This window comes from Pantoea sp. Cy-640 (assembly GCF_011752635.1).
GTDB lineage: Bacteria > Pseudomonadota > Gammaproteobacteria > Enterobacterales > Enterobacteriaceae > Pantoea > Pantoea dispersa.
Map to the genome: position 1 here is coordinate 56,308 of NZ_VWXB01000001.1, position 458,926 is coordinate 515,233.

Consider the following 458,926-nt stretch of genomic DNA (forward strand, 5'->3'; position numbering starts at 1 on the left):
CATCGACATGCCGGTTACCGGCTTTGCCTCGTCGCCGGATGATACGCAGGATGTGATCGCCATGGTCGGCGGCGCGCCGCTGGTGGTGAAACTGGTGGAGGGGACGCAGGGGATCGGCGTGGTGCTGGCGGAAACCCGCCAGGCGGCAGAGAGCGTGATCGATGCGTTTCGCGGTCTCAATGCGCATATTCTGGTGCAGGAATTTATCAAAGAGGCGCGCGGGCGCGACATCCGCTGCCTGGTGATTGGTGACGAAGTGGTGGCGGCGATTGAGCGGGAAGCGAAAGAGGGCGATTTCCGCTCTAATCTGCACCGTGGCGGCAGCGCCCGCGCCGTCACCATTACCGATCAGGAGCGCGAGATCGCGGTCAAAGCGGCCACGACGCTGGGATTAGCCGTGGCGGGCGTGGATATTCTGCGCGCCAACCGGGGTCCGCTGGTGATGGAGGTCAATGCTTCTCCGGGGCTGGAGGGCATCGAAGGCAGCACCGGTTTAGACATTGCCGCCATGATGATCTGCTGGATTGAGCAGCACGCCTGTCCCGGTTATCGTCCGAAAACCGGGGGCTGAACCGCGCTTTTGCGCGGTTTTCGTGGCATCTGCGACTGTTTTTCCGTAAGCTAAGGCGCTTATTTATTCACCCCACAGGATACAACGATGGATTCACTGGTCGTTCCTGACATCGACATGCTGCGTCGCTGGCTGGATCAACAAAATATCACCTGGTTCGAATGCGACGCCTGCCAGGCTTTGCATCTGCCGCATATGCAGAATTTTGACGGGGTGTTTGACGCGAAAATCGACCTGGTGGATAACGTTATCCTCTTCTCGGCGCTGGCAGAAGTAAAGCCCACCGCGCTGATCCCGCTGGTAGGCGAACTGTCGCAAATCAATGCCAGTTCGCTCACGGTGAAAGCCTTTATCGATATACAGGATGACAACCTGCCGAAGCTGATCGTCTGCCAGTCAATCAGCGTAAGCGCCGGCATCACCTTTGGTCAGTTCACCCACTTCATGAAGCAGAGCGAAGAGGGGATTTCGATGGTGATCATGGAAGCGTTCGCTAATCATCTGCTGATGATGGGCGAAGATGAGGAGCGTCCGCCGAGCGTCAGCAGCCACAGCATGCTGCACTGATTTTCCCCTCCTGCTAACTGCCGCTTTTTGCGGCAGTTTTCATTTCAGGCCCACCACTTTTTATTCTGCATTTTGCCCTTTATTGCCAGATATTAGTCGTGCTTTATGCCGCTAGTGCCAGAGTGCATAGCAGAAACATGCATAACTTATCGCAAAAAGGCGTTTTTTAAGCTGGGATCTGGCACGCAGGAATCAGGGGGGCTATTCTTGCGGGGCTGTCTGATACGTGCAACTACGGCGCAGCTATAGGTTTTTGCTATTAAACTCCCGCTGAATATTGATTCATTGTGTGGCTGTAATTTAACAGACAACGCAACGACCGGATCGCGTGTATGCAGCGTTGTGATGACCCGCTCAGGAGGAAGAAAAACATGATCAACCAGTCAAAAAAATGGTTGCCAGGTGTGGTTGCAGGTGTGCTGATGGCTGCGGCCGTGGGCGCTCAGGCAGAGGATAAAACGCTGCACGTATATAACTGGTCCGATTATATTTCGGCCGACACCGTGCCCAATTTTGAAAAGCAGACCGGCATCAAAGTGGTCTACGACGTGTTTGACTCCAACGAAGTGCTGGAAGGCAAACTGATGGCCGGCAGCACCGGCTATGACGTGGTGGTACCGTCGTCGAGCTTCCTCGCGCGTCAGCTGCAGTCGGGTGTGTTCCAGGAGCTGGATAAGAGCAAGCTGCCTAACTATAAAAACCTCGATCCCGATCTGATGGCGAAAGTGGCCCAGCACGATCCGGGTAACAAATACGCCATTCCTTACCTGTGGGGCACCACCGGTATTGGCTATAACATCGATAAAGTCAAAGCGGCACTGGGCGCCGATGCGCCGGTGAACAGCTGGGATCTGGTGCTGAAGCCGGAAAACCTGGAAAAACTGAAGAGCTGCGGCGTTTCGTTCCTCGATGCGCCAGAAGAGATTTTTGCCACCGTGCTGAACTACCTCGGCAAAGATCCAAACAGCTCTGACGCGAAAGATTACACCGGCGCGGCGACCGATCTGCTGCTGAAGCTGCGGCCGAATATCCGCTACTTCCACTCTTCGCAGTACATCAATGACCTCGCCAACGGCAATATCTGCGTCGCCATCGGCTGGTCTGGCGATATTCTGCAGGCGAAAGATCGCGCGGTGAAAGCCAACAACGGTGTCCATCTCGGTTACAGCGTACCGAAAGAGGGCGCGCTGGCGTTCTTCGACATGATGGCCATTCCAAAAGACGCGAAAAACCTGGATGCGGCTTATCAGTGGCTGAACTACATCATGGATCCGAAAGTGATTGCCGACGTCTCCAACAAGATGAACTACGCCAACGGCAACAAAGCGTCGCTGCCGCTGATCAATGCGGATGTGCGCAACAATCCGGGTATCTTCCCGACGCCGGAAGCGATGGCCAAACTGTTTGTGCTCAAGGTCCAGGATCCGAAACTGGATCGTGCGCGTACCCGTGCATGGACTAAAGTAAAAAGTGGTAAGTAATTCGTTCTGAACGGATTCCCTTATCGGTAAACGACAACAGAGGCGCGGTGCTGGCCTCTGTTGTGTCATTTAGCGGCTGGCTGTGCCGCGCTATCCCGCTTAGCGCCGGAGACATGTGAGTGAACGACGCGATTCCCCGCCCCCAAAATAAAACGGCTAAGGCGTTAACGCCGCTGCTGGAAATCCGCAACCTGACGAAATCGTTTGACGGCCAGCACGCCGTGGATGATGTCAGCCTGACCATTTACAAAGGCGAAATTTTCGCGCTGCTGGGCGCTTCCGGCTGTGGCAAGTCCACGCTGCTGCGGATGCTGGCCGGCTTTGAAATTCCCAGCAGTGGCCAGATTGTGCTGGATGGTCAGGATCTGTCCCACGTGCCGCCGTATCAGCGGCCCATCAACATGATGTTCCAGTCGTACGCGCTGTTTCCACACATGACGGTGGAACAGAACATCGCTTTTGGCCTGAAGCAGGACAAACTGCCGAAAGGCGAAATCAGCAGCCGCGTGGCAGAGATGCTGGCGCTGGTGCATATGGAAGAATACGCCAAACGTAAGCCGCACCAGCTTTCTGGCGGCCAGCGTCAGCGCGTGGCGTTGGCGCGTAGCCTGGCGAAACGTCCCAAGCTGCTGCTGCTCGACGAACCGATGGGCGCGCTGGATAAAAAACTGCGCGACCGCATGCAGCACGAAGTGGTGGATATTCTGGAGCGCGTAGGCGCTACCTGCGTGATGGTGACCCACGATCAGGAAGAAGCCATGACCATGGCGGGCCGCATCGCCATCATGAACCGCGGTAAATTTGTGCAGATCGGCGAGCCGGAAGAGATTTACGAGCACCCGACCAGCCGCTACAGCGCCGAGTTTATCGGCTCAGTGAACGTGTTTGATGGCCTGCTGCGCGAACGCCGCGACGAGGGCGTGGTGATCGACAGTCCGGGACTGATGCATCCGCTCAAGGTGCAGACCGATGTGTCGATTGTGGACAACGTGCCGGTGCACGTGGCGCTGCGGCCGGAAAAAGTGATGCTGTGCGACGAGGTGCCGGCCGACGGCTGCAACTTTGCTGTGGGCGAAGTGGTGCACATCGCCTATCTCGGCGATCTGTCGATCTACCACGTACGGCTGCGCAGCGGCCAGATGATCAGCGCCCAGCTGCAGAATGCGCATCGCTACCGGAAAGGCGCGCCCACCTGGGGCGATGAAGTGCGCCTGTGCTGGGATGCCGACAGCTGTGTGGTCCTGACGGTTTAAGGAGGCGCTATGAGCCAGATTTCTCAACGCAGCGAGCCGGAGGTAGCGGGCACACCGCTGCAGCGCTGGGGCACGCGCATGAAAATGCAGCACGGTCGCAAGCTGGTGATCGCGCTGCCTTATCTGTGGCTAATCCTGCTGTTTATGCTGCCGTTCCTCATCGTGCTGAAGATCAGTTTCGCCGATATTGCGCGCGCCATTCCGCCGTACACCGATTTGGTGACCTGGGCGGACGACCAGCTCAACCTGGTGCTCAATCTGGGCAACTACCTGACGCTGACCGACGATCCGCTGTACGCCGAAGCTTATCTCACCTCGCTGAAGGTGGCGGCGATCTCAACGGTGATCTGTCTGCTGATCGGTTATCCGCTGGCGTGGGCGGTGGCGCACAGCAAGCCCTCCATGCGCACCATCCTGCTGCTGCTGGTAATCCTGCCGTCGTGGACCTCGTTCCTGGTGCGCGTCTATGCGTGGATGGGACTGCTGAACAACAACGGAATCCTCAACCGCTTCCTGATGTGGCTTGGCGTGATCGATCATCCGCTGATCATCCTGTACACCAACACGGCGGTGTATATCGGTATCGTTTACTGCTACCTGCCGTTTATGGTGCTGCCGATCTACACCGCGCTGACGCGTATTGATTATTCGCTGGTGGAAGCGTCGCTCGACCTCGGCGCGCGCCCGCTGAAAACCTTCTTCAGCGTCATCGTGCCGCTGACCAAAGGCGGCATTATTGCTGGCTCAATGCTGGTATTTATCCCGGCGGTGGGCGAGTACGTGATCCCGGAACTGCTCGGCGGACCGGACAGCATCATGATTGGGCGCATTTTGTGGCAGGAGTTCTTCAACAACCGCGACTGGCCGGTGGCCTCGGCGCTGGCGGTGATCATCCTGCTGATCCTGATTCTGCCTATCGTCTGGTTCCACAAACATCAAAACCGTGAAATGGGGGAGAAGGGATGAATCAGCTACCGGTAATCCGCTCTCCGTGGCGCACCGCGATTCTGGCGCTGTGCTTCCTGTTCCTGTACGCGCCAATGCTGCTGCTGGTGGTTTACTCCTTCAACAGCTCGCAGCTGGTGACGGTATGGGAGAGCTTCTCGTTTCACTGGTATCGCGTGCTGTTCCAGGATGATGCGATGCTGGATGCGGTTGGCCTGAGCCTGACCATCGCGGCGCTGTCGGCCACCATGGCAGTGGTGCTCGGCACCATGGCGGCGGTGATTATCGTGCGCTTCGGGCGTTTTCGCGGCCACAGCGGCTTTGCTTTCATTCTCACCGCGCCGCTGGTGATGCCCGACGTGATCACTGGTCTGTCGCTGCTGCTGCTGTTCGTGGCGATGGGCAACACCTTTGGCTGGCCGGGCGATCGCGGCATGCTGACCATCTGGCTGGCGCACGTCACGTTCTGTACCGCCTACGTGGCGGTGGTGATCAACTCGCGGCTGCGCGAGCTGGATCGCTCAATTGAAGAAGCGGCGATGGACCTCGGCGCTACGCCGCTGAAGGTGTTCTTCGTGATTACCGTGCCGATGATTGCCCCGGCGATCATTACCGGCTGGCTGCTGGCGTTTACTCTGTCGCTGGACGACCTGGTGATCTCCAGCTTCGTCACCGGGCCGGGCGCTACCACGCTGCCGATGGCGATCTTTGCCACGGTGCGGCGCGGCGTCAATCCGGAGATCAACGCGCTGGCCTCGCTGATTCTGTTTGTGGTCGGGCTGGTCGGCTTTATTGCCTGGCGCTTTATGGCGCACGAAGAAAAACAGCGATTGCGCGATATTCAGAAAGCAAAACGTGGCTGAGTGACGCAACATTTGCCAATATAAGCAAGGCTGACTCTGTCAGCCTTTTCTTATGGAGCGCGCGCAATGTCGGAAACGTTGAAAAACCTGGTGTTAACCTCCACGCCCGTGCCGGTAACCATTGCCGGCAGCGCCATTATCGCCACGCGCTGTATCAGCGTGCTGATGCTGGCCAATGAGCTGGGCTATGACGAAATCGCCAATTTCGTGCACCGCAGCGCGCAGGCGTGGGACTCCACGCTGATTTTTATCGCCAGCCAGCTGATTTTCCTGTTTGAACTGCGCTGTGCCTTTACCCTGATGCGCGGCAGTAATGCCGGGCGCTGGGGCTACGTGGCCACGCAGATCGTGGTGCTGCTGTACATGCTGATGGCGTCGGTGGGCTGGATCTATCCGGAGATTTTTAGCATTCCCGGCGAGAATAACGCGCAGATTATTCACCACACGCTGCTGCAGAAACTGCCGGATGTGCTGGTGCTGCTGCTGCTGTTTGTGCCGGCCAGCAGTCGCGCATTTTTTCGCAGCCGGTGATACAATCGGCCCCCGTTTTTGCTCCCGATTCTCAATACAGGCCTTTCCATGCATTGCGCGCTTTATCAGGCCGGCCGCTGTCGCTCATGTCAGTGGCTGGAAAAACCCTATCCGCAACAGCTGAACGACAAGCAGACGCAGCTGACGCAGCTGCTGGACGGCATGCCGGTCGCCGACTGGCGGCCGCCGGTTACCTCGGCGCAGCAGGGGTTTCGCAATAAAGCCAAGATGGTGGTGAGCGGCAGCGTGGAAAAACCGCTGTTCGGCATGGTGGCGCGTGACGGCGAGCCGGTGGATCTCTGCGCCTGTCCGCTCTATCCCGCCAGCTTCGCGGCGGTATTCGACGTGCTGAAACCGTTTATCGCCCGTGCCGGTCTGACGCCGTACAACGTGGCGCGCAAACGCGGCGAGCTGAAGTTTTTGCTGCTGACGGAGAGTACCCAGGGCGGCATGATGCTGCGTTTTGTCCTGCGCTCGCACAGCAAACTGGCGCAGCTGCGCGCCGCGCTGCCGTGGCTGCAACAGCAGCTGCCGCAGCTGCAGGTGATCTCCGCCAATATTCAGCCGGTGCACATGGCGATACTGGAGGGCGAGGAGGAGATGGCGCTGACGCCTGAGCAGGCGCTGCCGGAACGCTTCAACGACGTGCCGCTGTATATCCGTCCGCAAAGTTTCTTCCAGACTAACCCGCAGGTGGCGGCTGCGCTGTACGCAACGGCACGCGACTGGGTGGCGGAGCTGCCGGTGCACAGCATGTGGGATCTGTTCTGTGGCGTTGGCGGCTTTGGCCTGCACTGTGCCACGCCGCAGATGCAGCTGACCGGCATTGAAATCAGTGCGGAAGCCATCGCCTGCGCGCAGCAGTCGGCGCAGCAGCTGGGGTTAGAGCAGGTGAGTTTTGCCGCGCTGGATTCCACGCAGTTTGCCACCGGGCATACGAGCGTGCCGCAGCTGGTGCTGGTCAATCCGCCACGTCGCGGTATTGGTGCAGAACTGTGCGCCTGGCTGAGCCGCATGGCGCCGGACTACATCCTGTATTCCAGCTGCAATCCCGCCAGCATGGCGCAGGACATTGCGCGCCTGGCCGACTATGACATCAGCCGCGTGCAGCTGTTCGATATGTTCCCGCACACCGCACATTTCGAGGTGCTGACGTTACTGCGTTGTAAGGGTGGAATCGCGTAGCGCCCGGCTGCGCTGAGGACGTGCAGAACCTGGCAGGCCCGGCGCCACGCAACTCCATAATGCTTATTCCGGGAACCACTTCTGATTGATCTGCTGCCAGCGACCGTTGGCTTTCAGCGCCGCCAGCGCGCTGTTCAGCTGTTGCAGCAGCGCGCTGTTGCCCTTGCGCACCGCAATGCCGAGCCCGGTGCCGAAGTAGTCGCTGTCGGTAATATGCTCGCCGACCGCGCTCAAATCCGCATTGGCCTTCAGCCACTGATTGACGACTGCGCTGTCACCAAATACGCCGTTGAGCCGGCCATTTTTCAGGTCGAGGATCGCGTTCTGGTAGCTGTCGTAGGCCACCGCGATCACTTCCGGATGCTTCTCCAGCAGGTATTTCTGATGGGTGGTGCCGTTTTCCACGCCGATGCGTTTGCCTTTCAGCTGGCCAAAGTCGCTATATTCACCTTTGTGGGCGATGACGATTGCCGAATTGGCGTAGTAGGGCTGGGTGAAATCGACCTGCTTACTGCGCTCGGCGGTGATATCCATACCGGAAATGACCGCGTCATAGCGACGGAATTTCAGCGAAGGAATCAGGCTATCAAAGGCATTGTTGGTGAAAGTGCACTCGGCCTGCATCTGCTGACATAGCGCTTTAGCGAGGTCGATATCAAAACCGACAATCTGGTTATTCTGGTCGAGTGATTCGAACGGGGGATAGGTGGCTGAGGCAGCAAAGCGAATTTTCTCTGCCGCATAAGCATTCATTGCCAGCGTTGCCATCACTGCCGCAACAATCCATTTTTTCATTATAAGGCTCCTGTAAACCATGCCAGAGGCGAAACGATTTACACGATGCCAGTTAATGCATTTGTATGCAATAAATATGATTAAAAATTTATTTCGCTGCGATCAGATATAGCGGGGAAGGGCGCGGCGCTTCCTTCGCGCCGCGTCAGACGATCAGTTGCGGCGCTCAAACGCCAGCGCGCGCTTCTCGACCAGGCGCATCAGCAGCGTCAGCAGGCCGTTAACCACCAGATAAATCAGACCGGCGGCAGCATACACGGTGACATCGTAGGTGCGGCCATACAGCAGCTGGCCATGGCCCATCACTTCCATCAGCGTAATGGTATAGGCCAGCGAAGTACTCTTGAACACCAGCACCACTTCGTTGGAGTAAGAGGAGAGGGCGCGCTTAAACGCGTACGGCAGCAGAATACGCAGCGTATCGCGGCGGCGCATGCCCAGCGCGGCACAGGACTGCCACTGCCCGGACGGTATGGCGCGCACCGCGCCGTAGAACAGCTGTGTGGTGTAGGCTGCGCTATTAAGCGACAGCGCCAGCATGGCACACAGCCACGGCTGCGACAATAAATGCCAGAGCCACGGCACATTCTGAATGCTGGGGAACTGGCCAGGACCGTAATAGATCAGGAAAATCTGCACCAGCAGCGGCGTGCCGGTAAACAGGGTGATATAGCCTTTGACCAGCCAGTTGAGCAGCGGCAGCTTCAGCGCCAGCACAATGGTGCACAGCAGCGCCAGCAGCAGCGCGGCGACCAGTGAGGCGGCCGTCAGGGTCAGGCTGGTATGCAGGCCTTTCAGTAGCTCAGGTAAATACGCCAGCATGCGTCAGGCCCCCCGCTCGAAACGCGTGGTACGTGATTCAATACGGCGCAGCACCGCCTGACTGAATAGCGTAATCACTAAATAGATCGCGGCAGCCACCAGATACCAGGTAAACGGCTCCTGGGTGCGCGTCGCAATGCTTTTGGTCTGCAGCATGAGATCGTTGACGCTAATCAGCGACACCAGCGCCGTATCCTTGAGCAGCACCAGCCACTGATTGCCGAGTCCGGGCAGCGCATGGCGCCACATCTGCGGCATAATCAGGCGGAAGAAAATCGCTGACTTTTTCATGCCCAGCGCCTGGCCTGATTCCCACTGGCCGGACGGCACCGCTTTCAGCGCACCGCGCAGCGTCTGAGAGGCGTAAGCCGAATAGAGCATCGCCAGCGCAATCACGCCACACAGGAACGGGCTGACATCAAAGTTCTCAATCTGCATCTGCACCGGCAGGGTAAACAGGCCCAGATTGAGCTGGAAGCCGTCCGACAGCGTCAGCAGCAGCTGCGAGGCACCGAAATAGATAAACAGCACCACCAGAATTTCCGGCAGGCCGCGAATCAGCGTCACCAGCCCGGTACCGATCCACGCCAGCGGTTTCCAGCGCAGCGATTCCCAGCCAGCAAAAATCATCGCCAGCGCGAGGCCGGCGATCAGGGCACAAACGGCAAGGCCGACGGTCATGCCGGCGGCGCTTGCGAGTGGAATCATTTCATTCATCAGAAATTACTGCTGAAACCATTTGTTGTAGATGGTTTTGTAGGTGCCGTCGGCTTTGATCTTATCCAGCGCGCCGTTGAACTTCTGCTGCAGTTCGCTGTTGCCCTGACGCACGGCGATGCCGAGACCGGTGCCGAAGTAGGCTTTGTCGGTCACTTTCTCACCCAGCGCGGCGAGGTTGGCGTTCTGCTTCAGCCACTCGTTAACCACGGCGGTATCCCCGAACACCGCATCAATACGGCCATTCTTCAGGTCGAGCACCGCATTCTGGTAGCTGTCGTAAGGCACGATGGTGATGTCGCTGTGCTTGTCAGAGAGGTATTTCTGGTGCGTAGTGCCGTTCTGCACGCCCACACGCTTGCCTTTCAGCGCCGCAACGTCCGCCAGCTTGCCTTTCTGCGCGATGAAGGTCGCAGAGTTGTCGTAATAAGGTTTGGTGAACAGCACCTGCTTTTCACGCTCTGGCGTGATATCCATGCCGGCCATCACCGCGTCAAAACGGCGGAATTTCAGGCTGGGGATCAGGCTGTCGAAGGCCTGGTTGGTAAAGGTGCAGGTCGCATCGATCTCTTTGCACAGCGCATTGGCCAGATCGACGTCAAAGCCCTGGATTTTGTTGTCGGAGTCGACAAATTCAAACGGCGGATAAGACGCCTCGGTCGCGAAACGCAGGGTCTGCGCGGCAGAAGCGCTCAGGCTCAGGCTGGCAAGCAGTGCAGCAAGTACAACTTTTTTCATTAGAAGCATCCTGACTTAGTGCGAAAGATAATGAGCAAACGCGTCGGTTTGCGGCTGTGTAAAGTGGCTGGCATCGCCCTGTTCAATGATGCGGCCGTTCTCCATGTACACCACGCGGCTGGCGGTTTTGCGCGCCACCTCGACTTCGTGGGTGACAATCACCTGCGTGATCTGCGTCTGCGCCAGCTCACGAATGATGCTGACGATCTGCGCCGTGATCTCCGGGTCAAGCGCGGCGGTCGGTTCATCAAACAGCAACACCTGCGGCTCCATCATCAGCGCGCGCGCAATTGCCACGCGCTGCTGCTGGCCACCGGAAAGGTGCAGGGGAAAACGATCGGCGTACGGCGTCAGGCGCAGACGTTCCAGCAGTTTATCGGCGCGCGCGCGTGCCGCATCTTTGCTGAGCCCGAGCACACGACAGGGTGCTTCGATCAGGTTCTGCATCACGCTGAGGTGCGGCCACAGATTGTACTGCTGGAACACCATGCCGACATTCTGGCGCAGTTCGCGAATCGCGTTGTCGGACGGCGTCTGGCTGAAATCGAAGTGGTTGCCGGCAATCTGCAGGCTACCGGAACGCGGTAGCTCCAGCAGGTTGAGCACGCGCAGGAGTGAACTTTTACCCGCGCCACTCGGGCCGAGCAACACCAGCGTTTCGCCCTGCGGGCAGGCCAGGTTGATATCGAACAGCGCCTGATGGGCACCGTAAAAACAGTTGATGGCGTTTAGTTGAATACTCATGCGCAAAAAATGAATAGCAATTAGTGTCGCAAATCTTAACGTCACCAGAATAGTTATGCAATTGAGGTGGGTTAAAATTTATTAAAGAGCAATTAAACAGCAAAAGCGTAGCACAAAATCGGGCAGGGCAGCGGGGAAAGGGGCTGACGGGTAAGCGTCGGCTGTTGCGCGGAAGCTTAGCGGCGCCGCAATGGTGCGGCGCGCTAATGGTTGCGGCTGAGTGCGGAAAAAATGCGCGACTATTTTTTCTCTTCCAGCAGCTGGCTGAGCGAGCCGCCACCGGCGTGTGGCCAGTCGCCGACGTAGCGCACATCATCCACCACCCAGCAGGTGCCTTCGTGGATCATCAGCACTTCATCGCGCCAGCTTTTATCGCCGCGGCTCAGCGTCACGCGTAGCGGAATATTACGCGCGTCGCGGTTAGGAATGCTGGAGGCGCTGGCCACGTCAGCGGCAGTGGGCCCCTGTGCCAGGCTGGAGAACAGATCGCCCTGGCGCCACGCTGCCGGTGGGTTGCTCTGGCTGCTGGCATGCAGCAGTTTCTGATACAGGTTGTCGCTCAGGTATGGGCGATATTTTGCCAGCGTGGTGCTGTCCGGCAATCCCTGAGTTGGCTGGCTGACACGTAAATCGTAGAACTGCTGCGCCACGCTGTCCGGACCGCCGTCAACGCAGGGTGCGGTACGCGGCCCGTTGTCCTTGATCACCGGCTCAACGGTGGTACAGGCACTCAGCAGCAATGCAGCGGGAACAAGCAGCGCAAAGGCTTTGTTTCTCATCTCGATTTCCTTATTGTTCACTGGCAAAGCGCCATTTTTAGCATAGAGTATAGCCGTGCTTTTACGCCGTACGAGCTATCGCCTCATGAATCACCACAGGAGAGAACGATGAAATTTTCGACTACGCCAACCCTGGAAGGGCACAGCATCACTGAATATTGCGGCGTTGTGACCGGTGAAGCGATTCTCGGTGCCAACATTTTCCGCGACTTCTTTGCCGGCATCCGCGATATCGTCGGCGGCCGCTCCGGTGCCTATGAGAAAGAGCTGCGCAAAGCGCGGCAGATCGCCTTTGAAGAGCTGGAAGAACAGGCGAAAGCGCTGGGCGCCAATGCAGTGGTTGGCATTGATATTGACTACGAAACCGTGGGCAAAGACAGCAGCATGCTGATGGTGAGCGTTACCGGTACTGCGGTGATCGTGCGCTAATGCGTGCGGTATTACTGCTGGCGATGGCGCTGCTGCTCAGCGCCTGCCAGTCGACGCTGGAAGCGCGCAACGGCTATTGGGTCGATAGCGCGCACCCGGCGCAGGGGGCCAGACCGCGCATCAAAGTGGTGGTAATCCACTACACGGCGGAGGACTTTCCCTCGTCGCTGGCGACCCTGACGGACCGCAACGTCAGCGCGCACTATCTGATTCCGCAGCAGCCGCCGCAGAAAAACGGCGCTGGGGTGATCTGGCAGCTGGTGCCTGAAAACCAGCTGGCGTGGCATGCCGGACCGAGCTTCTGGCGCGGCGCAACGCGCATTAATGACACCTCAATTGGCATCGAAATCGTCAATGCCGGCTATCGCCGCACGCTGACCGGCCGGCAGTGGCAGCCGTTCACCGCCGCGCAAATCACGGCCCTGACCGCGCTGGTGCGCGATATCAGCCAGCGTTACGGCATCAGTCCGGAAAATATTGTCGGGCACAGTGATATCGCGCCGCAGCGCAAGCAGGATCCCGGTCCGCTGTTTCCGTGGCAACAGCTGGCCCGGCAGGGGCTGGGAGCGTGGCCGGATGCCGCCACAGTGCAGCGCTATCTGGCTAACCAGCCGCCGGATGCCCCGGTCGAGGCTGCAACGCTACTGACTGCGCTGCAGCGCTATGGTTATGACGTTGCCGCTGCGCCAACGCCGCAGATGCAGCGCAAACTGATTGCGGCGTTTCAGATGCATTTCCGCCCGCGTGATTACCGTGGCGAAGCCGATGCCGAGACGCTGGCCATCGCCCGTGCGCTGCTGGCGAAATACGGCGCGGCACCGTAGCCGCGCGTTGCGGCGTTACGGCTGGAGAAAGGCCTGCCAGCGCGCCACCAGCTGCTGTAATTGCTGGCGGCTGACATCCAGATGGGTGACGATGCGGGTCTGCGGTCCTACGCTGAGCAGCACGTCGCCCGCCTGCATCCAGCGCTGTAGCGGTGCGACCTGCTCCGCCGGCACTTTCACGAACAGCATGTTAGTGTGCTGGCTCACCACTTCCACACCAAGAGCGCTGAGCTGCGCGCCGAGCCACGCGGCGTTGTCATGATCCTCCTGCAGACGCGCCACGTTGTGCTGCAGCGCGTAGAGACCGGCAGCCGCCAGAATGCCGGCCTGGCGCATGCCGCCGCCGGTCATTTTGCGCCAGCGCCGCGCCTGCTCGATATAAGCTTCATCACCACACAGCAGGGAGCCGACCGGCGTGCCCAGTCCTTTCGACAGGCAGATGGTCAGGCTATCGCAGTAGCGGGCGATATCGATCAGCTGCACCCCCTGCGCCACCACGGCATTAAAGATGCGCGCGCCGTCAATGTGCAGCGCCAGCTGGCGCTCGCGGGTAAATTGCCACGCCTGTTCAAGGTAGCTCAGCGGCAGCACTTTGCCGTGATGGGTATTTTCCAGGCTCAGCAGGCGGGTGCGGGCAAAATGCATGTCGTCCGGCTTAATGGCGGCCGCCACGTCGTGCAGCGGCAGCGTGCCGTCGGCAGCCGCGAGGATCGGCTGCGGCTGGATGCTGCCGAGCACCGCGGCACCGCCAGCCTCATATTTGTAGTTGTGCGCCTGCTGGCCGACGATGTACTCATCACCGCGCTGGCAGTGGCACAGCAGCGCCACCAGGTTGGCCTGGGTGCCGGTAGGGAAGAACAGCGCAGCCGCTTTACCGCTCAGGCGCGCCGCTTCAGCCTCCAGCGCATTGACGGTGGGATCATCGCGATAGACATCATCGCCGGTTTCGGCCGCCATCATCGCATCCAGCATCGCGGCACTCGGGCGGGTCACGGTATCACTGCGTAAATCGATCACGTTGTTCTCCTGACATAAAAAAGCGGGCTAAGCGCCCGCATGGTGATTAATCCGGCAAGTCTCTTCGTTTTACCGCAGCCAGTTGGTTTTCGCCAGCTCGACGATTTCATCACCGCGGCCATTCAGGATCGCGCGCAGCATGTACAGGCTGAAACCTTTAGCCTGCTCGGCTTTGATTTGCGGTGGCATCGACAACTCTTCCTTGGCGGTGATCACGTCCACCAGCACCGGACCGTCGTGGGCGAACGCCTGTTGCAGCGCGCCATCCAGCTCCGAGGCTTTCTCCACACGGATCCCTTTGATGCCGCAGGCGGTGGCGATGGCGGCGAAGTCCGGGTTCTCCAGATCGGTGCCGTCAGTGAGATAGCCGCCGGCTTTCATCTCCATCGCCACAAAGCCGAGCACGCTGTTATTGAAGATCACCAGCTTCACCGGCAGCTTAAGCTGCGCCAGCGAGATGAAATCGCCCATCAGCATGCTGAAGCCGCCATCGCCGCACAGCGCGACCACCTGACGCTGTTTATCGATGGCCTGTGCGCCCAGCGCCTGCGGCATGGCGTTGGCCATCGAACCGTGGTTAAACGAGCCGAGCAGACGGCGCTTGCCGTTCATTTTCAGATAGCGCGCCGCCCACACCGTTGGCGTGCCGACATCACAGGTAAAGATGGCGTCATCAGCCGCGTAGTGGCTGATCTGCTGGGCCAGATACTGCGGGTGAATCGCCTGCTTATCGTTGGCGGTCGCCAGATCGTCCAGCCCTTTGCGCGCATCCGCGTAATGCTCCAGTGCGCGATCGAGGTGATGACGGTCGCTGTGGCTGGTGAGCTGCGGCTGCAGCGCCTGTAGCGTGGCTTTGATGTCACCCACCAGCGCCATGTAGACGTGACTGTGCGCGCCGAGGCTGGCCGGATTGATATCAATCTGAATAATGCGCGCGTCCGCCGGGTAGAACGGGCGATAAGGGAACTGGGTGCCGAGCAGCACCAGCGTGTCGGCGTTCATCATGGCGTGATAGCCGGATGAGAAGCCGATCAGCCCGGTCATGCCGACGTCGTACGGGTTGTCGTACTCGAGGTGCTCTTTGCCGCGCATGGCGTGCACCACCGGTGCTTTCAGCGTTTCGGCCAGCTTTACCACTTCCGCATGAGCACCGGCGCAACCGCTGCCGCACATCAGGGTGATATTTTTCGCCTCATTGAGCGTTTCTGCGAGACGCGTCAGTTCACTGACCGACGGCACCACCTGCGGCAGCTGCGGCGGATACCATTCGCTGCGCGCATTCTCCGGCGCCGCCTGCAGCGCCACGTCACCCGGCAGCACAATCACCGATACGCCGCGATTGAGGATGGCTTTACGCATCGCAATGCCGAGCACCTGCGGCAGCTGTTCCGGATTGGAGACCAGCTCACAGTAATGGCTGCACTCGCGGAATAACTCCTGCGGATGGGTTTCCTGAAAATAGCCGCTGCCGATTTCGCTGGAAGGAATGTGCGCGGCAATCGCCAGCACCGGAACATGGTTGCGATGGCAGTCAAACAGGCCGTTGATCAGGTGCAGGTTGCCAGGGCCGCAGGAGCCGGCGCACACCGCCAGCTCACCGCTGATTTGTGCTTCCGCCCCGGCGGCAAAAGCGGCCACTTCTTCATGGCGCGTTGGCATCCATTCAATGGTGTCCATGCGGTTGAGGCTGTCGTTCAGTCCGTTGAGGGAGTCACCGGTTACGCCCCAAATGCGTTTTACGCCGGCGCTCTCCAGCGTTTTGGCCAGCAGGGCCGCCACTGTTTGCTTCATCGTTCGCTCCTATCTGGTGTTGGCCATCCAGTCGGATGGCAAAAAACATGTCAGAGAGAAAGCGTAGACGAAGCCGCAGCGCAGCGGGCGTGAAAAAATGCGCTGCGCGTCAGGCGGAAAACAGGGCGATGAGGATCGGTGCCAGCAGGTTCATGATAAAACCGTGCACGATGGCCGCAGGCACAATCTCCATTCCGCCGGCACGCTGCAGAATCGGCAGGGTAAAATCCATCGACGTGGCACCGCTCAGCCCGAGTGCCATACTGCGGTAGCGGTTGACCAGCACCGGAATCAGCAGCACCGCAGCCAGCTCGCGCAGCAGATCGTTAAAGAAGGCGGCGCTGCCGATCACCGGGCCGTACGCTTCGGTCATCAGAATGCCGGACAGCGAATACCAGCCGAAGCCGCTGGCCAGCGCCAGTCCGGTTGACAGCGAAACGCCGAGCAGCCACGCTGCCAGTACCCCGCCGCCCAGCGAGCCGCACAGGGATACCAGCGCTACCGTCATGCCGCGCCGGTTCAGAGTGATCTGGCGCAGCGTCATGCCGCTGCCGCGCAGCTGCACGCCAACCAGGAACAGCAGCACCACCAGCGCAATTTCGCTCAGGGTGGAGGCATGGCGCAGCGGCGCCCATTGGGTTAATCCCAGCAGGAAACCGGCCAGCACCGCCACACACAGCTTGAGTGACTCCAGCACCATGTGCCAGCGCGACGGCAGATTCTGCTGGCGATGCTGCTGCCGCCACGGCCAGCGGCGATCCAGCAGCCACAGCGCCAGCAGCGAGCAGCTCAGAATGGCACCCGCGGCAATCAGCGCGGTTTTAAACACGATCAGCAAATTGGTGCCGAGATTGTCGAGAAAGGCGAGGCTGGTACCCATAAAAAACAGAATGGCGTAAATCAGCAAACTCAGCAGGCGGTTAACGCGCTGCAACAGCGCAGGCTGATGCCACGGCAGCAAATAGCCCACCATCAGCGGCACCAGAATGATAAGCAGTCCGGTATACATGAAAATGACGTCCTTTTTTGCGAGACGCCACGCTAATGGAAAATGCCTGAAGTGTAAACCTTTTCTCCCGCTGCCGACTTGACCAACGCAGCGCGGCGGACCATGCTCTGGCAAAGCACGGAGGGACTGCGCGATGATTCTGGAACATATCGATATACACGGCTTTCGCGGCATTAACCGGTTATCGCTGCCGCTGACCGACACCAACCTGCTGATTGGGGAAAACGCGTGGGGTAAATCCAGTTTGCTGGATGCGCTAACGCTGCTGCTGGCACCGGCCGCTGAGCCCTATAGGTTCACCGAACAGGACTTCCATTTTCCGCCCGGTGAGGTGGAAGCCCGGCGGCATAAGTTGCAGCTGGTGTTTCGCTTTCGCGCGCAGGGCGATGAGCATGAAGCGCTGTTTGCGCCGTTCTGGCAGCAGGATGACGCGGGGCGCTACCTGCGCTTCAGTACGCTGGCGACGCGCCAGGGCAGCGAAGTCAAAACCCGCTGGCGCTTTATTGACGCGCGTGGCGAGGTGCTGCCGCTGGCGGGCACCGACGCCGCGCTGGCGCAGTTGCGCGCGTACTATCCGGTGCTGCGCCTGCGTGATGCGCGCTTTGGCCGGCGGTCGCGTCATAACGACAACGACACGCAGCGGCGCGCTGATACGCTAAGCGCGCTGGCGCAGGAGATGCATAGCCTGACGCGCGATCTGGTGGCGCGGCCGCAAACCCTGAGCGACGAGCTGTTGCGCCAGGGATTGCATACCATGCAGCAGCTGATGGCGCACTATTTTCTGGTCCAGCAACCGGACACGGGCGCCGCGCGGGTTGCGCCGGAGCTGCGTGATGGCAGTCAGGGCTGGCGTTCGCTCGATCAGCTCAATCAGCTGATCGCCGGTACCGAATCGCGCAGTCGTCAGGTGATTCTGCTGCGCATGTTCTCGCTCCTGCTGCAGGCGCACGGCAGCGATGCGCTGCCCGCAGGCGCGCGCCCCTTGCTGCTGGTGGAGGATCCGGAAACGCGGCTGCATCCCATCATGCTGTCGGTGGCGTGGAATCTGCTGGCGCTGATGCCGCTGCAAAAAATCGCCACCACGAACTCCGGTGAGCTACTTTCACAGGTGGCGCTGGAGCAAATCTGCCGACTGGTGCGCGAACCCGATCGCGTGGCGGCGTGGCGTATCGGGCCGGAAGGATTAAGTGCCGAAGAAGCGCGCCGTATCGGCTTTCACATCCGCGTTAATCGGCCGTCGGCGCTGTTTGCCCGCTGCTGGTTGCTGGTAGAGGGTGAAACCGAAGTGTGGATCATCAATGAGCTGGCGCGGCAGCGCGGCTACCATTTTGCCGCGGAAGGCGTGAAGGTGATTGAGTTTGCGCAGTCCGGGCTTAAGCCGCTGCTGAAATATGCGCGCCGCATGGGCATTGCCTGGCACGTGCTGACTGACGGCGACGAGGCCGGAAAAAAATATGCCGCCACCGCGCGCAGCCAGCTGCAGGCGCATGAGCAGGAGAGCGACCATCTCACGCAGTTCCCGGCGCCCGACATCGAACACTTCCTTTATAAGCAGGGCTTTAGTGATGTCTATCACCAGATGGCGCACCTGCCGTTAAACGTGCCGATGAACGCGCGGCGTATTATTACCAAAGCCATTCATCACAGCTCGAAGCCGGAACTGGCGATTGCGGTGGCGATGGCAGCGGCCGAACGCGGGCCGCAGGCGATTCCGCCGTTGCTCGATCAGCTGTTTGGCCGCGTGATGTGGCTGGCGCGCGGTCGGGCAGAGTAACACTGACGCGGGACGCCAAAGAAAAATGCCAGCGTCTGCGGCTGGCATTTTTTTTCGGGAGTGGTCAGAATGAGAGCAGACGCGCGCCCGTCAGGAGAGTGACGATGCTTCACAGGGCACAATCAGACTGGCATGGTTGCCTTTCGGCCCTTCATGGACATCGAACTGAACGTGCTGGCCCGCTTTCAGCGTTCTGTATCCCTCCATCTGAATCGTGGAGTAGTGTGCGAAGATATCGTCGCCGCCGCCAATCGGACAGATAAAGCCGAAGCCTTTGGCGTTGTTGAACCATTTAACAGTACCCGTCTCCATGCTTTTACTTCCCTCGCAAGACATTTTGATAAGTAGGTGAGGTCATTGAAGCTGTGAGTCGAGTTTGTTTAAAACTCAATCAGCTTGTGTAAGTAGAATGTAGAGAAACGGACCTTATCGTCAAGCAAACGGCCCTGGCGCACGGGGAGAAATTCATCAAAATTTGAGGCAGTTAACGCTATTGCAAATTTTGTGATACAGGTCGCGCATGCGCTTTCAGGACCGATTTTTGCCACAGGAAAAGCGGCTTGACAGGCGTGTTAAACTTGAGGTGAGAGCACAGAAATGTGCGCTACCGTAACGCAGAATTTCAACGGAACATTATGGCAAACACAAACGACTGGCTTAACTTTGAACATCTGGCCGAAGACAAAGTACGCGAAGGGTTAAAGCCGCCTTCAATGTATAAAGTCATTCTGAATAATGACGATTATACACCTATGGAATTTGTTATTGACGTTCTGCAAAAGTTCTTTTCTTATGATGTTGAACGTGCAACGCAACTGATGCTGAAAGTTCACTACCATGGAAAGGCAATCTGTGGTGTATTCACTGCAGAAGTGGCGGAGACCAAAGTCGCCCAGGTGAACAATTACGCGCGGGAAAATCAACATCCGTTGCTGTGTACGCTGGAAAAAGCCTGAAGCTGTCTCCATATAGGATTCAGTCCGTCAGAGCGATAATTGGGGGAGGTGCCAAATGCTCAATCAAGAACTGGAACTCAGTTTAAACATGGCTTTCGCCAGAGCGCGCGAGCACCGTCACGAGTTTATGACCGTCGAACATCTGTTGCTGGCGCTGCTCAGCAACCCGTCGGCCAGAGAGGCACTGGAAGCCTGTACGGTGGATATTGCGGCTCTGCGTCAGGAACTCGAAGCCTTCATCGAACAAACCACGCCGGTGCTGCCTGCCAGCGAAGAGGAGCGCGACACTCAGCCGACGCTCAGCTTCCAGCGTGTGCTGCAGCGTGCGGTCTTCCATGTCCAGTCATCCGGTCGCAGTGAAGTTTCCGGTGCGAACGTGCTGGTCGCCATTTTCAGCGAGCAGGAGTCGCAAGCGGCTTACCTGCTGCGCAAACACGAAGTGAGCCGCCTTGATGTGGTGAACTTCATCTCCCATGGTACGCGTAAAGACGAACCGGGCCAGCCGCAGAACAGCGCGGAAAATCCGGTTAACGAAGAGCAAGCAGGCGGGGAGGAACGTATGGAAAACTTCACCACCAATCTTAATCAGCTTGCTCGCGTCGGCGGAATTGACCCGCTGATCGGCCGCGATAAAGAGCTGGAACGGGCCATTCAGGTGCTGTGCCGTCGTCGTAAGAATAACCCGCTGCTGGTGGGCGAATCGGGCGTCGGTAAAACTGCGATTGCGGAAGGGCTCGCCTGGCGCATTGTGCAGGGCGACGTGCCGGAAGTGATGAAAGAGTGCACCATCTACTCGCTGGATATCGGTTCGCTGCTGGCCGGTACCAAATACCGCGGTGATTTTGAAAAACGTTTTAAAGCGCTGCTGAAACAGCTGGAACAGGATAACAACAGCATTCTGTTCATCGACGAGATCCACACCATTATCGGTGCCGGTGCGGCATCGGGCGGCCAGGTGGATGCGGCGAACCTGATCAAGCCGCTGCTTTCCAGCGGTAAAATCCGCGTGATGGGTTCCACGACCTATCAGGAGTTCAGCAATATCTTTGAGAAGGATCGTGCGCTGGCGCGCCGTTTCCAGAAAATTGATATCACTGAGCCATCGGTTGAAGAGACGGTACAAATTCTTAACGGGCTGAAGCCGAAGTACGAAGCGCATCACGATGTGCGCTACACCGCCAAAGCGGTACGTGCGGCGGTTGAGCTGGCGGTGAAATACATCAATGACCGTCATCTGCCGGACAAGGCGATTGACGTGATCGATGAAGCCGGCGCGCGTGCGCGTCTGGTGCCGGTGAGCAAGCGCAAGAAAACCGTCAACGTGTCGGACATCGAATCCGTGGTGGCGCGCATCGCGCGTATTCCGGAGCAGAGCGTTTCGGCCACCGATCGCGATACGCTGAAAAATCTCGGCGACCGTCTGAAAATGCTGGTGTTTGGTCAGGACAACGCGATTGAAGCGCTGACTGAAGCCATCAAAATGAGCCGCGCGGGTCTGGGGCAGGAGCGTAAGCCAGTCGGATCGTTCCTGTTTGCGGGTCCGACCGGGGTCGGTAAAACCGAGGTCACCGTGCAGCTGGCGAAGGCGCTGGGCATTGAACTGCTGCGCTTTGATATGTCCGAGTATATGGAGCGTCACACCGTCAGTCGTTTGATTGGTGCGCCTCCGGGCTACGTCGGCTTTGATCAGGGCGGTCTGCTGACTGATGCCGTCATCAAGCATCCGCACGCGGTGGTACTGCTGGATGAGATCGAGAAAGCCCATCCGGATGTTTTCAACCTGCTGCTGCAGGTGATGGACAACGGGATGCTGACCGATAACAACGGCCGCAAAGCGGACTTCCGCAACGTGGTGCTGGTGATGACCACCAACGCCGGGGTGCGCGAGACCGAGCGTAAATCCATCGGCCTGATACAGCAGGACAACAGCACCGACGCGATGGAAGAGATCAAAAAGATCTTTACGCCGGAGTTCCGTAACCGTCTCGACAACATTATCTGGTTCCGTCACCTCGATACTCAGGTGATCCATCAGGTGGTGGATAAATTTATTGTTGAGCTGCAGGCACAGCTGGATGCGAAAGGTGTGTCGCTGGAAGTCAGCGATGATGCGCGCGACTGGCTGGCCGAAAAAGGTTACGACAAAGCGATGGGCGCGCGTCCGATGGCGCGTACCGTGCAGGAAAACCTGAAGAAACCGCTGGCTAACGAGCTGCTGTTTGGCTCGCTGGTAGATGGCGGATCGGTGTCGGTTGGACTGGATAAAGAGAAAAACCAGCTCACCTACCACTTCATGAGCGCGGAAAAACGCAAAACCGAGGGCACCGTGCATTAAGCGGGTGCGCAGATAAGAAAAAGGCCGGATTAAAATCCGGCCTTTTTTTTCGCGCTTAGTTTACATCAGCAAACGCGAGGCGAGTGCAACAACTTAGCGACTACGGAAGACAATGCGGCCTTTGCTCAGGTCGTACGGGGTCAACTCGACAGTCACTTTGTCGCCCGTCAGGATGCGGATGTAGTTTTTACGCATTTTACCGGAGATATGAGCGGTAACCACGTGCCCGTTTTCAAGCTCTACGCGGAACATGGTGTTAGGTAACGTATCCAGTACGGTACCTTGCATTTCAATATTGTCTTCTTTGGCCATCGAATCCTCTGGGTGAACTACCAAACTGTTGAACCGGCAAGATAATGCCGAATTCCATGATTTATGTAAAGAAACGTTGGCTGTTTTTGCCAACGCTTCGCCGTGCGTCGCGCCGCTGCGCGTGCATTACGGATAAATTCGGGTGTTTTTGACGTCTGCGGGGGATTAGCGGGCTAAGAATCTGCAGCAATCGGCATCGGGTGCACAACTGAAACAGCTTCGGGAACAGGGTGAGATTCCCAGCCTGGCAATTCCGGCTCGCCACAGCGAAGCGCGGACGACATACCAAACTCGCTTATTGTATCACTTTTGTCGGGAATTGTGTGCAAAACATCTGCGGGGTCGGTCAAAAAAGGGTTTGTGTTTGCCAGCAGCCGGTCTGCACCGGTTGCCACGCCAGCGTTTGCACGTATTGCAGATAGTCGACACGCGGAATTTCAACTGCGCCCAGCGAGGCGGTATGCGGATTCAGCACCTGACAATCGATCAGCCGTCCCTGATGCGCAATAAAGTGCTGTGAGAAAACCCACAGCGCGGTTTTGGAGGCGTTTTCCGCCCGGCTGAACATCGACTCGCCGCAAAAAATCTGTCCGAGCGCCAGGCCATACATGCCGCCAACCAGGCGTTGATCCTGCCAGACTTCGATTGAGTGCGCATGGCCCAGCTCATACAGGCGCAGCCAGGCGCGTTTCACTTCAAAGGTGATCCAGGTGCCTTCCTGACGCCCGCTGGCGCAACCTTCCACCACTTGTGCAAAAGCGTGATTCATGGTGACGCGATAGGGCGAACGGCGATGGAAGCGCGCCATGCTGCGGCTGAGATGAAACGACTCCGGCAGCAGGACCGCGCGTGGATCTGGCGACCACCATAAAATTGGATCGCCGGGCGAAAACCACGGAAAAATACCGCGCTGATAGGCATTCATCAGGCGGGCAGGGGAGAGATCGCCGCCCATGGCCAGCAGGCCGTTTGGCTCTCGCAGCGCCATCTCCGGCGGCGGGAAATTGAGCGAATCCCGGGAAAGTTGTACCAGTCTCATGGCGTCGGTCACCCTCAGGCTAAACGCATAGACTATAGCGCAAAGCGCTGCTGGAAACGCCAGTAGCGTCCCGCTTTTGAGATTAATTCGTCATGGTTGCCGGATTCGATAATCTGCCCACCGTCAAGCACACAGATGCGATCCATTGTTTCCAGTCCGCTCAGGCGATGCGTCACCATGATCAGCGTTTTTCCCTGGCTAACCTGCTGTAGCAACGTGAGAATCTGCTGCTCGGTCGCAGCATCCAGACCTTCGGTCGGCTCATCCAGCAGCCACAGATCGCCATCGTGCAGCAGCGCACGGGCAATCGCCAGCCGGCGCAGTTCACCGCCGGACAGCGGCCGGCCGCCTTCTCCCATCCACGCATTCAGTCCTTCGCTGTGCTGCGTCAGATGCGCCAGCCCAACCCGCTGCAATACGTCAATCAGCTGTGCATCGCTGGCCTGTGGTGCTGCCAGTAGCAGATTAGCGCGCAGCGTCTGGCTGAAAAGATGGACGCGCTGCGTGACAACGCTGATGCGCTGACGCAGGCTGGTTTCGTCCCACGCCGTCAGATCAATCCCGTTCAGGCGAATCGTGCCGCGCTGCGCTTCCCAGCCGCGCGTGATCAGCGCCAGCAGGCTGGATTTCCCGCAGCCGGTCGGGCCCAGCAGCGCCAGATGTTCACCGGCTGCTAACGTCAGAGAGAAGTTGTGCAGCACCGCTTCTGGCCGCTGCGGATAGCTGAAATCGATCTGTTCCAGCGTCAGGCTGAGGCCGCGCTGCGTCGCGACCGGTTGTGTCGGGAAGTGAATCGCTGGCGGTTGATCGATGATCTCCTGCACGCGCTGCGCCGCGTGCGTCACCTGCGCCAGTGGCAGAAATGCGCCGGCCACCGGTGCCAGCGCTTCAAACGCGGCCAGCGCGCAAAATACAAACAGGGCAATCAGTGCACCCGGTGTGCTATTGTTACCGACGCCGCTGGCGGCCAGCCACAGCAGCAGCGTAACGGTACTGCCGGCGATCAACGTAAGCAGGCTCTGCGCCAGCGCCTGCAGCCGGTGTTGGCGCTGCTGCGCCTGTTGCCACGCACGTTCTTCCTGATCCAGCCGCTGTCGCCACAGCGCCGCCGCGCCGTAAATCTGCAGCTCGGCCAGTCCGCTGAGCCAGTGCGTCAGTTGCAGGCGCCAGCGAGCCTGGTAACGGGCAATGTGCGCGCCGGTGCGCGCGCCGAGTCGCCAGAACAGCGGCGGCATCAGCAGCAGCGTCAGCAACATGATCGCCCCGAGCAGCAGCGCCAGTCGCATATCGAGTAGCGCCAGGCCACAGGTCACCACCACAATCACCACCGCCGCACCCAGTAGCGGAGAAATAACGCGTAAATAGAGATGGTCGAGGGTATCGACATCGCTGACAAAGCGGTTCAGCAGTTCGCCGTGACGAAAGCGCGCCAGCTGCGCCGGTGCCAGCGCCATCAGCCGGCTGAAGGTAAAGACGCGCAGATGCTGCAGCACGCGGAAAGTGGCGTCATGGCTGACCAGCCGTTCAAAATAGCGCGCGGCGGTGCGGGTGATTGCTGCGCCACGCACGCCGGCTGCGGGCAGCATGTAATTGAAGCTGTACAGGCCGGCGACGCCAGCCAGCGAGGAGGCAGCAAGAAACCAGCCGGACAGCGTCAGCAAGCCGATGCTGGCGAGCAGCGTGACAATCGCCAGCACCACGCCAAGACCTAAACGCCACGGATGGCGGCGATACAGGCGCAGGAAAGGCAGTAACGTGCGCATCAGGCAATCTCCTTCTGACGATGCTGCGCCAGCTCGCGCAGCGGGCCCGCTTCAGCGATCAGCTGTTGCCAGTGGCCCTGCTGCACCAGTTGTCCGGCCTGCATCACCCACACCTCATCCCACTGGTCGAGGGCGTGCAGCTGATGGGTAATCATTAACGTAGTTTGCTGCTGTGCGGCCTGCTGTAGCGCGCCCATCACGTGCTGCTCACTCTGGCTGTCGAGCCCGGATCCCGGTTCGTCCAGCAGCAGCAGGCGGGCCGGTTTCAGCAGCGCCCGCGCAACGGCGATGCGCTGTGCCTGCCCAACGGACAGGCCGATGCCGCCATCGCCAACTGGCGTATCCAGCCCTTGTGGCAGACGCGACAAAAATTCACTGACGCCAGCGCGCTGCAGCACGGCGGTCAGCGTGGCCTCGTCCAGCGGCGTGTCAGTAAGCTGGAGATTGTCACGCAGCGTCGTCGCCGGCAGCTGCGGATTTTGTCCTACCCAGGCCAGCTGCTGCTGCCAGCTACTGCGGCTGATGTCGCGCAGTTCCTGGCCGTTAATGCACAGTGAACCCTGGTAGGGCAGAAAACCGAGCAGGACATTCATCAGCGCACTTTTTCCGGCCCCGCTTTGTCCGACCAGCGCCACGCGCTGACCGGGAGTAAGGCTGAAATTCAGCGGCTGTGACAGCGCCTCGCCGGTGGCGGTCATGATCACCAGATCCTCTGCCCGGAGAGAAAGTGGCGCGTCAGCATCCAGCGTTTGCGTGGCCGCCTGCGGCGCGCGCTGGGGCGTTTCGCGCAGGAAGGTATCCAGCGCGTCTGCACCGCCCACCGCCTGCGCTTTGGCATGGTAAAAGGTGCCAAGATCGCGCAGCGGCTGGAAAAATTCGGGGGCAAGAATCAGCGCGAGGAAACCGGCAAACAGCGTCACGCCGGTGCCGTAGTGGCCAAAATTGAGTTCACCCAGGTACGAGAAGCCGAAATAGACCGCGACCACGGCAATCGCCAGCGAGGCGAAAAACTCCAGCACCGCAGAGGAGAGAAAGGCGAGGCGCAGCACTTCCATGGTGCGCTGACGAAAATCCTGGGTAGTGGCGGCAATCGCCTGCTGCTCAGCGTCCGCGCGGTGAAACAGGCGCAGCGTTTCGCGTCCGCGCAGCCGGTCATAGAAATCGCCGCTCAGGCGCGCCAGCGCAAGAAAATTACGCCGATTGGCATCGGCCGCACCCATGCCGACCAGCGCCATAAACAGCGGAATCAGCGGTGCGGTCGCCAGCAGAATCAGTCCGGCGGCCCAGTTAATCGGAAAAATGGCGATCAGGATGGCGCAGGGCACAAACACCGCCAGCGACATCTGCGGCAGATAGCGCGCGTAATATTCCTGCATCTCTTCAATCTGTTCCAGCAGCAGCGTTGCCCAGCTCCCGGCCGGTTTGCCCTGAATCCAGGCCGGACCGAGCGCGTTCAGCCGGTCCAGCACCTGTTGCCGCAGTGCACGGCGAATCGCCACGCCGGCCCTGAAACCGGCCATCTCACGACCGTAGTGCAGCGCGGCGCGCAGTGCGAAGCACAGCAGTAGTAACAGGAAATCACTCACCAGTTCAGCGCGGGGTTGCTGTTCCACCAGCAGTTTTTGCAGCAGGGAGGCCAGTAGCCAGGCCTGGGCGATGAGGATTAACGCCGCAGCAAAACCTGCCAGCGAAGCCAGTCGCAGGCTGCGTGCGCCATGATGACGTTGCTGGCGTAACCAGCGCAGCAGTTCGTGTTGCCGTGATTTGTTCATGCGAAGCCGTTTGATCACCGTGACGAGAGGCAAAATCCGACGCTAAATGCCGGACAGACGGGTGGCAGAACTGTAGCACGCAGGCGATAAAAAAGGCGACCAAAAGTGGCCGCCTCAGTGCAATTATGATCAGATAATTAACAACTTACTTATCGTTTTTAACCAGACCATCCAGATAACGTTCCGCATCCAGCGCGGCCATACAGCCGGTACCGGCAGAGGTAATGGCCTGACGATAGATGTGGTCCATTACGTCACCGGCAGCGAACACGCCCGGCACGCTGGTCTGCGTCGCGTTGCCCTGCAGGCCGGACTGCACTTTGATATAGCCGTTTTCCAGATCCAGCTGGCCATCGAAAATCGCCGTGTTCGGACTATGACCGATGGCGACAAACAGGCCCGCCACTTCCAGCGAGACCGGGGCTTCACCTTTGGTTGACGAGAGTTTCAACCCGGTGACACCCATCTGATCGCCTACCACCTCATCCAGCGCGCGGTCAGTGTGCAGCACGATGTTGCCGTTACGCACTTTCTCCATCAGGCGGTCAATCAGGATTTTCTCAGCGCGGAAGCTGTCACGACGGTGAATCAGGTGCACTTCGGAAGCGATGTTCGCCAGATAGAGCGCCTCTTCAACGGCCGTATTACCGCCGCCGATAACCGCGACTTTTTGGTTGCGATAGAAGAAACCATCACAGGTGGCGCAGGCCGAAACCCCTTTGCCTTTGAATACCTCTTCTGACGGCAGGCCAAGGTAGCGCGCTGAAGCACCGGTCGCGATGATCAGCGCATCCGCCGTGTATTCGCCGCTGTCGCCGGTCAGGCGGAACGGACGGTTCTGCAAATCAACCGTGTGAATATGATCAAAGATGATTTCGGTGTTGAACTTCTCAGCATGCTCCTGCATGCGTTCCATCAGCGCAGGGCCGGTCAGATCGTGCGGGTCGCCCGGCCAGTTTTCGACTTCAGTCGTGGTGGTGAGCTGGCCGCCTTTTTCCAGTCCGGTAATCAAAACCGGGTTCAGGTTAGCGCGGGCGGCATAAACCGCTGCGGTGTAACCGGCAGGGCCGGAGCCCAGAATGAGCAGCTTACTGTGTTTGGCCGTACTCATGCGTTCCTCAGTGTGTGTCTGACAACATAGTTTTCGATTGTAGGGAAATTACTGTCGCAAAAAAAGGTTTCAGCAATTTTGTTAACAATCACTGCAAGCGGCGTAGACGATGAATGGCAATTCTGCACGTTCGCTGCGCCAAAAGGGGGCATTGCTCGGCAATTTGTGGTGCAGCTGTATAAAAATTCTCATTTAAAAACAGCAACCCAGTACGCTGTCTGGCATCTTGTACTGAATTTGGATGTTTTACTTTGACAATCGCCTGCGCTTTTGCGAAAACATTGTCAGAAGCAGAGAAAATTTAGCGGTTCGAAACAGAATTTCAGCTCTGTTTTGCGCAATTTCGCCAAATAAACTCAGCCTGACATTGGTAATGACGCATGATGTGGACAGACAGCATGCGTCATACGGATGGTCGCGTTACTGCACAGGCTTAAAGACTTCACTTCAGTAAGGCCCTGAACATTGAACGTTTTCAGGGTTTGGCAGGTAAAGGGAAGGAATTAAGAGAGACAATAATAATGGTAGACAACAAGAAACGCCCCGGAAAAGATCTGGATCGGATCGACAGAAATATTCTGAATGAACTGCAGAAAGACGGTCGTATTTCCAACGTTGAGCTTTCAAAACGTGTCGGCCTCTCGCCAACACCTTGTCTTGAACGCGTACGTCGCCTGGAACGTCAGGGTTTCATTCTGGGCTACACCGCGCAGCTGAACCCGCACTATCTCGATGCTTCACTGCTGGTATTCGTTGAGATTACTCTGAATCGCGGCGCGCCGGATGTGTTTGAACAATTTAACGCCGCCGTACAAAAACTTGAGGAAACTCAAGAATGTCACCTCGTTTCCGGTGACTTTGACTACCTGTTGAAAACCCGCGTGCCGGATATGTCCGCCTACCGTAAACTGCTGGGTGAGACCTTGCTGCGCCTGCCGGGCGTCAACGACACCCGTACCTACGTGGTGATGGAAGAGGTCAAACAGAGCAATCGTCTGGTGATTAAGACCCGGTAACGCAGGGCAGGTGCAAAGCTTGCAGGATTTCGGTACACTCCTGTGAATTCATACAGGACCAGCGTCAGGCAAGCCTGGCGCTGTTGCCTTCTTAATTTACAGGCACCTGGAGAGTTCTCTTGAGCCAGGAATATACAGAAGATAAAGACGTTTCATTACAACCACTGAGCAGCGGACGTCGGCTGCTGGAAGCGTTGCTCATCCTGGTGGCCTTGTTTGCCATCTATCTGATGGTGTCGCTGGTTAGCTTTAATCCCTCCGATCCCAGCTGGTCACAAACCGCCTGGCACGAGCCGATCCACAATCTGGGCGGCAGCGTGGGCGCATGGCTGGCCGATACCCTGCTGTTTATTTTTGGTGTGATGGCCTACGCCATTCCGCCAGTAATTATTGGTCTGTGCTGGATCACCTTCCGTCAGCGCGATCGCCAGGATTACATCGACTATTTTGCGGTGGGCCTTCGGCTGATTGGCGTGCTGGCGCTGGTGGTGACTACCTGCGGACTGGCTGCGCTGAACGTGGACGATATCTGGTATTTTGCCTCCGGCGGCGTAATTGGCAGCCTGGTGAGCAATGCGATGGCGCCGTGGTTCAGCGGTGCCGGTGGCACGCTGACGCTGTTGTGCGTCTGGGCGGCGGGTATCACGCTTTATACCGGCTGGTCCTGGCTGGCGATTGCCGAGAAGATCGGCAGCGTGGTGATGGGCGTGCTGACCTTTGCCAGCAACCGCTCGCGCCATGATGAACCCTGGCAGGAAGAAGACGACTACGACGAGGCGCACCCCGACGAAGCGGTTCCGCCACTGCGCGCTGCGCCGGCTCAGGACGACGAAGATGACGTACTGCTGGCTAAGCCCCTACAGGTAGCGGAACCTGTGGCTGAAGTCGCCAGCGACGATCCCCTGCTGGCGAAAGCCAGTGCGGCTACCGCGGCTGCGCTGGCCGCCACCAGTGACGCCGCACGTCAGGCGCCGGCCGTCGCTGCGCCTGAGCCATCCGCACCGCCGGTAAACGTAGCTCCGCAACCTGCGCCGTCACAGCTGACTGCGGCTGCTCCGGCATCGGTATCCGTTGCCCCTGCGCCTGCGGCGCCAGCTATTCCGCCAGCAGAACCTGCGCCAGCGGCTCCTCCGTTATACCGCTTCGAAGTGCCTGCGTCACCGGCCGCCGACGCCTTCTCGCTCGCTGAAGAAGACGATGGCCCGCGCATGGGTAACTGGCAAAGTGCCGATCAGGGCGCCACACCGCTGAATACGGCAGCCGCTGCCGCACTCGGTTCAGCGACGGCCGCCGCTGCTGCCCGCTCTGCGGCTTACACGCCAGCCTTTGATGTGGTGCCGGAGCGCGATTACAACCCGCAGGTGAAACAGGGCATCGGCCCGGAATTGCCGCGTCCTAACAAGGTTAAGCTGCCAACCCGGCGTGAGCTGGCCTCATACGGTATCAAACTGCCATCGCAACGCATGGCAGAAGAGAAGGCCCGTGAAGAGGCCGATCAGCAGCAGCCGGAAATCAGCGCCAGCTGGCAAGTGCCGCAGCCGCACGATGATGACAATGCTGCGCTGCAGGAAGCCCAGCTGCGCGAAGCGTTCCATTCGCAGCAGCAGCAGCGGTACGGCGACAGCTGGCAGCAGCAGCCGGCAGAGGAAGAAGATGAAGAGGCGCTGCAGCAGGCTCAGCTGGCGCAGCAGTTTGCTCAGCAGCAGCAACAGCGTTACAGCCAGCCTGAGCAGGAGAGCGCGCCGGTATTTAATCTGGATACCTCAGCCGCGTTTGATTTCTCTCCGATGAAAGATCTGGTTGATGACACGCCGAGCGAACCGCTGTTTACCATTGCCGCCACGCCAGAGCCGGACGCTCCGGCCCAGTGGCAGCAGCCAGCGGCACCTGAGCCGGCGGTACCCGCATCGCTGAGTGAGGAAACCAGCCCGTGGTCAACGCCAGACGACGAGGTTTACGCCGCGCCGGCTGAAACGCCGAAGCCTGTCGCCCCTGCGCAGGACAGCCTGTTCCACCCCTTCCTGGTACGTCACGAACAGCCGCTAGAGAAACCTTCCACGCCGCTGCCGACGCTGGATCTGCTGACGTCGCCGCCGGCGGAAGAGGAGCCGGTGGATATGTTCGCACTGGAACAGACCGCGCGTCTGGTTGAAGCGCGTCTGGCGGATTACCGCGTGAAAGCCGAAGTGGTGGGCATCTCTCCAGGGCCGGTAATCACCCGCTTTGAACTGGATCTGGCGCCGGGCGTCAAGGCCGCACGTATTTCTAATCTGTCGCGCGACCTGGCACGTTCGCTCTCTGCCGTTGCGGTGCGTGTGGTTGAGGTGATTCCGGGCAAGCCTTATGTCGGCCTGGAGCTCCCCAATAAACATCGTCAGACCGTTTACCTGCGTGAGGTGCTGGACTGCGATAAATTCCGCGACAACCCTTCGCCGCTATCGGTGGTGCTGGGTAAAGATATCTCTGGTCAGCCCGTGGTGGCCGATCTGGCGAAGATGCCGCACCTGCTGGTGGCCGGTACCACCGGTTCCGGTAAGTCGGTTGGCGTTAACACCATGATCATCAGCATGCTGTATAAAGCCACGCCGGAAGAAGTGCGCTTTATCATGATCGACCCGAAAATGCTCGAGCTGTCAGTGTATGAGGGCATTCCCCATCTGCTGACGGAAGTGGTTACCGACATGAAAGACGCGGCCAACGCGCTGCGCTGGAGTGTGGTCGAGATGGAGCGCCGCTATAAGCTGATGTCTGCGCTGGGCGTACGTAATCTGGCCGGCTATAACGAGAAGATTGAGCAGGCGGCCGCGATGGGCCGGCCAATTCCGGACCCGTTCTGGAAACCGGGCGACAGCATGGACACCACGCCGCCGGTACTGGAAAAACTGCCGTACATTGTGGTGCTGGTTGATGAGTTCGCTGACCTGATGATGGCGGTGGGCAAGAAGGTCGAAGAGCTGATCGCGCGTCTGGCACAGAAAGCCCGTGCGGCAGGTATTCACCTGGTGCTGGCTACCCAGCGTCCGTCGGTGGATGTGATTACTGGCCTGATTAAGGCCAACATTCCGACGCGCATCGCCTTTACTGTGTCCAGTAAAATTGACTCGCGCACCATTCTCGATCAGGGCGGTGCGGAATCCCTGCTGGGTATGGGTGACATGCTCTATATGCCACCTAACTCCTCCATGCCGGTACGTGTTCACGGCGCCTTTGTGCGTGACCAGGAAGTGCATGCGGTGGTGCAGGACTGGAAAGCGCGTGGGCGGCCGCAGTACATCGACAGCATTACCGCCGGTGAAGAGAGTGAAAGCGGTGGTGGCGGCCTGGACGGCGATGAAGAGCTGGATCCGCTGTTTGACCAGGCGGTGGCGTTCGTGGTGGAGAAACGCCGCGCGTCGATCTCCGGCGTGCAGCGCCAGTTCCGTATCGGCTACAACCGCGCGGCGCGGATTATCGAACAGATGGAGGCGCAGGGCATTGTCTCGGAGCCGGGCCACAACGGTAACCGTGAAGTGCTGTCACCGCCACCTCACGAAATGTAAGACTTTTCTCCGCAGTGTTATACCGGGCCAGTGTAAACTGGCCCGTTGTTTATCTGTGGTCCGATCCCCATATCATTGGGAGCTTTCGGCTTTTTCTCCTGTCGAACTGACGGAGCGGCGACTACGGTTAATGCAGTAAGTGTCAGGAAACCATGAATAAGGAATCGTATCAGATGAAATTTCGCGTTATTGCCTGTGGCCTGCTGGCCGGTTTTGTTGCTTCTTCTGCCCTGGCGGATGCTTCCAGCGATCTGCAGCAGCGCCTTAATAAAGTGAACAGCTTCCATGCCAGCTTCAGCCAGAAGGTGACTGACGGCAGCGGCGCAAACGTGCAGGACGGCGAAGGCGAACTGTGGGTGAAACGTCCGAGCCTGTTTAACTGGCATATGACCGCACCGGACGAAAGCGTGATTATCTCCGACGGTAAAAATCTGTGGTTCTATAATCCTTTTGTGGAACAGGCGAGCGTAAGCCTGCTGCAGAATGCCACCAGCAACACGCCGTTTATGCTGATTGCGCGTAACCAGCCCTCTGACTGGCAGCAGTACAACATTAAGCAGCAGGGGGATAATTTTGAGCTGACGCCTAAAAGCAGCGATGGCAACCTGAAACAGTTCACCATCAATGTCACTTCCGCAGGCACCATCAATCAGTTCAGCGCGATTGAGCAGGATGGACAGCGCAGCAGCTATCAGCTGAAGAGCCAGAAAAACGGCGCTATCAGCCCGGATAAATTCACCTTTACGCCGCCAAAAGGGGTAACGGTGGACGATCAACGTCAGTGAGGTGAGGGTGAGTAACCTGTCGCTGGATTTTGCACCGTCAAATGAGTTCAGACCGCTGGCTGCGCGTATGCGGCCAGCGACGCTGCAGCAATATATTGGTCAGCAGCATCTGCTCGCGGCCGGTAAGCCGTTGCCGCGCGCTATTGAGGCGGGTCAACTGCACTCCATGATCTTATGGGGACCGCCGGGTACCGGTAAAACCACGCTGGCGGAGATTATCGCGCATTACGGCAAAGCCGACGTCGAACGCATTTCAGCGGTGACTTCCGGCGTTAAAGAGATTCGCGAGGCCATTGAGCGCGCGCGGCAGAATCGCCAGGTGGGGCGTCGCACTATTCTGTTTGTTGATGAGGTGCATCGCTTCAACAAGAGCCAGCAGGATGCGTTTCTGCCACACATTGAAGACGGCACCATCACCTTCATTGGCGCAACCACGGAAAATCCCTCCTTTGAGCTGAACTCGGCACTGCTGTCGCGCGCCCGCGTTTATCTGCTTAAATCGCTGACCAGCGCGGATATTGAACAGGTGCTGGATCAGGCGATGCAGGATAAAACGCGCGGCTACGGCGACAGCGATATTCTGTTACCGGACAATACCCGGCGCATGATCGCTGAACTGGTCAATGGTGATGCACGACGCGCACTGAATACGCTGGAAATGATGGCCGATATGGCTGAGCTCAATGCGCAGGGACAGCGGGAGCTGACGCCACAGCTGCTGAATGAAGTGTCGGGTGAACGCGCGGCGCGTTTCGATAACAAAGGCGACCGCTTTTACGATCTCATCTCGGCACTGCACAAATCGGTTCGCGGTTCAGCCCCGGATGCGGCGCTTTACTGGTATGCGCGCATCATCACTGCCGGTGGCGATCCGCTGTACGTGGCGCGGCGGCTGCTGGCGATTGCTTCGGAAGATGTTGGTAATGCCGATCCGCGCGCGATGCAGGTAGCAATTGCCGCGTGGGATTGTTTTACCCGCGTCGGGCCTGCGGAAGGGGAACGTGCAATTGCCCAGGCAATTGTTTATCTGGCCTGCGCGCCAAAAAGCAATGCTGTTTATACCGCCTTCAAAGCGGCGATGCGTGATGCCCGTGAGTTCCCGGATTACGATGTGCCGGAACATCTGCGCAATGCACCGACGAAGCTGATGAAAGAGATGGGCCTCGGCAAAGAGTACCGTTATGCGCATGACGAACCCAATGCCTATGCGGCCGGCGAGGTGTTTTTCCCGCCGGAAATGGCGCAGACGCGCTACTATCAACCCACCAATCGTGGCCTTGAAAGCAAGATCGGTGAAAAACTCGCCTGGCTTGCTGAACAGGATCAAAATAGCCCGATAAAACGCTACCGCTGATAAACGCGTTACGGTAAGGTGAGCAAGGATTTCAATGCATTCCGGTGGAATGCATCCCTCCATTCGTTCAATCAACCTTTTATTACACAGGATAAGCATGCTCGATCCCAATCTGCTGCGTAATGAGCCAGACGCAGTCGCAGAAAAACTGGCACGCCGGGGATTTAAACTGGATGTGGATACGCTGCGCTCCCTCGAAGAGCGTCGTAAGGTTTTGCAGGTAGAAACTGAAAACCTGCAGGCTGAGCGTAACTCCCGCTCCAAATCCATCGGTCAGGCCAAAGCACGTGGGGAAGATATCGAGCCGCTGCGTCAGGAAGTGAACGCGCTGGGCGAACGCCTGGATGCGGCGAAAGCAGAGCTGGATACCCTGCAGAACGAAATTCGTGACTTTGCGCTTGCGCTGCCGAACCTGCCGGCCGATGAAGTGCCGCTGGGTAAAGATGACAGCGAAAACCAGGAAGTGAGCCGCTGGGGCCAGCCGCGCCAGTTCGATTTCCCGGTGAAAGACCATGTTGAGCTGGGTGAAGCGGTCAAAGGGCTGGATTTCGCCTCGGCGGTGAAACTGACCGGTTCGCGCTTTATCGTGATGCAGGGCCAGATTGCCCGTCTGCATCGCGCGCTGAGCCAGTTCATGATCGATCTGCACAGCCAGCAGCACGGTTATCTGGAAACCTACGTGCCGTATCTGGTGAACCATGAGACGCTGTACGGTACCGGTCAGTTACCAAAATTTGGTGAGGATCTGTTCCATACCAAACCGCTGGGCGAAGAAGCAGGCAGCAGTAACTATGCGCTGATCCCGACCGCCGAAGTGCCGCTGACTAACCTGGTGCGCGATGAGATCGTTGAAGAGGAATCTCTGCCGATCAAACTCACTGCCCACACGCCTTGCTTCCGTTCCGAAGCCGGTTCTTACGGCCGCGACACGCGCGGTTTGATCCGTATGCACCAGTTTGACAAAGTGGAGATGGTGCAGATCGTCGCACCGGAAACCTCCATGGACGCGCTGGAAGAGCTGGTCGGCCATGCGGAGAAAGTGCTGCAGCTGCTGAACCTGCCGTACCGTAAAGTGCTGCTGTGCACTGGTGACATGGGCTTCGGCTCAGCCAAAACCTATGACCTGGAAGTCTGGCTGCCGGCACAGGACACCTACCGTGAAATCTCCTCCTGCTCGAATATGTGGGATTTCCAGGCGCGCCGCATGCAGGCTCGCTGCCGCAGTAAAACGGACAAAAAACCGCGTCTGGTGCACACGCTGAATGGTTCAGGCCTGGCGGTGGGGCGTACGCTGGTGGCCGTGCTGGAAAACTATCAGCAGGCAGATGGTCGCATTGCGGTGCCGGACGTGCTGCGCCCGTATATGGGCGGGCTGGAATATATCGGCTAACAGGCATTCATGCACTAACCCGGCTCAGGCCGGGTTTTTATTTCTTAAGCGCGTCAGTCATTATTTTTTAACCGGAATTAATCAGAAATAAACGTTATCGTCATCGCTGCGCGTCAAACCATCAAAAATGTATAAATTCATGTAGATAGATTCAGACATAAGACCTTTCTCAAGTCCTGTAACCCGCTGAAGATAAAAATAATAAATTGTTCAGCAGCAAAATGTGCGGCGCTGTTTTTTTGCACATTGACTTTGCCATCGCCAATGGCAAACTGCGCGCAAATCTGTTCATTTCTTTTGGTTTTATTCCCTATGTCAACCTGGTCGCGCCCCGTCCTGCTGCTGCTTTGCGGCTTAATGCTGATGACGGTGTCTATTGCTGTGCTTAATACGCTGGTGCCGCTGTGGCTCACCCACGATCAACTGCCGACCTGGCAGGTGGGCATGGCGAGCTCTGCTTATTACACCGGTAACTTACTGGGCACCTTGCTGGCGGGCTGGTTGATTAATCGCTATGGCTTTAACCGCTGTTTTTACCTTGCCAGCGTACTGTTTGCGCTGGCAACCATGGGCATGGTGCTGCTGGACGGCTTTTACAGCTGGACGCTGCTGCGCTTCACCGCGGGCGTAGGCTGTGCACTGATTTGGGTGGTGGTTGAGAGCGCACTATTGTGCAGCGGTACCGTGCGCAATCGCGGTCAGCTGCTGGCAGCTTACATGATCATCTACTACCTCGGCACCGTTGCCGGTCAGCTGCTGGTGAGCCGTGTCTCGACAGAACTGCTGCACGTCATTCCCTGGGTGAGCGCGCTGATCGTCTGTGCCGTACTGCCCGTGGTGTTTGTGCAGGTCAACGCCGGTGCGGCTACTGAAGAAGCTTCAACCGGGCGGATCTGGAGCATGCTGCGCCGCCGCAGCTCGCGGTTAGGTATCAACGGCTGCATTATCTCCGGTATCGTTCTCGGTTCGCTTTACGGCCTGATGCCGCTTTATCTTTCGCATCAGGGCATGAGCGATGCCACCGTAGGCTACTGGATGGCGCTGCTGGTCAGTGCCGGGATTGTCGGTCAGTGGCCGGTAGGACGTCTTGCCGACCGCTTTGGTCGCCTGATGGTGCTGCGCGTGCAGGTATTCGTGGTGATTCTGGGTGCGATTGCTATGCTGAGCGGAACGGCAATGGCACCGGCACTGTTTGTGCTGGGGCTGGCTGGCTTTACGCTTTATCCGGTAGCGATGTCCTGGGCGTGTGAAACAGTGGCGCATCATGAACTGGTGGCGATGAATCAGGCGCTGCTGTTCAGTTATACCGTTGGCAGTCTGGTCGGGCCGGGGATGACCGCGATGCTGATGCAGAACTATTCCGATCGCCTGCTGTTTGTGATGATTGCGGTGGTGGCGCTGGTCTATCTGGTGATGCTGCTGCGTAAAGCCGATCAGCACGCAACACCGGTGGCGCATGCCTGACGGCGGTGCTTAAGCGGGACATTCGCAACCTGTCGCAAATGTCCCGGCGGTAACCCCTCTGTTTCTTGCCGGTAAAGCTTCAGCTACAGGCCAACCGTCTTAATACATGACGTTATGGCCGTAACCGGCAAGAATATTTTTCACCCGCTCCATGGTCTCTTTCGTTGGCGGCTTCACGCCTTCCAGCTTGTACTCTTCACCCATCGCAATCCATTTATGCTTGCCGAGTTCGTGATAAGGCAGCAGATCGATCTTCTCAATGTTACTCATGTCTTTAGTAAATTCACCAAGGCGATGCACCGAATCGTCATCGTCCGAATAACCCGGCACCACCACATAGCGAATCCATGTCCTTTTACCGCGCTTTTGCAGATAGCGGGCGAAATCCAGCGTGCGGTGGTTTGACACGCCGACCAGAATCTCATGAATATCATCGTTGATCTGCTTGAGATCGAGCATCACCAGGTCAGTTGCATCAAGCAGTTCATCGATCACCGGATCGTAACGGCGCACAAAGCCGTTGGTGTCGAGGCAGGTATGGATGCCCTCGGCCTGGCAGGCGCGAAACCAGTCGCGCACAAATTCAGCCTGCAGAATGGCTTCACCGCCGGATGCTGTCACGCCGCCACCAGACGCATTCATAAAGTGGCGATACGACAGCACATCCTTCATCAACTCATCGACGGTGATCTCCTTACCGCCGTGAGTGTCCCAGGTATCGCGGTTGTGGCAGTACAGGCAGCGCATCAGGCAGCCCTGGAAGAAAGTGATAAAACGGATGCCGGGACCGTCAACGGTGCCGCAGGATTCAAACGAGTGGATACGACCGATGGTTGACATTGCGATGTATTCTCCGGTTCAGCCTGGCGAGCAGGCGGCACAATCTGTGTTGTGCTCTGGGGATGTAAGTCGGTTTTGCCAGACTGCCTGCAAAAGCAGACTGGCAAAACAGGCTTGTGGAGAAAAGGCTCCCGCAGGAGCCTTTCGATTACAGTGAGAAGGATTACAGCGACTGAGTAAAGGTACGGGTAATCACATCCTGCTGCTGCTCTTTCGTCAGCGAGTTGAAACGTACGGCATAACCGGAAACGCGAATGGTCAGCTGTGGATATTTCTCAGGGTGCTCCATGGCATCCAGCAGCATTTCACGGTTCATGACGTTAACGTTCAGGTGCTGGCCGCCCTCGATACTGGCTTCGTGATGGAAGTAACCATCCATCAGTCCAGCGAGGTTGGTTTTACGCACGTTATCATCTTTGCCCAGCGCATTCGGTACGATAGAGAAGGTATAAGAGATACCGTCTTTGGCGTAGGCAAATGGCAGTTTGGCCACGGAAGTCAGTGAAGCGACAGCACCTTTCTGGTCACGGCCATGCATTGGGTTGGCACCTGGTCCAAATGGCGCACCGGAGCGACGACCATCCGGGGTGTTACCGGTTTTCTTACCGTATACCACGTTGGAGGTGATGGTCAGTACCGACTGCGTTGGCACCGCATTACGGTAGGTCTGCAGTTTCTGAATTTTCTTCATGAAACGTTCAACCAGGTCACAGGCCAGATCATCCACGCGCGGGTCGTTGTTACCGAACTGCGGATATTCACCTTCAATTTCGAAGTCCACTGCCAGACCATCGGCGTCACGGACCGGTTTCACTTTGGCATATTTAATCGCTGAAAGTGAGTCCGCGGCGACAGACAGGCCTGCGATACCACACGCCATGGTACGATAAACGTCACGGTCGTGCAGTGCCATCAGCGCGGCTTCATAACTGTACTTATCATGCATGTAGTGGATGATGTTGAGTGACGTGACGTACTGTTTTGCCAGCCAGTCCATGAAGTGGTCCAGGCGCGCCATTACGGTGTCATAATCCAGCACATCATCAGTGATTGGCGCTTCTTTCGGGCCGACCTGCATTTTCAGCTTCTCATCCACACCGCCGTTGATTGCGTACAGCAGTGTTTTAGCCAGGTTGGCACGTGCGCCGAAGAACTGCATTTGTTTACCGACAATCATCGGGCTCACGCAGCAGGCGATGGCGTAGTCATCATTGTCAAAGTCCGGACGCATCAGGTCATCGTTCTCATACTGCAGCGATGAGGTGTCGATGGAGACTTTTGCCGCATACTTTTTGAAGTTAACCGGCAGCTTCTCAGACCACAGGATGGTCATGTTTGGTTCCGGTGATGGACCCATGGTGTACAGCGTGTTCAGGAAGCGGAAGGTGCTTTTCGTCACCAGCGTACGACCGTCAACGCCCATACCAGCCAGTGATTCAGTGGCCCAGATTGGGTCGCCAGAGAACAGCTCATCGTATTCCGGCGTACGCAGGAAGCGCACCATACGCAGTTTCATCACCAGATGGTCAATCAGTTCCTGCGCCTGCTCTTCGCTCAGTTTACCGGCTTTGATATCGCGCTCGATGTAAACGTCGAGGAAGGTGGACACGCGACCAAATGACATCGCGGCACCGTTCTGTGATTTCACTGCTGCGAGGTAACCGAAGTAGGTCCACTGTACTGCTTCCTGCGCGGTGGTGGCTGGCAGAGAGATATCAAAGCCATATTTGGCGGCCATCTCTTTGATCTGGCCCAGTGCGCGGTGCTGTTCAGAAATCTCTTCACGCAGGCGAATGGTGGCTTCGAGATCAACGCCATTTTCCATGTCACTCTGCAGTGAGTTGAACTGAGCCACTTTGTCTTTCATCAGGAAGTCGATGCCGTACAGCGCGACGCGACGGTAGTCACCGATAATACGACCGCGGCCATACGCATCTGGCAGACCGGTCAGCACGCCGGATTTACGGCAGCGCAGGATATCCGGGGTGTAAACGTCAAACACGCCCTGGTTGTGGGTTTTGCGGTAATCGGTGAAAACTTTCTTCAGCGCCGGGTCCAGCTCGCGGCCGTAAACTTTACAGGAGCCTTCCACCATTTTGATGCCGCCAAACGGGATAATGGCGCGTTTCAGCGGGGCTTCAGTCTGCAGACCAACGATGGTTTCCAGCGATTTGTTAATATAGCCCGCATCGTGTGAGGTGATGGTAGACGCTAAATCAGTGTCGAAATCAACCGGTGCATGGGTACGGTTTTCAATTTTGATGCCTTCCAGCACGCTGTCCCACAGTTTGGTGGTGGCTGGCGTCGCGCCGGCGAGGAATGTTTCGTCACCTTCATACGGCGTGTAGTTTTTTTGGATGAAGTCACGGACGTTGACGCTGTTCTGCCATTCACCGGCGCTAAATCCTTCCCAGGCTGACGCCATTTTTTCATTCAGTTCGGACATGATATACCTGCCTTATTTAGGGAGACTGTAACGTATGGCGCGCTGCTCAGCACGCCCGTACTTAATGACTCAGTGCGCGGACTCACCGTCGCGCAGATAGATAACCCAATAGGTCAACCCGACTAACAGACCGCCGCCAATGATGTTGCCGATGGTTACGGGAATCAGGTTATTAACAATAAAATCGCCAATGCCCAGTGCAGGAAATTGCGCCGCGCTGGCACCGGTCATCTGCCAGAATTCCGGGCTGGCAAAATCGCGAATCATGATGGCCATCGGGATCAGGAACATATTGGCGATGCTGTGCTCAAAGCCGCTGGCTACGAACATCGCAACCGGTAAAATCATCGCTACCATTTTGTCGAGCAGGCTGCGGCCGGAGTAGCTCATCCACACCGCCAGACACACCATCAGGTTAGCCAGTGTACCGAGGCTTACCGCTTCGATAAACGTATGATGCATTTTGTGGTCGGCGGTTTGTAAGACATTCAATCCCCATGCGCCATTAGCAACCATATGCTCACCGGCCAGCCAAATCAGCGCCACAAAAAACAGCGCGCCGCACAGGTTGCCAACGTAGACATTGAGCCAGTGACGACCCAGTTGCAGCCAGGTAATGCGTCCGCTGGCTTTAGCCACCACAATCAGCACCGTTGAAGTAAACAAATCAGCGCCGCAGACCACAACCAGCATTAAACCCAGTGAGAAGCAGATGCCACCGATCAATTTGGCCATGCCGTACGGCATAGTGCCGCTGCCGGTGGTGGCGGTGATATAAAACACAAAGGCAATGGAAATAAAGACGCCAGCAGTGATAGCCAGAAAGAAGGTGGTTAAGGGATGTTTCGTCGCTTTATAGACACCGGCATCTTCTGCGACTTTTGCCATCGCCGCCGGTAATAATGAATTAAAAGGGTTGTCAGCTTTCACACTAACGCTCTCCAGAAATTGTCTGTAAAGATACTAACAAAGGAGTATAGGTCAGGAGTTGATGTGGATCATATTTGCCGAAACGGCAGGGTTAAGCAAAGCCGCAAAACGAGCAAAAAATCAATTAAGGCATTGAAAATTATTAAATAAATAATTTTTAATTTATGCAAAATAAGTTGAAGGTGCGGCTGGCTTAAGGGCTATTTTGTTAAATGCTGTTTATCAATGATAGTGAATTGTTATTTATTATTTTCTGCGCCCGATGAATTTTCAGCGGCATAAAAAAAGGGCACTGGATACTGCCAGTGCCCGTTAATTTTCAGGCTAATTGGTCACAGAAAAAATGCGCCGATTTATTTCGCAGACCAGTAACGACGTTTTGCCGCCTGTAATTTCTCATACGCGGCCAGCAGTGCCTGATGCGCCGGGAACGCGTGCAGATCGCGGTCAACCACCTGCAGACCGTAGAACGGTGCCTCACCGCTGATGGCAGCCGAAGCGGCGTCGACGGCGGCTTCGCCATACATGCGCACAAAGGCGCGATGATACTGCAGTGGATCGCGATCTTCTTCCATCGCCAGCAGCAGCAGAGTCTGCAGGCAGCGATAGTAGTTGGCACGCTCAGGGCTGAAGATCGACTGGTTGAATTCCATGGTCCATTCCGTCCAGATCAGCGCCTGATCCAGATCTCCACCGGCCAGCGCCAGCATCGCTTTCAGCTCACCAATACGCAGCGTGAACCAGCCGTTGTCTTTGCCGGTCGCCAGCCCCAGCAGTTCACGCACGCGAGTGAAGTCATCATGACCTTCTTCATCCAGCTGTTCGATCAGAGCCAGATACTCTTCAGGTTGCCACTGGGTTGCCGGCAGGGACAACAGCGTTTCACGCAGCGATGCACCCATGTTGTTATTCGCCAGCAGCAGATCTTCTGCAGGGTAAATATCAGACATGCCCGGTACGATAATGCGGCAGGCGTAAACGCCCAGATGTTCGTAGTCGGCGATATACACTTCTTTATCTTCCGCACGGAAGATCGCCATCAGCGTATCGAACTCTTCATGGGTGGTGCCGGCAAAGCTCCAGTCGACAAAGGGATAGTCGGCATCGTCTTTGAACATATCCCAGGAGATCAGACCGCTGGAATCAATGAAGTGGGTTTCAAGGTTAGCGTGTTCAGCCACTTCTTCATCATCGAAGGTGGGCGGGGTAAACACGTCGAGATCTTTCAGGCCGCGGCCCTGCAGCAGTTCGGTGACGGTACGTTCCAGCGCGACACCAAAGTCCGGATGGGCACCAAAAGAGGCAAAGCAGGTGCCGTTAGCCGGGTTGAACAGCACCACACAGATCACCGGATAGTTGCCGCCCAGCGAAGCGTCATAGGAGAAAATCGGGAAACCTTCCGCTTCAAGACGATTGATGGCCTCTACCACGTCAGGATAGCGCTGCATCACCGCTTCAGGAATTTCCGGCAGGCTGATGGATTCCGCGATAATGCGGTTTTTAATATGGCGCTCAAACACTTCGGATAAGCCCTGTACGCGCGCTTCATTGGGGGTGTTGCCAGCGGACATGCCGTTAGACACATACAGGTTGCCGATGATGTTCATCGGAATGTAAACAGTTTGCTGATCGGACTGGCGGGTAAATGGCAGGCCGCAGATACCGCGATCGGCATTACCAGACTGCAGATCCACCAGACCGGACGCGCTCAGGCTCTGTTCCGGATCGTAAAACTTACGCAGGCGCGCATCCAGAATGCCTTCCGGCAGGCTGTCATCGTCGGTCAGCGGGAACCATTTCTCGTTCGGGTAGTGCACGAAGTCGCCGTTAGCGATGGTTTCGCCCAGCCAGAAATCGGCAAAGAAGTAGTTGGTTGAGAGGCGCTCAAAATATTCGCCCAGCGCTGAGGCCAGCGCCGCTTTTTTACTGGCGCCTTTACCGTTAGTAAAACAGAGCGGGCAGTCGCGGTCGCGAATGTGCACTGACCAGACGTGCGGCACCGGGTTCAGCCAGGAAGCTTCTTCAATGTTGAAACCCAGATCCTGCAGTTTCTGCTGGAAGCGTGCGATGGAGTCTTCCAGTGCGGCGTCTTTACCTGGAATAAACGTTTGCGTCATGGTGGCGCTCTCTCAAGTCGATGGTTGGGCGTAAAGCGCGCAATAATACGGGTTTTGCGCCTGCTTCGCTATTGCTCCGCCAAATTTCTCAACGCATTGTTACGGCTTTTTCGCACTCTGGCAGCTGTCTGATTTTACTTCACCGGGCTGCCTCACAAAATTCCGTGGCTTATTACATTTGTGACATAAGCTGCGGTGGAGCGGCCTCTGGAAATGTGATCGCTGCCGGATAAATGATTGCAGCCATCCGGAGGCAATGATAAAACCGATGGGGTATTCATAACCGTTCGATATGACAATGGTGAGGGGAAATGGCGCAGGTTTATAATTTTAGCTCCGGACCGGCAATGCTACCGGTGGAAGTGCTTCGTCGTGCAGAACAAGAACTGACAAACTGGCATGGCTTAGGCACCTCGGTGATGGAAATCAGTCACCGCAGCAAAGAGTTTATTGAAGTCGCGGAAGCGGCGGAGCAGGATTTTCGCGATCTGCTGAAAATCCCGGCCAACTACAAAGTATTATTCTGCCATGGCGGCGCGCGTGCGCAGTTCGCGGCAATCCCGGGCAATCTGCTGGGCGATGCCAGCCGCGCGGATTACATCGACGGCGGCTACTGGGCGCACAGTGCTATTAAAGAATCAGAAAAATTCTGCTCGCCGAACGCCATTGACATCAAAACCACCCGTGAGGGTAAACGCGCACTGTTACCGATGCGTGAATGGCAGCTCAGCGATGATGCGGCTTATGTGCATTTCTGTCCGAATGAAACCATCGACGGGATTGCCATCGATGAAGAGCCAGACTTCGGCGATAAAGTGGTGGTGGCCGATCTCTCTTCGACCATCCTGTCCCGCCCGCTCGACATCAGCCGCTACGGCGTGATTTATGCCGGCGCGCAGAAGAACATCGGTCCCGCTGGCCTGACGCTGGTGGTAGTGCGTGATGACCTGCTGGGCAAAGCGCAGCGCTGGGTGCCCTCCATTCTCGACTACAAAGTGCTGGCCGAAAACGATTCGATGTTTAACACGCCGCCGACGTTTGCCTGGTATCTCTCCGGCCTGGTGTTCAAATGGCTGAAAGAGAAGGGCGGTGTAGCGGAGATGGACAAGGTTAATCAGGCGAAAGCCGATCTGCTGTACGGCGTGATTGATAGCAGCAGCTTCTACCGTAACGACGTCGCCAGTGAAAACCGTTCCCGGATGAACGTGCCTTTCCAGCTGGCCGATGCTGCGCTGGATAAGGTGTTCCTTGAAGAATCACTGAAGGCGGGCCTGCATGCGCTGAAGGGGCACCGTGTGGTTGGCGGTATGCGTGCCTCGATCTACAATGCGATGCCGCTGGAAGGCGTTAAAGCGCTGACCGAATTCATGGTCGACTTCGAACGTCGTCACGGTTAATTATCTACTTTAGTGCCAGCCTGCCCGGCTGGCATCAGACCCTGTCACTGGACAGGGTCTCGTATTTCTGGAGATTTGGTTTCACATGCAGGACTCCCTGACTTTACAGCCGATTGCCCGCGTTGACGGCACGGTAAACTTACCGGGCTCAAAAAGCGTATCAAACCGCGCCCTGTTACTGGCCGCGCTGGCGAACGGCACCACGCGCCTGACCAACCTGCTCGACAGCGATGATGTTAAACACATGCTTAATGCGCTGCAGGCGCTGGGCGTCAGCTATACCCTGTCAGCCGATCGCACCGTGTGTGAAGTGGTCGGCAATGGTGGACCGCTGCGTGCCGAACAGCCGCTGGAATTGTTCCTGGGCAATGCCGGAACCGCGATGCGTCCGCTGGCGGCCGCACTGTGCCTCGGCGAGCAGTCGGTGGTGCTGACCGGCGAACCGCGCATGAAAGAGCGTCCGATCGGCCATCTGGTCGATGCATTACGGCAGGGCGGCGCGCGCATTGATTACCTCGAACAGACCGATTATCCGCCGCTGCGTTTGAACGGCGGATTTACCGGCGGCGAAGTCAGTGTCGATGGCAGCGTTTCCAGCCAGTTCCTGACGGCGCTGCTGATGACCGCGCCGCTGGCACAGAACGACACCACGATCACCATCAAAGGCGAGCTGGTTTCCAAACCCTACATTGATATCACTCTGCACCTGATGCGTTGCTTTGGCGTGGACGTTGATAATCAGCACTATCAGCGCTTTGTGGTGAAAGGTCAGCAGCAGTATCAGTCGCCGGGTTATTATCTGGTGGAAGGCGATGCGTCGTCAGCGTCCTATTTCCTTGCCGCTGCGGCAATCAGAGGCGGCACGGTGCGCGTTACCGGCATTGGCCGCAACAGTGTGCAGGGCGACATCCGTTTTGCCGATGTGCTGGAGAAGATGGGAGCGGTGATTGAGTGGGGCGACGATTATATTGCCTGCACGCGCGGTGCGCTGAACGCCATTGATATGGACATGAACCATATCCCGGATGCGGCGATGACGATCGCTACCACCGCGCTGTTTGCTGAGGGCACCACGCTGATGCGCAACATCTATAACTGGCGCGTAAAGGAGACCGATCGCCTGGCGGCCATGGCGACCGAGTTGCGTAAAGTTGGTGCGGAAGTGGAAGAGGGGCACGATTTTATTCGCGTCACACCGCCTGCGCAGTTACAGCACGCCGATATCGGCACGTACAACGATCACCGCATGGCGATGTGTTTCTCGCTGGTTGCGCTGTCCGACACGCCGGTAACCATTCTCGATCCCGGCTGTACGGCAAAAACCTTCCCGGATTACTTCCAGCAGCTGGCAAAAATCAGCCACGCATCCTAATCCGCCCGCCCGGTACCGCTGTGCCGGGCTTCTGAACCCTCTGCTGGCCTCACTGGCGGGAAATTGTTCTGAAACTGTCGAAATTTCTGGCGCTGTCTACGCTAAAGGGTAACCAAGCGGACGCGGGCAGCGTATAATGCCGCGCAATCCAGACAGCCAAGAAGGCTGATCATCAGCACGCAGCAACAGGAGAGAACAATGACGGCAATCGCCCCGGTAATTACCATTGATGGCCCAAGCGGCGCGGGTAAAGGGACTTTATGTAAAGCGATGGCGGAGTCGTTGCAGTGGCACCTGCTGGATTCAGGGGCTATTTATCGCGTACTGGCTCTGGCCGCGCTGCATCATCAGGTGGATATCGAGTCGGAAGAAGCGCTGGTGCCCATGGCGGCGCACCTTGACGTGCGTTTTCTGTCGGTAGACGGTGAAATGCAGGTAGTGCTTGAAGGTGAGGATGTCACCGGCGAAATCCGCACCCAGGAAGTGAGCAATACGGCGTCGCGCGTGGCGGCATTTCCGCGCGTGCGTGAAGCCTTGCTGCGCCGACAGCGTGCTTTCCGCGAGGAGCCGGGTTTAATCGCCGATGGACGTGATATGGGCACCGTGGTTTTCCCGGACGCGCCCGTTAAAATTTTCCTCGATGCCAGCTCCGAAGAGCGTGCGCATCGCCGTATGCTACAGTTGCAGGAAAAGGGCTTTAGTGTTAACTTTGATCGCCTTTTATCCGAGATAAAGGAACGCGACGACCGCGATCGTAACCGCGCCATCGCGCCTTTAGTGCCAGCCGCTGATGCTCTGGTGCTGGATTCAACCAGCATGACCATTGAGCAAGTGATTGAAAAGGCACTAGATTATGCCCGCCAGAAGCTGGGCATTTAATCTTTTCGGCGACCGAATTGTAGTAACCCTGTGCCAGGGAAGCGGTGCAGGGCATGTGAAACAACCCCATCCGACAATGACGTCAGGTGGACGTTAAATTGAAGAATCCTAAGATTATCAATATGACTGAATCTTTTGCTCAACTCTTTGAAGAGTCCCTGAAAGAAATCGAAACCCGTCCGGGTTCCATCGTTCGTGGCGTCGTTGTTGCTATCGACAAAGACGTCGTGCTGGTTGATGCGGGTCTGAAATCTGAATCTGCTATCCCTGCAGAACAGTTCAAGAACGCAGCCGGCGAACTGGAAATCCAGGTGGGCGACGAAGTTGACGTTGCTCTGGATGCAGTAGAAGACGGCTTCGGTGAAACCCTGCTGTCCCGTGAGAAAGCTAAACGTCACGAAGCTTGGATCACGCTGGAAAAAGCTTACGAAGACGCTGAAACTGTTACCGGTGTTATCAACGGCAAAGTTAAAGGTGGCTTCACAGTTGAGCTCAACGGTATTCGTGCGTTCCTGCCAGGTTCACTGGTTGACGTTCGTCCGGTCCGCGACACCCTGCACCTGGAAGGCAAAGAGCTTGAATTCAAAGTAATCAAGCTTGATCAGAAGCGTAACAACGTCGTGGTTTCTCGCCGCGCGGTTATCGAATCTGAAAACAGCGCTGAGCGCGATCAGCTGCTGGAAAACCTGCAGGAAGGCATGGAAGTCAAAGGTATCGTTAAGAACCTCACTGACTACGGCGCATTCGTTGACCTGGGTGGCGTTGATGGCCTGCTGCACATCACCGATATGGCGTGGAAGCGCGTTAAGCATCCAAGCGAAATCGTCAACGTGGGCGACGAAATCACTGTTAAAGTGCTGAAGTTCGACCGCGAGCGTACTCGTGTATCTCTGGGCCTGAAACAGCTGGGCGAAGATCCATGGGTCGCTATCGCTAAGCGTTATCCGGAAGGTACCAAACTGACCGGTCGCGTGACCAACCTGACTGACTACGGCTGCTTCGTTGAAATCGAAGAAGGCGTTGAAGGCCTGGTACACGTGTCTGAAATGGACTGGACCAACAAAAACATCCACCCATCTAAAGTTGTCAACGTAGGTGATGTGGTTGAAGTTATGGTTCTGGACATCGACGAAGAGCGTCGTCGTATCTCCCTGGGTTTGAAGCAGTGCAAATCTAACCCATGGCAGCAGTTCGCAGAGACCCACAACAAAGGCGATCGCGTTGAAGGTAAAATCAAGTCAATCACTGACTTCGGTATCTTCATCGGCCTGGACGGTGGCATCGACGGTCTGGTTCACCTGTCTGACATCTCCTGGAACGCGACTGGCGAAGAAGCCGTTCGTGAGTACAAGAAAGGCGACGAAATCGCTGCCGTTGTACTGCAGGTTGACGCAGAGCGTGAGCGTATTTCTCTGGGCGTGAAGCAGCTGGCTGAAGATCCATTCAACAACTACATCACCCTGAACAAGAAAGGCGCAATCGTGACGGGTAAAGTCACTGCAGTTGACGCTAAAGGTGCTACAGTAGAATTAGCTGACGGCGTAGAAGGTTACCTGCGCGCTTCTGAAGCTTCTCTGGACCGCATCGAAGACGCCACTCAGGTTCTGAGCGTAGGCGACGACGTTGAAGCGAAATTCACCGGCGTTGACCGTAAGAACCGCGTTGTGAGCCTGTCTGTTCGTGCTAAAGACCAGGCTGACGAGAAAGAAGCTATCAACACTGTTAACACCAAACAGGAAGATGGCAACTTCTCTAACGCAATGGCTGAAGCGTTCAAAGCGGCTAAAGGCGAGTAATCGACCCGAAGCACCGGACGGTGAAAATCGTCCGGTTTCGGTAAAAGCTGTCATACCTTTCCAAACAGGGATTAACCGGAGGTTACATGACCAAGTCAGAACTGATTGAAAGACTTGCTGGCCAGCATACTCATATCCCGGCGAAAGTCGTTGAGGATGCGGTCAAAGAGATGCTCGAGCACATGGCCACTACGCTGGCCCAGGGCGAGCGCATTGAAATCCGGGGATTCGGCAGCTTTTCTTTGCACTACCGCGCACCGCGCACTGGTCGTAACCCGAAAACGGGTGACAAAGTGGAACTGGAAGGTAAATACGTTCCCCACTTCAAGCCAGGCAAAGAATTGCGTGACCGTGCAAATATCTACGGCTAAGCCGTTACCGAACGATAAAAGCGACACCTGCAGGTGTCGTTTTTTTTTTGCCTCGCGTTCAGGCTTGCGATCCTGCTTCCATATTGCTGTTTATTTCCTGCAACCACCATAAACTGCGCGTAATGCCTCTCTGAAATCGACATTTAGCCGCATGCTTTTGCCTCTGCCAGCGCGCACAATGCGCGGCAATGACAGAAGAGGGCGTGCGCGTGACAATAACAGTGGTAGCCAGAATGATGCTCCTCGCGGCGCTGCCGCTGGGTATGCTGCCGCACATCCCCGCTTACAGCACTATTGTGCTGCTATTAATAAGCGCACTGTTGCTGGCGTGTACGTCAGTAATGCTTTTGCGCTACGCCGGACTGGGCTTGCTGCTGTTGAGCTGGGCACTGATCGAGGCGCGTCAGACGGTCGATACCCTCGAGCAACTGACCGTGGCACCGGTGGCGGCCACGCTTCAGATAACTGCAGTGAATCCCGCGAAGAACCAGCTCACGGCGCAGATAGTCCGGGCAAGTGACCGCTACGTCTTTCCACCGTTGTTTGTCACGCTGCGTAATGTCAGCGATGAGGTCGCCTGGTGTGCGGGACAGCGCTGGCAGATGCAGCTGCGGCTACGCGCGGTGCACGCCCGGCTCAACGAGGGCGAATTTGATCTGCAGCGTTTTGCCATTGCTAACCACAGCGCGCTGCAGGGGCGTATTGTCAGCCAGCAGGCTGAGTCTCTGCGCTGCAGCTGGCGGACGCGTTTTATCGATCATCATCTGGCGCGTTTCACCGGGTTAACGCAGCCCGCAATAATACAGGCACTGGCCTTTGGCGTGCGTGACGCGATGACCCCGGCCCAGCGAGCCTTGCTGCGCGAAACCGGTACCGCACACCTGATGGCCATCTCCGGCATGCATATCGCGCTGGCGGCCAGCGTAGGCTGGCTACTGGCGCGCGTCATCCAGTTAGTGTTACCTGCCAGGCAAATCGGCTATCTGATGCCGCTGCTGATCAGCGGGTTAACAGCGGCAGCCTATTGCTGGATCTCCGGCAGTCATCCGCCGGCACAGCGCGCGATGCTGGCGTTAACGCTGTGGCTGGCGACGCGTATAGCTGGCTGGCAGCTGAGCAACTGGCAGGTGTGGACGCTCTGCGTAGGGAGTTTGTTATGGCTTGATCCGTTGACGGTGCTGTCAGAAAGCTTCTGGCTGTCGGCGCTGGCCGTGGCGATGCTGATACTGTGGTTTCAGTGGTTTTCTCTGCCGCCACGTTTCCGTCAGCCGCGTCGCTGGCTCATGCTGCGACTGCTACACCTGCAATTGGGCATGATGATACTGATGGCGCCGCTTCAGATCTTTCTGTTCCACGGGCTCAGCCTGAGCGCGCTAGTGGCCAACCTGTTGGCGGTGCCGGTGGTGTCGCTGATTACCGTACCGCTGATTCTGCTGGCGATGCTGTTGCCGCTGCCTGCAATCGCCGTTCCGCTATGGCAGCTGGCCGATCTGTCGGTCAGCCTGGTGATGCAGGGGCTGGCGTGGCTGCCCGCCGGCTGGTGGCGCTGGAGCGATACGCTGCCGGCGGTGCTGCTGTTCTGGGCCGGGCTGGCGCTGTGGCGCAGCGGCTTGCTCGCGAAGGCGCTGATGCCTTGCTGCGCGCTGTTGCTCTCGCTGTGGTTCTGGCGCAGCAATGCCCAGCAGGACGACTGGCAGATTGACATGATCGATGTCGGACATGGTCTGGCGGTGGCGATCAGCCAGGGAAATGAGGTGATGCTGTATGACAGCGGACCCGGCTGGGCAGAGGACAATGCAGGCGGGCGGGTTTTGTTACCCTGGCTGCACTACACCGGGCGCCAACTGCAAGGGGTGATCCTGAGCCACAAGCATCTCGATCACCGTGGTGGATTAGCCGCGCTGCAACAGGCGCAGCCTGGTCTGCGGGTACGCAGCGCGCTCGGCGAGCCCGGGCATCTGCCATGCTATCGCGGCCAGCAGTGGCAGTGGGGGCGTTTGCACTTTCACGCGCTATGGCCACCGCGCGCGCAGACTTCCGGGCAAAATAATGACTCCTGCGTGGTGCGTGTGGATGATGGTCAGTTCAGCCTGTTACTGACCGGGGACATCGAGCTGGAGGCGGAGCGCAAGCTGGTCGCCCTGGAAAAGGGCGGCTTACAATCTACGGTTATCCAGGTGCCCCATCATGGCAGCCGGAGCTCCTCCGGCCCTTTACTGTTACGGAGTGTTGCCGGGCAGGCGGCGCTGGCTTCGCTGGCGCGCTATAACGCCTGGCGTATGCCCGCCGTCGCCGTGGTCCAGCGTTACCGTGAGCAGGGCTATCGCTGGTATGACACTGCGCAATCAGGCCAGATTCACATCGCGATACGGCAGGGTCGCTGGCAGATTAAGGGGTTAAGAGAGCAAATAATCCCCCGCTGGTATCATCAGTGGTTTGGCGTCAAACGCGATTCCAGGTAGAATGAGCGGCTATTTCAAACAGCGTGAATAAATAATGCATCAAGACAAAGACCTCTCAACGTGGCAGACATTTCGCCGACTCTGGCCGATGATTGCACCGCACAAGGCTGGCCTGATTGTGTCCGCCGTGGCGCTGATACTCAATGCGGCAGGCGACACCCTAATGCTCTCCCTGTTGAAACCTTTACTGGATGATGGTTTCGGCAAAGCCGACAAATCCGTTCTGCTGTGGATGCCGCTGGCGGTCATCGGCCTGATGCTGATCCGCGGCGTAACCAGTTATATCTCCAGTTACTGCATCTCATGGGTCTCCGGCAATGTGGTGATGAACATGCGCCGTCGCCTGTTCGGCCACATGATGGGCATGCCGGTTGCATTCTTTGACCAGCAGTCTACCGGTACGCTGCTGTCGCGAATTACCTACGATTCTGAACAGGTGGCCTCTTCCTCCTCCAGCGCGCTGGTGACGGTGGTACGCGAAGGCGCATCGATCATTGGCCTGTTCATCATGATGTTCTACTACAGCTGGCAGCTGTCACTGATTCTGATCCTGCTGGCACCGCTGGTCTCTTTTGCCATCCGCACCGTATCCAAGCGTTTCCGCAGCATCAGTAAAAATATGCAGAACACCATGGGGCAGGTGACCACCAGTGCTGAGCAGATGCTGAAAGGGCATAAAGAAGTGCTGATTTTTGGCGGACAGGAAGTGGAAGCTGAGCGTTTTTCGCAGGTGAGCAATAAAATGCGCCAGCAGGGCATGAAACTGGTCTCGGCCTCTTCGATTTCCGATCCGGTGATCCAGCTGATCGCATCGCTGGCGCTGGCTTTTGTGCTGTATGCCGCCAGCTTCCCGAGCGTGATGGATACCCTGACTGCCGGTACCATTACCGTGGTGTTCTCGTCGATGATCGCCCTGATGCGCCCGCTGAAATCGCTGACCAACGTCAACGCCCAGTTCCAGCGCGGCATGGCGGCCTGTCAGACGCTGTTCACTATTCTGGATAGCGAGCAGGAGATCGACAACGGCAAGCGCGAAATCACGCGTGCGAAAGGGGATGTTGAATTCCGCAACGTAACCTTTACCTATCCGGGCCGCGACATTCCGGCGCTGCGTGATATTAATCTCACGCTGCCCGCGGGTAAAACCGTGGCGCTGGTGGGCCGTTCCGGCTCGGGTAAATCCACCATGGCCAGCCTGCTGACGCGTTTTTACGATATCAATGAGGGCGAGATTCTGCTGGATGGTCACGACCTGCGGGAATACACCCTGCGATCGCTGCGTAATCAGGTGGCGCTGGTCTCGCAGAATGTTCATCTGTTCAACGACACCATCGCCAATAACATCGCTTATGCGCGCAACGGTGAATATACCCGCGAGCAAATCGAGCAGGCGGCGACCATGGCGCACGCCATGGACTTCATCAACAAGATGGATAACGGTCTCGATACGGTCATTGGTGAAAACGGCGTGCTGCTGTCTGGCGGCCAGCGTCAGCGTATCGCCATTGCCCGTGCGCTGCTGCGTGACTGCCCGATTTTGATTCTCGATGAAGCCACTTCGGCGCTGGATACCGAATCCGAACGCGCCATCCAGTCGGCGCTGGACGAGCTGCAGAAGAACCGCACGTCGCTGGTGATTGCGCACCGTCTCTCCACCATTGAAAAGGCCGACGAAATCGTGGTGGTCGAGGATGGGCGTATCGTTGAGCGCGGCACCCATGAGGTGCTGCTGGCGCAGAAAGGCGCTTACGCGCAGCTGCACAAACTGCAGTTCGGTCAATGATTGAACGTATCTGGAGCGGACGCTCGCCGCTGTGGCTGCTGTTGTGGCCGCTGAGTCTGCTGTATGGCGCTATCACCTGGCTGATTCGCCTGAGCTATCAGCGCGGCTGGCGTACCCGCTGGCGCGCGCCCTGTCCGGTCATTGTCGTTGGCAACCTGACCGCGGGCGGCAACGGTAAAACACCGCTGGTGATTTGGCTGGTGCAGGCGCTGCAACAGCAGGGGCTGCGTCCGGGTGTGGTGTCGCGCGGTTACGGTGGTAAAGCGGAGCGCTATCCGCTGCTGGTCAATCAGGATAGCGCGACGGAACAGGCTGGTGATGAACCGGTGCTGATCGCCCAGCGCACCCAGGTGCCGGTCGCAGTGGCACCGCAACGCCGGCTGGCAATCGAGGCCCTGCTGGCGGCGCATCCGCTGGATGTGATTGTGACGGATGATGGCCTGCAGCACTATGCGTTAGAGCGCGATCGCGAAATCGTGGTGGTGGATGGCGTGCGTCGCTTTGGCAACGGCTGGTGGTTACCGGCCGGACCGATGCGTGAACGCGAATCGCGGCTGGAGCAGGTTGATGCCGTGGTAGTCAACGGGGGCAGCGCACAGACTGGCGAGATCGCCATGACGCTGCAGCCGGGTCTGGCGGTCAATCTGCTGACCGGCGAACAGGCTGCGCTGACGCAGCTGCCGCCAATTGTCGCGATGGCCGGCATCGGTCATCCGCCGCGTTTCTTCACTACGCTGCAGCAGCAGGGCGTGCAGCCGGTGGCAGAGATAGCCTTTGCCGATCACCACGCTTATAGCGAAGAAGAGTTACGCAGCCTGACTCAGGATGCACAGTGCCTGCTGATGACGGAAAAAGACGCGGTCAAATGCCGCCATTTTGCCCGCGCTAACTGGTGGTATCTGCCGGTGGATGCGCATCTGGCGGGCGCGCCACTGGCCGCATTACTGGCCGATCTGACGCAACTCTGTACGGCTGCGCGCGACGCCCGGTCGCGCTAACCATCCAAAGGGACGACGTAATGACCAGCACGCATTCCCTCTCTCTGCAAACCGCCCGCAACCTGCACCTCTCTGCCCAGGGCCTGCTACGTCCGCCGCGCCGTCAGGCGCGTTTTGCCGATATTCACGCCTGTGTGCGGCAGATGTCGCTGCTGCAAATCGATACCATTAATGTGGTCGCGCGCAGTCCGTATCTGGTGCTGTTCAGCCGGCTGGGCGCTTTTCCTGCTGAGTGGCTGGAGCAAACGCTGGCGGCGGGCGCGCTGTTTGAATACTGGGCGCATGAAGCCTGTTTTATCCCTTTTGAAGATTATCCGCTGCTGCGTCACCGCATGCTGGCTCCGCAGCGCCTGGGCTGGAAATACAATCAGCAATGGGTGGATCAGCATCAGCAGGAGATCGCCGATCTGCTGCAACATATCGCTGCCACCGGTCCGGTACGCGCCGCTGATTTTGCCAGCGACAAGCACACCAAACCCGGCTGGTGGGCGTGGAAGCCGCACAAGCGACATCTGGAGAACCTGTTTAGCGCTGGTGAGCTGATGGTTGTCGAGCGCCGTAACTTCCAGCGTGTCTACGATCTGCGTAGTCGGGTGATGCCGCACTGGCGCGACGAGCAGCATGCGCTGAGCGAGAACGAGGCGGTGATGCAGATGCTGGATCACAGCGCGCGCAGCCTCGGCATTTTCCGCGCCAGCTGGCTGGCCGATTACTACCGACTGAAACGCGCGCCCATCGCACTCTGGCTGGCGCAGGCCGCTGAGCAGGGAGTGATTCAGCGCGTTGAGGTTGAGCAACTGGGCGAGATGTGGCTGCACCATACGCTGCTGCCGCAGCTGGCACAGCCGCAGGCCGCCACGCACAGCGCGCTGCTGTCACCGTTTGATCCGGTGGTATGGGATCGCCGCCGCGCGCTTGAGTTGTTCAATTTTGACTACCGCATCGAGTGCTATACGCCGGAGCACAAACGTAAATACGGCTATTTTGTCCTGCCGCTGCTGCACCGCGGCGTACTGAAAGGGCGCGTCGATGCCAAAATGGAGCGCCAGGCGCAGCGCCTGATTCTGCGGGCCTTCTGGCTGGAGCCCGGCGTGCGCGTGAGCCAGCAGTTTCTCGCTGATGTGCATAAAGCCATTAACCGCTTCGCCGCCTGGCAGGGCGCCAGCGAAGTGGTGCTGGAAAACGCGCCTGATGCGCTGCGGGCCGCCTGGTCCACGCGCTGGCACGTCAGCATATAAGCCGATGGCGGCGCGCCGTCCCTGATTGCGCTATGGTATGCTAATCCTCTGACGTATCGGTCCTGAAAGGAGAAAAGTATGGATCACCGTTTACTTGAGATTGTGGCCTGTCCGGTCTGCAACGGAAAACTGTATTACAACAAAGAGCAGCAGGAGTTGATCTGCAAACCCGACGGACTGGCGTTCCCGGTGCGTGAAGGTATTCCGGTATTGCTGGAAGTAGAAGCGCGCACTCTGTCCGTTGAAGAGATTCATCCATGAGTTTCGTGGCGATTATTCCGGCACGCTACGCCTCCACGCGCCTGCCGGGCAAACCGCTGCTGGATATTCACGGTAAACCGATGGTGGTGCACGTGATGGAGCGTGCACGCGAGTCCGGTGCCGGGCGGGTGATTGTGGCCACCGATCATCCTGACGTGGCGGCGGCAGTGACCGCTGCCGGCGGGGAAGTCTGCATGACGCGTGCCGACCATCAATCTGGTACCGAGCGCCTGGCCGAGGTGATTGAAAAGTATCAGTTTGCTGACGATACCATCATCGTGAACGTGCAGGGCGACGAGCCGATGATTCCGGCGGAGATAGTGCGTCAGGTCGCGGACAATCTGGCCCAGGCGGATGCTGGCATGGCCACGCTGGCGGTACCGATTCACGAGGCAGAAGAGGCGTTCAATCCCAACGCGGTAAAAGTAGTCACCGATGCCAGCGGCTATGCGCTCTATTTTTCACGTGCGACCATTCCGTGGGATCGCGAACGTTACGCGCAGTCGCGTGAGCAGATTGGCGACACGCTGTTGCGCCACATCGGTATTTATGCCTATCGCGCCGGTTTCATCCGTCGCTATGTGGCATGGCAACCCTGTGCGCTGGAGCAGATCGAGTTGCTGGAGCAGCTGCGCGTGCTGTGGTACGGCGAAAAGATCCACGTGGCGGTAGCGGCCACCGTGCCGAGCGTCGGTGTGGATACGCCGGACGATCTGCTGCGCGTGCGAGAAGCGATGCAGGCATAATCGTCATTGGCCAGCGACCCGGCTGGCCGCAAAGTTTGATCTGGCGCTAAGTTTCGCGCCGTCATGACCTCCAGGATGGTGCAATGAGTTAACTCCGGAGGACTCTTCCATGGAACAACTCCGTGCAGAACTGGCGCTGGTGCTGGGCGAAGGCGTTAGCCGGCTGGAAACCATCAGCGAACAGGCACAATCGCGGCTTTACGCCCTCTATGATGACCACGGCAAGCCGATGCCGCTGGTGGCCAAATATTTTCGTCATCAGGGACGCGCCGCGCTCGAAGCGAAAAAACTCACCATGCTGGCGCATGAAGGACTGATTACGCTGCCCACGGTGTACGGCCTGGTTTTGAGTCAGCAACCACCGGCGCATGAAATGCTGCTGCTGGCGCGCTTAAATGGCGTATCGGCCGAAGCGCCGGCGCGCACGGCAGCGCGCTGGGAGCAGCTGTGTGAACAGATTGTCGAAGGGCTGCTGGCGTGGCACCGCATTGACAGCCATGGCCTGGTCGGCAGTGTTGACAGCGTGCAGGAAAATCGCTGGCCGGCATGGTATCGCCAGCGGGTTGAAGTGCTGTGGTCCACGCTGGGCTATCTGTCGCCCCCCGGATTTACCCACGCCGATCGTCAGATTCTGTTCCGCAGTCGCGAACAGCTGGCGCAGCTGTTTGCTGGCTTTGACGACCCGTGCGTGCTAATGCATGGCAATCTGCGTCTCGCCAGTATGCTGAAAGACCCGCACAGCGATCAGCTGGTGGCGATGACCCAGCCGGGCACCATTTTGTGGGCCCCGCGTGAGTATGAGCTGATGCGCCTGGCGGAAAACGGTGCTGAAGCATCGCTGCTGCAGCACTATTTACAGCGTGCGCCGGTGGATGACGGTTTCGTCTGGCGCCGCTGGCTCTATCAGCTGTGGGATTGCGTTGACACGCTGGTCAGCAGCGGCCAGTTTGACCGGCCGCGCTTTGACCATGCCCGCGCGCAGCTACTCCCCTGGCTCGGCTGAAGGTTCGCCACTGCCGCGCAGCCGCTGCCAGATCAGCCCCAGCGTTTCGTACACCGCGCGCTGGCTATGGCTGAGCCACAGCGGCGAGGGCAGCGTGCGATCCCAGACGCTGATCGGTGAGGTGATCGCCAGCTGGTTAGCCGGTGCCGGTAGCGGATTCAGGCCGGCGCTCTGGAAAAAGTGCATGGCGCGTGGCAGATGGTTGGCAGACGTTACCAGCAGAAACGGATGCTGCCCGATGGTCTGCTTCACCGCCAGCGCTTCTTCGCCGGTGTCATGCGGCTGATCCAGCACAATAATGGCATCGTCGGGCACGCCAAGGCTGCGCGCCACGTCAGCGGCAATGCTGGCGTTGCTGCGCGGATTGTAGCCCGCAGCGGCACCGGTGAAGATCATTTTGGCCTGAGGATAGCGTCGCCACTGGCGAACGCCTTCGGTCACGCGCGGCAGGCTGTTGTTCAGCAGGTTGGAGCTTGGTGCCCACTGCCGGTTATAGGTGTAACCCCCGCCCAGCACCACGATATAGTCCACCGGCTCGCTGCCATTCCACGTGGCATACTGGTTTTCCAGCGGGGCCAGCAGCCGATCGGCCACCGGTTGCAGACTCAGCAGTAACAGCATCAGCCAGCTCAATGAGATAAGGATTTTGCCGCTTTTTTGCCAGCGGCTGAACCAGAGCAGTAAAAGTCCTGCCGCCATAAGCGTTAACAGCAATGGCAAAGGCAGTAGCATCGCGCCAATCCATTTTTTTAAGGCAAAAAACATCGAAAACGTCTCCTTTTGTCCGAAAAAACAGCAGCCAGACAGTTACTGCGGCATGAAAGGTTCATTCTTGTCGAGCCTGTGACAAAATAGCACAAGTTGAATGCAGCAAAGCGGAGCCATCACCATGCAGGATCGTAACTTTGACGATCTGGCGGATAAATTCTCGCAAAATATTTATGGCACCCGTAAAGGCCAGGTGCGTCAGGCGATCATCTGGGATGAGCTGAACGCCATTCTGCCGACGCTGCCCGCCGGCCCGCTGACGGTGCTGGATGCCGGTGGTGGCGTCGGTCAGATCTCCAGCGGCCTCGCCGCGCAGGGGCACCAGGTACTGCTGTGCGACCTGTCGGGCGAGATGCTTAAGCTGGCCGCCGCCCATGCGCACAGCGCAGGTGTGAGCCACAACATGCAATTCAAACAAATTAGCGCGCAGCAGGTTGGCGAACATTTGGATAAGCCGGTGGATCTGGTATTGTTTCACGCTGTGCTTGAGTGGGTGGCGGATCCGCTGGCGGTGCTGCAGGCGCTGTGGCATACGCTGAAACCCGGTGGTGTGCTGTCGCTGATGTTTTATAACGCGCACGGCCTGACGTTCCGCACCCTGACGCTCGGCAATTTCGGCTATCTGCGCGCCAACATGAACAAGCGCAAAAAACGCACGCTGTCGCCGGATTTCCCCCGCGATCCTGACGATGTACAGCGCTGGCTGACGCAGTGCGGATTTATCACCGAGCAGCGTGCCGGTATCCGCGTGTTCAGTGACTACATGAAGCCGCAGCCCGGCGCCGGGAAGAGCGTTGAGGAAATTATTGAGATGGAACGGCGCTACTGTCGTCAGGAGCCCTTTTTGAGTTTAGGGCGCTATATCCACGTGACTGCGCGCAAACCCAGGTAGAAGGATCAACTATGAGCGAATTTTCCCAGACGGTCCCCGAACTGGTGGCATGGGCGCGCAAGAATGACTTTTCCCTTGCGCTGCCGGTAGAACGTCTGGCGTTTTTGCTGGCCATCGCCACCCTCAACGGGGAGCGCATGGACGGCGAGATGAGTGAAGGTGAGCTGATTGACGCCTTTCGTCACGTCAGCAAAGCGTTTGAACAAACCCACGAAACCGTTCAGGTCCGTGCCAACAACGCCATCAACGACATGGTGCGTCAGCGCCTGCTTAACCGTTTTACCAGCGAGTTGACCGAAGGTCACGCCATCTATCGTCTGACGCCACTGGCGATCGGCATCACCGACTATTACATCCGCCAGCGCGAATTTTCCACGCTGCGCCTGTCGATGCAGCTGTCGATTGTCGCGCAGGAGCTGAAGCGCGCCGCCGACGCCGCCGAGGAAGATGGCGACGAATTTCACTGGCATCGCAACGTCTTTGCGCCGCTGAAATATTCGGTCGCGGAAATCTTTGACAGCATCGACATGACGCAGCGCCTGATGGACGAACAGCAGCAGGCGGTAAAAAGCGATATCGCCGATCTGCTGAATAAAGACTGGCGCGCGGCCATCTCCAGCTGTGAGCTGCTGCTGTCGGAGACCTCCGGCACGCTGCGCGAACTGCAGGATACGCTGGAAGCGGCAGGCGACAAGCTGCAGGCTAATCTGCTGCGGATTCAGGACGCCACGCTGAGCAGCCCGGATCTGGGCTTTGTCGACAAGCTGGTGTTTGACCTGCAAAACAAGCTCGATCGCATTATCAGCTGGGGCCAGCAGGCCATCGATCTGTGGATCGGTTACGACCGCCACGTGCACAAATTTATTCGTACCGCCATCGACATGGATAAAAACCGCGTGTTCGCGCAGCGTTTACGCCAGTCGGTGCAGAACTATTTCGATCAGCCGTGGGCGCTGACCTACGCCAATGCCGACCGTCTGTATGACATGCGCGATGAAGAGATGACGCTGCGTAACGACGAGGTGATGGGCGAGCTGCCGCCGGAGATGGAGTACGAAGAGTTTAACGAAATCCGCGAGCAGCTGGCGGCGATGATTGAAGAAGCGCTGCAGATTTACAAGCAGCAGCAGAAGCCGCTGCATCTCGCCACGGTGATGCGTGACTATCTGGCGCAGTATCCTCGCGCGCGCCACTTCGACCTCGCACGCATCGTCATCGATCAGGCGGTGCGACTCGGCGTGGCCGAAGCCGATTTAGCCGGTCTGCCTGCGGAATGGCAGACCATCAATGATTACGGAGCCAAGGTGCAGGCACATGTCATCGACAAATATTGAACAAGTGATGCCGGTCAAACTGGCGCTGGCACTGGCAAACCCGATTTTTCCCGCGCTTGATAGCCAGTTACGCGCCGGCCGCCACATTGGTATTGAAGAGCTGGATAATCACGCTTTTCTGATGGATTACCAGCCGTTTTTAGAAGAGTTTTATGCGCGCTACAACGTCGAGCTGATTCGCGCACCGGAAGGGTTTTTCTATCTGCGTCCGCGCTCAACCACGCTGATCCCGCGCTCGGTGCTGTCCGAGCTCGACATGATGGTGGGTAAAATTCTCTGCTATCTCTACCTGAGCCCGGAGCGGCTGGCCAACGAGGGCATTTTCACCCAGCAGGAGCTGTACGACGAGCTGCTGTCGCTGGCGGATGAAAGCAGGTTGCTCAAGCTGGTTAACCAGCGCTCCACCGGGTCGGACCTGGATCGCGCCAAACTGCAGGAGAAGATGCGTGCGTCGCTCAGCCGTCTGCGCCGTCTCGGCATGGTGTGGTTTATGGGCAACGACAGCAGCAAGTTCCGCATCATGGAGTCCGTCTTCCGCTTTGGTGCGGATGTGCGCAGCGGTGACGACGCACGTGAAGCGCAGCTGCGCCTGATTCGTGATGGTGAAGCGATGACGCTGGAGAACGCACCGGTCGCCAGTGAGAGCGACGAGGCAGAAAATGACAGCGAACACGACGCGAGCGAGCGCGCGGAGGATGAACAGGCATGATTGAACGCGGTAAATTTCGATCGCTCACGCTGATCAACTGGAACGGTTTCTTTGCCCGCACCTTTGATCTGGATGAGCTGGTCACCACGCTGTCCGGCGGTAACGGTGCCGGTAAATCGACCACCATGGCGGCGTTTGTTACGGCACTGATCCCGGACTTAACCCTGCTGCATTTCCGTAACACCACCGAAGCCGGTGCCACGTCCGGCTCGCGCGACAAGGGCCTGCACGGCAAACTGCGCGCGGGCGTCTGCTATGCGGTGCTGGATGTGGTCAACTCGCGGCATCAGCGCGTGGTGGCTGGCGTGCGCCTGCAGCAGGTGGCCGGACGCGATAAGAAAGTCGACATCAAGCCGTTCAGTATTCACGGCCTGCCGACCGATACGCTGCCAACCGATATGCTGACCGAAATTCTCGGCAGCCGTCAGGCGCGCGTGCTGCCGCTGGCAGAAGTGAAGGAGCGGGTGGAAGCGCAGGAGGGCGTGCAGTTCCGCCAGTTCAGCTCGGTCACGGACTACCATGCCATGATGTTTGAGCTCGGCGTGGTGCCGCGTCGTCTGCGCACCGCCGGCGATCGCAGCAAATTCTACCGTCTGATCGAAGCCTCGCTGTATGGCGGTATCTCCAGCGCCATTACCCGCTCGCTGCGCGATTACCTGCTGCCGGAAAACGGCGGCGTGCGTAAAGCGTTCCAGGATATGGAAGCGGCGCTGCGCGAAAACCGCATGACGCTGGAAGCAATTCGCGTCACGCAGTCGGACCGCGATCTGTTTAAGCATCTGATCTCTGAAGCCACCAGCTACGTTTCTGCTGACTACATGCGCCACGCCAACGAGCGTCGCATCCATCTCGACGGTGCGCTGCAGCTGCGTAACGAGCTGTTCACCAGCCGCAATCAGCTGGCGTCAGAACAGTATCGTCACATTGAAATGGCGCGCGAACTCTCTGAGCACAACGGCGCAGAGAGCGATCTGGAAACCGATTATCAGGCGGCGAGCGATCACCTTAATCTGGTCCAGACAGCGATGCGTCAGCAGGAGAAGATCGCGCGTTACGACGCCGATCTGGAAGAGCTGACTTATCGTCTCGAAGAGCAGAATGAAGTGGTGGCCGAAGCGCGTGAGGTGCAGGAAGAGAACGAAGCGCGCGCTGAAGCGGCGGAAATTGAAGTCGACGAGCTGAAAACCCAGCTGGCCGATTTTCAGCAGGCGCTTGATGTGCAGCAAACCCGCGCCATTCAGTATCAGCAGGCGCTGCAGGCGCTGGAAAAAGCGCGGGCGCAGTGCCAGCTGCCGGACCTCACCATCGACAACGCCGCAGAGTGGCAGGAAACCTTCCAGGCGCGCGAAGAAGAGGCCACCGAACGGCTGCTGCGCCTGGAGCAGAAGCTGAGCGTGGCGGAAGCGGCGCACAGCCAGTTTGAACAGGCGCTGGCGCTGGTCACCAGTATTGCTGGCGAGGTAAGCCGGCAGGATGCGTGGCAGGTCGGGCGCGAATTGCTGCGCGATGCCGCTAACCAGCGCCATCATGCCGAACAGCTCTCTTCGCTGCGTCTGCGTCTCAACGAACTGGAAACCCGCCTGCGCGAGCAGCATGACGCCGAACGTCTGCTGGCCGACTTCTGTAAACGTCAGGGCCAGCAGTATGACGCTGACGCGCTGGAAGGCCTGCAGCGTGAACTGGAAGCGCAGATAGAGCAGCTGAACGAAAGCGTGGCCGACGCCGGTGAACGCCGCATGCTGATGCGCCAGGAGCTGGAGCAGCTGCGCGAGCGCATCACTGCGCTGACCGCGCGGGCGCCGCACTGGCTGGCGGCGCAGGAGATTCTCACCCAGCTGAGCGAGCAGACCGGCCAGACGCTGAGCAGCAGCCAGCAGATCACCGAATATATGCAGCAGCTGCTGGAGCGCGAGCGTGAAACCACCGTCGAGCGTGATGAAGTGGCGGCGCGCAAGCGTGAAGTCGAGCAGCAGATTGCGCGACTCAGCCAGCCGGGCGGCGCGGAAGATGCGCGCCTGACCCAGCTGGCGGAGCGGTTTGGCGGCGTGCTGCTGTCAGAAATTTACGATGATGTGACGCTGGATGATGCGCCGTACTTCTCCGCGCTGTATGGCCCATCGCGTCACGCCATTGTGGTACCGGACCTGTCGCTGGTGCGCGAGATGCTCGACGGCCTGGAAGAGTGTCCGGAAGATCTCTATCTGATCGAAGGCGATCCGCAGTCGTTTGATGACAGCGTCTTCAGCGTCGACGAGCTGGAAAATGCGGTCGTCGTCAAAGTGGCGGAGCGCCAGTGGCGTTATTCGCGCTTCCCGAAAGTGCCGCTGTTTGGTCGCGCGGCGCGGGAAAATCAGCTGGAGCTGTTGAACAATGAGCGCGACCAGTTGGCCGAGCGTTTTGCCACGCTGTCATTTGACGTGCAGAAAACCCAGCGTCTGCATCAGTCGTTTAGCCGCTTTATCGGCAGCCACCTGGCGGTGGCTTTCGACGAAGATCCGGAAGCGCAGATGCGTCAGCTCAATAGCCGTCGTGGCGAGCTGGAGCGTGCGCTGGCGCAGCACGAGAATGACAACCAGCAGCAGCGTGCCCAGTTCGAGCAGGCAAAAGAGGGCGTGGCGCAGCTCAACCGCCTGCTGCCGCGCGTTAACCTGTTGCTTGACGACTCGCTGGCCGACCGCTGCGAAGAGATTCGTGAGCGGGTGGAAGAAGCTCAGGAAGCCGCGCGCTTCCTGCATCAGCACGGGGCGAAACTCAGCAAGCTGGAGCCGCTGGTGGCGGTGCTGCAGAGCGATCCGCAGCAGCACGAACAGCTGACGCGTGATTATCAGCAGGCGCAGCAGCAGCAGCGCGAAGCGCGTCAGCAGGCATTTGCCCTGACCGAAGTGGTGCAGCGCCGCGCGCACTTCAGCTATGAAGATTCGGCTGGCATGCTGACCGGTAACAGCGATCTCAACGAAAAACTGCGCCAGCGTCTGGAGCAGGCGGAAGGCGAACGCAGCCGCGCGCGTGAACGCCTGCGCGAACATCAGGCGCAGCTGACGCAGTATTCCCAGGTGCTGGCATCGCTGAAGAGTTCGTACGACGCCAAGCGCGACATGTTGAAAGAGTTGCAGCAGGAGATGCAGGATATTGGCGTGCACGCTGATGCCAGCGCCGAGGAGCGTGCGCGCAGCCGGCGTGACGAACTCTACACGGCGCTCAGCCACAACCGTGCGCGTCGCAATCAGCTGGAGAAACAGCTCACCTTCTGCGAAGCCGAGATGGATAGCCTGCAGAAGAAACTGCGCAAGCTGGAGCGCGATTATCACCTGATGCGTGAGCAGGTGGTCAGCGCCAAAGCGGGCTGGTGCACCGTGCTGCGCCTGGTGAAAGAGAACGGCGTCGAGCGCCGTCTGCATCGCCGCGAACTGGCTTACCTGAGTGGCGACGAGCTACGCTCAATGTCGGATAAGGCCCTCGGTGCGCTGCGCCTGGCGGTCGCGGATAATGAACACCTGCGCGATGTGCTGCGCATGTCGGAAGATCCAAAACGGCCGGAGCGCAAGATTCAGTTCTTTATCGCCGTCTATCAGCATCTTCGTGAACGTATCCGTCAGGACATTATTCGTACCGACGATCCGGTTGAAGCCATCGAGCAGATGGAGATTGAGCTGAACCGTCTGACCGAAGAGCTGACGGCGCGTGAGCAGACGCTGGCGATCAGCTCGCGCAGTGCGGCCAATATCATCCGCAAAACCATTCAGCGCGAGCAGAACCGCATCCGTCAGCTGAACCAGGGCCTGCAGGCGGTGAGCTTTGGCCAGGTGCGCAGCGTGCGGCTGAACGTCAACGTACGCGAAACGCACGCCATGCTGCTGGATACGCTGTCGGAAGAGCATGAACAGCATCAGGATCTGTTTACCACCAATCGACTCACGTTCTCGGAAGCGCTGGCGAAGCTGTATCAGCGTCTCAATCCGCAGATTGATATGGGCCAGCGCACGGCGCAGACCATCGGTGAAGAGCTGCTCGACTACCGCAACTACCTTGAGATGGAAGTGGAAGTGAACCGCGGCTCAGACGGCTGGCTGCGCGCCGAAAGCGGGGCGCTGTCGACCGGTGAAGCGATCGGTACCGGTATGTCGATTCTGGTGATGGTGGTGCAGAGCTGGGAAGAGGAGTCACGGCGTCTGCGCGGTAAAGATATTTCACCGTGCCGCCTGCTGTTCCTCGATGAAGCCGCGCGTCTTGATGCGCGCTCCATCGCCACGCTGTTCGAACTGTGCGAGCGTCTGGAAATGCAGCTGGTGATCGCCGCGCCAGAGAATATCAGTCCGGAAAAAGGCACCACTTATAAGCTGGTACGTAAAGTCTTTAACAATACGGAGCATGTGCACGTGGTCGGACTGCGCGGTTTCTCCGCCGATCCGACGCCGGTGAAACAGGAAAATCCCGGCGCAGGCGTGGCCACTGAAAATAGCTAGCAGCAAATCTGGTTAAAAATTCAGGCTGCGGTTAATCTGTAAACGGCATCGGCCCTGCGAGGCGGATGCCGTTTTTTATTTTATACTCAATCATAAGAGTACAGGCGGTACACGGCGTTTTCAGGATGCTGTGTCTTTGGTAAGAAGGGGGCAGGGATGTTGCTGAACAAGAAGAGCAGAGTTAATCGTGCTGCAATAGCACTCAGTTTGTCACTGATGGCGGCACCGCTGGCTATCAGCCAGGCGGCAGACGTCGGCGCGCTGCCGCACAGCACGCTATCAGTGGCCGCCAGCCAGCAGCAAATTCAGCAGGCATTTAGCCCCAGCGAACGACCCTTTTATCTGCCCGGCCTCGCCGGCATCTATGCGGCACGCAACATGGCGCCGCTGTGGCAGGATCGCGACGCCGTGCAGGCTTTCCAGCAGCAGCTGGCAGAAGTGGCGCTCTCCGGCGTACAGCCGCAGTTTACCCGCTGGGTAGAGTTGCTCACCAATCCGGATATTAAAGGCTTTGCGCGGGACGTGGTGCTGAGCGACGCTATGCTTGGCTATCTGCAGTTTGTCGCTAACGTACCGACCCAGGGCGAAACCTGGCTGTACAGCAATGTGCCCTACAAGCTGACCATGCCGTCACTCTCCGCCATCAATCAGTGGCAGAATGCGGTGAACGGCGGCGGCAGTCGCGCCTTTGTGGTGTCGCTGCAACCGCAGCATCCGCAGTACGCACCGATGCACAGCGCGTTAAAAGCGTTGCTGACCGATAACCGGCCGTGGCCGCAGCTGCGCGATAAGGGCACGCTGCGCCCGGGTCAGATCAGCGATGATGTGCCGGCGCTGCGTGAGATTCTGCAGCGCACCGGGATGCTGACCGGCACGCACAGCGCGACGCCCACGCCAGCCGACGATGCCGTCCCGACGGCGCCGCAGCCGGTGAGTCAGAGCGATCAGCCCGTGGCCGTCAGCCCGTCGGCCACCAGCGTCAGCGATCTGCCGGCGCAGGTACCGCAGGCCAGCGGCAACATCAGCACGGTCACTCCAGCTGCCAGCAATAATGTCTACGACAACACGTTGGTGGAGGGGGTTAAACGCTTCCAGCACTGGCAGGGACTGGCAGACGATGGTGCCATCGGCCCGCGTACCCGCGAGTGGCTGAATGTTTCCCCGCAGATGCGTGCGGCGCTGCTGGCGCTGAATATTCAGCGTCTGCGTCTGCTGCCGGATGACATGCACAACGGCATCATGGTGAATATTCCCAACTATTCCCTGACCTACTACAACAACGGCAATACCATCCTGTCCTCGCGGGTGATTGTCGGTCGTCCGGACCGCAAAACGCCGCTGATGCGCAGCGCGCTCAATAATGTGGTGCTCAATCCACCGTGGAACGTGCCCACCACGCTGGTGCGCCAGGATATCGTGCCGAAGGTGAAGCAGGATCCGAGCTATCTGTATAAGCACGGCTACACGCTGCTGTCGGGCTGGAGCGCTGATGCGGAAGTGATCGATCCGTCGATGATTGACTGGCACATGGTGTCCGCCGCCAGTTTCCCGTATCGCATTCGTCAGGCGCCGGGTGCCAGCAACTCGCTGGGCCGCTATAAATTCAACATGCCGAGTTCAGATGCGATTTATCTGCATGACACGCCGAACCATGGCCTGTTCCAGCGTGATATCCGCGCGCTCAGCTCCGGCTGTGTGCGCGTTAACAAAGCTTCTGAACTGGCCGATCTGCTGTTGCAGGACGCGGGCTGGAACGACAGCCGTATCTCCGACACGCTGAAGCAGGGCGATACGCGCTACGTGCCGATTCGCCATCGCATTCCGGTTAATCTCTACTACCTTACGGCCTGGGTGGCGGACGACGGCCAGCCGCAGTATCGTACAGATATTTACAATTATGATAACCCGGCGCGCTCCGGCAGCCAGGTGCTGACCAAAGCGGGGCAGCTGCTGCTCTAAGCGTTGATTTCCCTGTTATCCTTCCCTTAAAGAAAATGGCAAGACCGGTCTGGAAAATTGATTTCAGACCGGTTTTGCGCATTCTGTGACAGATTGCGGGTTGACTGCTCTCCAGGCTGCGGTTACTGTTCGGCCTTGTGTACTTTTTGCACATATTTTTATCGTTTTAGATTAGGTAACCCCGCTTCATGGCTAATTTTGATTCTCAACGTCGTCGTTTATTGCTGCTGGGTGGCGCAGCGGCTGGATTGTCACTGCTGCCGGGTGCAGCGCTGGCGTCAGTTTCCACCTCCCGCCCCCGGGTATTAACACTCAGTAACATGCATACCGGTGAAACCCTCAAAACTGAGTTTTTTAACGGTAAGAGTTATGACAAGGATGAGTTAGCTCGCTTAAACCACTTCTTCCGTGATTACCGCGCCAATCAGGTTAAACACATCGATCCGCATCTGTTTGACCAGCTGTATCGTTTGCAGACGCTGCTCAACACGCGCAAACCGGTGCAGCTGATCTCCGGCTACCGTACGCTGGCGACCAATAATATGCTGCGTGAATCGGGCCCTGGCGTGGCTAAACACAGCTATCACACCAAAGGACAGGCGATGGATTTCCACATTGAGGGCATTTCTCTCAGCAATGTTCGCAAAGCGGCGTTATCTATGCGCGCCGGTGGTGTAGGATATTACCCGCGCAGCAACTTCGTACACATTGATACCGGGCCTGCAAGGCACTGGTCCTGATACCGGCAGCGCTGCGTGTGTCGGTCATGGAGCGCTATGAATTACCTGATTATTCCGGTCACCGCCTTTTCACAGAACTGTTCCGTTATCTGGGATGACGAGACGCAACAGGCTGCGCTGGTTGATCCCGGCGGCGATGCCGAAACCATTATTGCCGTGCTGGCGGAGCGAGGCTTAACGCCGTCGCAAATCCTGCTGACCCACGGCCATCTCGATCACGTCGGTGCCGCTGCGGAACTGGCGCAGCACTATCAGGTGCCGATCGTCGGGCCGCAGCCAGCCGATGCCTTCTGGCTGGATAACCTGCCCACTCAAAGCCGGATGTTTGGTTTGCCGGAGTGCGCGCCGCTGACGCCAGATCGCTGGCTGGAAGAGGGCGAAACGGTACAGCTGGGCAACGTGACGCTGGAAGTGTTGCATTGTCCAGGGCATACGCCGGGCCATATCGTGTTCTTTGATCGTGCTGGCCGTCTGCTGATCTCCGGTGATGTGATTTTTAACGGTGGCGTCGGGCGCACCGATTTCCCGCAGGGAAGCCACAGCGATCTAATCGCGGCCATACGGGATAAACTTCTGCCGCTGGGTGATGATGTGACGTTTGTCCCCGGCCATGGCCCGATTTCCACCCTCGGCCACGAGCGCGTCAGTAATCCTTTCCTGCAATAAAAAAAATGGGCCATCAGGCCCATTTTTCGTTGGTCACAGCACGGCGACTATCGCTTCGCACAGTGCCGACATATTATCCGGCGTCATGCCTGCCACGTTAACGCGACCGGAATTCACCGCATACACGCCAAACTCTTCACGCAGACGCACCACCTGATCTTTGGTCAGACCGCTGAACGAGAACATGCCGTTCTGTTTGATGATGAAGCTGAAATCGCGCTGTGCGCCTTTCTCCGCCAGGGTATTCACAAACAGCTGACGCATGCGCTGAATGCGCTGACGCATGTCGGTCAGCTCCTGCACCCAGATGGTACGCAGCGCGTCGTTACCGAGAATGGTGGCGACCACGGCAGCACCGTGCGACGGCGGGTTAGAGTAGTTGGCGCGGATGCTGTATTTCACCTGGCTGAATGCTGTCTTCGCCACGTCGGCCGTTGCCGCTACCAGCGTCAGCGCACCGACACGCTCGTTGTACAGACCAAAGTTTTTCGAGTAGGAGCTGGCAACGATCAGTTCCTGATGGGATGCAGCGAAAATGCGCAGGCCTTCAGCATCTTCATCCAGACCGCGTGCGAAGCCCTGGTAGGCGAAGTCGAACAGCGGCAGCCAGCCTTTCTCCAGCGACAGCTGCGCCAGCTGTTGCCACTGGTCAGCGGTAGGATCGATACCGGTCGGGTTATGGCAGCAGCCGTGGAACAGCACCACGTCGCCCGCCTGCGCTTCCTGCAGTGAGACCAGCATGCCGTCGAAGTCGAGGCTGTGGGTCGCCGCATCGTAATACTGGTAATCACACACTTCCAGACCGGCGGCGTTGAACACATTTTTGTGGTTCGGCCAGCTGGGATTGCTCACCCAGACGCGTTTGACGTTGGTTTGCGTAGCGAGGAAATCCGCGGCGACGCGCAGCGCTCCGGTGCCGCCCGGCGTCTGCGCGGTGCAGGCGCGGCCAGCGCTAATCAGCGAGTTCTCTTTGCCAAACAGCAGTTCCTGCGTGCAGCGCGCGAAATCAGCCAGACCATCAATGCTGAGGTAGTTTTTAGTGGTTTCGTTCTCCAGCAGATACTGCTCAGCTTTTTTCACACTGGTCAGCACCGGCGTTTTGCCGGTTTCATCTTTATAAACACCAATGCCAAGATTGATTTTATTCGGGCGGTCGTCGGCGCGAAACAGGTCAGCCAGTCCCAGAATAGGATCGGCTGGTGCGGCAGAGATTGATTCAAACATGAGTCAGTTCCGTTTGGGTGAACTTTAGCAAAATGAGCTATCAGGTTAACGTCAGACGCAACGCTTGCCAACCGCTGACATAAAAAAGAAATAACTGTGGCGTATAAAGTAATGGCGCTAATCGGGAGCCCGATCACTGAAATGCAAAACGGAGCCCGAAGGCTCCGTTTCTGAGGTGTTACGCAGTTCGAATCGGCAGTTTAGAACTGGTAAACCAGGCCAACGCCAACCACGTCGTCGGTGCTGATGCCCTTCGCACGGGTAAAGTCGTTGTCGTCCAGCAGGTTGATTTTGTAGTCAACATAGGTGGACATGTTTTTGTTGAAGTAGTAGTAGGTACCCACTTCGATGTATTTAACCAGGTCAGCATCGCCGCCAGCGAAGGTTGAACCGTTGCCAGTCGCGCCGCTCAGGTCCTTACCTTTAGACTGCAGGTAAGCGATGGATGGACGCAGACCGAAGTCGAACTGGTACTGAGCAACCACTTCGAAAGCCTGAACTTTGTTAGCAGTCTGGGTGTTGGTGCCACCGTAAGGCGTGGTGTTACGTGATTCACCGTAGAATGCAGCCAGGTATACGTTGTTCGCGTCATATTTCAGACCGAAACCGTAAGCGTCAGCTTTATCGCCGTTGCCATCAAGAACCTGTGCATCGGTACGGTCAGAAGAGAAGTATGCACCTACAGCGCTGATGCCCATACCGGTGTCATACGCTACAGAAGAACCCCAGCCGTCGCCATTCTGGTTCAGGACGTCACGGCCTTCGTTTTTGCCCTGATACTGCACGGCAAAGCTCAGACCATCAACCAGACCGAAGAAGTTGCTGTTACGGTAGGTAGCCAGACCGTTTGAACGACCAACCATGAAGTTGTCGTTGTCCTGATACAGGGTATCGTCACCGAATACTGGCAGCTGGTCAGTGTAAGACATTGCGTCGTACAGAACACCGTAGTTACGGCCGTAGTCGAAGGAGCCCGCATCACCAAATTTCAGACCGGCAAAGCCCAGACGAGTTTTAGAGCCTTCGGTGCCCTGGTTCTCAGTCACGTTAGCCTGAATGTTGTATTCCCACTGGCCGTAACCGGTCAGCTGGTCGGTAATCTGAGTTTCACCCTTGAAGCCGAAACGAACGTAAGATTTGTCGCCGTCTGAGCTTGAGTCATCAGAGAACTGGTGACGCGCATCAACTTTACCGTAGAGGTCCAGTTTGTTGCCATCTTTGTTATAGATTTCTGCTGCGTTTGCTGCGCCGGCAGCTAACAGAGCAGGGATAACCACTGCAAGAATGTTGCGCTTCATCATTATTTATTACCCTCATTGGAGTTATTTGGACATCTGCCACTGCCGTCAAGAAACCTTTACGGGAACCTTGAAAGAAGTTTGATGTCTCCTGTGTCTGCACGCATCTTTCCATCACGGGGTTGCTAATTCTAGCCCGAAAATGATTCAATTCTCGTAATTACGTATCAAAAAGCAAAATTGTATTACAATTTGTAAAATACCGGGAACTTTGTGAGAGAACTCAAAATTTACAAAAATAAAAAAAGGCCGGCAGGGCCGACCTCAATATATATATGAATTTCTTATATTTAATCTTAAATCTTAGAAATTCGCGTTACGTGGCGTGCGTGGGAACGGGATAACGTCTCTTACATTTTGTACACCGGTGACATAGGCGATCAAACGTTCGAAACCTAAACCGAAGCCGGCATGTGGCACGGTGCCATAGCGACGCAGGTCACGATACCACCAGTAATCTTCTTTATTCAGGCCCATTTCAGCGAGGCGCGCATCCAGCACATCAAGACGCTCTTCACGCTGGGAACCGCCGATGATTTCACCGATGCCCGGCGCCAGCACGTCCATCGCCGCCACGGTTTTGCCGTCGTCGTTCATACGCATGTAGAACGCTTTGATATCTTTCGGGTAGTTCTTCACCACTACCGGCGCTTTGAAGTGTTTCTCCGCCAGATAACGCTCGTGTTCGGAAGAGAGATCGACGCCCCATGACACCGGGTTCTCGAAGCTCTGGCCGCTTTTCAGCAGAATGTCAACGGCGTCGGTATAGTCTACCTGGGCGAAATCCGTGGTGATGAAGCGCTCCAGACGGGCGATGGCCTCTTTATCCACGCGCTCGGCGAAGAACGCCATATCATCAGCGCGCTCTTCCAGCACCGCTTTAAACACATACTTCAGCATCGCTTCCGCCAGGGCAGCCGCATCGTCCAGCGTGGCGAACGCCACTTCCGGTTCCAGCATCCAGAATTCCGCTAAGTGACGGCTGGTATTCGAGTTCTCGGCACGGAACGTTGGACCAAAGGTATACACTTTGGACAGCGCACAGGCGTAGGTCTCGGCGTTCAGCTGGCCGGAAACGGTCAGGAAAGCCTCTTTACCAAAGAAGTCTTTATCGAAATCGACTTTGCCCTGCGGGTCGCGCGGCAGGTTTTCCAGATCCAGCGTTGACACGCGGAACATCTCGCCGGCACCTTCAGTGTCAGAGGCGGTGATCAGCGGCGTGGAAACCCAGAAATAGCCGTTTTCATGGAAGAAGCGATGCAGCGCCTGCGCCAGCGTATGACGTATGCGCGCCACGGCACCGACAATATTGGTGCGCGGACGCAGGTGCGCCACTTCGCGCAGGTATTCGATGCTGTGACGTTTAGCCGCCATCGGATAGGTATCCGGATCGTCCACCCAGCCGGTGACTTCAACCTGGGTCGCCTGCAGTTCGAATGCCTGGCCTTCACCCGGCGACTCCACCACTTTACCGGTGACGCTCACCGAACAGCCGGTGGTCAGACGCAGCACTTCATCCTGATAATTATTCAGAGAATTATTGACGACGGCCTGAACGGGATTAAAGCAGGAACCGTCATAAACGGCGATGAAGGAAAGACCGGCTTTGGAATCTCTTCGGGTACGTACCCAACCACGTACGGTGACTTCACTGTCAACCGCGACACGGCCGTGCAGTACATCCGCTACAGGCACTACGCTCATAAAAATCTCTCTATATAAATGAAGATGGAGTGAAATAAGCCCCATTCCGGGGTTTAGCTATGTTACTTGCGAGCCACCAGGAAACAAGCAAAATTGCCGGAGAATAAAGAGATTTTCTGGCGCAGAGCAGGGCGCAGGCACCCTGCTTAGGCCAATTAGCTGGCGCGTTTGACCAGCGGCAGGTCGAAGGCTTTGCGCAGGGCGCGCACGAAGGCTTTATCCTGGCAGATGGTTTTACCGGGACTGTCGGAGAGTTTGGCCACCGGTTTACCGTTGCAGCTCACCAGTTTGATCACGATATTCAAAGGCGTGACGCCGGGAATATCGCAGGTGAGGCGGGTGCCGATGCCAAATACCACGTTCGCACGCTGACCGAAATGACGATACAGCGCCAGCGCTTTATCGAGGTTGAGATTGTCGGAGAACACCAGCGTTTTGCTGAGCGGATCAATATTCAGCCGCTGATAATGCGCAATGGCTTTTTCTCCCCACTCCACCGGATCGCCCGAATCATGGCGCAGGCCCTGATAGCGATGGGCAAAACCGGGGCCGAAATCACGCAGGAAGGCGTCCATCGTGATGCAGTCGGTCAGGGCAATGCCGAGCTGGTTATCGTACTCATCCAGCCACGACTGCAGTGCCGCGCGCTGGCTGTTGGCCAGTACCGGGCTGATCTGCTGATGCGCCTGGAACCATTCATGTGCCTGGGTTCCGACCGGGTTAAGCTGCAACCGGCGCGCCAGATCGTAGTTACTGGTGCCCAGCAGCCACGGGAATTCGTTTTTCAGCGTGCTGACAATCGCTTCCTGCACCGCGCGCGAATAGCGACGGCGCGTGCCAAAGTCCATCAGCTGGAAGCGCGACATATCGAGATCGCCCACCTGCTCACGGAAGTGCACCAGCTTCTGCTGCAGATGCGCCACCGCCTGTTCCGCGCCGCTTTCCGGCGTCCGGTGACGGTGTACCACTTCGCTGATCAGCGCCAGCAGCGGCACTTCCCACAGAATCACTTCACGCCACGGGCCGCGAATCTGAATGCGCAGATGTCCGTGTTCGTCGCGCACCTCAACCTGCGAGGCATCGAAGCGGAACTGACGCAGCCAGTCGAGATAATCCTGCTGGAAAAACGGTAAGCTGCTGAGGTAACGATATTCGTCATCGCTCAGCGCCAGAGATTGCATGGCAGTAATGTGCGTGCGGATGGCGTCGGCATACTGGCCGAGCTGCTCATCGCTGCGGCAGCGAAATTCTGCCGTTACCGGGACATCGTAGTAACGATGATAAACGGCCTGCTGCATGTGAAGCTTATAGGCATCGGTATCAAGCAGCGTGGTCAAAATCGGGGAAGCGTGTCCAGTCATGGTGCGTTTCAGCATCCTCTTCCGCGGAGCAGAGCCCGGTATTCAACAAAGTCATAAAGACGCAGGAGTATAAAACAGTAATCACCGCGATCACACCATAATTGCAGGTGACAGGTCGAGGGTCATTTGTGCCATTGTTAATGAATTGTAGACTTTTGGCGCAACGCACGCATTGTGCGTGGCAACCCGGGCGCAACCCGCTTAGACTCTGAGGGTTGACTATATTAACGATGCGAGAAGGATTTATGACGCAACAGCCGCAAATTAAATATCGCCACGACTACCGGGCGCCGGACTACACCATCACCGATATCGACCTGACGTTTGATCTTGATGCGGCGACCACGCGCGTCACCGCCGTCAGTCAGGTAAAACGCCTTGGCGCGCAGCAGGCTGAACTGCGTCTGGACGGTGAGGCGCTGACCCTGCTGTCGCTGGCGGTGGATGGCAATCCGTGGCCGCACTACCGCGAAGAGCAGGGCGCACTGATTATCAGCCAGCTGCCGGACAACTTTACCCTGACCATCATTAATGAAATCCATCCGGATAAAAACACCGCGCTGGAAGGGCTGTATAAATCCGGCGAGGCGCTCTGCACCCAGTGTGAAGCCGAAGGCTTCCGGCATATCACCTGGTATCTCGATCGCCCGGACGTGCTGGCGCGCTTCACCACCACCCTGATCGCCGACGCGGCTAGCTATCCGTACCTGCTGTCCAACGGTAACAAGCTGGAGAGCGGCCAGCACGAGGATGGGCGTCACTGGGTGAAATGGCAGGATCCGTTCCCGAAACCCTGCTACCTGTTTGCGCTGGTCGCCGGCGATTTCGATGTGCTGCGTGACAGCTTTACCACCCGTTCCGGCCGTAACGTGGCGCTGGAAATTTTTGTCGATCGCGGCAACCTCGACCGCGCGGACTGGGCGATGACCTCGCTCAAAGCCAGCATGAAGTGGGACGAAGAGCGGTTCGGCCTCGAATATGACCTCGATATCTTTATGATCGTCGCGGTGGATTTCTTCAACATGGGCGCGATGGAGAATAAAGGCCTCAACGTCTTTAACTCCAAATATGTGCTGGCTAAGGCGGAAACCGCTACCGACAAAGATTATCTCGGCATTGAAGCCGTGATTGGTCACGAGTATTTCCACAACTGGACCGGCAACCGCGTGACCTGCCGCGACTGGTTCCAGCTCAGCCTGAAAGAGGGTCTGACGGTCTTCCGCGATCAGGAGTTTAGCTCCGATCTCGGCTCGCGCGCGGTCAACCGTATTGATAATGTGCGCGTGATGCGCGGCGCGCAGTTTGCCGAGGATGCCAGCCCGATGGCCCATCCGATCCGTCCGGATCAGGTGATTGAAATGAACAACTTCTACACCCTGACGGTGTATGAGAAGGGTTCTGAAGTGATTCGCATGCTGCACACGCTGCTGGGTGAAGAGCAGTTCCAGCAGGGGATGCACCTCTATTTCGAGCGTCACGATGGCAGCGCCGCCACCTGTGATGATTTCGTGCAGGCGATGGAAGATGCCTCCAACGTCGATTTGTCACAGTTCCGCCGCTGGTACAGTCAGTCGGGCACGCCGGTGCTGACGGTGCGTGATGACTACAACCCGGAGCTGGAGCAGTACACGCTGCACGTCACGCAGCACACGCCACCGACCGCCGATCAAAAAGAGAAGCTGCCGCTGCACATTCCGCTGGATATCGAACTGTATGACGGCGAAGGCAAGGTCATTCCGCTGCAGCACAACGGTCATCCGGTTCATCACGTGCTGAACGTCACCGACGAGTTCCAGACCTTTATTTTCGACAACGTCTATTTCCAGCCGGTGCCGTCGCTGCTGCGGGAATTCTCCGCACCGGTGAAGCTCGACTATAAATGGAGCGATGCGCAGCTGACTTTCCTGATGCGCCACGCGCGCAACGACTTCTCGCGCTGGGATGCCGCGCAAAGTCTGCTGGCGACGTATATCCGCCTCAACGTGGCGCGCCATCAGCAGGGCCAGCCGCTGTCGCTGCCGCTGCACGTCGCCGATGCTTTCCGCGCGGTGCTGCTGGATGAGCAGGGCGATCCGGCGCTGATGGCGCTGATCCTGTCGCTGCCGTCAGAGAATGAGATCGCCGAGCTGTTCGAGGTGATCGACCCGCTGGCGATTGCCGCAGTCCGCGCGGCGCTGGTGCGCACGCTGGCGAATGAGCTGAGCGATGAATTCTATGCGGTGTATCTCGCCAACCAGAGCAGCGACTACAAAGTCGAGCATGCCGAGATCGGCAAGCGCGCGCTGAAGAATGTCTGCCTGAGCTATCTGGCGTTTGCGGACGCGGAGCAGGCCAGCAAACTGGTGCAGGCGCAGTACGACAAAGCCAGCAACATGACCGATGCGCTGGCCGCGCTGTCAGCGGCGGTGGCGGCGCAGTTGCCATGCCGTGATGCGCTGCTGGCGGCGTACGACGAGCGCTGGCATCAGGATGGTCTGGTGATGGATAAGTGGTTTATGTTGCAGGCCACCAGCCCGGCGGCAGACGTGCTGAGCAAGGTACGTAGCTTGCTGACACATCGCTCGTTCACCATGGGTAACCCGAACCGCATCCGTTCATTGATTGGCGCGTTTGCCTCGGCCAACCCGGCAGCCTTCCACGCCAAAGATGGCAGCGGCTACCAGTTCCTGGTGGAGATGCTGACCGATCTCAACAGCCGCAACCCGCAGGTGGCAGCGCGCATGATTGAGCCGCTGATTCGTCTGAAGCGTTATGATGCCGACCGTCAGGCGCTGATGCGTCAGGCGCTGGAGACGCTGAAAGGGCTGGAGAATCTGTCCGGCGATCTGTATGAGAAGATCACCAAAGCGCTGAACGCGTAAGAAAACAATGCGCAATAAATTGCGCCGCTACAAAGAGTTGCAATCCTCTGTAGCGGCGCGATTTATCGCGCGTCCTGAATTAACGCTGCTGCGCGAACTGCAGGAGCTGCTCTGAGGTTCCCCGCTTCATCACCCGATCCAGCACCTCGGCCTCCAGCTCGGCGAGGCGCGCCGATCCTTTGCGGCGCGGACGCGGTAAATCCACCGCCAAATCCAGCCCGATCTGACCCTCTTCAATCAGCAATACGCGATCGGCCATCGCCACCGCTTCGCTGACATCGTGCGTCACCAGCAACACGGTAAAATTATGCTGCTGCCATAGCGACTCAATCAGGCCCTGCATTTCAATGCGCGTCAGCGCATCAAGTGCGCCGAGCGGTTCATCGAGCAGCAGCAGGCCGGGACGATGAATCAGCGCCCGCGCCAGGGCCACCCGCTGTTTCTGTCCGCCGGAAAGCGCCGCCGGCCACTCATGTGCACGATCGGCCAGACCGACCGCCGCCAGCGCTTCCAGCGCTGCGCTGCGCCACTCGCGGCCTTTCAGACCGAGGCCAACGTTATCAATCACTTTCTTCCACGGCAGCAGACGCGCATCCTGAAACATCAGGCGGGTATCTTCGCGCGCCTCGGCCAGCGGCGCGTTGCCCGCCAGCAGTTCACCGTGCGTGGTGGATTCCAGCCCGGCCAGCAGGCGCAGCAGGGTACTTTTACCGCAGCCGCTGCGGCCGACCACCGCGACAAACTGGCCGGCCGGAATATGTAAATCGATATGATTCAGGATGGTGCGATTGCCATACTGCTTGGTGACGCCATTGACGCCCACCGGGGTACCGCGGTTCAGGCGCGCCGGGCTTAGCGTTGCGTTGCTCATGCGTTCTCCTCCTTCAATTGGTAAGCCGGATGCCAGCGCAGCCAGACACGCTCCAGCAGCTGTGCCGTCACGTCGGCCAGTTTGCCCAGCAGGGCATAGAGAATGATGGCGACCACCACCACATCGGTTTGCAGAAACTCACGGGCGTTCATTGCCAGATAGCCAATACCGGAGTTGGCCGAGATGGTTTCGGCCACGATCAGCGTCAGCCACATCAGACCGAGGGCAAAGCGCACGCCAACCATGATTGACGGCAGCGCGCCCGGCAAAATCACCTGAATAAACAGGCTCCAGCCGGAGAGACCATAGCTGCGCGCCATCTCCACCAGGCCGCGGTCAATATTCCGTATGCCGTGATAGGTATTGAGGTAGATAGGGAACAGCGTGCCGAGCGCCACAAGAAAAATTTTGGCTGACTCGTCGATGCCGAACCACAGAATCACCAGCGGGATCAGCGCCAGGTGCGGCACGTTACGCAGCATCTGCACCGAGGTATCCAGCAACCGTTCGCCGGTGCGCGACGTGCCGGTAATCAGCCCGAGAATCAGACCAATCGAACCGCCAATGGCAAAGCCGATTGCCGCTCGCCAGCCGCTGATGGCGAGGTGTTGCCACAACTCACCGCTGGCCGCGAGATGCCAGAAGGTGATGACAATATTCTCCGGCGAGGGCAGGATGCGTGTCGACAGCCAGCCGGCCTGTGAGGCAACCTGCCACACCACCACCAGCAGCACCGGCAGCGCCCACGGCAGCAGGGCATTGCTCAGCTGTTTCTTGACCTTTGCCATATGCGACTCCTTAACTCTGCGCGACTTTTTGCGGGGTGAAATCATTGGCGACCGCTTCACCGTGCGCCTGCACCACGCGGGGTTGCGGGATTTCCGGCACGGCCAGGTCGAGATGCGGGAACAGCAGCTCGCCTACGCGATAGGCCTCTTCCAGATGCGGATAGCCAGACAGAATGAAGGTTTCGATGCCGAGATCCTGATACTCCTGCATACGCGCCGCGACCGTCGGACCGTCGCCCACCAGTGCAGTCCCGGCACCGCCGCGTACCAGACCGACGCCGGCCCACAGGTTCGGGCTGATCTCCAGCCGATCGCGCCGTCCGCCGTGCAGCGCGGCCATGCGCTGCTGACCGACTGAATCGGTGCGGGCAAAGGCCGCCTGCGCTTTAGCAATGGTGGCATCGTCAAGATGGGCGATGAGCCGGTCTGCCGCCTGCCATGCTTCTTCATTGGTTTCACGCACAATCACGTGCAGACGAATGCCGAAGCGCACCGTGCGCCCCTGGGCCGCCGCTTTGGCGCGCACCTGTTCAATCTTCTCTTTGACCAGCGCGGGCGGTTCGCCCCAGGTCAGATAGACATCCACCTGCTCCGCGGCCAGATCCTGCGCGGCATCCGATGAGCCACCAAACCACAGCGGTGGACGTGGCTGCTGCACCGCTTTAAACATCAATCGTGCACCGCGCACTTTGACGTACTTGCCTTCGTAATCAACCGTTTCACCCTCGCTGACCCGGCGCCAGACGCGGGTGAACTCCGCGGATTCGGCATAACGCTCGCGGTGATCGAGGAAAACGCCGTCGCCCGCCAGCTCTTCCGGATCGCCGCCGGTGACGAGGTTAAACAGCGCGCGCCCGTTGGAGAGACGATCGAGCGTGGCGGCCTGCCGTGCGGCCTGCGTCGGGGAAATCACCCCCGGGCGCAGCGCCACCAGAAACCGCAGGCGCTGCGTCACCGGAATCAGGGATGCGGCCACCAGCCACGCATCTTCACACGACCGGCCGGTGGGGATCAGCACGCCACCAAAACCGAGGCGATCGGCGGCCTGCGCCACCTGTTGCAGATAACCGTGGTCCACCGGGCGCGCGCCTTCGGCGGTACCGAGATAGTGGCCGTCGCCGTGGGTAGGAAGAAACCAGAATACGGATACGCTCATGATAAATTTCCTTATGGCCGCGCCGGCTGTGGCTGCCAGATGCGATCGGCAATGGTGACTTTGACCGGCATTAAATGGTTGGCATAAAACAGATCGGCAGTTTGCTGTTGGGCCTGCGCCGTGTGGGCGCTGACCGGCGTAATGGTGGTCGGAGGACGATGGTCAAGGTAGCTGGCGATCACCGGCTTCGGCAGGCCCATCGCCTGTGCCAGCAGATCGATACTTTGCTGGCGCTGGCTACGCGTCAGCGCATCGGCTTCGCTAAAGGTGTGCAGCACCTGCTGCACGAAGTCACCGTGATCGGTAGTAAAGCTGCGCGTAGCGAGGTAGAACGAACCGGTCTGGTTCAGCTTACTGCCGTCCACCAGCACACGGACGTTGCCCTGCAGCAGCGCAGCGGAATAGTAGGGATCCCAGATCGCCCAGGCGTCAACATCGCCCTGCTGAAACGCGGCGCGCGCATCGGCTGGCGTCAGATAAGTCGGCTGAATATCGTTAAAGCTCAGCCCGGCCTGTTCCAGCGCGCGCAGCAGCAGATTGTGCGAACTGGAGCCTTTCTGGAACGCCACTTTATGGCCTTTCAGTTGCGCCACGCTGTGGATGGGACTGTCCTTCGGCACCAGAATCACTTCAGCCTGCGGCTTCGGTGGCTCCGAGCCGACATACAGCAAATCCGCCCCGGCGGCCTGAGCAAACAGCGGCGGGATGTCGCCGGTGCTGCCCAGGTCAATGCTGCCCACGTTCAGCGCCTCAAGCATTTGCGGACCGGCCGGAAACTCGATCCACTGAATGTTGGTGGCCGGGAAGCGCTGCTCCAGCAGCCGATGCGATTTGGCCAGCACCATGCTGACCGATCCTTTCTGATAGCCGATACGGAATTGTACCGGCGCTTCGGCAGCCTGAGCCGCGAGGGTCAGGGCAAACAGCGCGGTAACGGTTGGCAGCAGCCAGCGGGTTAACATCCTTTTCATCGCGGTTCCTTTATACAGCCTGAGCATAGGGTTGATGACGACGGTGCAGCGCCTGCCAGAAGGTTTCCAGCGCTTCATCAATGCGCTCGCTCAGCAGCGCATCCAGCTCAGGCTGGCGGTCGTAATGGGTGATTTGCGTATCGTTGGCGAACACGCCGTGCAGAACTTCCTGCGCTTTCAGCGCGTTCAGCACCGGTTTCAGCGCGTAGTCAACGGCCAGCATGTGCGCCACGCTGCCGCCGCTGGCCAGCGGCAGCACCACTTTATGTTCCAGCGCGCGTTCTGGCAGCAGGTCGAGCAAGGTTTTAAGCGCACCTGAGAAAGAGGCTTTATAAATCGGTGTGGCGACGATCAGCCCCTCCGCGAGCGCTAAATCTGCTTTCAGCGCGGTCAGTGCCGGTGAGTCAAAGCGCGCATACAGCAAATCTTCCGGCTGAAAGTTGTGAATGTTCCACGGAATCACCTCAACGCCACGCGCTTCCAGCGCCCGCTGGCACACACTCAGCAGCGCCGTGGAACGTGAAGGAAAACGCGGACTCCCCGCCAGCGTAATAACCCGCATGGTCACTCCTTATAACTGAAAGTTATTGATTAGCAATTATTGAGAACTGATGCGTTCAATCCTGACAGAGCAGGCGGCGAGGCGTAAATGATTTATCCGGCAATGGATAGCCGTCAGGCGGGAATAGCCCGCGCTTATAAAGGAAGGGAAAAGCGCCTCTAAGGTTAATCTGAATTGCACCCACAGGTTGCCGGGTTTTCATTAGCGGCTTCCGTCACGGGCAAGGTGAGAATGATTAAAAGCGCTGTTGCCTGGTTAAATCAGAGGTGTAACCGTCGACACATATCGCCGGGCGCGCCATTGTCGTCAGGCTTAAGAAGAAATAGATGAGGTAATTTAAGGAGTAGCAAACAAACGCTGACGTAAGTTTAAAGCGTGCACCAGGATTTTTCGTAGTGGCTGTTTAGAATGTTCCATTTTAAGCTGGTCTCAAATTAGCGAATAAGTGTGTCAAAGCGTGGCGTTTTATTAAAATCGCACCGTTTAACGCGTTTCCTGTTACCGATATTACGTATCACTTCTGCACTATGACCGGGATTGCTTCAGTTGCGCTTAACAATAAACGGTAAATTATCAGCCAGTCTGGCAAGGGCCAATAGTCATGCCGTCGGCGGGCTGTTTATAATTGATTGAGTTTTCTTACGCTAAAAAAAAGTCACTGCCTTATTTGCGCCTTAATTGGGCGGATTTTTGTCTGGCCATTATTCAGTATTATTTTTAGGGAGAGGAATATGGGAAGGTCTGCTCTGTTAGTGCATCCGGCTGAGCCGGTTGCCGATCAGCCTGCGCGCGTCGCGGCTGATAACGTTAATCCACTATTGTGTTATCTGCTGCAGCCGGATGCCGCGCACAGTCAGTTTACCGCTGTGCCACAGCCAGCGGCGGAGAGCGTCAGCGACGACGCGTTTTTACTGTTTGCCGCTGATGGTTTTGTGCCCTCTGCGGCACTGTTGCAGGAAGTGGCAACGCTCAGCCATCAGCGCCCGGAGCTCAACTGCATGCTGCTTTCACTGGCACCGCGTGCACTGAGCAGCGGCCTGCAGTCGTCGCTGCAGCTGTTCCAGCAGCTGCAGGCGCAGCGCCTGTGGCAGCAGAATAATTACGCCGTTATCCTGCGCGCCGCGCTGGTGAAAAATGCCGCTCCGCTGGTACGCATTCAGGATGTGATGCTGGCCGGCCTGTTAAATACGCAAACGGTATGGCTGCTGGATGCCCGCGCGGAGCATGAGGTCACCACGGTTAATCCGCCGCCCAGCTATCAGCAATTTATGACGGAGTATGAAAAGGTCACCCGTTTGTCACACTTTATTCCGGAGCGAAACCGCTATCGCCAGAGTTATTTACGCAGCGGGTTATTACAGCTGGTACAGCAGGAATTAAACGCTGAAACGCAGTTCTCTAATAATGTGCGGCACGCGGTGCGCTACTTTGCCGATCAGTTTTCACCGCAGAGCACAATGGAAAAACTGTTACTGAAACAGCCCGACCTCTATTTCTCACTGATGAAAATGAGAAAAAGCCGCTGAGATAGCGCCAGCGTTAATTTTAAGAATTACTCCCGTGGGCGCTGAGGTATTTTTGTGTCACGCTGTTAACACTGAGAAAAATACCCAGACGCCAGAGTTTTTATGTCTATCAAACGTAACGCGATTGCCAACTATGTTGGCCAGATCTATCTGACGCTGTCAGGTATTTTAGTGGTTCCCCTGTATATTCAGCATTTAGGTATGGAAGCTTACGGTCTCGTGGGCTTCTTTTCTATATTGCTGACCTGGCTGCAGTTGCTTGACGCGGGCGTTTCAACCACGCTGATGCGCGAGGCGGCACGCTACCGGGCAAATCAGGCAGAATTTGTCTGGTTTCCGGCGCTGTTTGCCACGCTGACCCGCTTCTTCCTGTTCTCCACCCTGGTGCTGGTGGTGCTCGGCTGGCTGGCGACGCCATGGATTGCCACGCACTGGCTGGATGCGCAGCACTTGCCCGCCAGCGATGTGGTGGTTGCCGTGGCGATCATGGTGATCACCGCCGCGATTCGCTGGCGTACCAGCCCGTATCGCAGCGTGATTGTCGGTTTTGAGCATCAGGTCTGGCTCAACGGCGTGAACCTGATCATTACCACGCTGCGTACTTTTGGCGCGGTACTGGTGATCCAGCTGTTCCCGAATCCGCTGCTGACCTTCTTTATCTGGCAATTGCTGGTGTCGATTGCCGAAGCCGCCTGCTGTATCTGGAAATCCTGTCAGCTGGTGCCCCGCGCAGCGCGCAAAGAGAAGCGCGACGATCTGAAAGGCGTGCTTAAACCCTTTATCCGCTTTGCGCTGAGCGCCGCCTTCTCCAGCGCCGTGTGGACCTTTATTTCGCAGATTGACCGGCTGGTGCTGTCAAAAACCCTGCCGCTGAGCGAGTACGGCTCGTTCACCGTGGTTGCCACGGCTGCGACCGGGATCCTGCTGCTGAGCAGTCCGATTATGCAGGCGATTGTGCCGCGCATGACCGGCATGAAAACCCGTCAGCAGGGCGATGCCGAATCGCTGAAGCTCTACCGCTATACCACCCAGGCGGTAGCAATTTTTATGGCCCCGCTCAGCATCACCATTGCCTGCTATGCCGGACCGCTACTGTGGGCGTGGACGCAGAAACCGCAAATTGTCGAAGAGATGGCGTTTGTGCTTAGCCTCTATGCGCTCGGCAGCGGCATCCAGGCGATCTGCGGCCTGCTGTATCACCTGCAATACGTTAACGGCAATCTGAAACTGCACATGCAGGGATTCACCTGTTTTGCCGTCGTGCTGGTGCCGCTCAACATCTGGTGTGCCGTCCATTACGGGGCGCTGGGCACCGGCTGGCTGTGGCTGGGGCAGAACATCTTCTATTTAGTTGGCTGGGCGTGGCTGGTGCATCGCCGCTTTGCGCCGGGCATCCATTTCAGCTGGCTGACGCGCGACGTAGCGCTGATTTGGGCGGTGTCGGCTCTGATTGCCTGGCTCAGCACGCTGTTGCCCATCGAGTGGAACCAGAATCGCTGGATCAACCTGCTGTGGCTGGGGCTGATCGGGGCATTTAACCTTGGCGTGTGCTGTCTGTTACACAGCCTGGTGCTAAAACGCCTGCGCGCGCCGCTTGTTAACGCAGAGGAAAGAGGATGAGCATGACATCACGCCGCACGCCGACGGTTTCGGTAATTATCCCTAACTGGAACTGCGCGCCCTGGCTGCCGGAAACCCTGGGGTCGCTGCTTCGCCAGTCATCGCCGCCGGAAGAGATCATCATTATTGATGATGGCTCGAGCGATGACAGCGTGGCCTGGCTGACGGCGTTTGCTGCGCAGCATCCGCAGGTGACGCTGTTGAGTGGCGGACGCGGCGGCGTCAGTGCCGCGCGCATGAAGGGGCTGGCCGCAGCCAGCGGCGATTTCGTCTATTTTATGGATGCCGACGACTTCGTCTCGACAGAACTGTTCGCCGATTTCCGCCGCGTGCAGGCGCGTCATCCGGAGATTGATCTGTTCTGCTTTGGCGCGAAGATGTTTTTCGACCTGCCAGCGCCGCAGCGCCATTATCAGACCATCCATCAGCGCCACGTCAGCGGCCTGCTGCCGGGCGGCAGCGCCACGCTGCGCACGCTGATTCAGCATCAGTCGGCGCATCGGGTGATCTGGAGCAGCATCATCTCGCGTCGCCTGATTGACCAGCTCGATCTGCAGTTTCTGCCGATCCAAAACCATGAAGACGCGCCCTTTATGTTCGCCCTCTATCTGCAGGCGCGCGCGCTGTACTGCACCAGCCAGAGCTACTACTACAAACGCTTTATGCTGAGTTCACTGTCGCAGAGCACACGCGACTTCTCGTGGGTGAAAAATTACTTTATCGCCCGCGCCGGCAGTGAGCAGTTCCTGCAGCAGCAGCAACTGCCGCACGATGAGGCGCTGCTGGATGACTATTACCAGACGGTGATGCACGGCTGCCTGACGCAAATCCGCAAAAATCACATGACGGTACCCGCCGAGTGGCAGCCGCAGGTGAATCAGCTGGTGCGTAAAGTGTTACAGCACAACGCGCGTCTGAAACTGCTGTGGTATTGCCCGGCGATTTACAGCGGTTTACAGGCCTGCCGCGATCGTCTGGGACGCTATTCCGCCCGACGCTGATACCGATCAAATTGTTGCATCCCAGAGTAATTTACTTTTGCGCCAGAGCACCTTACCATTCTGGCGCACAAATTCCCGTGCACCCGACTTTCACGAAGCTTCCGCCATTCAGGAGAGTGCATGCTATATCCTATCGTCCGGCCGGCGCTGTTTAAGCTCGATCCAGAGCGCGCGCACGAACTCACCTTTCAACAGTTACGCTTCATCAGCGGCACGCCGCTGGAAGGGCTGATTCGTCAGTCGCTACCGTCACGCCCGGTGACCTGTATGGGGCTGACCTTTCCGAACGCGCTGGGTCTGGCTGCGGGGCTGGATAAGAACGCGGAGTGCATTGATGCCTTTGGCGCCATGGGCTTTGGCTTTGTCGAGGTGGGCACGGTGACGCCACGCGCACAGCCGGGCAATGACAAACCCCGCATGTTCCGGCTGGTGGCGGCGGAAGGTATCATCAACCGCATGGGGTTTAATAATCTCGGCGTCGATCACCTGGTAGAGAATGTGAAAAAGGCGCGCTTTAAAGGCGTGCTCGGCATCAATATAGGTAAAAATAAAGATACGCCGGTGGAGCAGGGCAAAGACGATTATCTCACCTGCATGGAAAAGGTGTATGCGCACGCCGGTTATATTGCCATCAATATTTCCTCACCGAATACCCCCGGATTACGTTCGCTGCAATATGGCGAAGCGCTGGACGATCTGCTGTCGGCGATTAAATTAAAACAGCGGGCGCTGCAGGAAAGCCATCTGAAATATGTGCCGGTGGCGGTGAAGATCGCGCCGGATCTTTCTGAAGAAGAATTGATCCAGGTTGCCGACAGTTTAGTGCGCCACGAAATAGACGGCGTGATCGCCACCAATACCACGCTCGATCGTTCGCTGGTGAGCGGGCTGAAATATGCCGACGAAGCGGGGGGATTAAGTGGCCGTCCGGTTCAGTCGCGCAGCACCGAGGTGATTCGCCGTCTGGCGCAGGAGCTGCAGGGACGTCTGCCTATTATTGGCGTCGGTGGCATTGATTCGCTGGTCGCGGCACGGGAAAAAATGGCGGCTGGCGCAACGCTGGTACAGATATACTCTGGCTTTATTTATAAAGGTCCGGGTTTAATTAAAGATATCGTGACCCATCTCTAAGACATTTCTCACTTTCCCTGGCCGGGGGGTTTATTTCTCCCTCCGGCTCGTTTATATTTTGTCCTGTTCGTACAATTTTCAGCTTTTTCCTTAAAGCAATATTTTAAATTTGAGCGCCGTTTAGCGCAGCGTAAATCCACAGGGCACCCCATGAAAATCAAACCCGATGACAACTGGCGTTGGTATTTTGACGCAGAGCATGACCGGATGATGCTGGATCTGGCCGATGGAATGTTATTTCGCTCGCGCTTCTCGCGCAAAATGCTGACGCCCGATGCCTTTAATGACAGCGGTTTTTGCGTTGATGACGCTGCGCTTTATTTTACTTTTGAAGAGCGCTGTCGCCAGAGCGGCTTAAAAAGCGATCAGCGCGCCGAGCTGGTGCTGAACGCGCTGGTGGCCAGCCGTTTCCTTAAGCCGCTGATGCCGAAAAGCTGGCACTTTACCAGCCATGCGCACAGCTGGCAGCCCGTCGCGGGCGATATGGTGGCGGTAACGCTGGCTGACAGCGGCGAACAGGCGCAGCTGCTGGTGGTCGAAAGCGGCGAGAATGCCGCGCTCTGTCTGCTGGCGCAGAGTGCGCTGACGGTGGCGGGCAAAGGGATGCAGCTCGGCGATGCTATCAAGATCATGAACGATCGCCTGCAGCCGCAGTTGCAGGAAAGTAACGCGCCGTTTGCCCGCGCGGTGTAGCGCTTACGCCAGTTCGATATCTCCGTTCGGAATACAGCTGCAGCTGAGAATGGTGCCATCGCCGCGCACCGCGCTCTGCTTCAGCGCCTTCACGTCACCCGACACCAGCGTCATTTTGCAGTTGCCGCAGATTCCGGCACGGCACGAATAGGGAATGCGAAAGCCCTGCATCTCCAGCTGTTCCAGTAATACCTGCTGATTATCGCCAGCAAACTGCTGACCCTGATAGCCGATGGTCACGGCAGCCGGCGCGCTGCTGGCGGCCTGCAGCGTTTCCACCACCTCACCGGCACCGTAAGCGCGCGGCGTCTGCCGTTCCAGCACTTCAACCGTATCGCCGACGCGCACGATGCCGCTGTTAAGCGCAATCAGATTCAGGCCGAAATCGATATCTCCGCTGCCGTCCTGCGCGCTGCGGAAACGCTGCAGCGTGGCGAGCGGTTCGCCCTGCGGGTGCTTGCGACCGCTTTCGGTGCCGATGGTGGTAAACACGCAGCGGCTGCACGGCTTCGGCATCTCGAAGGTGATCTCGCCGATCTTAATACGTTTCCAGCTGTCCTCGTCCCAGGCGCTGGCGCCGCTGACGATCAGATTGGGGCGGAACTGCTCCAGCCGCACGCTGGCCGGACAGCGCTGCTGCAGATCCTGCAGCGACGCCATGTTGACCAGCAGGTAAGGGAAACCGTCAGCGAACCCCAGCGGGACCTGGTCGAAGCGTTTTACCCGGCGTGACGGCTCAGCGCCAACCCAGCGCAGCTGCACCGGGCGCGGGAAAAAGCCGCTCAGCCACTGGTTGATGGTGTCAGGCGCAATGCACGCAGTGAACTGGTTGCCCCACACTTCGGTCGGTGCCGGCTGGGCGCTGAAATCGCTGAAGCGGATCAGCGCCTGGCTGCCGTCCGGCGCGGTGATGAATAGCCCGTCGGGCAGCGGGGCGGGCGTGAAACGCACCATCTCCGGAAACTGGCGGGCGGTAATAAAGGTCCCGTCCGCTTCGGTCACCATAAAGATGCGATCGAAGGCCAGACCGCTTTCCAGCACCTGCGCGTGTGACAGCTGCAAACCACGCATCGATTTAACCGGGTGAATATACAGGCGAGACAGGGTAATCATCACAACTCCGTACAGACAAAAAGAAGCTAACTTTATGACATAGGACGCTGATTCGCTATAATGCGCAACAATTTTAGCAAGAGTAAAAGTGACGATATGAATTCTCTGTTTGCCAGTACGGCGCGTGGGCTCGAAGAGCTGTTGAAAACTGAGCTGGACGCGCTGGGTGCGCAGGATTTGCAGGTGGTGCAGGGCGGCGTCCACTTCCGAGCCGACGACCGCGTAATGTACCAAAGCCTGCTGTGGAGCCGTCTGGCTTCACGTATTTTGCTGCCGCTGGGAGAATTCGGCGTCTGGAGCGATCTCGATCTCTACGTCGGCGCGCAAAGCATCCCGTGGAGTGAGCTGTTTGACAGCAACACCACGTTCGCCATCCACTTCAGCGGCACCAATGAGGTGATTCGCAACAGCCAGTTTGGTGCGCTGCGCATCAAAGATGCGATTGTCGATAGCTTTACCCGGCAGAATCTGGAGCGTCCGAGTGTCGATCGCGAGCAGCCGGGCATCCGCATTAACGCGTGGCTGAACAAAGATCGCGTTAGCATCGCGCTGGATCTGAGCGGCACCGCACTGCATCAGCGCGGCTATCGCCAGCAAACCGGCCAGGCACCGCTGAAAGAGAACCTGGCGGCGGCGATTGTGATGCGCTCCGGCTGGCAGAGCGGCACGCCGCTGGTCGATCCGATGTGCGGCTCCGGTACGCTGCTGATTGAAGCGGCGCTGATCGCCTGCGATCGCGCGCCGGGCCTGCTGCGTTCGCACTGGGGCTTCAGCCGCTGGAAACGCCACAACAGCGCGCTGTGGCAGGAGGTGCGCAGCGACGCGCTGCAGCGTGCGCGCGCCGGCACGGCCGCCACCACGTCACGCTTCTTTGGCTATGATAATGATGGTCGCGTGCTGGAGTGGGCACGTGCCAACGCGCGCCGCGCCGGCGTGTTCGATCTGTTCACCTTTGCGCAGCAGGATGTGCTGCAGCTGAAAAATCCGCTGGCGGGCGAAGCGATGCGCGGTACGGTGCTGAGTAACCCGCCGTACGGTGAGCGTCTGGAGAGCGAGCCGGCGCTGATTGCGCTGCACAGCCAGCTGGGCCGCATCATGAAACAGCAGTTTGGCGGCTGGAATTTGTCGCTGTTCAGCGCCTCACCAGAGCTGCTCAGCTGCCTGCAGCTGCGCGCCGATCGCCAGTTTAAAGCGAAAAACGGTCCGCTGGAGTGCGTACAGAAGAACTACCAGCTGGCGGAGAACAGCGCCGAAGGCGGCGCACAGATTGCCGAAGACTTTGCTAACCGCCTGCGTAAGAACAGCAAAAAACTGGACAAGTGGGCGCGCCAGTCGAATATTGACTGCTACCGCCTGTATGACGCCGATCTGCCGGAGTATAACGTGGCGGTCGATCGCTACGCCGACTGGGTAGTGATTCAGGAGTACGCGCCGCCGAAAACCGTGGATGCGACCAAAGCGCGTCAGCGCCTGTTTGACGTGATCGGTGCCACGCTGAGCGTGCTGGAGATACCGGCCAATCGCCTGGTGCTGAAAACCCGCGAACGGCAGAAGGGCAAAAATCAGTACCAGAAGCTGAGCGAGAAGGGCGAATTCTTTGAAGTGCAGGAGTTTAACGCGCGGCTGCTGGTGAACCTGACGGATTATCTCGATACTGGCCTGTTCCTCGACCACCGTATCGCGCGCCAGATGCTGGGCCAGATGAGCCAGGGGAAAGATTTCCTTAACCTGTTCTCCTATACCGGTAGCGCCAGCGTGCACGCCGGGCTGGGCGGCGCCAAATCCACCACCACGGTTGATATGTCGCACACCTATCTGGAGTGGGCCGAACGTAACCTGCGCCTGAACGGATTAACCGGGCGCCAGCATCGCCTGATGCAGGCGGACTGCCTGAGCTGGCTGCGCGAAAGCGATGAGCAGTTCGATCTGATCTTTATCGATCCGCCGACCTTCTCCAACTCCAAACGCATGGAAGATGACTTCGATGTGCAGCGCGACCACCTGATGCTGCTGCAGAACCTGAAGCGCATGCTGCGTCGCGGCGGCACCATTATGTTCTCCAATAACAAGCGCGGCTTCAAAATGGATCTGGACGGCTTGCAGCGTCTGGGTCTGCAGGCGCAGGAAATTACGCAAAAAACGCTGTCGCAGGACTTTGCGCGCAACCGTCAAATTCACAACTGCTGGCTGGTAAGCCACGCCGGTAAGGAATAAGTTTTATGTCACTGATCAGTATCCATGGCGCTTACCTGTCGTTCAGCGATGCGCCGCTGTTGGATAACACCGAACTGCATATCGAAGAGGGCGAGCGCGTCTGTCTGGTTGGGCGCAACGGCGCCGGTAAATCGACGCTGATGAAAATCATCAACGGCGAACAGCCGCTGGATGACGGCCGCATTATTTATGAGCAGGATTTGGTGGTCGCGCGGCTGCAACAGGATCCGCCACGCAATATCACCGGTTCGGTGTACGACTTCGTCGCCGAGGGCGTGGCCGAACAGGCTGAGCACCTTAAGGCGTATCACGCCATATCGCACCTGGTGATGGAAGATCCGAGCGAGAAAAACCTCAACGAAATGGGGCGACTGCAGACAATTCTCGACCATCACAACCTGTGGCAGCTCGACAGCCGCATCAACGATGTGCTGCAGCAAATCGGGCTGCAGCCGGACACCGAGCTGTCGTCACTCTCCGGTGGCTGGCTGCGTAAAGCCGCGCTGGGCCGTGCGCTGGTCAGCAACCCGCGCGTGCTGATGCTCGACGAACCGACTAACCATCTCGATATCGAAACCATCGACTGGCTGGAAAGCTTCCTGAAAACCTTCAACGGCAGCATCGTGTTTATTTCGCACGACCGCTCGTTTATCCGCAATATGGCGACGCGCATCGTCGACCTCGATCGCGGCAAGCTGGTGTCATGGCCGGGCGATTACGATCAGTTCCTGCTCGGCAAAGAGGAAGCGCTGCGCGTTGAAGAGATGCAAAACGCCGAATTCGACCGCAAGCTGGCGCAGGAAGAAGTGTGGATTCGCCAGGGCATCAAAGCGCGTCGCACCCGTAACGAAGGCCGCGTGCGCGCGCTGAAAGCGCTGCGTCGTGAACGTTCCGAACGGCGTGACGTGATGGGCAAAGCCAATATGCAGGTCGGTGAAGCGGCGCGTTCCGGCAAAATCGTCTTTGAGCTGGAAAACGTGGATTACGGCGTTGACGGCAAAACGCTGGTGAAGGATTTCTCCACCCAGGTGCAGCGCGGCGACAAAATCGCCCTGATTGGCCCGAACGGCTGCGGTAAAACCACGCTGCTGCGCCTGATGCTCGGCCAGCTGAAGGCGGATGCCGGTCGCGTGCACTGCGGCACCAAACTGGAAATCGCCTACTTCGATCAGCACCGCGCGGAGCTCGATCCGGATAAAACCGTGATGGATAACCTGGCAGAAGGCAAACAGGAAGTGATGGTCAACGGCAAGCCACGCCACGTGCTGGGCTATCTGCAGGACTTCCTGTTCCACCCGAAACGCGCCATGACGCCGGTGCGTGCGCTGTCCGGCGGCGAGCGTAACCGCCTGCTGCTGGCGCGTCTGTTCCTCAAGCCCAGCAACCTGCTGATCCTTGACGAACCGACCAACGACCTTGATGTCGAAACGCTCGAGCTGCTGGAAGAGCTGGTGGATGGCTATCAGGGAACCGTACTGCTGGTGAGCCACGATCGTCAGTTTGTGGACAACACCGTGACCGAATGCTGGATCTTTGAAGGCAACGGCGAGATCGGTACCTTCGTCGGTGGCTACCATGATGCGCAGCAGCAGCGCGCCGCTTACAAGCAGACCAAAGCCGCACCGGTCAAAAGCGCAGCGGCTAAACCGGCAGAAAAAGCCGACGCCCCCAAACGCAGCGCAGGCAAGCTAAGCTATAACCTGACGCGTGAACTGGAACAGCTGCCGCAAAAGCTGGAGCAGCTGGAGACGCGTATCGGTGAGCTGCAGGCGCAGATGAGTCATCCGGACTTCTTCAGCCAGCCGCACGACAAAACGCAGCCGGTGCTGGATGCGCTGGCGCAGGCGGAGCAGGAGCTGGAAACCACCTTTGAACGGTGGGAAGAGCTGGAAGCGCTGAAAAACGGCGCATAACGCAGAGGGAGTCAGCATGTGTGCCACGCATCAGACGCAGCACTGGATGCTCTGTCCGCAGTGTGATTTAACCGTAAAACTGCCCGCCGTACCGGTGGGCAGCCGTGCGCGCTGTCCGCGCTGTCACACCACGCTGGTGGCTAACTGGCACGAACCGCGTAAACGTCCCACCGGCTATGCGCTGGCGGCGCTGTTTATGCTGCTGCTGGCCAATCTGTTTCCGTTTATCAGCATGCATGTGGCCGGTCTCAGCAGCCAGATTTCGCTGATGGCTATCCCGCAGGTGATGGATCGCGAGGATTATCGCAGCCTCGCCACGCTGTTCCTGCTGTTTGTGCAGGGCATTCCGGCTTTCTGCATGATCGCCATTCTGCTGCTGGTGAATCCGGTGCGCCTGCCGCACAGCCTGCGACTCGGGCTGGCACGCATTCTGTTTCAATTGCGCAGCTGGGGTATGGCCGAAATTTTCATGGCCGGCGTGCTGGTCAGCTTCGTCAAACTGATGGCCTACGGTGAAATTGGCCTTGGCAGCAGCTTCTGGCCGTGGTGCCTGTTTTGTCTGCTGCAGCTGCGTGCGTTTCAGTGCGTCGATCGCCGCTGGGTCTGGCAGCGGATCGATCCGCTGCCGCCGCTGGCGCAAACGCCTCAGGCGGGCATCAGCGGACTGAAGCAGGGGTTGCGCAGCTGTCCGTGCTGCACCGCGATTCTGCCGGCTGCTGAGAAAACCTGTCCGCGCTGCGGCGTGAGCGCTGCGCCGCGCAGGCAGCACAGCCTGCAGTGGACGCTGGCGCTGCTGATCACCTCGGTGATGCTGTATATCCCGTCGAATATTATGCCGATCATGGTGACCGAAACGCTCGGCTCGCAGTATCCGTCCAACATTATGGCCGGCGTCATTTTGCTGTGGAGCGATGGCTCCTGGCCGGTCGCGCTGGTGATTTTTATCGCCAGTATTATGGTGCCTTCGCTGAAGATGGTGGCGATTGGCTGGCTGTGCTGGCACGCCAGCGGCCGCGGCCGGCGCGACAGCGAGAAGATGCACCTGATTTATGAGGTGGTGGAGTTTGTTGGCCGCTGGTCAATGATTGATGTGTTTGTGATCGCTGTGCTTTCTGCGCTGGTGCGCATGGGCCAGCTGATGAGTGTTTACCCTGCGCCAGGCGCGCTATTGTTTGCGCTGGTGGTGATTCTGACTATGTTCGCCGCCATGACGTTTGATCCGCGCCTGATTTGGGATCGCCTACAGGAAACTGAACGTAAGGAGCCGCGTCTTGACGGACAACCAACACGGCATTGCTAACGTCGACCAGATTAAACGCTGGTCGCCGGTGTGGATCGTACCTATCGTCACGCTGTTAATCGGCGGATGGATTCTGTTTTATCACTTCAGCCATCAGGGACCGCAGGTCACGCTGATCACCGAAAACGCCGAAGGCATCGTTGCCGGTAAAACCACCATTAAAAGCCGCAGCGTCGACGTGGGCACCGTCGAAAGTGCGGTACTGACGGACGATCTGCACCATGTGGAGATCACCGCACGCCTGAATGCCGGCATGGAAAAACTGCTGCATAAAGACAGCGTGTTTTGGGTGGTGAAGCCGCAGATTGGCCGGGAAGGGGTGACGGGCCTCGGTACGCTGCTCTCCGGCGCCTACATTGAACTGCAGCCCGGCGCCAAAGGGGATAAGCCAGAGCACTATCAGCTGCTCGACGCGCCGCCGCTGGCACCGCCGGATGCCAAAGGTATTCGCGTCATCCTTGACAGCAAAAAAGCCGGCCAGCTTAATCCGGGCGATCCGGTGCTGTTCCGCGGCTATCGCGTCGGTACGGTGGAAACCAGCACCTTTGATACCGACAAGCGCATGATGACCTATCAGCTGTTCATCGCCGCGCCTTACGATCGGCTAATTACCACCAATGTGCGCTTCTGGAAAGACAGCGGCATTGCGGTGGATATGTCCGCTTCCGGCATGCGCGTCGAAATGGGCTCGCTGACGACCCTGTTTAGCGGTGGTGTGAGCTTTGACGTGCCGGACGGCTGGGAACTCGGCGAGCTGGCCAAAAATCAGGACGACTACCATCTGTATGATGACCAGCGCAGCATTCAGGATTCGCTGTACACCAAGCACACTGATTTCCTGATGTTCTTCAGCGACTCGATTCGTGGTCTGCAGGTCGGCGCTCCGGTAGAGTTCCGCGGCATTCGTCTTGGTACCGTGGCTCAGGTGCCTTACATGATCCCGGGCGTGAATCAGGCGCTGAACACTGATTACCGTGTGCCGGTGCTGATCCGCATCGAGCCGGACCGCTTTATCAGCCGTCTGGGTGGCGACTTCAATCTTGAACAGCATCTGCAGGATGGTAAGAAACGCGGCCTGCGCGCCACGCTGAAAACCGGCAACCTGCTGTCCGGTGCGCTGTTTGTCGATCTCGACTTCTATGACAATGCACCGGCTTACAAAGGACCGAACGAAGTGGCGGGGCTGGAAGTGATTCCGACCGTGAGCGGCGGTCTGAGCCAGATTCAGCAGAAACTGATGGCGGCGCTGGATAAAATCAACGCACTGCCGCTCAACCCGATGATCAACCAGGCCACCGGCACGCTGAAAGAGAGCCAGCGCACCCTGCAGCAGCTGCAGAAAACGCTGGATAACCTTAATCAGATCACCGCCAACCCGGCGATGAAAACGCTGCCGGCCGATATGCAGCAAACCCTGCGCGAGCTTAATCGCAGCATGAAGGGGCTGCAGCCGGGATCGCCAGCCTATAACAAACTGGTGGGCGATATGCAGCGCCTTGACCAGGTGCTGCGCGAATTGCAGCCGGTGCTGAAAACGCTCAACAGTAAGAGCAACGCGCTGGTATTTGAAGCCAAACCCGGTCAGGATCCGCAGCCAAAGAGGGCGAAACAGTGAAAAAAGGGCTGATTATCGGTGCTGTGCTGCTGCTGGCGGGCTGCAGCAGCACTATCGACACCACATATTACCAGCTGCCTGCGGGCAGCAATATGGCGCGCGTCAGCAGTGACGCCTCCGCCAGCCAGCCGATGATTTGGGTTGAACAGGTGAGCGTGCCGGATTATCTCGCCGGCAACGGGCTGGTTTATCAAACCAGCGACGTGAAGTACGTGATTGCCGCCAACAATCTGTGGGCCAGTCCGCTCGACCAGCAGCTGCAGCAGACACTGGTGAGTAACCTCGGCCAGGCGTTGCCCGGCCGGCTGGTGGCCAGTCAGCCGCTGGGTGACACGCACGATACGCTCAGCGTGCACGTCACCGGCTTCCACGGCCGCTATGACGGCAAGGTGGTAGTAAGCGGTGAATGGCTGTTACAACATCAAGGCCGGCTTATCAAACATGGCTTTAATCTGACGCTGCCGCAGACCGAAGATGGCTACGATGCGCTGGTGCGCACGCTGGCGCTCGGCTGGCAGCAAACGGCACAGCAAATCGCTAACAGCGTGGTGACGCTAAATTAGGATTTGTTCGATGCTTATGCTAAGTCCCTGATTTGCCGTTATGTGACGGCGCGCAAATCAGGGACTTTTTTATTGCGGAATCAGCCAGATATGGCGGCGGCACTGAGAGATTTGTGTCGATTTCACGGCAAATTGATGACATTGGCGTGAATTTTGCGCATTGACCTTTCACCCACCACAGGTTAGAACATTACTGTGGTTGAACATTAATTCACCACTCTTTCTTTCCACCAGATTCCACCAGACCTGAAATGAGGGAAACGAGGTATGAAGAGACAGAAGAGAGACCGCCTGGAACGAGCACATTCACGAGGCTATCAGGCAGGCATTACCGGCCGCTCAAAAGAGATATGCCCTTATCAAATGATCGATGCCCGGTCTCACTGGTTGGGAGGTTGGCGACAAGCCATGGAGGACAGGTCGGCGGTGGCTTAGGCACCGTCGGATGTCTGTAAACAGGAAAAAAAACCTCCGCTGCGTGCGGAGGTTTTTGTTGGCGGGTCAGAATGCTGAAGTGTCTTTAAACAGGCCCACTTTCAGGTCAGTCGCGGTGTAAATCAGGTTACCGTCGACGAACACTTCGCCATCGGCCACGCCCATCACCAGCTTGCGGTTGATGACGCGTTTGAAGTGAATTTTGTAAGTAACCAGCTTCGCCGTCGGCAGAACCTGGCCGGTGAATTTCACTTCACCCACACCCAGCGCACGGCCTTTACCTTCCGCACCCAGCCAGCCGAGATAGAAGCCAACCAGCTGCCACATAGCATCCAGACCCAGACAGCCTGGCATCACCGGATCGCCTTTAAAGTGGCAATCAAAGAACCACAGGTCAGGGCGGATATCCAGTTCGGCTTCCACATAACCTTTATCAAATTTGCCGCCGTCTTCGGTCATTTTGACCACGCGGTCCATCATCAACATGTTGTCAGACGGAAGCGGTGGGCCATTCTCGCCAAATAGTTCGCCGCGACCAGAGGCAATCAGGTCTTCTTTGCTATAGGATTCGCGTTTATCTACCATGTTCTCAATATGCCTTCTTTTAGTGAAGCCCGAATATTAGCGAACAGTTGTACGCTGGGCAATGTAATCAGCTGTGGTTGAACCAGTTGAGCCAGCGTAATGGCCAGGGCCGCGGTCGGTTTTCTTGCTGATTGAGCTGAGTAATGCGCTCCTGAATGGTGCTCAGCAGCGAGTCGCCGCTTTCGCTCTGCCAGGCAATACCGGTTAACAGCGGCAGCGCTTCGTCAACGCGCTCAATCGCCCAGATATGGAACTGGCCCTGCTGTACCGCTTCTACCACGTCGTCGCTGAGGCTGAGATGGCGCACGTTGCTGGCAGGCAGAATCACGCCCTGTTTGCCGGTCAGCTCGCGCGACTGGCAGATGTGGAAGAAGCCTTCGATTTTCTCATTCAGACCACCCACCGGCTGCACGTTACCAAACTGGTCCACCGAACCGGTAACGGCAATCTGCTGGTTCAGCGGCTGGTTTGCCAGCGCGCTGATCAGCACACACAGCTCGGCCAGCGAGGCGCTGTCACCGTCGACTTCGGAGTAAGACTGCTCAAACACCAGCGATGCCGAGAAGGGCAGCTGCTGTTCCAGCTCCAGCTCGGAAATCAGATACGCCTGCATGATCATCATACCTTTGGCGTGGATGTTGCCACCAAGCTCCGCTTTGCGCTCCACGTCGGTAAATTCGCCATCGCCCGGATGCACAACACAGGTGATGCGTGACGGCTCGCCCCACGGACGTGGATGGCCAGGGAATTCAATCACCGACAGGCCGTTGATCTGCCCGACCACTTCGCCTTCCGTTTCGATCATAATCTGATTCAGCAGGATCTCATCGCGCATCCGGTCGGCGAGGAAACTCTCGCGCCACTGGCGTGCTTCCAGCGCCTCTTTCAGCGCCTCACCATTCAGCGTGTCACCGTGCAGCGCGGCTTCCTGCAGCTGACGACGCAGCCAGCGCGGGCACAGCGGCAGCGTGTCCTGATCGCCGGTCAGACGCACCGCTTCCTGGATCAGCAGCGGCCAGAAATCAGCTTCGGGTGGCGTCAGGCCGGCCAGCTCCGCCTGGCATAGCGTCCAGCGGCACCAGTTGGCCATGTCATCCTCATCGACCAGCTGGAGATTCTCTTCGAATTCGCTGTAAAGCGCCATTTCGTGCACTTCAACGTCCAGTTCCTGGAAGCTGGCCAGCGCCTCGCGATCGCCACATAAAATCAGACGCAGCTGCAGCGGCAGTGAGGGAATGGTCACCGGCAGGGGACGACGCTCGTCCGGTGAATACCAGTCAAAGCGGCCCAGCTCGATCACTTTGCGCAGGCGCAGCCACAGCAGCGGCTGTGCCAGCAGGGTGTTGATCGACAGGATCAGCGTGCCACCGTTAGCCTGATGCAGCAGACCGGGCTCCAGCTGTACGCGATCTTTATACTGACGCACGCAGCCAAACAGCTGTTCGGACTCAATCCAGTCGGCGTAATGCACGCCGCCGGTGCTGGTGAAGGGACGGCTGGCATCGACCGGCGGTTGCAGGCTGACGTTGTCGCCCATCACATGGTAATCACCGCCGTACAGCGCGTCCTCGTCAGGCTGAAAGCGCTGCGCCGCCTCGGCAATCCACGCCAGATAATCACTGTTTTCCTGGCTGCGTAACAGCAGCAGCGGAAAGCCCAGCGTTTGATGATGTAAATGCGCCAGCGCATTCAGCAGACGCGGCTGAACCGCGGCAAGCGTATCGCTATCTTCCAGAGAGACGGTTGAGAAAAGTGATTGGTAGCGTGAGCTATCCGGCTGCAGGGCTTGCCACGTAAGTTGAGTGCTGGTCAAAATATTCGCATTAGTCTGGTTCAGGAAAAGCGCGATTATACAGGATTCAACCCGGTTAAGCACGGCGCACTTCCGGCCTGAACTGTGATGGCCGCAACATGTTTTTCCTTGCTGCATCCGGGAAAAAAGCTGTTATTCTTAGTTTGTTACGTGATCACGATGAGATTCCGATGAAATACCAGCAACTCGAAAATCTTGAAAGTGGATGGAAGTGGAAATACCTGGTGAAAAAGCATCGGGAAGGTGAGCTGATCACCCGGCATATTGAGCTGAGCGCTGCGCAGGCGGCGGTAGAGATGTTGCTGGCGATGGAGAATAACCCGGTTGAGGTCGGTGACTGGATCGCAAAGCATATCCATCCGGAGCTGGAAAACCGTCTGAAGCAGACCATACGCGCGCGGCGTAAACGTCATTTCAACGCAGAGCATCAGCACACGCGGAAAAAATCGATCGATCTGGAGTATCTGGTGTGGCAGCGTCTGGCCGGTCTGGCGCAGCGTCGTAACAGCACCCTGTCAGAGACCATCGTTCAGCTGATTGAAGATGCAGAACGCAAAGAGAAGTATGCCAGTCAGATGTCGACGCTGAAGCAGGATCTGCAGGCGATTCTGGGTAAAGGCGGCGCGGATAACGAATAGCAAAAAATTGTGTGTGATAAAAAGCCAAAAAAAACCCCGCTGAAGCGGGGTTTTTTATTGCGCGATAACTTAAGCCTGTGGCTGAGTTACAACGTCTTTGATACCTTTCACGTCGATTTCTACGCGACGGTCTGGCGCCAGGCAGTCGATCAGGGCATTGCGGCCTTTCACGCTGTCACAGGTGTTGCCAGTAACTGGGTTAGATTCACCCATGCCACGTGCAGAGATCTTGTTAGCCGGGATACCTTTAGATACCAGGTAGTCGACAACAGACTGAGCACGTTTCTCAGACAGTTTCTGGTTGTACTGGTCTGAACCGATGCGGTCGGTGAAGCCCAGAACCACAACAGAACCGTCTTTCGGATCCATTGAGCTCAGCTGGCTGTACAGCTGATCCAGAGCCTGCTGGCCTTCTGGCTTCAGGGTAGATTTGTTGAAGGTGAACAGCACGTCAGACTTCAGAGTGAAACGCTTGGTTTCAACAACCGGAGCCGGAGCTGGCGCTGGAGCAACAACTGGTGCAGCAGCTTCGTCCTGACCGAAACGGTAAGAAACGCCGACGCTCAGCATGCTGTTGTCTGGACGCGCACCAACGGTACCTGCGTCACCGATGTTGTTAACCCACTGGTAGTCCAGGCGAGTCGCCCAGTTTTTGGTCAGTGCGTATTCAACACCAACAGCAGCCAGCGGAGAAACGCCGGTGTCGTGGTTGCTGATGCGGCCGTTGTCTGGGTTGGTCTGAGTTGAATCAGCACGCCATACCATGCCGCCCAGACGGGTGTACACGTCCAGATCGTCAGCAATTGGGTAGCTCAGTTTAGCTGCCAGCTGAACGCCCTGTGCTTTGAATGCGCCATTGGTCACGTTGCCTTTGTTCGGCATACGGCCCAGCCAGTCGTAGCCCAGCTCGAAGCCCAGGTATGGGTTAGCCTGGTAGCCCAGGAAAGCACCTGCGCCCAGCTGAGATTCGTGAGTTGGACCGTCGTTGTTTTCGTAACCGTTACCGTAGTAACCAGTATCGTGATACTGAGACCAGCCCAGTTTAGCACCGGTATACCAGGTGTCATCTTTAGGAGCGGCCTGCGCTACGGTAGCGAAGCCAGCCAGTGCCACTGCAATTGCGATAGCTGTCTTTTTCATTTTGCGCCTCGTTATCATCCAAATAGGCAATGAGCAAAAAGGTTGCTCTTGGTTGTAATCCTTCGCCGGGTCTAAACGCTCGCTTATGACTCTACCGAAAAAACGGAGGTTATTGAGCACCCTGGCGAGGTAAAGTCTACAACGAGATTGGAAACTTACAAGTATGATGTGACGTCAGCGGATAAAAAAACAGGGATTTATACACACATTTTAACAAATGACATGGCAAAATTTTCGCTACCGGAAAAGAAAAATGCGGCTAAGCCATTGTCATAGCTGGCGGGAAAAGAATCAGTGGCTTAGCCGCAACTTTGTGAAAAAATAGCGTGAGAAAAATCTTAGTTTTACTTAATGAAACAAATCAGAGGGAATTTTTGCGCTGTTTGGCTGTCTGGACAGAGCAAGATCCCGCCCCTGAGGACGCATAATCAATCCCAGCGCTTCGCCTTCGGCGGCTGCCTGCTCAAGTTCCAGGCGCTCTTCATTGCTCAATTCATAAGGAATCCAGGCGAGTACCACGCTGTAGTTGCCGGTGCGCAACGCTTTCACCATGCTCTCAACCGTGCTTAAACGCTCGGATTCCGTGATATGCATACTCTTTTCCAGCGGTAAGCCTGACTGCTGCATCCAGCTGCGGTTCAGTTTGTGCGCTGGCGTCAGCCACAGCTGCCAGCGTGACTGGGTGCTCAGCTGCTTGAGGACCGGCAGTAACAGCAGCGGCATGATGCCGGGCTGCTCGCTATAACGCAGTTCAGTAATACCACCCAGAGAAGGTTGCGTTAAGCCCGTCGCAGCGAAACGGTGAGCACGATCAGCAGGGCCAGAGTATTGAGTACGCATATTTTAATCACTCAGTAATGAACTGTATGAATATACAGTAATGAGTTCCTGGATAAAGATCAACCTCAATTTCTGAAAATGCCTCGCAAATTCCGCACAAGATCCGCGCGTTGCCGCTTTTATTCATTGAACAGCTAAATCGTTTTTTCTATCTTCTAACCAGATGAATCTCTGAGCTTTTTATAGGAAATTTCCCGCGCAAGGAATGAGGAAAAGGGGACGTTATGAAGAAAAATAATCCGGTGGTTGAGCAGTCCAAAGCCCAGTTAGCGGCATTGGGAAAAATTGAATCGCGCACCCAGTTTGGTGGTTACGCGCTGGCGGTCGAAAAGGTGGTGTTTGCTTACATCAATGAGGATGCGCTCTATCTGCGCGCCAGTGAGGCGCTACAGCACTATGCCGCACAGCGCCCGCTGGAACCGTTGATATACCGCAAGCGCGGCATGCCGGTGACGCTCAGCTACTACAAAGTGGATAAACAGCTCTGGCAGGACGCCGATCAGCTGCTGCGCTTATCGGCCAGTTCGCTGTCTGCGGCGCGCGCCGAGGCGGCAAACAGACTTGTCTTGCTCAGGCTGAAAGATCTGCCCAATCTCAGCCTGCGCATGGAGCTGATGCTGCACAAAGTCGGGATCAATTCTGTTCGCTTACTGTATGAAATGGGCTCGCGTCAGAGCTGGCTGAAGCTGCGGGCGGTGAATAAAGACATCGGCCTGAAAACGCTGCTGGCGCTGGAAGGGGCCATTTCCGGCCATCACCAGGCCGCTTTGCCGGCGGCGGTACGTGAAGAGTTGAGCGCCTGGTATCAGGAAACGCTCCGCCAGCACGCCGCGGCGGAGCGCCTGTTGCCTTAAGCGGCAGCGAGGGTGCGGCGCAGGCGGGCAATTTCCGGCAGCAGCGCAATCAGCAGCCCCAGCTGCTGCAACACCAGCGGTGCCTGCGCCTCCTCACTGGTTTTCAGCGCGCTCAGGCGCTGCATCAGTGCCTGCTGCATCGTTTCCGCCTGCGCTTCGCTGACGCGATCGATCTGCAGCACATCCTCGACGAAGCATACCGCGTCATCTAAAAGTGTCAGCAGTTCGCCCTGCGTCAGCTGCTCCCGGTGCGCGCCCAGCGCTGAGATGTAGCTGAGAAACGAGTGGTTGAGGCACATCAGACGGAACGCATTCTCGCGCAGCGGCGGCTGTTGCTTCAGTTCGCCGCTGATATTGGACACCACGGACGCCAGTTCCGCATCGGCGTTGTGCGCGTCACGGCGCGCCACGCGGTAGGCGAGACGGTTATCTTTACCCTGATGATACTGTTCCAGGATGGCATCAAGATAACGACAGTTGGCATTCAGCGTGCGATCGGCAACCGTCGTCAGCTGACGGAAACGCCAGTCAGGCCAGACAAACGCCACCGCCAGCCAGGCCAGACCACAGCCGAGCAAGGTATCCACCACGCGTGGCAGGGCGACATCAAAGCCTTCACCCAGCAGATTGAAGCACAGCAGCACCAGCAGGGTGATGAACAGCGTCGCCTGCGCGTACTGAATCTGGCGGAAGGCAAAAAACAGCACGCCGCTCAGCACAATCAAAACCAACTGGCCCTCGATAGAGGGCACCAGCCACAGCACCGGCAGGCCAATCGCAATACCGGCCAGGGTTCCGCCAATGCGCAGCGCCAGCCGCCGTCGTGTGGCGTTGTAGTTAGGCTGGCAGACAAACAGGCTGGTCAGCAGGATCCAGTAGCCGCGATGCAGGCCGGTAAGCTGAATGAAGGCGTACCCCACGCACAGCACCAGCGACATGCGCACCGCGTGCCGGAATAACGCCGAGGTCGGACTCAGATGGCGACTGAGGCGCAGACGGATATCAGCCCAGCCACTCAAGCCTTCGCGCGACAGATGGTGATCGCTCTGCGTCAGCGGTTCTGCCAGCCGCTGCTCTGATTCGATCGACGCCAGCTGCGCATCAATGGCGCGTAAGTTGCGCAGCAACCAGAACAGCGGACGAATGTGCGTCGCCTGCGGATCGTTATGTTGCAGGCGCTGCAGGGCGGTCTCCAGGCGTTCAAAGCTGCGCGCAAAGTGGCTATCGTGGTGCCACGGCTGGCGCAGCACGATATTCTCTGCCAGCTGGCGACAGGCCTGCGCCTGCATGTTCAGCAGCCGCTGAAAGCGAAACAGCACCTCGTTGTAACGCCAGTCATCGCGCAGCAGGTGATATTGCAGATGCGACGAGCTGGCGCGCTCGTGAATATCCTGCGCCACAAAATAGTAATGCAGGCTGCGCCGCGTACTGCGCGAGCCGCGGTCGCCGCGTAAACGGCTCTGAATGGTGGTTTTCGTCAGGTTGAGCTGCGCCACCAGCTGGCTATTGACCATCGCGGTGGCGATCAGCGCCGCGTCATCCTGCTCACCGCCGTCAGGATCAAACAGATTGGCCTTGGCTTCCAGATAGCGCGCCAGCTGGGAAAAGCTGGCGGCTAGCTGCTCCTGCACCGGGCGCACCGGAAACATCAGGTGGCCGATAAAGGTCAGCAGGTTGTACCACAGCGCGCCAATCAGCAGCAGCGCCGGCTGCATCCACCACTGCGGAAACAGGCCAATGCCCAGCATGGTGTACACCGCGATCAGCAGGGCACCAAACGCAATGGTGGCGTAGCGCTGCCCCAGCGCGCCCAGCAGAATAAATCCCCAGCTGGAGAGCGCCAGACCGATAGCAAACAGCCACGGGTGCGGAAACAGCAGCTCGACCGAGACCGAGGCAATGCAGAAGCACACCAGCGTGATGAGCAGGTTGCGCACGCGGCCGGTCCAGCGATCGTCAAGATCGGCCAGCGCCGCCGCCACGACGCCGAGCGTCAGCGGGATGGTCCACTCAATCTGCTGCAGCCACCAGGGAACGGCGGCACAGCCGGCCAGCGCGAAGAAGATGCGCAGCAGGTAGCGCAGGCTGCTGTTGAACAGATAACGGCGCCAGCCGGGCATAGCGTCAGGCATCATCTTCAGCCTCAGTAGCGGCGCCGCGCGTTGGCTTCACGCGCCGCCTGCGCTTCTTCCACTGACACCACGCGACGACCTACCGGCCACAGCGCGATAGCGGCGATTTTGAAGTGGGCAATGCCGGTCGGAATACCGATGATGCTCAGACACTGCAGGATGCCGGTTGAGATGTGCATCAGGCACAGCCACCAGCCAAAGAAAATCAGCCAGAACAGGTTGAGGAAGGTGCCGCCGGCGTTCAGCACGTGGTTTTTGCTCTCCGGGCGCAGCACGTCAACGTGAACCGCTTCGTTGCCAAACGGCAGCAGGGACAGTTTGGTAATCTCCCAGCAGGAGCGGGTCAGCGGCAGGGTAAAGATCAGCACGATGCTGATCAGTGTGGCCAGCAACCAGCCGAGGGTGGTGATAAAGCCGCCAAGAACAAAATTCAGAATATTAAGCACGGTGCGCATAACGCGATTTTCCTTTTGCAATCCGCAATATGTGTCGCCCAGTTTAGCGTGTTTTAAGGCTGGAGCGCTAAGGGTCTGACAGGTAAACTGCGCGATAATTGAATTCCACATGACGGTGCGGAGATGGAACTAAAAGCAACATCCATGGGTAAACGGCTGGCACAGCATCCCTATAACCGGGTGCGATTGCTGGCTGCCGGTGTGGAAGTCAGCGGCGATCGCCACGAGTACCTGATCCCGTTTAATCAGTTGATCGGTATTACCTGCAAACGCGGCCTGGTGTGGGGCGAGCTGGAGTTTTTGTTACCGGAAGAGAAAGTGGTGCGGTTGCACGGCACCGAGTGGCAGGAAACCCAGCGTTTTTACCATTACCTGCAGCAGGCGTGGCAGCAGTGGAGCCTTGAGATGAGCGAAATCAGCGCGCAGGTGCTGAGCGCGCTGCAGCAGGAGATCGTCGCGTTTACCGGCCAGGATCGCTGGCTGAAGCGCAGCGAGCTGGCTGCGGTAAAAGAGACCATCACGCGCCAGTTTTCCGCCTTACCGCTGCCGCTGGCACGGCTGGAGGAGTTTGATAACTGCCGCACGCTGTGGCGCTTTTGCCAGCAGTGGCTTGAGCAGGGCGAGAGCGCGATTCGGCAGCGCAACCGCGAGTGGAGCGCGCGGGTGATCAGCGACAATCACGCCTTCTTCTCCACCGTCGAAACCACGCCGCTCAATCCATCGCAGTGTGAGGCGGTGGTCAACGGTGAAGACGCGCTGCTGGTGCTGGCCGGCGCGGGCAGCGGTAAAACCTCGGTGCTGGTGGCGCGCGCCGGCTGGCTGTTACAGCGCAAACTGGCGCAGCCGGAGCAAATCCTGCTGCTGGCTTTTGGTCGCCAGGCGGCGGAAGAGATGAACGATCGGATCCAGACGCGGCTGGGTGAGAGCGCGATTCAGGCGCGTACGTTCCACGCGCTGGCGCTGCACATCATTCGTGAAGGCAGCAATAAGCAGCCGGTCATCAGCCGGCTGGAAAGTGACAGCAGCGCACGACGTCAGTTGCTGATCGAAAACTGGCGTGAGCAGTGCAACAGCAAAAAGGCGCAGGCCAGCGGCTGGCGACAGTGGTTGCGGGAAGAGCTGGCGTGGGACGTGCCGGAAGGTCCGTTCTGGCAGGATGACAAACTGGCGCAGCGTCTTGCGGTGCGGCTGGAGCGCTGGCTCGGCCTGATGCGCATGCACGGCGGCGCGCAGGCGGCGATGATTGCCGATGTGCCGGAACCGCTGCGCGACAATTTCACGAAGCGCGTCAGGCTGATGGCACCGCTGCTGAAAGCATGGAAAAGCGCACTGAAAACCGAGGGCGCGGTGGATTTTTCCGGGCTGATCCACCAGGCGATCGCTGTGCTGGAGAAGGGTCGCTTTATCAGCCCGTGGAAGCACATTCTGGTGGATGAATTCCAGGATATTTCACCGCAGCGGGCGGCGCTGCTCAGCGCGCTGCGGCAGCAAAATAAGCGCACCAGTTTGTTTGCGGTCGGCGATGACTGGCAGGCGATCTATCGCTTTAGCGGCGCGGAGATGAGCCTGACCACCGCATTTCATCACTATTTTGGCGAAGGCGACCGCTGCGTGCTGGATACCACCTACCGCTTCAACGATCGCATCGGTGACATTGCCAACCGCTTTGTGCAGCAGAATCCGCATCAGCTGCGCAAGCCGCTCAACAGCCTGAGCAAAGGGAACAAGAAATCCATTACGCTGCTGCCGCAGGAGCAACTGGAAGCGCTGCTCGACAAGCTGAGCGGTTACGCGAAGTCGGACGAACGCGTACTGCTGCTGGCGCGTTACCATCATCTGCGTCCGGCGATGCTGGATAAAGCCAAAACCCGCTGGCCGAAACTGCGTATCGACTTCATGACCATCCACGCCAGTAAAGGTCAGCAGGCGGATTTTGTCATCGTGCTGGGGCTGCACGAAGGGCGTGACGGTTTCCCGGCGCAGGCGCGCGAGTCGATCATGGAAGAGGGATTGCTACCACAGCCGGAGGATTTTCCGCATGCCGAAGAGCGGCGTCTGGCCTACGTGGCCATCACGCGCGCGCGTCAGCAGGTGTGGCTGATGTTTGATAAAGAGCGGCCTTCCGTGTTTGTCGAACACCTGCGCGAACTGGGCGTTGCGCAGAGCCGGAAGGCCTGAGCCATCAGGCTTTCAGGCGTTCCGTCAGGTAGCGCTGATAATCGGGGATCTGGATGGTCACTTCGCTGGCAAACATCGGCGAATGGATAATGAAATCCGCGGTGGCGCGGTTGGTTGCTACCGGGATATTCCATACGGTAGCCAGGCGCAGCAGCGCTTTGACGTCCGGATCGTGCGGTACTGCATTGAGTGGATCCCAGAAGAAGAACAGCACGTCAATTTTGCCTTCAGCAATCAGCGCGCCGACCTGCTGATCGCCGCCCATTGGCCCGCTGAGCATGGCATTCACATCCAGTCCGGTGTGACGATTGATCAGGTTGCCGGTGGTGCCGGTGGCGTATAGCACGTGAGGTTGCAGCGCATTTTGATTGATTTTTACCCAGTCCAGCAGCGAGGCTTTGCAGTGGTCGTGGGCAACGAGGGCGATGTGTTTCTGAACTTTCAGGGTACGAACGGTCTGCTCCATGGGGCTTCCTGTTTCGGCGCGTGCAAACGTAGTGAATGCACGAGTTTACCCCTGGCGTTCAGCTGCTATCAACTTGCGCGTAGGGTTTTCACCCAACTGATAAAACGCTGCCGCGTGGCGGCATCAACACGCTGCAGCCAGCGTTGCAGCGCGGGCAAATTACTGGCGTCCTGCCATACCATATCCAGACTGAGACTGGCGTCCGGTACGCTGGCCGCCTGCAGCGCAAAGCGCGGCACGCTGGCCGCCTGCGCCGTACGGTTGTAATTGATCATCGCCTGTTCAACATTGCCGCTGCTCTCACCCGGCAACCGATCGCGAATGCTGGCTATTTCATTACCACGCTCATCAATCAGCTGAAAATTTAACGATTTATCAAACAGGCTGCGTTCGCGGCGGTTATTCAGCGCCGGCAGGCGAATCGCTACGGAATGGGCGTCGGCGGTGAAGGTGACAATCATCAGTTCTGAGCGGAAGTGAGTGGCATCGGCGCAGGGTTTATCCACGCGAAACAGAAACTGATGCTGACCGCGCTCCAGCTCAAGGCTGTCCGCGCCTTTCAGCAGCGAACCTGAGATTTTGCGCCCATCCAGCACCAGCAGGTCGATCTGCGGATCGAGCTTCAGGGTAATGGCATGGCAGGTTGCCGATACGAGCAGCAACAGCAAACCCGTAACAGCCAGAGACAGCTTCATTTCAACTCCCGGAACAGGGGAAAAAGGGCGATGTGTAGCAAATTATTACATTATGGCAGTTAATTTACATTTTAACATATTTATTCGTGTCGCCGCGCAAACTTTTCGTGCGCTGCGCTTGCACTTTAGCGCGCAATGGCATCTACACTCAGGCGAGTGAACAAGGAGAAAAACATGAACGATCAAACGATTCGCGATGTCCTGACGCAAACCCAACGCATCGCGCTGGTCGGTGCCAGCGATCGCACTGAGCGTGCCAGCTATGGCGTAATGAGATACCTGCTCGATCAGGGTTATGACGTGGTGCCGGTGAGCCCGAAGCTGGCGGGACAGCAGCTGCTGGGCCAGACCGTGTATGGCACGCTGGCGGAGATCCCGGGCAAGATCGACATGGTGGATGTGTTCCGCAATTCCGAAGCGGCATGGGGCGTGGCGCAGGAAGCGATTGCTATCGGAGCCAAAACCCTGTGGCTGCAGCTGGGCGTGATCAATGAGCAGGCGGCGGTGCTGGCGCGTGATGCCGGGCTGACGGTGGTGATGGATCGCTGCCCGAAGATAGAAATCCCGCGGCTGGGTGTAACGCATTAAAGACAAACGGCGACGCGGCGTCGCCGTACACTTAATGCCGCAGGCTGGGCGCCTGCAGCTGCTGGCGGATCGAGGCGGCCAGCTCATCCATGGAGGGCTGTTCCGGATGCTCGAACGAGGTTTCGCCGGCCAGCTGAATCTCAGCGATATAGGTATGCACCTGTTCGCCTTCCTCATCTTCCATCACTACGTGATACCAGGGGGCCGCACGCAGCGATTCCGTCGCGCCAACCTCATCCAGCTGCGGATCGTCCAGCGAATACTCCGGGTCGACATCCACGATCACGCCGAGCACCCCGGAGAGACGGTGCCGGACCTGCTGTCCAATTCCAAATTTACTGGCAATCATTGTGACCTCCCAAAACTTTGCCCTGCCACCGATATGGGGGCAGGGACAGCGTTTTCAAGTCACAGCACGCGACAGGCAAAGCCTTTCAGATAAAGCCCTTCAGGATAGCTGGCGATCACCGGATGGTCGGCTGCCTGACGGAACTGCTCTATAAATTGTACATCACGACCGGCATCAACAGCGGCATCGGCGATAATTTTCTGGAACAACTCGGTGGCCATCAGCCCGGAACAGGAGAAAGTCAGCAGAATGCCGCCCGGATTCAGCAGCTGCATCGCCAGCATGTTGATGTCTTTATAGCCGCGGCAGGCACCCATCAGCTGGTTTTTATTCTCAACGAATTTCGGCGGATCCATGACGATCATGTCGAACTTCTCGCCGCTGTCGCGGTAGCGACGCAGCAGTTTGAACACATCGTCACGCAGGAACTGCGCGCGTGAGACATCCAGCCCGTTAAGCGCCACGTTCTGTTTTGCTACGTCAAGGGCGTCCTGCGAGGTATCCACGCTGATCACTTCCCGGCAGCCGCCGAGCAGAGCAGAGACCGCAAAGCCGCCGGTGTAGGAGAAGCAGTTAAGCACGCGGGCATTTTCCGCGTAACGACGGGTGGCAAAACGGCTGTCACGCTGATCGAGGTAATAACCGGTCTTGTGACCACCCTGAATATCCACCAGCAGCTGCATGCCGTGCTCGGTTATCGGCAGCAGCGCAGGCGGCAGCTCACCGCTTACCGGACCCTGTGCCAGCTCCAGTCCCTCTTTCTTGCGCACCGCCACGTCAGAGCGGTCGTAGATGGCGCAGTCGGGATAGCACTGCTGCAGCGCCGAGACGAGAGCCGGACGCTGATACTCCGCACCGGCCGACAGCAGTTGCAGCACCAGGAAGTTACCGAAGCGATCAATCGTAACGCCCGGCAGTCCATCGGACTCGCCGGCAATCAGGCGATAGCTGTCCAGCCCGTCGCGCTCTGCCAGCCAGTCGCGCCACTGCTGGGCTTTTTGCAGCGTGCGCACAAAGAAGGCGATGTCGATTGACTCATCCTGCTGCCAGCTCCAGACGCGCGCGCGAATTTGTGACTGAGGAGAGTAGGCGGCGCGGGCCAGCCATTTGCCGTTGCTGTCACAGATATCAATGGTTTCACCCGACTGGGCTTTACCTTCCATACGGGCAACGGCGCCGGAGAACACCCACGGATGGCGGCGGAGCAGGGATTTTTCACGTCCCTTAGCGAGAATCAATCGAACGGTCATGTTTGCTATGCTTACCTGAAAAAATGAGGCGCCATTTTCCGGTGGATGGCGGCAAAATGCAACGCACAAAGGGGAGATCGCCATGGCGACGACAGGTTATAAAATCTGGGTTCACGGCAGGGTGCAGGGCGTGGGCTTTCGTTATTACACCCAGGCGCAGGCGGAAGCGCTGGGCGTCACCGGCTATGCGCATAATCTGGCCGATGGCAGCGTGGAGGTGCTGGCGGCGGGAGAAGCGCAGCAGGTGGAGTCACTGATTGCGTGGCTGAATGCGGGCGGACCACCCAGTGCCCGGGTCGATAAGGTGCTGGTGGAGCCGCATCAGCTGGCGGAGCGGCCGACGCGGTTTACTACCGGATGATCACAGACACTTCGCTGGTTTTGGCAGGCCAGCGATTTTAGTGGCCTGTTTGGCCGGACCTTCCGGGAACAGGCGAAACAGATAGCGGCTGTTGCCTTTCTCTTCGCCATATTTTTGCGCCATGGCTTTGACCAGCATGCGCACCGCCGGCGACGTATTAAACTGCTGATAAAAATCACGCACAAAGTGCACCACTTCCCAGTGCGCTTCACTCATCTCAATCGCTTCCTGCTGGGCGATGGCCTGCGCCAGCGCTTCACTCCAGTCGGCGCTATTTTTCAGATAGCCTTCCGCGTCAGTGGCAATCTCTTTACCGGCAAAAATCACGTTGTTTCCTCATATCGTCAGCGCGCCTATTGTAAAGGCGGCGGCGGATAAAAAGCAAAAACCCCGCCGGAGCGGGGTTTAACGGTGCGTGCTTTACGTCTTAGTCGCGGTTGGCGAAGCCCAGCAGGCTCAGCAGGCTGACAAAGATGTTGTACAGCGAGACATACAGGCTGACGGTGGCGCGAATGTAGTTGGTTTCACCGCCCTGAATGATGTTGCTGGTTTCCCACAAAATGGCACCGGCAGAGAACAGAATAAACAAGGCGCTGATCGCCAGGTGCAGCGCGGGCAGCTGCAGGAAGATATTGGCAACCACGGCCACCAGCAGCACCACAAAGCCGGCCATCATCATGCCGCCAAGGAAAGACATGTCGCGACGCGTGGTCAGGACATAGGCGGAACAGCAGAAGAACACCAGCGCGGTGCCGCCCAGCGCCATGGCGATAACATCACCCATACCGGCGGTGAGGAACGAGCTGAGAATCGGACCGAGGCAGTAACCGAGGAAGCCGGTAAAGGCAAACGCGGCCAGAATACCCGCCGGGCTGTTCGCCAGGCGATAGGTCAGAAACATCAATCCGTAAAAGCCCACCAGCATCAGAATCAGTCCCGGCGAGGGCAGGGCGTAGACGGTGCTGAGCGTGGCGGTGACGGCGGAAAACGCCAGCGTCAGGCCAAGTAAGAAATAAGTATTGCGCAGCACTTTATGGGTGCTGAGTAGCGACTGCTGCTGTGACGAGCTAATTATTCTGTCCATCATGCGCTCCTGTTAGAGAGAGAACACCAAATATGGCCTGAGAATACGCAACGGTCAGAGGACAGAAAAGGCGTTTTACCCATCTTTACGCGATAAATTGCTGTTTCACTGAGCAGAATGACGATTAAGACGGCAAAAAAATCATTTTTGACTGTTTTTCAGGCGAACGAATCAATGGATGCTTTACATCGTTCGGGGGGATGTTTATAGTGCGCCTCATTGCGGAGGGGTGGCCGAGCGGCTTAAGGCAGCGGTCTTGAAAACCGCCGATGGGAAACCATCCGAGAGTTCGAATCTCTCCTCCTCCGCCACTTCACACTCTCGCAGTGTGAGGTGACAAAAAGATTTCAGGAGGGATGGCCGAGTGGCTTAAGGCAGCGGTCTTGAAAACCGCCGATGGGAAACCATCCCAGAGTTCGAATCTCTGTTCCTCCGCCATATAAGAGAAGCCCGCAGCGATGCGGGCTTTTCGCTTTTCTGCTTTCCATCCTTCTGAAAAACATCCTGAAGCTTTTCAATCTGCTGCCGTAACCCGACGGCCAGCGCGTTTACTGCTATAGTCGATGCACGGTTTTTGCAAACATCTGGCGATTTTCTCAGGCAAGCTGGGTTACACTGTGCGGTAATTCGCTCTTTGGCGAGCTAATCGCTTGAATGCCAGAGTGTTTCCCTGATGAATTATGGAATAGGCACAATGATCAAGAAACTGAGTCTTTGCGCGCTGTCAGTGATCGCGGCGCTGCCGATGGGTATGAGCGCTTATGCCGCGGATGGCGACATGCAACTGCAGCAGGTCCTGATGCTGAGTCGTCACAACCTGCGTGCCCCGCTGGCCAACAACGGCAGCGTGCTGGAGCAGGCGACGAAAAAAAGCTGGCCGCAGTGGGATGTGCCCGGCGGTGAACTGACCACCAAAGGCGGCGTGCTGGAAGTCTACATGGGTAACTACACCCGTCAGTGGCTGGCCCAGCAGGGGCTGGTACAGAACGGCACCTGTCCGGACAGCAGCAACATCTTTGTCTATGCCAACAGCCTGCAGCGCACCGTTGCGACGGCGCAGTATTTCGTCACCGGTGCTTTCCCGGGCTGCGATATCGCTGTCACCCATCAGGATGCGATGGGCACCATGGACCCAATCTTCAATCCGGTAATCACCGATGGCAGCGAAGCGTTTAACAAGAAAGCGCTGGCGGCGATGACCGCAGCCAATGAGAAGCTGGCGCTGAAGCCGGCCTTCCAGCGGCTGGAAAAAATCGTCGATTACAAATCAGCCCCGGCCTGTAACGGTAAGAAACAGTGCGATCTGAGCAGCGGCGACAACACCTTTAGCGCGGAAAATGGCAAAGAGCCCGGCGTCAATGGCCCGCTGAAAGTGGGTAACTCGCTGGTCGACGCCTTCACGCTGCAGTATTACGAAGGTTTCCCGGCGGATCAGGTTGCCTGGGGACAAATCAAAACGCCGGAACAGTGGAAAGAGCTGGCGGCGATCAAGAATGGCTATCAGGATGCGCTGTTTACCGCGCCGGAAGTGGCGCGTGACGTTGCCGCACCGCTGGTGGATTACATCCGCAGCCAGCTGGTCGATCAGGATAAAGCCACCGCGCCAAAAGTCACGCTGATGGTCGGACACGATTCGAATATCGCGTCATTGCTGAGCGCGCTGCAGGTTAAGCCATACGAGCTACCGGGTAACGACGAGAAAACCCCGATCGGCGGCCAGGTAGTGTTTGAACGCTGGCACGATGCGAAGAACAACAAAGACCTGCTGAAAGTGGAGTATGTCTATCAGACGGCGGATCAGCTGCGTAATGCCGATGTGCTGAGCCTGAAGAACCCACCGAAGCGCGTTACGCTGCAGCTGGCGGGGTGTGACACTGACGCCAACGGCTACTGCAGCTGGGATCAGTTCACCAGCGCGCTGAACAACGCGCTGCAGGGTACACCGCTGCAGCCAGCCGCACTGGCATCGGCCGCCCAGCCTGCTGCCGCGCCGGCAGCCAGCGATGACGCACAGGCCAAAGCGGATCAGGCCAGCGCGGATAAAGCGGCAGCTGACAAAGCCGCAGCTGATAAAGCTGCAGCGCAGAAAGCCGCTGACGCCAAAGCCGCTGAGGAAAAAGTGAAGGCGGACAAGGCCGCGGCGCAAAAAGCGGCGGACGACAAAGCCAAAGCTGAGAAGGCCAGCGCTCAGAAGGCCGCAGACGAGAAGGCGAAAGCCGATGCTGCAGCGGCGCAGAAAGCCCAGGCTGAGGCAGCGCCGGCGAAGCCGGAGGCGGACGCGAAACCCGCGCAACAGCCGGCAGCGGCCAGCAACTAAAACGCCAGCAGGGTCGCCATGTGCGGCGACCCTGCTGTGTTGTTACCGGCTGCGCATTGACGCGCACCGCAGTCAATCGAATAAAACCACCGTTCAGTTCAACGGTGGTTTCATGCCGTTTAACCGGCTACTACGACCAGTTTCTGGTTAGCAAACTCCTTCAGCCCGAGATCGGACAGTTCACGGCCATAGCCGGAACGCTTCACGCCGCCGAACGGCAGCTCAGCCGCGGTATCGCTCTGCGAATTGATAAACACCATGCCGGTCTCAATCTGCGAAGCCATATTACGCCCGCGCGCAATGTCCCGCGTCCACACGGAACCGCCCAAACCGTAGTGTGAGTCGTTGGCCAGCGCCACGGCAGCACGGTCGTCCGCCACCACATACACCTGCGCCACCGGGCCGAAAAACTCCTGATAGTAAGCCGGGTTATCCGGCGTCAGGCCGGTCAGGATGGTTGGCTGGTAGTAGCAGCCGACGCCGTCGATTACCCGTCCGCCGCACTCCACGCGTGCACCATGCGCCACCGCCTCGTCCACCTGTTTCACCAGCCGGTCACGTGCATCCTGTGACGACAGCGGCCCCAGCGTGGTTTTTTCATCTAACGGATCGCCGGGCGTAGCGGATTGCAGCGCCGCGCTAAACTTAGCCATAAAGCTTTCGGCAATCTTTTCATGCAGAATAAAGCGCTTGGCCGCGGTACACACCTGACCGCAGTTGCTGAGCCGGGCCTGCGCCCCCTGGCGCACCGCTTCATCAATGTCGGCATCGTCCAGCACCACAAACACATCGTTACCACCCAATTCGAGCGTGGATTTTTTCAGGTGCTTACCGGCCTGCTCAGCCACCGCGCTGCCGGCGCGCTCTGAACCGGTGAGCGCCACACCCTGCACGCGCGGATCGGCAATCAGATCGGCCACCTGCTGATTAGAGATAAACAGATTGGTCCACGCGCCCTGCGGCGCACCGGCTTCCAGCACCAGCTTTTCAAACACGTCGGCGCAGTGCGGCACAATGTTGGCATGTTTCGCCAGCACCGGATTGCCCAGTGCCAGGTTCGGTGCCAGCACGCGCATCAGCTGATAATAGGGAAAATTCCACGGCTCGACGGCCACCACTACGCCAATCGGATGGTATTCGAGCCAGGCGTCACCGACATCGCTGGGATAGGGCTGTGCCTGCAACAGCCTTGCCGCGTGTTCGGCGTAATAGCGCGCGATGCTGGCGCAGATTTTTACTTCGCCGCGGCTCTGGCCAATCAGCTTACCCATCTCTTTGCTGGCAATAGTGGCCAGCTCTTCGCTGTGCTGGTCGATCAACTCTGCCAGACGCTGCAGCACCTGCAGACGCGGCTGAATATCGCCTTTGCTCCACGGCGAATGGTAGAGCGCATCGGCGGTGTGCAGCGCCTGCTGCGCGTAGCTGTCATCGTGTGATGGCCAGGTTTTCAGCAGCTGATTATTGGCCGGATTAATGCTTTGATAGGCTGACATAAAGGCTCCCTGACGGCTAAAAATGAGAAGGCGGGACATGCCCGCCTGTGCTTCAGATGTTTTTACGTTCGACCGGCTTATCGTCCCACGTCAGGACGTCCTGGTCGGTTTTCTCAAACGCGCGGAATAACACCTCATCGCTGCCTTGCTGGCGCCAGATCTCTTCGGCAAGCCGTTCGTCATAATTCGCCACTTCGAAAATTGCTTCAGCGATTTCCGGTGAGGTGTGACGTAAGGTCGCCCATTCGCCCACGTGGTGAGCTTTAAACTGTTCTGTTGCCATAACTCTCTCCTGTTGGGAATTTATCCTTTCAGTTTTACCGCCAGACCGGCGACGTATTGGCCCTGATAACGGGCAATTTCCAGTTCTTCCGCCGAGGGCTGGCGCGATCCATCACCGCCCGCCAGCGTGGTTGCGCCATACGGCGTACCGCCACGCACCTGCGAAATATCAAACAACTCTTTGGTGCCGTAGCCGATGGGCACAATCACCATGCCGTGATGTGCCAGGGTGGTCCACACCGAGGTGATAGTCTGCTCCTGACCGCCGCCAGTGCCGGTAGACGCAAACACGCTGGCAATCTTGCCGTACAGCGCGCCAGAGGCCCACAGGCCGCCGGTGCGGTCCCAGAAATTACGCATCTGACCGGACATGTTGCCGAAGCGCGTCGGGGTGCCGACGATGATGGCATCGTACTGCGGCAGATCGTCCGGTTTGGCTTCCGCCGCCGGCTGGTTAACCTTCCCGCCGACCTGAGCAAACCGTTCGGCATCCATACTTTCCGGCACGCGCAGAATGGTGACTTCGGCACCGCTCACGCTCTTCGCACCGTCCGCCACCGCGTTAGCCATGGTTTCGATATGTCCGTACATGGAGTAATAAAGCACCAGAATTTTTGCCATCGTGTTTTCATCCTGTGGTGTAAGGAACAGAAAGAAGTATAGAAGAGGCTGCGCGCTATGCTGGTCAGCCATTGAACAGTCACGGAGATCGCGCTGCGACTTCTGCCGCTAACCGCTTGTTTTTCAGCTGAATATCTCGTCATAAAAACGATGCTAAGCGGTTTATCTGTTGCAAAGTATGAATATGTGCCTGATTGTGCGCATCCATTGGCTATGCTTTAAGCGGGTGTGGCGAGATATTACGCACCTGACCTGACACTGTTAGCGCAGTGAAATGTCTTCACCACCTATGCTCAATACCTGGAGGAAATGATGGCTCAACATCGTGGAGGATCAGGCAACTTCGCGGAAGATCGCGAAAGGGCCGCGGAAGCGGGTCGTAAAGGCGGTAAAAACAGCGGCGGGAATTTCAGAAATGATCCGCAGCGTGCTGCCGAAGCAGGTGAAAAGGGGGGACGCAGCCGCGCGAAAAAATAGTGCGTCTGTGACGGTATCCCCGGCCGCCGGGTACGCCCGGCGGTTACAATGATTGCAATTTGCCCGGCTAATCAGCAAAAATGTGCGCCAGTCCTCTATTCTGGTGCGTTATGTCTGCTTCCACTTCCCGCCTCAGCCTGCGTATTACGCGTCAGGAGCTGGTACTTATTTTTATCACGATGGTCTGGGGTGGCACCTTTCTGGTGGTGCATCGCGCCATGGCGCATTCGGGGCCGTTCTTTTTTGTCGGGCTGCGTTTTGCTACCGCCTCGCTGCTGCTGGCCTTTTTCTTTCGCCGCTATTTGCGTCACATTACCTGGCTGGAAATCAAAGCGGGTACGCTGATTGGCGTGGCGATTGCCGGTGGTTACGGATTGCAAACCTGGGGTATGCAAACCATTTCCAGCAGCCAGTCGGCGTTTCTGACCGCGCTTTACGTGCCGGTGGTGCCGCTGTTGCAATGGCTGTTTCTGCGCCGGCCGCCGGGCCTGATGGCGTGGCTGGGCATTTTGCTGGCGTTCACCGGTCTGGTGCTGGTGGCAGGTCCGCAGGATGGCAGCCTGACGCTGAATGCCGGTGAGATCGCCACGCTGCTCAGCACCCTCGCCATTGCCGCCGAGATCATTCTTATCAGCCGCTACGCCGGACAGGTCGATGTGCGCCGCGTGACGCTGGTACAGCTGCTGGTGGCCTCGGCCTGCGCCTTCGTGCTGATGCTGCCCAACGGCGAATCTTTACCCACGTTATCGGCGCCGCTGCTGTTCAGCGCGCTGGGCCTCGGCGCGGCCAGCGCGCTGATTCAGGTCACCATGAACTGGGCGCAGCGCAGCGTCTCGCCGACGCGCGCCACGGTGATTTATGCCGGCGAGCCGGTGTGGGCCGGTGTGGTCGGACGCATTGCCGGCGAACGGTTACCGGCCGCGGCGCTACTGGGCGGCGCACTGATTGTCTGCGGGGTGATTGTCAGTGAACTGCGCCTGCGGCGCAAAAAAGCGGTGCCGGAGCAGGCACCGCAGAAGCCTTAAGGCTGCGGGCGCGCCGCCGGCTGGGTCAGCGCGGCACCGCGTCGCTGCAGAATTGCGTTGAGGATGATGGCACCGAAGGTGGCCGTGCCGATGCCGCCGAGGGTAAAGCTGCCAATCTTCAGCGCAAAATCCCCGGCGCCGAGCACCAGCGTGGTCGCCACCATAATCAGATTGCTGTTCTGGCTAAAATCGACATGGTTTTGCACCCAGATACGTGCGCCGGCCACGGCGATTAAGCCAAACACCACAATTGAAGCGCCGCCAATCACCGGGCCGGGAATGGTGTGGATGAGCGCGCCGAACTTAGGCGAAAAGCCCAGCACCAGCGCAATCAGCGCCGCAGCGACAAACGCCAGCGTGGAGTAGACTTTGGTCACCGCCATCACGCCAATGTTTTCGGCATAGGTGGTGACGCCGCTGCCGCCGATGGAGCCGGACAGCATGGTTGCCAGGCCGTCACCGACGAACGCGCGTCCCATCCACGGATCGAGATTACGCCCGGTCATGCCCGCCACCGCTTTAATATGGCCGAGGTTCTCCGCCACCAGAATAATCGCCACCGGTGCGATCATCACGATTGCCTGCATATCAAATACCGGCGCGGTGGTGTGCGGCAGACCAAACCATGCGGCGCTGGCCACGCGGCTGAAATCCACCGGCTTGCCGAAGCCCATCACGTTGGTCAGCAGAGCGTACAGCGCCCAGGCGACAATCAGTCCGACCAGAATCAGCAGCCGCTGCACCATGCCGCGGGTAAATACCGCCACCAGCCCGATGCACAGCACCGTCATCACCGCCATCCAGCTATCAAACATCGAGGCGGAGACGCTGTGCACCGCAATCGGTGCCAGGTTAAGGCCGATGGCCATCACTACCGCGCCGGTTACCACCGGTGGCATCAGCCGTTCAATCCAGCCGGTACCCACTTTCATCACCACCAGGCCAATCAGCGTGTAGAGCGCGCCGCAGGCAATAACGCCGCCCAGCGCCAGCGCCAGGTTGGGATTGAGCCCCTGACCGTTGAAGCCGGTAATGGCGATCACCACGCCGACAAACGCGGCGCTCGATCCGAGATAACTCGGCACGCGACCACCGGTAATGACAAAGAACAGCAGGGTGCCGATACCGGAAACCAGAATCGCCAGATTGGGGTCCAGCCCCATCAGCAGCGGCATCAGCACCGTTGCGCCAAACATTGCTACCGCATGCTGCAGGCCCAGCACGAACGTCTGCCCGAGCGGCAGGGTTTCGTCCGGGGCAATCAGCCCGTTATCGCTCATGGCTGACTTTTTCTGCCAGCGGGGGAACCAGGAACTCGCCATCGTCTTCTCCAGGGTAGTGGTCGAACCGGGCCGCACGGTGCGGCGTTAGCGGGCGTCCTGCCGTGAAAGGGCATGGTAGCGACGGTCAAACCACATCAGACCGGGCTGGGCATCATGGCGCTCCAGCGCCATCACGTTGCAAAACAGAATGTCGTGTGTCGCCACGCTGACGACCTGCGTGATGGTGCAGTCGAACGCCATCAGCGCCCCCTGCAGCAGCGGTGCGCCGCTGCGCTGCGTGTGCCAGCGGGCGGCGGCGAAACGTTCGGTCATCGGGGTTTTGCCGCCAAACAGCGTCGACAATGACTCCTGCCCGGCGGCCAGCGTGTTCACGCACAGCACGCCGTTATCGCGGAAGAGGGGCCACACCGACGCGTTGCGATTGAGGCAAACCAGCAGCGTCGGCGGCGTATCACTGACGCTGCACACCGCGGTGGCGGTAAAACCGGCGCGTCCGGCGGGACCGTCAGTGGTGATGATATTGACCGCCGCGCCCAGGCCGGACATGGCATCGCGGAAAGCCTGCTGGCTCACTTCGGGCAGCAGGGGCAGTTCATGTACGCTCATCATCGGCTCCGTGATTAGCTGGCGCGGCGAGCCGGCGTGGCGGTGTCCGCCAGCCAGCGCAGCAGCAGCGCATTGAAGTTGTCGGCATCGGTCACGCTCATGGCATGGCCGCCCCACGGCATCTCAATCAGGCTGCCGTTGGGCAGCGCCTGCGCCAGCTGTGGCGAGCAGCTCCACGGCACCAGCAGGTCATCCTGACTGCATATCGCCAGCACCGGCTGGGTGATTCGCGAGGCGTGCGGACGGAAATCGGCCGATTTCAGCGCGTGCAGACGCCGTAGCAGGTTCTCCATGCCCTGGAAATGCGCCACGTGATGCACATCCTCCGCGCTGATGCGCGACTGATGGCGTGCCAGCCATTCGGCCGGATAAAGAAACAGCGGCTGCGCGCGCACAAACGCTTCCACACCAACGTTGAGCAGCAGATCCTGGCGCACCTGGAAGCAGCGCTCGGTGTGGGCATCCAGCGCCAGCCAGCCGTTAATCACCACCACGCGTCCCACGCGCTGCGGATAATCGAGCGCCAGCTGCAGGCCAATCAGCCCGCCAAGCGCATGGCCCACGATGTCATACTGTTCGATGCCGTGCTTCGCCAGCGCGTCGGCCAGTTCCGCCGCCATCATCGCCATGCTGTAACCTTCCGGCAGCGTATCGGGGCTGCGACCGGTACCGCGCTGATCGTAGGTCACCACGCGATAGTGCGGCGTCAGTGCCGCCAGCTGCGGTTGCCAGAAAGCGGCCACGCCGCCCAGCCCGGACGACAGTACCAGCGTCGGCGCGTCGGGCGCGCTTAATCCCTGTATGTCCAGATGCATTACGCCTCCTGCCGGCCAATGTGTGCCACGCTGGCGATTTCAATCAGCGCATCGGGTTTCACCAGACCGCACTGAATACAGAAGCGCGCCGGTTTGTCGCCGGGAAAATAGTCGGCATACACCTGGTTTACCGCCGCGTAGTTGCTCCAGTCGGTGATGAAAATCGAGTTGAAAGTGACGTCCTGCAGGCTGCCACCGGCGGTCTCGATCACTTTTTTGATGGTCTCCAGCACGTGGCGGGTTTGCGCCGCCGCATCCCCGACGTGCACCACGTTGTTGTCGGCATCGAACGGCAGCGTACCGGAAACGTACACCACGCCATCGGCTAAGGTGCCGGGTACAAACGGAGCGATCGGCGTCGTGGTGCCGGGAGGAATAATCACTGTTTTAGGCATGACTCAGAGTCCTTATTATTAAGCGTGCAGGTGAAACGGCGGTTACGATTTAAGCGCCTCGCAGAAGGTGTCGGTATCGCTGACCCAGCCAAAAAAGGTTTCAATGTTGAACAACGCCGCCTGTTGAGCAAACGACGGTCCGGCCTGGTGGGTGGCATCGGCCAGCACCACGCCGAAATACTCGAGGAAAAAGCCGTCGCGCAGCGTCGATTCCACGCAGACGTTGGTGGCAATGCCGGTAAACACCAGATGACGAATACCGCGGCTGCGCAGCATGCTGTCGAGCGGCGTGTTGAAAAAGCCGCTGTAGCGCGGTTTGGGCAGCACGATATCGCCGGCTTGCGGCACCAGCTCATCCACCAGCGCATAATCCCAGCCGCCTTTTGCCAGCAGGGTTCCGTGCAGCTCCGGCCGCTGACGCATGGTTTTCAGCGCGTTGGATTTATGGAAATTAGGCGAACCGGCGTCACCGGCTTCGACATACTGATTATCCCAGCCGTTCTGGAACCAGATGATCTGCATTCCCGCCGCGCGGGCGGCGGTAACCGCCTGATGAATCCGGGCGATAACCGGCTGGGTAGCGGAGACATCAAACCCGGCCAGATCGAGATAGCCGCCCTGGCTGGCGTAGGCGTTCTGCATATCCACCACAATCAGCGCGCTTTGCGCCGGCGGCAGGGCGATGGCTTCCGGGCGCGCCGGCAGAGTCACTGCAGGCTGGCTGCTGCTGTGGGCACAAACGACGGTATTCATTATGCAACCTCCTTATGGGCGTCAATCAGCGCGCGGCGGCACGCCATCAGCGGCTGGATACGTTCACCAAAATCTTCAATGCCCTGCAGGAAATCATCAAAGGTCAGCAGCACGCCTTCGGTGCCTTCCACCAGCGCCACTTCATCCAGCATGCGTGCCACGCTGGCATAGGAGCCGACCAGTGTGCCCATATTGATGTTGACGGCAGAGGTCGGATCGGCCATCTGGCGCACATTGGTGTCGCTGCCGGATTTAGTGTCCTGCTGGCTCTGCGTGGTGAGCCAGGCGAGGGCTTCCTCGTCTGCGCCGGCTTTGTAGTGTTCCCATTTGGCGCGCGCGGCTTCGTCGCTTTCGGCGGCGATAATCATAAACAGCACGTAGGAACCGACGTCGCGCCCGGTTTTGTCCGCGGCCTGTTTCATGCGTGCGGCGGTAGGTGCAAAGGCGGTCGGGGTATTGACGCCCTTGCCGAAGCAGAAGTTGTAATCAGCGTATTGCGCCGAAAAGGCCATGCCGGCATCACTTTGCCCGGCGCAAATCACCTTCATCGGCTTCTGCGGCTGCGGACTGACGCGACAGTCGTTCATGGTGAAGAACTCACCTTTGAAGTCGCTCTGGCCAGTGCCCCACAGGTCGCGCAGCACCGTGACATACTCCGTCAGGTAGTTGTAGCGGCTGGCAAAATATTCATCGCCCGGCCACAGCCCCATCTGCTCATACTCCGGCTTCTGCCAGCCGGTGACCAGATTAACGCCGAAGCGGCCGCCGGAAATGGAGTCGATGGTGGCGGCCATGCGCGCCACGATGGCGGGCGGCAGCGTCAGGGTGGCGGCGGTGGCGTAGATTTCAATGCGTGAGGTCACCGCGGCCAGCCCGGCCATCAGGGTGAAGGACTCCAGGTTGTGGTCCCAGAATTCGGTTTTGCCGCCGAAGCCGCGCAGCTTAATCATCGACAGGGCAAAGTCGAAGTGATAGTGCTCAGCCTTGAGCACTATCGCTTTGTTGAGCTCAAAGGTCGGCTTGTATTGCGGGGCATGCGTGGAGATGAGCCAGCCATTGTTGCCAATCGGAACGAAAACGCCAATTTTCATGTGAAACCTCTCTGCATTGAACATGGATTGCTTCACGCGCTGCGTTGCTTCCTGCACGCATCCTGCGGGCGGCGCTCGATCACAAAATTGCAAAGCCTGTGCCACAATTTTAAAAGTGATACATAACAATCAGTTAAAATTAGCGATGTGGTGAATCCTGAGTGACTGGTCCAAAACAGACCATCTGGTCAAAACAAATTGCACGTTTTTCATGCGTCACCTGAGCGAAAAAGGTGCAGGGCACAGCATTAGGCAGGAAACAGGGCGTTTGTTATGATGCGATTTCGCAGGATGGAAGAGGTAACAGTGTGAAAAGCGATGAAAAAAAGCCAGGACGCCGATCGCGGGCCGTTGCGGCGAAACGGGCAGCTATTCTGGAAGCGGCATTGGCCTTCTTCTCGCAGTTTGGCATTCACGGCACCAGTCTGGATAAAGTGGCTGAGCGCGCGGACGTCTCAAAAACCAACCTGCTTTACTACTATCCGTCAAAAGAAGTGCTGTATGTGGCGGTACTGAAAGAGATTCTTGATGTGTGGCTGGCGCCGCTGCGTGCGCTGCGTCATGACCAGGATCCGCTGGTGGCCATCCGCAACTATATTCGTCTCAAGCTGGAAGTGTCGCGTGACCACCCGCAGGCATCCCGCCTGTTCTGTCTGGAGATGCTGCAGGGCGCGCCGCTGCTGAAGGGCGAGCTGGCGGGGGATTTAAAAGCGCTGGTGGATGACAAAGCAGCGATTATCGAACAGTGGATCGCCGAAGGGCGTATTGCCGGCGTGCAGCCGCAGCATCTGTTCTTTCTGCTATGGGCGACCACGCAGCACTACGCTGATTTCGCGTCCCAGGTGGAAGCCATCACCGGCCAGACGCTAAACGATGCGGAATTTTTTGCCCAGACGCTGGATAACGTTCAGCGCATGATCATTGAAGGGATCCGCGTGCGCTGATCCCCGTGGCTGACCAGGAGAGTGCATGGATTCGCTATCACAACTAACGCTGGGCGCGGCGGTGACCGTGGCCGTAATGGGCAAACGCGTGCCGCTGTGGCAGGCGGCGCTGGCGGGGGCGGTCGCGGGCACGCTGCCGGACCTCGACGTGTTTATCGACCACGGCGATGCCATTCGCAACATGACGCTGCACCGCACCGAGAGCCACGCGCTGCTGTGGCTGATGCTGGTGGCACCGTTATTTGGCTGGCTGGTGGCTGGCGCGACGCGCAGCCGGCAGCACTGGCGCGCCTGGTGCCTCGCCATCTGGCTGGCACTGATCACGCATCCGCTGCTGGACCTGACCACGGTGTACGGCACGCAACTCGGGCTGCCGCTGACCGATTACCCGTTCGCCATCGGCAGCATGTTCATCATCGATCCGCTCTACACGCTGCCGCTGCTGATCGCCCTGATCGTCGCACTGTGGCGGCGGGATGCGTGCGGGCTGCGCTGGAATCAGGCCGGATTGCTCATTAGCACGCTGTACCTGGGCTGGAGCATGGTGGCGCAAAGTGTTGCTACCCGGCATATTGAGCACCAGCTGACGCAGCAGGACGTGCAGCCGCAGCAACTGCTGGTGACGCCCACCGCGTTCAACACGCTGGTGTGGCGCACGGTAATTATCACGCCGCAGCGCTACGGGGAAGCCTGGTGGTCGCTGCTGTCGCCCGATCGTCCCTTACAGATCCGCTGGTACGATCGCCATCCCGCGCTTTTTGCCCCGTTTAAAGGCCAGTGGCACGCGGAACGCGTTGCGTGGTTCAGCCATGGATTTTATGCCATGCGCCAGCAGGGCAACGACACGCTGATCGTGGATTTGCGCATGGGGGAAGAGCCGGATTACACCTTTACCTTTAATCTCGGTCCCGCCGCAGCGCCGGCAGCAGCACCACAGCGGGAAGATTCGCTGCGGCCGTCACTGGCGCAGGCGTGGCACAAATTCACAGAACGCTTATAACGAAAAAGGCCCGGATAACCGGGCCTTTTCGTTTACGTGGATCAGGCTTTACGCCGGCGTAGCAGCCAGCCCATGGTCAGCACCACAAACCACAGTGGCGTCACCATCAGCGCCTGGCGGGTATCTTCCTGCAGGGTCAGCAGCACCAGCACAAAGGCAAAGAAAGCCATGCACACCCAGCACATCAGCTTGCCGAGTGGCATTTTGAAGCGTGACGCCGCATGACGCTGCGGATGCTGTTTGCGGTAGGCCAGATAGCTGCACAGGATAATGGTCCAGACAAACATAAACAGAATCGCCGAGACCGTGGTCACCATGGTGAAGACCGTCATCACATCCGGAATCAGATAGATCAACGCCACGCCAGCCAGCAGACACAGGCAGGAAAAGAACAGGCCGGTGGTCGGCACCGCGCGCGCCGAGAGACGGCCAAACGCCTTATGCGCCACGCCCTGTTCCGCCAGGCCATACAGCATGCGGCTGGTGGAGAAGATGCCGCTGTTGGCTGAGGAGGCCGCGGAGGTCAGCACCACAAAGTTAACGATGCTGGCAGCGGCCGGCAGGCCAATCAGCACAAACATTTCAACGAACGGACTGCGATCCGGCATGACCTGGTTCCACGGCGTCACCGCCATGATCACCAGCAGCGCCAGCACGTAAAACATGATGATGCGCAGCGGGATCGCGTTGATGGCGCGCGGCAGAACTTTATGCGGATCTTTGGTCTCCGCCGCCGCCGTACCCACCAGTTCAATGCCGACAAAGGCAAACACCGCAATCTGGAAGCCGGCAAAGAAACCGCTCAGCCCTTTCGGGAACATGCCGCCGTGATCCCAGATATTGCTCAGCGCCGCGTGGCTTCCGTTCGGCGAAGGGTAGTGCAGGCTAACCAGCACAATACCGGTGATGATTAACGCCACGATGGCGACAATTTTGATAATGGCGAACCAGAACTCCATCTCGCCAAACAGTTTTACCGTGGCGATGTTCAGGGCAAGGAAAACAAACACGCACAGCAGCGCGCTCATCCAGATCGAGAAGTCCGGGAACCACAGCTGGAAATAGGCGCTGATCGCCACCACGTCGGCGATGCCGGTCACCACCCAGCAGAACCAGTAAGTCCAGCCGGTGAAATAACCGGCCCACGGACCGAGCAGGTCGGCGGCAAAGTCGCTGAAGGATTTGTACTCAAGGTTGGAGAGCAGCAGCTCACCCATGGCGCGCATCACAAAGAACAGCATAAAACCGATGATCATATAGACGAAGATGATCGACGGACCCGCCAGGCTGATGGTTTTACCGGAGCCCATGAACAGACCGGTGCCAATGGCACCGCCGATAGCGATAAGCTGGATGTGACGGTTATGCAGGTTGCGCCGGAGTTTTTCCGGCTGTTCGGCCTCAGCAGGCGCCGCTTTAGATTGATCAACCATAAAAATATCTTTCCTGTCTTGATGTTGTGTCAGCTCTGCTGGCTGTTGAATAACGTGCTGTTGCACAGGGCAAGAGGGCATAAGATAGAGGAAAGGCGGCCACTCTCGGTAATGGTTTTTAAACCTTTGTGCCCTTTTGCGTGCTTTACCGTGTCAGTAAATATTTACATGGCGCGCCGTGCCGTCATTTTGCGTAAATGTTCTGCAAATGAGCCGCTTGCACCACGCAGCGCTGCGCAGGGTTCTACACTTGTCATTTCGATGAACCCGGAAAAAGTGAGGCAGCGTGCGCGCATTGCTCGCGATAGTGCTGCTGGCCCTGTGCGGCTGGTGGAGTTTACCCTGGCTGAAAACGCATCTGCCGCCACAGTGGAATCCGTTTATACCGCTCCAGGTTACCGATCCGCCAGGCTGGATGACGCGCTACAAGCTGCAGCGGCTGAGCAGCGATCCGGCCGCGTGTCTGGCGGTGATGCGCGCGGCCAGCGCGCAGGGCAGAGTCAGTTTCCGTGAGGTGCCGCCGCTGCAGGGCGATTGTCCGATTGATCAACCGCTGCGCATCAGCCGCTTCGGTGAGGTCACGCTGAGCAGCAGTTTTCTTGCCAGCTGTCCGATGGCGGTGGCCAGCACGCTGTATGTTACGCGCAGCAATGCGGCGCTGCAGCAGGCCGGCATTACCTCGCCGCTGCGCCGCATCGCGCACGTTGGCAGTTACGCCTGCCGCAATATTTATCACCGCCAGGAAGGACGCCGCAGTGAACACGCGACGGCGGAGGCGTGGGACATCACGGGGTTTCAGCTGGCGGACGGGCGCTGGCTGCAGGTAGGCAAAAACTGGCAGCAACCGCCGCAGGCCGCTGCCGGTTTGCACGCGTTATGGCGCAACGGCTGTGCCAGCTTCGGTAATGCGCTGGGGCCGGATTACAATGCGGCGCATGCCAGCCATTTCCACCTTGGCATGCGCGGCGCAGGCTTTTGTCGCTAAACTACACCGCCGGGTTTAATCCGCGTTTGATGAGGAAATGATTTGCCGGCCAGGAGAAAATAAATCCGGTGAGCATCGCCAGCTGTAACATAAACCAGAAGGCGCTGAGCAGGGGATTGAGCTGTTGATTAAGCACATATTTTAGGGCCAGCGTCATAAAGATAAAGATTCCCGTTTGATAAATCAGCAGCGGAAAGGTTTCTGTTTTCAGCGCTAATAATAACGTACGGACAATAGAAAGTTGTTCCCGCTGGCGAATGGCCAGAAACTGAAAAAATAATCCCGCCAGTAACGAAATCATCACGCAAATAACCGCCTGTAACCACAGCGCCGGGCTAATAGCAAAATGCTTGAGCAGAGTGACTATTGGCAGGGTGATGATGTCGCCGAATATACAGGCGGCGGCAGAGAGCGAAGTGGAAATAAAAATGGTTTGCCAGCTGGCATAACCGGTTAATCCGGGTGGCAGCAGCAGCGCCAGTTTTCGCTGACGTGACGGTTTACGCCCGAGATACCACCATGCCAGCCAGCCGAAAAACGGCATGTACAGCCCGGTGAGCGGCCAGATGATATTCATGACCGCCAGCGGATGCGGGTGACGCAACAGATCTTTAGCGATCATCAGGGCGGTACACATGCCCACGACCAGAAAGGGTAATGCCAGCTGGTTTAACATAGTCAGTCCCACTCAGTTTGCTGAAATCGCGCCAGCCTGCGGAGCTATGCTGGTGCCTGCCACCTTGCGCCTCTGCTAAAGCGTAGCTGGAAAAGACGGTGCCGGAAATGTCTGCCACAGGGGCACGGCAGGGAAACACTGCAGAAATAACTGGAATTAAGCCGCGCTGCGGACTTAATCAGCAGGAAGATTATGACGGGCGGTATAAAAAAGGGAAATGGCAAAGATAATAGCGATTAATGATGAGGCGAATGTTTTATCTGCGAAGTCTGGCGTTTAATCAACAGGACGATTGAAAATTCTTCAGAAAAATCTTATTCTGATTCTCACGACTTATCATCCTGATGGTGCCGCTGGCAAACGCACCATAGTTTAATTTCTCATTTGGGTAACATATTGACAACAAGGTAGTTATCACTTTTTGCCCGCAATGCCGCTCTGGTTTCAATCAATATTTTTTCTCTGGTTAATTTATTTTTTACATTAATCGGCACAGATATCCTGTTATGAATAAGGCGTGAAACAGCGCCAGGGCAATAATGACCATCGATAATTATTTCGTCTGGCGAGGCGAAACTGAAAAAGAATTTCAGGCGCTTTCTGAAGTGCTGCAATTGAAATCGCTGCTGCAAAAACATGTTGAGGCCCTTGGATTTGATGCTTTTGCCTTTTTGGTACAGCATCCGGTGCCTTTTACCCGACCGCGTATTTTTCTCTTTAGCACCTATCCGCAGAGCTGGGTGAAACGCTACGAGAGTGAAAATTACTATGCGGTGGATCCGGTGTTAATGCTCTGCCAGCAGCCCGGTCGCGGCGTGGAGTGGACGCGTGATTTATTTACCGGCGCAGGCAATTTATGGGCAGAAGCCAATGCAGCAGGGCTGGTAAGTGGCTTTTCATGCTCGGCAATGGCGCTAAATCGTGCCATTGGTATATTATCTATAGCATCGCAACAACCCAGCCAGACCCAGCACAGACGCGTTGAGCTGGAGGTGCAACTGCACTTCCTGGCGGAACTGAGTTTGCGTGTGCTGGACCGTCTGAATGACGGCTCAATGGTGGTGTTATCGAATGATTTTAGTCAGCGCGAGCTGGAAATATTGAAATGGACAGCGGAGGGAAAAACCTCAGCCGAAATTTCCCTCATTCTGGCTATTTCTGAACACACGGTAAATTTTCACCAAAAGAATATGCAAAAGCGTTTTAATGTTTCCAATAAAACGCAGATTGCCTGTTATGCCGCAGCCATCGGCCTGATATAGCGAAAAGGCAACTACTAATTTTAGTAGTTCCTAAGCCGCAGTCAGTTGTCTACCCTGCGCCGGAAACTCCGCCAGGCTGGCGCTTAATAAATCATTGCAAACATGGGGATGTCAGGGGCGCATGATGAAAATAATTCAAACACAGCTAAAGGATATGCCGTCCTCTTTGCTGGCCGAGTTGGGCACCTATCGTTACAGCGTCTTTGCGCGTGGCGAGGGCTGGTCAATTCCGCCGCGACTCAGCACGCCGGGGCAGGAGTACGATCGCTTCGATCGTTCCGATGTCACCTGGCTGATTGCCTGGACTGCGCGTCAGGGCATTTGTGGCTGCGCACGTCTGTTACCGTGGCACGAGCCTGAAGTGCCGGAGGGCATGGTGCTGCCTTTTGATCAGCAAAAAGTGTGGGAAATGTCGCGCTATTCGGCCCGCCTTGAAGTGGATGCCGAACTGCCGCTGAACATCTTATGGCATTCGGTACAGCTGGCAGAGCTGAGCGGGATGGAGTATTTGATCAGTTCGGCCACGCCGATGCTGGAGAAAATGTTTGAGCAGCATCAGGTGGTGTACGAGCCGCTCTCGCCGGGACTGATCCAGTCAGAAGACAATCTGTTTGCCATTCGTATTCCGGTGCAGCAGCCGGCGCTGGCGGAGAAGTATCGCGGCACGCGTCGCTTCAGTCCGGAAGAAGTGCTGCCCTCGCTGGGCGTGTCGGTCAACTGGCAGTCACACAGCTAACGCCCCGCGCAGGATGCGCAGGGCACGCCGCTTACTGACGGTAGGCGGTTTTAATCTGGCGGATGGTGTTGCTGAACACCTCGGCCTGCGGTTTATCGGCCAGCGCGGACTGAACGTAGCGCTCCATGTTGATGATCACCTTACCGGCATCAGCCTGGCCCATGCCTTTCAGGATCAGCGTCACCATCATTTTCAGGCAGGCAACTTCATCCGCCAGCGCCTGGGTATCGCGCGATGTTACGAAATCTTCATCACTCATCATTATCTCCTTTGTGGAATGACCTTGTGCGCACACATTCTTCCCGTGCATAAAAAACAGAGTATATCATACGCTTGATGGAAGAATTTAGGCCACATCATCGACCCGCGCGCAGACGGTTAATTAATTGCGCCGTTCGTTATTTTTTGTGCGCAAAAAACTTCCACGGAAAGATTATTTTTTTTGTGCTGCCGGCGGGAAGAAGCGAAGGCGGGTTATAAATTATAACTTAATGATATTAGTCACATTTTAACAATTTTATTCCAGTATGGTATTGCATCAGCTAAAAAAAACCATCACTGCTGCCTGCTATTTGACATGGGTCATTGGTTTTGAGATTTATCTGGCGCCCCTGATGTTCTTTCCACGCGAAACCCGGTAAGATAACGCCCCTGAAATATATTTTCCCCCACTAACCTGCGGAGTACGTCCCGTTGATCAGCCTGCTTCTTGTTGATGACCATGAACTGGTACGCGCCGGTATTCGTCGCATACTGGAAGATATGAAGGGACTGGTGATTGCCGGGGAAGTGGCCTGTGGTGAGGATGCGGTAAAATGGTGCCGCACTCATCCTGTGGATGTGGTGCTGATGGACATGAACATGCCCGGCATTGGCGGACTGGAGGCGACGCGCAAAATCGTGCGCTTCAATCCGGATATCCGCATCATCATGCTGACTATCCACACCGAAAATCCCCTGCCAGCGAAAGTCATGCAGGCCGGTGCGGCAGGTTATCTCAGCAAAGGGGCGGCGCCGCAGGAAGTGGTCAGCGCCATTCGCTCGGTGCACGCCGGTCAGCGTTACATCGCCTCTGATATCGCTCAGCAGATGGCGCTGAGCCAGATTGAGCCGCAGCGCGCCGAATCACCGTTCAGCTGTTTGTCGGAAAGGGAATTGCAGATTATGCTGATGATTACCCGAGGGCAAAAGGTGACGGAGATTTCCGAGCAGCTTAACCTGAGCCCGAAAACCGTTAATAGCTACCGCTATCGCATGTTCAGCAAGTTGAACATCAGTGGTGACGTAGAGTTAACGCATCTGGCCATACGCCATGGCCTGTTCAATGCGGAGCCGTTAATCAGTAGTGAGTGACGTTTTCAATCCTAAAGCCTTTCTCAGCACCGTGACCAGTCAGCCCGGCGTCTACCGCATGTATGACGCGACAGGCACGGTGATCTATGTTGGTAAAGCCAAAGACCTTAAAAAACGCCTGAGCAGCTATTTCCGCACGCAGGTGGGAAGCCGTAAGACCGAAGTGCTGGTCAGCAACATCCATAATATTGATGTCACGGTCACCCATACCGAGACCGAAGCGCTGCTGCTGGAGCACAACTACATCAAATTGTATCAGCCGCGCTACAACGTGCTGCTGCGCGACGATAAGTCGTACCCCTATATTTTCCTTAGCGGCGATCCGCATCCGCGCCTGGCGATGCACCGCGGTGCCAAACACGCCAAAGGCGAATACTTTGGTCCGTTTCCCAACGGCTATGCGGTGCGTGAAACCCTGGCGCTGCTGCAAAAGGTGTTTCCGATTCGCCAGTGCGAGAACAGCGTCTACCGCAATCGCTCGCGTCCGTGCCTGCAGTATCAGATTGGCCGTTGCCTCGGCCCCTGCGTCGCCGGCCTGGTGAGCGAAGAGGAATATGCGCAGCAAACCGACTATGTGCGGCTGTTTCTGGCCGGTAAAGACGATCAGGTAATTAATCAGCTGGTGCAGCGTATGGAGCAGGCCAGCGTGGGCCTGCGCTTCGAGGAGGCGGCGCGCCTGCGGGACCAGATTCAGGCGGTGCGGCGGATTACGGAGAAACAGTTCGTCTCCAATCAGGGCGATGATCTCGACGTGATGGGCGTGGCCTATGACGCCGGCATGGCCTGTCTGCACGTGCTGTTTATCCGGCAGGGCAAAGTGCTGGGCAGCCGCAGCTATTTCCCGAAGGTGCCCGCAGACACGGAACTCACCGAAGTGGTGCAGACGTTTGTCGGACAGTTTTATCTGCAGGGCAGCGAAGCGCGTACCTTACCGGCGGATATCCTGCTGGACTTCAATTTGCCTGAGCGGGAACTGCTGGCCGCATCGCTGAGCGAACTGGCCGGGCGCAAGGTCAGCATTCAGAGCAAACCGCGCGGCGACCGCGCGCGCTATTTGAAGCTGGCGCGCACCAATGCCGCCACGGCACTGACGACGCGGCTGGCGCAGCACTCGACCATCCAGCAGCGTCTGGCAGCGCTGGCGGCGTTCCTCAAACTGGAGCAGATTAACCGCATGGAGTGTTTCGACATCAGCCACACTATGGGCGAACAGACCATCGCGTCCTGCGTGGTGTTCAACCGTGACGGCCCGCTGCGCGCTGACTATCGCCGCTACAACATTGAAGGAATTACCCCCGGTGATGACTATGCGGCGATGAATCAGGTGCTGCGCCGTCGTTACGGCAAGGCGCTGGAACCGGAAAAGATCCCGGATGTGATCCTGATCGATGGCGGTAAAGGGCAGCTGGCGCAGGCGCAGCAGGTGTTTGCGGAACTGGATGTGCCATGGGATAAAAACCGGCCGATTCTGCTCGGCGTGGCAAAAGGCAGCGACCGTAAAGCCGGCCTGGAAACGCTGTTCTTTGCGGCGGAAGGCGAGGGCGTTTCGCTGCCGCCAGACTCGCCGGCGCTGCATGTTATCCAGCACATTCGTGACGACGCTCACAATCATGCAATTTCGGGCCACCGGAAAAAACGCGCCAAAGTGAAGAACACCAGCGCGCTGGAGAGCATTGAAGGCGTCGGACCCAAACGGCGTCAGCAGCTGCTGAAGTACATGGGCGGCCTGCAACCGCTGATGAATGCCAGCGTCGATGAGATCGCTAAAGTACCGGGTATCTCCTTCGCCCTGGCGGAAAAAATCTACTACTCGCTGAAACACTAACATTGAAACAGGGTGGGCAATGTAGGAACATACGTTAAATCCTACTCACACCAGACAGTTACTGGCATATGCAATTTAACATTCCGACGTGTCTTACCCTGTTTCGAGTTGTTCTGATCCCGTTCTTCGTGCTGGCGTTCTATCTGCCATTTCACTGGGCTCCCTTCGCGACGGCGCTGCTGTTTGTCATTGCTGCGGTCACTGACTGGTTTGATGGCTTCCTCGCGCGTCGCTGGAAGCAGACAACACGTTTTGGTGCCTTTCTCGATCCGGTCGCTGACAAAGTGATGGTGGCGATGGCGCTGGTGCTGGTCGCCGAGTATTTCCACGCCTGGTGGATCACGCTGCCGGCCGCCACCATGATCGCGCGTGAAATCATCATCTCGGCCTTACGTGAGTGGATGGCGGAGATTGGCAAGCGCAGCAGCGTGGCGGTGTCGTGGATTGGCAAAGTGAAGACCACGGCGCAGATGCTGTCGCTGGTGGCGCTGCTGTGGCGTCCGGACGCGACCGTAGTGGGCGTTGGCGTGGTGGCGTTGTACATCGCAGCGGTGCTGACTTTCTGGTCAATGTTCCAGTATTTAAGCGCGGCACGCGGCGATTTGCTCGATAGCTGATCGATGCGATTCAAAAAGCAGCAAACGGACGCAGTGTGTGGATAATTCTATTGACTCGTTGCGTCAGATAAGTAGAATGCATCGCATCGAACGGCAGCAGGGCTGCAAGAAGCTGAATAAAATCAGCAAGTTCGGTGAAGCATAAGCAAATGCGGGAATAGCTCAGTTGGTAGAGCACGACCTTGCCAAGGTCGGGGTCGCGAGTTCGAGTCTCGTTTCCCGCTCCAGATATTGCAATACGTCGCAGACGGCTTGCACCTCAGATTAAAAGGCGCGTTGGCAGAGTGGCCATGCAGCGGATTGCAAATCCGTCCACCTCGGTTCGACTCCGGGACGCGCCTCCAGTTTACACCCTGCCCGGGTGGTGAAATCGGTAGACACAAGGGATTTAAAATCCCTCGGCTTATGGTCGTGCGGGTTCAAGTCCCGCCCCGGGCACCATATTTAATACCGAATAAAATCAAAGCAATAAGTAGCAATGTCGTGACCGCCCAAGGGCGGTTTTTTTGTGCCTGAAAATTTTTCCTAATATCACTTCATAATATCAAACGGTCTACTTCTGCCCGCCAACCACAACCATTGTAACCATCACGTTCTTTCGATCATGCGCAGCCAGGTGTTCAACATTTTGATGCTGAAAATGATGATAGAGATCGCAATTGATAGCGGGGAGGTGGGCACTTGTCCCCGCTCGCATTTACGACAAGGACGTCCAGAAATTATCTGCCACCTATCGCTTACCCGCTCAAAGTTATGCTCCAGGGCGCAGATGAGGTAGGGGCACATGATTTGGGTTTGCTGATGACGCAACGGGGAGTAATCTTGAATTGTCGCTCTGACATTCAGTGGTACTACCGCAAGTCTGTTAAAAACGAGGGAACGATGATGATTGCAGAAACCGCAACGAAAGAACCGGGTAGATATTACACCTTCCAGTCGCCATTACCGGCTGATGTATTTTTTGAACTTCGGCCCCGGACATTGCCGTATAACGCACAACCCATACTGGATGAAACCAGTGGCATGTGTATTGGTTATTCAGTCGCACAGGCCCCAGGACTGTGGCAGATATATGATACACAGGGTCACTTTCTGCGCCTGGAAGAGGCTCCTCTTGAAGCCCCCTTGATTGATCCCACCGATATTGCGCTTATCGCTTTTGGCGTTTTCCGTATTTTTCGCGCGGGCCGCGTACTTTTTGAAACTGCTACGCGCGCGGCTGTCAGGGTGAAACTTAGTCAGGCGACTATCATGTTTCTTCGTGCGCGGTTAAAAACCGGTTTATCTGCTGGTAACCTTAAAATGACAGAAACAGCAGCCCGGCATATGTATGAACCGGGGCGCTATGTTCCATTACATATCCAGGAAAAAGCTATCCGTTACGGCAGGCGTATGGCGGATCCCCGTAAAGGCGAAGGGATGTTTCGCTACGAAACTGAGATGTATAAACTCAATCGCAAGCTAAACATAACAGAGTATAAAAAATACACTCTTGAGGTTGTGGTGCGAGAGTCAGACTGGACGATCACCCATTTTAAATATTTTGATTAACCTGCAGGAAAGCACGCATGTTTGATTTTAGAAATGAAGGATTCGTCTTCACCATCTCACCCTTTGAGCGTGTTGTTGATAACGAAACCGATCCGGTTAATCACCTCTGGGACTGGATTAAGTCTTATGTGGAGTTTTCCGTCAGCGGAGTGAAGGTGCAGTTTCAGACTGAGTTTACCGTCGGCGAACTGAAGGAACTGCGCGCAACATTTTCTCTATACTACAAGGCGGTAATGGCCCGCCATGAAATTGAATCTTTTAGTTTTCGCAGCCAGCTCAACCAGCTCAATATGATTCTGAGTAAGGTCACGGGTGATGATATCGTGATTATTGAATATGTTCTTCGTCCTGAACACCATGCTGATAGCGTTCAGATAAAGGGCGAACTGGCTATCAATGAGAGTTACTTCCCGGACATTCTCAGGCAGCTGGAGGAAATGATCAGCTGGCCGGAATAAAATTCTGATTTATCCGCCATCTCTTGAAATGGGCAATCGCAATCGGGATTTGCCAATTAGCAGCGAGATTACTGGGGGAGTTAAGGGCTTTGCATCGCTTACCAGACGATCCAGCTCGTTAACCATGGCTTCAGTTATGCCGGAATTAATGGAGTGAACGTCTGGCAGTCAAATAAAAACGGGACATAACGTCTGTCCCGCTAATCTCAATCCTGTGGCTGCCCGACCGGGCCTTCGCCTTCGCTGGCGCCAGGTACTGACTGCTTGCTGGGTGCGTGCGGACGTCCGTCACTGCCCACCGCATCGCTGTGTTGCATACAGCCGGCCAGGGTAACCAATGTCAGTGCCGCTAAGGCTGCCTTCATCAAACCACTCATCTTGCTCTCCTCCTGTTACGAACCGCGTAATCGTTAACGCACTGAGAAATAAGCAAAGCCACGAATCCGCCTTTACGCAAGCGAAGCGCGGCCATCGTAGAGCAGAAAATAGCGCAGCGCAGAAAGATTTCCCGCCGCCCACCTGCCGAACAGGACGCCCGCGTCGGGCGTCCCGATCGCACATCTAGCCGAGATTGCCGCTGAGGCGATCGCGGAAATCGCTGCTGCGGTTATCCAGGCCGGTGAAGGTGACGCTGGCGCCGTGCCGCTGGTAGCGGTACTCAATGGCGTCGAGCGCCGCCACGCTGGAGGCATCCCAAATCTGCGCGTAGGTCAAATCGATGGTGACGCGCTGCGGATCGTGGCCGTAGTCAAAATGCTCAAACAGATCGTTGCTGCTGGCGAAAAACAGCGGGCCGCGCACCGTGTAGTGCACCTGCTGGCCATCGTCGCTCAGCTGACGTTCGGCATGAATCACGTGAGCGATACGGCGGGCAAACAGCATCATGGCGAGCATCACGCCCACCAGCACGCCAAGCGCGAGGTTACCGGTCCACACCGTGACGGCGACGGTCAGCACCATCACCAGCGTTTCCGACCACGGCATGCGTTTCAGCGTGGCCGGCTGCAGGCTGTGCCAGTTCACGGTTTTCACCGCGACCACCATCATAATGCCCGCCAGCACCACCATCGGAATCTGCGCCATGATCTGGCTCAGACCGGTGACCAGCAACAGCAGCACCAGCGCCGCGGCCACGGTGGACACGCGGGTACGCGCCTTGCCCAGCTCAACGTTAACAATGGTCTGGCCGATCATCGCGCAGCCGGCGATACCGCCGTAAAAGCCTGCCAGAATATTGCCGACGCCAAGCGCCCAGGATTCACGCCGCTTACCGGAAGGCGTATCGGTCATGTCATCCACCAGTTTGGCGGTCAGCAGGGATTCCATCAGGCCGACGAAGGCGACCGACAGCGCGGTGGGCCAGACAATCTGTAGCGTCTGCAGATTAAGCGGCACCAGCAGGGTATTGAAATCCGGCAGGCCGGCGCGCATTGGCCCTTCATCGCCGACGTTGGGCACGCGATAGCCCAGCAGCAGCGCGACAGCGGTGACAGCCACGATAGCCACCAGCGGCGAAGGCACGCTTTTAAGCACTTTGGGCAGCAGCAGCACGATGGCCAGCGTGGCGGCGAACAGCAGCCACACCGGACCCGACTGGCCCCAGACGTGCGGCACCTGCGCAAAGAAAATCAGTATACCCAGCGCGTTAACGAAGCCGAGCATCACCGAGCGCGGAATATAGCGCATCATGCGCGACAGCCCGGCAAGGCCGAAAATGATTTGAATCATACCGCCGAGGATTACCGCCGGCAGAATGTACTCCACGCCATGCGCGTGCACCATCGGTCCGATCACCAGCGCGACGGAACCGGCCGCCGCGGTGACCATCGCTGGCCGTCCTCCCAGAATCGACAGCGTCAGGCACAGCACCACCGAAGCGACAAGGCTGACTTTAGGGTCGACGCCGGCAATCACGGAGAACGAAATCACTTCCGGTATCAGCGCCAGGGCGGTAATCACCCCGGCCAGGCACTCGCGGGTGAAAAGAGAGGGTGAACGCAGCACACGTGCGACCGTGATGTCGCTCGCTGTGGCAGCGGGGCGATCGGCAGTTTGACTCATCTGTTGCAGGCTCTTTTATTGGATGCGCATGCCGTCACGGCATAGCAATATTTAGTGGAAAAGTTAACGCGGGCGATGTTACCGGGGGATGACGCGAGGCGCCAGTAAAACGGGGCGATAAGGTTGATTCCATCCCTGGAATCCGCTGCGGCTACAGCGAAAAATCATCCGGAGTCTGGTGAACCACCAGTTCCAGCAGGTGACGGTAGACATCCAGCTGGACGACATCGGCTTCCTGCTCCAGCCGGCCAATCAGGGCGGCAATAATGGCCTTATTGGTCACCGGCATACCGCTGTGCAGGATTTCAGCAATCAGATGGCCTAAGACTTCCATCTCATTGGTTTCACTGTTAACGGCCTGTTTGAAATTGTCTGCGAGGACATCGCTGCTATTGACGGCATTTTGCATGTGTAAGCTCTTAAGATTGGCTGATGGCCCAGCGGCCAGCACAACCAGGAAGAAATATTTCCGCGCGGACAGGCGCGAAAAACCTGACTCACCACCCAACACAAAAAGACACCTCTGAAGGTGGAAATCCACAACACCTTCAGAGGCGACGCAACTGCATCATTCGTTACCGAATCGTTAACCGATTCATGGCGGCTAAAGTTATACAGCAACCCCTAATCTGTACAAGCGGCGGCTTGTGCATTTCGTGCTTATCAGGCTAATTTACTTAATAATATAGGGTATTTTGCCGAAAAAAGTTATACAGGCAAGCTGTACACGCGGCCTGATCGGGCCTTTTTGCGACTTAAGTGAAACTGGTAATCTGCGTGTAGCACGACTAGATTTGCTGATGTAAGCAAACTTTTCATTCGCACGTCGCTTAGCTTATAATAACCCTCCCATTTAGTTAGAACTCTAACCATTAGGCCGCTATGCTTTGACTGACCATCCACAACCGTTTTCCCGTCTGTTGCATCTTACTGCCCATGCGTGGCGGCTGGCGGTCGATCGTCGCCTGAAAGAGAGCGGTTTGAGTATGAGTAGCTGGCTGGCAATTGCCAGCGTAGCGACCGCCAGTGAACCGCCGACGCAAAAGGCGCTGGCACAGCTATTGGGGCTGGAGGAAGCCAGTGTGGTGCCGCTGGTCGATCGGCTGGTGAAACAGCAACTGCTGGCACGGGTGCAGCCAAAGGAAGATCGTCGCAAGCGCCTGCTGGTGTTAACCGAGCAGGGCAACGAGGCGTTCGCTACGGTGAAAACGCAGGCGGATGCGCTGCGCGCGCAGCTGCTGGCCGATATCGATCCCGCCGCGCTGGCAGTGACCGAAAACGTGTTGCAGCAGCTGCTTGAACGCTTAGGAAACGTATAGCCGTGGCGAAACGTAACCCGTATGCCCCTCGCGAATGGCTGCCGCACGAAAAGCCGATGCTGCCGGGATCGCCCTCGACACCGCTGCATGCGCCATCGAAACGCATCGCGTTTGGCCTGATCGGCCTGCTGATCTCCATTACCGGCGCGCTGAGTAATGCGCTGGTGACCGCCAACCTCACCAATCTGCAGGGCACCTTCGCCGCATACAGCAATGAAATCGCCTGGCTGCCGGCGGTCTACGTGATGGGCAATATCTCCATTAATCTGTTGCTGGTGAAGTTCCGCCAGCAGTTTGGTCTGCGGCTGTTTACCGAAGCCTTTCTGGTGCTGTACGTCATCGTGGCGTTTTTTCACATCCTCGCTAACGATCTCAGCTCAGCGATTATCGTGCGTACCGCGCACGGCATGGTGGGCGCGGCGCTCAGCTCGCTGGGCATCTATTATCAGATCCAGGCCTGGCCGGCGAAGCACCGTCTCAAAGCGCTGGTGATTGGCATCACTGCCTCACAGCTGGCGATTCCGCTGGCGCGGCTGTTCTCCAGCGAGCTGCTGCAGCTGGAGGAGTGGCGCGGCCTCTATCTGTTTGAACTGGGCCTGGCGATGATTGCGCTGGGCTGCGTGCTGGTGGTCAAGCTGCCGCCGGGCGACCGCATCAAAGCGTTCGAAAAGCTCGATTTCGTCACCTTTATGCTGCTGGCACCGGGCATGGCGTTATTGTGCGGCGTGCTGTCGCTCGGGCGCATTGAGTGGTGGTTCAGCACACCCTGGCTCGGCGTCTGTCTGGCGCTGGCGCTGGTGCTGATTGTCGCGGCGGTGGTGCTGGAGCATAACCGCGCTAACCCGCTGATTAACACCCGCTGGCTGAGCAATGGCATGATCGTGCGGCTCGGCATCGTGATGATCATGATGCGCATCGTGCTGGCCGAGCAGAATACCGGTGCGGTGGGCTTTCTGCAGCAGCTGGGCCTGCTCAACGATCAGATGCGCGGGCTGGCGCTGGCGATCATTGCGGGCGTGATCTGCGGCATGATTGCCAGCGCGCTGACCATCAAACCCAACCATCTGAGCTGGCCAATCGTGGTCTCGCTGGCCGTAATGATTGTCGCCTCGCTAATGGATGCGCAATCCAGCCCGCTGACGCGCGCCAGCAATCTCTACTTCAGCCAGTTTCTGCTCGGTTTCAGCAGTGCCTTTTTCCTTGGGCCAGCGATGCTGCTTGGCATCGGCGGCGTGGTGACTCAGCCGAAAAATCTGGTGAGTTTTGTCGTGCTGTTTGGCATGAGCCAGAATCTTGGCGGGCTGATTGGCTCCGCCATTCTCGGCACCTTCCAGACGTGGCGCGAAAAATATCACTCCAGCCTGCTGGGCGATCAGCTGTCGCTGCTCGATCCCAATGTGGTTGATCGCCTCAGCCAGTACAGCGCGCTGTTTCGCAGCCAGCTGGCGGACAGCGGCCTGCTCAGCGCGCAGAGCAGCAGTCAGCTACAAACCGTGGCCACGCTGCAGGCCAACGTGCTGGCTTATAACGATACCTATTTACTGACCGCCGCGCTGGCAATGGTAACGCTGATGTGGGTGCTGTGGCGCCTGACGCGGCTGCGTTATCTTAACTGGCGCCAGGCGCGACATAATCTGACTGAGCAACAGCAGCAGGCTGCGCCAGCAAACCGAACGGAGACACCATGAGTCAACAGGACGATCTACAGGCTGCGGAGCGCGAGCGCACCAACCGCCGACGCATTCTCTCTATCGCCGCCGGGAGCGGTATCGCCATCGTGGGCGTGCTGGTGATTTTATACGCGTGGCAGCTGTGGCCCTTTACCAGCACCATCCAGTCAACGGAAAACGCCTACGTGCGCGGCCAGGTGACCTTTATCAGCCCGCAGGTCAGCGGCTATCTGACGAACGTTGAGGTAGTTGATCTGCAGCCGGTGCGCAAAGGACAGCTGCTGATGACCATTGACGATCGTATCTATCGCCAGCGCGTGCATCAGGCGCAGGCACAGCTGGCGATGAAGATTGCCGCGCAGAATAACAACCAGCAGCAGCAGAAGAGTGCGGAAGCCACTATCGCCAGCAATAAAGCCGCGCTGGAGAATGCCAAAGCGCAGGCGCTGAAAAGCAGTCTGGATTTGAAGCGGGTGGAAAATCTGGCGGCGGATGGTTCGCTGTCGGTACGCGAGCGTGACGCCGCGCGCGCAGCCAATGCGCAGGCGCAGGCCCAGCTGCGGCAGGCGGCGGCGCAGGTGGCGGTCTCGCAGCAGAATCTGCAAACCACCATCGTCAACCGCGCGGCGCTGGCCGGCGACGTAGCCAGCGCGCAGGCGGCACTGGAGCTGGCCAATATCGATCTGGACAACACGCGTATTATCGCGCCGGACAGCGGCCAGCTCGGTCAGCTGTCGGTGCGCAAAGGTACCTACGTTACTGCCGGCACGCGGCTGACCTCGGTGGTGCCGGATAATAAATGGGTGATTGCCAACCTGAAGGAAACCCAGCTGGCGCGCGTGCGCCCCGGCCTGCCGGTGTCGATCCGCGTTGATGCGCTGGACGGCAAGCGCTTTGACGGCCGCGTTGAGTTTATCTCGCCCGCCGCCGGATCTGAGTTCAGCGCCATCTCGCCAGATAACGCCACCGGTAACTTCGTGAAAATCGCCCAGCGCATTCCGGTGCGCATCAAAATTCTTGGTGACGATCTGCAGCAGCTGCGGCCCGGGATGTCAGTGGAAGTCGACATTGATACCGCCGCCGAACCACACCGGGATGCGTTATGAAGCGGCCGTTACTCGCGGCGCTCATCGCGCTACTGCTGACCGGCTGCGCCCGCGAAGTGGAGCAGGCACCGTCGTCGCTGCCGATTCCGCCCGACTGGCGCCAGCAGGTCGGGCCCGCTGCCGCGCCGGAAGCGCAGTGGTGGCGCAGCTTTGGTGATGATCGCCTCAACTGGCTGGTGAACCAGGCGCTACAGCACAACAGCGATATTCTCATTGCACGGTCGCGCGTCGATCAGTATCGCGCCGAGCTGCGCGCTGCGCAGGGCGACAACTTCCCCACGCTGTCGGCGGGCGTGGCGGCAACCCATCAGCGTGCGCTGTCAGCGGCGACCGGTCAGCCGTACGAAAGTGCGGTATTTCAGGGACTGCTGCAGGCGAATTATGAGGTCGACTTATGGGGCAGCCGCAGCAACAGCATCCGCGCGGCGGAAGCCACACTGGCGGCGCAGCGTGCGGCGGCCTCGGCAGCCGAGCTGACGGTGGCCAGTTCAGTGGCGTCCGGTTACCTCAGCCTGTGCGCGCTCGACGAGCAGCTGCGCGTGACCGAGGCTACGCTGGAAACGCGGCAGAACTCGCTGAACCTGGCGCAGCGTCAGTTCGAAACCGGCTATACCTCGCGGCTCGAATGGATGCAGGCGGCGTCGGAGTATCAGACGGCGAAAGCGCAAATTCCGCAGCTGCAGCATCAGATCGCCCAGCAGGAGAACGCGCTCAGCATTCTGGTCGGCATGAATCCGCGCCAGATTGCGCGCAGCAGCCAGTTCGACCAGCTGCGACCCCACGCACTGCCGGCGCTGCTGCCGTCGCAGCTGCTGAATCGCCGGCCTGACATAGTCCAGGCGCAGCGCCTGCTGCTGGCGGGCGACGCGTCGCTGGCGGCGGCACAGGCACAGCTGCTGCCATCGCTCAACCTGACGGCGTCCGGCACGCTGCAGAGCAGCCAGCTACACGATCTGCTGGATAATCCGTTCCGCCTGTGGAGCATCGGCGGCAGCGTGCTGGCACCGCTGCTCAACCGCGAAGCGCTGACCGCGCAGGTGGATGTGGCGATGGCGTCGCGCAACCAGGCGCTGTACGGCTACGAAAGGGTGGTGCGCAACGCCTTTGCCGAGGTGGATAACGCACTGGATGCCATCACGCGCAGCCAGCAGCAGCTGACAGAGTTGCAGGCGCAGGAGCGCTACGTTGCCGAGGCGTGGCGGATTGCGCGCAACCGTTATCAGAATGGCTATGCGTCCTATCTCGATGAGCTTGATGCGCAGCGCACGCTGTTCAGCACCCAGCTGAATATTGTGGCGGTGAAAAACACGCTGCTGCTGGCGCAAATCGATCTCTACCGCGCCCTTGGCGGCGGCTGGCAGGGGTAACACTGCGGCAGTTACGTTGGTACGTGACTGCTGCAACGCTTTCCTTGTTTAGCGGCGGTTCTTGCCTCTCCTCTCACTGAACATCACTGTTAGCAAATTGCTTGCATTTAGCTGTACGCTGCGCATAATCGCAAACCGCAATAATAATGATTCTCAGTATAATTTACATCAGGGGATAACCATGCGCAGAACGCCTTTCAATCCCGGAATGAAACCGACGCTGCTGGCCATGCTGGTCAGCGCCGGTTGTTTGCCAGTGATGGCTGCTACCACTAACACCAGTAATGCTCCTCAGGGCGCTAACGAACAGCAAACGCTGACCGTCACCGCCACGCCGCAGAGTGAATTCAAACCCGGCGGCAACGACTTAGTACCGGCCTTTCTCGACGGCCAGATTGCCCACGGCGGTCGCCTCGGCATGCTGGGCGAGCAAAACGCCATGGACGTGCCGTTCAACGTCATCGGCTATACGGCAAAAATGATTCAGGACCAGCAAGCGCAAACCATCGCTGATGTGGTGCGCAACGATGCGGGGGTGCAGAACGTCAAAGGTTACGGCAATTTCGCTGAAACTTACCGCATTCGGGGGTTCACGCTCGACGGCGATGATATGACCTTCGGCGGTCTGCCGGGCGTGGTGCCGCGCCAGGTGATGGACGCTTCGCTGATCGATCGCGTGGAGATCTTCAAAGGCGCCAACAGTCTGGTTAACGGCGCAGCCAGTTCCGGCGTTGGCGGTATGATCAACCTCGAGCCGAAACATGCCGAAGATACGCCGATCAATCGCGTGGGCCTCGATTACACCTCCTCGTCTCAGGTTGGCGGAACGCTGGACGTGGGGCGCCGCTTTGGCGATAACAATCAGTTTGGCGTGCGGGTTAATGCCGTACATCGCGAAGGTGAAACCGGCGTTGACGGCGAGAAAAAACGCACCACGGCGGCTTCGGTCGGTCTTGATTATCGCGGCGACCGGCTGCGCACCTCGCTGGACGTTGGCTATCAGAAGAAAACCTTCCATGACGGCTTACAGGGCGTGAAATTCGCCAGCGCCGGGGTGATCCCGCCGGTGCCGTCAAATTCGCACAACTACAGCCAGCAATGGGTGTACAGCGATATGGAATCTGAATTCGGTATCGCCAAAGCAGAATACGATATTACCGACAGCTGGACGGCCTATGCCGGCCTCGGCGCACAGCACGCCCATGAAACCGGCAACTACGGCGCGCCGACCATTACCAACAGCAACGGTGACGGCACCATCAGCAGCTTCTACTCCAACCGCATTCAGGACAACATGAGCGGCATGGTGGGGCTGCGCGGTGAGTTCCACACCGGTTTCGTCAGTCATAAAGTCAACGTGGGTTACTCGGCGCTGACCACCAATGCGAAAAATGCCTACGACATGTCGCTGGTGGGCACGCCGTTTAATATCTACCACAGCGGTGACGTGGCGGAACCGGCGGCCACCTTCGCCGGCGGCAAGTTCTCCGATCCGCTCACCACGTCGCGCACCCGCACCCAGGGCTATCTGCTGAGCGATACGCTGGGATTACTGGACGATACGCTGCTGGTGACCGTCGGTGCTCGCCATCAGAAAGTGGTGGTGCGCAGCTATAACTACAACACCGGCGCGGAAAGCGTTGATTCGCGCTTCACCAACGGCCGCTGGATGCCAACCTACGGCGTGGTCTACAAGCCGTGGAAAGAAGTGGCGCTGTACGCGAACCATACGGAAGCGCTGCAGCCTGGTGAAGTGGCCCCTAAAGACGCCGTCAACTATGGCACCGTGACCGGCGTGGCGCACTCGAAGCAGAATGAGATCGGTGTGAAAACGGATTTCGGCCGCATCGGCGGCTCGCTGGGGCTGTTCGAAATCCAGAAACCGTCCGGCCTGATCAACAGTGACAATGTCTACGTCATGGATGGCGAGCAGCGCCATCGCGGCATGGAAGCCAACGTGTTTGGTGAGCCGGTGCTGGGCCTGCGCCTCAACGCCAGCGCCACCTGGATCGATCCGGTGATGAAGAAAACCGCCGGCGGCACTTACGATGGCAAACAGGCGATCGGCGTGCCGCGCTACACCTACGCGCTGGGCGCGGAGTATGACATCAAGCCGGTGGAGGGTCTGACGGCCACGGCGCTGCTCAACCACAGCGGCTCTCAGTATGCCAACTCGGCCAACACCCTCAAGCTGGACAGCTATACCACGCTGGATCTGGGTATGCGTTACCGCATGAAGGTGAATCAGAACGATCTGGTGTGGCGCGTGGCGGTCGAAAACGTCACCAATGAGAAGTACTGGTCAAACGTTGATGACACCGGCACCTATCTCGCGCAGGGCGACCCGCGCACGCTGAAAATCAGCATGAGCTACGATTTCTAAGCGGCCACCACGGGGCGTAGTGACGCTCCGTGGTCTTTTCCGACAGAAATAGTGCTGTACGTTGGCCGCTATTCCATTACACTCTGTGCGGCAATCCCGCTGAAAAACGCCTCTTTCCTGTTGAGTCATCATGAGTTCACCCGCGCCACCTGACGATCACGACGAACCTTTACGGCAACCGCTGGATGATGCGCACTTCGCCATTGTGGTACTTGCAGTGACCTCGGTTACCCTTATAATCTTCGTCCTGATGCTTACATTATGGATGAGCTGAGGCCAGCAACCGACTACGGACGCCCGCAAGGAGATGTCGATGGAATCCCGGGATGACAAACTGATCGCCATCATTGGACTGCTTTCCGCCTGCCTGATCGGCGTAGTGTTCCTTTTCACCATGACCTGGCTGACGGACGTGCGCCATCCAGCCGATCCGTCACTGGATGTTCAAACCTGCCCGCCCAAAACCGCCAGCCCGGTGCAGCACTCTTAATCCTGGGTGCGCCATTTAATCTGCTGACTGCGTAATTCCAGCGCCAGCGCTTCGTGCAGGGTGCGATTGCCATTGGGATCGCCCAGACCAAACAGCGCGCCAGGCGAGCGCCGATCGTCGGCCCACGCCGGATACTCCACCACCGGATAGAGCGAAATACCTTCCAGCGCCACGCCTTGCGCTAAGGCCAGCCGCGCTTCCTCACTGACATGCCGCAGCCAGGGCGCGCGCGCGTCGCCTTCCGCGCCGGTTTCTGCCAGCAGCAGCGGGCGCTGATAACGCTGCCAGCACTGCATCAGCAGCCGGTGCAGCGGCTGACGCTGCGGATGATCGGGTGGAATGGTGTCGCCGGAGAAGAACCAGTGGTTGTCGGGATAATAGTTCAGCCCCAGGATGTCGAGAAAATCGGGCTGACCACCCAGCTCCGGCGCATCGCGTCCTGCCAGCCAGTCCCAGGCTTCAAACTGCGCCTGATGCTGGCTGTCGGCATAAGGTTTGCTGTCGGGGTTATGCGGATCGGCGGCGATCTGCACCAGCGGGTCGGTCAGCACGAAGCGGGCGTCCGGATAGACGTCGCGAATGGCGTGCATGGCCGTCAGCGAGGCGCGCACCAGCTGACGTTTCAGTTCGCGACCGCGTGCGCTGGCATAGGGATCGAGCCACGAGACATCGGCGCCGGCCCATGACCAGAAGGATATCTGATTGATAGGCGTAAAGAACGGCTGCTCCACGCCCTCATCCCGCATCAGCTGAGCCATGGCGCGCGCGAAGCGGCCAAAGTGCTCCACAAACGCCGGCTTCCAGATATCGAGATGATCGGGGTAGCCAAAGTGCGCCAGCTCCCAGATGATTTGTAAATCATGGCGCGCCGCCGCGTGAATCATCGGCAGAAAGGTGCGCCAGTCGTATTCACCTGGCGTGGCTTCAATCAGGTGCCAGCGGGCGCCGTCGCGCGCGGTGCGCAATCCCTCCTGCGCCAGCGCGGCGTAATCTTTCTCCAGCAGCATGTCGTGGCCGCTGCTGATGACCATATCCAGTCGTCGCCCGCCGCTGCGGCAGGCGGTAGAGCAGGGGAAGCTGCCCTGAAAAAAGCTGCGAAATAGCCGGGGCTGATGGCGCGGGGATAGCTGAGTCATGATCTTCTCCTCACGAAGAACGCCGGATGCAGAACGCCTGGCTAAGTCTAGACTAAATTAACGCCGCACCCGACGCGGAAGTAGACGGCTCTGATTGCCTTTACGTGCGGTGATACCAACAATAACAGCTTCAGGGTAAGCAGGGATTGAGTATGAGCGAAGCGGCACTGCGTTCCTCACGCGAACGGCCGGGCGACGGGCTGAGAGAACATGCGCAACAGCAATGTGCCCGTCATCCGGGACTGAGCGGCATTCATCCGCTGAACGATGGGCTGGATGCGTTTGCGGCACGCTATCTGCTGATGGGCATGGCGCAGCACACCATCGACGTCCAGTATTACATCTGGCACAACGACATGTCCGGACGCCTGCTGTTCAGCGCGCTGCTGGATGCGGCGGAGCGCGGCGTGCAGGTGCGCCTGCTGCTGGATGACAACAATACGCCCGGGCTGGATGAAACGCTGGCCGAACTCGATCGGCATCCGAATATCGCCGTGCGGCTGTTTAATCCCTTCTCGTTTCGAACCCTGCGCGCGCTGGGCTATCTGACTGACTTCGCCCGCCTGAATCGCCGGATGCACAACAAAAGCCTGACGGTGGACGGCGCGGTAACGCTGGTGGGCGGCCGTAACATCGGCGACGAATATTTTGGCACCGGTAATGAGCCGCTGTTTACCGATCTCGACGTGCTGGCGCTGGGGCCGGCGGTAGATGAAGTGGCGGAAGATTTCGCCCGCTACTGGCACAGCAAAGCGGTATCGCCGTTGCGCAGCGTCGTGGACAGCGGCGCACCGCCGCATGAAGCGGTGCGTTTACCGCCGGAGTGGCAGCAGAGCGAGGCGGTGCAGCGCTATCTGGCGCGGCTGGAGAAATCCTCGTTTGTCAGCCAGCTGGAGCAGGGCTCGCTGAGCATGACCTGGGCACACACGCGGCTGTTAAGTGACGATCCGCGCAAAGGGCTGGGCAAAGCGAAGCGCTCCTCTTTGCTGCCGCAGCGCATGCTGGAGGTAATCGGCACGCCGCAGCAGCAGTTCGATATTATTTCGGCCTATTTTGTCCCGACCCGTGCCGGGGTGGCACAGCTGCTGGCGCTGAAGCGGCGGGGCGTTAAGATCGCCATCTTAACTAACTCGCTGGCCGCCAATGATGTCACCGTGGTTCACGCCGGCTATGCGCGCTGGCGCAAGAAGCTGCTGCGTCACGGCATTGCGCTCTACGAACTGAAGCCGCAGGCCAATGCCGCGGATGCCCCGCACGATCGCGGCCTGACCGGGAATTCCGGCTCCAGCCTGCACGCCAAGACTTTCACCGTCGATAACCGCAAAGTGTTTATTGGCTCGTTTAATTTCGATCCGCGTTCGGCGGTGCTGAATACGGAGATGGGGCTGGTGATTGAGAGCGAAGCGCTGGCGCAGCAGACCCATCAGCGCTTCAGCAGCGGCATGCGCGACCGCGCCTGGGCACTGCGGCTGGATAAGTGGGGCCGCGTTAACTGGGTGGAGTACAGCGGCGAAGCGCGGGAAGTGGTGCATAAGCACGAGCCGCAGTGCACGCTGTTGCAGCGTTTGCTGGTGCGGCTGGTATGGCGTCTGCCGGTGGAGTGGCTGCTATAGCCGGGCTGCAACGCGCGCAGCCCGGCGGGTAAGCACGCCGTTACGTCTGCGCGGAGGTCTCTGGTTTGCGCTGCGGCTTGCCGGAGAACAAAAAGCGCAGCAGCGGGATACGCAGATGAATCTCGTACAGGGCAAAGGCGACGCCAAACACCATCAGCAGGCCGACAAAGAAGCCCAGCGTATTACTGCTGATGTGTGGCGTAACGTAGATGCCGTACAGAATGGTCAGCGGATGGTGCACCAGATAAATAAACAGCGACGCGTTCACCAGATACATGATGCGCGGCGAGTGGCTGTTCAGCAGCTTGTGGCCGAAGCTGAAGCAGACGTTCAGCATACACAAGCCCATCAGCGTAGAAATGATGGCATCAAGCTCGTACAGCCAGCCTTCACCGCTGCTGTAGCGCTGATTCAGGCTGTACGCGATAAACACCGCAATGGCACCAAAGCACATCACCGGATTAAAACGCACAAACAGCGCCTTCAGCGCCTGATGTTTCCAGCTCAGCGCACCCAGCATAAAGAACGGCAGGAAGAACAGCGACTGCATCACCGCAATGCTGAACAGACCATCCATTAACAGCGCGGGAGCAAAGTGGAAAATCAGCCGGCGGAAGGCGCACCACACCAGCGCATAAGCCAGCAGGGCCAGCGTCAGCTTGCCCCAGCCAACCTGCTGATAATCGATGCGGCGCTGCTGATCGCGCAGCCAGCGGAAGCTCAGCATGCCAAACGCGGTGAGAATCACCAGTACCAGTAAAAACCACAGGTGCGAAATCAGATCCCACATCAGCGCGTTGTACTTGTCATACAGCGAGAAGTTTGCCCAGTCGCCGACTTTGCTGGTGAGATTTTTCAGCATAAAAAACTGCGGCAGGGTAATGAGCGGCACCGCGGTTAACAGCGGTATGCCGACGCGCTCCAGCCGCACCTTCAGCCAGCGGTTGGGCTGATAGCGCAGATAGAGCATATATGAGAAATAACCTGAAATAACAAAGAACACCTGCATGCGGAAGGCGTGAATAAAATCATTCAGCACCGTCAGCCACAGTGAGGCGTCCTGGCTGTTAACCGACCAGCGTTGGGTCGAGTAAATCAGCGAGACGTGGAAAGGCACGCCCAGCAGCATTAAATACGCTCGAATCGAGTCGAGGAAATATTCACGTTCGGGTTTGGCTGAACTCATAAGCTTCCGGTTTGTCAGTTTACTTGCCGGTTTCACCCTGAAACCGGATTATGCCGGACGAAATTCTACCGGCTGTAAACAGCGTATACTATCAGGTGAATCTGTTTCTTAATCTTCCGGGTTTAATTATCCGAAAAGTACACTTTCGGCTTACGAATCAGGGGAACAATCTTTTACATAAGCTGTCGGAAAACCGAATAATCCTTTAAGATAAATGGGTTTGATCTAAGCACACGAAAGGGGGGGATGTGCTGACTAAAGTGAAGAATAATGGCGGGCTGGTGAAGATGCGCTGGGTAGGCGCAGCAGTTCTGCTGGCGTTGTACGCCAACAATAGCTGGGCGTTCAACATTGATGATGTGGCAAAGCAAGCTAAGGCGCTGGCAGGGAAAGGTTTTGAAGCGCCAAAAAGCAATTTACCCTCTCAGTTTCGTGAAATGAAGTTTGCTGACTATCAGCAGATCCAGTTTAACCACGACAAAGCATACTGGGGCAAACTGCGCACGCCGTTTAAGCTCGAGTTCTATCATCAGGGCATGTATTTCGACACGCCGGTGAAAATCAATGAAGTCACCGCGTCTTCGGTACGTGAAATCAAATATAACCCTGACTACTTCAATTTCGGCAACGTGAAACACGATGCCGATGCGGTGAAAAACCTCGGTTTTGCCGGTTTCAAAGTGCTGTACCCTTTAAATAAAAAGGGTAAAGACGATGAGATCACCAGCTTCCTGGGTGCCAGCTATTTCCGCGTGATTGGCGAAGGCCAGGTGTATGGCCTGTCGGCGCGTGGTCTGGCGATTGATACCGCGCTGCCTTCCGGTGAGGAGTTCCCGCGCTTTAAAGAGTTCTGGATCGAGCGGCCGAAGCCGCAGGATAAACAGCTGGTGATTTATGCGCTGCTGGATTCTCCGCGCGCCGCCGGTGCCTATCGCTTTGTGATCCAGCCGGGCAAAGAGTCCACCGTGGACGTGCAGTCTAAAGTGTATCTGCGTGACAACGTCGGCAAACTCGGCGTAGCCCCACTCACCAGTATGTTCCTGTTTGGCGCTAACCAGCCGTCGCCGGTCAGCAACTTCCGTCAGGAGCTGCATGATTCGAACGGCCTGTCGATTCACGCCGGAAATGGCGAGTGGATCTGGCGTCCGCTCAATAACCCGAAACACCTGGCGGTCAGCACCTTTACCATCGAAAACCCGAAAGGCTTCGGTCTGCTGCAGCGTGGCCGTGACTTCAGCCATTACCAGGACCTGGACGACCGCTATGATCTGCGTCCAAGCGGCTGGGTTGAGCCGCAGGGCGACTGGGGCAAAGGCCGCGTAGAGCTGGTGGAAATCCCGACGGCAGATGAAACCAACGATAACATCGTGGCCTTCTGGACGCCGGAGAGCCCGCCAGAGCCAGGCAAAGAGATGAACTTCAAATACCGTCTGCACTTTACGCGTGATGAAAACCAGCTGCACCAGGACGATGTGGCCTGGGTGAAAGACACGCTGCGTTCTGCGGGCGATGTGAAGCAGTCTAATCTGGTGCGTCAGCCGGATGGTTCCATCGCCTTTACCGTGGACTTTGTCGGTAAAGCGATGAGCAAGCTGCCGGAAAATACCCAGGTGGCGCCGCAGGTCAGCGTCGGTAACAACGCCGACGTGGTCGAGCAGAGCGTACGCTACAACCCGGTCACCAAAGGCTGGCGTCTGGTGCTGCGTCTGCGCGTGAAAGACAACAAGCAGCCGACCGAAATGCGTGCGGCGCTGGTGAGCGGCGACAAGACATTGACGGAAACCTGGAGCTATCAGTTACCTGCCAATGAATAAATCGACTTATTTACCTCAATCTTACGTGGAGGCGCTGCCGCTTGATGCGGCAGCACGCGCCACGCTCAGCGCCTCGCTGCAGAATGCGCAGGCGTTTCATGCCATTCACAGCGCGCTGGGGCAGGATATCGCCGCCAGCGAACGGCCGGACGATGCGCCGCTGAAATCGGTCTCGTCGCGCGTATCCATGGCGTGGCCGGATTCGCTCGCCGATGGCCAGCAGCTCAGTAAAGATTATCTCGACCGCACCACGCTGAAGGCGATGCCGCCAGTGAAGCGTTCGCTGATGTTCCCGGAAGCCTGGCGGACTAATCCGATTGCGCGCGCCTGGGATTCCCTGCGCGGGCAAAAAGGCAACCCACGCTATGCCACGGTGGAAGAGCAGAAAGCGGAAGACAAATGGCGCCACGTAGGTTCCATGCGTCGCTACGTGCTGCTGATTCTGACCATTCTGCAGACCGTGGTCGCCACCTGGTACATGAAAACCATTCTGCCGTATCAGGGCTGGACGCTGCTCGATCCGGTCGAGCTGTTTAACCAGAACTGGCTGCAGTCGGTGGAGCTGATCCTGCCGTATATTCTGCAGACTGGCATCCTGTTCCTGTTTGCCATCCTGTTCTGCTGGGTATCGGCTGGTTTCTGGACCGCGCTGATGGGCTTCCTGCAGCTGCTGATCGGTCGCGATAAGTACAGCATCTCGTACTCGACCACCGGTGATGAGCCGCTCAATCCGGAACATCGCACCGCGCTGATCATGCCAATCTGTAACGAAGACGTGGAACGCGTGTTCGCCGGTCTGCGCGCCACCTGGGAGTCGGTGAAACGCACCGGTAACGCGGAGCATTTCGACGTTTACATCCTGAGCGACAGCTACGATGCCGACATCGCCATCGCCGAGCAAAAAGCGTGGATGGAGCTGGTGCGGGATGTCGGTGGGGCGGGCAAGATCTTCTATCGCCGTCGTCGCCGCCGCGTGAAGCGTAAAAGCGGCAACATCGATGACTTCTGCCGTCGCTGGGGCAGCAACTACAGCTACATGGTGGTGCTGGACGCCGACAGCGTGATGAGCGGTGAGTGTCTTACCGGTCTGGTGCGCATGATGGAAGCGAACCCGAACGCCGGTATTATCCAGTCGTCGCCAAAAGCGTCAGGCATGGATACGCTGTATGCGCGCTGTCAGCAGTTCGCCACCCGCGTTTACGGGCCGCTGTTTACCGCCGGTCTGCACTTCTGGCAACTGGGCGAATCGCACTACTGGGGGCACAACGCCATCATTCGCGTGCAGCCATTTATTGAACACTGTGCGCTGGCGCCGCTGCCGGGTGAAGGCTCCTTCGCCGGTTCGATCCTGTCACATGACTTCGTGGAAGCGGCGCTGATGCGTCGTGCCGGCTGGGGCGTGTGGATCGCCTACGATCTGCCGGGTTCTTATGAAGAGCTGCCGCCGAACCTGCTGGATGAGCTGAAGCGTGACCGTCGCTGGTGCCACGGCAACCTGATGAACTTCCGCCTGTTCCTGGTAAAAGGCATGCACCCGGTGCACCGCGCGGTGTTCCTGACCGGCGTGATGTCCTACCTGTCGGCACCGCTGTGGTTTATGTTCCTTGCGTTGTCGACCGCCCTGCAGGTGGTGCATACGCTGATGGAACCGACCTACTTCCTGCAGCCGCGTCAGCTGTTCCCGGTGTGGCCGCAGTGGCGTCCGGATTTGGCCATCGCGCTGTTCTCCACCACGCTGGTGCTGCTGTTCCTGCCAAAACTGCTCAGCGTGGTGCTGATCTGGTTTAAAGGGGCCAAACCGTACGGTGGCGCATTCCGCCTGTTCCTGTCGCTGCTGCTGGAGATGCTGTTCTCGGTGCTGCTGGCACCGGTGCGCATGCTGTTCCACACCGTGTTTGTGGTCAGCGCGTTCCTTGGCTGGGAAGTGGTGTGGAACTCGCCGCAGCGTGACGATGATGCCACGCCGTGGAGCGAAGCGTTCCGTCGCCATGGTTCACAGATGCTGCTGGGCATTGTCTGGGCCGTCGGGATGGGCGTGCTCGATCTCAACTTCCTGTGGTGGCTGGCGCCAATCGTCTTCTCGCTGATTCTGTCGCCGTTTGTCTCGGTGATGTCGAGTCGTGCCACGGTCGGGCTGAAGAGTAAGCGTGCAAAGCTGTTCCTGATCCCGGAAGAGTATGAGCCGCCGAAAGAGCTGGTCGACACCGATCACTATCTGCAGCTGAACCGTGAACGTGCGCTGAAGCATGGCTTCATGCATGCGCTGTTCAATCCGGCGTTCAACGCGCTGGCGACGGCGATGGCGACATCGCGCCATAAGCAGAGTGCACTGCTGGATCACGCACGCGATCGCCGCGTCGATCAGGCATTGAGCGATGCGCCGGAAAAACTGAATCGCGAACAGCGTCTGCAGCTGATCAGCGATCCGGTGGTGCTGGCGCGCGTGCACACGCGCTTGTGGGAAAGTGCGGATAAATATCATCAGTGGGTTGAGAGTTATCAGAAACTCACGCTTAACCCGCAGGCGCTGCCTCAGCGCGCCTGACAGGCTAACAGTGATGAAAAGCGGCAGCGATGCCGCTTTTTTTATGCCTGCGCTTCAGCGAAGTGCTTAACGCGCCTCACACAATCTTTACGCGTAAAGGCATAGCGGTTTAGCTGCACCCGCAGCTAAAATGGCGCGATGACATGTGCCAGCGTTCCTGAGCACATTTAAACAGTCACTGACGCACATCAGAATCAGGGGTGTCAGTTCAGGGTGAGTAAATGCAGTGAAATATTACCTGAAGTTAATCGCGCTGTGCGCCGCCATTTTGCTGCTGACGGGCTGTGGCAGCATTATCAGCCGGACCGTACCCGGACAGGGGCACGGCAACCAGTATTATCCGGGCGTGCAGTGGGATGTGCGTGACGGGCCGTGGCGCGTGCTGACCATTCTCGATCTGCCGCTGTCGCTGGTGATGGACACGCTGCTACTGCCGGTTGACGCACAGCACGGCCCGTACGAGTAACTTACGCCCAGTTGTCTGACGGACTGTCGTCGTCTTCCCACTCTTCGGCCGCTGCCTCGCCTTCTTCCAGGTCGCGCGGCGGCTCCAGCTGAAATTCGCCTTCGTCCCATTCGTGCAGGGTATTTTCCGACTGCCACTCCTGGCGCAGCTCAATTTCATCGAAATTACCGTCGAACACCGCCTGCGCCGCTTCACCGCTGCAGATTGGCAGGCATTCGCCCTGGCCGTCCTCATCAGCGAAAAACTCCGCCTGCCACATAATGTCGCCATCCTGCATCACGTACTTCTGCAGCGCAAACTGGCTGACGCTGGCGTCATCCTGCTCCAGTTCAGGCTGGCTGGCGAGGAACTCTTCGCGTGCGGCTTCAATGGCTTCTTCTAACGTACTATACAGGCTCATCTGCAACTCCTTGTCAGTGCAAAAAGGGATTTCACAGAAGAATAGACGAAAATTGGCGGCTGTCAGGGCGGGAGAGAACAATGACGGGGTGGATGCGTAAAAAGTCATCCACCCGCGCCGGTTACATCATTTTTTGCGGAAAGTGCAGAACCGGTCGTACCGACTCGCGTAACACGGGTGCAGAATAACGGATGCAGCATTTAATACAGGGTTTCACCTTTTTAAAATTAATTCGTGCGGTGGCCAAAGCCTGATTTAAATTATAGAGCGTACCGATGAACACCATATCCTCCTTAACCGGCAGACGTTTACACTCCTTCCGATGCAGCAGATGGTAACCCTCCTGATCGGTACTGATCGTCACGTAGTAGTAGATACCTTTATTCATATTATGTGTCCTGAATATATTTGCTGTGTGTAATCTTTTTATATTTTTAAACGCGCAGTTAACGAACTAACTGTCAGGGTCGAAACTAACTGGATTCGATCGGGCTAACCAATTCCATAAAGATATATTAAAGATGAATTTTTAATCAAAAGAGAATATGGCGGTTAACTTTCAGACAAACACTTGTTTAATCAGTAAAATTTATTAGATAAGTAAACAAGACGGCAAGCCTGAGTAAAATTAAATAGGAAAAGGCCTGGAAGTCATCAAAATCAGATCCGCACCCGCCATATTTTACGCATATTGCCGTACAAACTCAGGCACTGAAAAGCAGCGGCGGGCGAGGGAGAACGCGTTGGCGTAGCAGCAAAAAACCGTGATTAATGCGCAAGATAGCAGCAGGCAGCGTAAAGGGTGTCGTTGATGTAAGTGTCAGCGAGTGGAAGGCATAGCAGTTCAGGCTGGGCCTTTTTTAGCGCGCCACTGCGCAGACAATCACGTGAATTAAGGCAAATGTGCGGAAAATAACGCGGGGCATTGATAATACCCCGCAACCGATTAATAGCGTGAAGGCTGCCCTTCAGGCCGGGTTTTAAAGCGGCGATGCAGCCACATATACTGCTCAGGCGCCAGCAGCACCGTCTCTTCTACCACTTTATTCATCACGATAGCGGTATCCAGTTCACTCTCCAGTGAGAATTTGTGGCGGATATCCGGCATCATTTTCAGTTCGTAGCCGCGGCCGTGCGGCAGGCGGCGTGCCAGAAACGGCACCACGCTCGGATTGGCCAGACGAATCAGCATATGCGTGCCGGTGGTGGTCGCGGCTTCCTGAACGGCAAAGAACGGGGCGAATACACTGCTGCGCGGGCCATAGTCGTGATCGGGCGCATACCAGATGATGTCGTTGTTCTTCATGGCGCGGATCATGCCTTTCAGATCTTTGCGATCCAGCATGCTTTTATTGGAACGCATGCGTCCCCAGGTTTGCAGCCAGTCCAGTAACTTGTTGTCGTTAGGGCGATACACGCCAATACCCGGGTTGTACATGCCAAACACGCGTGCACCCAGCTCCAGCGTCAGGAAGTGCATGCCAATCAGCAGGATGCCGCGCTTTTGTGCCAGCGCCTCGGTAACGTGCTCCAGGCCGCTAGTGCTGACCCATTTACGAATACGCCAGTCCGGCCAGAACCACGCCATGCCGGTCTCAATCAGCCCCATTCCCACCGATTCGAAATTGTGCTTCACCATGGCTTCGCGTTCGCTGGTCGGCATATCCGGGAAGCACAGCGCCAGATTGCGTTGCGCGACCTGAACACGACGCTTCATAAAACGCATGGCAAGGCGTCCCAGCCCGCAGCCAGTCACGTACAGCAGCGGGTAGGGCAACAGCACCAGCACATAGAGGAAACCGATGCCCAGCCAGGTCAGCCAGTAGCGTGGATGAAGGAGTTCGCGGGTAAATTGCGGAAGTTGCGTCATGGAAATATCAATGTCCTGCGTCGTGTACCAGAGAGTCCGGTTTCTGTAATTGGCCGGGATTATGCCATTTTTTCTCTCTGACTGAAATCAACCATCCATGCGTCAGCGCACGACGAACAGCATTTCTGCGCAGATATTGGCGAGCATAACGCAGAACCCCGTCGATTGCGGCTGACGGCAGGAGAATTGCACCAGAGGCTTTGCATCACGCTCAATTCAGGTATCATATGCGCGCTAAATTTCTCTGATTGCTAACAGGTGTTCACCATGCCAGTGTTACACAACCTCGTTTCCAATAAAGAGCTGAAAGAACGTATGCTGGCTGAAACCGAGCCGCGTACCACAGTCTCTTTTTATAAATACTTCCAGATTGCCGATCCACAGGCATTCCGCGACCGTCTCTATGTTGCCTTAACCCAGCTGAAGGTATTCGGCCGCGTCTACGTGGCGCAGGAAGGGATTAATGCGCAAATCAGCGTGCCGGCCAGTCGCTATGAGGCGATGAAGGCGATGCTCTATGCCTTTGACCCGGCGCTCGACAATCTGCGCATGAACATCGCGCTGGATGACGACGGCAAATCGTTCTGGGTGCTGCGCCTGAAAGTGCGCGATCGCATCGTGGCTGACGGTATTGAAGACGGTAGCTTCGACGCCAGTAACGTCGGTAACTATCTTAAAGCGGCCGAAGTCAACGCCATGCTCGACGATCCGGATGCGGTGTTTGTGGATATGCGTAACCACTACGAATACGAAGTGGGCCACTTCGACAACGCGCTGGAAGTGCCAGCCGATACGTTCCGCGATCAGCTGCCGATGGCGGTGGATATGCTGCAGGCGCAGAAAGACAAAAAAATCGTCATGTACTGTACCGGCGGCATCCGCTGTGAAAAAGCCAGTGCGTGGATGAAGCACAACGGTTTTGATGATGTTTACCACATTGAAGGGGGCATCATCGAATATACCCGTCGCGCGCGCGAGCAGGGTTTACCGGTGCGCTTCAAAGGCAAAAACTTCGTGTTTGACGAGCGCATGGGCGAGCGTATCTCTGACGATATTCTCTCCAGCTGCCACCAGTGTGGTGCGCCGTGCGACAGCCACACCAACTGCGTTAATGACGGCTGCCATCTGCTGTTTATTCAGTGCCCGAGCTGTGCGGAAAAGTATCAGAACTGCTGCAGCCCGCTGTGCATGGAAGAGTCGAAACTGGCGCCGGAAGAGCAGCGCGCGCGCCGCGCTGGCCGTGAAAATGGCAACAAAGTGTTCAATAAATCGCGCGGTTTACTCAACATGACCATGGCGATCCCCGCGCCGGACAAAAAGTAATGGCTTAACAGCCTGGCGCATTGCCCGCCAGGCTGTACTGCTGATTACTGACGCACACCTTCGACTGAAATGATCAGCTCGGCTTTTTGCGAGGCCGGACCGAGATCTTTGCTGATGTTGAACTCTTTCAGCACAATTTCGCCGCTGGCGGCAAAGCCGGCGCGATAACCGCCCCACGGATCCTTGCCTTCCCCAATCAGCTGCGCATCCAGCGTGATCGGCTTCGTTACGCCGTTGAGCGTCAGGTTGCCGGTGATCTTATAATCCTTGCCCTGTTTTTTAACCTCAGTCGAGCTGAAGCTGGCCTGCGGGAATTTGCCGGTGTTGAGGAAATCTGCGCTGCGCAAATGCTTGTCGCGCTCGGCATGGTTGGTATCGAGGCTGTTGGTATTGATGGTCACATTGACCTTGTCCGCGGCGGGATTGGCTTCATCAAAGGTAAAGCTGCCATCAAAATCTTTAAAGCTGCCGTACAGCCAGCTGTAGCCAAGATGCTGAATGCGGAACTGGACAAACGCGTGCTGACCCTCTTTATCAAACTTATACTCAGCCGCGCTGGCACTCAGGCTGGTCGAAAAGAGGGCAGCGGCGCTGAGCGCCAGCAGGGTTTTCCTGATCATATTACTTTTCCTTTTCAGAGGTTAAGGGGATGCGGTAACCGAGCATCCGTTTCAGCGTCATGTCGCGATCGACAAAATGGTGTTTCAGCGCGGCCAGGGCGTGCAGGGCAGACAACAGCACCAGAGCCCACGCCAGCCATAAATGGACCTCACCGGCGACATCGGCCTGCTCACCCGCGCCGGTAAACAGTGCCGGTACCTCAAACCAGCCAAACACTGAGACCGGCTTGCCGTCTGCGGTAGAGATCAGATAGCCGCTGATCAGCAACACCAGCAGCAGGCCATACAGCAGCCAGTGCGCAGCATGGGCGGCACGGCGTACGTGCGGCGAGTAACTGGTGAGCGGTGCCGGCGGCGGCGATATCACGCGCCAGCACAGGCGCAGCAGCAGAGCGGCAAACAGTAAGATGCCGATGCCTTTGTGAATCTCAGGGGCGCTGTGATACCAGCCGTCGTAATAGCCAAGTCCGACCATCCATAAACCCAGCGCGAACATACCGTAAATCGTCAGCGCCATCAGCCAGTGCAACGCAATGGTTAACGCACCGTAATGCCGTGGAGAATTACGCCACATAGTTAAGCCGTTATCAGGAAATAAGTGGTAATGAGAATCTACAACCTGAAATAGAAAATCAATCGTCCTTACTTTTCTATAACTTTGAATTTACGGGTTCGATATATATGGCGAAAGGCGGGTGGTGTAATTCAATAATTCTGAATAGATAAGCAAATAGCAGTTTTAGCCCTGGCGGCAATGGCTATTGCTACACCAAATGCGCCATAAACGCGGGCGGAAAGTAAATCTGTGTCAGGAAAGGTCAATAACTGCCAGTGCGATCCGCACCGGCAGCAACACGATCAGGAAAAACGCGAAAGTGAGAAGGGCGTGAGGTCAAAGGAGAACGGTTTATTCTGCGCAAATTCGCTGGCCAGTTCACCCAGCACACTGGCGAATTTAAACCCGTGGCCGCTCAGGCCGGTGATGATCAGTCGGTCAGGCTCGCCGGGCAGGGTATCGATAATAAAATCTTCATCCGGCGTGTTGTCATAGCTGCAGGCTTCACCATGCAGGCACACGCCTACGCCTGGCAGAAACTGGCGCAGGAAGCTAAAGGCTTCGTTACCGTCAGCGGCGATGCTGCCGAACGGTTTGCGGTCCGCTGGCGTCTGCATCGGCTGACCGCCATCGTGGCGTCCCACTTTCAGGGCATTATTGTCTGCCGGGAAGCCATAGAAATGGCTGCCATCCGGCATCTCTACCGTAAAGCCGGGGAACTGGTTATTTTCGCTGTAGCGCCCATCGGCCTGATACCAGGCAAACACCTTGCGCACCGGCGTAACGGGCAGATTGTCCACCAGCTGACTGACCCAGGTGCCGGCGCTGATCAGCAGCTTGCGCGCGCGGAATACGCCATCGCTGGTGGTGACCTGCTGCAGATCGCCCTCGCGGCCAATCGCGCTGACCGGGCAGTTAAACAGCTGCGCGCAGCCGGCCTGTTCCGCCAGCTGTACCCAGCTGCGCACCGCCTGTTCGCATTTCAGGAAGCCAGAGTTGGGTTCAAATACGCCTACGTAGCCGTCCGGTACGCTAAGCTGCGGCCAGCGTTTACGCACCTCATCGGCCTGTAACACCTGCACCGCTAACTGCCAGCGTTTAGCGCTGTCGATCACGTTGTGAATGAAATCCGAGCTGGCTGGCGCCAGATTAAGAATGCCACTGCGGTGCATAATGCGTTCGCCGCTCTGGCGCTCCAGCTCGTCCCACAGCGTCTGGGCGCGCAGCACCAGCGGTACGTAGCGTTCACCTTCGCCGTAAGCGTGACGAATCAGACGGGTTTCGCCGTGATGCGTCCCCTGGCTGTGGGGCGGGTGCGCGCTGTCGATCATCAGCACCGACAGGCCCGCCTGGGTCGCATAGAAACCCGCGGCAGCTCCGACGGAACCACTTCCCACCACAATCAGATCATAAACCATGACGACATCACTCCTGCAAAACGGCGATTTTTTTCAATAGCATATCAAAAGAGCGCGCCCATGAAAAAGGCACCCTGTAGGGTGCCTTTTCACGCGATGGTGATGATTAATGCTTGCGATTATCGCGTAGGTATTGCTCAGTGGACTCGATCTTTGCAATGCCAGCTTCGAGGATAGAGATAAACTGTCTGGCTACGTCAGTTGTCAGCCAGTATGTTGGGCCCACGTCAGCTTCTTCTTCTTTCTGGTCCTGCGATGATAGCGAGTGCAGGCGGATCATCATGGCGTCATAGCTGTCAACGGTGCTGATATCCCATCCCACCAGCGGATGGGTCTGGATGACGTCTTTACTTCTGTCCATTATAACCTCCTTATTACTCGTTAAACGAAGTGCTTTCGAGGTTCAATGCGTCTGTATCTTGCACTAGCGAGATAATTATAACATGGAATTAACAGTACAGTAGTTAAAAAGTGTGTTGGTTAAAAACACAGCAAAATAAAAGCAGCCAAAAGCCGGTTTTCAACGAATAAATAAACGCCTTACGCAGCTGGGTATTTATTGTCGCAGCGCAACGTGTCGTCATACCGATTATCGGCATCTCAGCATTAAAACTTTAACGGGCTGAACGCCAGGGTAAAAATCTGAAATTATCCCTGCGACTCGGCAGGCAACTGCCCTTTGCGTCGATGGATCTCGTCCGCCAGCCGGGCAAAATGCTGCTGTAACTGAGCGTCATGATTCTGGTTTTGCGCTTCGAGCGTCAGATTGTGAGCCAGCAGCTGACTGGCGCGATCGTCCAGACAGAAGGTCAGCGTAGCAAAGGCATTTTCCAGCACGGTCAAACGGCGTTGCTGTTCAGCAATGAAGGCCAGTAATTCCCCAAACGTCATCGCCTCTTCTGGTTTTTCAGTAGTCATGTGCAACACACCTCCTGTAAGCACGACGAGGCAAGAATAGGACATCGTTTAATCAGAGTCTAGCTGGCGCGGGTTTTTCTGGCGAGCGGGAAATAAAAACAAAAAAGCCGGGCGGCGGGCCCGGCAAAAACGGCACAGTGGCGGTTAATCGGTAATAAACCAGTCGTCAGCGCTTTCCCAGGTTTCCTGCAAAATATCGCTGATGCGGTCGCGTGATTCTTTACAGCCGCCAAACACGCTGAGCTGGTTACCACCGGCATAGCGCACTTTGACGTGATGATTGTCGTCGGGAAAATCGCGGGAGATACGGCGAGTGAGTTCAGCGCTCAGTGCATCCAGTGCACCGGCGGGAAGGGGCTGAGTCTTTGCTACGGTAATTTCAACACGCATAAACGCCTCCGGGATAATGTACTGGTTATTTGTACAGTATAAAATACCCGAAGGCAAGCGGCAGATGATTATTCTTTGATGCGCCAGTTAAGGGTTTCACCGGCGAGGAACGGAACCAGCGTATCGTCAGCGACCGTGATGCTCTCCTGCACCGTCCACGGCTCACGCACCAGCGTCAGGGTACCGTCGTTGAGCGGCAGGCCGTAGAAACTGGGGCCGTTCTCAGAGCAGAAGGCTTCAAAATGCTCCAGTGCGCCAAGCTCTTCAAACACGGTCAGATAAGCGGGCAGCGACGTCGGCGCATTAAATACACCGGCACAGCCGCAGCTGGCTTCTTTCAGGTGGCGCAGGTGCGGTGCCGTGTCGGTGCCCAGAAAGACACGCCGGTTGCCGCTTGCCACCAGGTTACGCAGCGCTTCCTGATGAATGTTGCGCTTCAGAATGGGCAGACAGTAGAGATGCGGGCGCACGCCGCCCACCAGCATGTGGTTGCGGTTGAACATCAGATGCTGTGGCGTAATGGTCGCGCCAAGCAGTTCGTTACCGGCGGCCACATACTCTGCAGCTTCCTTCGTGGTGATGTGTTCCATCACCACTTTCAGACCCGGGAACTGCTGGCGCAGCGGCTGCAGCACGGTTTCGATGAAACGCGCTTCACGATCAAAGATATCAATGTGCGCATCGGTGACTTCGCCGTGCACCAGCATCGGCATACCGATTTCCTGCATGCGCTCCAGCACGCTGGCAATGGAGGCAATGTTGGTGACGCCATGGCTGGAGTTGGTGGTGGCGTGTGCCGGATAGAGTTTAGCCGCTGTAAAAATCCCGCTGCGGAAGCCGCGTTCGATTTCGTCCGCATCAAGCGAATCGGTGAGGTAACAGGTCATCAGCGGCGTGAAGTGATGCTCAGCAGGCAGCGCCGCCATGATGCGTGCGCGATACGCTTCGGCAGCCGCAACGCTGGTGACCGGCGGAACCAGATTTGGCATGACAATCGCACGACCATTCACCGCGCTGGTATAGGGCAGCACTGCATTGAGCATCGCGCCATCGCGCAGGTGGATGTGCCAGTCGTCAGGGCGGCGAATCGTGATTTGCTGGGGTTGGGCTGTCATTCAAAAAGGCTCCGGCTGAGGTGAAAACGAAATGGCTCGTTTAGGCCGGGGACTAATCATAAGGGGGCGGGCAACCGTTTGCACGGGATTTTGCAGTGCGGGAGAGAAATAACCGCAGGCGCGGAAAATTGCGTAGCAGCGTGGCAGGCGCGGGCAGAATAATGCCGGCATCCTGCCACGCTATGCATGGCCGCCACTGAGAACGGCCGCTTGCAACGTTAATCGGTAAACGGAATCACCAGCTGGCCAGGCTTCACTTCCAGCCCTTTAGCCAGTTTCTTCGCCAGCGCCTCGCCTTTGCTGCGGTCGGCGCTTAGCACGTAGGCGGGTTTTTCATTGAAATAGCGCTTGAGGGATTCGTTCAGATACGGCGTAAGGGTTTTCATGATCGACGCCATCTTCTCAGGTTGCACCTGCGCGTCGACGATTTCGAGGTCCTGCAGATAGATGGCGCCCTGCTGCGCGTTATACACCGGTTGCGCTTTCATCTTCAGCTGCATTTCGGCCTGCTGCGGACCAAACAGCGAGCTGACGTTGATGTTGGCTTTACCAGACAGCGTCACTTTGCCGGGTTCTTCACGGCCAATCTGGCTGCTCAGGTCGGTCAGTACAATATGGGCATTCACCAGCCCGGACACGCCGATGTCTTTCTCGTAGTTGTTGCGCTTTTGCAGCGCCTGATTCACTTCCTGCTCGCTGATGGTGTATTGCGTCAATTGGTTACAGCCGCTGAGCAGCACGGCAAAAAACAGGGCAAACAGCCCGGGAAACGCCTTCTTCATCATTTCTTCTTCCTGGTTGATACGGCCAAACAGCCTTAAGCCTGCCTGATTCAGGGCCAGGTGTCACCAGGAGAGAGATGAGAAACGCAGCCGCGCGCTTCTCATCACAGCGCCATCAGGCCGCAATCGACGACAGCAGATTCACCTGCGTCTGTTTCGCCATATTATCGCGGTAGTCGGCGACACGGCTCGGCCATTCGATACCGGAAACCAGCGTCAGCGAGCGCAGCAGCGGAAACAGATGAATGTCATCCTCAGACAACTCGCCGTTCACCGCATTGGGTTTGACGATCAATTTATCCAGCTGGCGCAGATCATCGCTGATATTTTTGATGAAACCCGGGGCATGCTTACGCAGTTCGGCAAAGTCACCGAGGCTGGCCTGTTTCTTTTCGCGGAAGTAATCACGTGCTTCGGGGGTGGCAAATTCAGCAAAGGCGGCCTCGGCGATGCGCGGCAGCAGCAGCTTGTTGATGTAGCCATTGACCCGTCGCAGCCAGTCGGCGATGGCGGGATTTTGCTTGCCGGTCAGCAGCGGCTGGCGATCCTGATTATCGACAAAGCGCACAATATCCATGCTCTCTGGCATCGCACTGCCATCGGCTTTTTGCAGAATCGGCGCCATTTTCTGGCCAATCAGCTTTTTCGGCGTAGCTTCATCATCATTGAGCATCACAATCAGCTCAACCGGCAGGTTTTTCAGGCCAAATATCATGCGTGCTTTGACGCAGAAAGGGCAGTGATCGTAGATGTAAAGTTTCATCCCGTTTCTCCTGTGATTCTCAGGGTGACGGAGGTCACCCTTTTTCCGGACGTGCGGGAAGTATGGAAGAGAACGCCTGAACCGGCAAACTAGCTGCTGAAGATCGCCGGTGCCACCTGGCGCGGCTGGAACTGCCACCACAGCGCCAGCAGCGTGATGATACCGACGGTGCTGAGCAGCATCCACGGCAGCTCCGGCAGGGCCAGCTGCTGGCCCATATCGAACATCCAGCCGCCACCGGAGTAGCCAATCAGCCCGCCAATCGCCAGGCCGAGCCGGCTGAACCCCATGTAGCTGCCGCGTGCCCGGGCGCTGGCCAGGGAGGCACTCAGGGTTTCACGCGCCGGTTCAGCGATGATCGATCCGAGATAAAAAACGGCGATCAGCAAAAACAGCGACGGCAGCGAATCGGTCATGCCAACCGGCAGCAGGCTGAAGGTCATCAGAAACAGTCCGGCCATCAGGCGTGTTTCCAGGCGGAAGCGCTTTTCACTCCAGCGCGCCAGCGGATAGAGCAGGCTGAGTGACAGCAGCGCTTCAATCGCGTACATCCACTTCACCGCCGCCGGTGCGCCCGCCACCTGATTGACCATGACCGGCAGCATCAGCATCACCTGCACGGCGAGAATGTAATAGCCGGTCAGGGTAAAGACATACAGGCGGAAACGGCGGTCGCGCCATACGCGCTGCATTCCCTCGCGCATGGCGATACGCTCCGTAGAGATGCGCCATGCTGGCAGCCACACGGCGTTAAAGATGGCGGCGACGACAAACACCGCCGCACCGACCCAGCACACCAGACGGAAATCCCACGCCAGTAGCCAGCTGCCAATCAGCGCGCCTAGCACCGCGCCGGCGCTGTCCTGCATCATCAGCAGCGAAAAGAAGCGTCCGCGCTCGCGTGCCCGCACCAGTTTCACCACCAGCGCGCTGCGTGGCGGATCGAACAGCGTGCCGCCCAGTCCGGACAGCAGACAGGCCAGCCACAGCAGCCACGGCTGATGCGCCAGCGCCATACAGGCGAAACCGGCGGCACGCATCAGCATGCCGGTGACGATCAGCGGCCGTGCGCCAAAACGGTCTGCAATGGCCCCACCGAAGATGCCAAGCCCCTGCTGCACCAGCTGACGCAGGCCGAGCGCAATGCCCACCAGCAGCGCGGCCCAGCCAAGCTGTTCCACAAAGTGAATGGAGATCAGGGGAAACACCACAAAGAATCCCATTACCACCAGCATGTTATCGACTAACAGAAACGTTTTTCCAAGGCGTCGTGCCCGCGCAACCCGTGACATGCTGAATCCTGAGCAAGTGAGAAGGAAAAGTGACCAGTTGGTCTATTTTCTGCCTGCTCCGGCGGGAAAAATAGCGTTTTCAGGATGATATTTTTTTATCCAGCCTGAAGAGAAATTAATCCTTAATCGGAATCAATTGCCGTGAGCGATGCGCGGGGTTTTACCGCAGCCGGGGTGACGGTTATAGTGAGAAGTAACGCCGCTGGCGTACATCTTTCTTTCGTTATGGATTTCAGGAGTCATGATGTTTGGCTATCGCTCTGCTGGCCCGCGCGTGCGGCTTACCACCGATCGTCTGGTGGTGCGTTTAGTACATGAACGCGATGCCTGGCGTCTGGCGGATTACTACGCCGAAAACCGCGCCTTTCTTAAACCCTGGGAACCGGTGCGCGATGAGAGCCACTGTTATCCCTCTGGCTGGCAGGCGCGCCTGGGTTTAATTGCCGACATGCATAAACAGGGCTCCGCGTTCTATTTTGTGCTGATGGACCCGGAAGAGCATGAAGTGCGCGGCGTCGCCAACTTCAGTAATGTGCTGCGCGGATCGTTTCATGCCTGCTATCTCGGCTACTCGCTGGGAGAGAAGTGGCAGGGGCAGGGCATGATGTTTGAGGCGCTGCAGGCGGCGATTCGCTACATGCAACGCCAGCAGCGCATTCATCGCATCATGGCCAACTATATGCCGCACAATCAGCGCAGCGGTGATTTGCTGGCGCGCCTCGGCTTTGAAAAAGAGGGCTACGCCAAAGACTATTTACTGATTGATGGCCGCTGGCAGGATCATGTGCTGACGGCGCTTACCTGGCGCGAATGGAACCCGGATCGTCGCGGACAATAATAAAAGGAACACATAATGAAGATGGCTCTCTCCGCGCAGGCATTGCGCGTGATCGGCTGCCTGCTGGAGAAGCAGGTCACCACGCCGGATCAATATCCGTTATCCCTCAATGGCGTGGTCACCGCCTGTAATCAGAAATCTAACCGTGAGCCGGTAATGAACCTGAGCGAAAGCGAGGTGCAGGCTCAGCTTGATGAACTGGTGAAAAAGCATCTGGTCACCGCTAACAGCGGTTTCGGTCAGCGCGTCAGCAAATATGAACAGCGTTTCTGCAACTCAGCGTTTGGCAATCTGCAGCTGAATGCCGCCGAAGTGGCGGTGCTGACGCTGCTGTTCCTGCGCGGCGCGCAGACGCCGGGCGAACTGCGTACCCGCAGTGGTCGTCTGCATGAGTTTCAGGACATGGCCGAAGTGGAACGCACGCTGGAGGGGCTGACGACGCGCGACGACGGCCCCATGGTGGTGCGTCTGGCGCGCGAGCCGGGCAAGCGTGAAAGCCGCTATATGCATCTGTTTGGCGGCGAGGTGGCGGACGAACTACCCGCGAGCCACACCGCGTCGCCTGAACCTGACGATCTGGCCGCGCGCGTTGCTCAGCTGGAAGCGCAGGTGGCGCGCCTTGATGCTCAGCTGCAGCAACTGCTGCAGCGGGAGGCGTGAAATGACGCTGCGTATTGGTGTGGTGGGGCTTGGCGGTATCGCGCAGAAAGCCTGGCTGCCAGTGCTGGCACAGGCCAGCGGCTGGCAGCTGGTGGGCGCGTTCTCGCCCAGCCAGGCGCGGGCGCAGCCGATCTGCGACAGTTACCGTATTCCTTATTTTAGTCAGCTGGATGCGCTGGCGGCGGCCAGCGATGCGGTGTTTGTACACAGCAGCACCGCCAGCCATTTTGAGGTAGTGCAGGCGCTGCTGCTGGCCGGTAAAGATGTTTGTGTCGATAAGCCGCTGGCCGAAACGCTGCAGCAGGCCGAGACGCTGGTGGCGCTGGCGGAAAAGCGCAAACGCAAACTGATGGTGGCCTTCAACCGGCGCTTTGCACCGCGCTACCAGCAGCTGAAAGCGCAGCTGCCGGGCGCGTCCTCGCTGCGCATTGAGAAACACCGGGCAGACAGCGTCGGCCCGCACGACCTGCGCTTTACCCTGCTGGATGATTATCTGCACGTGGTCGATACCGCGCTGTGGCTGGCCGGCGGCAAGCTCAGGCTGGAGCTCGGCCATATCGACACCCATGATGACGGCGCAATGCTCTACGGTGAGCACCATTTCTCGGCCGGATCGCTGCAAATTACCACCAGTATGCATCGCCGCGCGGGCACGCAGCGTGAAGTGGTCAGCGCCATCTGCGACGGGCGTTACATCGAAATTAATGAGATGCGCGACTGGCGTGAAGAGACGCTTAGTGGCCTGCGCAGTGATGTCCCGCCGGCGTGGCAAAGTCATCTGACCCAGCGTGGCTTCAGCGGTGCGGCACACCATTTTATCCAGTGCGTGGAAAATCAGACGATGCCTGAAACCAGCGGTGAACAGGCGCTGGCGGCGCAGCGTCTGGTGGAAAAACTGTGGCGCGACGCCGTACAGGAATAATCCCTTGTAACACTCAATGCTGGTCATTTCCCACCGCAGCAGTAGACTATCGCCGGACATCGCAGGATGTCCGCGCTAAGTTGCTCATTTATCCGACACTTTTCAGGATGCGCCACTCATTATGAATTTGCTGAAATCGCTGGCTGCGGTCAGTTCGATGACCCTGTTTTCCCGCGTGCTGGGCTTTGCCCGCGACGCCATTGTGGCGCGCGTTTTCGGGGCTGGCATGGCCACCGATGCCTTTTTTGTGGCGTTCAAACTGCCCAATCTGCTGCGCCGTATTTTCGCCGAAGGCGCCTTTTCACAGGCCTTCGTGCCAATTCTTGCCGAATATAAAAGCAAGCAGGGCGAAGACGCCACGCGGGTGTTTGTTGCCTATGTATCAGGCCTGCTGACGTTGGTGCTGGCAGTGGTGACAGTGCTGGGCATGGTCGCTGCGCCCTGGGTAATCGTGGTAACGGCGCCGGGTTTTGCCGATACCGCCGACAAGTTCGCCTTAACCAGTTCGCTGCTGCGCGTCACCTTTCCTTATATTCTGCTGATCTCGCTGGCGTCGCTGGCCGGGGCGATTCTTAATACCTGGAACCGCTTCTCCGTCCCGGCGTTCGCGCCCACGCTGCTGAATATCAGCATGATTGGCTTTGCGCTGTTTGCCGCGCCGCACTTCCATCCGCCGGTGATGGCGCTGGCGTGGGCAGTGGTCGTGGGCGGGCTGCTGCAGCTGTTTTATCAACTGCCGCACCTGAAAAAGATTGGCATGCTGGTACTGCCGCGCGTCAACCTGCGCGATGCCGGCGTGTGGCGGGTGATGCGCCAGATGGGCCCGGCGATTCTCGGCGTGTCGGTGAGCCAGATCTCGCTGATCATCAATACCATTTTCGCCTCGTTTCTGGTCTCCGGCTCGGTGTCGTGGATGTACTACGCCGATCGTCTGATGGAGTTTCCCTCTGGCGTGCTGGGCGTGGCGCTCGGCACCATCCTGCTGCCGTCGCTGGCGAAGAGTTTTGCCAGCGGCAACCACGATGAATATTCCCGTCTGATGGACTGGGGCCTGCGTCTGTGCTTCCTGCTGGCGCTGCCGAGCGCGGTTGCGCTGGGCATTCTTTCCGGTCCGCTCACCGTGGCGCTGTTCCAGTACGGCAAATTTACCGCTTTTGATGCGGCGATGACCCAGCGCGCGCTGATTGCCTATTCGGTTGGGCTGATGGGGCTAATCGTGGTGAAAGTGCTGGCGCCGGGCTTCTATTCGCGTCAGGACATCAAAACGCCGGTTAAGATTGCTATCGCCACCTTGATCATGACCCAGCTGATGAACCTGGCGTTTATCGGCCCGCTGAAGCACGCCGGTCTGTCGCTGTCGATTGGTCTGGCGGCCTGCCTGAATGCGGCGCTGCTCTACTGGCAACTGCGCAAACAGCAAATCTTTCAGCCGCAGCCGGGCTGGCACGGTTTCCTGCTGCGTCTGCTGGTCGCCGTCGCGGTGATGGCTGCTGCGCTGCTGGGCATTCTGCAGGTGATGCCGGCGTGGGAAGAGGGGCAGATGTGGTGGCGGTTACTGCGGCTGGCGGCGGTGTGCGCCATTGGCGGCGGCGCTTACTTCGTGATGCTCGGTTTACTGGGCTTCCGCCCGCGCGATTTTGCCCGCCGCACGGCGGTGTGAGCGCACATTAAAAAAGGGTCGCCCGGTGTGGCGACCCTGATTCAGCGGACCTGCAGCGCGGCTGCGTTTAGCCTTTGCGGCTCAGCGTGGTCTGGCCTAAACCACGACCGTCCGGACCGTAGAACGACTGGGTCTGATGCGGTTTCAGCACCGACAGCGCCTGTTCGGTAAAGGTCATCTGATGCTGCAACAGCATGCCATTGTGCTGATTGGCGTCGCGCAGACGCTGGGTATGTTGCTGAATGCTGTGCCAGCGGCGTGCGATATCACTGTGACCACGATAAGGCGCTTTGGTACCCAGCGACAGCTCGGTTTTGCGGCGCATCTCGTCCAGATAATTCAACGTTGTCAGCAGCGCGCTTTTATCTTCTGTAATGCGCTGCAGCAGGTTGCCATTAATCCGTCCGGCAGAAAGTTGCTGCTGCTCTTCATCCATCACGACGTTAAGCGAACTCAGCACATCCTGCATTTTATCTAAGGTGGTCAGCAGATTATCCATCGGGACTATTTACCCTCTAAAAACGCCCTGGTATCGGCGATCAGCGCATCGGCGATCTTACCGGTATCCATTTTCAGTTCACCATTACGAATGGCGGTCTTCAGCTGCTCTACGCGCGCTGTGTTAATATCTTTGCTGCCCGGCTGCATCAGCTGCGCCTGAGCGGGACTCAGCGTCACTTCTGCACCATTCTGGCTGGTGCTGGCGGCCGGTGCGCTGTTCTGACGCACTTTTGCCTGGTTGTCGCTGCTGTCACGGGTTTGTACAGTGCTCACCGGTTTTAAAGGCTGCGTTCTGTCGATACTCATGGTGTGGCTCCTGTTAGGGTCAGTTGGGGATCAGCCAACTGAGTCAGCATAGGGTAATATCATTGTTGATATCTCTATCGGCAGAACAACAGCGTTCTTTAACGCTTTATAGCGATATCAGAATATTCCCATCCTCGCTGACACGACCGCTTACCACCTGGCCATTGCTCATGCGCACGCGCACCGTCTGCGCCGCGCTGGCGTTGTTTAACGCACGACCTTCACTGCTGGCATTAAAGCCGTTGCCGCTGGCAATCACCATCACATTCTGACCGGCTTTCACCCGCCACGGCTGGCGCAGCATGGTGGCCGTCACCGGCTGGCCTGGCGCAATGTCACGCAGGGCAATGGCGTCCGACAGATTGCTGCTGCTGAGCAGTGCGCGTGCCGGCAGCGTATCCAGCCGGCCACTCTCCAGGCGGAAATCACTGGCGCTGACGTTGCTGCCACGCGCCAGCTGACGATTGGCCACCAGATACTCGCCGGTGACCTGCACCTGCACCTGCAGATAGCGACGATTCTGGCCGCAGCTGGCGGCAATACTCAGATTGCCCCACTGACGACTGTTACCCGGCAGCAGCAGCTGCGGTGTGTCGCAGGCGGGCCACTGCGTCTGCGGCGTGCGGACCACCACCGTCATACCGGCGGCGTGCTGCGGATCGCGTGCCTGAAAGAACTGAGTCAGCTGCGCGCTGAGATCGGCGGCATAGCCGGGCGTCGCGAAGGCCAGCCACAGCAGAGCCAGCAGGGAAGAAGTTGTACGCATCAACGCCTCCTGTCGAAAAGATGGCACTGAGTCTACTCCGCGCACCAAAAATTCAAGGTGAAAAATAGCCACGATTTTTGCTGCTATTCAGACGATAGCCCTTGCTTTTGTCCCATTAAGCTGTCAGCTCGAAATTCTCATTCGCGGAGGAAGCATGCTCGACAAACTCGATGCCGCGCTGCGATTTGGTACTGAAGCATTAAACCTGCGGGCGCAGCGCCAGGAGATTCTGGCGTCTAACATTGCCAACGCCGATACCCCGGGCTACCAGGCGCGGGATATCGACTTTGCCAGCCAGCTGAGCAAGGTGATGCAGAACGGCCGTGCCGAAGGCAGCAGCCTGGCGCTCAATGTCACGTCATCACGTCACATTGAGGCGCAGACCAATTCACAGCCCGCACTGGATCTGCTGTACCGCATTCCCGATCAGCCTGCCGCGGATGGTAACACCGTGGATATGGATCGCGAGCGTACGCAGTTTGCGGATAACAGCCTGAAATACCAAACCGATCTCACCCTCATCAGTAGCCAGATCAAAGGCATGATGAGCGTTCTGCAGGGGCAATAATCATGGCATTGCTGAATATCTTTGATATCGCCGGTTCTGCGATGACCGCACAGTCACAGCGGCTCAACGTCAGCGCCAGTAACCTGGCCAACGCCGACAGCGTCACCGGGCCGGACGGCCAGCCGTACGTGGCGAAGCAGGTGATTTTCCAGACCGATGCCGCTCAGGGCGCGGCCACCGGCGGCGTCAAAGTGGCCGGTGTCGTGAACGACCCGACGCCCGCCAAACTGGTGTATGACCCGGGTAATCCGCTGGCTGACCAGAAAGGCTACGTCAAAATGCCTAACGTCGACGTGGTCGCCGAAACCGTTAACACCATGTCCGCGTCGCGCAGCTATCAGGCCAACGTCGAAGTGCTGAACACGGTGAAGTCAATGATGATGAAAACCCTCACCATGGGTCAGTAACGGAGACGCATTATGAGCCTTGCAGTAGGGATTAAAGACAACCTCGACCCCACGGTCCTCAGCTCCAGCAGCAGCACCGGCAGCGGCAACAGCGCGCAGGATCTGCAAAACCAGTTCCTGAACATGCTGGTGACGCAGCTAAAAAATCAGGACCCGACTAACCCGATGGACAACAGCCAGCTGACAACCCAGCTGACGCAGATCAACACCCTGAGCGGCATTGAAAAACTTAATACCACGCTGGGATCGATCTCCGGTCAGATCAGCACCAGCCAGTCGCTGCAGAGCTCAACGCTGATCGGCCATGGCGTGATGGTGAAGGGCAGCCAGGTGCTGGTCGGCAGCGGCACCAGCACGCCGTTTGGCGTGGAGCTGGGCACCGCGTCGACTGCCACCAGCGTCACCATCAAAGATGGCAACGGCAGCGTAGTGCGCTCCATCGATCTCGGCGGTCTCAGCGCCGGCGTTCACACCTTCTCGTGGGACGGCAAGATGGACGATGGCAGCGCCGCACCGGACGGCAAATATACGGTTTCACTCGCCGCCAGCAATGGCAGCACCCAACTGGTGGCACAGCCGCTGAACTACGCCTATGTCAACGGCGTCAGCACCGTGAATAACACCGCAAAACTGGATCTCGGCACCATGGGCTCCGCGACCCTCGATGAAATTCGTCAGATTCTCTGACTAACCTCTTAGCAGGAGAAATAGCATGTCATTTTCACAAGCGGTGAGCGGCCTGGGCGCTGCCTCCAGCAACCTCGACGTTATTGGTAACAACATCGCCAACTCGGCGACGGCCGGCTTTAAATCCAGCACCATCGCGTTTGCCGATATGTTCGCCGGTTCGAACGTCGGTATGGGTACCAAAGTCGCAGCGGTGATTCAGAACTTTAACGACGGCACCACCACTTCCACCAGCCGTGGGCTGGACGTGGCGCTGAGCGGCAACGGTTTTTTCCGTCTGACCGACGCCAGCGGCGGCGTGTTCTATTCGCGCAACGGCCAGTTCACGCTGGACGAAAACCGTAACCTGGTGAACACCCAGGGCCTGACCGTAACCGGCTATCCGGCTAACGGCACCCCGCCAACCATTCAGGCCGGTGCCAACCCGGTCGCGCTGAGCATTCCGACCACTCAGATGTCGGCGCGCGCCACCACTACCGCCACCATGGTATCCAACCTGAACTCAACCGATGCGGTGCCAACCGGCGGTGCGTTCACGGCGACCAACGTGGATACTTACAACGCCAAAAGCACCGTGACCGTGTACGACTCGCAGGGTAACGACCACGCGCTGGATCTGTACTACGTCAAAACGGCCGACAACAACTGGACGGTGCACGCGATTGATTCCACCACCGGTCAGGCTGCCGGTAACTTCAACATGGTATTCGATACCAGCGGTAACCTGACCTCGGCCAGCACCGTGGCGCTGACCATTCAGGGTGCCAACGGTGCCGCGGCCAACCAGGCGGTCAGCCTCAGCGTGCTCGGCAGCCTGCAGCAGAACACCGGCAAAACCAACTTCGGTAACCCAACCCAGGATGGCTATGCACCGGGCGATCTGACCAGCTACACCATCAACGACGACGGCACCATCACCGGGACTTACTCCAACCAGAAAACCCAGCTGCTGGGTCAGATTGTGCTGGCGAGTTTCTCTAACCCGGAAGGGCTGAAGTCCGAAGGCGATAACGTCTGGTCGGCGACCAACTCCTCGGGCCAGGCGGCAGTCGGTCTGGCAGGCACCGGTACCTACGGCAACCTGACCTCCGGCGCGCTGGAAGCGTCCAACGTCGACCTGAGTAAAGAGCTGGTGAATATGATCGTTGCCCAGCGTAACTATCAGGCCAACAGCCAGACCATCAAAACGCAGGACCAGATTCTTAACACCCTGGTCAACCTTCGTTAATACGCTAACGGGATTGCTTTATGGATCACGCAATATATACCGCGATGGGCGCGGCCAGTCAGACGATGGAGCAACAGTCTGTCACCGCCAGCAACCTCGCCAACGCTTCGACGCCGGGCTTTCGCGCTCAGCTCAATGCGCTGCGCGCGGTGCCGGTCAACGGCTGGTCGCTGCCAACACGTACGCTGGTCGCCGCTTCCACACCGGGTGCCGATATGTCGCAGGGCTCGCTCGATTATACCGAGCGTCCGCTCGATGTGGCGGTGCAGCAGGATGGCTGGCTGGCGGTGCGTACCGCTGACGGCAGCGAAGCTTATACCCGCAACGGTAACATGCAGATCAGCCCGACCGGCCAGCTGACCATTCAGGGCAATCCCGTGATGGGCGATGGCGGTCCGATTGCCGTGCCGCAGGGCGCGCAACTGACCATTGCCGCCGACGGCTCCATCACCGCCCTTAACGCCGGTGATGCGCCGAACGCCACGGTGCAGCTCGGACGGCTGAAGCTGGTACGTGCCACAGGCCAGGAACTGACGCGCGGTGATGACGGCATGTTCCGTCCCAGCGCCGCCACTCAGGCACAGCGCGGCGCGGCGCTGCCGAATGACGCGACCGTGCAGGTGATGCCGGGCGTGCTGGAGGGCAGCAACGTGAAGCCCGTGGAAACCATGGTCGACATGATCGCCAACGCCCGACGTTTTGAGATGCAGATGAAAGTGATCTCCAACGTCGATGAAAACGAACAGCGGGCTAATCAGCTACTCAATATGAGCAGCTAAGGCTTAAGGAAAACACAATGATTCGTTCTTTATGGATCGCGAAAACCGGTCTTGACGCACAGCAGACCAACATGGACGTCATCGCCAACAACCTGGCGAACGTCAGCACCAACGGCTTTAAGCGTTCACGCGCGGTGTTCGAAGACCTGATGTACCAGACCCTGCGTCAGCCGGGTGCGCAGTCGTCAGAACAGACCACGCTGCCGTCGGGCCTGCAGATCGGTACCGGTGTGCGTCCGGTGACCACCGAACGTCTGCACAACCAGGGCAACCTGTCGCAGACCAGCAACTCAAAAGATGTGGCGATCAACGGTCAGGGCTATTTCCAGGTGCAGATGCCGGACGGCACCTCTGCGTATACCCGCGACGGCTCGTTCCAGGTGGACCAGAACGGCCAGCTGGTGACCAACGCCGGTTTCCCGGTGCAACCAGGCATCACTATTCCGGCGAACGCCACCAGCATCACCATTGCGCGTGACGGCGTGGTGACGGTGACACAGCAGGGGCAGACGCAGCCGGCGCAGGTTGGCCAGCTGACGCTCAGCACCTTCATGAACGATGCCGGACTGGATAGCGTCGGGGAAAACCTCTATCAGGAAACCCAGGCCTCCGGTGCGCCGACCGAAAGCACGCCGGGTCAGAACGGGGCCGGTCTGCTGTATCAGGGTTACGTGGAAACCTCCAACGTCAACGTGGCGGAAGAGCTGGTGACCATGATCCAGACGCAGCGCGCTTATGAGATCAACAGCAAAGCGATCAGCACCTCCGATCAGATGCTGCAGAAGTTAACCCAGCTGTAATGCCGGGATCGTTGGGCCAGCGCGTCTGGCCCGATTAAGAACATGAAAAAGGTCAGAACTCCGTGGCGAAGCAAGTGATTCTCAAGCCTGGGCATTGGTTAGTAGCCACGCTGCTACTGACCCTTAACGGTTGTGCGCTGGTGCCGCGCACGCCACTGGTACAGGGTGCGACGACGGCTGAGCCGACGCCATCCGCACCGCCGGTGGTGAACGGTTCCATTTTTCAGGGCGTGGCGCCGCTCAACTACGGCTATCAGCCGCTGTTTGAGGATCGTCGTCCACGTAACATTGGTGACACCCTGACCATCACGCTGCAGGAAAACGTCAGCGCCAGCAAAAGCTCTTCAGCCAATGCCAGCCGCGACGGCAGCAACAGCTTTGGCCTGAGCGCCATCCCAACCGGCCTGGCCGGACTGGTGGGCGCCGGCGGCGAAAAAGCCGCGCTCGATGCCAACGGCAAAAACGATTTCGCTGGCAAAGGTGGCGCGACCGCCAACAACACCTTTACCGGCACCATCACCGTCACCGTTAACCAGGTGCTGTCGAACGGCAACTTGCGCGTGGTCGGCGAGAAACAGATTGAAATCAACCAGGGCACCGAATTTATTCGCTTCTCTGGCGTAGTGAACCCGCGCACCATCAGCGCCAGCAACGCGGTGTTGTCAACGCAGGTCGCCGATGCACGTATTGAGTACGTCGGTAACGGTTATATCAATGAGGCGCAGACCATGGGCTGGTTCCAGCGCTTCTTCCTGAACGTCTCGCCGATGTAAGAGGTCATGATGAAAAACACTACACTGCTGCGTTTGGGCCTGGGCCTGTTGCTCGGCATCAGCAGCCTGATGGCGCAGGCCGATCGCATCCGCGATCTCACCAGCGTGCAGGGCGTACGCGATAACCAGCTGATTGGTTACGGTCTGGTGGTTGGCCTTGACGGCACCGGTGACCAGACCACCCAGACGCCGTTCACCACGCAAACGGTGAGTAACATGCTGTCGCAGCTGGGCATCACCGTGCCTGCCGGCACCAACATGCAGCTGAAAAACGTGGCGGCGGTGATGGTCACCGCCAAACTGCCGTCGTTTGCCCGTCAGGGACAGACGGTTGACGTGGTGGTGTCCTCACTGGGTAACGCCAAAAGCTTGCGCGGCGGTACGCTGCTGATGACGCCAATGAAGGGCGTCGATAACCAGGTTTACGCGCTGGCGCAGGGTAACATTCTGGTCGGCGGGGCGGGTGCCTCGGCCGGCGGCAGCAGTGTGCAGGTTAACCAGCTCAACGGCGGCCGCATTACCGGTGGCGCCACCGTCGAGCGTGAGCTGCAGAGCAACTTCGGCAGCCAGAACACCATCAACCTGCAGCTTAACAACGAAGATTTCACCATGGCGCAGCGCATTGCTGATGCCATCAACAGCCGTGGCGTGGGGTCAGCGCTGCCGCTGGACGCCCGTACCGTGCAAATCCGCGTGTCGCCAAATAACAGCTCGCAGGTACGTCTGCTGGCGGAGATCCAGAACATCGACGTGTCGGTACCGCTGGAAGACGCCAAAGTGATCATTAACTCGCGCACCGGTTCGGTGGTGATGAATCGCGAAGTGACGCTTAACACCTGTGCGGTGGCGCAGGGCAACCTGTCGGTCACGGTTAATCAGCAGCAGAACGTCAGCCAGCCGGATACGCCGTTTGCCGGTGGTCAGACGGTTGCCACCACGCAAACGCAGATCGATCTGCGCCAGAGCGGTGGCGCGCTGCAGCGGGTTAACGCCAGTGCCAACCTGAACAACGTAGTGCGGGCGCTGAATGCGCTGGGTGCGACACCGATTGAGCTGATGTCGATTCTGCAATCGATGGAGAGCGCGGGCTGTCTGCGCGCGAAGCTGGAAATTATCTGATGACCGATACGCAATCGCTGATGAACGCGGCGTATGACAGCCGCTCGCTGAACGAACTGAAACGCCAGGCTGCCGTGGACCCGAAAGGCAAAGCGCTGCAGGTGGCGAAGCAGGTCGAAGGGATGTTCGTGCAGATGATGCTGAAGAGCATGCGTGAAGCGCTGCCGCAGGATGGCATGCTGAGCAACGATCAGACGCGGCTTTACACCTCGCTGTACGATCAGCAGATTGCGCAGGAAATCGGCAAGCGCGGGCTGGGTCTGGCCGACACCATTGTCAAACAGATGCAGCCGGCGCAGGCACCGGACGAAAGCGCCGGTACCGTGCCGATTAAACTGGATAACAGCTTCATCTATAGCAGCATGGCGCCCACGCAGCTGGAGCAGATGGTGCGCAAAGCGGTGCCGCGTCTGCCGGTCTCGCCGGCCAGCCTGCCCGGTGACAGCAATGAGTTTATCGCCCAGCTGGCGCAGCCGGCGAAAGTGGCCAGCCAGCAGAGCGGCATTCCTCACCATCTGATTCTGGCGCAGGCGGCACTGGAGTCCGGCTGGGGCCAGCGGCAGATCCTGACGCGCGACGGCAAGCCGAGCTACAACGTGTTCGGGATCAAAGCCAGCGGCGACTGGAAGGGCGAAACCACCGACATCATGACCACGGAATACGAGGGCGGTGAAGCGAAGAAAGTGCGCGCCACCTTCCGCGTTTATGGCTCCTATTTCGAAGCGCTCAGCGACTACGTGCGGTTGATCTCCAGTAATCCACGTTATGCGGCGGTGGCGAACGCACCGAGCGCCGAGCAGGGTGCGCGCGCGCTGCAGGCGGCCGGTTACGCGACTGACCCGAAATATGCGCAGAAACTGGTAGGAATGATCCAGCAATTCAAAAACATGGGCGAAAAAGTGGTTAAGGCTTACAGCCAGGATTTCACCGACCTGTTCTGATTTTTCCGCTCAAGTTTCGCTTAAGCACGCCGATAACCTTCACATGCCGCGGGCGTTGTGGCCCGCGCAATCGCACTGATGACTGCCAGCCCGGTTAACGGGAAAAAGGAACCGAGATGTCCAGCATAATTAACTCCGCGATGAGCGGGCTGAGCGCCGCACAGGCCGCATTAAGCACCACCAGTAACAACATCAGTAATTACACCGTGGCCGGTTATTCGCGCCAGACGATTTTGCTGTCGCAGGCCAACAGCACGCTGCAGGGCAGCAACTATTATGGCAACGGCGTCAATGTGACCGGCGTGCAGCGTGAATACGATGAGTTTATTACCGCCCAGTTGCGCGGTAACAGCGCCAACTACAGCGCGGTCAATTCACAGTACAACCAGATTTCGAATATTGATGATCTGCTGTCGACGTCGACCACCAGCCTGTCTGACTCGATTCAGAGCTTTTTCACTAACGTGCAGAACGTGGTGAGTAACGCGGACGATCCTTCTGCGCGCCAGTCTATGCTGAGCTATGCGCAGGGACTGGTAAACCAGTTCCAGACTACCGCACAGTATCTGACCAGCATGCAAAACAGCGTCAATACGGACATCAAAGCCAGCGTCGAGCAGATCAACACCTACTCCAGCCAGATTGCCGATCTTAACACGCAGATCGCCAAGCTGACCACCGGCGGCGGCTCTGCGCCTAACGACCTGCTCGATCAGCGCGATCAGCTGGTCAATAACCTGAATGGCCTGGTCGGCGTGAACGTGTCGCAGCAGGACGGTAACTACATCGTCTCGATGGGCAACACCACGCTGGTCAACGGCAGCAAAACCACCTCGCTGATCGCCATGCCTTCCAGCAGCGATGCGTCGCGCATTACCGTGGGCTATGTCGATAAGCAGGCCGGTAACGTTGAGATCCCGGAAAAAACGCTGACCACCGGTTCGCTCGGGGGCCTGCTGGCGTTCCGTACCCAGGATCTGGATAACGCGCAGAACCAGCTCGGGCAGCTGGCAGCGGCATTCACCACCAGCTTCAACCAGGTGCACAGCCAGGGCTATGACAGCAAAGGCAACACCGGCATCAACTTCTTCAATATTGGTAGCCCGACAGTGGTGACCAACAGCAAAAACACCTCTGCCGCTACCGTCAGTGCCAGCTGGACCGATACCGGGGCGATGAAAGCCTCTAACTACAGCGTGAGCTATGACGGCAGCAACTGGTCGGTGACGCGTCTTTCGGACAACGTGAAAGTGACGCCGACCATGGGCAGCGACGGTGCCGGCAATACCACCATGAGCTTTGACGGACTGTCATTAACGGTAAATGGAACGGCTAACGCCAAAGACAGCTTCCTGGTCAAACCGGTGCAGGATGTGATTAGCGGCATGTCAGTGGCTATCACCAGTGAATCGCAGATCGCGGCAGCTTCGGCTGCGGGTGGCGCCAGCGATAACCGTAACGCGCAAAAGCTGCTGGACCTGCAGGATGCCAAACTGATTAACGGTAACGCCACGCTGGCGCAGGGTTATGCCAGCCTGGTCAGCACCGTTGGCAACAAAACCAAAAACCTCGAAACCGCCGCTACCACCCAGAAGGGCGTGGTGACGCAGCTGACCGAACGTCAGCAGTCGGTTTCTGGCGTAAACCTCGACGAAGAGTACGCCAACCTGAGCAAATATCAGCAATTTTACATGGCGAACGCGCAGGTACTGCAAACCGCCAATACCATTTTCGATGCTCTGATGAGCATTCGCGGTTAATACGGGAGGCCTGACCGATGAGACTCAGTACCAATATGATTTTCGACCAGCAGGTGCGCGGCGTCACTGATGCGCAATCCTCCTGGCTGAAAGCGGGTGAACAATTGTCAACCGGTCGCCGCGTGACCAATCCGTCTGACGATCCGATCGCCGCTTCGCGCGCCGTGGTGCTGTCGCAGACGCAGGCGCGCGACAGCCAGTTCGCGCTGGCGCGTTCGTTCGCGAATCAGGGACTGTCGCTGGAAGAGAGCACGCTGAGTGATGTCACGACGGCGATTCAGTCGGCGCAATCCACGCTGATCAGCGCCGGTAACGGCTCGCTGAGTGACGATGACCGCGCGTCTTATGCTACCCAGCTGGAGGGCATTCGCTCGCAGCTGCTCAACCTGGCCAACAGCAAAGACGGGAACGGCCGCTACCTGTTTGCCGGCTATGCGTCCGACAAGCCGCCGTTCACCGAAGATGCCAGCGGTAAAATCATCTATAGCGGTGGCAGCGACGCGATCACCCAGAAAGTCGACAGCGAACGCACCATGACGGTGGGCCATACCGGTAATTCGATTTTTGACCAGCTGACCAGCAACGCCAAGCCGGAGCCGGATGGCAGCGCCAGCCAGACTAACCTGTTCGATATGCTGGATGACGCCATTGCGGCGCTGAAAGTGCCGCAGAATGACGCTGACGATGCCACTAAACAGACCTTCAGCGCGGCGATGGACAAGGCCAACCGTGGCTTCAGTAACTCGCTGAACAACGTGCTGGCGGTGCGTTCTGAGATTGGTACCCAGCTGGACGAACTGGATACGCTGGATGCAAAAGGTGACGACCGCAAGGTGACGCTGAAAGATCAGATGAGCACGCTGGTTAACGTCGATTACACCGAAGCCATTTCTACCTACACCATGCAGCAGCAGCTGCTGCAGGCGTCGTACACCACCTTTAGCGATATGTCGAAGATGTCGCTGTTCCAGATGAATAAATAAACCTGACTATTTGAGCGTACTTAAACCGGGTACGCTTAGTTTTTCCCACTGCCTGCGAGGGCCGTGGGATTTTTTTTGGCTTTTATTCAGAGTGTTCAGTCAGGTGGGAGGGGAGAATGCGGGCAATAAAAAACCCCGGACCAGCCGGGGTTTGGAGACGGTAGTGCTCTACAGCAGAGACTTACGCGCTTTCCGGACGGGTAGCCGGTGCGGTAGCCTGATGCGTGGCGCTGTGACCGCCGGCTGAACCGCGTCCTTCGAAGTTGAAGGCCGGACGGACCCAGTCACTGTGACGCACGGGCTCAGGTTCCCATGCCGGTGCCGGTGCTTTGGTCATCGGTGCCGTAGCGTGATGCTTGAAGCGGGTCTCAGCATGGCTGACCCCGGTATCACGGGCGGCAACCGGTGCGTGCGGTTCGGTCACTGGCGCGACAGGCTCTTCGGCCGCTACCGGTGCGGACAGCACCTCTTCTACCTGCGCTTCGACTGCGGGTGACACCTCGATCGGAGCCTGTTCCGCTGCGCTAACCGCTTCGGTAACCACTTCGGTAACCACTGGCGGCGTCTCTTCGGCAGGCGTAACAGCCGGTTGCGCTTCTGCTGCGGTTTCCTGTGCAACCGCTTCATCGGCTGCGGAAATCACTGCTGGCTGGTGATCAACCGGTGCCGCCACTGGCGTCAGGTCATCAGTATTCACCACCGGCACCTCAGTGTGCTCCTGCGGTTCAGCCTGATGCACCACTTCTGGCGCTGACGTTTCTGGCTGTGCCACAGCTGCGGCTTCGACAGCCACAGGCAGTTCTTCCGCCGGCGCGGCATCCTGATAGCCATAGTCTGGCATTTCGTTCAGCGCCTGGTTAGAAGTGAAGTGCTCGTGAGTCTGCGTGACCGGATAGGTGATCCACACTTTACCTGACGCCATCTCTGGTGAGGCAGCTGCTGTTTCCAGCGGCATCGCAGACTGCGTAGGGTAACGCTCGTCACGATAGCGACGACGACGCTGACCGCTGACGCGCAGATGACGCGGTGAGCGACGTGAACGGCGCGGCATGTTGGCCCCGTCACGGTTCTCGCTGTCATCCTGCTCATCCTGAGCGGTTTCGGCTTGCTCTTTCAGCTGGGCGCGCTGGCTGTTTTCCTGCACCGCTTCAGTAACGGCAGCGGCAGGCAGCTCAGCAGGCATCGCCTCAGCGTTGTCACCTACGCGCACGCGCTGACTGAGCTGGCGCTGTTTGCGACGCGGCATAACCTGAACGCGTTCGTCTTCCTGCGCAACGCTGTCATCAACGCTATCAACAACAGGCACCTGCTCAGCAACCTGCGGTTCCTGCTGCGCACGCTTCTCTTCCTGACGACGACGCTGGCGCTCAGCACGCTGTTCGCGACGCTGTTGCTGCTGCTCATCACGCTGCTGCAGTTGCTCTTCAGTCAGCGCCGGACGCTCGCCGCGCGCGTCATTCTGACGCTTGTTACGGCGGTTATCCTGATCGCGTGGCTCGCGGGCTTCACGAGGCTCACGGGGTTCCCGCGGCTCGCGCGCTTCACGTGGCTCACGGCCTTCACGGCTCTGCGCATGCTCACCGTTACGCGGCGTGCGCTCGCGGCGATTGTTGTTGTTGCGGCGATTGTTACGACGCTCACCACGCTGCTGCGTATTCTCACCGTCAGCCGTTTTCGCTTCGGTCTTCTCTTCAGCAGGGGCTGCGGCGGGCGCATCACCAGCAAACAGTTTTTTCAGGCCACCCAGCAGGCGCGCAACAAAACCGGTGCTGACCGTCGCGGGTGCTGCGACCGCCGGTTTGGCTTTGACGTCAACCGCTGCCGGCTGGCTCTCTTCGCCCACTTCAACCGGAGCCGGTGGTGCATCCGGCATCACGAAGGCGGCCAGTGCTGGCTGCTCCGGACGACGACGCTCAGCGTGCTCTTCTTCCGAAGGCAGCGCCATCTCAGCTTCATGCAGTTTCGGCAGGTGATAGGAGAGGGTTTGCGTCTCTTCACCTTTGCGCACGCGCAGCACCGAGTAGTGCGGCGTTTCCATCTGATCGTTTGGCACGATGATGGCACGCACGCCGCCCTGACGTTTCTCAATGGCACTGACCGCTTCACGTTTTTCGTTCAGCAGGTAAGAGGCCACCTGAACCGGCACAATGGCGTGCACTTCTTTGGTGTTGTCTTTCAGCGCTTCTTCTTCAATCAGACGCAGGATCGACAGCGACAGCGATTCGTTATCACGAATGGTGCCGGTACCGCTACAGCGCGGGCAGACGTGATGGCTGGACTCACCCAGTGACGGGCTGAGGCGCTGACGCGACATCTCCAGCAGACCAAAGCGTGAAATGTGGCTGATCTGGATACGCGCCCGATCCTGACGTACCGCTTCACGCAGACGGTTTTCCACGGCGCGCTGATGGCGCACAGGCGTCATATCGATGAAGTCGATAACAATCAGACCACCGAGGTCGCGCAGACGCAGCTGACGGGCAATCTCGTCGGCGGCTTCCAGGTTAGTGTTGAAGGCGGTCTCTTCGATATCACCACCGCGTGTCGCGCGGGCGGAGTTGATATCGATGGCGGTCAGCGCTTCGGTGCTGTCGATAACGATAGAACCGCCGGACGGCAGACGCACTTCGCGCTGGAACGCCGATTCAATCTGCGATTCGATCTGGTAATGGCTGAACAGCGGAATTTCACCGGTGTACAGTTTGATTTTGCTGCTGAAGTCCGGACGACCGAGCGCGGCGATGTGCTGACGCGCCAGCTCCAGCACTTTCGGGTTATCGATAAGGATTTCACCGATATCCTGACGCAGGTAGTCGCGGAAGGCGCGCACAATCACGTTACTTTCCTGATGAATCAGGAACGGTGCCGGGCGGCTGTCTGCGGCTTTTTTGATGGCTTCCCAGTGCTTCAGACGGAAGCTGAGGTCCCACTGCAGCGATTCGGCAGATTTGCCGACGCCAGCGGTACGCACGATCAAGCCCATGCCGTCCGGCAGCTCCAGCGCTGACAGCGCCTCTTTCAGCTCGGTACGGTCGTCACCTTCGATACGGCGGGAAATGCCGCCGGCGCGCGGGTTGTTGGGCATCAGCACCAGATAGCTACCGGCCAGCGAAATAAAGGTGGTCAGTGCTGCCCCTTTATTACCGCGCTCCTCTTTATCGATTTGTACGATCACTTCCTGGCCTTCACGCAGCACATCTTTGATGTTCGGACGGCCATGCGCGTTGTAATTAGCAGGGAAGTATTCGCGGGAAATTTCTTTCAGAGGGAGGAAACCGTGACGCTCGGCACCGTAATCAACAAACGCAGCTTCGAGGCTGGGTTCAATACGGGTGATTTTACCTTTGTAGATGTTGGCTTTTTTCTGCTCGTGTCCGGGGCTTTCGATATCCAGATCGTACAGACGTTGTCCGTCAACAAGGGCAACGCGCAACTCCTCCTGCTGAGTTGCGTTGATTAACATTCTTTTCATCGTGACTTACTCGTTATTCTCACATGAGTGATAAAGCTGCGGGCATCGTTACCCTGGACGAGAATCAACCGATGGCCCCGTGTCTGCATGCACTGACGTCAACCTCACGGTTGTCGGCGGCTAAAGGGGCGCAAATCTTGTCGGTGGCCTGTTTTTCATAAGGAAAACCAGCGCCTGAAGGTGGAAGTGCTACAGAGTATTCAAAAATCCACACATCCCAGTCTGTCGTCCAGGCCGCAACCCGCAGCCCGCTAAGTGCCTGATTAAACATCACGTCTTACGCCATTGCTGCGTGTCCGTTTCATCCGGCAAAATACCTTAATTTCGCTCTTTTTCCTGCCTGACTCTTTCCAGGACAGAAACCTCTGCATTATTCCATTGCTTAGCAACTTATAGCAAGGCGACTTTTACCGAGCTGTGAAGTTTGTTCATCCTTAACCTGTTCATTTGCAGGGGTAATCATCGCATCGTTGAAAAAGCCAGCATTCTGGCCGCGTAACGCGGCGATAAAGTCAGAGTTAAGCACAGAAAAAGGGGTGGCGCTATCCGGGGACACTATTTAGAATCGCCGCCATGAAAACAGAGAATCCCGGCGTACAGTTTGTCGCCATCACGGCTGAAAATGCCGGTCAACGCATTGATAACTTTTTGCGCACCCAGCTGAAAGGGGTGCCAAAAAGCATGATTTACCGCATCCTGCGTAAAGGCGAGGTGCGGGTGAATAAGAAACGCGTAAAACCTGAATATAAGCTGGAAGACGGCGACGAAGTGCGCGTGCCGCCGGTGCGCGTGGCCGAGCGTGAAGAGCAGGCGGTGTCGCCCAAACTGGATAAAGTGGCGGCGCTGGAGTCGTGCATTCTGTATGAAGACGATTATCTGCTGGTGCTGAACAAACCGTCCGGCACCGCGGTGCACGGCGGCAGCGGGCTGAGCTTCGGCGTGATTGAAGGGCTGCGCGCGCTGCGCCCGGAGGCGCGTTTCCTTGAACTGGTGCACCGTCTCGATCGTGACACGTCCGGCATTTTGCTGGTGGCGAAGAAGCGCTCGGCGCTGCGTTCGCTGCACGAGCAGCTGCGTGAGAAGGGCATGCAGAAGGATTATCTGGCGCTGGTGCGCGGCGACTGGCCATCGCACCTGAAAGTGGTGCAGGCACCGCTGCTGAAAAACATTCTGCAAAGCGGCGAGCGCGTGGTGCGGATCAGCGCCGAGGGCAAGCCGTCAGAAACGCGCTTTAAAGTTGAAGAACGTTTTGGCCTGGCGACATTAGTTAAAGCCAGTCCGGTGACCGGACGTACGCATCAGATTCGCGTGCATACCCTGCATGGCGGGCACCCGATAGCCTTTGACGATCGCTATGGCGATCGCGAATTCGATCGCCAGCTGGCACCAACCGGTCTGGCGCGGCTGTTCCTGCATGCTGCCGCGCTGACGTTTACCCATCCCAACACCGGCGAAAGCCTGCGTATGGAAGCGCCGCTGGATAAGGCACTGAAGCACTGCCTGTCCCAGCTGCGCCAGCAGAAAAAAGCCTGAGAGCGTGGCATCAGCCCAGCGGGTTGATGCCCGCCTGCATTAGCAGGCCATTCAGCGCGATCAGCGGTAAGCCAATCAGGCTATTGGGATCGCGCCCCTCCAGCCGTTCGAACAGACAAATCCCCAGTCCCTCACTTTTGAAACTGCCGGCGCACTGCAGCGGCTGCTCCAGCTCGACGTAGCGCGCGATCTCTGCCGCGCTCAGTTGCCGAAAATGCACGGTAAAGGGTTCACACAGCACATGCTGCTGCGCGCTGACGGGGTGAATCAGCGCCAGGCCGGTATAAAAGGTAATGGCTTTGCCGCTCGCCAGCGCCAGCTGCTGGCAGGCGTTCTCTGCGGTATGCGGCTTGCCGGCGATGCGACCGTCCAGTACACAGACCTGATCGGACCCAATGATCCAGTGCGCAGGATAGCGCGCGGCCAGCGCCTGCGCTTTGGCAATGGCCAGCCGCTGCACCAGCTGCGGCGCGGCTTCTCCCGGCAGCGGCGTTTCATCGCTTTCAGGGGCGGCAGTGATAAACGGCAGGCCGAGCTTGCGCAGCAGCGCCTGACGGAACGGAGAGGTTGAGGCTAAAACCAGCGGTGTCATCATTTTTTTGCAGAAGTGATAGCGTAAAGATGACAGGCATTTTAAACTATGCGCCGCACTGGATGCGACTAACGGGTGAAAGATGCTGTAAACCGGCCTTTTTCTTTGACTCTATGACGTTACAAAGTTAATATGCGCGCCCTATGCAAAAGGTAAAATTACCCCTGACGCTCGATCCGGTCCGCGCCGCGCAAAAACGCCTGGATTATCACGGTGTTTACGCACCTGAATTGGTGGCGCGCCTGGCCGAAACGGTCGTGAGTGTGGACAGTGATGTGGAATGTGCCATGTCGTTTGCGGTTGACAACCAGCGCCTCGCGGTTCTGCAAGGAACAGCCGATGTGCAGGTAACGTTGTTATGTCAACGCTGCAACCAACCGTTCCCGCATGCTGTGCACGTAAGCTATTGCTTCAGTCCTGTCTCTTCTGATGAGCAGGCCGAGGCACTGCCGGAAGCCTACGAGCCGGTCGATGTCAACGATTTCGGTGAAATCGACCTGCTGGCGGTGATCGAAGATGAACTCATCCTCGCACTGCCGGTCGTTCCGGTGCATGATTCTGAACACTGTGAAGTGTCCGACGCGGACATGGTCTTTGGCCAGCTGCCTGAAGAGGCGGAAAAACCAAACCCATTTGCCGTATTAGCCAGTTTAAAGCGTAAGTAATAGGAGTAAGGTCCATGGCCGTACAACAGAATAAACCAACCCGTTCTAAGCGTGGTATGCGTCGTTCGCACGATGCGCTGACCACTACCACTCTGTCAGTAGATAAAGTTTCTGGTGAAACTCATCTGCGTCACCATATCACTGCGGATGGTTACTACCGCGGTCGCAAGGTTATCACCAAGTAATTCTTTGCGGTTACGCAAGGCGATACCTTGACACGTTTGACCCTGGCAGTTGATGCCATGGGCGGGGACTTCGGTCCCTGCGTGACAGTGCCTGCAGCCTTGCAGGCACTGGCCTCTCATTCGCAGCTGGTTCTTCTTCTGGTCGGCGATCCCGACATCATCTCGTCATTTCTTGCCAAAGCGGATTCCTCGTTACTGGGGCGTGTGCAGGTAATCCCTGCCGAATCGGTTATTGCAAGTGATGCCAAACCCTCGCAGGCGATTCGTAACAGCCGCGGCAGCTCCATGCGCGTGGCGTTAGAGCTGGTGAAAGAGGGGAAAGCGCAGGCGTGCGTCAGTGCCGGCAATACCGGTGCGCTGATGGGCCTGGCAAAATTATTACTGAAGCCGCTGGATGGCATTGAGCGTCCGGCGTTGATGACCGTGCTGCCGCATCAGCAGCACGGCAAGACGGTGGTGCTGGATCTGGGCGCTAACGTTGATTCCGGCAGTGAAATGCTGGTGCAGTTTGCAGTGATGGGTGCGGTGATGGCGGAAGAAGTGCTGGAAATCAGCCAGCCGCGCGTCGCGCTGCTCAACATCGGTCAGGAAGAGACGAAGGGGCTGGAGACGATCCGCGCCGCATCGGCGGTGCTGCGGGCCTCGCCGCAGATCAACTATATTGGTTACCTTGAGGGGAACGATCTCCTCACCGGCAAGACGGATGTGCTGGTCTGTGATGGCTTCGTGGGTAATGTCACGTTGAAGACCATGGAAGGCGTGGTAAGAATGTTTCTTTCTCTGCTCAAATCGTCAGGTGAAGGAAAAAAACGGGCCTGGTGGCTGAAATGGCTGGGACGCTGGATCCAAAAGCGTCTGGCTAAACGTTTCGGTCATCTCAACCCCGACCAGTACAATGGCGCTTGTCTGTTAGGATTGCGCGGGACAGTGATCAAGAGCCACGGCGCGGCGAATCAACGCGCGTTTGCCGTGGCGATAGAACAGGCAGAGCAGGCGGTGCGCAAGCAAGTTCCCGAGAGAATTGCCGCGCGCCTTGACGCTGTATTAGCCAGGAGTGACAAAGCGTAGATGTTTACCAAAATTATCGGTACGGGCAGCTATTTGCCTGAGCAGGTTCGCAGCAACGCGGACCTGGAAAAAATGGTGGAGACTTCGGACGAGTGGATTGTCACCCGGACCGGTATTCGTGAACGTCGCATTGCGGCACCGGATGAAACGGTAGCCAGCATGGGCTTCACCGCTGCCCAGCGTGCGCTGGAGATGGCGGGCGTGGCAGCCAGCGACGTTGGCCTGATCATCGTGGCAACAACCTCTTCCAGCCACGCCTTCCCGAGCTCAGCGTGCATGATTCAGCAGATGCTGGAAATCAACGACTGTGCCGCCTTCGATCTCGCCGCCGCCTGTGCCGGTTTTACCTATGCACTGAGCGTGGCCGATCAATACATCAAAAACGGTGCGGTGAAGCACGCGCTGGTGATTGGCGCGGATGTGCTGGCACGCACCCTCGATCCTGACGATCGCGGCACCATCATCCTGTTTGGTGATGGCGCGGGTGCCGTGGTGCTCGGCGCAAGCGAAGAAGCGGGCATTCTCTCCACGCATCTGCATGCCGATGGCCGCTACGGTAAGCTGCTGACGCTGCCGTACCAGGATCGCGCGCATCAGGATGAGCCGGCTTACCTCACCATGGCCGGCAACGAAGTGTTTAAGGTCGCGGTCACTGAACTGGCGCATATCGTCGATGAAACGCTGCAGGCGAATAATCTCGATCGTGAACAGCTTGACTGGCTGGTGCCGCATCAGGCCAACCTGCGCATCATCAGCGCCACCGCCAAAAAGCTCGGCATGGGCATGGATAAAGTGGTGGTGACGCTGGATCGACACGGCAACACCTCGGCAGCGTCGGTGCCAAGCGCGCTGGACGAAGCGGTACGTGATGGCCGCATCAAGCCCGGACACCTGATTTTGCTCGAGGCCTTTGGTGGCGGTTTCACCTGGGGCTCGGCGCTGGTTCGCCTTTGATTGACAGGAACGCAAGATGACGCAAATTGCTTTTGTTTTCCCGGGACAGGGATCGCAGACCGTCGGCATGCTGGCCGATTTGGCAGCGGAAAATCCACAGGTTGAAGCCACTTTCCGTGAAGCTTCTGACGCGCTGGGTTATGACTTATGGCAGCTGGTCCAGCAGGGCCCGGCTGAAGAGCTGAACAAAACCTGGCAGACCCAGCCGGCGCTGCTGGCAGCCTCGGTCGCGATTTATCGCGTCTGGCAGAGCAAAAATGGCGCACAGCCCGCGCTGATGGCCGGACACAGCCTCGGTGAATACTCTGCGCTGGTGTGTGCGGGCGTGCTAAATTTTGCTGACGCCATTAAGCTGGTTGAACTGCGCGGCAAACTGATGCAGGAAGCGGTGCCGGAAGGCACGGGCGCCATGCAGGCGATTATCGGTCTCGACGACGCGGCAATTCGCAAAGCTTGTGAAGAGAGCGCGCAGGGCCAGGTGGTTTCGCCGGTCAACTTCAACTCGCCGGGTCAGGTGGTTATCGCCGGCAATAAAGAAGCGGTTGAACGTGCCGGTGCCGCCTGTAAAGCGGCCGGCGCCAAGCGCGCGCTGCCGCTGCCGGTCAGCGTGCCGTCACACTGCGCACTGATGAAACCTGCGGCGGATAAGCTGGCTGTGGCGCTGGAAAGCGTGACCTTCAATGCACCGTCGGTACCGGTGGTCAATAACGTTGACGTTAAGTGCGAAAGCGACGCCGCGGCGATTCGCAGCGCGCTGGTGCGTCAGCTGTACAGCCCGGTGCGCTGGACTGAGGCGGTTGAATTTATTGCTGCACAGGGCGTGACTGAACTGCTGGAAATCGGTCCGGGTAAAGTGCTGACCGGCCTGACCAAACGAATTGTGGACAGCCTGACGGCTGCAGCGGTGAACGATCCGTCGTCACTGGCTGCGGCGCTTGGCCAGGAATAAGAGGAAAATCATGAGCTTTGAAGGTAAAGTAGCGCTGGTGACCGGCGCCAGCCGCGGTATCGGACGTGCCATCGCGGAAACGCTGGCGGCACGCGGTGCAAAAGTGGTGGGTACTGCCACCAGCGAAAGCGGCGCGGAAGCCATCAGTGCTTACCTCGGCGACAAGGGCAAAGGTCTGCTGCTGAACGTGACCGATGCGGCCTCTATTGAGAGCGTGCTCGAGAAAGTTCGCGCCGAATTTGGCGAAGTTGACATTTTGGTCAATAATGCAGGCATTACGCGTGACAATCTGCTGATGCGCATGAAAGACGATGAGTGGGCGGATATCCTTGATACCAACCTGACATCGGTGTTCCGCCTGTCGAAGGCGGTCATGCGTGCCATGATGAAAAAGCGCGTGGGCCGTATCATTACCATCGGTTCGGTAGTTGGAACCATGGGTAACGCGGGTCAGGCAAACTATGCGGCAGCAAAAGCAGGTTTGATTGGCTTTAGCAAATCACTGGCGCGAGAAGTTGCGTCACGTGGCATTACCGTAAACGTCGTGGCTCCGGGCTTTATTGAGACGGACATGACGCGTGCACTGAACGAAGATCAGCGCTCGGGCATTCTGGCAGAAGTGCCGGCAGGTCGTTTAGGCGACCCGCAGGAGATTGCCAATGCTGTTGCATTCTTAGCCTCTGACGAAGCCGCCTACATCACGGGTGAGACGCTGCACGTCAATGGCGGCATGTACATGGTCTGATAATCACGAAATCATTTGCATTATCTGCGGTAAACACCGCAGAATAACGCAAAATCGTGGTTCGACCAGCCGGGATTTTGTTGCATCTTTTTCAACATTTTATACACTACGAAAACCATCGCGAAAGCGAGTTTTGATAGGAAATTAAATAGTATGAGCGATATCGAACAACGCGTTAAGAAAATCGTAGCTGAGCAGCTGGGCGTTAAAGAAGACGAAGTGGTTAACGGCGCTTCTTTCGTTGAAGACCTGGGTGCAGATTCTCTTGACACCGTTGAGCTGGTAATGGCTCTGGAAGAAGAGTTTGATACTGAAATTCCAGACGAAGAAGCTGAGAAAATCACTACCGTTCAGGCAGCGATCGACTATATCAATAACCATAAAGGTTAATGAATATCTTCAGGCGGTCATTCGACCGCCTGAGTTTTATGTTTGCCCCACATAGCGTCATTATTTCCCTCCCTGGAGGACGAACGTGTCTAAGCGTCGTGTAGTTGTGACCGGTCTTGGCATGTTGTCTCCTGTCGGCAATACCGTAGAGTCTACCTGGCGTGCTCTCCTTGCCGGTCAGAGCGGCATTAACCTGATCGACCATTTTGATACCAGTGCCTACGCAACGCGTTTTGCGGGTCTGGTCAAAGATTTTAATTGCGATGAATACATCTCGCGCAAAGATCAACGCAAGATGGATGATTTCATCCAGTACGGCGTTGTGGCCGGTATTCAGGCTATGGCGGACTCCGGTCTGGTCGTAACTTATGAGAATGCCGGACGTATCGGTGCGGCTATCGGTTCCGGCATCGGCGGTCTGGGTTTGATCGAAGATAACCATACCTCGCTGGTCAATGGCGGTCCGCGCAAAATCAGTCCATTCTTCGTGCCTTCAACCATCGTTAACATGGTCGCTGGCCACCTGACCATCATGTACGGCCTGAAAGGTCCGAGCATCTCGATTGCGACCGCCTGTACTTCCGGCGTGCACAATATTGGTCATGCGGCGCGCATCATCGCGTATAACGACGCGGATGTGATGCTGGCCGGCGGTGCTGAGAAAGCCAGTACGCCACTGGGCGTAGGCGGTTTCGGCGCGGCGCGTGCGCTCTCTACCCGTAACGATAATCCGCAGGCGGCGAGCCGTCCGTGGGATAAAGATCGTGACGGTTTCGTGCTGGGCGACGGTGCCGGTATCGTGGTGCTGGAAGAGTACGAACACGCGAAAAAACGCGGTGCGAAGATTTATGCGGAAATCGTTGGTTTCGGCATGAGCAGCGACGCTTACCACATGACATCACCACCGGAAGACGGTTCAGGTGCAGCCGCAGCGATGGTCAACGCGCTGCGTGACGCGCAGCTGGATCCGGCGCAGATTGGCTATGTTAACGCGCACGGCACCTCAACGCCGGCCGGTGACAAAGCAGAAGCGCAGGCGGTGAAGTCGGTGTTTGGTGCGTCAGCGCACAGCGTGATGGTCAGCTCGACCAAGTCGATGACCGGTCACCTGCTGGGTGCGGCGGGCGCGGTAGAAGCGATTTATTCGATTCTGGCGCTGCGCGACCAGGCGGTTCCGCCCACCATCAACCTCGACAATCCTGACGAAGGTTGCGACCTGGACTTTGTGCCGCACACGGCGCGCCAGGTCAGCGGACTGGAGTACACGCTGTGTAACTCCTTTGGATTCGGCGGCACCAACGGCTCGCTGATCTTCCGCAAGGTATAAGCGCTATCCAGCCGAACAGAGGCCCGCAATGCGGGCCTTTTTTATATTTTGTCACGCAGTGGCGTGGAATGTTACGCGCCGCAGTGCTATTCAACGCTGACGCCAGCGGCAGAGGAGAAGCGCATGTGGATTAACGGAGTGGCACAGGACACCCTTTCTGCCCGCGACCGCGCGGTGCAGTTCGGTGACGGCTGTTTCACCACCGCGGCAGTCAAAGAGGGCCGTATCCAGCTGCTGGAGGCGCATCTGCAGCGTCTGCAGGACGGCTGCCAGCGTTTGCTGATGGCGGCGCCGGATCGCGCCTTACTGGCGGAGGAGATGCGCCGCGCGGCGGCGGGCCAGCGCGAAGCAGTGCTCAAAGTGATCCTGACGCCCGGCGCGGGCGGACGCGGCTACAGTCGCGCCGGCTGCACGCAACCCACGCGTATCATCGCGCTCGCACCCTGGCCACAGCACTACGCCACGCTGCAGCAGCAGGGCGCGCGGCTGGTGACCAGCACGGTGCGGCTGGCGCAGAACCCGCTGCTGGCCGGCATCAAACATCTTAACCGGCTGGAGCAGGTGCTGATTCGCCAGCAGCTGGACGCGTGCGACGCTGACGAAGCGCTGGTGCTTGACACCGCCGGGACGGTAGTGGAATGCTGTGCGGCCAATTTATTCTGGCGCAGCGGTGAGGCCATTTTCACGCCGCGCCTCGCGCAGGCCGGCGTTGATGGCATCATGCGTCGTTATCTGCTGGCGCAGCTGGCACAGGCCGGTCACGACTGCCAGCAGGTGGAGGCCAGCCGAACGGCGGTGTTAAGCGCCGATGAAGTGGTGATCTGTAACGCGCTGATGCCAGTATTACCCGTGCGGCAAATTGACGACGTCACCTTTTCCGCACGCACGCTGTACCAGCAACTGCTCGCCAGTTGCCAGACGATGGAAGCATCATGACCCGAATGAAAAAAATAGTTGCCGGCGCCGTAGTCATCGCTGGCCTGGCTGCCGCATTTAGCTACTGGCAGATTGAACGCTTTGCCGCGACGCCATTAACCATTCACCAGGAAACCCTGTACACCCTGCCGGCCGGCAGCGGTCGCGTGGTGCTGGAAGCGCAGCTGGAGAGCCAGCACATCATTCCGCAAAGCATCTGGTTTGGCCCGTTGCTGAAGCTGGAGCCCGATCTGGCTAACTTCAAAGCCGGGACGTATCGCCTTGAGAACGGCATGACGGTGCGCCAGCTACTGCAGTTGCTGGCCAGCGGCAAAGAGGCGCAATTTCCGCTGCGCTTTGTCGAGGGTTCCCGGCTGAAAGAGTGGCTGGCTGAGCTGCGTAAAGCGCCATACCTTAAACACACGCTGCCAGATGATGAATTTGCCAGCGTTGCGGCCGCGCTTAAGCTTGATGTCAGCCAGCTGGAAGGCGGTTTCTATCCGGATACCTATCTGTATACTGCCAACACCAGCGATGTGGCACTGCTGGAGCGGGCGCACGCGCGCATGAACAACCTGGTGGATGAGATCTGGCAGGGGCGGATGGCCAGTCTGCCGTATAAAACGCCGCAGCAGATGGTCACCATGGCGTCGATTATCGAAAAAGAGACCGGCGTCAGCGAAGAGCGCGCGCGCGTTGCCTCGGTATTCATCAATCGCCTGCGCACCGGTATGAAACTGCAGACCGATCCCACGGTGATCTACGGGATGGGCGACAGTTATACCGGTACGCTGACGCGCAAGGATCTTGAGACCCCGACCGCGTACAATACCTATACCATCAGCGGTCTGCCGCCGGGACCGATCGCCATGCCGGGGCGCGCCTCGCTGGAAGCGGCGGCCCATCCGGAGAAGACCAATTACCTCTATTTCGTCGCGGATGGCAAAGGCGGTCACACCTTTACCACCAATCTGGCCAGTCATAATAAAGCCGTGCAGGTTTACCGGCTGGCGATGAAGGAAAAAAATGAAAAGTAAGTTTATCGTCATCGAAGGGCTGGAAGGCGCCGGCAAAACCACCGCGCGTGAGGCGGTGGTTGCGGTCCTGCATGAGCAGGGCATTGAAGACGTGGTCTTTACCCGTGAGCCGGGCGGCACGCCTTTGGCCGAACAGCTGCGCGTGCTGGTGAAACAGGGCATTGATGGCGAACAGGTGAGTGATAAAGCCGAGCTGCTGATGCTGTATGCGGCGCGGGTGCAGCTGGTTGAAAACGTCATCAAACCGGCGCTGGCACGCGGTGCCTGGGTGGTGGGCGATCGTCACGATCTTTCGTCGCAGGCGTATCAGGGCGGTGGTCGCGGGCTCGACACTCAACTGATGACCACGCTGCGCGATGCGGTGCTGGGCGATTTTCGTCCCGACCTGACGCTCTATCTCGACGTCACGCCGGAGATTGGCCTGCAGCGTGCCCGGGCGCGCGGCGAACTGGATCGCATTGAGCAGGAGTCGCTGAACTTTTTTACCCGCACGCGCGAACGCTACCAGGCGCTGGCCGCTGCCGATCCAACCATCAAAACCATCGATGCGACACAACCGATTGAGAATGTGACAGCGTCACTTAAGGCCGTGCTGCGTCAGTGGCTGGCAGGTCAGGCGGCATGAACTGGTATCCGTGGCTGAACCAGTCGTACCGACAGATCATTGCCCGCCATCAGAGTGGACAGGCACATCATGCGCTGCTGATTCAGGCCATCGACGGCATGGGCGACGATGCGCTGGTGTGGGGCGTCAGCCGCTGGCTGATGTGTCAGCAGCCGCAGGGACTGAAAAGCTGCGGTCAGTGCCACGGCTGTCAGCTGATGCAGGCGCAAACCCATCCGGACTGGTATCGGCTGGAAGCGGAAAAGGGGAAAGCCTCGCTCGGCATTGATGCGGTTCGCGACGTCAGTGAAAAGCTGTACCATTTTGCCCAGCAGGGTGGCGCGAAAATTGTCTGGCTGCCGGATGCAACGCAACTGACCGAAGCCGCCGCCAACGCGCTCCTGAAAACGCTGGAAGAGCCGCCCGCCAACTGCTGGTTTTTCCTCAGCGTGCGCGAGCCGTCGCGACTGCTGGCCACGCTGCGCAGCCGCTGCATGACATGGCATCTTTCGCCGCCGGAAGAGACGCACAGCCTGCAATGGCTGCAGAAACAGCAGCCGCAGCCGGAAGCGATATTGCGCGCGGCGCTGCGTCTGAGCAATGGTGCACCCGCTGCGGCGCTGGCCTTGTTACAGCCGGACCGCTGGCAGGCACGGCAAACGCTGTGCGACAGCCTGAACAGCGCACTGAGCGGCGATATTCTGCAGCTGTTGCCGGCGCTCAACAGCGACGATGTGGCGGTTCGCCTCGGCTGGCTGCTTTCGCTGCTGGTGGATGCGATGAAAGTGCAGCAGGGCGCCAGCAACTGGCTGAGTAATGGCGATCGCCCGGACGTGGTGACGCAGCTGGCGCAGCAGTTCAGCAGCAGCGCGCTGAATGCCAGCGTGCAGCAGTGGCTGCAGTGTCGCGAGCAGCTGCTGCACGTGGCGGCGCTTAATCGTGAACTGATTCTGACCGACGGTCTGCTTGCCTGGGGACGTTTGCTGTCTCCCGCGACGGTCGGCTAAGGGTAAAAGAGAGATCTATGTTTATTGTTGATTCGCACTGCCATCTTGATGGCCTTGATTATGAAACCCAGCACCGCGATCTGGATGACGTGATTGCCAAAGCGGCGGCGCGGGATGTGAAATTCATGCTGGCGATTGCCACCACGCTGCCGGATTACTACAAAATCAAACAGCTGGTCGGCGATCGCGATAACATCGCGCTGGCCTGCGGCGTGCATCCGCTCAATCAGGAAACGCCGTATGACGTGGAAGAGTTTCGCCGTCTGGCGGCGGAAGAGCAGGTGATTGCGCTGGGCGAAACCGGGCTGGATTATTTTTACCAGCAGGAGACCAAAGCGCAGCAGCAGGCCTCGTTCCGTGAGCACATCCGCACCGGCATTGCGCTGGACAAGCCGATTATTGTGCACACCCGCGATGCGCGCGAAGACACGCTGGCCATTCTGCGTGAAGAGCAGGTAGAGCGGTGCGGCGGCGTGCTGCACTGTTTCACCGAAGACAAAGAGACGGCAGCGCAGCTGCTGGATCTCGGGTTCTACATCTCCTTCTCCGGCATTGTGACCTTCCGCAACGCTGAACAGATCCGCGAAGCAGCGCGCTATGTACCGCTGGATCGCATTCTGGTTGAAACCGATTCACCCTATCTGGCGCCGGTACCGCATCGCGGCAAAGAAAATCAGCCTGCCTTCACCCGCGACGTGGCTGAGTATATGGCCGTGGTGAAGGGCGTCGATCTTGCGACCCTGGCGGCCGCCACCACGGAAAACTTCTCCCGCCTGTTTAAGGTGCCGATGAGCCGACTCGGCGGCTAACGCGCTTTATTTCAAACTCTGTAATTAATCTGAAATCACTCATCTGCGCTGCGTGTTTCGCGGCGCAGGCAGTGATTTATTGCTGTTTATAGCAGCAAGTCAGTAAGAAATGACTGAAATTTCAGCGCTGTGTTTGGTGAAACGTGATAGCCGTCAAAGTAACGTGTCGTCATTTATTTTACCCTTCGTAATAAATCAAAAGACGCTCAGCGTCACCCCGGCTAAGGATCCTCCCCCTTTGCCATGCGCACTGCGCTAAAAAATGCACTCATACTCAGGAGCTTCTATGTTCAAGAACGCATTTGCGAACCTGCAAAAGGTAGGTAAATCGCTGATGTTGCCAGTATCGGTTCTGCCGATTGCCGGTATTTTGTTAGGTGTTGGTTCTGCTAACTTCAGCTGGCTGCCAGAAGTGGTTTCCCACGTGATGGCCGAAGCGGGTGGATCAGTGTTTGCTAACATGCCGCTGATCTTTGCGATCGGTGTGGCACTGGGCTTTACCAATAACGACGGCGTGTCGGCGCTGGCCGCCGTGGTCGCCTACGGCATTATGGTGAAAACCCTGGCTGTGGTCGCGCCGCTGGTGCTGCATCTGCCGGCGGCCGAGATCGAAGCCAAACACCTCGCCGATACCGGGGTGCTGGGCGGCATTATTGCCGGTTCGATTGCGGCCTACATGTTCAACCGCTTCTACCGTATCAAGCTGCCGGAATACCTCGGCTTCTTTGCCGGTAAGCGCTTTGTGCCGATCATTTCCGGTCTGACCGCGATTTTCACCGGTGTGGTGCTGTCCTTCATCTGGCCACCTATTGGTACCGCGATTCAGGACTTCTCCCAGTGGGCGGCCTATCAGAACCCGGTGGTGGCGTTCGGTATTTACGGTGTGGTTGAGCGTGCGCTGGTGCCGTTTGGTCTGCATCACATCTGGAACGTTCCTTTCCAGATGCAGATTGGTGAATTCACCAACGCCGCTGGTCAGGTCTTCCACGGTGACATTCCGCGCTACATGGCGGGTGACCCGACTGCCGGTAAACTGTCTGGCGGCTTCCTGTTCAAGATGTACGGTCTGCCGGCTGCGGCAATCGCCATCTGGCATTCTGCTAAACCTGAGAACCGCGCCAAAGTGGGCGGCATCATGATCTCCGCCGCGCTGACCTCGTTCCTGACCGGTATCACCGAGCCGATCGAGTTCTCGTTCATGTTCGTGGCTCCGATCCTGTACGTGATCCACGCTATCCTGGCGGGCCTGGCGTTCCCAATCTGTATTCTGCTGGGCATGCGTGATGGCACCAGCTTCTCACACGGTCTGATCGACTTCATCGTGCTGAGCGGCAACAGCAGCAAAATCTGGCTGTTCCCGATTGTCGGTATCATCTACGGTCTGGTGTACTACACCGTGTTCCGCGTGCTGATCGCAAAACTGAATCTGAAAACCCCGGGTCGTGAAGATACGGCGATGGAGCAGAGCAGCGCGACCGGCAGTGAAATGGCGGGCAAGCTGGTCACTGCGTTCGGTGGCAAAGAGAACATCACTAACCTTGATGCCTGTATTACCCGTCTGCGTGTCAGCGTGGCGGACGTAGCGAAGGTGGATCAGGCTGAACTGAAAAACCTCGGCGCGCGTGGTGTGGTGGTGGCCGGTTCCGGTGTGCAGGCGATTTTCGGCACCAAGTCCGATAACCTGAAAACCGAGATGGATGATTATATCCGCAGTATGTAAGTGACATGACGGCAGGCCGGGCCGGTGCGGTGAAGCGGCGTCAGATCGTAAAGACGCCAACACCATCCCTGGGGCTCGGCCCGCGACATCCCTGTCGCGGGACGCTTTACTCCTCTGCCGCCGCTTCACCGCACTGCAACTTCGGTGCGACAAAACCCCTCATCCGAGGGGTTTTTTATTTTACCGCCGCCAGAAACCGCCCGCCGCGCCGCGCCAGCGTGAAAAAGTGATGCAAAGGCAGCCATTTAATGAAGAAAAGTGGTCCTGAGGTTGAAAGAAACGGAATTCCTCACGCATACTGCCTGACTGAACTCAGGCTTAAGGAACAGCACCATGGCTGAAGAAACCATTTTCAGTAAAATCATTCGTCGCGAAATTCCCGCCGACGTGGTTTATCAGGACGAACTGGTCACCGCCTTCCGCGATATCGCGCCCAAAGCGCCTACCCACATATTGATTGTCCCCAATGTACTGATTCCGACCGCCAACGATGTACAGGCGGCGCATGAGCAGGCGCTGGGCCGCATGGTTACCGCCGCCGCAAAAATTGCCCGTGATGAAGGCATCGCCGAGGATGGCTATCGCCTGATCATCAACTGCAACCGTCACGGTGGGCAGGAGGTTTACCACATTCATATGCACCTGGTCGGCGGACAGCCGCTGGGCCCGATGCTGGCCATCTAACCTCAGGCGGACCTTGTGATGCGTCAATGGCTGAGCGGCTTGCTGTTGCTGACCCTGGTGGGCTGCAGCAGCGATAAGCCGATGATCAACACCTCCCAGTCGCTGGTGATGGAGTCTGCCGTACTGTCGGCGGGCATCATCACCGATGAGCCTGCGCTGACCAGCCGTGACGGCCAGCAGCGCGCCGCCAGCGTGCTGCAAAATCTGCGTGAAACGCCGGTCACCGTGCACTATCGTTTCTACTGGTACGATGACAAAGGGCTGGAGATTGAGCCGCAGGAGCCGGCGCAGACTCAAACCGTACCGGCGCACGGCAGCGTAGAAGTGGCCTCGCAAATGGGTAACCCGACCGCCAGCAAGGTGCGTCTCTATCTTTATCTTTGAGGAGTAACCTGTGATTCGCAGTGTACAACGTTCCGGCGCGCTACTGTTTGCGCTGATGCTCACCGGTTGTGTGGTGAAACAACAAACCCCGGCGCCGGTTGAACCGACGCAGCCGACCACGCCAACCCAGCCAGAGCAACCACCCGCGCAGCCGGTGCCGCCGCCGCAAACTGTGCCGCAGCCGCCGAAGCTGAAAACCATCAACTGGAACGCCAGCGTCCAGCCGTTAGTCGCCAATATGGTGCAGTCGGCGGGCGTCAATCCGGGCAGCGTGCTGCTGGTGGATCGCATCAAAAACAGCACCAACGGCTCGCTGCAAACGGAAAAAGCCACGGCAGCGATTGAGAACGCGCTGGCGAATAACGGCAAGTTCAGCCTGGTCTCAAACGATCAGCTTAATCAGGCGAAGCAAACGCTCGGCCTGTCGCCAGAGGATAGCCTCAACTCGCGCAGCAAAGCGATTGGCCTGGCGCGCATCGTCAACGCGCAGTATGTGCTGTACAGCAACGCGCAGGGCGATGTGAAAGCCCCTGCGCTGCAAATGCAGCTGATGCTGGTACAGACCGGCGAAATCATCTGGTCGGGCAACGGCGTTGCACAACCCTGATCCCCGGCTGCAGCATCTGGTTCAGCAACAATGGCCGACGGCGCAAGCTGCCGGTCATTTTTTCGCGCTGCCAGGACTGAGCGGTAACAGCGTGCAGGTACGCAGCGATCAGGGCGATCTGCTGGCGCGCCGGACGCCGCCACAGCCCATCCCGTTTGTCGATCGCCAGCGCGAATACCGCATCCTGCGTCAGCTGCGTGCCACGGCGCTGGCGCCGCAGCCGCTGGCGTGGCAGGCGCCGTGGCTGCTGCAGCGCTGGCTGCCCGGTGAGGTGCTGTCGCCGGATCAGTTCAGCGCGCAACGCGCAGCGGTGCTGACGCTGCTGCTGCGCCTGCATCACCAGCCGCTGACCGGTTATCGCTTACGGCTGGCGCCGCTGCTGCAGCGCTACTGGCAGCTGTGTCAGCAGCGACACTGGCGCTGGCAGCGGCGCTTAAACCAGTTGCTGCAGCGCGGCGAACCGTCGCCGCTGCGGCTGGCACCGCTGCACATGGACGTCCACTCTGGCAATCTGATTGCCACGCCGGATGGCCTGCGTTTAATTGACTGGGAATATGCTGCGGATGGCGACGTGGCGCTGGAGCTGGCCGCTGTCGGCGCGGTGGATGGCGCTGAACACGATCACTGGATAACCGACTATGCCGCCGAGGCGCGGCTGTCGGCAACGGCGCTGCGGCGTCAAAGCCGTCGCTGGCAGCCGTGGCTGCAGCTGCTGATGGCCAGCTGGTATCAGCTGCGCGCCGAGCAGAGCCACGACCAAACATTGCAACGGCTGGCGCAGGCCAGCTGGCAGGATCTTTAATTCAGGAACCGAAACATGACAATGACAACGCCCGGACCGCTGATGCTGGACGTCGAAGGCTACGAGCTGGACGCCGAAGAGCGCGAAATTCTGCAACATCCGCTGACAGGCGGACTGATCCTGTTCGCCCGCAACTTCCATGATGTTGCGCAGCTGGCGGAGCTGGTGCGCCAGATTCGCGCGGCGTCGCGTAACCGGCTGCTGGTGGCGGTCGATCAGGAAGGCGGGCGCGTGCAGCGCTTCCGCGACGGTTTTACCCAGCTGCCGGCGATGCAATCGTTCGCCGCGCTGCACGACATGGCGCGTGCTGGCGAGCTGGCGCAGCAGGCCGGCTGGCAAATGGCGGCGGAGATGATCGCCATGGATATCGATATCAGCTTTGCGCCGGTGCTGGATATCGGCCACATCAGCGCGGCCATCGGCGATCGCGCTTTCCATGCCGATCCGGCGATTGCGCTGCAGATGGCGCGCCAGTTTATCCACGGCATGCACGAAGCCGGCATGAAAACCACCGGCAAGCACTTCCCGGGCCACGGCGCGGTCAGCGCGGATTCGCACAAAGAGACGCCGCGCGACACGCGCGATGCCGCCACGCTGCGCCAGCATGACATGGCAATCTTCCAGCAGCTGATTGATGAGCAGCTGCTGGATGCGGTGATGCCCGCGCATGTTATCTATACTGAAGTGGACCCGCTGCCGGCCAGTGGTTCGCCTTACTGGCTGCAAACGGTGCTCCGGCAGGAGCTGGGCTTCAACGGGGTGATCTTCTCAGACGATCTGTCGATGGAGGGCGCGGCGGTGATGGGCAGCTATGCGGAACGGGCTCAGCAGTCGCTGAATGCCGGCTGCGATATGATCCTGGTGTGCAATCAGCGTGCTGGCGCGGTGAGCGTGCTGGATAATTTGACGCCGATTCAGGCGACGCGCGTCACGCAGTTATACCATCAGGGACGTTTTGACCGTCAGAGTTTGCAGGCCAGCGAGCGCTGGCGGCAAAATCACCGTCAGCTCAGTGAACTGCAGGATCGCTGGCTGGCGCATAAAGCGTCGGGCAGATAATCGCCGCTGCCCGGATCTCACTCCACGCTGAGGATAATCATGATCATCTATCTGCACGGTTTTGATTCCAACAGTCCGGGCAACCATGAAAAGGTGCTGCAGCTGCAGTTTATTGACCCGGACGTCAGACTTATTAGCTACAGCACCCGCCATCCGAAACACGACATGCAGTTTCTGCTGAAAGAGTGCGACAAACTGCTCCAGCAGGGCAGCGATGCGCATCCGTTGATTTGTGGCGTCGGCCTGGGCGGCTACTGGGCAGAACGCATCGGCTTCCTTTGCGGCATGCGCCAGGCGATATTCAATCCCAACCTGTTTCCCGATGAAAACATGGAAGGCAAGATCGACCGGCCGGAAGAGTATCTTGATATCGCCACCAAATGCGTCAGCAACTTCCGTGAAAAGAACCGCGACCGCTGCCTGACCATTTTGTCACGTCACGATGAAGCGCTGGATAATCAGCGCAGCGCGGCCGCATTGCACCCGTACTACGAGATCGTATGGGACGAGGAGGCCAGCCACAAATTCAAAAATATTGCCCCGCATCTGCAACGCATCAAAGCGTTCAAAACCCTTGCCTGAGTGCTGCTGCGCCGTGTGATGCGGCGCACAAAACGTGTAACATTCTGATAATGCAGTGCAAAGATTGATGTACATCAATTTTCTTATCTCCGGATGATTATGCCGTGCTATTCTGCCCTCAGCTCGCGATTAAACGTCGCCAACCCTATGTTTATTAAGGTTTTATGTAACCATTAATTAACTTTTGGTTTACAACTTTGAGGGGGTCTTCATTGACTACAAGCATGGAAAAAATCGTCATCGTCGGTGGCGGTGCCGGAGGGCTGGAGCTGGCAACGCAGCTCGGCCATAAACTCGGCCGCAAGAAAAAGGCGGAGATCATCCTGGTCGATCGTAACCACAGCCATTTGTGGAAACCGCTGCTGCATGAAGTGGCGACCGGTTCGATGGATGAAGGTATTGATGCGCTCAGCTATCTGGCGCATGCGCGCAACCACGGTTTCCAGTTCCAGCTCGGTTCGCTGACGCAAATTAATCGCGACGCTAAAACCATTGAGCTGGCGGAGATCCGCGACGCGGAGGGTGGGCTGCTGGTACCGCAGCGCGAGCTGGCGTATGACCGTCTGGTGATGGCGCTGGGCAGCACCTCGAACGATTTCGGCACGCCAGGCGTGAAAGATCACTGCATCTTCCTCGACAACCCGCATCAGGCGCGTCGGTTCCACAATGAGATGCTCAACCTGTTCCTGCGCTTCTCTGCCAGCGAAGGACAGCTGCAGAAAGTCAATATCGCCATTGTCGGCGGCGGCGCGACCGGCGTCGAGCTGTCGGCAGAACTGTATAACGCAGTGAAACAACTGCACAGCTACGGCTATAAAGGTCTCGACAGCAGCGCGCTCAACGTTACGCTGGTGGAAGCCGGCGAGCGTATTTTGCCTGCGTTGCCACCGCGCATCTCCGCAGCGGCGCATCAGGAACTGAGCAAGCTTGGCGTGCGCGTACTGACGCAAACCATGGTCACCAGCGCAGCAGCTAACGGTCTGAATACCAAAGGGGGCGAATTCATCGAAGCCGATCTGATGGTGTGGGCGGCCGGTATTAAAGCGCCAGACTTCATGAAAGAGATTGGCGGGCTGGAGACCAACCGCATTAATCAGCTGGTGGTCAAAGAGACGCTGCAGACTACGCTGGACGACGATATTTACGCCATCGGCGACTGCGCCTCCTGCGCGCTGCCGGGCGGCGGATTCGTGCCGCCGCGCGCGCAGTCGGCGCACCAGATGGCGTCGCGAGCGCTGGAAAACATCCTCGCCCAGCGCAAAGGCAAGCCGCTCAAAGCCTACGTGTATAAAGATCACGGCTCGCTGGTGTCGCTGTCGCGCTTCAGTACCGTCGGCAGCCTGATGGGGAACCTGATGCGCGGTTCGATGATGGTAGAAGGGCGCATTGCGCGTTTTGTTTACATCTCCTTGTACCGTATGCACCAGATTGCGCTCCATGGATACTTCAAGACCGGTCTGATGATGCTGGTCGGCAGCCTCAACCGCGTGCTGCGTCCGCGTCTCAAACTGCATTGATCGCTGGCGGGCGGTCTCCCCCGCCCGCTGCGTGCCCGGCTGCCGTAACCTGGCGCTGATTGCCGTTCAATCAGCGCCAGGTTACGGCGCAATGACACTGCCGCTCAGAACTCTCCTAAAAGCTGGTCCTGCTGGCTTTCCGCTGCGTTTCCTCCATTAATCTGATGTTGCATTTTCGGACCATCTGTAAAACTTATGCCAACGAACACGGCGCGGCGCGCACGCCGGTGATGCCTCGGTAACCCGGGATCGGGTTGCGGCAGGAATGCGCGGTAACAACTTCAGGAGGACATTCCTGTGAATAAATCAATGTTAGCGGGTATTGGAATCGGCGTAGCAGCAGCGTTGGGCGTGGCCGCCGTCGCCAGCATGGATGTGTTTGATCGTGGCCCGCAGTATGCTCAGGTGCTTTCGGCAACGCCAATCAAAGAGAGTATCAAGCAGCCGCGTCAGGAGTGCCGCAACGTTACCCTCACGCACCGTCGTCCGGTGCAGGATGAGAACCGCATCGCCGGTTCCGTACTGGGTGCCGTGGCCGGTGGTGTGATTGGTCACCAGTTCGGCGGTGGCCGCGGCCGGGATATCGCGACCGTAGCTGGTGCGCTGGCAGGCGGCTACGGCGGTAACCAGGTGCAGGGTGCGTTGCAGGATCGTGACACTTACACCACCAGCGAGCAGCGCTGCAAAACCGTGTACGATAAACAGGAAAAAATGCTGGGTTATGACGTGACCTATAAAATAGGCGACCAGCAGGGCAAAATCCGCATGGAGAATGACCCTGGCACCCGCATCCCGCTCGACCGTAATGGTCAGCTGATCCTGAATTCGAATCAGGCCTGATTGGGCAAAGCTACTTCACAGCAGCAGTAACAAAAAAAGCGCCGCAAGGCGCTTTTTTTTATGCTCAGGCTACTGCACCGTACGCAGCAGCGCGTCGCATAGCGCTGCTGCGTAACGGCTGGGCGATCAAACCCGGTTCTTCGCCAGCTCGGCGACGAAATTCTGCACCCATTCCATGCGCGTTTTGCGTTCGCTGAGATCGCGGGTGAATTTCAGTCGCGTCGGGCCATCCAGCTTCCACTGCTTCGCATCTTTCTGCAGCAGGCCGATCAGCCAGCCGGGATCGACCTGATTCTGTGGCGCGAACTCAAAGAAGCCGCCTTTTTCGCTGGCTTCGATTTTACGCAGCCCCAGCTGGCGCGCCACCAGGCGCAGCGCGGCGATGTCCAGCAGGTTACGCGCGGCGTCGGGCAGCTTGCCGAAGCGATCGATCATCTCAATTTTCAGCTCGGCCAGCTCCTGTTCATCGGCCGCACTGGCGATGCGTTTATACAGCGACAGGCGCGTATTGACATCCGGAATAAAATCATCCGGCAGCAGGGCAGGCATGCGCAGCTCAATCTCCGTCTGATTGCTGGTGAGATCTTCCAGCGACGGCTCACGTCCGGCCTTAAGTGCATCTACCGCGTTTTCCAGCAGCTCCATGTAGAGCGTGAAACCAATGGTCTCCATCTGACCGCTCTGATCTTCACCTAGCAGTTCACCGGCACCGCGAATCTCCAGATCGTGCGTCGCCAGCGCAAAGCCAGCGCCAAGATCCTCCAGCGAGGCAATCGCTTCCAGTCGCTTCTGGGCATCGGTGGTCATCGCTTTCGGGTGCGGCGTCAGCAGCCAGGCATAGGCCTGATGATGTGAACGGCCAACGCGGCCACGCAGCTGATGCAGCTGCGCCAGACCGAAATGGTCGGCGCGCTCAATGATGATGGTATTGGCGCTCGGCACATCAATCCCGGTTTCGATGATGGTGGTGCACACCAGCACGTTGAAGCGCTGGTGGTGAAAATCGTTCATCACCCGTTCCAGATCGCGCTCGCGCATCTGACCGTGGCCGATGGCGATGCGCGCTTCCGGCACCAGCTCGGCCAGCCGCTGCGCCGCTTTCTCGATGTTTTCGACGTCGTTGTAGAGATAGTAAACCTGACCGCCGCGCAGCACTTCACGCAGGATCGCTTCGCGCACCACCAGGCTGTCATACTCGCGCACGAAGGTTTTCACCGCCAGACGGCGCGCCGGTGGCGTGGCGATAATCGACAGATCGCGCATGCCGCTCATCGCCATGTTCAGGGTGCGCGGAATCGGCGTGGCGGTGAGCGTCAGAATATCGACGTCAGCGCGCATCGCTTTGATGCGCTCTTTGTGACGCACGCCGAAACGATGCTCCTCATCGACGATCAGCAAACCGAGATCGCGCCACTTCAGATCGCTCATCAGCAGCTTGTGGGTGCCGATCAGAATATCAATTTTGCCCTCGCTGGCCTGTTCCAGCACCTGCGCCTGCTCTTTGGCGCTGCGGAAGCGCGACAGCATCTCAATGCGCACCGGCCAGTTGGCGAAGCGGTCGCGGAAGTTGTCATAGTGCTGCTGCGCCAGCAGGGTGGTTGGCACCAGCACCGCCACCTGTTTGCCATTCTCCACCGCAAGGAAGGCGGCACGCATCGCCACTTCGGTTTTACCAAAGCCAACGTCGCCGCACACCAGGCGGTCCATGGCCAGCGGCTGGCACATATCGCTGAGCACGGCGTTAATTGCCTGCGCCTGATCCGGCGTGGTTTCAAACGGGAAACCTTCGCAGAACAGCTGATACTGCTCGCGGTCGTGCTTAAAGGCAAAGCCGGCCTTGGCCGCGCGCTGGGCATAGATATCCAGCAGCTCAGCGGCCACGTCCCGGACTTTCTCCGCCGCTTTCTGGCGCGCGCGTGACCAGACATCGCTGCCCAGTTTGTGCAGCGGCGCATTTTCATCGGCACCGCCGGCGTAACGGCTGATCAGATGCAGCGATGACACCGGAACGTAAAGTTTGGCATCGCCGGCATAGGAGAGCATCAGATACTCGGCCACGATACCGCCGGCTTCCAGCGTGGTCAGGCCGATGTAGCGCCCCACGCCGTGTTCAAGATGCACCACCGGCTGGCCCGGGTGCAGCTCGGCGAGGTTACGAATCAGTACATCCGGATTGATGGTGCGCCGATTGTCCTGACGCCGCCGGCTGACGCGCTCGCCGAGCAGATCGCTTTCGCAAATCAGCGCGCGCTGGCGCTGGGTGTCGATAAAACCGCGCTCGCTGGCGCCAATCATCAGGCTGTACGGCTGCTCATCGGCCTGCTCGAAGCGATCAATCGGCTGCGGGCGCAGTTTGATGCGGGACAGCAGCTCCTGCAGGCTCTCGCGACGACCTTCGCTTTCTACCGAGAAAATCACCTGACCGGTAAACTGTTCGAGGAACTGGCGCAGCAGATCGAGCGGCGCTTTGGCCTGCGCCTGCACCGTCAGCTCCGGCAATGGCTGATAGCCCAGATTACTGTTCGCGGCTTTCTCCGGCAGCGTTTCAGCGCTGAGCTGCATGCGCGGCCAGTTTTTCAGCTCGCTGAGCAGCGCATCCGGGCGCAGCCACAGCGTGGCCGGCTCCAGCAGCGGGCGCATAGGATCGATGCGGCGATTTTCATAGCGTGCGTTAGCATCCTGCCAGAAACGCTCAGCGCTGGCGTGCAGATCGCCGCTGTTCAGCACCAGCGTGCTGGCGGGCAGATAGCTAAACAGGGTAGGCAGTTCCTGCTCGAAAAACAGCGGCTGCCAGTACTCAATTCCGGCCGGCAGCGTGCCTTTGCTCACCTGCTGATAGACGTGCTCGGGTTCGCGCCGCACGTCGAAGGTTTCACGCCAGCGGCTGCGGAACAGCTCAATGGCTGCTTTGTCGGTGGGAAATTCATGCGCCGGCAGCAGGTTGATGGCGCTCACCGCCTCCAGCGTGCGCTGTGAATCGACGTCAAACAGGCGCAGGCTGTCGATCTCATCATCAAAGAAATCGATGCGGTAAGGCTGATCGCTGCCCATCGGGAACAGGTCGAGCAGCGCGCCGCGCGTCGCGTACTCACCATGCTCCATCACCTGATCGACATGGCGATAACCGGCCTGCTCCAGCTGGTCGCGCAGGGCATCGCGCGACAGTTTCTGGCCCTGCTGCATCACCAGCGCATGGCCGTGCAGGAAGCTGTGCGGGCAAACGCGCTGCATCAGCGTATTGACCGGCAGAATCAGCATGCCGCGCGTCAGGGTGGGCAGCTGGTACAGCGTAGAAAGACGGGCGGAAATAATGTCCTGATGGGGCGAGAAGCTGTCGTAGGGCAGTGTTTCCCAGTCAGCAAGATTGGTGACCGGCAGATCGGTAAACTGCCTGATCTCCTCCTGCAGCCGCAGGGCCGATTGCATATCCGGGGTGATCATTAACACCGGACCGCTGTGGCGTTCGGTGATGCTGGCACACTCAACCGCCTGCGCGGCGCCGACCAGCTGACCGAGCTGACGATGGTCGCCTGCTTTAGCAGGCAGGGTATAACGACGCTGTTCCGACATAAGGTCCGACATTCTCTCCTCAGTTTCCAGGGCGTCATCATTCCACATTCCGCCGTGAGGATCATCTCTCCTTTCTGAGTTTATGTCAGGGCGCATGAATGCGCACCTTGCATCAGAGGCACCCTGAAGGGCCGCCAGTATGGCCGGTTGCCAGGTCGTCATTGATGGCGACCTGGCCACGTCACGTTATTTACTGGATTGCTGTGTGTAGTGCATGCGAGGACGATCCACATTGGCCCATGACAGCTCGCGCTCGACATGGTAGCTGTTGTTGCCATCGTCCCACTTCACATAATAACCGGTTAGCGCGTCTCCCTGCTCAAAGACATTGACCACTTCGCCTTTGATCTCGCCAGATTTATGTTTAACGATACTGCCTTTAGGAAACCTGCTCATGGTAAGAACCTCCGTACTGCGCTTACTGTGATGCGAAAACCGGTACTGCAAGCTAAGTCTAACCCACCTGCTGACGAATAATCGTACTAATAGCGTCACTATTTTGTCGTAATTTTGTGCATTGTCGCGCAGGAGGACGCATTTTGACGAAACTTTGCAACTGACTCAGCGGGTTAGAGGTTTCATAAAGCAGACGGCTCCTTTATCATCGCTCTACTTAATTTTGGGCAACGGCCAAGACGGATCTCATGTATCAACCAGTCGCGTTATTCATCGGTTTGCGCTACATGCGTGGACGTGCTTCAGACCGTTTCGGTCGTTTCGTCTCCTGGCTCTCGACTATTGGTATCACGCTCGGCGTGCTGGCACTGGTGACGGTGCTGTCGGTGATGAACGGCTTTGAGCGCGAGCTGGAAGGCAACATTCTCGGCCTGATGCCGCAGGCGCTGGTGACCAGCGACACCGGCAGCATCAATCCGCAGCAGATGCGCGCGCAGGATCTCAAACTGCAGGGCGTGACGCGGATCGCGCCGCTGACCACGGCCGATGTGGTGTTGCAGAGTGCGCGCAACGTGTCGGTGGGCGTGATGCTGGGCATCAATCCTGACGAACCGGATCCGCTGACGCCTTATCTGGTCAACACCCAGCAGAGCGTGCTGCAGCCGGGCCAGTATAAGGTCATTCTCGGTGAACTGCTGGCCTCGCAGCTGGGCGTGAAGCGCGGCGATCAGCTGCGCCTGATGGTGCCATCGGTCAGTCAGTTTACCCCGGTGGGGCGCGTGCCGAGCCAGCGCATCTTTACCGTTGCCGGTACCTACGCAGCCAATAGCGAAGTCGATGGCTATCAGATTCTGGTGAACCAGCAGGATGCCTCGCGCGTGATGCGCTATCCGCTCGGCAACATTACCGGCTGGCGCCTGTGGCTGGATAAGCCGCTGAATGTCGATGCGCTGAGCCAGCAGCCGCTGCCGCAGGGGCTGACATGGAAAGACTGGCGCGAACGCAAGGGCGACCTGTTCCAGGCGGTGCGCATGGAGAAAAACATGATGGGGCTGCTGCTCAGCCTGATCATTGCCGTGGCCGCCTTCAATATCATTACCTCGCTGGGTCTGCTGATCATGGAGAAGCAGGCGGAAGTGGCGATCCTGCAAACCCAGGGCTTAACGCGGCGGCAAATCGTCGCGGTATTTATGGTGCAGGGCGCCAGCGCCGGTATTATCGGTGCGCTGCTCGGTACGCTGCTGGGCGTGCTGCTGGCCAGCCAGCTCAACAATTTAATGCCGGTGATCGGCCTGTTCCTTGATGGCGCGGCGCTGCCGGTGGATATCAATGTCTGGCAGGTGATCACCATTGCGCTGGTCTCGATGGCCGTGGCGCTGCTGTCTACCCTCTATCCGTCATGGCGCGCTGCCGCCGTTCAACCCGCTGAGGCTTTACGTTATGAGTAATACCCCTTTGTTGCAGTGTCGTGACCTGTGCAAACGCTATCAGGAAGGCAGCGTGCAGACCGATGTGCTGCGCAATGTGGCTTTTAGCCTGCAGCCGGGCGAACTGACGGCCATCGTCGGTAGCTCCGGCTCCGGCAAAAGTACCTTACTGCACCTGCTGGGCGGGCTGGATGCACCGACCTCCGGTGACGTGGTGTTTGACGGGAAATCGCTCAACGCCATGTCGTCGTCGGCCAAAGCAGAGCTGCGTAACCGTGAACTCGGCTTTATTTATCAGTTTCACCATTTGCTGCCGGACTTCAGCGCGCTGGAGAACGTGGCAATGCCGTTGCTGATTGGCAAAACCGGCAAAGCCGAAGCGGAAGCGCGCGCACGCGAGATGCTGGCGGCGGTTGGTCTGGAAAAGCGCGCGGCGCACCGGCCTTCTGAGCTGTCGGGCGGTGAACGTCAGCGCGTGGCGATTGCCAGGGCGCTGGTGAACCGGCCGCGGCTGGTGATGGCCGATGAGCCCACCGGTAACCTCGATGCGCGCAACGCGGACGCCATTTTTGAACTGCTCGGCGAGCTCAACGTGCAGCAGGGCACCGCGTTTCTGGTGGTGACGCATGACCTCAATCTGGCGAAGCGCCTGAGCCGTCAGATGGAAATGCGCGACGGCCAGCTGAGCGATCACCTGACGCTGGGAGCGATCTGATGGCGTCCTCTTTATCCCTGCTGCTCGGGCTGCGCTTCAGCCGCGGCCGGCGGCGCGGCGGCATGGTGTCGCTGATCTCCATCATCTCGACCATCGGCATTGCGCTTGGCGTGGCGGTGCTGATCATCGGGCTGAGCGCGATGAACGGTTTCGAGCGGGAGCTCAACAATCGCATTCTGGCCGTGGTACCGCACGGCGAAATTGAGGCGGTTAATCAGCCATTTCGCAACTGGCAGCCGATGATTGCGCCCATCGAACAGGTGCCGGGCATCGCCGCGGCGGCACCTTACGTTAACTTTACCGGATTGATTGAGAGCGGTGCGAAGCTGCAGGCGCTGCAGGTGAAGGGCGTTGATCCGCAGCAGGAGCCGCGGCTCAGCGCGCTGCCGCGTTTTGTCAGCGGTGATGCCTGGTCGCAGTTCAGCGCCGGCAGGCAGCAGATCATTCTGGGCGGCGGCATCGCCAAATCGCTCAACGTGCAGCAGGGCGACTGGATCACCATCATGATCCCGAATAATGATGGCGAGAACAAACTGCTGCAGCCAAAACGTATTCGTCTGCAGGTGAGCGGTATTCTGCAGCTGAGCGGCATGCTGGATCACAGTCTGGCGCTGGTGCCGCTGGCCGATGCGCAAAAGTATCTGGATCTGGGCGACAGCGTCAGCGGCATTGCGCTGAAGATGAGCGATCCGTTCCAGGCACAAAAGCTGGTGCGCGATGCCGGCGAAGCCACGCACTCCTATGTCACCATCCGCAGCTGGATTGGCACTTACGGCTACATGTATCGTGATATCCAGATGATTCGCGCCATTATGTATCTGGCGATGGTGCTGGTGATTGGCGTGGCCTGCTTTAATATCGTGTCGACGCTGGTGATGGCGGTGAAGGACAAGAGCAGCGATATCGCCGTGCTGCGCACGCTGGGCGCGAAAGACGGCCTGATTCGTGCCATCTTTATCTGGTATGGCCTGCTGGCCGGGCTGCTGGGCAGCGTCAGCGGTGTGGTGGTCGGCGTGCTGGTGGCGCTCAATCTGACGCCGGTGATGCGCGTAGTGGAGCACCTTACCGGGCATCAGCTGCTGGCGGGCGATATCTACTTTATCGACTTCCTGCCGTCTGAGCTGCACTGGCTGGATGTGGCCATCGTGCTGGCGACGGCGATTGGCCTGAGCCTGATTGCCAGCTGGTATCCGGCGCGGCGCGCCAGCCGCATCGATCCTGCCCGCGTGCTGAGCGGTCAGTAAAGACAAAACACGCAGCCGCCTTCGCGGCTGCGCACATTTTCAGCGTCTGCGGCATGCAGCCGTCATACCCAGCCGCTATTATCGGGTCTGAGTAACCCGGAAAACACCCGCAGCGCGGCGTTCAGCGCCGCAGATTAAGGAGCCTTTATGCGCCAACCGCGCCGCCGCCTTCGACTCGCCCGCTACAAAAAGAACCGCCGCAAAGTGCATCAGCGCTTTCGCCAGCGCATCTTTGAGCGCGATCGTCAGGTCGAACTTGCCGCCCATCCGCAGCCGCACGTGGTGGTGCTGACCGGTGCCGGAATTTCGGCAGAATCCGGCATTCGCACCTTCCGCGCGGAAGATGGCCTGTGGGAAGAGCATCGCGTGGAAGATGTGGCGACGCCCGAAGGCTTTCGCCGCGATCCGGCGCTGGTGCAGGGGTTCTACAATGCGCGCCGGCGTCAGCTGCAGCAGCCAGAAATCCAGCCTAACGCGGCGCACAAAGCGCTGGCCGAACTGGAGCAGGTGCTGGGCGATAATTTCCTGCTGGTTACGCAGAATATCGATAACCTGCACGAGCGCGCCGGCAGCCAGCGCGTGCTGCATATGCACGGTGAATTACTGAAGGTGCGCTGTGAGCACAGCGGTCAGGTGCTGGCGTGGACGGAGGATGTCGGTCCGGACGATCGCTGTACCTGCTGCCAGTTCCCGTCGCGGCTGCGTCCGCACGTGGTGTGGTTTGGTGAAATGCCGCTCGGCATGGAGGAGATTTATCAGGCGCTGGAACAGGCCGATCTGTTTATCGCCATCGGCACTTCAGGCCACGTCTATCCGGCGGCTGGATTTGTGCACGAGGCGAAACTGCAGGGCGCGCACACCGTGGAGCTGAATCTGGCCCCCAGTCAGGTCGGTAACGAATTCGCTGAAGCGCATTACGGCTTAGCCAGCGAAGTGGTGCCCGAATTCGTGCATACTTTTTTGCGCGGCTTGTATAAATAGTCAGTGCGCTGCGCGTTTCCCCTCATCCCGGCCTTCTCCCGGCGGGAGAAGGGGAAAAACGCGCCGGACTGAAACTCAGGCTAAATCCAGTAGGGTCTTTCCCACAGGCTGAATCCGGCACGCATGAACCCTCTCCCAATGCCGAATCCAGCACGAATGAACCCTCTCCCTCTGGGAGAGGGCAGGGTGAGGGCCAGGCCGCACCGAATCCCCACCTCAGAACCTCACCGTCCCGCTTTCAGCTTCTGGAACAGCGTTTCGTACTGCACGCTGGCGGCACCGACATCGTTCTGCCACTCGCCGTTTTTGATCACTTCAGCCGGCGGATAGAGTGACGGGTCGCTGGCCACCTCGGGCGGCAGCAGCTTTCTTGCCGCCAGGTTGGGCGTCGGATAACCGATGGTTTCCGCCACTTTAGCCGCCACATCCGGGCGCAGCAGGAAGTTAATCAGCTTCAGCGCGCCCGCTTTATTTTTCGCATTCGCCGGGATCGCCAGGTTATCCATCCAGAAAATCCCGCCCTCTTTCGGCCAGATAATCTGCAGCGGCGTGCCAGCCTGGCGCGCCACCCAGGCGGAGCCATTCCAGATCATGCCGACGTTGACTTCGCCTTCCATAAACGGATTACCGGGATTATCCGAGTTGAACGCCAGTACGTTCGGCATCAGCTTTTTCAGCTCTTCATAGGCGGCTTCAATCTGTTTTGGATCCTGCGTATTACCGGAGTAGCCGAGCTTGCGCAGCGCCATCTGGAACACTTCACGCGCGTCATCGGTCAGCAGCAGGCTCTGCTTATACTGAGGTTTCCACAGATCGGCCCATTGGGTCAGGGTTTTCGCATCCACCTCGTCGGTGTTCACGCCAATGGCGGTTGCGCCCCAGATATAGGGAATGGAATAGTCGTTGTTCGGATCAAACGGCTTGTTCAGCAGGTCGGGATCGAGGTTGCGGAAGTTGCTCAGCTGTGACTTGTCGATCTTCTGCAGCATGCCCTCGTTGCGCATTTTGGCGATGAAGTAGGTCGACGGCACCACCAGATCGTAAGCGCCTGCTTTCCAGGTTTTCAGCTTGGCGTACATGCTTTCATTGGATTCATAGGTGGAATAAATCACTTTGATGCCGGTCTCTTTGGTGAACTGCTCCAGCAGCCCGGGCGGCACGTATTCGGTCCAGTTATAGAAGTAAAGCGTGTTGTTGTCATCCGCCTGAGCGCTTTGCATACCCAGTGCCAGCGCCCCAGCCGCCAGCCAGTGAGACCACTTTTTCATCGGTTATCCTCTATTTGGTTTTATCACGCAGCAACAGCTGACTGGCTGCCACCAGTAGCAGCGACAGCAGCATCAAAATGGTAGCCAGCGCGTTCACCTCCGGCGACACGCCCACCTTCACCATGGAATAAATTTTCAGCGGCAAAATTTCGAAGCCGGGCCCGGTGACAAATGACGACACCACCACATCATCCATCGACAGGGTGAAACTCAGCAGCCAGCCCGCGGCCACTGCCGGCAGCGCCAGCGGCAGGAAAATCTTGCGCAGAATAGTCACTTCGCTGGCGCCGAGATCTTTTGCCGCCTCCAGCATGCGCACGTCAAAGCCTTTCAGGCGCGAATAGACGGTAATCACCACAAACGGCAGGCAGAAAGTGATGTGGGAAAACAGCAGCGACCAGAAGCCGAGCGAAATCCCCAGCAGCATAAACAGCACCAGCAGCGAAATCGCCATCACGATATCCGGCGACATCATCACCACAAATAGCATACCGCTGACAAACGGCTTGCCGCGAAAACGGTAGCGGTACAGCGCCACGGCGGTGAGCGAGCCGATCAGCGTCGCGCAACTGGCCGACAGCACGCCCATGATCAGCGAATGCTGCGCCGCCTGAATCAGGCTGTCGTTATTGACCAGCAGGCGATACCACTGGGTGCTGAAGCCCTGCCAGTTGATGCCGAAGCGCGAGGCATTAAAGGAGTTGACGATCAGGATGATGATCGGAATGTAGAACCAGGCATAAATCACGGCCATGAAGCCGTAGCGTAATCCGCGCGCCATCATTGCAATGCCGCCTTGTGATTCAGCAGACGCGCTGCGCGCCAGTAAACCAGCAGCATCAGCCCCATCAGCAGCGTCATGACAATGCTGGTGGCGGCACCAAACGGCCAGTCACGAATATTGAGGAACTGGCTTTTGATTACGTTACCGATCAATAGGTTCTTTGCTCCGCCCATTAAATCCGCTACGTAGAACAACCCCATCGCCGGGATAAATACCAGTAGCGCGCCGGCAACGATACCGGGCAGGGTCAGCGGCAAAATGATACGGATGAAGGTCTGTAGCCTGCTGGCGCCAAGATCGCGCGCCGCTTCCAGGCAGGATTTATCCAGCTTCTCAAGGCTGGAGTAGAGCGGCAGCACCATAAATGGCAGCAGAATATAGATCAGTCCGAGGATCACCGCTTCCGGGGTAAACATGATGCGAAACGGCTTGTCGATGACGCCGAGCCACAGCAGAAATTCATTGAGCCAGCCGCGCGTGCTGAGAAAAATTTTCAGACCATAAATGCGGATCAGCGAGTTGGTCCAGAACGGCACAATCAGCAGAAACAGCATCAGCGGACGCAGACGCGCCGGCAGTCTGGTCAGGCACCAGGCAAAAGGGTAGCCGAGCAGCAGGCAGCACAGCGTGGCGATGCAGGCCATGTTGAGCGAGTGCAGCAGCACGTCGGCATACAGCGGATCGAGGAGCCGGCCGTAGTTGTTCATGGTGAACACCATGCTGACAAAGTGCGCGTCGTCGCGCGTCAGAAAGCTGGTGGCGAAGATCATCAGATTCGGCAGCAACACGAACAGCGTCAGCCAGCCGACGATCAGCGCCACAATGGCTTTCTGCAGACGATTACGCATCCGTTTCATACGGCAGCACCACCTCCCAGTTTGGCACCCAGCTGACCGCCATTTTCTGGTTCAGCGAGTGGTCAAAATCCGGATCGTCCTCATTAAAGAACTCGCTGACGGTGAGCAGCTTGCCGTTCTCCAGTTCGACGGTGGATTCCAGCGTCATGCCTTTATAGTTGCGTTCGCGTACATAGCCGATCAGGTTTTCGCTGCGGCTGTCGTGATCGATCTCCTCGACGCGCAAATCTTCCGGTCGCAGCAGCACATGCAGCCGATCGCCAGGTTTGACCGGGAACGGGCAGTGAATATCACACTCGCGGCCTTCGACGCGAGCGCGTACCTGCGGCGCCTGCGCGCTGCCGATCACTTCCGCATCAAACACATTGATTTCGCCAATGAAGCGCGCCACAAACAGGTTCGCGGGCTCTTCGTAGATCTCGCGCGGTGTGCCGTCCTGTTCGATGCGCCCGTCACGCATCACCACGATGCGGTCGGACATGGTCAGCGCTTCTTCCTGATCGTGCGTGACAAACACAAACGTGATGCCCAGCTTGCGCTGCAGCGCTTTCAGCTCGTTTTGCATCTGGCGGCGCAATTTGTAATCCAGCGCGGAGAGCGACTCATCAAGCAGCAGCACTTTGGGCCGGTTGACCACCGCGCGCGCAATCGCCACGCGCTGCTGCTGGCCGCCGGAGAGCTGGTGCGGCCGGCGCGCGGCAAAGCTTTCCAGCTGCACCATCGCCAGCGCCTCGTTGACGCGCTGCGTCAGCTCTGCCGCCGGGGTTTTCTGCATGCGCAGGCCAAACGCGACGTTTTCAAATACCGACATGTGCGGAAACAGCGCGTAGCTCTGAAACACGGTATTGATATGGCGATGCTCGGCGGGCGTTTCAGTGATGTCGCTCTCATCCAGATGGATACGTCCGCTGTCGGCGTTTTCCAGCCCGGCGATCAGGCGCAGAATCGTGGTCTTACCGCAGCCGGAGGGGCCAAGCAGGGTGATAAATTCGCCATGACCGATGGTCAGGTCGAAATCCGGGATGATGGTTTTGCCATCGAAAGCTTTACTGATGCCAGAAAGCGTAACCAGCGCCTGTTGCGCGCGTGTTTGCGTCATTTTAGTCACTCAGTCTGATGAGAATCAGGTTACAGCATAGCCGCCGGCGACAGCTTGCCGTGATGAAGGGCGCGATAATACCTGAAAAATGCGCCATTGCCATGTTCAGACACGGAATAACCTTGAAAAGTCTGCAAATTGCTGGAGTATGCTCATCGGGCCAGCCGGACGGGTGGCTGGCAGGGCGAATTTCAGCGCACGATTGGGCTGAGAGGGCTAACCTGAAGGATAATGATTTGACGCAACATGGCGATAATCAGGCCCCATGATAATAATGCAGGTTCTTTAGAGGGATGACAGATGGATCAATTACTTGAGCGTTTTCTCAGTTATGTGGCAGTAGAAACCCAGGCAAAACCTCAGGCGCGGCAGGTGCCGAGCAGCGAAGGGCAGTGGACGCTGGCGCGTCAGTTACAGGAAGAGCTTATTGCGCTGGGTTTTGTGGACGTCACCTTAAGCGATCATTGCTGTGTGATGGGCACCCTGCCGGCAAACGTCGACTGGCCGACGCCAGTGATCGGTTTTATTTCCCACATGGATACCTCGCCGGATTTCACCGCGAAAAATGTCAATCCGCAGATCATTGAAAACTATCGTGGCGGTGACATCGCGCTGGGCAACGGGGATGAAGTGCTCTCGCCGGTGATGTTCCCGGTGCTGCACAAGCTGACCGGGCATACGCTGATCACCACCGACGGTAAAACGCTGCTGGGCGCTGATGATAAAGCCGGTATCGCTGAGATCATGACGGCAATGGCCGAGCTGGCCAAAGGGGATGTGCCGCACGGCGCCATTCGCGTGGCCTTTACCCCGGATGAAGAGATTGGTCGCGGCACGTCGCACTTCGACGTTGAGGGATTCGCGGCTGACTGGGCTTATACCGTTGACGGCAGCGATCTCGGCGAGTTTGAGTTCGAGAACTTTAATGCTGCGACGGCGCTGGTCAAAATCACCGGCAACAACGTGCATCCCGGCAGTGCGAAAAACGTGATGGTGAACGCGCTGGACCTGGCAATGCGTTTCCACGCCGAGCTGCCGGCCAAAGAGAAGCCGCAGTTTACCGACGGCTATGAAGGCTTTTTCCACCTGCACACTATTAAGGGATCGGTAGAGCACGCCGAGCTGATCTACCTGATTCGTGATTTTGATGCCGACAGCTACGAACAGCGTAAGCAGCTGCTGCAGGAGATTGGTCGCCGCGTCAGTAAAGGCCTGCAGGCTGAGTGCTCCATTAAGGTAGAGATCAGCGACAGCTATCGCAATATGCGGGAGAAGGTGGAACCGCATCCGCACATCATTGAGCTGGCGCTGCAGGCGATGCGCGACTGCGGTATTGAGCCGAACGTGAAGCCCATTCGCGGCGGCACCGACGGATCGGCGCTGTCATGGAAAGGACTGCCGTGTCCGAATCTGTTTACCGGCGGCTACAATTACCATGGTAAACATGAGTTTGCGTCGCTGAATGTGATGGCGAAGTCGGTTGAGGTGATCGTGCGTCTGGCCGCGCTCGCGGCGGAGAAGAAGTAGGGCGGAGAGGGGCTGAGCGGGGCTTGCCCTCACCCTAACCCTCTCCCGCTCGCGGGAGAGGGAACCGATCAAGCGGGAATCAGGTTTTGTTTATTGCCTTAACTCCTGTTTGTGCCCCTGTTTTCTTACGCATCTTGTTGCCGGCGCTTTACTGCAATCGTCGCACGGTTTTCTCCCTCTCCCGCGGGCGGGAGAGGGCCGGGGTGAGGGAAACGGGCGCAGAGGACCTGATCAACTCAATCAGCAAAAAACCAGTATCCGCTGTTCACCAGTGCCGCCAGTTGAGCCAGCAGCGAAGGATCGTCCAGCGCATCGCCGAAATCTTCCAGCGTCAATACGTGTTTGTGGGCCAGCGCAGCCAGAACCGACGGATGCGCGCACTCGACGCGCTCACCGTTGACGTACACCGCGTCGCCCAGCGTCAGCACGCGCAGACCGCCGAGGCGCGTCAGTGCATCACCCTGCTGCAGCGCGTCATAAATCTCATCCGGCTGATACGGCGGTTCCGGCGGAGCCACATCCAGTTCGTGACGCGACTGGGAAATAAATTCGCCAAACCACTGGTTAAACTGCTCCGGCTGATTAATCACATCCAGCATCACCTTGCGGATCCCTTCTACTTCTGACGGCAGAATCTGCGATGGGCAGTCACGCGCCGGCACATCCGGATCGCTAAAGCGGTAGCTGCCCAGCTCATGCGCCAGCATGTAGTCCGCAAAGCCGCTGATCAGCTCGCGTCCGTTAGGCGCGCGGAAGCCGACTGAATAGTTGAGCGCGTTCTCCAGCGAATAGCCTTCGTGCGGGAAACCCGGTGGAATATACAGGATGTCGCCCGGCTCCAGCTCTTCATCGATGATGGCGTCGAACGGTTCAACCTGCAGCAGGTCCGGATGCGGGCAGTGCTGTTTCATCGGCACTTTTTCGCCTACGCGCCAGCGACGGCGGCCAGTGCCCTGAATAATAAATACGTCGTATTGATCAAAGTGCGGCCCCACGCCGCCGCCCGGCACTGCGAACGAGATCATCAGGTCGTCGATACGCCAGTCGGGCAGAAAGCGGAACGGGCGCATCAGCGCAGCAGAAGGTTCATGCCAGTGGTTCACTGCCTGTACCAGTAGCGACCAGTTGTTTTCACCCAAATGATCGTAGCTTTCAAACGGACCATGGCTGACCTGCCACTTGCCGTTGTTGTGGCTGACGAGGCGGCTGTCCACCTCGTTTTCCATTGCCAGACCGGCCAGCTCATCCGGAGAAATCGGATCAATGAAGTTTTTGAAACCCCGTTTCAGCACCACCGGGCGTTTTTGCCAGTAGCGCTGAATAAAGTCGGGCCAGTTGATGTCGAGCTGATAGTCCATGCGAGGATTCCGGTTAGGGCCATAATTGCTGCCAAGTATAACAGCCCGCGCCCGGTTCTACTCGCGGTGATGTTCAACTTCCTGCCGCTGAAAAATCACCTCCATGCGGGCGCCGCCGAGCGGGCTGGTCGTGGCGATTACCTGACCGGCATACTGCTCGAGAATATCGCGTACTACCGCCAGTCCCAGTCCCTGACCGGGACGCAGCGTATCGGCACGCTGGCCGCGCACAAAGATCAGATCGCGCTTGCTTTCGGGAATGCCGGGGCCGTCGTCGTCAATGAACAGATGCAGCGCGTTTTCCGTCTGGCGCGCGCTGACCTCAATAAATTCGAGGCAGTATTTACAGGCGTTATCCAGCACGTTGCCCAACACTTCCATAAAGTCATTTTGATCGCCGATAAAGGTCAGCTCCGGCGAAATATCCAGCGTGATCTCAACGCCCTTGCGCTGATACACCTTATTGAGCGCGGAACACAGGCTATCCAGCAGGGCCGAGACCGAATGCAGATCGCGCTGCAGCGGGTTGTGATCCGCCTGCATACTGGCGCGATGCAGGTAGTAGCCAATCTGCTGCGAGATGCGGCTGATCTGTTCGAGCATGACCGGCTCAGCCTGTTCGATGGTCAGCTCTTTGCCACCGCGCAGCGAGCGCAGCGTGCTTTGCAGCACCGCCAGCGGTGTTTTCAGGCTGTGCGTCAAATCCGACAGCGTGGTGCGATAGCGCGTGTAGCGCTGCCGTTCGTTGGTGAGCAACAGATTGAGGTTGCGCACCAGACTGCGCAGTTCCTGCGGCGGGTTGTCGTCAAGATTTTCCCGGTGGCCGGTTTCCAGCTCGCGCACCTGTGAAGTCAGGTGGCCAATCGGACGCAGGCTCCAGTGTGCCGCCAGCCACAGCAGCGGAATCACCAGCAGCAGATTGGCCGCCAGCACATAGCTAAACCACGACCACACCACGTCTGAGTGCTGCAGCTCCTGCGGGATCGAGTCCACCACCACAATGGTCAGCGCCGGCAGATTGGTGGTCGCGTCGTAGCGGTTGACCGCCACCGAGTGGGTGAAGGTGTCATTGCTGTCACTGTCCAGCGCGTGCAGTCGCTGCTGTGCCTGCGGATTGTTACCCATCGCCGCCATACTGGTGCGATTGCTGGTATCGATCTCGTAAAAGTCTGGCTTCATCAGCCAGTCGCGGCGAATGTTTTTGCGGATTTCCGGCACGTCGCGCTGTTGCCACAGCAGCTTACCGCGCTCGTCATAGATGAACACCAGCGTCGGGAAATTGAGCGTCATGCGTTCCGGCTGGGCGATGGTGAGCTTGTTGTCTTTCCACTGCGCGAGGGTGAAGAACAGATTGCTCTCGCCGCGCATCACGCGATAGGTATTTTTATCAAAGCTGACGACGTAGCCAATGACCGCCACCATGCCATACGACAGCGACAAAAACAGCACGATCGCCGCCGTCGCCAGCAGGAAACGCGCGCGTAAGGAGAAAGGGCGCTGACGGCGGAGCAGCTTCATAAATCAGAGATCAAAGCGGTATCCCTGGCCACGCACGGTGTTGATCACTTCGGTCGGGTGCAGCGCGAGAATTTTTTTGCGCAGCCGGCCCATCAGTACATCAATGGTGTGGCTTTCGCGCAGTTCCGCATCGGGATACAGCTGCAGCATCAGCGAGTCTTTGCTGACCACTTTACCGGCATTGCGGATCAGCGTTTCAACAATGGTGTACTCAAACGCGGTCAGCTTGACCGGCGCGTCGTTCACCGTAAGCTCGCGGCGCGACAGGTCAACCTGGAACGGCGGCATGGAGATAATTTGCGAGGCGTGTCCGCTGTTGCGACGCATCAGCGCCTGTAAGCGGGCGGCGACCTCTTCAATGTGGAACGGCTTGGTCACGTAGTCATCGGCACCGGCTTCCAGCGCTTCAACTTTCGCCTGCCAGCCTTCGCGCGCGGTCAGCACCAGAATCGGCTGACGAATGGCATCGCCACGCCAGCGGCGAATCAGCGACATGCCGTCTTCGTCGGGCAGGCCGAGATCGACCAGCGCGATATCGGGAATGTGTTCCTGCAGGAAATAGTCGGCTTCTTTGGCGTCTTCGGCGGCATCCACCTGATGACCCATGTCACGTAACTGGACTGCGAGGTGATGGCGCAGCAGGGCATTATCTTCCACAACCAGAACACGCATAGAATTTCCTTACCTTCAACTCAGTGATGATGGCGAAAAGTATACGCTACGCCAGCTAAACCGCAGATTAACACTCCGCTGTGATGCACTGGCAGGGGAACCTCAGCCACCACGTGACGTGCGTGACTGAGGTAACACCAACTTGCCATAGCCTGAGTTTTCAGAGCAAGGAATTACTTCAGGTCGTCAACCATCTGAATCGCGCGGCCGAGGTAGTTGGCTGGCGTCATCTGCTTCAGGCGCACTTTCTCTGCTTCCGGCAGCTCCAGGCTGTCGATAAATGCCTGCATACCGGCTGCGTCCACGCGCTTGCCGCGCGTCAGCTCTTTCAGCTTCTCGTACGGCTTTTCAATGCCGTAGCGGCGCATCACGGTCTGGATCGGCTCAGCCAGGACTTCCCAGTTGTGATCCAGCTCGTCCAGCAGGCGATCGCGGTTCACTTCCAGCTTGGAAATACCTTTCAGCGTGGCCTGATAGGCGATCAAGGCATAGCCGACGCCGACGCCGAGGTTACGCAGCACGGTAGAATCGGTCAGATCGCGCTGCCAGCGTGATACCGGCAGTTTGCTGGCCAGGTGCTGCATCACCGCATTGGCCAGCCCCAGATTTCCTTCGGAGTTTTCGAAGTCGATAGGGTTAACCTTGTGCGGCATGGTTGAAGAGCCAATTTCGCCAGCAATGGTTTTCTGTTTGAAATGGTTCAGGGCGATGTAACCCCAGATGTCGCGGTCAAAATCAATCAGGATGGTATTGAAGCGCGCGATGCAGTCAAACAGCTCGGCGATGTAGTCATGCGGCTCGATCTGCGTGGTGTACGGGTTCCAGCTGATGCCCAGCGAGGTTACAAACTGCTCGCTCAGCTGATGCCAGTCCACTTCCGGATACGCGGCGATGTGCGCATTGTAGTTGCCCACCGCGCCGTTGATTTTGCCCAGCACTTCCACCTTGCTCAGCTGACGGAGCTGGCGTTCCATGCGGTAGGCCACGTTGGCCATCTCTTTGCCCATGGTGGACGGCGTTGCCGGCTGACCGTGGGTGCGCGACAGCAGCGGAATGTCGCGATACTCCTGCGCCAGGCCCTTCACGGCGGTGATGATCTGGTTCCAGAACGGCACGATCACGTCGCGGCGTGCGGTTTCCAGCATCAGCGCGTGTGACAGGTTATTGATATCTTCGGAGGTGCAGGCGAAATGGATAAACTCAGACACCGCGTGCAGCGCCGGCACGTTGGCTACTTTCTCTTTCAGAAAGTATTCGACGGCTTTCACGTCATGGTTGGTGGTGCGCTCAATGGTTTTGATACGCGCCGCATCTTCTTCGCTGAAACCGGCGACAATTGCATCAAGGAAAGCGTTTGCGTCGGCATCAAATGCAGGAACTTCCTTGATCTCTGCGGTCGCGGCCAGTTTCTGTAACCAGCGAACTTCAACCTCAACGCGGAATTTCAGCAAACCGAACTCGCTGAAAATCGCACGCAGCGGGCTGACTTTATCGCCGTAACGACCATCGACAGGTGAGACGGCGGTCAGAGAGGATAATTCCATCAGTGCAACTCCTGAATCGTTAACAATATAGGGCAGGGCGGCGCTTAATACGCCGGACCCAGCCGGGATAAAAGGGTTTTCGCTTCGCGCAGCAGACGCTGGCGCGCAAACATCAGCTGCAGACGACCGCCGCCGACCTGCTGCCACAGCACCGCCGCGCGGATACCGGCCAGCAGCGCAGCGCGAACTTTGCTCTGCACCTGCGAATTCTGCAGCACCTGCGGTGAGCCGGTCACCTGAATGCGCGGGCCGAGCGGGCTGATCACATCGACGTAAATGCCGGCCATGGCGCTGGTGATGGTGTCTGATTCCAGTTCGTAATGCGCCAGCTGACGATCAAGCTGGCCGATGCGCTGCGCCAGGGTGTTTAGCGCGGTTTTGTTACCGTGCAGTTTACGCTCCAGCACCATCAGGCTCAGGGTATAACGCGTCAAATCGGCGCTGGCACCCTGCCGGCTGCCGCTGTTCAGCACCGCCATCAGTGCTTCCAGCCCGGGGCGCAGGTTGGCTTCATCGTTGCCAAACACCGCCAGCGTTGAGCCTGGATTTAAATCCAGCAGGCTGCGCAGCGACACCTGCAGCGCTGCGTTGTTGCAGTGCCCCTGGTGTGCCAGTTGCTGCACCAGATGGGCTGCCTGGCAAACGCCGGCCAGCGCCAGCGTTATCTCATAATAGTTTTTAGCCACGCTTCACTCCTGTAGACGCGTCGGCAGTGCCGACTCAGGCTTCTGTCAGCGGCAGGCGCTGTTCAATAATACCGCCACCAAGGCACACGTCACCGAGGTAAAATACCGCGGACTGGCCCGGGGTGACGGCCGCGACCGGCTCATCGAAACGCACTTCAATACGATCGTCGCCGTGCGGAATGATCTCGCAGGGAATGTCGCTCTGACGATAGCGGGTTTTCACCGTGCAGCGCAGCGCTGCGGTCACTGGCTGGCGATCGACCCAGTGCAGCTGCTGTGCTATCAGGCCCACCGACATCAGGCGCGGATGATCGCCGCCCTGTGCCACAATCAGTGTATTGCGCGCGACATCTTTGTCGACCACATACCACGGATCGTCATTGCTCTCTTTGCGTCCGCCGATGCCCAGCCCTTTACGCTGACCCAGGGTGTGATACATCAGCCCCTGGTGTTCACCGACCACTTCGCCGTCAACGGTTTCGATGACGCCCGGCTGGGCCGGCAGGTAACGACCCAGGAAGTCGCGGAATTTACGCTCGCCGATAAAGCAAATACCGGTGGAGTCTTTTTTCTTCGCCGTAATCAGATCGAGCTGTTCGGCGATGCGGCGCACCTCAGGCTTCTCCAGTTCGCCGACCGGGAACAGGCTCTGTGCAATCTGCTGGTGGCTGAGCGTGTAGAGGAAATAGCTCTGATCTTTATTGCCGTCGAGACCGCGCAGCAGCTGGCTGGTGCCATTGACATCGGCACGGCGCACATAGTGGCCGGTGGCAATGTAGTCTGCGCCGAGATCGTCTGCAGCGAATTCGAGAAACGCTTTGAACTTGATCTCTTTGTTACACAGAATATCCGGGTTCGGCGTGCGTCCGGCCTTGTACTCTTCCAGAAAGTGCTCGAATACGTTGTCCCAGTACTCAGCGGCAAAATTGATTTTGTGCAGTTTGATGCCGAGCTTGTCACATACGGCCTGTGCGTCAGCCAGATCGTCAGCGGCGGTGCAATACTCCTCGCCATCGTCTTCCTCCCAGTTCTTCATGAACAGGCCTTCAACCTGATAGCCCTGCTGCTGCAGTAACCAGGCGGAAACGGAAGAATCGACGCCGCCGGACATCCCGACGATCACTTTTTTCTGGCTGTTGTCAGACATGACGCACTCTTGATTACGATAAAAACAGGCGGCGCATTCTATCACGCGGAAGCGTTGTGCGCACCCTCATGAAACGGCCACTGATACGGGGCTATCAGCTGCAGCGGATAGCGGGCCCCCTGCTGCCACAGCCGCACGCTTTCGGCCACCAGCGGCGAACGCAGCGTCTCTGCGCTGAGAATTTGCGCGGGCGACAGCCACCAGCAGCAGTCAATATCGCTGTCGTGTGGCGTGGTGGTGACGGTGGCAGGCAGATCGAGGCCAAACAGAAAACGCACAAAAGGTGTATGGTCCGGGGCGATCCACTGCTGCACGCCGAGAAAATAGTCGGGCTGCGCGCTGATGCCGGTCTCTTCGTACAGCTCACGTTGCGCGGCTTCCAGCAGCGTTTCATCGGCCTCAAGATGGCCGGCCGGCTGATTCCAGGTAACGCGGCCGTCAACGCGCTCTTCCACCACCAGTAATTTGCCCTGCGCGTGCACCATACAGGCGACGGTTACATGAGGTTTAAACATCGTTCCTCCCAAATAGTTAACCTGACGTTATCGAAATGTATTAACTACGTCCGGTCGCTGATGTCGCGCCATTCGCCCGGTGCCAAATCCTGCAGCTGGTAATCACCTATGGCAAAACGGATCAGGCGTAACGTTGGAAAGCCAATGTGCGCCGTCATCCTTCGGACCTGGCGATTGCGCCCTTCATACAGCGTGATTTTCAGCCAGCAGGTGGGGATAGCTTTGCGCTCGCGAATCGGCGGGGTGCGCGGCCACAGCCACGCGGGTTCAGGCACCACTTCTGCGCCCGCCGGCAACGTTGGACCATCGTTAAGGGTGATGCCACTGCGCAGGCGGGATAAATCTGATTCCTGCGGCACGCCTTCCACCTGAACGTAATAGATTTTGCCGGTGCGCTTGCCCGGCTGCGTCAGCTGCGCCTGCAGTGCGCCATCGTTGGTCAGAATCATCAACCCTTCGCTGTCGCGGTCGAGACGGCCTGCGGCATACACCTCGCTCACCGGCACAAAATCTTTCAGCGTGCGGCGGCCAGCCTCATCGCTGAACTGCGGCAGAACATCGAAAGGTTTGTTAAAGAGTATGACGCGACGCGGACCTTTTGGCCGCGTGTCACGCCGCGCGGGCTGGCGCGCCGGGGCAGCAGGGCGCTTATGCTGGTGAATTCGTTGAGAAGTTTTTCGCATGGGCTTTGCAGTTGGTAACAATCGGCGCATTATAGCGCGAAACTGCGGTGATTGGCGTGGCGGAAATATTCAAGTAGTATTGACGCGCATCTTACAAATCATTAACAAAAAATCGCTCGAAGGAGAGGTTAATGGAAAGCAAAGTAGTTGTTCCGGCGGAAGGTCAAAAAATCACCCTGGATCAGGGCAAACTGAATGTCCCGAATAACCCGATCATCCCCTACATTGAAGGTGACGGTATTGGGGTTGACGTTTCCCCGGTGATGCTGAAAGTGGTTGATGCCGCTGTGAAGAAAGCCTACAACGGCGAGCGAAAAATTTCCTGGATGGAAATTTACACCGGCGAAAAATCCGTCGAACTCTATGGCCAGGATGTCTGGCTGCCGCAGGAAACCCTCGATTTAATCAAAGAGTACCGCGTAGCCATTAAAGGCCCACTGACTACCCCGGTAGGTGGCGGTATTCGTTCCCTGAACGTGGCACTGCGCCAGGAACTGGACCTGTACGTGTGTCTGCGTCCGGTACGTTACTACAAAGGTACGCCAAGCCCGGTTAAACGTCCTGAAGATACCGACATGGTGATCTTCCGCGAAAACTCCGAAGATATCTATGCCGGTATCGAGTGGAAAGCCGGTACGCCGGAAGCGGACAAAGTGATCAAATTCCTGCGTGAAGAGATGGGCGTGAAGAAAATTCGCTTCCCGCAGCAGTGTGGTATTGGCGTGAAGCCGTGTTCAGAAGAGGGCACGAAACGTCTGGTGCGTGCTGCGGTTGAATACACCATCACCAATGACCGTGATTCCCTGACGCTGGTGCACAAAGGCAACATCATGAAGTTCACCGAAGGCTCTTTCAAAGACTGGGGCTACCAGCTGGTGAAAGAAGAGTTCGGCGGCGAGCTGATCGATGGCGGTCCGTGGATGAAGTTCAAAAACCCGAACACCGGTAAAGAGATCATCGTTAAAGATGTGATCGCCGACGCCTTCCTGCAGCAGATCCTGCTGCGTCCAGCCGAGTATGACGTTATCGCCTGTATGAACCTGAACGGTGACTACATTTCTGATGCCCTGGCGGCACAGGTAGGCGGTATTGGTATCGCACCGGGTGCCAACATCGGTGACGAGTGCGCACTGTTCGAAGCAACCCACGGTACGGCACCGAAGTATGCGGGCCAGGATAAAGTGAACCCAGGTTCCGTGATCCTGTCTGCGGAAATGATGCTGCGTCACCTGGAGTGGTTCGAGGCGGCTGACCTGATCGTTAAAGGTATGGAAGGCGCAATCGCTGCCAAAACAGTGACCTACGACTTTGAGCGTCTGATGGACGGCGCTAAGCTGCTGAAATGTTCAGAGTTTGGTGACGCGATCATCGCGAATATGTAATTTGCCCTGAGCAAATGCAATATGAAAGGGAGCCGCAGGGCTCCCTTTTTTTATGCTGGCAGCGGGAAGGACTTCATGTCACCGCCGGTTTGCCATGCATGACGACCGTGCGATGCGTGGCTTTATTCTGCCGGAGGCTGTAACTGAGCGATCTGGCTATCGCGCGCCTGCGACAAACGCCAGAAATCATTGCCGGCCGGATGCTGGTAAATCCGCAGCGAAAACTGACCGACAATGGCGTAGATGAATTCAAATATCGCCGACTGGGAATTTTCGTAATCAACCCACAGCACCGAGGAGGTAAAGCAATAAACCTCTACCGGCAATCCCTCCGGTGAGGGTTTCATCGCGCGCACCACGATATACATATCTTTTTTAATATCGTCGCGCTGTGCCAGCCAGGCGGTGAGATAGTGACGGAACACCGTGAGGTTGGTAATGCCGTTTTCCGCAAACCAGCGGTCACCGACCACGCTGCTATCGCGGCCATCCATCAGGATTGAAAGCTGCTCACTGACACCGCGAATCTGGCTCATCTGCTGCACCATTTGCTGATCGAGGAAGCGAATGGAGGTCTGGTCGAGATGAAAGCTGCGCATGATACGCCGCGCGCCGGAGGAGAACATCGCCTGCCAGTTGGTGTAGGTTTCAGTCAGGAAATTTTTGGTCGGGATCCGCGACAGCGTATTGTCCCAGTTGCGGATGGTGATAGTGTGCAGGGCGATATCAATCACTTCACCACTGATGCCGTTATCCGGCATTTCAATCCAGTCGCCAAGCTGCAGCACATCGTTCGATGACACCTGAATATTGGCCACCAGCGACAGCAAGGTGTGCTGAAACACTAACATCAATACCGCCGCGACCGCACCCAGACTGGAGATGATGATCACCGGCGATTTGTTCGACATGATAGCCAGAATCATGATGGCGGAAATGATATGCACCAGGATCTTACCGATCTGGATATAGCCTTTTATCGAGTGGTTCTTACGCTTCGACTTACGCGAATAGGAGTTATTAACGATCTCCAGCACTTCGTTAAAGAACAGCGACAGATAAACAAAAAACAGAATGCCGCAGATGGTTTTCACCGCGATCAGCAGATGCTCGGGCAGGTCCGGCATAAACTGCAGCAGGTAATAGACAGTGATCACCGGAATAAAATTCGACAGCTTTTCTGAGAGCCGGACGTCTTTATCCAGCGGCACCTGGTTTTTATGCGTGCTAAAGAACACGCGGCGCACCACTTTTACCACGAAGAACTTGCAGATCAGATGGGTGACCATGCCGGCAACCAGTAACAGCAGCAGGCTGAAGGTGGCGGAGAGCACCGTGTTGCCTTCAATAAACGTTTGTATGTCGCGTAAGTAATTCATTTTAACCACATGCCGGCCGGTTGAGGCGGGAATTCAAACATAAAGCGGCCACGGACGATAAGCGACGCGTGCGCAATAGTGTTGCTACGAGACCAGCGCTTTGCGTGCCGCCTCGGCAAGAAAATGGCTGCGGCTGCTGTAGCGCGCGTTATTACTGACCATCTTATCGATCTTCTCAATCAGCAGATGCGGCATAGTGATATTGATGCGCTCGGATTTGCCCAGATAGCGGGTGACATCAATATCAACGTAGATCCACACGCCGGGCTGGCTAAATTCCTGCTGCCAGTGCTGCGCCGGCTCCGGAATCAACAAGCCTTTCTCCGCCATCAGTTCAAAGTGGGCATGTAGCGCAGATTGCGCATCCTGCAGCGTTTGCTCGGGCGTATCACCGGCAAAATAACAGCCGGTGACATCCGGAAAATAACCACTGGCCGAGCCGTCAGCGTCAATCTCTACCAAAGCGGGAAACAGCATCATGTCACCTCTGAGCAAGCGGAATAAAACCAGCATGGATCAATCCAGCCTGGCGTCTTTCAGAATCTGCATCAGCGTGCCTGTCTTCATGTCCTTCTGCGGATGCGGCACGGTGATCAGATGAGCAAAATCCGGATGTGAGAACTGATGATGACTGCCGCGTATGCGCTCCAGCTTCCAGCCATTCTTTTGCAGCAGTTTAATCAGCGTCGCGCTCTTCATCGGACTTCCTGTAGGTGAAATTATACACACAATACACACTTATGCAAGGCGGTCTCTGCCATCACATCGGCGGGTCATGGCCAAACTAACCGGGACGGCCATGACAGGCACCCGTTGATGCTGCGTTCTGCGTGCTGTTTTCCACGGCTTTTTCCCGCTGCGATAGTGGTTTGCGTAAAACTTTGAAACAGTTAACATCCCGGCACCGGCGCGCGTGCCATTTGCTGGCTGAACCGCTATCTTCAGCCTTCATCAATCCGGAGGTGCTATGCAAGGTGTGATCAAGTTTGTAAAAGGCTGGCTGATTTTTTCCCTGCTGTGGGGCATTTTTATGTGGTTTGTTTCCTGGCAGGCACAGGGCAAAACCCCGGGCATGATGATTGTCATGAGCCTGTATGCCGGTTTGATTTATCAGGCATTAATGACCATGGTGGCGCGTTACAAAGCGCGGCGCGCACAGGCCTGATTATTCACAACTGCCGACATAGCTTTGCGTCGCGCTGACGCTAATTTGCATGACATCCGGCAAGCTGAGCGCTCACTAATCAGCGTGTAAGGCGGGCAGGATGGGAAGAACGTTACTGACGGGATGGTTTTTATTGCTGCTATCACTGGCGGCCAGTGCACAATTACCGGTAGGGCCTGTGGTGATGGCGGGGCAGCATGGGCGCCACCTGGCCGGGCACAGCAGTACGGCAGATGTCGCCGAGACGCCGGATGAACATATTCAGGAACGACGGGACGGCGTGCCGCAGCGGCATTGAGTATCGGGGCCGCACGGGCCCCGATCGCCGGGGATTATTTACGGCCCAGCAGGAAACCGACAATCACGCCGATGCTGGCGGCAACGGCCAGCCCGGTCGCCGGGTTGTCGCGTACCGATCTCACCACGCAGTCTGCTGCATCCTGCACCGCATAACTGGCCTGCGCCGGATAGCGTCGCGCGGCACCGCGTGCCTGATGGCGGCGTGAACCGGTGAACTCGCCAAATTTTTCCTGTACGGCACCCGCCGCTTCATTCAATTTTGCTTCCGCTTTATCGGTCATATTGACTCCCTGAGAGTGGTGAATGTCTCTTTCAGCGTAGACAGAGAAGTGCAGACCAGCAACCTGGTGCCTTTTCAGGATGTAACAGTGGTTTGCAGGAATCGGCATTGCTGTCCATACCTGGTAAGGACCACGCTAAGCTGCGCGAACCTCACGCAGCGCTCACTGAACGGAGGAGAAATGAAACGCGATATCCTGAATGAAGACGATTACGATGAAGTTTGCCGGGTGATTGGTGATGCGGTGATTGTCCTTTCCGAGTGCGGTCATGAAACCAGACGGGAGGAGATTGCCCGTTTGCTGCAGCGTACGCGCCACGATCGCGCCCACGACGAACGCGATGAACAGCGTATGCTGGAACACGCGATTCGTCTGGTACGACCGTAGGCGCAGGGCGTCACGCGGACGCCCTCACTGCTGGCCGCGATACGCCGGGTACCAGCTCACCAGGAAGTGGCGCAGATGATCAAAACACCATTCGGCATCGTCCGCCTGCTGGCAGTAATAGCGAATGGTGACCTTCTCATAACGGCGATGGCGCTGTTGCAGCGGCGACCAGCTCCAGTCCAGCACCGCGCGCGCATAGTTGACCAGCGCGTCGCGTGGCATGCTGTGCTGCTGCTCCTGGCGGCGCAGATACATCTCAAAGAACTGATCGAGGCTCTGTGTCTCTTCGCTGCTACAGTCCAGCGTGGGGCGGAACGCCACATCGAGAAAGCCGCACACGCCATCTGCGCGCTGCTGCCAGTCACAGGCCAGCGTCATAAACAGGCCATCCTGCAGATTGACCTCTTCCAGCAGACGACGCAAATTTTCAGAATGTTTACCGGCGGCGATCTCATCAATGCGATCGGTTTCCAGCGTCAGGTCAAAACCGCAAGGGTTGACCGAGCCATCCGCGTCTCGGGTGGCCGGAAAGGGGAAATCGATATAACCGTTATTGTCCAGACTCTTTTCCATAATGCAGGTCCGCAGCATGACAAACGCTGACAATAAACCATCTGCGCGCGCCACGCACGGCTTATGGACACGTCCAGGTAATCATGGTGTTACGCGCCGGGTTGATCAGGCGGAACTGCTTGTCGCTCAGCCGCTGTGCATAAAAGCCTTCCGGCGTCACGCCAGAAGGGACATAGCGGAAACGGTCGGTGGAGTGCAGTGCGCCGCTGCTCAGCGTTACGCCATCGCGCGCCACCGAAAACGAATTCACCAAATCGAAAATGCGCCCTTCGGTGTGGCCCAGCGACTGACCATAGAGCGTTGCGACCTCGCCGGGGCAATCGACGCCTTTCGGCGTGGAGCTGCAGCCAGCCAGCAGGATAATTGTGAGTAGAAAACTGAGTCTTAACATGGTCCTGTTCCTGGTGCATTCCCTGATTTATGCTGGCCTGACGATGCGCGCCACTGATCCGATCATAGCATGTCTGACGCCACTGCCCATTTGCCATTTGTTTAATCGTTAAGCGGTAAGCATGTAAAGGGGTGACTTTGCTAGCAGATAAACGTTATTCTTGCCAGCGTTGCGCACCAGGTAAGCAAAACAAGGGTAAATCCATGAGAGAAGAAGAAGCCAGTTTAATGATTCTTCAGCACGCGATTGATAAGTTAGACGCCGACAAAAAACAGCAGGTGATGAACTGCGTGACGGCGATCCATGAAGTTATGCAGCGTTTCGATCCAGACGATGCCGGACTGGCGCTGATGCTGGTGGCCGCGCAGGTCGCGGCAGAGTAGCTCCATCCCATTCCGGTCTTAACCATTTATTTCACCCACCAGCCAGCGGTGAATCACCCGCACCATATATTGCTGCTGCTCTGCCGTTAACGGCTGATGCGCAGCAATGCCATGCCATTTTGCCAGACAGCCGCGGCAGCAGGTTGCCGTGGCGTGCTGGGCGATAAATACCGGATGGCCGCGCATTGGCGTCTGTTTGCCATCATTCTTTGGTTCGGCTGCGGCCAGTCTTTGCTGGATAAAATCGGCCGCGTGTTGGTCGATCACCGCCGGGCCTTTCTCAATACAGTACTGTCGCTCTTTCGCGCCTAAATGGAAGCGGCGGCGAAACGGCGATTGCGCCAGCCGCGCGAATAATGCCTGTTCATCTCGCATAACATCCTCCTGACGCGATCTTAGCGCATTTTACTTAACTCGTTACAAAGATATCCCGATCGCATAAAACCTCACAAAATCAGCGATGTGGAGGCGTTCTTCCTGCCCGCACTGGCTGACCCGCGGTCGCAGATTACCGCACCGGCGGCGGTTGTATGTTACCCTCTGGCCAATTAAATTCCTGTAAAATCATGATCTAACCTCAGTGGAGAACCCCATGAAGGCGATAACCCTTGCCGCGCTCCTGATGGCCTGCCAGATTGCCCCCGCGTGGAGCGAAAGCGAATTCCAGATTACCTGCCCGGGCCGCCCCACCATGACGGTATCGCGTGCCGCCTACGGGCTCAGCACGCTGATGTGGCCAACCCGGCATTTCCAGATTGCCGCCGGGCAGCAGCGCACGCGTCTGCAGGACGGCGATAAGGTCGCCATTACCCGTTTCCGCAATGGCGATCAGCTGATCGTGAATAAAAACAGCGGCGAAACCTTTTTCGTCTACGCCGACAGCGATAAGCTGTTGCCCTGCAACCGCACGGAAAAACGCGATGCTGATATTCTGTCGCTGGAGCGCTACGACGACCGCCAGCACCCCTCTTCATAATGCCGCCACAAGGAGCCGACCATGCAATTAAGCGTTACGGATAGCGTCACGCATCAGGATCTGGATGAAATGCGCCTCGGCCTGAACGCCTTCAACAGCCGCTTTATTGACGTCAATGAGATGAAAGCCATCGGTGTGTTCATTAAAGACGGCGCCGGGAAAAAGCTGGCGGGACTTACGGGTTCAACCTATGGCAACTGGTTACGCATTGATATGCTGTGGGTCAGCGATGGGTTACGCGGGCAGGGCGCCGGCAGCCAGCTGATTCAGGCTGCCGAACAGGAAGCCCGCGCACGCGGCTGCCGTTACGCGCAGGTGGATACCGCCAGCTTTCAGGCGCGGCCGTTTTATGAAAAGCTTGGCTATACGCTACGTTTTAGCCTTGATCACTATCCGCGCGAACATCAGCGTCACTATCTGAGCAAGACGCTGTAATCACAGCAGTGGCTGCTGGCGCAGGTCCAGCGGCGACTGTTCCGCTTCATCAATCGCGGCCAGCCAGCTCTGTAAATCGACCTTCGCCCAGGAGAAATGTCCGCGCGTGGTGCTCATCAGCACCACATCCGGACGCAGCGAGCGGTACAGCTCCAGCGACTGCTGCAGCTCCGCAGGATTACTGTCCGGCACCAGCACGCTGATCCAGCGATGGTAATCCCGCGTCAGGGTGTCGCCGACAAACAGGTAGGTCTGGCCGAGCGGTGAGTGATACAGGTAGCTGCAGCTGCCCGGCGTGTGGCCCGGCGTGGGCAGCAGGTGAAAGTCGCCAAAGTGCACGTCCTGATGCGTAAAGGTTTCGTCCGGCTCAATCACCAGGCTCACCGGGCCGAGCGAGCGACTGTGGCAATACAGCGCACTATTGAAGCGCTGCTGAATGGCCCGCGCGCCCGGCGCGGCTTCGTGCCAGTGGGTAAAATAGTGGCGAATCACGCCGCCCGCGTCCGCGAGCACTTCATGATCCAGCAGCTGCTCAACGCGGCCAATCAACAGGTTGCCGCGCGGATGGCGCAGCATAAACCCGTGCATCATTAAATCATTAGCCGTCTCTTCGGCGGGAAATTCCGGCGTGGAGATCCACAAGTCTTCGTACAGCGGCTTCAATAGCGGTCTCCTGCGGCAACACGTCAGCGCAACGTCGGATGGCCGGTAAAAGCTAACCGCGCGGCGCCCTGGTCAATCTCAAGCGTGGCGCTGGCGCCAAGCGGCAGCGTCACGGTATCGGCATCATGGCCAAACGGCAGATCGCTGATCACTGCAATCTGGTACTCGTCACGCAACCGCTGCCACACCGTGGCGAAATCAAAGCCGTTATCGTAATCGGACAGGGCGGTGCTGGTGAAGCTGCCGGTGACAATGGCGCGCTGGCGCGCCAGAATACCACTCTGCTGCAGCTGAATCAGCATACGCTCAATGCGGAACGGATGCTCATTCACATCCTCGATCACCAGAATGCCGTCTTCAATCTGCGGCAGCCACGGCGTGCCAATCAGGGAGCAGATCATCGCCAGATTGCCGCCCCACAGCGTGCCCTGCCAGCGGCCGCGATTCGGACTGGCGCTGTGCCACGCCAGATTGACTGTAGGAGATGTTAGCGCCTGCCAAAAGTGGCTGACGGTAAATTCAGATAAAGCCTCCGCGCCAAAATTGCCGGCCAGCATCGGTCCACTGAAGGTGATTAGCCCGGTTTGCGCCAGCAGCGCCAGCTGAATAGCGGTGAAATCACTGTGGCCGCACAGCGCGACCGGCTGATTAAGCAGGCGACGTTGCAGCGCCACATAGTCGAGGTGATCGAGCAGGCGTGAGGCACCATAGCCGCCGCGCACCGCCAGTACGATATCCGGCAGCGACGCCAGCGACGCCAGCGCATTCACATCCTGCAGGCGCTGCGCGTCATCACCGGCAAAACGCTGCCAGCGGCGCGTAATGGCTTCCGGGTTTTGCAGTTGATGGCCTTCCGCCTGCAGGCGCTCCACCGCACGGCGGGCGGCATCCTGATTGTGACAATAACCGGAAGGGGCGATGAGGCGTATTGAACGAGGGGCGAGCATAACTTCCATCCTGCTGTCTGTTGGCCTGCCGATGATGACGAAATGCGTTACCGAAGTCACGGTAGCACAAGGTTTTTACGTATTTAGGATAAACGGTAATTTTACCTTTTACCGTCATGGTTATGATAGCTTGCGCCAATCTTATAGCGGAACCGAAAATCAGTGAAAATTCGACTACTTATGCTGTCTGCTTTGCTGCTGGCTGGCTGTGCCAGCGAGCCGGAAAAACCGGTGACGCCGGAGAAGAATACGCCATTAACCCAGGCGCCGCCGTCGAAAGTGAATGATGCATGGTCACTGTTTACCGAAGATGCCGCCAGTCATTATGGCGTTGATGAGAAGCTGATCAGCGCCATTATTAGTGTCGAATCCGGGGGCAACCCAACCGTGGTAAGCCGTTCTAACGCGGTCGGGCTGATGCAGATCAAAGCCGCCACCGCCGGACGCGAGGTGTATCGCGCACAGGGACGCCACGGCCAGCCGAGTAACTCCGAACTGCGCGACCCGGCGAAAAATATTGATATCGGCGCGGCCTATATCCGGATTCTGCAGGATTCCGCGCTGGCGGGCATTCGCGATCCGCTGACGCTGCGCTATGCCACCATTGTTTCCTATGCCAACGGTGCCGGCGCGCTGCTGCGCACCTTCTCGCGCGACCGCGATCGCGCCATTGCAATGATCAACGCTATGACGCCGGATGAGTTCTACCAGCACGTGCAGAACAAGCATCCGGCCGCCCAGGCGCCGCGCTACCTGTGGAAAGTCACCACCGCCTATCGCACCATCGGCTAATGCCGCTGGCGGGGCTCAGTGCTGTGCGCGCTCTGCCGCAGCCTCATTTGAGGCATCGCTGAGGTTAATGCGCGGCAGCACGCCGCCGGTGAACTCCACGCGGCGCATCGGGAAGGCGAAACGAATCTGCTTCTGCTCCAGCTGCGCCATCAGTTGCAGGTTAATCTCCTGCTGGATGTCCATGTATTTGTTGTAATCGGCGCTCAGCACGAAATAGACCACCTCAAACGTCAGCTGCGATTCGTCAAACGACAGGAAATGGGCGCGATCAAAACGCGTGTCCGGCACGCCTTCAATGATGCGTTGCACCATGCCGCCAATCTGCCGCACTTTCTCCGCCGGCGTGCCGTAATTAATCCCGAACTTAAACACGATGCGCCGCTGCTGCATGCGTTTGTAATTGTGGATGGTTTGCTGCAGCAGAATGGTGTTGGAGCAGACAATCTGTTCGCCGCCGAGACTGCGCAGCCGGGTGGTTTTCAGGCCAATGTGCTCAATGGAGCCGGCGATGTCGCCGAACACAATAAAGTCGCCGTGCTCAAAGGGCTTATCGAAGCCAATCGCCAGCGAAGCGAACACATCGCTCAGCACCGTCTGAATCGCCAGCGCGATGGCGATACCGCCGACGCCGAGGCTGGCCACCAGCGCGGTGATATTGATCCCCATATTGGAGAGGATCGCCAGCAGCATCATCACCCACACCACGACGCGCAGCAGAATACCGAGGATCACCGTGGTGACCGGATTGCGCACGTGCAGCGGATCGCGCAGCAACGAGTGCAGCCACAGGCGAATGCCGCCGTCGATCCACAGCGTGAGCTGCAGAATCAGCGCCAGGAACCAGCCGTGGGCGATGGCGACGCTCCAGCTGTCCGGCAGATCGACAAATTTCAGCGTTATCAGCAGCGAGAAGATCAGCAGCAGCAGCTGACTGGTGCTGCGCAGAATCTCCACCAGAATGCCGGTGAAACGCACGTGGCGCTGTTCGCTATAGTGGGCGATACGGTTAGAGACAAAGCGGATGACGGTGCGCAGCAGCCAGTAAACAATCAGCGTGCCGAACACGATGATGGCGCTATTAATCCAGAAGTTTTGATTGAGAAAGATAAGTTGTAAACGATGGGCAGAAAGCCAGTTTTCCATTGGGGAGAATCTCCTTGCTGGGAGCCGGTGAAAAGAATGTGCAAGGAGAAAGCATAGACTACGCTGGCGTCGCGCGGGACGCCGGCGGTTTACTGGAAGCGATTGGCCTTGTCGCGCGCCAGCCGCTCCAGCGCAAAAATCACCTGCTGCAGCTGACGCTCCTGCACCGGTTCGATGGCGGTAAAACGGAAGCTAAGCCGCGGCGTGATGCGGGTTTCGTTCTTGCTGGTCACGGTGCTGCGCTCGCCGATGTGCAGCAGCTGTGCGGTCACTTCGAACTGGCCATATTCGCCCAGCTCAACGCGCAGCTTTTTGAAGGTATCGCCACGGTTAAGACCTTCCGGCAGCGCCTCATCCAGCAACACGCCGACGCCGCCAAGCGACAGATCCTGCAGGCGAAAGCGCGCGGTACTGCCGTCCGGCCACTGGCTGTGGCAGTAGAATACTGGTTCGAGCGGCGCGTTGACGCGAAAGAATTCCCGGCGCTGAATCTGCCACACCAGGTCGGGCAGCGTGGCGGCAAAGGCGGGCAGGCCGTCATAATCGATGCTGGTTAATCCCTGCAGCCCAAACTCCACTTTGGCACCGTGGGTTTCGGCCGCAATATTCACTTCGCCACCCTGCAGTGCCAAATCATTGTCCAGCGCGTTGCTGCCGAGATCAAAAATCACCCGATCTTCATCCGCGGCCAGCAGCCGGCTGATGAACTGACCACGGGAGAAATTGACCATCAGCAGGGTTTGATAACGCAACAAATCCTTCATCACGTTCAACACCGCCAGCGTACCGCGCTTGAGATATTGTTCTTTATCGGCGTCTTTCACGTCCTGCTCCACCTGTCCGATTGCTATTTTACGAGTGCCACTGCTCTTCGTCGGTTATCGACCGGGGCGGTAAAAGCTTTAGCCGGCGTGAACGAATTCATCATGATGTTGATGTAGCAGAGAAAAAATTCCCGGCTATACTTAGCGCGATGAACACCTTGATTCATAACGTAAGGAGCAGCAAATGGGTATTCTTTCATGGATTATTTTTGGTCTGATTGCCGGGATTATCGCTAAATGGATCATGCCAGGTAAAGATGGCGGCGGATTTATTTTGACCGTGGTACTCGGGATTGTCGGTGCGGTGGTGGGCGGCTGGATCAGTACCCTGTTCGGCTTTGGCCGGGTCGACGGCTTCAACTTTGGCAGCTTCGTGGTCGCGGTGATCGGTGCCATTGTGGTGCTGTGGATCTACCGTAAAGTCCGCAGCTGACGCCAAATCACGATTCAACAAGATCCGCAGTCCCGTCCGGGGCTGCGGATTTTTTATGTCGTCAGAAATCGTAGCCGATTGTGGCGGTCAGCGTCCGCTCCGCGCCGCGATAGCAGTAACCGGTGCCGTAGCAGGCTGCCAGATACTTTTTATCCGTCAGATTGCGGGCATTCAGCTGCAGCCAGGCACCTTTCAGGCTCGACTGCCACGCGCCCAGATCGGCGCGCAGTGAGGCGTCAAACAGGGTCACCGACGGCAAACGGGTGGTGTTTTCGTTATCGGCCCACTGGCGGCCAATATAGCGCACCCCGGCACCCGCGCTCAGGCCGTAATCAAACTGATAATGCCCCCACAGCGACGCCATGCTATTTGGCGTGACGTACGGCGTATGGCCATCGTTGCCGTCCACGGAATCCTTAAAGCGCAGATGGTTGAGCGTATAACCGGCGACGGTGCTGAACCGTTCGGTCAGCTGGCTGCGCGCCTCCAGTTCAATGCCCTGCGCATGCACTTTGCCGGACGGGGTGTAGGTGCCGTCCTGCACGTTACGGTTGGCCACATCGTTCTGCGTCAGATCGTACAGGGCCACGCTGTAGAGATCGCGCGTGCCGTTCGGCTGGTATTTCACCCCGGCTTCATACTGTTCTGAGGTGGTCGGTTTCAGCTGATTCCCGTCGGGATCGGTCAGCGAAGCCGGGGTAATCGCCTGGCTCCAGCTGACGTACGGCGACACCCCGTTATCAAAGGCGTACAGCAGCGCGGCGCGGCCGCTGACGTGATCGTCCTGACGACGACTATTGCCATTCTCTGACACGATGCGGTCATAGCGACCAGACAAATCCAGATGCCAGCGCTGCCACGCCATCTCATCCTGCAGATAGAGGCCGCTCTGATAGTAGCGGCGCGTCTGCGCTGTCCAGAGGTAATCCGGCTGGCTGCCGATGGCCTCGCCGCTCCAGGCATTCAGCGGTGAGGCAGCGCCGCTGGCGTCGCTCAAATCATTTTTATAGCGGTGATACTCCGCGCCGAGCGTGACGCGATGCTGCAGCGCACCGCTGGCAAACTCCGCCTGCAGCTGGTTATCAGTCGCCCACGCGCTGAGCGAAGAGCGCTCACCGGAGTAGTAGCGATTGAGCAGGTCCGGATTGTCGCTGTTCCAGCCAATCTGGTACACCTGGTCGAGCGCCACGCTGGAATGGCTGTAGCTGCCGGTGCTGTGCACCGACCATACCTCATCGAAACGGTGCGAGAAGTCGTAGCCGTAAATCTGCTCATGACGTTTGAACTGATCCAGCGCGCTGTCGCCCTCATAGAAGCCGTCGCTCAGCCAGCGACCATTGTGGCTATAGAGTGTGCCTTCCGCCGGCACCGAGCCGTGATAGCCGCCTGAGGGATCTTTTTGCAGATAAGCACGCAGCAGCAGGCTGGTGTCTTCATCCGGCTGCCACAGCAGCTGGGGTGACAGCGCGTATTTCTCTTCGCGCGTGTGGTCGTACTGGGTATCGCTGTTGCGCGTGATGCCGGTCAGGCGGTACGCCCATTGATCGTTAATCGCATCGGTGTAATCAAAGGCGGCGCTGTTACTGGCATTGCTGCCGGTGGCGAAGCGTAAATGGCCCTGCGAAGCAAACTGCGGCCGCTTCGTGACCATGTTCACCAGCCCGCCTGGCACCGTCTGACCATAAAGGGCAGAAGAGGGGCCTTTAATTACGTCGATGCGGTCAAGGAACCAGTTATCCACCTGCAGGATGTTGAAGCTGCCGCCGTCGCTCATCACGCGCAGACCGTCAAGGAAGGTGTTGTCGACGTCACCGCCGTGGAAACCGCGCAGCGAAATGGTGTCGTAACGCGTGGCCGCGCCACCAAAGTTGGTGAAAACCCCCGGGGTATAGCCCAGCGCCTGGTTCAGATCCTGCGCGCCCTGATCGTCAATCTGCTGACGCGTCACCACAGAAATGGACTGCGGCGTGGTGACGAGTGGACGATCGCTTTTCGTGGCGCCGCTGCGGGTGGCGAGATAGCCCGCCGTAGGCGAGGTGGCGCTCTCCTGCGGCTGTGCGGTGACCACCAGAGAGGGTTCGGCTACGCCGAGTGCCGGAAACGCCAGCGCCAGCGCGCACAGCAGCCGGCCACGGTTGAGGGGGAACAGCGCGGTCATAATGATTCCTTTGGCTGAGAACAAAAGCCGCACCACACCAGCGCGGCGGTTAATGATGAGAAAAAGAGTCATTTTAAGATTGAGAATTATTATCTTTTAGTAAGGGGTGTTTCAAGATGTAAAAGATAAGTAATGGAAAAGTGTGATGCGCAGGGGGGATGCCGCAGCACCGGGCGTGGTCATCGCCTGGCTGTGGCATCGGGCCTGAGAAGCAGGTGCGCACGGCGGCGCACCTGACGTCAGGGTTATTTCGCCGCGTTTAGCGTCGGCATTGAGGGGATGTCGCGCGTGCTGTTACAGGTTTTATCTTTCGGACAATACTTATCCAGCAGCTTCAGCGTTACGCCGTTGGTCCAGCCAAAGCCGTCCTGCAGCGGATACTCGCCGCCGCCACCACCGCCCAGCTGGGCACCGTCGACCACATACTTCTCGACCAGCTTGTGCTCGCGATCGTAAGTCTGCTGCACATTTTGCAGGAAGCGCTGACCGATCTGCTGCGCCAGCTGGTTCTGCTTGTAGTGCTCCAGACCTTCGACCGCTACCCACTGCAGCGGGGCCCAGCCGTTAGGCGCATCCCACTGCTGGCCGTTGTTTACCGTCGTGGTGACCAGCCCGCCTGGTTTCAGCAGCTGTTTTTCCACGGCGGCAGCGGTGCGTTCCGCCTGTTTGTCGCCCGCCAGCTGCATATACAGCGGGAACAGCGTGGCGGCGGTGAGCTGATTGTGCACCTGCTTTTTCTGGACATCGTAGTCGGCATACCAGCCCTGTTTGTCATCCCACAGGTAACGATTGATTGCCGCCTGGCGCTTCTCTGCATCCGCCGCAAACTGCTGCGCTTTATCATTCTGTTTTGCCAGCTTCGCGGCTTTCGCCAGCGTCTGCTCCAGGTGGAACAGCAGGCTGTTGAGGTCCACCGGGGCCAGCTGGGTGGTGCGAATCGAGGCCAGATTGTGCGCATCGGTGAACCAGCGTGAGCTGAAGTCCCAGCCCGAGGCGGCGCCGGCGCGCAGATCGCGATACACCTGCTGTTTATTGCGCTCAGGCGCTTTTTTCGCGGTGTTGACATCGTCCAGCCAGGATTCGGTGCGCGGCACGTCACGGTCATCCCAGTAGCGATTGAGCAGGGTGCCGTCGCTCAGCTTCACCACGCGCTTGCTCGCCTGGCCGGCAGCCACCTTGTCGCTGTCCGCCATCCAGTAGTCATACTCTTTTTGCAGCTGCGGCAGATACTGGCGGTAGACATCGTCTCCCTTGTGGCTGGCCAGCAAATCCACCATCAGGCTGAAGAACGGCGGCTGCGAGCGGCTGAGATAGTAGCTGCGGTTGCCGTTAGGGATGTGGCCGTACTTGTCCAGCTCGCTGGCGAAGTTGTCCACCATATCCTGCACCCGATCCCAGTGGCCGCTCTCTGCCAGCCCTAGCATGGTGAAGTAGCTGTCCCAGTAATAGACTTCGCGGAAACGCCCGCCTGGCACCACGTACGGTTTCGGCAGTGGCAGCAGCGAATCGTACTGGCTGGCCGTTGGCGTGCTGCGCGTCAGTACCGGCCACAGCCCATTGATGTGCGCGCGCAGGCTCTGGCCGGCGGGCGGCACGTATTTATCCTGCGCTTTGGGCAGGATGAAGTTGGTGTCCACGAAGCGCCTGAGATCGAAATTACGCTGATTCTTCTGCATCTGCCAGTCGGCGAGAATCGACGCCGGGTCATATTTGGGGACCGCATCGGCAAAGGTTTTCTGGTCCGGATAAAATCTGGCCTGCTGCACGGCACTGAATAGTGGGCCGAGTCGCACATCCGGCGGCTGCGGCTGGGCGCTGAGCATGCGGCTGTTATCCTCAGCGTGCACAGCAGACGCGCTCAGCAGCGCCGCGCTGAGCAATAGGGTAAGACGCGCAGGCGTAAACACTACATTTTTTATCATCGGTTTTTCTCCTTGTCCGAAAAGGTGGTGCGCTAACGCATTGACCACCCGAACAACTTTAGACGTTAACGCGCCGCTTAGCCTTTTGCAGCGGCGGAAATGTGAAGCCTTCGCGATTAATCGCCGGAAAATTGCGGTGCCGCGCGGGTTTTTACTTGCCCTGCGCCGCTATTTGACTGAGGCTGAAAGAAAAAAAAGGAGAGCAGTATGGAGATCATCTGGTATCACCCGTCACTGAATCCGCAGCCGTGGCTGGACGGCATGCGCCAGCGACTGCCGGAAGTGCGCATCCGCCACTGGCAGCCGGGCGACAGTGCGCCTGCCGACTACGCCATTGTGCGATCGCCGCCGGTGGAGATGCTGGCGGGACGGGCGCTGCGTGGCGTATTCGCCATGGGGGCCGGCGTGGACGAAATTTTGCGGCAGCTGCGCACGCACCCTGAGATGCTGGCTGATGCGGTGCCGCTCTACCGGCTGGAAGACACCGGCATGGCACGCCAGATGCAGGAGTATGCGAACTGGTGCGTGCTGGGCTGGTTCCGCCGCTTCGCCGACTATCAACAGCAGCAGCGACAGGCGCTATGGCAGCCGCTGCCGGACCGCGAACGTGCTAATTTTACCATTGGCGTGCTGGGGGCCGGCGTGCTCGGCCGCAGCGTACTGGAGAGCCTGCAGCAGTGGGGCTTCCCGCTGCGCTGCTGGAGCCGCTCGCCGAAGCAGATTGCCGGTGTCAGCACCTTTCATGGCCGCGCGCAGCTAACTGAATTCCTTGCCGGCACGCAGATACTGATTGATTTGCTGCCCGCCACGCCGGAAACCAGCAACCTGATCGATGGCACGTTTCTTAGCGCGCTACCGCGCGGCGCCTGTTTCCTCAACCTCGCGCGTGGTGCGCACGTGGTTGAGGCCGATCTACTGGCGGCGCTGGAGAGCGGTCAGCTGGCCGCCGCCTCGCTGGACGTATTCCAGGTGGAACCGCTGCCGGCCGCGAGTCCGCTGTGGTCTCATCCACATGTCATGATTACCCCGCATAATGCCGCCACCACCTTGCCGCATGAGGCGATGGACTATATTGCCGGTGCCATCACGGCACTGGAGCAGGGCCAACAGCCGCGCGGTCTGGTCGATCGCCAGCGTGGCTATTAATTCAGCAGAGGAGAAGAGGATGTATCCCGTCGATTTACATATGCACACCGTGGCCAGCACCCATGCTTACAGCACGCTGCACGATTACGTCGCTCAGGCGAAACAGAACGGCCTGAAGCTGTTCGCCATTACCGATCACGGTCCGGACATGGCCGATGCGCCGCACTACTGGCATTTTGTCAATATGCGCATCTGGCCGCGCGTGATTGACGGCGTCGGCGTGCTGCGCGGCATTGAAGCCAACATCAAAAATCAGCAGGGTGAGATTGATTGCAGCGGGCCGATGCTGGATGCGCTGGATCTGATCGTCGCCGGCTTCCATGAGCCGGTCTACGCACCGCGCGACAAGGCTCACCACACTGAAGCGATGATCGCCACCATGGCCAGCGGACTGGTGCACATCATCAGCCATCCGGGCAACCCAAAATTCCCGGTGGATATTCGCGCCATCGCGGAAGCCGCCGCGCACTACGATGTGGCGCTGGAGATCAACAACTCGTCGTTCACCCATTCGCGTCCGGGCAGTGAACCTAACTGCCGCGCGATTGCGGAAGCGGTGCGTGACGCCGGTGGCCGGCTGGCGTTTGGCTCCGATTCGCACACCGCCTTTACCCTCGGTGATTTCGAACACTGCCTGCGTATTACGCGCGAAGTGGATTTTCCGCAGGATCGCGTGTTAAATGTCACGCCGCGTCGCCTGCTCGACTTTCTCGAACAGCGCACCGGCAAACACATTGCGGAATTTGCCGACTTTTAACTTTTTTGCCTCAAGGAATTCTGTTGCATGAATGAGTTTTCCATTCTCTGCCGCGTCATCGGCTCGCTGTTTAATCGCCAGCCGCAGGACCCGCTGCTGGTGCCGCTGTTCACCCTGCTGCGCGAAGGCAAACTGAAAGATCAGTGGCCGCTGGAGCAGGATGAACTGCTGACCCGGCTGCAGCAGAATAGCGATCCGCAGGCGCTGGCGGCGGATTACAACGCGCTGTTCGTCGGCAGCGACTGCAGCGTACCGCCGTACGCCTCACAGTGGCCGAACGGACCGCAGGAAGCCGAGGTGCGGGCGTTTTTAACCTCTCGCGGTATGCCACTGAGCGAGTCGCCGGCCGATCACTTTGGCGTGCTGCTGCTGGCGGCCTCCTGGCTGGAAGATCAGTCTGCAGAAGATGAGGCGGCGGCCCAGCTGGCGCTGTTCGATGACTACCTGCTGCCGTGGTGCGGCGCCTTCCTCGGTAAAGTGGAAGCCCACGCCACCACCGCGTTTTATCGCACGCTGGCGGCGCTGAGCCGTGAGGCGATTCAGGCGATGTATGACGAACTGCGTGAAGAGGGCGACGACGCCTGAGTCGTCACCAGCAGGGATGGCTGCTGCCGGGCAGTTGCGCCGGTGCCGCGCACAGCATCGGCGTACCGGGCAGATAAGCCGCGGCGCGCAGGCGCTCGCCAATTCCCCAGCGATTGATCTCCAGCGCGCTCAGCGCATCGTGCGGCTGCGGCGTAATGCCACGCTGTTCGCCTTGTGGCGCTGCGCCGTGTTGCTGAAGCAACAGCGCGGTACGCGCCAGCGACAAACGCGCCTGCCAGCCGGTGCCGTTAATTCGGCGCTGGCGTAATCCTTCCAGCACCGCGGCCGCCATCATATAGCCGGTGGCGTGATCCAGCGCCTGCACCGGCAGCGGCGTCGGTTTAACGCCTGCCTGCCAGCGCATACCCTGTTCGGCGATGCCGCAGGCCATCTGCACCAGGCTGTCAAAACCGCGCCGGTTGCGCCACGGCCCGTGCCAGCCCCAGGCGTTGAGCCTGACATCCACCAGCCCCGGCGCCAGCCGCTGACGGCTCTCCGCATCCAGCCCCAGCTTTTCCAGTGCGTCCGCGCGGTAGCCGTGCACCAGCACATCCGCATGCTGTAGCAGCGTAATCAGCCGATCGCGCCCGGCGCGGGTTGTGATATCCAGCTGCGCGCAGCGTTTGCCGCAGTTGATCTCCTCTTCCAGCGTCGGTTCACGCCAGCCGGGCGGATCGATGCGCAGCACCTGCGCGCCGAGGCTGGCCAGAAAGCGGGTCGCTACCGGTCCGGCAATGATGCGCGTCAGATCCAGCACCCGCACGCCCAGCAGCGGTCGCGCCGGCAGCAGCGCCCAGCCCGGCGTGGGCGCTTCGCCGGTTGCCCGTTGAGCAATCAGCGCTTCTTCGCTTACCGCCAGCCCCTGCGCGTGCTGCTGCCACTGCTGTGCGCTGCGCATCCAGGCGGCACAGCCGCCGGCGTCGACCACGGCCTGCTCCAGCGCGTGTCCCTGCCAGCGTGCCACCACCGCCGCCAGCGATGACCGATCGGCGTGCTCGCCCAGCACGCGCGCCATGGCGGCGCGATGGTTTGGTGCGTTGGTGTGCAGGCGGATCCAGCCATCCTCGCACGGATAGTCACCGGCCAGCGCGTCCCACTGGGCGGCTGGCGGACGGTTCAGCGGCGTCAGGCTGTGCTGAAACCAGCGCGAGGCCAGCCGGACGTTGACGCTGACCGGGGCCGGACGCTCCAGCAGATCGCTCAGCGCCTGGCTGGCGAGGCCGATGCTGGTGGCGGCGAGTTCGCTAACGGCAAAAGCCGAGGGGAAGCTGTCGGTCTGAAGAAAGTGGATCGTCGGCGCGTGTTCCGCACCCCGCAATCCCTGCCACAGTTGCTGCCACAATGCGGCAGCGCGTTGAGAATCCATGCTAAACCTCCGGAAAACACGCGAGCTTCAAGCATAGCAGAGTGGATTAGCGGCGGCGCAGGCGCGGAAAGCGGGCATGCATGCGCAGGTTACGCAGGTTAATCACCGCAATCGCCGTCCCCAGCACCACCAGCGAGGCTCCAAGGATTTTGAAGCTGTTCATGCTGTCACCCAGCACCAGCACGCCCATCAGTACCGCCAGCACCGGCGTCAGCAGCGAGTAGGGCATGATCAGGTTGACGTTATATTTTTTCAGCAGCGCGTACCACAGCGTGTAGGCGACAATCGACGAGGCGAGGGCGCTGTACAGGATGCCAAACCAGCCGCGCCAGCCGGCCTGACTCAGCGCGGTAAACTGCTGCGATTCAGTCAGCCACGAGGCCGCGCCGACAATCGGCACCGCAAGGAAGGAGATCCAGCCGGTAAGCGTCAGCGGTTTAATCGGCGGTGACTTTTTCACAATCATGTTGCTCACCGCCCAGCCAGTGGCGCTGCACAGCAGAATACACAGCACCCACCACGCCGGAATTGTCGGGCTGCCGGAGAGCACCACCACCCCGGCCAGCGAGATGGCGATACCGCACAGCTGCACCAGCCGCAGTTTCTCCTTCAGCACCACCATCGCCAGCAGCATGGCAATCGGCGTGCCCAACTGGACCACAATGGCCCCGGTGCCGGCATCGGTATAGCGCATGCCGACAAACAGCAGCGAAAAGTGCATGAAGCCAAAAGTAAACGCCAGCGTTAGCAGCCACGGCAGCTGGGCGCGCGTGATGCGGCAAAACGGCACCAGCACGATAGCCACCACCACAAAGCGCATCCAGGTCAGAAACAGCGGCGGAAGCTCCAGCAATCCCCACTTTATCGCCACGTTATTGAACGCCCAGATGCACACCACCATCAGAACCAGAAAAAAATGCCGCACCGCCACGCTGCTGTCCTTTGTTTTATCGATGTTGTCACCGTCTAATGATGGCACGAAGGCGATCGGTTAGCGCACGCGGGCGACGCTTTTTTTCGTAATGGCATTAGCTTATGCCGAAAAATCCAGGACAGGGGGCAAATTTACTGTCAGAGTGGATGTCCGAAACACGATCATTTGAGGACCGTATTCGGCATGACACAGACCCGCACCTTACCCCTTGCTCTGATTCAACTGGAAACGCCGCCGCCGCAGGTGGTGGCAAAAATTGGTGAACAACCACAGTGGTTTATTGCAGCCCTGGCGCTACAGCCGGATGATTATGTCATTGTGCGGCCGCATCTCGGGGAAGAGCTGCCGGCTTTCTCTGGCATCAGCGGCGCGATTTTCAGCGGTTCGTGGGCGATGGTGACCGATCACGCCGACTGGAGCGAGCGCACCGCCGCCTGGATTCGTGCGGCCATCGACGCGCAACTGCCGCTGCTCGGCGTTTGCTATGGTCATCAGCTGATGGCCTATGCGCTGGGCGGTAAAGTGGGCGATAACCCCAACGGCTGGGAGCGCGGGCTGAAAACCCTGACGCGCACCCCGCACCGCGATCCGTGGCTGGCACAGTTGCCGGAGGCCTTCCCGGCGTGGTTGTCGCACCGCCAGTCGGTGCTGATACCGCCGCCGCAGGCACAGGTGCTGGCGCGTTCAGCGCTGGATGGTTGTCAGATCCTGCGCTATTCGCCGCAGGCGCTGTCAGTGCAGTTCCATCCGGAGTTCGACCATAACATCATGACCGCCTGCCTGCCTTCCGGCGTTAGCGATGATGGCGCGCAGCTGTCAGGCGAAGACTGGGCGCGCGAGCTGCTGCAGCGTTTCTGGCAGCAAACGCGCCCGCAGGCGCAGGCTCAGGGCGCGTAATGCCGCGTGCAGCGATAAACCCAGGCGGGTGGCATATTTTTCAGCACCCGCTGGCGCTGCCAGGTGAAGTAGCGTGACAGGCTGGGCTGGGTCAGCGAGGTGTATTGAAACTGGACAAACACGCCGCGCGGCCCCAGTCCTTCATGCACTGCGCTGAGAATGGCGTCGCGCGTTACGGGCGGCAGCGACAGCAGCGGCAGGCCGGAAAAAATCACGTCGTACTCCCCGGACAGATACTCTGCCGAGCAGGCGCGCACCTGCATGCGCGCATCGTTCCAGCGACGTAACCCTTTCACCAGCTCGGGACTGATTTCAAACACATCCAGCTGCGCCTGCGGTGCCATATGTGCCAGCAGATGACGGGTCAGCACGCCGTCGCCGGCGCCCAGCTCGGCAATGCGCAGGCTGTGCTCCCAGTTGACCGTTTCACACATGGCGCGACACAGGGCGGCTGAAGAGGGCGTGATGCTGCCCATTTTGCGCGGATTGCGGATAAATTGCTGAACGAAGTTCGCTTTGGCGCGCATTACCATCAGGGCTGAAGCCAGCATCTTGTTCTCCTGTTCACGGGTCTGCTTCATATTGACCGCACAAATCGCACATGTTCCGCTTTTCATCACGCTTATGGCCAAACTCGGAATTATCTGTCTGCGACAGGCGCAGGTTATGGCGTGACGGCAGCGCAGTTTCTTAATGCCCTCTTTTCCTTCGATGCGGTCACAGTTTCCCGCTGAGCGATCTGACAGGCTGGCATTGTTCGCTCAATGTTAATAACAAGTTTAAATGTTGTTAATCGCTACTCTGTCCCGCAAGGAGAAACACCATGCGTTACGCTGCTCCGGGAGAAACCGGTTCTCTCATCCATCTGCAATCGCGTTATGGCAACTTTATCAACGGCGAATTTGTTCCGCCGGTGAACGGTAACTATTTTGTTAACACCACGCCGATCAACGGTTCGACCATCGGCGAATTCCCGCGCTCGGATAAACAGGATATCGACAACGCCGTGGCCGCCGCGCAGGCCGCTGCGGACGCATGGGGCAAAACCTCGCCGCAGGCACGTTCGCTGCTGCTGCTAAAAATTGCCGACCGGCTGGAAGCCAATCTGGAAGCCATCGCGGTCAATGAAACCTGGGATAACGGTAAGCCGGTGCGTGAAACCCTGGCGGCTGATTTGCCGCTGGCGGTTGACCACTTCCGCTACTTTGCCGGCTGCGTGCGCGCCCAGGAAGGCACTGCGGCAGAGATCGACGAGTTCACCGCCGCCTACCACTTTCATGAGCCGCTTGGGGTTGTCGGACAAATTATCCCGTGGAACTTCCCGCTGCTGATGGCAGCATGGAAACTGGCGCCGGCGCTGGGTGCCGGTAACTGCGTGGTGCTGAAGCCCGCCGAACAGACGCCGCTCTCCATAACCCTGTTGATGGAGCTGATTAAAGACCTGGTGCCGCCGGGCGTGATTAACGTGGTGCACGGCTACGGCAAAGAGGCCGGCGAGGCGCTGGCTTCGCATCCGGGTATTGCCAAGATCGCCTTTACCGGATCGACCGCCACCGGCGGCCACATTCTTGAGCTGGCGGCAAAAAGCCTGATCCCGTCCACCGTCGAGCTGGGTGGCAAGTCGCCCAACATTTTCTTCGAAGACATCATGCAGGCGGAGGAGAGCTTCATCGAAAAAGCGGCCGAAGGCGTGGTGCTGGGCTTCCTTAATCAGGGTGAAGTCTGTACCTGTCCGTCACGCGCGCTGGTGCAGGAGTCGATTTTTGAGCCGTTTATGGCGGCGGTGATGAAGCGCATCCAGACCATTAAGCGTGGCGATCCGCTCGACACCGAGACCATGATCGGCGCGCAGGCGTCGCAGCAGCAGTTCGACAAAATTCTCTCTTACCTGGAGATTGCTCAGCAGGAGGGCGCGCAGGTGCTGCACGGCGGCGGGGTGGAGAAAATCGGTGAGGCGTTTGCCAGCGGTTACTACATTCAGCCGACGCTGCTGAAAGGTGATAACAGCATGCGCGTTTTTCAGGAGGAGATTTTCGGACCGGTGGTCGGCGTGCTGACCTTTAAAGACGAAGCGGAAGCGATTGCCATCGCCAACGATTCGATTTACGGCCTCGGTGCGGGCGTGTGGACGCGCGATATTAACCGTGCTTACCGCGTAGGTCGCGCGATTAAAGCCGGTCGCGTCTGGACCAACTGCTATCACCTCTATCCGGCGCACGCCGCGTTTGGCGGCTATAAAAAATCCGGTATTGGCCGTGAAACCCACAAAATGATGCTCGATCACTATCAGCAGACCAAAAATTTGCTGGTCAGCTACAGTACGCAACCTCTCGGCTTTTTCTGATTTAACCGGCAGCGGTGCGCGCCGCTGCCGCCTTCATGGCAACGTCACACAGCCCTGTCACAGTGCTGACAGAAAAAACAGATTATTCCCCCTGTTATTAAGACGCGTCTTGTCGATATTAAGAGACGTGAGTTTATACAGTAACGCACCGTTTTTAAGGAGAGAAGATGAACACCCTGTACCACTTTCAGGAGCAGCACGACGAAGTGCTGGATGCGGTCGAAGAGAATATCATTACCGTAAATCTGCCGGGCCGCCAGGCGATCTACGTGATTGGCCAGAACGACGACGATGCCGATCTGTTGCTGGATGTGCAGCTGCGCGGTGTGTGAGCGCCGCAGGGTCTGGCAGACAAAAAAATCCGCAGCTTTTACGCCGCGGATTTTTTTATTGCTGGCCGGCTTATTTCACGCAGGCAGCACACTGGTTGTGGATTTGCTGGAAGAAGTCGTTGCCTTTGTCATCCACCAGGATGAACGCCGGGAAGTTCTCCACTTCAATTTTCCAGATCGCTTCCATGCCCAGTTCGGCATACTCCACGCACTCCAGACTCTTAATGCTTTGCTGCGCCAGCACCGCCGCCGGGCCGCCAATACTACCCAGATAGAAGCCGCCGTGTTTATGGCAGGCATCAGTGACCTGCTGGCTGCGGTTACCTTTTGCCAGCATCACCATGCTGCCGCCGTTAGCCTGCAGCAGATCGACGTAGGAGTCCATGCGGCCGGCGGTGGTCGGACCGAGTGAACCGGACGCGTAACCTTCCGGCGTTTTCGCCGGGCCGGCATAGTACACCGGGTGATCTTTGATGTACTGCGGCAGACCTTCGCCGTTGTCGATGCGCTCTTTCAGTTTGGCGTGCGCAATATCACGCGCCACGATGATGGTGCCGTTCAGCGACAGACGCGTTGCCACCGGGTAAGCGGAGAGCTGGGCGAGGATCTCGCTCATCGGGCGATTGAGATCGACGCTGACCACTTCGCCTTCGCCCTGCTGACGCAGCGCTTCCGGGATATAGCGACCCGGATTGTCTTCCAGCTTCTCGATCCAGATGCCTTCGCGGTTAATTTTGGCTTTGATGTTGCGGTCAGCCGAGCAGGAAACGCCCATGCCCACCGGGCAGGATGCGCCGTGACGCGGCAGACGCACCACGCGGATATCGTGAGCAAAATATTTACCGCCAAACTGCGCGCCGAGGCCGAGTTTCTGCGAGGCTTCCAGCAGTTCCTGTTCCAGCTGCACGTCACGGAACGCCTGACCGTGTTCGTTGCCTTCGGTCGGCAGCGAATCGTAATAGTGGGTTGACGCCAGCTTCACGGTTTTCAGCGTGCTCTCAGCGGAAGTGCCGCCGATGACAAACGCAATGTGGTATGGCGGACAGGCCGCCGTACCGAGCGACATCATTTTATCGATCAGGTAGTTTTTCAGCTTCGCTGGTGTGATCAGCGCTTTGGTTTCCTGATACAGATAGGTTTTGTTAGCAGAACCGCCACCTTTGGCGATGCACAGGAATTTGTATTCGTCGCCGTCAACGCTGTAGAGATCGATCTGCGCCGGCAGGTTGGTGCCGGTGTTGACCTCTTTATACATATCAAGCGGCGCATTCTGCGAGTAGCGCAGGTTATCTTCGATAAAGGTGTTGTAAACGCCCTGAGACAGCGCAGCTTCATCGCCGCCACCGGTCCAGACGCGCTGGCCTTTTTTACCCGTGATGATGGCGGTACCGGTGTCCTGGCAGGTCGGCAGCACGCCCTTAGCGGCGATTTCCGAGTTGCGCAGGAACTGCAGCGCCACGTATTTGTCGTTCTGGCTGGCTTCATCGTCCGCCAGAATCGACGCCACCTGCTGCTGATGTGACGCGCGCAGCATAAAAGAGGCATCGTGGAACGCCTGCTGCGCCAGCAGCGTCAGCGCTTTCGGGTCGACTTTCAGGACTTCTTCGCCGTCAAAGTTGGCCACCGAAACATGGTCGCGGCTCAGCAGATAGTACTCGGTATCATCTTTGGCGAGAGGAAAGGGATTCTGGTAGTAGAAGGGTTTGTTCGACATGTTGGCTCACTTAGCTTCGTGTTGCCCGCCAGCATGACGGGCGACAAATTAGGCGATCTGTTATTCGATTTTCTCTCGCCAGTCCGCGGCAAGAGCTGACTGGCGAGTATCATACCACTTTAACGTTGTTACGCGGCTGCGTTTTTAACATCAAAGCAACATCATCAGAACATCATCACCATCCACGGGTAGGCAATGACCATCAGCGCCACCAGGAACAGGGCACCAAAGATGGTACCGAGACGCCAGTAGTCTTTGGTTGGCAGGTAGCCGCTACCGTAGTAAATCGGGCTTGGGCCTGTGCCGTACGGGGTGATAATGCCCATCACACCCAGTGAGGTACACATCATCAGGCAGAACACCGGCATGTTGATGCCCGGAATCGAGGCGGCAATGGTCAGCATGGCAGGCAGCAGGGCGGTGGTGTGCGCCGTGGTGCTGGCGAACAGATAGTGCAGCAGGTAGAAGGCGACCAGCAGTACCACCGCTGACACCTGCGGGTCGTAGCCGTGCAGCAGCAGCGCACCCTCTTTACCCAGCCAGGCGATGAAGCCCACGCGCGCCAGTCCATCAGCCAGCGCGACCAGCGTGGCAAACCAGGCAAAGGTGTTCCAGGCGGCTTTGTTGCTGGTGATGTCGTTCCAGTTCAGCACGCCGGTCCACAGCATCAGCACGATAACCAGCAGGGCGGCCATCGCCGGTTCAATCCATGCGGTCGCGAAGATCCACATCATCAGCGCAGCGACCACGAACACCAGCAGCAGAATTTCATTGCGTGACAGCGGACCCAGTTTCTCCAGCTCGGCTTTAGCCCAGCGTGGCACTTCGTCATTCACTTTTACTTCTGGTGGATAGAGCCAGTAAGCCAGCAGCGGCATGGTAAGAATCAGCAGGATCCCCAGCGGCAGGAAGGCGAGGAACCACATGCCCCACGAGATATCAAAGCCAACCACGCTTTTTACCAGCGCCAGCGCCAGCAGGTTAGGGGCCAGCGCGGAGAGGAACATTGAGCTGGTGATACAGGCGGCGGTGATAGCAACCCACATCAGGTAAGAACCAATTTTGCGTGCGCTTGGGTCGTTAGGTTTAGAACCGTACAGCGGCGGCAGGTTGGCAATGATGGGATAGATCGTCCCGCCGCTGCGCGCGGTGTTGGATGGCGTAAACGGTGCCAGCAGCAGGTCGGCAAAGGTGATGGCATAGCCGAGCGTCAGGCTGCGACGGCCGAGATATTTCACCAGAATCAGCGCCAGGCGGCGACCGAACTGGGTTTTATCGTAGCCGGCGGCAAACATGAAGGCGCCGAAAATCAGCCACACGGTGGAGTTGCCGAAGCCGCTCACCGCCCATTTAAACGCCTGTCCGGCCGTTTTGAACTTCGGATCGGCCAGTTCTGCCGGGCTGAACAGCACGTACTGGCTGAACAGCGCGATGATCACCACACCGGTCAGGCCGATGACCGCGCCCGGCAGCGGTTCGAAGATCAGGCCGACAATCACCCCGACGAAGATGGCGAAGAAGTGCCATGCATACGGCTCCAGCCCGGCAGGGGTAGGTACCAGCAGCAACAGTACGGCAACCACGATCGGCAGGCACAACATGACGAGCCGGTTCTTTTTCCCCGGTGCGGCAGGTGGCGCCTTTAGGGGTTCACTCTGGGTTGTTTGTGTATTCATAGTTTTGGTCTGCAAGTTATGGGAATGCGATTGACGGCCCGGTCGGGTTGATTTTTTTAGTTACGAAACGCTTGTAGCAGATCAACCAGGACGTTTTAAAGTGTCTTTTACATGAATCTTCGTTATTGCAATTTTGCTTCGCGAATTATCAATTGAATGACGCTATGATGCGATTAATTAAAATATCTATTTTGATCTGGATCAATAAAATTATTAGCGGGTTTTTTGTTTTAACGTTTTGCGCCGTAATAAATGAACCAACAGGTGTAAAATATGTGTTAAAAGTGAACGGAACGGCAAAAATACCGCCATAATCAGGCGAAAGATGCTTTTTATCTCTTTGATATTACGTTATTTGTTTTAAATGTAAGGAAAAAGTTGATTTTTGTCAAGTATTGGTTAAAACTTAGCGGAGCGCGGATTTCAGCAATGAGCAATAAAAAGTATTTTCACGCGTAAAACTTATATAACTAACATTCTGGGTTATGTAACTAAATAAAATGGTATATTTATACCATGAAGTCGGACCACTTAAATTAATTATAAAGACCTCCGAACTGCCAAAGAATTGAATACACGATTTCTTAATTCTGGAGTTGCTCATCATGAATACGCTCACCCCGATTCTTAATCCGCTGACATTACCGAAAGGGGCGGTGCTGAAAAACCGCCTGGTGATGGCCCCGATGACCACCTGTACCGGCTATTACGACGGCGGCGTGACCAGCGATCTCGTTGAGTATTATCGCGTGCGTGCCGGCAGCATTGGCACCGTGATCGTCGAGTGCGCCTTTATCGATAACCGCGGTCCGGCGTTCCCGGGCGCTATCGGCATTGACAGCGACAACAAAATCCCTGGCCTGGCCAGAATCGCGCACGCCATCAAGTCCCAGGGTTCTAAAGCCATTCTGCAGATTTACCACGGCGGCCGCATGGTTGAGCCCGCGCTGATCGGCGGGAAAACTCCGGTCGCGCCCAGCGCTATCGCCGCGCCGCGTGAAGGTGCCAGCACCCCGCAGGCGCTGACGGCGGAAGAGGTGGAGGTGATGATCACCAAGTTTGGTGATGCGGTGAACCGCGCCATCAAAGCCGGCTTCGACGGCGTGGAGATCCACGGCGCTAACACCTACCTGATTCAGCAGTTCTACTCGCCTAACTCTAACCAGCGCGACGACAAATGGGGCGGCAGCCGCGACAACCGCGCGCGCTTCCCACTTGAAGTGCTGGAAATCACCCACAAAATGGCGGAGCGCTTCGCCGCAGCGGATTTCATCATCGGCTATCGCTTCTCGCCGGAAGAGCTGGAAGTGCCCGGTATCCGCTGGGACGACACGCTGTACCTGCTGGAAAAACTGGCGGCGCGCGGGCTGGATTACGTGCACTTCTCCGTCGGCCAGCTGCTGCGTCCGTCGATTGTCGACACCCAGGATCCGACGCCGTTAATCAGCAAATACATTGAACAGCGCTCGGCGACGCTGGCGAAAGTGCCGGTGATTGGCGTTGGCGGCGTGGTGAACAAAGAGGATGCCGAACTGGCGCTGGCCTCGGGCTTCGATCTGGTGGCGATTGGTAAAGCCTGTATTGCCTATCCGGACTGGGCCGATCGCATCATCAAAAACGAGCACATGGATCTGTACATCGACAGCACCAAACGCGAAGCGCTGACCATTCCGGAACCGCTGTGGCGCTTCTCGCTGGTGGATGCGATGATCCGTGACGTCAGCGATGGCCATCGTAAGTACAAAGCCGGCGTTTACCAGGCGAAAGTGGAAGCCGAAGCGCTGAAGCTGAAAATCAACGTAACGCTCGACACCGACCGTATCACCGACATTTCGCTGGTGCCGGATCCTAACCTCGACGTCGATTTCACCAGCACCTTTGAAAGCCTGCGTGAACGTATTCTGGTGGCGAACAGTCCGCACGTCGATGCCATCACCGGTGCTACCACGCAGAGTGAGGCGCTGAAGAAAGCAGTATCGCGCGCGCTCACTACCTCCAGCAAAGAGTATGTGATTGAAGAGGGCGGTAACCCGAATGCGCCGGTCAATTACGATGTGGTGGTGGTTGGTACCGGCGGGGCCGGTCTGGCGGCGGCGATTCAGGCGCACGATGACGGCGCGCGCGTAGTGATCATTGAGAAGATGCCCACCATTGGCGGTAACACCATCAAAGCGTCGGTGGGGATGAACGCGGCGGAAACCCGTTATCAGAAACTGAAAGGCATCGAAGACAGCAAAGAGCTGTTCTACGAGGAAACGCTGAAAGGCGGCAAATTCAAAAACAACCCGGTGCTGCTGCGTGAGTTCGTTGAGCGTGCGCCAGAAGCCATTGAGTGGCTGGCGGCGAAAGACATTGAGCTGAGCGATATCACCATCACCGGCGGCATGAGCATTGACCGTACGCACCGTCCGGAAGATCGCTCGGCGGTGGGCGGCTTCCTGATTAGCGGCCTGGTGAAAAACGTTAACCAGCGCAACATCGAAGTGCTGCTGGAAACCTCGGTGGCCGAGATCCTGTTTGAAAACGGTGCGGTGACCGGCGTGAAAGTGGTCGATGAGTACAACGACAGCCGCATCCTGAATGCGAAAAGCGTGATTGTGGCCACCGGTGGCTTCAGTGCCAACCGCGAGATGGTGGTGAAATACCGTCCGGAGCTGGATGGTTTCGTCACCACCAACCACAAAGGCGCCACCGGTAGCGGTATCGCCATGCTGCAGAAAATTGGCGCCGAGACCGTCGACATGGGCGAAATCCAGATTCACCCAACCGTTGAGCAGACCACCTCGTACCTGATTTCCGAAGCGATGCGCGGCGGCGGGGCGATTCTGGTCAGCCAGGCCGGTAAGCGTTTCTACAATGAAATGGAAACCCGTGACAAAGTTTCTGCCGAGATTATCGCGCTGCCGGAAAAAAGCGCGTGGATCGTGTTCGATGAGCAGGTACGTGCCAACAACAAAGCGGCGGACGAATACATCGCCAAAGGCTTTGTGATTAGCGCGCCAACGCCACACGAGCTGGCGGTGAAACTCAACATGGATCAGGAAACGCTGCAAAGCACGCTGGGCCGTTACAATGAGTTTGTGATTAACCAGAAAGACGAAGACTTTGGCCGTGCCACCGCGCTGCGTCATCCGCTCAATCAGGGGCCGTTCTTCGCGATTCGTATCGCACCGGGCGTGCATCACACCATGGGCGGCGTGACCATCAACACCGAGACCGCGGTGCTTGACGCGCAGAAACAGGTGATTCCTGGTGCCTGGGCGGCGGGTGAAGTGGTCGGCGGTATCCACGGTGCGAACCGCATCGGCGGTAACGCCGTCGCCGATATCATTATCTTTGGTATCAAAGCGGGCCGTAATGCCGCTAAACTGGCGTTAGGTAACTAAGCTATCACGATGCCCGCGCCCTGCGGGCATCGTTCTCTTGCGGGGGCCACAATGACAAGCGACGCTGGCGTCCATTCCTATTCTGCCGTCCTCATGGGTTCGCCCATTCTGCTTAAACTGTTCGAAGACAATCCCACGCTGGCCAGCCAGGTCTTTCGCCTGATCAAACAGCAGGAAAACCTGTTTACCGTTAACCGCGCCGAATCTGAAGTGATGGCCATTAATCACGCAGCCGGACGCCATCCGGTGGTGGTGAGCGCGCCGGTTTTTGCGCTGATTAGCGTGGCGCACGCGGTGAGCATCCTGCCGGACAGCGCGTTTAACTTCACCATCGGTCCGGTGGTGAAACGCTGGAAGATTGGTTTTCAGGGGCGTGAAGTGCCGCCCGCAGCGGAGATTGAGACGCTGCTGCGCCTGACCGATCCGCATCAGGTGGTGCTGGATGCCGAACAGCACTCGGTGTTTCTGCCGCTGCCGGGCATGGAGATCGATCTGGGTGCCATTGCGAAAGGCTACATCGCCGATGTGGTGCAGGCATTTCTGCGTCAGCAGGGTGTTGCGCAGGCGCTGATTAATCTCGGTGGCAATGTGCATACGCTCGGCAGCCCGCCGCATCAGCCGCAGGGCTGGGGCATCGGGCTCAAAAAACCGTTTGGCCGGGACGATGAGCTGCTGGGTACGCTGCAGGTGCAGGGCAAATCGGTGGTGACGTCCGGGATTTATGAGCGCTACTTTGAACGCGACGGCCGCTGCTGGCATCACATCTTTGATCCGCGCACCGGCTATCCGCTGGACAATGCGTTATTGAGCGTGACGGTGATTGCCGATCGCTCGCTGGATGGCGATATCTATACCACACTGCTGTACGGCATGGGCGTAGAGCAGGGGCTGGCGTATCTCGCCGGCCAGCCTGATATCGACGCGGTGTTTGTCACCCGCGATCGGCAGATTATCTGCTCGCCGGCGCGCCATTTCCGCTTCAGCCAGCTGGATTTCAGCTGGCAGCTGCGTCACTGACAGTACTGCTGCAGCAGCGAATGGTACTCCGGCTGCAGGCGATAGCGATACACCGGGCGGCCGGTGGCACCGTAGTGAATGCTGGTGAACAGAATATTAATCTGCGCCAGCCAGATCAGGTATTTGCGACACGAAACGCGTGAAATGTTCACCTCTGCCGCCAGCTCGTCGGTGGAAAACTCATGGCCGGGATGGGCGTCAATCCACTGACACAGCGTGCGCAGCGTCTGCGGCGTTAAGCCTTTCGGCAGCCGTTTGTTGTCGTGCTGGGTGGCGGGGCTGCCGTGCATCAGCAGATCGAGGTCCGACTGCTGATAGTAGTGCTGATTGTCCATCAGCGATTTTTTCTGCCGCCAGCCGGTCAGCGCCTCTTCAAAACGCGGGAACTGGAACGGTTTGATCAGGTAGTCGACCACACCGTAGTGCAGCGAAGTTTTGATATTCTCCGCGTCGGCCGCTGACGAAATGATGATCACTTCCACTGAGCTCTGCGCCTGGCGCAGCTCCGGCAGCAGATCGAGCCCGTTCTCCTGCTGCATATAGATATCCAGCAGCACCAGGTCGATCGGCGTTTCGCTATTAAACAGGAACTCGCGCGCCTGCTGCAGCGTTGCGGCGGTACCCACGCAGTGAAAGCCCGGCACCTGGCCGATAAAGCTGCGGTTCAGCTCGGCCACCATGGCGTCATCGTCGACCACTAACACGTTAATCATGCGGTTTGGTTCCTCCATCCCACGGAAGTTGGACTAAAAATTGGGTGAACACGCCGGGCTCGGACTCCACGCTGACGCTGCCGCCGAGGTGCTCCGTCTGCTGTTTCAGCAGGAACAGGCCGACCCCGCGATCCTCGCCTTTGGTAGAGAAGCCCTTGTCAAACACGGTTGCCAGATGCTGCGGCGCAATACCCGGTCCGTCATCGCTCACTTCACAGGTCAGCCAGCCGTTCTGATAGTGCAGCATGACGTGGATTTCGCCCTCGGTCTGCTCACTCATCGCATCCAGCGCATTCTCCACCAGGTTGCCGACCACGGTGATCAGCGCCGCCATCTGCTGCTCGTTGCCGCTGTCCGGCAGGTAACTGGCATCGCTGATGGTCAGACGATGGCCGCAATCAGAGGCGCGGTTAATTTTGCTGAGCAGAAAACCGGCAATCACCGGTGATTTGATCTTCTCCAGCAGGAAGCCGATTTCCGTCTGATAGTTATTAGCGGTCTTCAGAATATAGGCTTCTACCTGCGCATAATTTTTCATGTGCAGCAGGCCGAGGATCACATGCAGCTTATTCATGAACTCGTGCGAGCGCTCACGCAGGGCATCAACATAGTTTACCATGCCGGTCAGACGCTGCATCAGCTGGCTGATTTCGGTCTTGTCCCTGAAGGTGCAGACCGCGCCGATAATGCGTCCCTGACTGCGCACCGGCACGGTGTTGCTCAGCAGCAGTCGGCCATTGACGTTGAGCTCCTCATCGCGCCGTGCGCGACCGCCGTTGAGCACTTCCTGCAGATGCTGGTCGATCACCGAAGCATCATAAATGCGCGCGGTACTCACTACGCTGCTGCCCATTTTATCGCTCAGCAGCTGGCGCGCCGCCTGATTGACCAGCGTCACCTCGCCCTGATCGTCCATCGCCACCACGCCTTCCTTGACGGAGTTAAGGATCGCCTGGCGCTGCTCAAACAGGGTGGAAATTTCGTAAGGCTCAAGGCCGAATAGGATGCGCTTCAGCACGCGCACCAGAATGAAGGTGCCAACCGCGCCGGCAAAAGTGCCGATCAGAATGGTCCACAGAATGCTCCAGCGACTCTGGTTGATCTGGTCGGTGACCGCCTCCAGCGAGATGCCGATAGCCACCACGCCAATCTGCCGCTGCTGGGCGTCGTACACCGGGGTAAACACGCGCAGCGATTTGGCCAGCGAGCCCTGATTCACGGAGGCATTCTCGTTGCCGCGCAGCGCCGGTTCGATGTCCGGGCCGATAAAGTGTTTGCCCACCAGCTCCGGATTACGGTGTGAGTAGCGGATGCCATCCATGTTGGTGATGCTGATAAACAGCAGATGGTTGCTCTCTTCCACCGCTTTGGCGATGGGCTGGATAGCGGCCCGGTCGGGCGGCAGGCGCAGCGCCTGCTGAATTTCGGGTGATTTCGCCAGCGTGCGCGCCACCGCCATGGCTTTATCCTCCAGCTGGCTGCGCGTCGCGGCGCCAATCTGGAAGAAATAAAACATGTGTACGCTCAGCAGCACCAGCACAATCACCGCGCTGAGCATCAGCGTTACCAGGGTGTTGAGCTTCATCGGTCGCCTGCGCACCGGCGTGGCTTGCTGTGGTGAGATCATGGTCGTGCTCTGCGGAAAACGGGGGGCTATTATGACGGATAATCCGCAGCGGGTCGCGCTAAATGCAGGAAGGCCGTCAGCGATGACGACCTTCCGTGGGGGAGAGCGGGCGGGTTAAGCCTGTTTCACCCGGTTAGCGAAGCTTTTCCGCAGTTTCTGCAGCTTCGGCGGGATCACCGCCAGGCAGTAACCGTTGCGCTTACCAGCGCCATCCCAGTAATCCTGATGATAATCTTCTGCCGGGTACCAGGCTTTCAGCGGCTCGATAGTGGTCACCACCGGCTCGCTGTGATCTTCCTGCGCGCGGGCAATCGCCGCAATCGCTTCGGCTTCCTGCTCCGCGTTAGCCGGGAAAATAGCCGAACGGTACTGAGTGCCGACATCATTACCCTGACGGTTCAGCTGGGTGGGATCGTGGGTGGCAAAGCTGATGTCCAGCAGATCGCCGTAGCTCACTTTCTCCGGATCGAAGCCTACGCGAATCGCTTCGGCGTGGCCGGTCGCGCCGCTGCACACCTGCTCGTAGGTGGGATTAGGACGTTCACCGCCGGTGTAACCACTTTCGACTGACTCGACGCCAATCACATCTTTGAATACTGCTTCGGTGCACCAGAAACAGCCACCCGCGATAATCGCATATTCGGTTGCCATTGTTTTACTCCTGTCAGGGCGAAAGCGTTAGAGTGGGGGTTCAGCACGCTGAATTCAAGCCGCTTTCTGTTAACATTTCTGGCGCAACCTGGCGCGGCTTAGCCCGACGCGGCTCGCTCATCATGCGTAAACGGCCTGGGCTGATCGCATGCAGCATCATTTGGCCTTCACGCGCGGCACGTCACTAATACGCGTGGTGTAAGCCGGAGACAGCATGTCGCGTTTCATCGCCCAGGGTTTCTGGATGCCCTGACCGGCAAACCACAAGGCACCGCGCTGGTGAGCGTTGATCTTATCCATCAGCGCCATCAGCTGATCGCTGTTACGGCGCGGCTGATAGTCAGCAAACAGATCAAGCTGCGCCACCCCGTCGCTGAAAAAGTCGCCCAGCATTACGCCGCCTTTCAGGTAGCGCTTGCCGGGGATCCAGATGCGATCCAGGCAGTTGAGCGTGGCCTGAATAATGTCGCGGCTGTCGGCGGTAGGGGTAATCAGCGTCTGGCTGGCGGCATTGGCATAGTAGGGCTGATGCGGATCGTGCGGGCTGGTGCGGATAAAGGTGCCGATGTAGCGGCAATACTGGCGCTCGCTGCGCAGTTTCTCCGCTGCGCGTGCCGCATAGCTGGCGATGGCTTCGCGCATATCCTGATAATCGGTAATGCGATCGCCAAACGAGCGCGAGCAGAGGATATTTTGCCGGTGCGGAATTACCTCTTCAAACGCCAGGCAGGGTTCGCCGCGCAGCTCGCGCACGGTACGCTCCAGCACTACGCCGAAATGCTTGCGAATCAGCGCCGTGGGCGTCTCCGCCAGCTGCAGAGCGGTTTGAATGCCCATCAGGTTCAGCTTGTTAGATAAACGGCGGCCGACGCCCCACACTTCCTCTACGCCCACCCGCTGCATCAGTCCGCGCTGGCGCGCCGGATCAGAGAGGTCCATGACGTTTTCGGCTTTGGTCCAGCGTTTGGCCGCCCAGTTAGCCAGCTTGGCGAGGGTTTTCGTTGGCGCGATGCCGACGCCCACTTTCAGGTGCGTCTCTTTCCACAGGCAGTCACGTACCTGCTGTCCAAAGCGCGTCAGCGAGGTGTAGCCTTCAATTCCGCTGACATCAAGAAAGGCCTCGTCAATCGAGTAGACATCCACGCGCGGTGCCAGCCGGTCGAGCGTCTCCATCACGCGCGCCGACATGTTGCCGTACAGCGCATAGTTAGATGAAAACACCACCACCTGATGACGCATCAGCTCGTCGCGATGTTTAAACCAGGGCGCACCCATTTTGATGCCGAGCGCCTTCGCTTCGCGGCTCAGCGAGATAATGCAGCCATCATTGTTTGACAGCACCACGATCGGCCTGCCGCGCAGATCCGGGCGAAACACGGTTTCGCAGCTGGCGTAGAAAGAGTTTACGTCGACCAATGCATACATCATCGGCACCCTGAAAATACTGTATATAAAAACAGTATGTGCCGGAAGTGTGGTAAAGATCAAGCGGCAGGATTGTGCATTGCCGAATGTGAGAGCTGGAGCAAGTTGCTAACTGACCGGTCTCTGAGAGACGAAATTTTTATGACATTTCCGTATCCCAGTCTAATGCGTCGAAACGCCAGCAAGCCTGCCTGGTCGCATGCATTCCTGTGAAAAAATTAACAGTCTGAAGGATAATCAGTAGTAAACCATAAACCCACTTAACCGTGAGATTAAAAAGTAAAGTAACGCTATTTTGCTCAACGTTTTTGGCAGTATAAGTAATATAAATAAATAAGGTTTTTACTTACCTCTCGCTGAATTTAATTTCAAAGTCTCATTTGATTCCGATCATCTAAATCGGGATGTGTTTATCTTAAAATAGTTCTATATTTATTCGGTTGCAAGGCTATAGGTGTGAGCGATTTATCAATACAGGAAGTTCACGATTACTGTCTCAACTTAACGCAACGTATTATTAAAAGCTTTAACTGGAAAAATATCATCACAGACGTATTGAGCGAAGCGGATAAGCAATCCCTTGCCGCAGGCGTTACGGGGAGTAAGCTCAACTGGGCGTGGGGAATGGAGCGCTACCAGGGGACAGCAAATGACAAAGGGATATTAGATATAAGCCTCAAGGTCGTTGACTATGCAGACCCCGAGGCACTGCATGCTGTTATTATTTGTAAGTATGACATGCTGCGTGACGAGTTTGCTATTTGTATGCTGGAAAATTTTATTGCTGATAAAGAGACATCATTATCAGGTAAAGTCTTTATTATAGCGCTGGTATATGCCACGACTTTTTGTGCAATGGTGGGTTTGGATGACGTGCATATCTGCGACCCTGTTCCCGAGGCTCAGTCCCGATACCGATCGTATGGGTTTGCTTTCGTATTTGATGCTCCTGATAAAATGTCCTCATCGGTAGAAGAAATACAAGATAAAATACGCGAGAAAGTGAGGCGGTTTTTTTGAGGAAAAGTGAATCAATGCAGGGATTCAGCATCCTGTTTGATAAATAAACAAGGGTAGGGTAAATTATGATCACAGCAGGAACTTCAGGAGGCATCATGATTAAGCAAAGTAAAAAAATTGATTCATCCAGGGCGATGACTGCTGCCAAACGTTCAGTCGCTTTCTGGTCTTCCATTGATGGTGCGAAGCTTGCCAGAGTAGGTTTTGCAGAAAAAGACGCGGACGTTATTGGTCCGGAGAAGCCATCAGCTAAGGCTCGAATCGCCAGTTAACAATATGCAATCGCATCGTTATCAGAATCAAAGCTCCTGTCCCGGGAGCTTTTTTGCTTTACATGCCTGAGTTTTTAGCAGGCCGGACACAGGTATAAACGCATCCCGGCGGAAAGCTGTTCGGAAGAATTTATGGCAGCCGGACGAAAAAAACGGCGTTCCCGTCAGGGGAAACGCCGTGGGCCAGGGGCCAGTTACTGCGCGAGAAAAAAACGTGTCACTGCCTGGCCTGACTGAACGTCAGGGCGCCTTCTTGCTGCCCGCTTCCGCGCCGGTGATCGGATCGATCAGCGGATCGGACGCGGTGCGTGCGGCCAGCGCGTCAATGTCGCGCTGCTCATCCGCCGACAGCGTCACAGAAGGCAGACCATCGCCGCCATCCACCGCCGGTTGCGGATCGGCCACATAATCGAAGTTGTCATCGGAGTTCCAGCTACCACGCACGTCATCACCTTCCGACATGTTGTAGTAGTTGTGCGCATACTGCTCAATTGGCGGCAGCTTGCCCGGTGGGAAGTTGTCGCGAATGGAGTACAGCGCTTTCTCAAATGAAAGCTGGTGCGCGGCTTCACGCGTCATCAGGAAGCCTAACGCATCCTTCACGCCGACATCGTCAGTGACGTTGATCAGACGTTCATAGATGATTTTGGCGCGTGCTTCGGCGGCGATATTAGAACGCAGATCTGCCGTCACTTCGCCGATGGTATCCACGTAAGCCGCGGTCCACGGCACGCCGCCGGAGTTGGTCAGCGGTGGGCCACCGCCATAAAGAATCGAAGTCAGATGGCTATCGTTACCGGCACCCGTGATTGAGCGATACAGTTCGCCTTCCTCTTCAGTGCCTTCGGCCAGCTTGCCTTTGGCGCCTTTATTGAGCATGCCAACCAGCGAGCCGATAATCTCAAGATGGCTGAGCTCCTCGGTAGCGATATCCATCAGCAGGTCGCGGCGTCCTAAATCCTCATCGCCGAGGCCCTGGGTAAAATAGCGCATGGCCGCAGCCAGTTCGCCCTGCGGACCGCCAAACTGCTCTAACAGCAGATTGGCCAGGCCCGGATTCGGCGCACTGACGCGCACCGTGTACTGCAGTTTCTTAACGTGTCGAAACATAGCTCACCTCAAAAAGTCTCTTACGAAAAGAGAAAATCAGCGTTTCGCTTTCGCGTCCGGGTCTTCGCTGCGCAGCAGGAACTGATCGGTCAGTTCAGGCATATGCGTTAACATCCAGTCCGCCATCGCGATCTCCTGCTCACAGATCTGTTTGAGAATGGCCACGCTCTCCTGATCCCCGGCACGCGTGGCGGCGCTGATCAGGCTGGTGTAGCTGCCAATCTCGGCATTCTCGAACACGTAGCCGCTGATAGCGCCTTTCACCACTTCGTCTTCCGCGAAGGTACCGCCAAAGGCCTGGCCCATGGCGGCCATTTTCCCCATGACATCTTTCACGCTGGAGTGGGAAATGCCGTGACGGTCGAGAATGGATTCCAGCAAAGACTGCTGCTGGCGGGTTTCTTCGATGTGCTGCTCAATGCGGGCCCGCAGCTGCGGGTAGTTTTCCAGGCGTTTTGCCATCTGCTCGAGCATGGTTTCAGCCTGTTTTTCCATGGCGTGAGCGTCGCGCAGCCAGTCGTGATAATGCGAAAGTGCGGATGTGGTCGTCATATCTACCTCCGTTGTACGGCAGTCGCGTTACTGCTTTTCCGCGATATCCGTGAGTTTTTCATCGGTGGATTTTTCTTCGGCTAATGTGGCGGCCAGCAACTCTGCGGCCTGGTTGAGCTCCAGCTTTTTCGCCATGGCCACCAGCGTGCCGTAGGTGGCGATTTCATAGTGCTCAACCTTCTGCGCCGCGCCGATCAGGCCAGCATCGCGCACCGGGCCGGCTTCGGTGGATTCAATCAGCTCCTGCGCTTCTTCTACCAGGCCTTCCAGTGCATGGCACTTCATACGCATAATGCGCAGCTCATCGTGGCTCTCTACGACCTGATCGAGGCGCTCAATTTGTCCCTGAGTCTCTTCCAGATGTTGCTGAAAAGCGTTTTTTAAACTTTCATCGGAGGCTGCCCGGACCAGTTTGGGTAATGCACGGGTGATCTGTTTCTCCGCGCTGTAAACGTCCGAAAGATCGTGAATAAAAAGATCGAGTAGCGATTTAACTTTCATGGAATATTCTCCGAATCGGTGATTAACGGGAGGCTGAAGCCATTAAGTGATAACGCGATTAAGAGAGGGAATGAAACGAAGCAATAAATCCCTGTCATCCTGTTGATGACGGAGCATTCCCTGCTCCGAGACATTCCTTACTCTGCGTTACAGCGCATCAGGAATCGCGATGGCTATTCTGTCCGCCTTTTTTGCCGGCTTCGGACGCTTTCTCACGGTCGTTTTTGAAATTACCGCCGCTGTTTTGTCCGCCTTTTTTACCCGCTTCAGATGCTTTCTCTTTGTCTTCTGCGAAATTACCTGAACCGCCTCTATGCTCTGTCATACTATTACCTCGTGATGAGTAATAAATAACATGACGCATCTGCCGCCATGCATGTTTTGCACACTTAATACTAATGCAGCCTGCCTCACTGACAAGCGCGACGGCTATATTTTTCACGCCTCGCTAACGCTATATGGATGAGAAGGCTGAAGATTGTGGTGTAAAATAACCACGCTATTTTTAGCGAGCCGGTAAATATTACGGTCTCGCTTTTGACCTGCCTGATGATTATTTATGCTCAACACATTTTCCTCCGGTGGAATTTTATCCGCCCGGCTTATTTATTTACGTTTAATCATTGAACGGCGAAGCGGCGCTAAATAGCGTCGAGCAGACGGTTCAATTCCGCCAGACTAAAAAGGGTCGCTTTGCGCACCACTTCTTCACCTTCACCTGAAAACCACTGCCGGCTGGTGTGCACGCTGCCATCTGCCAGGCACCATGCAAACCACACGGTGCCGGCTGGCGTGCCGTCCTCACCGCCGTCCGGGCCGGCATAGCCACTGACGGCAATAGCCAGCGTATCCCCGGAGAGCTTTTTCGCGCCGCAGGCCATTTCCCGTACCGCGGCCTCACTGACGGCGGTATCACGCGCCAGCGTCTCCGCGCTGACGCCCAGCACGCGCTGCTTCGCCTGATTGGTGTAAGTAATAAAGCCGCTGCTGTAAAAGCGGCTACTGTCGCTGGCGGCCGCCAGCGCGGAACCGACCCAGCCAGAGGTGCAGGATTCGGCGGTGGTGACGCTCAGGCCGGCGGCCAGTAATTTATTACCCACTTCGGTCGCTAAATTAACCAGTTCTTCATCCATATTCTGTATTCCTTGTCAGAGTGAAATTAATAAACGCCGTCTCTGGCGCTGCTCTCAGGCATTGCCAGCGGCGGGCATCCGAATTATAGGCGTAATTTCTGCACCGCTGCTTAGCCGAATTAAACTGTTACCGAGGATCCCGGCGTTTACCGCTAAGCTTAAAATTCAGGACGAAGAGGAAATAACCGTAGCGATAAGATGTCAGCTAATTAACTGTAAGAGGAATAACGCCATGAAGAAAGATGAGTTAGCCAGCCGTGATTATCCGGTACAGGAGGATATGCGCTGGCAACGCAGGGAGAGCGTTATACAGCGTATCGGTGAATACGTGCTGATAGTGATTGTGATCCTGGGTGCCTGCGGGCTGTTTTCCAAAGGCATATTAAGTGACGGGCAGGCGCAGTCGGCTGATGGTTCCGTCAGCCTGCGCTATGAACGTTTTGGTCGCATCGACAGCAATATGAACCTGCGGATTCGCGTGGCACCGCAGAGCGGCGAACGTTTCACCGTCACGCTGGGCAGCGGCGCGTTAGACGATTTGCAGATTCAGACGCTACAGCCACAGCCACAACAGGCCATTACGCGGGATAACACGCTGCAGCTGACTTACGCCGGCGAGGCGGCAGAAGGCCATGTGATCTGGCTGGGGATTCAGCCGCAGGCGGCTGGGCGGGTGGCGCTGAGTGTGCACGTCAATCATCAGGTACCGGTAAAGGTATCGCAGTGGATTTACCCGTAAAAGGAGTACGTTATGGAAACGGTATTACGCGCAGCCGCCATTTATCTGTTGTTAATGGTGGTATTTAAAATTGCCGGTCGACGCACGCTGCTGCAAATGACCTCATTCGATTTGATTCTGCTGCTGATTATTAGCGAAGCCACACAGCAGGCATTGCTGGGTGATGACTTTTCCGTTACCGGTGCCAGCCTCACCATCATTACCTTAATCACCATTGATATCGTGCTGGGCAAACTCAAAGCGCGCTTCCCGCTATTTGAACAAATGGCGGAGGGTGGGCCGCTGATTCTGGTAGAGCATGGCCGGATATTAACGCAGCGGCTAAAAATGTCGGGCATCAGTCGGGAAGATATCCTCGAAGCCGCTCGTTCAGGTCAGGGGCTGGAACGTATCGATCAAATTAAATACGCGGTGCTGGAAGTGAGCGGTCATATTTCCATCATCCCGGAAAATTCAGATAAAACTGAAAAATAGCAACAATCTCTTAATACTTGCTTGTGATGGAGATCACACTTTTGTTAATTAATTGATTTTATACCACTAAAATTATTTTGTACAAGTTTGAAAAAAAAATCTTTACAAGCAACCCGCTATAAGCGCAGCGGTGAAAATAACCATTTGCGCATGGCTTTTCGCCCGCGCAAATATGCATATTAAATGTTGTTTTATCGCCAATCCCATCCATATTGTTTCTGTGTGGAGATATTCTGTCGTTTAACTGCTTAATTATTTTAATCAATGGGGTGACATATGACACAACGACGTGGTGGTGCAGGTAATTTTGCAGAAAATACCGAGCGTGCTCGCGAAGCGGGTAAAAAAGGCGGTAGCGTCAGCAGCGGGAATTTTAAAAATTGTCCTGAAAGGGCAGTAGAAGCGGGCAGGCGCGGTGGAAAAGTGAGTCGCCGCGGCAAAACCGCAACGGCGGAAGCTTAAACCGCCTTCTTTAAAGTAAATGCAGTCAGCGTAATCCTTAAGCTGCCATGCAGGCAGTCTTAATCGCTAACGCAGCGGCGCAATTCAGGGAGTGAACCATTGCGCCGCACGCATTTTATATTATCAGCGGCCGCGCCGCAGGGTACTAAAAAATGAGATGCGGCAGTGCACATTAAGCGCAACGGCTGCAACCAGCAGTAACGGTTATTAGTGCGAGAGGAAATAAGCGACAGGCAGATTTGGTAGAACTGATAATGACGCGATACGCCAGCGACTCATTATTAATGTGGACCTGATCGGGCAGCGGCGATGTTAAAAAATTTCACTTTAAGCGCGGGTTAATAACTTTTCGGTAGCACTTTTTGCAACAAAAATCCCCCATTCAGTTGTTTATCCTCTTGTACAGATTTTGAAAAACTTGTACAACTTAGCCAGAACATTTTTCTGACAACTTAATGTTAACGGGAGTCACTTATGCGCCAGAACGGATACACTCCGAACTCAGTCGAGGCGATTGCCAACTATTTTAGCAAAGCCACGCTGCCTTCGCAGCAGGAGACGCTGGGCCAGGTCGTGGTCGAAATCCTGCGTGAAGGCCGTAATCTGAACCGTAAATCGCTGTGTACTAAGCTGCTGCGTCGTCTGGAGCTCGCTTCTACCACGGAAGAAGAGCACCACTATCACCAGCTGATTGGCCTGCTGTTTGAGCGCGAAAGCTGAGAGCGAAGCGAAAGCGTCCAGGTTGTACACACGAAAACGCCATTCTGATAACGTATCACTGCATGTATGACTTGTGACGGGCTGTATCGCGCCGCGGGATAGCGGCGCTGTTTTTCTGTCGCGTTCCCGGTTGGGGCAGGCAGCATGCAGAGATTTATTATGATATGAACAGAAGCGAACATCAGACTCTTATTGATGAGATCATCGGCGAAGCGGCGTTAACGCTGCTGCAGCGTTCCGGGCCAGTCACCACCCAGGCGTTGCTGGATGAGCTCCACATTATGCAGCAGCAGGCCAGCGATGATGCGCAGGCAGCTGCGATTCGCACGGCAATCGATGAAGTCCGGTCGAGCATGACGGCTGGACAAAAGCGGCGTGGCGAACAACCGGATCGCGATAACGTGCATCCACTGTTTGGCCACAACGGTCAGGCTGGCGGCAGCCGCAAGCATTAACTGACCGTTAAATTATAATCTGACTGTATTGCTCACAGTACGGGAAAAGAACGATGTCGGAGAATCACTCTCTCTATTCTGAGCTGCCGGACACGGAACTGGCGGCGCATTTTCGCGATGCCGGAGTGGCATTGAGTGAAGAAGCCGCGGTACTGAATGATATCATTCGTAGCGTGCTGGCCAGTGAAGGCCGCGTCAGTAACAAATCCATCATTCTTTGTCTGATTATGGCGCTGGAAGCGACACAGGATGAAGCGCAGGCAAGTGTGCTGCGCAGAACGCTGGAAATTGTGGTGGGTTATACGCCAGACGACGCCTGACGCAGAGGTCCCCGCGCAGGCGGGGATCGGTTCAGTGCATAAGATCTGCCAGTAGCCTTATTGCGGCATCGCAGCGATGCCGGAAATCCTCATCACGCGCGTCAGCTTTCATCGTGTGCAGCACCTGCGTCACGTCATGTATCCTGAACACCCTACCTTCCCTGATAAATTCCGTCACCGCGATGCCTATCAGCGCATACAGATCCGGTGCAGGACGGTTAACTTGTTTCACGTCACCTCCGGGACTTGTATATCCGTACAGTGTTGCACAGGTGATAACAACCCAACACCTTTTTCTGCTGTCAGTGAAAATGGCACAGATTATTAGTCAGACAGATTGCCAGGTGTTATCACGCTGCGCGAATAGTAATACGCTGCTGAAGCAGATTCATGCAACTAAAAAATGGTTGAGCACACCGATAACTCTATTTTAACGCTGCGCTTATTGCGCCCGGAACATTCACCGACACGCTGCGCGGCGGGCGGGAATTATCGCGCCTGCTGCGACCGAGATTAAATTTATGCAGCCAGCTGCGGTACTGTCTGATTAATTCCTGTGCATTTTTTTCGTCACTGGCGCGACAAATAAACAGCTGGCTCATGGTCTGGTGCTCAGCCGCCGTGGCGTAGATCTCGCAGGCCATCTCGCGTTGCTGCAGTTCAATCGCCGTAAAATGTAACTGCGGCCACTGCTGCAGTCGGTTAGCGAACATTTTATAGTCCATTTTAGGATCCTTTTATTTTTCTATTTTCTACTGGTATTACCTGTAAAAGGCACAATAGACCAAAAGCGAAAAAGCGCCAGTTTTGCGGGTCACGACCCATTAAATAGTGCACAAAATGAAAAAAATATTTACGTGTACAGCTTTTACCGCTGCGCTTATATTTGCGTGAAAGATTGAATAAGCGCAGCGGCTAATAGCGGCAGCGCAGAAATACCGTCTGGCTCGCAGCATCGCCTATCCTCTATTAGGGTTAACTGATGGCTAACCAAAGGAGAAGAGGGCATGACCAATCCGAGTGCCGCCGATGAACTGGCGCTGATCGATCGCTACTGGCGCGCCGCCAATTATCTGTCCGTCGGGCAAATCTACCTGATGGCCAACCCGCTGTTACGCGAACCGTTGCAGCCCGGGCATATCAAGCCGCGACTGCTTGGCCACTGGGGCACGACGCCCGGCCTTAACTTTATCTATGCGCACCTCAACCGCATCATCCGCCAGCGCGAGGTGGATCTGCTGTACGTCTGCGGCCCGGGGCACGGCGGACCGGGCATGGTGGCGAACAGCTGGCTCGAAGGCAGTTACAGCGAAATCTATCCGCACGTCAGTGAAGATGCTGCAGGCATGCAGCGCCTGTTTAAGCAGTTTTCGTTTCCCGGCGGTATTCCCAGCCATGCGGCACCGGAAACGCCGGGCTCGATTAATGAAGGCGGCGAGCTGGGCTATTCGCTGTCGCACGCGTTTGGCGCGGTTTTCGATCATCCGCAGCTGATCGTACCCTGCGTGATTGGTGACGGCGAAGCTGAAACCGGGCCGCTTGCCGCCAGCTGGCACGGCATCAAATTCCTCAATCCGCAGCGTGATGGTGCGGTGCTACCCATTCTGCATCTGAACGGCTACAAGATTGCCAACCCGACGCTGCTGGGGCGCAGCAGTGATGACGATCTGCAGCAGCTATTCAGCGGTTACGGTTATGAGCCGCTGTTTGTCTGCGGGCACGAGCCGGCCGACATGCACCAGCAGATGGCGGCAGTGCTGGATAACGCGTTTGATAAAATTGCCGCTTGTCAGCAGCAGGCGCGCAGCGGCCAGGCTGAGCAGGCGATCCCGCGCTGGCCGATGATTGTGCTGCGCAGCCCGAAGGGCTGGACCGGTCCGAAAGAGGTGGACGGTAAAAAGGTGGAAGATTTCTGGCGTGCGCATCAGGTGCCGGTGGCGGCGTGTCGCGAAGACGCGTCGCATCGGCAGGTGTTAGAGCAGTGGCTGCGCAGCTATCAGCCGGAGGATCTGTTTGACGAGGCGGGTAAGCTCAGGCCGGAACTGCGTGCGCTGGCGCCGCAGGGGGATAAACGCATGAGCGCCTCGCCCTATGCCAACGGTGGCCGGCTGCGACGCACGCTCAACACGCCGGACATCCGCGAGTTTGCGCTCGACACCGGCGCGCCGGGCAGCCAGCGCGGCGAAGCCACTAAACAGTTCGGCCACTACCTCAGCGCGATTTTTCAGCGCAACGCCGATAACTTCCGGCTGTTCGGGCCAGATGAGACCGCCTCGAATCGCCTGACGCCGGTTTTTGACGTCACCAGCCGCAGCTGGATGGCAGATATCGAACCGTATGATGAGCAGTTGGCGCGTGACGGTCGGGTGATGGAAATTCTCAGCGAGCATCAGTGTCAGGGCTGGCTGGAGGGCTATCTGCTCACCGGTCGACACGGGCTGTTCAACTGCTATGAAGCCTTTATCCATATTGTCGACTCGATGTTTAACCAGCACGCCAAATGGCTGAAGGTGACGCGCAAGCTGGGCTGGCGTCAGCCGATCTCGTCGCTCAACTATCTGTTGTCTTCACACGTCTGGCGCCAGGATCACAACGGTTACAGCCATCAGGATCCCGGTTTTATCGATCACGTGGCGAATAAAAAGGCGGATATCGTGCGCATCTATCTGCCGCCAGACGCGAACACCCTGCTGTGGGTGGGCGATCACTGTCTGCGCACCTGGGATCGCATCAACGTGATTGTCGCCGGCAAGCAGCAGTCACCGCAGTGGCTGGATATCGACAGCGCCATTGCCCACTGCGAGGCGGGTATGGGCGAATGGCGCTGGGCGAGCGATGACGGCGAGCCGGACGTGGTGATGGCCTGCGCCGGCGATGTACCCACCATGGAGACGCTGGCGGCGGTGGATCTGCTGCGAAACTACCTGCCCACGCTGCGCATTCGCGTGGTCAACGTGGTGGATCTGCTGGCGCTGCAGACGCAGCAGCAGCACCCGCACGGCAAGTCGGAAGAGGATTTCGATGCGCTGTTTACCCGCGACAAACCGGTGATTTTCGCCTTTCATGGCTATCCCAGCCTGATTCATCGTCTGACTTATCAGCGCAGCAATCACGCCAATTTCCACGTGCACGGATTCAACGAAGAGGGCACCACCACCACGCCGTTTGATATGACGGTGCTCAACGAACTGGACCGCTATCATCTGGCGCAGGCGGCGATTTTGCATGTGCCGGGCCTGGCCGATCGCCATCCTGAACTGCTCGACGACCTGCAGCAGCGCATCGCGGAGCACCATCGCTACGTGCGCGAACACGGTGAAGACGTGCCGGAAGTGCGTGACTGGCTGTGGCCGGGCTAATCCGGGCCGGGCGAAAAAAAACCGCCTGAGAAGGCGGTTTATGGTTTATTCGGCCTGTTTATCCCCGGATTCAGGCGCGCTGGTTTCGTCATCTTTCGGCTTTGGCTCGGGGTTGTTTTTACGCGGATCGTAATCCGGCTGGTCGCCGTGAACGGGACGATCGGTCATTGTATACTCCTTAACGGTTACCATGTGAACCCGCGCCACCGTTGCCAGCTGCGCGGATGTAGAGGGCGGCTGTGCGGCTCAGCCCGGAACATTCTGCCGCTTCTCAGTTTGCTGATGTTTCCCCATAGCCAGTGCGCTGGCGCTGGCCGGATCGAACAGCGACAGGCTTTCAATCTGGTCGACCATCAGCACCTTACGGAACTCCAGCGCGCTTTTGGGTTTGGAGACAAAGCTAATCTCGTGCTGGTGATACCAGCGGCTGTAATTATGCTCAATCGCCAGATTCAGCGTGCGCGAATCGCGGTAGCCGCTGAGCATCGGGATCAGCACGATATTGGCGGTGCTGGGATATTCAAAGGTGGCGGCGTGAATCATGCCGATGTAGATACGGCGCGATTTCAGCGTGACCCAGGCCAGTTCACCTTCTTCCATGCAGTGCAGCAGCAGTTGTTCAATACCGTTAGAGCGCGACAGGCGCTGATACAGCTCTTTGCGACTGCCGGCGGTCAGCCGCGCGCTGCCGGAATTGGAACGATACACACAAAACAGCACGGCAAACGCCAGCATGATCACCACCGGTGCCTGAATGCCAAGAAAACTCCAGGTCATGAAATCAACGTGCCAGCGCGCATGGAGATCGGCAGACAGTGCCAGGCTGTTATTGATGGCCGAGGCCGCCAGCAGCAGCAGCCAGACCAGGCCGGTGGCGACCACGCCCTGAACGACAAAAATGCAGCCGTACAGCGCAATGAGAAAATAGACGTCCCAGCCAAAGGATCGTTTTATTTTCAGTCGGCTGGACATATCGCGACTGGTGTACCAGTAACCGCAGACCATCAGCACCATAAATATCGCGGTTCCCATCAGATATCCTTTAAGCGCTTAATATGATCGGCGAAGTCCTGCTGTACCTGTGGACTGAGGGGATTAACCGAAGCGTTACCGTCTTCGTCAATAATAATCCGGTCACCTTCCTGAATGGATTCACGAATATCCTGGCGGCTCATCACCTGCAGTAATGATTCCGGACTGGAAAAAAGAGAGGTAAAATAGCGCAATATCACGTCAGGCTGTTCCTGTAAGGCAATAAATAGTTAATTGATCATATAACGTTTTCTGCCAGATTCAGGTGGTTTCAGAGTTATCTGTTAAACGTGAGGAAATTCAGCGCAGGGTAAGACAATAATCCGGGGGGTACGGCGCGCTCCCTGCGCCATGGCCGCCTCATCCTGTGCTGGCCGGCAAATCACGAGCCGCGATTGCTGCTCTGACCGCCTTTTTTACCGGCTTCGGACGCTTTTTCGCGGTCGTTTTTAAAGTTGCCGCCGCTGTGCTGTCCGCCTTTTTTACCGGCTTCTGATGCTTTCTGTTTATCTTCTGCGAAATTACCTGAACCGCCTCGATGCTGAGTCATAATATATCCTCTTCATGAGTAATAAATAACATGACGTTGTTGCGTTGTCATGTGCGTGTTGCGTATTTAATACTAATCGCTGGTGCTATTTCTGCAAGCGTGACGGCGCATAAAAAGGGCATTTTTATTTTTTATCTTAGTTTGTTGAAATAACAATAATTCTGCGCTGTCGCTGCGCTTATTTAAAACTTTTGCGGCGGTGAAGTAATAAAATGAAACACTCCAGTGCACCCAACCGGCCGGGCCAGACAGCTGACCCGGCGCCGTGAGCCACGCTAAATAACCATGCCTAAAATCTGCAGGATGCTCTGCTGCGAAGCAGTAATAAAAGGAATGTCTTTGATGTGCTGCATGCCAAAGGCTTCATAAAATTTGCGTGCGCGCACGTTCTCGCCCATCACTTCCAGCCACAGATAGCCTTCCTGCTTATCGCGCGCGGCGTGGATAATGCTTTCGAACATGCGCCGGCCATAGTTTTTACCGGTTTCCTGCGGATTGAGGTAGAGCTTATTCAGCTGGGCACCGCTCATGCCGGAGTCCGGTACCGGCGTGTTCCAGGTCACTTTGGCAAAGCCGATGGGTTTGTTGGTTTCGGCAATCAGCCAGCTTTCGTTGGGCGCCACCAGGCTGCTGCGCAGCTCGGCCAGGCCGTACTCTTTATCGATGAATTCATCCAGCTCGGCTTCGGATACCCACATATGTTTGAAGTGGGCGCTGTAGGTCATGCGCCCCAGCTGATGCAGCAGTTCGGCATCATCAGGCTGCGCGTTGCGTATGGTGAATTCCATGCCAGTCTTCCTTCAGTTTTTATGTTTTATCCTGCGTTACGGCAGAGTGGGGGTGTCAGCGGGCATCCTGCCCGTACAGGTGACCCGTCATTATGCGCGAATCAAACCGGGTGTCATCCCTTTTGCGGTAAGGAAGTTGGCTGAATGTCTTGATTTTTTTAACAGGAAAGGAGGCAGGCGCAGGATGTCCAGCGGGCTGAACATCCAGAATTGAGGCGGGAGGCGCGAATTAAAAGCCGTAGCTGGTGAGGCGATGGTAAAAATCCATATGGTTTTTGCAGCCCAGCTTGCGTGAGATGGTGTTCTTGTAGTGGCTGATGGTCTTATTGCTGAGGTGCAGCGCATGCCCGATCTCCGTCATGCGGCGCGGACCCGCCAGCCAGCGCAGCAACGTGAACTCGCGCTCGGTCAGCACATCGGCGTTGCCGTGCGGTACGGCGACGGCGGCAACGTTTTCTGGTGTCAGCACCGCACTGACCAGTGTCGCCAGCGGGCATTTTTTGCTCAGGATCAGCGCTTTCTTCAGGTGGCGTGCCACGTAATTCAGCACGGCTTCATCGCTGATGTCGGTGAGAATCACCAGCTCGATGCCCGGTGTTTTGAGCTGCATCAGCAGCAGGCTACGCAGCGTCTCTTCCAGATTTTTACTGGCAAAATGCAGTTCGCTGATCACCACGTTACGCCCGCGTCCGGTAGGGATCGGGTCATCCGGTGAGGTGAGCGTCAGGCAGCTTATCATCTGCCCGGAAAAGTAGAGGCGCAGACCTTCCGTAATCCAGCGGTCGCTATCCATAGTGAAGATGTTCAGCATTGTTTCCTCCTGTGCTCGCGGTTAACCCATTTGAACGGAAACCGCGCTGAGCCGATATCAGACGGCCTGCGTCAGGTTGTAGGAAAAGGCTGAGAAATGTCTGTGATGGCTGAGCTGCAGGGGGACAACAGGCAAGCTGGTTTCTGATGAATGAAGCAAAACCGGTACGGTGGTGAACCGGGGAGAACGCCCGGGATGATGTCAGCCGCCACTGTTGCTCTGACATTTCATTTTCCTGTCATTTTTAATCTTTAGGGTGTCAGCTCCTCTGTATGGACATGAATAATATGAAAAGAAAAACGCTTCCCCTGATTCTCGGTTGTACCCTCTCGTTATCCACGCTGGCGGCGCAGCCGCCAACCGAACACTATAGCGTCACTTTTCCTGAGGGGACGCGCGTCAGCTACAGCGGTGCGTTCGCCAGCGCGTTTCCGGAGGGTTTGCCGGTAGGCATCGGTTCCGGTTTGCTGTTTACCGGCAGGCAGGGAGATACGCTCAACTTTGTGACCGTCACCGATCGCGGACCGAACGCCGACTCGCCTGACATGGGTAACAGGAGTCGAAAATTTTCGTCACGCCGGATTTCGCGCCGCTGCTGATGAATATCCAGGTGAAGAACGGCAAAGCGCAGGCGACGGACGCCCGACCGCTGCACGACGCAAAGGGCAATATTAACGGCTTGCCGCTGCAGAATGGCGTCATCGGGTCAACCAATGAGATCGCGCTAAGCGATAAGTTGCACGTGCTGCAGGGCGATAACCGGGGTCTGGATACGGAAGGCATTACGCTGGACGGGAAGGGCGGATACTGGCTGTGCGATGAGTATGGTCCGTTCCTGATTAACGTTGATAAGCAGGGCAGGATTCTGGCGATTCACGGGCCGCAGGCCATGGAAGGGGAAAAATCGATCGCAGGTGGCCTGCCGAACGTTCTTAAATGGCGCCAGCCAAATCGTGGCTTTGAAGGGATCACGCGCATGCCGGATGGACGCATCATCGCCGCGGTGCAGAGTACGCTGGATATCAACGGGAAAAGTAAAAAGCAGGCACGCTTTACCCGCCTGGTGAGCTTCGATCCGGCCACCGGGAAAACCGCGATGTATGGTTACCCTATCGACAGCGAGGCGTACAGTAAAAACAGCGACGCGAAAATTGGCGATATCGTGGCGATCGATAATCAGCACATCCTGCTGATTGAGCAGGGCAGCGACAAAGACGACGCGATGCGTAACCTTATCTATGAGGTGGATCTCAGCCAGGCCACTGATCTGGCCGCATTCGATAAGGCCGGTGACTATCCGGAGTTTGACGACGCCAAAACGCTGGCGCAGCGCGGCATCGTGCTGGCAACGAAAACGCGGGTGGTGGATCTGCGTCAACTCGGCTGGCAGCAGGAGAAGGCCGAAGGGCTGGCGCTGATCGACAGCAACACGCTGGCGGTCATCAATGACAATGACTTCGGCGTGAAAATGGTGCTGCAAAATCCGGTGGAAGGTAAGAAGCGCAAGGATTATCGGGTCAACGACCAGGGGAAGCTGACGGTAGATGATAAGCCGGTTGCCACCACCATCAGCGTGAAGCCGCTGGATAAAGCCAGCTCGGACAGTGAGTTGTTTATCATAACGCTGGCGGAACCGCTGCAACCCTAGAGGCTGCCGTGCTGGCGCTGAACACCGGTGCCAGCACGAAAACGCCAAAGGCTGAATGCCCCCCCTTGCTTCATCGGGGAGGTCATCGCGGACCGGGTTTAAGATGAGGGTACATGCTTTAGCCTTTATATGGCCCCTCATAGCAGGGCCATGGTTTAGGCTTTGAGCATATAATGGTTTAGGCTTTGAGCATATAGATGCATGATGTTACCGTCTGCCCGGACGCTGTCGTGACATCGACCGGCACGCGTTGGTACTCAGCACCTTCGAATTCATCGAGTATGTGCCAGTGAACAGGTAAATTGGCTGACGTGAACAGAAAACCCTGCACACGATTACCTGAATCATCCAATACGATTCCTGGATAACCCATTTCTGCACCCCAACCTTTATCTGATAAAGACCCGCCAACGTGGCCTTCCTGCCATGTACCCCCGATATTTTCAAGAATATGCGCATTAGGTCGGCCAGGACCCAGCGTCCCGTAAACAAATAAACTATCCATCGCGCCTCCGATTATCGTTATGAAAATGATGACGTTGTTTCTATTAATTTTGATTTTCGGTCTCTGCCCTGACAAATCATTTGTTCTCACAATATGCGTGATTTATTATCACGCGTATGATATTTGATCGCCTCCCTCCATTGCAGACTCTGCGCGCTTTTGAAGCCACTGCTCGCCTTTCCAGCATGACGCTGGCGGCTGCTGAGTTGCACGTAACGCATGGCGCGATAAGCCGGCAAATACGGAAACTCGAAGATCATCTGGGATGTAAGCTCTTTTTCAGACTGACCCGACAAATAATCCTGACGCAGGAAGGGGCGGAATTTCACCATGCGGTTACCCGTATTCTGGGTGAGCTAATGAGGGAATCCGGGCGCTTGCGTGGGATGAGTCCAGCAGGGATTTTGCGTATCAGTACAACGGTTTCTTTTGCCAGTAAATGGCTGGCCCCGCGCCTCAGTCGATTCAGGCAGCAATATCCTGAATTAGATATTCAACTGGATGTGACTGACATTAATGTAGAGTTCAATGATGGTCAGACAGATGCGGCCATTCGTTATGGCACTGGCCATTATCGTGGCGTTTTGTCTGAACGTATCCTTGATGAAACGGTTACCCCGGTCTGTAGCCCGGGTTATCTGAAAGAACATAATGGTCTGACAGACGTTAAGGAACTTTCCAACTGCGTTCTTCTTCATGAATACCGAATGTTGGTGAACTGGGAGGCGTGGTTTGACATGGCCGGGGAAAAAAATCCCCGCTGCCATCAGGGCCCTTTATGGACCCTGGGCAGTATGGCGACGGAGGCTGCCATACGAGGTGAAGGGGTGGCTCTTGGACGCAGTGTGCTGATTGCAGATGATGTCGCAGCGGGCAGGCTGGTTGTTCCGTTTCCGCAATACAAACTTAAGGCTGAGCGGGGATACGATTTAGTTTATCGCCCGGATAATCGTGATTCATTTAAATTACAAATTTTAAAACAATGGCTCTTTGAAGAAACTGGCCTGAAGAAAGGTTAAGAGAGATTTTAAGTATAGCGTTGCATCGACCCGTTGAACTCACAGGGCGAAGCGGACTGACTCTCAGGAAAAATGTTTGCCTGGAGCAAGAAGCAGGCATTGATTCATAGATTAAGGCAAATAATCGCGCGGCGTTGCATTCAGGATGGAACGAAAAGCAGCGGTATAGGCAGCCGGACATGAAAAACCAAGCTTGTAAGCGACCTGTTTGATAGGGATGTTATTCGCAAGAAGATCTAACGAAGCATAAATTCTTGCTCTATGCTTCCAGGTTCTGAAACTAAAACCCGTATCCTTAATAAACAATCGCGAAAAGGTACGTTCAGACATTGACGCGATAAAAGCCAGATCGCTCAGTGGTATTTCCCAGCGATGATTTACCACAAGTTCTCTGGCCGCAGAGAATAATCGCTCATCACGTGGCATTGGAAGTTCCGCAGTCAGAGAAGGCGCTTCGCTGAGTATTTCCAGAAGCAACAGAGCCATTTTCCGCTGGCTCGGTCTGTTGTAGTTATCACTGAACAGACCGGTTATCAGTTCTTTCACCAGTGGCGTAGCCGTAATGACATGCACCTGGTCACTCTTCGCAAAATTTGTACATTCCGCGATAAGGCTGCCACTGAAATAGATGGCCCTGAGATCTGTGTGAGACAGCAGATTGTAACTATGTATCTGCAGAGGTGGTAGCCACAATGCACGCTGAGGGGGGATAACCCAGCGGTTGTTTTCCGTTTCGACCAGCATCACGCCTCTGGTTGCATAGAGGAGTTGCCCTTCAAGGTGATGATGAGGAGGATCGGTTTCTCCTCGCTGATAGCTAATCGCTGTGCCGGACCAGCCTGTGGATGCTTCATGTCTTGGCGCTTTATCTATACTACCTGGCATTTCAGATTAGGGTCCTGCAACTATGATGCTGCCTTGAAACCATCCGGTGTACCAACTCACTGGATGAGTGTGTCGTTTATCGGTCAGATTATCACAGGTATAACAGGAGCCTATCCTTATGCGGGTACACTTTATCGTACATGAAAGTTTTGAAGCGCCAGGGGCTTATGAAACATGGGCCAGAAATCAAGGTCATAATGTGACTTACTCGCGTGTATACGCAGGCGATGAGCTACCCGTGGACGCCGAAGGTATTGATTTCCTGATCGTGATGGGCGGTCCGCAGGACCCGTCCACGACCCAGAGAGAGTGTCCGCACTTCGATGCGAAAGGCGAGCAGGCGCTGATTGCTGCTGCTGTTAAAACCGGTAAAGCCGTTATCGGTATCTGCCTTGGCTCACAGCTGATCGGTGAGGCGCTGGGCGCGCCGTTTGCTCACAGCCCTGAAAAAGAGATTGGTAAGTTCCCGATCACGCTAACTGAAGAGGCTCGCGAGGATGCGTTGTTTTCTCACTTTGCGAAGTCGCTTGAGGTCGGTCACTGGCATAACGACATGCCGGGCCTGACCGCGGATGCAAAGATCATCGCCTACAGCGAAGGCTGTCCCCGCCAGATCGTTTCCTATTCAGATCGCGTCTTTGGTTTTCAGTGCCACATGGAACTGACGCTGGATGTTGTAGAACGGCTAATCGCTCATTCGCAACAAGACCTGAGCCGAGCCGCAGAGTATCGCTTTGTTCATACGCCAGAAGAACTTCGTGCGCACGATTACAGCGAAATGAATCAGGTACTTTTTGGCTTCATGGATAAGCTCGAAGCGCGTTACAAATCAGCTTAAACACCGCTTTATGCCCGGTGATGTTTATCTCCGGGCATTCTTTATCAGAAGCTGATACATGGAGGCACCATGACCTTTTGTGCACCCTTCAAACCCTACTTTCTATCAACGTCCTGGCGCAGGACCGATTCCGCCGGCGCGTTACTTCAGGTCCAGAGCGGCCATCACTGCTGCTACTTCTGCTACATCTGCGGCCGATAAGGGTAACAGGGGGCGAGGCAGACAGTCTGCTTCGGTCAGCCCCAGTATGCCTGCTGCCGCTGCGATCACGCGGATACTTCCGCCATGCTTACGGAACAAATCCCATAAAGGTTTCAGGCGGTTTGTTAAGGCCGTAACGCGTTCAGCGTCGTTAATGGCTGCGGCCTGCGTAATTTGTTTAGCGGTTTCCGGGAAGATACCGCCACAAACGGAATACCAGACTTCGCAACCGGCATTCAGCCCCAGCCCGGCACTGGCGTCACCACTAATACCCAGGGTCACGCCAGGACGAAGATGTTGTCGTAGTGCAGCGACGCGTTCAGCTGCAGCGATGGGGGTATCCGGTACTCCCGGAATTTTAATTGAGCGAATCCCTTTCAGTGACGACAGCTGCCCGAGCAGTTCGTCGGTAAAGCGGAAATGCGTGGTTCCGGGGTTGTCATAAACACAAACCGGTACTGAAGCATGGCGGGTAAGCGTCTCAAAGAGGGCATACACCTCTTCATTACGCAGCGGCTGGTAACTCATCGCCGGCAGCAGCAGCGCATCCGCGCCTGCGGACTGCGCATCTTCAGCCAGATGCAGTACGGCATCGGTGCTGATAGCACCCACGCAAACCATCACGGGAATCTCCCCGGCAACCTGACAGGCCAGCGTTGCGCTGCGTTTGCGCTGTTCCCTGCTCAGGTAAGCATAGCTGCCGGTTGAACCCAGAACACCCAAAGAATCGACACGGGCTGCCGTCAGGCGAGCCAGAATCTTCGTGAATCCCTGTTCATCGACACCACGCGCGCTGACAGGCGTTAACGGGAAAGCAGACAAGCCGGTGAACATGCAGAGTCTCCAGAACTGAGTTAAAGGTGTTACTCGCCGATGAGGGTGACGTTACACTGCCGTCCGGGCATCATTTCTTCAAGGCCGTCGGTCAGCATCTTTCCAGCTTCATGCAGCTGATCGGGCGGCATCTGCGGCAGACTTTCCAGAATAAACCACATGTGTTGCGCTTCAACGCTTAAGCGAGTCCTGATTCCCTGCCGCCAGTTCCAGCGACGGCAGGTTACGCCGGCATCATCACACCAGACGACTTCGCCAGGCGCAGGATATTCCACCGCCATAACCCCTTCTTTCATGGTATCAAAGGGTTCCGTGCCTGTTGCCACCGTCAGGCGAGGTGCGCCCTGGTACGCGGCAATATTTTCTCCCCCTACGGGCACGGCATAACGCAGACTGACAGCGTTATAAAGATCAACGACCGGATCGAGCGCGGGCAGGGTGCCATCGCGAAGCACGCGTTTGCGTAGCGCATCAGCAGAACAGGGCGTGCGTTTGGGTTTGGCACCAAATCTCTGAAACACATCGGCCCATGCGGCCAGATGGGATTCAGCCCAGGCGGGGGAATCTGACAGCACCGCCTCACAGGCCGCCTTCAGTGCCGTTACCCCGACGTGCGGATTCACGACAGGCGCTGCCTGTACACTGATGCTGAGTGCCCGAAAACCGGGGGCGATTTGATAGACTTCAGGGGAAATTGACGCAGATACGATTAACACGCGATAATCCTGTAATGACCATTTTATCTCATAATATCGACCAATGACCAAAAAAGTCAATTTAGTGACCTTCGCCGGCGCAGATGTCAACACGGTTAACGAAGCCGTATCCCTGCGGATTAAGCAGTTTCGTAAACAAAGAAAAATTTCTCTCGATGAGTTATCCCGCAAAGCCAGTGTCAGTAAGGGGATGCTGGTTGAGATAGAAGGGTGCAAGGCTAATCCCAGCATTGCGCTGCTATGCCGGCTTGCTGCTGCCATGGGCGTGTCCGTGGCGGATTTTGTTGATGTCAGCGCCAGGCCTGATGTGCACATCATCGCTGATACGGACATCCCCGAACTCTGGACAGGAGACAAAGGGGGAAGCGCCAGGCTGCTGGCCGGCTCGGGTGGACCCGATATGCTTGAGCTGTGGCTGTGGGAAATGCGGCCAGGCGAAAAGTTTGAATCACCCGGGCATACCTCAGGCACGCTGGAGCTACTGCACGTAAAATCCGGAACCCTCACGTTTGGCGTGAAAGAGAGCGTATTTCAGGTAACGGCGGGATCCTCCGTTACAGCCAAAACCGATGTTCCACATTTCTACGCAAACCAGGGAGAAAACACGCTGAACTTTATCATGACGGTGAATGAAAAAGCGTCATAAACGTTTTTCAATGGACGGCCAAAGAAGCCCTGATTTTTGCGCCAATAATCATCCTTATTGATGTCGGCACCTTTTAAGGGCGGGGCAAATCTAGCCCCACCTTAAAGGCAGCGATTATCGCGGCTTCTATTTTCTCCGGGGACGTGATCGGTGCAAAGCGTTTCAGCGGCTGGCCGTCGCGTCCGATGAGAAACTTGGTGAAATTCCACTTAATCCGTCCGCCCAGCACGCCGGGTAGTTCCGCTTTCAGATAGCGAAATATCGGGTGCGCTGCGCTGCCGTTAACCTCGACTTTGCCGAACATCGGGAAGCTCACCCCGTAATTAACATGACAGGTTTGTGATATGTCATCAGCATTTCCCGGTTCCTGCTTACCGAATTGATTGCAGGGATAGCCAAGCACCACCAGACCCTGCGCGGCATATTTCTGATAGAGCGCTTCAAGGCCGGCGTACTGGGGCGTGAAGCCGCAATGACTGGCGGTATTCACCACCAGAACCACCTTGCCTTCATAATCGGCCATAGAGACAGGTTGACCGGTCAGGCTGGTGGCCGAAAACTGATAAAAAGGGGTCATGTCAGTGTCCTCAAAACAGCACAGGTTCGATGTTGATGTTGCCACGCGGGCCCAATAGCGGGCTTCATAGCCTGGCGCATACAGCATAACTTTCTGCGCGCCGTTGTCACAATAACACTGACATATAACCTTGCAGACAGAGCCTGATCGCCGGCACAAAACTCTGTCTGCCAGTCTCACTCAGACGCCTCTGCCAGCAGTGCCGCCTGCACAGCTGGGCGCGCATTGATCCGTGCCATATACGCTATTAGCGCAGGCCAGCGATTCAGCGTAATGGAAAAAAACTTACACCAGCGCAGCACAGTGAAAAGGTAAGCATCGGCGACGCTAAAAGACGCGCCTGTCAGATAGGCTTGTTGCTCCATCGTCGCCTGCAGGAAATCGAACCGGCGGAATAACTTTTCACGCAGCAGCGCGCTGACGTCTTCAGGCAGGCCGGGATTGAACAGCAGTGCGGAACCGGCGTGTATTTCACTGCTGATGAAGTTCAGCCACTCCTGCAATCGCACCCTCGCCCAGCTCCTCGCTTCGGGGGCCAGTCCGCTTGCCGGTTTTAAATCGGCGAGATACTGCACAATCGCCGGGCCTTCCGTGAGTATCTGCCCATTTTCCAGCTCAAGTGCAGCGACATAACCTTTAGGATTGATCGCGAGGAAATCCCGGCCATCCGCCGTGAGCTTGCTGCGGTTGTCCACTTTAACCCGTTCAAATTCCAGTCCGAGTTCGCGCAGCACGATATGCGGTGAAAGCGAGCACGTATCAGGAGCGTAATAAAGTTTCATCTTCTCTCCGTTAAAATGACGTCGTGTTTCGCCAGGTGCGGCGATAAACAGAGTGTGCTTAAGCGACATCACGCTGTAAAATTAATGCTTCATAAATTAACTATTAGCTGAGCTACTGATAATCATGATGAATCTTTTGCACTGGCGCTTATTGCTCGCGGTGGCTGATGCCAGCAACATCTCGCGCGCCGCTGAACAGGTCGGCATGACGCAGTCCGGTGCCAGCCAGGCGATTGCCCAACTGGAAGCTTCGCTAGGATTCCCGGTATTCACGCGTGAACGTCGTCATATCGGTGTCACGGCGCTGGGTGAGCAGGTTGTTGAACATGCCCGGCGTATGCTGGCGCAGCTGCACGCCATTCGCGAGCTGGCTGATGAGCAGCGAGGCCTGAAGGGAGGGCGCGTTCGCCTGGCCAGTTTTCCCTCGGTGACGTCCACACTGCTGCCCGCATTGCTTCGGGAATTCAAACGCCTGCATCCAGGCATTGAGGTGGTGGTGCTGGAAGGCACGGACGACGAAGTGGAGGCGTGGCTGGCGGCGGATACAGTTGAACTGGGGGTAGTGATGAATCCTGCCGGCGGGCGTGCAGAGGTTATCGTGGGGCAGGACGCATGGGTGGCGGTGGTGCCAGCCAGCCATCCGCTGGCACGCAACGCCAGGTCCGGCGGTGTCACGCTGCAGCAACTGGCCGTTCAACCCTTCATTCTCGCCACTGGCGGCTGTGCGGTTAATGGAAAAAGTCTGATGGAACAGGCGGGCCTGCGCCTTACCGACATTCGTGTGAACGTGCGCGACTGGATCAGCGCCTGTTTACTGGTGTGTGAAGGCATGGGGGTGACGCTGGTGCCTGAATCGGCGCTCCCTGCGGTGTTGCAGGGAGGCTGTGTGGTGCCGCTGGACCCGGCGATTCACCGTCAGTTTGGACTGGTGTGTTCGCCATCCGGTCAGTCTTCTGTTGCCGCGCAGTCACTGCTGACTACGCTGCGTAAAGAAAGATAAGCGGCGCTCTGGAGGTCACTTTATTTGCTGGCTAACCGTCAGTTTCATAATGAAGGGCCTCGCCGCAATCTGTCAACCGCATGAAAACCGGGAGGTTAATAAAAATCCGTGGCATCCATGTGTTATGCCATCATGGCGCAATGACCGCCGACATCTGCTTCAACACTTCGTCACGTGCTCTCAGGCCAGCATTCGGCGTTAACACCTGTTCATCCTGAATCAGTTTGGCAAAAACAATTTTTTTGCTGCCTTTGGTCGCCCAGCCGACATACCAGCCATAGGCATGGTGCGGATCGTATTGATTATTTTTCCCCGGTGAGCCGGTTCCTGTTTTGCCGTGCACCGTCCAGCCCTTAACGCTGACGTCGTAGCGGGTGATATTATCTGTCATGTCATAGGCATGCTTGTTTACGCGCAACTCACGGTTAACGACTTTCCTTAAAAAGCCAATCTGCTGAACCGGTGAGATCTGCAGGGATGACATAACCCACACCCCATTCTGACCGGGGGCGCTGACGTCAACGGCGGAAACATCTTCGTTTCCGTAACCAAACGCCTTTACATAGTCTTCAAAGCGATGTTGCCCAATCTTTTTAACAACCTGCTGCGAATACCAGAAGACCGAATATTTTAGCCACGCCGTGGGATCGACTTTATTCATCCAGTTTTTACCGCCCCAGTCCGGGTATCCTTGTTGGTAATCCCAGGCGGGTTCCTTTTCATTTTTCAGCACGCCGGCATCAAATCCCATCAGGCTGATGGCTATTTTAAAGGTGGATGCGGGTGTGACTTCTCTACTGCAGTCGTTGCCACTCTCCAGCAGGACTTTGCCTGATTCAGCGTCAACAATCAGGGTGCACAGATTTTTGGCGAATGCCTGCTGTGAAAATAATATTGCAGCAACAGAGGCCATAACGGCCAGACGGGTTTTCATTGATGATTGAATCCAAAGTTAAATGCTAACGTAATTTACACCCTGAGAAAGGGCACTGAACGCGGTCTGGCCGTGCATCAAGAGACTGGTCACGCCACATCCCTTTATCATCTGCAAACTATCGCGTCCGGTGTGCTTATTAATAACCCTGAGCAGGGGTAAATAAAAACGATTTAATCTGCGCCTGTTTTTTAGGAAAACTAAACGATGCGAAGCCGTATTTCCGGATGACAAACGGCGCGAAAAAGACGCTATTACGATCTGCACACCTGCGGCATTTTTCGTCTCGATGGCGATATAAGCGGTAATTAATGGGATGTAGTCCTGCGCCTACATAACCGGTAAGCACATCCGATGGTCAGAGATATTAATGCATGACAAGCTTATCCTCAGTTCACGGCAATCCTCTGCCAGGCATAATGAGAATGTATTTTCAGGAGTGGTTATGCAGCCGGTTAAACGTTGGCAACGCGATATCTGTCATTTAAATACCCGGGCGTTAACCTGGGTGGCGGCGGGCGCATTTTGCGCGGGCTGCTGGTTATTGATCAGCGTGCTGCTGCTAACCCTGTAACGCGTAGCCAGTGCGAAGAGAATTAGCGTCAGCCGGAAGGGAGTCCGCACCAGGGCGTCAGGGATGAAATTTTTGTAGTGGTTGGGGGCGCGTTGCCCCCTTTTTTTTGCCTGCAGACAGGGGTAATGCAATGCGCAGCCCGTGCGATTACGGCCCGAGACGCAGCGTTTCGGCGCGTTTTGCTGTCTCGTAAACGTATTGCAGCATCGGTTCTAAATCGGCATCCGGTCCGGCGCTGATAATTTTGCCGCGCAGCCATTCAATTTCACTGGTGATATCAGGATGAAAGATGGTGTTGTTTTGCGCGTTGCGTAACCACTTCAGCAAAAAGTTATTTTTCCCGCGTACGCCGCCGGACTTCTTGCTGTTCACATAGAGTTTTAACGCAACCAGAATGCAGTAATAGAAATGGACGCGCTGACTATAATTCTGCAACATCTCTTGGCTCTTCATCTGCCGTTTTTCACGCCCGCCAGTGTGCATTGATGTGAAAAGCAGGTCAAACACAATTGGCCGCGCGCCTGTCACAATTGCGAGCGCAACCAACATTTTAAGAATTTCTTTAGCAGCTGATAAATTGCGCCCGCCAGCAGCTGGATGCTTTACCGGGCAGAATAGCCTGTGATTATTTGTTAATAATCACAAAAAAGCACAGCCGTATCTGATAATTAGATAGATCCGATTCTCTAAATGAATTTCCCCTCCGCATCGCCATCTGCAACTCTGTTCTCCGCGCTGGCCACCCTTGCGTTTTACCGGCCGGTGAAATTTTTATTTGCATCAACATGGCTGTCATAAACAGGAGGTGAATTATGACAAAACCTGCTCTGGCGTTCGCTGCGGCCTTACTGGCGCTCAATGCCACCGCATCCGTTGCGGCTCAGCCGCATCACGTTTATACCAATAAAGATTTCTATAAAAATGGCGTCTTCCAGAAAGAGGTGGCGAAAGATGCAATAGCGCAACTGCTCGCTTCTTACGGTCATACGCTGACGCCGGCCATGCGCCAGCAGCTGTGGGTCAATGATTTCGGGCTGGGCGATTATCAGCATGTTGGCCTGGCCAGCATCACCTGGGTCAATAATCTGGATTACGGTTATTACGCCATGACCATGTATCTGCTGCCGAATCAGATGATTCCGGAGCATCGACACATGCCGATTAGCGCGCCGCCGGCACGTCCGGCAAAACATGAATCGTGGCGCGTTCTCGATGGCTGGGTATATAACTTCTCAGAAATTGGCGCCGCATCAGCGGATATTCCGCCGACGCCGAAAAGTTTTGGTCCGGTGCAAAGCCACAATGTCGTCATTCAGCATCAGGGCGAAACGCTGTCGCTGAAAAAACTGGAGAGTTATCATTTCCTGATGGCCAACAGTAAAGGGGCGATTGTGGATGAATATGGCAACTGGCAGGATCGCCGCGGTTGGTTCAGCTCCAATCCTAAAGTCGCCCCTACGCCGTAAACCGTGCCCCATAATAAATAGTTGATGTGATTTCCCTGTAGCCACCGGAGGCGTTCGCGCCTCCTTTTTAATTAATGCTCTTTACCGGGATGCGCAGCGAGCCGCTCAGCCGCGGCGATTTACCCGGTGCAGACGAATACCACGCTGTTTCATCTCCTCAACGGCAGCACAGGGGCAATCGTCATCGGTGATCACGCCGTCCAGCTGCTGCAGCTTACACACGGAATACACGCTGTAACGACCATATTTGCTGCTGTCAGCCACCAGATAACGCTGCGCTGAGGCGGCCAGCACCGCCTGATTCACCAGCAAGGTGTCTTCGTCGGGTGTCGAGAGGCCGTGCGTGACATCCCACGCGCTGGCGCTGAGGAAAGCCAGATCAATATTGAACGCGGCAAGGGCGGTCGCCGCCATGGCACCCACGCTGGCAATATGCCGTTTATCGACTTTGCCACCCGTATGAAATAGCGTGATGTGGCTGTGACGCATCAGCCAGGCGGCAATCGTAAAGTCGTTAGTCAGCACGGTGAGACTTGCCTGATCGCCTAACGCACGCGCAATTTCATAGCTGGTGGTACCGGCATCGAGGTAGACCACCTGGCCATCCTGTACCAGCGATGCGGCATAACGGCCAAGGCTTTGTTTGGCGTGCACGTTCAGCTGTGCCTTATCCACATACGGCAATGCCTGATGGACCACGGCAGGCAACCTGGCGCCGCCGTGTATGCCAACCACCAGGCCGGCATCCTGCAGGAATTTAATATCGCGGCGGATGGTCATCGCCGACACCGCCATCAGCGTGGCCAGTTCGTGAATGGTGGCCGATCGTTTCGCAAACAGGTAGCGATAAATAGCGTCTTTTCGGTCTTCGGGCAGCATGATGAGCTCGGGGTTAAAAGTGACGTTTTGCCTGCCATGCCACGCGCGCATAGCGTCCGGTACGGCAGCTTCGCTATGATAGCTCATCTGAAGTTGAATCAGATTCAACGTGGCAATGAGTCAGGAGATACGAAAATGCCCGCCCTGCAACGTAATGAACTGGCCGATCTGAATGTTTTTCTGCTGATTTGCCGGCGCAAGAGTTTCCGCCTCGCCGCGCTGGAACTGGGGGTCACCACGTCGGCCATCAGCCACACGTTGCGCAGTCTTGAAGCGCGTCTTGGCGTGCGCCTGCTCAATCGCACCAGCCGGGCGGTGGTGCCGACGGACGCCGGTGCCGCTTTTTTGCGCCATCTGGAAACCGGCTTTGCGCAGATTGAGCTGGCGCTGAACGATCTGCACCTGTATCGCGAATCACCCAGCGGCCGCCTGCGGCTGAACATCCCGCGTGATGCCGGGCAGTTGCTGTTTCGGCCGATCCTGGCGCGCTTTATGGCGACCTATCCGGAGCTCAGTCTGGAAATTACGGTGGATAACAATCTGGTGGATATCATCGGCAGCGGCTATGACGCCGGGATTCGCTACGGCGCCAGCGTACCGAAAGATATGATCGCCATGCCGCTGACGCCCAAACTGCGCTGGATCGTGGTGGCGTCACCCGATTACCTGCGCGACGCGCCGCCGCTGCAGCATCCGGACGATCTGCGCAACCATCGCTGTATTCGCATGCGCCTTGGCAATGGCACGCTGTATAAGTGGCCGCTGGCGCAGGGCAAGGTGGCGTATGAGGTCGATGTGCCGGGCACGCTGACGCTCAATGAGAGCGACATGATTATTGATGCGGTCGCCGGCGGTTACGGTCTCGGCTACTGCCCGGAGCGCTACGTACAGGCGCAGCTGGCGAGCGGGCAGCTGGTGCGCGTGCTGACGGACTGGTGCAGCGAAGACGAACCGCTGGTGATGTATTACCCCGACCGTCGCCAGCTGCACCCGGGTTTACGCCGGCTGATTGAGATGATCCGCGCCGAAACGATGCGCTAACGCTGGACGCGTGCGGCGTAAATAATAAACGTCACCACGCCAAAAATTTCCAGCTCCTCCTCTTCACGCAGCCGGATGGGCTGATAGCGCGGATTCATCGGCATCAGCTGTACGCAGGGATGCGTCTGCAGCCGCTTGACGGTGAACTCGCCGTTAATGGCGGCGATCACGATGTCGTCGTGCCGGGCATTGAGTGAGCTGTCGACCACCAGCAGATCACCTTCGCGGATATTGGCATCGCGCATCGAGTCGCCTTCGACGCGCACAAAATAGGTGGCGCTCGGGCGGGTCACCAGCAGCTCATTGAGATCAATCTGGCGCTCAATGTAGTCCTGAGCGGGCGAGGGGAAACCGCCGTGCACCGCGTCAAGGAATAGCGGGCGGGAGCGCGAAGGCGGTGAAAGCTGTGGCAAAAAGAAACGCGTCATAGCGAATATTCCATAGATACTGTTTTTATATACAGTATCAGGCGATTTTTGCTATGATCAAGTCTGCCCGCGGTAAAAAAAGCGAAGCGTATGAAAAACAGCAGAATTCAGTTTTTTGCCGCGCAAACCGCTGAAAAGTGCACTCTTCGCTAAGCACTCTGTGCGCCCGTCTGGCGAAACTTCAATTGTTGTCTACACTTAATGTTGCCGATGTTCGTAGTGCGGTTGCAGTGTTGATGAAAATTTCGTTTAGTTCTGGAGCGTTACCCTTTCGATTCCCGTGTTTACGGAAAAACCTCCTCACTTCCTGCCTGCCTGCGAACAGACTGCCCGTTTACGTTCAGATACAGGAGGAGACGTGACCCCTGCGGTTAATGAGAACAGCACCCTGCCGTCGCTAAGTGGCGGACTTTACGCCTTCTTTTTTGATGTTGACGGCACGCTGGCCGCGCTTCAGTCGCAGCCCGAGTCGGTTTCCATCCCCGCATCGGTGCGCCAGCATCTGCAACAAATTTCTAATTTAAGTCACGGCGCGCTGGCGCTGGTTTCCGGCCGTCCGATCAGCCAGCTGGATGAGCTGGTCGCGCCGCTGGAAGCCCCGGCAGCGGGCGTGCATGGCGCTGAGCGCCGCGATGCCAGCGGACATCTGCATCGTCAGTCGCTGCCCGATGAGGTGGCGCAAACGCTGCAGGTTGAACTGCAGCAGACGCTTGACCAGTGGCCCGGTACGCTGCTGGAAGTGAAAGGCATGGCCTTTGCGCTGCACTACCGCAACGCGCCAGAGTATGAAAACGCCATCATGCAGCTGGCCGAAGAGGCGGTAGCCCGCTTTCCGGCGCTGGCGCTGCAGCCAGGTAAGTGTGTGGTGGAACTGAAACCGCAGGGCATCGATAAAGGTGCTGCGGTACGCGAATTTATGCAGGAAGCGCCATTTACCGGTCGCATTCCGGTATTTGTGGGCGACGATCTGACCGATGAGAAAGGCTTTCTTGCAGTCAATGCCATGCACGGCATCTCGGTCAAGGTCGGTGAAGGTCCAAGCCAGGCGCGCTATCGTCTGCCCGATGTGGCAGCGGTCTGGCACTGGCTGGAACAACTATTATTACAACTAGAACATGACAACGTCGGTAAGGAGTTTAGGTTATGAGTCGTTTAGTCGTCGTATCTAACCGTATCGCTATTCCTGATGGAAGCAAAACCAACGCAGGCGGTCTCGCCGTCGGCATTCTGGATGCGCTGCAGACCACCGGAGGATTGTGGTTTGGCTGGAACGGAGAGATCAGTGAGTTTTCCGGTGAAGAAGATGAGGAACTTACCCAGATCGAACAAGACGGCATTACCTATGCCTCATTCCCCCTCAATCAAAACGATTACGATCAGTACTACTGCCAGTTTTCGAATACGGTGATCTGGCCCGCGTTTCACTATCGCCTCGATCTGGTGCAGTATCAGCGTGAAGCCTGGGAAGGCTACTGCCGCGTGAATACCCTGCTGGCGCAGCGGCTGAAACCGCTGATCAAGCCGGACGATATCCTGTGGATCCACGATTACCACCTGCTGCCGTTTGCCGCTGAACTGCGTAAACAGGGCATCAATAACCGAATCGGATTCTTTCTGCATATCCCGTTCCCGACGCCGGAAATTTTCAATGCGCTGCCGCCGCATCAGGAACTGCTGGAAATGCTGTGTGAATACGATCTGCTGGGTTTCCAGACAGAATCCGATCGCGTAGCGTTTCTCGACAGCCTGAGCCAGCTGACGCAGCTGCAGAATAAAGGCGAGAAGAAGCATCGCGCCTTTGGCAACACCTTTATGACCGAGGTTTACCCCATCGGTATCGAGCCGGACAGCATTAAAGAGATGGCAGAAGGGCCGCTGCCACCGAAGATGGCCGCGATGAAGCGTGAGCTGGGCGATTTGCAGAACATTATCGCCTGTGAGCGTCTCGACTATTCCAAAGGCTTGCCGGAGCGTTTCCTTGCCTACGAAGCGCTGCTGGAAAACTTCCCGCAGCATCGCGGCAAAATCCGTTACTCACAGATTGCGCCGACCTCGCGCGGCGACGTGCAGGCCTATCAGGATATTCGTCACCAGCTGGAGACAGAAGCGGGGCGCATTAACGGTAAATACGGCACGCTGGGCTGGACGCCGCTCTTCTATCTCAACCAGCATTTTGATCGCCGCCTGCTGATGAAGATTTTCCGCCTGACCGACGTGGGGCTGGTTACGCCGCTGCGTGACGGCATGAACCTGGTGGCGAAAGAGTATGTCGCGGCGCAGGATCCGGACGATCCGGGCGTGCTGGTGCTGTCGCGCTTTGCCGGAGCGGCTAACGAGCTGACTTCTGCGCTAATCGTTAACCCGTACGATCGTGATGATGTGGCGGCGGCGCTGGACCGCGCACTGACCATGCCGCGCACCGAGCGTATCTCGCGCTATAACGACATGATGGCCGTACTGCGTAAGCAGGACATTTCGCACTGGCGCGAAAGCTTCCTGAAAGATCTGAACACGTTGCCGGCACGCAGCGCCAGCCACGGTAGCGATAACAAGGTCGCGACGTTTCAGAAGCTGGCGTAATTAGCCCCGCAAGGCGCGATGTTCCCCTCAGGCAATGCCTCTCCCGTACGCGGGAGAGGTATCCGTCAGATGACGCAGGCAGGATCGTGCTGCGTAGCGTTTTCACGCGACACCCTCACCGGATGAAATCGATTTCATTTTGTTAAGCGCTAACCCGCTGACCCGGCACCAAAAAACGCACGAATTGGTTAAAATTAAGCCAGTTAAGCACTGAAACGCTGAATTTTTCCTTCCGACCCTAAAGATTTGGCTGGCCAGGCCGATAGTTCTAATACATCAGTGTGTTAGTTAGTCAATTCATTCATATCGCTAATGTAACGTGCTGTTACATCCCTTGTGACTCGCTAAACCCTCCCTACAAACTCTTTACACACCACAAGCGCGCTGCATCCACTCTTCACGCTTCGCTAGCACAGCGCCATTAGTCCTGCGTGGCAATATTCCCTGTAAGTGATTAATTTAAAAGCGAATAATTACAGCCATTTTTGGTGTTTTATGCTGCTTTTTTGGTTTGTTTCGGGGGCTTGTCTTTGCCTAAAGCCAACGTAGCAGATAAAAGATCGTCCCATGGCGGCGATCTGCGACACACTTCAAAATTCAGACTTTTCCTGTGAAATATTAGCGAAACGTTTCAAAATCGCTCAAAAAAAGAACAACAGAAAAGCATTACTGAAGCTTCACTTGAAAAATTTGCCTTAAAAGTGTGACGTAGATCACACTTTATCTAAAATTTCATACCAATCACGTTGTATGTCGAAATCAGACGATATAGATTTGCCTTGTTTTCGGATTAGTCTTAAAAAACTGTAAGCAGACGTCACGGAAGATGGTTACAACTCAAGAAAAGATTGGCCTGGAGTTTTGACTACTACTGATCAATATCCCGGTGGGAAGTGAAACAGTTCAGTACGCGTTGGCTTATGCCTGATTATTTTTTGCCATCTTTAGATTTACCAACCAGCAACCCGAACCATAGAACACTTAATTCTGTGGCCGTATATATGTCGCGTCTATCAGGATGGAAAAAAATGGGTACATCAGAATTACTAAAACACATATATGACATCAATCTGTCATATTTATTGCTTGCACAGCGTTTGATAAACCAGGAAAAAGCTTCAGCAATGTTTCGTTTAGGTATCGATGAGCCAATGGCGGATGCATTGCAGCAATTGACTTTACCTGAGATGGTAAAATTAGCGGAAACCAATCAACTGGTTTGCCAGTTCCGCTTTACCGATCACAATCTTATTAACCGTTTAACGCAGGAATCACGTGTGGATGATTTGCAGCAAATCCACACCGGTATTTTATTATCCAGCCGTTTATTGCGCAGCGCATCGAAAGATGATGCCTCTGCTAAAAAGAGGGCGGTATAATGACCGAAAAAAGTATCGTTCAGGAAGCGCGTGATATTCAGCTGGCAATGGAGCTGATTACATTGGGCGCACGACTGCAGATGCTGGAAAGTGAAACCCAGCTGAGCCGCGGTCGCCTGATAAAACTGTACAAAGAGCTGCGTGGTGCACCCCCACCGAAAGGCATGCTGCCATTCTCTACCGACTGGTTCATGACCTGGGAACAAAATATTCATGCGTCGATGTTCTGCAACGCCTGGCAGTTTCTGCTGAAAACCCGGCTGAGCAGTGGCGTAGAGGCGGTTATCAAAGCGTATCGCCTGTATCTTGAGCAGTGTCCGCAATCGGACGAGGGCCCGCTGTTGGCGCTGACCCGCGCCTGGACCCTGGTGCGATTTGTTGAAAGTGGCATGCTGGAATTGTCTGACTGTAAATGCTGTGGCGGAAGCTTCATCAACCACGCGCATCAGCCGCCGGGCAGCTTTGTTTGCAGCCTGTGCCAGCCGCCATCACGTGCCGTAAAAAGACGTAAACTTTCTGCAGATTCTGCCGATACCTTTCCACAACTGCTGGATGAACAGGTTAAACGCGCCGTTTAAGTTTGTTCGCATCGTGGAAAGCATCCAGCAGCGGTTAATACCGCTGCTTTTTTTTGCCCACACCCTGTGAATAACACCTGCGGCTCTCTGGCTTAACTTCCACCAACACGTTACGGACGTAAGGATGTTTTTGTGCTGATTATTGTGGGTTATATCGTAGTCCTCGGTTCCGTGCTGGGCGGTTACATGATGGTAGGCGGCCATCTGGGCGCGCTTTACCAGCCGTCGGAGTTGCTGATTATTGGCGGCGCCGGCATTGGTGCGTTTCTGGTGGGCAACAACGGCAAATCGATTAAAAAGACGCTAAAAGCGCTGCCCTTGTTAATGCGCGGCTCAAAATATAACAAAGCCGTATACATGGATTTAATGGCACTGCTGTATCGCCTGATGGCGAAATCACGTCAGCAGGGCATGCTGTCGCTGGAACGCGATATTGAAGATCCCAGCCAGAGCGAAATTTTCGCTAACTATCCGCGTATTTTGTCCGATAAACCTTTAGTGGATTTTATTACCGACTATTTACGTCTGATGGTGAGCGGAAATATGAATGCTTTCGAGATCGAAGCCCTGATGGATGAAGAGATCGAAACCTATGAACACGAGTGCGAAGTACCAGCACAAAGCTTAGCGGCGGTCGGTGATGGCCTGCCGGCGTTTGGTATCGTCGCCGCGGTAATGGGCGTGGTGCACGCGCTGGCCTCCGCGGACCGCCCGGCGGCAGAACTGGGCGCACTGATTGCGCACGCCATGGTGGGAACCTTCCTCGGTATTCTGCTGGCTTACGGCTTCATTTCGCCGCTGGCATCCGTGCTGCGCCAGAAGTGCGCGGAAACCACCAAGATGATGCAGTGCGTCAAAGTCACGCTGCTCTCCAGCCTGAACGGTTATGCGCCGCAGATCGCCGTCGAGTTTGGTCGTAAAACCCTGTATTCCACCGAGCGTCCGTCCTTTACCGAGCTGGAAGAGCACGTGCGTAACGCGAAAAACCCGGCTAAGCAGACTTCGGATACGCCTTCATGAAGCACGGTAATCGCCCGATTGTGCTGGTCAAACGGCGCAAACATAAAAAGCATGAAGGCAGCCATGGCTCATGGAAGATTGCCTATGCCGACTTTATGACGGCGATGATGGCGTTCTTCATGGTGATGTGGCTGATCTCGATCGCCAATCCGCAGGAGCTGGTGCAGATTGCCGAATATTTTAAAACGCCGCTCAAGGTCGCCCTGACCGGCGGTCAGCGTAGCAGCGACAGCGAAAGTCCGATTCCCGGCGGCGGCGATGATCCGACGCAGAAGAAAGGCGAAGTGCAAAAACAGGTCGATATGGATGCGCAAAAGCGCCAGCTGGATGACATTCGCCTGAACCGGTTGCGTGAAAAACTCGACCAGCTGATTGAGGCCGATCCGCGCCTGAAAGCGCTGCGTCCGCATCTGATCATCAACATGGTGGAAGAGGGGCTGCGCATTCAGATTATCGATAGCCAGAACCGCCCGATGTTTAAAACCGGCAGCGCGGAAGTGGAGCCGTACATGCGCGATATCCTGCGCGCCATTGCGCCGCTGCTGAATGATATTCCTAACAAAATCAGTTTGTCCGGCCATACCGATGACTTCCAGTACGCCAGCGGCGATCGCGGCTACAGCAACTGGGAACTGTCGGCGGATCGTGCCAATGCCTCACGCCGTGAGCTGGTGGCGGGCGGGCTGGACGGCGGCAAAATGCTGCGCGTGGTCGGCATGGCCGACACCATGAAACTGAAAAACCGCGGCGCCAACGACGCGGTGAACCGTCGTATCAGCCTGCTGGTGTTGAACCATGACACCGAAGCGGCGATTGAAAAAGAGAATGCCGAGAGCGATGCCGTTCAGGTGAGTGACCCGGCGCAGATTTTACCTAGCATTACCGCACCGGCTGGTCCGGCGGCGCCAACTGCCCCCACGGGTTCTACCGCAGCACCGGCCACACCGGCAGCCGCGGCGAATCCGCCGGCAGCGGCACCGCCCGCCGCCAGCGCGGTGACACCAGACCAACCCTCACAGCCGAGGTGATCCCGTGAGCATGGACATCAGCGATTTTTACCAGACGTTTTTTGATGAAGCCGATGAGCTGTTAGCGGATATGGAGCAACACCTGTTGGGACTGGATCCCCAGGAGCCCGATTCCGAGCAGTTGAATGCCATCTTCCGCGCCGCCCACTCCATTAAGGGCGGAGCCGGTACGTTTGGCTTTACGGTTTTACAGGAAACCACCCACATCTTGGAAAACATTCTGGATGGTGCGCGCCGTGGCGAAATGCAGCTCAGCACCGACATCATCAACCTGTTTTTGGAAACCAAAGATATTATGCAGGAACAGCTCGATGCCTATAAAACCGCGCAGGAGCCAAACGCAGAAAGCTTTAACTACATCTGTGAAGCCCTGCGCCAGCTGGCGCTGGAAGCCAAAGGAATAGCCCCGCAAGCCGCCGCACCGGTGGTGGCGCTCGCCGACGTGGCAGCACCTGCCGCGCCCGCCAGCAGCGGCCTGCGCCTGCAGCTGATCAATCTGAAAGAGAAAGAGCCGGATCTGCTGCTGGAAGAGCTGGGCAACCTCGGCACCCTGACCGATGTGGTGAAAGGCGCCAGCTCGCTGGAAGCCACCATCGACGGAGTCGGCAAAGACGATATCGTGGCGGTGCTGTGTTTCGTGATTGATGAAGCGCAGATTCAGTTCCCGCAGGACGCCGCACCCGCCGCCGTTGCCGCCGCGCCAGTCGCTGAGGCCGAAGCCGCAGCGCCGGTGCAGCAAACGGCGACCGTCACCGACATTACCCCGGCGGTGAAGCGTGAGAGCAAGCGTGCCGCCGCGCCCGCCAAAAGCAGCGAATCCAGCAGTATTCGCGTGGCGGTGGAAAAAGTTGACCAGCTGATCAACCTGGTCGGCGAGCTGGTGATTACCCAGTCAATGCTGGCGCAGCGCTCTGGTGCGCTGGATCCGGTGGCACATGGTGACCTGCTCAACAGCATGGGTCAGCTGGAGCGTAACGCCCGCGACCTGCAGGAATCGGTGATGTCGATTCGTATGATGCCGATGGAGTACGTGTTCAGCCGCTTCCCGCGTCTGGTGCGCGATCTGGCCAGCAAGCTGGGCAAAGAGGTTGAACTGACGCTGCTCGGCAGCTCAACCGAACTGGATAAGAGCCTGATTGAACGCATCATCGATCCGTTAACGCACCTGGTGCGTAACAGCCTCGACCACGGCATCGAAACCCCGGAAAAACGGCTGGCCGCCAGCAAAACGGCGGTCGGCAATCTGACGCTGTCCGCGGAACACCAGGGCGGCAACATCTGCATCGAAGTGATCGATGACGGTGCCGGCCTCAACCGTGAACGTATCCTGGCGAAAGCGCTCTCGTCCGGCCTGCCGGTCAGCGACAGCATGAGCGATGAAGAAGTCGGCATGTTGATCTTCGCGCCAGGCTTCTCGACCGCCGAACAGGTGACCGACGTATCAGGCCGCGGCGTCGGCATGGACGTGGTGAAACGTAATATCCAGGAGATGGGCGGTCACGTCGAAATCTCCTCGAAGCAGGGCAAAGGCACCACCATTCGCATTCTGCTGCCGCTGACGCTGGCGATCCTCGACGGGATGTCGGTGCGCGTGGCAGACGAAGTGTTCATCCTGCCGCTGAACGCGGTGATGGAGTCACTGCAGCCCACGGCTGAAGAGCTGAAACCGCTGGCCGGTGGCGAGCGCGTACTGGAAGTGCGCGGCGAGTACCTGCCGCTGGTTGAGCTGTGGAACGTGTTTGACGTGCAGAACGCCAAAACCGACGCCACGCAGGGCATCGTGGTGATCCTGCAGAGCGCAGGACGTCGCTATGCGCTGCTGGTCGATCAGCTGATTGGTCAGCATCAGGTGGTGGTGAAGAACCTGGAAAGCAACTACCGCAAAGTGCCGGGCATTTCCGCCGCCACCATCCTCGGCGATGGCAGCGTTGCGCTGATTGTCGACGTATCGGCACTGCAATCATTGAACCGTGAGAAGCGTGTGGCCGGTGCCGCAGCGTAACAGATAACGAAAGGGTAAAAAAATGACTGACATGGCAACCGTGACGAAAATCGCCGGCGAAACCGTCGGCCAGGAGTTCCTGGTTCTCACCCTCGGTGACGAAGAGTACGGCATCGATATCCTTAAAGTGCAGGAGATTCGTGGTTACGATCAGGTAACGCGAATCGCTAACACGCCGGAGTTCATCAAGGGCGTGACTAACCTGCGTGGCGTGATTGTGCCGATTATCGACCTGCGCGTGAAGTTCTCGCAGCCGGACGTGGAGTACAACGAAAACACCGTGGTGATCGTGCTGAATCTTGAGCATCGCGTGGTCGGCATCGTGGTGGATGGCGTGTCTGACGTGCTGTCGCTGACGCAGGATCAGATCCGTCCGGCACCGGAATTTGCCGTCACCATGTCGACCGAGTACCTCACCGGTCTCGGTGCGCTGGGCGAGCGTATGCTGATTCTGGTCGACATCGAAAAACTGCTGAGCAGTGAAGAGATGGCGCTGGTAGATACGCTGCGTAGCGCATAATCGTTCGCAGAGAGTCACGGGTCGCTGATGCGGCCCGTGACTATTACATTCTTTATTAAACCGTTATAAATCAATAGCAAAGCCCACAAATATTTCCTGCCCTCGCTCAATATTCCCGCCGCCAGGTCGATAACTGTATTGCACGATTTTTCTTCATTTCCCAGGGCAAACTATGTTTACGAAAATCCGCGTTGTGACCAGCCTGTTGCTGGTGTTGTTGGTGTTTGGCGTACTGCAGCTGGCTTCCGGCTCGCTGTTTTTTAAAGCGCTGAGTGACGACAAAAAAAGTTTCAATACCTCTCAGCTGGCGAGCAAAAACATTGCCGCCATCAATGATGCTTACATGAGCCTTAACCAAAGCCGCGTGATCCTGACGCGCATCCAGCTGCGTATTGCCACCAGTAAACTGACCGGCACCGAAGCTGACATCAGTACGCTGTTCGGGCAGAGCAGGACGTTCCAGCAGACGGCGCAGGACAAATTCACCCTGTTTAAAAACACGCCGGACACGCCGGGCCAGAACCTGCAGCTCAACCAGCAGCTGGAGCAGACCTATAAAGCTTACGCCAGCGCGCTGGCTGAGATGCAGCAGGTACTGCAGCACAACGATACCGCCGCAGCCGGCAAAGTACCGGTGGCTCCGACGCAAAGTGCCTTTCTGGAAAACTACACCCAATGGCGCGCCGATCAGGATCGTCTGACGGCGGCAGGCGTGGCGGCGAACAGTGCCGCTTACGAGCACATGATGTGGCTGCTGGGGCTGGTACTGGCGCTGGTGGTGGGCGTGATCGTGCTGTGCTGGTTCGGCCTGCGTAAGGTGCTGATTAAGCCGCTCAACGACAGCATCCAGCACATTGAACACATTGCGCAGGGCGATTTAACCCAGACCATCACTGTCGAAGGACGTAATGAAATGAGCCAGCTGGCGAGCAAGCTGCAGGAGATGCAGCAGGCACTGGTGCGCACCGTCAGCAACGTGCGCGACGGCTCGGACGCCATTTTTACCGGGGCCAGCGAAATCTCCGCCGGCAATAACGATCTCTCGGCGCGTACCGAACAGCAGGCGGCGTCGCTGGAGCAGACTGCGGCCAGCATGGAGCAGCTCACCGCCACGGTGAAGCAGAACGCCGAGAACGCGCGGCAGGCCTCGCAGCTGGCGCTCAGCGCATCGGAAACCGCGCAGAAAGGCGGAGAAGTGGTGGAAGGCGTGGTGCGCACCATGCACGATATTGCCGGCAGTTCGAAGAAGATTGCCGACATTACCAGCGTGATTGACGGTATCGCTTTCCAGACCAACATCCTTGCGCTCAACGCCGCTGTCGAAGCGGCGCGCGCCGGGGAACAGGGCCGCGGCTTCGCGGTGGTGGCCGGTGAAGTGCGCAACCTTGCCCAGCGCAGCGCGCAGGCGGCGAAGGAGATCAAAGGGCTGATTGAAGACTCGGTGCGTCGCGTTGACAGCGGCTCACAGCTGGTCGGCACGGCGGGCAATACCATGGGCGAAATCGTCAATGCGGTGACGCGCGTCACCGACATCATGGGCGAGATCGCTTCGGCGTCAGACGAGCAGAGTCGCGGTATCGATCAGGTCGGCCAGGCGGTGACCGAGATGGACCGCGTCACGCAGCAGAACGCCTCGCTGGTGGAAGAGTCGGCGGCGGCGGCGGCCTCGCTGGAGGAGCAGGCCAGCCGTCTCAGCCAGTCGGTGGCGGTGTTCCGCATTCCACGAGGCGCTCAGCCTGCCAGCAGCACGGGCGTGCGCCATCCGCAGATCGCCCCCCCGCAGGCCAGTGCGCCACGCAAAGCGCTGACCGCGCCGGTCAGCGACGCCAACTGGGAAACGTTCTAAGCTGAAACGGGAGCGGACAACGCGCCGCTCCCTCATCTCCTGCTTTCTTTACTTATAAAACGCTGTAAAAAAGCTTTAATTCAGCATTATCCCTCGTAAAGTCCGGTAAACCCTCTCAAATATTCAGCGCAGCGGTCGATAAACAGGGCGCAACCCCCCTTTTTGGAGACACTATGTTAAAACGAATCAACGTCGTCACCAGCCTGATCGCCGTCCTGCTGGTGTTCGGTGCTATGCAATTACTGTCCGGCGGGCTGTTCTGGTCGGCATTACAAAAAGATAAAGAGGCGTTTGCTGTGGCACAAACGTCAAGTAATAACGTCGCTGCCATGTCCGATGCCTGGATTGAACTCAATCAAACCCGTACCGTGCTCAACCGCGCCATGCTGCGCATGCAGGGCAGCATGGCGTCACAGACCAACGGCGGTCAGCTTAACGCACTGATCGCGCAGACGGAGAAACAGCTCGACACCGCGGCCGGCCACTATCAGCGTTATTACGATTTGCCAGCGACGCCAGGACTGTCTGATGCGCTGCGCGACCGGCTGGAAGCGGATTATGCCGCGTTCAATAACGGCCTGAAGGCGATGCTGGCCCGGCTGAAAGCCAACGATCTGCAGGGCATGTTTGATCAGAACATTGAAGCCAAACAGGTCAAAATGAAAGCCACCTATGAAGAGTGGCGCAGCGCGCAGAGTGCTTTAGCCGCTGAGGGCGTGGCGCAGAACCAGCGTGCCTTCCACACCATGATGTGGCTGCTGGCGATTGTCGCAGTGATGGTGATTGCGGTAATCGTCGCCTGCTGGTTTGGCCTGCGCACGGTGCTGATTCAGCCGCTGCATCAGTTGCTCGGTCACATTCGCCATATCGCCGCAGGCGATCTGACACAGACCATCACCGTTGAAGGGCGTAACGAAATGAGCCAGCTGGCCAGCAGTCTGCATGAGATGCAGCAGTCGCTGGTGCACACCGTCGGCAACGTACGTGACGGTTCGGACGCCATCTTTACCGGCGCCAGCGAAATCTCCGCCGGTAACAACGATCTCTCGGCGCGCACCGAGCAGCAGGCGGCGTCGCTGGAGCAGACCGCGGCCAGCATGGAGCAGCTCACCGCCACGGTGAAGCAGAACGCCGAGAACGCCCGACAGGCCTCGCAGCTGGCGCTCAGCGCGTCGGAGACCGCACGCAAAGGTGGCGACGTGGTCGAAGGCGTGGTGCGCACCATGCATGACATCGCCGGCAGTTCGAAGAAGATCGCGGATATCACCAGCGTGATCGACGGCATTGCCTTCCAGACCAACATCCTGGCGCTTAACGCGGCGGTCGAAGCGGCGCGCGCCGGTGAGCAGGGCCGTGGTTTTGCCGTGGTAGCGGGCGAGGTGCGTAACCTGGCGCAGCGCAGCGCGCAGGCGGCGAAGGAGATCAAAGGACTGATTGACGATTCGGTCAGCCGGGTTAATGCCGGTTCGCAGCTGGTCGGTACCGCGGGTGACACCATGCAGGATATCGTCGGTGCGGTGACGCGCGTGACTGACATCATGGGCGAAATCGCTTCGGCCTCGGATGAGCAGAGCCGTGGCATCGACCAGGTGGGCCAGGCGGTGACCGAGATGGACCGCGTCACGCAGCAGAACGCCTCGCTGGTAGAAGAGTCGGCCGCCGCCGCGGCCTCGCTGGAGGAGCAGGCCAGCCGCCTGAGCCAGTCGGTGTCGGTGTTCCGCATTCCGCGCGCGTCGGCAGCGGCCCCTGTGCGTCCTTCGCTGACCACGACACCGCCGGCGGTGCGTAAAGCCGCTACGGCCCCGGTGAGTGAAGGAAACTGGGAAACGTTTTAATCACTGCCTGAATCGTCCCCTCTCCCGCCGCAGGAGAGGGTCACGTGGCTGGCCCTTCCCCGGTTTGCTGCTGGTCTTACCCCTTTCACCTCACATAAAGATCCGCGCCTGCGCGCCGATAACACCAGCGATCCGCCAATTAATGAGGTGTTTATGTTTAGTCGTGTTCGAGTGGTATCCGGCCTGCTGTGCGTGCTGGCGTTATTTGCCTTACTGCAGCTGTTTTCCGGAGGAATGTTTTTTTCAACGGTGAAAGCCGATAAAGATAATTTTGCGTACAACCAACGTCTTAGCACCCTGCAGCGGGCGATGGGCACCTCATGGGTTTCGCTGGTACAGGCGCGTAACACGCTGAACCGTGCCGGTATCCGCTATCTGCTGGACAGTCAGCAGGCTGGCTCCGGTGCCACGGTAAAAGATCTGGTGGCGCTGGCCAATACGGAGCTGAAAACCGCCGATCAGAGCTTTGCCGAGTTCAACGCTAACCTGTCGGAAAAGGGCAAAAGCGCGGAGAACGTGCTGACGCTGCAGGCCAACTACAACGCGTTTCGCGGGGCGCTGGCCGAGCTGATTGATTTTCTCAGTGCCGGTAACTTTAAAGGCTTTGTCGATCAGCCAACGCAGGGTTTTCAGGACAAATTTGAAAAGGATTACAACGCCTGGCTCGCCTACAACATTGTGCTGGCAAAACAGGGTATTGACGCCAACGAGAGCGCTTACCAACACGCGATTATGCTGGTGGTCGGTACGCTGCTGGTGACGCTGCTGGTGATTGCGCTGGTGTGGAGCGGCATGCGTACGGCGCTGATCCGTCCGCTGCAGCAGAGCATTGAGCACATCCGCCATATTGCGCGCGGCGATCTGACGCAGCCGGTCGATCTCAGCGTGCGCAACGAAATGGGCGACCTGCTCAGTTCGCTGCAGCACATGCAGCAGGAGCTGGCGCGCACCGTACGCATCGTGCGCGACGGTTCGGACGCCATCTACACCGGCGCCAGCGAAATCGCCATGGGCAACAACGATCTCTCTTCGCGTACCGAACAGCAGGCAGCATCGCTGGAGCAGACCGCGGCCAGCATGGAGCAGTTGACCGCTACCGTGAAGCAGAACGCGGAAAACGCCCGTCAGGCGTCGCAGCTGGCGCTGAACGCGTCCGAAACGGCGCAGCAGGGCGGCAAAGTGGTCGATGGCGTGGTCAGCACCATGAAGGACATCGCCGGCAGCTCGAAGAAGATTGCCGATATCACCAGCGTGATTGACGGTATCGCCTTCCAGACCAATATCCTCGCGCTGAACGCTGCGGTGGAAGCGGCACGCGCCGGTGAGCAGGGGCGTGGTTTCGCCGTGGTCGCGGGCGAGGTGCGCAGTCTGGCCCAGCGCAGCGCGCAGGCGGCGAAGGAGATCAAAGGCCTGATTGAAGATTCGGTCAGCCGCGTCAATACCGGCTCGGTGCTGGTAGAGAGCGCGGGCGAAACCATGAGCGAGATCGTCAACGCGGTGACCCGCGTGACCGACATCATGGGCGAAATCGCCTCGGCTTCCGATGAGCAGAGCCGCGGTATCGACCAGGTTGGCCTGGCGGTGAACGAGATGGACCGCGTCACCCAGCAGAACGCCGCGCTGGTGGAAGAGTCCGCGACGGCGGCAGCGGCGCTGGAAGATCAGGCCAGCCGACTGAAACAGTCGGTGGCGGTGTTCAATATTGGTAAAGAATTTGTCGCCCAGGCCGTTAACGTAACTACAGCGCCAAAAAATGCGCGTCCGTCTGCACCGCAGGCGCTGGCGCAAGCGGCAGGAGCTCGTGGCGCTGACGATAACTGGGAAACCTTTTAACCCTTGTGGCCGCCGCAGGGCGGCCCGTGTGAATGGTGTGCACTGGCAGCACAGTAGCAACCGCAGTATCACAATTTAATCAGTTTGTTGCCGGGTGACCCGAAATGAAGAAATCGACGTTATTGGATCAAAATGAAGCCACGACGCTGCTCTCACAAATGGTGCAGCGCCTGCCGCTTTCCGATACACATTTTCGTCGTATCAGCCAGCTGATCTATCAGCGCGCGGGCATCGTGCTGGCCGACCACAAACGCGAGATGGTTTACAACCGTCTGGTACGTCGGCTGCGCATGCTGAATATTGATGATTTTGGTCGCTATCTGGCGCTGCTGGAGCAGGACCCGAACAGTGCTGAGTGGCAGGCGTTTATTAACGCACTGACCACCAACCTGACCTCATTTTTCCGTGAGGCGCACCACTTCCCGATTCTGGCAGAGCATGCGCGCAAACGCAGCGGCAACTACAGCGTGTGGAGCACCGCCGCCTCAACCGGTGAAGAGCCGTACTCGATTGCCATGACGCTGGCGGAAACGCTGGGCACCGGACCAGGGAAATTTTCCGTCCATGCCAGTGATATTGATACCCAGGTGCTGGAGAAAGCGGTAGCGGGCGTTTATCGCCAGGAGGAGCTGCGCACCTTATCGCAGTCGCAGCTGCAGCGCTTCTTCCTGCGCGGCACCGGCCCGCACGCCGGTATGGTGCGCGTGCGCAGCGAGCTGGCCAACATGGTGAACTATGCGCAGCTCAATTTACTGGCGCACGACTGGGCGTTGCCGGGGCCGTTCGACGCGATTTTCTGTCGTAACGTGATGATCTATTTCGATAAAGAGACGCAGGAACAAATTCTGCGCCGTTTTGTCCCCCTGCTGAAGCCGGGCGGTCTGCTGTTTGCCGGGCATTCGGAAAACTTCAGTCAGATCAGTAAAGAGTTCTGGCTGCGTGGACAGACTGTCTATGGACTGACCAAGGAAAGACGATGAGCAAAATCACCGTGATGTGCGTGGATGATTCCGCGCTGATGCGCCAGTTGATGACGGAGATCATCAACAGCCATCCCGATATGGAGATGGTCGCGACGGCGCCGGACCCGCTGGTAGCGCGGGATTTGATCAAACAGTACAACCCGCAGGTGCTGACGCTGGATGTCGAAATGCCACGCATGGATGGCCTCGACTTCCTCGAAAAACTGATGCGCCTGCGGCCGATGCCGGTGGTGATGGTTTCGTCGCTGACCGGTAAAGGATCGGAAGTGACGCTGCGTGCGCTGGAGTTAGGCGCGGTGGATTTCGTCACCAAGCCGCAGCTCGGCATCCGTGAAGGCATGCTGGCCTACAGCCAGATGATCGCCGACAAGATTCGCGCCGCCGCGCGCGCCAAACTGCATGCGCGTGCCGCCACGCCGCAGCCGGTGATGCTGAAAGCGGGACCGCTGCTGAGCAGTGAAAAGTTGATTGCTATCGGCTCTTCAACCGGCGGCACCGAGGCGATTCGCCATGTGCTGCAGCCGCTGCCGGCCACCAGTCCGGCGCTGCTGATTACGCAGCATATGCCGCCCGGTTTTACCCGCTCGTTTGCCGAGCGGCTGAACAAGCTGTGCCAGATCACCGTAAAAGAGGCGGAAGACGGCGAGCGTATTTTGCCCGGCCACGCCTATATCGCGCCGGGCGCGATGCACATGGAGCTGGCGCGCAGCGGTGCCAACTACGTGGTGAAACTGAACGACGGACCGCCGGTGAACCGCCATAAACCGTCGGTGGACGTCCTGTTCCGCTCGGTCGCGGTCAACGCCGGGCGAAATGCAGTGGGGGTCATTCTGACCGGCATGGGCAACGACGGCGCGGCCGGGATGCTGGAAATGCACCGCGCCGGCGCGTGGACCATCGCCCAGGATGAAGCCAGCTGTGTGGTATTTGGTATGCCGCGCGAAGCGATAGCGATGGGCGGCACCAGTGAAGTGGTCGATCTGGGCCACATCAGCCAGCATATGCTGGCCAAAATTAGCGCCGGACAGGCATTGCGAATTTAACGAGCCGGTCCTGCCGGACAAGACAACACAGGAGTAGATATGGCTGATAAAAATATGCGCTTTTTGGTAGTGGACGACTTCAACACGATGCGTCGTATCGTCCGTAACCTGCTGAAAGAGCTGGGATTCAATAACGTGGAAGAGGCCGAGGATGGCGTCGACGCCCTGACCAAACTGCGTGCAGGCGGCTTCGATTTCGTTATCTCTGACTGGAACATGCCGAACATGGACGGTCTGGAACTGCTGCAGACCATTCGTGCCGACGCCACGCTGGGCAAACTGCCGGTGCTGATGGTGACCGCCGAAGCCAAGAAAGAGAACATCATCGCCGCCGCGCAGGCCGGTGCCAGCGGTTACGTGGTGAAGCCTTTCACCGCCGCCACGCTGGAAGAGAAGTTGGGCAAAATCTTCGAAAAACTGGGTATGTAAGGAGATGTGATGAGCGACCTTCCGAAACCAACTGAAGAAGCTTCGGCACACGAGATTATTGCCCGGATTGGCTCTCTGACACGTATGCTGCGTGACAGCCTGCGCGAACTGGGGCTGGATCAGGCCATTGCCGAAGCGGCAGAAGCGATTCCGGACGCGCGTGACCGTCTGGATTATGTGGTGCAGATGACCGCACAGGCAGCGGAACGTGCGCTGAACTGTGTGGAAGCGGCGCAGCCACACCAGGACCAGATGGAAGCCGGCGCCACCCAGCTGAAAGGCCGCTGGGATGCCTGGTTTGAAAACCCGATCGAGCTGGCGGATGCACGCGAGTTGGTTTCGGATACGCGCCAGTTCCTTGACGACGTTCCGTCTCACACGGCGTACACCAACAAGCAGCTGCTGGAAATCATGATGGCGCAGGATTTCCAGGACCTGACCGGTCAGGTAATCAAGCGCATGATGGATGTGATCCAGGAGATCGAACGCCAGCTGCTGATGGTACTGCTGGAGAACATGCCGGAAGCCAATGCGGCGGCACGTAAAGAGGGCAACAGCCTGCTGAACGGTCCGCAGATCCATGCTAACGCGCCAGGTGTGGTTTCCAGCCAGGACCAGGTTGACGACCTGCTGGACAGTTTAGGTTTTTAATGCTGATCGGGTATTCAACCCGCATCCGAACCCTCTCCCGCCCGGGAGAGGGGAACGCACGACGCGGTTTCCCGTCTGATCGCCCTGCATGCCCGCGGGTGGCGTAAATTCTGAAACATAGCAAGACAAGTCCTACGTTGGCGCGAGGATATGTTAAGGTAACCTCGTACAGTTTTGTGAGCTACTTCAAATTCTAAACTGAAACGACTACTCTTTTGCTATGCTGCCATTGGTTCTGACCCGCAAAATTTTCGCTGCTGTAACTTTAGGGGCCCCTGTACTGGCGGCCGTTGCGCCTGCGCAGGCCTTCACTGACAACAGCGACGTCTCCGCCACACCGTTTGCCGATCCGGCACGTTTCCAGAAAATCGCTGATGAATTACCGGCGCTGGGCTATCAGGACGATACGTCGGCGTTCAGTAAAAAGCTGGCGGGCATTGCCAAAAGCATCGGCGAGGCCAGCCAGAACAGCGACAGCGATACCACGCTGGGTCAGCAGGCCGGAATCTGGGCGTTTAACCATTTTCGTGATGAGGTTGCCACCCGGGTGGCGGATGAAGGGCAGTCGCTGCTGTCGCCTTATGGCCAGGCACAGATCGATCTCAACGTCGATATGGAGGGCAACTTCAGCGGCAGCGGGGCTTCGCTGCTGACGCCATGGGCCGATCGCTACAATTACCTCACGTTCAGCCAGCTGGGCGTGCACCAGACTGATGACGGGCTGGTGGGCAATGCCGGGCTGGGACAGCGCTGGGTGGCCGGCAGCTGGCTGCTGGGCTATAACGGCTTCGTTGATCGGCTGTTTGACAGCGGCTTGCAGCGCGCTTCGCTGGGCACCGAGGCCTGGAGCGACTACCTGCGCTTATCCGCCAACTACTACACGCCGCTGTCCGGCTGGCGCAATCGCAACCCGTTCCAGCAGCAACGGCTGGCGCGCGGGTATGATGTCACCACTCAGGGCTATCTGCCGTTTTACCGCCAGCTGGGCGTGTCGGTCAGCTGGCAGCAGTATCTCGGCAACAATGTCGATCTGTTTAATTCCGGCAATAGCTACCACAATCCTTCAGCGCTGACGCTGGGCGTCTCCTACACGCCAGTGCCGCTGGTCACCGTATCGGCCAGCCACAAAACCAGTAATGAAGGCGAGAGCCAGGATCAGCTCGGCTTACGTCTTAATTACCGTTTTGGCGTGGCGCTCAGTCAGCAGCTCAATCCGGATAACGTCGCCGCCGCGCGTTCGCTGCGCGGTAGTCGCTATGATTTGGTCACGCGCAGCAATACGCCGGTGCTGGAGTTCCGCCAGCGTAAAACCCTGTCGGTATTCCTCGCCACGCCGCCGTGGCAGCTCAATGCGGGCGAGAGTTTGCCGCTGAAACTGCAGATCCGCAGTGCACATCCAATCAGTAAAGTCAGCTGGCAGGGCGATACGCAGGCGCTGAGCCTGACGCCGGGAGCCGATCCCAACGACCCGCAGGGCTGGAGTATTATTATGCCCGCGTGGGATGCGTCGCCTGAGGCGAACAACAGTTATCGCCTGTCGGTGACGCTGGAGGACAGCAAGCAAAATCGCGTGACTTCCAACTGGATTACGCTGCAGGTGCAGCCGCCGGTGATGCTGGATCAGGGGGGCGAAAACCGCTTCGACCTGCTGGCACCATAATCAGCGCGGCACCAGAGAAAAAGGGCAGCCGGAGCTGCCCTTTGCTGCATCCTCAGCCGACACTTGCCGGGATGCCATGAGGGTAAATCATCATCAGAACTGGTACACCAGACCTACCGCGGTAATATCGTCGGTTTTCAGGCGCAGCGCGTTGTCATCTTTCAGCAGGTTGATGCGGTATTCGCTGTAGACCGACATGTTCTTGTTGAAGTAGTAGGTGGCACCCACGGACGCGTATTTGAACAGCCAGGCGTCGCCGACGTTTTCAATATTTTTGCCCTTTGAGCTCACGTAGCCCAGCGACGGACGGAAACCGTTCAGGAACTGATACTGCGCCACGGCTTCAAAATTCACCGCTTTGTTGGCGAACCCGATGTTACCGATTGGCGTAGCGTTGTGGGATTCGCCGTAGATGGTCGCCAGATAGAGCTGGTTAGCATCATATTTCACCCCGGTTTCCCAGTGTTCGGCTTTATCACCTCTGCCGTAGGTGGCAAGGTTTTGCGCGCTGACGCGATTGAGGCTGGCATAGGCGGCAACCGCGCTCAGGCCAAAGTCGGTATCATACGAGGTGGAAAGGGCGAAACCATCACTGTTGGAGCGGCGTACCGCCAGGTTTGGCGTTGCCGCGCTGTCGCTGCGCTCGTTCTTGCCTTCGTACTGCGCTGCGACGTTCCAGCCTTTAACCAGACCGAAGAAATCTTTGTTACGCCAGGTCAGCACGCCGGTGGAGCGACCGGACAGGAAAGCATCGACATAACCGGAATCACCGCCGAAGAAAGGCAGCATATCGGTATAGCCCAGCACGTCATAAATCAGACCATAGTTACGGCCATAGTCGATCGAACCAAACTGCGCGAACTTCAGACCCGCATAGCCGAGGCGGGTTTTGTTACCGGCCTGCGCATCGGCACCTTCCGTGTTACGCAGGCTGAACTGCGATTGCCAGAAACCGTAGCCGGTCAGCTGATCGGTAATTTTGGTTTCGCCCTTAAAACCGATACGGACATACGATGAGGTATCACCATCATTGGTGGTGTCATCGGAGAACAGGTGCGACACGTTAATTTTGCCGACCAGATCCAGCTTGTTACCATCCTTATTATAGATTTCAGCGGCCTGAGCCACAGAAAATCCCAGCAGCAATGGCATGACTGCTGCCAGTAAAGTGCGCTTCATCATTTATATTTTTACCCTGTGTTATTTTTTAATTTTTTAAGCCCCTGGTGGGGTGACAAGAAAATGACACAAAAGGATAAAGATCAGTAGTGCAATAGTTGTAACAAATAATTTCTTATTGGCTATTTGTGCGATTTTTATACGCCAATTCCATTATTCGGAAATGTGAATCGCTTTTACTTATCATGATTGAGTGAGCGTTTAATCGACGATTAATATTTATATTATTGATAAATAATGATTAAACTAAGAAGGGTATGACTTAATGAAAATAGCGCTTTATTGCCTTAAATAGCACAAGCCTATGCCTTAAAGTTCAATGCTTATGAATCAAAGCAGGCTGATAGTCACGCCGTAAATTATCCGCATTGACGCACTGTGTCGGTTTATTTCAGGCTAAATAATATCCCGATCTTTAATACGACTAATTACCGGCCAGCCTGGCACAGGGTAGTCAGAATAAGTTAATCAGTTGTTACTAATAAGCGACCGACCTGCACCACGCCGATGCCTGAACCGGGCTGTCACTTGCACCCGCTGAGCGCAGCGCGCCCCAAAATGGCGCAGCAGACGCCTCATTTTGGCGAAATATCTGCTGTGCGATCACAAAAGCAATATTTCATTTTGCGAATGCATAAATCCGCTAAACAAATTACTACGGTGCCGCTGTCATCGGATGGTTATTCACTTTTTATGCATTAAATGTGCATAGCGAAAGGGTGTAACTTATTGATATTTCGTTGCCGAACCTGATTTATGCATTTTTTCCTCTGGCTGGCACGTTAACTGCACTCTATAGTCGAGCTGCAACTCAGCAACTTTTAACAATTTTAAAACAAAAGCTTCACCCGAAGTGAGGCAGGAGAAATGGCTATGTCACTGCAGGTTTCACGTCACGATTTCGATCAATGGATGATGCCGGTTTATGCCCCTGCGGCTTTTGTGCCGGTGCGTGCCGAAGGTTCTACGCTGTGGGATCAGCAGGGCAAAGAGTACATCGATTTTGCCGGTGGCATCGCGGTGAACGCGCTTGGCCATGCCCATCCCGCGCTGCAGCAGGCACTGACCGAGCAGGCCGGTAAACTGTGGCACACCGGCAACGGCTACACCAACGAACCGATTCTGCGCCTGGCGAAGCAGCTGATTGATGCCACCTTTGCCGACCGCGTGTTCTTCTGTAACTCCGGGGCGGAAGCCAATGAGGCCGCGCTGAAGCTGGCGCGTAAAGTGGCGCACGACCGTTTCGGCGCCGAAAAAAACGGTATCGTCGCCTTCACCAATGCCTTCCACGGCCGTACCCTATTCACCGTTTCAGCCGGCGGACAGCCCGCCTATTCGCGCGATTTCGCCCCGTTACCGCCAGCCATTCAGCATGCCACCTTTAACGATCTGGCCTCGGCGGCGGCCTTAATTAATGACCAGACCTGCGCGGTCATCGTCGAGCCGATTCAGGGCGAGGGCGGTGTATTACCGGCCGATCCAGCGTTCCTGCGCGGACTGCGCGAATTGTGCGACCGCCATCAGGCGCTGCTGATTTTTGATGAAGTGCAGAGCGGCGTCGGCCGTACCGGCTCGCTGTATGCCTATATGCATTACGGCGTCACGCCGGATGTGCTGAGCACCGCCAAAGCGCTGGGCGGCGGCTTCCCCATCGGTGCGATGCTGACGCGTGAAGATCTGGCGCAGGTGATGGGCGTCGGCACGCACGGCACCACCTACGGCGGCAACCCGCTGGCCGGGGCGGTGGCCGGTAAAGTGCTGGAGCTGATCAATCAGCCTGAGTTTATGGCTGGCGTTGCCGAGCGGCATCAGTGGTTTGTCACGGCGCTGCAGGAGATCAACCAGCGGCTGCCGGTGTTTAAAGAGATTCGCGGCCTGGGCCTGCTGATTGGCGCGGTGCTGAATGACGATTTTGCCGGTAAAGCCAAACAGTTCAACCTGACGGCGGCGGAAGAGGGCGTGATGGTACTGATCGCCGGTGCCAGCGTGGTGCGCTTTGCGCCGGCGCTGAACATCAGCGAGCGTGAAGTAAAAGAAGGGCTGGCGCGCTTCGAACGCGCCTGCGCACGCGTGCTCAAAGGAGCCACATCATGATGGTGATCCGCCCCGTCGAACGTGACGATTTGCCGCAACTGCTGGCGCTGGCGGGGAAAACCGGCGGCGGTCTGACCTCGCTGCCCGCTGACAGCGAGACGCTGAAGGCGCGCATTGAGCGCTCGCTGCAAACCTGGCAGGACGCGCTGCCGCGCGCTGAACAGGGCTACGTGTTTGTGCTGGCGGATAGCAGTGACAATCGCGCCGTCGGCATCTGCGCCATTGAAGTGGCGGTAGGTTTGCAGGATCCCTGGTACAACTTCCGCGTCGGTACCCAGGTACACGCCTCGAAAGAGCTGAACGTTTACGCCAGTTTGCCGACGCTGTCGCTGAGTAACGATCACACCGGCAGCAGCGAACTGTGCACGCTGTTCCTCGATCCTGACTACCGCGACGGAAAAAATGGCCATCTGCTGTCCAAGTCGCGCTTTCTGTTTATGGCGAATTTCCGCGAGCGCTTCATGAAGCACGTGGTTGCGGAGATGCGCGGCGTCAGCGACGAGCAGGGACATTCGCCATTCTGGGATAGCGTGGGCAGCCGTTTCTTCTCCATGGAGTTTCGCCAGGCCGATTTTCTCAGCGGCACCGGGCAAAAAGCTTTTATCGCAGAACTGATGCCCAAGCATCCGCTGTATATCCACTATCTGTCGGAAGCGGCACAGCAGGTGATTGGTGAAGTCCACCCGAAAACCGCGCCGGCGCGCGCGGTGCTGGAAGCCGAGGGTTTCCGCTATCTTAACTATATCGACATCTTTGACGGCGGCCCGACGCTGGAGTGTGAGATCGACCGCATCCGCGCCATCCGCAAGAGCAAAGTGCTGACCGCCAGCGAAGGCGAAGCCGAGGCGCACTGGCCGCTGTGTCTGGTGGCGAACTGCGACTATCAGCAGTTCCGCGTGGCGCTGCTGCCGGTCGATATCGCATCCGGTCAGGTTCTGATTAATCAGCAGCAGCGCACCGCGCTGCGCTGCGACTATGGCGATTCGCTGCGGGTGGTTACCCTGGGTCGCGAGGAGAATAACGCATGACGCATTTTATCAACGGTGAATGGCAGCCGGGCAGCGCGGAGACGCTGAGTAAACACAATCCGGTGAGTGGCGAGATCTTATGGCAGGGTAACGCCGCTTCTGCTGCGCAGGTGGCGGCGGCCTGTGAGGCGGCTCGCGCGGCGTTCCCGGCATGGGCACGTCTGCCGTTTGCTGCCCGCCAGGCGCGGGTAGAGGATTTTGCTCGTCTGCTGGAGCGGGATAAAACCGAGCTGGCGGCGATCATCGCACGTGAGACCGGCAAACCGCGCTGGGAAACGCTGACCGAAGTGCAGGCGATGATCAATAAAGTGGCCATTTCGATTAAGGCTTATCACACCCGCACCGGCGAGCAGGCCGAAGGTGAGAGTTCACTGCGCCACCGGCCGCACGGCGTGCTGGCGGTGTTCGGCCCGTATAACTTCCCCGGCCATCTGCCAAACGGACATATCGTGCCGGCGCTGCTGGCGGGCAACTGCGTGTTGTTTAAACCGAGCGAACTGACCCCCGCCACCGCAGAGAAAACCGTGCAGCTGTGGCAGGAAGCGGGCCTGCCGGCGGGTACGCTGGCGCTGTTACAGGGCGGACGCGATACCGGCCAGGCGCTGGCGCAGGCGGAGCAGATTGACGGCCTGCTGTTTACCGGTAGCGCGGCCACCGGCTATCACCTGCATCGCCAGTTCGCCGGACAGCCGGAGAAAATGCTGGCGCTGGAGATGGGCGGCAACAATGCGCTGATTGTGGAAGATCCGGCCGACATCGATGGCGCGGTGCATATCGCCATTCAGTCGGCGTTCATTACCGCCGGCCAGCGCTGCACCTGCGCGCGTCGTTTGCTAGTGAAACGCGGTGCGGCGGGCGATGCCTTCCTGCAGCGTCTGGTCGAGGTGAGTGCGCGCCTCAGGCCGGCAGCGTGGGACGCCGAACCGCAGCCGTTTATGGGCAGCGTGATTTCGCCCGCCGCCGCCGGGCAGATCTTCGCCGCCTGGCAGCAGCGGGTTGAGTTGGGTGGCAAGGTGCTGCTGGCGATGCGCTGGCCGGATCGCGACAGCGCGATTATCACGCCCGGCATCATCGACATGACCGGCGTCGCCGGACTGCCTGACGAAGAGGTGTTCGGACCGCTGCTGCAGGTCATCCGCTACGATCATTACGCGCAGGCGATTGGCCTCGCCAACGACACGCGCTACGGATTGTCGTGCGGGCTGGTGTCACCACAGCGTGACCAGTTTGATCAGCTGCTGCTGGAAGCGCGCGCCGGCATCGTGAACTGGAATAAACCGCTGACCGGCGCCGCCAGTTCGGCACCGTTTGGCGGCGTGGGCGCCTCCGGTAATCACCGTGCCAGCGCCTGGTACGCGGCAGATTACTGCGCCTGGCCAATGGCCTCGCTGGAGAGCAGCAGCTTAGCGCTGCCGGGCAGCCTGTCGCCAGGGCTCGATTTTGCTGCTTCAGGAGCGACATCATGAAGGCGTTTGAAGCAAACTTTGATGGTCTGGTCGGCCTGACGCACCACTACGCTGGCCTGTCGTTTGGCAACGAAGCCTCCACGCGCAATCAGCTGCAGCCCTCCAATCCGCGGCTGGCGGCCAAACAGGGGCTGCTGAAAATGAAGGCGCTGGCCGACATGGGCTATGTGCAGGGCGTTATCCCTCCGCACGAGCGGCCCAACCTGCCGCTGCTGCGCCAGCTGGGATTCAGCGGCAGCGATGCGCAGGTGCTGGCCAAAGCAGCCCGGCAGGCACCGCAGTTGCTGTCAGCGGCCAGTTCGGCGTCGGCGATGTGGGTGGCCAATGCGGCCACGGTTTCGCCATCGGCCGACAGCGCCGACGGCAAAGTGCATTTGACCGTTGCTAACCTCAACAATAAGTTTCACCGGGCGATTGAAGCGCCGGAAACCGCCGACCTGCTGCGCGCCATCTTCCGCGATGGCCGCCACTTCAGCGTACACGACGCGCTGCCGCAGGTGGCGCTGTTTGGTGACGAAGGCGCAGCCAACCATAACCGCTTCGGCGCTGACTATGGCGCGCCCGGCGTGCAGCTGTTTGTCTACGGCCGCGACGGCCAGCAGCAGGGCAGCGCACCGGCGCGCTATCCGGCGCGCCAGACGCGTGAAGCCAGCGCGGCGGTGGCGAGACTGCATCAGCTGGATGACGCGCGCACGCTGTTTGCTCAGCAAAATCCGGCGGTGATCGATCAGGGGGTGTTCCACAACGACGTAATCGCCGTCAGCAATCAGCAGGTGTTTTTCTGCCACGAAGAAGCGTTTGTCGACCAGCCCCAGCTGCTGCAACAGCTGGCGGATCAGGTGCCGGGCTTCCAGCCGGTTGTGGTGCCGCGCGATCGCGTGTCAGTGGCCGATGCGGTGAACACCTATCTGTTTAACAGCCAGCTGCTGCAGCATCCGGACGGCGGCATGCGGCTGGTGCTGCCGGAAGAGTCGCGCCAGCATCCCGGCGTGTGGCGCTACCTGAGCGAGCTGGTGGAGAGCGGCGGCCCGATTCGTGCGCTGCAGGTGTTTGATCTGCGTGAGAGCATGTGCAACGGCGGCGGACCGGCTTGTCTGCGTCTGCGCGTGGTGTTAACCGAGGCGGAGCGTCAGGCCGTCAATCCGGCGGTTCTGATGAACGATCGCCTGTTTACGCGTCTGAATGACTGGGTGGATCGTCACTATCGCGACCGCCTGACGCAGGCCGATCTGGCCGATCCGCAGCTGCTGAGCGAAGGGCGAAGCGCGCTGGACGAGCTGACACAGCTGCTAGACTTAGGCAGTGTCTACGCGTTTCAGCGTTAACGCCGGGGGCAAATGTGTTGCCCCCTGTGTCAGAAAGGAGTGAACATGCAGGACTTTTTACAGCAAACCCTGTCAGGCAGGCCGCCCGCGCAGCGGCAGGGCAGTAACGCCCACCTGCACTGGCAGTGGCATGATGAGGGCATACTATCCCTGACACCGCATACGCCCACGCAGCAGGCGCTGGTCCTCTCCGCCGGGATTCACGGCAACGAGACCGCCCCGGTGGAGATCCTCAACCTGTTGCTGACGCCGCTGCTGCAGGGGGAAAAACCGCTGGCCGTGCGCCTGCTGGTGATCCTCGGCAACCCGGCGGCGCTGCGCAGCGGCAAACGCTACCAGCATTATGATATCAACCGGCTGTTCGGTGGCCGCTGGCAACAGGTAGCCGACGTGCCGGAGGCGCAGCGTGCGCTGCAACTGGAGCAGGCGCTGGAAAAATTCTGGTGCGAGTGCCTCGATCACGAAATTCGCTGGCATCTCGATTTGCACACCGCGATTCGCGGTTCGTGGCATACGCGCTTTGGCGTGATGCCGCTCAACAGCCAGCCGTGGCCAGCAGATTTTTTACACTGGCTGGCAGCGGCCGAGCTGGAGGCGCTGGTGTTTCACCGTGCGCCGGGCGGCACCTTCACCCACTTCAGCTGTGAACACTACGCGGCAGCCAGCTGTACGCTGGAGCTGGGAAAGGCGCTGCCGTTTGGCGAGAACGATCTCACTCAGTTCAGCGGCGTGCAGCGTGCGCTGGCGGCGCTGCTGTACGGTGAGGCGCTGCCGCCGGTGCGCGAGACGCCGCGCCATTACCGCGTGGCGCAGCAAATCACCCGGCACGGCGAGCAGTTTGTTCTGCATATGGGCCCGGAAACCCTCAACTTCACGGCTTTCCCGCAGGGCACGCTGCTGGCAGAAGAGGGTGAGCGGCGCTATTACGTGCAGCAGGCGCGTGAATATGTGCTGTTCCCCAATCCCAACGTGGCACCGGGCCTGCGCGCCGGGCTGATGCTGGTAGAGGAAAGTGAGCAGACCCAGGCGCTGGAGTTGTAATCGAAAGCTTTACCCGGCAATCCCTCCTCTCCCTGTGACGGGAGAGGTCACGGGTGAGCAAATTAACGACATTTTCCCTTCCGCAAAACCGACAAAGCCATTACACTCCTCCTTAATTCCTGCGCTTTCCCCTTGATCGTCATACTCTTTTGCAATTCCTCACGCATTTCTTCGCAATCTCTCCATGATTGCCCGATAACTGTCTTTTATGCTTGCAGGGCTTTACTCAGCCTCTGAGTAGTTGACGTTCAGCGTCGTATGCTTGTTTCCGAAGACGCGACACAGGCTGTCGTCATTAAACTGAAAAGTAAGGACAATATTATGCGTAAACTGACCTCCCTGTTTCTGGCTACCGCAATGGCTTTCGGCGCCGCCAATATCGTCCATGCTGCGGCTGACAACCTGACGCCGCCGCCAGCGGGCAGTGAAAAACCGATGCACAAGCCGATGCGCCACCACGGCATGGACATGATGTTCAAAGACCTCAACCTGACCGACGCGCAGAAAACCCAGATTCGCGACATCCTGCGTGACAGCCATAAAGACATGAAGCGTCCATCGCTGGAAGAGCGTCGTGCTAACCACAGCATCATCGCATCCGACACCTTTGACCGTGCCAAAGCAGAAGCGCAGGCAGACAAAATGAGCGCCAATGCGAAAGAGCATGCGCTGAAGATGCTGGAAACCCAGAACAAGATCTATAACGTGCTGACGCCAGACCAGAAGAAGCAGTACAACGCCAACTTTGAGAAACGTCTGACAGAAAAAGGCCCGCATGACGGTAAAATGCCGCCACCGCCGGCTGATGGCGAATAAGCCGTTTAGCTCACCGGTTTGAGACCGCCGACGTTGTCCATGGCACACGCTGCTTTGGGCAGCGTCGGCGGTTTTGCGTTATAGCTCAATCAGCGGATAAACGCCGGACAGCAGCGGTCGGCAGAGAATTTTGTAGCCGTCATGGTCGAAGCCGTGACGCGCACGCTGCAGCTGACGCGCTTCCTGCTCACTGCTGACCGATCCCAGCCAGAACCAGTGATCGATGACGTGAATCTGCGTCATCTCCGTCCCGCGCTCCACCATACCCACCGGGCCCTGCCACGGCCAGCACACCACGCGCAGCTGCTCCAGCCCTGCCAGCAGGCGCTCCTGATGCGCCGCCAGCGGTTCCGCCCCGCAGCAGGCACCGGCACAGCGTTTAAGCGCCGCGCGGAAACAGCCGCGTCCCGGCTGCAGGCGCTCTAATCCCAGCAGGCCGTGACACAGGCGCAGCTCATCGGCAAGGCTTTTCAGTTTCTCTAACGCGGCAAAGCGGCTGCGGAATAGCCCGTACAGGTCAGGCGAGGAGGAGAAATCGAGATCGCGCGCGTACACCACCTGCGGTGCGCCGTCGCCCAACTGCAGCGAGCACAGCTGGCGGTTTTTGCGCAGGCGCTTATTGAACAGCGGCTGCTGCGTTTTGATCATCTGCGCTTCGAGCAGCTGTGCGCCCACGTCCCCGGCGGTGGGGATCCAGCTGACGCGGCGCGCCTGGCGCAGCATGCTGGCTTCATCCGCCGTGCGAAAATGGGCCATCACCCGGCTGCGCAGGTTGATACTCTTGCCGATGTACAGCGGCAGGTTGTCGTTATCACCGTGGAAAGTGTAAACGCCCGGCTGATTAGGCAAGCCTTCCAGCCACTGACGCAGATGTTCGGGATATTGATAGATAGCCGCCGCATCAAATTCGAGGCGATGGCGGTTTGCTCGTCTGACCAAAGAACGCTCCGCTTACTGGTTGTGCATACAGTATATCAGCGTGCGCGTTTTCCCGCCAGCGGGGGTGTGAAGAGGCAGGCTTCCCGCCGGGGGAGCGGGAAGCCACAGGAATTACTTCTTCCAGAAATCGTCGAACACGGTGATCGGCGGACGACGTTTATGCTCGGTTTTGGTATACCAGCCTTCAATGATTTTCGCCGCGTCGGCGTCGATGGTTTTGCCTTCGAGGAAATCATCAATCTGCTGATAGGTTACGCCTAGTGCCACTTCATCCTGCAGACCGGGACGATCGTCCTCCAGATCGGCGGTGGGGTGCTTGAGATAGAGGTGTTCCGGGCAGCCGAGCGCTTTCAGCAGCTGTTTGCCCTGGCCCTTGTTGAGGCGGAAAATCGGGTTGATGTCGCTGCCGCCGTCGCCGTACTTGGTAAAGAAGCCGGTCACCGCTTCTGCGGCGTGATCGGTGCCGACCACGACGCCTTTGGTCATGCCGGCAATGCTGTACTGGGCTTTCATGCGTTCGCGCGCTTTCTCGTTACCGCGCACAAAATCCGACAGGGCAATGCCCGCCTCCTGCAGCGCGCGCTCGCTGGCCAGTACCGCTTCTTTGATGTTGACCACCAGCGTGCGATCCGGCTGGATGAATGCCAGCGCATCCTGACAATCCTGCTCGTCAGCCTGCACGCCATACGGCAGGCGCACGGCGATAAAGCTGTAGTCGTGATCGCCGGTCTCTTCACGCAGTTCAGTGATAGCAGTCTGCGCCAGCTTGCCGGTCAGCGTTGAGTCCTGACCGCCGCTGATGCCGAGCACAAGGGTTTTGATAAACGGATGGGCTTTCAGATAGGACTTCAGAAAATCGACGCTGACGCGGATCTCCTGCTGCGGGTCGATAACCGGTTTAACACCCAGGGCCTGAATGATTTCCTGCTGCAGTGACATGAACCTCTCCTCAAGTCGGTAGCCTGACGGCACAATGCGAATCATGTGCTAAAGCTAACGCCTCCGCAGAAAAACAACAAGCCGAACGGCTTGTTGTCCGGTGTTTCTGTTGGCAATTCAGGCGCTTTTTGGTTTCTGCGCCAGCAGCATGAACATCACAATGGCCAGCATAAAGCAGCCAAAGATGGTAGCCGTCATGCTGATTACCGAGGTGCCGCCGAGGCCGGTGATTGGTACGCTGAGCGCGCCGAGCGAGAACATCGCAACGCCGATCACCGCCGAGGCGCTGCCGGCGCGGTGGCCCTGGCTCTGCATCGCCAGCGATGACGCGGTGGTGGCGATCACGCCGTTACTGGCGATGGTGAAGAACAGCGCCACCAGCACCAGCGGCAGCGGCGCGCCGCTCACGCCGGCCAGCAGCAGGCAGCTGGAGGCGACAAACGCCAGCGTCAGGCCGCCCTTCAGCACGCGATATTCGCCCCACAGCGGACAGAGCCGGGCGCTGGTCTGGGAAGCAATCACCAGGCCAATACCGTTCGCCGCAAAGCACAAGCTGAACGCCTGCGGTGACAGGCCGTAAATCTGCTGCAGTACAAATGGCGAGGCACCGATATAAGCAAACATGCCGGACATCATGAAGCCCTGCGTCAGGCAGAAGCCCATAAACGGCCGGTGGGTGATGACCTGGCCGAGCGCCGCCCAGGCGGAGAAGATCGATCCCTGGCTACGGCGTTCGGCCGGCAGGGTTTCGCGCAGCTTCCAGCGCGCCAGCAGAATCAGCAGCACGGCAATCGCGCCCAGCACTACAAAGATGCCGCGCCAGTTCAGCACCGTCATCAGCGCACCGCCCAGCACCGGCGCACCAATCGGCGCCAGGCCATTCACCAGCATCAGCAGGGCAAAAAAGCGCGTCAGCTCATGGCCGCTATACATATCGCGGGCAATGGCACGCGACAGCACCGCGCCGCCGGCACCGGCCAGCCCTTCAAACAGGCGCGCCACCAGCAGAGCGTGAATATCCTTCGCCAGCGCACAGCCAATTGAGGCGATGAACAGCAGCGCCAGCGACAGCAGCAGCGGACGAATACGGCCAAACTTATCGCTCATCGGACCAAACAGCAGCTGTCCGGCGCCCAGCCCCAGCAGACCGGCGGTCAGACTTAGCTGGGCGGTGGCGGTTTCGCTACCGAGGTCGCGCGCCAGTTCAGGCAGGGCAGGCAGATAGAGATCGATACAAAGCGGCCCGAGCGCGGCGAGCAGGCCGAGCGTGATGGCATAAACCAGCCGGTTAGGGTGTGCAGGTGTCATTGATCCTCTGTGTTATTTTTGGCTTTAAGATGTATCTTGCGCCGCGATTATACGGAGCCGGTGACGGCAACACAGCATCTTTACGTAATCCTGACGCTTCAGAACTGACCGAAAGCACCGCCATTGAGTTGATAAATCTGGAATTATGTTCCAGGCTTAGTGGGACATGGACAAAGTATGAGGAACAACAAGATGAATAAAGTGCTGGGATGTATCGCTGCCGCTATGACGCTGGCAGCCCTGTCTGGTTGTACAACTTACGATCGTGCGGAAAGCTACGTGACTAAGCCTGTGGTGAAGGATGTGAAAAAAGGCATGACGCGTGAACAGGTGCGCCAGATTGCCGGACCGGCGTCAACCGAAATCACCATGGTTCACGCACGGGGTACCTGCCAGACCTACGTGATTGGTGAGCGTGATGGCAAACAGCAGACTTACTTTGTGAGCTATAACGACACCGGTCGCGTCATGAACTACGGCTTCCAGAGCTGTAAGGATTACGATACCGATCCGCAAGCCGCGCAGTAACGGCAGCAGAATAACAAACGGCCCGTCTCAGACGGGCCGTTTTTCTTTGTGCGCTTACAGCCCATACGGCCGCGGCACCTCAATGTAGCTGCCGCTGATCTCGCGCTGATAGTAGTGACCATCCTGCACGTAGTAGCGTTTGCCATTGTAATCCAGAACGCGCATGGCGCTGGCCGGTGGGCCATCCGGTGGCTGGACCACCACGTAGGTGTCGCCCTGCCGCTGGTAGTAGCTACCGTTCAGCAGGTAGTAGGTCAGTCCGCCAATCAGCACGGCGGTCGCGGCCTCCGGCAGAAAACGCAGCGGTCCGGGATGTCCCCAGCGGGGTCCCGGACCACCCCAGTGCGGGCCGGGTCCCGGACCCCAGCCATACGGATGAGCAAAACTTACAGTTGGCGCTATCAGGGTTAACGCCAGTATTGAGGCGATAACGTTTTTCATGGGGGTTCTCCTGCGGTAACTCCCCGCAGCATTCGCCTTTCAGCGCGCAAACTCAAGCAAAAAACCGTCGATTTTGCCTCCGTTTACCATGCTTAACGCTTTCCTGACGTTAGCGCCACGATTGCGGAAAAAAGTGCAGAAAACGGCAAAAAAAACGGCAGGCTTTGCGGCCTGCCGTTACGGGAAAACGGGTTACTTAGCGGTGCGCCAGTTCCGCGTGTTCGTCGCTCTCCAGCACTTTTTTGTCGGTCATACCCAGCCAGCGGCTGGTCAGTGAACCGGCGGTCATCGAGCCGTTAACGTTGAGCGCGGTACGGCCCATATCAATCAGCGGTTCGATGGAGATCAGCAATGCCACCAGCGTGACCGGCAGTCCCATCGCCGGCAGGACGATCAGCGCGGCAAAGGTCGCGCCGCCACCGACGCCCGCCACACCGGCTGAGCTCAGCGTGACAATACCGACCAGCGTGGCGATCCATACCGGGTCAAACGGGTTGATACCCACGGTCGGCGCTACCATCACCGCCAGCATGGTGGGATAGAGGCCGGCACAGCCGTTCTGGCCGATGGTCGCGCCAAACGAGGCTGAGAAGCTGGCGATGGATTCCGGTACGCCCAGACGACGCGTCTGTGTCTCCACGTTCAGCGGAATACTGGCAGCGCTGGAACGGCTGGTGAAGGCAAAAGTAATCACCGGCCAGACTTTACGGAAGAAGCGCAGCGGGTTGATACCGTTGATTGACAGTAGCAGCGCGTGAACGCCAAACATGATTGCAAGGCCGAGATACGAGGCCACCACAAAGCCGCCCAGCTTGATGATGTCCTGCAGGTTGGAACCGGCAACCACTTTGGTCATCAGCGCCAGCACGCCGTACGGCGTCAGCTTCATGATCAGACGGACCAGCTTCATCACCCAGGATTGCAGGGTATCAATCGCCACCAGCACGCGCTCGCCTTTGGCTTTGTCATCTTTCAGCAGCTGCAGCGCCGCCACGCCGAGGAACGCAGCGAAAATCACTACGCTGATGATCGACGTTGGATTGGCACCGGCCAGATCGGCAAACGGGTTTTTCGGGATAAAGGAGAGCAGCAGCTGCGGCGTACTCAGATCCGCGACTTTACCAACGTAGTTGCTCTGGATGGCGCTCAGACGCGCGGTTTCCTGCGCGCCCTGTACCAGTCCCTCGGCGCTAAGGTGGAACAGGCCGGTCACCAGCACGCCCACCAGTGCGGAAATGGCGGTGGTAAACAGCAGCACGCCGATGGTCAGCACGCTGATTTTGCCCAGCGACGAGGCGTTATGCAGCCGCGCCACCGCGCTGAGGATCGAGGCAAACACCAGTGGCATGACAATCATCTGCAGCAGCTGAACATAGCCGTTGCCGACGATGTTGAACCAGCCAATCGACTCTTTCACCACCGGGCTGTTTTCGCCATAAATGGCCTGCAGTGCCAGGCCAAAGATCACCCCCAGCACCAGGCCGGTCAGCACGCGCTTCGACAGGCTCCAGCTCTGGTTGCCGACGCGGTTTAACGCAATCAGCAGCGCGACAAATGCCACGATATTGATGTTCAGAGGAATATTCATTGTTAACTCCTAAAGGTCGCCACGCGATCGCGCCGCGTAACCGAAAATAGCAGAGGGATCCTCTGTAACTGTCGCGGCATGGTACCAGTTGGCCCTGCGGGAACAATATATCTAAATCGTCTGGGTTATAACTAAATGGAATTTAAGGCGATTATTTCAGCAATCGCTGGCAGAAGGAAAAACACTTCAGCGCGTACTGCCGTTCACCAGCCGGCCAATGCCGTTCTGCAGATTATTGAACAGCTGCTCCGGCCAGCCGTTGGCGCCAAACGACGGCATGCCGGGCGGGAACCACAGCGCATAACCCACCAGAGCGAGGCACAGCGCGCGCTCCAGCTGATTGCCTTGCTGGCTGTTGAGGATAGGCAGGCGAAAGCGCCAGCGGCACGGCCACAGCAGCGGCACGCCGGCGGGCGTCAGCATATCGGCGACAATGTGGCTCAGATAGCCGAGCGTCATGCCCTGCAGGACATCCGCTGGCAGGAACCAGTCGGCCGGCACGTTAATCTGAAACAGCCACAGGCTGACCGCCACCGCCAGCAGGCTATGGGTAAAGCCGCGATGGCCAAAAGCGCGGGCTATCGGCTGCGACAGCCATTTTAGCCGCTGGCCCAGCACCGATTTAGGGTGATCGATATCCGGCAGCAGGCAGGTCAGCAGCGCAGCCGGCACCAGATGCCACCAGTCGGCACTGGCCATCACCGGCGTCAGTTCGGCGCGTTTGGCAAATATCGCACTGGCGATGGCAAAAATGATATGGCCTTCGGCCGTCATGATGGAACCTGGCTGCAAAAACTGTCGATGCATCCAGTATAGGGATTTATCCAGTAAATGAGAACGGTGACGCTGTAACGAAGAGTGAATTTTTTGCTGACCCGCGCCTGAAAAAAGCGCGGGAAATTAACGGTCTGGCTTACTTTTGCGCCTGGCAACCGGGCGAAACATCAGCCAGGCGTAACGCGCGATGCACACCGATCAGTTAAACAGATGTTCCGCCTGCAGCTGCGTCAGGTTTTCCAGTTGCACATTGGCCAGTGCCCAGCGCGCATCGTGGCGATGTTCGGCGGCAGGCACCACAATGGAACGCATGCGCGCGGCTTTGCTGGCGATCATGCCGTTGAACGAGTCTTCCAGCGCCACGCAGTTGAGCGGATCAACCCCCAGCTTTGCTGCAGCATCCAGATACACCTGCGGATGCGGTTTGCTGTAAGGCAGCGCTTCAGCCGAGGCGAGGGCGCTAAAGTAGTGACGCAGGTTGAACATCTCCAGCACGCGTTCCAGCATCGCCAGCGGAGACGCCGAGGCCAGCGCAATCGCCAGGCCCTGTTGCTGACACAGCTGCAGCGCCTGCTCTACGCCAGGCAACAGCGGCCGCGTCTCTTCGACCAGCGCCAGCGCGCGGGCAATAATGCGCTGAGTGACTTCGGCCTGATCCGGTCCGTTCCACGGCAGCGCCTCGTACCACATGCGCACGGTTTGATCGATGCGCAGGCCGAGCGTATCCGGCAGCTCGTGGCGGCGGCTAATATCCACATTCAGGCTGGCAAACACCTCCAGCTCGGCGCGATCCCATAGCGGTTCAGAATCAATCAGTAAGCCATCCATATCAAAAATAGCGGCCAGCACAGGGCGACGATAGGTCATACAACAGCTCCATTGACAGTTTGCCCTACCTTAACATGGGCGGCGGCGAAAACCGACTTACGGCAGGTTACGCATTTTTCAGGAAAATTTGCTGTAGTGCAGGTAGACTTAGGGCAAAACTACTGTTTGTGAAGGGAAGACACCATGACGTATCAACAGGCTGGCCGCATCGCCATCCTCAAGCGAGTGGCTGGCTGGGTGATTTTTATTCCGGCGCTGTTATCCACCCTTATCTCCATCTTAGGCTTCATGTTTAAACACAGCGAAAAGCAGCCCGGCATTGACGCCGTGATGCTCGACTTCGTGCATGTGATGGTGGATATGATTAAGTTCAACACGCCGTTTCTCAATGTGTTCTGGAACAATTCGCCGGTGCCGGAATTTAACGGCGGGGCCAATATTGGCTTCTGGCTGATCTATATCCTGATATTCGTGGGCATCGCTTTGCAGGCCTCGGGCGCACGCATGGGGCGTCAGGCGCGCCATATTAAAGAAGGCGTTGAAGACCAGATGATTCTGGAACAGGCGAAGGGCAGCGAAGGGCGCACGCGGGCGCAGCTGGAAGAGAAAATCCATGTGCCGCGCCACACCATTTTGCTGCAGATTTTTCCGCTGTATATTCTGCCGGTGATCATCGCCGTGGCCGGTTACTTCGTGTTGAAACTGCTCGGTATGCTGTAAAGCGTCAGGCCGGTCTGACCTGGCGCTGGCCCAGCGCATCCTCCTCCAGCAACTGGCCGATAGCGAACTGCGCTTCGCCGGCCCAGTTGCCGCCAAAGACGTTGGCGCGGTTGAGCAGATAGTAGAGCTGATACACCGGCTGACGCTGCGAGAAGCCTTCCGGCAGCGGCCACACCGCATGATACCCTTCGTAAATCTGGCGCGGCAGATCGGCGTAATAGCTGAGCATCGCCAGGTCGCATTCGCGATCGCCCCAGTAGCAGGCGGGATCGAACAGCCACGGGCCGCTGGCGCTGCCGGCGCAGTTGGCCGGCCACAAATCACCATGCAATAACGACGGTTGCGGATGATGGCTGGCGAGGCTGCGCTGCACGCAATCCACGATCAACTCCATGTCACCGTAGTGCACGCCTTTCTCCGCCGCCAGCTGCAGCTGCCAGCCGATGCGCTGTTCGGCGAAAAAAACCGACCATTTGCGTAACCAGCTGTTGGGTTGCGGCGTGGTGGTGATGTTGTTGTCGAAGTCGAGACCAAACTGCGGTTGCTCGCTCCACTGGTGCAGATGGGCCAGCTGCTGGCCGAGCTGGAATGCGCTTTGGGCGTCGAGTGGCTGCGGGGGAATGTATTCCAGTAGCAGAAAGCTGGTGTCACGATCGTTACCGACGCCGTAGACCTTCGGCACGCGTACCGTGTGGGTGCGCGCCAGCAGATCAAGCTGGTCGGCTTCCCAGCTGAACAGCGTCAGCATGTCGCGCGTGTTGCATTTGACGAACACCTCCAGCTCACCGTAGCGCAGGCGCCACGCCGGATGAATATCGCCACCGGGTAACTCATGACGTTCCGTGATTTCGGCATCGCCGGCGTACTCGCTTAACAGACGACTAATGGCTGACCACATCGGGTAATCCTCTTTATTCGCTGCGTAAGGTCGATTGTAACGCGCAAAACTTGCACAACTCCAGCGGCAATGCGCAATTTGCGGATTGCGTCAGGCTTGCGCTTTGAGAAACGCTTCCAGCGTGGTGACATCAGCGTCCGGCTGCTGATCAAGTGCCACTGCCGCCAGCCCGGCGGCGTGTTCCGCCAGCGCCTGCTCCTCCAGTGCACTGACAATGCCAAAGCTGTTGGTGCCCAGCTCATGCGGATGGCCATCCGCATCGTGTAACGTGGTGCTGTAACCGCCGTTAACCATCGCGCTATTCAGCGCCTGTAGATCGCCGAGACCCCTTTCCTGATAACGGAAGGTGACAACGTAATGCTTAAGATCATGATCGCTCATCTTTTCACCTCATTGTTATCGAACAGATTTCAGCGTAGACCAGCGCCTGCGATAGAGCGAATTCTGCACAATCGCCCGGCGGCGCACAGCGTAAAGTCCTGTCAGGGGCGGCAGAAAATTCTTGTAGCATTTAAGCTGTTATTTGGTTATTTGCCGCCTATAATGCGCGCCGGAAATGGGAAGATTCCCAATCCACAAGCGGTGCCAGCGCAAAACCTGGCGATTCTGGTGCTTTCATACTTTTTTACAAAACTTACCGTAAATTGCATTGATTGCCCGGGAAAATTCTCCAGACTCATCTCTTTTTCAACTGTCGTACGGGTTACCTTTTAATGAAAGCCTTCAATAAGCTGTCCGCTGTTTTGTTGCTCTCCGCCGGAGCATTTTGTCACCAGGCCTTTGCAGATAACGCTGTCTTCACCTCAATGGATGACCCTTCTACGGCAAAAAAACCGTTTGAAGGCACCGCGTCAGCCGGTTACCTGGCACAGACCGGTAACACCACCAGCTCATCGCTGACCGCGTCAACCAGCATGACCTGGTATCAGACCTCAACGGCGTACAGCCTGTGGGGTAACGCCGCGAATACCTCATCCAACGATGAGCGCTCGTCGGAAACCTATAACATCGGTGGCCGTAGCCGTTATAACCTCAACAGCGCTGACTACCTGTTCGGTCAGGCGAGCTGGCTGAGCGACCGCCTGAACGGTTATGATTCACGCGATGTCCTGACCGCCGGTTACGGTCGTCAGATCCTCAACGGTCCGGTGCACTCGCTGCGTGCTGAATTCGGTCCGGGTGTCCGTTACGATGACTTCCACGATGGCGGCCACGAAACCAAAGCACTGGGCTACGGCGCGCTGAGCTATCAGTGGCAGCTGACTGACACCACCAAATTCATCCAGGGTGTGTCGGTGCTGAGCAGCTTTGGTGAAGACACCACGCTGAACTCCGAAACCGCACTGCAGGTGGCGATCAACGACCACTTCGCGCTGAAACTGGGCTACAACGTCACCTGGAATAACAATCCGCCAGAATCTGCGCCAGACCGTACCGATACCAAAACCACGGTCCAGCTCTCTTACGCGATGTAAACCAGAGCGCATTGTTACACCGTCGCCCGGCCTGTGCCGCGCGGCGGTTTTTTTTGATCTCTCTTTGGCTTAGCGCATTTCTTCGCGGGTTTTGCTCACTGCGGAAAGCTGTTATCATCGATGCCGCTTTACGCGCCTGGCGTCATTCCGACAGTGTGGGTCTGACATCGCGCCAGGTTAACCAAACAAAACTCAGTGTTGCATGTAGGCTTTCGTGTGGCTTACCACTGCAATTAAGGATATGAAATGCCAGTAATTACTCTTCCTGATGGCAGCCAGCGCGTATTTGACCGTCCGGTCAGCGTGATGGACATTGCGCTGGATATCGGTCCGGGTCTGGCGAAAGCCTGCATTGCCGGTCGCGTCAATGGCGAACTGGTGGATGCGGTTGATCCGATCACCAGCGATGCGCAGGTCGCTATCATCACCGCGAAAGATGAAGCCGGTCTGGAAATTATTCGTCACTCCTGTGCGCACCTGTTAGGGCATGCGATCAAACAGCTGTGGCCGAATACCAAAATGGCCATCGGTCCGGTTATCGATAACGGCTTCTATTATGATGTCGATCTCGACCATACGCTGACTCAGGAAGATCTTGAGCTGCTGGAAAAGCGCATGCACCAGCTGGCTGAGACCAATTACGACGTCGTGAAGAAGAAGGTGAGCTGGCAGGAAGCGCGTGACGTGTTTGCTGCGCGTGGCGAAAGCTACAAAACCACTATTCTCGACGAAAACATCAGCCATGACGATCGTCCTGGCCTGTATCATCATGAAGAATACATCGACATGTGCCGCGGTCCGCACGTGCCGAATATGCGTTTCTGCCATCATTTTAAACTGCAGAAAATCTCCGGAGCCTACTGGCGCGGCAACAGCGACAACAAAATGCTGCAGCGTATTTACGGTACGGCCTGGGCAGACAAGAAACAGCTGGCGGCGTATCTGCAGCGCCTGGAAGAGGCCGCGAAGCGCGATCACCGTAAAATCGGTAAGCAGCTCGATCTCTACCATATGCAGGAAGAAGCACCGGGTATGGTATTCTGGCACAATGACGGCTGGACAATCTTCCGCGAGCTGGAAGTGTTTGTGCGCACCAAGCTGAAAGAGTACGACTACCAGGAAGTGAAAGGTCCGTTCATGATGGACCGCGTGCTGTGGGAAAAAACCGGGCACTGGGACAACTACAAAGAAGCGATGTTCACCACCTCTTCAGAGAACCGTGAATACTGCATCAAACCGATGAACTGTCCGGGTCACGTGCAGATCTTTAACCAGGGTCTGAAATCGTACCGCGACCTGCCGCTGCGTATGGCGGAGTTCGGTAGCTGTCACCGTAACGAACCGTCAGGTGCGCTGCACGGTCTGATGCGCGTGCGCGGCTTTACCCAGGATGACGCCCACATCTTCTGTACTGAAGATCAGGTGCGTGATGAAGTGAACAGCTGCATCCGCATGGTCTATGACATGTACAGCACCTTCGGTTTTGAAAAAATCGTGGTGAAACTGTCTACGCGCCCTGAGAAGCGCATTGGCAGCAATGAGATGTGGGATCGTGCCGAAGTGGACCTCGCCGAAGCGCTGAAAGAGAACAACATTCCGTTCGAATATCAGCCGGGTGAGGGCGCCTTCTACGGCCCGAAAATTGAGTTTACGCTGCACGATTGTCTCGATCGCGCCTGGCAGTGCGGCACCGTTCAGCTAGACTTCTCCCTGCCGAAACGTCTGGACGCCACCTACGTGGGCGAAACCAACGATCGTCAGACGCCAGTGATGATTCACCGTGCGATTCTGGGTTCGATGGAGCGCTTCATCGGGATTCTGACCGAAGAGTTCGCCGGTTTCTTCCCGAGCTGGCTGGCGCCGGTACAGGCAGTGGTGATGAATATCACCGACGGCCAGGCAGAATATGTCAGTGAATTGACGAAGAAATTGCAGAATGCTGGCATTCGTGTCAAAGCAGACTTGAGAAACGAGAAGATAGGCTTTAAAATCCGCGAGCACACATTACGTCGCGTCCCTTACATGCTGGTCTGCGGTGAGAAAGAGGTGGAAGCAGGAAAAGTTGCCGTGCGCACCCGCCGTGGTAAAGACCTCGGGAGCATGGACGTAGATGTGTTTGTTGAGAAGCTGCAACAAGAGATTCGCAGCCGACATCTTCACCAATTAGAGGAATAAGGTTATTAAAGGCGGAAAACGAGTACAACCGACGCGTCCGAACCGTATCAACGGCGAAATCCGTGCCACCGAAGTGCGCTTAACTGGCGTAGACGGCGAGCAACTTGGCATTGTCTCACTGCGCGAAGCGATTGAGAAAGCAGAAGAAGCTGGCGTAGATTTAGTTGAAATTAGCCCGAACGCCGAACCGCCGGTTTGCCGCATTATGGATTACGGCAAGTTCCTTTATGAAAAGAGCAAATCTTCTAAGGAACAGAAGAAGAAGCAAAAAGTTATCCAGGTCAAGGAAATCAAATTCCGTCCTGGTACCGATGAAGGCGACTATCAGGTAAAACTCCGCAGCCTGATTCGTTTTCTGGAAGAGGGCGATAAAGCCAAAATCACGCTGCGTTTCCGTGGTCGTGAGATGGCGCACCAACAGATCGGTATGGAAGTGCTTAACCGCGTGAAAGAAGATCTGAATGAACTGGCAGTGGTCGAATCCTTCCCGACGAAGATCGAAGGCCGCCAGATGATTATGGTGCTCGCACCTAAGAAGAAACAGTAGGCTTTCAAGTAATAATGCCGCGTAGCGTTCGCGCTGCGCGGATTTTTATTCGCCTGTCTGGTTCATTTTATTAACAATGCGAAGTGGATATTTGTAAAAATGCCAAAGATTAAAACTGTACGTGGCGCCGCAAAGCGCTTCAAGAAGACCGCTTCTGGCGGCTTCAAGCGTAAGCACGCAAACCTGCGTCATATTCTGACTAAAAAGTCTACTAAGCGTAAACGTCACCTGCGTCCAAAAGGCATGGTGTCTAAAGGCGATCTGGGTCTGGTTGTTGCCTGCCTGCCGTACGCATAAGTTAACCCTTTTTTAATTCCCCGATAGATTTCGGGTTGCAGTCAGGCGGCAACGGAATGAATCCTGGAGCTTACATCAGTAAGTGACTGGGATGAATGAAGCCAGCCAACGCCACTGCGGCACGAGAGATGATGGGGAAATCACAGAATATGATATAGGAGAGCTCACATGGCTCGCGTAAAACGTGGTGTAATTGCTCGCGCACGTCACAAGAAAATCTTAAAACAAGCTAAAGGCTACTATGGTGCACGTTCACGTGTTTACCGCGTTGCCTTCCAGGCTGTTATCAAAGCTGGTCAGTATGCTTACCGCGACCGTCGTCAGCGTAAGCGTCAGTTCCGTCAGCTGTGGATCGCACGTATCAACGCTGCGGCGCGTCAGAACGGTATCTCTTACAGCCGTTTCATCAATGGCCTGAAAAAAGCGTCCATTGAAATCGACCGTAAAATCCTCGCTGACATCGCTGTATTCGACAAAGTGGCATTCACTGCACTGGTTGAAAAAGCAAAATCAGCTCTGGCGTAAGTCAGGTAAAAAAGGGAGCTTGCTCCCTTTTTTATTGCCTGCAACCCACGCAAATGATTGACATTTTAGCCGCAGGGCATTTCAATAGTGCGGTTTCTATCAAGACAAGGTAACGCAAGCATGTACGCTGCTATTTTCCGTTTCTTTTTTTACTTTAGCGCCTGATCGTCAGGGGCTTTTGCGCATAAGAAAAGAAACGAAAAATCGCGCTGAAAGCCTCCCTCGTGGAGGCTTTTTTGTTTCCGGCGACACTTAATCGGATCGCACGATCCCAACGAGAACTGACCAGCCCGGCTGGAAGAAGAGGAAATCATGTCCCAACTCGCAGACCTGGTGGCCCGTGCCACGGCCGCCATCGACGAGGCGTCGGATATCGCCGCCCTGGACGCCGTGCGCGTCGAATTTCTGGGTAAAAAAGGGCACCTGACGCTGCAAATGACCACCCTGCGTGAACTGCCGGCGGAAGAGCGCCCGGCGGCCGGTGCGGTCATCAACGATGCCAAACAGCAGGTACAGGACCGTCTCAACGCGCGTAAAGATACGCTGGAAAGCGCGGCGCTGAATGCCCGCCTGGCGGCTGAGACTATCGACGTGTCGCTGCCGGGACGCCGTATCGAGAACGGCGGTCTGCATCCGGTGACCCGCACCATCGATCGTATCGAAACCTTTTTCGGCGAGTTGGGTTTCGCGGTGGCGACCGGTCCGGAAATTGAAGACGATTATCACAACTTTGATGCGCTGAATATTCCGGGGCATCATCCGGCGCGCGCCGATCACGACACCTTCTGGTTCGATGCCACGCGCCTGCTGCGCACCCAGACCTCCGGCGTGCAGATCCGCACCATGAAAAATCAGCAGCCGCCGATTCGTATCATCGCGCCGGGCCGCGTATACCGTAACGATTACGATCAGACGCACACCCCGATGTTCCATCAGATGGAAGGTCTGATTGTCGATAAAGACATCAGCTTCACCAATCTGAAAGGCACGCTGCATGACTTCCTGAACAACTTCTTCGAAGAGAACCTGCAGATTCGCTTCCGTCCGTCCTATTTCCCGTTCACCGAACCGTCAGCGGAAGTGGACGTGATGGGTAAAAACGGCAAATGGCTGGAAGTGCTGGGCTGCGGCATGGTGCATCCGAACGTACTGCGCAACGTGGGCATCGATCCGGAAATCTACTCCGGCTTCGCCTTCGGTATGGGCATGGAGCGTCTGACCATGCTGCGCTACGGTGTGACCGATCTGCGCGCCTTCTTCGAAAACGATTTACGTTTCCTCAAACAATTTAAATAAGGGCAGGTTATCCAATGAAATTCAGTGAACTCTGGTTACGCGAATGGGTAAATCCAGCCCTGGACAGCGCCGCGCTGTCTGAGCAAATCACCATGGCCGGTCTGGAAGTCGACGGCGTCGACCCGGTGGCAGGGGCGTTTCATGGCGTCGTGGTGGGTGAAGTGGTGGAGTGCGGCCAGCACCCGAACGCCGACAAACTGCGCGTCACCAAAATCAACGTCGGTGGCGATCGCCTGCTGGATATCGTCTGCGGCGCGCCAAACTGCCGTCAGGGGCTGAAAGTGGCGGTGGCGACCGTTGGTGCGGTACTGCCGGGCGATTTCAAAATCAAAGCGGCAAAACTGCGCGGTGAGCCGTCAGAAGGCATGCTGTGCTCGTTCTCCGAGCTGGGGATTTCTGACGATCACAACGGGATTATCGAGCTGCCAGCCGATGCGCCGGTGGGCACCGATATTCGCCAGTACCTGCAGCTGGATGACAACACCATCGAAATCAGCGTGACGCCGAACCGTGCCGACTGTCTGGGCATCATCGGTATCGCGCGTGACGTGGCGGTGATTAATGGCCTGCCGCTGCAGGCGCCGGTCATCGAGCCGGTTAAAGCCACCATTAGCGACACCTTCCCGATTCGCGTTGACGCCACCGATGCCTGCCCACGTTACCTGGGCCGCGTGGTAAAAGGCGTAAACGTGAAAGCTGAAACGCCGCTGTGGATGCGCGAAAAACTGCGCCGCTGCGGTATCCGCTCGATCGATCCGGTGGTGGATATCACTAACTACGTGCTGCTGGAGCTCGGCCAGCCGATGCACGCCTTCGATCTCGACCGCATTGACGGCGGTATCGTGGTGCGCATGGCGAAAGAGGGGGAAACCCTGACGCTGCTCGACGGCAGCGAAGCGACCCTCCACAGCGATACGCTGGTGATTGCTGATCACCACAAAGCGCTGGCGATGGGTGGCATCTTCGGCGGTGAGCACTCCGGCGTCAACGAAGCGACGCAGAACGTACTGTTTGAGTGCGCGTTCTTCGATCCGCTGGCGATCACCGGTCGTGCGCGTCGTCATGGTCTGCATACTGATGCTTCCCACCGCTACGAGCGCGGTGTCGATCCAGCGCTGCAGCATAAGGCGCTGGAGCGCGCCACTCAGCTGCTGCTGGCGATTTGCGGCGGCGAAGCCGGACCGGTTATCGATCAGACCGATGCCAGCAAACTGCCGGCGCGCGCTACCATTACGCTGCGCCGTGAGAAGCTGGACCGCCTGATTGGCCACGTCATTGCGGATGAGCAGGTGACCGATATCCTGACCCGTCTCGGCTGTGACGTCACCGTCGGCAACGGCGAATGGCAGGCCGTCGCCCCGAGCTGGCGCTTCGATATGGCCATCGAAGAAGACCTGGTCGAAGAAGTGGCGCGCGTATACGGCTACAACAACATTCCGGATGTGCCGGTGAAAGCCAGCCTGCTGATGACTCAGCACCGTGAAGCCGATCTGTCGCTGAAGCGTGCCAAAAACCTGCTGGTGGATAAAGGCTATCAGGAAGCGATTACCTACAGCTTTGTCGATCCGAAAGTGCAGCAGCTGCTGCATCCGGGTGAAGAAGCGCTGATTCTGCCCAGCCCGATTTCCAGCGATATGTCGGCAATGCGCCTGTCGCTGTGGACCGGTCTGCTCGGCGCCGTGGTGTATAACCAGAACCGTCAGCAGAGCCGCGTGCGCCTGTTTGAGAGCGGTTTACGCTTTGTGCCTGATACGCAGGCCGATCTCGGCATCCGTCAGGATCTTATGCTGGCGGGCGTGCTGAGCGGTAACCGCTACGAAGAGCACTGGGATCTGGCGCGCCAGACGGTTGACTTCTATGATTTGAAAGGCGATTTAGAGTCGCTGCTGGATTTGACCGGTAAACTCGACGCGATTTCGTTCCGTGCAGAAGCCAATCCGGCGCTGCATCCGGGACAGAGTGCAGGCATTTATTTAGCCGGCGAACGAATCGGATTTATCGGGGTGGTTCATCCGGAGCTGGAACGTAAGCTGGATCTTAACGGCCGCACCTTAGTGTTTGAACTGCTTTGGAATAAGGTCGCAGACCGCGTCCTGCCTGACGCGCGCGAGATCTCACGCTTCCCGGCGAACCGCCGTGACATCGCTGTGGTAGTGGCTGAAAATGTGCCCGCAGCAGATATCATCGCGGAGTGTAAGAAAGTTGGCGTAAATCAGGTAGTTGGCGTAAACTTGTTTGACGTGTACCGTGGTAAGGGCGTAAACGAGGGTGAAAAGAGCCTCGCGATTAGCCTGATTTTGCAGGATACCAGCCGGACACTCGAAGAAGAGGAGATTGCTGCGACCGTTGCCAAATGCGTTGCAGCATTAAAAGAGCGATTCCAGGCAACCTTGAGGGATTGAACCTATGGCGCTTACAAAAGCTGAAATGTCAGAGTACCTGTTTGAAAAACTCGGGTTGAGCAAACGCGATGCCAAAGAGTTGGTAGAGCTTTTTTTCGAAGAAGTTCGCCGCGCGTTGGAAAACGGAGAACAGGTAAAACTGTCCGGATTTGGTAATTTTGATCTGCGTGACAAAAACCAGCGTCCGGGCCGTAACCCGAAGACGGGGGAAGATATTCCAATCACCGCCCGCCGCGTGGTGACATTCCGTCCGGGGCAGAAGTTGAAAAGTCGCGTGGAGAACGCGTCACCCAAGGATGCTGACTGATTTCAGTATGACAAAAAGGCCGCTCAGCGGCCTTTTTTATGCGCGCAATCCCGGCAGCACGCTGCAGGCGCGGCTTTCTTTTTAGCGTAATCTCTCTACAATCAAATCTCTGTTTTCTCAGCCAATCTTACTTATGACTCTGCTGGATCAGCTGGCCCAACAGGCCGACCGTCGCAGCCGGCGCTGGCTCGGCGCGCTTACTGCCGCAGTGCTGCTGCTGCTGGTGCTCAGTCTGTGCACGGGCGACAGCTGGATTTCTCCGCTGCAATGGTTTTCTGCCAGCGGCGATCTGTTCGTCTGGCAGCTGCGCCTGCCGCGCACCCTGGCGGTGCTGCTGGTGGGCGCGGCGCTGGCAGTCTGCGGCGTGGTGATGCAGGCGCTGTTCAACAATCCGCTGGCGGAGCCCGGGCTGCTGGGCGTATCGAACGGCGCCGGCATCGGCCTGGTACTGGCGGTGCTACTGGGTAACGGCGCACTGTGGAGCCTGGCACTGGCAGCGATGGCGGGCGCGCTGCTGATCACGCTGATCCTGCTGCATTTTGCCCATCGTCAGCTGTCGGTCAGCCGTCTGCTGCTGACCGGCGTGGCGCTCGGCATTATCTGTAGCGCCATCATGACGTGGGCGGTGTACTTTAGCACCAGCCTCGATCTGCGCCAGCTAATGTACTGGATGATGGGCGGCTTTAGCGGTATCGACTGGCGCTACGGCTGGATGATGCTGGCGCTGCTGCCGGTGACGCTGGCGCTGCTGGCCAGCGCCCGGACGCTTAATCTGCTGGCGCTGGGGGAGGTGTCGGCGCGGCAGCTCGGCCTGCCACTGCTGCTGTGGCGCAATCTGCTGGTGCTGGCGATGGGCTGGCTGGTGGGCGTCAGCGTGGCGATGGCCGGTGCGATTGGATTTGTCGGACTGGTTATCCCCCATCTGCTGCGCCTCAGCGGCCTGAGCGATCATCGCTACCTGCTGCCGGCCGCGGCGCTGGCGGGCGCGGCGGTACTGCTGGCGGCGGACATTCTGGCACGGCTGGTGCTCACCTCGGCCGAGCTGCCGATTGGGGTGGTCACTGCCACGCTCGGCGCGCCGCTGTTTATCATGTTATTAGTGAAGTCTTCGCGCTAGCTGCGGCTGGCACAGTGCAATCAACAACGGGAATCGACGATGAGCCTTTATCAGACAGAACTGGTTACGCTGGACGGTGAAAAAACCACGCTGGCACAGTATCAGGGCAAGGTGCTGCTGGTGGTTAACGTAGCATCAAAATGCGGCCTGACGCCGCAGTATGAACAGCTGGAGTCGCTGCAGAAGGCCTGGCAAGACAAAGATTTCAGCGTGCTGGGCTTCCCCTGCAATCAGTTTCTTGAGCAGGAACCGGGCAGCAACGAAGAGATCAAAACCTTCTGCAGCACCACGTACGGCGTAACCTTCCCGCTGTTCGACAAAACGGAGGTTAACGGCGAGCAGCGTCATCCGCTGTACCGTCAGCTGGTCGCCGCGCAGCCGGAAGCCGAACGCCCGGCAGGCAGCGGTTTCCTTGAGCGCATGGAGAGCAAAGGCCGCGCGCCGAAAGCGCCGGGCGATATCCTGTGGAATTTCGAAAAGTTCCTCATCAACAAACAGGGTGAGGTGATTGCGCGCTTCTCGCTGGACATGACGCCGGACGATCCGATCATTCTGAAGCGCATTGAGCAGGCGCTGGCGGCGTAATGCTGCTGCAGTGCCACGACCTGCGCGTGCCCGGACGGCTGAGCGCGGGGGAGCTGACGCTCTGCCGCGGTGAGCGCGTGCACGTGGTCGGCCCAAACGGCGCCGGCAAGAGCACGCTGCTGACCGCGCTCGCTGGCCTGCTCGACGCCGAAGGGCAGCTGACGCTGGCCGGCCAGCCGCTGCGAAGCTGGTCGGGGGCCGCACTGGCGCAGCAGCGCGCCTGGCTCCCGCAGCAGCAGCCGGCACCTGCGGCACTGCCGGTGTGGCACTATCTGCGGCTGCACAGCCCGCCGGGCGGCGATAAAGCGCAGGCGACGCTCACTGACCTGCTGCTGCAGCTTGGCTTGCAGGACAAGCTGACGCGTCCGCTGGCGCAGCTCTCCGGCGGTGAGTGGCAGCGGGTGCGCCTGGCGGCGGTGGTGCTGCAGATCCATCCGGCAATTAATCCGCGCGGTGCGTTACTGATTCTGGATGAGCCGCTCACCGCGCTCGACATCGCACAGCAGCGCGCGGTGGATAAGCTGCTGTTGCAGCTCAGCGAGGCCGGCATCGCCATTGTCGCCAGCGGACACGATCTCAACCACAGCCTGCGCCATGCCGATCGCGTCTGGCTGATGCATCAGGGCCGCGTAGTCAGTCAGGGCGGGGCGCGCGAGGTGCTGACCGCCGAGCGACTGGCGCCGCTCTATCAGGCCGAATTCGTGCAGCTGGAGACACCACAGGGGCCGCTGCTTTATCTTCCCTGACTTGCGCGCCGCGCCGCTTTGTCGCTACAGTGTCAGCCGGACGACGTTTTTAAGGACTATTCTAATGCGGCTGACCCTGTTTCTCCTCGTGTTGCTGCTGGCGGGCTGTAGCCATCATGCGCCGCCGCCCAATGGCCGTCTGTCTGACTCCATCACCGTGATTGCGCAACTTAACGATCAGCTCAGCCGCTGGCGCGGTACACCTTATCGCTATGGCGGGTTAAGCCGCGGTGGCGTGGATTGCTCGGGCTTTGTCTACCTGACCTTTCGTGACCGCTTTGACCTGCAGCTGCCGCGCTCAACGATTGATCAGACCGATATTGGCACGCGCATCGATAAAAGCGATCTGCTGCCCGGCGACCTGGTATTTTTCAAAACCGGCAGCGGCGAAAATGGCCTTCACGTCGGCATCTATGACACCGACAATACCTTCATTCACGCCTCTACCAGCCAGGGCGTGATCCGCTCCTCGCTGGATAATGTTTACTGGCGCAAAGTATTCTGGCAGGCGCGTCGCATCTAATCCGCTTAACCCATTAGTGTTAAAAAAAGGCGTAATAATCAGATGGGTTTTGAACCGATTTATTTGTTTTTTTCCGCCAGATATAACTCTCATTTAAAATGGCACTTTACCGCAATCGGGTTTGCGACTAAAAATAGACGTCAGTGAATTTAATCAGTATGGACATTAACCTGGATCATTTGGCTTAAGTATTATTTGATGCAGAAAAGTCGGTAATTAGACAGAAAACGGCGTCTCTTCTAACGTTTGGTCCTATTGCCTGACCGTTTTCATTGATATACGATGCGCCAATTGCCACTGCATCTGGCTGTAAAAAATGAAAGTCCATTTATCTGCCGACTATCAGTCGGAAACCTGGTTTTATCCTGCCTATTCCCTGGCGGGCCAGCTGACTGCGGTTGAGCTGGTCACCCAGTTTGTTCATGACAGTGCGCCGATTACGCTGCCGCAGGACTTGCTGTTGCCGCAGCTTGACGATGCCCAGCAATTACGTTTGCTGCAGAGCCAGTTAGTGCTGCTGGAAAAGTACCGTGACTTTTTTGAGTTACATCAAATTATCGCGCTGGTTCGTATTGATGAATCTATGGCCACGACGCTATTGGCCAGTGAGTTTCTCTTAAGGAAATTTAAACAACTTCCCTTTATTGTTTTGGATATCAGTGAAACGTTTCCGCAATTATCGGCTGGCAAAAAGCAGCCGCTGTTAGCACGCCTGCAACAGGAATTTCGCTTATCGCTTTCTCAATTTGGGTCAGGAAAAGCACCGGCTACGGCAGTATACGAAAATCTGTTTAGCGTGTTAAAAATGGACAAAGCGTTTATTCATGCACTGGCGAAACGTGCCTCATTTACGCCATTTATTCAGACTGTTATCGATAATTTTTCCGCTTACGCCCCGCAAATAATTATTTGTGGCGTTGACGATAATGCCCTGCTGGAGAAAGTCAGTTCCCTGAGCGGCGCGCAGCTGCAGGGCAGCCTGTTCCCGGTGGTTAAAGCGGAACGGTTAAGCGATCTCATCTATCCGCACGTCACGCTCACCACGCCTTCACAGCAGTAACCTTTCATCTGTCTTCTCCGTCACCCCGACGGTAGACTACGCTTTATCTTTAAACGCAATGCGGGTGGCGCATCGTTGCGCACCTTCCGGAGTGTCGATGCAATTTATTAATAGCTGGCAGCAGACGTTGCCGGGATTCTACACCGCGCTGGACCCAACGCCGCTTGCCGGCGGCCGGCTGTGTTATCACAATGCCGCGCTGGCGCAGGAGATGGGCCTGGATGCCGCGCTGTTTGCTGGCAAAGGCCACGGCGTGTGGTATGGCGCAGCGTTACTTCCCGGCATGTCGCCGCTGGCGCAGGTCTACAGCGGGCACCAGTTTGGCGTGTGGGCTGGCCAGCTGGGCGACGGACGTGGTCTGCTGCTGGGCGAACAGCAACTGGCCGACGGCCGCAAACTTGACTGGCATCTGAAAGGCGCGGGCCTGACCCCCTATTCACGCATGGGCGATGGCCGCGCGGTGATCCGTTCCAGCGTGCGCGAGTTTCTCGCCTCGGAAGCGCTGCACCATCTTGGCATCCCGACCACGCGCGCGCTGGCGCTGGCCATTGGCGACGAACCGGTCCAGCGTGAAACCCGCGAGCGCGGCGCGATGCTGATGCGCATCGCCGACAGCCATCTGCGCTTTGGTCACTTCGAGCATTTCTATTACGGCGGCGAGCCGGAGAAAGTGCGCCAGCTGGCGGACTACGCGATTCATCATCACTGGCCGCAGCTGGAGCAGGAGGCCGATCGCTACCTGTTGTGGTTTACCGATATCGTCAAACGCACCGCCAGCCTGATTGCCCAGTGGCAGAGCGTCGGCTTCGCGCATGGCGTGATGAACACCGATAATATGTCGATCCTCGGCCTGACGCTCGATTACGGGCCTTACGGTTTCCTTGATGACTACGATGCGGATTTCATCTGTAATCACAGCGATTATCAGGGGCGCTACGCCTTCAGCAACCAGCCGATGATCGGCTTGTGGAATCTCAACCGCCTGGCGCATGCGCTGTCCGGTTTGCTGAGCACTGAGCAGTTGAAACAGGCGCTCAGCCATTACGAGAACGAGCTGATGCGGGTGTGGGGCGAAAAAATGCGCGCGAAGCTCGGGTTGCTGACCGCCGATGCGGGGGATAACGCCATCCTCACTGACCTGCTGGCGCTGATGACCGCAGAGCACAGCGATTACACCCTGACGTTCCGCCTGCTGAGCGAGACGCAGCAGGCAGAGACGCGTTCACCGCTGCGCGATGAGTTTATCGACCGTGACGCCTTTGACCGCTGGTATCACGGCTATCGTCAGCGCCTGCTGCAGGATGGCGTCAGCGATGCGCAGCGTCAGGCAGTCATGAAAGCGGCTAACCCGGCGCTGGTGTTGCGCAACTATCTGGCCCAGCAGGTGATCGATGAGGTTGAGCAGGGGGAAACGGCGGCGCTGGCCAGATTACATCTGGCGCTGCAGCAGCCGTTTAACGAGGCGGCCATCAGCCCGGAACTGCGCCAGCGGCCGCCGGAGTGGGGAAAAACGCTGGAGGTGAGCTGCTCCAGCTAGCAGGCATCAGAAGCGGCTGTCCACGGCAGCCGCCAGCAGCGCCAGCACCTCCGCGCTGTCATCCCAGCCGAGGCACGGATCGGTAATCGACTGGCCGTAGGTCAGCGGCTGACCGCTCACCACTTTCTGATTCCCCTCCTGCAGGAAACTCTCAATCATCACTCCTGCCACTGCCCGCGAACCGGCCCGGATCTGCGCCGCCACGTCCTGCGCCACATCGCGCTGGCGGCGATGCTGCTTCAGGCAGTTGCCGTGGCTGAAGTCGATCACCAGCTGTTCCGGCAGGTTGAAGTCGCGCAGGTTGGCGGCCGCAGCGGCGACATCTTCAGCTTGATAGTTCGGCTGACGCCCGCCGCGCAGGATCACGTGACCGTGCGGGTTGCCGCTGGTCTGATAAATCGTCATCTGCCCGGTTTTGTCAGGTGACAGGAACATATGGCTGACGCGCGCGGCGCGAATCGCATCAACCGCGATCTGCACATTGCCGTCGGTGCCATTCTTGAAGCCCACCGGGCAGGAGAGCGCCGAGGCCATTTCACGGTGAATCTGGCTCTCGGTGGTGCGCGCGCCAATCGCGCCCCAGCTGATCAGGTCGGCAATAAACTGGCCGATCACCATATCGAGGAATTCCGTGGCGGTTGGCATGCCGATGGCATTGATATCCAGCAGCAGCTGGCGCGCGATAGCGATGCCGCGGTTGACGTCGAAGCTGCCATCGAGATCCGGATCGGAAATCAGACCCTTCCAGCCCACCACGGTGCGCGGCTTCTCAAAGTAGGCGCGCATCACAATTTCCAGCCGGTCCTTGTGCTGTTCACGCAGCAGATTGAGACGCTCTGCGTACTCCAGCGCGGCCTTCGGATCGTGCAGTGAGCAGGGGCCGATAATCACCAGCAGGCGTGGATCTTCACCGGTCAGGATGCGCGCGATACGCTGACGCGCGGCGGTAACGTTAGCGGCAATCGCCGCCGAAATGGGGTGTTGTTGCGCCAGCGCGGCCGGCGTCAGCAGCGTGCCGATGCGCGCGGTGCGCAGTTCATCAGTTTTGTTCATTGGGATTCTCAAAAATCTGTTCTTCGCAGCGGTGAAATACCGGGAAGTGATGATGATCACAATAAACCATTAGCCCGTGAATTCAACCAGCTAAATCAAAAGGCTATTCATTACTGACGGCAGCCAGGCTTTACAACCTGGCAGGTGAGGTCAGTACATGCTGCGGCGCAGGCCCATGATGTCGAGGATTTTGGTGGCGATCTCTTCGACAGAGTAATTGGTGCTGTTGAGATAGCGAATCTGATGGGTGCGGAACAGCGCTTCCACTTCACCGACCTCCAGTCGGCACTGACGCATTGACGCATAGCGGGTATTTTCAGCGCGCTCCTGACGAATCGCTGCCAGCCGTTCCGGATCGATGGTCAGGCCAAACAGCTTGTGCTGATGGGCGCGCAGCGCAGGCGGCAGCTTCAGATTATCCATGTCATCGGCGATGAACGGATAGTTAGCCGCGCGTACACCAAACTGCATCGCCAGGTACAGGCTGGTCGGGGTTTTGCCGCAGCGCGATACCCCCAGCAGAATCACCTGCGCATCTTCCAGCCCGCGCAGCGAAATACCGTCATCGTGCGCCAGGGTGTAATCAATCGCGGCGATGCGGGCATCGTATTTGCCTAAGTTACTGGCGGTCAGGCCGTGGGTGCGGTGCGCCACCGGCATCGAGGCTACGCCTAGTTCGCTCTGCAGCGGTGCCACCAGCGCCTGCACGATGTCCTGGCAGAAGCCTTCGCTCTCCAGAATGATGTCGCGCACCTCCGGCGTGACAATAGAGAAAAACACCAGCGGGCGCACGCCGCTCTGCTGGTAGAGCGCATTGATCTGGGCTTTCACCGCCTGGGCGCGCTGCACATTCTCCACGAACGGCAGCGTCACGCTGTTGGTATTCACCGGAAACTGCGACAGCACCGCGTGGCCCAGCACTTCCGCGGTGATGGCGGTGCCGTCAGAGATATAGAATACGCTGCGTTCAGTGCTCATGGTTGACCTCATGCTTTTGTTTACTTTTGCGTAACATTATCGCCTAAAATATTTCATTTTCACTAAGGGTAAAATGAAATATCCATATCTGGCCGGCGAATAATCTATTTTTTACGCTGCGCTGATTACCCATCATAGATGAAATGCCAGGTTATTCAGCGCTAATTTCTCGCTTTTGCCCGCGCGGGCGCAAAATAAAAACGGCAAGCGTTGCGCAACAAAAAACGCGGCTAACCTCATGAAAAAGTGAAAAATATCGTATTGCCAACAGGTTGGCAAAAAATAGCTGCGTTGCGCAACAAGGCGCTTTTCGGGGAGTAATCCGATTTTAACGCTGATTTTCTGCTTTAACGATTCAACACTTAGTCTTTATTAATTGATTGTGCCAGGCTGATTTGGCGAATAGCAAAATGTTCCATGTGCTCCAATCATTTAAAAGGATAATCTCAATGTCCAATCAAGACCAACAGTCGCTAGTGCTCTGGTACAACCAGCTTGGCATGCATGATGTTGATCGGGTAGGGGGCAAGAATGCTTCCCTGGGAGAAATGATTACCAATTTGTCGTCGCTCGGGGTATCCGTGCCAAACGGCTACGCGACGACATCTTACGCTTTTAATCAGTTTCTCGACCAAAGCGGACTGAACCAGCGTATTTATGCATTGCTGGACAACACGGATATTGATGATGTTGCAGCGCTGGCGCAGGCCGGCAAACAGATTCGTCAATGGGTGGTGGATACGCCTTTTCAGCCAGAGCTGGAAGCGGCGATCCGCAGCGCCTATGAACAACTTTCTGCTGATGACGCCGAAGCCTCCTTTGCGGTGCGCTCTTCGGCCACCGCCGAGGATATGCCCGATGCCTCGTTTGCCGGCCAGCAGGAAACGTTCCTTAACGTGCAGGGCTTCGACGCGGTGCTGGTGGCCGTGAAGCACGTATTCGCCTCGCTGTTTAACGATCGCGCCATTTCATACCGCGTGCATCAGGGCTACGACCACCGTGGCGTGGCGCTCTCAGCCGGTGTGCAGCGCATGGTACGTTCCGATCTCGCCTCCTCCGGCGTGATGTTCACCATTGATACCGAATCCGGCTTCGACCAGGTGGTGTTTATCACCTCGGCGTTCGGTCTTGGCGAAATGGTGGTGCAGGGCGCGGTTAACCCGGATGAGTTTTACGTGCACAAACCGACGCTGGCCGCTAATCGCCCGGCGATTGTGCGCCGTACGCTGGGCTCGAAGAAGATCCGCATGGTGTATGCCGATTCGCAGGAGCACGGCGAACAGGTGCGCATTGAGGACGTGGAACAGGAACAGCGAGACCGCTTTAGCCTGACCGATGACGAAGTGCAGGCGCTGGCGCGCCAGGCGGTGCTGATTGAGCAGCACTATCAGCGTCCGATGGATATTGAGTGGGCCAAAGATGGCCACACCGGCAAACTGTTCATCGTGCAGGCGCGGCCGGAAACGGTGCGTTCCAACGGACAGGTGATGGAACGCTACAGCCTGCAGGGCAAAGGCAGCGTGCTGGTGGAAGGCCGGGCCATCGGCCATCGCATCGGTGCGGGTGAAGTGAAGGTGATTCACGACATCAGCGAGATGCACCGCATCGAGAAAGGCGATGTGCTGGTCACCGACATGACCGACCCGGACTGGGAACCGATCATGAAGAAGGCGTCGGCGATCGTCACCAACCGTGGCGGCCGGACCTGTCACGCGGCAATCATTGCGCGCGAGCTGGGTATTCCGGCGGTGGTGGGCTGTGGTGACGCCACTGAGCACCTGAAGGACGGTCATAAGGTCACGGTGTCATGCGCTGAAGGCGATACCGGCTATGTGTATAACGATCTGCTGGACTTTGAAGTCACCAGCTCGCAGGTTGATACCATGCCGGATCTGCCGCTGAAAATTATGATGAACGTCGGTAACCCGGATCGCGCGTTTGACTTTGCCTGCCTGCCCAACGAGGGCGTTGGTCTGGCACGTCTGGAGTTCATCATCAACCGCATGATTGGCGTGCACCCGAAAGCCCTGCTGGAGTTTGATCAGCAGACGCCGGAACTGCAGGCGCAGATTGGTCAGATGATGAAAGGCTTTGACGATCCGGTGGAGTTCTACATCGCGCGCCTGACCGAAGGGATCGCCACGCTGGGCGCGGCATTTGCGCCGAAGCGGGTGATTGTGCGGTTGTCGGATTTCAAAACCAATGAGTATGCCAACCTGGTCGGCGGCGAGCGTTACGAGCCGGAAGAGGAAAACCCGATGCTGGGCTTCCGCGGCGCCGGACGCTACGTGGCGGACAGCTTCCGCGACTGCTTTGCGCTGGAGTGTGAAGCCGTGAAGCGCGTGCGCAACGACATGGGGCTAACCAACGTTGAGATCATGGTGCCGTTTGTACGCACCGTCGATCAGGCCGAGGCTGTGGTGGCCGAGCTGGCGAAGCAGGGCCTGAAACGCGGCGAGAATGGACTGAAGGTGATCATGATGTGTGAGATCCCGTCCAACGCGCTGCTGGCAGAGCAGTTCCTGCAGCACTTTGACGGCTTCTCTATCGGCTCCAACGACATGACGCAGCTGGCGCTGGGGCTGGATCGCGACTCCGGCGTGGTGTCGGCGCTGTTTGATGAGCGCAACGATGCGGTGAAGGCGCTGCTGTCGATGTCGATTCAGGCAGCGAAGAAGCAGGGCAAATACGTCGGCATCTGCGGCCAGGGGCCTTCCGATCATCAGGACTTTGCTGCCTGGCTGATGGAGCAGGGCATCGACAGCCTGTCGCTCAATCCGGATACCGTAGTGGAAACCTGGCTGAGCCTCGCTGAGCTGGACGCGGCCAAAGCGTAATCTGTTATACCTGCCTGGTGCCCGGCAATCGTCGGGCACCTGTATGTTATGCCATCCCACTTTTCATCACTTAAGATTGCCATAAACCCAGCGCTGACGGCGTTCACCGCCGGGCCGCTCTGTTTATCGCTGAATTGCAGGCAAAAAAAAGCCCATCACAGGGGATGGGCAAAGACTACACACAGCAATTCTTCACTTTACTCAGGGGAAAAAGGTTGTTTAAAAATCAGTGGCTTGATTTAAAACATAGTGAACATGTTATTCACCGCCGCCGCTGGCGTCTTTAAGAATCCTCTTATTAGTTTAAAGCTGATAATCTTTCATTACGTTTTATCACCCATCCGGCACAGGAATCAGTGCGAAAAATAATCATTTTATCGGTGCGATCGCGCTTAAACGCTGAAAAGTGCGTTTTTTCTTAAAAATCACTAATGGAAAAAATTATTGTGCCGCGAAATTAAGTGGTACGGATTAATGAGTGTTAACCACGGCTGACTAATGCAAATCGCGTTGGGTGCGGAGAGGGAAAAGGGGATAAGCAAACCGGGCTGAGAGCCCGGTTATGCGCCGGAAGCGCGTTACGGCTGCGGCTCTTCGTGTTCGGCCAGTGCTTCGATGGCCGTTTCCGGATCGTCATCCGGCGCCGGCGCTTCATGCATCCACACCGAAACCAGCCGGTAAGAGACCGCCAGTACGACCGGACCGATAAACAGTCCAATCATACCGAAGGCGATCAGCCCGCCGATGACGCCGGAAAGTATCAGAATCATCGGTAAATCGGCGCCCATGCGAATCAGCATTGGACGCAGCACGTTATCCAGCGTGCCGACCACGCAGCTCCACACCAGCAGCACCGTGCCCCAGGTGGTGTCGCCGCTCCAGTAGAGCCAGATAATTGCCGGCACCAGCACAATCAACGGTCCAAGCTGCACCAGGCAGGTAAGAATCATTAATACGGTCAGCAGCGTGGCATACGGAATGCCGGAAATCGCCAGACCGATGCCGCCCAGCACGCCCTGCACCAGCGCGGTCACCACCACGCCGAGCGCCACGGCCCGGATCGCCTGACCGGCCAGCAGCACGGCGGCGTCACCGCGCCGTCCGCCCATGCGGTAGGCAAAGTGCCGGATGCCGAGACCAACCTGCTCACCGCGCCAGTACAGCAGCACGCTGAACAGCAGCATCAGGGCAAGGTGCAGCATGAAACGGCCAAAGTGTCCGGCCTGGGCGACAAAGAAGCCGGTGGTGCGGCCAATATAAGGCTGGACCTGGCTCATGATCGCTGCGCCGCCGCCGTCGATCAGTTTATGGTAGCTGGAATAGAGTTTGCGTCCGGCATAGGGAATATCGCGCAGCCAGGCGAGATCCGGCAGCACCAGATGGCGCTGGGTCGCCCAGGCGATGACCGGCGCGCTGTTATCGATCAGGCTGCTGACCAGCAGCGCGATAGGAATAATAAACAGCAGCAACAGCAGAATCGTCATGGCAATCACCGCCAGCGAACGGCGACCCCACAGTAGTTGCTGCAGACGAATCATCAGCGGCCAGGTGGCAATCACCACCATGCTGGCCCAGGCGAAGCCGAGAATGAACGGCTGCACCACCCACAGACAGGCAATGATCATCAGCAAAATAAACATCAGCGAGAACAACATTTGCGGTAGATCCACACCGCGTTGCAGGCTTTTCATCACAACACAGACCTCAGTAATCCTTCAGGAGGGCGCTCCGCGGCGCCTTCACAATGATGATCTATTTCCTGAAAATTAAACAGAAAAAGCAGCGCGACGCGGCCGTTTTCCTGAAAAAACAGCGGGCGGCAAAAAAATGTGATACAACCAAGAGCTGAAAAAAATTAACCACGCAAACGTTTACAACATCCCGGTCACGAAATAATGATCCCACAGATTTCTCAGGCGCCAGGCCTCGTTCAACTGGTGCTGACATTCCTGCAGTCGCTGAAAGAACAAGGTTTTACCGGCGACACCGCGACCAGCTATGCCGACCGCCTCACGCTCTCCACCGATAACAGCATCTATCAGCTCCTGCCCGATGCGGCGCTGTTTCCGCGTTCAACGGCGGACGTGGCGCTGATCGCCCGACTGGCCGGTGAGCCGCGTTTCAACAGCCTGGTGTTTACCCCGCGCGGCGGCGGTACCGGCACTAACGGGCAGTCGCTCAACCAGGGCATTGTGGTCGACATGTCGCGCTACATGAACCGCATCCTCGAGATCAACACCGAGCAGGGCTGGGTGCGGGTTGAAGCCGGCGTGGTGAAGGACCAGCTTAACGCCTGGCTCAGGCCGTACGGCTTTTTCTTCTCTCCGGAGCTGTCGACCAGTAACCGCGCCACGCTGGGCGGCATGATCAATACCGATGCCTCCGGTCAGGGCTCGCTGGTGTATGGCAAAACCTCCGATCACGTCGAAGGCCTGCGTGCCGTGCTGCTGGGCGGCGAAATTCTTGATACGCGCGCCATGCCCACCGCGCTGGCGGAACAGCTGGCCACGACGCCGACCGCTGAAGGGCGCATCTATAAAGCAGTGCTTAACCGCTGCCGCGAGCAGCGTGAACTGATTCTGGCAAAATTCCCCAAACTGAACCGCTTCCTTACCGGTTATGACCTGCGCCATGTGTTCAGTGATGATTTGCAAACTTTCGACCTGACGCGCCTGTTGTGCGGCGCCGAAGGCACGCTGGCCTTTATCACCGAAGCCCGGCTGGATATCACACCCATTCCCAAAGTGCGCCGGCTGGTGAACATTAAGTACGATTCATTCGATTCCGCACTGCGCAATGCACCTTTTATGGTCGAGGCGCAGGCCCTGTCGGTGGAGACAGTGGATTCGAAAGTGCTGAACCTGGCGCGCGAAGATATCGTCTGGCATTCGGTCAGCGAGCTGATCACCGATGTGCCAGGCAAAGAGATGCTCGGCCTGAATATTGTCGAGTTTGCCGGCGACGATGCGGCGCTGATTGCGCAGCAGGTGACCACGCTGTGCGCGCGGCTGGATGAGCTGATGGCGCAGCAGCAGGGCGGCGTGATGGGCTATCAGCTGTGTGACGATCTGGCGGGCATTGAGCGCATCTATAACATGCGTAAAAAAGCGGTGGGTCTGCTTGGCAACGCTAAAGGGCGCGCCAAACCGATTCCGTTCGTGGAGGACACCGCCGTGCCGCCGGAGCATCTGGCGGATTACATTGTGGATTTTCGTGCGCTGCTCGACAGCCACGGCCTGAGCTACGGCATGTTTGGTCACGTGGATGCCGGCGTATTGCACGTGCGTCCGGCGCTGGACATGTGCGATCCGCAGCAGGAGAGGCTGATGAAGCAGATCTCGGACGAAGTGGTGGCGCTTACCGCGCGCTACGGCGGTCTGCTGTGGGGCGAGCACGGCAAAGGCTTCCGTGCCCAGTACAGTCCGGCATTCTTTGGCGAAACGCTGTTTAATGAGCTGCGCCGCATCAAAGCGGCGTTCGATCCGGATAACCGTCTCAACCCCGGCAAAATCTGTACGCCGCTGGGTAACGACGAACCCATGATGCAGGTCGATGCCGCCACGCGCGGCAGCTGGGATCGCCAGATTCCGCTGACGGTACGCAATGACTGGCGCGGCGCGATGGAGTGTAACGGCAACGGACTGTGCTTCAACTTTGACGTGCGCAGCCCGATGTGCCCGTCGATGAAAATCACCCGCGATCGTATCCATTCGCCAAAAGGACGCGCCACGCTAACACGTGAGTGGCTGCGCCTGCTGGCGGAGCAGGGCGTTGACCCGCTTAAGCTGGAGCAGGCCTTGCCAGCAAAGGGCGCCAGCCTGCGCAGTCTGATTCAGCGCACGCGCAATTCGTGGCATGCGAAGCAGGGCGAATATGACTTCTCGCATGAAGTGAAAGAAGCGATGTCCGGCTGCCTGGCGTGTAAAGCCTGCTCGACGCAGTGCCCGATTAAAATCGATGTGCCGAACTTCCGCTCACGCTTCCTGCAGCTTTATCACACCCGCTATCTGCGCCCGGTCAGCGACCATCTGGTGGCGTCGGTTGAAAGCTATGCGCCGCTGATGGCAAAAGCACCGCGGGTGTTCAACTTCTTCCTGAAACAGCCGTGGATGCGCGACCTCAGCCAGCGCCACATCGGCATGGTCGATCTGCCGCTGCTCTCCTCGCCGAGCCTGAAGCAGCAGCTGAGCGGCCACCCGGCGATGCGGGTCACGCTGGAGCAGCTGGAAGCCATGGATGCGGCCCAGCGCGAACAGCACGTGCTGGTGGTGCAGGATCCGTTTACCAGCTATTACGAAGCGCAGCTGGTGACCGATTTCATCCGGCTGATTGAAAAACTCGGCTACCGGCCGGTGCTACTGCCGTTCTCACCTAACGGGAAAGCGCAGCACGTGAAAGGTTTTCTGCAGCGCTTTGCCCGCACCGCCGGCAAAACCGCTGAATTCCTCAACCGGGTGGCGCAGCTCGGTGTGCCGATGGTCGGTGTCGATCCGGCCACGGTGCTGTGCTATCGCGACGAATATCAGCAGGTGCTGGGCGAGCAGCGCGGCGCGTTCAGTGTGCAGCTGGTGCATGAGTGGCTGCACGGCGTGCTGGCCGGGCGCGAGGAGCAGATCGCCAGCGGCGAAGCCTGGTATCTGTTTGCCCACTGCACCGAGGTCACGGCGCTGCCGTCAACGCCCAATCAGTGGCAGGCTATTTTTGCCCGTTTTGGCGCGAAGCTGGAGAACATCAACGTGGGCTGCTGTGGCATGGCCGGCACTTATGGTCACGAGAGTAAAAACCTGGCGAACTCGCTGGGCATTTATGAACTGTCGTGGCATCCGCAACTGCAGAAGCTGCCGCGTCAGCGCTGTCTGGCGACCGGCTTCTCCTGCCGCAGCCAGGTGAAACGCGCCGAGGGCAACGGTATGCGCCATCCGCTACAGGCTTTGCTGGAATTGATGTAAACAAATTGTAGGAGCCGTCACAAAGCTGGATTAGAATATCCAGCCTGCGTGGCGGACGAAATCACTTTGCAGGCGGGTCGCCTGGTCCCAGTCGCCGCTGAGCGCCAGTTGATGACACAAACGGGTCAGCGACAGGCGCGCCAGCTGGTAAGCCTGAATACGGAACAGGCGATCGCGATCGGCATTGCCCATCTCCTGTACTAAGCGGTGGTGCAGCTTGCCCATCGCGTGCAGGTAGCTGTGATCGTCGCCGTTCAGCTGGCAGATTTCGGCCATGTCGAGACAGGTATCGTTAAAACGACGCAGTTGTTCAATGGAACAATCGGTGCGGTTGAGCTTTGCCTGAGCCAGATAGAAGTCGACGGTGATATCACGGACCGAAAACTTATATTCGTCGATTTTATGTTGTAACCAGGCTGAGACGGAAAGCGTCATGTCGCCACCCAAAGTAGGTTAATGATAATCATTATCATATTAAACCGCGCCAGGAATGCAATTCCCGCCGTGAAATTTTATTGATTTCCTTTGCCTGTTACAAAAATCGGCAATAACAATCTCTTTACATCCAGCAAAGGCGTAACCTATCAATCAGAGCATAAACGTAAAAAGCGAACTGGAAAATTTACGGCTTATGAACAGGTTACGTTCTGACGGCGCGCGCGGGAATGGCGCGCACAAGCTGGTGGGAAGGGACTATGCTTAATAAAGCAGCAGCAAAAAACAGCACGAGATGATTATCCCTGCAAAACAAGAGGTTGAAGTGATATCTGATATCACTACCATAGGGGGATAGCCTGAAAAGGCCCAGACTTACGAGGTAGCACTATGTCATCAGTAAATGCAGCGTCTTTTTCACCTGACGATTTCGTCTGGAAAGGGCTCACGCTGACCGAGTCGGCAGCGAAACAGATTCTCAGCCTGGTGGAACAGGATCCGGAAGTTAAGGGCCTGAAACTGGGTGTGAAACAGTCCGGCTGTGCCGGTTTTGGGTACGTTATGGACCTGGTGAAAGCGCCTGCCGATGACGACCTGCAGTTCGAGCAATATGGCGCAAAACTGTTTGTGCCGCTTCAGGCGATGCCGTTTGTTGACGGTACCGAGCTGGATTATGTCCGCGAAGGCCTGAACCAGATTTTTAAATTCAACAACCCTAAAGCTCAGCACGCCTGCGGGTGCGGTGAAAGCTTTGGCGTCGAGTAAGTGAAATATGTCACGACACAGCGAAGCATCTGACGATGTACAAACCTGGGAAGGCAGCCTGAACTATAAAGAAGGCTTCTTCACCCAGTTGCAAACCGACGAACTGGCACACGGCATCAATGAAGATGTGGTGCGTGCCATTTCGGCCAAACGTAACGAACCCGAGTGGATGCTGGAGTTCCGTCTCAAGGCGTTTCGCGCCTGGCTGGAGATGGAAGAGCCACACTGGCTGAAAGCGCACTACGACAAGCTCGATTATCAGGATTACAGCTACTATTCCGCGCCGTCCTGCGGCAATTGCGATGACAGCTGTGCCTCTGAACCGGGTGCCACCCAGACGTCCGGCAGCGTCGCCTCCAGCGATTACCTGACCAAAGAAGTGGAAGACGCGTTTAACCAGCTGGGCGTGCCGGTGCGTGAAGGCAGAGAAGTGGCGGTGGACGCCATTTTCGACTCGGTGTCCGTGTCGACCACTTATCGTGACAAGCTGGCTGAGCAGGGCATTATTTTCTGCTCCTTCGGTGAAGCGATCCACGATCATCCTGAGCTGGTACAGAAGTATCTTGGCACCGTGGTGCCGCACAACGATAACTTCTTTGCTGCGCTCAACTCGGCGGTGGCGTCCGACGGTACCTTCGTTTACATCCCGAAAGGCGTGCGTTGCCCGATGGAGCTGTCGACCTATTTCCGCATCAACGCGGCGAAAACCGGCCAGTTCGAACGTACCATTCTGATTGCTGATGAAGACAGCTACGTCAGCTATATCGAAGGCTGTTCAGCGCCGGTGCGCGACACCTACCAGCTGCACGCAGCGGTCGTCGAAGTGATCATCCACAAAAACGCCGAAGTGAAATACTCCACGGTGCAGAACTGGTTCCCGGGCGGAGAAGGCGAGGGCGGTATCCTCAACTTCGTGACCAAGCGTGCGCTGTGTGAAGGCGAGCACAGTAAGATGTCGTGGACGCAGTCCGAGACCGGCTCAGCCATCACCTGGAAATACCCGAGCTGCATCCTGCGCGGTGATTACTCAGTGGGCGAATTCTACTCCGTCGCGCTGACCAGCGGTCGCCAGCAGGCCGATACCGGTACCAAGATGATTCACATTGGTAAAAACACCAAATCGACCATCATCTCGAAAGGTATCTCGGCCGGTAAGAGCCAGAACACCTACCGCGGCCTGGTGAAAATCATGCCGACTGCGACTAACGCGCGTAACTTCACCCAGTGTGACTCGATGCTGATTGGGCCGGACTGCGGTGCGCACACCTTCCCGTACGTGGAAACGCGCAACAACAGCGCGCAGCTTGAGCACGAAGCCACGACGTCGCGCATCGGTGAAGATCAGATGTTCTACTGCCTGCAGCGCGGCATTAGCGAAGAAGATGCGATCTCGATGATCGTCAACGGCTTCTGTAAAGACGTTTTCTCCGAGCTGCCACTGGAATTCGCCGTGGAAGCGCAAAAACTGTTAGCGATCAGCCTTGAGCACAGTGTCGGCTGATGCCACACGCGTTGCCGGAAGCAATGTGAAGGAAAGAGTATGTTAAGCATTAAAGATTTACAGGTTAGCGTTGAAGACAAAGAGATTTTGCGCGGTCTGAACCTTGAGGTTAAGCCGGGCGAAGTGCATGCCATTATGGGCCCGAACGGTTCCGGCAAGAGCACCCTGTCTGCCACGCTGGCCGGTCGTGAAGATTATGAAATCACCGGCGGTTCCGTGACCTTTAAAGGCAAGGACCTGCTGGAGCTGGAGCCGGAAGAGCGTGCCGGTGAGGGCATCTTCATGGCGTTTCAGTACCCGGTCGAGATCCCGGGCGTCAGCAACCAGTTTTTCCTGCAGACCTCAGTCAATGCGGTGCGTAAATACCGTGAGCAGGAAGAGCTGGACCGTTTCGACTTCCAGGACTTCATCGAAGACAAGATCAAGCTGCTGAAGATGCCGGAAGATCTGCTGACCCGTTCCGTCAACGTCGGCTTCTCCGGCGGTGAGAAGAAGCGTAATGACATCCTGCAGATGGCGGCGCTGGAGCCTGAGCTGTGTATCCTCGATGAAACCGACTCTGGTCTGGATATCGATGCGCTGAAAATTGTTGCAGAAGGCGTGAACAGCCTGCGCGACGGCAAGCGCTCATTCATCATCGTAACGCACTACCAGCGCATCCTGGATTACATCAAGCCAGATCACGTGCACGTGCTGTATCAGGGCAAAATCGTGAAGTCTGGTGACTTTACGCTGGTGAAACAGCTGGAGGAGCAAGGCTATGGCTGGCTTACCGACCAGGAGTGATAACGCGCTGCAGCAGTGGCATCACCTGTTTGAGTCACGCGGCGAACAGCGTTCGCTGCAGGCACAGCAGCACTGGCAGCAATTGATGCGTGTCGGCCTGCCGACGCGCAAGCATGAAAACTGGAAATACACCGCGCTGGACAGCCTGCTGGCACAGCAGTTCGTGCAGGCTGAAGCGCCAGGCGTGAGCGCTGAGCAGGTGGCTGCGCTGGCGCTGCCGCTGGACGCGATTTGCCTGGTGTTCGTCGACGGTCGCTTCCAGCCTGAGCTGAGCGCGCGTGACACCGGTCTGTTTGACGTGCAGCACAGCCGTGCCGCTGAGCGACGTCCGTTACCGGCTGCGGTACAGCCGGAGGTGTTCCTGCACCTGACGGAAAGTCTGGCGGAAGAGGTGACCTCGATTCGTCTGCCGCGCGGCAAAGCTGCAGCGCAGCCGCTCTATCTGCTGCACATTACCAGCGGGCAGGCGGATGCGCTCAACACGGTGCATCATCGTCACCATCTGGAGCTGGAGTCCGGCGCGGAAGCGCAGGTGATCGAGCATTACGTGACGCTGAATGGCAGCGCCCACTTCACTGGCGCGCGCTTTACCTTTGCCGTGGGCGACAATGCGCAGCTGAAGCATACCAAGCTGGCGTTTGAAGAGAGCAGCAGCTACCACTTTGCGCACAACGACATCGTGATTGGCCGTGACGCGCAGGTGAGCAGCACCAGCTTCCTGCTGGGTGCCGGTTTGTCGCGTCACAACACCAGCGTGCAGCTGAACGGTGAGAACACCCAGCTGTCGCTGAACAGCCTGGTGCTGCCGGTTGGCAGCGAAGTGGCGGATACGCGCAGCTATCTGGAGCACAACAAAGGCCACTGCCTGAGTCGCCAGCTGCACAAAACCATTTCGCGTGACAAAGGGCGCTCGGTGTTTAACGGCCACATCAAAGTGGCACAGCACGCGCTGAAAACTGACGGCCAGATGACCAACAACAACCTGTTGCTCGGTCGCCTGGCGGAAGTGGACACCAAGCCGCAGCTGGAAATCTACGCCGATGACGTCAAGTGCAGCCACGGCGCGACCATCGGTCGCATCGACGATGAGCAGATGTTCTACCTGCGCTCGCGCGGCATCGCCGAAGACGCGGCGCAGCAGATGATCATCCATGCTTTCGCCGCTGAACTGACGGAAGCGCTGGAAGATGACGCGCTGCGCCAGGTGGTACTGCAACGTATTACCGACCGTTTCCCGGGAGTTGAGTCATGAGTTTCGATCTCGAACGAGTCAGAGCGGAGTTTCCGATTCTGAGTCGTGAGGTCAACGGACATCCGCTGGCCTACCTTGACAGCGCGGCCAGCGCACAGCGCCCGCTCGCGGTGATCAACGCGGAAAGTCACTTCTATCAGCACGGCTATGCGGCCGTGCACCGTGGTATTCACTCGCTGAGCGCGCAGGCGACCAGCGATATGGAAAACGTGCGCGCCCAGGCGGCGCGTTTTCTGCATGCTGCCGCGCCGGAAGAGATTATCTTCGTGAAAGGCACCACCGAAGGCATCAATCTGGTGGCCAACAGCTGGGGCGGCAGTCAGCTGCAGCCGGGCGATAACCTGATCGTCACTGAGATGGAGCATCACGCCAACATCGTGCCATGGCAGATGGTGGCCCAGCGCACCGGCGCGGAAATCCGTGTTCTGCCGCTCAACGACAACGGCGAGCTGGCGCTGGAACAGCTGGCGGGGCTGATCGACAGCCGTACGCGCCTGCTGGCCGTGACGCACGTTTCCAACGTGCTCGGCACGGTTAACCCGGTGAAAGCTATCGTGGCGCAGGCGAAAGCCGCGGGCGTGGTGACGCTGGTAGACGGCGCTCAGGCTGTGATGCACCACCCCGTTGACGTGCAGGATATCGGCTGCGATTTCTACGTGTTCTCCGGCCATAAAATCTATGGGCCGACCGGGATTGGCGTGCTGTACGCGCGTAAGGCGCTGCAGGAGATCATGCCGCCGTGGGAAGGCGGCGGTTCGATGATCGATCAGGTCATGCTGCCCACCGGCACCACCTGGAATGGCGCACCATGGCGCTTTGAGGCCGGCACGCCGAACACCGGCGGCATCATTGGTTTCGGCGCGGCGCTGACGTGGATCAGCGAACTCGGTCTGGAGACGATCCATCAGCGCGAGAGCCAGCTAATGCGTTACGCGCTGGACAAGCTGGCGTCGGTGCCGGACCTGGTTATTTACGGCCCGGCCGAGCGCAGCGGTGTGGTGGCGTTTAACCTCGGTAAGCACCACGCGTTTGACGTTGGCAGCTTCCTCGACCAGTACGGCATTGCCATCCGCACCGGCCACCACTGTGCCATGCCGCTGATGCGTCATTATGCGGTGCCAGCGATGTGTCGCGCCTCTTTCGCGCTCTACAATAGCGAAGAGGAAGCCGATCGCCTGGCGGCTGGTCTGACGCGCATTCATCGTCTGCTGGGCGGTTGAGCAGATTTCAGGAGTTATGCATGGCAAACCTGCCAGAAAAAGAGAAACTGGTGCGCAACTTCAATCGTTGCGCCAACTGGGAAGAGAAGTACCTCTACATCATTGAACTCGGGGCAAAATTACCAGAATCCTCTGAAAGCTTGCATCAGCCGCAGTACGTCATTTCCGGCTGTCAGAGTCAGGTATGGATTCGCATGACCCCACAGGCAGACGGCACCATTGCTTTTGAAGGTGACAGCGATGCCGCCATCGTTAAGGGCTTGATTGCTGTGGTATTTAGCCTGTATCAGGGGCTGAAAGCGCCAGAGATTCTGGCACTGGATGTCGCCCACTGGTTTGGCGAACTGGCCCTGACGCAACACCTCACCCCTTCGCGTTCGCAGGGGCTGGAAGCGATGATTCGCGCGATCCGGCATAACGCACAGTCTCTCAGCTAAGTTACACTCTCCAGACCCCGGCCATGACCGGGGTCTGTTCCATCCGACAAAGAGAAAATTGCATGAAACCTGCGCTTCGTTTAGCCGGTGCATTGCTGTTGTCCTGTTTCGGACTGTCTGCACCTGCGTTTGCTACGAAATACCCCCTGCCAGCCGCTGATAGCCGTTTGATTGGCGAAAACACCCTGACCACCGTCCCGGATGACAAACGGCCGCTGGAGAGCATTGCCGCGCGTTATAAGATAGGCATGCTTGGCATGCTGGAAGCCAACCCGGGCGTCGACCCCTGGCTGCCGAAAGCCGGAACGCAGCTTACCGTGCCGCTGCAGATGCTGCTGCCGGATGCGCCGCGCGAAGGCATCGTGATCAACCTGGCCGAACTGCGCCTCTACTACTATCCCAAAGGGGAAAATCGCGTCGTGGTTTATCCGATCGGCATCGGCCAGTTGGGTGCCGCCACGCCCAGTATGGTGACGAGTATCAGCCAGAAAATCCCTAACCCCACCTGGACGCCCACCGTCAATATCCGCAAACGCTACGCCAAAGAGGGCATCACGCTGCCCGCGATGGTGCCTGCCGGGCCGGATAACCCGATGGGGCTGTTTGCGCTGCGTCTGGCGCGCGGCAGCGGCCAGTATCTGATTCACGGCACCAACGCCGACTTTGGCATCGGGATGCGCGTCAGCTCTGGCTGTATTCGTTTGCGCCCGGACGATATCGAAGCGCTGTTTAACAGCGTGCCGCAGGGTACGCGCGTGCAGGTGATTAACCAGCCGATCAAGTATGCCATCGAGCCGGACGGCAAACGCTACATTGAGGTACACCAGCCGCTGTCGCGTAATGAACATGACGATCCGCAGACCATGCCAATTGCGCTGAGCGCGCCGCTGAAAGCCTTTATAAAGAGTGCGAAGAGCGACAGTGCGCTGATTAAGGCGGCGATTGAACGTCGTTCAGGCATGCCGGTGCTGGTGAGCAGTGGGGAACCGGTGAGTGAGGCGACGCCGCTGCCGGCGGTACTGCAGACGCAGCAGGGGGCAACAGGCGGTGCGCAAGCCACCATCAGTCAGGCGCAGGGCGAAGCCGCTGCGACACCGTGATTCAGGGCCAGCGGACGGCAGAATCCGGACAAAAAAAATGGTGCCACAAGGGCACCATTTTTCAAACCAGAACTCTTACTTACGGTAAGAGTGAGCCTGGTTGTCCAGACGCTGGTTAGCGCGAGCTGCGTCGTCTTTAGCAGCCTGAACGTCAGAACGGATTGCGTTCACGTCGTTGCTCAGCTGGTCAACTTTAGCGTTCAGAGTCTGAACGTCTGAAGACAGCTGGTCGATTTTAGCGTTGCTTGAGCAACCAGCCAGCAGAGTTGAACCCAGGATTACCGCGCCCAGTACCAGTTTAGTACGATTCATTATTTATACCCTCTAGATTGAGTTAATCTCCATGTAGCGTTACAAGTATTACACAAAGCTTTTTAAGTTGAGAATAAATTTTTGATGAGAACATGCTTAAATTTGATCGTTCGCTCAAAGAAGCAGCGTTTCGCAGAACATGATGAAAATATTTAGCGAAAACAGAGAGATTTAATCGGATTAACCTTAATTCTGCGGGATATTGAATAGTTATTATCGATTGGAATTTTCCGCTTTCTGTCTCAGGCGCGGAATAAAAAAAAGCGCCCCGAAAGGCGCTCTTTTAAATAAACATCACCGGCTCGATCAGAGTACGTGCACCGACGCGGTGTTGGTGGTTCCGCTCGGTACCAGCGCACCCGAAACCATCACCACGACATCGCCTTTCTGCGCGTAGCCGCTCTGCAGCGCCATCTCTTTGCCGATGCGGTAGAAATCATCGGTCGAGGCGATTTCACTCACCAGACGCGTTTCAATCCCTTTGCTGAGGATCAGCTGACGCGCGGTGGTCTGGTTAGTGGTCAGGGCCAGAATGGTGGCATCCGGGAAGTATTTACGCACGGATTTAGCTGACTTACCGCCTTCGGTCGCCACCACAATCACCGGCGCTTCCAGTTTCTCAGCGGTCTCAACGGCGCCACGGCACACTGCTTCAGTGATACGCAGCTTGCGCGAATCCTGCAGGGAATCGATGCGCGATTTCATCACGCGATCGGTACGCTCGCAGATGGTCGCCATGATGGTGACCGACTCCAGCGGGTATTTACCCTTGGCGCTCTCACCGGACAGCATCACCGCGTCGGTACCGTCGAGGATGGCGTTGGCCACGTCGCCGGCTTCAGCACGGGTAGGGCGCGGGTTCTTGATCATCGAATCCAGCATCTGCGTCGCTGTGATTACCACTTTGCGCGCTTTATTACACTTCTTGATCATCATCTTCTGGGCGAAGATCACTTCTTCAACCGGGATTTCCACACCGAGGTCACCACGCGCGACCATGATGCCGTCAGAGGCTTCCAGGATCTCGTCGAAGTTGTTCAGGCCTTCCTGGTTTTCGATCTTGGAGATGATCTGAATGTGCTCACCGCCGTGGGCTTTCAGGTGCTCACGGATTTCCAGCACGTCAGAACGTTTACGGATGAAGGAAGCCGCAACGAAATCCACGCCTTGCTCGCAGCCGAAGATCAGATCGCGCTTGTCTTTTTCTGCCAGCGCTGGCAGCTGAATGGACACGCCCGGCAGGTTGACGCCTTTGTTTTCGCCAAGGTCGCCATTGTTCAGCACTTTACACACCACGGTGTTTTCCGTGACTTCGGTGACTTCCATGCCGATCAGACCATCGTCGACCAGCACGGTGTTACCAATTTTCAGGTCTTCGGTGAAACCGGCGTAAGTAACGGCAACGCGCTCGCTGTTACCAATCACTGACTGATCGGTGGTGAAGGTGAAGGTCTGGCCAGCTTTCAGGGACACATCATTGCCACCGTCCAGTTTCATGGTACGGATTTCCGGGCCTTTGGTGTCCAGCAGAATCGCGGCCTGGCGACCGGTTTTTTCCATGACGGCACGCATGTTGGTGATGCGCTGACCATGTTCGGCATAATCCCCGTGAGAGAAGTTCAGGCGCATGACGTTCATGCCCGCTTCCAGCAGTTGAGTCAGCATCTCTTCGGATTCGGTTTTCGGACCGATAGTACAAACGATCTTGGTCTTTTTCATGTCAGATTTCTGTAAGTTGTGATGGATGATAAAGGTCGGGGTTCGATGCGCCTGGCACCGAAGTAAAAATCTGTTTGGTGTTGGTACGTTTGACACAGAAGTAAGAATAGGTGACGACGGCTAAGCGTGCAGAGAAGTTATGCGCCGGGCGGAGAGACCGTAGCGACGGCGTTGCGCAAATGATGTAAGTGGCTGGCATAGGCACGTTAGCGCTGAAACCTTTCAGGTGGAACAACGCGGCATAGTATAGTCGCTAAGTATGCGAAAACCAATATAAAAGCAGAGGGAGAAAACCGACTCAGATCAAGGAAAAGCGAGTTGCGCAAGGGAGATAACAGCAAAAGTGGTGCGCTCTAATGGACTCGAACCATCGACCCCCACCATGTCAAGGTGGTGCTCTAACCAACTGAGCTAAGAGCGCATTTCAGAAATCTGGTGCGTCCGAGTGGACTCGAACCACCGACCCCCACCATGTCAAGGTGGTGCTCTAACCAACTGAGCTACGGACGCACTTGGTGCGCTCTAATGGACTCGAACCATCGACCCCCACCATGTCAAGGTGGTGCTCTAACCAACTGAGCTAAGAGCGCAACACGCTGTCAGGGCGACAGCGGGGACGAATATTAACGGCAGGCCGTGATGCTGGCAAGCGGAAAAGTGATTTTTCCTGACGACTGACCAGCAACTGTGCTATGCGTCGTTTTTTTCGCCATTGCGGGCCAAATAAACGCCCGCTCAGCCACTTAGCGCGCGGCGCGCGCCAGAATCACCTGCGCCGGTAAACGCTGCAGACGGCGGATGCGCCAGATCATCATCACCGCCGCCGACGTCAGACCGACGATAAATCCGCACCAGAAACCGGCCGGCCCCAGCGGTGCCACCACCCAGTCGGTCAGCGCCAGCACATAACCCACCGGCAGCCCCAGCACCCAGTAGGCGATCAGGGTAATAAAGAAGATCGAGCGCGTGTCCTTATAGCCGCGCAGGATACCGCTGCCGATCACCTGAATCGAATCCGAGAACTGGTAGATGGCCGCCAGCAGCATCAGCTGCGCCGCCAGGGTAATCACTTTCGGATTAGCGGTATAGAGCGCGGCAATATCGTGGCGGAAGGTCACGGTAAACAGCGCGGTGATCGCCGCCATGGTGATACCCACGCCCTGACCGGTCCACGCGGCGATGCGGGCCTGTTCGGCCGAGCCCTGGCCCAGACGGTAGCCGACGCGAATGGTAGTGGCGACGCCGAGCGACAGCGGCAGCACAAACATCAGCGAGCTAAAGTTGAGCGCGATCTGATGACCAGCGACTTTCACAATGCCGAGCGGCGACACCAGTAGCGCCACCACGGCAAACAGCGTGACCTCGAAAAACAGCGCCAGCGCGACCGGTAATCCCAGCGTGAACAGGCGCGTCAGAATAGCGCGCGACGGTGGCGACCAGCGGCTATGCATGCGGATATCGCGCATGGCCGGCATGCGCTTCAGCCAGAAGCGCATCACCAGATACATCACCCAGTAAACCGACGCGGTGGCGACGCCACAGCCCACGCCGCCCAGCGCAGGCATACCGAAATGGCCGTAAATAAACACATAGTTCAGCGGAATGTTGGTCAGCAGGCCGAGGAAACCCAGCAGCATCGCCGGCTTAGTCTTCGATAGCCCTTCACACTGATTACGTGCCACCTGGAAAAACAGGTAGCCCGGTGCGCCCCACAGCAGCGCGTGCAGATAACCTTCTGCTTTGGCCGCCAGCTGAGGATCAATGTCATGCATGGTGTGAATCAGGTAGCCGGCGTTCCACAGCACCACCATAATCAGCAGCGCCACGCCCGCCGCCAGCCAGTAACCCTGGCGCACCTGTTCTGCGATGCGTTCGCGTCGCCCGGATCCGTTGAGTTGCGCAACGGTTGGCGTCAATGCCAGCAGCAGACCATGACCAAACAAAATGGCGGGAAGCCAGATAGAGGTGCCGACAGCAACGGCGGCCATATCCGTGGCGCTCACCGCACCGGCCATTATGGTATCCACAAATCCCATCGCGGTCTGTGCCACCTGAGCAAGGATGACCGGGATCGCGAGGGCCAGCAATTGACGCGCTTCTGTTAAATACTTCTGCACGTATCACCTGCGTAATTTAAGAAGAGAGCGGGGTGAAATCCCCAAAGAATGCGCGACCTAGTGTAGCGGTAGCCCGCACTTCCGCCAAACATTGATCGCATTTGGTTGCGCCATTTGTGTAAAGTTTGCGCGCCGGCAAATTAAACCTTGCGGCGCAAGCTGTGATAAACTGCCACAAACTTCGCAGAGGCTGAAATTATGTTTACCGGAATTGTGCAGGGCACGGCAGAAATTGTCGCCATTGAAGAAAAAGAGTTGTTCCGCACCCACACCGTGCGCTTGCCTGCTGAGCTGCTGCCCGGCCTGGCGCTGGGCGCCTCGGTGGCGCACAACGGGTGCTGCCTGACGGTGACCGCCATTGACGGCGATCGCGTCAGCTTCGATCTCATCAAAGAGACGCTGCGCATCACCAACCTCGGTGAATTACAGGTAGGTGACATCGTGAATATTGAGCGCGCCGCGAAATTCAGCGATGAAATTGGCGGACACCTGATGTCCGGCCATATTATGACCACCGCCGAAATCTGTAAAATTATCCAGTCAGAGAATAACCGCGAAGTGTGGTTTAAATTACAGGACGCTGAGCAGATCAAATATATTCTGCATAAAGGATTCGTCGGCATCGATGGTATCAGCCTGACAGTCGGTGATGTCACCAAAAGTAAGTTCTGCGTGCACCTGATCCCGGAAACGCTGGAGCGCACCACGCTGGGCGCGAAGAAGCTGGGGCACCGAGTCAATATCGAAATCGATCCGCATACCCAGGCGATTGTCGACACCGTCGAACGTGTGCTGGCGCAGCGTGATGCCGCGGCTGCCGCGCTGGTGGCACAAACGCTGCCGGACGCGGAGTAATCGCGAATAAAAAAGGCGCGGTAAGCGCCTTTTGTCCTGGCCCGGAAATCAACGCGCCACGCGCAAACCGCCTTCGGCGCCGCGGCTGAAAACTACCTGCCACAGCTGAATATCGCGCGCGCGAAACGCACCGGCGCAGGCGTTGAGATAATAGCTGAACATGCGTTTGAAACGCTCGCCATACTTCTCCGCCAGCTGCGGCCATGCCGCCTGGAATCGCTCGTACCAGGCCATCAGCGTGGTGTCATAATCCGCGCCGAAGTTGTGCCAGTCTTCCATGATGAAGTGGGATTCGCTGGCATCGGCGATCTGCCGTACCGACGGTAAACAGCCGTTGGGGAAAATGTATTTATCGATCCACGGGTCGACGTTCATGTCGGTTCTGATCGCCCCAATGGTGTGCAGCAAAAACAGGCCTTCCGGTTTCAGGTTACGATCAACCACATCGAAGTAGGTGGCATAGTTTTTCGGCCCGACGTGTTCGAACATGCCCACCGACACGATGCGGTCAAACTGCTGGTTCAAATCACGGTAATCCTGCAGCAGAATGGTCACATCCAGACCGGCACAGCGCTGCTGCGCCATTTTCTGCTGCTCGGCAGAGATAGTCACGCCATGCACTTTCACCCCGTAATGACGCGCGGCGAATTCCGCCAGTCCGCCCCAGCCGCAGCCGATATCCAGCAGCGTCATGCCCGGCTCAAGCTGCAGCTTGCGGCAGATCATATCCAGCTTGTCCTGCTGTGCCTGCTCCAGCGTTTCCGCGCTTTTCCAGTAGCCGCAGGAGTACTGCATAAACGGATCGAGCATCAGTGAAAACAGGTCGTTGCCAAGATCGTAGTGCTCTTTACCAACAATCCAGGCGCGTTTCTTTGACTGCAGATTGGTGAGGCGCGCCGCAGCAATGCGCAGCGTGTCTTTAAAATGGTGCGGTAACTGCTTATCCAGATGATGTTTCAGCACGCGGTGGAAGAACATATCCAGACGTTCACACTCCCACCAGCCGTCCATGTAGCTTTCACCGAGGCCCAGCGATCCCTCCTGCAGGACCCGTTTGAAAAAATCCGCATGTCTGACCTGAATATCCCAGGGACGTGTGCCGTTGATGTGGATGTCCGCCCGCTCCAGTAATTCATGGACGATACGAAACCATTGGTTTTCTTCAAGGCTCACTTCTTCTATACACGATGAACTCATAGCTTCTCCATCACCTTTCCGATTTGAACCTGAGAAAAAGAATAGTCAAATTCCTCAGGCCTGTGAGAGAACTCACGGAAAATCCGTGCGCCAGATAGCCGACGTACTACAGAGGTATGAATCTGAATAGAAATGTCTGCCACAACTCCGGAGGTGAATATCGTGCAGACGCCATCCCAGCGACAGTGTCGCTAAAAAATACGCTCATTATGTTATTGATTTGTTGCAGAAATGCTGACCCACTGAGTATATGCTCACGCAGGTCAGTATTCAATGGCTTATCGTTAGTTTGCTAACGATAATCGTTGCCTTAGCAATTATCTTCGCAGGGACGGGAAGCGTGAGCAATATCACTTTGTGCGCTGGCGCTGCGCTGCCACAGGAAACCGGCCCAGGCGAGGATCACCGTGGCCACCATGACCAGCGTGGTATGTAACAGCGCCTGCTGCAGACCCGCGGAAACAATCAGGCTGGCGAGGAAGCATAAGCCCAGCTGCAGCAGATTCTGCAGGCCGGCCGCTTTGCCGGTGGCCTGCGGGAACGGGGCGAGGGCGCTGGACACCACAATCGGGTAAATCGCGCCATTGGCCAGCGCCATGCCGCAGAACGGCAGCAGCAGAGCCACCAGCGGCGGCGTGGTCATCAGCGCCACCGCAAACAGGCCCAGAATGCTCAGGCTGTAAATCATCAGCAACCACGGCAGCAGCTGCGCACCCTGAAAGCGATTCAGCAGGGCGCGACAGCCAAATCCGCCCAGCAGGAAGGCGATGGTCTGCGGAATATAGCTCAGGCCAATGTCCGCCGGGCTCAGACCCGCGGCGGCGAGTATAAACGGCGAGCCGGTCAGCCAGGCGAAGAAACTGGCGGAGCAGGCGGCATAAATCAGTACGTTACCGCTGTAAATACGCGTCGCCAGCAGCGTCAGCCAGCCCGGCTGTGGCGCGCTTTCGTGGCGCGCACGCGGCGCGCTGGCCAGTTTCAGCGTGCCGAACAGCAGCACCAGCGTCACCAGCGTGAGCGCGAGGAAGATGGCGCGCCAGTGGAAATGGGCCATCAGCCAGGCACCCAGCAGCGGTGCCAGCGCCGGCGACAGCGCCACCAGCGGCATAATCGTGGCAAACACTTTGTTGGCTTTGGCCTGCGGATAGCGATCAACCACCAGCGCCTGCCAGCTCACCGCTGCGGCGCACACGCCTACCGCCTGCACAAAGCGCAGCGCCAGCATCAACCAGACGTTAGTCACCCACAGCATGGCGAGACAGCTCAGCGCAAACAGGCTCAGGCCCGCCAGCAGAATGGGTTTACGGCCGAAGCGGTCCGACAGCACGCCCCACAGCACCTGCGCACAGGCAAAGCCGCCCAGAAACAGGCTCAGGCTGGCGCTGATGGTGCCCGGTGCGGAAGCAAAGTCGCGCTGCATGGCGCCGAAGGCGGGTAAATACATATCGGTGGCCAGAAAGCCGAGCATGCTCAGCACGGCAAGGTAAGGCAGAAATCCTTTGGATGACAGCATGGTTTTTCTCATTCGGCAGGTTGAACGGCGGGGAGTGTAAAAGGGTGCAGCGGGCTTTGTGAAACGCTAATATTTGCAGGGTGCTGTTAAAATTTTTGATGGGAAAACTATGTGGTCGGAATATGCACTTGAGGTGGTGGACGCGGTAGCGCGCACCGGCAGTTTTAGCGCGGCGGCGCAGGAGCTGCACCGCGTGCCCTCTGCCATCAGCTATACTGTGCGCCAGCTGGAAGGCTGGCTGGCGGTACCGTTGTTTGAACGGCAGCATCGCGAAGTGGTGCTGACGGCAGCAGGCGAACATTTTGTGCGCGAAGGGCGTTCTGTTATCAAAAAAATGCTGGCCACGCGCCGTCAGTGTCAGCAGCTGGCCAACGGCTGGCGCGGTCAGCTCAGTATCGCGGTGGATTGTATTGTCAAACCGCAGCGCACCCGCCAGCTGGTAAAAGATTTTTACCGCCATTTCCCCGATATGGAGCTGATCATCAGCTACGAAGTATTTAACGGCGTGTGGGACGCGCTGGCTGATGGGCGTGTCGATGTGGCGATTGGCGCCACCCAGGCCATTCCGGTCGGCGGCCGCTTCGCTTTTCAGGATATGGGCGCGCTCAACTGGCGCTGCGTGGTGAGTCCGCAGCATGCGCTGGCTCACAGTCCGCAGCTGGACGACGAAACCCTGCGCGCCTGGCCATCGCTGGTGCTGGAAGATACGTCACGCGCGCTGCCGCGCCGCATGACATGGACGCTGGATAACCAGCGGCGTCTGGTGGTGCCGGAGTGGGAAACCGGGCTGGATTGCCTGCAGGCCGGATTGTGCGTGGGCATGGTGCCGGGGCACCTGGCGCGCCCGCTGCTGGACAGCGGCGCGCTGGTGGAGCTGGCGTTGCCGCAGCCGTTTCCTGACAGCCCGTGTTGCGTCAGCTGGTCTGAGCAGCGTGCGTCACCGGCGCTGGCGTGGTTGCTGGAATATCTGGGCGATGCGGAGACGCTGAACCACGAGTGGCTCAGCGAGAAGGCGGCTTAACGGCGGTAATCGCGGAACGGGCCGTCGGCCACGGAGCGACGCTCAATCAGCGTGGGCTGCACTTCAATGGTCTGCGGCTCTTCGCGTTTGCTGGTGATGCGGTCCAGCAGCATCTCCAGTGCCTTTTCCCCCAGCTGGGCTTTCGGCTGGTGCACGGTTGTCAGCGCCGGGGTGAAATAGCGCGCGTTGCGCACATTGTCATAGCCAATGACCGAAATATCCTGCGGCACGCGCAGTCCCATCTCGTCGGCCGCGCAAATCGCGCCCATCGCCATGATATCGCCGCCGCAAAACACCGCCGTCGGGCGCTGTTTCTGGTTCAGGATCTGCTGCATTGCCTGATAACCTGACTCCGGTTCGAAGTCACCCTGCACAATCCACTCGGGACGGACGCTGATGCCCGCTTCCTGCATCGCCTGCAGAAAACCCGCATGACGGCCACCACCGGTGTTGCGCTCCATCTGGCCGGGGATAGCACCGATGTCGCGATGGCCGCGCTCAATCAGGTAACGCCCGGCGAGGTAACCGCCGTGGAACGCATTGTCCTGCACGGTATCGGTAAAGTCACCGCGCGATTCACCCCAGTCCATGACCACCATCGGGATATTGCGGTTCTCTTCCAGCATCTGCAGCAGATCGTCGGGATATTCGGAGCACATGACCAGCAGGCCATCGACGCGCTTTTGCGCCATCATCGACAAATAGGCACGCTGTTTTTGCAGATCGTTGTGCGCGTTGCCGAGAATCAGCGTGTAACCACGCTCAAAGCAGTGATTCTCCACGGCTTCAATAATTTCGGCGAAGTAGGGCGCTTCGCTGGAGGTCGCCAGCAGGCCCAGCGTCTTGGTGTGATTCACCTTCAGGCTGCGGGCCACCGCGCTCGGTGAGTAGTGCAGCGCTTTAATCGCTTCCCATACGGCGTTACGCGTCTCTTCCGCGACAAAACGCGTTTTGTTGATGACATGCGAAACCGTGGTAGTTGAGACCCCGGCGCGTTTCGCCACATCTTTAATGGTTGCCATGAAAATGGTACTCCTGGGCTTATCGCAACTTACTGATAAGTATATTGTTAAACGTTTGCGTCTGCTAATGGTTTTGCGCCCTGAATATCAGGGCTAATCTGCTTAATCGGGCAGGGAAACATCCTTCAGCAGGCTGTCAATGCAGCATGCGCTAAATCTGTTGCGCAACGAAAGGCGGCGATTCTAGCAAGCCGGGGCGGATAACACGAGATTTTTGCCCATCACTGTGCGAAAATTATTTAACCATGCAAACTGTGTGACTAAGGAGTTGTGATGAGTACCGATTTAAAACTGGCATTGACCACCACCGCCGCTGCTCTGCTGATGATTATTGCCTTTAGCTTTACCGCCATTCTGCATTAATAAAAAAGCCGGTGCTGCTGAACAGCCACCGGCTTTTTTGTTGCGCAACGCTGAGGTTAGCGCACGGTTTTCGGCGTCATCATACGGCGTGCGCCAACGTAATGCTTCTGCCAGTAATCCTCGCCCAGCGCGCTAATCTGAATGTCCTTACCGGTGCGCGGAGACTGAATGAATTTGCCATTGCCCAGATAAACCCCGACATGGTCGGCGGTGCCGCGGTTGTTGATGCGGAAGAACACCAGATCACCTTTCTCCAGCATCTCGCGCTTGATTGGCGCGGCGTCGCGCAGGTGATACATCTCATTGGCGGTGCGGGGAAATTTAAACTTCACCAGGTCTTTGTAGGCGTACCACACTAAACCACTGCAGTCGAAACCGGTGTGCGGTGAGGTGCCTCCCCACTGATACGGTTTACCCAGCTGGCCCATCAGTTTCGTCATCGCGGTTTCGCGCGCTTTTTGATAGCGCAGGCGGTGGGCCTTGCTCATTTTAATGCCGCTCAGCTGCTGCACTTCATCATCAACGGCAACGTCACGCGATTTCTTCGCCAGCCGCTGATGACCATATTTTTTCGCACTGAGCTTAAGTGAGGATTTGCGCTGCGTGGTGTGCTGAAGTACCGTTTCGCTTTTCTGCTGTTTTTTCAGCCTGAACTTCTGTACCGACGTCAGGCGAGACTTTTTGCTGGTGGTTTTCACCGGGCGTCGTTTGCGACGCTCATCTTCACGCGCGTTCTTTTTCTCCGCTTTCTGCAAACTGGCATTAACCGGCGCATGCGGAGAAGCCGCCGCCACATTAAAGAACAGTTGGGCAAAAGCCAGTATGAAAAGCGTAATCAGTAAACGCATAGTCCGGTTACAGGTTAAGCCGTCGGCAGGAAGCCAGACCGCGGTAAAGTTAGAAAAATCTGATCGACGATCAGCACCGGGGCAATTCTAATCCACTTTTTTTGCAAAAGGTAAGGTCTTTTTCCATTAATCTGTCACGGTACTGAAAGTGGGGCAAAAATGAGCGATTTCAGCTGTTTAACCCAGCGGAATTATTGCTAATTATTAATTGATTAATGCTTATTAATGATATGAAAATGTTATTCGTGGCGCGCGAACTTAACAAACATGGCGATATGCGCCGGCTAAGGCAAAATCCCGTTTTCAGTCGCGGGGCGAAGTCGCTACAATAAACAAACACGAAGTGAAGGATTAAGGAAGGCAAAAATGAGTACTGTTGAAAAAATTCAGCGCCAGATCGCAGAAAATCCGATCCTGCTGTACATGAAAGGTTCGCCGAAACTGCCAAGCTGCGGTTTCTCTGCGCAGGCGGTACAGGCGCTGTCTGCCTGTGGTGAGCGCTTTGCGTACGTAGACATTCTGCAAAATCCGGATATCCGCGCTGAGTTACCGAAATACGCCAACTGGCCAACTTTCCCGCAGCTGTGGGTGGATGGCGAGCTGGTCGGCGGCTGTGACATCATCGTTGAGATGTTCCAGCGCGGCGAACTGCAACCGCTGATCAAAGAGACCGCTGAGAAGCACAAAGAAGCAGAATAAGAAAAAGGCCGACAGCAGTGTCGGCCTTTTTTTGGCTGCGGTCTGACGGGCCTCAGGCCGAAGCATCGTCTTCGGCCGGCTCTTCACTCACCGCCAGCGGCCAGCCGCCGAGGCGTTTCCAGCGATTCACCAGTTCGCAAAACAGCGTGGCGGTCTGTTCGGTATCGTACAGTGCCGAGTGCGCCTGAGTGCTGTCAAAATCTATTCCCGCCGCTTTACAGGCCTTCGCCAGCACCGTTTGTCCCAGCACCAGCCCGCTCAGCGCGGCGGTGTCAAAGGTGGCGAACGGGTGAAACGGGTTACGCTTCATGCCGGTGCGCTCTGCTGCCGCCATCAGAAAATTATGATCAAAGGTGGCATTGTGCGCCACGATAATCGCCCGGTTACAGCCGCTGTCTTTGGTACCTTTACGCACCATTTTGAAAATGGCGTGCAGCGCCTCATATTCACTCACCGCGCCGCGCAGCGGATTGCTGGGGTCGATGCCGGTAAACGCCAGCGCTTCGGGATTGAGAATCGCCCCTTCGAACGGCTCCACGTGGAAATGCAGGGTTTCATCGCGGTGCAGCCAGCCATCCTCATCCATTTTTAACGTGGTGGCGGCGATTTCCAGCAGCGCATCGGTTTGCGCATTAAAACCGGCGGTTTCAACGTCAATCACCACAGGATAAAAACCACGGAAGCGTTGATGGAGAGCGTTTAAGGCGTTCGATTCAGACATCAGGATCTCATTGCAGGAAATGGGGCAGCGCGCATTATGGCAAAAATCGGCGCAGGGTGCAGCAGGAGAGGGAAGTCAGCCCGCAAATTAGCAGGCTGACTAACGGCATTAGTTGCCGAGGCCGTGACCGGCGTGTTTGTTTTCGATCAGCTCGATTTTGTAACCGTCCGGATCTTCCACGAAAGCGATGATGGTGCTGCCGCCTTTGACCGGGCCGGCTTCACGCGTGACGTTACCGCCCGCCTGACGGATGCGGGCGCAGGTCGCCGCGACATCATCTACGCCCAGCGCGATGTGGCCGTAGGCATTGCCGAGGTCGTATTTATCCACGCCCCAGTTGTAGGTCAGCTCAATGACCGCACCTTCGCTCTCTTCGGTGTAACCCACGAAAGCCAGGGTGTATTTGTATTCGGTGTTTTCGCTCTGACGCAGCACGCGCATACCCAGCACGCGGGTGTAAAAATCGATGGAGCGCTGCAGATCGCCAACGCGTAACATAGTGTGAAGTAAACGCATAACATCCTCTTTTTAAAAGTCATCAGGGAACCCGCTTAGTATAGCGAGGGAATGCCCTGAAGAAAGCACGCGGCCGCACATCCGCTGCGGCCGCGTTTGACTTACAGTGTCGGGTAGTCGGTGTAACCTTCCGCGCCGCCGCCGTAGAAGCTCTCCGGACGCTGCGGGTTAAGCGGTGCATCCTGCTGCAGGCGCGCTACCAGATCCGGGTTGGCGATGAAGTCACGGCCAAAGGCCACGGCGTCAATCAGGCCACGCGCGATCAGGTCGTCCGCTTTTTCCACGGTGTAGGCACCGGCACCGATAATCACGCCCGGGAAGGCGGCACGCACTTTCTGGCGGAACTCATCGGTGTAAGGCTTACCGCCCGCCCAGTCTGGCTCAGACAGGTGCAGGTAGGCGAGGCCGCGCTTGCCCAGTTCGCTGATGTACCACAGTGCCGCTTCTTCTTCATCCGGACCGTTTTCCAGATTCTGGAAGGCGCCGATTGGCGAGATGCGAATACCGATGCGATCGGCTGACCAGTTAGCAATCGCCGCATCGACCACTTCCAGCGCGAAACGGCCGCGCTTCTCAATCGAACCGCCGTATTCATCGGTACGCTGGTTAGAACCCGGTGCGAGGAACTGATGCATCAGATAGCCGTGCGCAGAGTGCAGCTCCAGCAGGTCAAAATCGGCGTCGCGCGCATTGGCTGCCGCCTGGCCGAAGTCTTTAACGATCTGCTGGATTTCTGCCACGCTCAGTTCACGCGGCATGGAGGTATCTTCGCGATACACGCTGCCGTCGGCGGCGCGCAGCGAGGTGCGGGTGCCAGCGGCGATCGCGGACGGTGCGACCGGCGCTTTGCCATCCGGCTGCACGCTATTATGCGAGATGCGGCCGGTGTGCCACAGCTGAACGGCGCTGTGACCGTGCGCGGCGTGAATGCCTTCGTTAATCATTTTCCACGCAGCAATCTGCTCTGCGGTGTGTAAACCCGGCGCACCGGCGTAGCCTTTCGCCTGGAACGAAACCTGGGTGGCTTCGGTAATGATCAGACCCGCGCTGGCGCGCTGCTGATAATACTCCGCCATCAGCGGGGTAGGAATATCGCCCGGTTCAATGCTGCGCAGACGCGTCAGCGGCGCCATAAATACACGGTTAGGTACGGTAATCGCGCCCACTTTCAGCGGGGTGAACAGCTGTTTACTCGCCATGATGACTCCTGTAATAGACCGGTCGTCTAGAAATTGCCGTTTTTAAAAATCAGCGGTGATTAAGCCACTGTTCGATGGTGTCGAGCGCCAGGCTAATCGGCCCGGGCTCACGTGAAATCTTGCTCTGCAGGCTGGCACCCAGCCACAGCAGATAACAGCGTTGCGCCAGCTGCTGCGGGCTTTGCCCATAGGGCAGCGGCTGTTCGGCTGCGACCTCCGTCAGACAGCGTGCGTAAGCAGCCGTAATGGCCGTGGCACCGCGCTGCAGCGCATCGCGCATCGGCTCTGACAGATCGCACACTTCGCCGGAAAGCTTAACGCCCAGACAGCCGACGATGTGACCCTGCTCGATAAACAGCCGTTCCGCGTAGCGAAAATGCTGCAGTAAGCGTTCGCGTGCAGTAACGCCGGGCTGGGTCAGCTGCTGTTCAACCTGCTGCTGATAGTTGACGAAATAGCGCTTCAGCAGCGCCACACCGAACGCTTCTTTTGAGCGGAAGTAGTGATAAAACGAGCCTTTCGGCACTTCCGCCAGCGCCAGCATTTCGCTCAATCCCATGCCGGTGAAACCGCGCTGCAGGCAGACCTGCTCGCCGGTGGCGAGCAGATGTTCACGGGTTTCGTTGCGTTGCACTGTCTTGTTCATGTCAGGCAGAGTATTAGACCAGTCGGTCTAATGCAATCCTCAGGCGCGATTCTGGCACGATTTGATCATATCCAGCTGCGGCTGATACTCCTGCGTCTGGATGTTGAACAGGCCGAGCACCGTGTGGAACAGATTATCCTGCGACACCGCTGTCTCTGCCGCCTGCTGGCGCAGACAGGCCTGATCAATGTGATACGCCGCGGCGTAGCCCGGCGACATCCACAGCAGCAGCGGGATGTGCGTCTGCTGCGACGGTGCAAACAGATATGGCGCACCGTGCAGATACATGCCGTGTTCACCCAGCGATTCGCCATGGTCGGACAGATACACCAGCGCCACGTTAAAGCGATCGCTCAGGCCCTTTAGCTTATCGATGGTGCGACTCAGCATATCGTCGGTATACAGCAGCGAGTTATCGTAGGTGTTGACCAGCGCCTGGTGATCGCAATCCTGAATCTGATTGCTGTCGCAGGTCGGCGTAAAGCGCTGGAACGCGGCCGGATAGCGCTTAAAGTAAGCCGGACCGTGGCTGCCCATCTGGTGCAGTACGATGATGCCGTCATTGTGCAGGCTGTCGACATAGTTATCAAAGCGATGCAGCAAGACGTCATCGAGGCAGAAGCCATCGTGGCAGTATTGTGGCAGCTGCCACTGCGTCATATCGGTATGCGGCACGCGGTCGCAGGCACCCTTGCAGCCGCCGTCGTTTTCGCGCCACAGCACGCTGATTCCGGCATGGGCCAGCACATCCAGTACGCCTTCCTGATGATGGGCGAGGTTCGCGTCATAATGCTCGCGCGGCATATTCGAGAACATGCACGGCACCGAAATGGCGGTTTCCGTGCCGCAGGAGCTGGCGTTGGGATAATAAATCACCTGCTGTTTTTTCAGCTGTGGGTTGGTGTCGCGCGCATAGTCGCCGAGGGAGAAGTTCTCCGCGCGCGCAGTTTCACCCACCACCAGCACCACCAGCGTCTTCTTCGGCTCGGCGGTGATTAGCGGTCCTTTCTTCGCATCTTCGCCAATCTTTACCAGCGCCTGGCTGCCTTGCAGATAACGCTGATCGACATAATGGCCGGTGCCGCTGACAATATTGGCAGGGGTGATCATCTTCACCAGGCCTTTGTTATTGCGGATCAGCGAAGCGTAGTCTTTGTAGAACAGCACAGCCATCAGCAGAATCACCAGTACGGCACCGAGCGCACTGGCGAGGCGCTGCAGCAGGTTCCACCACCAGCGCTGGCGATTGCTGATACGGACGCTGCACACCAGCGCGACCGGAAGAATGCCCATCAGCAGCATCCAGATGACATAGTTGCGGCTCATCAGCGCGCCGGTTTCCTGCGCATTCGACTCAAACACGTTTTCGATCATGTTGGTGTCGATGACCGTACCAAAGCTGTGCATAAAGTAGTTGGCGGCGGCGCTGGCGAGAATCAGCACAATCAGCAGCGGTTTGCGTATCCACGGCCAGGCCAGTAGCGAGAAGAGCAGATAAAACGCCGCGACCAGCACCACCGGCATGCTGGCGGCGAACAGATAATCATGCACGCGGGTGTAGGGAATAATTTCCCACGCGCGCAGTAAAAACAGGGCATTGAGGACAAAGGCAAAGAACAACGCGGCCAGTAAATTAAAGCTGTTGTCGTGACACTGTAACTTAGAGGTCAGTTTCATGGAGACTCATCGGAATAACGGAATATGACAATCGTATGAATTGAAGATGAGGAAAACCTTAACCGCGTCTCCTTACCTGATTGATTCCCTGACTATTGCCACGGTGACGGAAGCTGGCGTGGTTGTCGCCGTGTACAGTACCAGTAATAACGGTTTATGCCTTGCACTATGTCACTAAGCTGTTATCAATAAGAGTGGATAGGTTCATTGCGGAGGTGATGTGGCTGAGCAATTAGAGTTTTTTCCGGTTCCGAGCCCCTGTCGCGGTATCTGCCAGAGCGATGCGCGCGGCTATTGCCGTGGCTGTCTGCGCAGCCGTGAGGAGCGCTTCAACTGGATGAAATTCAGCGATGCGCAAAAACGTGAGGTGCTGCGCCTGTGTCGTCAGCGCCTGTTGCGCCTGCAGCGGCAGCAAAAAGTTGATGAAAATCCTGATCCACAGCAACCGGAGCTGTTTTAAGAAAACGCGACCTGCGCATTTGGTTATACTCGCGCTTTCGCTAATGCGCAGAAGGGAGTTTAACCATGTTACAACCGCACGCTATTGCCCCACAGGGACCCGATTTTTCGCCGCTGATTGCCGGTTACTGGCGGCTGATGGAGTGGGGCATGACGCCGCAGCAGCTGGTGCAGTTTATTGAGCATCATCTGGCATTGGGCATCACCACCGTTGACCACGCCGACATCTATGGCGACTATCGCTGTGAAGCCGCGTTCGGCGAAGCGCTGCGACTGGCACCGCAGCTGCGTCAGCAACTGCAAATCGTCACCAAGTGCGGCATTGCTACCCGCGCGAAACCGGAACATAAAATCGGTCACTACATCACCGAAGCCAGCCACATCCTGCACAGTGCGGAAAATTCGCTGCGCCACTTTGCCACCGATTATCTCGATCTGCTGTTGATTCACCGTCCGGATCCGTTAATGGATGCGGATGAAATCGCCGACGCCTTCCTGCAGCTGCATCAGAGTGGCAAGGTGCGTTATTTTGGCGTGTCCAACTTTACCGCTGCGCAGTTCACGCTGCTGCAATCCCGTCTGCCGTTTAGCCTGGTCACCAATCAGCTGGAAATCTCACCGCTGGAGCAGTCGGCGCTGCTCGACGGCACGCTCGACCAGTGCCAGCAGACGCGTATGCGCCCGATGGCGTGGTCGTGCCTCGGTGGCGGCCGCCTGTTTAACGATCCGCACTACCAGCCGCTGCGCGATGAGCTGGAACAGGTGCGTCAGGAGATCGGTGCCAGCAATATCGAGCAGGTGGTGTATGCCTGGGTAATGAAGCTGCCCAGTCGTCCGCTGCCGATTATCGGTTCCGGTAAAACCGCGCGCGTGAGCGACGCAGTGAAAGCCTGTGAACTGACGCTGGATCGCCAGCAGTGGTTCCGTATTCGCAAGGCGGCGCTCGGCTACGATGTGCCCTGAAGCGTAAATCTGCGTCAAACTACGGCAGCCTGGGCAAAAGCGGTCCAGGCTTAGAGGGAATCTGAACCGTAAGGAGACGTTATGAAAAAAACCATTATGGCCGTGCTGACGCTGGTGTGTGCTGCCGGTGCACACGCGGCGTCAGAAGACGTGACGCTGCATCAGGTGACGGCGCAGGGTATCGGTGAGTCGATCGGTAAGGTGACCATCAGCGAAACCCCGTATGGTCTGCAGTTCGCGCCGGCGCTGAGCGGGCTGAAACCCGGTATTCACGGCTTCCACGTCCACGCCAAAGGCAGCTGTGAGCCCGGCGAATCCGCCGGCAAAACCGTGGCGGCCGGCGCGGCGGGCGGTCACCTCGATCCGCACAACAGCGGCAAGCACCTCGGTCCGTACGCTGACGGTCACCTCGGCGATTTGCCCGCGCTTTATGTCACCGACGACGGTAAAGCCAGCTATCCCGTGGTGGCGCCCCGTCTGAAATCCCTAAGCGAGATCAAAGGCAAAGCGTTGATGGTGCACGTCGGCGGCGATAACCATGCTGACCATCCGCAACCGCTTGGCGGTGGCGGGGCACGTCTGGCCTGCGGCGTGATCTGACCACCGGGCGGCGACGGGCCTGACCCGCCGCCGCCGCGCAGAAAAATTCTGACCCATTTTCCTGCTACTCAGCGGCAACATTCCATCCTATGATGTTGATTCAGGAACGGAACCGCTCAGGGGCAGGCATGAAAACGCGTGGGATTTTGCTGTTGTGTTTAGCGCTGGTGGGCTGCGATCGCCCGAATGATACCCAGCTGCGACTGGAGGCCAGCCGTCAGCTGCAGCGAGATATAGATACCAATCCGCTGCGCGCCAGTTGTGAAAATATTGCCCGCGGCCGCGAATGGCTGACGCAGCATACCCTGCAGCGGCTGCAAGCCAAAGGCTGTCAGAACGTCCTGCGCAGCGCCACCGAAACCAATTTCACCCATACTGAAATCCGCCGTCACAGCATCACCGTGGTGTGCGGCGGCATTCAGGGCACCAGTTTTACCGGCAGCACGCTGGCACGGCGCTTTATCTACTCGTCGGACGAGAAAGCGCTGGTGATCGAACCGATGTCCGAGCAGGATAAAACCCGCTTTGAAGGGCAGAAGACCCTGCAACAGCTGCACGATGACTTTGATCGGCAGTTTACCCAGTACTGTGAATGATCAATCCGGCACCGCCTGACGCAACTGCGCCAGCGAACAGCGCAGGCGCCACAAAATACCCGCCAGGGTATTCGCGTCGCTCTCCGGCTGCCTCTGAAGCTGATCAATGGCCTGCTGCAGCGTATCCAGCGCGGTCTGCAGCGAGTCGTGACGCACACCGCGCAAACTCATAATGCGCTGCAAATCCTGCAGACTGCTGTCGCGCAGCTGCGCCAGCGCCGGTGAGCGGGGTTGCCAGGCGCGCAGCTGCCAGACAATGTGCGAACAGTTCAGCAGCACCACGCCCCAGCGCAGCAGCCACAGGCGCGCCTGCTCATCACGGCTGTGGCTCAGCTGGCTGATGTGATGATAAATCTGCGATTCAAACCGGCTTTCACTCAGACGCGGCTGGCGACGTAGCTGATCGAGAAAAGCGTGGCGCAGCGCCCGGATATGGCGCCGGCTGCGGCGCGCATCAGAACCCGGCTGTAACACCTGAAACGCCAGCCACGCCAGCAGGACGCCACACACTTTTGCCAGGTTATCGTTAAGGAAGCTCTGGAAATCCCAGTCTGGCGGATTACTTACCGCGATAAACGATCCCATAAACACAATAAACTGGCCCCACAGCGCGGCGCGTTGCTTCTGCTGCAGCTTAAACAGTTGCAGCGTCAGCAGCAGCGGGAACAGCAGCAGCAAAAACTGCCACAGCGCGCTGATCTGCACCATCAGACCAAACTGCAGCACAAAGCTGAACAGCGACAACCACAGCAGCGTTTTCAGCAGCAGCGACACGCTGCCGCCGGGCGAAGGCGATGACGAGTAGAGCACGCAGGCAATAGCGGTAAGCGTCAGCGCGGCGGCGCCAGCGTCCCACTGGGTCCCGATCCAGAACGCGCAGCCCAGCATGATCACGCTAAACGTGCGCAGCGCACTCCAGCCAGCTTCGGCACTGTCGCTGGCACGTGCCAGTGCCGGCGCGTACGGCGGCTGGAAACGGGTGTCAGCGTCGGCGCGCTCGATCAGGCGAATCCAGCGCTCCACATTCAGCCACACCCAGCAGAAGTAGCGCAGCCGCTGGACAAAAGCACGCTGGCGGAAATCACCGTGCACGTCCGGCGTGATGCTGCGCAGAATCTGCGCCAGCCGGTATTTATCACACTGCGGCTGCGCCAGTTCGTGCAGCAGCTGTTGCATTGCGCTGTACAGCGCCGGCGGCGCGGCGGGCCAGTTAAGCAGCATGCGCCGCAGGCTGGAGAGCACGCTGGTCAGGCGCAACTGCTGATGCAGCACGTAATTAAGCACGTTATTTTGCCGGCGGAAGCGATAGTGGCTCCAGAAGGCCTGAATGCGCAGCAGATTCATGGTGAGGATTTGGCTGATCACCGTTTCGTGGGCGGTGCGCACATTTTCCGTGCTGCTCTGCTGCAACAGCAGCACGGCGTGGTCGAGCAGGCGGGTGTGCATCTGGCGCAGCGATAGCATCAGTGCGCTGCCGTCCGAGGTGCTGGGCAGGATCATCATCATCAGCCCGGCGCAGAGAATCCCGACGATCACTTCGCACACGCGCGCCTGGGTGATGTCCCACAGCTGGCTGACGTCGCTAACGTTAACGCTGCTGAAGGCGATAATCGCGGCGGTGTAACCGGCCAGTGAAAAGGCGTAGGCCACATTGTTTTGAAAATGGCTGGCGACCCAGGTGCAGAGCGCCAGCCAGCCGGCCATGAAAAAGGCAAACAGCCACGGTTCGTTGAGCGTATGACCGGCAATCAGCAGCGCGGCGCTGGCACCGAGCAGGCTGCCGACGATGCGGCCCAGGCTTTTGCTGATGGCGCCGCCGACGGTGGGGAAACTCACCACCGCGGCGGACGTCATGGCCCAGTAAGGCTGATCCAGCTGCAGCGCATACGCCAGGGTGAGCGCCAGACACATCGCGATTGCATTACGTAACGCATAGCGCCACTCGCCGCCGGTTGCCTTTATCCACGGCAGATTGTGCCAGGCCAGCCACTGCAGATTCATGCCGGCCTCAGTGCGCGACAGAGATGGTGCAGGTGGTACCGGCCACCAGCGGCACATTATCCGGTACCGCGTTTAGCCGGATACGCACCGGGACGCGCTGCGCCAGCCTGACCCAGGGCACGTTGGGTTTGATATCAGGCACCAGACCGCCGTCGCTGGCGATGCTTTGATCGTAAATGGCGCGCCCGATGCTCTCCACCTGGCCCTGCAGTCGTGCGCCGTTGCTATACAGCACGATTTGCGCCGCCGCGCCGGGCTGGATATGGCGCAGTTTGGTCTCTTCGAAATAGCCCATCACATAGTAAGAGTGGCTGTCGACCAGCGCGAACAGTGGCGTACCAGCGGTCGCGTAATTGCCGGCACGCAGCGTCAGGTTACTGACCCAGCCGTCGGTCGGTGCCGTCACCGTGGTTTGCTGCAGGTTCCAGCGCGCCTGATCGAGCATCGCCTGTGCGGCTTTCGCTGTGGCGGCCGCTGCATTCGCGTTGAGGCGCGCCGCGTCCATATCTTCAGCGGAGATCACGTTACGCGGCAGGCTGGCACGGCGATCCGCCTCATGCTGCGCTTTGGCGAGGTCGGCCTGCGCCTTCGCCAGCTGGGCCTGCGCATTGGCCAGCGCAATCTGCCACGGCACCGGATCCAGCGTCAGCAGCACCTCGCCTTTATGCACGAACTGATTGTCGCGCACGGCCAGCGCGCTGATGCGGCCGGAAACCTCGGGCGTCACGTCCACCAGTTCAGCGCGTACTTTGCCATCGCGCGTCCACGGGGCCTGCATGTAGTAGTTCCACATCCACCAGCCTGCGAGCAGCGCCAGGGTAAACACCACAAGGGTAGAAAAGTACTTAAATGGGTTGAATTTCATGGTGATTTATCCGAGGCTCAGTATCCACAGTGCGCCGCTCACGCACAGAACAAACAGTGAGAGATCCATTAAGGTGGGGTGCCAGACATCGCCGGAGTAGATCCAGCCGCGCAGCAGCGGATGAATCAGCAGCCAGAAAAAGAAGCCCAGCAGCACCGCTTTGAACAGCGGCGGGAAGAACAGTGAGGCACCGAACACCAGATCGGTCAGCGGCGCTGTCGCGGTGAGCGCGAAGATTGACACGTGGCATCATCCTTTTTACCCGGGCACGGTTAAATCAAGTGTAGACAGCGGGCGTGCCGTCTGGCCCGGGATTTGTAATTTGTCCTGTAAACTCGCAGAATAGTGTAAAATCTGGCTTGATAGCTAGCAAGCTAATTATAAGGAGATGAAATGGATACGCCGCTTGGAACAGATCTGTCTCGCCTGGTGCGCATCTGGCGCGCGTTGATCGACCAGCGTCTGAAGCCGCTTGAGTTGACACAAACCCACTGGGTGACGTTGCACAATATTCATCAACTCCCGCCAGAGCAGTCGCAGATTCAGCTGGCGAAAGCCATCGGTATTGAGCAGCCGTCGCTGGTGCGTACGCTGGATCAGCTGGAAGAGAAGGGGCTCATCACCCGCGCCACCTGCGCTAACGATCGCCGCGCCAAGCGCATCAAGCTGACCCGTCAGGCTGAGCCGATCATTGAGCAGGTCGAAAACGTGATCGACGCGACGCGTGACGACATCCTCTCCGGCATCAGCCTCGAAGAGATCAATCAGATGGTGACGCTGATTGCCCGGCTGGAAAAAAACATTCTCGAGTTGCAGAACCGCGAGAAATAAAAAAACCGACGCACTGGCGTCGGTTTTTTTTATCTGTGCGCTTAGCGCGGAGAGACGGTGACCTGGCTGCCGTTGGAGGCCATCACCACGCGCTGGCCGACTGAGTAACGGCTGGCGGACTGCTTCTGCACCACCATAATGGTATTGCCGTCATCCTTACGGATCTCCAGCTCTACGCCGTCAGATTTGTTGAGCGCACCCTGCACGCCCTGACCGGCTACGCCGCCCAGTACCGCACCGCCGGCCGTTGCCAGACTGCGCCCCGCGCCGCCGCCAATGGTATTACCGAGGAAACCACCCAGCACCGCACCGCCAATGGCACCGATCACATTACTGTCATCGCCGCCCTGAATTTTTACCGGACGCACGGAGACCAGCGTACCGTATGAGACGCTTTGAACCTGCTTGGCTTCGCTGGCGCTGTAAACATCGCCGGAAAGGGTATCGTTATTAACACAGCCAGCCAGCGTGATACCCGCCAGGGCTACGGCTACGAAACGCTTAATCATGAGAAAGCTCCTTAATGCAAAAAAACGCCATATTCTCGTCCTGTACTGCAACAGTATAAGTCAGAAAATGGTCAATTGACGCGATGTCCGAACAATATGCGGCTGGGCCGAAGCATAGACCACCGCCCATCAACAAAAATTCAATTGCCGGATGAAAATAGTTTGCTGCCGGAATGCGTGTCGCAGCGCAGTTGAAAAGCGGAAATTTATCATAGAATTAGCCCCGGTAATTTGCCAGGCTAAACACAGATGCATTGCAGGCCCGCAAACGGGTAAGGAAGCGCTATGAAATCAGGACGCTATATCGGCGTGATGTCCGGCACCAGCCTGGACGGCGTAGACGTCGTGCTGGCCGCGATCGACCAGCATATGGTGGCGCAACAGGCCAGCTACTGCCATCCCATCCCGCTGGCGCTGCGTCAGCAGGTGCTGGAAATTTGTCAGGGACAGACGCTGACGCTGTCGCAGCTCGGTCAGCTTGATACCCGGCTCGGCCAGCTGTTTGCGGAAGCCGTACTGACGCTGATGCAGCAGCAGGCGCTGGAGGCCAGCGATATCATGGCGATTGGCTGCCACGGCCAGACGGTGTGGCACGAGCCGCAGTCGGCGGCACCGAATACGCTGCAAATTGGCGACAATAACCAGATTGCTGCCGCGACCGGCGTCACGGTGGTTGGCGATTTTCGCCGCCGCGACATGGCGCTGGGCGGCCAGGGCGCACCGCTGGTACCGGCTTTTCACCAGGCGCTGCTGATGGACAGCGTTGAACGGCGCATGGTGCTGAATATTGGCGGCATCGCCAATCTGTCGCTGCTGATCCCCGGTCAGCCGGTGCGCGGCTTTGATACCGGACCAGGTAATATGCTGATGGATGCGTGGATCTGGCGCCACAAAGGCCTGCCGTTTGATAAAGATGCCGGCTGGGCGCGCAGTGGCCAGGTCGTGCCCGCGCTGCTGGAGCAGATGCTCGGCGATCCGTGGTTTGCGCTGCCGCCACCCAAAAGCACCGGTCGGGAATACTTCAACCTGGGCTGGGTGGAACAGCAGCTGCAGCGCTTCCCGGCGCTGGCCCCGCAGGATGTGCAGGCAACGCTGTGCGAGCTGACCGCGCTGACCATCGCCCATCAGGTACAGCTCAACGATGGCTGCGATCGTCTGCTGGTGTGCGGCGGCGGCAGTCGCAATCCGCTGCTGATGGCGCGGCTGGCCGCGCATCTGTCTGGCACCGAGGTGGGCACCACCGATCAGGCCGGTATCAGCGGAGATGATATGGAGGCGCTGGCCTTTGCCTGGCTGGCGTTCCGCACCCTGTCCGGGCTGCCGGGCAATCTGCCGGCGGTAACCGGCGCGCGCGAAATGAGCGTGCTGGGTGCCATCTATCCCGCCAATCCCCACGCAATACGTTAAGGAGCAAACATGAAAAAGATGATCGTGCTGGCCGGCACCCTGACCTTACTCAGCGGCTGTGGTATCTGGCATAAACCTGCACCCGCGCCAGAGACGTTACATTACCAGTGTGGCACGCTGCCGCTGACGGTCACGCTGGACAACGCGAAGCAGCAGGTAAGCTTTATTCTGGACGGCAAACCACTCACGCTGACCCAGACGGTGTCTGCCTCCGGCGCGCGCTACAGCGATGGGACCTACGTTTTCTGGTCAAAAGGCAATGGCGCCTTTGTTGAACGCAACGATAAAATCGTGATTAATGATTGTGAACTGCAGAACGCGGATGCCTCCGCACAGTAAGAGAGAACCGGGATACCAGCATGAGCGACAGTGACAGCTTGCAACACATTGCCCACCTGCGTCGGGAGTACACGCGCGGCGGGCTGCGGCGCAAAGATTTGCCAGATACTCCTCTGGCGCTGTTTGAGCAGTGGCTGCAGCAGGCGTGCGCCGCGCAGCTGCCCGATCCCACCGCCATGACGGTGGCGACGGTGGATAGCAGCGGCCAGCCCTATCAGCGCATCGTCCTGCTTAAACACTACGATGAGCAGGGCATGGTGTTTTACACCAACCTCGGCAGCCGTAAAGCGCTGCAGCTGGCGGACAATCCGCGTATTTCCCTGCATTTCCCCTGGCACTTCCTTGAGCGTCAGGTAATGGTGCTGGGCGAAGTGGAGAAACTGTCGCCGCTGGAAGTGCTGAAGTACTTCCACAGCCGTCCGCGAGACAGCCAGATTGGCGCCTGGGTATCGAAACAGTCGAGCCGGATTTCCGCGCGCGGCGTGCTCGAGGGCAAATTCCTTGAGCTGAAGCAGAAGTTTCAGCAGGGGGAAGTGCCGCTGCCGAGTTTCTGGGGCGGATTCCGCGTCAGATTCCACACCATGGAGTTCTGGCAGGGCGGCGAACATCGCCTGCATGACCGCTTCCTTTATCAGCGTGATGGCAGCGGCTGGACAATCGACCGTTTAGCACCGTAAAACTGCGTTTTATCCCCTTTCAGCGCTGGCGCACGGCTCGTCAGCGCTTTATGCTATAGCCCTCATTTTTTTCGTATCCGCACGTCAGCGGACAGCTGTGTACCAGCATAGGTGCAGTCTGATCAATTTGGAGTCAGTGATGACCAGCAGTAACCTGATACAACAATTGCAAGAGAGAGGCTTAGTAGCCCAGGTAACGGACGAGGAAGCGTTAGCAGAGCGGCTGGCGCAAGGGCCAATTGCACTCTATTGCGGCTTTGATCCCACCGCTGATAGCTTGCACTTGGGCCATCTGGTGCCGCTGCTGTGCCTGAAACGTTTCCAGGATGCCGGCCACAAGCCGGTGGCCCTGGTCGGCGGTGCCACCGGCCTGATCGGCGATCCCAGCTTTAAAGCGGCCGAACGTAAACTCAATACCACGGAAACCGTCAACGAGTGGGTAGAGAAGATCCGCAAACAGGTTGCGCCTTTCCTCGATTTTGACTGCGGCGATAACAGCGCCATCGCGGCCAACAACTATGACTGGTTTGGCGGCATGAACGTGCTGACCTTCCTGCGCGATATCGGTAAGCACTTCTCGGTCAACCAGATGATCAACCGTGAAGCGGTGAAAATGCGCCTGAACCGTGAAGATCAGGGCATCTCCTACACCGAGTTTTCCTACAACCTGCTGCAGGGTTACGACTTTGCCGAACTGAACAAGCGCTACGACGTGGTGCTGCAGATTGGCGGTTCCGACCAGTGGGGGAACATCACCTCCGGCATCGATCTGACGCGTCGTCTGCATCAGCAGCAGGCGTGGGGACTGACGGTGCCGCTGATCACCAAGTCGGACGGCACCAAATTTGGTAAAACCGAAGGTGGCGCAGTATGGCTGGATGCGAAGAAAACCAGTCCATACAAGTTCTACCAGTTCTGGATTAACACCGCCGACGCCGACGTCTATCGCTTCCTGAAGTTCTTCACCTTCATGAGCATTGAAGAGATCAATGCGCTGGAAGAAGAAGACAAAACCAGTGGCAAAGCGCCGCGCGCGCAGTATGTGCTGGCAGAGCAGGTGACGCGTCTGGTGCACGGCGAAAGCGGTCTGAGCGCGGCGAAGCGCATCACCGACAGCCTGTTCTCCGGCAGCCTGAGCGACATGACCGAAGCGGACTTTGAGCAGCTGGCGCAGGATGGTATGCCGACCATTAGCCTGAAGGCGGACGACGATCTGCAACAGGCGCTGGTGGCGGCGGAACTGGTGCCGTCACGCGGCCAGGCGCGCACCATGATTGGCTCCAACGCGGTGTCTGTCAACGGTGAGAAACAATCTGATGCCGAGTATCGTTTCAGCGACAGCGACAAACTGTTTGGTCGTTACACGCTGCTGCGTCGCGGCAAAAAACACTACTGCCTGATTAGCTGGCAGTAAGGTGCAAGGGCCGGTCTCCGGCCCTTTTTTATGGCAAGCAGTACAGGGCAATAATGAAAAATATCCTCGCAATCCAGTCTCACGTGGTTTATGGCCACGCCGGTAACAGCGCGGCCGAATTCCCGATGCGACGCATGGGCGCCAACGTCTGGCCGTTAAACACCGTGCAGTTTTCCAATCACACCCAGTATGGTCACTGGACCGGCACAGTGATGCCCGCCACCCATCTGACCGATATCGTCAGCGGGATCGCCGCCATCGATCGTCTGAAAACCTGCGATGCAGTGCTGAGCGGCTATCTCGGCTCGGCGGAGCAGGGCGAACAGATCCTGGAAATTGTGCGTATGGTGAAGGCGGCAAATCCTGACGCCTGGTATTTCTGTGACCCGGTGATGGGCCATCCGGAAAAAGGCTGCATCGTCGCGCCCGGCGTGGCGGAGTTTCACTGCAAGCAGGCGATGCCGGCCAGCGATCTTATCGCGCCGAACCTGCTGGAGCTGGAGATGCTCAGTGGCCAGACGGTCGCTAACGTGGAACAGGCGGTGGTTGCCGCCCGCGCATTGATTGCGCAGGGGCCGCGCGTGGTGCTGGTGAAACATCTGGCGCGCGCCGGACGCCGTAGCGATCGCTTTGAAATGCTGCTGGTCACCGCCGACCAGTGCTGGCACATCAGCCGTCCGCTGGTGGATTTTGGTGTGCGTCAGCCGGTGGGGGTTGGCGATCTGACCAGTGGCCTGTTGCTGGTTGACCTGCTGCACGGCAAATCGCTGCAGGATGCGCTGGAACATGTCACGGCGGCAGTATATGAAGTGATGCTGAAAACCCACCAGATGGGCGAGTATGAACTGCAACTGGTGGCGGCGCAGGATGCGATTGCGCAACCCACGCAGCACTTTGCGGCAGAACAGCTGTAATCGCTGCTAATCAACAGGCCGGCCAGCATGCCGGCCTGTGGCGTCAGACCAGACCTTCAGCCTTCAGTGCGGCCTGAACCGCCGGCCGCGCAGCCACCCGCGCAAACCATGCTTCCAGCGCGCTCAAACCTTCGAGATTCAGTTTGATGGCTTTTGCCCAGCGCGTAACCACAAACAGATAGACATCGGCGACGGTAAAGCGTAACCCCATCAGCCACTGTTTATCCTGCAGCGCGTCGTTAACGCGCTGAAATTTTTGCTCCAGCTGTGCACGCACTATGGCTTTGTACTCTTCCGGCGTATCCGGACGGAACAGCGGGGAAAAGGTTTTGTGCAATTCGCTGCTGATGTAGCTCAGCCACTCCAGCGTGTGGTAGCGCGTCAGGCTGCCAGTCGGTGCCAGCAGGTTGCGATCCGGCTTGAGATCCGCCAGATACTGCACAATCGCCACGCCTTCCGTCAGTATGCTGCCGTCATCAAACTGCAGCGCGGGAACCTGTCCTTTGGGGTTTATCTGCCAGTAATCTTCTCCGCGCTCGGTGACTTTCTTCTGCAGATCGACATTGACCTGCGTAAAATCCAGCCCGCATTCGCGCGCAACGATATGCGGCGAGAGCGAACAGGCACCGGGCTTACAATAGAGTTTCATCATGGCCTCTCCTGATGAGTTGTTGTGATGTCAGCAGCATAAAACTGCCAGAAATTTTTACCAGTGACAGCGATCAGGAATTGCGGGCGGGCGCGGGAAATTCAGCGGCCGCCTGCAGTCGCGGCGGCAGTGCCGTGAGCGCGAAATCCCAGAAACAGCGTACCTTGGGCGCCATGTTTTTCACCCGCTGCGCCACCAGATGCACCGGCAGCGGTGCCGGCTCCCACTCGCTCAGCAGGCGGATCAGCGTGCCTGCCTGCAGTTCATCTATCACCTGATAAGACAACAGACGGCCAATGCCCTGGCCACTGCGCAATGCATCCAGCTGGCTGGCGATGTCATTGACGCGCAGACGTGGGGTGATACGCACGCGCAGGTCGTGCGCGAAGCGCCACTCACGGGTATGGCGTACGCCTGCCACCAGCGCATGCATGCTGAGCTCAGCCGGATGGGCCGGGATTCCGGCCTGGCGAAGGTAGTCCGGGCTGGCGACCAGCATCGAGCGTACGCTGCCGACGTTGCGCGCCACCATCGACGAATCCTGCAACTCGCCAATGCGCACCGCAATATCCAGCCCGTTTTCAATCAGGTCCTGATAGCTGTCGCTAAGGATCAGTTCGATTTGCATTTCCGGATGCTGTTGCAGAAAGGCATTAACCAGTGGCATCACGTGGCGACGACCACACATCACCGGGGCGGTGATGCGCAGCAGGCCGTGCAGTCCGCTGTGGTGGGCGCTGTCGAGCGCGCTCTGGTAATCGTTAAGCAAGCGCTGCGCCTGCTCAAACAGCTGCCAGCCGCTCTCGGTGGGAGCCAGCTGGCGCGTGGTGCGTTCAATCAGGGTGGTGCCGAAACGTGCTTCCAGCGCATTCAGCGTGCGGGTAATGACCGGCGGCGAACGCTGCAATACGCGCGCCGCGCCAGCCAGGCTGCCCTGCTGAATCACCGCAACAAACACCTGCAGCTCGTCAAATCTGTCCATGAGCCATTCCCGATCTCAGCCGTGCAAGGCGAGCATAAAAAGCGTGTTGCTTAAACTACAGCGGAAAGCGGGGGTTGTGAAGGGGGATAAAAAAAGCCGGGCTTAGCCCGGCTCAGAAACGATTACTGGTTGGCGCTGGCGCGCTTCAGTTCTGCCTGCGCATCATCCTGCGTCATGCGGTTGAGCAGCGGGGCGGTAATCAGCATCAGCAGGGCGATTACGCCAGTGGCGATACCAATCTGCTGGAACACCTGGCTATACACGGCCAGTGAGGCGTGAGGATCGGTGACGTTTTCCGGCACCGCCATCAGGTTCGCTACCTTACCGGCAATCATCGCGGCACCGGCGGTGGTGAGGAACCAGGAGCCCATAATAAAGCCCATCAGACGCTGTGGCACCAGCTGCGCCACCATCGCCAGGCCGAGACCGGAGATCATCAGCTCACCGATACTTTGCAGCGCATAGCTCAGAATCAGCCAGTTCACCGAAACGATACCCGCCTGGTTCGCGAATTTCGCGCCAAACGGCAGCACCAGGAACGCTGCAGAGCACAGCACCATGCCAATGGCAAACTTGTGCGGCATCGGCAGCTTATCGCCAAGCTTGTTATAGACTGCCGCCAGAATCGGGCTGGCCACCATGATCCAGAACGGATTGAGCGCCTGGAACTGTTCCGGCTCAAAGGTGATACCGAGAATCGCGTGCTCAACGTTACGGATGGCGAAGAAGTTCAGCGAGGTTGGCATCTGCATGTACAGCACGAAGAACACAATAGCTTCGACCATCAGCAGGAATGCAACGATCATTTTGCGGCGTGCCGCACCGTGCAGCGCAAAGGCTTCTTTGGCAAACACCAGCACGATACCGATCGCGATCACGCCCAGCGTCATGCGGGCAATGCTCTGATGATGCAGCAGCCAGGTGGCCAGTGCGATCAGCGCAACCACGCCGACAAGGGTCATCAGCAGCTTACCGACCTGCAGCGGTGCAAAGTCTGGTTTGGAGCCGTAATTCTTCACCAGGCGCTGGCAGAACAGGAAGTTCAGCAGGGTGATCACCAGGCCCACCACCGACAGCGAAAACGCCGCGCCCCAGCCATATTTGGCCGCCAGCCACGGAGTCAGCATCATGGAGAACAGCGAACCGATGTTGATCGACATGTAGAACATGGTGAAGGCACCGTCGATGCGCGGATCGTCTTTCTCGTAGCAGGTCGACAGCAGTGAAGAAGGGTTAGCCTTGAACAGCCCGCTACCCACGGCGATGGTCGCCATGCCGACATACACCATGGTGGTGTCATGACCGGAGAAGGCAATCATCGCATAGCCCAGCGCCAGCACAATGACGCCGAGAATAATCACGCGTTTGGTGCCGAGCACTTTGTCGCCCAGCCAGCCGCCAATGGCCACCAGGCCGTAAACCAGTGCGCTGAACGAGGTGAACAGGGTGATGGAGTCCGCTTCGGACATCCCCAGCTGTTTCACCAGATAGACCGCCATGATGGCTTGCAGACCGTAGTAGCCAAAACGCTCCCACAGTTCGATGGAGAAGATCAAATAGAACGCTTTCGGCTGACGGAAGGCGTTAAGGCTTACCGCCTCATCAGTGTGTTTGTTTGCAGTTGACACGTATACCTCAGTTTATACATCGCCTGTTTTACAACAGGAATTAAGTCTGCGTCGGGCTGGGTAATCCCGCGCAACATTGTTATTAGAAAGGAAAAACGGCGCCTAATTTGGCTGAATCAGGCCAACAGGGCAAGCATTTTCTGCACGCTGAAATACTTGTTACAGGCAGGGTTATAACCAGGATAATAACTTGTAAATCAGTGTTAAATATCACTGCGTGACATTATAGCAGGATAATTGTTCTTGTTGCAGATCGGTTGATGGTTTTTCCTGAGATAAACTGCTTTTCCTGCTCCGGGCAGGACATAATATTATCCAGACCATTTAGATGGATGAATCCCCTGATTTTTGCCGAAGAAGTAAGCGCAATTGTCTGATTGTTGAGCACAATAAGCGGCTGACAGTTCGCCGCAGGCTAATTTGTTGATCCTGCGCACAAAATTATCAATTAATTAGAAATGTAAAAAAAGAAAACGATTGCTGCTCTCCCGTTTGCCGACAATTTCACCACTTAATCGCGGCTTTCATTGTATAAGCTCTGCAACGCCCCCGGCGGCAGCGACCTGTTGCGCCAGGCAGGGGGAGGATCGATAGCCGATCGCCAGCCCTTAGACAGCCTGAAGAAATTGCTGTAACCTCGTTTTTTCCCTGCAAGGAACTCATCATGAAGCAGTCCGTTCGTGTCGCTCTCGTGGGCGATTACCGTGCCAGTGCTGTCGCGCACCAGGCTATTCCTCCCGCTGTTCAGCTTGCCGCAACCTCTCTCTCACTTAACGTAACCGCCGACTGGATCGCGACGCCGGAAATCGATCTGCCGCGTCTGCACGACTATGATGCCGTCTGGGTGGTGCCTGGCAGTCCCTTCCTGAATGATGCCGGCGTGTTCGACGTCATTCGCTGGGCGCGCGAAAGCGGTAAACCCTTTTTAGGCTCGTGCGCCGGCTTTCAGTATGCGGTGGTGGAGTACGCGCGCAACGTGCTGGGCTGGGAGGATGCTGGTCATGCCGAGACCGACCCTGACGCGCGCTGGGTGATTGCGCCACTGGCCTGCTCGCTGGTCGAGCAGCGCGGTGAGGTCACGTTTGAGCCGGGTTCGCGTATTGCTCAGGCCTACGGCGCGCTGCAGAGTAACGAAGGCTATCACTGCAACTTTGGCGTTAACGCTGAGTTCAGCGAGGCGCTGGCCACGCGCAATCTGCGTATTACCTCATGGGATCTGGAGGGGGATGTGCGCGGGGTAGAGCTGACCGATCATCCGTTCTTTGTCGCCACGCTGTTCCAGTCTGAACGCGCCGCGTTACAAAACCGGCTGTCACCGCTGGTGGTGGCGTGGCTGCAGGCGGCGCAATAACGGTTAATAAGCGATCTACGGCGCGCAGCGTCGCGCCGTTACCGATCAGTCGGTCTTTTCCGTGAACTCACACAAATCTTCAATCAGGCAGGAGCCGCAGCGCGGTTTACGCGCCACGCAGGTGTAGCGACCGTGCAGAATCAGCCAGTGATGGCAGTCAACCTTAAAGTCGGCCGGCACCACCTTGAGCAGCTTCTGCTCAACTTCCTCAACGTTTTTACCCGGCGCAAAGCGGGTGCGATTGCTGACGCGGAAAATGTGGGTATCCACGGCAATGGTGGGCCAGCCAAAGGCGGTATTGAGCACCACGTTGGCGGTTTTGCGCCCGACGCCGGGCAGGGCTTCCAGTGCCGCGCGGTCTTCCGGCACCACACCGCCGTGCTGCTCCAGCAGGATGCGGCAGGTTTTGATGACGTTTTCCGCTTTGCTGTTAAACAGGCCAATGGTCTTGATGTACTCTTTAACGCCTTCCACGCCGAGCGCCAGCATTGCCGCTGGCGTATTGGCCACCGGATAGAGTCGGGCGGTGGCTTTATTGACGCTGACATCGGTTGCCTGTGCCGACAACAGCACAGCGATCAGCAGCTCAAACGGTGAGCTGAAATTCAGTTCAGTGGTCGGATGAGGATTGGCGTCACGCAGCCGCGTGAGGATCTGCAGGCGTTTATCCTTATTCACACAGCCTTCCCGGTTTCGCCCTGCGGCGCGGCAGCAGTGGCGTCCAGCTGACGTGCGGCGCGCTGCTTCATTTTCTGATCGATCAGGTATTTGCCGGCCAGCAGCATACCGAGGCCGATAAACGCACCCGGCGGCAGCATCGCCAGCAGCATCGGTGAATCAAAATGCACCACTTCAATGCGCAGCGCTTTAGCCCATGGCCCCAGCAGCTGGTCAGCGCCATTGAACAGCGTGCCGTTACCAATCAGTTCACGAATCGAACCCAGCGTCACCATTGCGCAGGTAGCGCCCATGCCGATGGCAAAGCCATCCAGCGCGGAGAGGGGGATGCTGCTTTTCGATGCCACCGCTTCCGCACGTCCCACCACAATGCAGTTGGTGACGATCAGCGGGATAAAGATGCCCAGCGACTGATACAGGCCATAGGCATAGGCGTTGATCAGCATCTGCACGCAGCTCACCACCGAGGCGATGATCATCACGTAGATCGGAATACGAATTTCACCCGGCACCCAGCGGCGCGAAGCGGAAATCGCACTGTTGGTGATGGTCAGTACCAGCGTGGTCGCCAGTCCAAGGCCCAGTGCGTTAGTGGCGGTTGAAGTCACCGCCAGCAGCGGACAGAGCCCCAGCAGCTGCACCAGCGCCGAGTTGTTCTTCCACAGTCCGCCAATCAGTAAATTTTTCGCTTCACTCATGGTGCATCTCCACATTCAGGCAGCGAAGCGAGCTTCGCTGGCAGCGTTTCAATCAGCAGCGCCGTGCGTTTGGTGGCGTTGACCACCGCGCGCGGCGTGATGGTCGCGCCGGTAAACTGGTCAAATTCGCCACCGTCTTTTTTCACGGCAAAGGCTTTATCGTCGGCACCGTGCACCACTTTGCCGTTAAAACTGTTGATCCAGTCGGAAATTCGCAGCTCGATTTTATCACCCAGACCCGGCGTCTCATGATGTTCAATTACGCGTACGCCCAGCACTTTGCCGTGGAAATCGGCGCCGACCAGCATCTGTATCGCGCCAGAATAGCCGTCAGGGGCGGTGGTCTCAAGTGCGGCGGCCACCGGTTGATCCCCTTTGCGCGCCACATACAGATGATGCGGTTTGTCGTTGCCGAGCGCGCGGGCATCGGTCACCAGCAGACACTCCTGCTGAATATTGTTGTCGTACAAATCGGTGGGCACCACCTGGTCGAGCAGGTTTTTCTGCTGCAGCGCAGTCTGGTGATCGACCGTCGGTTTGGTGACGTAGTTGACCACCGCCGTCACGCCGGTGGTGATCACGGCAAACATGCCCAGCGTGAACGCGTTTTTACGAATGGTTTCGATCATCATCAATCCCTGCGATGTCCATACACGCGCGGCTGCGTGTAGTAGTCAATCAGCGGCACGCAGATGTTGGCGAGCAGCACCGCGAAGGCGACGCCATCCGGATAGCCACCGAAGCTGCGAATCAGCCACACCAGCAGGCCAATCAGCGCACCGTAAATCAGCCGGCCACGGTTGGTGGTAGAAGCGGTGACCGGATCGGTGGCAATAAAGAACGCACCGAGCATGGTCGCCCCGGAGAACAGATGCACCAGCGGCGAGTTCAGCGACTGCGGCGCGAACAGCCAGCCGAGCGTGGCGCACAGCGCCAGCGACAGCAGGAAGCTGAACGGGATATGCCAGCGAATGGCGTTCTTCGCCAGCAGCAGCATGCCGCCGAGCAGATAGCCGAGATTGACCCACTGCCAGCCGAGGCCGGCCAGTACGCCGCCGTAAATCGGCTGGGCCAGCAGCTGTTCGGCGCTGTGCCCGGCGCGCAGGCCGGTTTTAAAGGTATCGAGCGGCGTAGCCTGGCTCACGCCATCCACTCCCAGCTGCAACTGCTGCATGGTGTCACCGGCCAGCGTGTGGCCGGTAAAAATCATACTGAGTGAGTCCATCAGGCCAGGTTTGATCGCCTGCAGCACATCCGGCGGCAGCCAGCTGGTCATCTGCACCGGGAAGGAGATCAGCAGTACCACATAACCGACCATAGCCGGATTGAAAGGATTCTGGCCGAGGCCGCCGTACAGTTGCTTGGCGATAACCACGGCAAATACGGTACCGAGCACCACCAGCCACCACGGCGCCAGCGGCGGCAGGCTGATGCCCAGCAGCAGCGCCGTCAGCAGGGCAGAGTTATCCGCCAGCGTCGGCACTACCGGCGCGTGACGCAGGCGCAGAATTACGCCTTCAGTGATCCATGCGGTAGCGACCGCCATCAGCACCTGAATCAGGAAGCCGATGCCGAAGAAATACCACTGTGCCGCCATGCCGGGCAGCGCGGCCAGCACCACCAGCAGCATGATGTTGCCGGTGCTGCGGCGGTTATGGGTATAAGGCGAACTTGCAATACGAAAAGCCATTTAGTCCTCAGTCGTCGAAGGCTGCTGCTGCGCTTTACGCGCTTTGGCACGGGCGACCGCTGCGGCAATCGCCGCTTTGCGTGGGTCGGCGGAGTCAGGAGAGGCAGCGGCCTCCACTTCAGGGGATGCGGCGGGCGCGTCGGCAGTCTGCTGCGCTGCGGCCGCGGCTTTCTTCGCTTTGGCACGGGCAATCGCCGCTTCAACCGCCGCTTTGCGCGGATCGACCTCAGCCGCTGGCGTTTCCGCTGCCGGCTCAGCATCAGCCGGCGTCTGCGCGGCCGCAGCTTTCTTCGCTTTGGCACGGGCAATCGCCGCTTCGACCGCCGCTTTGCGCGGATCGACTTCAGCCGCTGGCGTTTCCGCTGCTGGCTCAGCATCAGCCGGCGTCTGCGCGGCCGCAGCTTTCTTCGCTTTGGCACGGGCGATAGCGGCTTCGACTGCGGCTTTGCGCGGATCGACCTCAGCCGCTGGCGCTGCTGCTGCCGGCTCAGCATCGGCCGGCGTCTGCGCCGCCGCAGCTTTCTTCGCTTTGGCACGGGCGATAGCCGCTTCAACCGCCGCTTTGCGCGGATCGCTATCTGCGGTCGTGGTGTCAGCGGCTGGCTGTGCCGGCGCGGCCACTTTTTTCGCTTTAGCACGCGCAATGGCGGCTTCCACGGCGGCCTTGCGCGGGTCAATGGCCTGGCGGCTTAGCGGTTCGGTTTCAGCCTGCTTCTCGGCCTGCTGTGCCAGCGCCTGCGCATGGCGCGCTTCGCGTTCTGCCGCTTCCTGTTCCGGCGTCTTTGCCTGACGCGCTTTCACGCGCACGGTTGCCGCTTCCAGCTCGGCTTTATCGCTGCGCGCAACCCGCTGTTTGGCCTGCTCGTGGCGCGCTTCCCGCGCCAGTTTTTCCCGCTCAAGGCGTGCCTGACGCGCTTCAAAGCGTGCTTTGGCTTCGGCGGTGCGTTTGGCCTCCAGATCGATGGCGCGCAGTTCGGCTTTTTCCTGGCGGTAATACTGCACCAGCGGAATATTGCTGGGACAGACATACGCACAGGCACCGCACTCAATGCAGTCATCAATGTGATGGGCGCGCGCTTTGTCATGATCGCCACCCTGGCTGTACCAGTACAGCTGCTGCGGCAGCAGTTTTGCCGGGCAGGCGTCAGCGCAGGCGCTGCAGCGGATGCAGGACTGTTCTTCCTGCGGTTGCCCCATCTCGCTGGCCGACGGTGCCAGAATACAGTTGGTGATCTTCACCACCGGCACGTTGAGGGACGGCAGGGTAAAGCCCATCAGCGGCCCGCCCATGATCACCATCTGGCGCGCGCCCGGCGTGAAACCAACCTGTTGCAACAGATGGCTTACCGGGGTACCGAGACGGCCCCAGACATTACGCGGCCGGGCAATGGCCTCGCCGGTCAGCGTCACCACGCGCTCCGTAATCGGTTCGCCATCGACAATGGCGCGCTTCACCGCCCAGGCAGTGCCGACGTTCTGCATCAGCACGCCAATGTCGGTGGAGCGTCCGCCGTGCGGCACTTCCCGCCCGGTGAGAATTTTGGTCAGCTGTTTGGCGCCGCCGGAAGGGTACTTGGTTGGGATCACCCGCAGCTGCAGCTCGCGGTCACCGGCCAGCGCCTGTTTCAGCGCGGCAATCGCCTCCGGCTTATTGTCTTCAATGCCAATCAGCACGCGCTCCGCCTGCAGCACCCAGGCGAGGATGCGGCAGCCCTCCAGCACTTCCGCCGCACAATCCTGCATCAGGCGATCGTCCGCCGTGATGTAAGGTTCGCACTCGGCGGCGTTGATGATCAGCGTGTTGACGCCGCGCAGTCCGCCGCGCAGTTTGGTGGCGGTCGGGAAGCCCGCGCCGCCGAGGCCTGCAATACCGGCTTCGTGGATGCGTTTCACTACCGCGTCCCGACCCAGCGCGCGATAGTCCGGCTGCGGATCGAGCGGCATCCAGCGGTCTTCGCCATCGGCGCGCAGGAAAACGCACAGCTCGGACAGGCCGGACGGGTGTGCGGTCATGTGTGGCGCGATGGCTTCAATGGTGCCGGAAGTGGGCGCGTGCACCGGCAGCATCCGGCCGCTGCCAAAGGTCAGCGGCTGGCCGCGCAGTACCTTATCGCCCGGCGCCACACAGATTTCGCCTTCGTGGCCGATATGCTGTTTCAACGGAATAATGAACTGTTCAGGCAGCGGGAGCTGGCTGAGCGGCGTGCCGCTGGACTGGGTTTTCATTTCCGGCGGGTGAATGCCGCCTTCGAAATCCCACAGCTTCTCTTTGCGCAGCAGCGATAACAGATTAAGCATGATGTTCTACCGGGATCACCCGTACAGGTATGGTGTCGAGATCCCACTTCCAGTTGGCCGTGGTGGTGGCAACCGGGCGCATCTCAATACAGTCGGTGGGACAGGGCGCGACGCACAGGTCGCAGCCGGTGCAGACATCGCTCAGCACGGTATGCATGGCGCGCGTGGCACCGACGATGGCATCAACCGGACAGGCCTGAATACATTTGGTGCAGCCAATGCAGTTGGCTTCGTCAATCCACGCCACGGTGCGAACCGGCGTCAGCACTTCCGCGCCGCCGTCCAGCGGCTGCGGTTCAACGTTGAGCAGTTCGGCCAGCTTCAGCATGGTCTGTTCGCCGCCCGGCGCACATTTGTTAATGGCTTCACCGTTATTGCCCACCGCATCGGCGTACGGACGGCAGCCGGGATAGCCACACTGGCCGCACTGGCTCTGCGGCAGAATCGCATCGATCTGCTCAACAATCGGGTCTTCTTCTACTTCAAAGCGGCGCGAGGCGTAGCCCAGCAGGGCACCAAACACCAGTGCCAGCGCCGCCAGAACAGCAATAGCAATCCAAATCGCGGTCATATCAGAATTTCACCAGACCGGTAAAGCCCATGAACGCCAGCGCCATCAGGCCAGCGGTGATCAGGGCAATGGAGTTTCCTTTGAACGGTGCCGGCACGTTGGCCAGCACCAGACGTTCACGCATGCCAGCGAACAGCACCATCACCAGCGAAAAGCCGAGTGACGCACTGAAGCCGTACAGCGCCGCCTGCAGGAACGTGTGGTTGAGGTTGACGCTCAGCAGCGGCACGCCCAGCACCGCGCAGTTGGTGGTGATCAGCGGCAAAAAGATACCGAGCAGGCGATACAGCGACGGGCTGGTTTTACGCACCACCATTTCGGTGAACTGCACCACTACCGCAATCACCAGGATATAGGCCATGGTACGCAGGTACACCAGATCAAGCGGCAGCAGAATCAGGTGATTCACCAGCCAGGCGCAAATCGACGCCAGCGTAATGACGAACGTGGTGGCAAGTCCCATGCCAATGGCCGTTTCCAGTTTTTTTGACACGCCCATAAAAGGGCAAAGGCCGAGGAATTTGACCAACACGAAGTTGTTCACCAGCACGGTGCCAATAAAGAGCAGTAAGTAATCGGTCATTTTTTAACCTGGGAAGCCGAAAGGCGTTTATTATCCGGAATTGAGAGGTGCATCTCAACCTTTGCGCGATTCGTGCGCTGGCTGAGAGCACTCAGAATTAAATTCCTGACGAAAAGAGCGTCATCAGGGCTGAATAAAGGTCTGTTTGACCCGCTGTGAGCGTTTGAAGTAGGGCACAAAGACTGCCGCCGAGAGCAGGGCCAGCAGCAATGTCTGGATCGCTTTCCCATCGGCCACCGGCGTAAAAGCGAAGGTTTTCAGCGCCAGCAATACGGTCATCAGCAGCCAGAGAATGTAGTGACGTGGCAGACGGCGCGAACGCTGACAAAAGATCCAGCACACCCAGATGCTGTACAGCCACACCGCGGCGGCGGTGAGTAAGGACACCAGCCACTGCGTCATTAAAATACTGGCGTGAGAAAACAGCGTGGTGCGCAGTTCCGTGTCAAACAGCGGCCGCAGATAGAGCGCCACCACCAGCGCGCTGGTCAGCATCGTCATAATCAGCCAGGCCAGCGGCAGCAGCAGCCAGCCGGCAATACGCGGCGGGTTTACCGATTCGGACATGTTATTCATCCTGATGTAAGAAATAAGACGAGGCAGAGCGTACCATGTCCAAACGGGTCACGCCCGATTCGGACAGCGCACCAGGGGCAGAAACAGAGATAAGCGCGCTTTACACCACGTAGCGCCAGACGGATTTCGGCACACAGCCGAGGTCATACAGACGGCCACCTGAGGCGAGTTCAGCACGGCGGTGATCGGCGGCGCGGTACATATTGATGATCTCGTTATCATCAGTGAGCGAATAATTGAGGTGATCGTAGAGTTTTTCCAGACTCTCAAGATTATTCACTTTACGAAATTTCAGCAGGTAATCGAGCGCAGTCATGATTGCCATAAAAGATAGAGAACGGGGAAGTGCTCAAGTATAGGGAGCACGCGGCCAGAGTCCAGACACCGCGGTTAAAAAAATTCAAAATTCAGACAACGTGCGCTAATTCGCTCATCAAAAGGGACTTTTTTACGCTTTTATCTTTTTTAACGCGCATTTTCCTGCGCGTCAGGCGCGTTTTTGGCCCCGTTAACCGGGGGCTGGTGAGAAAATTTAACAGCTGCCTTAAACGGTATTCCAGACGCTATTTTTCGCACTTTTGTTGCGCTTATTTTGAAACGCAGCAGGCGCCAAAAAGCGATTTATCTGTAACCGGTGACGCACAAGGGTGCAGCTGTGATGAAACGTCAAATCGCAAGTGTGCGAATTATCACAAAACAGAACATTGCCTGCCGCCCGCATGAATAACCATTCTTTACGTGTCCGTTGTAATCGTTTCCAGTGCCTGCGGTCATAACCGCTTCTGTTTATTACAGTTATTTAACCTCCGCTGACATAAAGTTCAGGCGTTTTGTCCATACGCTGAGTCAGCCATCTGACACGCTGATACGCGTAACTCCTTTAATTCATTCTGTTTTGTGAGGTGTGTCGCGCTTGTTTTAGCGCAATTGCGCCAGGCTTGAAGCGCGTTTGTACCCCTACAGCACACTCCCTTCAGAGGAATGAAAATTATGTGGAAACGTTTACTCTTGACCACCATGGTCAGCGCCGCACTCAGCACATCGGTTCTGGCTGCCGACATGACGGTGGGCTTCTCGCAGGTCGGTTCTGAATCCGGCTGGCGTTCAGCCGAAACCAACGTGGCAAAAAGTGAAGCGCAAAAGCGCGGTATCACCCTGAAAATTGCCGATGGTCAGCAGAAGCAGGAGAACCAGATCAAAGCGGTGCGCTCGTTTATCGCTCAGGGCGTTGACGCCATCTTTATCGCGCCAGTGGTCCAGACTGGCTGGGAACCGGTGCTGGAAGAGGCCAAAGACGCCAAAATCCCGGTGTTCCTGCTGGACCGCGCCATCGTGGTGAAAGATAAATCGCTGTACATGGCGGTGGTGACGGCCGACAACGTGCTGGAAGGCAAACTGATTGGTGACTGGCTGGTGAAAACCGTCGGTGACAAGCAGTGTAACGTGGTGGAACTGCAGGGTACCGTTGGTGCCAGCGTGGCGATCGACCGTAAGAAAGGCTTTGCCGAAGCCATCGCCGGCCACAACAACATCAAAGTGATTCGCTCGCAGTCCGGTGACTTTACCCGCAGTAAGGGTAAAGAGGTGATGGAGAGCTTCATCAAAGCCGAGAACAACGGCAAAAACATCTGCATGGTGTATGCGCATAACGACGACATGGCGATCGGCGCCATCCAGGCGATTAAAGAAGCCGGCCTGAAACCGGGCAAAGATATTCTTACCGGTTCGATTGATGGCGTGCCGGATATCTATAAAGCGATGCTGGCCGGCGAGGCCAACGCCAACGTTGAGCTGACGCCGGACATGGCCGGCCCGGCGTTTGACGCGCTGGAGAAATTCAAAAAAGACGGCACGCTGCCGCCGAAAATCATCAAAACCGAATCAAAACTGTTCTTACCGGCTGACGCTCAGGCGGAGCTGGATAAGAAAAAAGGCATGGGTTACTGATCCCCGCAACCGCCCTTCGGGGCGGTTTTTATGACGTAAGCGAGGCAGAATCTGATGAGCAGCTACGATGAAACACCCCTGCTGAGCCTCAACGGCATCAGCAAAGGCTTTCCCGGCGTCAAAGCGCTGGATAACGTGTCGTTCAGCATCCGCAAGGGCGAAATTATGGCGCTGCTGGGTGAGAACGGCGCGGGAAAATCGACCCTGATTAAAGTGCTGACCGGTGTCTACACGCGGGATGCCGGCACCATCACCCTCAACGGCGCGGTGATTGCGCCGCACAGTACCGCCGATGCGCAGCAGATGGGCATTGGTACCGTTTATCAGGAAGTGAATCTGCTGCCGAATATGTCGGTGGCGGATAACCTCTATATTGGCCGCGAGCCGCGCCGCTTCGGCATGATCGATCGCAAGCGCATGGTGCGCGACGCCGATGCGCTGATGCGCAACTACGGCTTCGCGCTGGATGTGACGCGTCCGCTCGGTCACTACTCGGTGGCGATGCAGCAGATCATTGCGATCTGCCGCGCAGTCGATCTCTCCGCGCAGGTACTGATTCTGGATGAACCAACTGCCAGCCTCGATGCCAGCGAAGTAGAGATGCTGTTTACCCTGATGGCGCAGCTGAAAGCCAAAGGCATGAGCCTGATTTTCGTCACCCACTTTCTCGATCAGGTATACCGTATTACCGACCGGATTACCGTACTGCGCAACGGCCAGTTTATCGCCACGCGGGACACCGCCTCGCTGCCGCAGATTGAGCTGATTAAGCTGATGCTGGGGCGAGAGCTGCTGGAAACCGCACTGCAGCGCCAGGGCAGTACGTTACGCAGCAATCAGCCGGTGGTGTCGTTTGAGTATTACGGCAAGAAAGGCACCATTGAACCGTTCAGCCTGCAGGTACGGCCGGGCGAAGTGGTGGGGCTGGCCGGACTGCTCGGCTCCGGGCGCACTGAGACCGCCGAGGTGCTGTTTGGTATCCGCCGTGCCGATCGTGGTACCGCCACCATCAAAGGCAAAGTGCAGCACATCCGCACGCCGGCCAAAGCCTCGCGTCTCGGCATGGGCTTCTGCCCGGAAGATCGTAAAACTGACGGCATCATCGGCGCGGCCTCGGTGCGGGAAAACATCATTCTGGCGCTGCAGGCGCAGCGTGGCTGGCTGCGGCCGATCAAACGCCGTGAGCAGCAGGCGATAGCCGAGCGTTTTATCAAGAGCCTGGGTATTCGCACGCCGCACGCCGACCAGCCGGTGGAGCTGCTGTCGGGTGGCAACCAGCAGAAGGTGCTGCTGTCACGCTGGCTGGTGACTAAACCACAGTTTCTGATTCTGGATGAGCCGACGCGCGGTATCGACGTAGGCGCCCACGCCGAGATCATTCGGCTGATTGAATCCCTGTGCGCCGACGGACTGGCGCTGCTGGTCATCTCCTCTGAACTGGAAGAGCTGGTGGGCTATGCCGATCGCGTGCTGATCATGCGCGATCTGAAGCAGGTCGCCGAAATTCCGCTGGAGCAGCTGTCTGTGGCGTCGATCGTCAACGCCATCGCGGACGGAGGAGCACAACATGCTTGAATCGCCTATGACACACGAAAAACCGGAACGGCGGAAGCCGAAGCTGCCGCCGGGCATGCCGCAGATCGTCGCGCTGATTCTGGTGCTGCTGATCGACAGCCTGGTGGCGAATAACTTTTTTGCTATTCACATTCAGGATGGCCGGCTGTTCGGCAGCCCGATTGATATTCTCAACCGCGCCGCACCGGTGGCGCTGCTGGCGATTGGTATGACGCTGGTGATCGCCACCGGCGGGATCGATCTGTCGGTGGGTGCGGTGATGGCAATTGCCGGCGCGACGGCGGCGACGCTGACGGTGGCGGGGCACAGCCTGAGTTTTATTATTCTGGCCACGCTCGGTACCGGGCTGCTGTGCGGCCTGTGGAACGGCGTGCTGGTGGCCCTGCTGAAGATTCAGCCGTTTGTCGCCACGCTGATTCTGATGGTGGCCGGGCGCGGCATCGCGCAGCTGATCACCCAGGGACAGATCGTCACCTTTAACAGTGACAGCCTCGCGTGGTTTGGCAGCGGTTCGCTGTGGCTGCTGCCGGTACCGGTGTGGATTACCCTGCTGGTGGCCGCGGCGGTGTGGCTGCTGACGCGCAAAACCGCGCTTGGCCTGTTCATCGAAGCGGTAGGCATCAACCTGCGTGCGGCGCGCAATGCCGGGGTGACCGGCTGGCTGGTGGTAATGTCCACCTACGCCATCAGCGGCGTGTGTGCGGCGGTAGCCGGGCTGATTGTCGCCGCCGATATTCGCGGTGCCGATGCCAATAATGCCGGGTTGTGGCTGGAGCTGGACGCCATTCTGGCGGTGGTGATTGGTGGCGCCTCGCTGATGGGCGGGCGTTTTAACCTGGTGCTGTCGCTGGTTGGCGCGCTGATCATCCAGTCAATGAATACCGGAATACTGCTGTCAGGTTTTCCGCCGGAGCTGAACCAGGTGGTGAAAGCGGTGGTGGTGATGTGCGTTCTGCTGCTGCAGTCGCCGCGCTTTATCGCCATGCTGAAGGGGAGACGTAAACCATGATCAAGCGTCATTTACCGTTAATGATTACCCTGCTGGTGTTTGTCGCGGGTTACCTGTTCTGCCTCAGCCAGTTTCCCGGCTTTGCCTCAACGCGGGTGATTTGCAACATCCTCACGGATAATGCGTTTCTCGGCATCATCGCCGTCGGCATGACGTTTGTGATTTTGTCCGGCGGCATCGATCTGTCCGTTGGCGCGGTGATCGCCTTCACCGGCGTGTTCCTGGCGCGCATCATCGGCGACTACCATGTCGATCCGCTGCTGGCCTTTGCCCTGATTCTGGCGGCAGGCGCACTGTTTGGTGCCATGATGGGCTGGCTGATTGATGCGTTAAAAATCCCGGCCTTTATCATCACGCTCGCCGGGATGTTTTTCCTGCGCGGCTGCAGCTATCTGGTGTCGGAGAACTCGATTCCTATCGATCATCCGCTGTATACCACGCTGTCGAGCCTGGCGTGGAAAATTCCCGGCGGCGGACGTCTCAGCCTGCTGGCGGTGATTATGCTGGTAGTGGTGGCGGGGGGCATTCTGCTGGCGCACCGTACGCGCTTCGGTAATCAGGTGTACGCCATTGGTGGCAATCTGACGTCGGCTCAGCTGATGGGCGTGTCAACGCGTGCCACCACGATTAAGATTTATATGCTGTCGACCACGCTGGCGACCCTGGCAGGCATCGTATTTTCCATTTACACCTCGGCCGGCTACGCGCTGGCCGGGCTGGGCGTCGAGCTGGATGCCATCGCTTCGGTGGTGATTGGCGGCACGCTGCTGTCGGGGGGCGTCGGTACGGTGCTGGGCACGCTGTTCGGGGTGCTGATTCAGGGGTTGATTCAGACATGGATTAACTTCGACGGCACGCTGAGTTCGTGGTGGACCAAAATCGCCATCGGTATTCTGCTGTTTGCCTTTATTGCGCTGCAGCGTCTGCTGACGGTGATGTGGGACCGCCAGCAGAACGCGCCGGTTAAGCGTTTAACGTCTTAGTCGTGATCGCATGTGTGTTAAGAGGTGCGCAAACTGGCGCACCTTTTTTTATGCCCTGATTCGTGGATGTTTAGTGGGGTTGCTGTTAATTGGGTGCCCGGCCCCATCAAGGCCAGCCCGATCGCAAAGAAACCCCGCATCCATGCCGATCGGCCGCGCCATCCCTGGCGCGGACGCTTTGCTATTCGGGCTGGTCTTGATGGGGCAAGTGAGATTGTCATTGCTGTAGTCAGTACGACGCTTGATGGCTGATGCAAATTCGGCTCCGGTAAAAGCGCAACCAACCTGCATTAAGGAAACCAGGGCGGCCGGGGCGACAGGGAGGTATTCACGCCGGCTTTACGTAACGCCTGCCTTTGTTGACTGGACCGCACGTTTTAAGCCAAAAAAAAGCCGCGATACACTCGCGGCTTGCTTCAACATTCCAGACTATTAACGTTTCAGGCGGTAGTACGCGTCGTTCCAGCGCAGCGCATCTTTGAAGGCCGGCAGGCGCGTCTCGTCATCAATCACCAGCACTTCGATGCCGTGCAGTTCGCCGTACAGGTACATGTCCTCAACATCCAGCGCCTGGCTGAACACCGTATGGTGTGCGCCGCCCGCCAGGATCCACGCTTCAGAAGCGGTGGCCAGCGACGGCTGTGCGCGCCACAGCGCACGTGCCACCGGCAGCTTCGGCAGCGCCTGCGGCTGTTCAATGGTATCGACCACGTTGACCAGCAGACGGAAGCGGTCGCCCATGTCGATCACGCTGGCGTTCACCGCGCGACCCGCCGGCGTCGAGAAAATCAGACGCGCCGGATCGGCTTTACCGCCAATGCCGAGGAACTGCACATCAATCAGCGGCTTCTCCTCTTTGGCGATCGACGGGCACACTTCCAGCATGTGCGAGCCCAGTACCAGCTCGTTGCCCGGCGCGAAGTGGTAGGTGTAATCCTCCATAAACGAGGTACCACCGGCGCGCGTGCCGGCCTGCACTTTCAGGATGTGCAGCAGCGCGGCGGTTTTCCAGTCGCCTTCACCGGCGAAACCGTAGCCCTGAGCCATCAGGCGCTGAACCGCCAGACCGGGCAGCTGGGTCATACCGTGCAGCGTCTGGAAATTGGTGGTAAAGGCTTTACAGCCTTCGCTATCGAGGAAGCGCTTCAGGCCCAGCTCAATGCGTGCGGCATCCAGCACATTCTGCCGCTTGTCGCCGTTTACAGACGCCGCCGCGCTGAACAGATACTGGCTCTCATATTCGTCGACCAGCGCGTTGACATCACCGTCGCTGACGCTGTTCACCACCTCAACCAGATCGCCGACGCCCCAGCCGTTAACCGCATAGCCAAACTGAATCTGCGCTGCCACTTTATCGCCTTCGGTGACCGCCACTTCGCGCATATTGTCACCGAAGCGCGCCACCTTCAGCTGCTGGCTGGCCTGCTTCGCCAGGGCGGCATTGATCCAGCGCGCAATACGCTGCTGGCTGGTTTTATCCTGCCAGTGACCGGTCACCACACTGTGCTGCAGACCCATGCGCGCGCCAATGAAGCCGAACTCACGGCCGCCGTGCGCGGTCTGGTTCAGGTTCATGAAGTCCATGTCCATGCTGTCCCACGGAATTTCCGCATTGAACTGGGTGTGAAACTGCAGCAGCGGCTTATGCAAAATACTCAGTCCGCCAATCCACATTTTTGCCGGCGAAAAGGTGTGCAGCCAGGTAATGATACCGACGCATTGGCTGTCGTGATTGGCCTCGCGGCACAGCGCCAGCGCTTCATCTGGTGATTTCACCAGCGGCTTCAGCTCAAGCGGCACCGGCAGCGTACCGGCCTGGTTCAGGCCGTCCATCACCTCGCGCGCATGCTGCTCAACCTGGCGCAGGGTTTCCGCTCCGTAGAGATGCTGTGTACCAATCACAAACCAGACTTTCTGTTCCATTCATCGCTCCTTTACTTAGCGGATGCGGCGCGCGCGGCGTACTGCGGTTCAGCCGCCTGGCACCAGTGTTGATAACGTTGATAAAGCTGCTGATAAGTCGCCACGCGCGCGCTGTCCGGCTGCAGGGTGACGGCAATCGGACTGGCCATCACTCGCTGCGCCGCCGGCACATCGGGGTAAACGCCGGCGGCAACGGCGGCAAAAATTGCCGCGCCCAGCGCGCAGCACTCATCGGAAGCGACAATATCCAGCGGCCGGTTCATCACATCGCAGCAGGCCTGCATGATGGCAGGGGATTTGCGCGCAATGCCACCGAGCGTCAGGATGTTCTGCACCGGAATCTGCTGCTGCTCGAAGCACTCCATGATGGCGCGCGCGCCAAAGGCGGTGGCGGCAATCAGGCCGCCGAACAGCGCCGGCGCATCGGTGCCGAGGTTGAGGTCGGTAATCACGCCTTTCAGGCGCTGGTTGGCGTCCGGCGTGCGGCGACCGTTAAACCAGTCCAGCACCACCGGCAGGTGATCGAGTTGCGGATTTGCCGCCCAGGCGTCGGTCAGCTGGCGGATCAAATCCTGCTGCAGCGCGGCCAGCTGCGGCTGTAACTCAGGATGGCGCTGCGCCGCCTGCTGCAAAGGCCAGCCGAGCAGGCGACTGAACCAGGCATAGATGTCGCCGAACGCCGATTGCCCGGCTTCACAGCCGATGGCGCCCGGCATTACGCTGCCGTCGACCTGACCGCAGATGCCTTTGATCGCGCGATCGCCCACCTGTTCGCTGTCGGCGATCAGGATGTCGCAGGTCGAGGTGCCGATGACTTTCACCAGCGTGTACGGCTGTGCGCCCGCGCCAACCGCGCCCATGTGGCAGTCAAAGGCGCCACCGGACAGCACCACCTGTTCTGACAGGCCAAGACGCTGCGCCCATTCGCCCGACAGCGTGCCGACCGGCACATCGGCGGTAAAGGTATCGCTGAACAGCGGCGAATCGAGCTGTTCCACCAGCATGGGGTCGAGCGCGCGAAAGAACGCCGCCGGCGGTAAACCCTGCCACTCCGGATGCCACAATGATTTGTGCCCGGCAGCACAGCGTCCGCGCCGCAGTTCGGCCGGTGCGGTGGTGCCGCTCAGCAGCGCGGGCACCCAGTCGCACAGTTCTACCCACGAAACCGCCGCCTCACGCACCGCGGCATCGGCACGCGACACGTGCAAAATTTTGGCCCAGAACCATTCGGAGGAGTAAACGCCGCCGATGTAGCGGGTATAGTCGGTGAACTGGCCGCTGCGGCACAGGCGGTTGATCTCTTCGGCTTCTTCTATGGCGGTGTGATCTTTCCACAGCACAAACATGGCGTTGGGATTGCTGGCGAATTCCGGACGCAGCGCGAGGACGTTGCCGTCGCGATCGATGGGGGCCGGCGTCGAGCCGGTAGAATCGACGCCAATACCCACCACCGCGGCGCGCTGCGCCGGACTTAACGCCTGCACCACGCTGACGATCGCCTGTTCCAGCGCATCAATATAATCCTGAGGATGATGACGAAAGCGGTTGGCGTGTGCATCGCAGAATTCACCCTTTGCCCAGCGCGGATAGTTGACCACCGCCTTTTCCAGCTCTTTACCGCTGTGGCACTCCACGGCCAGCGCCCGTACCGAGTCACTGCCGAAATCCAGCCCAATTGTTATGGCACCCGCGCTCATCGGGATTCTCCTGTGTGAGTTGTCTCGCTCTATCCTGGAATGGGGCGCGGGCGGCGGTTAGTCATCAGCGGCTGAGAATATGCACTTTTCTGTCATCGGCGGGGTTGTGTGATCGACAGCAAAAGTTAATGTCCGGTTAATTTTGCTGAATATATGGAGGATTTAGTCATCGTTTTGGGATGTGATACCGCTCTACATTTTTCCGCGCTTTTCCCGCTACAACTAGCCCAGCGTTTGCACAGCCTTTGTACAACCTTTGAGCTAACGCGCTGATTTTGCGCTGTACCCGAACGTGAAATCTGATTGGTAGCGTTTACACCGATTCGTTGATAACAGCGATAAAACACCATTGTGCCGGAGAGCATCATGCATAAATTCACTAAAGCACTGGCGGCCGCAGGCCTCGCCGCGCTTATGTCACAATCCGCTATCGCCGAGACCATGAAGCTCGGTTTTCTCGTCAAACAGCCGGAGGAACCCTGGTTCCAGACCGAGTGGAAATTCGCCGATAAGGCCGGCAAAGATCTCGGCTTTGAAGTGATCAAAATTGCCGTGCCGGACGGTGAAAAAACCCTGAACGCTATCGATAGCCTGGCGGCGAGCGGCGCCAAAGGCTTTGTCATCTGTACCCCGGATCCCAAGCTGGGCTCGGCCATCGTCGCCAAAGCACGCAGCTATGACCTGAAAGTGATTGCCGTGGATGACCAGTTTGTCACCGCCAAAGGCAAGCCGATGGACACCGTACCGCTGGTGATGATGGCGGCGACCAAAATCGGCGAGCGTCAGGGCCAGGAGCTGTACAAAGAGATGCAGAAACGCGGCTGGGATGTGAAGCAAACCGCCGTGATGGCGATTACCGCTAACGAACTGGATACCGCGCGCCGCCGCACCGGTGGTTCGATGGCCGCGCTGAAAGCCGCCGGCTTCCCGGAGAAGCAGATTTATCAGGTGCCGACCAAATCTAACGATATCCCGGGCGCGTTTGACGCCGGTAACTCGCTGCTGGTGCAGCATCCGGAAGTGAAGCACTGGCTGATTGTCGGCATGAACGACAACACCGTGCTGGGCGGCGTGCGCGCCACCGAAGGCCAGGGCTTCAAGGCACCGGACGTGATCGGCATCGGCATCAACGGCGTGGATGCGGTAAGCGAGCTGTCAAAAGGCGCGCCAACCGGCTTCTACGGTTCCCTGCTGCCGAGCCCGGACGTGCACGGCTACAAGAGCAGCGAAATGCTCTACAACTGGGTGACCAAAGGGCAGGAGCCAGCGAAATTCACCGAAGTGACCGACGTGGTGCTGATCACCCGCGACAATTTCAAAACCGAGCTGGCGAAGAAAGGGCTGATGTAAGTCGGTTTTAAGCCGTCCTCAATGTGATGTTAATTAACAGGCAGCCGGCATAGTTCGTGCTGTAGCAAGGCGGCAGGCACGTTTATCCCCGGGAGCTTACTGAGGTCAGTGACCGGGGTAAATGTGCGCAGCCAACGCCGCTACGGTGCGAAATATAGAGGCTCAGGAGTTTCCATGAACACGGATCCAGCATTTCTGTCATTTCATGGCATCAGCAAAACCTTCCCTGGCGTGAAAGCGCTGCAGGATATCTCTTTTCAGTGCCGCGCCGGGGAAGTGCACGCGCTGATGGGAGAAAACGGCGCGGGCAAATCCACGCTGCTGAAAATCCTCAGCGGCAGCTATCAGCCCAGCGGCGGCGAAATCCGCATCAAAGGCACAGCGAAAAGCTTCAGCAATACCGTTGAGGCGCTGGATGCCGGCGTGGCGATCATTTACCAGGAGCTGCATCTGGTACCGGAAATGAGCGTGGCGGAGAACATCTATCTTGGCCAGCTGCCGCACAAGCGCGGGCTGGTTAACCGTAAGCTGCTGCGCTACGAAGCCGGTCTGCAGCTGAAAAATCTTGGCATGGATATCGACCCCGACATGCCGCTGAAATACCTGTCGCTCGGCCAGTGGCAGATGGTCGAAATCGCTAAAGCGCTGGCGCGCAACGCGCGCATCATCGCCTTTGATGAGCCGACCAGTTCGCTGTCGGCGCGCGAAATTGAGCATCTGTTCCGCGTGATTCGCCAGCTGCGCGAACAGGGCCGGGTGGTGCTGTACGTGTCGCATCGCATGGAAGAAATTTTCGCGCTGAGCGATGCCATCACCGTGTTTAAGGATGGGCGCTACGTGCGCACCTTCACGGATATGGCCAATACCCACCATGACGATCTGGTGGAGGCGATGGTCGGACGTAACCTCGGAGATATCTATGGCTACGCGCCACGTGAGCTGGGCCCCGTGCGTCTGCAGCTGGACCAGGTGGAAGCGAAAGGCGTGCGGATGCCGATATCGCTGACGGTGCGCGCCGGAGAAATTGTCGGTCTGTTTGGACTGGTCGGTGCCGGCCGCAGCGAACTGATGAAAGGGCTGTTTGGTGCCACCCGGCTGCGCGCAGGCACGGTCACGCTGGACGGTAAGCAGCTCAACATTCGCGAACCGATTGATGCCATCCGCGCCGGCATCATGCTGTGCCCGGAAGATCGCAAAGCCGAAGGCATCATCCCGGTGCACTCGGTGCGCGAGAACATCAATATCAGCGCGCGCCGCCACAACCTGAATGCCGGCTGTCTGATCAAGCCGGGCTGGGAAGCGAAAAATGCGGACCACCACATTCGCTCGCTGAACATCAAAACGCCGGGCGCGCATCAGCTGATCATGAATCTGTCCGGTGGCAACCAGCAGAAGGCAATTCTGGGCCGCTGGCTGTCGGAGGAGATGAACGTGATCCTGCTCGACGAACCGACGCGCGGCATTGATGTCGGCGCCAAACATGAAATCTATAACCTGATTTATCAGCTGGCGAACAAAGGGATCGCGGTGCTGTTTGCCTCCAGCGATCTGCCCGAAGTGATGGGACTGGCCGACCGCATCGTAGTGATGCGCGAAGGTGAGATTGCCGGTGAACTGCCCCACGACGCCGCCACGGAGCAGCTGACGCTGAGCCTGGCCATGCCGAAAACCACTCAAGCGGCCGCCGTGGCCTGAGGTAAAGGAGAGTAAAAATGGCTTCATCTACCACGTCCAATACGCCACCGGTGCAGCGCAGTGGCCTGCAGCTCGGGCGCATCTGGGACAACTTCGGCATGCTGGTGGTGTTTGCGCTGCTGTTTATCGTCTGCGCCATCTTCGTGCCTAATTTTGGCACCTTTATCAACATGAAAGGGCTGGGCCTGGCGATGTCGATGTCCGGCATGGTGGCGTGCGGCATGCTGTTCTGCCTCGCCTCCGGCGATTTCGACCTGTCGGTGGCGTCGGTGATTGCCTGCGCTGGCGTCGTCACCGCCGTGGTGATCAACATGACCGAAAGCCTGTGGATCGGCGTCGCCGCCGGCCTGCTGCTCGGTATGGCCACTGGCTTCGTTAACGGCTTCGTGATTGCGCGTCTGAAGATTAACGCGCTGATCACCACGCTGGCGACCATGCAGATTGTGCGCGGCCTGGCCTATATCTTCTCCGACGGTAAAGCGGTGGGGATTGAGGATGAGCGCTTTTTCACCCTCGGCTACGCCAACTGGCTGGGCGTGCCGGCACCGATCTGGCTGACCATCGCCACCATGATCGTGTTCGGTTTCCTGCTGAACAAAACCACCTTTGGCCGCAACACGCTGGCGATTGGTGGCAATGAGGAAGCGGCGCGGCTGGCCGGGGTGCCGGTGGTGCGCACGCGCATCATCATCTTTATCCTCTCCGGGCTGGTATCAGCAGCCGCCGGCATTATCCTGGCTTCACGCATGACCAGCGGTCAGCCGATGACCTCGCTCGGCTATGAGCTGATCGTCATCTCCGCCTGCGTGCTGGGCGGCGTGTCGCTCAAGGGCGGTATCGGCAAGATTTCCTACGTGGTCGCCGGGGTACTGATTCTGGGTACCGTCGAGAATGCGATGAATTTATTGAATATCTCGCCATTCTCACAGTATGTGGTGCGCGGTTTGATACTGTTAGCGGCGGTGATCTTTGACCGCTACAAACAAAAAAGCAGAACCGCCTGATCCCGCGGGCGCAGCCGCAACGCTGCGCCCCAACGTCATGCGAACCGGGAGATCCTTATGTACCACCGCGAAGCGCCGAGTGAACAGCAAAATCCGTTACTGCCGGGCTATCCGTTTAACGCCTGGCTGGTGGCCGGCCTGACGCCAATCAACGCCGGCGATCAGCTCGATTTTTTTATCGATCGCCCGCACGGCATGAAAGGTTACATCCTCAATCTGACCATTAAAGGCCAGGGACGAGTGTTTGACGGGGCGTCAGCGTTTGACTGCGAGCCAGGCGACCTGCTGCTGTTTCAGCCGAAAACGCCGCACTACTATGGCCGCGCGCCGGACAGTCCGTGCTGGCACCATCGCTGGGTCTATTTCCGTCCGCGCGCCTACTGGACCGACTGGCTGCAGTGGCAGGATCAGAACCAGGGCGTTGGCCGGCTGCGGCTGCCGGATGCGCTGCGCGCCGAATTTGACCGCCTGTTTGCCAGCATCGAACAGACGCACAACTCCGGACGTCGCTTTGCCGAGGAGCTGGCGATGAATCTACTGGAGCGCCTGCTACTGCGTGCGGTGGAAGAGGATCCGCGTAGTCATCAGCAAATTCGCGACCCGCGCGTGATTGAAGCCTGTCAGTACGTCACCAATCATCTGGCCAGCGAGGTGAAAATCGAGGAAGTGGCGCGCCACGTCTGTCTGTCGCCGTCGCGCCTGGCCCACCTGTTTCGCGAACAGATGGGCATTAATTTGCTGCGCTGGCGTGAAGACCAGCGGGTGATCCGCGCCAAGCTGCTGCTGCAAACCACTCAGGAACCGATCGCCTCGGTGGGGCGCGAGGTCGGCTACGACGACCAGCTCTACTTCTCGCGCGTGTTCCGCAAGCGGGTGGGCGTCAGTCCGAGCGATTTCCGCCGCCGCAGTCAGGATGCGCACGACGCGCTGGTGGCCCAGGAGAGCTGGCAACCGGCACGGAGTGCGATCTCCTGAGCTTTCAGGTGATTCCGCCTTGTTCTTACTGACTGATTCGTCTTAAATCAGTCAGGTCACGAACAAGAGGAATGAGAATGAGCGATAAACTACGTGTCGGCCTGATCGGCTACGGATTTGCCAGCAAAACCTTCCATGCGCCGCTGATCGCCGGTACGCCAGACGTTGAGCTGGCGGCGGTCTCCAGCAGCGATGCCAGTAAAGTGCACGCTGACTGGCCGTCGGTGCAGGTGGTGGCCGATCCTCAGGCGCTGCTGGATGACCCGACGCTGCACCTGATTGTAATTCCTACCCCGAACGACACCCATTTCCCGCTCGCCAAAGCGGCACTTAATGCTGGCAAGCATGTGGTGGTCGATAAACCGTTTACCGTGACACTGTCACAGGCGCGTGAGCTCGATCAGCTGGCCAAAGCCAAAGGGCTGCTGCTGTCAGTGTTCCACAACCGCCGCTGGGACAGCGATTTCCTGACGCTGAAAACGCTGCTGAACGACGGCACGCTGGGCGAGGTGCGCTATCTGGAGTCGCATTTTGACCGTTTCCGTCCGGAAGTGCGTCAGCGCTGGCGCGAAATGAAAGGCCCGGGCAGCGGGATCTGGTTCGATCTTGGACCGCACGTGCTGGACCAGGCGTTGCAGCTGTTTGGACCGCCGGTGGCGATCAACGTCGACATGGCTGAACTGCGTCCCGGCGCGCAAACCACCGATTACTTCCACGCGGTGCTGACTTATCCCACCCGGCGCGTGGTGCTGCACGCCAGCATGCTGGTAGCGGCGGAATCGGCGCGTTTTGTGGTGCACGGCACGCGCGGCAGCTACGTTAAGTATGGGCTCGATCCGCAGGAGGACCGTCTGAAAGCCGGTGAACGTCCGCCGCGTGAAGAGTGGGGCTACGATATGCGCAACGGCACGCTGACGCTGGCCGAGGGCGACGTGATGGTGGAGAAAGAGCTGCTGACGCTGCCGGGCAACTATCCGGCCTATTATGCGGCTATCCGCGACGCCATTGCCGGTAACGGTGCCAACCCGGTTACAGCGGAAGAGGCGATTCAGGTGATGGAGCTGATTGAGCTTGGCCTGCAGTCGGCGGAGAAACGCCAGACCCTGAGCCTGAAATAAACCGGACGGCGTTATCGCCAGCCGATCAACAAGGAGCGCAATCTGCGCTCCTTTTTTATGGCTTATGCCGCCACGCGCTGGCGCAGCGCGGCTTTCTCCGCCTCGGTTAAAAAGGCGATGGCAATACCGTTCTCCTGCGCCTGGCGAATCTCGGCGGCGCTCAGGCCCGCCTGCGGTGCAGCAACCTCATATTCATGCGCCAGTTCAATGCCCTGTACCGCCGGATCGTCAGTGTTGATGGTTGCCAGAATGCCGTGCTGCAGGAACGCCTTCAGCGGATGGCTGGCCAGCGAGGCCACGGTGCTGGTCTGAATGTTCGATGTCAGGCAGGATTCAATGCCAATGCGCTGTTCGGCGAGGAAATCCATCAGCGCGCGGTCTTCAATCGCTTTGACACCGTGACCGATGCGCTCAGCGCCCAGCTCGCGGATCGCCTGCCAGATGCTCTCCGGTCCGGCGGCTTCACCGGCATGCACGGTGATGCGGAATCCGGCATCGCGGGCGCGGTTAAAGTGGCTAAGGAATTCGCTGCCCGGGAAGCCCAGTTCGTCACCGGCCAGATCGACGGCAGTGATGCCGTCGCGGTGTGCCAGCAGACCTTCCAGCTCGCGCAGGCAGGCTTCTTCGCCAAAGGTGCGGCTCATGATGCCAATCAGCTTCACATCAACGCCGTACTGCTGCACGCCCGCGCGCACGCCATCAATCACCGCTTCCACCACGCCAGCAATCGGCAGCTGATGGTTCATCGCCATGTAGCCCGGGGAGAAGCGCAGCTCAGCATAATGGATACCGGCCTGCGCGGCGTCAGCGACGTTTTCCAGCGCAATGCGGCGGCAGGCGTCGAGATCTCCCAGCACTTTGACGCCCCAGTCAAGCTTCTGCAGGAAGCTCACCAGGTCCGGCTGGTTGGCGGTCACCTGCACGTGCGGACGCAGCGTATCCAGCGTATCGGCGGGCAGCGCAAGATTGAACTGACGACCTAAATCAAGGATGGTCTGGGCGCGGATATTGCCATCGAGGTGGCGGTGAAGGTCGGTGAGGGGAAGTTTCGCATCAATCATGTCGCACTCGCTGAATTAACGTAAAGTGCAGACCATTATAAAAACATCTTGCGCAACCGCGCCAGTGATTTGCGCAAAGCGGGCAGCGGATGCTGAATTAATCAGCATCCGCTGTGGTTCAGAACGATTGCAGTGCGGCAATCAGCCGGTCCAGCCCGTCATCCAGCTTGCTGCGCGGGCAGCCGGCGTTGAGACGCAGATAGCTGCGGCTGGCGCTGCCGTAAGTGCTGCCTGGCATAATCGCCACCTTATGCTGCTGGATCAGCCGCTGCTGCAGCGCGACGTCATCAATGGCCAGCGGCGCGGTGTCAATCCATGCCAGATAAGTGGCCTGCGGCGGTTGCCAGTTAAGCCCGGCAAACGCCGCGTTGAGCCGTTGCGCAATGTGCTGCATATTGGCACGCAGATAATCGCGCAGCGCGTCGAGCCAGGGTGCGCCGTGACGGTAGGCGGCAATGGTGGCAGCCAGCGCCATCACCGCCGGTGACGACAGCCCGTCCTGCTGCTTCAGCGCGTGAAACCACGCCCGGCGGTCGTCCGCGTCCGGAATAATGCCCCAGGCACCGGTCAGCGCCGGAATATTGAAGCTCTTCGAGGCCGAGGTAAACAGCGCCCAGCGGCCTTGTGCCACTTCGCACCACGGCGTGTGATGTGCCTCGCTCAGCACCATATCCATATGGATTTCATCGCTGATCACGCTCACGCCATGCCGTTCGCACAGTGCCGCCATCTGCTGCAGCTCTGCGCGCTGCCACACTTTACCGGTGGGATTGTGCGGGCTGCACAGCAGCATCACCTTACAGCGCGGCCGCGCCAGCAGGGTTTCCAGCTCAGCCATGTCACAGTGCCATGTGTCGCCAGCGCGCTGCAGCGGTAACTCCAGCACCCTGCGCTGATTACCGATGATTGTCTGGTAAAACGCATCATAGGCGGGCGTATGAATCAGCACCTCATCCTCCGCCTGCGTCCAGTGGCGCAGCAGCTGCGCCACCATATAAATCACCGACGGGCCGTACACCAGCGACTCTGCCGCGACCTCGCTGGCAAAGCGGCTGCGCATCCAGTGCTGCAGGGCGGAGAGGAAATCCTCGTGCTGCCAGCGGCTGTAGCCCAGCACGCCGTGATTCAGCCGCTGCTGCAACGCGTCAATGATGCAGGGAGCCGTGGCGAAATCCATGTCCGAGATGGTGAAGGGCAGCAGATCTGGCACGCCAAAGCGGTCGGCGACAAAGTCCCACTGCGTGCACCAGCTGCCGTGGCGATCCACCACCCGATCAAAATTAAACGCCTGCATGTTTACACCGTCGCGCTCATCAGATGGGCCATTTCATCTTTGACTGACTGCACCTGCGGGCCAATGACTACCTGCAGATTGGTCTGGTTGAGGTGCACCACGCCGATGGCGCCGTTGGCTTTCAGCGCGGCATCGTCGACCTTGCTCATGTCGGCCACCGACAGGCGCAGGCGCGTCAGACAGTTATCCAGCGAGGTGATGTTGTCAACGCCACCCAGCGCCGCGAGAATCGCTGGCGTGTTGTAGCCGGATTTGCCCACGCCGGCGCGGCTGACCTGCTGCTCAACGCGGCTGGTTTCTGCTTCGCGGCCCGGTGTTTTGATGTTGAAGCGGGTGATGGCGAAACGGAAGATGGCGTAGTAACCCACAAACCACACGGCGGCAATCACCGGCACCCAGTACCATTTGGTCGAAAGGCCGTGCAGCACGCCAAACACGAAGAAGTCGATCACGTTACCGTCGGTATTACCGATGGTCACGCCAAGCATTGCCATTACGGTGAAGCCGAGACCGGTCAGCAGCGCGTGGATCAGATACAGTACCGGTGCGACAAACAGGAACAGGAACTCGATCGGTTCAGTAGTGCCGCCAACCACGCAGGCAACCACGCCCGAAATCAGCAGGCCTTTAATTTTGTGACGGTTTTCCGGGCGCGCGCAGTGATAAATCGCCAGCGCTGCTCCCGGCAGGCCGCCAAGGAATGCCGGCATTTTACCCTGCGACAGGAAGCGGGTGGCGCTTTCCGCGAAGCCGTGAGTTTCCGGACACGCCAGCTGCGCCTGGAAGATGGTCAGCGCGCCGCTGACGCTGTGACCACACACCTCCATGGTGCCACCGGCATCGGTAAAGCGAATAATCGCCACCAGAATATGCTGCAGGCCAAACGGCAGCAGCAGACGTTCACCGGTGCCGAAGATCATCGGGCCGAATTCGCCAGCGCTGTTGATCATCCAGCCAAGACCGGTGATCGCGCGCGCAAAGAAAGGCCAGATCAGCGGTACCACCAGCCCCAGCAGCCCCATCACCACGGTTGTGATAATCGGCACAAAGCGCGTGCCGCCGAAGAATGCCAGCGCATCCGGCAGGCGAATATTGTGAAAACGCTCGTGCAGCCAGAACACTACAATGCCGACAATCACCGCGCCGAGAATACCGGTGTCGATGGACTGAATGCCGAGAATGTTCTGCACGTTATTGGCTTTCAGCACCGCCGCATCGGTAGTCGGCAGAATCCCATTGATGTTCAGCCAGAAGTTAACGCTGAGATTGAGCACCGCAAAACCGACAAAGCCGGCAAACGCCGCCACGCCTTTGTTTTCCCGCGCCATGCCCAGCGGGATGGCGATGGCAAACATCACCGGCAAATAGCTAAAGGCAAAGGAGCCGATTTTCGCCATCCAGATAAACAGGTATTGCAGGAACGGCTGGTCGAGCAGCGGAATCAGCGTCAGCACATCATGGCTGCTGAGTGAACTGCCGATCCCTAGCATGATGCCGCAAAACGACAGCAGCGCCACGGGTAGCATGAAGGTTTTCCCCAGGCTCTGGAAAAATTCCCAGAGCGACATTTTGGGTTGGCTGTGAGGCATAGTCTCTCCTGGCTAAAAAGTAACAAGCGGGTAAAGTGGTGGAGGATGATAAAACGTTTTATCACAGCTTTTTGTGGTGATAATCACAAAGCGTGACGAGCATCAGGCTTTATTTTTATGCGAATCAGTGTAACGTTTTACCTCTTTGAATTTTCCGGCTACGAAAAGCGTCACACTATGTCCCAGCAGAAAATCACCATCCATGATGTCGCGCAGGCCGCTGGCGTATCGGTCAGCACGGTATCGCTGGTGCTGTCCGGCAAAGGGCGCATTTCACCCGCCACCGCCGCGCGGGTGAATCAGGCGATTGAGCAACTCGGCTATGTGCGTAATCGCTCGGCCTCCATGCTGCGCGGTGGTGAGAGCGGGGTGATTGGCCTGATCGTGCGCGATCTCAGCCAGCCCTTTTATGCAGCAATGACGGCGGGACTGAGTGAGGTGCTGGAACAGCAGGGCAAAGTGCTGGTGCTGACGCAGAGTGGTCAGCACGGCCAGCATCTGCAGCGCTGTTTTGATTCGCTGGCGGCGCAGGGTGCCGACGGCATTGTGCTGGGCGGCGCAGTGGCGCAGGCGGAATCGCTGCGGCTGCAGGCGCAGGAGCAAAATATTGCGCTGATCTGCGCCGCGCGCGCCAGCAGTCTGGAAAAAGTCGATTCGCTGCGTCCGGATAACAGCCAGGCGGCGCGGATGGCCACCGAGTATCTAATCAAACAGGGACATCAGCGCATTGCCTGGGTGGGCGGTCTGGGTTCGTCACTGACTCGCGCCGAACGTATCGGCGGCTATTGCGGCACGCTGCTGCAGTACGGTTTGCCGTTTCGCCCGGACTGGATTATTGAATGTGACGATCGCCAGCAGAGCGTCTCCGCGCTGACGCAGGCGCTGCTGCATCAGCATCCGCGTATTACCGCTATCCTGGCCCACAATGCCAGCACCACGCTCGGCTGCTATTTCGGCGCGCTGCGCAGTGGCCGCACCCTCGGGGAAGATGCCGTGGACAGTTACTACACCCAGCAGCTGGCGCTGGTCGGCTTCAACGACGATCCGCAGCCTGAGCTGAACGATCCGGCATTGACGTTTGTCAGCAGTGAAGCGCGCATCGTCGGGCGGCGCGCGGCAGAACGCATATTACAGCGCCTGGCGCAGCCACAGGCCGATGTGCAGACGTTAATCGTGCCGCCGCAGCTGGTGCAGGGCCGCTAAGCCTGTCGCCCGCCCGGCGTCAGGTCATTACTCGCCACGTTTCTGTTACCGCTGCTTACCGATTTTCAGCCGGCCTGTGATCATCGCTCTGCTTATGCATGGCGGGCCAGCAGAAAATAAAGATTAAGCTTCAACATCAAATATTGACACGAAACTGTCATAATATGGCCAGCGTTAAATGAAAATCAACGCGTTAGCCATTTTTATAAATTCCGCGAATTTTGTATTGATTAATATTCTTTACCGGCCGCGCCTGTATTTTATTCAGGCTGGCTGATGTTATTACCTGTCACAAAATGTGTATTTTCTTATTGTTTAGCGCGGGTTTACTTGCTCGCTGGATTTGTGACTGGCGAGGAATATACTGCCAGCTATGCTTATTTTTCCTGTGCCGGGGCACGTATGAAAATAATCGTAAATGGGAAAGGTTATCCGGAAAAGAGAAATATCATCGTCAACGATTCACACCATTATCTTAATCTGAAATATAAAAATATCTGGTTTTATCGTAACGCCGTCAGGCAGAAAATCCGCAAAGCCAATAAGTTGTTTATTTTCGCGCCACTACCGTTCTCGGTGCCGGACGATGCGCAAATCATCCATCTTTTTAATGAGGTGGCCTGCACGAAAAAACGCTGGATGGCGACATTTGAAACCGAAATTCCGCGCGTGCTGCCGGTGCCGGGCATGGCCAAACTGCATAATCCACAATTGCAGAAACAACTCAAACTGATCGCGGCACCGCAGTGTACGGCGCTGCTGGCCATTTCCGACGCAACGAAAAGGATTCAAATCAAGCTGTTACAGGCGTTTCCGCAGCAGGCTGCAGCCATTTTGCCCAAACTACACACCCTCCATCCGCCGCAGGCAATTATCTGTGATCGGGTCAGGCCGGTGAATCAGGCGAAGCTGACGTTCAGCTTTGTCGGCAATGAGTTTTATCGTAAAGGTGGGGCGGAAGTGGTGCTGGCCTTTAGCGAGTTGCTGGCAGAAGGCATCATTCACCCCGACAGCGTGCAGGTGAATTTAACGGGCAACCTGAAGCATCGCTATAATATCGCGCACGGCGCGCAGCAGGATGACGCGCAATTTCATCAGCGGATTGAATACCTGATTAATCAGCAGGCAATCTTCAGGCATGAAACATTTTTGCAAAATGATCGGCTGATGAAAATGCTCGAACAGACCGATGTGGGATTATTACCGACCTGGCAGGATACCTACGGCTTTTCAGTGCTGGAAATGCAGGCGTGCGGCTGTCCGGTCATTACCACTAATGTGCGGGCACTGCCGGAAATAAACCCGGCTTCGGCCGGCTGGCTTATTGATTGTCCGCTGAATGATATGTTTGAAATCGCCATTGGTTCAGCGCAGGAGAAACTGGCGATCAGGGACAGGATTATTGCGCAGCTCAAACAGATCATCACGCAGATAATGGCGCAGCGCGAGGCGATCAGCACCCGCTCGGCGCGGGCGCTGCAAAGAATTAAAGACCAGCACGATCCGGCGCGCTTTCGCGCCCGTCTCGACGCCTTTTATCAGCAGACAGCACAGGTGAATCGTGCCCCGGGCGTCAGCGCTAAAGAGATTTGACCCATGAATCACGCCGGGTGGAGGAAGCGGATCCCCGGTTATCGCCGGTGGCGCTGACGCAACGGCCAGCGCGCACGGCATTAGCGGGCTCTGGCCGTCAGACTAAAATAGGGATGTTTTCCTGCCAGCAGCAGCAAAAACTCATATTCTCCCTGACTGAGCGGCGACGGTTTTGCTGCGGACTCCTTCATCTGCCAGACCCGCAGGCTAAGGTCGAAGCGTTCAGCCGCGTGCAGTTGGGTCATGCCCGTGGCGATGCGTAAGTCACGCACATCAGTCTGAACCGGAACGATGTGCTGCAATGATTGATGGCTCATAAGTTCTTCTCTTTCTGTGGCCTGTCCCTGGCGTTGTGGTTATCGGCTGCGAGCTATGCCGGGTCAGAGACGGCAAGCTTTTCTGTCGCGAAGCTGTCAATGGCTGAAACGGGGCGCTGACCGGCCAGCAGCACGCTGTGCTGCGGGCTGTCAGAAAAGTTAAAATGACTGATCACCGCAGCCAGCGTTCCGGTACGGCCATTCAGGCTGCCGGCCGAGGCGGCAATCTCTTTCACCAGGGCGGCATTCTGCTGGGTAACGCGATCCAGATCGGTCACGGCCAGCGTAACCTGGGCAATGCCTTTGCTCTGTTCGTCTGACGCCAGCGCAATCTGGCCAATCAGCGAGGTGACGGCGGAAACGCATTGCGTGGCGCTGTCCATGATGGCGCCGGCGCGCTGCGCGGTCTGCGCGCCTTCGCCAACGCGCGTCACGGTGCCATTAATCAGCCCTTCGATCTCCTTCGCGGCGCTGGCGCTGCGTTGTGCCAGCGTGCGCACTTCAGCTGCCACCACGGCAAAGCCGCGTCCCTGCTCGCCGGCGCGGGCGGCTTCAACAGCCGCGTTCAGTGCCAGAATATTGGTCTGAAACGCGATGCTGTTAACCGTGGCGGTGAACTGACGGATTTTATCGGCTTCGGTGGCGATATCGGCCATCATCGCTGACACGCTTTTGACCAGCGCTTCGCCGTCGCGCGTGGTGCGCGCCGCATCCTCAGCCAGCTCGCGCGCTTCGCCGGCGCTGTGGGCATTTTTCTCTACGGTGGCGCTAAGCTGCTCCATGCTGGCCGAGGTCTGCTCGAGCGCCGCCGCCTGACGGGTGGTGCGGTCGGACAGATCGGCGTTGCCGCTGGCGATATCCGCAGACTCCTTGCGCAGCACGTCGGTGTTGTCATGCACGGCGCGCACCGTGGTCAGCAGGCTCTGCTGCATCAGCCTGACCAGCGGAATCAGCTGACCCACACAGTTGCGGCCAAAATCCTGCGGTTCCCGCGTAAGATCGCCAGCGGCAATGCCGCGGAAATGTTCCCGCAGCGCCCCCAGCGGCCGTACCAGATGCGTGACCAGAAAACGGTCACAGAACAGCAGCAGCGCGAGCATCAGCAGTGCAGCTATGCCAAAGGCCATTTGCAGACGCTGGCGATCGGACTGGTCGGCATGGTTATTCGCTGCAATGTCGCGCTGCAGGAACTGCAGGCGCTCAGCCGCAGGCAGCGCAAAGTCAGCCGGCGATGCGCTGAGGGCGGCACGCAGCGGCGCCCAGTCGCTATCGACCGGCGCATCGGCCGCTACGGCCGCTTTTGCCGCCGTGGTTCCCGATGCCATCACTAAACTGGCGCGATTGAGAAACAGCAGCTGGCTGGTCAGGGTGGCGTTATGCAGTTCGCGCTGATGCATGTCGCGCAGCACCGTGCTGCCATAGATCCCGGCCAGCGCCACAATCAGCAGCGCCGCGACCAGGATGCACTGCACAACCCGGCGAATGGTGAAGTTTTTAAGAAATTGCATGGTGAGTTTCCCCGGTGTCGTTTAAGACACAATGGTGTCGAGCGTTATTATTTATTGTTCGCGATAATATCGCGTACTATGGTTTAGCGTTTTAAGCATGGCAGGGAATTCGGAAAAAGAAAATGAATCGTCGATAAAATATTTCTTTCCCGAAGACACGCCAGATTAATTTATAAAAGGGTTATTTCGCCGGGCCGCGGCAGTCAGGCTCGCCGGCGGATAAATAAACATTCATTGTTTTTGCCGTTTGCTGAAATTGAGCGTTCTGTGCCCGTTAATTTAGCTTAAGTCACGCCGTAATGATTAACAGCACTCCGCCTGCAACACGCTGGGCGTCAACAAATAATAAACGCTGCCGCGTTAACGCTAATTTCACCCGTGACCATCACCGATTATAAATTCACACTGTAAAGCACCGGACCCGTTGGGCGTCCGGTTGGCGAACCGCCGTGCGGCTCGAGACTGATCGCCAGCGTCGCCTTAACCAGCGACTGCTGTTTCTCAATCGGATACTGCTGCGGCGCACTGCCGGTGACCAGACCGAGTGAAACGGGCGCCCGGCCAGGCGGAATCAGCCACAGTTCCAGACTCTGATCTGCCCTGACCGCGCTGACCTGCAGCGGCGCCAGACTGATCACGTCCTGCCGGCGGCTGGCGCTCACCACCCATTGCTGACTGTGTTGCGCATCGGTCAGCACCGCCAGCGGTGTCATAACCGGCTCGCGCAGCCAGTAAGCCGTCAGCGCTAAGCCCAGCGCGACGCAGGCGGCAGCCAGCCACGGCAGCGTCCGGCGTGCGGGTGCGACGCGCTTGTCGGGCGGCAGGGAAAGGGCAATTTTTTTCCACAGCGTTTCCGGCGGCGTGATGGGCGGCTGAACCTGGTCGAGACCCGCCAGCAGCGTCTGCCAGCGGGCGACCTGCGCCGCCAGCGCCGGCTCGGCCTGCAGTCTGCGCTGAAAGCGCAATCGCGCGCTGCCGCGCAGCGTGCCGAGGGCGTATTCTGCCGCCAGGGCGTCATCCCGCTGCACCTTGTCACTCATCGTCCTACACACTCCCGCAGATGGTCCAGGCCACGTCGAATCCAGCTTTTTACCGAGCCGACCGGCTGCTGCAGCCACCCGGCAATGTCGCTATGTGATAAGCCCTGATAATAGGCCAGCGCGATCGACTGGCGCTGTTCACTGCTCAAATGCTGCAGACAGTGGTGCAGGCGGGCAACCTGCGGATCGCACTGCTCATCCAGACTGACGTCACCCGGCGTGCTGCTTAAATCGTCGATCCAGGTTTCGTCAGTGTTAAATTGTCTGGCATAGCCGCTGCGCAGCCAGTCAATACAGCGGTTGCGTACAATGTGCGTCATCCAGGTCAGGGGAGAACTGAGCGCGCTGTTAAATGACGCGGCGTTGTGCCAGACCGTGATGTAGCATTCGTGCAGAATCTCTTCCGCCCACGCCCGCTGGCGTAACATGCGCAGCGCTACCGCAAACAGATGCGGGGAAGTCAGCCGGTACAGCTGTTCAAAAGCCAGGCGATCGCGCTTCGCGACCGCCTGTATTAAGGCTATTTGTTGCTCAGCCTGAGAGGCGTCCATAATACTCCTGGCCGGTTTGTTTAACCTTACCGAGTATAGACAGTTATTCAGGCATCAAAACAGTATCAATAACGTCAATGACGCCATTTTTCTGGTTTACATCATAAGTGCTGATATTTGCCACATTACCCTGACCATCTTTCAGCTGAATATTATGTGGCCCATTGCTCATAATCCACAGCGGCTGACCGTTAACCGTTTTCAATTCGGCTTTACCGCCACCCTGTTTAATTTTTTGCTCCAGCGCTTTCATATCATATTTACCGGCGACCACATGGTAGGTCAGCACGCTGGTGAGTTTGGCTTTGTTTTCTGGTTTGAGTAGTGCATCAACGGTGCCGGCAGGCAGTTTGGCAAAGGCGGCGTTAGTCGGCGCAAACACCGTAAACGGGCCTTTGCCCTGTAAGGTATCGACCAGACCCGCGGCTTTAACGGCGGCGACCAGCGTAGTGTGATCCTTCGAGTTCAGGGCGTTTTCAATAATGTTTTTTTGTGGATACATTGCCGCGCCGCCCACCATCACCGAATCGGCGTGCATGGCCGCCATCGCAGCGTTCGCGCCAAGCAGGGCGGCAGACAGGACGGCATAACTGATTAACTTTTTCATCATATATCCTCATTGAAGGAGCAGAAGGGTGCTCACAAAGGGATATACGTACGGTGCGGCTGAACGGATGCAGAAAAGGGTGAAATTTTTTTGCCGGGGAAAACGGCAGCCCGGAGCGGGCTGCCGCGGGGATTACTCTGGCATGCCTTCGCTGGTTGGCGCGCCTAACATGTAGCGCGACAGGAACTGCTCCAGCGTCATTTTGTCGCCATTCATGGTGACCTGACCGTTAGCGTATTGCAGGCTGGTAGTGATGTTATCGTCCTGCTGCTGCGTCAGGCGGAACATCTGGCCCATCGCCGCCAGGCCTTTCACCTGCTGATCGGCCAGCTTCTGCGCGTCATCACCCTGATAACCTTCCGCCAGCCCGACGTGACGCATCACTTCGGTCGCCATCGGCATATTGATGCTCAGCTTGCCGTCGAGCGTTTTCAGCACGCGATCCACGGCGGCACCCAGACTCTGCGGTTCACCGGTGACGGTCGCCGGATCGTTAAAACCGACGTTAAGGTTGAACGTGCTCTCGCCTTTGTCATTTTTCCAGCTCAGCGGCGCCACGCTTACGGTCGGCGAACCTTTCAGCAGGGTCGGCAGGTTATTTCTCAGAATGGTCTGCACGCTGGCCTGGTAGCGGATAGGATCGTCCACCACGCCAGGCTGGTTCAGCAGATCCTGCATCTGCGCATTGTACTGGTCAGAGAAGGTTTTCACCGCCTGAGCATCAAACTGCGCAAATTTCATCGCCAGTTTGGCTTCGCCGAACGGCTGTTTCTGCAGGCTGATATTGTCGACCTGATAATCAATCTGGCCGCCAATCTTACCGTCTTTGTTGTCGAACGAGGACTTCCCGTCCAGCTTCTCCAGCGTCAGGCCTTCCTGACCGTTGATGCTGGCGTCGAGCTTATCCAGCGTGATGGTCTGGTCGCCGACGCGCACGCCTTCCGGACTCAGGTGGGTGTCACCGCCCAGCTTCAGACCGTTAAGGGTAAACAGCACCGGCTGCTGCAGCTGGTTTTTGCTGGTGACGGCGATGCTCGAGAAGTCGCCCTGCAGACTGACTTTGTCGCCTTTGCTGTCCGCGCTGACGTTGAGCGTGCCGCCGTTAGTGGCGAGGCGATCACCGGTCTGCGCATTGCTGTAATCAACCGGCAGCAGGTGCAGCGCGGTATCGGTCGCGCCGCTGTAACCAACGCGGGTATCGGCATTAACCAGCGATTTGCCCTGAGTCAGTTCAAACAGTTTCTTCACCGCATCGGTGTTTTCCAGTTCGGTGTGCACCGAGGCCATGCTGGGGATCAGGTTGCCGCGCTTCAGCTGAGCAAACGGGAAAGGACCGTGGTCGATGGTTTCGTTGAGCACGATGCTTTGGCCCGGCTTCAGCAGCGGATTGTCTTCGGTCTGCGAACTGGCCTGAATTACCAGTTTGGTTTTGCTGCTGAATACGCCACGCTGGTAATCCTGATAGCTGAGCGTCAGACGGCTATTCGGCGCGTACGCGTTGATCTGGCTGTTGGCATTTTGCAGCATCTCATCCATGTGGCTTTCCAGCTGTTTACCGGTAAACCACGCTGCGCCAGTCCAGATTACGCCGAGCGCCACAATCACACCTACGGCAACCTTGGTCTTTTTCATCGCTGAGTCGTCCTTATCCTTGCGTGCGCATACCGTTGGGCCGCGCGACGGGTGAAGAAAAACGCCCGCAGGCGTTTTTTAATTAATAGTCTGAAATAATAGCAGTTAATGCTGCAGGCGTCAGCCGCCTCACGTCAGCGCGTTGTACACCCGCGCCAGACGACCGGTCCCCGCCGCGCTCAGCGGCGACTCGCTGGCTGCGATAAAGCAGGATTCGCCCGGTTGCAGTACCAGCTGCTGCCCGGCCTTTTCAATCACCGCCTGGCCTTCGATGCAGAACAGCAGGGCGGCACTGTGCTGTGCCAGCGTTTGCGGCGTGGCCGAAAGCGTATGGATGGCGAAGGCGAAATCCTCTACCGGAATCGGGAAGTTGAGGCTGTCGCCCTGTGTCTGCGGCTGTGTGAGCAACGTCGCCGCCGGTTTGGCCTCGAACTTCAGGTTGGCCAGCAGTTCCGGAATATCAATGAATTTTGGCGTCAGGCCGGCGCGCAGCACGTTATCCGAATTGGCCATCATTTCCAGCGCCACGCCTTTCAGATAGGCATGCGGCGTTTCGGCGAACAGGAACATCGCCTCACCCGGTTGCAGGGTGATGACATTCAGCAGCAGCGGTGAGAACAGGCCATTATCGTCCGGATAGTCGCTGGCGATGGTTTTGATGGTCTGCCACGGTTCGCCTTCGCGCGCGTTCAGCGCGGATTTCAGCACGCCGAGCGCGCGGGTTTTGCTCTCGTCTTTCAGCGACAGCAGGGTAGCGAACAGTTTAGCCAGCGAGGCTTCGCTGGCGTTTTCAAGGAAATGGGCGATCTGCGGATGCGCGCCCGCGACCGGCTCCAGCAGCGAGACAATCTCAGGCAGTTCGCGAAAGCCGTTCATCGCCTGGAACGGCGTCAGGGCATACACCAGTTCGGGTTTATGGTTGGCATCTTTATAGTTGCGCTCGGCGGCGCTGAGCGGAATGCCCGCCGCGTTTTCACGCGCGAAACCGGCTTCAGCGGCGGTTTTACTGGGATGCACCTGAATCGATAACGGCTGATCGGCGCACAGCACTTTAAACAGAAACGGCAGCTCACCGAAACGCTGCGCTACCGCAGCCCCCAGCGTCGCGACCTGATCGTCATTGATCACGTCACGCAGCGAACGGGTGACGCCATTCACTTCAACGGTTGAAGGGCTTTTGGGGTGCGCGCCCATCCATAATTCCGCCATCGGCAATCCCTGCGGGTTTTCGATGCCGTAGAGTTCGGTCAGCGCGGTTTTGCTGCCCCATGCATAATTTTGCAGCGAATTGTTCAATTTTTGCATCGTTTACCCTTAATAACGGTAAGTAAATAAGCGTATTAAAGCAGAAAGTGCCATAGAAAATACACGAACAAGTGCAATAAACGCGATGGGCTCGCATAATGTTAATTTCTTGTATGTGACAATCTTGCTCGCTCTAAGGCGTCGCGGGAAGACGACTTAGGCGGAAACCTCAAAATCTGAGCTAAGGAGACGTAGTCATGGCAGCCAACCGCATTGAAAAAGATTCAATGGGTCCGATCGAAGTTCCGGCAGATAAGTTGTGGGGCGCACAAACGCAGCGTTCGCTGGAGCACTTCCGTATCTCCACCGAGAAGATGCCCGTGGCGCTGGTGCACGCGCTGGCGCTGACCAAGCGCGCCGCCGCCCAGGTTAACCGCGATCTGGGGCTGCTGCCGGCTGAACGGGCCGGGGCGATTATCGACGCCGCTGACGAGGTGCTGGCCGACCAGCACAGCGACGAGTTCCCGCTGGCCATCTGGCAGACCGGCTCCGGCACCCAGACCAACATGAATATGAATGAAGTGCTGGCGAACCGCGCCAGCGAACTGCTGGGCGGCGAGCGCGGCATGTCACGCAAAGTGCATCCGAATGATGATGTTAACAAGAGCCAGAGCTCCAACGATGTGTTCCCGACGGCGATGCACGTTGCCGCGGTGATTGCGCTGCGCGAACAGCTGATTCCGCAAATCGAGGTGCTGAAAAATACCCTGAGCGAGAAGTCGGCCGCGTTTAAAGACATCGTTAAAATTGGTCGTACCCACCTGCAGGACGCCACACCGCTGACGCTCGGCCAGGAGATTTCCGGCTGGGTTGCCATGCTGGAGCACAATCTGAAGCACATCGAACACAGTATTCCGCACGTCGCCGAGCTCGCGCTGGGCGGCACCGCGGTCGGTACCGGCCTGAATACCCATCCGGAATATGCGGTGCGCGTGGCGAAAGCGCTGGCCGACCTGACGCAGCAACCCTTTGTCACCGCGCCCAACAAGTTTGAAGCGCTGGCGACCTGCGATGCGCTGGTGCACGCACACGGCGCGCTGAAAGGCCTGGCCGCCTCGCTGATGAAAATCGCTAACGATGTGCGCTGGCTGTCGTCCGGTCCGCGCTGCGGCATCGGTGAAATCAGCATTCCGGAAAATGAGCCCGGCAGCTCGATCATGCCAGGCAAAGTCAATCCTACCCAGTGTGAAGCGCTGACCATGCTGTGCTGCCAGGTGATGGGCAATGACGTGGCGGTGAACATGGGCGGTGCATCCGGTAACTTCGAACTCAACGTCTACCGGCCAATGGTGATCCACAACTTCCTGCAGTCGGTGCGGCTGCTGGCCGACGGCATGGACAGCTTCAATCACCATTGCGCGGTGGGCATTGAGCCCAACCGCGAGCGCATCGATCAGCTGCTCAACGAGTCGCTGATGTTGGTTACCGCGCTGAATACCCATATCGGCTATGACAAAGCGGCGGAAATTGCCAAGCAGGCGCACAAGCAGGGGCTGACGCTGAAGGCCTCGGCGCTGCAGCTCGGCTACCTGACCGAAGCGCAGTTTGACGAATGGGTGCGGCCGGAAGAGATGGTTGGCAGCATGAAGCAATAGCTTTACTGCCGGACACTACAGCGCGACCTGTCGCGCTGTTTTTTTGCCTTACAGACGGTCACTCCATAAATGCAGCCGCGGGATGATCAGATGCAGCGGCTGCGCCAGCGGCTTGTAACGGTGCGCGATGTTTTCAGCATCGTAATCCAGCAGTTCACCCAGCGTCGGCACCTGCGTACGATCGCGGCACAACACCAGCAGCGGCGAAGGGCAGGCCAGCTGCAGCTGTTTTTTCTCGCTGGCGCGCCACAGCCGCGCGATAGGTTGCACTTTAACCGGCCGCTTGATCTTCAGTTGCGCGCCGTCCGGCAATGACCGCACCCGCTCCAGCTCCTGCTGCACTTTCTCTGCCCACTGTTCGCGCGTCCACGGTGCCTGCGCGCGGTTCGCCTTCAGGCTGCGCTCCAGCTGCTCGACGATGGCCTCGCGCGTCACCTTCTTGATGATGTTTTTATTCGCCCAGCCAAAACGCAGCGTATCCGGCGCCTGCAGTAGCGTGACGCTGCGGTAGGCGTTGAGCGTGATCAGGCCACGCAGATGCTGGTGCACAAACTCAAAACGCGCCTCGCTCGGCAGGCCGGAGTCGACGGTGATCAATTGCTCCAGCCGCTGTTTGAGGGTGTTGATGGTCGTGACCTGCTGCTCCAGTCGCTGGCTGGCCGCCTCATCCGCCTCAATGCAGAGGGCGCCAGGCAGACGCACCGCCGCTTTGGTGCTGAGTTTTTCTGACTGATGCTGCATAAACAGGCGACAATAGTGGGCGAGGGCCATTTCGCGCGCGCGTTTACCGAGATGCTGGGTCACCGCGATGCGGTTGATTTCATCATGCTCTTTGCCTTTCTCGATCTCCGGCAGGCTAAACACGCGCGCCAGCAACAGCGGCTGCTGTTCAACAGACGCGCGCAGTGCAGTGAGTTCGCGCTCCAGCGTATTCACGCATTCGTGTAAATCAGCCACCAAATCGTAGCGAGCCATTACAGTTCTCCATAGTTACAACATACCAAAGGGTGGCACTGAATGACGCGGCGAGCAAGCAGGCATACTAGTTACAACATACTGAAATAAGGTTTATCCATCCAGTCACTGAAACCCCGGCGTGGAATTCGGCTCAACAGGGCGCGCGGGCATTTTTCCTGTCCGATGAACATGTTATAACCGTGATTTACCTGTTAACGGATATTAGCTGTGGAGTATCAGCCAAAACCGGGCGCGCCCGCTATCGTCACGCTCGGCGCCGTGCAGATCCTGTCATGGGGCGGATCGTTTTATCTGATGGCCGTGATGGCTAACCCGATCATCGCGGAAACCGGCTGGTCGCAGCAGTGGGTGTATGGCGCACTTTCGCTTGGCATTCTGGTCTCCGGCCTGCTGGCACCGCTGTGCGGCCGGCTGATTGCCCGCGCACAGGGTCGCCGACTGCTGGCGGCGAGCGGGGCGGTGATGGCGCTCGGGCTGGTGATCATGGCGCTGAGCCACAGTTTGCCGCTGTTTCTGTTCGCCTGGCTGATTATCGGCGCGGGCATGGCGATGGGCCTGTATGACGCGCTGTTCGCCACGCTGGGCACCTTATATGGCGGCCAGGCGCGTGGCGCGATTACCGGTATTACGCTGATTTCAGGATTCTGTACCTCGCTGGTGTGGCCCGGCATCGCGTTGCTGATCCACTGGCTGGAGTGGCGCGGTGCCTGTCTGGCCATTGCCGCGCTGCTGTGCCTGGCGGTGCTGCCGGCTTACCTGTATGCGCTGCCGGCGCCGCGCACGCCATCCAGACCAAAAGCCGCGCAACAGCATACCGCACAGAATTCGCTGGCCCCCACGCTGTTCTGGCTGCTGTGCAGCATCTTTACCCTCGCGTCGGTGATCATGACGGCGATATCGGTGCAGCTGATTACCCTGCTGCAGGCGAGCGGGCATTCGCTGAGCGCCGCGCTGGCGATCAGCACGCTGCTGGGGCCGTGCCAGGTGGCGTCGCGCATTGTCGATATGGCGTTCAAACGCGGCCATCCCATCTGGACCACTTTCTTTTCAGTCGGGCTGGTGGCGCTGGGATTACTGCTGCTGGCCTGTTATCCCGCGTGGGCGCTGGTGAGTATGGTGCTGTACGGTGCAGGAAATGGCTTGCGGGCTATCGTGCGCGGTACGCTGCCGCTGGCGATGGTGAAACCGGAAGAGTACGCCATTGTAGTTGGCCGCATGGCGCGACCGGCGCTGATTGGTCAGGCGCTCACACCGCTGATTGGCGGCTATATTTTCCAGCATTCCGGTGCGCAGGCTACGCTGTGGCTGTTATGCGGGCTGGCGCTGATCAACGTGCTTTTGGTGGTGGTGCTGAAGCGAAAATTGCCGGCAGGCGCTCCGGAATCCGCAGGTTGAAATCACCACTGACGGCTAACGGGCAGAGATGGCCGCTGCTGCGCTTTAGTGGCGATCCGTCAGATATTGCAGCAGGCAACACAACGCGCTTAACAGCAGAGTGCAGCCAGCCGAGACAATGAAAGGCAGCGGTGCCATCCGCACGCATTGCCATAAGGTTGGCGCGTTCAGGCAGCTGGTTGCCGCCGTAATGATGCCCACCGTCAGCGGGAGAACGGTCAGCAATAATGCGCCGACGACCGGGGATAATACAGACATTATTTCGCGACTCGAAAATAGTAACGGCGCGCATTTTGTGCAAAAAATAGCAAGGGAATCATGACCCGGATCAATATTATTCCTTTCAGAAGCCGGTTTATCGACCCTGACGCAGCCCCCTTCGCCGGGGTGTTTTTGTTTCTTACACAGAAACAATGGTTTGTCTGAAGGTCGGTTGCGCACATGGCGCACCAAGCGTGCAGAAAGGATCGTCCCTTTGTCACAACATCCTTTGCCAGCCCGCAGCTACAGCGGTGGGGGCAAAAAGTGACACATCGCTCATATTGTTGCGCAAGGCTCAGAGTGCTAAAGCGGCCAGCGGCATGTCATACTGGAATATTTTCATATAAATTCAATAGTTTAAACCGATATCAAAGCGGGTATTAGCGCAGGTTAGTCACGGGTGGAAAGCATTTTCGGTATTCTAAAAAGCAACAGTGTTTGTTATATTTATTGCTCATTGATTATTCACTGCCGCGGTATGAAAACAAGAAGATAGGCCGCAACTCAGGAAACAGAAATGCTAGATTACCGCTTCCCGACAGCTTTGCAGATGGTTTTGAGCGTAGCGATGGCGGAGCAATTGGGTAAACGCTCGACCAGTGCCATTCTGGCGTACGGTCTTGAAGCGAACCCCAGTTTCATTCGGAAACTCATGGTTCCGTTAACGCGCGATGGCATCATTGTCTCGACGCTTGGCCGTACCGGCTCGATCCATCTGGGTCGTCCGGCCGCTGAGATCACGCTGCGCGATATCTACACTTCAGTGATTGAAGACAAAAAACTGTGGGCGTCGCGCCCCGATGTCGCACCGCGCTGCCTGGTCAGCGCCAACCTGTGCTGGTACTTCAAATCGATCGCGGAGCAAGCGGAAGAGGCGTCGCTTAAAGTGCTGGAAACCCGCACCGTCGCCGATGCCCTTAACGAGCTGAAAAAGCACGATACCAGCAACTGCGAACCGCTGCCTGACCTCGAAATCGCCGAACTCTGCAAAAAAGACCGCTAACCTCGCGTGCGCATCGCTGATGCGCACCTTTCCATTCCGCTTCTGTACGCGCAATCTACCCCTGTAAATCCTGTGAAATCCGGCTGCTGTGCTCTGGCGCAGAGGCGCACTGTTGCTGTGTAACATCGTCATGCTGCGCCAGGCAAAAAAAATCCGGGCACGATGGCCCGGATGGGTTTTACTCCTCAGCGTTTACACCGTCTGCGTTTCCACCGCCGGCTGCTGTTTGCGCGTCACCAGCTTACGCAGCGTCACGTAGAACACCGGCGTCAGGAACAGGCCAAACAGCGTAACCCCCAGCATGCCCGAGAACACGGTGATACCGGTTACGCCGCGCACTTCGGCGCCCGCACCTTCGCCCAGAATCAGCGGCACGGTGCCGGCGATAAAGGCGATGGAGGTCATGACGATGGGGCGCAGACGCAGGCGACAGGCTTCCAGCGCCGACTCCACAATCCCTTTGCCCTGCATCTCAAGTTCGCGGGCGAACTCGACGATCAGGATGGCGTTCTTACATGCCAGCCCCATCAGCACCACCAGGCCGACCTGGACAAACACGTTGTTATCGCCGCCGGTCAGCCACACGCCGACCAGTGCGGAGAGCATCGTCACCGGTACGATCAGGATCACCGCCAGCGGCAGCGTCCAGCTCTCATACAGCGCCGCCAGTACCAGGAACGCCAGTAGAACCGCCACCGGGAACACGATAAACGCGGTGTTGCCCTGGGTTGCCTGCTGATAGCTCAGGTCGGTCCATTCGATATTCATGCCGTTCGGCAGCACCTGGCTGGACATCGCCTCGAGTTTCTCCATCGCCTGCGCGGAAGAGAGCACGCGCGGATCGGCATCGCCAATCAGGTCGGCCGCCGGATAGCCGTTATAGCGAATCACCGGGTCCGGACCGTAGGTGGTGGTGATGTTCACCATGCTGCCAATCGGCACCATCTCACCGCGATCGTTACGGGTGCGCAGGTTCGCGATATCCTGCACGCTGTCGCGGAAATCCCCGTCGGCCTGCGCCATCACACGCCAGGTACGACCAAACTTATTGAAGTCGTTGACGTAAGAGGAACCCAGATACACCTGCAGCGTCGTGAACAGATCGGTCAGCGATACGCCCTGTGCTTTGGCTTTGTCGCGATCAACCTGCACATCCAGCTGCGGCACGTTGGCCTGATAGGAGGAGATCGGGAACATCATGCCAGGCGTCTGCATCACCGCACCGGACAGGGTATTAATCGCGGTTTGCAGCGCACCATAGCCCAGGCCCGCACGGTCCTGCACATACAGCGAATAGCCCGATCCCTGGCCCAGACCAAGGATCGGCGGTGGCATGATGGAGAAACCGAAGCCCTGCTGGATTTTGGAAATTTTCGCGTTGATCTCAGCATTAATTTCCGCCGCAGTGCGGCTGCGTTCGCTGAACGGCTTCAGACCGAAGAACACCGTGCCGGTATTGGGCGTATTGGTGAACTGCAGCGCATTCAGGCCGGGGAAGGCGACGGAGTAGGCCACGCCTTCGGTGTTCATGCCGATTTCGCTCATCTTACGAATCACTTCATCGGTACGCGCCAGCGATGAGCCTTCCGGCATCTTCACGCCACCAATCAGGTACAGCTTATCCTGCGTCGGAATGAAGCCGCCTGGCACGGTATGGAACATGAAGCCGGCACCGGCCAGCAGCAGCACGTACACGCCAAACACCGCACCGCGCCGGCGCAGGGTTTTGCCGACCATCAATTCATAGCCGTCCGAGCTGCGCTGGAAGAAGCGGTTAAACGGCCGGAACACCCAGCCTAGCAGGCGATCGATCAGGCGCGTCGGCAGGTCCTTCGGCGCACCGTGCGCCTTCAGCAGTTTCGCCGCCAGCGCCGGAGAGAGCGTCAGCGAGTTAATCGCCGAAATCACCGTCGAAATGGCAATGGTCACGGCAAACTGCTTATAGAACTGACCGGTTACGCCCGAGAGGAAGGCCATCGGCACAAACACTGCACACAGCACCAGCGCGATGGCGATAATCGGCCCGGAGACCTCGCGCATGGCCTGGTGAGCTGCCGCCACCGGTGTTAAGCCCTGCTCAATGTTACGCTCGACGTTCTCCACCACCACGATGGCGTCATCGACCACGATCCCAATCGCCAGCACCAGCCCGAACAGGCTCAGGGTATTGAGCGAAAAGCCCAGCAGGTAGAGCACGCTGAAGGTACCGACCACCGACACCGGCACGGCCAGCAGCGGGATGATCGAGGCGCGCCACGTCTGCAGGAACAGAATCACCACCAGCACCACCAGCACGATGGCTTCGAACAGCGTCTGGACCACGGCGCGGATCGAGTCACGCACGAACACCGTCGGGTCATAAGGCGCGGCCCACTGCACGTCATCCGGTAAGCGCGTTGCCAGCTCGGCCATCTTGGCGCGTACCGCATTCGACAGGTCGATGGCGTTTGCACCCGGCGACTGGAAGATACCGATACCAACCGCATCCTTGTTGTTCAGCTGCGAACGCAGGGCATAGCTGCCGGAGCCCATCTCGATGCGCGCCACGTCACGCAGGCGCACCAGCGTGCCGTCATCGGCGGTTTTCAGGATGATGTTGCCAAACTGCGCCTCATCTTCCAGCCGCCCCTGGGTGTTGATCGACAGCAGGAAATCGCTCTCTTTCTTCGTCGGCTCTGCGCCCAGCTGCCCGGCAGAAACCTGCACGTTCTGCTCCTGCATGGCGCTGACCACGTCGCCGGCGGTCATGCCGCGCGCCGCCACTTTGTTCGGGTCGAGCCAGACGCGCATCGCGTAGTCACCGGCACCGAAGATCTGAATCTGGCCGACGCCTGGCAGGCGCGCCAGCTCATCTTTCACCTTCAGCGTGGCGTAGTTACGCAGATAGAGCGAATCGTACTTGCCGTGGGGCGAGAACAGATGCACCACCAGCGTCAGGGTAGGTGACTGCTTCTGGGTGGTCAGGCCGAGCTGACGCACCTCTTCCGGCAGACGCGCTTCAGCCTGTGCTACGCGGTTTTGCACCTGGACCTGCGCCTGATCGGGATCGGTTCCCGGGCGGAAGGTCACGGTGGTAACCAGCACGCCATCTGAGCCGGCCACCGACTTCATGTACATCATGTTTTCCACCCCGTTGATCGCTTCTTCCAGCGGCGTTGCCACCGAATCAGCAATCACTTTGGGGTTGGCACCGGGATATTCTGCGCGCACCTGCACGCTGGGTGGCACCACGTTGGGGTATTCACTGATCGGCAACAGCGGAATGGCGATCAGTCCGGTGGTAAATATCAAAATCGATAGGACCGCGGCGAAAATCGGTCGGTCGATAAAAAAGCGGGAGAAATCCATAACGGGCAGTCTCGATTATTATTGAGCGGAGCGCATGGCCACCGGCTGCGCTTTTACCGGCATACCGGGCATGAACACTTTCTGCAGACCGTTGACAATCACCTTGTCGCCTGGCTTCAGACCCTGCTGCACAATACGCAGGCCGTTAGCCAGATCGCCCAGCTGAACATCGCGGCGTTCGGCTTTGCCTTGCGCATCAACCACGTAAACGTATTTACGATCCTGGTCGGTCAGTACCGCGCGGTCGTCGACCAGCAGCGCGTTGAATTCTGCGCTGCCCGGCAGCCGCACGCGGGCAAACAGGCCTGGGGTAAACTGACGCTGCTGATTGTCGAGCGTGGCGCGCATGCGAATGGTGCCGGTGCTGGCGGTCAGCTGGTTATCGAGAAAATCGACGGTGCCGCGGTGCGGATAGCCCTGTTCGCCGGTCAGCGCAATCTCTACCGGCAGCGAACCGCGGTTCTGGCCCTGACGCGCCATCGCCTGGTACTGCAGATAGATCGCTTCGTCGACGTCAAAGTAGACGTACATGCGGTCCTGCGAAACCAGCGTGGTGAGAACGCTGGCGCTGTCGCCGGCGGTCACCAGGTTACCGGTGGTGATCATCGCCCGGCTGGCGCGACCATCAATCGGCGCGGTGACGCGGGTAAAGTCGAGGTTCAGCTGCGCCATATCGACTGCCGCCTGGGCGGCCAGCACGCTGGCCTGCGCCTGACTGGCGGTCGAACGCCGCTGTTCCCACTCTTCGCGCGACACCACCTGGGTGCCGATCAGCTTGTCGGTACGGGCCGACTCGCTGCGGGCCAGCGCCGCCTGGCTACGCGCGCTGGCCAGTTCGGCCTGCGCCTGCTCCAGCGTGGCGCGGTAGGTGCGGTCATCAATGGTAAACAGCACCTGACCTTTCTTCACCTCATCGCCTTCGCGATAGTTAACCTGATCGATGTAGCCCGAGACGCGCGGACGCAGCTGCACGCTCTGCACCGCTTCAATGCGGCCATTGAAGCTATCCCACTGGCTGACTTTTTGTTGCACCACCTGCGCGACACTCACTTCGGGCGGAGGCGGCGGCGCGTTTTGCGCCACACCGCGATCACAACCGGCCAGCAGGCTTCCCAGCAACATCACTCCTGACAGGCTTACGGCCCGACGAACCCCATATGTTTGCAGATGCATTGTTGTTATTCCGCGTTGGTGAAAAAGAAAGGAGACGTACGAAAAATCTGCAACTTTTAAGATTGCATTAAAACCACAGGAGTGTAGGCTTGGGCGAACTGCATCTGCAAGAATATCTGATACACTTTATGTGCGGTTTTGATCAATTCGTAACAGGTAGCGAAAGCCCCTACGGCGAGTGCGGCATTTAATGCAATAATAAAACTTGCATTAAGTGCGATAGTCAGTCACCCTTAAAGTGTAATTGCAACTGATACTGATACTGTTCGCCATGGCGACGGGAGAGAATGGGATGATGAGCGACGCTTTTATTCACGATCTGATCGACTGGATTGATAACAACATTGAAGCACGTCTGGATCTGGACACCGTAGCGGGGCGCGCCGGCTATTCGAAGTGGCACCTGCAGCGTATGTTCAAAGAGCACACCGGCTATCCGCTGGGTGAGTACATCCGGGCTAAGAAGCTGAAAAAATCGGCCGACCGCCTGACCACCACCAACGAACCGATCCTCAACGTGGCCATTTCGCTGGGCTTCGATTCTCAGCAGTCGTTTAACCGCAGCTTCAAGCGCCAGTATGGCGTGGCACCGGGCGCATGGCGTCGTCACGCCGCGCACACCCCGAGCGCGATGCAGCAGTAAACCTCCGCCAGGGCCAGCCATGCTGGCCCGCGTTTTTCCCCGCCTGAAACCTGCTATTATCGGCGTCCTGCTTTTCAGGATGTCACTATGTCGAAAAAACTCTGGATTGGATTACTGTTTGCGCTGGTGGTTTGCTGGATCGGGCTGAAGCCCCATCTGAGCGGTACTGCGCCGGAAAAACAGACGGATATTGCGCAACTGACCGATGCAAAGCGCGTGGCGCGCTGGCTGCAGCAGCATCACCGTTTGCCTGATTTTTATCTCACCAAAAGCGCGGCACGTCGTCAGGGCTGGAACCCGGCGCAGGGTAACCTGTGTGAGGTGTTGCCAGGGCGGGCGATTGGCGGCGATCGCTTCAGTAACCGCGAACGGCGGCTGCCGATGCAGGCCGGGCGTCAGTGGTATGAAGCGGACGTCAATTACGACTGCGGCCACCGCGATGCCGATCGTCTGCTTTACTCTTCTGATGGGCTGATCTTTCTCACCACCGATCACTATCGCAGCTTCACGCCGGTACCCTGACTATGCTGACACTCCATTTTGATTTTCGCACGCTGGGCACGCGCCAGGCCTTTTATCAGGCGCTGGTCGATCAGAGCGGCTGCGGTGAACGCTTTGGTTACAATCTGGATGCGCTGTGGGACTGGCTGACCGGCGGTATGGCGCTGCCGGCAACGCTGCATCTGGAGCATGTCGCCGAGGTCAGCACCAGCGCGGAGTTTGCCCCGGTGCTGGCGCTGCTGGAAGAGGCGGCGCAGCAGCTGGCAGGCGAGCTGCGCCTGATTACACACTGACTACGCGTGCAGCGGCAGCAGCATAATCGCCAGCGTCTGGCGTGCGCTGGCCGGCAAATCGCCGCCGCCGGTGTAGCCGTTATTCTCGACGATCAGCGAATTTAACCCCACCAGCCAGTCATAAATGTAATAGGCGGTGTGGTTAGCCGGCGCGGCAGACAGCCGCGTCAGACGCTGGCCTGATGAAAAGCTGACGCTGGGCGCCGGCGGGCGGGCGAAAATCGGGCTGCCGCGATTGACGCGACTCTGTGGCCGTTCACGTTCATCCCGCTGCAGGAAGCCGAGCCAGGCGACGAAGTCACCCAGCACCGTCATGGCACGCGACACCTGGCGATCGGTGCGCGCTTCATGGGCACTGGCCTGCGTCTCCGTTTCGTTCAGCGCGCTTTGCAGTTTGCTCAGCACCTGCAGACGGAAGCTGGCGGTGATGAGCTCCTCCACCAGCAGTTCCAGCGTCGGCTTATCAACGTTGAGCAGCGCCAGCAGGCTCTGGCTCTCCGGCAGCTGACGCAGGTGCGCCAGCCACAGCGCGAACACCTGCTGGGGAAACTGCTGATCGCGCTGGCCACTGCTGCTGCGCGGTTCGGCGGTGGTTACCGGCTCATCGTTAAACAGGTCAAACTCAAAACCAATACCAAAATAGCTCTGCTCCACCGCGGCCGGCTGACCGCCGGTGGACGGCGTGCTGCCGTGGCTCTGACTCAGCCACAGCTGGCGCACCGCTTCGCGCGACGGCTGCAGACGCTCAAGCAGCTCGCCGTGCAGACCGGTGCGATGTTGTAAACACTTCAGCAGCGTATCGGCGATGGCCTGTTTCCGCGCGGCCTGTTCCGGCGTGGCGCTGGCTTCGGTCCACGGCTGCAGACGCTCCACCAGTTTCTGCTGCAGCGTGCTGAGCTGCAGCGCCAGCCGGTCGCGCCGTGCCTCCGGCTGCATCTCATCCTGCAGCCAGCTGCTCATGCGGTCGACGCCAGCGCGATCGCGCGCCAGCATGGAGCCCCAGCTCTGGCCAGGCTGACCAATCTGCCGCTGTACCGCTTCATCGACGTTGATTTGCGACTGCTGATAGCGCGCATCGTGCGGCGTAATCGCCCAAATCAGGCGCGGCTTGTCTGCGCTGGCCGTCGCGCTCTGCTGCAATTGCCACTCGCGCAGCGCGCTGGCGGCGAGATCCGCATCCTGACGCTGGCTGGCGGCGGTACAAATCAGCATTAAATCGATGCCCTGACGGGCGGCATAGAAGCCCGGCAGCAGGGCACGTTTCTGCTCCAGCAGACTGGCGCGCAGCGCATCACGCGCCTGCAGCCTTGCGCGCTCATCCTGCTGATCGCGGTCGGCGGGCGTGCCCGGCGCGGGCAGTTCCAGCATATCGGCTTCGTCATACAGCGCCTGACGCGGCGTCGAACTGAGCGGCAGGGTGATTTCCAGCGTCAGCAGCGCCAGCCAGCCGAGCGGTACCGACTGCGGTTTGCCCACGCGGTTGGCGACAACCGGACACACTTCAATCAATTCGTTCAGGTCGGCGTCATGGCCGATGAGCTTTTCAGCGGGCAGCGAGGCGTCATCCACCAGCAGGCTGAGCGGTGCCAGCACGCGCGGCGCATGCCGCAGCTGATGGCGCAGATGCAGCAGGCTGCGCAGGGTTTCATTCAGCGCCGGACGCTGCGGCCACAGCAGCGCAAACAGCTGCACGCGGTCGTCCACGTTGAGCCACGGTGCCAGCTCAATCGCCTGCGGCCAGAAATGACGGTCCAGCACCTCGGCATGGTCGGGCTGGCGGCGATGCCACGCCCACAGCGTCACCAGCGCATCGCTGTCGAGGCCGGGCTGCATCTCGCTCTGGCGATGGCGCTGCAGGCGCTGCAGCGCGGCATCAATCGCCGCGCTGTCCGGCTGGGTTTCCGCGCTGGCACAGGCCAGCATCAGACGAATCAGCTCGGCTTCGCTCAGCAGCGTCATCTCCAGCGGCCACGCGCCTGACTGCGCTTCACGCTGATGGCTGAAACGGGTGGCGATGGCAAAATCGAGATTGCCGGGATTGATGTGCTGAAAATAGTTCAGGGTTTTGTCGCCGAGACGGGCGATCAGCTGGCCCTGCGCGTCGCCGACCATTTCACTCAGCAGCCAGGCTTTACCCGCCTGCGACTGACCAAACAGCGCCAGGGTGACCGGCCGCGCCAGCTGTCGCGCCAGCGCGTGGCTCTCAACGCGGGCGCGCCGCAGCTGGAGCCGCAGCGTATCGGCTTCCAGCGCGAGACGCGGTGAGTGCGCCTGGTGGCTCTCCACCCAGTTCAGCGCGCCGTCAACCGTCTCCTGCAGCAGGCCCAGGCGTTTAGCAGGCGTCGCCGGCGTGGCTTTTTTGGCAGTTCTCATCGTTTACACACGCTCCCGCTGTCGATCCAGTACTTCGGCATATAAAAAATTCAATAAAATCATATCATTAAAAACCACAGTTCAAAATCATTCGAAATTCATTCAAAAGTAACAATCAATCAAATTGTTGCCGTATGTGCTCAGCACGAATAGCTCAGATTTATGAAGCACACAAATTGTTCACATCATACCCTTAGCTTTCCTTTTCAATCGTAAAAAGAGAGAGAGTTTAATGACGTTTGATTCATGGTTGATTTTGCTTCTGGCTTGCTGTGGTGCTTGTGTCATCCCAGGTCCGAACTCCCTCATTGTGTTGAGTCATAGCGCGCGCTTTGGTGTGCCTAAAACGATTTGGACGATGGCAGGAGGTATGCTTGGGTTCATGTTCTTAATGACGATTACTGTGCTTGGTCTGGGAGCCGTCATGACAAGTTATCCGTGGGTTCTGGATATCCTGAAGAACATCGGTTCGCTTTATCTCGCGTTGATTGGACTTCGCCTGTGGTGGTCAATTGAAAATGATATGGAATATCAGGTTGATCACTTTCAGGGATTCAGTGTGTATAAGCTTTTTTTAGAAGGATTGATTTCAGCAATAACGAACGTGAACGCTTTGTTTTTCTTTATCTCAATAATACCAAACATAATCAATAACGATCATAATATCTTTTTACAGGCCGTAGAGTGTTCCCTGACTCTGGGAATTTGTGAATTTTGCTTCGAATTCCTTTTTGCTTTAGCGACGGTCTATTTTGCTAAGAAAATTTTGAAACCGGGTAAGGTCTTCAATCGAATCTGTGGTTCCATCTTCTTCGGCTTTGCAGTCTTGCTTCAATTTAAACAATACTAACTCCAAATACAAAAAACCCGCCGAAAGGCGGGTTCTTAGTTTTAGAATCAAATGCCCCAGAAGAGCATGTTTATTGCATTGTTAATCACATCACTTGAGGATGAAAGCGAAACAACCTTTTCCCCTAAAAGATTCTCGCGAACTGAAGCCATTTCGCTAATCTTCATCCGATAGTATTCATCGTTAACAAAAAGTTTAGGCATCAAAATCTGATTGACGTTTCCAGAGAATTGTTCAGCAGGATAGAGCGGAGCAACCATCTTAAAACCAGGGATATCGATGATATCACTCTGAACATCGACAACAAATTTAACCTCAGCGTTATTATAAATAAAAACATCATATTGCATCGTTACCAGCTCCGATGCTTATCAGAAAATGAACCATATTTTTCAGTATGAGCGGCAATCTCAGCCATTCCAGCACGGTTCTCTTCAATAAATTGTTCTCTTTTGATTTTCTTTACCTCCTCAGCGAAAAAGGTGTCAGTCAATGCTGACACGTTGACACCATGATTAAGAAGAAACTTATGATTAGAAATTTCTACGTTAACGCTCACTTTACCTTTCATTGTTACACCCTCTTTGGTAAGAAAGGTATCATTCTAAGGGTGTAACTATTTGGCGTCAATGGTAGGATTAAACTTCGACGAACGCATTGTCGCGCGTGTCAGTATACTTATCTGTCATCGCGGAGTTCTTGTGACCTAACAGACGTTGTGAGAACTCGCCGTCATTCTCTTCTTTATAGAGTCGAGCGGACAACGAACGGATCTCATGAAACGAAGGCGCGGTTCCTTCCCATTTGAGTTTTGACGACTCACGCGACTTGAGGAACGCGCGAGACAGTTTGTCGCGACCACCTGAAACTGGGATCACAAAACCGCCTTCATCCTTAAATTGTTCGAGTTCTTTCAGAACCTGCTTGATGGTTTTATCAATCGCCTTCAATCCGTGAGCGGTATCGATGGCCACCTTAGAACCTGTCTTTTGCTGGATGACATAAATTTTGTTGTTGCGAATGTCTTCCCATTTCATCGCCTGAATATCACCGATGCGCTGACCTGTGAGAAGCGCCAGCTCAAAGCAAGGTTTCGCCCAGGGATAGAGGTCAGGTGTGTTATCACAAATCAGTTTGAATTCATCCAGAGACAAGCGCTCACGAACAACAGTGACGCGTTCTGTTTTGATGTACTCAATCGGGTTGACTTTCAGAACACCGTGAGCGATTGCCGTCGAGAAGACGTCCTTAAGAAAGTTCCTGATGCGGTTGTGCATCGTTGCCTTCCCGTCATCGCGCCAGGGTGCCAGGAAATCCGCTAAGACTTTTGTATCGATATCCTCGATGGCAAATGCCCCCATGCGTTCCTTGATGGTTTTGAGAAATCGGGTGTAACTCTCCATTGTCTTTGATGCTAACTTGCGACGATCGAGTTCTTTCTCATAGGACTCAAGCCAGTTGTTTAAGGTGTACTTCTTCACCTCGTTCATGCGGTCAAGTAGCTTAACAGGCTGAGCGAGATCCTGATAAAGCTCTAAGTTTGCCTCGATAGCCTGAGTGATGGCGGAGCGCTTATCGCGCCCCAGACCGTACTCCTTCCCTGAACGAGGATCTTTATAACTGTAATACCCCTGATTTCTTACGTAGAGGTTTGGAGGTAAATCGCGATTTACCGTAGAACGACGACGAGCCATTACATTAATCTCTTTTTGTTATTAAAACGGAATGTCATATTCAAAAATATCATCAGAAGTGCGTGGTGGAGGGGGTGTCTCCGCATAACCTGTGAGCTTTTCGGCTCTACGCCTTGAAATGACAATTACTTTTAAGATGTGTTGAATCAAGCGCGGTCCATTATCAAACGCCTCTTTCTTATACCTGGCTATCACGGCTTGCTGGCCATTGTGAATCTGGATGTCGTCATAAAAGTAACAACGACGATCGGCGAGATCCTGGGAAAGACGATCGATTTCCTCATTCATGACCAATGCCGCTTCGTGTGTCAGCTCGATAACCTCTTTTTTCTGTTCTTCTTCCATCATGCTCACTTCATCGGATTCGGCGAGTAAGGCCTGAATCTCTCTATCCTCTTCGATGGCTGCAACATGGTCCTCATTAATGATGTCATCAAAGTTCATGAAGAATTCTTTCAACCAACGTTCATATTTGTCCCATGCCTGACGCAAAGACTGAGAACCATCTTTATGCATCGACAGGAAAGCATTTGGCGCGCCTGACTGATTCATGACTAAGGCTGTCTTGCCGTTGTCGCGTGGCGAAATGGTGATGAAAGCGGTCAGATTTACACGGCATTCTTTCATGGAATCAAAAAATTCTGTTTTGTTCATTCTTCTGTGTCTCTCTCTGTGTGACTATGAAAGTAGTATACACGAAGTAGATACAAATGACAGTTGGTTTCGAACTAATTTTGAATGATTTGTGCGGTACTAAATTCAAGACAAAAAAAAGCCCCTCGAAAGGGGCAGTCTTAAGCCATGTCAATCAGCAAGGAAGGAGGCCAGATTGAAATTTCGTACTCATACCAGAAGGACGATCCACGATCAGTTGAACATGAATACCCCTCGGATATATAATGTATCAACATCAAAACCGGAGGTCAAATGCTGAACTTTACTTTGAAACTGTGGGGTAATTCCTACGCGCTTCGTATACCGTCCTCGATCATTCAACAGATGGAACTCAATGATCAAATGGAGGTGGAGGCTGAGATGGCAGGCAAAACGCTGATGTTACGCGCAAAACCTGAACACAATCCGAAAAAAACCTTAGATGAATATCTTGCTGAACTGACGCCTGAGAACTGTGAGCTTTCTCAAGAGGATATTGAATGGCTGAACATGAGACCAAAAGGGAAAGAACTCATTTAACCTCTTCTTTCTCTTTTTGCCTCATGAACCGCACACCTTAAAACGCTTTTCCTTAATGATTCTTTAGATTGTGCGAGAGCGGGAAACCGCTCTTTACATAACAGACTAAGGATCGCATATGAATGATTTTTCAAAAGTCGCATTAGTGACAGGTGCCACAGGTGGGATCGGACAATCTATCGCTGAACGTTTGTCAGACGATGGCTTTATTGTCTTTGTTCACTATTCAGGCAATAAAAGCAAAGCTGAAGAGGTCGTTCACGGTATTCAGGATAAAGGCGGCAAAGCTTTTGTTGTTCATGCTGACGTGACAAACGTGATTCAGGTTCGCGAAATGTTCGCCAAAACCAAAACCATTAACGGCAAGCTTGATGTTCTGGTGCATAGCGCTGGGATCATGCCGATGGCGAAAATCAATCCTGAAGGCATCGAAGAAACTCAGCGCGTCATCAATACCAATCTGATCGGTTCCGTGATTGTGCTATCTCATGCCGCTGACGCCATTGAAGGCGGTGGTCGTATCATTGCGCTTTCCTCAAGCGTAGTCGCGAAGAACTTCCCGAACTATGGCGGTTATATCGCATCGAAACTCGGTGTCGAAGGATTGGTTCGCGTGATGGCTAACGAGCTGGGCATTCGTAATATTAACGTGAATGCCGTCGCACCTGGCCCGACGGGCACCGCGCTCTTCTATAAGGATAAGACACAGGAGCAGATCGATTTCTTTAAACGTGCCTCACCACTGGGTCGCATTGGCACACCTGAGGACATTTCGAGCGCCGTCTCGATGCTGGCAGGTGAAGAAGGGGCCTGGATTAACGGACAGATAGTCCGCGTAAACGGCGGATTTGCCTAAACCCTCAGCCCCGCAACTCGCGGGGTTTTTTCTTCTTAATTTTTATGGAACTAATATCTTAAAATTTTCACATAATTAGTATCATCCACTATTTAGAAGAAAATAAATGAATATTAGCCGTAGTCAGATTGCTCCTCATATCAATATTCATTACGAAAATCCACATCGATATATGCAAGCCGAATCAGCATTAAGAATGATTAATCACGGGGTGGTCGGAAGAAAGTTAATTGAAGAAATAAAGAACTTTTCAACAGAAGGCAAAGCTTTATCGATAGAAGTGAATAATCAATTAATGACAGCCGCTTACCCGATGTTAACAGAATCACAAATTAAAAAATTTGGTGTTTCAGCCTCTGATTTTAATGAAGAACATAATGAAGTCGCTAATGCCCTAGCTAATAAAAAAAGATTCGGAAGAAAAGGAGAAGGTACATCATCAATTATTAAATGGAATCCTTCTGTTGCTTTACATGTTAAAAGTAATGGAAAAATTATAGGAACGAATGATGAGAGAGAATCATTCATTTCTCTTGCTCATGAAATGATTCATTCTTATCGGATGATGAAAGGAACTTATCTCGTTGATGGTTCAGACAGATATAATGAAGGTACGAATAGCGCGGAAGAAGAAGCTAGGGCTGTAGGCCTCGGGAAACATGCCAATCACGAAATAACTGAAAATAAAATCAGGGTAGAGCATGGGTTTCAGCAAAGGATGAAGTATCAGCTTGATGAAAATGACATCACTATAGGTATTTGAATTTAATGGAACAAAAAATTTTAAGGAACTAATTTTACGATTTTGTTACTTAACTATCACATCCTCTAAATACATAGGTAATCAATGAAACCGGAAGAATTTTATAAAAAGCTTCAGCCTTTGTTCAACCAGCTTCACATCCCCGATATCCCGCTAAATGAACAAGGTTATTACACGTTTATGCTTGAGACAGGTCAGGTCTTTCTTGAACTGACTGAGGTCGATACGATGGTGATGCTCGCTTTCTTGCCTTTACCTGAAAAGCTGACAACCGATTTACTCTTAGAACTGCTTCAGGCAAATCTGACCCCCGATCAACCGTCGCGCGTCATACTTGCAGCTGACAAAGAGGATAAGCGTCTTTGTCTCTGGATCGATATCAGCACAGATAAAATCTATCACGAAGAGCTTTATCAAATGCTGGAACAACTGAACGTCACCATGCGTATCATTAGCCGCTGGTTTGAGGAAACGGAAAAAGAAAAGGAAAACGGTCAGCAAGCCAATCAACGAAACATAGAGAAAAGCCGTCAGGCTGAAGCGATGCTTAACAAGCGCAGGAGATAACATTCCATTATGCCAGTCGTCAGAAGTCACACAGCCCCTTTTATAAATATAAAATATCAAACTAAATCCGATTTAATAAAAGCAGAATCAGCTTTATCAAAACTTGACCAGGGACCGACAGGTAACAGGCTGATTTATGAGCTGAGTAAACTTTCTAAAAATGGAAAGTCTTTAACCATAGTCGCAGATCGCAAAACGACATCTGGTGCGATGCCAACGCTTACAAAATCTCAGGTTCAGCGATTTGGCGTATCTGAAGATGAATACAACATTGAGCATAACGATAGAGCGAATAAACTTGCCCAAAAACGACGCTTTGGTTTTAAAGGTAAAGGAACGAGCGCTATCGTTAGATGGAATCCTTCTTTATCCGTTCATGTATCTGACGAGGGTATTCATTCAGCGGTTAATGATGAAAAAGAAGCTTTTATCTCTCTTGCTCATGAACTGATCCACGGATACAGGATGATGAAAGGGACCTATACCGCAGATCATTCAGATAGATATGAACCAGGAACAAGGAGCTACAAAGAAGAACAACGTGCTGTTGGTTTGGGTATCCATTCGAACCGATCCTTTTCAGAAAATTCGATTCGAAATGAGAGTAAGATGAACTTACGAGCGAAATATGTCATAGACGAAAACTTGTCTTATATCGGATGATTTTTTGGGTGGGATTGTTATGGATTTAATAAGAAGACAAAGTTCTGTTGTACCTTCTATTGAGATCGTTTCTGAGTATGAAGAAGATACGAATAAAACTGAAGCAGCACTCACAAAAATCAAGAGTAAACCCGTCGGGCGACAACTTTTGAAGGAGATATCAGACCTTTCAAAAAATGGTAGAAGTATTTCAGTTAACGTGAGTGAAACATTTCGTTCTCAAAGCATTCCAATATTGACTAAATCGCAACTAAAAAAATATGGCATTGAAGAATCATATTCGACTGAAAGTAATATCAAAGCACAACAAATATCAGCAAAAAAAGGATTTATGAGGAAGGGGGAAGGTGTCAGTTCGATCGTCGATTTTGATCCTAGTTACTTTGTTAAAGTTACGTTGAGCGGTCATCATCAATCTGAAATTAATGAAGAGTTAGCCTTCACAACTCTCGCACATGAACTTATTCATTCTTACCGATTCTTAAAAGGAACTTCTTTCAATACTTCTGGCGGTGTTGAAAGTCTAGAAACCAAAAGGGAAGAACGGCGTGTAATAGGAACTGGAGAATTTGCGAATGCTAAAATTTCAGAGAATGCCATTCGTAGAGAACACGGGTTAACAGAAAGAACAAAACATCAAACTGAACTTAGTTATGAACAGGAAAGGCAAATTCAAGATGCTTATGAAAATTCATCGAGGCAGAGAACGATATAATTTAAAAATTAATCAGAAAAACATGATCTTAGTTAAGTCTAAAAGTCAAAAAGTGGAAGCGATAATCCAGTAAAAATAAGATTTCTTCTTGGAGTAACTTTTATGTATGAGATTACATCTAGCAGGGTTTCAAGCGTCATTGATCTTTACCATAATAATGAACTAACGCATTACAAAATGGAAAGTTCATTGATGAAAATATATAGTCGTCCAAATGGTAAAAGACTGATTGATGAAATCACTCAACGAGCTGGAAATGATAAAAAAATCAGGGTTTTTATCGATTATGAACAGCCAACGTTAACTTATGGACATTTGAATGATAAGCAGCGGAGGGAGAATGACATAGATATGTTTTCACCTTTTTATATGGATGTGATCAGTGCTGAGCAAATTTCTCATAAGCCAGGATTATTCAGAAAAGGAAAGGGCGTAGGTTCAACGATTCGTTGGAATCCTAATGATCAACTTGATGATAAAAAAAATGAAATATCTAACGAAGAGTTAGAAAAGAAAACGTTTGTAGGATTAGCTCATGAACTTGTTCACAGTCTCAGGAAGTTAAAAGGAACGAGTAAGGCAAATGAATTCAACCTTTACCCAAATCATCATGGAAAAGATGAGGAGCGAAGAGCGATTGGAATTGGTCGTCACCACTTCAAAAAGCTTTCTGAAAACGCTATAAGACTTGAGCACGGACTTCCTCGACGAGATTCAATTTAATAAAAGAGTATTATGATATGACAATGATCCAACCTGCTAGTGTTTCTCCTGGCATTACCATCAAAGCTGAGAATCAACATGATTTTAATGAGGTGAACAATTCAATTGCGCGCATCAAAAATACACAAACAGGTAAAACATTACTTGACCAAATAGAAAGCTTTGTTCGATATAAATCCGGCAAGCATGTTGTTGTTAATTCTTCTGCCTGGAATATAACAAATACCTATGCCTTTCTCACTCCCGCTCAAGCTATAAAACATGGCTATGAAAAAGAGCGAACATCTCAAGATGCTTTAGATTGTGCAAAAAGTATCGCAATAAATGGAAGGATAATGAAAGGCGAGGGAACGAGTGCAAGCATTTCAATTAATCCATTTATTGATAATCTTGGATCAAATCAATTGAATAATGTAGGTCAGGTTACTGAACAAAATCTTGATGGAGCATTATCGAATCAGTTGATCAAAGCGATGCACATTGTCAGAGGTTCATCCCTTGATGATGGTACGGCTTGGGGAAGAGAAAATGAGGAATTACGTTCGCTTGGAACGGCAAAATATCCTGAAGAAACGATCACTGAGAATAACATACGGCTTCAACTTGGAATGCCAATGCGTGCTTTTATTCCTGAATCATTAATTAGGCCTTCGGGTTCTCAATCTCGACAAAATGTCATGATATAAAGGAAATAATATGAGGATTATAGAACAAGCCACATCAGCATATTGTATTAAAATTAACGCTCCTAATGTTGATGCTTATAATGATGTTAATCTTGCTTTGTATCGAATTAAGCATACTAACGCAGGAAGAAGCTTATTAAATAAGATTGAAAAATACAGTAAGAACGGTAAAGAAGTCGAGATCATGTATCGAACAATTACTGATTTGACTCATACTGTTCCGACTCTTACACCTAAGCAAGCCGAAAAATTACAACTTCATCCAACACCTTTTCATCAAATGAGCGTTTCTAGAGCAGCACAATTTGCCAGACAAGGACGGTTATCGAAAGGCGACGGGGCAAGTGCAGTTATCATGCTTAATCCATTTAGTCAAAATCTCGATAATCCTCACGGTAATCCTCATTTTAATGCACCAGGCAATGAAAACTATGATTCTTCACTTTCGCATCAATTAGTTCGCGCAATGCATATCGTTCGCGGATCATCTCTTGATGATAATTCTATTGAAGGTCGAGAACGAGAAATGGAACGAGCTATGGGAGTAAGAGAATTTGAAGGAGAGGCCATTAGCGAAAACATGATTAGAATGGAATTAGGTTTGCCAGTGAGAGCCTCCTATCCTGTTGGGTTTTCAAGTTAAAAGATTAATAAATTAATAGGAAATTAGTTATGCCTAGAGTTCAAGCACCATCAACCATTGTTCCAGAAATCACGATAAGTACAGAAAATGCAGCCGGATTTATGAATACAGATCATGCTTTGGCGCAAATTGGTAACACACAATCTGGAGCCACACTTTTATCTGAGATTGTTAAATACACGAAAGATACAAAAAAGGTAAAGATTTACATTCAACACACTGAAGACTCTCACACAATACCTGTTTTATCGAACAAGCAAGCTGAAAAAACAAATTTATCAAAAAGCTATCATAATGAAGAAAGCTTAGATGCAGCAAGAAAATTTGCCCTCAAAAAGAAACTAACAAAAGGAGAAGGTGCGAGCGCTCTTGTTTACTGGAACCCAGCGGAGGCGCATATCAGTTTTTCTCAAGGCTACACGCAATATAGTGTCAATGAAGGCGGGGTTAATCGCTTTCAGTTAGCCAATGAATTAGTTCATGCGATGCGAATACTCAAAGGTACTTATACTGATGATAAAACAATTGAAGGATCAACTAATGAAGAAATGCGTGGTCTCGGGGTCTTTCAGTATGAGAATGAACCTATTTCAGAAAATAAAATTCGTGAACAATCTGGGTTTTATTTGCGAGCCTATTACCCTGTTGTAACAAATGTTTCAGGAAACACAGGATCGAATACCCGGCCAGGCCCCAGTCTTCGTTAACATCTTTCATGCTTCTGGAGTAGACTAAAATGAATGCTCGTTCGGTCACTGTGATCAGTCATGTCGCACCACCAATACAAATAGAAAGTTCTCAAGAATCTGAAGCCGTTCAAACTGAACGTGCTCTAGCTAAAATCATGAGCAAACCGATTGGACGCCGTCTGATTAATGAAATTCAGTCCGCTGCAACTGATGGACGAATGATCCGAATTCAGACCAGTAACAAACAACAATGCGAAGCAGGTCCTTTTTTGACACGCTCTCAATGTCAGCGATTTGAGTTGATGGGAGGGACAGAGGAAAGCAATCGGAAAGCCGCCCAAATATCACATTATACCTATACGGGTAAAGCGGGAGAGCCTGTTGCCGCATTGATTCGCTGGAACCCTGAAACAGCATGTTTAATTGATAAAGAAGGTTATCCTGTATTAAATAATAATCCCAATGAATCATTTATCAGTCTTGCCCATGAGCTTGTTCATGCTCATGGATTCATGACAGGCCAACATTATTATGATTTCTCTCCACTCACCCAAGGAACAATGGCATACAAAGAAGAAGAACGAGCCATTGGGATTGGAGGTCATGACAAAGAAAAACTTTCTGAAAATGCGATTCGCTTAGAACATGAGATGGCATCTCGAAAACATTTTTTCACCAGATCTCAGTAAATTTTATGATGACATTTGAGCCGTTTAACCGGACGAGTAGAATAGCTCCACCAATTCAAGTTGAAGGGATGTATTTAGATGATATAGAAAAAGGGGAAAGTGCGCTTGAAAAGATCGCGAGTAAACCTAATGGGAAAAAGTTAATTACTAAAATTCAGAATGCTTCAAAGGATGGTAGAGAATTAAAAATTCAGGTGAGTGATCAATATCAATCGGAAGCAACGGCTTTTTTGACTGAACCACAGCTGAATAAATATCATATCGCTGATGAATCATCTGCAAGTAATCAGATTGCCATCGACATTTCACAAAGAAAATCTTTTTTTAGAAAAGGTGAAGGTGTAAAAGCCTTAGTTGTTTGGAATCCTAATGAAGCGAGATCGATTGATTATATGGGTCACGGTCGGAGTGTAAACGATCCTTCAAAAGCATTTACCTCTCTA

At 57.4% G+C, this 458,926-nt stretch carries 445 protein-coding genes, 8 tRNA genes, 1 other RNA gene, 1 pseudogene and 1 other annotated feature (2 of these 456 running past the window's edge); of the genes and pseudogenes, 253 read left to right on the top strand and 202 right to left on the bottom strand.

All coding sequences use genetic code 11. The annotated features are described in order from the left end of the window. The 8 genes from rimK to rlmC form a co-directional block, all read left to right on the top strand. On the top strand, positions 1-571 hold the 3' portion of the coding sequence (gene rimK, locus F3J36_RS00275) for a 30S ribosomal protein S6--L-glutamate ligase (RefSeq protein ID WP_166718620.1). 332 nt of this gene lie to the left of the window's left edge; only the last 571 of its 903 coding nucleotides appear in the window; its start codon lies beyond the left edge, outside the window; it ends in the stop codon at positions 569-571. Between the two features lie 87 nt (positions 572-658). Continuing rightward, a complete protein-coding gene (locus tag F3J36_RS00280; protein WP_021508382.1) occupies positions 659-1,138 on the top strand; it encodes a YbjN domain-containing protein in 480 nt (159 codons plus the stop codon). Positions 1,139-1,509: 371 nt separating this feature from the next. Then, entirely contained in the window at positions 1,510-2,619 is a 1,110-nt protein-coding gene (gene potF, locus F3J36_RS00285; protein WP_021508381.1) for a spermidine/putrescine ABC transporter substrate-binding protein PotF, read from the top strand. Positions 2,620-2,738: 119 nt separating this feature from the next. After that, on the top strand, positions 2,739-3,872 hold the full coding sequence (potG, locus tag F3J36_RS00290; RefSeq protein ID WP_021508380.1) for a putrescine ABC transporter ATP-binding subunit PotG: 1,134 nt from the start codon (positions 2,739-2,741) through the stop codon (positions 3,870-3,872). A gap of 9 nt (positions 3,873-3,881) precedes the next feature. Then, on the top strand, positions 3,882-4,838 hold the full coding sequence (gene potH, locus F3J36_RS00295) for a putrescine ABC transporter permease PotH (RefSeq protein WP_021508379.1): 957 nt from the start codon (positions 3,882-3,884) through the stop codon (positions 4,836-4,838). Continuing rightward, positions 4,835-5,680: a putrescine ABC transporter permease PotI gene (potI, locus tag F3J36_RS00300; RefSeq protein WP_166718621.1), complete on the top strand. Its 846-nt coding sequence runs from the start codon at positions 4,835-4,837 to the stop codon at positions 5,678-5,680. The genes potH and potI overlap by 4 nt, the downstream gene beginning before the upstream one ends. A 66-nt stretch (positions 5,681-5,746) precedes the next feature. After that, a complete protein-coding gene (locus F3J36_RS00305; RefSeq protein WP_021508377.1) occupies positions 5,747-6,211 on the top strand; it encodes a YbjO family protein in 465 nt (154 codons plus the stop codon). 48 nt (positions 6,212-6,259) lie between these two features. Then, positions 6,260-7,396, top strand: coding sequence for a 23S rRNA (uracil(747)-C(5))-methyltransferase RlmC (rlmC, locus tag F3J36_RS00310; RefSeq protein ID WP_166718622.1), 1,137 nt, complete (start codon positions 6,260-6,262; stop codon positions 7,394-7,396). 63 nt (positions 7,397-7,459) lie between these two features. On the opposite strand, the gene F3J36_RS00315 is transcribed toward rlmC, so the two are convergent. From F3J36_RS00315 to F3J36_RS00340, 6 genes are all read right to left on the bottom strand, one after another. Further along, a complete protein-coding gene (locus F3J36_RS00315; RefSeq protein ID WP_166718623.1) occupies positions 7,460-8,191 on the bottom strand; it encodes an arginine ABC transporter substrate-binding protein in 732 nt (243 codons plus the stop codon). 153 nt (positions 8,192-8,344) lie between these two features. Beyond that, positions 8,345-9,013 carry an arginine ABC transporter permease ArtM gene (gene artM / locus F3J36_RS00320; protein WP_059008982.1) on the bottom strand — a complete coding sequence of 223 codons (669 nt, stop codon included), beginning with the start codon at positions 9,011-9,013 and terminating at the stop codon, positions 8,345-8,347. A 3-nt stretch (positions 9,014-9,016) separates the two neighbouring features. After that, entirely contained in the window at positions 9,017-9,730 is a 714-nt protein-coding gene (gene artQ, locus F3J36_RS00325) for an arginine ABC transporter permease ArtQ (RefSeq protein ID WP_021508373.1), read from the bottom strand. A gap of 6 nt (positions 9,731-9,736) precedes the next feature. Beyond that, positions 9,737-10,468, bottom strand: coding sequence for an arginine ABC transporter substrate-binding protein (gene artJ, locus F3J36_RS00330; protein WP_021508372.1), 732 nt, complete (start codon positions 10,466-10,468; stop codon positions 9,737-9,739). Positions 10,469-10,483: 15 nt separating this feature from the next. Then, positions 10,484-11,212: an arginine ABC transporter ATP-binding protein ArtP gene (artP, locus tag F3J36_RS00335; RefSeq protein ID WP_058775358.1), complete on the bottom strand. Its 729-nt coding sequence runs from the start codon at positions 11,210-11,212 to the stop codon at positions 10,484-10,486. A 239-nt stretch (positions 11,213-11,451) separates the two neighbouring features. Then, entirely contained in the window at positions 11,452-11,991 is a 540-nt protein-coding gene (locus tag F3J36_RS00340) for a lipoprotein (RefSeq protein ID WP_021508370.1), read from the bottom strand. A 108-nt stretch (positions 11,992-12,099) separates the two neighbouring features. On the opposite strand from F3J36_RS00340, the gene F3J36_RS00345 reads away from it, so the two are divergent. Both F3J36_RS00345 and F3J36_RS00350 read left to right on the top strand, forming a co-directional pair. Then, complete coding sequence (locus tag F3J36_RS00345; protein ID WP_058757780.1) at positions 12,100-12,420, top strand: heavy metal-binding domain-containing protein; 321 nt, start codon at positions 12,100-12,102, stop codon at positions 12,418-12,420. Then, positions 12,420-13,244, top strand: coding sequence for an N-acetylmuramoyl-L-alanine amidase (locus F3J36_RS00350; RefSeq protein WP_166718624.1), 825 nt, complete (start codon positions 12,420-12,422; stop codon positions 13,242-13,244). Before F3J36_RS00345 ends, F3J36_RS00350 begins: the two co-directional genes overlap by 1 nt. 15 nt (positions 13,245-13,259) lie before the next feature. On the opposite strand, the gene ltaE is transcribed toward F3J36_RS00350, so the two are convergent. From ltaE to F3J36_RS00365, 3 genes are all read right to left on the bottom strand, one after another. Then, on the bottom strand, positions 13,260-14,261 hold the full coding sequence (gene ltaE / locus F3J36_RS00355; RefSeq protein WP_059008976.1) for a low-specificity L-threonine aldolase: 1,002 nt from the start codon (positions 14,259-14,261) through the stop codon (positions 13,260-13,262). A gap of 69 nt (positions 14,262-14,330) precedes the next feature. Continuing rightward, positions 14,331-16,052: a ubiquinone-dependent pyruvate dehydrogenase gene (poxB, locus tag F3J36_RS00360; RefSeq protein WP_166718625.1), complete on the bottom strand. Its 1,722-nt coding sequence runs from the start codon at positions 16,050-16,052 to the stop codon at positions 14,331-14,333. A gap of 109 nt (positions 16,053-16,161) precedes the next feature. Then, entirely contained in the window at positions 16,162-17,061 is a 900-nt protein-coding gene (locus tag F3J36_RS00365) for a lysine exporter LysO family protein (RefSeq protein ID WP_021508365.1), read from the bottom strand. 133 nt (positions 17,062-17,194) lie between these two features. On the opposite strand from F3J36_RS00365, the gene F3J36_RS00370 reads away from it, so the two are divergent. Then, complete coding sequence (locus F3J36_RS00370; RefSeq protein ID WP_166718626.1) at positions 17,195-18,835, top strand: ATP-dependent endonuclease; 1,641 nt, start codon at positions 17,195-17,197, stop codon at positions 18,833-18,835. 90 nt (positions 18,836-18,925) lie between these two features. Here the strand turns inward: F3J36_RS00370 and cspD are convergent, their stop codons facing one another. Further along, entirely contained in the window at positions 18,926-19,147 is a 222-nt protein-coding gene (gene cspD / locus F3J36_RS00375) for a cold shock-like protein CspD (protein WP_058757774.1), read from the bottom strand. 323 nt (positions 19,148-19,470) lie between these two features. Here cspD and clpS point away from each other — a divergent pair, with 323 nt between their 5' ends. Beyond that, entirely contained in the window at positions 19,471-19,791 is a 321-nt protein-coding gene (gene clpS, locus F3J36_RS00380) for an ATP-dependent Clp protease adapter ClpS (RefSeq protein WP_021508363.1), read from the top strand. Positions 19,792-19,846: 55 nt separating this feature from the next. Next, complete coding sequence (gene clpA / locus F3J36_RS00385; protein ID WP_021508362.1) at positions 19,847-22,126, top strand: ATP-dependent Clp protease ATP-binding subunit ClpA; 2,280 nt, start codon at positions 19,847-19,849, stop codon at positions 22,124-22,126. A 93-nt stretch (positions 22,127-22,219) separates the two neighbouring features. On the opposite strand, the gene infA is transcribed toward clpA, so the two are convergent. The 5 genes from infA to trxB all read right to left on the bottom strand — a co-directional run bounded on the left by infA (position 22,220) and on the right by trxB (position 28,123). After that, positions 22,220-22,438, bottom strand: coding sequence for a translation initiation factor IF-1 (infA, locus tag F3J36_RS00390; protein ID WP_002211347.1), 219 nt, complete (start codon positions 22,436-22,438; stop codon positions 22,220-22,222). Between the two features lie 346 nt (positions 22,439-22,784). Continuing rightward, the gene (gene aat, locus F3J36_RS00395) at positions 22,785-23,477 is read right to left on the bottom strand and encodes a leucyl/phenylalanyl-tRNA--protein transferase (protein ID WP_058769537.1); all 693 of its coding nucleotides are present in this window, start codon (positions 23,475-23,477) and stop codon (positions 22,785-22,787) included. Positions 23,478-23,509: 32 nt separating this feature from the next. Then, positions 23,510-25,240, bottom strand: a complete 1,731-nt coding sequence (gene cydC / locus F3J36_RS00400) for a cysteine/glutathione ABC transporter ATP-binding protein/permease CydC (RefSeq protein WP_166718627.1) — start codon at positions 25,238-25,240, stop codon at positions 23,510-23,512. Beyond that, positions 25,240-27,012 carry a cysteine/glutathione ABC transporter permease/ATP-binding protein CydD gene (gene cydD / locus F3J36_RS00405; protein ID WP_166718628.1) on the bottom strand — a complete coding sequence of 591 codons (1,773 nt, stop codon included), beginning with the start codon at positions 27,010-27,012 and terminating at the stop codon, positions 25,240-25,242. The genes cydC and cydD overlap by 1 nt, the downstream gene beginning before the upstream one ends. 145 nt (positions 27,013-27,157) lie before the next feature. Beyond that, positions 27,158-28,123, bottom strand: coding sequence for a thioredoxin-disulfide reductase (gene trxB, locus F3J36_RS00410; RefSeq protein ID WP_166718629.1), 966 nt, complete (start codon positions 28,121-28,123; stop codon positions 27,158-27,160). Between the two features lie 521 nt (positions 28,124-28,644). Between trxB and lrp the strand changes: the two genes are divergently transcribed. The 6 genes from lrp to F3J36_RS00440 all read left to right on the top strand — a co-directional run bounded on the left by lrp (position 28,645) and on the right by F3J36_RS00440 (position 37,671). After that, on the top strand, positions 28,645-29,139 hold the full coding sequence (lrp, locus tag F3J36_RS00415; RefSeq protein ID WP_006118610.1) for a leucine-responsive transcriptional regulator Lrp: 495 nt from the start codon (positions 28,645-28,647) through the stop codon (positions 29,137-29,139). A 119-nt stretch (positions 29,140-29,258) separates the two neighbouring features. Continuing rightward, positions 29,259-32,678 carry a DNA translocase FtsK 4TM domain-containing protein gene (locus F3J36_RS00420; RefSeq protein WP_166718630.1) on the top strand — a complete coding sequence of 1,140 codons (3,420 nt, stop codon included), beginning with the start codon at positions 29,259-29,261 and terminating at the stop codon, positions 32,676-32,678. A 173-nt stretch (positions 32,679-32,851) separates the two neighbouring features. Continuing rightward, positions 32,852-33,463, top strand: a complete 612-nt coding sequence (gene lolA / locus F3J36_RS00425) for an outer membrane lipoprotein chaperone LolA (RefSeq protein ID WP_010618286.1) — start codon at positions 32,852-32,854, stop codon at positions 33,461-33,463. A 7-nt stretch (positions 33,464-33,470) separates the two neighbouring features. After that, complete coding sequence (locus tag F3J36_RS00430; RefSeq protein WP_021508355.1) at positions 33,471-34,817, top strand: replication-associated recombination protein A; 1,347 nt, start codon at positions 33,471-33,473, stop codon at positions 34,815-34,817. Between the two features lie 97 nt (positions 34,818-34,914). Then, positions 34,915-36,207, top strand: a complete 1,293-nt coding sequence (gene serS, locus F3J36_RS00435; RefSeq protein WP_021508354.1) for a serine--tRNA ligase — start codon at positions 34,915-34,917, stop codon at positions 36,205-36,207. 312 nt (positions 36,208-36,519) lie between these two features. After that, positions 36,520-37,671, top strand: a complete 1,152-nt coding sequence (locus F3J36_RS00440; protein WP_058769542.1) for an MFS transporter — start codon at positions 36,520-36,522, stop codon at positions 37,669-37,671. 99 nt (positions 37,672-37,770) lie between these two features. On the opposite strand, the gene pflA is transcribed toward F3J36_RS00440, so the two are convergent. From pflA to ycaO, 4 genes are all read right to left on the bottom strand, one after another. Then, positions 37,771-38,511, bottom strand: coding sequence for a pyruvate formate lyase 1-activating protein (pflA, locus tag F3J36_RS00445; protein ID WP_166718631.1), 741 nt, complete (start codon positions 38,509-38,511; stop codon positions 37,771-37,773). Between the two features lie 163 nt (positions 38,512-38,674). Then, complete coding sequence (pflB, locus tag F3J36_RS00450) at positions 38,675-40,957, bottom strand: formate C-acetyltransferase (RefSeq protein ID WP_166718632.1); 2,283 nt, start codon at positions 40,955-40,957, stop codon at positions 38,675-38,677. Positions 40,958-41,026: 69 nt separating this feature from the next. After that, on the bottom strand, positions 41,027-41,887 hold the full coding sequence (focA, locus tag F3J36_RS00455; protein WP_021508350.1) for a formate transporter FocA: 861 nt from the start codon (positions 41,885-41,887) through the stop codon (positions 41,027-41,029). A gap of 353 nt (positions 41,888-42,240) precedes the next feature. Continuing rightward, on the bottom strand, positions 42,241-44,004 hold the full coding sequence (gene ycaO, locus F3J36_RS00460; RefSeq protein WP_166718633.1) for a 30S ribosomal protein S12 methylthiotransferase accessory factor YcaO: 1,764 nt from the start codon (positions 44,002-44,004) through the stop codon (positions 42,241-42,243). A gap of 311 nt (positions 44,005-44,315) precedes the next feature. Between ycaO and serC the strand changes: the two genes are divergently transcribed. The 12 genes from serC (at position 44,316) to F3J36_RS00520 (ending at position 58,310) form a co-directional block, all read left to right on the top strand. Next, positions 44,316-45,401 (top strand): 3-phosphoserine/phosphohydroxythreonine transaminase, encoded by a 1,086-nt coding sequence (gene serC, locus F3J36_RS00465; RefSeq protein WP_166718634.1) that lies wholly within the window; start codon positions 44,316-44,318, stop codon positions 45,399-45,401. Positions 45,402-45,486: 85 nt separating this feature from the next. Further along, positions 45,487-46,773: a 3-phosphoshikimate 1-carboxyvinyltransferase gene (gene aroA / locus F3J36_RS00470; RefSeq protein WP_166718635.1), complete on the top strand. Its 1,287-nt coding sequence runs from the start codon at positions 45,487-45,489 to the stop codon at positions 46,771-46,773. A 198-nt stretch (positions 46,774-46,971) separates the two neighbouring features. After that, positions 46,972-47,652 carry a (d)CMP kinase gene (cmk, locus tag F3J36_RS00475; protein ID WP_021508346.1) on the top strand — a complete coding sequence of 227 codons (681 nt, stop codon included), beginning with the start codon at positions 46,972-46,974 and terminating at the stop codon, positions 47,650-47,652. A 122-nt stretch (positions 47,653-47,774) separates the two neighbouring features. Continuing rightward, the gene (rpsA, locus tag F3J36_RS00480) at positions 47,775-49,448 is read left to right on the top strand and encodes a 30S ribosomal protein S1 (RefSeq protein ID WP_021508345.1); all 1,674 of its coding nucleotides are present in this window, start codon (positions 47,775-47,777) and stop codon (positions 49,446-49,448) included. A gap of 86 nt (positions 49,449-49,534) precedes the next feature. Further along, entirely contained in the window at positions 49,535-49,819 is a 285-nt protein-coding gene (gene ihfB / locus F3J36_RS00485; RefSeq protein ID WP_010618275.1) for an integration host factor subunit beta, read from the top strand. 233 nt (positions 49,820-50,052) lie between these two features. Beyond that, positions 50,053-52,281 (top strand): DNA internalization-related competence protein ComEC/Rec2, encoded by a 2,229-nt coding sequence (locus F3J36_RS00490; RefSeq protein WP_247653119.1) that lies wholly within the window; start codon positions 50,053-50,055, stop codon positions 52,279-52,281. 34 nt (positions 52,282-52,315) lie between these two features. Further along, positions 52,316-54,064, top strand: a complete 1,749-nt coding sequence (gene msbA, locus F3J36_RS00495) for a lipid A ABC transporter ATP-binding protein/permease MsbA (RefSeq protein ID WP_021508343.1) — start codon at positions 52,316-52,318, stop codon at positions 54,062-54,064. Continuing rightward, positions 54,061-55,062: a tetraacyldisaccharide 4'-kinase gene (lpxK, locus tag F3J36_RS00500; protein WP_166718637.1), complete on the top strand. Its 1,002-nt coding sequence runs from the start codon at positions 54,061-54,063 to the stop codon at positions 55,060-55,062. Before msbA ends, lpxK begins: the two co-directional genes overlap by 4 nt. Before the next feature lie 20 nt (positions 55,063-55,082). Continuing rightward, positions 55,083-56,300, top strand: a complete 1,218-nt coding sequence (locus tag F3J36_RS00505; protein ID WP_166718638.1) for a winged helix-turn-helix domain-containing protein — start codon at positions 55,083-55,085, stop codon at positions 56,298-56,300. A 78-nt stretch (positions 56,301-56,378) separates the two neighbouring features. Beyond that, positions 56,379-56,561: a Trm112 family protein gene (locus F3J36_RS00510; protein ID WP_166718639.1), complete on the top strand. Its 183-nt coding sequence runs from the start codon at positions 56,379-56,381 to the stop codon at positions 56,559-56,561. Continuing rightward, positions 56,558-57,307 carry a 3-deoxy-manno-octulosonate cytidylyltransferase gene (gene kdsB, locus F3J36_RS00515; protein WP_166718640.1) on the top strand — a complete coding sequence of 250 codons (750 nt, stop codon included), beginning with the start codon at positions 56,558-56,560 and terminating at the stop codon, positions 57,305-57,307. The genes F3J36_RS00510 and kdsB overlap by 4 nt, the downstream gene beginning before the upstream one ends. Before the next feature lie 109 nt (positions 57,308-57,416). Further along, positions 57,417-58,310, top strand: a complete 894-nt coding sequence (locus tag F3J36_RS00520; protein ID WP_021508339.1) for a YcbJ family phosphotransferase — start codon at positions 57,417-57,419, stop codon at positions 58,308-58,310. Here F3J36_RS00520 and elyC read toward each other — a convergent pair. After that, entirely contained in the window at positions 58,290-59,075 is a 786-nt protein-coding gene (gene elyC / locus F3J36_RS00525; RefSeq protein WP_088516425.1) for an envelope biogenesis factor ElyC, read from the bottom strand. The genes F3J36_RS00520 and elyC overlap by 21 nt on opposite strands. A 124-nt stretch (positions 59,076-59,199) precedes the next feature. On the opposite strand from elyC, the gene cmoM reads away from it, so the two are divergent. From cmoM to F3J36_RS00560, 7 genes are all read left to right on the top strand, one after another. Continuing rightward, positions 59,200-59,970 carry a tRNA uridine 5-oxyacetic acid(34) methyltransferase CmoM gene (cmoM, locus tag F3J36_RS00530; protein ID WP_058769552.1) on the top strand — a complete coding sequence of 257 codons (771 nt, stop codon included), beginning with the start codon at positions 59,200-59,202 and terminating at the stop codon, positions 59,968-59,970. Between the two features lie 11 nt (positions 59,971-59,981). Continuing rightward, positions 59,982-61,304: a chromosome partition protein MukF gene (gene mukF, locus F3J36_RS00535; protein WP_058757757.1), complete on the top strand. Its 1,323-nt coding sequence runs from the start codon at positions 59,982-59,984 to the stop codon at positions 61,302-61,304. After that, positions 61,285-62,013: a chromosome partition protein MukE gene (gene mukE / locus F3J36_RS00540; protein ID WP_031279857.1), complete on the top strand. Its 729-nt coding sequence runs from the start codon at positions 61,285-61,287 to the stop codon at positions 62,011-62,013. The genes mukF and mukE overlap by 20 nt, the downstream gene beginning before the upstream one ends. Then, on the top strand, positions 62,010-66,476 hold the full coding sequence (gene mukB / locus F3J36_RS00545) for a chromosome partition protein MukB (RefSeq protein ID WP_166718641.1): 4,467 nt from the start codon (positions 62,010-62,012) through the stop codon (positions 66,474-66,476). The genes mukE and mukB overlap by 4 nt, the downstream gene beginning before the upstream one ends. A gap of 156 nt (positions 66,477-66,632) precedes the next feature. Beyond that, the gene (gene ldtD / locus F3J36_RS00550) at positions 66,633-68,435 is read left to right on the top strand and encodes a L,D-transpeptidase (protein ID WP_058757755.1); all 1,803 of its coding nucleotides are present in this window, start codon (positions 66,633-66,635) and stop codon (positions 68,433-68,435) included. 188 nt (positions 68,436-68,623) lie between these two features. Continuing rightward, positions 68,624-69,175 (top strand): YcbK family protein, encoded by a 552-nt coding sequence (locus F3J36_RS00555; RefSeq protein ID WP_031279855.1) that lies wholly within the window; start codon positions 68,624-68,626, stop codon positions 69,173-69,175. A gap of 36 nt (positions 69,176-69,211) precedes the next feature. Continuing rightward, positions 69,212-69,841 (top strand): MBL fold metallo-hydrolase, encoded by a 630-nt coding sequence (locus tag F3J36_RS00560; protein WP_021508331.1) that lies wholly within the window; start codon positions 69,212-69,214, stop codon positions 69,839-69,841. Between the two features lie 33 nt (positions 69,842-69,874). On the opposite strand, the gene F3J36_RS00565 is transcribed toward F3J36_RS00560, so the two are convergent. The 4 genes from F3J36_RS00565 to pncB form a co-directional block, all read right to left on the bottom strand. Then, complete coding sequence (locus tag F3J36_RS00565; RefSeq protein ID WP_166718642.1) at positions 69,875-71,065, bottom strand: amino acid aminotransferase; 1,191 nt, start codon at positions 71,063-71,065, stop codon at positions 69,875-69,877. Between the two features lie 200 nt (positions 71,066-71,265). After that, positions 71,266-72,366 carry a porin OmpC gene (ompC, locus tag F3J36_RS00570; RefSeq protein ID WP_058769558.1) on the bottom strand — a complete coding sequence of 367 codons (1,101 nt, stop codon included), beginning with the start codon at positions 72,364-72,366 and terminating at the stop codon, positions 71,266-71,268. A 300-nt stretch (positions 72,367-72,666) separates the two neighbouring features. Continuing rightward, positions 72,667-74,067 (bottom strand): asparagine--tRNA ligase, encoded by a 1,401-nt coding sequence (gene asnS, locus F3J36_RS00575; protein WP_166718643.1) that lies wholly within the window; start codon positions 74,065-74,067, stop codon positions 72,667-72,669. Between the two features lie 155 nt (positions 74,068-74,222). Beyond that, positions 74,223-75,428: a nicotinate phosphoribosyltransferase gene (gene pncB / locus F3J36_RS00580; RefSeq protein ID WP_166718644.1), complete on the bottom strand. Its 1,206-nt coding sequence runs from the start codon at positions 75,426-75,428 to the stop codon at positions 74,223-74,225. 245 nt (positions 75,429-75,673) lie between these two features. Between pncB and pepN the strand changes: the two genes are divergently transcribed. Continuing rightward, positions 75,674-78,289: an aminopeptidase N gene (pepN, locus tag F3J36_RS00585; RefSeq protein WP_166718645.1), complete on the top strand. Its 2,616-nt coding sequence runs from the start codon at positions 75,674-75,676 to the stop codon at positions 78,287-78,289. A 79-nt stretch (positions 78,290-78,368) separates the two neighbouring features. Here the strand turns inward: pepN and ssuB are convergent, their stop codons facing one another. From ssuB to ssuE, 5 genes are read right to left on the bottom strand one after another with little or no spacing between them, the layout of a single operon-like run. Continuing rightward, positions 78,369-79,160: an aliphatic sulfonates ABC transporter ATP-binding protein gene (gene ssuB / locus F3J36_RS00590; protein WP_166718646.1), complete on the bottom strand. Its 792-nt coding sequence runs from the start codon at positions 79,158-79,160 to the stop codon at positions 78,369-78,371. Beyond that, positions 79,157-79,948: an aliphatic sulfonate ABC transporter permease SsuC gene (gene ssuC / locus F3J36_RS00595; RefSeq protein ID WP_166718647.1), complete on the bottom strand. Its 792-nt coding sequence runs from the start codon at positions 79,946-79,948 to the stop codon at positions 79,157-79,159. The genes ssuB and ssuC overlap by 4 nt, the downstream gene beginning before the upstream one ends. 10 nt (positions 79,949-79,958) lie before the next feature. Then, positions 79,959-81,104 (bottom strand): FMNH2-dependent alkanesulfonate monooxygenase, encoded by a 1,146-nt coding sequence (ssuD, locus tag F3J36_RS00600; protein WP_058775379.1) that lies wholly within the window; start codon positions 81,102-81,104, stop codon positions 79,959-79,961. 11 nt (positions 81,105-81,115) lie between these two features. Next, the gene (locus F3J36_RS00605; protein WP_166718648.1) at positions 81,116-82,075 is read right to left on the bottom strand and encodes a sulfonate ABC transporter substrate-binding protein; all 960 of its coding nucleotides are present in this window, start codon (positions 82,073-82,075) and stop codon (positions 81,116-81,118) included. Between the two features lie 10 nt (positions 82,076-82,085). After that, the gene (gene ssuE / locus F3J36_RS00610; RefSeq protein ID WP_166718649.1) at positions 82,086-82,637 is read right to left on the bottom strand and encodes an NADPH-dependent FMN reductase; all 552 of its coding nucleotides are present in this window, start codon (positions 82,635-82,637) and stop codon (positions 82,086-82,088) included. A gap of 731 nt (positions 82,638-83,368) precedes the next feature. Between ssuE and F3J36_RS00615 the strand changes: the two genes are divergently transcribed. From F3J36_RS00615 to F3J36_RS00635, 5 genes are all read left to right on the top strand, one after another. Beyond that, positions 83,369-84,163, top strand: coding sequence for a hypothetical protein (locus F3J36_RS00615; RefSeq protein WP_166718650.1), 795 nt, complete (start codon positions 83,369-83,371; stop codon positions 84,161-84,163). Between the two features lie 102 nt (positions 84,164-84,265). Next, the gene (locus F3J36_RS00620; protein WP_021508319.1) at positions 84,266-85,783 is read left to right on the top strand and encodes a lipopolysaccharide biosynthesis protein; all 1,518 of its coding nucleotides are present in this window, start codon (positions 84,266-84,268) and stop codon (positions 85,781-85,783) included. Then, on the top strand, positions 85,780-86,784 hold the full coding sequence (locus F3J36_RS00625) for a glycosyltransferase family A protein (RefSeq protein WP_058780800.1): 1,005 nt from the start codon (positions 85,780-85,782) through the stop codon (positions 86,782-86,784). The genes F3J36_RS00620 and F3J36_RS00625 overlap by 4 nt, the downstream gene beginning before the upstream one ends. A 120-nt stretch (positions 86,785-86,904) precedes the next feature. Next, complete coding sequence (pyrD, locus tag F3J36_RS00630; RefSeq protein ID WP_021508317.1) at positions 86,905-87,915, top strand: quinone-dependent dihydroorotate dehydrogenase; 1,011 nt, start codon at positions 86,905-86,907, stop codon at positions 87,913-87,915. Positions 87,916-88,065: 150 nt separating this feature from the next. Further along, on the top strand, positions 88,066-88,608 hold the full coding sequence (locus tag F3J36_RS00635; protein WP_166718651.1) for a cell division protein ZapC: 543 nt from the start codon (positions 88,066-88,068) through the stop codon (positions 88,606-88,608). Positions 88,609-88,611: 3 nt separating this feature from the next. Here the strand turns inward: F3J36_RS00635 and F3J36_RS00640 are convergent, their stop codons facing one another. Beyond that, positions 88,612-89,721 (bottom strand): YcbX family protein, encoded by a 1,110-nt coding sequence (locus F3J36_RS00640; protein ID WP_166718652.1) that lies wholly within the window; start codon positions 89,719-89,721, stop codon positions 88,612-88,614. A gap of 96 nt (positions 89,722-89,817) precedes the next feature. Here F3J36_RS00640 and rlmKL point away from each other — a divergent pair, with 96 nt between their 5' ends. From rlmKL to rmf, 6 genes are all read left to right on the top strand, one after another. Then, positions 89,818-91,935 carry a bifunctional 23S rRNA (guanine(2069)-N(7))-methyltransferase RlmK/23S rRNA (guanine(2445)-N(2))-methyltransferase RlmL gene (rlmKL, locus tag F3J36_RS00645; RefSeq protein WP_166718653.1) on the top strand — a complete coding sequence of 706 codons (2,118 nt, stop codon included), beginning with the start codon at positions 89,818-89,820 and terminating at the stop codon, positions 91,933-91,935. A gap of 5 nt (positions 91,936-91,940) precedes the next feature. Beyond that, the gene (locus tag F3J36_RS00650; RefSeq protein WP_021508313.1) at positions 91,941-93,848 is read left to right on the top strand and encodes an ABC transporter ATP-binding protein; all 1,908 of its coding nucleotides are present in this window, start codon (positions 91,941-91,943) and stop codon (positions 93,846-93,848) included. 16 nt (positions 93,849-93,864) lie between these two features. Beyond that, positions 93,865-95,148, top strand: a complete 1,284-nt coding sequence (pqiA, locus tag F3J36_RS00655; RefSeq protein WP_021508312.1) for a membrane integrity-associated transporter subunit PqiA — start codon at positions 93,865-93,867, stop codon at positions 95,146-95,148. After that, the gene (gene pqiB, locus F3J36_RS00660; protein ID WP_021508311.1) at positions 95,120-96,763 is read left to right on the top strand and encodes an intermembrane transport protein PqiB; all 1,644 of its coding nucleotides are present in this window, start codon (positions 95,120-95,122) and stop codon (positions 96,761-96,763) included. Before pqiA ends, pqiB begins: the two co-directional genes overlap by 29 nt. Further along, a complete protein-coding gene (pqiC, locus tag F3J36_RS00665) occupies positions 96,760-97,326 on the top strand; it encodes a membrane integrity-associated transporter subunit PqiC (RefSeq protein WP_021508310.1) in 567 nt (188 codons plus the stop codon). Before pqiB ends, pqiC begins: the two co-directional genes overlap by 4 nt. 267 nt (positions 97,327-97,593) lie before the next feature. After that, a complete protein-coding gene (gene rmf, locus F3J36_RS00670; RefSeq protein WP_013508548.1) occupies positions 97,594-97,761 on the top strand; it encodes a ribosome modulation factor in 168 nt (55 codons plus the stop codon). A gap of 66 nt (positions 97,762-97,827) precedes the next feature. Here the strand turns inward: rmf and fabA are convergent, their stop codons facing one another. Both fabA and F3J36_RS00680 read right to left on the bottom strand, forming a co-directional pair. Further along, entirely contained in the window at positions 97,828-98,346 is a 519-nt protein-coding gene (gene fabA, locus F3J36_RS00675; RefSeq protein WP_010616565.1) for a bifunctional 3-hydroxydecanoyl-ACP dehydratase/trans-2-decenoyl-ACP isomerase, read from the bottom strand. Positions 98,347-98,413: 67 nt separating this feature from the next. Next, positions 98,414-100,276, bottom strand: a complete 1,863-nt coding sequence (locus F3J36_RS00680) for a Lon protease family protein (protein ID WP_166718654.1) — start codon at positions 100,274-100,276, stop codon at positions 98,414-98,416. A gap of 53 nt (positions 100,277-100,329) precedes the next feature. Here F3J36_RS00680 and matP point away from each other — a divergent pair, with 53 nt between their 5' ends. After that, entirely contained in the window at positions 100,330-100,797 is a 468-nt protein-coding gene (matP, locus tag F3J36_RS00685; protein WP_166718655.1) for a macrodomain Ter protein MatP, read from the top strand. 69 nt (positions 100,798-100,866) lie between these two features. Here matP and ompA read toward each other — a convergent pair whose 3' ends face one another. Together ompA and sulA are read right to left on the bottom strand one after the other, a co-directional pair. After that, entirely contained in the window at positions 100,867-101,937 is a 1,071-nt protein-coding gene (gene ompA / locus F3J36_RS00690; protein WP_058759727.1) for a porin OmpA, read from the bottom strand. Positions 101,938-102,285: 348 nt separating this feature from the next. Next, on the bottom strand, positions 102,286-102,777 hold the full coding sequence (gene sulA / locus F3J36_RS00695) for an SOS-induced cell division inhibitor SulA (protein WP_031279848.1): 492 nt from the start codon (positions 102,775-102,777) through the stop codon (positions 102,286-102,288). 224 nt (positions 102,778-103,001) lie between these two features. On the opposite strand from sulA, the gene F3J36_RS00700 reads away from it, so the two are divergent. Next, positions 103,002-103,631, top strand: coding sequence for a TfoX/Sxy family DNA transformation protein (locus F3J36_RS00700; protein ID WP_058759726.1), 630 nt, complete (start codon positions 103,002-103,004; stop codon positions 103,629-103,631). Here the strand turns inward: F3J36_RS00700 and yccS are convergent. Next, positions 103,628-105,766, bottom strand: coding sequence for a YccS family putative transporter (gene yccS / locus F3J36_RS00705; protein WP_166718656.1), 2,139 nt, complete (start codon positions 105,764-105,766; stop codon positions 103,628-103,630). The two genes, F3J36_RS00700 and yccS, sit on opposite strands and share 4 nt — an antisense overlap. Before the next feature lie 8 nt (positions 105,767-105,774). Then, entirely contained in the window at positions 105,775-106,218 is a 444-nt protein-coding gene (locus F3J36_RS00710; protein WP_058780794.1) for a YccF domain-containing protein, read from the bottom strand. Between the two features lie 123 nt (positions 106,219-106,341). Here F3J36_RS00710 and helD point away from each other — a divergent pair, with 123 nt between their 5' ends. Beyond that, positions 106,342-108,396 (top strand): DNA helicase IV, encoded by a 2,055-nt coding sequence (gene helD, locus F3J36_RS00715; RefSeq protein WP_166718657.1) that lies wholly within the window; start codon positions 106,342-106,344, stop codon positions 108,394-108,396. A gap of 4 nt (positions 108,397-108,400) precedes the next feature. On the opposite strand, the gene F3J36_RS00720 is transcribed toward helD, so the two are convergent. After that, positions 108,401-108,862 carry a methylglyoxal synthase gene (locus F3J36_RS00720; protein ID WP_021508301.1) on the bottom strand — a complete coding sequence of 154 codons (462 nt, stop codon included), beginning with the start codon at positions 108,860-108,862 and terminating at the stop codon, positions 108,401-108,403. Positions 108,863-108,930: 68 nt separating this feature from the next. After that, positions 108,931-109,557, bottom strand: coding sequence for a DUF2057 family protein (locus tag F3J36_RS00725; protein ID WP_021508300.1), 627 nt, complete (start codon positions 109,555-109,557; stop codon positions 108,931-108,933). A 174-nt stretch (positions 109,558-109,731) separates the two neighbouring features. Here F3J36_RS00725 and F3J36_RS00730 point away from each other — a divergent pair, with 174 nt between their 5' ends. Further along, complete coding sequence (locus F3J36_RS00730; protein ID WP_166718658.1) at positions 109,732-110,145, top strand: CoA-binding protein; 414 nt, start codon at positions 109,732-109,734, stop codon at positions 110,143-110,145. 31 nt (positions 110,146-110,176) lie between these two features. On the opposite strand, the gene hspQ is transcribed toward F3J36_RS00730, so the two are convergent. Further along, on the bottom strand, positions 110,177-110,494 hold the full coding sequence (hspQ, locus tag F3J36_RS00735; RefSeq protein ID WP_021508298.1) for a heat shock protein HspQ: 318 nt from the start codon (positions 110,492-110,494) through the stop codon (positions 110,177-110,179). A gap of 59 nt (positions 110,495-110,553) precedes the next feature. After that, positions 110,554-111,744 carry a 23S rRNA (cytosine(1962)-C(5))-methyltransferase RlmI gene (rlmI, locus tag F3J36_RS00740; protein WP_166718659.1) on the bottom strand — a complete coding sequence of 397 codons (1,191 nt, stop codon included), beginning with the start codon at positions 111,742-111,744 and terminating at the stop codon, positions 110,554-110,556. An 82-nt stretch (positions 111,745-111,826) separates the two neighbouring features. On the opposite strand from rlmI, the gene yccX reads away from it, so the two are divergent. Continuing rightward, positions 111,827-112,105 carry an acylphosphatase gene (gene yccX / locus F3J36_RS00745; protein ID WP_166718660.1) on the top strand — a complete coding sequence of 93 codons (279 nt, stop codon included), beginning with the start codon at positions 111,827-111,829 and terminating at the stop codon, positions 112,103-112,105. Here the strand turns inward: yccX and tusE are convergent, their stop codons facing one another. Together tusE and yccA are read right to left on the bottom strand one after the other, a co-directional pair. Beyond that, positions 112,106-112,432: a sulfurtransferase TusE gene (gene tusE, locus F3J36_RS00750; RefSeq protein WP_010616552.1), complete on the bottom strand. Its 327-nt coding sequence runs from the start codon at positions 112,430-112,432 to the stop codon at positions 112,106-112,108. A 100-nt stretch (positions 112,433-112,532) separates the two neighbouring features. Then, on the bottom strand, positions 112,533-113,189 hold the full coding sequence (yccA, locus tag F3J36_RS00755; protein ID WP_021508295.1) for an FtsH protease modulator YccA: 657 nt from the start codon (positions 113,187-113,189) through the stop codon (positions 112,533-112,535). Between the two features lie 223 nt (positions 113,190-113,412). Between yccA and F3J36_RS00760 the strand changes: the two genes are divergently transcribed. From F3J36_RS00760 to agp, 3 genes are all read left to right on the top strand, one after another. After that, positions 113,413-113,500 (top strand) — tRNA-Ser (locus F3J36_RS00760). 39 nt (positions 113,501-113,539) lie between these two features. Next, positions 113,540-113,627 (top strand) — tRNA-Ser (locus F3J36_RS00765). A gap of 256 nt (positions 113,628-113,883) precedes the next feature. Next, on the top strand, positions 113,884-115,506 hold the full coding sequence (agp, locus tag F3J36_RS00770; protein ID WP_211072795.1) for a bifunctional glucose-1-phosphatase/inositol phosphatase: 1,623 nt from the start codon (positions 113,884-113,886) through the stop codon (positions 115,504-115,506). 119 nt (positions 115,507-115,625) lie between these two features. Here agp and F3J36_RS00775 read toward each other — a convergent pair whose 3' ends face one another. Genes F3J36_RS00775 through wrbA form a run of 3 tightly spaced genes read right to left on the bottom strand, consistent with a single transcriptional unit; the run spans position 115,626 to position 117,902 of the window. Next, the gene (locus tag F3J36_RS00775) at positions 115,626-116,999 is read right to left on the bottom strand and encodes an NAD-dependent succinate-semialdehyde dehydrogenase (RefSeq protein WP_166718662.1); all 1,374 of its coding nucleotides are present in this window, start codon (positions 116,997-116,999) and stop codon (positions 115,626-115,628) included. 52 nt (positions 117,000-117,051) lie between these two features. Continuing rightward, complete coding sequence (locus F3J36_RS00780; RefSeq protein WP_021508292.1) at positions 117,052-117,282, bottom strand: YccJ family protein; 231 nt, start codon at positions 117,280-117,282, stop codon at positions 117,052-117,054. A 20-nt stretch (positions 117,283-117,302) separates the two neighbouring features. Further along, positions 117,303-117,902, bottom strand: a complete 600-nt coding sequence (gene wrbA, locus F3J36_RS00785; protein ID WP_021508291.1) for an NAD(P)H:quinone oxidoreductase — start codon at positions 117,900-117,902, stop codon at positions 117,303-117,305. A 312-nt stretch (positions 117,903-118,214) separates the two neighbouring features. Here wrbA and F3J36_RS00790 point away from each other — a divergent pair, with 312 nt between their 5' ends. Further along, complete coding sequence (locus F3J36_RS00790; RefSeq protein WP_010616548.1) at positions 118,215-118,379, top strand: general stress protein; 165 nt, start codon at positions 118,215-118,217, stop codon at positions 118,377-118,379. A 110-nt stretch (positions 118,380-118,489) separates the two neighbouring features. Continuing rightward, a complete protein-coding gene (locus tag F3J36_RS00795; protein ID WP_058775397.1) occupies positions 118,490-119,404 on the top strand; it encodes a DMT family transporter in 915 nt (304 codons plus the stop codon). Here F3J36_RS00795 and rutG read toward each other — a convergent pair. The 6 genes from rutG to rutA are packed head-to-tail and all read right to left on the bottom strand — an operon-like array spanning position 119,401 to position 124,347. Then, the gene (rutG, locus tag F3J36_RS00800) at positions 119,401-120,726 is read right to left on the bottom strand and encodes a pyrimidine utilization transport protein G (protein ID WP_021508289.1); all 1,326 of its coding nucleotides are present in this window, start codon (positions 120,724-120,726) and stop codon (positions 119,401-119,403) included. The two genes, F3J36_RS00795 and rutG, sit on opposite strands and share 4 nt — an antisense overlap. Positions 120,727-120,771: 45 nt before the next feature. Beyond that, positions 120,772-121,293, bottom strand: coding sequence for an NADH-dependent FMN reductase RutF (gene rutF, locus F3J36_RS00805; RefSeq protein WP_058769583.1), 522 nt, complete (start codon positions 121,291-121,293; stop codon positions 120,772-120,774). A gap of 14 nt (positions 121,294-121,307) precedes the next feature. After that, positions 121,308-122,108 (bottom strand): pyrimidine utilization protein D, encoded by an 801-nt coding sequence (rutD, locus tag F3J36_RS00810; RefSeq protein ID WP_166718663.1) that lies wholly within the window; start codon positions 122,106-122,108, stop codon positions 121,308-121,310. Then, entirely contained in the window at positions 122,108-122,503 is a 396-nt protein-coding gene (gene rutC / locus F3J36_RS00815) for a pyrimidine utilization protein C (protein WP_021508286.1), read from the bottom strand. Before rutC ends, rutD begins: the two co-directional genes overlap by 1 nt. 42 nt (positions 122,504-122,545) lie before the next feature. Continuing rightward, positions 122,546-123,256, bottom strand: coding sequence for a pyrimidine utilization protein B (rutB, locus tag F3J36_RS00820; protein WP_141496467.1), 711 nt, complete (start codon positions 123,254-123,256; stop codon positions 122,546-122,548). Then, on the bottom strand, positions 123,256-124,347 hold the full coding sequence (gene rutA, locus F3J36_RS00825) for a pyrimidine utilization protein A (RefSeq protein WP_058759710.1): 1,092 nt from the start codon (positions 124,345-124,347) through the stop codon (positions 123,256-123,258). Before rutA ends, rutB begins: the two co-directional genes overlap by 1 nt. Positions 124,348-124,655: 308 nt before the next feature. Here rutA and rutR point away from each other — a divergent pair, with 308 nt between their 5' ends. Together rutR and F3J36_RS00835 are read left to right on the top strand one after the other, a co-directional pair. Then, the gene (gene rutR / locus F3J36_RS00830; protein WP_031279844.1) at positions 124,656-125,291 is read left to right on the top strand and encodes an HTH-type transcriptional regulator RutR; all 636 of its coding nucleotides are present in this window, start codon (positions 124,656-124,658) and stop codon (positions 125,289-125,291) included. A gap of 25 nt (positions 125,292-125,316) precedes the next feature. Beyond that, positions 125,317-126,291 (top strand): metal-dependent hydrolase, encoded by a 975-nt coding sequence (locus F3J36_RS00835; protein ID WP_166718664.1) that lies wholly within the window; start codon positions 125,317-125,319, stop codon positions 126,289-126,291. Positions 126,292-126,332: 41 nt separating this feature from the next. Here F3J36_RS00835 and cycA read toward each other — a convergent pair whose 3' ends face one another. Next, positions 126,333-127,724, bottom strand: coding sequence for a D-serine/D-alanine/glycine transporter (cycA, locus tag F3J36_RS00840; RefSeq protein ID WP_132465259.1), 1,392 nt, complete (start codon positions 127,722-127,724; stop codon positions 126,333-126,335). 286 nt (positions 127,725-128,010) lie between these two features. Between cycA and F3J36_RS00845 the strand changes: the two genes are divergently transcribed. Next, complete coding sequence (locus F3J36_RS00845) at positions 128,011-128,709, top strand: extensin family protein (protein WP_058769587.1); 699 nt, start codon at positions 128,011-128,013, stop codon at positions 128,707-128,709. A 1-nt stretch (position 128,710) separates the two neighbouring features. On the opposite strand, the gene F3J36_RS00850 is transcribed toward F3J36_RS00845, so the two are convergent. Continuing rightward, complete coding sequence (locus F3J36_RS00850; protein WP_088516446.1) at positions 128,711-129,385, bottom strand: DUF4396 domain-containing protein; 675 nt, start codon at positions 129,383-129,385, stop codon at positions 128,711-128,713. 539 nt (positions 129,386-129,924) lie between these two features. Here F3J36_RS00850 and sdiA point away from each other — a divergent pair. Further along, entirely contained in the window at positions 129,925-130,647 is a 723-nt protein-coding gene (gene sdiA, locus F3J36_RS00855) for a transcriptional regulator SdiA (RefSeq protein WP_021508278.1), read from the top strand. Positions 130,648-130,771: 124 nt separating this feature from the next. After that, positions 130,772-131,383, top strand: coding sequence for an acyl-homoserine-lactone synthase (locus tag F3J36_RS00860; protein WP_031279842.1), 612 nt, complete (start codon positions 130,772-130,774; stop codon positions 131,381-131,383). Between the two features lie 31 nt (positions 131,384-131,414). On the opposite strand, the gene F3J36_RS00865 is transcribed toward F3J36_RS00860, so the two are convergent. Further along, positions 131,415-131,642: a DUF2594 family protein gene (locus F3J36_RS00865; protein WP_010616664.1), complete on the bottom strand. Its 228-nt coding sequence runs from the start codon at positions 131,640-131,642 to the stop codon at positions 131,415-131,417. Between the two features lie 434 nt (positions 131,643-132,076). On the opposite strand from F3J36_RS00865, the gene uvrY reads away from it, so the two are divergent. The 8 genes from uvrY to F3J36_RS00905 all read left to right on the top strand — a co-directional run bounded on the left by uvrY (position 132,077) and on the right by F3J36_RS00905 (position 137,187). Next, entirely contained in the window at positions 132,077-132,736 is a 660-nt protein-coding gene (gene uvrY, locus F3J36_RS00870; RefSeq protein WP_021508277.1) for a UvrY/SirA/GacA family response regulator transcription factor, read from the top strand. Next, positions 132,729-134,561 (top strand): excinuclease ABC subunit UvrC, encoded by a 1,833-nt coding sequence (gene uvrC / locus F3J36_RS00875; protein ID WP_021508276.1) that lies wholly within the window; start codon positions 132,729-132,731, stop codon positions 134,559-134,561. The genes uvrY and uvrC overlap by 8 nt, the downstream gene beginning before the upstream one ends. 68 nt (positions 134,562-134,629) lie before the next feature. After that, positions 134,630-135,178: a CDP-diacylglycerol--glycerol-3-phosphate 3-phosphatidyltransferase gene (pgsA, locus tag F3J36_RS00880; RefSeq protein ID WP_021508275.1), complete on the top strand. Its 549-nt coding sequence runs from the start codon at positions 134,630-134,632 to the stop codon at positions 135,176-135,178. A 151-nt stretch (positions 135,179-135,329) separates the two neighbouring features. Then, positions 135,330-135,405: transfer RNA gene (locus F3J36_RS00885), tRNA-Gly, on the top strand. Positions 135,406-135,448: 43 nt separating this feature from the next. Further along, a tRNA-Cys gene (locus F3J36_RS00890) sits at positions 135,449-135,522 on the top strand. An 11-nt stretch (positions 135,523-135,533) separates the two neighbouring features. Further along, positions 135,534-135,619 (top strand) — tRNA-Leu (locus F3J36_RS00895). Positions 135,620-136,060: 441 nt separating this feature from the next. Further along, positions 136,061-136,729 (top strand): hypothetical protein, encoded by a 669-nt coding sequence (locus F3J36_RS00900; protein ID WP_247653120.1) that lies wholly within the window; start codon positions 136,061-136,063, stop codon positions 136,727-136,729. 17 nt (positions 136,730-136,746) lie between these two features. Beyond that, entirely contained in the window at positions 136,747-137,187 is a 441-nt protein-coding gene (locus F3J36_RS00905) for a hypothetical protein (protein WP_166718665.1), read from the top strand. Between the two features lie 206 nt (positions 137,188-137,393). Here F3J36_RS00905 and F3J36_RS00910 read toward each other — a convergent pair whose 3' ends face one another. The 3 genes from F3J36_RS00910 to F3J36_RS00920 form a co-directional block, all read right to left on the bottom strand. After that, positions 137,394-137,564 (bottom strand): hypothetical protein, encoded by a 171-nt coding sequence (locus F3J36_RS00910; RefSeq protein WP_058769590.1) that lies wholly within the window; start codon positions 137,562-137,564, stop codon positions 137,394-137,396. Between the two features lie 184 nt (positions 137,565-137,748). Continuing rightward, positions 137,749-139,248, bottom strand: coding sequence for a SulP family inorganic anion transporter (locus F3J36_RS00915; RefSeq protein ID WP_166718666.1), 1,500 nt, complete (start codon positions 139,246-139,248; stop codon positions 137,749-137,751). A 151-nt stretch (positions 139,249-139,399) separates the two neighbouring features. After that, positions 139,400-139,657, bottom strand: a complete 258-nt coding sequence (locus F3J36_RS00920) for a biofilm/acid-resistance regulator YmgB/AriR (protein ID WP_058759735.1) — start codon at positions 139,655-139,657, stop codon at positions 139,400-139,402. 478 nt (positions 139,658-140,135) lie between these two features. Between F3J36_RS00920 and F3J36_RS00925 the strand changes: the two genes are divergently transcribed. The 6 genes from F3J36_RS00925 to F3J36_RS00950 all read left to right on the top strand — a co-directional run bounded on the left by F3J36_RS00925 (position 140,136) and on the right by F3J36_RS00950 (position 147,583). Further along, entirely contained in the window at positions 140,136-140,567 is a 432-nt protein-coding gene (locus F3J36_RS00925; RefSeq protein ID WP_058759700.1) for a MarR family winged helix-turn-helix transcriptional regulator, read from the top strand. 2 nt (positions 140,568-140,569) lie between these two features. Beyond that, positions 140,570-142,255 carry an MFS transporter gene (locus F3J36_RS00930; RefSeq protein ID WP_058780777.1) on the top strand — a complete coding sequence of 562 codons (1,686 nt, stop codon included), beginning with the start codon at positions 140,570-140,572 and terminating at the stop codon, positions 142,253-142,255. Beyond that, positions 142,252-143,343, top strand: a complete 1,092-nt coding sequence (locus F3J36_RS00935) for an HlyD family secretion protein (protein ID WP_088516450.1) — start codon at positions 142,252-142,254, stop codon at positions 143,341-143,343. The genes F3J36_RS00930 and F3J36_RS00935 overlap by 4 nt, the downstream gene beginning before the upstream one ends. Continuing rightward, positions 143,340-144,710, top strand: a complete 1,371-nt coding sequence (locus tag F3J36_RS00940; RefSeq protein WP_166718667.1) for an efflux transporter outer membrane subunit — start codon at positions 143,340-143,342, stop codon at positions 144,708-144,710. The genes F3J36_RS00935 and F3J36_RS00940 overlap by 4 nt, the downstream gene beginning before the upstream one ends. A gap of 181 nt (positions 144,711-144,891) precedes the next feature. Continuing rightward, positions 144,892-147,093, top strand: coding sequence for a TonB-dependent siderophore receptor (locus F3J36_RS00945; protein WP_166718668.1), 2,202 nt, complete (start codon positions 144,892-144,894; stop codon positions 147,091-147,093). Between the two features lie 313 nt (positions 147,094-147,406). Further along, positions 147,407-147,583, top strand: coding sequence for a hypothetical protein (locus F3J36_RS00950; protein ID WP_021506450.1), 177 nt, complete (start codon positions 147,407-147,409; stop codon positions 147,581-147,583). Here the strand turns inward: F3J36_RS00950 and F3J36_RS00955 are convergent. Next, on the bottom strand, positions 147,580-148,719 hold the full coding sequence (locus tag F3J36_RS00955) for a hypothetical protein (RefSeq protein WP_058769610.1): 1,140 nt from the start codon (positions 148,717-148,719) through the stop codon (positions 147,580-147,582). The two genes, F3J36_RS00950 and F3J36_RS00955, sit on opposite strands and share 4 nt — an antisense overlap. A gap of 152 nt (positions 148,720-148,871) precedes the next feature. Between F3J36_RS00955 and F3J36_RS00960 the strand changes: the two genes are divergently transcribed. Beyond that, positions 148,872-150,332: a phosphatidylserine/phosphatidylglycerophosphate/cardiolipin synthase family protein gene (locus F3J36_RS00960; protein WP_166718669.1), complete on the top strand. Its 1,461-nt coding sequence runs from the start codon at positions 148,872-148,874 to the stop codon at positions 150,330-150,332. Positions 150,333-150,372: 40 nt separating this feature from the next. Here F3J36_RS00960 and mdoC read toward each other — a convergent pair whose 3' ends face one another. Beyond that, positions 150,373-151,518: a glucans biosynthesis protein MdoC gene (mdoC, locus tag F3J36_RS00965; protein WP_021506447.1), complete on the bottom strand. Its 1,146-nt coding sequence runs from the start codon at positions 151,516-151,518 to the stop codon at positions 150,373-150,375. 278 nt (positions 151,519-151,796) lie between these two features. On the opposite strand from mdoC, the gene F3J36_RS00970 reads away from it, so the two are divergent. The 3 genes from F3J36_RS00970 to F3J36_RS00980 all read left to right on the top strand — a co-directional run bounded on the left by F3J36_RS00970 (position 151,797) and on the right by F3J36_RS00980 (position 156,343). Continuing rightward, a complete protein-coding gene (locus F3J36_RS00970; RefSeq protein WP_211072823.1) occupies positions 151,797-153,332 on the top strand; it encodes a glucan biosynthesis protein G in 1,536 nt (511 codons plus the stop codon). After that, positions 153,325-155,877 carry a glucans biosynthesis glucosyltransferase MdoH gene (gene mdoH / locus F3J36_RS00975; protein WP_088516455.1) on the top strand — a complete coding sequence of 851 codons (2,553 nt, stop codon included), beginning with the start codon at positions 153,325-153,327 and terminating at the stop codon, positions 155,875-155,877. The genes F3J36_RS00970 and mdoH overlap by 8 nt, the downstream gene beginning before the upstream one ends. 226 nt (positions 155,878-156,103) lie before the next feature. Further along, positions 156,104-156,343, top strand: a complete 240-nt coding sequence (locus F3J36_RS00980; protein ID WP_166718670.1) for a YceK/YidQ family lipoprotein — start codon at positions 156,104-156,106, stop codon at positions 156,341-156,343. 1 nt (position 156,344) lies between these two features. Here F3J36_RS00980 and F3J36_RS00985 read toward each other — a convergent pair whose 3' ends face one another. From F3J36_RS00985 to F3J36_RS00995, 3 genes are all read right to left on the bottom strand, one after another. Then, the gene (locus F3J36_RS00985) at positions 156,345-156,743 is read right to left on the bottom strand and encodes a MysB family protein (RefSeq protein ID WP_021506443.1); all 399 of its coding nucleotides are present in this window, start codon (positions 156,741-156,743) and stop codon (positions 156,345-156,347) included. Positions 156,744-156,864: 121 nt separating this feature from the next. Continuing rightward, positions 156,865-157,131, bottom strand: coding sequence for a hypothetical protein (locus F3J36_RS00990; protein ID WP_021506442.1), 267 nt, complete (start codon positions 157,129-157,131; stop codon positions 156,865-156,867). A 558-nt stretch (positions 157,132-157,689) separates the two neighbouring features. After that, positions 157,690-158,613 carry a Kdo(2)-lipid IV(A) acyltransferase gene (locus tag F3J36_RS00995; RefSeq protein ID WP_021506441.1) on the bottom strand — a complete coding sequence of 308 codons (924 nt, stop codon included), beginning with the start codon at positions 158,611-158,613 and terminating at the stop codon, positions 157,690-157,692. A 267-nt stretch (positions 158,614-158,880) separates the two neighbouring features. On the opposite strand from F3J36_RS00995, the gene F3J36_RS01000 reads away from it, so the two are divergent. Further along, positions 158,881-159,936, top strand: a complete 1,056-nt coding sequence (locus F3J36_RS01000; protein ID WP_021506440.1) for a rhodanese-related sulfurtransferase — start codon at positions 158,881-158,883, stop codon at positions 159,934-159,936. A gap of 44 nt (positions 159,937-159,980) precedes the next feature. Here F3J36_RS01000 and F3J36_RS01005 read toward each other — a convergent pair whose 3' ends face one another. From F3J36_RS01005 to mdtH, 10 genes are all read right to left on the bottom strand, one after another. Beyond that, a complete protein-coding gene (locus tag F3J36_RS01005) occupies positions 159,981-160,556 on the bottom strand; it encodes a YceI family protein (protein WP_021506439.1) in 576 nt (191 codons plus the stop codon). A gap of 1 nt (position 160,557) precedes the next feature. After that, positions 160,558-161,130: a cytochrome b gene (locus tag F3J36_RS01010; RefSeq protein ID WP_141495573.1), complete on the bottom strand. Its 573-nt coding sequence runs from the start codon at positions 161,128-161,130 to the stop codon at positions 160,558-160,560. A 284-nt stretch (positions 161,131-161,414) separates the two neighbouring features. Next, on the bottom strand, positions 161,415-162,530 hold the full coding sequence (gene solA, locus F3J36_RS01015; RefSeq protein ID WP_166718671.1) for an N-methyl-L-tryptophan oxidase: 1,116 nt from the start codon (positions 162,528-162,530) through the stop codon (positions 161,415-161,417). 106 nt (positions 162,531-162,636) lie between these two features. Further along, positions 162,637-162,891: a biofilm formation regulator BssS gene (bssS, locus tag F3J36_RS01020; protein WP_021506436.1), complete on the bottom strand. Its 255-nt coding sequence runs from the start codon at positions 162,889-162,891 to the stop codon at positions 162,637-162,639. A gap of 287 nt (positions 162,892-163,178) precedes the next feature. Continuing rightward, the gene (locus F3J36_RS01025) at positions 163,179-163,448 is read right to left on the bottom strand and encodes a hypothetical protein (RefSeq protein WP_010617279.1); all 270 of its coding nucleotides are present in this window, start codon (positions 163,446-163,448) and stop codon (positions 163,179-163,181) included. A gap of 144 nt (positions 163,449-163,592) precedes the next feature. After that, the gene (dinI, locus tag F3J36_RS01030; protein ID WP_021506435.1) at positions 163,593-163,838 is read right to left on the bottom strand and encodes a DNA damage-inducible protein I; all 246 of its coding nucleotides are present in this window, start codon (positions 163,836-163,838) and stop codon (positions 163,593-163,595) included. A gap of 68 nt (positions 163,839-163,906) precedes the next feature. Then, entirely contained in the window at positions 163,907-164,953 is a 1,047-nt protein-coding gene (gene pyrC / locus F3J36_RS01035) for a dihydroorotase (protein ID WP_166718672.1), read from the bottom strand. A gap of 218 nt (positions 164,954-165,171) precedes the next feature. Continuing rightward, positions 165,172-165,735, bottom strand: coding sequence for a lipoprotein (locus F3J36_RS01040; RefSeq protein ID WP_021506433.1), 564 nt, complete (start codon positions 165,733-165,735; stop codon positions 165,172-165,174). A gap of 115 nt (positions 165,736-165,850) precedes the next feature. Further along, complete coding sequence (gene grxB / locus F3J36_RS01045; RefSeq protein WP_021506432.1) at positions 165,851-166,498, bottom strand: glutaredoxin 2; 648 nt, start codon at positions 166,496-166,498, stop codon at positions 165,851-165,853. 89 nt (positions 166,499-166,587) lie between these two features. Beyond that, entirely contained in the window at positions 166,588-167,790 is a 1,203-nt protein-coding gene (mdtH, locus tag F3J36_RS01050) for a multidrug efflux MFS transporter MdtH (RefSeq protein WP_021506431.1), read from the bottom strand. A 244-nt stretch (positions 167,791-168,034) separates the two neighbouring features. Here mdtH and rimJ point away from each other — a divergent pair, with 244 nt between their 5' ends. From rimJ to murJ, 4 genes are all read left to right on the top strand, one after another. After that, positions 168,035-168,628, top strand: a complete 594-nt coding sequence (gene rimJ, locus F3J36_RS01055; RefSeq protein WP_021506430.1) for a ribosomal protein S5-alanine N-acetyltransferase — start codon at positions 168,035-168,037, stop codon at positions 168,626-168,628. A 15-nt stretch (positions 168,629-168,643) separates the two neighbouring features. Further along, positions 168,644-169,288, top strand: a complete 645-nt coding sequence (locus F3J36_RS01060) for a DUF480 domain-containing protein (RefSeq protein ID WP_010617273.1) — start codon at positions 168,644-168,646, stop codon at positions 169,286-169,288. 1 nt (position 169,289) lies between these two features. Beyond that, a complete protein-coding gene (locus F3J36_RS01065) occupies positions 169,290-170,210 on the top strand; it encodes a Gfo/Idh/MocA family protein (RefSeq protein WP_088516464.1) in 921 nt (306 codons plus the stop codon). A 121-nt stretch (positions 170,211-170,331) separates the two neighbouring features. Beyond that, on the top strand, positions 170,332-171,870 hold the full coding sequence (gene murJ / locus F3J36_RS01070) for a murein biosynthesis integral membrane protein MurJ (protein ID WP_058759461.1): 1,539 nt from the start codon (positions 170,332-170,334) through the stop codon (positions 171,868-171,870). 67 nt (positions 171,871-171,937) lie between these two features. Here murJ and flgN read toward each other — a convergent pair whose 3' ends face one another. The 3 genes from flgN to flgA all read right to left on the bottom strand — a co-directional run bounded on the left by flgN (position 171,938) and on the right by flgA (position 173,443). Then, entirely contained in the window at positions 171,938-172,369 is a 432-nt protein-coding gene (gene flgN, locus F3J36_RS01075; RefSeq protein ID WP_058769621.1) for a flagellar export chaperone FlgN, read from the bottom strand. 5 nt (positions 172,370-172,374) lie between these two features. Then, a complete protein-coding gene (gene flgM / locus F3J36_RS01080; RefSeq protein WP_058775421.1) occupies positions 172,375-172,677 on the bottom strand; it encodes a flagellar biosynthesis anti-sigma factor FlgM in 303 nt (100 codons plus the stop codon). A 106-nt stretch (positions 172,678-172,783) separates the two neighbouring features. Continuing rightward, positions 172,784-173,443 carry a flagellar basal body P-ring formation chaperone FlgA gene (gene flgA, locus F3J36_RS01085; RefSeq protein ID WP_166718673.1) on the bottom strand — a complete coding sequence of 220 codons (660 nt, stop codon included), beginning with the start codon at positions 173,441-173,443 and terminating at the stop codon, positions 172,784-172,786. A 154-nt stretch (positions 173,444-173,597) separates the two neighbouring features. On the opposite strand from flgA, the gene flgB reads away from it, so the two are divergent. From flgB to flgL, 11 genes are all read left to right on the top strand, one after another. Beyond that, complete coding sequence (gene flgB / locus F3J36_RS01090) at positions 173,598-174,011, top strand: flagellar basal body rod protein FlgB (RefSeq protein WP_021506423.1); 414 nt, start codon at positions 173,598-173,600, stop codon at positions 174,009-174,011. Positions 174,012-174,013: 2 nt separating this feature from the next. Next, entirely contained in the window at positions 174,014-174,418 is a 405-nt protein-coding gene (gene flgC, locus F3J36_RS01095; RefSeq protein WP_021506422.1) for a flagellar basal body rod protein FlgC, read from the top strand. A 12-nt stretch (positions 174,419-174,430) separates the two neighbouring features. After that, positions 174,431-175,105 (top strand): flagellar hook assembly protein FlgD, encoded by a 675-nt coding sequence (flgD, locus tag F3J36_RS01100; protein WP_021506421.1) that lies wholly within the window; start codon positions 174,431-174,433, stop codon positions 175,103-175,105. 25 nt (positions 175,106-175,130) lie between these two features. Continuing rightward, on the top strand, positions 175,131-176,333 hold the full coding sequence (gene flgE, locus F3J36_RS01105; RefSeq protein WP_021506420.1) for a flagellar hook protein FlgE: 1,203 nt from the start codon (positions 175,131-175,133) through the stop codon (positions 176,331-176,333). A gap of 20 nt (positions 176,334-176,353) precedes the next feature. Beyond that, positions 176,354-177,112: a flagellar basal body rod protein FlgF gene (locus F3J36_RS01110; RefSeq protein WP_058759464.1), complete on the top strand. Its 759-nt coding sequence runs from the start codon at positions 176,354-176,356 to the stop codon at positions 177,110-177,112. A 17-nt stretch (positions 177,113-177,129) separates the two neighbouring features. Next, positions 177,130-177,912 (top strand): flagellar basal-body rod protein FlgG, encoded by a 783-nt coding sequence (flgG, locus tag F3J36_RS01115; protein ID WP_021506418.1) that lies wholly within the window; start codon positions 177,130-177,132, stop codon positions 177,910-177,912. A gap of 62 nt (positions 177,913-177,974) precedes the next feature. Continuing rightward, a complete protein-coding gene (locus tag F3J36_RS01120; protein ID WP_021506417.1) occupies positions 177,975-178,685 on the top strand; it encodes a flagellar basal body L-ring protein FlgH in 711 nt (236 codons plus the stop codon). A gap of 69 nt (positions 178,686-178,754) precedes the next feature. Further along, positions 178,755-179,804, top strand: a complete 1,050-nt coding sequence (locus F3J36_RS01125; RefSeq protein WP_240656212.1) for a flagellar basal body P-ring protein FlgI — start codon at positions 178,755-178,757, stop codon at positions 179,802-179,804. Then, on the top strand, positions 179,804-180,745 hold the full coding sequence (flgJ, locus tag F3J36_RS01130) for a flagellar assembly peptidoglycan hydrolase FlgJ (RefSeq protein WP_166718674.1): 942 nt from the start codon (positions 179,804-179,806) through the stop codon (positions 180,743-180,745). The genes F3J36_RS01125 and flgJ overlap by 1 nt, the downstream gene beginning before the upstream one ends. A gap of 116 nt (positions 180,746-180,861) precedes the next feature. Beyond that, positions 180,862-182,505, top strand: a complete 1,644-nt coding sequence (flgK, locus tag F3J36_RS01135; protein WP_021506414.1) for a flagellar hook-associated protein FlgK — start codon at positions 180,862-180,864, stop codon at positions 182,503-182,505. Positions 182,506-182,522: 17 nt separating this feature from the next. Beyond that, on the top strand, positions 182,523-183,488 hold the full coding sequence (gene flgL / locus F3J36_RS01140; protein ID WP_059010446.1) for a flagellar hook-associated protein FlgL: 966 nt from the start codon (positions 182,523-182,525) through the stop codon (positions 183,486-183,488). Between the two features lie 181 nt (positions 183,489-183,669). On the opposite strand, the gene rne is transcribed toward flgL, so the two are convergent. Then, entirely contained in the window at positions 183,670-186,960 is a 3,291-nt protein-coding gene (rne, locus tag F3J36_RS01145) for a ribonuclease E (protein ID WP_166718675.1), read from the bottom strand. 573 nt (positions 186,961-187,533) lie between these two features. Here rne and rluC point away from each other — a divergent pair. After that, the gene (gene rluC / locus F3J36_RS01150) at positions 187,534-188,493 is read left to right on the top strand and encodes a 23S rRNA pseudouridine(955/2504/2580) synthase RluC (protein ID WP_166718676.1); all 960 of its coding nucleotides are present in this window, start codon (positions 187,534-187,536) and stop codon (positions 188,491-188,493) included. A 10-nt stretch (positions 188,494-188,503) separates the two neighbouring features. On the opposite strand, the gene F3J36_RS01155 is transcribed toward rluC, so the two are convergent. Continuing rightward, positions 188,504-189,085, bottom strand: a complete 582-nt coding sequence (locus F3J36_RS01155) for a nucleoside triphosphate pyrophosphatase (RefSeq protein ID WP_211072824.1) — start codon at positions 189,083-189,085, stop codon at positions 188,504-188,506. A 143-nt stretch (positions 189,086-189,228) separates the two neighbouring features. On the opposite strand from F3J36_RS01155, the gene yceD reads away from it, so the two are divergent. The 22 genes from yceD (at position 189,229) to F3J36_RS01265 (ending at position 207,935) form a co-directional block, all read left to right on the top strand. Next, the gene (gene yceD, locus F3J36_RS01160) at positions 189,229-189,750 is read left to right on the top strand and encodes a 23S rRNA accumulation protein YceD (protein ID WP_058759469.1); all 522 of its coding nucleotides are present in this window, start codon (positions 189,229-189,231) and stop codon (positions 189,748-189,750) included. Between the two features lie 14 nt (positions 189,751-189,764). Beyond that, positions 189,765-189,935: a 50S ribosomal protein L32 gene (rpmF, locus tag F3J36_RS01165; protein WP_016192161.1), complete on the top strand. Its 171-nt coding sequence runs from the start codon at positions 189,765-189,767 to the stop codon at positions 189,933-189,935. Positions 189,936-189,962: 27 nt separating this feature from the next. Further along, complete coding sequence (gene plsX, locus F3J36_RS01170) at positions 189,963-191,003, top strand: phosphate acyltransferase PlsX (RefSeq protein ID WP_166718678.1); 1,041 nt, start codon at positions 189,963-189,965, stop codon at positions 191,001-191,003. After that, on the top strand, positions 191,004-191,957 hold the full coding sequence (locus F3J36_RS01175) for a beta-ketoacyl-ACP synthase III (protein WP_166718679.1): 954 nt from the start codon (positions 191,004-191,006) through the stop codon (positions 191,955-191,957). Between the two features lie 16 nt (positions 191,958-191,973). Next, on the top strand, positions 191,974-192,906 hold the full coding sequence (gene fabD, locus F3J36_RS01180; RefSeq protein WP_058759472.1) for an ACP S-malonyltransferase: 933 nt from the start codon (positions 191,974-191,976) through the stop codon (positions 192,904-192,906). A gap of 10 nt (positions 192,907-192,916) precedes the next feature. Further along, entirely contained in the window at positions 192,917-193,651 is a 735-nt protein-coding gene (gene fabG / locus F3J36_RS01185) for a 3-oxoacyl-ACP reductase FabG (protein ID WP_021506405.1), read from the top strand. A 153-nt stretch (positions 193,652-193,804) separates the two neighbouring features. Then, entirely contained in the window at positions 193,805-194,041 is a 237-nt protein-coding gene (acpP, locus tag F3J36_RS01190; protein WP_010617251.1) for an acyl carrier protein, read from the top strand. Between the two features lie 85 nt (positions 194,042-194,126). Further along, positions 194,127-195,368, top strand: a complete 1,242-nt coding sequence (gene fabF, locus F3J36_RS01195) for a beta-ketoacyl-ACP synthase II (protein ID WP_166718680.1) — start codon at positions 194,127-194,129, stop codon at positions 195,366-195,368. A 123-nt stretch (positions 195,369-195,491) separates the two neighbouring features. Further along, a complete protein-coding gene (gene pabC / locus F3J36_RS01200; protein ID WP_166718681.1) occupies positions 195,492-196,304 on the top strand; it encodes an aminodeoxychorismate lyase in 813 nt (270 codons plus the stop codon). Next, the gene (gene mltG, locus F3J36_RS01205; RefSeq protein ID WP_166718682.1) at positions 196,301-197,320 is read left to right on the top strand and encodes an endolytic transglycosylase MltG; all 1,020 of its coding nucleotides are present in this window, start codon (positions 196,301-196,303) and stop codon (positions 197,318-197,320) included. The genes pabC and mltG overlap by 4 nt, the downstream gene beginning before the upstream one ends. Next, positions 197,310-197,945, top strand: a complete 636-nt coding sequence (tmk, locus tag F3J36_RS01210) for a dTMP kinase (RefSeq protein ID WP_104092814.1) — start codon at positions 197,310-197,312, stop codon at positions 197,943-197,945. The genes mltG and tmk overlap by 11 nt, the downstream gene beginning before the upstream one ends. Beyond that, positions 197,942-198,931, top strand: coding sequence for a DNA polymerase III subunit delta' (gene holB, locus F3J36_RS01215; RefSeq protein ID WP_166718683.1), 990 nt, complete (start codon positions 197,942-197,944; stop codon positions 198,929-198,931). The genes tmk and holB overlap by 4 nt, the downstream gene beginning before the upstream one ends. A gap of 17 nt (positions 198,932-198,948) precedes the next feature. Next, complete coding sequence (locus tag F3J36_RS01220; RefSeq protein WP_088516472.1) at positions 198,949-199,740, top strand: metal-dependent hydrolase; 792 nt, start codon at positions 198,949-198,951, stop codon at positions 199,738-199,740. Positions 199,741-200,026: 286 nt separating this feature from the next. After that, positions 200,027-201,460: a PTS glucose transporter subunit IIBC gene (gene ptsG, locus F3J36_RS01225; RefSeq protein ID WP_021506398.1), complete on the top strand. Its 1,434-nt coding sequence runs from the start codon at positions 200,027-200,029 to the stop codon at positions 201,458-201,460. A 333-nt stretch (positions 201,461-201,793) separates the two neighbouring features. Then, positions 201,794-202,144: a purine nucleoside phosphoramidase gene (gene hinT, locus F3J36_RS01230; protein WP_021506397.1), complete on the top strand. Its 351-nt coding sequence runs from the start codon at positions 201,794-201,796 to the stop codon at positions 202,142-202,144. Positions 202,145-202,162: 18 nt separating this feature from the next. Next, positions 202,163-202,528 (top strand): YcfL family protein, encoded by a 366-nt coding sequence (locus F3J36_RS01235; protein ID WP_021506396.1) that lies wholly within the window; start codon positions 202,163-202,165, stop codon positions 202,526-202,528. A gap of 10 nt (positions 202,529-202,538) precedes the next feature. Continuing rightward, a complete protein-coding gene (gene lpoB, locus F3J36_RS01240; protein ID WP_021506395.1) occupies positions 202,539-203,135 on the top strand; it encodes a penicillin-binding protein activator LpoB in 597 nt (198 codons plus the stop codon). Further along, complete coding sequence (gene thiK / locus F3J36_RS01245; RefSeq protein ID WP_166718684.1) at positions 203,122-203,937, top strand: thiamine kinase; 816 nt, start codon at positions 203,122-203,124, stop codon at positions 203,935-203,937. Before lpoB ends, thiK begins: the two co-directional genes overlap by 14 nt. Positions 203,938-203,952: 15 nt before the next feature. After that, positions 203,953-204,996: a beta-N-acetylhexosaminidase gene (gene nagZ, locus F3J36_RS01250; RefSeq protein ID WP_166718685.1), complete on the top strand. Its 1,044-nt coding sequence runs from the start codon at positions 203,953-203,955 to the stop codon at positions 204,994-204,996. 39 nt (positions 204,997-205,035) lie between these two features. After that, complete coding sequence (gene ycfP / locus F3J36_RS01255; RefSeq protein ID WP_021506392.1) at positions 205,036-205,578, top strand: alpha/beta hydrolase YcfP; 543 nt, start codon at positions 205,036-205,038, stop codon at positions 205,576-205,578. A 212-nt stretch (positions 205,579-205,790) separates the two neighbouring features. Beyond that, positions 205,791-207,095 carry an NAD(P)/FAD-dependent oxidoreductase gene (locus F3J36_RS01260; RefSeq protein WP_088516476.1) on the top strand — a complete coding sequence of 435 codons (1,305 nt, stop codon included), beginning with the start codon at positions 205,791-205,793 and terminating at the stop codon, positions 207,093-207,095. Positions 207,096-207,392: 297 nt separating this feature from the next. Further along, a complete protein-coding gene (locus F3J36_RS01265; protein ID WP_031279257.1) occupies positions 207,393-207,935 on the top strand; it encodes a glycine zipper 2TM domain-containing protein in 543 nt (180 codons plus the stop codon). Between the two features lie 126 nt (positions 207,936-208,061). On the opposite strand, the gene mfd is transcribed toward F3J36_RS01265, so the two are convergent. Further along, positions 208,062-211,505 (bottom strand): transcription-repair coupling factor, encoded by a 3,444-nt coding sequence (mfd, locus tag F3J36_RS01270; protein WP_166719111.1) that lies wholly within the window; start codon positions 211,503-211,505, stop codon positions 208,062-208,064. A 186-nt stretch (positions 211,506-211,691) separates the two neighbouring features. Then, positions 211,692-211,901 carry a hypothetical protein gene (locus tag F3J36_RS01275; protein ID WP_021506388.1) on the bottom strand — a complete coding sequence of 70 codons (210 nt, stop codon included), beginning with the start codon at positions 211,899-211,901 and terminating at the stop codon, positions 211,692-211,694. A gap of 248 nt (positions 211,902-212,149) precedes the next feature. On the opposite strand from F3J36_RS01275, the gene lolC reads away from it, so the two are divergent. The 4 genes from lolC to cobB all read left to right on the top strand — a co-directional run bounded on the left by lolC (position 212,150) and on the right by cobB (position 216,268). Further along, positions 212,150-213,349, top strand: a complete 1,200-nt coding sequence (gene lolC / locus F3J36_RS01280) for a lipoprotein-releasing ABC transporter permease subunit LolC (protein ID WP_021506387.1) — start codon at positions 212,150-212,152, stop codon at positions 213,347-213,349. Beyond that, a complete protein-coding gene (gene lolD / locus F3J36_RS01285) occupies positions 213,342-214,043 on the top strand; it encodes a lipoprotein-releasing ABC transporter ATP-binding protein LolD (RefSeq protein ID WP_166718686.1) in 702 nt (233 codons plus the stop codon). Before lolC ends, lolD begins: the two co-directional genes overlap by 8 nt. After that, a complete protein-coding gene (gene lolE / locus F3J36_RS01290; protein ID WP_150058313.1) occupies positions 214,043-215,287 on the top strand; it encodes a lipoprotein-releasing ABC transporter permease subunit LolE in 1,245 nt (414 codons plus the stop codon). The genes lolD and lolE overlap by 1 nt, the downstream gene beginning before the upstream one ends. 147 nt (positions 215,288-215,434) lie before the next feature. Continuing rightward, positions 215,435-216,268, top strand: a complete 834-nt coding sequence (gene cobB / locus F3J36_RS01295; RefSeq protein WP_010617227.1) for a Sir2 family NAD+-dependent deacetylase — start codon at positions 215,435-215,437, stop codon at positions 216,266-216,268. Positions 216,269-216,492: 224 nt separating this feature from the next. On the opposite strand, the gene potD is transcribed toward cobB, so the two are convergent. From potD to potA, 4 genes are read right to left on the bottom strand one after another with little or no spacing between them, the layout of a single operon-like run. Beyond that, complete coding sequence (potD, locus tag F3J36_RS01300; RefSeq protein WP_088517713.1) at positions 216,493-217,536, bottom strand: spermidine/putrescine ABC transporter substrate-binding protein PotD; 1,044 nt, start codon at positions 217,534-217,536, stop codon at positions 216,493-216,495. Positions 217,537-217,546: 10 nt separating this feature from the next. Continuing rightward, positions 217,547-218,320, bottom strand: a complete 774-nt coding sequence (gene potC, locus F3J36_RS01305; RefSeq protein WP_166718687.1) for a spermidine/putrescine ABC transporter permease PotC — start codon at positions 218,318-218,320, stop codon at positions 217,547-217,549. After that, positions 218,317-219,168, bottom strand: a complete 852-nt coding sequence (gene potB, locus F3J36_RS01310; RefSeq protein WP_166719112.1) for a spermidine/putrescine ABC transporter permease PotB — start codon at positions 219,166-219,168, stop codon at positions 218,317-218,319. Before potB ends, potC begins: the two co-directional genes overlap by 4 nt. Beyond that, positions 219,161-220,276 carry a spermidine/putrescine ABC transporter ATP-binding protein PotA gene (gene potA / locus F3J36_RS01315; RefSeq protein ID WP_159378261.1) on the bottom strand — a complete coding sequence of 372 codons (1,116 nt, stop codon included), beginning with the start codon at positions 220,274-220,276 and terminating at the stop codon, positions 219,161-219,163. The genes potB and potA overlap by 8 nt, the downstream gene beginning before the upstream one ends. Before the next feature lie 300 nt (positions 220,277-220,576). Between potA and pepT the strand changes: the two genes are divergently transcribed. Continuing rightward, the gene (pepT, locus tag F3J36_RS01320; RefSeq protein ID WP_166718688.1) at positions 220,577-221,803 is read left to right on the top strand and encodes a peptidase T; all 1,227 of its coding nucleotides are present in this window, start codon (positions 220,577-220,579) and stop codon (positions 221,801-221,803) included. A gap of 236 nt (positions 221,804-222,039) precedes the next feature. On the opposite strand, the gene F3J36_RS01325 is transcribed toward pepT, so the two are convergent. The 8 genes from F3J36_RS01325 to rluE all read right to left on the bottom strand — a co-directional run bounded on the left by F3J36_RS01325 (position 222,040) and on the right by rluE (position 229,956). Continuing rightward, positions 222,040-223,161 carry a cupin domain-containing protein gene (locus F3J36_RS01325; protein WP_166718689.1) on the bottom strand — a complete coding sequence of 374 codons (1,122 nt, stop codon included), beginning with the start codon at positions 223,159-223,161 and terminating at the stop codon, positions 222,040-222,042. A gap of 57 nt (positions 223,162-223,218) precedes the next feature. After that, positions 223,219-224,679 carry a two-component system sensor histidine kinase PhoQ gene (phoQ, locus tag F3J36_RS01330; protein ID WP_021506378.1) on the bottom strand — a complete coding sequence of 487 codons (1,461 nt, stop codon included), beginning with the start codon at positions 224,677-224,679 and terminating at the stop codon, positions 223,219-223,221. Between the two features lie 3 nt (positions 224,680-224,682). Next, on the bottom strand, positions 224,683-225,351 hold the full coding sequence (gene phoP / locus F3J36_RS01335; RefSeq protein WP_010617222.1) for a two-component system response regulator PhoP: 669 nt from the start codon (positions 225,349-225,351) through the stop codon (positions 224,683-224,685). A 173-nt stretch (positions 225,352-225,524) separates the two neighbouring features. After that, positions 225,525-226,895: an adenylosuccinate lyase gene (gene purB / locus F3J36_RS01340; protein WP_088517708.1), complete on the bottom strand. Its 1,371-nt coding sequence runs from the start codon at positions 226,893-226,895 to the stop codon at positions 225,525-225,527. Between the two features lie 44 nt (positions 226,896-226,939). Next, positions 226,940-227,581, bottom strand: coding sequence for a high frequency lysogenization protein HflD (hflD, locus tag F3J36_RS01345; RefSeq protein ID WP_021506376.1), 642 nt, complete (start codon positions 227,579-227,581; stop codon positions 226,940-226,942). Positions 227,582-227,615: 34 nt separating this feature from the next. After that, positions 227,616-228,728, bottom strand: a complete 1,113-nt coding sequence (mnmA, locus tag F3J36_RS01350) for a tRNA 2-thiouridine(34) synthase MnmA (protein WP_021506375.1) — start codon at positions 228,726-228,728, stop codon at positions 227,616-227,618. Between the two features lie 41 nt (positions 228,729-228,769). Next, positions 228,770-229,243: an NUDIX domain-containing protein gene (locus tag F3J36_RS01355; RefSeq protein ID WP_031279253.1), complete on the bottom strand. Its 474-nt coding sequence runs from the start codon at positions 229,241-229,243 to the stop codon at positions 228,770-228,772. Positions 229,244-229,287: 44 nt separating this feature from the next. Then, complete coding sequence (gene rluE / locus F3J36_RS01360) at positions 229,288-229,956, bottom strand: 23S rRNA pseudouridine(2457) synthase RluE (protein WP_166718690.1); 669 nt, start codon at positions 229,954-229,956, stop codon at positions 229,288-229,290. Positions 229,957-230,057: 101 nt separating this feature from the next. Between rluE and icd the strand changes: the two genes are divergently transcribed. Further along, the gene (gene icd, locus F3J36_RS01365; protein ID WP_010617214.1) at positions 230,058-231,308 is read left to right on the top strand and encodes an NADP-dependent isocitrate dehydrogenase; all 1,251 of its coding nucleotides are present in this window, start codon (positions 230,058-230,060) and stop codon (positions 231,306-231,308) included. Between the two features lie 122 nt (positions 231,309-231,430). Here the strand turns inward: icd and F3J36_RS01370 are convergent, their stop codons facing one another. From F3J36_RS01370 to F3J36_RS01380, 3 genes are all read right to left on the bottom strand, one after another. After that, entirely contained in the window at positions 231,431-232,687 is a 1,257-nt protein-coding gene (locus F3J36_RS01370) for a mechanosensitive ion channel family protein (protein WP_058757608.1), read from the bottom strand. A gap of 84 nt (positions 232,688-232,771) precedes the next feature. Further along, complete coding sequence (locus tag F3J36_RS01375; protein WP_022548759.1) at positions 232,772-233,164, bottom strand: type II toxin-antitoxin system HicB family antitoxin; 393 nt, start codon at positions 233,162-233,164, stop codon at positions 232,772-232,774. A gap of 39 nt (positions 233,165-233,203) precedes the next feature. Next, entirely contained in the window at positions 233,204-233,386 is a 183-nt protein-coding gene (locus tag F3J36_RS01380; protein WP_058757609.1) for a type II toxin-antitoxin system HicA family toxin, read from the bottom strand. A 268-nt stretch (positions 233,387-233,654) separates the two neighbouring features. Between F3J36_RS01380 and F3J36_RS01385 the strand changes: the two genes are divergently transcribed. Continuing rightward, complete coding sequence (locus tag F3J36_RS01385; RefSeq protein WP_021506369.1) at positions 233,655-233,852, top strand: DUF6404 family protein; 198 nt, start codon at positions 233,655-233,657, stop codon at positions 233,850-233,852. 100 nt (positions 233,853-233,952) lie between these two features. Beyond that, on the top strand, positions 233,953-234,150 hold the full coding sequence (locus F3J36_RS01390) for a hypothetical protein (protein ID WP_166718691.1): 198 nt from the start codon (positions 233,953-233,955) through the stop codon (positions 234,148-234,150). A 34-nt stretch (positions 234,151-234,184) separates the two neighbouring features. On the opposite strand, the gene F3J36_RS01395 is transcribed toward F3J36_RS01390, so the two are convergent. Beyond that, entirely contained in the window at positions 234,185-234,433 is a 249-nt protein-coding gene (locus tag F3J36_RS01395) for a DUF883 family protein (protein WP_021506368.1), read from the bottom strand. A 180-nt stretch (positions 234,434-234,613) separates the two neighbouring features. Here F3J36_RS01395 and F3J36_RS01400 point away from each other — a divergent pair, with 180 nt between their 5' ends. Then, the gene (locus F3J36_RS01400; protein WP_021506367.1) at positions 234,614-234,820 is read left to right on the top strand and encodes a DUF2767 family protein; all 207 of its coding nucleotides are present in this window, start codon (positions 234,614-234,616) and stop codon (positions 234,818-234,820) included. A gap of 24 nt (positions 234,821-234,844) precedes the next feature. Here F3J36_RS01400 and F3J36_RS01405 read toward each other — a convergent pair whose 3' ends face one another. Next, on the bottom strand, positions 234,845-235,393 hold the full coding sequence (locus tag F3J36_RS01405; protein ID WP_058769856.1) for a hypothetical protein: 549 nt from the start codon (positions 235,391-235,393) through the stop codon (positions 234,845-234,847). A 61-nt stretch (positions 235,394-235,454) separates the two neighbouring features. Continuing rightward, positions 235,455-235,784, bottom strand: a complete 330-nt coding sequence (locus F3J36_RS01410) for a hypothetical protein (protein ID WP_166718692.1) — start codon at positions 235,782-235,784, stop codon at positions 235,455-235,457. Positions 235,785-235,987: 203 nt separating this feature from the next. Here F3J36_RS01410 and F3J36_RS01415 point away from each other — a divergent pair, with 203 nt between their 5' ends. Then, complete coding sequence (locus F3J36_RS01415; protein ID WP_031279245.1) at positions 235,988-236,167, top strand: hypothetical protein; 180 nt, start codon at positions 235,988-235,990, stop codon at positions 236,165-236,167. An 18-nt stretch (positions 236,168-236,185) separates the two neighbouring features. On the opposite strand, the gene F3J36_RS01420 is transcribed toward F3J36_RS01415, so the two are convergent. Beyond that, a complete protein-coding gene (locus F3J36_RS01420) occupies positions 236,186-236,542 on the bottom strand; it encodes a DUF4186 domain-containing protein (RefSeq protein WP_010617204.1) in 357 nt (118 codons plus the stop codon). A 217-nt stretch (positions 236,543-236,759) separates the two neighbouring features. Between F3J36_RS01420 and F3J36_RS01425 the strand changes: the two genes are divergently transcribed. Together F3J36_RS01425 and F3J36_RS01430 are read left to right on the top strand one after the other, a co-directional pair. After that, complete coding sequence (locus F3J36_RS01425) at positions 236,760-237,143, top strand: hypothetical protein (protein ID WP_058757612.1); 384 nt, start codon at positions 236,760-236,762, stop codon at positions 237,141-237,143. Positions 237,144-237,164: 21 nt separating this feature from the next. Then, the gene (locus F3J36_RS01430; RefSeq protein ID WP_021506361.1) at positions 237,165-237,578 is read left to right on the top strand and encodes a GNAT family N-acetyltransferase; all 414 of its coding nucleotides are present in this window, start codon (positions 237,165-237,167) and stop codon (positions 237,576-237,578) included. On the opposite strand, the gene F3J36_RS01435 is transcribed toward F3J36_RS01430, so the two are convergent. Together F3J36_RS01435 and ldcA are read right to left on the bottom strand one after the other, a co-directional pair. Then, entirely contained in the window at positions 237,579-238,241 is a 663-nt protein-coding gene (locus tag F3J36_RS01435; RefSeq protein ID WP_166718693.1) for an MBL fold metallo-hydrolase, read from the bottom strand. 23 nt (positions 238,242-238,264) lie between these two features. Continuing rightward, positions 238,265-239,188, bottom strand: a complete 924-nt coding sequence (ldcA, locus tag F3J36_RS01440; protein ID WP_166718694.1) for a muramoyltetrapeptide carboxypeptidase — start codon at positions 239,186-239,188, stop codon at positions 238,265-238,267. 162 nt (positions 239,189-239,350) lie between these two features. On the opposite strand from ldcA, the gene emtA reads away from it, so the two are divergent. Continuing rightward, positions 239,351-239,980: a membrane-bound lytic murein transglycosylase EmtA gene (gene emtA, locus F3J36_RS01445; protein ID WP_072208977.1), complete on the top strand. Its 630-nt coding sequence runs from the start codon at positions 239,351-239,353 to the stop codon at positions 239,978-239,980. Between the two features lie 15 nt (positions 239,981-239,995). On the opposite strand, the gene F3J36_RS01450 is transcribed toward emtA, so the two are convergent. Further along, complete coding sequence (locus tag F3J36_RS01450; RefSeq protein ID WP_088517699.1) at positions 239,996-241,123, bottom strand: mechanosensitive ion channel family protein; 1,128 nt, start codon at positions 241,121-241,123, stop codon at positions 239,996-239,998. 89 nt (positions 241,124-241,212) lie between these two features. After that, entirely contained in the window at positions 241,213-241,947 is a 735-nt protein-coding gene (locus tag F3J36_RS01455; RefSeq protein ID WP_166718695.1) for a flagellar brake protein, read from the bottom strand. Positions 241,948-242,131: 184 nt separating this feature from the next. Here F3J36_RS01455 and F3J36_RS01460 point away from each other — a divergent pair, with 184 nt between their 5' ends. Next, entirely contained in the window at positions 242,132-242,380 is a 249-nt protein-coding gene (locus tag F3J36_RS01460; protein WP_021506355.1) for a GlsB/YeaQ/YmgE family stress response membrane protein, read from the top strand. 61 nt (positions 242,381-242,441) lie between these two features. Here F3J36_RS01460 and F3J36_RS01465 read toward each other — a convergent pair whose 3' ends face one another. Both F3J36_RS01465 and treA read right to left on the bottom strand, forming a co-directional pair. Next, positions 242,442-244,538 carry a TonB-dependent siderophore receptor gene (locus F3J36_RS01465; protein WP_166718696.1) on the bottom strand — a complete coding sequence of 699 codons (2,097 nt, stop codon included), beginning with the start codon at positions 244,536-244,538 and terminating at the stop codon, positions 242,442-242,444. Positions 244,539-244,783: 245 nt separating this feature from the next. Continuing rightward, positions 244,784-246,460, bottom strand: a complete 1,677-nt coding sequence (gene treA / locus F3J36_RS01470; RefSeq protein WP_166718697.1) for an alpha,alpha-trehalase TreA — start codon at positions 246,458-246,460, stop codon at positions 244,784-244,786. A gap of 207 nt (positions 246,461-246,667) precedes the next feature. Between treA and ghrA the strand changes: the two genes are divergently transcribed. From ghrA to F3J36_RS01485, 3 genes are read left to right on the top strand one after another with little or no spacing between them, the layout of a single operon-like run. Continuing rightward, the gene (ghrA, locus tag F3J36_RS01475; protein WP_166718698.1) at positions 246,668-247,606 is read left to right on the top strand and encodes a glyoxylate/hydroxypyruvate reductase GhrA; all 939 of its coding nucleotides are present in this window, start codon (positions 246,668-246,670) and stop codon (positions 247,604-247,606) included. 19 nt (positions 247,607-247,625) lie between these two features. Next, positions 247,626-248,363: a phosphatase gene (locus tag F3J36_RS01480; protein WP_021506351.1), complete on the top strand. Its 738-nt coding sequence runs from the start codon at positions 247,626-247,628 to the stop codon at positions 248,361-248,363. Between the two features lie 27 nt (positions 248,364-248,390). After that, positions 248,391-248,948, top strand: a complete 558-nt coding sequence (locus F3J36_RS01485; protein WP_021506350.1) for a molecular chaperone — start codon at positions 248,391-248,393, stop codon at positions 248,946-248,948. A gap of 4 nt (positions 248,949-248,952) precedes the next feature. On the opposite strand, the gene F3J36_RS01490 is transcribed toward F3J36_RS01485, so the two are convergent. Next, entirely contained in the window at positions 248,953-250,314 is a 1,362-nt protein-coding gene (locus F3J36_RS01490; protein WP_166718699.1) for a CoA transferase, read from the bottom strand. Between the two features lie 46 nt (positions 250,315-250,360). Continuing rightward, on the bottom strand, positions 250,361-251,245 hold the full coding sequence (locus tag F3J36_RS01495) for a DMT family transporter (protein ID WP_166710260.1): 885 nt from the start codon (positions 251,243-251,245) through the stop codon (positions 250,361-250,363). Between the two features lie 186 nt (positions 251,246-251,431). On the opposite strand from F3J36_RS01495, the gene F3J36_RS01500 reads away from it, so the two are divergent. Next, on the top strand, positions 251,432-252,145 hold the full coding sequence (locus F3J36_RS01500; RefSeq protein ID WP_166718700.1) for a glutamine amidotransferase: 714 nt from the start codon (positions 251,432-251,434) through the stop codon (positions 252,143-252,145). Here F3J36_RS01500 and F3J36_RS01505 read toward each other — a convergent pair. Then, on the bottom strand, positions 252,133-252,696 hold the full coding sequence (locus F3J36_RS01505; protein WP_150361712.1) for a class I SAM-dependent methyltransferase: 564 nt from the start codon (positions 252,694-252,696) through the stop codon (positions 252,133-252,135). The two genes, F3J36_RS01500 and F3J36_RS01505, sit on opposite strands and share 13 nt — an antisense overlap. Positions 252,697-252,968: 272 nt before the next feature. Between F3J36_RS01505 and F3J36_RS01510 the strand changes: the two genes are divergently transcribed. Both F3J36_RS01510 and F3J36_RS01515 read left to right on the top strand, forming a co-directional pair. Beyond that, entirely contained in the window at positions 252,969-254,489 is a 1,521-nt protein-coding gene (locus F3J36_RS01510; RefSeq protein WP_021506345.1) for an aldehyde dehydrogenase family protein, read from the top strand. A 167-nt stretch (positions 254,490-254,656) separates the two neighbouring features. Next, positions 254,657-254,821, top strand: coding sequence for a hypothetical protein (locus F3J36_RS01515; RefSeq protein WP_021506344.1), 165 nt, complete (start codon positions 254,657-254,659; stop codon positions 254,819-254,821). Between the two features lie 70 nt (positions 254,822-254,891). Here the strand turns inward: F3J36_RS01515 and fumA are convergent, their stop codons facing one another. Together fumA and F3J36_RS01525 are read right to left on the bottom strand one after the other, a co-directional pair. Beyond that, a complete protein-coding gene (fumA, locus tag F3J36_RS01520) occupies positions 254,892-256,535 on the bottom strand; it encodes a class I fumarate hydratase FumA (RefSeq protein ID WP_166718701.1) in 1,644 nt (547 codons plus the stop codon). 164 nt (positions 256,536-256,699) lie between these two features. Next, entirely contained in the window at positions 256,700-258,211 is a 1,512-nt protein-coding gene (locus tag F3J36_RS01525) for an anion permease (protein WP_058769656.1), read from the bottom strand. A gap of 605 nt (positions 258,212-258,816) precedes the next feature. On the opposite strand from F3J36_RS01525, the gene F3J36_RS01530 reads away from it, so the two are divergent. Further along, entirely contained in the window at positions 258,817-261,597 is a 2,781-nt protein-coding gene (locus F3J36_RS01530; protein WP_021506341.1) for a flavocytochrome c, read from the top strand. A 51-nt stretch (positions 261,598-261,648) separates the two neighbouring features. Then, a complete protein-coding gene (locus tag F3J36_RS01535; protein ID WP_166718702.1) occupies positions 261,649-262,614 on the top strand; it encodes an FAD:protein FMN transferase in 966 nt (321 codons plus the stop codon). Here the strand turns inward: F3J36_RS01535 and dcuR are convergent. The 4 genes from dcuR to umuC all read right to left on the bottom strand — a co-directional run bounded on the left by dcuR (position 262,608) and on the right by umuC (position 267,030). After that, on the bottom strand, positions 262,608-263,327 hold the full coding sequence (gene dcuR, locus F3J36_RS01540) for a two-component system response regulator DcuR (RefSeq protein ID WP_021506339.1): 720 nt from the start codon (positions 263,325-263,327) through the stop codon (positions 262,608-262,610). The genes F3J36_RS01535 and dcuR overlap by 7 nt on opposite strands. Further along, complete coding sequence (locus F3J36_RS01545) at positions 263,320-264,954, bottom strand: sensor histidine kinase (RefSeq protein WP_166718703.1); 1,635 nt, start codon at positions 264,952-264,954, stop codon at positions 263,320-263,322. The genes dcuR and F3J36_RS01545 overlap by 8 nt, the downstream gene beginning before the upstream one ends. Before the next feature lie 114 nt (positions 264,955-265,068). Continuing rightward, a complete protein-coding gene (msrA, locus tag F3J36_RS01550; RefSeq protein ID WP_166718704.1) occupies positions 265,069-265,605 on the bottom strand; it encodes a peptide-methionine (S)-S-oxide reductase MsrA in 537 nt (178 codons plus the stop codon). Positions 265,606-265,761: 156 nt separating this feature from the next. After that, complete coding sequence (gene umuC / locus F3J36_RS01555; RefSeq protein ID WP_021506336.1) at positions 265,762-267,030, bottom strand: translesion error-prone DNA polymerase V subunit UmuC; 1,269 nt, start codon at positions 267,028-267,030, stop codon at positions 265,762-265,764. A 456-nt stretch (positions 267,031-267,486) separates the two neighbouring features. On the opposite strand from umuC, the gene F3J36_RS01560 reads away from it, so the two are divergent. Beyond that, positions 267,487-268,050 carry a hypothetical protein gene (locus tag F3J36_RS01560; protein ID WP_166718705.1) on the top strand — a complete coding sequence of 188 codons (564 nt, stop codon included), beginning with the start codon at positions 267,487-267,489 and terminating at the stop codon, positions 268,048-268,050. A 95-nt stretch (positions 268,051-268,145) separates the two neighbouring features. After that, positions 268,146-268,322 (top strand): hypothetical protein, encoded by a 177-nt coding sequence (locus F3J36_RS01565; RefSeq protein ID WP_166718706.1) that lies wholly within the window; start codon positions 268,146-268,148, stop codon positions 268,320-268,322. 240 nt (positions 268,323-268,562) lie between these two features. Here the strand turns inward: F3J36_RS01565 and F3J36_RS01570 are convergent, their stop codons facing one another. From F3J36_RS01570 to F3J36_RS01590, 5 genes are all read right to left on the bottom strand, one after another. Further along, positions 268,563-269,432 (bottom strand): manganese catalase family protein, encoded by an 870-nt coding sequence (locus tag F3J36_RS01570; protein ID WP_166718707.1) that lies wholly within the window; start codon positions 269,430-269,432, stop codon positions 268,563-268,565. A gap of 36 nt (positions 269,433-269,468) precedes the next feature. Beyond that, a complete protein-coding gene (locus tag F3J36_RS01575) occupies positions 269,469-269,984 on the bottom strand; it encodes a ferritin-like domain-containing protein (RefSeq protein ID WP_021506332.1) in 516 nt (171 codons plus the stop codon). Between the two features lie 27 nt (positions 269,985-270,011). Beyond that, positions 270,012-270,485 (bottom strand): ferritin-like domain-containing protein, encoded by a 474-nt coding sequence (locus F3J36_RS01580; RefSeq protein ID WP_021506331.1) that lies wholly within the window; start codon positions 270,483-270,485, stop codon positions 270,012-270,014. A gap of 157 nt (positions 270,486-270,642) precedes the next feature. Further along, positions 270,643-270,810, bottom strand: coding sequence for a general stress protein (locus F3J36_RS01585; protein WP_021506330.1), 168 nt, complete (start codon positions 270,808-270,810; stop codon positions 270,643-270,645). Between the two features lie 316 nt (positions 270,811-271,126). Then, positions 271,127-271,618 carry a nicotinamide-nucleotide amidohydrolase family protein gene (locus tag F3J36_RS01590; RefSeq protein WP_058769659.1) on the bottom strand — a complete coding sequence of 164 codons (492 nt, stop codon included), beginning with the start codon at positions 271,616-271,618 and terminating at the stop codon, positions 271,127-271,129. A 232-nt stretch (positions 271,619-271,850) separates the two neighbouring features. Between F3J36_RS01590 and F3J36_RS01595 the strand changes: the two genes are divergently transcribed. The 6 genes from F3J36_RS01595 to F3J36_RS01620 all read left to right on the top strand — a co-directional run bounded on the left by F3J36_RS01595 (position 271,851) and on the right by F3J36_RS01620 (position 274,788). Continuing rightward, positions 271,851-272,357 carry a hypothetical protein gene (locus tag F3J36_RS01595; protein WP_104186837.1) on the top strand — a complete coding sequence of 169 codons (507 nt, stop codon included), beginning with the start codon at positions 271,851-271,853 and terminating at the stop codon, positions 272,355-272,357. 12 nt (positions 272,358-272,369) lie between these two features. Further along, entirely contained in the window at positions 272,370-272,831 is a 462-nt protein-coding gene (locus F3J36_RS01600; RefSeq protein WP_021506327.1) for a DUF421 domain-containing protein, read from the top strand. Positions 272,832-273,107: 276 nt separating this feature from the next. Further along, complete coding sequence (locus F3J36_RS01605; RefSeq protein WP_072209941.1) at positions 273,108-273,293, top strand: general stress protein; 186 nt, start codon at positions 273,108-273,110, stop codon at positions 273,291-273,293. A 474-nt stretch (positions 273,294-273,767) separates the two neighbouring features. After that, a complete protein-coding gene (gene ycgZ, locus F3J36_RS01610; protein ID WP_021506325.1) occupies positions 273,768-274,013 on the top strand; it encodes a regulatory protein YcgZ in 246 nt (81 codons plus the stop codon). Positions 274,014-274,177: 164 nt separating this feature from the next. Then, on the top strand, positions 274,178-274,468 hold the full coding sequence (locus tag F3J36_RS01615; protein WP_021506324.1) for a hypothetical protein: 291 nt from the start codon (positions 274,178-274,180) through the stop codon (positions 274,466-274,468). A gap of 53 nt (positions 274,469-274,521) precedes the next feature. Next, positions 274,522-274,788: a biofilm development regulator YmgB/AriR family protein gene (locus F3J36_RS01620; RefSeq protein WP_166718708.1), complete on the top strand. Its 267-nt coding sequence runs from the start codon at positions 274,522-274,524 to the stop codon at positions 274,786-274,788. 31 nt (positions 274,789-274,819) lie between these two features. Here the strand turns inward: F3J36_RS01620 and F3J36_RS01625 are convergent, their stop codons facing one another. Then, positions 274,820-275,020 carry a hypothetical protein gene (locus tag F3J36_RS01625; protein ID WP_088515891.1) on the bottom strand — a complete coding sequence of 67 codons (201 nt, stop codon included), beginning with the start codon at positions 275,018-275,020 and terminating at the stop codon, positions 274,820-274,822. 193 nt (positions 275,021-275,213) lie between these two features. Further along, the gene (locus F3J36_RS01630; protein WP_176428071.1) at positions 275,214-275,513 is read right to left on the bottom strand and encodes a hypothetical protein; all 300 of its coding nucleotides are present in this window, start codon (positions 275,511-275,513) and stop codon (positions 275,214-275,216) included. Between the two features lie 282 nt (positions 275,514-275,795). Between F3J36_RS01630 and F3J36_RS01635 the strand changes: the two genes are divergently transcribed. Beyond that, on the top strand, positions 275,796-278,147 hold the full coding sequence (locus tag F3J36_RS01635) for a phosphoketolase (protein WP_166718709.1): 2,352 nt from the start codon (positions 275,796-275,798) through the stop codon (positions 278,145-278,147). Between the two features lie 45 nt (positions 278,148-278,192). On the opposite strand, the gene F3J36_RS24295 is transcribed toward F3J36_RS01635, so the two are convergent. From F3J36_RS24295 to F3J36_RS01660, 6 genes are all read right to left on the bottom strand, one after another. Next, the gene (locus F3J36_RS24295; RefSeq protein WP_256378226.1) at positions 278,193-278,315 is read right to left on the bottom strand and encodes a hypothetical protein; all 123 of its coding nucleotides are present in this window, start codon (positions 278,313-278,315) and stop codon (positions 278,193-278,195) included. Between the two features lie 78 nt (positions 278,316-278,393). Next, a complete protein-coding gene (locus F3J36_RS01640) occupies positions 278,394-279,179 on the bottom strand; it encodes a hypothetical protein (RefSeq protein ID WP_166718710.1) in 786 nt (261 codons plus the stop codon). Continuing rightward, positions 279,179-279,376 (bottom strand): hypothetical protein, encoded by a 198-nt coding sequence (locus F3J36_RS01645; protein ID WP_031279223.1) that lies wholly within the window; start codon positions 279,374-279,376, stop codon positions 279,179-279,181. Before F3J36_RS01645 ends, F3J36_RS01640 begins: the two co-directional genes overlap by 1 nt. 185 nt (positions 279,377-279,561) lie before the next feature. After that, positions 279,562-279,729 carry a general stress protein gene (locus F3J36_RS01650; RefSeq protein ID WP_021506316.1) on the bottom strand — a complete coding sequence of 56 codons (168 nt, stop codon included), beginning with the start codon at positions 279,727-279,729 and terminating at the stop codon, positions 279,562-279,564. A 275-nt stretch (positions 279,730-280,004) separates the two neighbouring features. Continuing rightward, positions 280,005-280,517, bottom strand: a complete 513-nt coding sequence (locus F3J36_RS01655) for a GNAT family N-acetyltransferase (RefSeq protein WP_021506315.1) — start codon at positions 280,515-280,517, stop codon at positions 280,005-280,007. A gap of 229 nt (positions 280,518-280,746) precedes the next feature. After that, positions 280,747-281,328 carry a LuxR C-terminal-related transcriptional regulator gene (locus tag F3J36_RS01660; RefSeq protein ID WP_166718711.1) on the bottom strand — a complete coding sequence of 194 codons (582 nt, stop codon included), beginning with the start codon at positions 281,326-281,328 and terminating at the stop codon, positions 280,747-280,749. A 287-nt stretch (positions 281,329-281,615) separates the two neighbouring features. On the opposite strand from F3J36_RS01660, the pseudogene F3J36_RS01665 reads away from it, so the two are divergent. Beyond that, positions 281,616-282,976 (top strand): annotated as a pseudogene (locus tag F3J36_RS01665) (esterase-like activity of phytase family protein). 178 nt (positions 282,977-283,154) lie between these two features. On the opposite strand, the gene F3J36_RS01670 reads toward F3J36_RS01665, so the two are convergent. Continuing rightward, positions 283,155-283,481 carry a gamma-glutamylcyclotransferase family protein gene (locus F3J36_RS01670; RefSeq protein ID WP_166718712.1) on the bottom strand — a complete coding sequence of 109 codons (327 nt, stop codon included), beginning with the start codon at positions 283,479-283,481 and terminating at the stop codon, positions 283,155-283,157. Between the two features lie 185 nt (positions 283,482-283,666). Here F3J36_RS01670 and F3J36_RS01675 point away from each other — a divergent pair, with 185 nt between their 5' ends. Next, positions 283,667-284,500, top strand: a complete 834-nt coding sequence (locus F3J36_RS01675) for a LysR substrate-binding domain-containing protein (protein WP_247653130.1) — start codon at positions 283,667-283,669, stop codon at positions 284,498-284,500. Positions 284,501-284,611: 111 nt separating this feature from the next. Here F3J36_RS01675 and F3J36_RS01680 read toward each other — a convergent pair whose 3' ends face one another. Next, a complete protein-coding gene (locus tag F3J36_RS01680) occupies positions 284,612-285,385 on the bottom strand; it encodes a helix-turn-helix transcriptional regulator (RefSeq protein WP_166718713.1) in 774 nt (257 codons plus the stop codon). A 118-nt stretch (positions 285,386-285,503) separates the two neighbouring features. Between F3J36_RS01680 and F3J36_RS01685 the strand changes: the two genes are divergently transcribed. Further along, positions 285,504-286,223, top strand: a complete 720-nt coding sequence (locus F3J36_RS01685; protein ID WP_088515888.1) for a type 1 glutamine amidotransferase — start codon at positions 285,504-285,506, stop codon at positions 286,221-286,223. Between the two features lie 141 nt (positions 286,224-286,364). Here the strand turns inward: F3J36_RS01685 and F3J36_RS01690 are convergent, their stop codons facing one another. Both F3J36_RS01690 and F3J36_RS01695 read right to left on the bottom strand, forming a co-directional pair. Next, positions 286,365-287,258 (bottom strand): dihydrodipicolinate synthase family protein, encoded by an 894-nt coding sequence (locus tag F3J36_RS01690; RefSeq protein WP_166718714.1) that lies wholly within the window; start codon positions 287,256-287,258, stop codon positions 286,365-286,367. A gap of 29 nt (positions 287,259-287,287) precedes the next feature. Next, positions 287,288-287,974, bottom strand: a complete 687-nt coding sequence (locus tag F3J36_RS01695; protein ID WP_166718715.1) for a B3/4 domain-containing protein — start codon at positions 287,972-287,974, stop codon at positions 287,288-287,290. A gap of 43 nt (positions 287,975-288,017) precedes the next feature. Here F3J36_RS01695 and F3J36_RS01700 point away from each other — a divergent pair, with 43 nt between their 5' ends. Further along, entirely contained in the window at positions 288,018-288,620 is a 603-nt protein-coding gene (locus F3J36_RS01700; RefSeq protein WP_166718716.1) for an XRE family transcriptional regulator, read from the top strand. Positions 288,621-288,693: 73 nt separating this feature from the next. Here the strand turns inward: F3J36_RS01700 and F3J36_RS01705 are convergent, their stop codons facing one another. Together F3J36_RS01705 and gstA (F3J36_RS01710) are read right to left on the bottom strand one after the other, a co-directional pair. Further along, positions 288,694-289,197 carry a glutathione peroxidase gene (locus F3J36_RS01705; protein WP_166719114.1) on the bottom strand — a complete coding sequence of 168 codons (504 nt, stop codon included), beginning with the start codon at positions 289,195-289,197 and terminating at the stop codon, positions 288,694-288,696. 176 nt (positions 289,198-289,373) lie between these two features. Next, a complete protein-coding gene (gene gstA, locus F3J36_RS01710; protein WP_166718717.1) occupies positions 289,374-289,979 on the bottom strand; it encodes a glutathione transferase GstA in 606 nt (201 codons plus the stop codon). 124 nt (positions 289,980-290,103) lie between these two features. On the opposite strand from gstA (F3J36_RS01710), the gene F3J36_RS01715 reads away from it, so the two are divergent. Next, positions 290,104-290,979, top strand: a complete 876-nt coding sequence (locus F3J36_RS01715) for a LysR family transcriptional regulator (RefSeq protein WP_211072801.1) — start codon at positions 290,104-290,106, stop codon at positions 290,977-290,979. Between the two features lie 130 nt (positions 290,980-291,109). Here the strand turns inward: F3J36_RS01715 and blaOXA are convergent, their stop codons facing one another. Both blaOXA and F3J36_RS01725 read right to left on the bottom strand, forming a co-directional pair. Continuing rightward, entirely contained in the window at positions 291,110-291,913 is an 804-nt protein-coding gene (gene blaOXA / locus F3J36_RS01720; RefSeq protein ID WP_166718718.1) for a class D beta-lactamase, read from the bottom strand. A 721-nt stretch (positions 291,914-292,634) separates the two neighbouring features. Continuing rightward, entirely contained in the window at positions 292,635-292,925 is a 291-nt protein-coding gene (locus tag F3J36_RS01725; RefSeq protein WP_031279201.1) for a hypothetical protein, read from the bottom strand. Positions 292,926-293,299: 374 nt separating this feature from the next. Here F3J36_RS01725 and F3J36_RS01730 point away from each other — a divergent pair, with 374 nt between their 5' ends. After that, complete coding sequence (locus F3J36_RS01730) at positions 293,300-293,953, top strand: hypothetical protein (protein ID WP_058769674.1); 654 nt, start codon at positions 293,300-293,302, stop codon at positions 293,951-293,953. Between the two features lie 105 nt (positions 293,954-294,058). Here F3J36_RS01730 and F3J36_RS01735 read toward each other — a convergent pair whose 3' ends face one another. After that, a complete protein-coding gene (locus F3J36_RS01735) occupies positions 294,059-294,832 on the bottom strand; it encodes a DeoR/GlpR family DNA-binding transcription regulator (RefSeq protein ID WP_166718719.1) in 774 nt (257 codons plus the stop codon). 135 nt (positions 294,833-294,967) lie between these two features. On the opposite strand from F3J36_RS01735, the gene F3J36_RS01740 reads away from it, so the two are divergent. Beyond that, complete coding sequence (locus F3J36_RS01740; RefSeq protein ID WP_058769675.1) at positions 294,968-295,873, top strand: LysR family transcriptional regulator; 906 nt, start codon at positions 294,968-294,970, stop codon at positions 295,871-295,873. On the opposite strand, the gene umuD is transcribed toward F3J36_RS01740, so the two are convergent. After that, entirely contained in the window at positions 295,870-296,301 is a 432-nt protein-coding gene (gene umuD / locus F3J36_RS01745) for a translesion error-prone DNA polymerase V autoproteolytic subunit (RefSeq protein WP_021506286.1), read from the bottom strand. The two genes, F3J36_RS01740 and umuD, sit on opposite strands and share 4 nt — an antisense overlap. 358 nt (positions 296,302-296,659) lie before the next feature. Here umuD and otsB point away from each other — a divergent pair, with 358 nt between their 5' ends. The 16 genes from otsB (at position 296,660) to F3J36_RS01825 (ending at position 315,688) form a co-directional block, all read left to right on the top strand. Further along, positions 296,660-297,448, top strand: coding sequence for a trehalose-phosphatase (gene otsB / locus F3J36_RS01750; protein WP_166718720.1), 789 nt, complete (start codon positions 296,660-296,662; stop codon positions 297,446-297,448). Further along, positions 297,445-298,881 (top strand): alpha,alpha-trehalose-phosphate synthase, encoded by a 1,437-nt coding sequence (otsA, locus tag F3J36_RS01755; RefSeq protein WP_058757657.1) that lies wholly within the window; start codon positions 297,445-297,447, stop codon positions 298,879-298,881. Before otsB ends, otsA begins: the two co-directional genes overlap by 4 nt. Before the next feature lie 1,028 nt (positions 298,882-299,909). After that, positions 299,910-300,260 (top strand): flagellar transcriptional regulator FlhD, encoded by a 351-nt coding sequence (gene flhD / locus F3J36_RS01760; protein WP_058769677.1) that lies wholly within the window; start codon positions 299,910-299,912, stop codon positions 300,258-300,260. Then, positions 300,260-300,838: a flagellar transcriptional regulator FlhC gene (gene flhC, locus F3J36_RS01765; protein WP_021506282.1), complete on the top strand. Its 579-nt coding sequence runs from the start codon at positions 300,260-300,262 to the stop codon at positions 300,836-300,838. The genes flhD and flhC overlap by 1 nt, the downstream gene beginning before the upstream one ends. A 132-nt stretch (positions 300,839-300,970) precedes the next feature. After that, positions 300,971-301,858, top strand: coding sequence for a flagellar motor stator protein MotA (motA, locus tag F3J36_RS01770; RefSeq protein ID WP_021506281.1), 888 nt, complete (start codon positions 300,971-300,973; stop codon positions 301,856-301,858). Beyond that, positions 301,855-302,886, top strand: coding sequence for a flagellar motor protein MotB (motB, locus tag F3J36_RS01775; RefSeq protein WP_021506280.1), 1,032 nt, complete (start codon positions 301,855-301,857; stop codon positions 302,884-302,886). Before motA ends, motB begins: the two co-directional genes overlap by 4 nt. A 10-nt stretch (positions 302,887-302,896) precedes the next feature. Further along, positions 302,897-304,888: a chemotaxis protein CheA gene (gene cheA, locus F3J36_RS01780; RefSeq protein WP_168714941.1), complete on the top strand. Its 1,992-nt coding sequence runs from the start codon at positions 302,897-302,899 to the stop codon at positions 304,886-304,888. A 22-nt stretch (positions 304,889-304,910) separates the two neighbouring features. Beyond that, positions 304,911-305,408, top strand: coding sequence for a chemotaxis protein CheW (cheW, locus tag F3J36_RS01785; RefSeq protein WP_166718721.1), 498 nt, complete (start codon positions 304,911-304,913; stop codon positions 305,406-305,408). Positions 305,409-305,580: 172 nt separating this feature from the next. Then, positions 305,581-307,254, top strand: coding sequence for a methyl-accepting chemotaxis protein (locus F3J36_RS01790; protein WP_166718722.1), 1,674 nt, complete (start codon positions 305,581-305,583; stop codon positions 307,252-307,254). 173 nt (positions 307,255-307,427) lie between these two features. Continuing rightward, complete coding sequence (locus F3J36_RS01795) at positions 307,428-309,089, top strand: methyl-accepting chemotaxis protein (protein WP_166718723.1); 1,662 nt, start codon at positions 307,428-307,430, stop codon at positions 309,087-309,089. Positions 309,090-309,242: 153 nt separating this feature from the next. Next, complete coding sequence (locus tag F3J36_RS01800) at positions 309,243-310,922, top strand: methyl-accepting chemotaxis protein (RefSeq protein ID WP_166718724.1); 1,680 nt, start codon at positions 309,243-309,245, stop codon at positions 310,920-310,922. Positions 310,923-311,026: 104 nt separating this feature from the next. After that, positions 311,027-311,902, top strand: coding sequence for a protein-glutamate O-methyltransferase CheR (cheR, locus tag F3J36_RS01805; protein WP_031279190.1), 876 nt, complete (start codon positions 311,027-311,029; stop codon positions 311,900-311,902). Further along, positions 311,899-312,948 carry a chemotaxis response regulator protein-glutamate methylesterase gene (locus F3J36_RS01810; RefSeq protein ID WP_021506273.1) on the top strand — a complete coding sequence of 350 codons (1,050 nt, stop codon included), beginning with the start codon at positions 311,899-311,901 and terminating at the stop codon, positions 312,946-312,948. Before cheR ends, F3J36_RS01810 begins: the two co-directional genes overlap by 4 nt. A 39-nt stretch (positions 312,949-312,987) precedes the next feature. Further along, positions 312,988-313,377: a chemotaxis response regulator CheY gene (gene cheY, locus F3J36_RS01815; RefSeq protein WP_021506272.1), complete on the top strand. Its 390-nt coding sequence runs from the start codon at positions 312,988-312,990 to the stop codon at positions 313,375-313,377. A gap of 9 nt (positions 313,378-313,386) precedes the next feature. After that, the gene (cheZ, locus tag F3J36_RS01820; RefSeq protein WP_058757663.1) at positions 313,387-314,028 is read left to right on the top strand and encodes a protein phosphatase CheZ; all 642 of its coding nucleotides are present in this window, start codon (positions 313,387-313,389) and stop codon (positions 314,026-314,028) included. A 220-nt stretch (positions 314,029-314,248) separates the two neighbouring features. Continuing rightward, a complete protein-coding gene (locus tag F3J36_RS01825) occupies positions 314,249-315,688 on the top strand; it encodes a YchO/YchP family invasin (protein WP_166718725.1) in 1,440 nt (479 codons plus the stop codon). 93 nt (positions 315,689-315,781) lie between these two features. On the opposite strand, the gene F3J36_RS01830 is transcribed toward F3J36_RS01825, so the two are convergent. After that, complete coding sequence (locus F3J36_RS01830; protein WP_305848950.1) at positions 315,782-316,870, bottom strand: porin; 1,089 nt, start codon at positions 316,868-316,870, stop codon at positions 315,782-315,784. Between the two features lie 870 nt (positions 316,871-317,740). Between F3J36_RS01830 and F3J36_RS01835 the strand changes: the two genes are divergently transcribed. The 6 genes from F3J36_RS01835 (at position 317,741) to spy (ending at position 324,637) form a co-directional block, all read left to right on the top strand. After that, entirely contained in the window at positions 317,741-318,961 is a 1,221-nt protein-coding gene (locus F3J36_RS01835) for an aspartate aminotransferase family protein (protein ID WP_058757664.1), read from the top strand. Then, the gene (gene astA, locus F3J36_RS01840; RefSeq protein ID WP_058785638.1) at positions 318,958-319,989 is read left to right on the top strand and encodes an arginine N-succinyltransferase; all 1,032 of its coding nucleotides are present in this window, start codon (positions 318,958-318,960) and stop codon (positions 319,987-319,989) included. The genes F3J36_RS01835 and astA overlap by 4 nt, the downstream gene beginning before the upstream one ends. Next, positions 319,986-321,455: a succinylglutamate-semialdehyde dehydrogenase gene (astD, locus tag F3J36_RS01845; RefSeq protein ID WP_166718726.1), complete on the top strand. Its 1,470-nt coding sequence runs from the start codon at positions 319,986-319,988 to the stop codon at positions 321,453-321,455. Before astA ends, astD begins: the two co-directional genes overlap by 4 nt. Further along, positions 321,452-322,780 carry an N-succinylarginine dihydrolase gene (astB, locus tag F3J36_RS01850; RefSeq protein ID WP_166718727.1) on the top strand — a complete coding sequence of 443 codons (1,329 nt, stop codon included), beginning with the start codon at positions 321,452-321,454 and terminating at the stop codon, positions 322,778-322,780. The genes astD and astB overlap by 4 nt, the downstream gene beginning before the upstream one ends. 45 nt (positions 322,781-322,825) lie before the next feature. Further along, entirely contained in the window at positions 322,826-323,821 is a 996-nt protein-coding gene (gene astE / locus F3J36_RS01855; protein WP_166718728.1) for a succinylglutamate desuccinylase, read from the top strand. Between the two features lie 321 nt (positions 323,822-324,142). Next, positions 324,143-324,637, top strand: a complete 495-nt coding sequence (gene spy, locus F3J36_RS01860; protein ID WP_021506263.1) for an ATP-independent periplasmic protein-refolding chaperone Spy — start codon at positions 324,143-324,145, stop codon at positions 324,635-324,637. 78 nt (positions 324,638-324,715) lie between these two features. Here spy and cho read toward each other — a convergent pair whose 3' ends face one another. From cho to F3J36_RS01875, 3 genes are all read right to left on the bottom strand, one after another. Continuing rightward, a complete protein-coding gene (cho, locus tag F3J36_RS01865) occupies positions 324,716-325,576 on the bottom strand; it encodes an excinuclease Cho (protein ID WP_088515872.1) in 861 nt (286 codons plus the stop codon). A 111-nt stretch (positions 325,577-325,687) separates the two neighbouring features. After that, positions 325,688-326,515: an ammonia-dependent NAD(+) synthetase gene (nadE, locus tag F3J36_RS01870; protein WP_021506261.1), complete on the bottom strand. Its 828-nt coding sequence runs from the start codon at positions 326,513-326,515 to the stop codon at positions 325,688-325,690. A 117-nt stretch (positions 326,516-326,632) separates the two neighbouring features. Further along, on the bottom strand, positions 326,633-327,823 hold the full coding sequence (locus F3J36_RS01875) for a multidrug effflux MFS transporter (RefSeq protein WP_058785642.1): 1,191 nt from the start codon (positions 327,821-327,823) through the stop codon (positions 326,633-326,635). Between the two features lie 192 nt (positions 327,824-328,015). Between F3J36_RS01875 and osmE the strand changes: the two genes are divergently transcribed. Beyond that, a complete protein-coding gene (gene osmE, locus F3J36_RS01880; protein ID WP_021506259.1) occupies positions 328,016-328,351 on the top strand; it encodes an osmotically-inducible lipoprotein OsmE in 336 nt (111 codons plus the stop codon). Positions 328,352-328,405: 54 nt separating this feature from the next. Here osmE and F3J36_RS01885 read toward each other — a convergent pair whose 3' ends face one another. The 4 genes from F3J36_RS01885 to hxpB form a co-directional block, all read right to left on the bottom strand. Continuing rightward, positions 328,406-328,792 carry a DUF6515 family protein gene (locus tag F3J36_RS01885; protein WP_166718729.1) on the bottom strand — a complete coding sequence of 129 codons (387 nt, stop codon included), beginning with the start codon at positions 328,790-328,792 and terminating at the stop codon, positions 328,406-328,408. Positions 328,793-328,988: 196 nt separating this feature from the next. After that, positions 328,989-330,380, bottom strand: a complete 1,392-nt coding sequence (locus tag F3J36_RS01890; RefSeq protein WP_166718730.1) for an L-cystine transporter — start codon at positions 330,378-330,380, stop codon at positions 328,989-328,991. A 186-nt stretch (positions 330,381-330,566) separates the two neighbouring features. Further along, on the bottom strand, positions 330,567-331,154 hold the full coding sequence (locus F3J36_RS01895; RefSeq protein WP_021506256.1) for a metal-dependent hydrolase: 588 nt from the start codon (positions 331,152-331,154) through the stop codon (positions 330,567-330,569). Positions 331,155-331,355: 201 nt separating this feature from the next. Next, a complete protein-coding gene (gene hxpB / locus F3J36_RS01900) occupies positions 331,356-332,024 on the bottom strand; it encodes a hexitol phosphatase HxpB (protein ID WP_058757670.1) in 669 nt (222 codons plus the stop codon). 144 nt (positions 332,025-332,168) lie between these two features. Between hxpB and F3J36_RS01905 the strand changes: the two genes are divergently transcribed. Further along, positions 332,169-332,705, top strand: coding sequence for a YniB family protein (locus tag F3J36_RS01905; protein WP_166718731.1), 537 nt, complete (start codon positions 332,169-332,171; stop codon positions 332,703-332,705). A gap of 4 nt (positions 332,706-332,709) precedes the next feature. Here the strand turns inward: F3J36_RS01905 and F3J36_RS01910 are convergent, their stop codons facing one another. Both F3J36_RS01910 and ghoS read right to left on the bottom strand, forming a co-directional pair. Next, a complete protein-coding gene (locus F3J36_RS01910; RefSeq protein ID WP_058776250.1) occupies positions 332,710-333,603 on the bottom strand; it encodes a fructosamine kinase family protein in 894 nt (297 codons plus the stop codon). 90 nt (positions 333,604-333,693) lie between these two features. After that, positions 333,694-333,984: a type V toxin-antitoxin system endoribonuclease antitoxin GhoS gene (gene ghoS, locus F3J36_RS01915; RefSeq protein ID WP_166718732.1), complete on the bottom strand. Its 291-nt coding sequence runs from the start codon at positions 333,982-333,984 to the stop codon at positions 333,694-333,696. A gap of 332 nt (positions 333,985-334,316) precedes the next feature. On the opposite strand from ghoS, the gene F3J36_RS01920 reads away from it, so the two are divergent. The 15 genes from F3J36_RS01920 (at position 334,317) to F3J36_RS01990 (ending at position 348,195) form a co-directional block, all read left to right on the top strand. Then, positions 334,317-335,078, top strand: coding sequence for a YdiY family protein (locus F3J36_RS01920; protein WP_031279185.1), 762 nt, complete (start codon positions 334,317-334,319; stop codon positions 335,076-335,078). Between the two features lie 246 nt (positions 335,079-335,324). Then, positions 335,325-337,253: a threonine--tRNA ligase gene (gene thrS, locus F3J36_RS01925; protein ID WP_166718733.1), complete on the top strand. Its 1,929-nt coding sequence runs from the start codon at positions 335,325-335,327 to the stop codon at positions 337,251-337,253. Between the two features lie 4 nt (positions 337,254-337,257). Further along, positions 337,258-337,800: a translation initiation factor IF-3 gene (gene infC, locus F3J36_RS01930; RefSeq protein ID WP_058757673.1), complete on the top strand. Its 543-nt coding sequence runs from the start codon at positions 337,258-337,260 to the stop codon at positions 337,798-337,800. 99 nt (positions 337,801-337,899) lie between these two features. Beyond that, on the top strand, positions 337,900-338,097 hold the full coding sequence (gene rpmI / locus F3J36_RS01935; RefSeq protein WP_006118955.1) for a 50S ribosomal protein L35: 198 nt from the start codon (positions 337,900-337,902) through the stop codon (positions 338,095-338,097). Positions 338,098-338,265: 168 nt separating this feature from the next. Continuing rightward, positions 338,266-338,622: a 50S ribosomal protein L20 gene (gene rplT, locus F3J36_RS01940; RefSeq protein ID WP_010616241.1), complete on the top strand. Its 357-nt coding sequence runs from the start codon at positions 338,266-338,268 to the stop codon at positions 338,620-338,622. Positions 338,623-338,737: 115 nt separating this feature from the next. Then, positions 338,738-338,863: a sequence feature (Phe leader region), on the top strand. Then, positions 338,743-338,787, top strand: a complete 45-nt coding sequence (pheM, locus tag F3J36_RS01945; RefSeq protein WP_152562850.1) for a pheST operon leader peptide PheM — start codon at positions 338,743-338,745, stop codon at positions 338,785-338,787. It overlaps the preceding feature by 45 nt. 71 nt (positions 338,864-338,934) lie before the next feature. After that, entirely contained in the window at positions 338,935-339,918 is a 984-nt protein-coding gene (pheS, locus tag F3J36_RS01950) for a phenylalanine--tRNA ligase subunit alpha (RefSeq protein WP_021506248.1), read from the top strand. Between the two features lie 14 nt (positions 339,919-339,932). After that, positions 339,933-342,320: a phenylalanine--tRNA ligase subunit beta gene (pheT, locus tag F3J36_RS01955; RefSeq protein WP_021506247.1), complete on the top strand. Its 2,388-nt coding sequence runs from the start codon at positions 339,933-339,935 to the stop codon at positions 342,318-342,320. A 4-nt stretch (positions 342,321-342,324) separates the two neighbouring features. After that, complete coding sequence (ihfA, locus tag F3J36_RS01960; RefSeq protein ID WP_021506246.1) at positions 342,325-342,627, top strand: integration host factor subunit alpha; 303 nt, start codon at positions 342,325-342,327, stop codon at positions 342,625-342,627. A gap of 133 nt (positions 342,628-342,760) precedes the next feature. Continuing rightward, positions 342,761-343,744, top strand: coding sequence for a vitamin B12 ABC transporter permease BtuC (btuC, locus tag F3J36_RS01965; RefSeq protein WP_058757675.1), 984 nt, complete (start codon positions 342,761-342,763; stop codon positions 343,742-343,744). A 39-nt stretch (positions 343,745-343,783) separates the two neighbouring features. After that, positions 343,784-344,329, top strand: a complete 546-nt coding sequence (locus F3J36_RS01970; protein ID WP_166718734.1) for a glutathione peroxidase — start codon at positions 343,784-343,786, stop codon at positions 344,327-344,329. Beyond that, positions 344,329-345,075: a vitamin B12 ABC transporter ATP-binding protein BtuD gene (gene btuD, locus F3J36_RS01975; RefSeq protein ID WP_166718735.1), complete on the top strand. Its 747-nt coding sequence runs from the start codon at positions 344,329-344,331 to the stop codon at positions 345,073-345,075. Before F3J36_RS01970 ends, btuD begins: the two co-directional genes overlap by 1 nt. Before the next feature lie 64 nt (positions 345,076-345,139). Continuing rightward, on the top strand, positions 345,140-345,598 hold the full coding sequence (locus tag F3J36_RS01980; RefSeq protein ID WP_021506241.1) for an NlpC/P60 family protein: 459 nt from the start codon (positions 345,140-345,142) through the stop codon (positions 345,596-345,598). A 316-nt stretch (positions 345,599-345,914) separates the two neighbouring features. Further along, positions 345,915-346,658: an EAL domain-containing protein gene (locus tag F3J36_RS01985; RefSeq protein ID WP_166718736.1), complete on the top strand. Its 744-nt coding sequence runs from the start codon at positions 345,915-345,917 to the stop codon at positions 346,656-346,658. Between the two features lie 97 nt (positions 346,659-346,755). Continuing rightward, on the top strand, positions 346,756-348,195 hold the full coding sequence (locus F3J36_RS01990; protein ID WP_166718737.1) for a YdiU family protein: 1,440 nt from the start codon (positions 346,756-346,758) through the stop codon (positions 348,193-348,195). A 6-nt stretch (positions 348,196-348,201) separates the two neighbouring features. Here F3J36_RS01990 and F3J36_RS01995 read toward each other — a convergent pair whose 3' ends face one another. Both F3J36_RS01995 and F3J36_RS02000 read right to left on the bottom strand, forming a co-directional pair. Continuing rightward, a complete protein-coding gene (locus tag F3J36_RS01995) occupies positions 348,202-349,248 on the bottom strand; it encodes a 3-deoxy-7-phosphoheptulonate synthase (protein WP_166718738.1) in 1,047 nt (348 codons plus the stop codon). Positions 349,249-349,398: 150 nt separating this feature from the next. Next, positions 349,399-350,226, bottom strand: a complete 828-nt coding sequence (locus tag F3J36_RS02000; protein WP_021506237.1) for a pyruvate, water dikinase regulatory protein — start codon at positions 350,224-350,226, stop codon at positions 349,399-349,401. A 449-nt stretch (positions 350,227-350,675) separates the two neighbouring features. Between F3J36_RS02000 and ppsA the strand changes: the two genes are divergently transcribed. Beyond that, a complete protein-coding gene (ppsA, locus tag F3J36_RS02005; RefSeq protein WP_088515864.1) occupies positions 350,676-353,063 on the top strand; it encodes a phosphoenolpyruvate synthase in 2,388 nt (795 codons plus the stop codon). 140 nt (positions 353,064-353,203) lie between these two features. Here ppsA and rprA read toward each other — a convergent pair. Both rprA and ydiK read right to left on the bottom strand, forming a co-directional pair. Next, positions 353,204-353,311, bottom strand: an RNA gene (gene rprA, locus F3J36_RS02010) — antisense sRNA RprA. A gap of 330 nt (positions 353,312-353,641) precedes the next feature. Further along, complete coding sequence (gene ydiK / locus F3J36_RS02015; protein WP_021506235.1) at positions 353,642-354,754, bottom strand: AI-2E family transporter YdiK; 1,113 nt, start codon at positions 354,752-354,754, stop codon at positions 353,642-353,644. A gap of 204 nt (positions 354,755-354,958) precedes the next feature. On the opposite strand from ydiK, the gene F3J36_RS02020 reads away from it, so the two are divergent. Then, entirely contained in the window at positions 354,959-358,012 is a 3,054-nt protein-coding gene (locus F3J36_RS02020) for an FAD-binding and (Fe-S)-binding domain-containing protein (RefSeq protein WP_166718739.1), read from the top strand. A 30-nt stretch (positions 358,013-358,042) separates the two neighbouring features. Here the strand turns inward: F3J36_RS02020 and F3J36_RS02025 are convergent, their stop codons facing one another. Next, positions 358,043-358,447, bottom strand: a complete 405-nt coding sequence (locus F3J36_RS02025; RefSeq protein WP_021506233.1) for a hypothetical protein — start codon at positions 358,445-358,447, stop codon at positions 358,043-358,045. Between the two features lie 390 nt (positions 358,448-358,837). Here F3J36_RS02025 and sufA point away from each other — a divergent pair, with 390 nt between their 5' ends. From sufA to F3J36_RS02060, 7 genes are all read left to right on the top strand, one after another. Next, positions 358,838-359,212 carry a Fe-S cluster assembly scaffold SufA gene (gene sufA, locus F3J36_RS02030; RefSeq protein WP_058776260.1) on the top strand — a complete coding sequence of 125 codons (375 nt, stop codon included), beginning with the start codon at positions 358,838-358,840 and terminating at the stop codon, positions 359,210-359,212. Positions 359,213-359,219: 7 nt separating this feature from the next. Beyond that, positions 359,220-360,713 (top strand): Fe-S cluster assembly protein SufB, encoded by a 1,494-nt coding sequence (sufB, locus tag F3J36_RS02035; protein ID WP_021506232.1) that lies wholly within the window; start codon positions 359,220-359,222, stop codon positions 360,711-360,713. Between the two features lie 39 nt (positions 360,714-360,752). Continuing rightward, positions 360,753-361,499: a Fe-S cluster assembly ATPase SufC gene (gene sufC, locus F3J36_RS02040; RefSeq protein ID WP_021506231.1), complete on the top strand. Its 747-nt coding sequence runs from the start codon at positions 360,753-360,755 to the stop codon at positions 361,497-361,499. Beyond that, on the top strand, positions 361,474-362,751 hold the full coding sequence (sufD, locus tag F3J36_RS02045) for a Fe-S cluster assembly protein SufD (protein ID WP_059012320.1): 1,278 nt from the start codon (positions 361,474-361,476) through the stop codon (positions 362,749-362,751). The genes sufC and sufD overlap by 26 nt, the downstream gene beginning before the upstream one ends. Continuing rightward, a complete protein-coding gene (sufS, locus tag F3J36_RS02050; RefSeq protein WP_166718740.1) occupies positions 362,748-363,971 on the top strand; it encodes a cysteine desulfurase SufS in 1,224 nt (407 codons plus the stop codon). Before sufD ends, sufS begins: the two co-directional genes overlap by 4 nt. Before the next feature lie 20 nt (positions 363,972-363,991). Then, positions 363,992-364,408: a cysteine desulfuration protein SufE gene (gene sufE / locus F3J36_RS02055; protein ID WP_021506228.1), complete on the top strand. Its 417-nt coding sequence runs from the start codon at positions 363,992-363,994 to the stop codon at positions 364,406-364,408. Positions 364,409-364,470: 62 nt separating this feature from the next. Continuing rightward, complete coding sequence (locus F3J36_RS02060) at positions 364,471-365,508, top strand: L,D-transpeptidase family protein (protein WP_166718741.1); 1,038 nt, start codon at positions 364,471-364,473, stop codon at positions 365,506-365,508. A gap of 75 nt (positions 365,509-365,583) precedes the next feature. On the opposite strand, the gene F3J36_RS02065 is transcribed toward F3J36_RS02060, so the two are convergent. The 6 genes from F3J36_RS02065 to F3J36_RS02090 all read right to left on the bottom strand — a co-directional run bounded on the left by F3J36_RS02065 (position 365,584) and on the right by F3J36_RS02090 (position 369,656). Next, positions 365,584-365,820 carry a major outer membrane lipoprotein gene (locus F3J36_RS02065; RefSeq protein ID WP_007374746.1) on the bottom strand — a complete coding sequence of 79 codons (237 nt, stop codon included), beginning with the start codon at positions 365,818-365,820 and terminating at the stop codon, positions 365,584-365,586. Between the two features lie 306 nt (positions 365,821-366,126). After that, positions 366,127-367,539, bottom strand: coding sequence for a pyruvate kinase PykF (gene pykF / locus F3J36_RS02070; protein WP_021506226.1), 1,413 nt, complete (start codon positions 367,537-367,539; stop codon positions 366,127-366,129). Positions 367,540-367,883: 344 nt separating this feature from the next. Next, positions 367,884-367,960 (bottom strand) — tRNA-Val (locus F3J36_RS02075). 12 nt (positions 367,961-367,972) lie between these two features. Further along, positions 367,973-368,049 (bottom strand) — tRNA-Val (locus F3J36_RS02080). Between the two features lie 3 nt (positions 368,050-368,052). Beyond that, positions 368,053-368,129 (bottom strand) — tRNA-Val (locus F3J36_RS02085). A gap of 153 nt (positions 368,130-368,282) precedes the next feature. Further along, positions 368,283-369,656: an MATE family efflux transporter gene (locus F3J36_RS02090; protein ID WP_166718742.1), complete on the bottom strand. Its 1,374-nt coding sequence runs from the start codon at positions 369,654-369,656 to the stop codon at positions 368,283-368,285. A gap of 198 nt (positions 369,657-369,854) precedes the next feature. Here F3J36_RS02090 and F3J36_RS02095 point away from each other — a divergent pair, with 198 nt between their 5' ends. Continuing rightward, the gene (locus tag F3J36_RS02095; RefSeq protein WP_088515860.1) at positions 369,855-370,511 is read left to right on the top strand and encodes a riboflavin synthase subunit alpha; all 657 of its coding nucleotides are present in this window, start codon (positions 369,855-369,857) and stop codon (positions 370,509-370,511) included. Between the two features lie 48 nt (positions 370,512-370,559). Here F3J36_RS02095 and cfa read toward each other — a convergent pair whose 3' ends face one another. Then, entirely contained in the window at positions 370,560-371,708 is a 1,149-nt protein-coding gene (cfa, locus tag F3J36_RS02100; protein ID WP_166718743.1) for a cyclopropane fatty acyl phospholipid synthase, read from the bottom strand. 310 nt (positions 371,709-372,018) lie between these two features. Continuing rightward, positions 372,019-373,221: a purine nucleoside transporter PunC gene (gene punC / locus F3J36_RS02105; protein WP_166718744.1), complete on the bottom strand. Its 1,203-nt coding sequence runs from the start codon at positions 373,219-373,221 to the stop codon at positions 372,019-372,021. A 109-nt stretch (positions 373,222-373,330) separates the two neighbouring features. Between punC and punR the strand changes: the two genes are divergently transcribed. Beyond that, positions 373,331-374,242, top strand: a complete 912-nt coding sequence (punR, locus tag F3J36_RS02110; RefSeq protein ID WP_059011034.1) for a DNA-binding transcriptional activator PunR — start codon at positions 373,331-373,333, stop codon at positions 374,240-374,242. Here the strand turns inward: punR and purR are convergent. Beyond that, a complete protein-coding gene (gene purR / locus F3J36_RS02115; RefSeq protein ID WP_021506220.1) occupies positions 374,239-375,264 on the bottom strand; it encodes an HTH-type transcriptional repressor PurR in 1,026 nt (341 codons plus the stop codon). The two genes, punR and purR, sit on opposite strands and share 4 nt — an antisense overlap. Positions 375,265-375,537: 273 nt before the next feature. Between purR and F3J36_RS02120 the strand changes: the two genes are divergently transcribed. Beyond that, positions 375,538-375,627, top strand: coding sequence for a YnhF family membrane protein (locus F3J36_RS02120; protein ID WP_021506219.1), 90 nt, complete (start codon positions 375,538-375,540; stop codon positions 375,625-375,627). Positions 375,628-375,683: 56 nt separating this feature from the next. Here the strand turns inward: F3J36_RS02120 and F3J36_RS02125 are convergent, their stop codons facing one another. After that, positions 375,684-376,475 (bottom strand): C40 family peptidase, encoded by a 792-nt coding sequence (locus F3J36_RS02125; protein WP_058757687.1) that lies wholly within the window; start codon positions 376,473-376,475, stop codon positions 375,684-375,686. Between the two features lie 366 nt (positions 376,476-376,841). Here F3J36_RS02125 and F3J36_RS02130 point away from each other — a divergent pair, with 366 nt between their 5' ends. Then, a complete protein-coding gene (locus tag F3J36_RS02130; RefSeq protein WP_021506217.1) occupies positions 376,842-377,174 on the top strand; it encodes a Grx4 family monothiol glutaredoxin in 333 nt (110 codons plus the stop codon). Positions 377,175-377,226: 52 nt separating this feature from the next. Here F3J36_RS02130 and rnt read toward each other — a convergent pair whose 3' ends face one another. The 5 genes from rnt to eptA form a co-directional block, all read right to left on the bottom strand. Next, complete coding sequence (gene rnt / locus F3J36_RS02135) at positions 377,227-377,895, bottom strand: ribonuclease T (RefSeq protein ID WP_021506216.1); 669 nt, start codon at positions 377,893-377,895, stop codon at positions 377,227-377,229. 108 nt (positions 377,896-378,003) lie between these two features. Then, on the bottom strand, positions 378,004-378,411 hold the full coding sequence (gloA, locus tag F3J36_RS02140; protein WP_166718745.1) for a lactoylglutathione lyase: 408 nt from the start codon (positions 378,409-378,411) through the stop codon (positions 378,004-378,006). A 101-nt stretch (positions 378,412-378,512) separates the two neighbouring features. Then, positions 378,513-379,610 (bottom strand): alkene reductase, encoded by a 1,098-nt coding sequence (locus tag F3J36_RS02145; RefSeq protein ID WP_058776267.1) that lies wholly within the window; start codon positions 379,608-379,610, stop codon positions 378,513-378,515. A gap of 49 nt (positions 379,611-379,659) precedes the next feature. After that, a complete protein-coding gene (locus F3J36_RS02150) occupies positions 379,660-380,256 on the bottom strand; it encodes a TetR/AcrR family transcriptional regulator (RefSeq protein ID WP_166718746.1) in 597 nt (198 codons plus the stop codon). A gap of 39 nt (positions 380,257-380,295) precedes the next feature. Then, the gene (eptA, locus tag F3J36_RS02155) at positions 380,296-381,933 is read right to left on the bottom strand and encodes a phosphoethanolamine transferase EptA (protein WP_166718747.1); all 1,638 of its coding nucleotides are present in this window, start codon (positions 381,931-381,933) and stop codon (positions 380,296-380,298) included. A gap of 220 nt (positions 381,934-382,153) precedes the next feature. Here eptA and F3J36_RS02160 point away from each other — a divergent pair, with 220 nt between their 5' ends. The 4 genes from F3J36_RS02160 (at position 382,154) to F3J36_RS02175 (ending at position 384,551) form a co-directional block, all read left to right on the top strand. Continuing rightward, entirely contained in the window at positions 382,154-382,393 is a 240-nt protein-coding gene (locus tag F3J36_RS02160; RefSeq protein WP_021506211.1) for a DUF1289 domain-containing protein, read from the top strand. A 65-nt stretch (positions 382,394-382,458) separates the two neighbouring features. Then, positions 382,459-383,355, top strand: a complete 897-nt coding sequence (locus F3J36_RS02165; protein ID WP_166718748.1) for an aldo/keto reductase family oxidoreductase — start codon at positions 382,459-382,461, stop codon at positions 383,353-383,355. 81 nt (positions 383,356-383,436) lie between these two features. Then, entirely contained in the window at positions 383,437-383,955 is a 519-nt protein-coding gene (gene sodC / locus F3J36_RS02170) for a superoxide dismutase family protein (RefSeq protein ID WP_021506209.1), read from the top strand. Positions 383,956-384,083: 128 nt separating this feature from the next. Further along, on the top strand, positions 384,084-384,551 hold the full coding sequence (locus tag F3J36_RS02175; RefSeq protein ID WP_021506208.1) for a hypothetical protein: 468 nt from the start codon (positions 384,084-384,086) through the stop codon (positions 384,549-384,551). Here the strand turns inward: F3J36_RS02175 and F3J36_RS02180 are convergent, their stop codons facing one another. The 3 genes from F3J36_RS02180 to F3J36_RS02190 are packed head-to-tail and all read right to left on the bottom strand — an operon-like array spanning position 384,552 to position 387,660. Then, a complete protein-coding gene (locus F3J36_RS02180; protein ID WP_166718749.1) occupies positions 384,552-386,552 on the bottom strand; it encodes an FUSC family protein in 2,001 nt (666 codons plus the stop codon). A gap of 7 nt (positions 386,553-386,559) precedes the next feature. Beyond that, a complete protein-coding gene (locus F3J36_RS02185) occupies positions 386,560-387,417 on the bottom strand; it encodes an HlyD family secretion protein (protein ID WP_166718750.1) in 858 nt (285 codons plus the stop codon). Positions 387,418-387,423: 6 nt separating this feature from the next. Beyond that, the gene (locus tag F3J36_RS02190; protein WP_021506205.1) at positions 387,424-387,660 is read right to left on the bottom strand and encodes a DUF1656 domain-containing protein; all 237 of its coding nucleotides are present in this window, start codon (positions 387,658-387,660) and stop codon (positions 387,424-387,426) included. Between the two features lie 150 nt (positions 387,661-387,810). Between F3J36_RS02190 and slyA the strand changes: the two genes are divergently transcribed. Then, positions 387,811-388,248 (top strand): transcriptional regulator SlyA, encoded by a 438-nt coding sequence (gene slyA / locus F3J36_RS02195; RefSeq protein ID WP_010618966.1) that lies wholly within the window; start codon positions 387,811-387,813, stop codon positions 388,246-388,248. 41 nt (positions 388,249-388,289) lie between these two features. Here the strand turns inward: slyA and slyB are convergent, their stop codons facing one another. Beyond that, positions 388,290-388,757, bottom strand: coding sequence for an outer membrane lipoprotein SlyB (gene slyB, locus F3J36_RS02200; RefSeq protein ID WP_021506204.1), 468 nt, complete (start codon positions 388,755-388,757; stop codon positions 388,290-388,292). A gap of 285 nt (positions 388,758-389,042) precedes the next feature. Here slyB and anmK point away from each other — a divergent pair, with 285 nt between their 5' ends. The 5 genes from anmK (at position 389,043) to pdxY (ending at position 393,508) form a co-directional block, all read left to right on the top strand. Then, positions 389,043-390,164, top strand: a complete 1,122-nt coding sequence (anmK, locus tag F3J36_RS02205; RefSeq protein WP_088515851.1) for an anhydro-N-acetylmuramic acid kinase — start codon at positions 389,043-389,045, stop codon at positions 390,162-390,164. Between the two features lie 9 nt (positions 390,165-390,173). Then, on the top strand, positions 390,174-390,503 hold the full coding sequence (locus tag F3J36_RS02210) for an MliC family protein (RefSeq protein WP_021506202.1): 330 nt from the start codon (positions 390,174-390,176) through the stop codon (positions 390,501-390,503). 20 nt (positions 390,504-390,523) lie between these two features. After that, positions 390,524-391,180: a pyridoxamine 5'-phosphate oxidase gene (gene pdxH / locus F3J36_RS02215; protein ID WP_021506201.1), complete on the top strand. Its 657-nt coding sequence runs from the start codon at positions 390,524-390,526 to the stop codon at positions 391,178-391,180. Positions 391,181-391,319: 139 nt separating this feature from the next. Continuing rightward, positions 391,320-392,594, top strand: a complete 1,275-nt coding sequence (gene tyrS, locus F3J36_RS02220) for a tyrosine--tRNA ligase (RefSeq protein ID WP_059011053.1) — start codon at positions 391,320-391,322, stop codon at positions 392,592-392,594. Between the two features lie 53 nt (positions 392,595-392,647). After that, positions 392,648-393,508, top strand: a complete 861-nt coding sequence (pdxY, locus tag F3J36_RS02225) for a pyridoxal kinase PdxY (RefSeq protein ID WP_166718751.1) — start codon at positions 392,648-392,650, stop codon at positions 393,506-393,508. A gap of 43 nt (positions 393,509-393,551) precedes the next feature. Here pdxY and gstA (F3J36_RS02230) read toward each other — a convergent pair whose 3' ends face one another. From gstA (F3J36_RS02230) to dtpA, 3 genes are all read right to left on the bottom strand, one after another. Next, positions 393,552-394,157, bottom strand: a complete 606-nt coding sequence (gstA, locus tag F3J36_RS02230; RefSeq protein WP_031279159.1) for a glutathione transferase GstA — start codon at positions 394,155-394,157, stop codon at positions 393,552-393,554. 73 nt (positions 394,158-394,230) lie between these two features. Beyond that, positions 394,231-395,139, bottom strand: a complete 909-nt coding sequence (locus F3J36_RS02235; RefSeq protein WP_058776276.1) for a LysR family transcriptional regulator — start codon at positions 395,137-395,139, stop codon at positions 394,231-394,233. A 122-nt stretch (positions 395,140-395,261) separates the two neighbouring features. Then, entirely contained in the window at positions 395,262-396,767 is a 1,506-nt protein-coding gene (gene dtpA / locus F3J36_RS02240) for a dipeptide/tripeptide permease DtpA (RefSeq protein ID WP_058757699.1), read from the bottom strand. A 664-nt stretch (positions 396,768-397,431) separates the two neighbouring features. Here dtpA and F3J36_RS02245 point away from each other — a divergent pair. Beyond that, a complete protein-coding gene (locus tag F3J36_RS02245) occupies positions 397,432-398,118 on the top strand; it encodes a CTP synthase (RefSeq protein WP_127834031.1) in 687 nt (228 codons plus the stop codon). Between the two features lie 45 nt (positions 398,119-398,163). Here the strand turns inward: F3J36_RS02245 and nth are convergent, their stop codons facing one another. The 9 genes from nth to ydgT form a co-directional block, all read right to left on the bottom strand. Next, positions 398,164-398,796: an endonuclease III gene (gene nth, locus F3J36_RS02250; protein WP_021506194.1), complete on the bottom strand. Its 633-nt coding sequence runs from the start codon at positions 398,794-398,796 to the stop codon at positions 398,164-398,166. Beyond that, a complete protein-coding gene (locus F3J36_RS02255; protein ID WP_059011062.1) occupies positions 398,793-399,494 on the bottom strand; it encodes an electron transport complex subunit E in 702 nt (233 codons plus the stop codon). The genes nth and F3J36_RS02255 overlap by 4 nt, the downstream gene beginning before the upstream one ends. Then, positions 399,491-400,123 (bottom strand): electron transport complex subunit RsxG, encoded by a 633-nt coding sequence (rsxG, locus tag F3J36_RS02260; protein ID WP_031279157.1) that lies wholly within the window; start codon positions 400,121-400,123, stop codon positions 399,491-399,493. Before rsxG ends, F3J36_RS02255 begins: the two co-directional genes overlap by 4 nt. 2 nt (positions 400,124-400,125) lie before the next feature. Further along, positions 400,126-401,184, bottom strand: a complete 1,059-nt coding sequence (rsxD, locus tag F3J36_RS02265) for an electron transport complex subunit RsxD (RefSeq protein ID WP_166718752.1) — start codon at positions 401,182-401,184, stop codon at positions 400,126-400,128. Further along, entirely contained in the window at positions 401,185-403,482 is a 2,298-nt protein-coding gene (rsxC, locus tag F3J36_RS02270) for an electron transport complex subunit RsxC (protein WP_166718753.1), read from the bottom strand. After that, positions 403,475-404,053, bottom strand: coding sequence for an electron transport complex subunit RsxB (gene rsxB, locus F3J36_RS02275; RefSeq protein ID WP_021506189.1), 579 nt, complete (start codon positions 404,051-404,053; stop codon positions 403,475-403,477). The genes rsxC and rsxB overlap by 8 nt, the downstream gene beginning before the upstream one ends. Position 404,054: 1 nt before the next feature. Beyond that, positions 404,055-404,636: an electron transport complex subunit RsxA gene (gene rsxA / locus F3J36_RS02280; RefSeq protein WP_010618951.1), complete on the bottom strand. Its 582-nt coding sequence runs from the start codon at positions 404,634-404,636 to the stop codon at positions 404,055-404,057. 123 nt (positions 404,637-404,759) lie between these two features. Beyond that, on the bottom strand, positions 404,760-405,203 hold the full coding sequence (locus tag F3J36_RS02285; protein ID WP_058758460.1) for a DUF2569 domain-containing protein: 444 nt from the start codon (positions 405,201-405,203) through the stop codon (positions 404,760-404,762). Positions 405,204-405,312: 109 nt separating this feature from the next. Beyond that, complete coding sequence (gene ydgT, locus F3J36_RS02290) at positions 405,313-405,528, bottom strand: transcription modulator YdgT (protein WP_010618950.1); 216 nt, start codon at positions 405,526-405,528, stop codon at positions 405,313-405,315. Positions 405,529-406,202: 674 nt separating this feature from the next. On the opposite strand from ydgT, the gene ytfQ reads away from it, so the two are divergent. The 4 genes from ytfQ to yjfF are packed head-to-tail and all read left to right on the top strand — an operon-like array spanning position 406,203 to position 410,726. Beyond that, complete coding sequence (gene ytfQ, locus F3J36_RS02295) at positions 406,203-407,159, top strand: galactofuranose ABC transporter, galactofuranose-binding protein YtfQ (protein ID WP_021506185.1); 957 nt, start codon at positions 406,203-406,205, stop codon at positions 407,157-407,159. A 54-nt stretch (positions 407,160-407,213) separates the two neighbouring features. Further along, complete coding sequence (locus F3J36_RS02300) at positions 407,214-408,734, top strand: sugar ABC transporter ATP-binding protein (RefSeq protein WP_166718754.1); 1,521 nt, start codon at positions 407,214-407,216, stop codon at positions 408,732-408,734. Next, positions 408,727-409,743, top strand: coding sequence for a galactofuranose ABC transporter, ATP-binding protein YtfT (gene ytfT, locus F3J36_RS02305; protein WP_088515844.1), 1,017 nt, complete (start codon positions 408,727-408,729; stop codon positions 409,741-409,743). Before F3J36_RS02300 ends, ytfT begins: the two co-directional genes overlap by 8 nt. Then, a complete protein-coding gene (gene yjfF / locus F3J36_RS02310) occupies positions 409,740-410,726 on the top strand; it encodes a galactofuranose ABC transporter, permease protein YjfF (RefSeq protein WP_021506182.1) in 987 nt (328 codons plus the stop codon). Before ytfT ends, yjfF begins: the two co-directional genes overlap by 4 nt. A 432-nt stretch (positions 410,727-411,158) precedes the next feature. Here yjfF and araA read toward each other — a convergent pair whose 3' ends face one another. Both araA and F3J36_RS02320 read right to left on the bottom strand, forming a co-directional pair. Further along, a complete protein-coding gene (araA, locus tag F3J36_RS02315) occupies positions 411,159-412,649 on the bottom strand; it encodes an L-arabinose isomerase (RefSeq protein WP_166718755.1) in 1,491 nt (496 codons plus the stop codon). 11 nt (positions 412,650-412,660) lie between these two features. After that, positions 412,661-414,346 (bottom strand): ribulokinase, encoded by a 1,686-nt coding sequence (locus F3J36_RS02320; RefSeq protein ID WP_166718756.1) that lies wholly within the window; start codon positions 414,344-414,346, stop codon positions 412,661-412,663. 366 nt (positions 414,347-414,712) lie between these two features. On the opposite strand from F3J36_RS02320, the gene F3J36_RS02325 reads away from it, so the two are divergent. The 5 genes from F3J36_RS02325 to F3J36_RS02345 all read left to right on the top strand — a co-directional run bounded on the left by F3J36_RS02325 (position 414,713) and on the right by F3J36_RS02345 (position 420,488). Then, positions 414,713-415,696: an arabinose ABC transporter substrate-binding protein gene (locus F3J36_RS02325; RefSeq protein ID WP_021506179.1), complete on the top strand. Its 984-nt coding sequence runs from the start codon at positions 414,713-414,715 to the stop codon at positions 415,694-415,696. Positions 415,697-415,870: 174 nt separating this feature from the next. After that, a complete protein-coding gene (araG, locus tag F3J36_RS02330) occupies positions 415,871-417,391 on the top strand; it encodes an L-arabinose ABC transporter ATP-binding protein AraG (protein ID WP_166718757.1) in 1,521 nt (506 codons plus the stop codon). A gap of 17 nt (positions 417,392-417,408) precedes the next feature. Beyond that, complete coding sequence (araH, locus tag F3J36_RS02335; RefSeq protein WP_021506177.1) at positions 417,409-418,395, top strand: L-arabinose ABC transporter permease AraH; 987 nt, start codon at positions 417,409-417,411, stop codon at positions 418,393-418,395. Positions 418,396-418,452: 57 nt separating this feature from the next. Next, positions 418,453-419,370: an arabinose operon transcriptional regulator AraC gene (gene araC / locus F3J36_RS02340; protein WP_021506176.1), complete on the top strand. Its 918-nt coding sequence runs from the start codon at positions 418,453-418,455 to the stop codon at positions 419,368-419,370. Positions 419,371-419,447: 77 nt separating this feature from the next. Continuing rightward, positions 419,448-420,488, top strand: a complete 1,041-nt coding sequence (locus F3J36_RS02345) for an oxidoreductase (protein ID WP_166718758.1) — start codon at positions 419,448-419,450, stop codon at positions 420,486-420,488. A 62-nt stretch (positions 420,489-420,550) separates the two neighbouring features. On the opposite strand, the gene add is transcribed toward F3J36_RS02345, so the two are convergent. From add to malX, 3 genes are all read right to left on the bottom strand, one after another. Then, positions 420,551-421,549 carry an adenosine deaminase gene (gene add, locus F3J36_RS02350; protein ID WP_127834039.1) on the bottom strand — a complete coding sequence of 333 codons (999 nt, stop codon included), beginning with the start codon at positions 421,547-421,549 and terminating at the stop codon, positions 420,551-420,553. A gap of 118 nt (positions 421,550-421,667) precedes the next feature. Beyond that, positions 421,668-422,843, bottom strand: a complete 1,176-nt coding sequence (locus F3J36_RS02355) for a MalY/PatB family protein (protein ID WP_166718759.1) — start codon at positions 422,841-422,843, stop codon at positions 421,668-421,670. 2 nt (positions 422,844-422,845) lie between these two features. Continuing rightward, positions 422,846-424,432 carry a maltose/glucose-specific PTS transporter subunit IIBC gene (gene malX / locus F3J36_RS02360; RefSeq protein WP_031279154.1) on the bottom strand — a complete coding sequence of 529 codons (1,587 nt, stop codon included), beginning with the start codon at positions 424,430-424,432 and terminating at the stop codon, positions 422,846-422,848. Between the two features lie 177 nt (positions 424,433-424,609). Between malX and malI the strand changes: the two genes are divergently transcribed. Beyond that, on the top strand, positions 424,610-425,635 hold the full coding sequence (gene malI / locus F3J36_RS02365) for a Mal regulon transcriptional regulator MalI (protein ID WP_166718760.1): 1,026 nt from the start codon (positions 424,610-424,612) through the stop codon (positions 425,633-425,635). A 276-nt stretch (positions 425,636-425,911) separates the two neighbouring features. Further along, the gene (locus F3J36_RS02370) at positions 425,912-427,228 is read left to right on the top strand and encodes a glycosyltransferase (protein ID WP_371741989.1); all 1,317 of its coding nucleotides are present in this window, start codon (positions 425,912-425,914) and stop codon (positions 427,226-427,228) included. A gap of 80 nt (positions 427,229-427,308) precedes the next feature. Here the strand turns inward: F3J36_RS02370 and F3J36_RS02375 are convergent, their stop codons facing one another. The 7 genes from F3J36_RS02375 to manA form a co-directional block, all read right to left on the bottom strand. Continuing rightward, positions 427,309-427,545 (bottom strand): hypothetical protein, encoded by a 237-nt coding sequence (locus tag F3J36_RS02375; RefSeq protein WP_021506169.1) that lies wholly within the window; start codon positions 427,543-427,545, stop codon positions 427,309-427,311. A 53-nt stretch (positions 427,546-427,598) separates the two neighbouring features. Beyond that, positions 427,599-429,053: a methyl-accepting chemotaxis protein gene (locus F3J36_RS02380; protein ID WP_247653121.1), complete on the bottom strand. Its 1,455-nt coding sequence runs from the start codon at positions 429,051-429,053 to the stop codon at positions 427,599-427,601. Between the two features lie 392 nt (positions 429,054-429,445). Next, complete coding sequence (locus F3J36_RS02385; RefSeq protein ID WP_166718761.1) at positions 429,446-430,093, bottom strand: anti-sigma factor domain-containing protein; 648 nt, start codon at positions 430,091-430,093, stop codon at positions 429,446-429,448. Next, entirely contained in the window at positions 430,090-430,644 is a 555-nt protein-coding gene (locus F3J36_RS02390) for a sigma-70 family RNA polymerase sigma factor (protein WP_166718762.1), read from the bottom strand. Before F3J36_RS02390 ends, F3J36_RS02385 begins: the two co-directional genes overlap by 4 nt. 43 nt (positions 430,645-430,687) lie before the next feature. After that, a complete protein-coding gene (locus F3J36_RS02395; RefSeq protein WP_031279149.1) occupies positions 430,688-431,251 on the bottom strand; it encodes a fasciclin domain-containing protein in 564 nt (187 codons plus the stop codon). 132 nt (positions 431,252-431,383) lie between these two features. Then, positions 431,384-432,883: a YdgA family protein gene (locus F3J36_RS02400; protein WP_021506164.1), complete on the bottom strand. Its 1,500-nt coding sequence runs from the start codon at positions 432,881-432,883 to the stop codon at positions 431,384-431,386. A gap of 129 nt (positions 432,884-433,012) precedes the next feature. Next, positions 433,013-434,188: a mannose-6-phosphate isomerase gene (manA, locus tag F3J36_RS02405; protein WP_166718763.1), complete on the bottom strand. Its 1,176-nt coding sequence runs from the start codon at positions 434,186-434,188 to the stop codon at positions 433,013-433,015. 197 nt (positions 434,189-434,385) lie between these two features. Here manA and fumC point away from each other — a divergent pair, with 197 nt between their 5' ends. Further along, positions 434,386-435,783 carry a class II fumarate hydratase gene (gene fumC / locus F3J36_RS02410; protein WP_021506162.1) on the top strand — a complete coding sequence of 466 codons (1,398 nt, stop codon included), beginning with the start codon at positions 434,386-434,388 and terminating at the stop codon, positions 435,781-435,783. 48 nt (positions 435,784-435,831) lie between these two features. On the opposite strand, the gene tus is transcribed toward fumC, so the two are convergent. Further along, a complete protein-coding gene (gene tus / locus F3J36_RS02415) occupies positions 435,832-436,758 on the bottom strand; it encodes a DNA replication terminus site-binding protein (RefSeq protein WP_021506161.1) in 927 nt (308 codons plus the stop codon). Between the two features lie 210 nt (positions 436,759-436,968). On the opposite strand from tus, the gene F3J36_RS02420 reads away from it, so the two are divergent. Together F3J36_RS02420 and F3J36_RS02425 are read left to right on the top strand one after the other, a co-directional pair. Beyond that, positions 436,969-438,156: an MFS transporter gene (locus tag F3J36_RS02420; protein WP_166718764.1), complete on the top strand. Its 1,188-nt coding sequence runs from the start codon at positions 436,969-436,971 to the stop codon at positions 438,154-438,156. Between the two features lie 778 nt (positions 438,157-438,934). After that, positions 438,935-439,420 carry an Rrf2 family transcriptional regulator gene (locus tag F3J36_RS02425; protein ID WP_031279147.1) on the top strand — a complete coding sequence of 162 codons (486 nt, stop codon included), beginning with the start codon at positions 438,935-438,937 and terminating at the stop codon, positions 439,418-439,420. 192 nt (positions 439,421-439,612) lie between these two features. Here the strand turns inward: F3J36_RS02425 and oqxB are convergent, their stop codons facing one another. Beyond that, positions 439,613-442,768: a multidrug efflux RND transporter permease subunit OqxB gene (gene oqxB / locus F3J36_RS02430; RefSeq protein ID WP_166718765.1), complete on the bottom strand. Its 3,156-nt coding sequence runs from the start codon at positions 442,766-442,768 to the stop codon at positions 439,613-439,615. 18 nt (positions 442,769-442,786) lie between these two features. Next, a complete protein-coding gene (locus F3J36_RS02435; RefSeq protein WP_031279145.1) occupies positions 442,787-443,941 on the bottom strand; it encodes an efflux RND transporter periplasmic adaptor subunit in 1,155 nt (384 codons plus the stop codon). Between the two features lie 292 nt (positions 443,942-444,233). On the opposite strand from F3J36_RS02435, the gene F3J36_RS02440 reads away from it, so the two are divergent. The 3 genes from F3J36_RS02440 (at position 444,234) to F3J36_RS02450 (ending at position 445,378) form a co-directional block, all read left to right on the top strand. Further along, a complete protein-coding gene (locus tag F3J36_RS02440; protein ID WP_021506154.1) occupies positions 444,234-444,584 on the top strand; it encodes a helix-turn-helix domain-containing protein in 351 nt (116 codons plus the stop codon). Positions 444,585-444,671: 87 nt separating this feature from the next. Further along, positions 444,672-445,106, top strand: a complete 435-nt coding sequence (locus F3J36_RS02445) for a ribonuclease domain-containing protein (RefSeq protein ID WP_166718766.1) — start codon at positions 444,672-444,674, stop codon at positions 445,104-445,106. Positions 445,107-445,108: 2 nt separating this feature from the next. Beyond that, entirely contained in the window at positions 445,109-445,378 is a 270-nt protein-coding gene (locus F3J36_RS02450; RefSeq protein ID WP_166718767.1) for a barstar family protein, read from the top strand. Here the strand turns inward: F3J36_RS02450 and F3J36_RS02455 are convergent, their stop codons facing one another. Continuing rightward, positions 445,379-447,751, bottom strand: coding sequence for a virulence factor SrfC family protein (locus tag F3J36_RS02455; protein ID WP_166718768.1), 2,373 nt, complete (start codon positions 447,749-447,751; stop codon positions 445,379-445,381). A 232-nt stretch (positions 447,752-447,983) separates the two neighbouring features. On the opposite strand from F3J36_RS02455, the gene F3J36_RS02460 reads away from it, so the two are divergent. Next, entirely contained in the window at positions 447,984-448,601 is a 618-nt protein-coding gene (locus F3J36_RS02460; protein ID WP_166718769.1) for a LysE family translocator, read from the top strand. A gap of 47 nt (positions 448,602-448,648) precedes the next feature. On the opposite strand, the gene F3J36_RS02465 is transcribed toward F3J36_RS02460, so the two are convergent. From F3J36_RS02465 to F3J36_RS02480, 4 genes are all read right to left on the bottom strand, one after another. Beyond that, positions 448,649-448,951, bottom strand: a complete 303-nt coding sequence (locus F3J36_RS02465) for a CcdB family protein (protein WP_166718770.1) — start codon at positions 448,949-448,951, stop codon at positions 448,649-448,651. 2 nt (positions 448,952-448,953) lie between these two features. Continuing rightward, the gene (locus tag F3J36_RS02470; RefSeq protein ID WP_166718771.1) at positions 448,954-449,172 is read right to left on the bottom strand and encodes a type II toxin-antitoxin system CcdA family antitoxin; all 219 of its coding nucleotides are present in this window, start codon (positions 449,170-449,172) and stop codon (positions 448,954-448,956) included. A gap of 67 nt (positions 449,173-449,239) precedes the next feature. Continuing rightward, entirely contained in the window at positions 449,240-450,295 is a 1,056-nt protein-coding gene (locus F3J36_RS02475) for a phage integrase Arm DNA-binding domain-containing protein (RefSeq protein WP_166718772.1), read from the bottom strand. A 21-nt stretch (positions 450,296-450,316) separates the two neighbouring features. After that, positions 450,317-450,949 (bottom strand): hypothetical protein, encoded by a 633-nt coding sequence (locus F3J36_RS02480; RefSeq protein ID WP_166718773.1) that lies wholly within the window; start codon positions 450,947-450,949, stop codon positions 450,317-450,319. A gap of 273 nt (positions 450,950-451,222) precedes the next feature. On the opposite strand from F3J36_RS02480, the gene F3J36_RS02485 reads away from it, so the two are divergent. The 12 genes from F3J36_RS02485 to xopG (F3J36_RS02540) form a co-directional block, all read left to right on the top strand. Then, positions 451,223-451,489 carry a hypothetical protein gene (locus tag F3J36_RS02485; protein WP_166718774.1) on the top strand — a complete coding sequence of 89 codons (267 nt, stop codon included), beginning with the start codon at positions 451,223-451,225 and terminating at the stop codon, positions 451,487-451,489. A 118-nt stretch (positions 451,490-451,607) separates the two neighbouring features. Then, positions 451,608-452,345 (top strand): SDR family oxidoreductase, encoded by a 738-nt coding sequence (locus F3J36_RS02490; protein WP_166718775.1) that lies wholly within the window; start codon positions 451,608-451,610, stop codon positions 452,343-452,345. A gap of 106 nt (positions 452,346-452,451) precedes the next feature. Further along, positions 452,452-453,108, top strand: coding sequence for a XopG/HopH/AvrPtoH family type III secretion system effector (gene xopG, locus F3J36_RS02495; RefSeq protein WP_166718776.1), 657 nt, complete (start codon positions 452,452-452,454; stop codon positions 453,106-453,108). Positions 453,109-453,192: 84 nt separating this feature from the next. After that, positions 453,193-453,675, top strand: coding sequence for a type III secretion system chaperone (locus F3J36_RS02500; protein WP_166718777.1), 483 nt, complete (start codon positions 453,193-453,195; stop codon positions 453,673-453,675). Between the two features lie 9 nt (positions 453,676-453,684). After that, on the top strand, positions 453,685-454,338 hold the full coding sequence (gene xopG, locus F3J36_RS02505; RefSeq protein WP_166718778.1) for a XopG/HopH/AvrPtoH family type III secretion system effector: 654 nt from the start codon (positions 453,685-453,687) through the stop codon (positions 454,336-454,338). A gap of 19 nt (positions 454,339-454,357) precedes the next feature. Then, positions 454,358-455,053, top strand: coding sequence for a M91 family zinc metallopeptidase (locus F3J36_RS02510; protein WP_166718779.1), 696 nt, complete (start codon positions 454,358-454,360; stop codon positions 455,051-455,053). 102 nt (positions 455,054-455,155) lie between these two features. Next, positions 455,156-455,776 (top strand): M91 family zinc metallopeptidase, encoded by a 621-nt coding sequence (locus F3J36_RS02515; RefSeq protein WP_166718780.1) that lies wholly within the window; start codon positions 455,156-455,158, stop codon positions 455,774-455,776. A 17-nt stretch (positions 455,777-455,793) separates the two neighbouring features. Then, a complete protein-coding gene (locus F3J36_RS02520; protein ID WP_166718781.1) occupies positions 455,794-456,462 on the top strand; it encodes a hypothetical protein in 669 nt (222 codons plus the stop codon). 10 nt (positions 456,463-456,472) lie between these two features. Next, complete coding sequence (locus F3J36_RS02525) at positions 456,473-457,105, top strand: M91 family zinc metallopeptidase (RefSeq protein WP_166718782.1); 633 nt, start codon at positions 456,473-456,475, stop codon at positions 457,103-457,105. Between the two features lie 29 nt (positions 457,106-457,134). Then, positions 457,135-457,812 (top strand): M91 family zinc metallopeptidase, encoded by a 678-nt coding sequence (locus F3J36_RS02530; protein WP_166718783.1) that lies wholly within the window; start codon positions 457,135-457,137, stop codon positions 457,810-457,812. 29 nt (positions 457,813-457,841) lie between these two features. Continuing rightward, positions 457,842-458,483 carry a M91 family zinc metallopeptidase gene (locus F3J36_RS02535; RefSeq protein ID WP_166718784.1) on the top strand — a complete coding sequence of 214 codons (642 nt, stop codon included), beginning with the start codon at positions 457,842-457,844 and terminating at the stop codon, positions 458,481-458,483. Between the two features lie 5 nt (positions 458,484-458,488). After that, positions 458,489-458,926: the 5' portion of a XopG/HopH/AvrPtoH family type III secretion system effector gene (gene xopG / locus F3J36_RS02540; protein WP_166718785.1), read on the top strand. Its footprint extends 192 nt past the window's final position; 438 of the gene's 630 nt are visible here — the first part of the coding sequence; its start codon is at positions 458,489-458,491; the stop codon falls past the right edge of the window.

Bases quoted from the DNA above. Each gene is read 5' to 3' on its own strand.
- astD (WP_166718726.1), top strand. From the start codon at position 319,986: ATGACGCATTTTATCAACGGTGAATGGCAGCCGGGCAGCGCGGAGACG.
- F3J36_RS02500 (WP_166718777.1), top strand. From the start codon at position 453,193: ATGAAACCGGAAGAATTTTATAAAAAGCTTCAGCCTTTGTTCAACCAG.
- F3J36_RS01655 (WP_021506315.1), bottom strand. From the start codon at position 280,517: ATGGAATTCACCATACGCAACGCGCAGCCTGATGATGCCGAACTGCTG.
- artP (WP_058775358.1), bottom strand. From the start codon at position 11,212: ATGAGTATTCAACTAAACGCCATCAACTGTTTTTACGGTGCCCATCAG.
- F3J36_RS00990 (WP_021506442.1), bottom strand. From the start codon at position 157,131: ATGAATAAAGGTATCTACTACTACGTGACGATCAGTACCGATCAGGAG.
- flgA (WP_166718673.1), bottom strand. From the start codon at position 173,443: ATGCGTACAACTTCTTCCCTGCTGGCTCTGCTGTGGCTGGCCTTCGCG.
- slyB (WP_021506204.1), bottom strand. From the start codon at position 388,757: ATGATTAAGCGTTTCGTAGCCGTAGCCCTGGCGGGTATCACGCTGGCT.
- F3J36_RS01010 (WP_141495573.1), bottom strand. From the start codon at position 161,130: ATGTGGCGTAATTCTCCACGGCATTACGGTGCGTTAACCATTGCGTTG.
- F3J36_RS00700 (WP_058759726.1), top strand. From the start codon at position 103,002: ATGAAGAAAAATAATCCGGTGGTTGAGCAGTCCAAAGCCCAGTTAGCG.
- F3J36_RS00370 (WP_166718626.1), top strand. From the start codon at position 17,195: ATGATTCTGGAACATATCGATATACACGGCTTTCGCGGCATTAACCGG.
- pdxH (WP_021506201.1), top strand. From the start codon at position 390,524: ATGAGCGACAGTGACAGCTTGCAACACATTGCCCACCTGCGTCGGGAG.
- F3J36_RS01025 (WP_010617279.1), bottom strand. From the start codon at position 163,448: ATGACTACTGAAAAACCAGAAGAGGCGATGACGTTTGGGGAATTACTG.
- F3J36_RS01325 (WP_166718689.1), bottom strand. From the start codon at position 223,161: ATGGACTATCAGCTCGACATCAACTGGCCCGACTTTATTCAGCGCTAC.
- pncB (WP_166718644.1), bottom strand. From the start codon at position 75,428: ATGACTGGACACGCTTCCCCGATTTTGACCACGCTGCTTGATACCGAT.
- F3J36_RS01575 (WP_021506332.1), bottom strand. From the start codon at position 269,984: ATGACGACCACATCCGCACTTTCGCATTATCACGACTGGCTGCGCGAC.
- F3J36_RS01355 (WP_031279253.1), bottom strand. From the start codon at position 229,243: ATGTTTAAACCTCATGTAACCGTCGCCTGTATGGTGCACGCGCAGGGC.
- rsxA (WP_010618951.1), bottom strand. From the start codon at position 404,636: ATGACCGATTACTTACTGCTCTTTATTGGCACCGTGCTGGTGAACAAC.
- sufC (WP_021506231.1), top strand. From the start codon at position 360,753: ATGTTAAGCATTAAAGATTTACAGGTTAGCGTTGAAGACAAAGAGATT.
- F3J36_RS01725 (WP_031279201.1), bottom strand. From the start codon at position 292,925: ATGTTGCAGAATTATAGTCAGCGCGTCCATTTCTATTACTGCATTCTG.
- F3J36_RS01835 (WP_058757664.1), top strand. From the start codon at position 317,741: ATGTCACTGCAGGTTTCACGTCACGATTTCGATCAATGGATGATGCCG.
- F3J36_RS01700 (WP_166718716.1), top strand. From the start codon at position 288,018: ATGACCAAAAAAGTCAATTTAGTGACCTTCGCCGGCGCAGATGTCAAC.
- F3J36_RS01800 (WP_166718724.1), top strand. From the start codon at position 309,243: ATGTTTAGTCGTGTTCGAGTGGTATCCGGCCTGCTGTGCGTGCTGGCG.
- F3J36_RS00510 (WP_166718639.1), top strand. From the start codon at position 56,379: ATGGATCACCGTTTACTTGAGATTGTGGCCTGTCCGGTCTGCAACGGA.
- cmoM (WP_058769552.1), top strand. From the start codon at position 59,200: ATGCAGGATCGTAACTTTGACGATCTGGCGGATAAATTCTCGCAAAAT.
- F3J36_RS01670 (WP_166718712.1), bottom strand. From the start codon at position 283,481: ATGGATAGTTTATTTGTTTACGGGACGCTGGGTCCTGGCCGACCTAAT.
- oqxB (WP_166718765.1), bottom strand. From the start codon at position 442,768: ATGGATTTCTCCCGCTTTTTTATCGACCGACCGATTTTCGCCGCGGTC.
- gstA (WP_031279159.1), bottom strand. From the start codon at position 394,157: ATGAAACTCTATTGTAAGCCCGGTGCCTGTTCGCTCTCGCCGCATATC.
- rlmI (WP_166718659.1), bottom strand. From the start codon at position 111,744: ATGACCGTTCGATTGATTCTCGCTAAGGGACGTGAAAAATCCCTGCTC.
- F3J36_RS01480 (WP_021506351.1), top strand. From the start codon at position 247,626: ATGTATCCCGTCGATTTACATATGCACACCGTGGCCAGCACCCATGCT.
- helD (WP_166718657.1), top strand. From the start codon at position 106,342: ATGGAACTAAAAGCAACATCCATGGGTAAACGGCTGGCACAGCATCCC.
- cheA (WP_168714941.1), top strand. From the start codon at position 302,897: ATGGACATCAGCGATTTTTACCAGACGTTTTTTGATGAAGCCGATGAG.
- F3J36_RS00920 (WP_058759735.1), bottom strand. From the start codon at position 139,657: ATGCAAAATGCCGTCAATAGCAGCGATGTCCTCGCAGACAATTTCAAA.
- gloA (WP_166718745.1), bottom strand. From the start codon at position 378,411: ATGCGTTTACTTCACACTATGTTACGCGTTGGCGATCTGCAGCGCTCC.
- F3J36_RS01825 (WP_166718725.1), top strand. From the start codon at position 314,249: ATGCTGCCATTGGTTCTGACCCGCAAAATTTTCGCTGCTGTAACTTTA.
- sufS (WP_166718740.1), top strand. From the start codon at position 362,748: ATGAGTTTCGATCTCGAACGAGTCAGAGCGGAGTTTCCGATTCTGAGT.
- F3J36_RS01065 (WP_088516464.1), top strand. From the start codon at position 169,290: ATGACGCTGCGTATTGGTGTGGTGGGGCTTGGCGGTATCGCGCAGAAA.
- fumC (WP_021506162.1), top strand. From the start codon at position 434,386: ATGGCAGCCAACCGCATTGAAAAAGATTCAATGGGTCCGATCGAAGTT.
- F3J36_RS01005 (WP_021506439.1), bottom strand. From the start codon at position 160,556: ATGATCAGGAAAACCCTGCTGGCGCTCAGCGCCGCTGCCCTCTTTTCG.
- ompC (WP_058769558.1), bottom strand. From the start codon at position 72,366: ATGATGAAGCGCAACATTCTTGCAGTGGTTATCCCTGCTCTGTTAGCT.
- F3J36_RS01595 (WP_104186837.1), top strand. From the start codon at position 271,851: ATGAAGAAAGATGAGTTAGCCAGCCGTGATTATCCGGTACAGGAGGAT.
- lolE (WP_150058313.1), top strand. From the start codon at position 214,043: ATGGCGTCCTCTTTATCCCTGCTGCTCGGGCTGCGCTTCAGCCGCGGC.
- F3J36_RS01705 (WP_166719114.1), bottom strand. From the start codon at position 289,197: ATGACCCCTTTTTATCAGTTTTCGGCCACCAGCCTGACCGGTCAACCT.
- F3J36_RS00340 (WP_021508370.1), bottom strand. From the start codon at position 11,991: ATGAGAAACAAAGCCTTTGCGCTGCTTGTTCCCGCTGCATTGCTGCTG.
- F3J36_RS02375 (WP_021506169.1), bottom strand. From the start codon at position 427,545: ATGAGCCATCAATCATTGCAGCACATCGTTCCGGTTCAGACTGATGTG.
- F3J36_RS00950 (WP_021506450.1), top strand. From the start codon at position 147,407: ATGGAATCCCGGGATGACAAACTGATCGCCATCATTGGACTGCTTTCC.
- tmk (WP_104092814.1), top strand. From the start codon at position 197,310: ATGAAAAGTAAGTTTATCGTCATCGAAGGGCTGGAAGGCGCCGGCAAA.
- F3J36_RS00900 (WP_247653120.1), top strand. From the start codon at position 136,061: ATGATGATTGCAGAAACCGCAACGAAAGAACCGGGTAGATATTACACC.
- F3J36_RS00940 (WP_166718667.1), top strand. From the start codon at position 143,340: ATGAAGCGGCCGTTACTCGCGGCGCTCATCGCGCTACTGCTGACCGGC.
- F3J36_RS00985 (WP_021506443.1), bottom strand. From the start codon at position 156,743: ATGAGCCTGTATAGTACGTTAGAAGAAGCCATTGAAGCCGCACGCGAA.
- bssS (WP_021506436.1), bottom strand. From the start codon at position 162,891: ATGGACAGAAGTAAAGACGTCATCCAGACCCATCCGCTGGTGGGATGG.
- rplT (WP_010616241.1), top strand. From the start codon at position 338,266: ATGGCTCGCGTAAAACGTGGTGTAATTGCTCGCGCACGTCACAAGAAA.
- nadE (WP_021506261.1), bottom strand. From the start codon at position 326,515: ATGTCACTGCAGCAGGAAATCATTCAGGCCCTGGGTGTTAAACCGGTT.
- F3J36_RS02460 (WP_166718769.1), top strand. From the start codon at position 447,984: ATGACGTTTGATTCATGGTTGATTTTGCTTCTGGCTTGCTGTGGTGCT.
- cheR (WP_031279190.1), top strand. From the start codon at position 311,027: ATGAAGAAATCGACGTTATTGGATCAAAATGAAGCCACGACGCTGCTC.
- F3J36_RS01505 (WP_150361712.1), bottom strand. From the start codon at position 252,696: ATGCTGGCTTCAGCCCTGATGGTAATGCGCGCCAAAGCGAACTTCGTT.
- flgK (WP_021506414.1), top strand. From the start codon at position 180,862: ATGTCCAGCATAATTAACTCCGCGATGAGCGGGCTGAGCGCCGCACAG.
- otsA (WP_058757657.1), top strand. From the start codon at position 297,445: ATGAGTCGTTTAGTCGTCGTATCTAACCGTATCGCTATTCCTGATGGA.
- asnS (WP_166718643.1), bottom strand. From the start codon at position 74,067: ATGAGCGTAGTGCCTGTAGCGGATGTACTGCACGGCCGTGTCGCGGTT.
- msrA (WP_166718704.1), bottom strand. From the start codon at position 265,605: ATGGCAACCGAATATGCGATTATCGCGGGTGGCTGTTTCTGGTGCACC.
- F3J36_RS00995 (WP_021506441.1), bottom strand. From the start codon at position 158,613: ATGACGCAACTTCCGCAATTTACCCGCGAACTCCTTCATCCACGCTAC.
- F3J36_RS00605 (WP_166718648.1), bottom strand. From the start codon at position 82,075: ATGAAAAGGATGTTAACCCGCTGGCTGCTGCCAACCGTTACCGCGCTG.
- holB (WP_166718683.1), top strand. From the start codon at position 197,942: ATGAACTGGTATCCGTGGCTGAACCAGTCGTACCGACAGATCATTGCC.
- F3J36_RS02125 (WP_058757687.1), bottom strand. From the start codon at position 376,475: ATGCGTTTACTGATTACGCTTTTCATACTGGCTTTTGCCCAACTGTTC.
- F3J36_RS01460 (WP_021506355.1), top strand. From the start codon at position 242,132: ATGGGTATTCTTTCATGGATTATTTTTGGTCTGATTGCCGGGATTATC.
- purB (WP_088517708.1), bottom strand. From the start codon at position 226,895: ATGGAATTATCCTCTCTGACCGCCGTCTCACCTGTCGATGGTCGTTAC.
- F3J36_RS02145 (WP_058776267.1), bottom strand. From the start codon at position 379,610: ATGGCGAGTAAACAGCTGTTCACCCCGCTGAAAGTGGGCGCGATTACC.
- F3J36_RS02180 (WP_166718749.1), bottom strand. From the start codon at position 386,552: ATGAATCTGCAGTGGCTGGCCTGGCACAATCTGCCGTGGATAAAGGCA.
- F3J36_RS02245 (WP_127834031.1), top strand. From the start codon at position 397,432: ATGAAGCAGTCCGTTCGTGTCGCTCTCGTGGGCGATTACCGTGCCAGT.
- hspQ (WP_021508298.1), bottom strand. From the start codon at position 110,494: ATGATTGCCAGTAAATTTGGAATTGGACAGCAGGTCCGGCACCGTCTC.
- F3J36_RS01275 (WP_021506388.1), bottom strand. From the start codon at position 211,901: ATGAGCAGGTTTCCTAAAGGCAGTATCGTTAAACATAAATCTGGCGAG.
- pepN (WP_166718645.1), top strand. From the start codon at position 75,674: ATGACGCAACAGCCGCAAATTAAATATCGCCACGACTACCGGGCGCCG.
- F3J36_RS01510 (WP_021506345.1), top strand. From the start codon at position 252,969: ATGCGTTACGCTGCTCCGGGAGAAACCGGTTCTCTCATCCATCTGCAA.
- cydD (WP_166718628.1), bottom strand. From the start codon at position 27,012: ATGAACAAATCACGGCAACACGAACTGCTGCGCTGGTTACGCCAGCAA.
- murJ (WP_058759461.1), top strand. From the start codon at position 170,332: ATGAATTTGCTGAAATCGCTGGCTGCGGTCAGTTCGATGACCCTGTTT.
- F3J36_RS02450 (WP_166718767.1), top strand. From the start codon at position 445,109: ATGCTGACACTCCATTTTGATTTTCGCACGCTGGGCACGCGCCAGGCC.
- yccS (WP_166718656.1), bottom strand. From the start codon at position 105,766: ATGATGCCTGACGCTATGCCCGGCTGGCGCCGTTATCTGTTCAACAGC.
- fumA (WP_166718701.1), bottom strand. From the start codon at position 256,535: ATGTCGAACAAACCCTTCTACTACCAGAATCCCTTTCCTCTCGCCAAA.
- F3J36_RS02455 (WP_166718768.1), bottom strand. From the start codon at position 447,751: ATGAGAACTGCCAAAAAAGCCACGCCGGCGACGCCTGCTAAACGCCTG.
- F3J36_RS01000 (WP_021506440.1), top strand. From the start codon at position 158,881: ATGCCAGTGTTACACAACCTCGTTTCCAATAAAGAGCTGAAAGAACGT.
- F3J36_RS02025 (WP_021506233.1), bottom strand. From the start codon at position 358,447: ATGACGCTTTCCGTCTCAGCCTGGTTACAACATAAAATCGACGAATAT.
- elyC (WP_088516425.1), bottom strand. From the start codon at position 59,075: ATGTTTTTTGCCTTAAAAAAATGGATTGGCGCGATGCTACTGCCTTTG.
- araC (WP_021506176.1), top strand. From the start codon at position 418,453: ATGTACCACCGCGAAGCGCCGAGTGAACAGCAAAATCCGTTACTGCCG.
- icd (WP_010617214.1), top strand. From the start codon at position 230,058: ATGGAAAGCAAAGTAGTTGTTCCGGCGGAAGGTCAAAAAATCACCCTG.
- rpsA (WP_021508345.1), top strand. From the start codon at position 47,775: ATGACTGAATCTTTTGCTCAACTCTTTGAAGAGTCCCTGAAAGAAATC.
- F3J36_RS00635 (WP_166718651.1), top strand. From the start codon at position 88,066: ATGAAAATCAAACCCGATGACAACTGGCGTTGGTATTTTGACGCAGAG.
- F3J36_RS01875 (WP_058785642.1), bottom strand. From the start codon at position 327,823: ATGACACCTGCACACCCTAACCGGCTGGTTTATGCCATCACGCTCGGC.
- F3J36_RS02300 (WP_166718754.1), top strand. From the start codon at position 407,214: ATGAGCAGCTACGATGAAACACCCCTGCTGAGCCTCAACGGCATCAGC.
- F3J36_RS01060 (WP_010617273.1), top strand. From the start codon at position 168,644: ATGAAGATGGCTCTCTCCGCGCAGGCATTGCGCGTGATCGGCTGCCTG.
- F3J36_RS00505 (WP_166718638.1), top strand. From the start codon at position 55,083: ATGACCAGCACGCATTCCCTCTCTCTGCAAACCGCCCGCAACCTGCAC.
- xopG (WP_166718776.1), top strand. From the start codon at position 452,452: ATGAATATTAGCCGTAGTCAGATTGCTCCTCATATCAATATTCATTAC.
- F3J36_RS02390 (WP_166718762.1), bottom strand. From the start codon at position 430,644: ATGGACGCCTCTCAGGCTGAGCAACAAATAGCCTTAATACAGGCGGTC.
- F3J36_RS02355 (WP_166718759.1), bottom strand. From the start codon at position 422,843: ATGCAGGCGTTTAATTTTGATCGGGTGGTGGATCGCCACGGCAGCTGG.
- ihfB (WP_010618275.1), top strand. From the start codon at position 49,535: ATGACCAAGTCAGAACTGATTGAAAGACTTGCTGGCCAGCATACTCAT.
- F3J36_RS01375 (WP_022548759.1), bottom strand. From the start codon at position 233,164: ATGCTGTTTCCCGCTTTGGTAGAGATTGACGCTGACGGCTCGGCCAGT.
- mltG (WP_166718682.1), top strand. From the start codon at position 196,301: ATGACCCGAATGAAAAAAATAGTTGCCGGCGCCGTAGTCATCGCTGGC.
- msbA (WP_021508343.1), top strand. From the start codon at position 52,316: ATGCATCAAGACAAAGACCTCTCAACGTGGCAGACATTTCGCCGACTC.
- ssuE (WP_166718649.1), bottom strand. From the start codon at position 82,637: ATGCGGGTTATTACGCTGGCGGGGAGTCCGCGTTTTCCTTCACGTTCC.
- ycgZ (WP_021506325.1), top strand. From the start codon at position 273,768: ATGCGCCAGAACGGATACACTCCGAACTCAGTCGAGGCGATTGCCAAC.
- F3J36_RS02425 (WP_031279147.1), top strand. From the start codon at position 438,935: ATGCTAGATTACCGCTTCCCGACAGCTTTGCAGATGGTTTTGAGCGTA.
- F3J36_RS01385 (WP_021506369.1), top strand. From the start codon at position 233,655: ATGCAAGGTGTGATCAAGTTTGTAAAAGGCTGGCTGATTTTTTCCCTG.
- F3J36_RS02535 (WP_166718784.1), top strand. From the start codon at position 457,842: ATGAATGCTCGTTCGGTCACTGTGATCAGTCATGTCGCACCACCAATA.
- astE (WP_166718728.1), top strand. From the start codon at position 322,826: ATGCAGGACTTTTTACAGCAAACCCTGTCAGGCAGGCCGCCCGCGCAG.
- matP (WP_166718655.1), top strand. From the start codon at position 100,330: ATGAAATACCAGCAACTCGAAAATCTTGAAAGTGGATGGAAGTGGAAA.
- ghrA (WP_166718698.1), top strand. From the start codon at position 246,668: ATGGAGATCATCTGGTATCACCCGTCACTGAATCCGCAGCCGTGGCTG.
- punR (WP_059011034.1), top strand. From the start codon at position 373,331: ATGTGGTCGGAATATGCACTTGAGGTGGTGGACGCGGTAGCGCGCACC.
- F3J36_RS00935 (WP_088516450.1), top strand. From the start codon at position 142,252: ATGAGTCAACAGGACGATCTACAGGCTGCGGAGCGCGAGCGCACCAAC.
- F3J36_RS00615 (WP_166718650.1), top strand. From the start codon at position 83,369: ATGGGAAGGTCTGCTCTGTTAGTGCATCCGGCTGAGCCGGTTGCCGAT.
- ompA (WP_058759727.1), bottom strand. From the start codon at position 101,937: ATGAAAAAGACAGCTATCGCAATTGCAGTGGCACTGGCTGGCTTCGCT.
- fabD (WP_058759472.1), top strand. From the start codon at position 191,974: ATGACGCAAATTGCTTTTGTTTTCCCGGGACAGGGATCGCAGACCGTC.
- F3J36_RS01235 (WP_021506396.1), top strand. From the start codon at position 202,163: ATGCGTCAATGGCTGAGCGGCTTGCTGTTGCTGACCCTGGTGGGCTGC.
- infA (WP_002211347.1), bottom strand. From the start codon at position 22,438: ATGGCCAAAGAAGACAATATTGAAATGCAAGGTACCGTACTGGATACG.
- tyrS (WP_059011053.1), top strand. From the start codon at position 391,320: ATGACCAGCAGTAACCTGATACAACAATTGCAAGAGAGAGGCTTAGTA.
- F3J36_RS02385 (WP_166718761.1), bottom strand. From the start codon at position 430,093: ATGAGTGACAAGGTGCAGCGGGATGACGCCCTGGCGGCAGAATACGCC.
- F3J36_RS02475 (WP_166718772.1), bottom strand. From the start codon at position 450,295: ATGGCTCGTCGTCGTTCTACGGTAAATCGCGATTTACCTCCAAACCTC.
- cydC (WP_166718627.1), bottom strand. From the start codon at position 25,240: ATGCGCACGTTACTGCCTTTCCTGCGCCTGTATCGCCGCCATCCGTGG.
- flhD (WP_058769677.1), top strand. From the start codon at position 299,910: ATGGGTACATCAGAATTACTAAAACACATATATGACATCAATCTGTCA.
- F3J36_RS02465 (WP_166718770.1), bottom strand. From the start codon at position 448,951: ATGCAATATGATGTTTTTATTTATAATAACGCTGAGGTTAAATTTGTT.
- F3J36_RS01525 (WP_058769656.1), bottom strand. From the start codon at position 258,211: ATGAATACACAAACAACCCAGAGTGAACCCCTAAAGGCGCCACCTGCC.
- F3J36_RS01630 (WP_176428071.1), bottom strand. From the start codon at position 275,513: ATGGACTATAAAATGTTCGCTAACCGACTGCAGCAGTGGCCGCAGTTA.
- F3J36_RS01220 (WP_088516472.1), top strand. From the start codon at position 198,949: ATGTTTATTGTTGATTCGCACTGCCATCTTGATGGCCTTGATTATGAA.
- F3J36_RS01680 (WP_166718713.1), bottom strand. From the start codon at position 285,385: ATGCCAGGTAGTATAGATAAAGCGCCAAGACATGAAGCATCCACAGGC.
- lolA (WP_010618286.1), top strand. From the start codon at position 32,852: ATGAAATTTCGCGTTATTGCCTGTGGCCTGCTGGCCGGTTTTGTTGCT.
- cfa (WP_166718743.1), bottom strand. From the start codon at position 371,708: ATGAGTTCATCGTGTATAGAAGAAGTGAGCCTTGAAGAAAACCAATGG.
- F3J36_RS02175 (WP_021506208.1), top strand. From the start codon at position 384,084: ATGAAAACGCGTGGGATTTTGCTGTTGTGTTTAGCGCTGGTGGGCTGC.
- F3J36_RS02525 (WP_166718782.1), top strand. From the start codon at position 456,473: ATGAGGATTATAGAACAAGCCACATCAGCATATTGTATTAAAATTAAC.
- F3J36_RS01545 (WP_166718703.1), bottom strand. From the start codon at position 264,954: ATGATCTCACCACAGCAAGCCACGCCGGTGCGCAGGCGACCGATGAAG.
- F3J36_RS02285 (WP_058758460.1), bottom strand. From the start codon at position 405,203: ATGTCCGAATCGGTAAACCCGCCGCGTATTGCCGGCTGGCTGCTGCTG.
- F3J36_RS01735 (WP_166718719.1), bottom strand. From the start codon at position 294,832: ATGCTGCCCGAAGACCGAAAAGACGCTATTTATCGCTACCTGTTTGCG.
- F3J36_RS02520 (WP_166718781.1), top strand. From the start codon at position 455,794: ATGACAATGATCCAACCTGCTAGTGTTTCTCCTGGCATTACCATCAAA.
- malX (WP_031279154.1), bottom strand. From the start codon at position 424,432: ATGCCTCACAGCCAACCCAAAATGTCGCTCTGGGAATTTTTCCAGAGC.
- F3J36_RS01465 (WP_166718696.1), bottom strand. From the start codon at position 244,538: ATGACCGCGCTGTTCCCCCTCAACCGTGGCCGGCTGCTGTGCGCGCTG.
- F3J36_RS00955 (WP_058769610.1), bottom strand. From the start codon at position 148,719: ATGACTCAGCTATCCCCGCGCCATCAGCCCCGGCTATTTCGCAGCTTT.
- F3J36_RS01910 (WP_058776250.1), bottom strand. From the start codon at position 333,603: ATGTGGTCAGCCATTAGTCGTCTGTTAAGCGAGTACGCCGGCGATGCC.
- aat (WP_058769537.1), bottom strand. From the start codon at position 23,477: ATGAGACTGGTACAACTTTCCCGGGATTCGCTCAATTTCCCGCCGCCG.
- flgG (WP_021506418.1), top strand. From the start codon at position 177,130: ATGATTCGTTCTTTATGGATCGCGAAAACCGGTCTTGACGCACAGCAG.
- yjfF (WP_021506182.1), top strand. From the start codon at position 409,740: ATGATCAAGCGTCATTTACCGTTAATGATTACCCTGCTGGTGTTTGTC.
- pqiA (WP_021508312.1), top strand. From the start codon at position 93,865: ATGTGTGCCACGCATCAGACGCAGCACTGGATGCTCTGTCCGCAGTGT.
- purR (WP_021506220.1), bottom strand. From the start codon at position 375,264: ATGGCAACCATTAAAGATGTGGCGAAACGCGCCGGGGTCTCAACTACC.
- flgD (WP_021506421.1), top strand. From the start codon at position 174,431: ATGAGCCTTGCAGTAGGGATTAAAGACAACCTCGACCCCACGGTCCTC.
- sufB (WP_021506232.1), top strand. From the start codon at position 359,220: ATGTCACGACACAGCGAAGCATCTGACGATGTACAAACCTGGGAAGGC.
- ssuD (WP_058775379.1), bottom strand. From the start codon at position 81,104: ATGAGCGTATCCGTATTCTGGTTTCTTCCTACCCACGGCGACGGCCAC.
- astA (WP_058785638.1), top strand. From the start codon at position 318,958: ATGATGGTGATCCGCCCCGTCGAACGTGACGATTTGCCGCAACTGCTG.
- F3J36_RS01515 (WP_021506344.1), top strand. From the start codon at position 254,657: ATGAACACCCTGTACCACTTTCAGGAGCAGCACGACGAAGTGCTGGAT.
- araH (WP_021506177.1), top strand. From the start codon at position 417,409: ATGGCTTCATCTACCACGTCCAATACGCCACCGGTGCAGCGCAGTGGC.
- mdtH (WP_021506431.1), bottom strand. From the start codon at position 167,790: ATGTCACGGGTTGCGCGGGCACGACGCCTTGGAAAAACGTTTCTGTTA.
- F3J36_RS00620 (WP_021508319.1), top strand. From the start codon at position 84,266: ATGTCTATCAAACGTAACGCGATTGCCAACTATGTTGGCCAGATCTAT.
- F3J36_RS01450 (WP_088517699.1), bottom strand. From the start codon at position 241,123: ATGGAAAACTGGCTTTCTGCCCATCGTTTACAACTTATCTTTCTCAAT.
- F3J36_RS00280 (WP_021508382.1), top strand. From the start codon at position 659: ATGGATTCACTGGTCGTTCCTGACATCGACATGCTGCGTCGCTGGCTG.
- F3J36_RS01395 (WP_021506368.1), bottom strand. From the start codon at position 234,433: ATGACCGATAAAGCGGAAGCAAAATTGAATGAAGCGGCGGGTGCCGTA.
- wrbA (WP_021508291.1), bottom strand. From the start codon at position 117,902: ATGGCAAAAATTCTGGTGCTTTATTACTCCATGTACGGACATATCGAA.
- ppsA (WP_088515864.1), top strand. From the start codon at position 350,676: ATGTCCAATCAAGACCAACAGTCGCTAGTGCTCTGGTACAACCAGCTT.
- F3J36_RS01615 (WP_021506324.1), top strand. From the start codon at position 274,178: ATGAACAGAAGCGAACATCAGACTCTTATTGATGAGATCATCGGCGAA.
- motB (WP_021506280.1), top strand. From the start codon at position 301,855: ATGAAGCACGGTAATCGCCCGATTGTGCTGGTCAAACGGCGCAAACAT.
- potF (WP_021508381.1), top strand. From the start codon at position 1,510: ATGATCAACCAGTCAAAAAAATGGTTGCCAGGTGTGGTTGCAGGTGTG.
- rutG (WP_021508289.1), bottom strand. From the start codon at position 120,726: ATGGCGAGTTCCTGGTTCCCCCGCTGGCAGAAAAAGTCAGCCATGAGC.
- cobB (WP_010617227.1), top strand. From the start codon at position 215,435: ATGCGCCAACCGCGCCGCCGCCTTCGACTCGCCCGCTACAAAAAGAAC.
- clpS (WP_021508363.1), top strand. From the start codon at position 19,471: ATGGCAAACACAAACGACTGGCTTAACTTTGAACATCTGGCCGAAGAC.
- F3J36_RS01600 (WP_021506327.1), top strand. From the start codon at position 272,370: ATGGAAACGGTATTACGCGCAGCCGCCATTTATCTGTTGTTAATGGTG.
- gstA (WP_166718717.1), bottom strand. From the start codon at position 289,979: ATGAAACTTTATTACGCTCCTGATACGTGCTCGCTTTCACCGCATATC.
- ycaO (WP_166718633.1), bottom strand. From the start codon at position 44,004: ATGACGCAAACGTTTATTCCAGGTAAAGACGCCGCACTGGAAGACTCC.
- grxB (WP_021506432.1), bottom strand. From the start codon at position 166,498: ATGAAACTTTACATCTACGATCACTGCCCTTTCTGCGTCAAAGCACGC.
- hinT (WP_021506397.1), top strand. From the start codon at position 201,794: ATGGCTGAAGAAACCATTTTCAGTAAAATCATTCGTCGCGAAATTCCC.
- F3J36_RS00945 (WP_166718668.1), top strand. From the start codon at position 144,892: ATGCGCAGAACGCCTTTCAATCCCGGAATGAAACCGACGCTGCTGGCC.
- F3J36_RS00710 (WP_058780794.1), bottom strand. From the start codon at position 106,218: ATGCGCACCGTGCTTAATATTCTGAATTTTGTTCTTGGCGGCTTTATC.
- sulA (WP_031279848.1), bottom strand. From the start codon at position 102,777: ATGCGTACTCAATACTCTGGCCCTGCTGATCGTGCTCACCGTTTCGCT.
- yccX (WP_166718660.1), top strand. From the start codon at position 111,827: ATGGCGACGACAGGTTATAAAATCTGGGTTCACGGCAGGGTGCAGGGC.
- F3J36_RS02485 (WP_166718774.1), top strand. From the start codon at position 451,223: ATGCTGAACTTTACTTTGAAACTGTGGGGTAATTCCTACGCGCTTCGT.
- F3J36_RS01810 (WP_021506273.1), top strand. From the start codon at position 311,899: ATGAGCAAAATCACCGTGATGTGCGTGGATGATTCCGCGCTGATGCGC.
- sodC (WP_021506209.1), top strand. From the start codon at position 383,437: ATGAAAAAAACCATTATGGCCGTGCTGACGCTGGTGTGTGCTGCCGGT.
- thrS (WP_166718733.1), top strand. From the start codon at position 335,325: ATGCCAGTAATTACTCTTCCTGATGGCAGCCAGCGCGTATTTGACCGT.
- F3J36_RS01535 (WP_166718702.1), top strand. From the start codon at position 261,649: ATGACAAGCGACGCTGGCGTCCATTCCTATTCTGCCGTCCTCATGGGT.
- F3J36_RS01660 (WP_166718711.1), bottom strand. From the start codon at position 281,328: ATGCTGAACATCTTCACTATGGATAGCGACCGCTGGATTACGGAAGGT.
- rne (WP_166718675.1), bottom strand. From the start codon at position 186,960: ATGAAAAGAATGTTAATCAACGCAACTCAGCAGGAGGAGTTGCGCGTT.
- F3J36_RS00730 (WP_166718658.1), top strand. From the start codon at position 109,732: ATGAACGATCAAACGATTCGCGATGTCCTGACGCAAACCCAACGCATC.
- F3J36_RS02435 (WP_031279145.1), bottom strand. From the start codon at position 443,941: ATGCATCTGCAAACATATGGGGTTCGTCGGGCCGTAAGCCTGTCAGGA.
- F3J36_RS01590 (WP_058769659.1), bottom strand. From the start codon at position 271,618: ATGGATGAAGAACTGGTTAATTTAGCGACCGAAGTGGGTAATAAATTA.
- F3J36_RS02445 (WP_166718766.1), top strand. From the start codon at position 444,672: ATGTCGAAAAAACTCTGGATTGGATTACTGTTTGCGCTGGTGGTTTGC.
- F3J36_RS00650 (WP_021508313.1), top strand. From the start codon at position 91,941: ATGTCACTGATCAGTATCCATGGCGCTTACCTGTCGTTCAGCGATGCG.
- F3J36_RS00720 (WP_021508301.1), bottom strand. From the start codon at position 108,862: ATGGAGCAGACCGTTCGTACCCTGAAAGTTCAGAAACACATCGCCCTC.
- rluE (WP_166718690.1), bottom strand. From the start codon at position 229,956: ATGCGCCGATTGTTACCAACTGCAAAGCCCATGCGAAAAACTTCTCAA.
- F3J36_RS00490 (WP_247653119.1), top strand. From the start codon at position 50,053: ATGATGCTCCTCGCGGCGCTGCCGCTGGGTATGCTGCCGCACATCCCC.
- sufE (WP_021506228.1), top strand. From the start codon at position 363,992: ATGGCAAACCTGCCAGAAAAAGAGAAACTGGTGCGCAACTTCAATCGT.
- F3J36_RS01370 (WP_058757608.1), bottom strand. From the start codon at position 232,687: ATGAATTACTTACGCGACATACAAACGTTTATTGAAGGCAACACGGTG.
- pyrD (WP_021508317.1), top strand. From the start codon at position 86,905: ATGCTATATCCTATCGTCCGGCCGGCGCTGTTTAAGCTCGATCCAGAG.
- pepT (WP_166718688.1), top strand. From the start codon at position 220,577: ATGGATCAATTACTTGAGCGTTTTCTCAGTTATGTGGCAGTAGAAACC.
- F3J36_RS01690 (WP_166718714.1), bottom strand. From the start codon at position 287,258: ATGTTCACCGGCTTGTCTGCTTTCCCGTTAACGCCTGTCAGCGCGCGT.
- F3J36_RS01990 (WP_166718737.1), top strand. From the start codon at position 346,756: ATGCAATTTATTAATAGCTGGCAGCAGACGTTGCCGGGATTCTACACC.
- sufD (WP_059012320.1), top strand. From the start codon at position 361,474: ATGGCTGGCTTACCGACCAGGAGTGATAACGCGCTGCAGCAGTGGCAT.
- F3J36_RS01415 (WP_031279245.1), top strand. From the start codon at position 235,988: ATGAGAGAAGAAGAAGCCAGTTTAATGATTCTTCAGCACGCGATTGAT.
- xopG (WP_166718778.1), top strand. From the start codon at position 453,685: ATGCCAGTCGTCAGAAGTCACACAGCCCCTTTTATAAATATAAAATAT.
- F3J36_RS00835 (WP_166718664.1), top strand. From the start codon at position 125,317: ATGGATTCGCTATCACAACTAACGCTGGGCGCGGCGGTGACCGTGGCC.
- F3J36_RS01585 (WP_021506330.1), bottom strand. From the start codon at position 270,810: ATGACAGAGCATAGAGGCGGTTCAGGTAATTTCGCAGAAGACAAAGAG.
- flgM (WP_058775421.1), bottom strand. From the start codon at position 172,677: ATGAGTATCGACAGAACGCAGCCTTTAAAACCGGTGAGCACTGTACAA.
- mukE (WP_031279857.1), top strand. From the start codon at position 61,285: ATGTCATCGACAAATATTGAACAAGTGATGCCGGTCAAACTGGCGCTG.
- spy (WP_021506263.1), top strand. From the start codon at position 324,143: ATGCGTAAACTGACCTCCCTGTTTCTGGCTACCGCAATGGCTTTCGGC.
- tus (WP_021506161.1), bottom strand. From the start codon at position 436,758: ATGGCTCGCTACGATTTGGTGGCTGATTTACACGAATGCGTGAATACG.
- F3J36_RS00775 (WP_166718662.1), bottom strand. From the start codon at position 116,999: ATGTCAGCCTATCAAAGCATTAATCCGGCCAATAATCAGCTGCTGAAA.
- potB (WP_166719112.1), bottom strand. From the start codon at position 219,168: ATGCGTAATCGTCTGCAGAAAGCCATTGTGGCGCTGATCGTCGGCTGG.
- F3J36_RS01485 (WP_021506350.1), top strand. From the start codon at position 248,391: ATGAATGAGTTTTCCATTCTCTGCCGCGTCATCGGCTCGCTGTTTAAT.
- flgJ (WP_166718674.1), top strand. From the start codon at position 179,804: ATGACCGATACGCAATCGCTGATGAACGCGGCGTATGACAGCCGCTCG.
- F3J36_RS00305 (WP_021508377.1), top strand. From the start codon at position 5,747: ATGTCGGAAACGTTGAAAAACCTGGTGTTAACCTCCACGCCCGTGCCG.
- aroA (WP_166718635.1), top strand. From the start codon at position 45,487: ATGCAGGACTCCCTGACTTTACAGCCGATTGCCCGCGTTGACGGCACG.
- pheS (WP_021506248.1), top strand. From the start codon at position 338,935: ATGTCCCAACTCGCAGACCTGGTGGCCCGTGCCACGGCCGCCATCGAC.
- F3J36_RS00560 (WP_021508331.1), top strand. From the start codon at position 69,212: ATGAATTACCTGATTATTCCGGTCACCGCCTTTTCACAGAACTGTTCC.
- F3J36_RS00345 (WP_058757780.1), top strand. From the start codon at position 12,100: ATGAAATTTTCGACTACGCCAACCCTGGAAGGGCACAGCATCACTGAA.
- ssuB (WP_166718646.1), bottom strand. From the start codon at position 79,160: ATGAGCAACGCAACGCTAAGCCCGGCGCGCCTGAACCGCGGTACCCCG.
- F3J36_RS01985 (WP_166718736.1), top strand. From the start codon at position 345,915: ATGAAAGTCCATTTATCTGCCGACTATCAGTCGGAAACCTGGTTTTAT.
- clpA (WP_021508362.1), top strand. From the start codon at position 19,847: ATGCTCAATCAAGAACTGGAACTCAGTTTAAACATGGCTTTCGCCAGA.
- mnmA (WP_021506375.1), bottom strand. From the start codon at position 228,728: ATGTCTGACAACAGCCAGAAAAAAGTGATCGTCGGGATGTCCGGCGGC.
- add (WP_127834039.1), bottom strand. From the start codon at position 421,549: ATGATTGATGCGAAACTTCCCCTCACCGACCTTCACCGCCACCTCGAT.
- F3J36_RS00565 (WP_166718642.1), bottom strand. From the start codon at position 71,065: ATGTTTGAATCAATCTCTGCCGCACCAGCCGATCCTATTCTGGGACTG.
- lolD (WP_166718686.1), top strand. From the start codon at position 213,342: ATGAGTAATACCCCTTTGTTGCAGTGTCGTGACCTGTGCAAACGCTAT.
- F3J36_RS02490 (WP_166718775.1), top strand. From the start codon at position 451,608: ATGAATGATTTTTCAAAAGTCGCATTAGTGACAGGTGCCACAGGTGGG.
- F3J36_RS01905 (WP_166718731.1), top strand. From the start codon at position 332,169: ATGACGTATCAACAGGCTGGCCGCATCGCCATCCTCAAGCGAGTGGCT.
- yccA (WP_021508295.1), bottom strand. From the start codon at position 113,189: ATGGACAGAATAATTAGCTCGTCACAGCAGCAGTCGCTACTCAGCACC.
- rmf (WP_013508548.1), top strand. From the start codon at position 97,594: ATGAAGAGACAGAAGAGAGACCGCCTGGAACGAGCACATTCACGAGGC.
- ycfP (WP_021506392.1), top strand. From the start codon at position 205,036: ATGATCATCTATCTGCACGGTTTTGATTCCAACAGTCCGGGCAACCAT.
- F3J36_RS02235 (WP_058776276.1), bottom strand. From the start codon at position 395,139: ATGGACAGATTTGACGAGCTGCAGGTGTTTGTTGCGGTGATTCAGCAG.
- F3J36_RS01790 (WP_166718722.1), top strand. From the start codon at position 305,581: ATGTTTACGAAAATCCGCGTTGTGACCAGCCTGTTGCTGGTGTTGTTG.
- ssuC (WP_166718647.1), bottom strand. From the start codon at position 79,948: ATGGCAAAGGTCAAGAAACAGCTGAGCAATGCCCTGCTGCCGTGGGCG.
- F3J36_RS02065 (WP_007374746.1), bottom strand. From the start codon at position 365,820: ATGAATCGTACTAAACTGGTACTGGGCGCGGTAATCCTGGGTTCAACT.
- pflB (WP_166718632.1), bottom strand. From the start codon at position 40,957: ATGTCCGAACTGAATGAAAAAATGGCGTCAGCCTGGGAAGGATTTAGC.
- F3J36_RS01635 (WP_166718709.1), top strand. From the start codon at position 275,796: ATGACCAATCCGAGTGCCGCCGATGAACTGGCGCTGATCGATCGCTAC.
- F3J36_RS01405 (WP_058769856.1), bottom strand. From the start codon at position 235,393: ATGGAAAAGAGTCTGGACAATAACGGTTATATCGATTTCCCCTTTCCG.
- F3J36_RS01740 (WP_058769675.1), top strand. From the start codon at position 294,968: ATGCCCGCCCTGCAACGTAATGAACTGGCCGATCTGAATGTTTTTCTG.
- F3J36_RS00905 (WP_166718665.1), top strand. From the start codon at position 136,747: ATGTTTGATTTTAGAAATGAAGGATTCGTCTTCACCATCTCACCCTTT.
- kdsB (WP_166718640.1), top strand. From the start codon at position 56,558: ATGAGTTTCGTGGCGATTATTCCGGCACGCTACGCCTCCACGCGCCTG.
- agp (WP_211072795.1), top strand. From the start codon at position 113,884: ATGATCAAGAAACTGAGTCTTTGCGCGCTGTCAGTGATCGCGGCGCTG.
- nagZ (WP_166718685.1), top strand. From the start codon at position 203,953: ATGACAATGACAACGCCCGGACCGCTGATGCTGGACGTCGAAGGCTAC.
- F3J36_RS00865 (WP_010616664.1), bottom strand. From the start codon at position 131,642: ATGAGTGATGAAGATTTCGTAACATCGCGCGATACCCAGGCGCTGGCG.
- ghoS (WP_166718732.1), bottom strand. From the start codon at position 333,984: ATGAGCGATCATGATCTTAAGCATTACGTTGTCACCTTCCGTTATCAG.
- ihfA (WP_021506246.1), top strand. From the start codon at position 342,325: ATGGCGCTTACAAAAGCTGAAATGTCAGAGTACCTGTTTGAAAAACTC.
- F3J36_RS01390 (WP_166718691.1), top strand. From the start codon at position 233,953: ATGGGAAGAACGTTACTGACGGGATGGTTTTTATTGCTGCTATCACTG.
- F3J36_RS01400 (WP_021506367.1), top strand. From the start codon at position 234,614: ATGAAACGCGATATCCTGAATGAAGACGATTACGATGAAGTTTGCCGG.
- lolC (WP_021506387.1), top strand. From the start codon at position 212,150: ATGTATCAACCAGTCGCGTTATTCATCGGTTTGCGCTACATGCGTGGA.
- pheT (WP_021506247.1), top strand. From the start codon at position 339,933: ATGAAATTCAGTGAACTCTGGTTACGCGAATGGGTAAATCCAGCCCTG.
- potA (WP_159378261.1), bottom strand. From the start codon at position 220,276: ATGACGCAAACACGCGCGCAACAGGCGCTGGTTACGCTTTCTGGCATC.
- F3J36_RS01430 (WP_021506361.1), top strand. From the start codon at position 237,165: ATGCAATTAAGCGTTACGGATAGCGTCACGCATCAGGATCTGGATGAA.
- rutD (WP_166718663.1), bottom strand. From the start codon at position 122,108: ATGCATCTGGACATACAGGGATTAAGCGCGCCCGACGCGCCGACGCTG.
- F3J36_RS00365 (WP_021508365.1), bottom strand. From the start codon at position 17,061: ATGTATACCGGACTGCTTATCATTCTGGTGCCGCTGATGGTGGGCTAT.
- anmK (WP_088515851.1), top strand. From the start codon at position 389,043: ATGAAATCAGGACGCTATATCGGCGTGATGTCCGGCACCAGCCTGGAC.
- osmE (WP_021506259.1), top strand. From the start codon at position 328,016: ATGAATAAAGTGCTGGGATGTATCGCTGCCGCTATGACGCTGGCAGCC.
- F3J36_RS01650 (WP_021506316.1), bottom strand. From the start codon at position 279,729: ATGACTCAGCATCGAGGCGGTTCAGGTAATTTCGCAGAAGATAAACAG.
- F3J36_RS02510 (WP_166718779.1), top strand. From the start codon at position 454,358: ATGGATTTAATAAGAAGACAAAGTTCTGTTGTACCTTCTATTGAGATC.
- serS (WP_021508354.1), top strand. From the start codon at position 34,915: ATGCTCGATCCCAATCTGCTGCGTAATGAGCCAGACGCAGTCGCAGAA.
- cheZ (WP_058757663.1), top strand. From the start codon at position 313,387: ATGAGCGACCTTCCGAAACCAACTGAAGAAGCTTCGGCACACGAGATT.
- rsxD (WP_166718752.1), bottom strand. From the start codon at position 401,184: ATGGCTTTTCGTATTGCAAGTTCGCCTTATACCCATAACCGCCGCAGC.
- F3J36_RS01155 (WP_211072824.1), bottom strand. From the start codon at position 189,085: ATGACACCGCTGGTTTTAGCCTCAACCTCTCCGTTCCGTCAGGCGCTG.
- F3J36_RS01885 (WP_166718729.1), bottom strand. From the start codon at position 328,792: ATGAAAAACGTTATCGCCTCAATACTGGCGTTAACCCTGATAGCGCCA.
- rlmC (WP_166718622.1), top strand. From the start codon at position 6,260: ATGCATTGCGCGCTTTATCAGGCCGGCCGCTGTCGCTCATGTCAGTGG.
- araG (WP_166718757.1), top strand. From the start codon at position 415,871: ATGAACACGGATCCAGCATTTCTGTCATTTCATGGCATCAGCAAAACC.
- treA (WP_166718697.1), bottom strand. From the start codon at position 246,460: ATGATAAAAAATGTAGTGTTTACGCCTGCGCGTCTTACCCTATTGCTC.
- F3J36_RS24295 (WP_256378226.1), bottom strand. From the start codon at position 278,315: ATGACCGATCGTCCCGTTCACGGCGACCAGCCGGATTACGATCCGCGT.
- pabC (WP_166718681.1), top strand. From the start codon at position 195,492: ATGTGGATTAACGGAGTGGCACAGGACACCCTTTCTGCCCGCGACCGC.
- mdoH (WP_088516455.1), top strand. From the start codon at position 153,325: ATGAATAAATCGACTTATTTACCTCAATCTTACGTGGAGGCGCTGCCG.
- serC (WP_166718634.1), top strand. From the start codon at position 44,316: ATGGCGCAGGTTTATAATTTTAGCTCCGGACCGGCAATGCTACCGGTG.
- pflA (WP_166718631.1), bottom strand. From the start codon at position 38,511: ATGTCAACCATCGGTCGTATCCACTCGTTTGAATCCTGCGGCACCGTT.
- hxpB (WP_058757670.1), bottom strand. From the start codon at position 332,024: ATGACCTATCGTCGCCCTGTGCTGGCCGCTATTTTTGATATGGATGGC.
- rimJ (WP_021506430.1), top strand. From the start codon at position 168,035: ATGTTTGGCTATCGCTCTGCTGGCCCGCGCGTGCGGCTTACCACCGAT.
- F3J36_RS02395 (WP_031279149.1), bottom strand. From the start codon at position 431,251: ATGAAAAAGTTAATCAGTTATGCCGTCCTGTCTGCCGCCCTGCTTGGC.
- F3J36_RS02020 (WP_166718739.1), top strand. From the start codon at position 354,959: ATGATCCCACAGATTTCTCAGGCGCCAGGCCTCGTTCAACTGGTGCTG.
- slyA (WP_010618966.1), top strand. From the start codon at position 387,811: ATGGATACGCCGCTTGGAACAGATCTGTCTCGCCTGGTGCGCATCTGG.
- ldcA (WP_166718694.1), bottom strand. From the start codon at position 239,188: ATGCTCGCCCCTCGTTCAATACGCCTCATCGCCCCTTCCGGTTATTGT.
- F3J36_RS00790 (WP_010616548.1), top strand. From the start codon at position 118,215: ATGGCTCAACATCGTGGAGGATCAGGCAACTTCGCGGAAGATCGCGAA.
- F3J36_RS02370 (WP_371741989.1), top strand. From the start codon at position 425,912: ATGTTATTACCTGTCACAAAATGTGTATTTTCTTATTGTTTAGCGCGG.
- fabG (WP_021506405.1), top strand. From the start codon at position 192,917: ATGAGCTTTGAAGGTAAAGTAGCGCTGGTGACCGGCGCCAGCCGCGGT.
- F3J36_RS01980 (WP_021506241.1), top strand. From the start codon at position 345,140: ATGCGGCTGACCCTGTTTCTCCTCGTGTTGCTGCTGGCGGGCTGTAGC.
- F3J36_RS00555 (WP_031279855.1), top strand. From the start codon at position 68,624: ATGGCTAATTTTGATTCTCAACGTCGTCGTTTATTGCTGCTGGGTGGC.
- solA (WP_166718671.1), bottom strand. From the start codon at position 162,530: ATGGTTTATGATCTGATTGTGGTGGGAAGTGGTTCCGTCGGAGCTGCC.
- rutF (WP_058769583.1), bottom strand. From the start codon at position 121,293: ATGAGCGTACATGAACTGCCCCTGCTGCCCGAAGTGAGCCAGCAGGCT.
- F3J36_RS02480 (WP_166718773.1), bottom strand. From the start codon at position 450,949: ATGAACAAAACAGAATTTTTTGATTCCATGAAAGAATGCCGTGTAAAT.
- F3J36_RS01040 (WP_021506433.1), bottom strand. From the start codon at position 165,735: ATGAAGAAGGCGTTTCCCGGGCTGTTTGCCCTGTTTTTTGCCGTGCTG.
- sdiA (WP_021508278.1), top strand. From the start codon at position 129,925: ATGACCATCGATAATTATTTCGTCTGGCGAGGCGAAACTGAAAAAGAA.
- fabA (WP_010616565.1), bottom strand. From the start codon at position 98,346: ATGGTAGATAAACGCGAATCCTATAGCAAAGAAGACCTGATTGCCTCT.
- F3J36_RS02325 (WP_021506179.1), top strand. From the start codon at position 414,713: ATGCATAAATTCACTAAAGCACTGGCGGCCGCAGGCCTCGCCGCGCTT.
- F3J36_RS02150 (WP_166718746.1), bottom strand. From the start codon at position 380,256: ATGAACAAGACAGTGCAACGCAACGAAACCCGTGAACATCTGCTCGCC.
- sufA (WP_058776260.1), top strand. From the start codon at position 358,838: ATGTCATCAGTAAATGCAGCGTCTTTTTCACCTGACGATTTCGTCTGG.
- F3J36_RS00850 (WP_088516446.1), bottom strand. From the start codon at position 129,385: ATGTTAAACCAGCTGGCATTACCCTTTCTGGTCGTGGGCATGTGTACC.
- rutB (WP_141496467.1), bottom strand. From the start codon at position 123,256: ATGAATACCGTCGTTTGTGCCCACAGCAGCAGCCAGCCTGCAGTGACT.
- F3J36_RS02380 (WP_247653121.1), bottom strand. From the start codon at position 429,053: ATGCAATTTCTTAAAAACTTCACCATTCGCCGGGTTGTGCAGTGCATC.
- mukB (WP_166718641.1), top strand. From the start codon at position 62,010: ATGATTGAACGCGGTAAATTTCGATCGCTCACGCTGATCAACTGGAAC.
- F3J36_RS00640 (WP_166718652.1), bottom strand. From the start codon at position 89,721: ATGATTACCCTGTCTCGCCTGTATATTCACCCGGTTAAATCGATGCGT.
- lpxK (WP_166718637.1), top strand. From the start codon at position 54,061: ATGATTGAACGTATCTGGAGCGGACGCTCGCCGCTGTGGCTGCTGTTG.
- F3J36_RS00680 (WP_166718654.1), bottom strand. From the start codon at position 100,276: ATGCAGCAAGGAAAAACATGTTGCGGCCATCACAGTTCAGGCCGGAAG.
- F3J36_RS00860 (WP_031279842.1), top strand. From the start codon at position 130,772: ATGAAAATAATTCAAACACAGCTAAAGGATATGCCGTCCTCTTTGCTG.
- F3J36_RS02255 (WP_059011062.1), bottom strand. From the start codon at position 399,494: ATGAGTGAAGCGAAAAATTTACTGATTGGCGGACTGTGGAAGAACAAC.
- F3J36_RS00350 (WP_166718624.1), top strand. From the start codon at position 12,420: ATGCGTGCGGTATTACTGCTGGCGATGGCGCTGCTGCTCAGCGCCTGC.
- phoP (WP_010617222.1), bottom strand. From the start codon at position 225,351: ATGCGTGTTCTGGTTGTGGAAGATAATGCCCTGCTGCGCCATCACCTC.
- btuC (WP_058757675.1), top strand. From the start codon at position 342,761: ATGACTCTGCTGGATCAGCTGGCCCAACAGGCCGACCGTCGCAGCCGG.
- F3J36_RS00725 (WP_021508300.1), bottom strand. From the start codon at position 109,557: ATGAAGCTGTCTCTGGCTGTTACGGGTTTGCTGTTGCTGCTCGTATCG.
- F3J36_RS00780 (WP_021508292.1), bottom strand. From the start codon at position 117,282: ATGGCAACAGAACAGTTTAAAGCTCACCACGTGGGCGAATGGGCGACC.
- rsxG (WP_031279157.1), bottom strand. From the start codon at position 400,123: ATGATCGAAACCATTCGTAAAAACGCGTTCACGCTGGGCATGTTTGCC.
- F3J36_RS01795 (WP_166718723.1), top strand. From the start codon at position 307,428: ATGTTAAAACGAATCAACGTCGTCACCAGCCTGATCGCCGTCCTGCTG.
- F3J36_RS02060 (WP_166718741.1), top strand. From the start codon at position 364,471: ATGAAACCTGCGCTTCGTTTAGCCGGTGCATTGCTGTTGTCCTGTTTC.
- F3J36_RS01895 (WP_021506256.1), bottom strand. From the start codon at position 331,154: ATGACGGCCGAAGGCCATATCATTTTTGCCATCGCCAGTGCGATATTT.
- F3J36_RS02130 (WP_021506217.1), top strand. From the start codon at position 376,842: ATGAGTACTGTTGAAAAAATTCAGCGCCAGATCGCAGAAAATCCGATC.
- rsxC (WP_166718753.1), bottom strand. From the start codon at position 403,482: ATGCTTAATCTGTTATCGCTGCTGCGCAAAGAGAAGCTGTGGGATTTC.
- pdxY (WP_166718751.1), top strand. From the start codon at position 392,648: ATGAAAAATATCCTCGCAATCCAGTCTCACGTGGTTTATGGCCACGCC.
- F3J36_RS02210 (WP_021506202.1), top strand. From the start codon at position 390,174: ATGAAAAAGATGATCGTGCTGGCCGGCACCCTGACCTTACTCAGCGGC.
- F3J36_RS02400 (WP_021506164.1), bottom strand. From the start codon at position 432,883: ATGAAAAAGACCAAGGTTGCCGTAGGTGTGATTGTGGCGCTCGGCGTA.
- F3J36_RS02530 (WP_166718783.1), top strand. From the start codon at position 457,135: ATGCCTAGAGTTCAAGCACCATCAACCATTGTTCCAGAAATCACGATA.
- F3J36_RS01500 (WP_166718700.1), top strand. From the start codon at position 251,432: ATGACACAGACCCGCACCTTACCCCTTGCTCTGATTCAACTGGAAACG.
- flgE (WP_021506420.1), top strand. From the start codon at position 175,131: ATGTCATTTTCACAAGCGGTGAGCGGCCTGGGCGCTGCCTCCAGCAAC.
- cycA (WP_132465259.1), bottom strand. From the start codon at position 127,724: ATGGTTGATCAATCTAAAGCGGCGCCTGCTGAGGCCGAACAGCCGGAA.
- phoQ (WP_021506378.1), bottom strand. From the start codon at position 224,679: ATGAAGCTGCTCCGCCGTCAGCGCCCTTTCTCCTTACGCGCGCGTTTC.
- artM (WP_059008982.1), bottom strand. From the start codon at position 9,013: ATGCTGGCGTATTTACCTGAGCTACTGAAAGGCCTGCATACCAGCCTG.
- dcuR (WP_021506339.1), bottom strand. From the start codon at position 263,327: ATGATTAACGTGTTAGTGGTCGACGATGACGCCATGGTGGCCGAGCTG.
- F3J36_RS01715 (WP_211072801.1), top strand. From the start codon at position 290,104: ATGATGAATCTTTTGCACTGGCGCTTATTGCTCGCGGTGGCTGATGCC.
- pyrC (WP_166718672.1), bottom strand. From the start codon at position 164,953: ATGACAGCCCAACCCCAGCAAATCACGATTCGCCGCCCTGACGACTGG.
- F3J36_RS01995 (WP_166718738.1), bottom strand. From the start codon at position 349,248: ATGAACAAAACTGATGAACTGCGCACCGCGCGCATCGGCACGCTGCTG.
- yceD (WP_058759469.1), top strand. From the start codon at position 189,229: ATGCAAAAGGTAAAATTACCCCTGACGCTCGATCCGGTCCGCGCCGCG.
- F3J36_RS02470 (WP_166718771.1), bottom strand. From the start codon at position 449,172: ATGAAAGGTAAAGTGAGCGTTAACGTAGAAATTTCTAATCATAAGTTT.
- pgsA (WP_021508275.1), top strand. From the start codon at position 134,630: ATGCAATTTAACATTCCGACGTGTCTTACCCTGTTTCGAGTTGTTCTG.
- F3J36_RS01970 (WP_166718734.1), top strand. From the start codon at position 343,784: ATGAGCCTTTATCAGACAGAACTGGTTACGCTGGACGGTGAAAAAACC.
- ydgT (WP_010618950.1), bottom strand. From the start codon at position 405,528: ATGACTGCGCTCGATTACCTGCTGAAATTTCGTAAAGTGAATAATCTT.
- F3J36_RS01640 (WP_166718710.1), bottom strand. From the start codon at position 279,179: ATGGGAACCGCGATATTTATGGTGCTGATGGTCTGCGGTTACTGGTAC.
- ldtD (WP_058757755.1), top strand. From the start codon at position 66,633: ATGTTGCTGAACAAGAAGAGCAGAGTTAATCGTGCTGCAATAGCACTC.
- rpmF (WP_016192161.1), top strand. From the start codon at position 189,765: ATGGCCGTACAACAGAATAAACCAACCCGTTCTAAGCGTGGTATGCGT.
- F3J36_RS01380 (WP_058757609.1), bottom strand. From the start codon at position 233,386: ATGAAGAGCGCGACGCTGATTAAACTGCTGCAAAAGAATGGCTGGAAG.
- malI (WP_166718760.1), top strand. From the start codon at position 424,610: ATGTCCCAGCAGAAAATCACCATCCATGATGTCGCGCAGGCCGCTGGC.
- umuC (WP_021506336.1), bottom strand. From the start codon at position 267,030: ATGTATGCATTGGTCGACGTAAACTCTTTCTACGCCAGCTGCGAAACC.
- F3J36_RS00795 (WP_058775397.1), top strand. From the start codon at position 118,490: ATGTCTGCTTCCACTTCCCGCCTCAGCCTGCGTATTACGCGTCAGGAG.
- lrp (WP_006118610.1), top strand. From the start codon at position 28,645: ATGGTAGACAACAAGAAACGCCCCGGAAAAGATCTGGATCGGATCGAC.
- F3J36_RS01675 (WP_247653130.1), top strand. From the start codon at position 283,667: ATGACGCTGGCGGCTGCTGAGTTGCACGTAACGCATGGCGCGATAAGC.
- mukF (WP_058757757.1), top strand. From the start codon at position 59,982: ATGAGCGAATTTTCCCAGACGGTCCCCGAACTGGTGGCATGGGCGCGC.
- eptA (WP_166718747.1), bottom strand. From the start codon at position 381,933: ATGAAACTGACCTCTAAGTTACAGTGTCACGACAACAGCTTTAATTTA.
- F3J36_RS01110 (WP_058759464.1), top strand. From the start codon at position 176,354: ATGGATCACGCAATATATACCGCGATGGGCGCGGCCAGTCAGACGATG.
- rsxB (WP_021506189.1), bottom strand. From the start codon at position 404,053: ATGACCGCGATTTGGATTGCTATTGCTGTTCTGGCGGCGCTGGCACTG.
- F3J36_RS01920 (WP_031279185.1), top strand. From the start codon at position 334,317: ATGAAAGCCTTCAATAAGCTGTCCGCTGTTTTGTTGCTCTCCGCCGGA.
- pykF (WP_021506226.1), bottom strand. From the start codon at position 367,539: ATGAAAAAGACCAAGATCGTTTGTACTATCGGTCCGAAAACCGAATCC.
- dinI (WP_021506435.1), bottom strand. From the start codon at position 163,838: ATGCGTGTTGAAATTACCGTAGCAAAGACTCAGCCCCTTCCCGCCGGT.
- F3J36_RS00440 (WP_058769542.1), top strand. From the start codon at position 36,520: ATGTCAACCTGGTCGCGCCCCGTCCTGCTGCTGCTTTGCGGCTTAATG.
- F3J36_RS01410 (WP_166718692.1), bottom strand. From the start codon at position 235,784: ATGTTAAGACTCAGTTTTCTACTCACAATTATCCTGCTGGCTGGCTGC.
- punC (WP_166718744.1), bottom strand. From the start codon at position 373,221: ATGCTGTCATCCAAAGGATTTCTGCCTTACCTTGCCGTGCTGAGCATG.
- potC (WP_166718687.1), bottom strand. From the start codon at position 218,320: ATGATGGCGCGCGGATTACGCTACGGCTTCATGGCCGTGATTTATGCC.
- F3J36_RS01890 (WP_166718730.1), bottom strand. From the start codon at position 330,380: ATGAATATTCCTCTGAACATCAATATCGTGGCATTTGTCGCGCTGCTG.
- F3J36_RS02185 (WP_166718750.1), bottom strand. From the start codon at position 387,417: ATGAAATTCAACCCATTTAAGTACTTTTCTACCCTTGTGGTGTTTACC.
- flgC (WP_021506422.1), top strand. From the start codon at position 174,014: ATGGCATTGCTGAATATCTTTGATATCGCCGGTTCTGCGATGACCGCA.
- F3J36_RS01425 (WP_058757612.1), top strand. From the start codon at position 236,760: ATGAAGGCGATAACCCTTGCCGCGCTCCTGATGGCCTGCCAGATTGCC.
- rpmI (WP_006118955.1), top strand. From the start codon at position 337,900: ATGCCAAAGATTAAAACTGTACGTGGCGCCGCAAAGCGCTTCAAGAAG.
- F3J36_RS01565 (WP_166718706.1), top strand. From the start codon at position 268,146: ATGATTAAGCAAAGTAAAAAAATTGATTCATCCAGGGCGATGACTGCT.
- cheW (WP_166718721.1), top strand. From the start codon at position 304,911: ATGACTGACATGGCAACCGTGACGAAAATCGCCGGCGAAACCGTCGGC.
- rutC (WP_021508286.1), bottom strand. From the start codon at position 122,503: ATGCCTAAAACAGTGATTATTCCTCCCGGCACCACGACGCCGATCGCT.
- ytfQ (WP_021506185.1), top strand. From the start codon at position 406,203: ATGTGGAAACGTTTACTCTTGACCACCATGGTCAGCGCCGCACTCAGC.
- F3J36_RS01570 (WP_166718707.1), bottom strand. From the start codon at position 269,432: ATGTTTCGACACGTTAAGAAACTGCAGTACACGGTGCGCGTCAGTGCG.
- mdoC (WP_021506447.1), bottom strand. From the start codon at position 151,518: ATGAGTTCAGCCAAACCCGAACGTGAATATTTCCTCGACTCGATTCGA.
- F3J36_RS01830 (WP_305848950.1), bottom strand. From the start codon at position 316,870: ATGATGAAGCGCACTTTACTGGCAGCAGTCATGCCATTGCTGCTGGGA.
- cheY (WP_021506272.1), top strand. From the start codon at position 312,988: ATGGCTGATAAAAATATGCGCTTTTTGGTAGTGGACGACTTCAACACG.
- rluC (WP_166718676.1), top strand. From the start codon at position 187,534: ATGAAAACAGAGAATCCCGGCGTACAGTTTGTCGCCATCACGGCTGAA.
- F3J36_RS00625 (WP_058780800.1), top strand. From the start codon at position 85,780: ATGAGCATGACATCACGCCGCACGCCGACGGTTTCGGTAATTATCCCT.
- trxB (WP_166718629.1), bottom strand. From the start codon at position 28,123: ATGAGTACGGCCAAACACAGTAAGCTGCTCATTCTGGGCTCCGGCCCT.
- F3J36_RS01620 (WP_166718708.1), top strand. From the start codon at position 274,522: ATGTCGGAGAATCACTCTCTCTATTCTGAGCTGCCGGACACGGAACTG.
- potD (WP_088517713.1), bottom strand. From the start codon at position 217,536: ATGAAAAAGTGGTCTCACTGGCTGGCGGCTGGGGCGCTGGCACTGGGT.
- F3J36_RS02095 (WP_088515860.1), top strand. From the start codon at position 369,855: ATGTTTACCGGAATTGTGCAGGGCACGGCAGAAATTGTCGCCATTGAA.
- F3J36_RS02345 (WP_166718758.1), top strand. From the start codon at position 419,448: ATGAGCGATAAACTACGTGTCGGCCTGATCGGCTACGGATTTGCCAGC.
- F3J36_RS02320 (WP_166718756.1), bottom strand. From the start codon at position 414,346: ATGAGCGCGGGTGCCATAACAATTGGGCTGGATTTCGGCAGTGACTCG.
- rnt (WP_021506216.1), bottom strand. From the start codon at position 377,895: ATGTCTGAATCGAACGCCTTAAACGCTCTCCATCAACGCTTCCGTGGT.
- ytfT (WP_088515844.1), top strand. From the start codon at position 408,727: ATGCTTGAATCGCCTATGACACACGAAAAACCGGAACGGCGGAAGCCG.
- F3J36_RS00520 (WP_021508339.1), top strand. From the start codon at position 57,417: ATGGAACAACTCCGTGCAGAACTGGCGCTGGTGCTGGGCGAAGGCGTT.
- manA (WP_166718763.1), bottom strand. From the start codon at position 434,188: ATGCAAAAATTGAACAATTCGCTGCAAAATTATGCATGGGGCAGCAAA.
- flhC (WP_021506282.1), top strand. From the start codon at position 300,260: ATGACCGAAAAAAGTATCGTTCAGGAAGCGCGTGATATTCAGCTGGCA.
- potI (WP_166718621.1), top strand. From the start codon at position 4,835: ATGAATCAGCTACCGGTAATCCGCTCTCCGTGGCGCACCGCGATTCTG.
- F3J36_RS01530 (WP_021506341.1), top strand. From the start codon at position 258,817: ATGAATACGCTCACCCCGATTCTTAATCCGCTGACATTACCGAAAGGG.
- F3J36_RS00910 (WP_058769590.1), bottom strand. From the start codon at position 137,564: ATGAGTGGTTTGATGAAGGCAGCCTTAGCGGCACTGACATTGGTTACC.
- ptsG (WP_021506398.1), top strand. From the start codon at position 200,027: ATGTTCAAGAACGCATTTGCGAACCTGCAAAAGGTAGGTAAATCGCTG.
- flgN (WP_058769621.1), bottom strand. From the start codon at position 172,369: ATGGATAATCTGCTGACCACCTTAGATAAAATGCAGGATGTGCTGAGT.
- cmk (WP_021508346.1), top strand. From the start codon at position 46,972: ATGACGGCAATCGCCCCGGTAATTACCATTGATGGCCCAAGCGGCGCG.
- F3J36_RS02165 (WP_166718748.1), top strand. From the start codon at position 382,459: ATGTTACAACCGCACGCTATTGCCCCACAGGGACCCGATTTTTCGCCG.
- flgL (WP_059010446.1), top strand. From the start codon at position 182,523: ATGAGACTCAGTACCAATATGATTTTCGACCAGCAGGTGCGCGGCGTC.
- F3J36_RS01420 (WP_010617204.1), bottom strand. From the start codon at position 236,542: ATGCGAGATGAACAGGCATTATTCGCGCGGCTGGCGCAATCGCCGTTT.
- F3J36_RS02000 (WP_021506237.1), bottom strand. From the start codon at position 350,226: ATGAGCACTGAACGCAGCGTATTCTATATCTCTGACGGCACCGCCATC.
- F3J36_RS02440 (WP_021506154.1), top strand. From the start codon at position 444,234: ATGATGAGCGACGCTTTTATTCACGATCTGATCGACTGGATTGATAAC.
- F3J36_RS01175 (WP_166718679.1), top strand. From the start codon at position 191,004: ATGTTTACCAAAATTATCGGTACGGGCAGCTATTTGCCTGAGCAGGTT.
- astB (WP_166718727.1), top strand. From the start codon at position 321,452: ATGAAGGCGTTTGAAGCAAACTTTGATGGTCTGGTCGGCCTGACGCAC.
- F3J36_RS02120 (WP_021506219.1), top strand. From the start codon at position 375,538: ATGAGTACCGATTTAAAACTGGCATTGACCACCACCGCCGCTGCTCTG.
- btuD (WP_166718735.1), top strand. From the start codon at position 344,329: ATGCTGCTGCAGTGCCACGACCTGCGCGTGCCCGGACGGCTGAGCGCG.
- araA (WP_166718755.1), bottom strand. From the start codon at position 412,649: ATGGAACAGAAAGTCTGGTTTGTGATTGGTACACAGCATCTCTACGGA.
- ydiK (WP_021506235.1), bottom strand. From the start codon at position 354,754: ATGAAAAGCCTGCAACGCGGTGTGGATCTACCGCAAATGTTGTTCTCG.
- F3J36_RS01685 (WP_088515888.1), top strand. From the start codon at position 285,504: ATGCGGGTACACTTTATCGTACATGAAAGTTTTGAAGCGCCAGGGGCT.
- flgB (WP_021506423.1), top strand. From the start codon at position 173,598: ATGCTCGACAAACTCGATGCCGCGCTGCGATTTGGTACTGAAGCATTA.
- F3J36_RS00960 (WP_166718669.1), top strand. From the start codon at position 148,872: ATGAGCGAAGCGGCACTGCGTTCCTCACGCGAACGGCCGGGCGACGGG.
- artJ (WP_021508372.1), bottom strand. From the start codon at position 10,468: ATGAAAAAAGTTGTACTTGCTGCACTGCTTGCCAGCCTGAGCCTGAGC.
- rutA (WP_058759710.1), bottom strand. From the start codon at position 124,347: ATGAAAATTGGCGTTTTCGTTCCGATTGGCAACAATGGCTGGCTCATC.
- F3J36_RS00315 (WP_166718623.1), bottom strand. From the start codon at position 8,191: ATGAAAAAATGGATTGTTGCGGCAGTGATGGCAACGCTGGCAATGAAT.
- acpP (WP_010617251.1), top strand. From the start codon at position 193,805: ATGAGCGATATCGAACAACGCGTTAAGAAAATCGTAGCTGAGCAGCTG.
- poxB (WP_166718625.1), bottom strand. From the start codon at position 16,052: ATGAAGCAAACAGTGGCGGCCCTGCTGGCCAAAACGCTGGAGAGCGCC.
- artQ (WP_021508373.1), bottom strand. From the start codon at position 9,730: ATGAATGAAATGATTCCACTCGCAAGCGCCGCCGGCATGACCGTCGGC.
- F3J36_RS02515 (WP_166718780.1), top strand. From the start codon at position 455,156: ATGTATGAGATTACATCTAGCAGGGTTTCAAGCGTCATTGATCTTTAC.
- F3J36_RS01605 (WP_072209941.1), top strand. From the start codon at position 273,108: ATGACACAACGACGTGGTGGTGCAGGTAATTTTGCAGAAAATACCGAG.
- umuD (WP_021506286.1), bottom strand. From the start codon at position 296,301: ATGACGCGTTTCTTTTTGCCACAGCTTTCACCGCCTTCGCGCTCCCGC.
- mfd (WP_166719111.1), bottom strand. From the start codon at position 211,505: ATGTCGGAACAGCGTCGTTATACCCTGCCTGCTAAAGCAGGCGACCAT.
- F3J36_RS01730 (WP_058769674.1), top strand. From the start codon at position 293,300: ATGACAAAACCTGCTCTGGCGTTCGCTGCGGCCTTACTGGCGCTCAAT.
- blaOXA (WP_166718718.1), bottom strand. From the start codon at position 291,913: ATGAAAACCCGTCTGGCCGTTATGGCCTCTGTTGCTGCAATATTATTT.
- cspD (WP_058757774.1), bottom strand. From the start codon at position 19,147: ATGGAGACGGGTACTGTTAAATGGTTCAACAACGCCAAAGGCTTCGGC.
- potH (WP_021508379.1), top strand. From the start codon at position 3,882: ATGAGCCAGATTTCTCAACGCAGCGAGCCGGAGGTAGCGGGCACACCG.
- F3J36_RS01125 (WP_240656212.1), top strand. From the start codon at position 178,755: ATGGCGCAGGCCGATCGCATCCGCGATCTCACCAGCGTGCAGGGCGTA.
- F3J36_RS01580 (WP_021506331.1), bottom strand. From the start codon at position 270,485: ATGAAAGTTAAATCGCTACTCGATCTTTTTATTCACGATCTTTCGGAC.
- F3J36_RS01490 (WP_166718699.1), bottom strand. From the start codon at position 250,314: ATGGATTCTCAACGCGCTGCCGCATTGTGGCAGCAACTGTGGCAGGGA.
- rlmKL (WP_166718653.1), top strand. From the start codon at position 89,818: ATGAATTCTCTGTTTGCCAGTACGGCGCGTGGGCTCGAAGAGCTGTTG.
- F3J36_RS00915 (WP_166718666.1), bottom strand. From the start codon at position 139,248: ATGAGTCAAACTGCCGATCGCCCCGCTGCCACAGCGAGCGACATCACG.